354 protein-coding genes and 5 pseudogenes (1 of these 359 only partly in view) are annotated in these 423495 nt (G+C 71.3%); 177 read left to right on the top strand and 182 right to left on the bottom strand.

The features are described from left to right. Nucleotides 1–156 precede the first annotated feature (156 nt). From AC4IJH_RS02135 to AC4IJH_RS02120, 4 genes are all read left to right on the top strand, one after another. The gene (locus AC4IJH_RS02135) at nt 157–777 is read left to right on the top strand and encodes an ABC transporter ATP-binding protein (protein WP_490849715.1); all 621 of its coding nucleotides are present in this window, start codon (nt 157–159) and stop codon (nt 775–777) included. Continuing rightward, a complete protein-coding gene (locus AC4IJH_RS02130; protein ID WP_490849698.1) occupies nt 774–1592 on the top strand; it encodes a hypothetical protein in 819 nt (272 codons plus the stop codon). Before AC4IJH_RS02135 ends, AC4IJH_RS02130 begins: the two co-directional genes overlap by 4 nt. A gap of 382 nt (nt 1593–1974) precedes the next feature. Further along, the gene (locus tag AC4IJH_RS02125) at nt 1975–2910 is read left to right on the top strand and encodes an SDR family NAD(P)-dependent oxidoreductase (protein WP_490849697.1); all 936 of its coding nucleotides are present in this window, start codon (nt 1975–1977) and stop codon (nt 2908–2910) included. Continuing rightward, the gene (locus tag AC4IJH_RS02120; protein WP_490849696.1) at nt 2907–3530 is read left to right on the top strand and encodes a nitroreductase/quinone reductase family protein; all 624 of its coding nucleotides are present in this window, start codon (nt 2907–2909) and stop codon (nt 3528–3530) included. Before AC4IJH_RS02125 ends, AC4IJH_RS02120 begins: the two co-directional genes overlap by 4 nt. Before the next feature lie 189 nt (nt 3531–3719). Here the strand turns inward: AC4IJH_RS02120 and AC4IJH_RS02115 are convergent, their stop codons facing one another. The 8 genes from AC4IJH_RS02115 to AC4IJH_RS02080 all read right to left on the bottom strand — a co-directional run bounded on the left by AC4IJH_RS02115 (nt 3720) and on the right by AC4IJH_RS02080 (nt 12726). Then, nucleotides 3720–4274 carry a methylated-DNA--[protein]-cysteine S-methyltransferase gene (locus tag AC4IJH_RS02115; RefSeq protein WP_490849695.1) on the bottom strand — a complete coding sequence of 185 codons (555 nt, stop codon included), beginning with the start codon at nt 4272–4274 and terminating at the stop codon, nt 3720–3722. A 25-nt stretch (nt 4275–4299) separates the two neighbouring features. After that, nucleotides 4300–5118 carry an Ada metal-binding domain-containing protein gene (locus AC4IJH_RS02110; protein ID WP_490849694.1) on the bottom strand — a complete coding sequence of 273 codons (819 nt, stop codon included), beginning with the start codon at nt 5116–5118 and terminating at the stop codon, nt 4300–4302. Then, on the bottom strand, nt 5115–5702 hold the full coding sequence (locus tag AC4IJH_RS02105; protein WP_490849693.1) for an RNA polymerase sigma factor: 588 nt from the start codon (nt 5700–5702) through the stop codon (nt 5115–5117). The genes AC4IJH_RS02110 and AC4IJH_RS02105 overlap by 4 nt, the downstream gene beginning before the upstream one ends. Nucleotides 5703–5772: 70 nt before the next feature. After that, nucleotides 5773–6516, bottom strand: a complete 744-nt coding sequence (locus AC4IJH_RS02100) for an AfsR/SARP family transcriptional regulator (protein ID WP_490849692.1) — start codon at nt 6514–6516, stop codon at nt 5773–5775. Nucleotides 6517–6673: 157 nt separating this feature from the next. Further along, the gene (locus AC4IJH_RS02095; RefSeq protein ID WP_490849691.1) at nt 6674–7864 is read right to left on the bottom strand and encodes a lyase family protein; all 1191 of its coding nucleotides are present in this window, start codon (nt 7862–7864) and stop codon (nt 6674–6676) included. Between the two features lie 15 nt (nt 7865–7879). Beyond that, a complete protein-coding gene (locus AC4IJH_RS02090) occupies nt 7880–9877 on the bottom strand; it encodes an FAD/NAD(P)-binding protein (RefSeq protein ID WP_490849690.1) in 1998 nt (665 codons plus the stop codon). Between the two features lie 12 nt (nt 9878–9889). Further along, the gene (locus tag AC4IJH_RS02085; protein WP_490849689.1) at nt 9890–10984 is read right to left on the bottom strand and encodes a methyltransferase; all 1095 of its coding nucleotides are present in this window, start codon (nt 10982–10984) and stop codon (nt 9890–9892) included. Beyond that, a complete protein-coding gene (locus AC4IJH_RS02080; RefSeq protein WP_490849688.1) occupies nt 10981–12726 on the bottom strand; it encodes a class I adenylate-forming enzyme family protein in 1746 nt (581 codons plus the stop codon). The genes AC4IJH_RS02085 and AC4IJH_RS02080 overlap by 4 nt, the downstream gene beginning before the upstream one ends. A 307-nt stretch (nt 12727–13033) precedes the next feature. Between AC4IJH_RS02080 and AC4IJH_RS02075 the strand changes: the two genes are divergently transcribed. From AC4IJH_RS02075 to AC4IJH_RS02055, 5 genes are all read left to right on the top strand, one after another. Further along, a complete protein-coding gene (locus AC4IJH_RS02075; RefSeq protein WP_490849687.1) occupies nt 13034–14701 on the top strand; it encodes an FAD-dependent monooxygenase in 1668 nt (555 codons plus the stop codon). Nucleotides 14702–14896: 195 nt separating this feature from the next. Then, nucleotides 14897–15766, top strand: coding sequence for an AfsR/SARP family transcriptional regulator (locus AC4IJH_RS02070; RefSeq protein WP_490849686.1), 870 nt, complete (start codon nt 14897–14899; stop codon nt 15764–15766). A gap of 172 nt (nt 15767–15938) precedes the next feature. Next, on the top strand, nt 15939–16745 hold the full coding sequence (locus AC4IJH_RS02065) for an SDR family NAD(P)-dependent oxidoreductase (RefSeq protein ID WP_490849685.1): 807 nt from the start codon (nt 15939–15941) through the stop codon (nt 16743–16745). 144 nt (nt 16746–16889) lie between these two features. Beyond that, on the top strand, nt 16890–17663 hold the full coding sequence (locus AC4IJH_RS02060; protein WP_490849684.1) for an SDR family oxidoreductase: 774 nt from the start codon (nt 16890–16892) through the stop codon (nt 17661–17663). A 34-nt stretch (nt 17664–17697) separates the two neighbouring features. Next, on the top strand, nt 17698–18357 hold the full coding sequence (locus AC4IJH_RS02055) for a cupin domain-containing protein (RefSeq protein WP_490849683.1): 660 nt from the start codon (nt 17698–17700) through the stop codon (nt 18355–18357). A gap of 81 nt (nt 18358–18438) precedes the next feature. Here AC4IJH_RS02055 and AC4IJH_RS02050 read toward each other — a convergent pair whose 3' ends face one another. Further along, on the bottom strand, nt 18439–20019 hold the full coding sequence (locus AC4IJH_RS02050) for an FAD-binding oxidoreductase (RefSeq protein ID WP_490849682.1): 1581 nt from the start codon (nt 20017–20019) through the stop codon (nt 18439–18441). 36 nt (nt 20020–20055) lie between these two features. After that, entirely contained in the window at nt 20056–20718 is a 663-nt protein-coding gene (locus tag AC4IJH_RS02045; protein WP_490849681.1) for an O-methyltransferase, read from the bottom strand. 298 nt (nt 20719–21016) lie between these two features. On the opposite strand from AC4IJH_RS02045, the gene AC4IJH_RS02040 reads away from it, so the two are divergent. Both AC4IJH_RS02040 and AC4IJH_RS02035 read left to right on the top strand, forming a co-directional pair. Further along, nucleotides 21017–21553: a flavin reductase family protein gene (locus AC4IJH_RS02040; RefSeq protein WP_490849680.1), complete on the top strand. Its 537-nt coding sequence runs from the start codon at nt 21017–21019 to the stop codon at nt 21551–21553. A gap of 90 nt (nt 21554–21643) precedes the next feature. Then, complete coding sequence (locus AC4IJH_RS02035; protein ID WP_490849679.1) at nt 21644–23224, top strand: 4-hydroxyphenylacetate 3-hydroxylase family protein; 1581 nt, start codon at nt 21644–21646, stop codon at nt 23222–23224. Here the strand turns inward: AC4IJH_RS02035 and AC4IJH_RS02030 are convergent. The 4 genes from AC4IJH_RS02030 to AC4IJH_RS02015 are packed head-to-tail and all read right to left on the bottom strand — an operon-like array spanning nt 23214 to nt 27396. Beyond that, nucleotides 23214–23957, bottom strand: coding sequence for a helix-turn-helix domain-containing protein (locus AC4IJH_RS02030; RefSeq protein WP_490849678.1), 744 nt, complete (start codon nt 23955–23957; stop codon nt 23214–23216). The genes AC4IJH_RS02035 and AC4IJH_RS02030 overlap by 11 nt on opposite strands. Then, nucleotides 23957–25417 (bottom strand): class I adenylate-forming enzyme family protein, encoded by a 1461-nt coding sequence (locus AC4IJH_RS02025; protein WP_490849677.1) that lies wholly within the window; start codon nt 25415–25417, stop codon nt 23957–23959. Before AC4IJH_RS02025 ends, AC4IJH_RS02030 begins: the two co-directional genes overlap by 1 nt. A gap of 60 nt (nt 25418–25477) precedes the next feature. Further along, entirely contained in the window at nt 25478–26593 is a 1116-nt protein-coding gene (locus AC4IJH_RS02020; protein WP_490849676.1) for a 3-dehydroquinate synthase II family protein, read from the bottom strand. Beyond that, nucleotides 26590–27396 (bottom strand): 2-amino-3,7-dideoxy-D-threo-hept-6-ulosonate synthase, encoded by an 807-nt coding sequence (locus AC4IJH_RS02015; protein ID WP_490849714.1) that lies wholly within the window; start codon nt 27394–27396, stop codon nt 26590–26592. Before AC4IJH_RS02015 ends, AC4IJH_RS02020 begins: the two co-directional genes overlap by 4 nt. A gap of 304 nt (nt 27397–27700) precedes the next feature. Between AC4IJH_RS02015 and AC4IJH_RS02010 the strand changes: the two genes are divergently transcribed. The 3 genes from AC4IJH_RS02010 (at nt 27701) to AC4IJH_RS02000 (ending at nt 31270) form a co-directional block, all read left to right on the top strand. After that, nucleotides 27701–29389: an FAD-binding oxidoreductase gene (locus AC4IJH_RS02010; RefSeq protein WP_490849675.1), complete on the top strand. Its 1689-nt coding sequence runs from the start codon at nt 27701–27703 to the stop codon at nt 29387–29389. Between the two features lie 462 nt (nt 29390–29851). Further along, the gene (locus AC4IJH_RS02005) at nt 29852–30733 is read left to right on the top strand and encodes a LysR family transcriptional regulator (RefSeq protein ID WP_490849674.1); all 882 of its coding nucleotides are present in this window, start codon (nt 29852–29854) and stop codon (nt 30731–30733) included. A gap of 189 nt (nt 30734–30922) precedes the next feature. Then, nucleotides 30923–31270 carry an META domain-containing protein gene (locus tag AC4IJH_RS02000; protein WP_490849673.1) on the top strand — a complete coding sequence of 116 codons (348 nt, stop codon included), beginning with the start codon at nt 30923–30925 and terminating at the stop codon, nt 31268–31270. Nucleotides 31271–31554: 284 nt separating this feature from the next. Here AC4IJH_RS02000 and AC4IJH_RS01995 read toward each other — a convergent pair whose 3' ends face one another. Beyond that, nucleotides 31555–33804 carry a hypothetical protein gene (locus AC4IJH_RS01995; RefSeq protein WP_490849672.1) on the bottom strand — a complete coding sequence of 750 codons (2250 nt, stop codon included), beginning with the start codon at nt 33802–33804 and terminating at the stop codon, nt 31555–31557. A 76-nt stretch (nt 33805–33880) separates the two neighbouring features. Further along, complete coding sequence (locus AC4IJH_RS01990; RefSeq protein ID WP_490849671.1) at nt 33881–34720, bottom strand: DUF6801 domain-containing protein; 840 nt, start codon at nt 34718–34720, stop codon at nt 33881–33883. A gap of 344 nt (nt 34721–35064) precedes the next feature. Between AC4IJH_RS01990 and AC4IJH_RS01985 the strand changes: the two genes are divergently transcribed. Both AC4IJH_RS01985 and AC4IJH_RS01980 read left to right on the top strand, forming a co-directional pair. Next, complete coding sequence (locus AC4IJH_RS01985) at nt 35065–35499, top strand: hypothetical protein (protein WP_490849670.1); 435 nt, start codon at nt 35065–35067, stop codon at nt 35497–35499. 512 nt (nt 35500–36011) lie between these two features. Beyond that, nucleotides 36012–36695 carry a phosphatase PAP2 family protein gene (locus tag AC4IJH_RS01980; protein ID WP_490849669.1) on the top strand — a complete coding sequence of 228 codons (684 nt, stop codon included), beginning with the start codon at nt 36012–36014 and terminating at the stop codon, nt 36693–36695. Nucleotides 36696–36712: 17 nt separating this feature from the next. On the opposite strand, the gene AC4IJH_RS01975 is transcribed toward AC4IJH_RS01980, so the two are convergent. The 21 genes from AC4IJH_RS01975 to AC4IJH_RS01875 all read right to left on the bottom strand — a co-directional run bounded on the left by AC4IJH_RS01975 (nt 36713) and on the right by AC4IJH_RS01875 (nt 64345). Continuing rightward, on the bottom strand, nt 36713–38038 hold the full coding sequence (locus AC4IJH_RS01975; RefSeq protein WP_490849668.1) for a glutamate-1-semialdehyde 2,1-aminomutase: 1326 nt from the start codon (nt 38036–38038) through the stop codon (nt 36713–36715). Nucleotides 38039–38045: 7 nt separating this feature from the next. After that, a complete protein-coding gene (gene rfbC, locus AC4IJH_RS01970) occupies nt 38046–38597 on the bottom strand; it encodes a dTDP-4-dehydrorhamnose 3,5-epimerase (protein WP_490849667.1) in 552 nt (183 codons plus the stop codon). Beyond that, the gene (locus tag AC4IJH_RS01965; RefSeq protein WP_490849666.1) at nt 38594–39832 is read right to left on the bottom strand and encodes a polysaccharide pyruvyl transferase family protein; all 1239 of its coding nucleotides are present in this window, start codon (nt 39830–39832) and stop codon (nt 38594–38596) included. Before AC4IJH_RS01965 ends, rfbC begins: the two co-directional genes overlap by 4 nt. After that, the gene (locus AC4IJH_RS01960) at nt 39829–40785 is read right to left on the bottom strand and encodes a glycosyltransferase family 2 protein (protein ID WP_490849665.1); all 957 of its coding nucleotides are present in this window, start codon (nt 40783–40785) and stop codon (nt 39829–39831) included. The genes AC4IJH_RS01965 and AC4IJH_RS01960 overlap by 4 nt, the downstream gene beginning before the upstream one ends. Next, nucleotides 40782–42074 carry a hypothetical protein gene (locus tag AC4IJH_RS01955; protein WP_490849664.1) on the bottom strand — a complete coding sequence of 431 codons (1293 nt, stop codon included), beginning with the start codon at nt 42072–42074 and terminating at the stop codon, nt 40782–40784. The genes AC4IJH_RS01960 and AC4IJH_RS01955 overlap by 4 nt, the downstream gene beginning before the upstream one ends. Continuing rightward, on the bottom strand, nt 42071–43345 hold the full coding sequence (locus AC4IJH_RS01950) for a DUF4910 domain-containing protein (protein WP_490849663.1): 1275 nt from the start codon (nt 43343–43345) through the stop codon (nt 42071–42073). The genes AC4IJH_RS01955 and AC4IJH_RS01950 overlap by 4 nt, the downstream gene beginning before the upstream one ends. Continuing rightward, a complete protein-coding gene (locus AC4IJH_RS01945; protein WP_490849662.1) occupies nt 43342–44367 on the bottom strand; it encodes an NAD-dependent epimerase/dehydratase family protein in 1026 nt (341 codons plus the stop codon). The genes AC4IJH_RS01950 and AC4IJH_RS01945 overlap by 4 nt, the downstream gene beginning before the upstream one ends. A gap of 3 nt (nt 44368–44370) precedes the next feature. After that, nucleotides 44371–45033, bottom strand: a complete 663-nt coding sequence (locus tag AC4IJH_RS01940) for a PIG-L deacetylase family protein (RefSeq protein WP_490849661.1) — start codon at nt 45031–45033, stop codon at nt 44371–44373. After that, nucleotides 45030–45824 carry a glycosyltransferase family protein gene (locus tag AC4IJH_RS01935; RefSeq protein ID WP_490849660.1) on the bottom strand — a complete coding sequence of 265 codons (795 nt, stop codon included), beginning with the start codon at nt 45822–45824 and terminating at the stop codon, nt 45030–45032. The genes AC4IJH_RS01940 and AC4IJH_RS01935 overlap by 4 nt, the downstream gene beginning before the upstream one ends. 11 nt (nt 45825–45835) lie before the next feature. Beyond that, entirely contained in the window at nt 45836–47080 is a 1245-nt protein-coding gene (locus AC4IJH_RS01930; protein WP_490849659.1) for a class I SAM-dependent methyltransferase, read from the bottom strand. Further along, the gene (locus tag AC4IJH_RS01925) at nt 47077–48285 is read right to left on the bottom strand and encodes a glycosyltransferase (protein WP_490849658.1); all 1209 of its coding nucleotides are present in this window, start codon (nt 48283–48285) and stop codon (nt 47077–47079) included. Before AC4IJH_RS01925 ends, AC4IJH_RS01930 begins: the two co-directional genes overlap by 4 nt. A gap of 2 nt (nt 48286–48287) precedes the next feature. Beyond that, on the bottom strand, nt 48288–49592 hold the full coding sequence (locus AC4IJH_RS01920) for an O-antigen ligase domain-containing protein (protein WP_490849713.1): 1305 nt from the start codon (nt 49590–49592) through the stop codon (nt 48288–48290). 1 nt (nt 49593) lies between these two features. Next, a complete protein-coding gene (locus tag AC4IJH_RS01915) occupies nt 49594–51117 on the bottom strand; it encodes a right-handed parallel beta-helix repeat-containing protein (RefSeq protein WP_490849657.1) in 1524 nt (507 codons plus the stop codon). A 9-nt stretch (nt 51118–51126) separates the two neighbouring features. Next, nucleotides 51127–53124, bottom strand: a complete 1998-nt coding sequence (locus AC4IJH_RS01910; RefSeq protein WP_490849656.1) for a heparinase II/III family protein — start codon at nt 53122–53124, stop codon at nt 51127–51129. Further along, nucleotides 53121–55301, bottom strand: coding sequence for a bi-domain-containing oxidoreductase (locus tag AC4IJH_RS01905; protein WP_490849655.1), 2181 nt, complete (start codon nt 55299–55301; stop codon nt 53121–53123). The genes AC4IJH_RS01910 and AC4IJH_RS01905 overlap by 4 nt, the downstream gene beginning before the upstream one ends. Before the next feature lie 17 nt (nt 55302–55318). Further along, complete coding sequence (asnB, locus tag AC4IJH_RS01900) at nt 55319–57241, bottom strand: asparagine synthase (glutamine-hydrolyzing) (RefSeq protein WP_490849654.1); 1923 nt, start codon at nt 57239–57241, stop codon at nt 55319–55321. Nucleotides 57242–57244: 3 nt separating this feature from the next. Further along, nucleotides 57245–58804 carry a Wzz/FepE/Etk N-terminal domain-containing protein gene (locus AC4IJH_RS01895; protein ID WP_490849653.1) on the bottom strand — a complete coding sequence of 520 codons (1560 nt, stop codon included), beginning with the start codon at nt 58802–58804 and terminating at the stop codon, nt 57245–57247. A gap of 2 nt (nt 58805–58806) precedes the next feature. Next, nucleotides 58807–60198 carry a Wzz/FepE/Etk N-terminal domain-containing protein gene (locus AC4IJH_RS01890; RefSeq protein WP_490849652.1) on the bottom strand — a complete coding sequence of 464 codons (1392 nt, stop codon included), beginning with the start codon at nt 60196–60198 and terminating at the stop codon, nt 58807–58809. Next, nucleotides 60195–61475 (bottom strand): glycosyltransferase family 4 protein, encoded by a 1281-nt coding sequence (locus tag AC4IJH_RS01885; protein ID WP_490849651.1) that lies wholly within the window; start codon nt 61473–61475, stop codon nt 60195–60197. The genes AC4IJH_RS01890 and AC4IJH_RS01885 overlap by 4 nt, the downstream gene beginning before the upstream one ends. After that, entirely contained in the window at nt 61465–62793 is a 1329-nt protein-coding gene (locus AC4IJH_RS01880; protein WP_490849650.1) for a nucleotide sugar dehydrogenase, read from the bottom strand. Before AC4IJH_RS01880 ends, AC4IJH_RS01885 begins: the two co-directional genes overlap by 11 nt. Before the next feature lie 73 nt (nt 62794–62866). Further along, the gene (locus tag AC4IJH_RS01875) at nt 62867–64345 is read right to left on the bottom strand and encodes a sugar transferase (RefSeq protein ID WP_490849712.1); all 1479 of its coding nucleotides are present in this window, start codon (nt 64343–64345) and stop codon (nt 62867–62869) included. Nucleotides 64346–65286: 941 nt separating this feature from the next. On the opposite strand from AC4IJH_RS01875, the gene AC4IJH_RS01870 reads away from it, so the two are divergent. The 11 genes from AC4IJH_RS01870 to AC4IJH_RS01820 all read left to right on the top strand — a co-directional run bounded on the left by AC4IJH_RS01870 (nt 65287) and on the right by AC4IJH_RS01820 (nt 78438). Further along, nucleotides 65287–66390 (top strand): RICIN domain-containing protein, encoded by a 1104-nt coding sequence (locus AC4IJH_RS01870; protein ID WP_490849649.1) that lies wholly within the window; start codon nt 65287–65289, stop codon nt 66388–66390. 345 nt (nt 66391–66735) lie between these two features. Then, nucleotides 66736–67248, top strand: coding sequence for a YbaK/EbsC family protein (locus tag AC4IJH_RS01865; protein WP_490849648.1), 513 nt, complete (start codon nt 66736–66738; stop codon nt 67246–67248). 181 nt (nt 67249–67429) lie between these two features. Next, complete coding sequence (locus AC4IJH_RS01860) at nt 67430–68722, top strand: ATP-grasp domain-containing protein (protein ID WP_490849647.1); 1293 nt, start codon at nt 67430–67432, stop codon at nt 68720–68722. Between the two features lie 136 nt (nt 68723–68858). After that, the gene (locus AC4IJH_RS01855) at nt 68859–71834 is read left to right on the top strand and encodes a helix-turn-helix transcriptional regulator (protein WP_490849646.1); all 2976 of its coding nucleotides are present in this window, start codon (nt 68859–68861) and stop codon (nt 71832–71834) included. Between the two features lie 113 nt (nt 71835–71947). Further along, the gene (locus tag AC4IJH_RS01850) at nt 71948–72379 is read left to right on the top strand and encodes an S-adenosylmethionine decarboxylase family protein (protein WP_490849645.1); all 432 of its coding nucleotides are present in this window, start codon (nt 71948–71950) and stop codon (nt 72377–72379) included. Between the two features lie 29 nt (nt 72380–72408). Beyond that, nucleotides 72409–73506 carry a radical SAM protein gene (locus tag AC4IJH_RS01845; RefSeq protein ID WP_490849644.1) on the top strand — a complete coding sequence of 366 codons (1098 nt, stop codon included), beginning with the start codon at nt 72409–72411 and terminating at the stop codon, nt 73504–73506. Then, entirely contained in the window at nt 73442–74863 is a 1422-nt protein-coding gene (locus AC4IJH_RS01840) for a B12-binding domain-containing radical SAM protein (protein WP_490849643.1), read from the top strand. The genes AC4IJH_RS01845 and AC4IJH_RS01840 overlap by 65 nt, the downstream gene beginning before the upstream one ends. Further along, nucleotides 74860–75552: an SDR family NAD(P)-dependent oxidoreductase gene (locus tag AC4IJH_RS01835; protein ID WP_490849642.1), complete on the top strand. Its 693-nt coding sequence runs from the start codon at nt 74860–74862 to the stop codon at nt 75550–75552. The genes AC4IJH_RS01840 and AC4IJH_RS01835 overlap by 4 nt, the downstream gene beginning before the upstream one ends. Continuing rightward, entirely contained in the window at nt 75552–76391 is an 840-nt protein-coding gene (locus AC4IJH_RS01830) for an ABC transporter substrate-binding protein (RefSeq protein WP_490849641.1), read from the top strand. The genes AC4IJH_RS01835 and AC4IJH_RS01830 overlap by 1 nt, the downstream gene beginning before the upstream one ends. Continuing rightward, on the top strand, nt 76388–77215 hold the full coding sequence (locus AC4IJH_RS01825; RefSeq protein ID WP_490849640.1) for an amino acid ABC transporter permease: 828 nt from the start codon (nt 76388–76390) through the stop codon (nt 77213–77215). The genes AC4IJH_RS01830 and AC4IJH_RS01825 overlap by 4 nt, the downstream gene beginning before the upstream one ends. Further along, the gene (locus AC4IJH_RS01820; RefSeq protein WP_490849639.1) at nt 77212–78438 is read left to right on the top strand and encodes a peptidogalycan biosysnthesis protein; all 1227 of its coding nucleotides are present in this window, start codon (nt 77212–77214) and stop codon (nt 78436–78438) included. Before AC4IJH_RS01825 ends, AC4IJH_RS01820 begins: the two co-directional genes overlap by 4 nt. Before the next feature lie 1457 nt (nt 78439–79895). Here the strand turns inward: AC4IJH_RS01820 and AC4IJH_RS01815 are convergent. The 4 genes from AC4IJH_RS01815 to AC4IJH_RS01800 all read right to left on the bottom strand — a co-directional run bounded on the left by AC4IJH_RS01815 (nt 79896) and on the right by AC4IJH_RS01800 (nt 85031). Next, complete coding sequence (locus tag AC4IJH_RS01815) at nt 79896–81050, bottom strand: hypothetical protein (RefSeq protein ID WP_490849638.1); 1155 nt, start codon at nt 81048–81050, stop codon at nt 79896–79898. Between the two features lie 346 nt (nt 81051–81396). After that, entirely contained in the window at nt 81397–82743 is a 1347-nt protein-coding gene (locus tag AC4IJH_RS01810) for a sensor histidine kinase (protein ID WP_490849711.1), read from the bottom strand. After that, nucleotides 82743–83441, bottom strand: a complete 699-nt coding sequence (locus tag AC4IJH_RS01805) for a response regulator transcription factor (RefSeq protein WP_490849637.1) — start codon at nt 83439–83441, stop codon at nt 82743–82745. The genes AC4IJH_RS01810 and AC4IJH_RS01805 overlap by 1 nt, the downstream gene beginning before the upstream one ends. Nucleotides 83442–83486: 45 nt before the next feature. Beyond that, a complete protein-coding gene (locus AC4IJH_RS01800; protein ID WP_490849636.1) occupies nt 83487–85031 on the bottom strand; it encodes an alpha/beta fold hydrolase in 1545 nt (514 codons plus the stop codon). 187 nt (nt 85032–85218) lie between these two features. Between AC4IJH_RS01800 and AC4IJH_RS01795 the strand changes: the two genes are divergently transcribed. Further along, nucleotides 85219–85842, top strand: a complete 624-nt coding sequence (locus AC4IJH_RS01795; RefSeq protein WP_490849635.1) for a TetR/AcrR family transcriptional regulator — start codon at nt 85219–85221, stop codon at nt 85840–85842. A gap of 58 nt (nt 85843–85900) precedes the next feature. Here AC4IJH_RS01795 and AC4IJH_RS01790 read toward each other — a convergent pair whose 3' ends face one another. Beyond that, nucleotides 85901–89164 (bottom strand): cytochrome P450, encoded by a 3264-nt coding sequence (locus AC4IJH_RS01790; protein ID WP_490849634.1) that lies wholly within the window; start codon nt 89162–89164, stop codon nt 85901–85903. A gap of 355 nt (nt 89165–89519) precedes the next feature. Here AC4IJH_RS01790 and AC4IJH_RS01785 point away from each other — a divergent pair, with 355 nt between their 5' ends. The 4 genes from AC4IJH_RS01785 (at nt 89520) to AC4IJH_RS01770 (ending at nt 94963) form a co-directional block, all read left to right on the top strand. Next, nucleotides 89520–90860 (top strand): RICIN domain-containing protein, encoded by a 1341-nt coding sequence (locus tag AC4IJH_RS01785; RefSeq protein ID WP_490849633.1) that lies wholly within the window; start codon nt 89520–89522, stop codon nt 90858–90860. A gap of 328 nt (nt 90861–91188) precedes the next feature. Further along, nucleotides 91189–91425, top strand: coding sequence for a hypothetical protein (locus AC4IJH_RS01780; RefSeq protein WP_490849632.1), 237 nt, complete (start codon nt 91189–91191; stop codon nt 91423–91425). A gap of 41 nt (nt 91426–91466) precedes the next feature. After that, nucleotides 91467–93530: a bifunctional polysaccharide deacetylase/glycosyltransferase family 2 protein gene (locus tag AC4IJH_RS01775; RefSeq protein ID WP_490849631.1), complete on the top strand. Its 2064-nt coding sequence runs from the start codon at nt 91467–91469 to the stop codon at nt 93528–93530. After that, nucleotides 93527–94963 carry an LCP family protein gene (locus AC4IJH_RS01770; RefSeq protein WP_490849630.1) on the top strand — a complete coding sequence of 479 codons (1437 nt, stop codon included), beginning with the start codon at nt 93527–93529 and terminating at the stop codon, nt 94961–94963. The genes AC4IJH_RS01775 and AC4IJH_RS01770 overlap by 4 nt, the downstream gene beginning before the upstream one ends. A gap of 24 nt (nt 94964–94987) precedes the next feature. On the opposite strand, the gene AC4IJH_RS01765 is transcribed toward AC4IJH_RS01770, so the two are convergent. After that, a complete protein-coding gene (locus AC4IJH_RS01765; protein ID WP_490849629.1) occupies nt 94988–96520 on the bottom strand; it encodes an amino acid permease in 1533 nt (510 codons plus the stop codon). Between the two features lie 332 nt (nt 96521–96852). Here AC4IJH_RS01765 and AC4IJH_RS01760 point away from each other — a divergent pair, with 332 nt between their 5' ends. Further along, nucleotides 96853–97863 (top strand): endonuclease/exonuclease/phosphatase family protein, encoded by a 1011-nt coding sequence (locus tag AC4IJH_RS01760; protein WP_490849628.1) that lies wholly within the window; start codon nt 96853–96855, stop codon nt 97861–97863. 129 nt (nt 97864–97992) lie between these two features. Here the strand turns inward: AC4IJH_RS01760 and AC4IJH_RS01755 are convergent, their stop codons facing one another. Then, a complete protein-coding gene (locus AC4IJH_RS01755) occupies nt 97993–98961 on the bottom strand; it encodes an SMP-30/gluconolactonase/LRE family protein (RefSeq protein WP_490849627.1) in 969 nt (322 codons plus the stop codon). A 238-nt stretch (nt 98962–99199) separates the two neighbouring features. Beyond that, nucleotides 99200–100513, bottom strand: coding sequence for an MFS transporter (locus tag AC4IJH_RS01750; RefSeq protein WP_490849626.1), 1314 nt, complete (start codon nt 100511–100513; stop codon nt 99200–99202). 239 nt (nt 100514–100752) lie between these two features. Here AC4IJH_RS01750 and AC4IJH_RS01745 point away from each other — a divergent pair, with 239 nt between their 5' ends. Further along, a complete protein-coding gene (locus AC4IJH_RS01745) occupies nt 100753–101625 on the top strand; it encodes a helix-turn-helix transcriptional regulator (RefSeq protein ID WP_490849625.1) in 873 nt (290 codons plus the stop codon). Nucleotides 101626–101648: 23 nt separating this feature from the next. Here the strand turns inward: AC4IJH_RS01745 and AC4IJH_RS01740 are convergent, their stop codons facing one another. From AC4IJH_RS01740 to AC4IJH_RS01715, 6 genes are all read right to left on the bottom strand, one after another. After that, nucleotides 101649–102920: a TIGR02679 family protein gene (locus AC4IJH_RS01740; protein WP_490849624.1), complete on the bottom strand. Its 1272-nt coding sequence runs from the start codon at nt 102918–102920 to the stop codon at nt 101649–101651. Then, on the bottom strand, nt 102917–107161 hold the full coding sequence (locus AC4IJH_RS01735; protein WP_490849623.1) for a TIGR02680 family protein: 4245 nt from the start codon (nt 107159–107161) through the stop codon (nt 102917–102919). The genes AC4IJH_RS01740 and AC4IJH_RS01735 overlap by 4 nt, the downstream gene beginning before the upstream one ends. Continuing rightward, complete coding sequence (locus AC4IJH_RS01730) at nt 107158–108525, bottom strand: TIGR02678 family protein (protein WP_490849622.1); 1368 nt, start codon at nt 108523–108525, stop codon at nt 107158–107160. Before AC4IJH_RS01730 ends, AC4IJH_RS01735 begins: the two co-directional genes overlap by 4 nt. After that, on the bottom strand, nt 108522–110072 hold the full coding sequence (locus AC4IJH_RS01725) for a TIGR02677 family protein (RefSeq protein ID WP_490849621.1): 1551 nt from the start codon (nt 110070–110072) through the stop codon (nt 108522–108524). The genes AC4IJH_RS01730 and AC4IJH_RS01725 overlap by 4 nt, the downstream gene beginning before the upstream one ends. A gap of 319 nt (nt 110073–110391) precedes the next feature. After that, nucleotides 110392–110682 (bottom strand): hypothetical protein, encoded by a 291-nt coding sequence (locus AC4IJH_RS01720; RefSeq protein ID WP_490849620.1) that lies wholly within the window; start codon nt 110680–110682, stop codon nt 110392–110394. Continuing rightward, complete coding sequence (locus tag AC4IJH_RS01715; protein WP_490849710.1) at nt 110679–111383, bottom strand: HNH endonuclease family protein; 705 nt, start codon at nt 111381–111383, stop codon at nt 110679–110681. Before AC4IJH_RS01715 ends, AC4IJH_RS01720 begins: the two co-directional genes overlap by 4 nt. A gap of 247 nt (nt 111384–111630) precedes the next feature. Between AC4IJH_RS01715 and AC4IJH_RS01710 the strand changes: the two genes are divergently transcribed. After that, nucleotides 111631–111828, top strand: coding sequence for an antitoxin (locus AC4IJH_RS01710; RefSeq protein ID WP_490849709.1), 198 nt, complete (start codon nt 111631–111633; stop codon nt 111826–111828). Between the two features lie 74 nt (nt 111829–111902). Here AC4IJH_RS01710 and AC4IJH_RS01705 read toward each other — a convergent pair whose 3' ends face one another. The 3 genes from AC4IJH_RS01705 to AC4IJH_RS01695 form a co-directional block, all read right to left on the bottom strand. After that, nucleotides 111903–112451, bottom strand: a complete 549-nt coding sequence (locus AC4IJH_RS01705; RefSeq protein ID WP_490849619.1) for a nitrobindin family protein — start codon at nt 112449–112451, stop codon at nt 111903–111905. 117 nt (nt 112452–112568) lie between these two features. Beyond that, nucleotides 112569–112697 (bottom strand): hypothetical protein, encoded by a 129-nt coding sequence (locus AC4IJH_RS01700; protein ID WP_490849618.1) that lies wholly within the window; start codon nt 112695–112697, stop codon nt 112569–112571. Further along, nucleotides 112694–113041 (bottom strand): class I SAM-dependent methyltransferase, encoded by a 348-nt coding sequence (locus AC4IJH_RS01695; protein ID WP_490849617.1) that lies wholly within the window; start codon nt 113039–113041, stop codon nt 112694–112696. The genes AC4IJH_RS01700 and AC4IJH_RS01695 overlap by 4 nt, the downstream gene beginning before the upstream one ends. Nucleotides 113042–113155: 114 nt before the next feature. On the opposite strand from AC4IJH_RS01695, the gene AC4IJH_RS01690 reads away from it, so the two are divergent. Beyond that, complete coding sequence (locus AC4IJH_RS01690) at nt 113156–113617, top strand: NUDIX hydrolase (protein WP_490849616.1); 462 nt, start codon at nt 113156–113158, stop codon at nt 113615–113617. Between the two features lie 159 nt (nt 113618–113776). Then, nucleotides 113777–114373 (top strand): hypothetical protein, encoded by a 597-nt coding sequence (locus tag AC4IJH_RS01685; protein ID WP_490849615.1) that lies wholly within the window; start codon nt 113777–113779, stop codon nt 114371–114373. A 48-nt stretch (nt 114374–114421) separates the two neighbouring features. Here AC4IJH_RS01685 and AC4IJH_RS01680 read toward each other — a convergent pair whose 3' ends face one another. Next, entirely contained in the window at nt 114422–115111 is a 690-nt protein-coding gene (locus AC4IJH_RS01680; RefSeq protein ID WP_490849614.1) for a TetR/AcrR family transcriptional regulator, read from the bottom strand. Between the two features lie 190 nt (nt 115112–115301). Between AC4IJH_RS01680 and AC4IJH_RS01675 the strand changes: the two genes are divergently transcribed. The 6 genes and pseudogenes from AC4IJH_RS01675 (at nt 115302) to AC4IJH_RS01650 (ending at nt 121737) form a co-directional block, all read left to right on the top strand. Next, entirely contained in the window at nt 115302–116255 is a 954-nt protein-coding gene (locus tag AC4IJH_RS01675) for an MBL fold metallo-hydrolase (protein ID WP_490849613.1), read from the top strand. Between the two features lie 261 nt (nt 116256–116516). Then, a pseudogene (locus AC4IJH_RS01670) lies at nt 116517–117398 on the top strand (serine hydrolase domain-containing protein); the annotation flags it as partial. A gap of 209 nt (nt 117399–117607) precedes the next feature. Continuing rightward, nucleotides 117608–118564, top strand: coding sequence for a D-alanyl-D-alanine carboxypeptidase family protein (locus AC4IJH_RS01665; protein WP_490849612.1), 957 nt, complete (start codon nt 117608–117610; stop codon nt 118562–118564). 89 nt (nt 118565–118653) lie between these two features. Then, complete coding sequence (locus tag AC4IJH_RS01660) at nt 118654–119553, top strand: endonuclease/exonuclease/phosphatase family protein (protein ID WP_490849708.1); 900 nt, start codon at nt 118654–118656, stop codon at nt 119551–119553. A gap of 134 nt (nt 119554–119687) precedes the next feature. Further along, the gene (gene cseB, locus AC4IJH_RS01655; RefSeq protein ID WP_490849611.1) at nt 119688–120401 is read left to right on the top strand and encodes a two-component system response regulator CseB; all 714 of its coding nucleotides are present in this window, start codon (nt 119688–119690) and stop codon (nt 120399–120401) included. A 1-nt stretch (nt 120402) separates the two neighbouring features. Beyond that, nucleotides 120403–121737: an ATP-binding protein gene (locus tag AC4IJH_RS01650; protein ID WP_490849610.1), complete on the top strand. Its 1335-nt coding sequence runs from the start codon at nt 120403–120405 to the stop codon at nt 121735–121737. 164 nt (nt 121738–121901) lie between these two features. Here AC4IJH_RS01650 and AC4IJH_RS01645 read toward each other — a convergent pair whose 3' ends face one another. The 6 genes from AC4IJH_RS01645 to AC4IJH_RS01620 form a co-directional block, all read right to left on the bottom strand. After that, a complete protein-coding gene (locus tag AC4IJH_RS01645; RefSeq protein WP_490849609.1) occupies nt 121902–122702 on the bottom strand; it encodes a hypothetical protein in 801 nt (266 codons plus the stop codon). Between the two features lie 117 nt (nt 122703–122819). Beyond that, a complete protein-coding gene (locus AC4IJH_RS01640) occupies nt 122820–123527 on the bottom strand; it encodes a hypothetical protein (protein WP_490849608.1) in 708 nt (235 codons plus the stop codon). Between the two features lie 79 nt (nt 123528–123606). Further along, entirely contained in the window at nt 123607–124035 is a 429-nt protein-coding gene (locus AC4IJH_RS01635; RefSeq protein WP_490849607.1) for a lasso peptide biosynthesis B2 protein, read from the bottom strand. Further along, nucleotides 124032–124295, bottom strand: coding sequence for a lasso peptide biosynthesis PqqD family chaperone (locus AC4IJH_RS01630; protein ID WP_490849606.1), 264 nt, complete (start codon nt 124293–124295; stop codon nt 124032–124034). The genes AC4IJH_RS01635 and AC4IJH_RS01630 overlap by 4 nt, the downstream gene beginning before the upstream one ends. After that, nucleotides 124292–126139, bottom strand: coding sequence for an asparagine synthase-related protein (locus AC4IJH_RS01625; protein ID WP_490849605.1), 1848 nt, complete (start codon nt 126137–126139; stop codon nt 124292–124294). The genes AC4IJH_RS01630 and AC4IJH_RS01625 overlap by 4 nt, the downstream gene beginning before the upstream one ends. Nucleotides 126140–126145: 6 nt before the next feature. Beyond that, the gene (locus AC4IJH_RS01620; protein WP_490849604.1) at nt 126146–126304 is read right to left on the bottom strand and encodes a lasso RiPP family leader peptide-containing protein; all 159 of its coding nucleotides are present in this window, start codon (nt 126302–126304) and stop codon (nt 126146–126148) included. An 885-nt stretch (nt 126305–127189) separates the two neighbouring features. Between AC4IJH_RS01620 and AC4IJH_RS01615 the strand changes: the two genes are divergently transcribed. Genes AC4IJH_RS01615 through AC4IJH_RS01605 form a run of 3 tightly spaced genes read left to right on the top strand, consistent with a single transcriptional unit; the run spans nt 127190 to nt 132046 of the window. Beyond that, nucleotides 127190–127630, top strand: a complete 441-nt coding sequence (locus tag AC4IJH_RS01615; protein ID WP_490849603.1) for a pyridoxamine 5'-phosphate oxidase family protein — start codon at nt 127190–127192, stop codon at nt 127628–127630. A 35-nt stretch (nt 127631–127665) separates the two neighbouring features. After that, a complete protein-coding gene (locus AC4IJH_RS01610; RefSeq protein ID WP_490849602.1) occupies nt 127666–130833 on the top strand; it encodes an amino acid adenylation domain-containing protein in 3168 nt (1055 codons plus the stop codon). Continuing rightward, a complete protein-coding gene (locus tag AC4IJH_RS01605) occupies nt 130826–132046 on the top strand; it encodes a cytochrome P450 (RefSeq protein ID WP_490849601.1) in 1221 nt (406 codons plus the stop codon). Before AC4IJH_RS01610 ends, AC4IJH_RS01605 begins: the two co-directional genes overlap by 8 nt. A gap of 86 nt (nt 132047–132132) precedes the next feature. Here the strand turns inward: AC4IJH_RS01605 and AC4IJH_RS01600 are convergent, their stop codons facing one another. Then, nucleotides 132133–133044, bottom strand: coding sequence for a glycoside hydrolase family 19 protein (locus tag AC4IJH_RS01600; RefSeq protein ID WP_490849707.1), 912 nt, complete (start codon nt 133042–133044; stop codon nt 132133–132135). A gap of 304 nt (nt 133045–133348) precedes the next feature. On the opposite strand from AC4IJH_RS01600, the gene AC4IJH_RS01595 reads away from it, so the two are divergent. Further along, nucleotides 133349–136576: a S41 family peptidase gene (locus tag AC4IJH_RS01595; protein WP_490849600.1), complete on the top strand. Its 3228-nt coding sequence runs from the start codon at nt 133349–133351 to the stop codon at nt 136574–136576. Nucleotides 136577–136761: 185 nt separating this feature from the next. Further along, entirely contained in the window at nt 136762–136893 is a 132-nt protein-coding gene (locus AC4IJH_RS01590) for a hypothetical protein (RefSeq protein ID WP_490849599.1), read from the top strand. A 90-nt stretch (nt 136894–136983) separates the two neighbouring features. On the opposite strand, the gene AC4IJH_RS01585 is transcribed toward AC4IJH_RS01590, so the two are convergent. After that, on the bottom strand, nt 136984–137274 hold the full coding sequence (locus AC4IJH_RS01585) for a hypothetical protein (RefSeq protein WP_490849598.1): 291 nt from the start codon (nt 137272–137274) through the stop codon (nt 136984–136986). A 285-nt stretch (nt 137275–137559) separates the two neighbouring features. Between AC4IJH_RS01585 and AC4IJH_RS01580 the strand changes: the two genes are divergently transcribed. Next, entirely contained in the window at nt 137560–141930 is a 4371-nt protein-coding gene (locus AC4IJH_RS01580; protein WP_490849597.1) for a cation-translocating P-type ATPase, read from the top strand. Nucleotides 141931–141958: 28 nt separating this feature from the next. On the opposite strand, the gene AC4IJH_RS01575 is transcribed toward AC4IJH_RS01580, so the two are convergent. From AC4IJH_RS01575 to ubiG, 6 genes are all read right to left on the bottom strand, one after another. Then, nucleotides 141959–143281, bottom strand: a complete 1323-nt coding sequence (locus AC4IJH_RS01575) for a cytochrome P450 (RefSeq protein WP_490849596.1) — start codon at nt 143279–143281, stop codon at nt 141959–141961. Nucleotides 143282–143398: 117 nt separating this feature from the next. Next, a complete protein-coding gene (locus tag AC4IJH_RS01570) occupies nt 143399–144592 on the bottom strand; it encodes a 3-hydroxybenzoate 6-monooxygenase (protein ID WP_490849595.1) in 1194 nt (397 codons plus the stop codon). Nucleotides 144593–144603: 11 nt separating this feature from the next. Next, nucleotides 144604–145005 (bottom strand): DUF2834 domain-containing protein, encoded by a 402-nt coding sequence (locus AC4IJH_RS01565; protein WP_490849594.1) that lies wholly within the window; start codon nt 145003–145005, stop codon nt 144604–144606. Between the two features lie 71 nt (nt 145006–145076). Next, nucleotides 145077–146606, bottom strand: coding sequence for a flavin-containing monooxygenase (locus tag AC4IJH_RS01560; protein ID WP_490849593.1), 1530 nt, complete (start codon nt 146604–146606; stop codon nt 145077–145079). Continuing rightward, complete coding sequence (locus tag AC4IJH_RS01555; RefSeq protein WP_490849592.1) at nt 146603–147499, bottom strand: 1,4-dihydroxy-2-naphthoate polyprenyltransferase; 897 nt, start codon at nt 147497–147499, stop codon at nt 146603–146605. The genes AC4IJH_RS01560 and AC4IJH_RS01555 overlap by 4 nt, the downstream gene beginning before the upstream one ends. Then, entirely contained in the window at nt 147493–148203 is a 711-nt protein-coding gene (gene ubiG / locus AC4IJH_RS01550; RefSeq protein ID WP_490849591.1) for a bifunctional 2-polyprenyl-6-hydroxyphenol methylase/3-demethylubiquinol 3-O-methyltransferase UbiG, read from the bottom strand. The genes AC4IJH_RS01555 and ubiG overlap by 7 nt, the downstream gene beginning before the upstream one ends. Before the next feature lie 425 nt (nt 148204–148628). On the opposite strand from ubiG, the gene AC4IJH_RS01545 reads away from it, so the two are divergent. Continuing rightward, nucleotides 148629–149432 (top strand): hypothetical protein, encoded by an 804-nt coding sequence (locus tag AC4IJH_RS01545; RefSeq protein ID WP_490849590.1) that lies wholly within the window; start codon nt 148629–148631, stop codon nt 149430–149432. A gap of 303 nt (nt 149433–149735) precedes the next feature. Beyond that, complete coding sequence (locus AC4IJH_RS01540; protein WP_490849706.1) at nt 149736–152522, top strand: M4 family metallopeptidase; 2787 nt, start codon at nt 149736–149738, stop codon at nt 152520–152522. Nucleotides 152523–152751: 229 nt separating this feature from the next. Here the strand turns inward: AC4IJH_RS01540 and AC4IJH_RS01535 are convergent, their stop codons facing one another. Together AC4IJH_RS01535 and AC4IJH_RS01530 are read right to left on the bottom strand one after the other, a co-directional pair. After that, nucleotides 152752–153837 carry a cytochrome P450 gene (locus AC4IJH_RS01535; protein WP_490849589.1) on the bottom strand — a complete coding sequence of 362 codons (1086 nt, stop codon included), beginning with the start codon at nt 153835–153837 and terminating at the stop codon, nt 152752–152754. A 421-nt stretch (nt 153838–154258) separates the two neighbouring features. After that, complete coding sequence (locus AC4IJH_RS01530) at nt 154259–162367, bottom strand: SDR family NAD(P)-dependent oxidoreductase (protein ID WP_490849588.1); 8109 nt, start codon at nt 162365–162367, stop codon at nt 154259–154261. A gap of 424 nt (nt 162368–162791) precedes the next feature. Here AC4IJH_RS01530 and AC4IJH_RS01525 point away from each other — a divergent pair, with 424 nt between their 5' ends. The 3 genes from AC4IJH_RS01525 to AC4IJH_RS01515 are packed head-to-tail and all read left to right on the top strand — an operon-like array spanning nt 162792 to nt 166375. After that, on the top strand, nt 162792–163883 hold the full coding sequence (locus tag AC4IJH_RS01525; RefSeq protein ID WP_490849587.1) for a Gfo/Idh/MocA family protein: 1092 nt from the start codon (nt 162792–162794) through the stop codon (nt 163881–163883). Nucleotides 163884–163892: 9 nt separating this feature from the next. Continuing rightward, the gene (locus AC4IJH_RS01520; RefSeq protein ID WP_490849586.1) at nt 163893–165164 is read left to right on the top strand and encodes a DegT/DnrJ/EryC1/StrS family aminotransferase; all 1272 of its coding nucleotides are present in this window, start codon (nt 163893–163895) and stop codon (nt 165162–165164) included. Continuing rightward, nucleotides 165161–166375, top strand: a complete 1215-nt coding sequence (locus AC4IJH_RS01515; protein ID WP_490849585.1) for an MFS transporter — start codon at nt 165161–165163, stop codon at nt 166373–166375. The genes AC4IJH_RS01520 and AC4IJH_RS01515 overlap by 4 nt, the downstream gene beginning before the upstream one ends. On the opposite strand, the gene AC4IJH_RS01510 is transcribed toward AC4IJH_RS01515, so the two are convergent. Continuing rightward, nucleotides 166330–166746: a tautomerase family protein gene (locus AC4IJH_RS01510; protein WP_490849584.1), complete on the bottom strand. Its 417-nt coding sequence runs from the start codon at nt 166744–166746 to the stop codon at nt 166330–166332. The two genes, AC4IJH_RS01515 and AC4IJH_RS01510, sit on opposite strands and share 46 nt — an antisense overlap. Nucleotides 166747–166887: 141 nt before the next feature. On the opposite strand from AC4IJH_RS01510, the gene AC4IJH_RS01505 reads away from it, so the two are divergent. The 7 genes from AC4IJH_RS01505 to AC4IJH_RS01475 all read left to right on the top strand — a co-directional run bounded on the left by AC4IJH_RS01505 (nt 166888) and on the right by AC4IJH_RS01475 (nt 175292). Further along, nucleotides 166888–167778 (top strand): LysR family transcriptional regulator, encoded by an 891-nt coding sequence (locus AC4IJH_RS01505; protein WP_490849583.1) that lies wholly within the window; start codon nt 166888–166890, stop codon nt 167776–167778. Nucleotides 167779–167883: 105 nt separating this feature from the next. Next, nucleotides 167884–168567 carry a TetR/AcrR family transcriptional regulator gene (locus AC4IJH_RS01500; protein WP_490849582.1) on the top strand — a complete coding sequence of 228 codons (684 nt, stop codon included), beginning with the start codon at nt 167884–167886 and terminating at the stop codon, nt 168565–168567. After that, nucleotides 168560–169930, top strand: coding sequence for a phenylacetate--CoA ligase family protein (locus tag AC4IJH_RS01495; RefSeq protein WP_490849581.1), 1371 nt, complete (start codon nt 168560–168562; stop codon nt 169928–169930). The genes AC4IJH_RS01500 and AC4IJH_RS01495 overlap by 8 nt, the downstream gene beginning before the upstream one ends. A gap of 165 nt (nt 169931–170095) precedes the next feature. Beyond that, nucleotides 170096–170296: a hypothetical protein gene (locus tag AC4IJH_RS01490; RefSeq protein ID WP_490849580.1), complete on the top strand. Its 201-nt coding sequence runs from the start codon at nt 170096–170098 to the stop codon at nt 170294–170296. A gap of 162 nt (nt 170297–170458) precedes the next feature. Further along, nucleotides 170459–171511 carry an SDR family oxidoreductase gene (locus tag AC4IJH_RS01485; protein WP_490849579.1) on the top strand — a complete coding sequence of 351 codons (1053 nt, stop codon included), beginning with the start codon at nt 170459–170461 and terminating at the stop codon, nt 171509–171511. After that, nucleotides 171508–174636, top strand: a complete 3129-nt coding sequence (locus AC4IJH_RS01480; protein WP_490849578.1) for a helix-turn-helix transcriptional regulator — start codon at nt 171508–171510, stop codon at nt 174634–174636. The genes AC4IJH_RS01485 and AC4IJH_RS01480 overlap by 4 nt, the downstream gene beginning before the upstream one ends. A gap of 35 nt (nt 174637–174671) precedes the next feature. Continuing rightward, nucleotides 174672–175292, top strand: coding sequence for an L-threonylcarbamoyladenylate synthase (locus AC4IJH_RS01475; protein ID WP_490849577.1), 621 nt, complete (start codon nt 174672–174674; stop codon nt 175290–175292). A 29-nt stretch (nt 175293–175321) separates the two neighbouring features. On the opposite strand, the gene AC4IJH_RS01470 is transcribed toward AC4IJH_RS01475, so the two are convergent. Further along, entirely contained in the window at nt 175322–176275 is a 954-nt protein-coding gene (locus tag AC4IJH_RS01470; protein WP_490849576.1) for a GlxA family transcriptional regulator, read from the bottom strand. A 211-nt stretch (nt 176276–176486) separates the two neighbouring features. On the opposite strand from AC4IJH_RS01470, the gene AC4IJH_RS01465 reads away from it, so the two are divergent. From AC4IJH_RS01465 to AC4IJH_RS01455, 3 genes are read left to right on the top strand one after another with little or no spacing between them, the layout of a single operon-like run. Further along, nucleotides 176487–177128 carry a DJ-1/PfpI family protein gene (locus AC4IJH_RS01465; RefSeq protein ID WP_490849575.1) on the top strand — a complete coding sequence of 214 codons (642 nt, stop codon included), beginning with the start codon at nt 176487–176489 and terminating at the stop codon, nt 177126–177128. A 52-nt stretch (nt 177129–177180) separates the two neighbouring features. Continuing rightward, on the top strand, nt 177181–177663 hold the full coding sequence (locus AC4IJH_RS01460; protein WP_490849574.1) for a DUF2269 family protein: 483 nt from the start codon (nt 177181–177183) through the stop codon (nt 177661–177663). Between the two features lie 3 nt (nt 177664–177666). Then, complete coding sequence (locus tag AC4IJH_RS01455; protein ID WP_490849573.1) at nt 177667–177939, top strand: DUF3817 domain-containing protein; 273 nt, start codon at nt 177667–177669, stop codon at nt 177937–177939. Nucleotides 177940–177943: 4 nt separating this feature from the next. Here the strand turns inward: AC4IJH_RS01455 and AC4IJH_RS01450 are convergent, their stop codons facing one another. Beyond that, nucleotides 177944–180817 carry a helix-turn-helix transcriptional regulator gene (locus tag AC4IJH_RS01450; protein WP_490849572.1) on the bottom strand — a complete coding sequence of 958 codons (2874 nt, stop codon included), beginning with the start codon at nt 180815–180817 and terminating at the stop codon, nt 177944–177946. Nucleotides 180818–180963: 146 nt separating this feature from the next. Between AC4IJH_RS01450 and AC4IJH_RS01445 the strand changes: the two genes are divergently transcribed. Continuing rightward, nucleotides 180964–181875, top strand: a complete 912-nt coding sequence (locus AC4IJH_RS01445) for an MBL fold metallo-hydrolase (RefSeq protein WP_490849571.1) — start codon at nt 180964–180966, stop codon at nt 181873–181875. 134 nt (nt 181876–182009) lie between these two features. Further along, complete coding sequence (locus tag AC4IJH_RS01440; RefSeq protein WP_490849570.1) at nt 182010–183548, top strand: carboxylesterase/lipase family protein; 1539 nt, start codon at nt 182010–182012, stop codon at nt 183546–183548. Between the two features lie 37 nt (nt 183549–183585). Here the strand turns inward: AC4IJH_RS01440 and AC4IJH_RS01435 are convergent, their stop codons facing one another. Beyond that, entirely contained in the window at nt 183586–184143 is a 558-nt protein-coding gene (locus AC4IJH_RS01435; RefSeq protein WP_490849569.1) for a quercetin 2,3-dioxygenase, read from the bottom strand. Between the two features lie 120 nt (nt 184144–184263). Here AC4IJH_RS01435 and AC4IJH_RS01430 point away from each other — a divergent pair, with 120 nt between their 5' ends. Further along, nucleotides 184264–184719: a MarR family winged helix-turn-helix transcriptional regulator gene (locus AC4IJH_RS01430; protein WP_490849568.1), complete on the top strand. Its 456-nt coding sequence runs from the start codon at nt 184264–184266 to the stop codon at nt 184717–184719. Between the two features lie 50 nt (nt 184720–184769). Here the strand turns inward: AC4IJH_RS01430 and AC4IJH_RS01425 are convergent, their stop codons facing one another. After that, entirely contained in the window at nt 184770–185291 is a 522-nt protein-coding gene (locus tag AC4IJH_RS01425; RefSeq protein WP_490849567.1) for a SixA phosphatase family protein, read from the bottom strand. Nucleotides 185292–186022: 731 nt separating this feature from the next. Here AC4IJH_RS01425 and AC4IJH_RS01420 point away from each other — a divergent pair. The 6 genes from AC4IJH_RS01420 (at nt 186023) to AC4IJH_RS01395 (ending at nt 191189) form a co-directional block, all read left to right on the top strand. Then, nucleotides 186023–187756 (top strand): ABC transporter permease, encoded by a 1734-nt coding sequence (locus AC4IJH_RS01420; RefSeq protein WP_490849566.1) that lies wholly within the window; start codon nt 186023–186025, stop codon nt 187754–187756. 47 nt (nt 187757–187803) lie between these two features. Continuing rightward, on the top strand, nt 187804–189117 hold the full coding sequence (locus AC4IJH_RS01415) for an ABC transporter ATP-binding protein (protein ID WP_490849565.1): 1314 nt from the start codon (nt 187804–187806) through the stop codon (nt 189115–189117). Between the two features lie 39 nt (nt 189118–189156). After that, nucleotides 189157–189348, top strand: a complete 192-nt coding sequence (locus AC4IJH_RS01410; protein ID WP_490849564.1) for a hypothetical protein — start codon at nt 189157–189159, stop codon at nt 189346–189348. Then, nucleotides 189335–189613: a hypothetical protein gene (locus tag AC4IJH_RS01405; RefSeq protein ID WP_490849563.1), complete on the top strand. Its 279-nt coding sequence runs from the start codon at nt 189335–189337 to the stop codon at nt 189611–189613. The genes AC4IJH_RS01410 and AC4IJH_RS01405 overlap by 14 nt, the downstream gene beginning before the upstream one ends. A gap of 95 nt (nt 189614–189708) precedes the next feature. After that, nucleotides 189709–190599: an endonuclease/exonuclease/phosphatase family protein gene (locus AC4IJH_RS01400; protein ID WP_490849562.1), complete on the top strand. Its 891-nt coding sequence runs from the start codon at nt 189709–189711 to the stop codon at nt 190597–190599. A gap of 191 nt (nt 190600–190790) precedes the next feature. After that, nucleotides 190791–191189, top strand: a complete 399-nt coding sequence (locus AC4IJH_RS01395) for a DUF779 domain-containing protein (RefSeq protein WP_490849561.1) — start codon at nt 190791–190793, stop codon at nt 191187–191189. Nucleotides 191190–191357: 168 nt separating this feature from the next. Here the strand turns inward: AC4IJH_RS01395 and AC4IJH_RS01390 are convergent, their stop codons facing one another. From AC4IJH_RS01390 to AC4IJH_RS01375, 4 genes are all read right to left on the bottom strand, one after another. Then, nucleotides 191358–192305: a DUF1444 domain-containing protein gene (locus AC4IJH_RS01390; protein ID WP_490849560.1), complete on the bottom strand. Its 948-nt coding sequence runs from the start codon at nt 192303–192305 to the stop codon at nt 191358–191360. A 304-nt stretch (nt 192306–192609) separates the two neighbouring features. Beyond that, the gene (locus tag AC4IJH_RS01385) at nt 192610–193887 is read right to left on the bottom strand and encodes an MFS transporter (RefSeq protein ID WP_490849559.1); all 1278 of its coding nucleotides are present in this window, start codon (nt 193885–193887) and stop codon (nt 192610–192612) included. Further along, nucleotides 193884–195017, bottom strand: coding sequence for a PLP-dependent cysteine synthase family protein (locus tag AC4IJH_RS01380; RefSeq protein ID WP_490849705.1), 1134 nt, complete (start codon nt 195015–195017; stop codon nt 193884–193886). Before AC4IJH_RS01380 ends, AC4IJH_RS01385 begins: the two co-directional genes overlap by 4 nt. 105 nt (nt 195018–195122) lie before the next feature. Continuing rightward, a complete protein-coding gene (locus tag AC4IJH_RS01375; RefSeq protein ID WP_490849558.1) occupies nt 195123–195617 on the bottom strand; it encodes a hypothetical protein in 495 nt (164 codons plus the stop codon). Between the two features lie 499 nt (nt 195618–196116). Here AC4IJH_RS01375 and AC4IJH_RS01370 point away from each other — a divergent pair, with 499 nt between their 5' ends. The 4 genes from AC4IJH_RS01370 to AC4IJH_RS01355 all read left to right on the top strand — a co-directional run bounded on the left by AC4IJH_RS01370 (nt 196117) and on the right by AC4IJH_RS01355 (nt 202946). After that, on the top strand, nt 196117–196464 hold the full coding sequence (locus AC4IJH_RS01370) for a hypothetical protein (RefSeq protein WP_490849557.1): 348 nt from the start codon (nt 196117–196119) through the stop codon (nt 196462–196464). Between the two features lie 964 nt (nt 196465–197428). Then, nucleotides 197429–199543, top strand: coding sequence for a tetratricopeptide repeat protein (locus tag AC4IJH_RS01365; RefSeq protein WP_490849556.1), 2115 nt, complete (start codon nt 197429–197431; stop codon nt 199541–199543). A gap of 212 nt (nt 199544–199755) precedes the next feature. Further along, the gene (locus tag AC4IJH_RS01360) at nt 199756–200439 is read left to right on the top strand and encodes a hypothetical protein (protein WP_490849555.1); all 684 of its coding nucleotides are present in this window, start codon (nt 199756–199758) and stop codon (nt 200437–200439) included. Between the two features lie 1157 nt (nt 200440–201596). Further along, a complete protein-coding gene (locus AC4IJH_RS01355) occupies nt 201597–202946 on the top strand; it encodes a glycoside hydrolase family 16 protein (RefSeq protein ID WP_490849554.1) in 1350 nt (449 codons plus the stop codon). Between the two features lie 293 nt (nt 202947–203239). Here the strand turns inward: AC4IJH_RS01355 and AC4IJH_RS01350 are convergent, their stop codons facing one another. Beyond that, nucleotides 203240–204007, bottom strand: coding sequence for a DUF4192 domain-containing protein (locus AC4IJH_RS01350; RefSeq protein WP_490849553.1), 768 nt, complete (start codon nt 204005–204007; stop codon nt 203240–203242). 19 nt (nt 204008–204026) lie between these two features. Between AC4IJH_RS01350 and AC4IJH_RS01345 the strand changes: the two are divergent. After that, a pseudogene (locus tag AC4IJH_RS01345) lies at nt 204027–204974 on the top strand (IS481 family transposase); the annotation flags it as partial. Between the two features lies 1 nt (nt 204975). Here the strand turns inward: AC4IJH_RS01345 and AC4IJH_RS01340 are convergent. Then, nucleotides 204976–205329, bottom strand: a complete 354-nt coding sequence (locus AC4IJH_RS01340; protein ID WP_490849552.1) for an IS3 family transposase — start codon at nt 205327–205329, stop codon at nt 204976–204978. Beyond that, complete coding sequence (locus AC4IJH_RS01335) at nt 205326–205634, bottom strand: transposase (protein WP_450768030.1); 309 nt, start codon at nt 205632–205634, stop codon at nt 205326–205328. Before AC4IJH_RS01335 ends, AC4IJH_RS01340 begins: the two co-directional genes overlap by 4 nt. Before the next feature lie 845 nt (nt 205635–206479). Between AC4IJH_RS01335 and AC4IJH_RS01330 the strand changes: the two genes are divergently transcribed. Next, nucleotides 206480–207139 carry a TetR/AcrR family transcriptional regulator gene (locus tag AC4IJH_RS01330; RefSeq protein WP_490849551.1) on the top strand — a complete coding sequence of 220 codons (660 nt, stop codon included), beginning with the start codon at nt 206480–206482 and terminating at the stop codon, nt 207137–207139. Nucleotides 207140–207155: 16 nt separating this feature from the next. On the opposite strand, the gene AC4IJH_RS01325 is transcribed toward AC4IJH_RS01330, so the two are convergent. Next, nucleotides 207156–207725: a DUF6214 family protein gene (locus AC4IJH_RS01325; protein ID WP_490849550.1), complete on the bottom strand. Its 570-nt coding sequence runs from the start codon at nt 207723–207725 to the stop codon at nt 207156–207158. Between the two features lie 190 nt (nt 207726–207915). Between AC4IJH_RS01325 and AC4IJH_RS01320 the strand changes: the two genes are divergently transcribed. Further along, a complete protein-coding gene (locus AC4IJH_RS01320; protein ID WP_490849549.1) occupies nt 207916–209271 on the top strand; it encodes an FAD-dependent oxidoreductase in 1356 nt (451 codons plus the stop codon). Nucleotides 209272–209330: 59 nt separating this feature from the next. On the opposite strand, the gene AC4IJH_RS01315 is transcribed toward AC4IJH_RS01320, so the two are convergent. Further along, complete coding sequence (locus AC4IJH_RS01315; RefSeq protein ID WP_490849548.1) at nt 209331–209711, bottom strand: ArsR/SmtB family transcription factor; 381 nt, start codon at nt 209709–209711, stop codon at nt 209331–209333. Between the two features lie 176 nt (nt 209712–209887). On the opposite strand from AC4IJH_RS01315, the gene AC4IJH_RS01310 reads away from it, so the two are divergent. Continuing rightward, nucleotides 209888–210985, top strand: a complete 1098-nt coding sequence (locus AC4IJH_RS01310; protein WP_490849547.1) for an NADH:flavin oxidoreductase/NADH oxidase — start codon at nt 209888–209890, stop codon at nt 210983–210985. Nucleotides 210986–211463: 478 nt separating this feature from the next. Here AC4IJH_RS01310 and AC4IJH_RS01305 read toward each other — a convergent pair. The 5 genes and pseudogenes from AC4IJH_RS01305 to AC4IJH_RS01285 form a co-directional block, all read right to left on the bottom strand. After that, a pseudogene (locus tag AC4IJH_RS01305) lies at nt 211464–211616 on the bottom strand (acyclic terpene utilization AtuA family protein); the annotation flags it as partial. Continuing rightward, nucleotides 211613–212407, bottom strand: a complete 795-nt coding sequence (locus tag AC4IJH_RS01300; RefSeq protein ID WP_490849546.1) for a TIGR03084 family metal-binding protein — start codon at nt 212405–212407, stop codon at nt 211613–211615. The gene AC4IJH_RS01300 and the pseudogene AC4IJH_RS01305, both read right to left, overlap by 4 nt. Then, entirely contained in the window at nt 212370–212870 is a 501-nt protein-coding gene (locus AC4IJH_RS01295; protein WP_490849545.1) for a DMT family transporter, read from the bottom strand. Before AC4IJH_RS01295 ends, AC4IJH_RS01300 begins: the two co-directional genes overlap by 38 nt. Nucleotides 212871–213012: 142 nt before the next feature. Then, on the bottom strand, nt 213013–213213 hold the full coding sequence (locus tag AC4IJH_RS01290; RefSeq protein ID WP_490849544.1) for a hypothetical protein: 201 nt from the start codon (nt 213211–213213) through the stop codon (nt 213013–213015). 215 nt (nt 213214–213428) lie between these two features. After that, the gene (locus AC4IJH_RS01285) at nt 213429–214298 is read right to left on the bottom strand and encodes an SCO6745 family protein (protein ID WP_490849543.1); all 870 of its coding nucleotides are present in this window, start codon (nt 214296–214298) and stop codon (nt 213429–213431) included. Nucleotides 214299–214536: 238 nt separating this feature from the next. Here AC4IJH_RS01285 and AC4IJH_RS01280 point away from each other — a divergent pair, with 238 nt between their 5' ends. From AC4IJH_RS01280 to AC4IJH_RS01240, 9 genes are all read left to right on the top strand, one after another. Continuing rightward, entirely contained in the window at nt 214537–215136 is a 600-nt protein-coding gene (locus AC4IJH_RS01280; RefSeq protein ID WP_490849542.1) for a transposase, read from the top strand. Between the two features lie 607 nt (nt 215137–215743). Next, nucleotides 215744–216958, top strand: a complete 1215-nt coding sequence (locus AC4IJH_RS01275) for an aromatic ring-hydroxylating oxygenase subunit alpha (RefSeq protein WP_490849541.1) — start codon at nt 215744–215746, stop codon at nt 216956–216958. Between the two features lie 21 nt (nt 216959–216979). Continuing rightward, complete coding sequence (locus tag AC4IJH_RS01270; RefSeq protein WP_490849540.1) at nt 216980–217753, top strand: Phenylacetic acid catabolic protein; 774 nt, start codon at nt 216980–216982, stop codon at nt 217751–217753. After that, nucleotides 217750–218880, top strand: a complete 1131-nt coding sequence (locus tag AC4IJH_RS01265) for a radical SAM family protein (protein WP_490849539.1) — start codon at nt 217750–217752, stop codon at nt 218878–218880. The genes AC4IJH_RS01270 and AC4IJH_RS01265 overlap by 4 nt, the downstream gene beginning before the upstream one ends. Before the next feature lie 68 nt (nt 218881–218948). Then, the gene (locus tag AC4IJH_RS01260) at nt 218949–222908 is read left to right on the top strand and encodes a beta-ketoacyl synthase N-terminal-like domain-containing protein (RefSeq protein ID WP_490849538.1); all 3960 of its coding nucleotides are present in this window, start codon (nt 218949–218951) and stop codon (nt 222906–222908) included. Then, the gene (locus AC4IJH_RS01255) at nt 222905–223255 is read left to right on the top strand and encodes an acyl carrier protein (RefSeq protein ID WP_490849537.1); all 351 of its coding nucleotides are present in this window, start codon (nt 222905–222907) and stop codon (nt 223253–223255) included. Before AC4IJH_RS01260 ends, AC4IJH_RS01255 begins: the two co-directional genes overlap by 4 nt. Then, nucleotides 223252–224070, top strand: a complete 819-nt coding sequence (locus tag AC4IJH_RS01250) for a thioesterase II family protein (protein WP_490849536.1) — start codon at nt 223252–223254, stop codon at nt 224068–224070. Before AC4IJH_RS01255 ends, AC4IJH_RS01250 begins: the two co-directional genes overlap by 4 nt. Nucleotides 224071–224113: 43 nt before the next feature. Then, nucleotides 224114–225178, top strand: a complete 1065-nt coding sequence (locus tag AC4IJH_RS01245; RefSeq protein WP_490849704.1) for a ferritin-like domain-containing protein — start codon at nt 224114–224116, stop codon at nt 225176–225178. A gap of 74 nt (nt 225179–225252) precedes the next feature. Further along, entirely contained in the window at nt 225253–225714 is a 462-nt protein-coding gene (locus AC4IJH_RS01240) for an acyl-CoA thioesterase (RefSeq protein ID WP_490849535.1), read from the top strand. On the opposite strand, the gene AC4IJH_RS01235 is transcribed toward AC4IJH_RS01240, so the two are convergent. Then, nucleotides 225696–226055: a nuclear transport factor 2 family protein gene (locus tag AC4IJH_RS01235; RefSeq protein WP_490849534.1), complete on the bottom strand. Its 360-nt coding sequence runs from the start codon at nt 226053–226055 to the stop codon at nt 225696–225698. The two genes, AC4IJH_RS01240 and AC4IJH_RS01235, sit on opposite strands and share 19 nt — an antisense overlap. A gap of 90 nt (nt 226056–226145) precedes the next feature. Here AC4IJH_RS01235 and AC4IJH_RS01230 point away from each other — a divergent pair, with 90 nt between their 5' ends. After that, nucleotides 226146–227669, top strand: coding sequence for a flavin-containing monooxygenase (locus AC4IJH_RS01230; RefSeq protein ID WP_490849533.1), 1524 nt, complete (start codon nt 226146–226148; stop codon nt 227667–227669). A gap of 75 nt (nt 227670–227744) precedes the next feature. On the opposite strand, the gene AC4IJH_RS01225 is transcribed toward AC4IJH_RS01230, so the two are convergent. Next, nucleotides 227745–229016 (bottom strand): MalY/PatB family protein, encoded by a 1272-nt coding sequence (locus AC4IJH_RS01225; RefSeq protein ID WP_490849532.1) that lies wholly within the window; start codon nt 229014–229016, stop codon nt 227745–227747. A 343-nt stretch (nt 229017–229359) separates the two neighbouring features. Between AC4IJH_RS01225 and AC4IJH_RS01220 the strand changes: the two genes are divergently transcribed. The 4 genes from AC4IJH_RS01220 (at nt 229360) to AC4IJH_RS01205 (ending at nt 233219) form a co-directional block, all read left to right on the top strand. Next, nucleotides 229360–230037 (top strand): uracil-DNA glycosylase, encoded by a 678-nt coding sequence (locus AC4IJH_RS01220; protein ID WP_490849531.1) that lies wholly within the window; start codon nt 229360–229362, stop codon nt 230035–230037. 44 nt (nt 230038–230081) lie between these two features. Then, the gene (locus AC4IJH_RS01215) at nt 230082–231065 is read left to right on the top strand and encodes an LURP-one-related family protein (RefSeq protein ID WP_490849530.1); all 984 of its coding nucleotides are present in this window, start codon (nt 230082–230084) and stop codon (nt 231063–231065) included. Between the two features lie 133 nt (nt 231066–231198). Continuing rightward, on the top strand, nt 231199–232206 hold the full coding sequence (locus AC4IJH_RS01210; RefSeq protein WP_490849703.1) for an N-acetylglucosamine kinase: 1008 nt from the start codon (nt 231199–231201) through the stop codon (nt 232204–232206). 152 nt (nt 232207–232358) lie between these two features. After that, on the top strand, nt 232359–233219 hold the full coding sequence (locus AC4IJH_RS01205) for a sirohydrochlorin chelatase (RefSeq protein WP_490849529.1): 861 nt from the start codon (nt 232359–232361) through the stop codon (nt 233217–233219). A gap of 740 nt (nt 233220–233959) precedes the next feature. On the opposite strand, the gene AC4IJH_RS01200 is transcribed toward AC4IJH_RS01205, so the two are convergent. After that, nucleotides 233960–235042 carry a lactonase family protein gene (locus tag AC4IJH_RS01200; protein WP_490849528.1) on the bottom strand — a complete coding sequence of 361 codons (1083 nt, stop codon included), beginning with the start codon at nt 235040–235042 and terminating at the stop codon, nt 233960–233962. 299 nt (nt 235043–235341) lie between these two features. On the opposite strand from AC4IJH_RS01200, the gene lhpI reads away from it, so the two are divergent. After that, nucleotides 235342–236283: a bifunctional Delta(1)-pyrroline-2-carboxylate/Delta(1)-piperideine-2-carboxylate reductase gene (gene lhpI / locus AC4IJH_RS01195; RefSeq protein WP_490849527.1), complete on the top strand. Its 942-nt coding sequence runs from the start codon at nt 235342–235344 to the stop codon at nt 236281–236283. Between the two features lie 410 nt (nt 236284–236693). On the opposite strand, the gene AC4IJH_RS01190 is transcribed toward lhpI, so the two are convergent. After that, nucleotides 236694–238190 carry an FUSC family protein gene (locus tag AC4IJH_RS01190; RefSeq protein ID WP_490849526.1) on the bottom strand — a complete coding sequence of 499 codons (1497 nt, stop codon included), beginning with the start codon at nt 238188–238190 and terminating at the stop codon, nt 236694–236696. 387 nt (nt 238191–238577) lie between these two features. On the opposite strand from AC4IJH_RS01190, the gene AC4IJH_RS01185 reads away from it, so the two are divergent. Then, nucleotides 238578–238718 (top strand): hypothetical protein, encoded by a 141-nt coding sequence (locus AC4IJH_RS01185; protein WP_490849525.1) that lies wholly within the window; start codon nt 238578–238580, stop codon nt 238716–238718. On the opposite strand, the gene AC4IJH_RS01180 is transcribed toward AC4IJH_RS01185, so the two are convergent. The 4 genes from AC4IJH_RS01180 to AC4IJH_RS01165 all read right to left on the bottom strand — a co-directional run bounded on the left by AC4IJH_RS01180 (nt 238694) and on the right by AC4IJH_RS01165 (nt 243702). Next, a complete protein-coding gene (locus AC4IJH_RS01180) occupies nt 238694–239164 on the bottom strand; it encodes a MarR family winged helix-turn-helix transcriptional regulator (protein WP_490849524.1) in 471 nt (156 codons plus the stop codon). The genes AC4IJH_RS01185 and AC4IJH_RS01180 overlap by 25 nt on opposite strands. 58 nt (nt 239165–239222) lie before the next feature. After that, on the bottom strand, nt 239223–240413 hold the full coding sequence (locus tag AC4IJH_RS01175; RefSeq protein WP_490849523.1) for an FAD-dependent monooxygenase: 1191 nt from the start codon (nt 240411–240413) through the stop codon (nt 239223–239225). 81 nt (nt 240414–240494) lie between these two features. Beyond that, nucleotides 240495–241982, bottom strand: coding sequence for an MFS transporter (locus AC4IJH_RS01170; RefSeq protein WP_490849522.1), 1488 nt, complete (start codon nt 241980–241982; stop codon nt 240495–240497). 250 nt (nt 241983–242232) lie between these two features. Next, a complete protein-coding gene (locus tag AC4IJH_RS01165; protein WP_490849521.1) occupies nt 242233–243702 on the bottom strand; it encodes a serine hydrolase domain-containing protein in 1470 nt (489 codons plus the stop codon). 330 nt (nt 243703–244032) lie between these two features. On the opposite strand from AC4IJH_RS01165, the gene gap reads away from it, so the two are divergent. Genes gap through AC4IJH_RS01140 form a run of 5 tightly spaced genes read left to right on the top strand, consistent with a single transcriptional unit; the run spans nt 244033 to nt 252051 of the window. Then, nucleotides 244033–245052 carry a type I glyceraldehyde-3-phosphate dehydrogenase gene (gene gap / locus AC4IJH_RS01160; RefSeq protein WP_490849520.1) on the top strand — a complete coding sequence of 340 codons (1020 nt, stop codon included), beginning with the start codon at nt 244033–244035 and terminating at the stop codon, nt 245050–245052. A gap of 28 nt (nt 245053–245080) precedes the next feature. Then, on the top strand, nt 245081–245902 hold the full coding sequence (locus tag AC4IJH_RS01155) for an HAD family hydrolase (protein ID WP_490849519.1): 822 nt from the start codon (nt 245081–245083) through the stop codon (nt 245900–245902). 4 nt (nt 245903–245906) lie between these two features. Continuing rightward, nucleotides 245907–248375, top strand: a complete 2469-nt coding sequence (locus AC4IJH_RS01150; protein WP_490849518.1) for a glycoside hydrolase family 65 protein — start codon at nt 245907–245909, stop codon at nt 248373–248375. Between the two features lie 29 nt (nt 248376–248404). Then, on the top strand, nt 248405–251125 hold the full coding sequence (gene ppdK, locus AC4IJH_RS01145; RefSeq protein ID WP_490849517.1) for a pyruvate, phosphate dikinase: 2721 nt from the start codon (nt 248405–248407) through the stop codon (nt 251123–251125). 14 nt (nt 251126–251139) lie between these two features. Then, on the top strand, nt 251140–252051 hold the full coding sequence (locus tag AC4IJH_RS01140; RefSeq protein WP_490849516.1) for a universal stress protein: 912 nt from the start codon (nt 251140–251142) through the stop codon (nt 252049–252051). Nucleotides 252052–252097: 46 nt separating this feature from the next. Here AC4IJH_RS01140 and AC4IJH_RS01135 read toward each other — a convergent pair whose 3' ends face one another. The 8 genes from AC4IJH_RS01135 to AC4IJH_RS01100 all read right to left on the bottom strand — a co-directional run bounded on the left by AC4IJH_RS01135 (nt 252098) and on the right by AC4IJH_RS01100 (nt 261260). After that, nucleotides 252098–252604, bottom strand: a complete 507-nt coding sequence (locus AC4IJH_RS01135; RefSeq protein ID WP_490849515.1) for a flavodoxin domain-containing protein — start codon at nt 252602–252604, stop codon at nt 252098–252100. 60 nt (nt 252605–252664) lie between these two features. Further along, nucleotides 252665–253390 carry a CBS domain-containing protein gene (locus AC4IJH_RS01130; protein ID WP_490849514.1) on the bottom strand — a complete coding sequence of 242 codons (726 nt, stop codon included), beginning with the start codon at nt 253388–253390 and terminating at the stop codon, nt 252665–252667. A 45-nt stretch (nt 253391–253435) separates the two neighbouring features. Beyond that, nucleotides 253436–254353 carry a universal stress protein gene (locus tag AC4IJH_RS01125; protein ID WP_490849513.1) on the bottom strand — a complete coding sequence of 306 codons (918 nt, stop codon included), beginning with the start codon at nt 254351–254353 and terminating at the stop codon, nt 253436–253438. A 53-nt stretch (nt 254354–254406) separates the two neighbouring features. Next, a complete protein-coding gene (locus AC4IJH_RS01120; RefSeq protein WP_490849512.1) occupies nt 254407–257118 on the bottom strand; it encodes a bifunctional acetate--CoA ligase family protein/GNAT family N-acetyltransferase in 2712 nt (903 codons plus the stop codon). Between the two features lie 119 nt (nt 257119–257237). Further along, nucleotides 257238–258077: an HAD family hydrolase gene (locus AC4IJH_RS01115; protein WP_490849511.1), complete on the bottom strand. Its 840-nt coding sequence runs from the start codon at nt 258075–258077 to the stop codon at nt 257238–257240. Continuing rightward, nucleotides 258074–258358 carry a HypC/HybG/HupF family hydrogenase formation chaperone gene (locus tag AC4IJH_RS01110; protein ID WP_490849510.1) on the bottom strand — a complete coding sequence of 95 codons (285 nt, stop codon included), beginning with the start codon at nt 258356–258358 and terminating at the stop codon, nt 258074–258076. The genes AC4IJH_RS01115 and AC4IJH_RS01110 overlap by 4 nt, the downstream gene beginning before the upstream one ends. A gap of 5 nt (nt 258359–258363) precedes the next feature. After that, the gene (hypF, locus tag AC4IJH_RS01105) at nt 258364–260700 is read right to left on the bottom strand and encodes a carbamoyltransferase HypF (protein ID WP_490849509.1); all 2337 of its coding nucleotides are present in this window, start codon (nt 260698–260700) and stop codon (nt 258364–258366) included. Between the two features lie 5 nt (nt 260701–260705). Beyond that, nucleotides 260706–261260 (bottom strand): hydrogenase maturation protease, encoded by a 555-nt coding sequence (locus AC4IJH_RS01100; protein ID WP_490849508.1) that lies wholly within the window; start codon nt 261258–261260, stop codon nt 260706–260708. Nucleotides 261261–261534: 274 nt separating this feature from the next. On the opposite strand from AC4IJH_RS01100, the gene AC4IJH_RS01095 reads away from it, so the two are divergent. Beyond that, entirely contained in the window at nt 261535–263262 is a 1728-nt protein-coding gene (locus tag AC4IJH_RS01095; protein ID WP_490849507.1) for a GAF domain-containing sensor histidine kinase, read from the top strand. 190 nt (nt 263263–263452) lie between these two features. Here AC4IJH_RS01095 and AC4IJH_RS01090 read toward each other — a convergent pair whose 3' ends face one another. After that, nucleotides 263453–264211, bottom strand: coding sequence for a response regulator (locus tag AC4IJH_RS01090; protein WP_490849506.1), 759 nt, complete (start codon nt 264209–264211; stop codon nt 263453–263455). Between the two features lie 323 nt (nt 264212–264534). On the opposite strand from AC4IJH_RS01090, the pseudogene AC4IJH_RS01085 reads away from it, so the two are divergent. Beyond that, a pseudogene (locus AC4IJH_RS01085) lies at nt 264535–265137 on the top strand (DUF4389 domain-containing protein); the annotation flags it as partial. A gap of 60 nt (nt 265138–265197) precedes the next feature. Here AC4IJH_RS01085 and ppk2 read toward each other — a convergent pair. From ppk2 to AC4IJH_RS01055, 6 genes are all read right to left on the bottom strand, one after another. Further along, nucleotides 265198–266073, bottom strand: coding sequence for a polyphosphate kinase 2 (gene ppk2 / locus AC4IJH_RS01080; RefSeq protein ID WP_490849702.1), 876 nt, complete (start codon nt 266071–266073; stop codon nt 265198–265200). Between the two features lie 11 nt (nt 266074–266084). Then, complete coding sequence (hypE, locus tag AC4IJH_RS01075) at nt 266085–267116, bottom strand: hydrogenase expression/formation protein HypE (RefSeq protein ID WP_490849505.1); 1032 nt, start codon at nt 267114–267116, stop codon at nt 266085–266087. Further along, a complete protein-coding gene (gene hypD, locus AC4IJH_RS01070) occupies nt 267113–268228 on the bottom strand; it encodes a hydrogenase formation protein HypD (protein ID WP_490849504.1) in 1116 nt (371 codons plus the stop codon). Before hypD ends, hypE begins: the two co-directional genes overlap by 4 nt. Beyond that, nucleotides 268228–268932, bottom strand: coding sequence for a CBS domain-containing protein (locus tag AC4IJH_RS01065; RefSeq protein ID WP_490849503.1), 705 nt, complete (start codon nt 268930–268932; stop codon nt 268228–268230). Before AC4IJH_RS01065 ends, hypD begins: the two co-directional genes overlap by 1 nt. A 25-nt stretch (nt 268933–268957) precedes the next feature. Next, nucleotides 268958–270328, bottom strand: a complete 1371-nt coding sequence (locus tag AC4IJH_RS01060; RefSeq protein WP_490849502.1) for a Ni/Fe hydrogenase subunit alpha — start codon at nt 270326–270328, stop codon at nt 268958–268960. A gap of 124 nt (nt 270329–270452) precedes the next feature. Beyond that, the gene (locus AC4IJH_RS01055) at nt 270453–270926 is read right to left on the bottom strand and encodes a cyclic nucleotide-binding domain-containing protein (protein ID WP_490849501.1); all 474 of its coding nucleotides are present in this window, start codon (nt 270924–270926) and stop codon (nt 270453–270455) included. Between the two features lie 454 nt (nt 270927–271380). On the opposite strand from AC4IJH_RS01055, the gene AC4IJH_RS01050 reads away from it, so the two are divergent. The 5 genes from AC4IJH_RS01050 to AC4IJH_RS01030 all read left to right on the top strand — a co-directional run bounded on the left by AC4IJH_RS01050 (nt 271381) and on the right by AC4IJH_RS01030 (nt 275859). Continuing rightward, nucleotides 271381–273708, top strand: coding sequence for a heavy metal translocating P-type ATPase (locus AC4IJH_RS01050; RefSeq protein ID WP_490849500.1), 2328 nt, complete (start codon nt 271381–271383; stop codon nt 273706–273708). A 175-nt stretch (nt 273709–273883) separates the two neighbouring features. Further along, nucleotides 273884–274252 carry a dsRBD fold-containing protein gene (locus AC4IJH_RS01045; RefSeq protein WP_490849499.1) on the top strand — a complete coding sequence of 123 codons (369 nt, stop codon included), beginning with the start codon at nt 273884–273886 and terminating at the stop codon, nt 274250–274252. Between the two features lie 113 nt (nt 274253–274365). After that, nucleotides 274366–274863 (top strand): STAS domain-containing protein, encoded by a 498-nt coding sequence (locus tag AC4IJH_RS01040; RefSeq protein WP_490849498.1) that lies wholly within the window; start codon nt 274366–274368, stop codon nt 274861–274863. 159 nt (nt 274864–275022) lie between these two features. Further along, nucleotides 275023–275247, top strand: coding sequence for a DUF2180 family protein (locus AC4IJH_RS01035; protein WP_490849497.1), 225 nt, complete (start codon nt 275023–275025; stop codon nt 275245–275247). A gap of 78 nt (nt 275248–275325) precedes the next feature. Further along, nucleotides 275326–275859 (top strand): OsmC family protein, encoded by a 534-nt coding sequence (locus AC4IJH_RS01030; RefSeq protein ID WP_490849496.1) that lies wholly within the window; start codon nt 275326–275328, stop codon nt 275857–275859. A gap of 119 nt (nt 275860–275978) precedes the next feature. Here the strand turns inward: AC4IJH_RS01030 and AC4IJH_RS01025 are convergent, their stop codons facing one another. Beyond that, the gene (locus AC4IJH_RS01025; protein ID WP_490849495.1) at nt 275979–276404 is read right to left on the bottom strand and encodes an Hsp20/alpha crystallin family protein; all 426 of its coding nucleotides are present in this window, start codon (nt 276402–276404) and stop codon (nt 275979–275981) included. 95 nt (nt 276405–276499) lie between these two features. Then, a complete protein-coding gene (locus tag AC4IJH_RS01020; protein WP_490849494.1) occupies nt 276500–276745 on the bottom strand; it encodes a hypothetical protein in 246 nt (81 codons plus the stop codon). Between AC4IJH_RS01020 and AC4IJH_RS01015 the strand changes: the two genes are divergently transcribed. Continuing rightward, nucleotides 276732–277499, top strand: coding sequence for a phosphoribosyltransferase family protein (locus AC4IJH_RS01015; RefSeq protein WP_490849493.1), 768 nt, complete (start codon nt 276732–276734; stop codon nt 277497–277499). The genes AC4IJH_RS01020 and AC4IJH_RS01015 overlap by 14 nt on opposite strands. Next, on the top strand, nt 277451–277684 hold the full coding sequence (locus tag AC4IJH_RS01010; RefSeq protein ID WP_490849492.1) for a hypothetical protein: 234 nt from the start codon (nt 277451–277453) through the stop codon (nt 277682–277684). Before AC4IJH_RS01015 ends, AC4IJH_RS01010 begins: the two co-directional genes overlap by 49 nt. 7 nt (nt 277685–277691) lie before the next feature. Here the strand turns inward: AC4IJH_RS01010 and AC4IJH_RS01005 are convergent, their stop codons facing one another. Next, nucleotides 277692–278306 carry a hypothetical protein gene (locus AC4IJH_RS01005; RefSeq protein WP_490849491.1) on the bottom strand — a complete coding sequence of 205 codons (615 nt, stop codon included), beginning with the start codon at nt 278304–278306 and terminating at the stop codon, nt 277692–277694. A 261-nt stretch (nt 278307–278567) separates the two neighbouring features. Between AC4IJH_RS01005 and AC4IJH_RS01000 the strand changes: the two genes are divergently transcribed. From AC4IJH_RS01000 to AC4IJH_RS00980, 5 genes are all read left to right on the top strand, one after another. Then, a complete protein-coding gene (locus AC4IJH_RS01000; RefSeq protein ID WP_490849490.1) occupies nt 278568–278903 on the top strand; it encodes a hypothetical protein in 336 nt (111 codons plus the stop codon). Between the two features lie 68 nt (nt 278904–278971). Then, the gene (locus AC4IJH_RS00995; protein WP_490849489.1) at nt 278972–279541 is read left to right on the top strand and encodes a universal stress protein; all 570 of its coding nucleotides are present in this window, start codon (nt 278972–278974) and stop codon (nt 279539–279541) included. Next, nucleotides 279528–280103 carry an Rv1733c family protein gene (locus tag AC4IJH_RS00990; protein ID WP_490849488.1) on the top strand — a complete coding sequence of 192 codons (576 nt, stop codon included), beginning with the start codon at nt 279528–279530 and terminating at the stop codon, nt 280101–280103. The genes AC4IJH_RS00995 and AC4IJH_RS00990 overlap by 14 nt, the downstream gene beginning before the upstream one ends. A 112-nt stretch (nt 280104–280215) precedes the next feature. Beyond that, on the top strand, nt 280216–280641 hold the full coding sequence (locus AC4IJH_RS00985; protein ID WP_490849487.1) for an Hsp20/alpha crystallin family protein: 426 nt from the start codon (nt 280216–280218) through the stop codon (nt 280639–280641). Nucleotides 280642–280719: 78 nt separating this feature from the next. Beyond that, a complete protein-coding gene (locus AC4IJH_RS00980; protein WP_490849486.1) occupies nt 280720–281259 on the top strand; it encodes a flavodoxin domain-containing protein in 540 nt (179 codons plus the stop codon). 51 nt (nt 281260–281310) lie between these two features. Here AC4IJH_RS00980 and AC4IJH_RS00975 read toward each other — a convergent pair whose 3' ends face one another. The 5 genes from AC4IJH_RS00975 to AC4IJH_RS00955 form a co-directional block, all read right to left on the bottom strand. Then, nucleotides 281311–282096 carry an NADH-quinone oxidoreductase subunit B family protein gene (locus AC4IJH_RS00975; protein WP_490849485.1) on the bottom strand — a complete coding sequence of 262 codons (786 nt, stop codon included), beginning with the start codon at nt 282094–282096 and terminating at the stop codon, nt 281311–281313. A 1-nt stretch (nt 282097) separates the two neighbouring features. Then, nucleotides 282098–282916 carry an FAD/NAD(P)-binding protein gene (locus tag AC4IJH_RS00970; RefSeq protein ID WP_490849484.1) on the bottom strand — a complete coding sequence of 273 codons (819 nt, stop codon included), beginning with the start codon at nt 282914–282916 and terminating at the stop codon, nt 282098–282100. After that, nucleotides 282913–283371 (bottom strand): cyclic nucleotide-binding domain-containing protein, encoded by a 459-nt coding sequence (locus tag AC4IJH_RS00965; RefSeq protein WP_490849483.1) that lies wholly within the window; start codon nt 283369–283371, stop codon nt 282913–282915. Before AC4IJH_RS00965 ends, AC4IJH_RS00970 begins: the two co-directional genes overlap by 4 nt. Next, nucleotides 283371–284516 (bottom strand): 4Fe-4S dicluster domain-containing protein, encoded by a 1146-nt coding sequence (locus tag AC4IJH_RS00960; protein ID WP_490849482.1) that lies wholly within the window; start codon nt 284514–284516, stop codon nt 283371–283373. The genes AC4IJH_RS00965 and AC4IJH_RS00960 overlap by 1 nt, the downstream gene beginning before the upstream one ends. A gap of 191 nt (nt 284517–284707) precedes the next feature. Continuing rightward, entirely contained in the window at nt 284708–285199 is a 492-nt protein-coding gene (locus AC4IJH_RS00955; RefSeq protein ID WP_490849481.1) for a LysM peptidoglycan-binding domain-containing protein, read from the bottom strand. 310 nt (nt 285200–285509) lie between these two features. Here AC4IJH_RS00955 and acsA point away from each other — a divergent pair, with 310 nt between their 5' ends. The 5 genes from acsA to AC4IJH_RS00930 are packed head-to-tail and all read left to right on the top strand — an operon-like array spanning nt 285510 to nt 291168. Then, the gene (acsA, locus tag AC4IJH_RS00950; protein ID WP_490849480.1) at nt 285510–287312 is read left to right on the top strand and encodes an acetate--CoA ligase; all 1803 of its coding nucleotides are present in this window, start codon (nt 285510–285512) and stop codon (nt 287310–287312) included. Beyond that, nucleotides 287309–288304, top strand: coding sequence for a pyruvate dehydrogenase (acetyl-transferring) E1 component subunit alpha (gene pdhA, locus AC4IJH_RS00945; protein WP_490849479.1), 996 nt, complete (start codon nt 287309–287311; stop codon nt 288302–288304). The genes acsA and pdhA overlap by 4 nt, the downstream gene beginning before the upstream one ends. After that, the gene (locus AC4IJH_RS00940; protein WP_490849478.1) at nt 288301–289302 is read left to right on the top strand and encodes an alpha-ketoacid dehydrogenase subunit beta; all 1002 of its coding nucleotides are present in this window, start codon (nt 288301–288303) and stop codon (nt 289300–289302) included. Before pdhA ends, AC4IJH_RS00940 begins: the two co-directional genes overlap by 4 nt. Nucleotide 289303: 1 nt before the next feature. Further along, nucleotides 289304–290926 (top strand): dihydrolipoamide acetyltransferase family protein, encoded by a 1623-nt coding sequence (locus AC4IJH_RS00935; protein ID WP_490849477.1) that lies wholly within the window; start codon nt 289304–289306, stop codon nt 290924–290926. Beyond that, nucleotides 290923–291168, top strand: coding sequence for an acyl carrier protein (locus AC4IJH_RS00930; RefSeq protein ID WP_490849476.1), 246 nt, complete (start codon nt 290923–290925; stop codon nt 291166–291168). The genes AC4IJH_RS00935 and AC4IJH_RS00930 overlap by 4 nt, the downstream gene beginning before the upstream one ends. 17 nt (nt 291169–291185) lie before the next feature. Here the strand turns inward: AC4IJH_RS00930 and AC4IJH_RS00925 are convergent, their stop codons facing one another. The 8 genes from AC4IJH_RS00925 to AC4IJH_RS00890 all read right to left on the bottom strand — a co-directional run bounded on the left by AC4IJH_RS00925 (nt 291186) and on the right by AC4IJH_RS00890 (nt 299144). After that, nucleotides 291186–293609, bottom strand: a complete 2424-nt coding sequence (locus tag AC4IJH_RS00925; RefSeq protein ID WP_490849475.1) for a tetratricopeptide repeat protein — start codon at nt 293607–293609, stop codon at nt 291186–291188. Between the two features lie 15 nt (nt 293610–293624). Further along, entirely contained in the window at nt 293625–294812 is a 1188-nt protein-coding gene (locus tag AC4IJH_RS00920) for an ABC transporter permease (protein WP_490849474.1), read from the bottom strand. Continuing rightward, nucleotides 294809–295990, bottom strand: a complete 1182-nt coding sequence (locus AC4IJH_RS00915; RefSeq protein ID WP_490849473.1) for an ABC transporter permease — start codon at nt 295988–295990, stop codon at nt 294809–294811. The genes AC4IJH_RS00920 and AC4IJH_RS00915 overlap by 4 nt, the downstream gene beginning before the upstream one ends. 6 nt (nt 295991–295996) lie before the next feature. After that, nucleotides 295997–297007, bottom strand: coding sequence for an ABC transporter ATP-binding protein (locus tag AC4IJH_RS00910; RefSeq protein ID WP_490849472.1), 1011 nt, complete (start codon nt 297005–297007; stop codon nt 295997–295999). 30 nt (nt 297008–297037) lie between these two features. Next, entirely contained in the window at nt 297038–297424 is a 387-nt protein-coding gene (locus AC4IJH_RS00905; protein ID WP_490849471.1) for a hypothetical protein, read from the bottom strand. Beyond that, nucleotides 297421–298053: a DUF4389 domain-containing protein gene (locus AC4IJH_RS00900; protein ID WP_490849470.1), complete on the bottom strand. Its 633-nt coding sequence runs from the start codon at nt 298051–298053 to the stop codon at nt 297421–297423. The genes AC4IJH_RS00905 and AC4IJH_RS00900 overlap by 4 nt, the downstream gene beginning before the upstream one ends. A 78-nt stretch (nt 298054–298131) precedes the next feature. Continuing rightward, nucleotides 298132–298401: an SHOCT domain-containing protein gene (locus AC4IJH_RS00895; protein ID WP_490849469.1), complete on the bottom strand. Its 270-nt coding sequence runs from the start codon at nt 298399–298401 to the stop codon at nt 298132–298134. Nucleotides 298402–298412: 11 nt separating this feature from the next. Beyond that, nucleotides 298413–299144 (bottom strand): CBS domain-containing protein, encoded by a 732-nt coding sequence (locus AC4IJH_RS00890; protein ID WP_490849468.1) that lies wholly within the window; start codon nt 299142–299144, stop codon nt 298413–298415. Between the two features lie 224 nt (nt 299145–299368). On the opposite strand from AC4IJH_RS00890, the gene AC4IJH_RS00885 reads away from it, so the two are divergent. Beyond that, nucleotides 299369–300253 (top strand): universal stress protein, encoded by an 885-nt coding sequence (locus tag AC4IJH_RS00885; protein ID WP_490849467.1) that lies wholly within the window; start codon nt 299369–299371, stop codon nt 300251–300253. Between the two features lie 152 nt (nt 300254–300405). Next, entirely contained in the window at nt 300406–301317 is a 912-nt protein-coding gene (locus tag AC4IJH_RS00880) for a universal stress protein (protein ID WP_490849466.1), read from the top strand. A 133-nt stretch (nt 301318–301450) separates the two neighbouring features. Here the strand turns inward: AC4IJH_RS00880 and AC4IJH_RS00875 are convergent, their stop codons facing one another. Together AC4IJH_RS00875 and AC4IJH_RS00870 are read right to left on the bottom strand one after the other, a co-directional pair. Further along, entirely contained in the window at nt 301451–302437 is a 987-nt protein-coding gene (locus AC4IJH_RS00875) for an Acg family FMN-binding oxidoreductase (protein ID WP_490849465.1), read from the bottom strand. 4 nt (nt 302438–302441) lie between these two features. Next, complete coding sequence (locus tag AC4IJH_RS00870; protein ID WP_490849464.1) at nt 302442–302939, bottom strand: hypothetical protein; 498 nt, start codon at nt 302937–302939, stop codon at nt 302442–302444. Nucleotides 302940–303323: 384 nt separating this feature from the next. Here AC4IJH_RS00870 and AC4IJH_RS00865 point away from each other — a divergent pair, with 384 nt between their 5' ends. After that, nucleotides 303324–303740, top strand: a complete 417-nt coding sequence (locus AC4IJH_RS00865) for a hypothetical protein (RefSeq protein WP_490849463.1) — start codon at nt 303324–303326, stop codon at nt 303738–303740. 22 nt (nt 303741–303762) lie between these two features. Here the strand turns inward: AC4IJH_RS00865 and AC4IJH_RS00860 are convergent, their stop codons facing one another. Beyond that, nucleotides 303763–304500 carry a TetR/AcrR family transcriptional regulator gene (locus AC4IJH_RS00860; protein WP_490849462.1) on the bottom strand — a complete coding sequence of 246 codons (738 nt, stop codon included), beginning with the start codon at nt 304498–304500 and terminating at the stop codon, nt 303763–303765. A gap of 92 nt (nt 304501–304592) precedes the next feature. Here AC4IJH_RS00860 and AC4IJH_RS00855 point away from each other — a divergent pair, with 92 nt between their 5' ends. Both AC4IJH_RS00855 and AC4IJH_RS00850 read left to right on the top strand, forming a co-directional pair. After that, a complete protein-coding gene (locus AC4IJH_RS00855) occupies nt 304593–305558 on the top strand; it encodes an oxygenase MpaB family protein (protein WP_490849461.1) in 966 nt (321 codons plus the stop codon). Nucleotides 305559–305970: 412 nt separating this feature from the next. After that, nucleotides 305971–307230, top strand: coding sequence for a glycosyltransferase (locus AC4IJH_RS00850; RefSeq protein WP_490849460.1), 1260 nt, complete (start codon nt 305971–305973; stop codon nt 307228–307230). 329 nt (nt 307231–307559) lie between these two features. Here AC4IJH_RS00850 and AC4IJH_RS00845 read toward each other — a convergent pair whose 3' ends face one another. Continuing rightward, nucleotides 307560–307685, bottom strand: coding sequence for a SapB/AmfS family lanthipeptide (locus AC4IJH_RS00845; RefSeq protein ID WP_490849459.1), 126 nt, complete (start codon nt 307683–307685; stop codon nt 307560–307562). A 562-nt stretch (nt 307686–308247) separates the two neighbouring features. Between AC4IJH_RS00845 and glsA the strand changes: the two genes are divergently transcribed. Next, on the top strand, nt 308248–309819 hold the full coding sequence (gene glsA / locus AC4IJH_RS00840) for a glutaminase A (protein WP_490849458.1): 1572 nt from the start codon (nt 308248–308250) through the stop codon (nt 309817–309819). A 77-nt stretch (nt 309820–309896) separates the two neighbouring features. Here the strand turns inward: glsA and AC4IJH_RS00835 are convergent, their stop codons facing one another. From AC4IJH_RS00835 to AC4IJH_RS00825, 3 genes are all read right to left on the bottom strand, one after another. Further along, the gene (locus AC4IJH_RS00835; protein WP_490849457.1) at nt 309897–312818 is read right to left on the bottom strand and encodes an AfsR/SARP family transcriptional regulator; all 2922 of its coding nucleotides are present in this window, start codon (nt 312816–312818) and stop codon (nt 309897–309899) included. A 377-nt stretch (nt 312819–313195) separates the two neighbouring features. Then, nucleotides 313196–314104, bottom strand: a complete 909-nt coding sequence (locus AC4IJH_RS00830; RefSeq protein ID WP_490849456.1) for a PDR/VanB family oxidoreductase — start codon at nt 314102–314104, stop codon at nt 313196–313198. 31 nt (nt 314105–314135) lie between these two features. Beyond that, a complete protein-coding gene (locus tag AC4IJH_RS00825; protein WP_490849455.1) occupies nt 314136–314765 on the bottom strand; it encodes an MSMEG_1061 family FMN-dependent PPOX-type flavoprotein in 630 nt (209 codons plus the stop codon). A 134-nt stretch (nt 314766–314899) separates the two neighbouring features. On the opposite strand from AC4IJH_RS00825, the gene AC4IJH_RS00820 reads away from it, so the two are divergent. Both AC4IJH_RS00820 and AC4IJH_RS00815 read left to right on the top strand, forming a co-directional pair. Then, entirely contained in the window at nt 314900–315541 is a 642-nt protein-coding gene (locus AC4IJH_RS00820) for a TetR/AcrR family transcriptional regulator (RefSeq protein WP_490849454.1), read from the top strand. A gap of 96 nt (nt 315542–315637) precedes the next feature. Continuing rightward, nucleotides 315638–315970, top strand: a complete 333-nt coding sequence (locus tag AC4IJH_RS00815) for an SCO0607 family lipoprotein (protein ID WP_490849453.1) — start codon at nt 315638–315640, stop codon at nt 315968–315970. Nucleotides 315971–316028: 58 nt separating this feature from the next. Here AC4IJH_RS00815 and AC4IJH_RS00810 read toward each other — a convergent pair whose 3' ends face one another. The 3 genes from AC4IJH_RS00810 to AC4IJH_RS00800 all read right to left on the bottom strand — a co-directional run bounded on the left by AC4IJH_RS00810 (nt 316029) and on the right by AC4IJH_RS00800 (nt 318801). Continuing rightward, nucleotides 316029–316793 carry a GAF and ANTAR domain-containing protein gene (locus AC4IJH_RS00810; protein ID WP_490849452.1) on the bottom strand — a complete coding sequence of 255 codons (765 nt, stop codon included), beginning with the start codon at nt 316791–316793 and terminating at the stop codon, nt 316029–316031. Nucleotides 316794–317020: 227 nt separating this feature from the next. Further along, the gene (locus AC4IJH_RS00805; RefSeq protein WP_490849451.1) at nt 317021–317392 is read right to left on the bottom strand and encodes an STAS domain-containing protein; all 372 of its coding nucleotides are present in this window, start codon (nt 317390–317392) and stop codon (nt 317021–317023) included. Nucleotides 317393–317727: 335 nt separating this feature from the next. Continuing rightward, a complete protein-coding gene (locus tag AC4IJH_RS00800) occupies nt 317728–318801 on the bottom strand; it encodes an NsdA family TPR-like regulatory protein (RefSeq protein WP_490849450.1) in 1074 nt (357 codons plus the stop codon). Nucleotides 318802–319229: 428 nt separating this feature from the next. On the opposite strand from AC4IJH_RS00800, the gene AC4IJH_RS00795 reads away from it, so the two are divergent. Together AC4IJH_RS00795 and AC4IJH_RS00790 are read left to right on the top strand one after the other, a co-directional pair. Further along, nucleotides 319230–319706, top strand: coding sequence for a hypothetical protein (locus AC4IJH_RS00795; protein ID WP_490849449.1), 477 nt, complete (start codon nt 319230–319232; stop codon nt 319704–319706). A gap of 297 nt (nt 319707–320003) precedes the next feature. After that, nucleotides 320004–320471: a hypothetical protein gene (locus tag AC4IJH_RS00790; protein WP_490849448.1), complete on the top strand. Its 468-nt coding sequence runs from the start codon at nt 320004–320006 to the stop codon at nt 320469–320471. 75 nt (nt 320472–320546) lie between these two features. Here the strand turns inward: AC4IJH_RS00790 and AC4IJH_RS00785 are convergent, their stop codons facing one another. Further along, nucleotides 320547–321086: an MFS transporter gene (locus AC4IJH_RS00785; protein ID WP_490849447.1), complete on the bottom strand. Its 540-nt coding sequence runs from the start codon at nt 321084–321086 to the stop codon at nt 320547–320549. A 20-nt stretch (nt 321087–321106) separates the two neighbouring features. Here AC4IJH_RS00785 and AC4IJH_RS00780 point away from each other — a divergent pair, with 20 nt between their 5' ends. Beyond that, on the top strand, nt 321107–321457 hold the full coding sequence (locus AC4IJH_RS00780) for an MmyB family transcriptional regulator (RefSeq protein ID WP_490849446.1): 351 nt from the start codon (nt 321107–321109) through the stop codon (nt 321455–321457). On the opposite strand, the gene AC4IJH_RS00775 is transcribed toward AC4IJH_RS00780, so the two are convergent. Beyond that, the gene (locus AC4IJH_RS00775) at nt 321445–322848 is read right to left on the bottom strand and encodes a threonine/serine exporter family protein (protein ID WP_490849445.1); all 1404 of its coding nucleotides are present in this window, start codon (nt 322846–322848) and stop codon (nt 321445–321447) included. The two genes, AC4IJH_RS00780 and AC4IJH_RS00775, sit on opposite strands and share 13 nt — an antisense overlap. Nucleotides 322849–323405: 557 nt before the next feature. On the opposite strand from AC4IJH_RS00775, the gene AC4IJH_RS00770 reads away from it, so the two are divergent. Together AC4IJH_RS00770 and AC4IJH_RS00765 are read left to right on the top strand one after the other, a co-directional pair. Next, on the top strand, nt 323406–323639 hold the full coding sequence (locus AC4IJH_RS00770) for a hypothetical protein (protein WP_490849444.1): 234 nt from the start codon (nt 323406–323408) through the stop codon (nt 323637–323639). Between the two features lie 520 nt (nt 323640–324159). Continuing rightward, nucleotides 324160–324810, top strand: coding sequence for a LuxR C-terminal-related transcriptional regulator (locus AC4IJH_RS00765; protein ID WP_490849443.1), 651 nt, complete (start codon nt 324160–324162; stop codon nt 324808–324810). A 60-nt stretch (nt 324811–324870) separates the two neighbouring features. On the opposite strand, the gene AC4IJH_RS00760 is transcribed toward AC4IJH_RS00765, so the two are convergent. Further along, nucleotides 324871–326286 (bottom strand): KamA family radical SAM protein, encoded by a 1416-nt coding sequence (locus tag AC4IJH_RS00760; protein ID WP_490849442.1) that lies wholly within the window; start codon nt 326284–326286, stop codon nt 324871–324873. Nucleotides 326287–326596: 310 nt separating this feature from the next. On the opposite strand from AC4IJH_RS00760, the gene AC4IJH_RS00755 reads away from it, so the two are divergent. Further along, nucleotides 326597–332485, top strand: coding sequence for an amino acid adenylation domain-containing protein (locus AC4IJH_RS00755; RefSeq protein WP_490849441.1), 5889 nt, complete (start codon nt 326597–326599; stop codon nt 332483–332485). A gap of 60 nt (nt 332486–332545) precedes the next feature. Here the strand turns inward: AC4IJH_RS00755 and AC4IJH_RS00750 are convergent, their stop codons facing one another. Together AC4IJH_RS00750 and AC4IJH_RS00745 are read right to left on the bottom strand one after the other, a co-directional pair. Continuing rightward, nucleotides 332546–333715, bottom strand: coding sequence for an MFS transporter (locus AC4IJH_RS00750; protein ID WP_490849440.1), 1170 nt, complete (start codon nt 333713–333715; stop codon nt 332546–332548). A gap of 465 nt (nt 333716–334180) precedes the next feature. Then, nucleotides 334181–335158 (bottom strand): SGNH/GDSL hydrolase family protein, encoded by a 978-nt coding sequence (locus AC4IJH_RS00745; RefSeq protein ID WP_490849439.1) that lies wholly within the window; start codon nt 335156–335158, stop codon nt 334181–334183. A gap of 296 nt (nt 335159–335454) precedes the next feature. On the opposite strand from AC4IJH_RS00745, the gene AC4IJH_RS00740 reads away from it, so the two are divergent. After that, nucleotides 335455–335934, top strand: a complete 480-nt coding sequence (locus AC4IJH_RS00740; RefSeq protein ID WP_490849438.1) for an Lrp/AsnC family transcriptional regulator — start codon at nt 335455–335457, stop codon at nt 335932–335934. Nucleotides 335935–335958: 24 nt separating this feature from the next. Continuing rightward, nucleotides 335959–336645: an HAD family hydrolase gene (locus tag AC4IJH_RS00735; protein ID WP_490849437.1), complete on the top strand. Its 687-nt coding sequence runs from the start codon at nt 335959–335961 to the stop codon at nt 336643–336645. A gap of 191 nt (nt 336646–336836) precedes the next feature. On the opposite strand, the gene AC4IJH_RS00730 is transcribed toward AC4IJH_RS00735, so the two are convergent. The 3 genes from AC4IJH_RS00730 to AC4IJH_RS00720 all read right to left on the bottom strand — a co-directional run bounded on the left by AC4IJH_RS00730 (nt 336837) and on the right by AC4IJH_RS00720 (nt 339091). Further along, nucleotides 336837–337739 (bottom strand): Vgb family protein, encoded by a 903-nt coding sequence (locus tag AC4IJH_RS00730; protein WP_490849436.1) that lies wholly within the window; start codon nt 337737–337739, stop codon nt 336837–336839. 118 nt (nt 337740–337857) lie between these two features. Further along, the gene (locus AC4IJH_RS00725; RefSeq protein WP_490849435.1) at nt 337858–338691 is read right to left on the bottom strand and encodes an alpha/beta fold hydrolase; all 834 of its coding nucleotides are present in this window, start codon (nt 338689–338691) and stop codon (nt 337858–337860) included. 175 nt (nt 338692–338866) lie between these two features. Further along, nucleotides 338867–339091 carry an MbtH family protein gene (locus AC4IJH_RS00720; RefSeq protein ID WP_490849434.1) on the bottom strand — a complete coding sequence of 75 codons (225 nt, stop codon included), beginning with the start codon at nt 339089–339091 and terminating at the stop codon, nt 338867–338869. 542 nt (nt 339092–339633) lie between these two features. On the opposite strand from AC4IJH_RS00720, the gene AC4IJH_RS00715 reads away from it, so the two are divergent. The 3 genes from AC4IJH_RS00715 (at nt 339634) to AC4IJH_RS00705 (ending at nt 342991) form a co-directional block, all read left to right on the top strand. Continuing rightward, a complete protein-coding gene (locus tag AC4IJH_RS00715; protein WP_490849433.1) occupies nt 339634–340992 on the top strand; it encodes a hypothetical protein in 1359 nt (452 codons plus the stop codon). A 207-nt stretch (nt 340993–341199) separates the two neighbouring features. After that, the gene (locus tag AC4IJH_RS00710; RefSeq protein ID WP_490849432.1) at nt 341200–342456 is read left to right on the top strand and encodes an MFS transporter; all 1257 of its coding nucleotides are present in this window, start codon (nt 341200–341202) and stop codon (nt 342454–342456) included. Beyond that, nucleotides 342431–342991, top strand: a complete 561-nt coding sequence (locus AC4IJH_RS00705; protein WP_490849431.1) for a GNAT family N-acetyltransferase — start codon at nt 342431–342433, stop codon at nt 342989–342991. The genes AC4IJH_RS00710 and AC4IJH_RS00705 overlap by 26 nt, the downstream gene beginning before the upstream one ends. Before the next feature lie 110 nt (nt 342992–343101). Here AC4IJH_RS00705 and AC4IJH_RS00700 read toward each other — a convergent pair whose 3' ends face one another. The 3 genes from AC4IJH_RS00700 to AC4IJH_RS00690 form a co-directional block, all read right to left on the bottom strand. After that, nucleotides 343102–343545: a cation:proton antiporter gene (locus tag AC4IJH_RS00700; protein WP_490849430.1), complete on the bottom strand. Its 444-nt coding sequence runs from the start codon at nt 343543–343545 to the stop codon at nt 343102–343104. Between the two features lie 217 nt (nt 343546–343762). After that, nucleotides 343763–344344: a TetR/AcrR family transcriptional regulator gene (locus tag AC4IJH_RS00695; protein ID WP_490849429.1), complete on the bottom strand. Its 582-nt coding sequence runs from the start codon at nt 344342–344344 to the stop codon at nt 343763–343765. Between the two features lie 103 nt (nt 344345–344447). Next, complete coding sequence (locus AC4IJH_RS00690) at nt 344448–345635, bottom strand: winged helix DNA-binding domain-containing protein (protein ID WP_490849428.1); 1188 nt, start codon at nt 345633–345635, stop codon at nt 344448–344450. A gap of 245 nt (nt 345636–345880) precedes the next feature. Between AC4IJH_RS00690 and AC4IJH_RS00685 the strand changes: the two genes are divergently transcribed. Next, nucleotides 345881–346294: a VOC family protein gene (locus tag AC4IJH_RS00685; protein ID WP_490849427.1), complete on the top strand. Its 414-nt coding sequence runs from the start codon at nt 345881–345883 to the stop codon at nt 346292–346294. 20 nt (nt 346295–346314) lie between these two features. Here AC4IJH_RS00685 and AC4IJH_RS00680 read toward each other — a convergent pair whose 3' ends face one another. From AC4IJH_RS00680 to AC4IJH_RS00665, 4 genes are read right to left on the bottom strand one after another with little or no spacing between them, the layout of a single operon-like run. Continuing rightward, complete coding sequence (locus AC4IJH_RS00680; RefSeq protein WP_490849426.1) at nt 346315–347475, bottom strand: XdhC family protein; 1161 nt, start codon at nt 347473–347475, stop codon at nt 346315–346317. A gap of 13 nt (nt 347476–347488) precedes the next feature. Then, nucleotides 347489–349639: a xanthine dehydrogenase family protein molybdopterin-binding subunit gene (locus tag AC4IJH_RS00675; protein ID WP_490849425.1), complete on the bottom strand. Its 2151-nt coding sequence runs from the start codon at nt 349637–349639 to the stop codon at nt 347489–347491. Continuing rightward, nucleotides 349636–350637: an FAD binding domain-containing protein gene (locus AC4IJH_RS00670; protein WP_490849424.1), complete on the bottom strand. Its 1002-nt coding sequence runs from the start codon at nt 350635–350637 to the stop codon at nt 349636–349638. The genes AC4IJH_RS00675 and AC4IJH_RS00670 overlap by 4 nt, the downstream gene beginning before the upstream one ends. Next, complete coding sequence (locus AC4IJH_RS00665; RefSeq protein ID WP_490849423.1) at nt 350634–351188, bottom strand: (2Fe-2S)-binding protein; 555 nt, start codon at nt 351186–351188, stop codon at nt 350634–350636. The genes AC4IJH_RS00670 and AC4IJH_RS00665 overlap by 4 nt, the downstream gene beginning before the upstream one ends. Before the next feature lie 372 nt (nt 351189–351560). Between AC4IJH_RS00665 and AC4IJH_RS00660 the strand changes: the two genes are divergently transcribed. Beyond that, nucleotides 351561–352139, top strand: coding sequence for a TetR/AcrR family transcriptional regulator (locus AC4IJH_RS00660; RefSeq protein WP_490849422.1), 579 nt, complete (start codon nt 351561–351563; stop codon nt 352137–352139). 167 nt (nt 352140–352306) lie between these two features. Next, on the top strand, nt 352307–352735 hold the full coding sequence (locus AC4IJH_RS00655; RefSeq protein WP_490849421.1) for a hypothetical protein: 429 nt from the start codon (nt 352307–352309) through the stop codon (nt 352733–352735). A 218-nt stretch (nt 352736–352953) separates the two neighbouring features. Here AC4IJH_RS00655 and AC4IJH_RS00650 read toward each other — a convergent pair whose 3' ends face one another. The 4 genes from AC4IJH_RS00650 to AC4IJH_RS00635 form a co-directional block, all read right to left on the bottom strand. Continuing rightward, complete coding sequence (locus AC4IJH_RS00650) at nt 352954–354675, bottom strand: acyl-CoA dehydrogenase family protein (protein ID WP_490849420.1); 1722 nt, start codon at nt 354673–354675, stop codon at nt 352954–352956. A 70-nt stretch (nt 354676–354745) separates the two neighbouring features. After that, complete coding sequence (locus AC4IJH_RS00645; protein WP_490849419.1) at nt 354746–355303, bottom strand: PadR family transcriptional regulator; 558 nt, start codon at nt 355301–355303, stop codon at nt 354746–354748. 107 nt (nt 355304–355410) lie between these two features. Next, complete coding sequence (locus tag AC4IJH_RS00640) at nt 355411–356370, bottom strand: isopenicillin N synthase family dioxygenase (protein WP_490849418.1); 960 nt, start codon at nt 356368–356370, stop codon at nt 355411–355413. 180 nt (nt 356371–356550) lie between these two features. Then, entirely contained in the window at nt 356551–358092 is a 1542-nt protein-coding gene (locus AC4IJH_RS00635) for an MFS transporter (RefSeq protein WP_490849417.1), read from the bottom strand. 117 nt (nt 358093–358209) lie between these two features. Here AC4IJH_RS00635 and AC4IJH_RS00630 point away from each other — a divergent pair, with 117 nt between their 5' ends. Further along, nucleotides 358210–359187 carry an Lrp/AsnC family transcriptional regulator gene (locus AC4IJH_RS00630; RefSeq protein WP_490849416.1) on the top strand — a complete coding sequence of 326 codons (978 nt, stop codon included), beginning with the start codon at nt 358210–358212 and terminating at the stop codon, nt 359185–359187. A gap of 171 nt (nt 359188–359358) precedes the next feature. On the opposite strand, the gene AC4IJH_RS00625 is transcribed toward AC4IJH_RS00630, so the two are convergent. The 5 genes from AC4IJH_RS00625 to katG all read right to left on the bottom strand — a co-directional run bounded on the left by AC4IJH_RS00625 (nt 359359) and on the right by katG (nt 365893). Then, nucleotides 359359–359505 (bottom strand): hypothetical protein, encoded by a 147-nt coding sequence (locus AC4IJH_RS00625; protein WP_490849415.1) that lies wholly within the window; start codon nt 359503–359505, stop codon nt 359359–359361. Nucleotides 359506–359655: 150 nt separating this feature from the next. Further along, complete coding sequence (locus tag AC4IJH_RS00620; RefSeq protein WP_490849414.1) at nt 359656–361080, bottom strand: family 2B encapsulin nanocompartment shell protein; 1425 nt, start codon at nt 361078–361080, stop codon at nt 359656–359658. A 159-nt stretch (nt 361081–361239) separates the two neighbouring features. Then, nucleotides 361240–361986 carry a phophatidylserine decarboxylase associated domain-containing protein gene (locus AC4IJH_RS00615; RefSeq protein ID WP_490849413.1) on the bottom strand — a complete coding sequence of 249 codons (747 nt, stop codon included), beginning with the start codon at nt 361984–361986 and terminating at the stop codon, nt 361240–361242. Nucleotides 361987–362108: 122 nt separating this feature from the next. Beyond that, nucleotides 362109–363473, bottom strand: coding sequence for an FAD-dependent oxidoreductase (locus tag AC4IJH_RS00610; RefSeq protein WP_490849412.1), 1365 nt, complete (start codon nt 363471–363473; stop codon nt 362109–362111). A gap of 188 nt (nt 363474–363661) precedes the next feature. Continuing rightward, nucleotides 363662–365893: a catalase/peroxidase HPI gene (gene katG / locus AC4IJH_RS00605; protein WP_490849411.1), complete on the bottom strand. Its 2232-nt coding sequence runs from the start codon at nt 365891–365893 to the stop codon at nt 363662–363664. A 469-nt stretch (nt 365894–366362) separates the two neighbouring features. On the opposite strand from katG, the gene AC4IJH_RS00600 reads away from it, so the two are divergent. Together AC4IJH_RS00600 and AC4IJH_RS00595 are read left to right on the top strand one after the other, a co-directional pair. Continuing rightward, nucleotides 366363–366779 (top strand): Fur family transcriptional regulator, encoded by a 417-nt coding sequence (locus AC4IJH_RS00600; protein ID WP_490849410.1) that lies wholly within the window; start codon nt 366363–366365, stop codon nt 366777–366779. A gap of 43 nt (nt 366780–366822) precedes the next feature. After that, nucleotides 366823–369939: an ATP-binding protein gene (locus AC4IJH_RS00595; RefSeq protein ID WP_490849409.1), complete on the top strand. Its 3117-nt coding sequence runs from the start codon at nt 366823–366825 to the stop codon at nt 369937–369939. On the opposite strand, the gene AC4IJH_RS00590 is transcribed toward AC4IJH_RS00595, so the two are convergent. Both AC4IJH_RS00590 and AC4IJH_RS00585 read right to left on the bottom strand, forming a co-directional pair. Beyond that, complete coding sequence (locus AC4IJH_RS00590) at nt 369920–370714, bottom strand: ABC transporter permease (protein WP_490849701.1); 795 nt, start codon at nt 370712–370714, stop codon at nt 369920–369922. The genes AC4IJH_RS00595 and AC4IJH_RS00590 overlap by 20 nt on opposite strands. 11 nt (nt 370715–370725) lie before the next feature. Next, entirely contained in the window at nt 370726–371691 is a 966-nt protein-coding gene (locus AC4IJH_RS00585; protein ID WP_490849408.1) for an ATP-binding cassette domain-containing protein, read from the bottom strand. Between the two features lie 115 nt (nt 371692–371806). On the opposite strand from AC4IJH_RS00585, the gene AC4IJH_RS00580 reads away from it, so the two are divergent. From AC4IJH_RS00580 to AC4IJH_RS00565, 4 genes are all read left to right on the top strand, one after another. Continuing rightward, nucleotides 371807–372331, top strand: coding sequence for a P-loop nucleotide/nucleoside kinase family protein (locus AC4IJH_RS00580; RefSeq protein WP_490849407.1), 525 nt, complete (start codon nt 371807–371809; stop codon nt 372329–372331). A 215-nt stretch (nt 372332–372546) separates the two neighbouring features. After that, entirely contained in the window at nt 372547–372708 is a 162-nt protein-coding gene (locus tag AC4IJH_RS00575) for a hypothetical protein (protein ID WP_490849406.1), read from the top strand. A gap of 1318 nt (nt 372709–374026) precedes the next feature. Beyond that, nucleotides 374027–374932 carry a bestrophin-like domain gene (locus AC4IJH_RS00570; protein WP_490849405.1) on the top strand — a complete coding sequence of 302 codons (906 nt, stop codon included), beginning with the start codon at nt 374027–374029 and terminating at the stop codon, nt 374930–374932. A gap of 25 nt (nt 374933–374957) precedes the next feature. Then, nucleotides 374958–376313 (top strand): ABC transporter substrate-binding protein, encoded by a 1356-nt coding sequence (locus AC4IJH_RS00565; protein WP_490849404.1) that lies wholly within the window; start codon nt 374958–374960, stop codon nt 376311–376313. A 69-nt stretch (nt 376314–376382) separates the two neighbouring features. On the opposite strand, the pseudogene AC4IJH_RS00560 reads toward AC4IJH_RS00565, so the two are convergent. The 3 genes and pseudogenes from AC4IJH_RS00560 to AC4IJH_RS00550 form a co-directional block, all read right to left on the bottom strand. Then, nucleotides 376383–376551, bottom strand: a pseudogene (locus AC4IJH_RS00560) (YjbQ family protein); the annotation flags it as partial. A 266-nt stretch (nt 376552–376817) separates the two neighbouring features. Beyond that, on the bottom strand, nt 376818–377657 hold the full coding sequence (locus AC4IJH_RS00555; RefSeq protein WP_490849403.1) for a polysaccharide deacetylase family protein: 840 nt from the start codon (nt 377655–377657) through the stop codon (nt 376818–376820). A 277-nt stretch (nt 377658–377934) separates the two neighbouring features. Next, nucleotides 377935–378123, bottom strand: coding sequence for a hypothetical protein (locus AC4IJH_RS00550; RefSeq protein ID WP_490849402.1), 189 nt, complete (start codon nt 378121–378123; stop codon nt 377935–377937). 419 nt (nt 378124–378542) lie between these two features. Here AC4IJH_RS00550 and AC4IJH_RS00545 point away from each other — a divergent pair, with 419 nt between their 5' ends. Beyond that, nucleotides 378543–378920, top strand: coding sequence for a hypothetical protein (locus AC4IJH_RS00545; RefSeq protein ID WP_490849401.1), 378 nt, complete (start codon nt 378543–378545; stop codon nt 378918–378920). A gap of 230 nt (nt 378921–379150) precedes the next feature. Here the strand turns inward: AC4IJH_RS00545 and AC4IJH_RS00540 are convergent, their stop codons facing one another. The 4 genes from AC4IJH_RS00540 to AC4IJH_RS00525 all read right to left on the bottom strand — a co-directional run bounded on the left by AC4IJH_RS00540 (nt 379151) and on the right by AC4IJH_RS00525 (nt 384276). After that, entirely contained in the window at nt 379151–379834 is a 684-nt protein-coding gene (locus tag AC4IJH_RS00540; protein ID WP_490849400.1) for an SCO2322 family protein, read from the bottom strand. A 372-nt stretch (nt 379835–380206) separates the two neighbouring features. Then, nucleotides 380207–381943 (bottom strand): nitrilase-related carbon-nitrogen hydrolase, encoded by a 1737-nt coding sequence (locus AC4IJH_RS00535; RefSeq protein WP_490849399.1) that lies wholly within the window; start codon nt 381941–381943, stop codon nt 380207–380209. A 14-nt stretch (nt 381944–381957) separates the two neighbouring features. Continuing rightward, on the bottom strand, nt 381958–383388 hold the full coding sequence (locus tag AC4IJH_RS00530) for a cobyrinic acid a,c-diamide synthase CobB (RefSeq protein WP_490849398.1): 1431 nt from the start codon (nt 383386–383388) through the stop codon (nt 381958–381960). Between the two features lie 468 nt (nt 383389–383856). Next, on the bottom strand, nt 383857–384276 hold the full coding sequence (locus tag AC4IJH_RS00525; protein WP_490849397.1) for a secondary thiamine-phosphate synthase enzyme YjbQ: 420 nt from the start codon (nt 384274–384276) through the stop codon (nt 383857–383859). 124 nt (nt 384277–384400) lie between these two features. Here AC4IJH_RS00525 and AC4IJH_RS00520 point away from each other — a divergent pair, with 124 nt between their 5' ends. From AC4IJH_RS00520 to AC4IJH_RS00480, 9 genes are all read left to right on the top strand, one after another. Next, nucleotides 384401–384484 carry a putative leader peptide gene (locus tag AC4IJH_RS00520; protein WP_490849700.1) on the top strand — a complete coding sequence of 28 codons (84 nt, stop codon included), beginning with the start codon at nt 384401–384403 and terminating at the stop codon, nt 384482–384484. A 190-nt stretch (nt 384485–384674) separates the two neighbouring features. Next, nucleotides 384675–385580, top strand: a complete 906-nt coding sequence (locus AC4IJH_RS00515; protein WP_490849396.1) for an ABC transporter permease — start codon at nt 384675–384677, stop codon at nt 385578–385580. Nucleotides 385581–385589: 9 nt separating this feature from the next. Beyond that, nucleotides 385590–386351 carry an ABC transporter ATP-binding protein gene (locus AC4IJH_RS00510; protein WP_490849395.1) on the top strand — a complete coding sequence of 254 codons (762 nt, stop codon included), beginning with the start codon at nt 385590–385592 and terminating at the stop codon, nt 386349–386351. Between the two features lie 86 nt (nt 386352–386437). Continuing rightward, on the top strand, nt 386438–387640 hold the full coding sequence (locus AC4IJH_RS00505) for an ABC transporter substrate-binding protein (protein ID WP_490849394.1): 1203 nt from the start codon (nt 386438–386440) through the stop codon (nt 387638–387640). 1 nt (nt 387641) lies between these two features. After that, entirely contained in the window at nt 387642–388847 is a 1206-nt protein-coding gene (locus tag AC4IJH_RS00500; protein WP_490849393.1) for an LLM class flavin-dependent oxidoreductase, read from the top strand. Between the two features lie 102 nt (nt 388848–388949). Then, nucleotides 388950–390221: a serine hydrolase domain-containing protein gene (locus tag AC4IJH_RS00495; protein ID WP_490849392.1), complete on the top strand. Its 1272-nt coding sequence runs from the start codon at nt 388950–388952 to the stop codon at nt 390219–390221. 52 nt (nt 390222–390273) lie between these two features. Next, nucleotides 390274–391359 (top strand): NAD(P)-binding domain-containing protein, encoded by a 1086-nt coding sequence (locus AC4IJH_RS00490; RefSeq protein ID WP_490849391.1) that lies wholly within the window; start codon nt 390274–390276, stop codon nt 391357–391359. A gap of 241 nt (nt 391360–391600) precedes the next feature. After that, nucleotides 391601–392239 carry a DUF4956 domain-containing protein gene (locus AC4IJH_RS00485; RefSeq protein ID WP_490849390.1) on the top strand — a complete coding sequence of 213 codons (639 nt, stop codon included), beginning with the start codon at nt 391601–391603 and terminating at the stop codon, nt 392237–392239. Further along, the gene (locus tag AC4IJH_RS00480; protein ID WP_490849389.1) at nt 392208–392957 is read left to right on the top strand and encodes a VTC domain-containing protein; all 750 of its coding nucleotides are present in this window, start codon (nt 392208–392210) and stop codon (nt 392955–392957) included. Before AC4IJH_RS00485 ends, AC4IJH_RS00480 begins: the two co-directional genes overlap by 32 nt. Before the next feature lie 660 nt (nt 392958–393617). Here AC4IJH_RS00480 and AC4IJH_RS00475 read toward each other — a convergent pair. Further along, nucleotides 393618–394136, bottom strand: coding sequence for a hypothetical protein (locus AC4IJH_RS00475; protein ID WP_490849388.1), 519 nt, complete (start codon nt 394134–394136; stop codon nt 393618–393620). Between the two features lie 223 nt (nt 394137–394359). Here AC4IJH_RS00475 and AC4IJH_RS00470 point away from each other — a divergent pair, with 223 nt between their 5' ends. Further along, nucleotides 394360–394875 (top strand): EF-hand domain-containing protein, encoded by a 516-nt coding sequence (locus tag AC4IJH_RS00470; RefSeq protein ID WP_490849387.1) that lies wholly within the window; start codon nt 394360–394362, stop codon nt 394873–394875. A gap of 128 nt (nt 394876–395003) precedes the next feature. On the opposite strand, the gene AC4IJH_RS00465 is transcribed toward AC4IJH_RS00470, so the two are convergent. Continuing rightward, complete coding sequence (locus AC4IJH_RS00465; RefSeq protein WP_490849386.1) at nt 395004–395480, bottom strand: excalibur calcium-binding domain-containing protein; 477 nt, start codon at nt 395478–395480, stop codon at nt 395004–395006. Between the two features lie 307 nt (nt 395481–395787). After that, the gene (locus AC4IJH_RS00460) at nt 395788–397032 is read right to left on the bottom strand and encodes a glycosyltransferase (RefSeq protein WP_490849385.1); all 1245 of its coding nucleotides are present in this window, start codon (nt 397030–397032) and stop codon (nt 395788–395790) included. Between the two features lie 321 nt (nt 397033–397353). On the opposite strand from AC4IJH_RS00460, the gene AC4IJH_RS00455 reads away from it, so the two are divergent. Together AC4IJH_RS00455 and AC4IJH_RS00450 are read left to right on the top strand one after the other, a co-directional pair. Further along, nucleotides 397354–398268, top strand: coding sequence for a cation diffusion facilitator family transporter (locus AC4IJH_RS00455; RefSeq protein ID WP_490849384.1), 915 nt, complete (start codon nt 397354–397356; stop codon nt 398266–398268). 79 nt (nt 398269–398347) lie between these two features. After that, on the top strand, nt 398348–399061 hold the full coding sequence (locus AC4IJH_RS00450; RefSeq protein WP_490849383.1) for a ribonuclease H family protein: 714 nt from the start codon (nt 398348–398350) through the stop codon (nt 399059–399061). 141 nt (nt 399062–399202) lie between these two features. On the opposite strand, the gene AC4IJH_RS00445 is transcribed toward AC4IJH_RS00450, so the two are convergent. From AC4IJH_RS00445 to AC4IJH_RS00435, 3 genes are all read right to left on the bottom strand, one after another. Next, entirely contained in the window at nt 399203–399814 is a 612-nt protein-coding gene (locus AC4IJH_RS00445) for a hypothetical protein (protein ID WP_490849382.1), read from the bottom strand. A 151-nt stretch (nt 399815–399965) separates the two neighbouring features. After that, a complete protein-coding gene (locus AC4IJH_RS00440; RefSeq protein ID WP_490849381.1) occupies nt 399966–400400 on the bottom strand; it encodes a hypothetical protein in 435 nt (144 codons plus the stop codon). 83 nt (nt 400401–400483) lie between these two features. Beyond that, entirely contained in the window at nt 400484–401470 is a 987-nt protein-coding gene (locus AC4IJH_RS00435; protein ID WP_490849380.1) for a hypothetical protein, read from the bottom strand. A gap of 624 nt (nt 401471–402094) precedes the next feature. On the opposite strand from AC4IJH_RS00435, the gene AC4IJH_RS00430 reads away from it, so the two are divergent. The 4 genes from AC4IJH_RS00430 to AC4IJH_RS00415 all read left to right on the top strand — a co-directional run bounded on the left by AC4IJH_RS00430 (nt 402095) and on the right by AC4IJH_RS00415 (nt 405582). Further along, nucleotides 402095–403093, top strand: coding sequence for an ArsR/SmtB family transcription factor (locus AC4IJH_RS00430; protein WP_490849379.1), 999 nt, complete (start codon nt 402095–402097; stop codon nt 403091–403093). 92 nt (nt 403094–403185) lie between these two features. After that, a complete protein-coding gene (locus tag AC4IJH_RS00425) occupies nt 403186–403617 on the top strand; it encodes a hypothetical protein (RefSeq protein WP_490849378.1) in 432 nt (143 codons plus the stop codon). A gap of 121 nt (nt 403618–403738) precedes the next feature. After that, the gene (locus AC4IJH_RS00420; RefSeq protein ID WP_490849377.1) at nt 403739–404347 is read left to right on the top strand and encodes a hypothetical protein; all 609 of its coding nucleotides are present in this window, start codon (nt 403739–403741) and stop codon (nt 404345–404347) included. A gap of 344 nt (nt 404348–404691) precedes the next feature. Continuing rightward, a complete protein-coding gene (locus tag AC4IJH_RS00415) occupies nt 404692–405582 on the top strand; it encodes a hypothetical protein (protein WP_490849376.1) in 891 nt (296 codons plus the stop codon). Nucleotides 405583–405589: 7 nt separating this feature from the next. Here the strand turns inward: AC4IJH_RS00415 and AC4IJH_RS00410 are convergent, their stop codons facing one another. Beyond that, nucleotides 405590–406081 carry a MarR family winged helix-turn-helix transcriptional regulator gene (locus AC4IJH_RS00410; protein ID WP_490849375.1) on the bottom strand — a complete coding sequence of 164 codons (492 nt, stop codon included), beginning with the start codon at nt 406079–406081 and terminating at the stop codon, nt 405590–405592. A gap of 186 nt (nt 406082–406267) precedes the next feature. Here AC4IJH_RS00410 and AC4IJH_RS00405 point away from each other — a divergent pair, with 186 nt between their 5' ends. Then, on the top strand, nt 406268–406573 hold the full coding sequence (locus tag AC4IJH_RS00405) for a MarR family winged helix-turn-helix transcriptional regulator (RefSeq protein ID WP_490849374.1): 306 nt from the start codon (nt 406268–406270) through the stop codon (nt 406571–406573). Nucleotides 406574–407112: 539 nt separating this feature from the next. Beyond that, nucleotides 407113–408156: a methyltransferase gene (locus tag AC4IJH_RS00400; protein WP_490849373.1), complete on the top strand. Its 1044-nt coding sequence runs from the start codon at nt 407113–407115 to the stop codon at nt 408154–408156. 43 nt (nt 408157–408199) lie between these two features. Here AC4IJH_RS00400 and AC4IJH_RS00395 read toward each other — a convergent pair whose 3' ends face one another. Continuing rightward, the gene (locus AC4IJH_RS00395; RefSeq protein ID WP_490849372.1) at nt 408200–409507 is read right to left on the bottom strand and encodes an MFS transporter; all 1308 of its coding nucleotides are present in this window, start codon (nt 409505–409507) and stop codon (nt 408200–408202) included. A gap of 131 nt (nt 409508–409638) precedes the next feature. On the opposite strand from AC4IJH_RS00395, the gene AC4IJH_RS00390 reads away from it, so the two are divergent. From AC4IJH_RS00390 to AC4IJH_RS00365, 6 genes are all read left to right on the top strand, one after another. After that, the gene (locus tag AC4IJH_RS00390; protein WP_490849371.1) at nt 409639–410391 is read left to right on the top strand and encodes a (Fe-S)-binding protein; all 753 of its coding nucleotides are present in this window, start codon (nt 409639–409641) and stop codon (nt 410389–410391) included. Next, on the top strand, nt 410388–411872 hold the full coding sequence (locus tag AC4IJH_RS00385; protein WP_490849370.1) for a lactate utilization protein B: 1485 nt from the start codon (nt 410388–410390) through the stop codon (nt 411870–411872). The genes AC4IJH_RS00390 and AC4IJH_RS00385 overlap by 4 nt, the downstream gene beginning before the upstream one ends. Further along, nucleotides 411869–412507 carry a LutC/YkgG family protein gene (locus AC4IJH_RS00380; RefSeq protein WP_490849369.1) on the top strand — a complete coding sequence of 213 codons (639 nt, stop codon included), beginning with the start codon at nt 411869–411871 and terminating at the stop codon, nt 412505–412507. Before AC4IJH_RS00385 ends, AC4IJH_RS00380 begins: the two co-directional genes overlap by 4 nt. Nucleotides 412508–412624: 117 nt before the next feature. Continuing rightward, the gene (gene lacZ / locus AC4IJH_RS00375) at nt 412625–415795 is read left to right on the top strand and encodes a beta-galactosidase, LacZ type (protein ID WP_490849368.1); all 3171 of its coding nucleotides are present in this window, start codon (nt 412625–412627) and stop codon (nt 415793–415795) included. A 147-nt stretch (nt 415796–415942) separates the two neighbouring features. After that, nucleotides 415943–417109, top strand: coding sequence for an SGNH/GDSL hydrolase family protein (locus tag AC4IJH_RS00370; RefSeq protein ID WP_490849367.1), 1167 nt, complete (start codon nt 415943–415945; stop codon nt 417107–417109). 33 nt (nt 417110–417142) lie between these two features. Beyond that, nucleotides 417143–417928 (top strand): SDR family NAD(P)-dependent oxidoreductase, encoded by a 786-nt coding sequence (locus tag AC4IJH_RS00365; RefSeq protein WP_490849366.1) that lies wholly within the window; start codon nt 417143–417145, stop codon nt 417926–417928. A gap of 21 nt (nt 417929–417949) precedes the next feature. Here the strand turns inward: AC4IJH_RS00365 and AC4IJH_RS00360 are convergent, their stop codons facing one another. Both AC4IJH_RS00360 and AC4IJH_RS00355 read right to left on the bottom strand, forming a co-directional pair. Next, nucleotides 417950–418372 (bottom strand): ASCH domain-containing protein, encoded by a 423-nt coding sequence (locus AC4IJH_RS00360; protein ID WP_490849365.1) that lies wholly within the window; start codon nt 418370–418372, stop codon nt 417950–417952. 10 nt (nt 418373–418382) lie between these two features. Further along, nucleotides 418383–420197, bottom strand: coding sequence for an ABC transporter ATP-binding protein (locus AC4IJH_RS00355; protein WP_490849364.1), 1815 nt, complete (start codon nt 420195–420197; stop codon nt 418383–418385). A gap of 125 nt (nt 420198–420322) precedes the next feature. Here AC4IJH_RS00355 and AC4IJH_RS00350 point away from each other — a divergent pair, with 125 nt between their 5' ends. Together AC4IJH_RS00350 and AC4IJH_RS00345 are read left to right on the top strand one after the other, a co-directional pair. Continuing rightward, nucleotides 420323–420775, top strand: coding sequence for a MarR family winged helix-turn-helix transcriptional regulator (locus AC4IJH_RS00350; protein ID WP_490849363.1), 453 nt, complete (start codon nt 420323–420325; stop codon nt 420773–420775). Between the two features lie 37 nt (nt 420776–420812). After that, a protein-coding gene (locus AC4IJH_RS00345) for an FAD-binding and (Fe-S)-binding domain-containing protein (protein WP_490849362.1) crosses the window boundary here: on the top strand, nt 420813–423495 show its 5' portion. Its footprint extends 245 nt past the window's final position; only the first 2683 of its 2928 coding nucleotides appear in the window; its start codon is at nt 420813–420815; the stop codon falls past the right edge of the window.

Here is a 423495-nt window from a genome sequence, read left to right as displayed (position 1 = left end):
GGCCCGGGGTGCCGTGCCGCAGGGTGCACGACGGCCCGCCTACCGGACGGATCCCCCTATCCGGGCAGACGCCGATCCGGCGTGTCTGCGTGCCGCCTGCGCCCGTTGGTCCGAGCGGACGGTGATGGTGCGGTGGGTGACGAGGGGTGGAACGAGATGGCACCAAAGACGCGGCTGCGCATCAGGGCCGTGCACAAGGCGTACGGCCGGCGGACGGTGCTGCGCGGCGCCGACCTGACGGTCTCGGCCGGCATGCTCGCTGGTGTGGTGGGCGAGAACGGCTCGGGCAAGAGCACGCTGCTGCGTATCGCGGTGGGACAGCTGATGCCCGACTGCGGCTCCGTGCAGCGTTTCAGCGCGCTGGGGTACTGCCCGCAACAGGCAGTGGTCAATGACACGCTCACGGTCGCTCAGCATCTGAGGCTGTTCCAGGTCGCCTACCGGCTGCCCCGGTTGGATCATGCCTTGGAGTTGATGGAGCTGCTCGGGTTCGGCGGCGAGCGGCGCACCCGGGCGGGCGAGCTCAGTGGCGGCACCCGGCAGAAGCTCAACCTGACGTTGGCGCTCATGCACGATCCGCCGTTGCTGGTGCTCGATGAGCCGTACCAGGGCTTCGACTGGGACACGCACCAGCGATTCTGGCAGTTGGCAGGGCGGTTGCGCGGCCAAGGACGCTCGGTGGTGGTGGTTTCCCATCTGCTGCACGACCTGGAGCACTTCGACACCGTCCACCACTTGCGTGACGGTCGCCTGCACGAGGAGGGAGCGCCGCGATGAGGCATCGGTGGACGGCGTTCACGGTGGCCTTCGGTTTCACGCTGACCGGCCACCTGCGCAACCGTCTCGCAATGGCCATGATTGCCTTGTTCATCCCGACTTGGATCTACCTGGTCCGGGTCACCGCTCTCAACAAGGACATCACCTTCAACAGCAGCGCGCTCGGCATCGACGTGGTCGCGTCGATGAACCGCACCATCCAGGTCTCCAGCTCCTTGCACGCGGTCACGGTGATCGCCGGATTCATGATGTTCATGGCCACCTTCAGCGCCCGGGACATGGACCTGCGCCTGGTGCTGGCGGGCTACCCCCGGCTGCAGTTGCTGGCCGCCAAACTCGGTGCCCTCCTCGTCGTCACGGTGCTGCTCACCTGTTACACCCTCGGCCTGCTGCGGCTGTCCTGGCCGCTGGCCCAACCGGGGGCAGTGGCCGCCGCCCTGGCAGCGGCCGTCTTGGCCTACGGAGGTCTGGGCATCATGGTCGGCTACCTGCTGCGTAACGAACTGGAAGGGTTCTTCGTCGTGGTGATGGCCACGCTGATCGATGTCGGCATGCAGAGCCCGGTTTCGAACCCGGCCGGGGACCAGGCCTTTCTGAGTGCCCTGCCGCTGTACGGACCCGCGCAGACGGCCCTGGCCGCCGCCTTCACGCACACGGCCTCCTTCGCCTGCGCGGCCCTGGCTCTGTGCTGGTTCGCGGCCACCAGCCTTCTGGCCCTGCTCACCTTCTGCCTCCGCACCCGCCACTACAACCAGTTCGTCACGGCCTCGTCGTCAGCCGACCCGTGCCTGCGCGCCGACTCGAGTACAACCTGAGCAGGACACGGCCTGACAAGCGGGGTGCCTGCGCCCGCACATCGCACTGAGACCCGCGGACGGGCCGAAGAGTGGAGGTCGTCGATGCCTGTCACCGCTCGCGCCGGCAGGCATCGCTCGCCGACGGCAGGGGAAGGGCGGGGAACTGCTCTGTCGCGTCGGCGGGGCCGGCCCCGCGGCGGGACCGGGCGCCGCATCGCCGACATCAAGGGCGCCGTCAACGTCATGCGGACCGTTCCTTGCCCGGCAGACGGTCGTTGCACCAAGCGTGAGGGACGGCGGCGAGAAGCGTGTGCCTGCGGTGACGGGATACGGCGGTGCCGACCTTCCCGGGCCGTGGCGGCGCTGGCGAGCGGAACATGACGCGTGGACACCGGCAGAGGTGGCCGACCTTTCCGAGCACACAGCAGTGGTCACGGGTTCCTCCCGCGGCATCGGCGCCGCGGTGGCCGAGCAACTGGCCCGGCACGGCGCACGCGTGATCACCCTCTGTCCCTCTTCCGCGCAAGGACATGCGGCGGCTGAAGCAGTGCGCCGCCGCGTCGTGGCAGCTCGGGTGGACAGCGTCGCCTGCGACTTGGCCGAGCTAGACCAGGTCCGCGAGGCCGCCGAACAGATCTCGGACCGTACTGAAGGACGGCTGGATGTGTTGGTCAACAACGCCGGGGTGGCGGCGCTCGCGCCCACCCGCTCCTCGGCCGGCTACGAGATGCACTTCGCCGTGAACCACCTCGGTCATTTCGCTCTGACCGGCCACCTGCTGCCCGCCCTGCTGAACGCACCCCAGCCGCGGGTGGTGAACGTCTCCTCCCTCCTGCACTGGCTGGGCCGATGCCGCACCAGCCGTCCGCACCTGCCCCGGCGCCATCACCGATGGCCGGCCTACTGCGACTCCAAACTGGCGAACCTGCTGTTCACCCAGGGACTCGCAACGTGGGCGCGAACCCGCGGGCTGCCGCTGCGCGCGATTGCTGCCCATCCCGGCCTGGTCAACACCACCCTCGGCTCCAACGCGTTGCACGCCGACGGCCGGCACGTCGAGGCACGGCTGCTGGAGTGGGCGCAGGCACGATGGCACTCTCCTTCGCAGGCGGCCTGGCCACTGGTGCGAGCAGCGACAGACCCGCATGTCGCCAGCGGCGAATTCCTCGGCCCGGGCGGGCGGTGGGAATGGTCCGGTCCCCCCGTGCGCGTACGCGCTGCGCGCAGGGCGCGTGACGCCGGTGCCGTCGAGCGACTGTGGCGGCTGTCCCAACAGCTCACCGACCACGCCTTCCCCTCCTCGGGGCGGTCCACCCGATGGGACCAACGCCCGTGACACCACCGCGTCCGGCCGCGATCCGGCCCGCCAGCCGCCGGCAGCGATACCTGCGCAGGGTGGGCAACAGCTGGCTCTTGCGCCGTTGGGGGCCGCGTCTGCTGCCCCGCCTGGACCGTCAGGTCCACCGCTGGACCAACGGCAGATGGATGCCCAGCCGTCTGCTGGTCCCCGTCCTGATGCTCCACACCACCCGCAGCGACGGCACTGCCTGCCGTACTCCTCTCCTGGCCGGCCAGACTCCATCAGGCACCTTCATCGTCATGGCAACCAACTTCGGCCGGCCTCGGCACCCCGCCTGGTCCTACCACTTGCTCCGCGACCCGCACGCCTCGGTCGACTGGCACGGCACGGCCCTGCCGGTGCGGGCACACCTGCTGACCGCCCAAGAACAACAAGCGGTCCGGACCCACATCCTCACCTGGATGCCCTGCTTCGACGACTACGCCCACTACAGCCGGCGAGACATCCGAGTCTTCGCTCTCACTCCACACCCCCACACCACCGACACCGCGAACACCCCCGGCCCGGCCCATGGCGCTCACGTACAGGAGGCGATTCGGCCCGCTCGGCCGAAGGGTCCTCCCTCGACGGGTGCGCAGCAGCCGGGGCGGGCATAGCTGCTGCCCCGGCCGACAGCGGACCGGCCGGGTCAACTCCCGGGCGTCGCCCCGGCCGGTCACTCGGGTACGGCTCACGCCCGTCCGCGCCCGTCAAGGCACCGCCTCCCCGGCCTGCCGCGAAGCCCAGGGACCGGACGCCCCGCCCTGAAGCGCTGCAACTGCGCCGAGCTCCTGCACAACACCCGGTCAGCGGGCGGCCGACGCCTCCAGTTCGAGCAGGAAGTGCTTGGCGGGCAGGCCGCCCGCATAGCCTGACGGGCGGCCCGTGGAGGTGATGACGCGGTGGCAGGGTAAGACGACGCACAGCGGGTTGGTGGCCAGGGCGAGGCCCACGGCTCGGGCTGCCCGGGGGTGGGACAGAGCCTTGGCGAGTTGTCCGTAGGTCGTGGTGTGCCCGTAGGGGGCGACGCTTTCCAGGGCCAGGACGGTCTTCTTGGCGAATGGGGTCGTGAGGCACAGGTCCAGCGGGAGGGAGAAGGAGCAGCGTTCGCCCGAGAGGTAGGCGGCCAGTTGGACGCGGGTCTCGCTCAGGAGCGCGGCCTGTGCCGGCGAGGGGGTGTCGGTGCGTGCCGTGTCGAGTCCGGCGCGCAACAGGCGCGCTCGGACCGCTGCGGGTGTGTCGAATCCGCAGTGGACCAGGGCCTGTTCGGTGACGGCGAGGGTCATGGGGCCCACGGCGGTCGGCACGGCGGTCAGGGCCACGGCCTTCCCGTCGCCGGCGCTGCGGTGGGCGTCGCTCATGGTGAACTCCTGGGGGCGGTACGGGTCATGCGGTGATCGGCCGGCAGGTCTTGCAGGCCCGGTAGCCGGCGCTGCGCGCATCGTGCGCCGTACGGAAGGAGACCCGGTGGGGCGCGGTGATGCGCCGTGCGTGGGCACAGGTCGGGTGGCAGTAGATGCCGGTGGTGTCGCTGCCGAGGAACAGAGCGCCGCTGCGTGCGAACTCCTGAACCTCCTGCATGTCGATGCCTTCCGCCTTGCGCAGCGCTGCGCCCACCCCGCTCGGGTAGCCGACGTCGCACGGTGTTCCGCTGTCGTACGTCGCCCGGTGGCAGGGGATCAATACCGGCAGCGGGTTGCGGGACAGCGCCTCGACGACATCCGTGACGTCCTGGTCCGACTCCCGGGCGAGCCAGGTGACCGGGCGCAGCTGCCCGGGCGGAATCTCGCGTACCGCGTCGAGCACGGCGCGTTCCCGCTGCGACAGCATCGGCAGGGAGAGGGGCAGGTGCTTGCCGCGCCCCGTGCGCAGCGCCGTCCTCAGGCCGCGGAACGGCTTGAGGGCGGGAATCGCGGACCGGCCCGTGCGGGAGCGGTGCAGCTCCTCGAAGGCCTGAGGCCTCAGTTCCGCAACGGCGAGCGCGGCTCCGGTCACGGCCTGCGGTCCGAAGGCGACGTACAGGCCGCCCGCCGCCGATTCCATCCGTACGTACGTGTCGTAGCGCTGTGGCGGAATCCCCGTGCGCTGCAGTACCCGTAGCGCAAAACCCGCCGGCGCGTCCGTGGCGGACAGCCCCGCCAGCGCGGGCAGTTCCGCTGCGGGCCCTTCGCGCGGGAGCGGCGATTCCACATCGTCCCGGTTCATCTCGACACCTCCCTCAGCACTGCATTTTCCGGTGCCAGCAGCCGGCGCAGGTGTCCGACCCCCCGGGACACCTGCGCCTTGGCGGTGCCTACAGGACAGCCTTGCACCTCCGCGACCTCGGCATAGCTCATGCCGACCACATGCCGCAGCACGACCGCTGTCCGGTGCTTTTCCGGAAGTTCCGCCAGCGCCGCCACCAGCAGGTCGCGGTCATCGGTCATCGTGGCCCGCTCCTCAGGACCGGGTCGCGCGTCGGGCCAGCGGTCCTGCGAGTCCTCCACGCGCATGGCGGAGACCGGTCGCCGTACGCCCGTGCGCACATGATTGCGCCAGACGTTGGCGGCGATCGTCATCAGCCAGGCCCGCGGACGCAGTTCCCCGCGCCGCTGCGGGGAGTACCCCTGAAGCGCCGTATAGGCCCGCACAAAGGTGTCCTGCCCCAGGTCGTCGGCCTCGGTCGGTGAGCCCGACACTCGCAGCAGGAACGCGTGCACCGCCCCGGCGTGCACCCGGACCAGCTCGGTGAAGCCGTCGTCCAGATCCGTCGCCAGGAGACCAGTCAGTTGCTCGGCCGCGTCGTCCATCACTGAGGAAACACCGCCCCGGTGAAAAGGGTTGCCGAAAGGTGGGGTGCCGGGCCCGTGCCGGTACGGGTCACCGCACCCGCTGGGGCACGGCCGGAGGACCGGGCAGGGCGGCGCCTGTCTTGATCGCCCGGTACAGGCGCTGCATGCGGGGCGTGGGTTCAAGTCCCAGGGAGTCCCCCAGGATGTGACGCAACCTGGCGTAGACCGCGAGGGCCTTGGACCGCTCACCGCACTGGTACAGCGCGACCATGAGCTGTGCGTGGAGGTTCTCGTGGGTGGGGTTCAGGCAGGCGTGAACGGTCACTTCGTCCAGCACCTCGCGGTGCCTTCCCAGCACCAGGTCCGCCTCGATCCGCTGCTCGAGCACGGTCTTTCGGGTTTCCTCGAGGTTCAGCAGATGCGCTGCGCCGAGAGCGCCCGGGAGTACGTCCGCGAGTGCGGGTCCGCGCCATTGCGCGAGAGCTCCGCCGAACAGCTCGGAGGCCCTGAGGAAGTCCCCTACCCGGAGCGCGTGACGGCCACGTCGCGCCAGGGTCTCGAAGTGCTCCCGGTCGAAGGCGCCCGGTGTGGCGGTGAGCTGATATCCGTAGCTCCGGGTCACGAGAATGCGGCTGTGGTCCTCGCCCGGAACCCTGCGCAGCACTTGCCGAATATGCAGAACGTACGTCTGTAGCGTGGACATGGCACTTTTTGGCGGGCGGTCCCCCCACAATTCGGTGATGCACTCGCTGGAACGCACCATACGGTTGGCGTTGAGTGCGAGAAAGGCGAGGAGCTGCCGAGGCTTGGGCGCGCTCGGCACGAAGTTCATTCCCCCGTCGGACACCATTAATGAACCAAGGACTCCAATGCGCATTACTCCCCCGTACTGCCCTGGATACAGCGATCCTTCCACCTTATGCTATAACGGGGGATTTTTGCCCGTCAATTCTATTGCGATTTGCAATCACAGCGATAAGCGCGAATATTCACCGGAGCGATTTCGGCCGGGGAGGCGCAGGTCGCGGGTGCCTTTGCAGTGCACGGTCCACCAGAGCGCCCGCCGCACCGGGGTACCCGGCGGGGTCCAGCAAGGCCTCCAGTTCGCCGTCCTGGAAGTGACCCGACAGGTCCGGATGGGCGCCGAGCACGGCGGCCAGCGGGCGGCCGGTGCGGGCGGCGGTGCCGACCGCCTGCGAGAGCAGCTCTTTGGCCCGGGCCGGGCCGAAAAGCGGAGCCAACGCCGCCGCGACACGCTCCGTCACCACCTGACCGGCAGTCAGGTCCAGATTGGCGCGCATGCGCCGTGGCTCGACCCGCAGGCCCTCGGCGAGTTCGACCGCCGTGTGGGCCGCGCCGCCCACGAGCCACAGGCACTCGCGCAGCAGTTGCCACTCCGCGTGCCAGGCCCCTGCGGAGCGTTCGTCCTCGCAGACGAGCAGCTGGTTCAAGGCCGCGCAGAGAGCGGGCACTTGCGGGGCCGCGCTGCGGATCAAGGTGGCGAGGACCGGGTTGCGTTTGTGCGGCATGGCCGAGGAACTGCCGCGGCCCGCCGCCGTCGGCTCGGTCACCTCGCCGACCTCGGTGCGGGTCAGAAACTGCACATCGACGGCGATCTTGCCGAGGGCTCCGGTGGTGAAGGCGAGCGCGGAGCCGAGGTCGGCGATCGGTGTACGCAGGGCATGCCAGGGCAGCACCGGCCGGGCCAGGCCCGTCTCCTCGGCGAACGCGCCGACGAGCCGATCGGAGTAGGTCGCGGGGTCGGGCTCGGCCTCGCCGTCCCCCGCCGCGTACGCGAGATAGCCGGCCAGCGTTCCGGCCGCACCGCCGAGCGACACCGGCAGGCCTGTTGCGAGCACCCGGCCCACACGCTCGGAGGCGTCCAGGACGAGGGACCGCCACGACGCGGCCTTGAGCCCGAACGTCGTCGGTACGGCGTGCAGCGTGAGCGTCCGGCCGGCCATCGGCGTATCACGGTGCTCGGCCGCGAGACGGCCGAGGGCCCGCGCCACGCGGTCCAGATCGGCGCGGACGGCCCGCAGCGCCCGCTGTGCCACCAGCATGGCGCCGGTGTCGACGACGTCCTGGCTCGTGGAGCCGCGATGCACATACGCGGCCGCGGCCGGATCGCTCCTGGCCACCACCTCGCGCAGGGCCACGACCAGGCCCACATCGGCCACCGGGGCTCACCCTCGTCACACCCTGTGTCCGATGCTCGGCAGCGCCGCGGTGTACGCCGCCGGCGGGGCATGCCGCTCGGGCCCCGTGGGCGACAGGGTCAGCACGGCACGGGCGATCGCGTCGGCGTCGCCCAGCGTCACCGAGTTGACGCCCGGTCGGATGCCGGCCGCGGTGACCCAGTGCACGGCTTCGGTGGGCACCCCGTAGGCGAAGCGCCGGGGATGCGCGCGGCCGGTGGTGTCCACCACGTGGTAAGGGCGTTCGGTGACCGCCAGGCCGCCGGTCTCGTGGCTGGTGCCGCACATGCCGGGGATGAGGTAGGGGCGGCCCTGTCCGGTGGCCAGCAGATGGGCCAGGAGCGGATCGGCGGTACGCCGTACGTCCGGCTCGGGCAGCCGGGCCTCGATCAGCGTGGTCGCCCGCACGGGTGCGCCGCCCACGCGCTCCGAGGCCGCGACGAAGGCGGGAGGTGAACCGGGCCCCTCACCCGGATCGATCCGCACACTCATGCCCGGGCCGACCAGGTCGAGGACCCCCGCCTCGACGAGGGCGATCATCTCCTCGATACGCGACAGGGGCGGGCCGATGGAGAGGAAGGCGTTGAGCGGCGTGTACCAGTTCTGCAGGTCGTCACGGTAGGAGTCGCCCTCCAGGCCCCCGTGGTCCACCACGATCCGTATCTCGTTGCGCAGATCGCGCAGGACGTCGAGGGCGGCCTTGAGCGGGCCGTTCACATTCCCGGTCCGCGCCTGCCGTACGTCCTCGGCCAAGTACTCCAGGAGCCAGGTGCGGAACGCGTCGCGGTCGGCGAAGACCCGGCTGCCGTACGGCCAGGAGATCCGCTGCCAGCTCCAGCGCAGCTCGGGTGCGACGCCGAACGCGTCGAGCAGGTGCTGCTCTGCGTCGCCCGCCGGCGCCGCGAGATAGCGTTCGGTGAAGGCGGCGCGCTCGGGCTCCCGGCCGAGCTGGGCCAGCAGGGCGTCGTAGTAGACCGTCTCGACCTCCTTGGCGACCAACGGCCACAAGTCGGTGCCGAAGCGCAGGCGTTCGCCCTCCGCGGACCGCGCACGCAGGGCGGCGACCGCCGCGGCGGTCAGCAGCCGCGGCTGATGGCGGCCATGGGCTCCCTTCTCGTTCTCGCCGCGCGAGTGGTAGGGGATGCCGCGCCGTGAGCCCGCGTACAACAGGGGCTCGTGTCCCGACGGCCGGTAGGCGAGCCCTGCGTCGGTGTGCTCGAAGCGGCCGCCGCGACCGACGGTGAGCAGCGCCATGTGATCGAAGAAGTTCAGCCCGAGACCGCGCAGCAGGACCGCTTCGCCGGGCCGGACGGCCGACAGGTCCACATCGGCCGGGTTGGCCGGCAGGATATGCCTCAGCCCCTGTTCCCGAGCCTCCCCGTGCAGGTATTCCTCGGGTGCGGTGGCCTTGGCCGCCACATGGCCCTGGGCGAGGACCACGGCGTCGAGACCGGCCAGCCGGGTGCCGTCCGCGAGCGTCAGCACCTGCCCGCCACCGACGGGTGCGTCGTCCAGGGCGACGGCCCGTACCCGGTGCGTGTGCACCGTGACATGGTCCGGCGCCAGGGCTGTGACCCGGTCGAAGGCGTCCTCCAAGTAGCGGCCGTACAGGGCGCGGCTGGGATAGGAGTCGGGTCCCAGTCGCCGCGCTTCGGCCGCGAACCTCAGGGCGGCGCTGTCGGCCGGGTCCTGCTCTGCCGCGGCCGTGGCCTTCGCCCATTCGTACAGGCTGGGGCCCTCCTCGACCGGCCCCTTCATCTCCACACTGGCGTCCGTGTAGACGGACACCTGGCAGGCCACGGTGTTCATCAGCAGGTGCGGCGACTGGCCGGTGCGCCAGACCCGTCCGGCGCCGGGCCGGGCGGGGTCCACCACATGGACGGTGACCGCCCGGTCCGAAGCGGCGTTCCGCTCGTTGGCGCAGAGGCGTTCCAGGACCGACAGTCCCCGGGGCCCGGCCCCGACGATGCACACCACGAGATCCTCACTGCTCATCCGGTTCTCCGATTACGTCTCAAGGGGGCGCCGGCCGGCCGCTCCTGCCGGGGCGCAGATGAGCAACGTGGTCTCCAGGGCCAGTGGGTGTTCGGATTCCACCCGAAGTCCGGCGGTGGTCAGCACGTCGTGATATCCGGTGCGGGTGCGCTCGCGGCCGCCCGCGGTCATGAGCAGATGCAGGTCCCACAGCAGCGGCAGCAGGTGCTGCCCGTCCTCGGGGACGACCCGTTCGAGGATCAGCAGCCGGGAGGAAGCCGTCATCGCCTCGCGGATGTTCGACAGCAGCCGCACGCACCGGTCGTCGGCCCAGTCCTGCAGGACACGGGAGAGCAGATACACATCGGCGCCGGCCGGGACCCCTTGGAACACGTCCCCGCCGCGCACCTCGTACGTGCGCTCGTCGAGGGCGCCGCGCAGGTACTCGGTGGCGACCGGGAGCATGTGCGGCAGGTCGAACAGCACGCCCCGAAGGCCCGGGTGGGCCCGCAGAACTGTGGCGAGCAGCATGCCGCTGCCTCCCGCGACGTCGACCACGGTGCGCCGGCCGGTGAAGTCGAAGGCGTCCAGGACGTCGGGAAAGAAGACGTTGCCGACGTTCATGGCGCGCTGGAACTTGGCACCGGCCTGCGGGGTGTCGCGCAGGTAGCCGTGCAGGGTGAGGCCGAAGGTGTGCTCGAAACCGGAGGTACCGGTCCGTATCGCCTCGGGCGCCGCCCCCCAGGCGCGGTGGAACTCCTCGCCGTAGAGGCGGACCAGGTCCCGCATCGACCACTCTCCGCACAGCAGTTCGCCCACCTCGGTGGTGCGGTACCCCCGCGTGTCCGTGCGGATGAAGACCCCCATGGCGGTCAGCAGCCGCATCAGACGGACGATGCCGTCGTGATCGGCCCCGGTAGCCGCGGCAAGGGAGCCGTCCGTGTCGTGCCCGGCCGCGACATGGTCGGGCAGGCCGAGCGCGACCGCCGCGTACAGGGACTGTGCCTGCCAGGTGCCGGTGATGATGTCCACGACGCGGCGCGCGGCGCTCTGGTCGACCATGGAGGGGACCTTCCTGCGTTGGGTGGGGGCGATGCGGCGGTCTGGGGAGCGGGTGGCGGTGGTCATCCGGCCGGGCGCTCGGTGTGCTGGTAGGTACCGGCCGTGCCGGTGACGGCGACCCGGTCCGTCTGCGGCTCGCCGAGCAAGTGGCGGTGGCGCTCGCGCAGTTGGCGCTTGAGGACCTTTCCGGTCACGCCCACCGGCAGCTCCGCGCGCTCCGCGGCCACCACCAGCGCGCGCAGCCGGGGCAGCCCTGCGTGGTCCAAGGCCTGGTTGCAGGCGAAGAGCAGGCCGGCCGCCGACCGCTCGGCGCCGTCGCCGTGGAACACCACCGCGGCCGGGCACGAGGTGCCACAGGCCGCGGGGTCGTCCACGGCGATGACCGCGGCGTCCAGCGCCCCGGTGGCCAGCAGCACGACCTCTTCGAGCGGCAGGCTGTAGACCTCGCCCGTGGCGGACTTGATCACGTCCGGGGTGCGGTCCAGGTGGAACCAGTTCCCCGCGGCGTCCCTGCGGACGATGTCGCCGGTCAGGAAGTACCCGTTGACCAGGGACTCCTGGCTCAGGTCGGGGTCGTCCCAGTAGCCGGGGGTGACACTCGGCGCGCGCACCCCCAGCCGGCCGGCCCGGCCGGGCGGCAGTTCCTCGCCGGTCTCGCTCAGGACCGCGGCCCTGCGCACCACTCGCGCGGGCCGGCCGATGAGCCGCCCGTACCGTGCGGAGTCGGCGGTGTGGGACTGCTTGAACAGCACCATGCCCATTTCCGAGGAGCCCAGGCCGTCCAAGTACTGCGTGCCGGGGCCCCCTTGTTCGCGCCGGCCCCGTTCCACCAGCGGCCGGATGTGCCGCTCGTGGGAGGCGTCGCCCATGCCGTTCCAGGTGTGGAGGGACGCGGCGGCCTCGGGAAGGATCCGGGCGGGGTCCACCTCGGCGAGGGTCAGCGGGAAGCCGAGCACCATGGTGGGCCGGAAGCTGTTCACGGCCCGGGTGAGACGTTCCCCGTCGGCACCGTCCAGGATCAGCGTGGGGATGCCGAGCAGCAGGGCCATGCTCAGGTAGCTGATACCGGCGGAGTGGCTGTGCGGCAACGCGGTCAGCAGCCGGTCGAAGCGCCGTGACGGGAAGGTCCACAGCCGCTCGCGCTTGCCGACGAAGAAGGAGCGGTGCCCGAACACCGGGGCCTTGGGGCGCCCTGTGGTCCCCGACGAGTGGGAGATCATCACCAGCTCTTCGGCCGTGTGCCGGTACGGAAAGCCCGCCAGCCGCCCCGGAGGCCTGACGGCGGCCGTGTCCAGGGCATGGATGTCCTGGGTGCGGGGTGCGGTCAAGTCCGCACGCCCGCCGTCGCGTTCGGCCTGCCACGCGTTGCCGCACGCGTGCAGCAGGAAGTCGTCGCCGACCACCAGCGTGGTCCCGGTCCGCAGGAAGTACTCCGCGGCCGTCGTGGGGGCCATCCGCGGATTGCAGTGCACGGCCGCCGCGCCCAGGCTCGTGATCGCGATGTGGTGCAGCAGGCCGAACAGGCCGTGCCCGGTGTAGACGCCGACGTGCGAGGAGGAGGACACGCCCTGCTCGCGGTACCAGTGGGCGTAGCGGATCACCTTGATCCTGATGTCGTTGAGGGAAAGCCCGGTGAGTTCCTCCTCGTCCCAGGACGCGGCATTCACGTCCGGGTGGAACAGCAGCGGCCGATCACGGTCTCTCGCCACCCGCCAGGCATGCCAGAAGAAGTTCCCGGCGCCCAGTCCGCGGTCGGCCGTAAGACGCAGGCGTTGTGCGACGGAACGGTGCGTGCCGAACAGGAACATGGGAATACCTCGCACTCCGCGGTGCTGCGCCGATTGAGGGTGGGAATCTTCGATGAATTCGTGCGCCTCGAAGAGAGATCGGGCGCCGAAGAAATCGCGTCCCGGTCCGGCCTGCAGTCTGCAAGGCGCTGCTAAAAGACGTCTGGAGATGTCTCGCGAAACCCCGCGGCGCTGCCGCAGGGTCCGTCTGGACCTGTTCTTCAGCCGGTGCTGTAACGATGCCTCACGCGGGGGAGAACGCCGCGACAGCAGCCGCCGGAGTGCGAGCCGCGCTTCCGCGCACCGAGGAGAGCTGGAGGCCGCCGGCATGGAGCGCTCACCGTACGCACCGGTCGTCGTGGTCGGAGGCGGCCCGGTCGGGCTGATGCTCGCCCTCCTCCTCGACCACCACGGTGTGCGCTCGGTGGTACTCGAGACCGCGGACGCGGTGCCCGCCGAGCCTCGCGGCTCCACGCACAACGCCCGCACCATGGAGCACTACCGCCGCCTCGGCCTCGCCGAGCGGGTGCGCTCCCTGGGGCTGCCGGCCCATCATGACGCGGGGATCTCCTTCTCCGTGCGCTACGGCGGGCACGAACTCGCCGCGCTTCCCTGGCCGGGCCCCGCCGAGGTGCGCCGCCGCGTCGCGGCCGCGGAGCCGACCGATCAGGTGCCCGAGCCGATGCACCGCGCCAACCAGATGTACGTCGAGCGCCTGCTGTTCGAGCACGCCCGCACCCGGCCCCGCATCACGCTTCGCTACGGGCACCACGTCACCCGGCTCGCCGAGCACCCCGGCCATGTGGAGCTGACCTCGCTCAGCGCGCGCCGCAGCCATACCTGGCGGGCGCGGTACGCGGTGGGCTGCGACGGCGGACGCAGCTTCGTGCGCCGCTGTCTCGGTGTCACCTACAGCGGCGACGGCTCGCTGGCGCAGGACGTCCTGGGCCGCCGGGCGGGCGCGGCCCACCTGCGCGTCCCCGGCCTGCGCGGCCTCCTGGGACACCGTGCCGCCTGGAGCAACTGGGTCTTCAACAGCGAACTCGCGCTCAATCTCATCGCCCTGGACGGCGGTGACGAGTTCTTCCTGCTCTCCAGCTCCCTGAATCCGGACACCGCCACCGACGCCGACCTGGTCGGCCTGGTCCGACGGGCGGCCGGCGCGCCCCTGGACGTCGGCGTGGTCAGCCATCGCGCCTGGACGCCAGGGGCGGCCCTGGTCGCCGACCGGTTCGCCACGGCGCGCGTCTTCCTGGCCGGTGACGCGGCACACCTGTTCACCCCCAACGGAGGCTTCGGCATGAACACCGGCGTCGACGACGCCGCCAACCTCGCCTGGAAGCTCGCCGCCGCGGTCCAGGGCTGGGCCGGGCCGCGGCTGCTCGCGTCCTACGAGGCCGAGCGCCGTCCGGTGGCGGTGCGCAACACACGGGCGGCACGGGACCTCAACATCGGTCTGGGCAGCATCGACCGGCCTGCCGAACTGGAGGACGACACGTCGGCGGGCCACATCGCCCGTACCAGGACGGGCACTCGCCTTGCCGAGTACGGGCGTCTCACCCTGGACACCCTCGGGGTCCAGCTCGGTGCGCGCTACGACACCTCACCGGTCATCGCCCCGGGCCGGGACTCCCCGCCGCCCGACGCGTTCACCACCTACGCCCCCTCCGGCGTACCCGGGGGCCGGGCTCCGCACCTGTGGCTGCACGAACTCCGCGGCCCGGGCGATTCGCTCTTCGACCACCTGGGCCCAGGATTCACCCTGCTCAGACTCGGCTCCGGCGCACCCGCCGACGCGGGGGCCCTGACGGCCGCGGCGCGTGCACGAGGTGTGCCGCTCACCGAGGTCGAGGTCCCCGACCCCGCCGCGCGACAGTTGTACGGGCGGGATCTGGTCCTCGTACGGCCCGACCAGTACATAGCCTGGCGCGGGAATCGGCCCCCCGCCCAACCCTCGGCCCTGCTCGGACAGGTGACGGGGGGTCAGTTCCGGTGATGGCTTCGATCGATTCTGTGAATGCCCCATCGACGGAACCAGAAGGAGCCGAGCACTGCCTAAGGTGTGTCCGTAGCCGAGGAGTTGACCGCGGGCGTCGTACCGCATCGGCAGGGATGCCTTCACTGTGCGGCCATCCGGGACGACCTCCCGCCGCACCACCGCACCACCGCACAAGAATCAACGGGGGTTATTGTGCAATTCAGTGTGCTAGGCCCGATCTCCGTCCTCGACGGGGATACCGACCGGGCGCCGACCGCGCCGAAACAACGGCAGATGCTGGCGCTCCTCCTGCTCAACGCCAACCAGGTCGTCTCCGTGGCACAGCTCATCGAAGAGCTGTGGGAGTACAGCCCGCCGCCCCGTGCTGTCGCCGCCGTGCACACCTACGTGATGCAGCTGCGCCGCACCCTGCACGACGGGCCGGGTGGACCGCCGTCCCCCGAGCGCCTGATGACCCGTGACCAGGGTTATGTGCTCCGGGTCGACAACGGAGAGCTGGATCTCGACGTCTACGAGGAGCGGATACGCCTCGCCCGCAGCATCCCGGACGGGGACCCGGAGCTGGTGGTCCGCCGGTCCCGCGCGGCGGAGAAGATGTGGCGCGGCCAGATCCTGGTCGACGTGCCCACCGGTCCGCTGCTGCGCGCGGCGATCGAGGTCGTGGAGCGCGACCGGCTCGACGCGCTCGTCCGGCGCATCGGAGCCGACCTGCGCCTGGGCCGCCACCAGGAACTGCTCGGCGAACTCAGTGCCCTGGCCCATCTGCATCCCACCGACGAACGGCTCACCGCCCAGCTGATGCTCGCCCTGTACCGCTCGGGACGGCAGGCCGACGCACTCTCCGCTTACCACCAACTGCGACGCGTGCTGCGCGAGGAACTCGGCACCGGCCCTTCCCGGCGTCTGCAGCGGTTGCACTGCGACATTCTCTCGGGCCACCCCCGGCTCGAACCGCCACGCTCCTCCTCCGCCGACTACCTCCTCTCGCTGCATCTGCCCGATTACCTGCTGCCCCTGGCCACGGCAGCGCCGCGGGCCACGCTTCCCTCACCGCGCGGGTGACGGCTCGCCACTCGCCGCCTTGAAGGCCGCCGGAAGCCAGGCCGAGTGCCGTACGGCGCCCCGGACCCGGCCGATGCAACCCGCCGCGGACGGGTGGTGTTCCAGATAAGAGCGCAACGGACCATTGCGCCCGGATCCCCCGGGCACGAGCCCGACCACGAGAAGGACATTCATGGACCTGCAGCTTTCCGACCGTGTCGCCGTCGTCACCGGCGCATCGAAGGGCATCGGCCTGGCCGTCACCCGCTCGCTGCTCGCCGAGGGCGCCCGCGTGATCGCCGCCTCGCGCAATGTCAGCCCCGCGCTCAAGGAGCTCGCGAACCCGAACCTGCTCCATGTACCGGTCGACTTGATGGAGCCCGAGGCGCCCGCCCACATGGTGGAGCGCGCCGTCGCGGAATTCGGCCGGCTCGACATCCTGGTGAACAACGCCGGCGGGCCGCCGCCCGGTGTCACGCTGCCCCGTGCCGGCTTCTTCGACGCCGACGACGCCGAATGGCGGGCGATCTTCGAGTTCAACCTCTTCGCCGTCGTACGGGCGATCCGCGCCGCGATACCCCGGATGCTGGAGCAGGGCGGAGGGTCGATCATCAACGTCTCGACGGGCCTGGCGCGGCAGCCCGCGCCCGCCAACCCCGAGTACGGGGCGGCGAAGGCGGGCCTGACCAACCTCACCAAGGTGCTGTCCGAGGAGTTCGGTCCCCGGGGAATCCGGGTGAACACGGTCTCCCCCGGGCCGGTCCTCACGGCCTGGTGGACCGACGAGGGCGGCGCGGCCGATGTGATCGCCGGCATGGCGGGCACGGACCGCGACAACGTGATGGAGAACGTCGCGCCGGAGATGATGAACCTGGTCACCAAGCGGCTCGTCTCGCCGGAAGAGGTCGCCGACGTGATCATGCTGCTCGCTTCCCCGCGCTCGGCGAGCACGCACGGCGCGGACTTCTCCGTCGACGGCGGATTCCTCAAGGGCATGTGATCCCCGTGGTGCGGGATCAGTGACGCACAGCATGTGGTGGGCCTCGCCTGTACGGAGGCTCACCACATTGTGCTGTCCCGCGCCGGATCGGCCGTCCCGGCCCCCTGGGCCCGGGCAACTCATCGACGTGAGAGGAGACCTCGTATGGATACGCTGACGGGCCGGACCGCAGTCGTGACCGGGAGCAGCCGCAGCATCGGCCGTGGCATCGCCGAACGCCTCGCGGCCCGCGGGGCGTTGGTGGCGGTCCACTACGCGACCAATTCCGAGGCCGCGGACGACGTGGTCGAGACCATCGAGAAGGCGGGAGGCCGGGCCTTCGCGTTCGGCGCCGAGCTGGGCCAGGAGGGCGACGCCGAGCGGTTCTGGGCCGAGTTCGACGTGCGCCGGCGCGCCTTCGCCGACGACGGGGACACCGGGGTGGACATCCTGGTGAACAACGCCGCGGTGGCGCTGCGCGATCAGTTCGAGGACGCGACCGCCGCCGACTTCGACCGGATGATCGCGGTGAACGTCCGGGCGCCGTTCTTCATCGTGCAGCACGCGCTCGACCGGCTGCGGGACGGCGGCCGGGTCATCAACATCTCCTCCGCCGTCACCCGGCTCGGCCTCCCCGAGGTCATCGCCTACGGCGCGTCCAAGGGAGCACTCGACAGTTTCAGCCGCATTCTGGCCAAGGTCCTCGGCCCGCGGGGCATCACGGTCAATGTGATCGCCCCGGGATACGTGGACACGGACTCCAACGCCGACTGGTTGCGCGACGACGAGCAAGCGTGGGCGCAGACCGCGGCGAAGTCCGTCTTCGGCCGGGTCGGCGAGCCCGAGGACATCGGTGACGCCGTGGCGTACCTCGCCTCCGACGCCGGACGGTGGATCACCGGTCAGCACATCGACGTCAGCGGCGGGACCCGTATGTAGCGACCGCGTCGGCCGACTTCAGTGGAGGACAGTCATGACGGTTCGCCCGGGCGAGGCCTACTACAACCCCCTGTGCCGGGAGAAGCTGGTCATCAGAACCCCGGCTGCCCGGACGGGGGGCGAACGCGCGGTGATGGACATGTACGTCGAACCCGGAGGGTTCGCCGCCGGGTATCACACGCACCCCTTCAGCGACGAACGGTTCACTCTCGTACGGGGACAGCTGCGCGTGCACGTCGCAGGCCGGGACATCATCCTCGACACGCTCGGGCAGAGCGTTCTCGTGCCGCCCGGCACGGTGCACCGCTGGTTCGGCCACAGCGACACCGAGGAGACCTTCGTCGTGGTGGAACTGACCAACAGGGCAGATCGCTTCGAGCAGTTGATCTGCCGTCAGCTCTTCGGTCTCGCCCAGGACGGCAGGACGGACAAGGAGGGGCGGCCGGGCCTGCTGCAGAGCGCCGTCACCATGCGCGAGTTCTCCGACGTGCTGCGGTTCGCCGATCCGCCCTGGCCGCTGCAGCGGATACGCAACGCTCTCCTGGGTCCCGTCGCACGGCTGCTCGGATACCGGGGCTGCAATCCCGAATACCGTGAGCGCCGTCCCGCGCAGACGGCAGAACTGGAGGAACTGCCGCACGAGGTCGCGGCCCGTCTGCGCGGCCACGGAGACCCGGCCCTGGACCTGAACTGACGGGCCCGCCAGCGCATCTGCCGTGCCCGCGTCCGGCGGTTCCGGACGCGGGCGCGACGGTGAAGAGATGCGGCGCCTTGGCTACGGCAGCTCCACGGACTGCCGGTGCCGGAAGAAGTTCCTGGGGTCGTAGGCCTCCTTGACCCGCTGCAACCGCGGGTAGGCGTCCTTGTAGTACAGATCGTGCCAGGGCACGCCGGACTTGTTGTACCGCGAATCGCTCAGATCGGCGTCCGGGTAGTTCACGTAGCAGCCATCGGTGACGGCGTTGGGCACCGGCACACCGCCCGTTCGCGCGTACACCTCCCGGTAGCTCTCCCTGGCCCAGGCCACGTACTTGGCGTCGTCGGCCGGATCGTTCCACTGCGCCGACCAGAGCAGCTTGAACGCGGAACCCCGGTGCCGGGACGCGGTCTCGTCGTGGTCCACCGCGTGAACCCGGCCGCCGAACGGCGTGAGCTGGACGTTCACGTTCGGGCTGTCGATGTCGGGCCGGGTGAGGTGCTTGTACAGGGCGGCGAGGTGGGCCCGGGGGAACTCCGCCCGCATGTACGCCGACTTGTACTCGGCGCGCAGCGTCGGGTCGTTGAGCAGGGGGTTGGTCGTGCCCGCGAAGCGCGTGGCCTGCAGCCACGGCAGCCGGCGCGGTGCGGCGAACTGCGGCATCGGTCCGATGTCGCCCATCTGCTGCGTCAGGGCGCCCCGCTCGACGCGGATGCCCTTGTTCATGTGCGCCAGGTAGTCCTCGAGCAGCTGCTCCGCGCCGGGCGCCTCCGCATCGACCTGGGTGACCATGCCGATCTGGCCGTTGGCCCGGTGGTTGAGCAGCAGGAAGCTGGTCAGGAAGCGCTCAGGGCCTTCGGCGTCGAGGTGCGCGACATGCCAGGAGGCGTAGTTCTGGGCCAGCCGTTTGAACTCGTCCCTGCTGATCTCGCTCCAGGGCCAGGAGACCGCGCTGAAGAGGACTTCGGCCGGAGGCTTGGGCAGCAGGGTGCGCGGGTCGTCGCCTTCGGCTCCCGGCGAGCGGAAAAGGTAGCGGGTGACGACGCCGAAGTTGCCGCCGCCGCCTCCTGTGTGGGCCCACCACAGCTCCCGGTGGGGGTCGTCCTTGTCCAGGGTGGCCAGTACGGTGCTCGCCTTGCCGCGGGCGTCGACCACCACCACTTCCACCGCGTACAGATGATCGACGACCAGGCCGTTCCTGCGGACCAGCATGCCCCAGCCGCCGCCGCTGACGTGCCCGCCGACGCCGACGGAATAGCAGATACCGCCGGGGATGGTCACCCCCCAGGCCTGATACAGCGCCTCGTACACGTCGAGCAGCGTGGCGCCGGACTCCACCGCGACGGCGTTGCAGGAGGCGTCGTAGTAGACGGCCTTCATTTTCGACACGTCGAGCACGGTCTGCACGCTCGCGTTGTAGACGAAGTCCTCCAGGCAGTGCCCGCCGCCGCGTACGGTGAGCTGCTTCCCCTCGCGCACGGCCCGTTCCACGACGGCCGGTATCTGCTCGGGCGAGTCCACGAACTGCACCGCATCGGGATGTGCGACGTACCGGGCGTTCAACGCCCTGATCACGTCCGGATACTGCTGGTCGGCCGGAGTGACGGTCACCGGCCCGATCAACGGGGCCCCCGCGGCACCCGCTGCTTGCTTCGCCATGTTCACACCTTCTCGAACTCGGATGAAATCGCGCTGTCACAGCTTCAGCGCGAAAGCCAGACCGTCGGCGAACGGCACCAGGCTCAACTCCACACGCTTGTCGTCACGCAGTTTGGCGTTGAAGGCGCGCAGGGCCCGCGTCTCGGAGTCCTGCGCCGCTTCGTTGATGACATCGCCGTGCCACAGCACGTTGTCCACCACGATCAGACCGCCTGGACGCGACAGCTTCAGCGCCGCTTCGAAGTACGCCTCGTACCCCTCTTTGTCCGCGTCGATGAAGACGAAGTCGTAACTGCCGACGGCGTCTTCGTCCCGCAGCAGGGCGGCCAGCGACTCCTGGGCGTCGCCGATGCGCAGGGCGACCTTGTGGGCCACGCCCGCACGCACGCAGAACTCCCGCGCGATGTCCGCCCACTCCTGGTTGATGTCAAGGCCGGTCACCCGGCCGTCCGCCGGCAGGGCAAGGGCCGTTGCCAGCAGGCTGTAGCCGGTGAAGACACCGACCTCCAGAGCGCGCTTCGCCCCGGTCGCCCTCACGAGCAGCGCGAGGAACTGGCCCTGCTCGGGGGAGATCTGCATGAGGTGCAGGGGCAGCTCGGACGTCCTCTCCCGCAGCTCGCGCAGCACCGCGTGCTCGCGCAGCGACACATCGGCGATGTAATCCTGCAGGGCGTCGGTCACCTCTACCTGAATTCGCACTCTGGATCACCTCAAGTGAGTGGGAATTTTCCGGAATCTTCGATTGCCACCGGAATCCAATTCACGCAGTAACTGCCGTTCGCGTTACGGCAATTAGAACGACGAGGCCCACACGTGTCAAGCGCTGCACAACCCCGAAGAATGCCTTGCTCGATTCTTCAGCGGCACCTGAGAGAATGCGGGGACGGCCGCCGGCGACTATTCACAGTTCAGTCGGCCATTCACGGACGGCTGCGGCGCCGGAAATCAGGTACGTCGTCCCACGCTTTTCGCCGACCCTTTCCTGAAGGGGGATTCCGTGAGCGCTGGACTGCGGGAACTCAGGGATGCCCTGGGGCAGTTCGCCACCGGGGTCACCGTCGTGACCACGCGCTACGCCGACGCCGTGCACGGGACCACGGTCAGCTCCTTCGCCTCCGTCTCGCTCGATCCGCCGCTGGTCGTGGTCAGCCTGGGCCGGCGCAGCCGCATGTGCACGCGCCTGGCGGGTGCCCCGTTCGGCATCAACGTCCTGGGGGCGCAGCAGCGCGAACTGGCCCTCTCCTTCGCGGGCCGGGCCGGCGCCCCCGTGCCGGCCCGAGCCTGGCGGGAGCACGGCGCGGCGCCGCGCCTCGCGGGCGTGGTCGCCCACTTCGCCTGCGCTCCCTGGGCCGCGTACGACGGCGGGGACCACATCCTGTACGTCGGCGAGGTCAGCCGCTTCGACCACGTCGGCGGCGAGCCCCTGGTCTTCCACGGCGGCGCCTTCCGCGAACTGCGCTCCACCGGCGCCTCACCGGCCTGGACGGGCTCCCTGGACGCCCCCGTCGCCGAGGCCTGGGTGCCCGCCCCCTGACCGGCGCCGGTACCGGCACGGCGTGCGCCCCCGTGGCGGCACCACTCCTTCCTTCCCTCACAGGGTCATCGACCGGACAAGGAAAAGACCATGACGCACCAGCAGAGCGAGGCCGACCGCACGGCCCGACCGGCCCCGGTGACCCGCCCGTTGACCGGCGCGGCCTATCTCGAAAGCCTCCGCGACGACCGGGAGATCTACCTCTACGGCGAGCGCGTGAAGGACGTCACCGCCCACCCCGCGTTCCGCAACACCGCGCTGATGACCGCGCGCCTGTACGACTCCCTGCACGACCCGGCCCGGCGCGCGGTGCTCACGGCCGCGACCGACACCGGCAGCGACGGCTACACCCACAAGTTCTTCCGCACCCCGCGCACAGTCCAGGACCTCGTCGAGGACCGCGAGGCGATCGCCGAATGGGCCCGCCTCACGTACGGCTGGATGGGCCGCAGCCCCGACTACAAAGCCGCCTTCCTCGGCACCCTCGGCGCCAACGCCGACTACTACGCGCCCTTCCAGGACAACGCCCGGCGCTGGTACCGCGAGTCCCAGGAGAAGGTGCTCTTCTGGAACCACGCGATCATCCACCCGCCGGTCGACCGACAGCTGCCGGCCGAGCAGGTCAAGGATGTCTTCGTCCACGTCGAGAAGGAGACGGACGCGGGCGTGATCGTCTCCGGAGCGAAGGTCGTCGCCACGGGGTCCGCGATCACCCACTTCAACTTCATCTCGCACTACGGACTGCCCCTCAAGGACCGGCAGTTCGCCCTGGTGGCCACCGTCCCCATGGGCGCGCCGGGCCTGAAGCTGATCTGCCGTCCTTCCTACGCCGCCTCCGCCGCGGTCATGGGCAGCCCCTTCGACTATCCGCTGTCCAGCCGCCTGGACGAGAACGACACCGTCTTCGTGCTCGACAAGGTCCTCATCCCGTGGGAGAACGTCTTCCTCTACGGCGACGTCGACAAGGTCAACGGCTTCGCCCCGCGGTCCGGTTTCCTGCAGCGCCTCACCTTCCACGGTTCCATCCGCCTCGCCGTGAAGATCGACTTCATTGCGGGGCTGCTGCTCAAGGCCGTCGAGATGACCGGGACCAAGGACTTCCGCGGCATCCAGGCCCGCGTCGGCGAGGTACTGGCCTGGCGCAACATGTTCTGGGCGCTCTCGGACGCGGCCGCCCGCAACCCGCAGGAATGGAAGAACGGCGCGCTGCTGCCCCGGCTGGACTACGGCATGGCCTACCGCTGGTTCATGACCCTCGGCTACCCCCGCATCAAGGAAATCATCGAACAGGACGTCGCCAGCGGTCTCATCTACATCAACTCCAGCGCGGAGGATTTCAAGAATCCCGAGATCCGCCCCTATCTCGACAAGTACGTACGCGGCTCCGGCGGCCACGACTCCGTCGACAGGGTCAAGCTCATGAAGCTCCTGTGGGACGCCGTCGGCAGCGAATTCGGCGGCCGCCACGAGCTGTACGAGCGCAACTACTCGGGCAACCACGAGTCGGTGCGTACGGACATCTTCAGCGCCCAGAGCGCCAGTGGCCAGCTGGACGCCTACAAGGGCTTCGCCGAGCGCTGCCTTCAGGAGTACGACCTCGACGGGTGGACCGTGCCCGACCTGGACTCCTTCGACGGGCTCAGGCATCTGCGGCAGAACCTCAACGGCTGAGACCGCTCCTGGGTGGCGCCATGGACACCATGGCGCCACCGGCGGTCTCGGGTCCGGCCGCTGCCCACAGCTCCGGGCAGTGGCGCAGTTCGTTGCGCAGCCGCTCCCGCAGGCAGAATTCCATCACTTCGGCGGGCAGCAGCGCCTGTCCCCGGGACGGTGGCTCGGCCCGTGACAGCGCCCGGCGCACCGCGGCGGCCAACTGCCCGCATCCGTACACCCGGTGGGCGTGCGGGAAGAGTTCACCGAGCCGACGGCCCAGCTCCGCACCGGTCGGGGCCGAGAGAACCGCGCAGACCCCGTACTCCGATACCGCGACCAGCACGGCTCCGCGTCGGCAGCGGTGGGTGACCGCACGCATCGTGATGCCGCGGCCACCGGCGCGGAACGCCTGCGGCGTCATGCCCAACAGGGTCGAGGCGACCGCGTAGAAGCGGCCGTCGGAACGGAACCCGGAGCTGTAGATCGCGTCCGAGACGGTCCGGGCCCCGAGGAGCTCCTGCCGCATGCGCCAGGCCCGGACCGCGGCCCGGTAGGTGTGCGGTGTCATCCCGGTGAGCGCCTTGAACATGCGGTGGAAGTGGAAGCGGCTGTACCCGGCCGCGCGGGCCAGCTCGTCCAACTGCGGCGGGACCATCGCCTCGTCCATCAGCCGGCAGGCCCGTAACACCGCGTCCGCGTGCCGTTCGGTCAGCGTCTGCTCGTCGCCGAAGTCCGCTCCCCCGCCCGCCATCAGCTCGGCCCGTCCACGGCCGTCACCGCGTCGGCCGACGCCTGTGCCCTCGGTCCGCCGCCGTGCCGCCGGGTACGCTCCCGCAGGACCTTTCCGCTGGGTGTGCGGGGAAGTTCGGGCACCACGTCGTAGCGTTCGGGCACCGCGGCCACGCCGAGGAAACGCCGGCACCAGGCCGTCAGTTCGGCCCGCCCCAGGTCGGCCGCGGCCGCCACCCGCACCTCCAGCGGATCGGCCCCGAGCACCACCGCGTCGGTGACCCGGCGGTGTGCCCGCAACACGGTCTCGACCTCCAGCGGGTCCACGCCCGTACGTACCGCGGCTCCGGTGCGGCCGCACAGCCGGAGCACCCCGGTCGCCGGGTCACGTACCACCCGGTCCTGGGTGGACAGCCAGCCCTCCGACCACCGGGGTGCGCACCCCTCGCGGGCGGCGCGTCCGCGCTCATCGTCGGGCCCGGGCGACCGGTCGTACAGATAGGGCGACTGTTCGACCTGGATCTCCAGGACCCCGCGCACGGTGCGCGTGCGCACCCCCGGCACCGGCGTGCCGATCGAGTGCGGCCCCGAGGTTCCCAGGAGATCCGCTGCCACGATCCCGGTCTCCGTGGTTCCGTACGCCTGCCCCACCGCGATGGCGTAGCGGCGCGCGAAGGCCCCGGCCACCTCGCTCGGCAGTTCCTCGCCGCCCGAAACGGCGCGTCGCAGCGACGGCAGCCGCACCTCCACGGGGGCTTCGGCGAGCATCCCGATGTGCGCGGGTGAGCCGAGCACCACGTGGCCCGCGGCGGCCGCGGCCACCACCGCCGCGGACGAGCGCGCCGCGGGAAGCACCAGCGTGGCCCCTTCCCCCAGCGCGTGCAGCACCCCGCCGATCAGCGCGAAGGACTGCGTCACCGGTTCCAGGACCGCCACCCGCTCCCCCGCTCTGGGCATGCCGGGCAGCGTGCGCAGCCGTTCCAGTTCCGCCAGGAGGGAGGCCGGCGTACGGCCGACCGCCTTCGGGTGGCCCGTCGTACCGGACGAGAAGTGCGCCAGACAGTGCCCCGTGCGGGCCGCGCGGCCGCCTCGCCTGCGCCGGACGAGGACCTCGCACTCGTCGACGAACAGGTCCTCGCGACCGTACGTCTCGCCCAGGGTGACGACGAACTGGGGCGAGCACAGCTCCAACAGGTCCTCGCGGCCCGCGGCCGGCGTGCGCGGATCGAGCAGGGTCACCTGCGCGCCCAGGGACCACAGGGCCAGCAGCGACCACAGGTAGGTGAAGCTCGGCGTGCCGTGCACAGCGACCGTGCTGCCCGGCCGGATGCCGTAGCCGCTCAGCGCCTCGGCCTGTCGTGCGGTCTCGCGACGCATCGCGGCGAAGGTGATCTCGTTGCCCGAGCGGGCCGACCTCGCCCAGACCGCCCCCGGGCCGGCCCGCCTCAGTAACGCGGCGCCCCACCAAGGCAGTTCAGTCATCGTTCCTCCCGGATGCCGCGGCGCCGGGTCCGTGCCGGGGCGGCCGCCATGTGCGGCGTGCTACTTCTCGACGCAGAACTCGCCGACCGGCCAGCCGACATGCCGCTTGTCGGTGGCGACGTGGCCCAGGACCTGGTCGCCCTTCTTCAGCTCGGTCACGTTGAGCACACTCGCCCCCGGGCCGAGCACCCGCACATGCCAGTCGTCCTGGACGATCAGGTTGACCGCCACGCCCTCCGGCGAGGTCGCCTTGATGCTCAGCAGCGGGCGGGACTCCAGCTTGATCCGGCCCACCACGATGCGGCGGGTGCGGCCGTCGGCACCCACCGCGAGCACCGAGCTCCCGGCCTCCAGCTCACTGAGGTAGTTCGTCCGGTTGTCCCGGCCGAAGACATAGCTGTGCAGCGCGCCCGCGTTGATACGGAACGGCCGGGTCGGCATGTAGGGCAGCGGGTGCGTCTCACTCACGCACAGGATGAATCCGTGCGCGTACGAGCCGACGAGCATGCCCTCGTCCTGCTCGAAATGCGTGCAGGTGTCGATGCACACCCGATCGCCGAGACCCAGGTGCTCGGTCGAGTCGACCGTCAGCGTCTGCAGGTTCAGGTCGGGGGTCCGCTCCGCCAACATGGCGACCAGGGCGAACACGTCGTTGGCGTCGCGCGGTGCGAGCAGCACCCCCTCCGAGCCCTTCTCCAGCACATCGACGATGACCTTGGCCTCTTCGAGATCGTCGGCCCGGCAGATCAGCCGGCCGGGCGCGCGGTCGGCCGCCGCGATCACGATCTCCAGCGGGATCTTCGTCGGGTCCTTGAACTCGACCACCGTGTACGGCAGGGCCACCGCCGTCTCGCAGGCCAGGGTCAGCGTCGGGTCGTCGACTACATGCACCACTGCCGCGGTGTCCTGCTCCCCGGCGCGGTGGCGCTCGCGCGCCGCATCGAGCCCGGCGGTGTCCCGTACCTCGCGCAGCACGATCAGACCGTCGGGACCTTCCCCGTCCGACCGCCCGGGCCCAAAACCCGCGAGAACCCGCTTGACCGTGGCGGGCAGCGTCGCGAGCGCCGCCGGATCGTCGTCGACGATGGCGTCCACCCGGGCGTGAACGGCCGCGTCGATGACCGCCTCACGCTGCTCGGCACGAACGGAACGAAGGTCAATCCAGGCGAATTTCACAGCGAACCTGCCAGGTGTGTGTGCGGCACCGGCTCGGAACCGAGCTCACTGCCATGGACGATTGCGGCCAACTCACCGACCGTGTGCCGGGGAGAAGGGCTGGTGAAGACCCGCCGCCCCACGGCGAGGCCGCGGCACCCGGCGGCGAGTGCCTCGGCAGCGAACGCCGAGAGGCTCTGCCCCGATGCGCCTCCCCCGGCGACGACGACGGGCAGCGGGGAGCTGTCGACCACTTCCGCCATGCGGTCCGCGGGCGCGGCCATGACGGTCTTGACGATGTCGACGCCGAGATCGGCGGCGATATTGACGACGTGCGCGAGCAGTTCGGGCCGCGTGGGGTCGTCCATCCGGGGACCGCGCGGGTAGATCATGGCCATCAGCGGAATGCCCCACCGGTCGCACGCCGAGGCCACCGCACCGAGATCGGTCAGCTGCGCGGCCTCGGTGGCGGAGCCGATGTTGACGTGCACGCTCACCGCGTCGGCCCCCAGGCGCACCGCCTCCTCCACATCGCCGACGAGGACCTTCGCGTCGCCGTCGGGCGCGTAGGCGGTACTGGCGCTCAGATGAACCAACAGCGCCATCCGGGTCAGCAGATCCGGTGGGATGAGCCGGGCCCGGCCCTTGTGCACCACGACACCGTCGGCGCCGCCTTCGGCGATGGCATGCACCAAGGCGGTGAAGCCCGTGACGCTGGCGACCGGACCGTCGGAGACGGAATGGTCCAGCGGGACGAAGAGGAACCGGTCGTCGGTTCGCCGGGACAGCCGGGCCAGACGCAGGGCCTTTCCGCTCAGCGGCATCCTGGGCATGTCGCACCCCTTTGCTTGTGATCCATGACGTCCGACGAGAACCGGACAGGACGGGCGACGACAGCCGGACGTCGCGTGGGATCGGCTCCCGCGTCGGCCGCCGTGGGCCGGCTCCATGCCGTGGACTATGGCAGTGGCCGCTGAAGAATCGAGCCAAGGCCCACGCTCCGTACGGCCGGCCGGGCCGGACACCCCAGCACCGGACGCCCCGGGAGAAGACCGCAAGAATCGAAGTGCCCGTCGGCCGCTGCGATGCCTAGCGTCGTCCGCACTGACGTGAGAAGGGATTCGTACAGTGCACGACACAGGCGGTCTTGGACGACGCAGATTCCTCGCGGCGGGCGCCACCGTGGCAGGTGCCGCCGCCCTGACCGGAACAGGAAAGATTGCCACCGCTGCCGACGCGGGCACGGACACCGGGTCGGCGGCCCCGCCCTCCTCGGCCGTGACGGTCACCCCGGACGACGAGCGCTACCCGGACCTGGTACGCGGCTGGAACCAGCGCTGGGTCGGCAAGCCGGAGGCCGTCCATGTGGTCAAGACGGCCGAGCAGGTGGCCCATGCGGTGCAGAAGGCGGTGGACCAGGGCAAGCGGATCACGGTCCGCGGCGGAGGCCACTGCTGGGAGGACTTCGTGTTCCACCCGGATGTCAAGGTCATCGTCGACATGTCCGGGATGACGGCGGTGGACTACGACCCCGAGCGGCGCGCGTTCGTGGTCGAAGCCGGTGCGCGCCTGCTCGACGTATACGAGCGGCTCTACCTTCCCTGGGGCGTCACGGTCCCGGCCGGCACCTGCTACTCCGTCGGCGCCGGCGGATTCGTCAGCGGCGGTGGCTGGGGCATGCTGCTGCGCAAGCACGGCCTGGTCATCGACCACCTGTACGCGGTCGAGGTGGTGGTCGTCGACGCCTCGGGCAAGGTCCGCACGGTGGTGGCCACCCGCGAGAAGGACGACCCCAACCGCGACCTGTGGTGGGCCCACACCGGCGGTGGCGGGGGCAACTTCGGCATCGTCACCCGCTACTGGTTCCGCAGTCCCGGCGCGAAGGGCAAGGACCCCGCGAGCCTGCTGCCCAAGCCGCCCGCCGAGGTACTGCTCAGTGCCGTTTCCTGGCCCTGGGACAAGCTCACGGAAGCCGACTTCACCCGGTTGGTGACGAACTTCGCCGGCTGGCACGTAGCCCACAACAAGCCGGACGACCCCGGCACCGCCATCTGCAGCCTGCTGTCCCTCAACCACCGCTCCAACGGCGCCGTCAGCATCCTGACCCAGGTCGACGGGTCCGTCCCCGACGCTGAGCGGCTGCACGCGGACTTCATGGCCGCGGTGAGCGACGGCGTCAGCGCCAAGACCGGACCCGCCCTGACACAGATGGGCGAGTTCACGGCCATGCCGGAACTGGCCGAACCACGGCGCCTGCCCTGGCTGCAGGCCACCCGCTACATCGGAACAGCGAACGCGACCACCAACAACCCCACCCTCAAAGGCGACTTCAAGTCCGCGTACATGCGCGCCCAGTTCCCCAAACAGCAACTCAAGGCGCTCTACCGGCACTTGTCGCGCGACGACCTCGACAACCCCACGGCCTCGCTGATGCTCAGTTCCCACGGCGGCCGGGTCAACGCGGTCCCCGCTTCCGCCACCGCCTCCGCCCATCGCGGCTCAGCCTTCAAGATGGCCTGGATGATCTGGTGGACCGATCCCGCGGACGAGGCCGAGTGCGTGGGCTGGCTCCGGAAGTTCTACGAGGACCTGTACGCGGACACGGGAGGCGTCCCCGTCCCCAACGACGTCACCGACGGCTGCTACGTCAACTACCCGGACGTCGACCTGAGCGACCCCCGCCACAACACGTCCTCGGTTCCCTGGCACGAGCTGTACTACAAGGGCAACTACAGCCGCCTGCAGCAGGTCAAGAAGGCCTACGACCCCAGGAACGTCTTCCATCACGCCCAGTCGGTCCGGCTGCCCGGCTCCTGACCGGGTTCCGGCTGCCCGGCTCCTGACCGGGTCGGGCGGTGCAACCCCGCCGGGGGTTTCGGGGTTCCACAAGGGGCGGGAAGCAGGTCCCGCCCCTCAGCCCGAATCTGGAGCCCGTCGATGGCCAACGGTCCCCGCGCCCCGCGCCCCCGGCCGACACCGAAGCGGCTGTCACCGGGGGCGGCCCCATCGGCACGCCGCCCACCCGAGAGCCGGCGCCGCCCGGCAGCGGTTCGGCGTCTTCGCGACCACGAGCCGAACCCGCAGGCCTTGCCCGACAGCCCTGGCCTTCCGTGCCGCCGCTGTCTGCGCAGATCCACACCTCCCCCTTGAGCCGGAGACGGGCCCTGGGCGACACGACTTGGCCGATTCCGCGTTGCCCCAGCACAGCCGGGTGACGCAAGGTCGGGGAACGTGCCGTGCGGTCCACGGACCGCACGGCACGTTCTCTTGGGAGGGCGCATGCATCACGATCTGCACATCAACCGTCTGCGAACCCTGATCACAGTGGTCGAGCAAGGCGGTTTCAGGCGAGCGGCCGAGGTCCTGCGCATCACCCAACCCGCCGTCAGCCAGCAGATCCAGAAGCTGAGTTCGCTGCTGGAGGAGCCCGTCTTCACCTCCACCGGCAGCACCCTGCGCCTCAGCCCCGCAGGCGAGGAACTCCTCGGGTACGCCCACCGCCTCATCGCCCTCAACGACGAAGCCGTGTCCCGTCTGGTGCGCACCAAGGGGAACCAGCGGGTGGCCCTCGGGGTGTCCGGCCAGCTCACGGACTGCCTTCCCAGACTGTTCGAGCTGTTGGCGCAGCGCGCTCCGCACCTTCGCTTCACCGTCCACACCGAAGCGAGATGCGGCCTCCTGGGAGAACTCGACCCGGACCGACTCGACATGGCCCTGCTGCTCAACTACGACCAGCAGGGCACCGGTTACGAGTCGCACCTCCTCGGGCACATCTCCCTGTCCTGGTTCGGCCGCCCCACCTTCGACCAAGACGGCCCGCTGCCGCTGGCCATGTTCACCAAACCGTGCAGCCTGCGGAGCCACCTGCTGGGCTCCCTCACATCGTCGGGAATCCCCTGGCGGATCGGTTACGAGGGCGCCGAGTTCGTGGGATTGCGCGCCGCCGTCCAAGCCGGCCTCGGCTTCGCCTGCCTGATCAGCAACGCCGACAAACTATGGGGCCTGCCACGCAGCACCCACGCCGCGCTACCCGACCCACCACCTCCGGTCCCGGTCACCCTGGCCCTCACCCCCAGCCTGAGCTCCATCCTCCAACAGAGCACCCGGGCATCCATCAGGGACGTACTGTGCGACTACCCCCTCGTCCCGCACAGCGACTGACACTCCCGTGCCCCTTCTGGCTGATCCCCGCACAGACGAACGGCCACCGGCCGATCCTCAAGTTTTCCAGATGCGGCCGACGCTCACTGCGGCGCCGGATGCGGCCAGGTCAGCGAGCCGAGGCTCAGCGCGGGTGGCCGACCGCGGCCGGTACGGACCGGCCGGCCACCCCGCAACCAAACGGATGCCGTGACTTTGCGTCCGGGGCGTGGGTCTCGGATTCGGGAACGAGGGTGCGGCTCTACGGGCAGGTGGTCAAGGGCCATTCGAGGAAGTTCGGTAAGGGGGAACCTGGGGTGCAACGACTTTGCCGCGCGGGCCACCCTTGGTTCACAGACCGTCACCTTTTCACAGGTGAAGTCCGTTACCAAGCGCAGGTGTTCGCAGGAGGCCATGCGCACCGGGTGGGAGATGGCGGGACGTTTCGACCAGCAGGCCAGAGATGAGCTGAAGCAAAACCACCTGAGCGTATTGACCGATACACCGGCTGCGTTGACGGCCCGTGGCTTCACCGCCTCCGCGGTTCACGGGGACTGATGGGCGGCACGGGCCATGACGACGAAAGATTCCAGGGCCCGCCAGATCGGTTGGCAGACGCCGTCGAAGGCGCAGGTGGGCGGTACCGGAGTCGGCGCTCCTGTCATCGTGGAGAACGGTGCGGACGGCACGAAAGAACGAGCCGCTGGATTCCTGGAGGGCCAAAGCCTCGGCGGCCGCCCCGGGCGATTCTTCGAGTTCGCAGACACGGGTACAGCAAGAGCTTGGCGTATGGGGTGTTCACGCGGGGGTCCGACCTGCCCGGATGCGGGGGGGCTTGGAGATCATTCCGCGTCGTCCCGGTGGTCGTTCCCCGTGTTTCTGCGCGGGGAGCCGGTCCCACCGGAATTCCCCGTGGTTCGTACCGGTGCCGGGGACGGTGACCTTGGGTAGTAAGTCGCCAGGTGAGCATGGAGTCGGGCATGGCGGAACTGGTACACGGCGCCCGACCGGCGTAGTACGTCGCGTTCGCAGGCGTCCTCCAGGAACGCGACCAGTCGCCACGGAAGGCGGCCCGTCAAGGGGAGCCAAATGCGGGCCAGGGCCGCCCACTGGCCGTACGCCGTCAGACAGAGGCAGTAGCCGATCCCGCCGCTGAACGCGCCCTCGATACCGAAGACGAGCCCGAGTTGGAGGCTGCGCAGGGGGGTCTCGGTGAAGGTGGCCCCCAGGCCCGCGATGAGCCCGAGCGCGAGTGCCCAGACGAGGAGATGGGCGGTCGCGTTTTCGCGGTTCTGCCTCAGCAAGTCGACGCAGCCGACGGACTTCTTCACGTCGATGGGGGTTTCCAGCCAGGTCATGAGCGCGAGCGCGGCCCCGGCCGAGAGCCCGATGGTGAGCGGGAACTGGGCCGCTGCCACGAGTCCGCCCCCCAGCCCGTCGTCGAGTGCGAGCGGCGGCAGGAGAAGCCGGTCGGCGAGCACGATCACGAGCGCGACCCCGAATCCGATCTGGGCTGCCAGGAGGACCTTGTGGAAGAGCCCGTGGAAGAACTGTCTGTTCAGTTCCTTGCCACCGCCGGACAGGCGGACCTGTACGGGACGCGGTGTCAACAGCTCCGTGCCATTGGCGCGCCGGTAGACGTAGCCGAATGCCAGCCCGGACACGAGTCCGTGCAGCAGCCCCACGACCAGGCCGCGCAGGATCGCGAACCCGAGTCCGTGCGACGTGGCGATCAGGTCCACGGGAATGTTCCCGATCCCGGTCGCCAACGCCAGGGGCAGCCCCGCCAGGAACGAGATCACGGCGGTACGCGCACGCAGGCTCATCTCCGTGCCGAGCCGCCACCACTCCAGGTCGGGACCACCACTGTGGTTCAGGTGGTGGGCGAGGTACCCGAACCAGCGCTGGGCCCGCCGCGGGCTCCAGGACTGGGGAGGCGGGTCCAGGTCGCCGGGGCGACGGCGGTAGGCCGACGGGACGAAGCTGCTCAGGAGGTGTTCCTCGACGCTCCTCTGGGATCTGAACCGGAGCAGATCCTTGGGGCTGCGCCTCAGGACGTCGTCTCGGTTGCCCTCTCCCGTGCTTGCCCGCCCGCCGTACACGTCACGGGCGAGGGAGACCATCAGGCGCGTGGCCAGTACCTTGCGCAGGCTCTTTCCGGCTCGGGTGTCGGGACGGTCACGCAGCTCGTCGAGCACGTGCTGCCATGCGGACTTGGCGACCGGGGCGCTGCCCAGTACCAGAAAGCTCTTCGAGTCGTCCGGGGTGAGAGCGCTCAGTTCGATCGCGGCGGCGCGCTCCAGGCATCTGGTGCCGGCCGTCGCATCGGCGTACGGACCGGTACGGCTGGTGAGGACCAACGGCTTGCCGAAGGCGTTGAGTTGCTCCAGCGCGTCGGCCCGGAGTTCTTCGGCGATCTCGTCGAATCCGTCCAGGACGGGCAGAATCATCCCCTTCTCGATCAGCGCGGTGGCGACCGGCTTCCCGTCGGTGACGGCTGTGTCCAAACCGGACGTGTCACGGTTCAGCCGGCTGCTCAGCCACTCCTCCAGCGTCTCGGACCCGGGGTTCCACGACCCCAGGCTGAAGATCTCCGGAACGGGCTCACCGGGCAGCGGGCTCTCCAACAGATCCAGTACGAGTCGCAGGCCCAGGACGGTCTTCCCGGAGCCGACTCCGCCCAGCACCACCAGACGGCCGGAGGGCACCTGCCTGTAGGTCTTGGCGATATTTCCCGCGTCGTTGTCCAGGGCCAGAGGCTCGGCCCTCTCGTACGGGGCGCCGCAGATGTGTTCCCAGTGGTCCATCAGGGCTTCGCTCGCCGTTGTCCAGCGCACGGGCAGCAGGTCCCTGTCCGGATCCCCGGCCTTGTGCCGTCCGGGCTCGTTGCGCCAGCGTTCCTTGACCGATTCGGCGAATGTGCCGGCGGCCTTGGCGAGTTCGTCCTGCGGTGCCGGCTCGTTTCGCGGCGCCGACTCGCTCGCCGGCGTCTGCTCCTGCCCGGGTGCCGGGGCCGCCGAGGTGTGGATGTGCAGCTCGCGAATATCTCTGGCCAGGACCGCCGACCCGTGCATGGTGCTGCCTTCGCTCACCTTGTTCACATGAGCCCCAGCAGACTCGCCGCCCTTGTCCTCGGGCTCAAGAGACCCGCCATCAGCACGAGCCACGTCACTCATCCCGGCCCTCCGCACGACGACGGCGCCAGCCCCACCAGCCGATCCCGGCCGAGGCCGCGCTCGCCACAAGGATCGCCGCGACCGCGCGCAGCGGCGCCGGCACGTCCGTGCCGCTGGTCGCGGAGGCGTCGGGGGCAGCGGTGCCGGGGGCGCCGGAGCGCGAGGCCGAGGCCGTACCACTGGGTGAGCCTGAGGGGCCCCGGACCGTGGCTGACGCGGAAGCCGATGCCGAACCCGACGCGCCGGAATCGGCCGCTCCCGGTCCCCCCGACGTCCCGGGTGCACCGGGTGGTCCCGCTTTCCCGGGCTCGCCTGGCGGGACCGGTGCCCCCGAGGCGGTCGGACGCGGTGCGGCAGGTACGACCTCGAAGGTCGACAGAGTCCCGTTCTGTCCGTTGTTCAGCCGGCACGATGTGTCGACCTCGCCTGCCAGCGTCTGGCCGCCGTTCGCGTTTCGTGGGGTCAGGTGCAGGTCGATCGCGCCGACGACGATCTTCGCCGGGCCCGGTCGGTGGAAAACGAGCGAAGGGGTGGTCCCGCCCGCCGGGACGGCCAGCGGACCGGACTCCGGGACGGCCGTCTTGGCCACCTTGAGCGTCACGGTGAGGGGGATGTCGCCCTCCGGCGCGGCCACAACGGCGTGCACGTCCGCCGTGCCCTCGACGGTGGTCGCGCCGACGAACCGAAGCGATCTGGTGACATCGGCGCCGACCGTCGCCACGTTGTTGCTCGACACCCGTGGGGTGGCCCGGCCGACCACATGGGTGTCCGAGGCGTTCCACACCACCGACGCCCTCATCGGCTGGTCGCCGATCAACGGGAAGGGACACATGTAGTGCAGAGAACGCGGAGCCGGGTCCGCCACCGCGGACCCGGCTCCGAACACAGTGACAAGACCGACGAGGACAAGACCGACGAGCGCTGCGGTCCAGCCGCGTAACGCGGCCCTGGACAGGATCTTCATGCGACGGCTCCCGTGAAAGCGCTCGCCGGCGTGGTGCGCCGGAAGCGCCGGCGGTGTGGTGCGGTGCGGTTCTACGGAGACTGGCCGGACGTGGATCTCAAATGGTGAGGCGATCCGATCGGCGACGTCAACAATCTTCTGTGGCCGGGAAGTTGAGGTGTAGTGAGGTTGTAGTGTGTTCGCGTGTCGATGCTGCCGGGAGCGGGGAACGGGTGGACATCGTCATCCGTCACCACGGTCAATGGGAGAGTTGCGGCGCTTACGTCCGGGGGATTTCGGTGGAACCGATCGCAGTCGAACTGCTCATGGCCCTTGCGGGCGGCACAGCGAGCGCGGCCGGACAACAGGCGTGGCAGTCGCTGCGTACGCTGGTGATGCGTCGCCCCGAGGGGGAGACAGACGGCCAGCATGAGTTCACGGCACTGGCCGAGCAGCCCGGCGATGCCGAACGCGCCCGGGAGCTGGCGGCGGCGCTGGCCGCCCGGTCCGAGCAGGATCCCGGTTTCGCACAGCGCCTGGAGGCGTGGCGGCAGGAAGCCAAGACGGTACGGACCGGTGCGGGCGATGTGACCAACGAATTCTCCGGCACCGCACACGGGCCGGTCATCATGGGGCGGGACTTCAACGGACCGATCAACCTGGGCTGAGGACTCGCGGCCCCCTCACCCGAGCAGGGCCTCCCACTCCTCATCAAGGATCCGCTCCCGTGCCACGGGAAGCGATCCTCATAACCTGCGGCAGCCTGGAAGGCCGGGGCAGCCAGGTGCCGGGCGCCGTCGACGGCCTTTCTGGAACGACGAGCAAGGAGAGGAGAGGTAATCGAGTGGTACCTCACGAAGGCGAGGAGGAAGTCTCCGAATGCTGAGGGCATCATCCACAACTGACCGCCTGCGGAGCCTCTTCCGCGCCCCGCGGCCCTCGGTCGGCAGGAACCTGCCATCGGATGCACAGCTCCCCGGCAGCAGCGCCGTACCTGCACCGCGCACCTTCGGCGCAGCCTCGTGATCCCACGGGGAACAGGACGCAAAGCACTGCTGCGCATGGCAGGCGAGAGGGTTTCCGAAGGCAGGTCGGGCAGTCTTCAAGAGGAGCTGGAGCAGGGGAAACAGGAGGCCGCTGATTTATGGCTGCCCGTAGGTCGACCGGCTGCGGTGGGCGTGTGACCGGCCGGTCGGCGCCCGCGGTGGTGCTCCCGTCGCTGCGCGCGTGGCTCGGGCTGATCGCGGTCCTCGCCGCGCTGGTGGTCGTCGTGATCGGGGTCCTGTACGCAGGCCACAGCGAGCCCGGCACGGTGGACAGGTGGATCGTCGAGCCGACGGCGGACAGTGTGCGGCCGCCGTGGCGGCATGTCGCTCTGGCCGTGGACTTCTTGGGGGAGCCGGTGGGAGCTGCGGTGTTGGTCGTGGCCGCCGTGGCGGGCGGTCTGCTGCTTCGGTGTCTTCGCGCGGTGGTACTCGTCGTGGCCGGCGCCGGCTTGACCGTGGCGACGACGACGCTGCTCAAGTACCCGGTGGGGCGCACCATCCACGGCGACAACCTGTCGTATCCGAGCGGGCACACCGCCTTCGTCACCGCGCTCGCCCTCATGGTGGCGCTGCTCGCGACCGGTCGGCTCGGCCTCGGCAGGGCGGCCGGCGCGTCGTTCGTGTTCGCCTCGGCGCTGGTGGCCGGTGCCGCCATGGGCTGGGCGCAGGTCGCCCTGGGCGCGCACTACCCGACCGATGTCCTCGGCGGCTGGTGCACCGCGCTGGCGGTGGTACCGGGGACCGCGTGGCTGGTCGACCGTACGGCCGACCAGATCGCCTACCGTACGGCCGACTCCGGCCGCCGGGAGCCTCACTGACGCTATGTCATGTCATGTCACGCCAGGCGGCGGAAGACCGGCTTCACCGGGCGCCCGCCCAGCCAGGGGGTCGGGTCTCCGGCGTCCAGTGCCTTCCGGTACACCGCGCATGCCTCGGCCACCACGTCCACGGTGCGGTCGATGTCGGCGTCGTCGAGCGCGCCGCTCACCACGAACGACGGGGCCAGCACTCCGCCCGCGAGGAGCTGGCGCAGGAACAGGGTGCGGTACGGCTGCGACGGCTGCCGGTTCTCGTCGAGGGTGGCGAAGACCAGGTTGCTGGCCCGGCCCCGGACGACGACGTGGTCGCCGACGCCCATGCCGGCCGCGGCCTCGCGGACACCGGCGGCCAACCGCTCGCCGAGGGCGTGCAGTTGCGCGGTGATGCCCTCCTCGGCGTAGGTGGTCTGCACGGCCATCGCGGCTGCCAGGGAGTGCGTTTCCGCGCCGTGTGTGGTGGACAGCAGGAAGACGCGTTCGCCGGAGTGGCGAAGGCCGCCCCGTTCCATCAGCTCGCGGCGCCCGGCCAGCGCGGAGACGGCGAATCCGTTGCCCAGCGCCTTGCCGAACGTGGAGAGGTCGGGGACGACGCCGTACAGGCCCTGGGCGCCCGCCTCTGACCAGCGGAAGCCGGTGATCATCTCGTCGAAGATCAGTACACAGCCGTGCCGGTCGGCCAGTTCGCGGAGGCCTGCGAGGTAGCCGGTCGGGGGCTCGGTGTGGGTGGCGGGTTCCAGGATCAGGCAAGCGATCTCGCCCTGGTGGCGGGTCAGGATCTCCTCCGTGGCGGCCAGGTCCCCATAGGGGAAGGCCACGGTGAGCTCGTTGGTCTGTGCCGGAATGCCCGCGGACATCGGCGTCGTGCCGATGAACCAGTCGTCGACGGAGAAGAACGGATGGTCGCCGCAGAGCGCCACCCGCGGGCGCCCGGTGACCGCGCGGGCCAGGCGCACCGCGGCGGTGGTCGCGTCCGAGCCGTTCTTCGCGAACTTCACCATCTCGGCGGTCGGCACGGTGGCCAGGAAGCGCTCCGCGGCCTCGACCTCCACGACGGACGGCCGGACGAAGTTGCTGCCGCGGTCGATCTCCCGCCGCACCGCCTCGGTCACGCGCGGGTGGGCGTGGCCGAGGCTGACCGAGCGCAGTCCGGAGCCGTACTCGATGTAGCGGTTGCCGTCGATGTCCCACACGTGGGCGCCGCGGCCGTGGCTGATGACCGGGGCCAGGTTCTCGGGGTACTGGTCGTCGCCCTTGGCGTAGGTGTGCGCGCCCCCGGGGATCATGGCGTGCAGCCGCTCGTTCGCCCGCCGCGACCGGGGCAGGAGGAACTCCTCAGTGTCCACGCTGACTTCAGCTCTCTTTCTGCTTCAGGGCCTCGGCGAGGCTCGGCGCCTCCCGGTCACGCCGGGACATCAAGGTGACCGGCAGCGGCCAGAGGATGGCGAGCTCCGGGTCGTCGAAGGCGATCGTCACGTCCTCGGCCGGATCGTGCGGGCGGTCGATCCGGTACGAGGTGTCGGCGGTCTCGGTCAGCGCCTGGAAGCCGTGGGCGCACCCCGCCGGGATGTACAGGGTGGTCTGCGTCTCGCCGGACAGCTCGAAGGTGGCCACGTTGCGGTAGGTCGGCGAGTCGGGCCGCAGGTCGACGACGACGTCGAAGATCCTGCCGTACGAGCAGCGCACGAGCTTGGCCTCGCCGGCGCCGGAGCGCAGGTGCAGGCCGCGCAGCACGCCCTGGACCGAGCGGGACACGCTGTCCTGGATGAAGGCGTTCGGGTCCAGGCCCACCGAGCGGACCACGTCGGCGTCGAAGGTGCGGCAGAAGAAGCCGCGCTCGTCGGCGTACGGGGTCGGTTCGAAGAGGTACGCACCGGCGATCTCCGGGACTTCGGTCGCTTTCATGGGGTCTCCTGCCGGGCGTGGGCGTGGTTGCGGTCGGCCGCCGGGAACAGGGCCGTGGTCAAGGCGGTGAACTGGTGCTGGAGTTGCCGACTGGCTTCCTGGTTCCGCTCGGTGAGCGTCTGCCGTACCTCCGTCGACCGCTTCTCCAACACCCGGAATTGTTTGAGTAGTTGGTCGGCGTCGACCTCGCGAGCCGGGTGACTGTACGCGCCAAGGCCCATCCGATCCATGAGCGCGTCGCTCTTCGCCGCGTAGCTGAGTGCGAGCGTCGGGGTGCCGACCTTCAGTGCACAGACGAGGTTGTGGTATCGGGTCGCCACCACGGTGTCGGCGGCCGCCATCTCCTTCATGAGGTCGGCGAGCGAGGCCGTTTGGGCCGCGGTGACCAGCGGCGAGTCCACCGCGTCGAGGATCGCGGCGGCCACCGGCGCGTCGCACACGTCGCCGGTGAGCAGCCGGACCGGCCTGCCGTCCTCAACCAGCGTGCGGACGAAGCGAGTTGTCCCGTCGAGGTAGCGCCGGTGGATCTCCTCGGCCCGGGCGCGGTCGTCGTCGCCGCCGTGGAAGTCCATGACGCCGACGCAGACCGGGCCCGGCTGCTCCGAGGGCGCGCCCGCCCGCGGTGCCGGCAGGGCGAAGGCGAGGTCCGGGTAGACCTCGTCGCGCGCGGTGTTCACACCCATCGCCCGCATCGCGTCGCGGGACAGGTCGTCCCGGTACGAGCGGTAGGTGGCAAGCCGTGCCGACCAGCGCACCAGGGCCCGGGTCGCCCGGTTGCCGATCGGCGCGGCGCCCACGCCGACCAGCGCGACCCGGGTGCCGAACAGCCGGCCGCTCGCGCAGAGCAGGAACAGCGCGTACGGGAAACCCCACGGCCGCAGCGGCAGCGTGGCCTCCAGGACGCCCATGCCCGGCACCATCACCACGTCATGACGGCGCACCCAGGCGGCGGTGCGGACGGCGTCGACGACTTTGCCGAGCCCCTTGGCCGCGACCGCGCCTACACGCGAGGCGGTCCGGTACTCCCCTCGGTACCAGTGCAGCCGCGTCGCGGGGATGCCGTACCGGGCCGCGACGACCTCGGGCCCGCCGCACAGCGCGTCCACGGCCGCCTCGGGGTGCTCGGCGCGGAGGTATGCGAGCACGGCTTCCAGCGACCCGTCGTTGCCGAGGTTTCCGGAGCCGAGCAGGCCGAACACCCCCACACGCACAGGGGTGTTGTGCGTGGACCTCATGGCTGTCGCCCCTCACGTCCGGCGACGAGGTCGTCGAGGGAGACGCTGAGCAGATCCGGGTCGACCGGCGCGCGGTCCTCGACCCGCTCCCCCGCGCCCGGCCTGGCCCGGCTCGTCATCCACGTGAGCAGGTGCCGGTAGCACGCGCGCCGGTCGGCCGAGGACAGCGGCGCCCGCTGGATCGCCGAGGCAAAGCCCCAGACGTACTCGGCGAGCAGCCGCGGCGTCGGGTGCAGCGGCCCTGCCCTGCGCGGGTCCAGGTTGACGCACCGGGAGCGCTTGGAGGGGTTCGCGCGCTCGGCGCGGGTGGGGTGGTCGCGGCGGAAGTACAGCAGCTCCGGCACCTGGTGGAAGGGGCCGTGCAGGGTGATCTCGGCGACGAACGTGCGGTCCGCGTGGTGGTAGCTGTCGTGCGGCTTCACCCGGCGCAGCACGTCGGCCCGCATCACCCCGTAGAAGTCGTCGCCGCCGGGCTCGAACAGCAGGCTGCGGAAGCGCTCCGGCGCGTGCGGCGAGTGGGTGGCGAGGGTGTACGCGTACGGGACCTTCACCTTGCCGTCCTCGTCGATGACCGCCTGGTCGGAGTGCGCGAGGATCACGTCCGGGCGTTCGTCGAGCACCTCCACGCAGCGCCGCAGCAGGTCGCGGGCGTACAGGTCGTCGTGCGAGGCCCACTTGAACAACTCGCCGCGGCACTGGGTGAAGACGTAGTTGTGGTTCGGCGCGGCGCCGATGTTCCGGGGCAGCCGGAGGTAGCGGATGCGCGAGTCCTTCGCGGCGTACTGGCGGCAGATGCCCTGGGTCCCGTCGGTCGAGGCGTTGTCGGTGATGACCAGCTCGAAGTCCTCGTACGTCTGGCCGAGCAAGGCCTCGAAGGACTCGGCGAGGTACTCCTCGCCGTTGTAGACGGGCAGGCCGATGCTCAACCGGGGAATGCGCCGAAAACCGGTCATGTGGTCCTCACTTCGGAAAGGGAATTACGGTGGCGCTCGCGCAGGGCGGCCCGCAGTTGCAGCCACCACAGGGCCGAGCCGCAGGCGGTCGCGGCGGCGACACCCCAGGCCGAGCCGACGGCGCCGGCCACGGCCGCACCGCCGAGCCCGCCGCCGACGTAGCAGACGGAGGCGAACAGTTGGACGCGCAGGCTGCGCCGGGCGGCGGCGAGCGCGCGCAGCCCGGCCGCCGCGCCGCTGCCGAGCCCGGCGCCCGCGACACCGAGCGCGGCCGGCACGATGAGTTCGGAGGCGGAGCCCCAGACGTCGCCGAGCACGAGCTCGCCGAGCCGGTCGGGCACGAGCAGCAGCGCCGCACCCCAGAGCACCGCGGCGGCGGCAAGACCGGCGCCGAGCAGCAGACAGAACCTGGCGAGTCGGTCCGGGGCCTGCCGCAGCACCCGTGCCGCCTCCGGGACGGTGACCAGCGAAAGCCCCATCAGTACGGCGAGGAAGGGGCCGAGCAGGAGCTCGGCACCCCGCACCACACCCACCGCGCCGACCCCGACGATCAAGCCGAGGCCGTACGCCCGCAGTTGGGCCGCACCGCTGACACCGATGTTCTCGACCAGGTACCGGTAACCGAGGTCACGCTGCTCGCGAAGCCACGCGCGCGCTTCGGTCAGCCGGGGCCGGATGCCGGACTGGAGGCAGCCGTACCCCGCGGCCACCGCGGCGGCCGCGCCCCAGGCCAGCACGAAGGCGGCCACGCCGGCCCCGCTGCTCATGCGTGCCGCCACCACCATGGCCGGAACGAGCGCGACGGTCGCCAGAACGTCGTTGGTGAACGCCTTGCGCCCGGTGCCCGCGGCGAAGAACGAGAACCGCCAGGCGTCCTGCAGCAGCAGCCCCGGCAGCACGACACCGAGCGCGGCGAACGCGGGCCCCACCTGGCCCCCGAGAGCGAGCCCGACCACCAGGCACAGCGCACCGATGGCGCCGCCGACGCCCAGCGCGGTACCCGTCGACCGGGCCGCCGCCGCACGCCAGGACTCCGTCGGCACGCCGCTGAAGCGCACCACGAGCGGATCGGTGGCAAGGCCCCGGGAGACGTTGAGCACCACGCCGTAGGTCACCCAGGCCAGGCTGAACACGCCGAACGCGGTCAGCCCCAGCGACCGTGCCACGTAGATTCCCACCGCGAAGTTGTTCAGGCTGCAGACCGCCTGGTCGGCAAGGCCCCAGGACAGCCGGCCCGCCATGGACCGCTTGGCGGTCCGCTTCTCCCCCTCGGTGGCCATCGACGTCATGCCTTGATCAGCCCGGCGCCGTGCAGGGCGTCGGCCGCCGCGGCGACGGCCTCGAACGGCAGCCCCGAGCGCTCGGCGACGTCGAGCAGACCGTGCTCGCCGTCGGAGAGGCTGAGCACCCAGAGCATGGCCATCTGGGCCTGCTTCGCGTCGCTGCGCCCGCCGAGCGAGTCGTACAACCCGCGCCGCCCCAGCTGGGGTTCGCCGTAGGGGCTGAGGTTGACGTACCGCCGGTTGCGGTCGAGCACGGCGAACGCCTCACGGCACACGGCGAGGGTGTCCTCCATCGCCTCCGGGGAGACGAAGTCCGGGTTGTCCGCCGAGGTGTGGTACTCGGGGTAGCCGGCGTACGGGGTCCGGCTGAGCGAGCCCACTCCGAGGTCGAACCCGGGCGAGCAGTACTGCCGCTCGTCGTAGCCGTACGGAGTGAACTCGGTGATGTGGTGCGGGCGTTCGGAGGCGGCGAGCACGTGCCGCATCACCCGGTCGATCTCCGCGTCGCCGCGCCTGCTCTGTTTGTACGTCAGCTGCCCCGAGTCCCCGGCGCAGGCCAGCACGAGGCCGTGCTTGACGTGCTCGATCCGCTCCGCGTTGCGGGCCAGCCAGGTGATCGCCCCGATGGTGCCGGGCGCGTAGATGAACCGGTAGGTGTAGTACGGCGTTTCCTCTGCCAGCGCCTGGGCCAGGAACGTCGCCACCGCGATGCCGGCCAGGTTGTCGTTGGCCAGCGACGGGTGGCAGACGTGGCAGGAGACGATCACCTCGTCCGGGACCTGCCCCGGGACCACGTGCTCGGCGTAGGTGAGGTGGCCGTCCGCCAGTGTGGAGTCGATGCGCACCTCGTAGTCGCCGTCGGGCAGCGCGTCCAGGGTGTCCTGGGCCAGGCAGAACCCCCACTCCGGCTGGTAGTAACTGGTGCGGTAAGGAACCCAGTTCGGGCGGTCCGGCAGGGTGTGCAGATGCGCGCGCAGCTCGGCCAGCGGCATGGTCCGCGACACCGGCACGCTGTAGCCGAGCACGTGCAGGCTGGACGCGGCGAAGTCGACGACCCGGTTGCCCGCGGTGTCGGCGACGTACGCGTCCCGGATGTTCCACTCCTGCGGCACCGTCCAGTCGAGCACCTGCGTCCCGGTCGGCACCTCGTGCACGTGCAGCGGGACGTACTCGCCGACGATCTCCAGGGTGGCGCGCACACCGTCGCCGGTGATGCTCCGGCAGAGCGGGTACAGCCGCTCCACCAGCGCATGCATCTGTTCTCCGGGCGTGGTCATCGGCGCCGCCGCAGGGTGTCGTCGACGGTGCCCGCGTCGGACGCCGCGCGCAGCACGGCCAGGCGGGTGAAGCGCTGCTCGAAGTCCTCCCGGGTCAGCCCGAACTTCCGGTAGGCCTCGGCGAGTTCGAGCGCGCCCCGCTTCACCGTCCACTCGCAGTCGAAGCCGGGTATCGCGGCACGGAAGCGGGAGAAGTCCACCCGGTAGGACCGCGGATCGGCGCCGGTCTCCCCGGTGATCACCACCTTCGAGCCGGACACCGCCTCGGCGACCTGCTCGGCGATCTCGGCGACCGTGACATTGTTGACCTCGCTGCCGATGTTGAACGCCCGGTCGTGCACCGCTTCTTGCGGCGCGGTCAGCGCGGCGGCGAAGGCCCGTGCGATGTCGGCGGCGTGCACCAGCGGGCGCCAGGGGGTGCCGTCGGAGAGCACCAGCACCTCGCCGGACAGGAGCGCATGGCCCACCAGGTTGTTCAGCACGATGTCGGCGCGCAGCCGGGGCGAGTAGCCGAAGGCGGTGGCGTTGCGCATGTATACCGGGCTGAAGTTGCCGTCGGCGAGTGCGTGCAGGTCGTCCTCCACCCGTACCTTGGACTCCGCGTACGGCGTCACCGGGCGCAGCGGGGCGTCCTCGGTGACCAGGTCGTCACCGCCCGCGGCGCCGTAGACGGAGCAGGTCGACGCGTACAGGAAGCGCCGCACTCCGGCGTCGCGGGCCAGGCGGGCGAGGTGTACGGCGGCGTGGTGGTTGATGTCGTAGGTGAGCTCCGGCGCCAGCGAGCCCAGCGGGTCGTTGGACAGCGCGGCCAGGTGGATCACGGCGTCGGCCCCGGCCACGTGCTCGGCCGTGACGTCGCGCAGGTCCACCCGGTGCCCGGACGGGTCCGCGGGCGGCGGGCCGAGGACGCAGTCGGCGAACAGGCCGGAGTCGAGACCGACGACCTCGTGTCCGGCAGCCGTGAGGACCGGGGCCATCACGGTGCCCAGGTAGCCCTGGTGTCCGGTCAGCAGTACGCGCAAGGTTCATTCCCCCAGAGTGGAAGTGCCGAGATCGAGCGTGAGTTTGGTGGTGGCGAACGCCTCCGCGTAGCGCGCGTGGCATTCGATGCCGCGGATCCGCGCGAGGCCGAGGAAGGCCTCCCGGTCGTACCAGGGGCGGTGCCGCTGCGAGGGGTAGTGCTCCTGCAGCAGCCGCACCTTCTGTTCGGCGATCTCCGGCGACAGCGGCTGGTACGCCCCCATACGGCCGAGGTCGCCGTCCCACTTGACGATCTCGTAGCCGAGGACCAGGTGGTCGCGGAACGCGGTGGGTATCAGCTGCGCCAGGCCGCGGTGGTCCTGGTGCGCGTCATCGGTGCGCGGGGCCAGGATCAGGTCCGGGTCGGTCCGCGCGCGCAGCTCCTCGACCGCGGCCTTGGCCTCGTCCCAGTGCACCGGCATCCGGCCGTCCGGCAACTTGAGGACGGTCAGCCGCAGTTCGGCACCCGGGCAGAAGGCGGCGAGCGCGGCCTGCTCCTCCTGCTCCCGCTCGCTGCCACCGCCGGAGAGCACCAGCGCGTCGACGCGGATGCCCGGCCGCGCGCGGCACATCGTCAGGAGTGTGCCGCCGGCGCCGATGGCGATGTCGTCGCAGTGCGCGCCCACCGCGACGATCCGGTCCAGGGGTCCGGCCCCGAGCCCGATCACGCGCTCACCCCAGCGCCGTCCCGTTCCCACACGGCCCACGGGCGGTCGCCCCGGGCGTACGCGTCGTCGAGCGCGGCCCGCTCCTTCACGGTGTCGGTCGGCTTCCAGAATCCGCGGTGCTGGTGCGCCACCAGCCGTCCGCGCTTGGCCAGTTGGGCGCATCCGTCGGCGACCAGGTCCCCGTTCTCCGGGATGTGGTCGAAGACCTCCTGGCGGAGGACGAAGTAGCCGCCGTTCTCCCACAGCGGCAGTTCGCTGACCGCGGTGATGCCGCCCACCAGGCCGTCCTCGCCCAGGTCCACACAGTGGAACGAGGACTGCGGCGGCACCACCATCATCGACGCACCGGCGTCGCGCCGGGCGAAGGAGTCGATCATCTGCGGCAGCGGGGCGTCGGTGAGCACGTCGGCGTAGTTGGCGAGGAACATCTCGTCGCCGTCCAGGTGGTGCCGCACCCGGCGCAGCCGCTCCCCGATCGGCGACTCGATGCCGGTCTGCGCGAACGTGATCGTCCAGTCGGCGATATCGGTGGACAGCAGCTCGGTGCGCCCGCCGCGCAGCACGAAGTCGTTGGACGTCGTCTCCTCGTAGGTGAGGAAGAAGTTCTTGATGTGGTGCGCCCCGTACCCGAGGCACAGGATGAACTCCGTGTGCCCGTAGTACGCGTAGTAGCGCATGACGTGCCAGATCAGCGGCCGCGGGCCGACCATCGCCATCGGCTTGGGTATGTCGTCGGAGGCTCCGTTGCGCATGCGCAGTCCGTAACCGCCGCAGAACAGTACGACCTTCATGCTGTGCCCTTTCAAGACGCGGCCTCGACAATGCTCAGTTCCGGGATGGGAAAGACCAGTCGGCCGCCCCAGGCGTGCACGAAGGACAGCTGCTCGACCAGTTCGTCCCGCAGGTTCCACGGGAGGACGAGGACGTAGTCCGGTCGGTCGGTGCTGATCTGCTCGGGCGGCAGGATCGGGATGCGGGTGCCCGGGGTGAACCTGCCGTGCTTGTAGGGGTTGCGGTCGACCGTGTAGGAGAGCAGGTCGGGCCGGATGCCGCAGTGGTTGAGCAGGGTGTTGCCCTTGCCCGGAGCGCCGTAGCCGACGACTGTCTCGCCGCGCTCGGCCGCCTCGATGAGGAACTTGAGGAGGTCACGGCGCACCTTGGCCACCCGGGCGGAGAACTCGGTGTACCCGGACAGCTCCTGCAGGCCGGCGGCCTTCTCGCGGGCCAGTACGTCGGACACCCGCGCACTCGGCTCGCCCGCCACCTCGGCAGGCCGCGCCCACAGCCGGATGGAGCCGCCGTGGGTCGGCAGCAACTCGACGTCCACGAGCGCGAGTCCGCCGCTCGCGAGGGCCCGGATCGCGGAGGCGACCGTGTAGTACTGGAAGTGCTCGTGGTAGATCGTGTCGTACTGGTTCTGCTCGATCAGGGTCAGCAGGTGCTGCACCTCGATGGAGACCCAGCCGTCGTCGGCGACCAGGGCGCGCAGCCCCTGGGTGAAGCCGACCACGTCGGGGATGTGCGCGTACACGTTGTTGGCCACGACCAGGTCCGCCGGGCCGTGCTCGGCGCGGACGGCCGCGCCGGTGTCCGGGCTCAGGAACTCCGTGAGCGTGGGCACGCCCGCCTCGCGCGCCGCGGCGCCGACGTTCACCGACGGCTCGATGCCCAGGCAGCGGATCCCGCGGTCCACCACGTGCTTCAGCAAGTACCCGTCGTTGCTCGCGACTTCGACCACGAAGGCCTCGGAGCCGTCGGAGTCGAGACCCACCCGCTGTACGGCGTCGGCGACGAACGTGCGCGCGTGCTCCACCCAGGAGGTCGAGTACGAGGAGAAGTACGCGTACTCCTTGAACGTCTCCTCCGGCGTGATCAGCGGCGGGATCTGCGCGAGCCAGCAGTCGGTGCAGACCCGCAGGTGCAGCGGGTACGCGGGCTCCGGCTTGTCCAGTTGGTCCGCGGCGAGAAAGCTCTCACATGGTGGCGTCGCCCCCAGATCGACGACGCTCGCCAGCGTCGCCGAGCCGCAGAGTCGGCATCGTGTCATTTATTGCCCCCCATTAATTCCGTCCGTCCCGCGATCGCGGTGCGGTACCCCTCCACCAGGCGCTGAAGGCCGACGGCCGGGCTGAACCCCTGCTCGTATCGGCGCCGGGCCGCCCGGCCCATCTCCCGGTTGCGGGCCGTATCGGCCGCGATCCGGCGTACGCAGGACGCGAGCGAGGCTGCCTCGCCCGGCCGGTGCAGCAGCCCGGTCACCCCGTCCTCGACGAGTTCGACGAAGGCGCCGTGACCGGCGGCGACGGTCGGGACGCCGGCCGCCATCGCCTCCACGACCACCAGGCCGAACGCCTCCAGCCAGGTCGAGGGAGCCACCACGGCGACCGACCGGGCGATGGCCTTCTGGCACTCGGCCGTGTCGTACAGGCCGACGTATCGCACGTCGTCCCGGCCCGCCGCCCAGGCGGTCACCTCCGGCTCCAGCGGCCCCGCGCCGGCGATCACGAGCGGTACGCCCACACCGCCGTCGGCGGCGAGCTCCTCCCAGGCGGCCATGAGCAGCCGTACGCCCTTGGCCTCCGCGAGCCGGCCGAGATAGAGCAGATGCTCGCCGTCGCCCGATCGGCGGGCGCCCGGGTCCGGCACGAAGTTGTGCTTCACCACAAGGCGTTCGGCGGGCAGGCCGGCCCGCACCAGGACGTCGCGCTGCGCCGCGGAGATGCAGAAGAACCGCTCCACGCCGGACGACCACCGCCGCCGGTTGACCGACAGGCTGACCGCGAGCGGCACCGTCGCAAGGCGGGAGCTTCGGTAGCAGCCGTGCCGGACGGCGGGCAGTGGCGCCTTCCCGACGCATTCGGTGCACGGGCGGCCGTCCCGCTGCAGCGTGCCGGGCGGGCAGATCTGGGCGTAGTTGTGCAGCGTGGCGACGGCGGGCACACCGGCGTCGGAGCAGGCGGCGAGGACCGCGGGCGACAGGAGCGGGAAGACGTTGTGGACGTGGACCACGTCAGGGCGTGAGGTGCGCAGCCGGGCGGCGAGTTCCGCGCGGACCGCCGGGTTCCACGGCACCAGCAGCGGCACCGCGGCCTTGGCGAGGAGGGACCGGGCGGCGATGTCGTCGCTGCGCCGCTCGAACACCTCGACCCGGTGGCCGGCCGCGCGCAGCAGCTCCACCTCCTGGTCGACGACTTTGTTCTCCCCGCTCGGCTGTGCCGAGGCGTAGCGGTTGTGCACCACGAGGACGTGCATGTTCAGGTCATCTCCGATCGTCGGGCCCATCGCGGGACATGTCGTCGAGGGGCCGCGGGCATCGGGATGGGCGGGGCCGCGGCGGGTGCCGCCAGCAGTGCGGCGGCCACGGTCAGATGCAGCAGGTACGGCGAGGCGTCGCCGAGACCGGCCTCGGTGTACGACGCGATCGCGCAGTAGCTGATCAGGAAGATCGCGCAGGCCCGCTGCAGCGACGGTGGCCGCAGTAGTGCGACGCCGCCGAGCACGATGATGATCGTGGCCACGATGGCGGTGCCGGTCAGCCCCTGCTCGTGGTAGACGGCCAGCCAGCTGTTGTCGATCGGCAGCCCGCCGAACGACTTGTCGCCCAGGCCCATGCCGAACAGCTGCTCCGAGGTCGTCCGGGGGGCTGCGAGCAGGGCGTCCCAGACCGTGGCCCGACCGGTGAGGCTGGTCAAGTACTCCTGGCTCTGTCCGCGCAGGAACCACGCCTGCAGCGCGGAGCCGAAGCCCACCGCGGCCACGGCGGCGCACAGCAGCGCCCACGCGAAGAACCGGCGGGCGGCGGCGCTGGTCAGGACGAGCGAGCCGATCGCCAATGCCAGCCCGGCGAACAGGCCGAGCGTGGCCGTCCGGGTGTGGGTCAGCGCGAGCAGGACGAGGGACGGCACGATGACGACCGCCGCACTGGCCCTGTCGGTCCGGCGGCCCAGTACGAGCAGCACGGTGAGCCCGATGATCACCGCGGCGTACTGTCCGATCTGCGGCGGGGTGAGCGGCCACAGCGCGCCGACCAGGCGTCCGCCGTAGAGGTCGGGCAGGGCGGCGCCCGGTGAGAGGACCAGGCCGACGGCCACCGACCCGAGGACCGCGAAGTACATCCGGATGTGGTGCCGGACGAACGTCAGGCCGCCGTCCCACCAGCGGCTGAGCAGCCACAGCGTGCCGACGAAGAGCGCCAGCCGGGCGCAGCGGAACAGCGCGCCGAACCCGGACTCCAGCTGTGCGCTGGAGATCACGCTCGGCACCAGCAGCAGGGTGAGCAGGAGCAAGAAGGCGCTGGCCCGGATGCGCAGCCGGAGGTTGAGCGCGAGCGCCAGCGCGAACGCGGCGACCAGCGCGCCCATGGTGACCAGCTGGATGAGGGAGCGGGGCAGCGGAATGATGGTCTTCGCCCCGGCGGAGCCGAGCGTGTTGAGGATCAGCAGCGCCCAGACGATCCCGACGGTCCTCGGTGTGCCGGCCGGGCGCTGCGCGGCGCCGGGCCGCGTGGCCGCCGTGTCCGGCCCGCCCGCCAGCCCTCCGTGCCGCAGGTCCCCGCCCATCTCAAGCACCGGCCCGAGGGTCGAGGGTGCTGCCCGCGTCCTGCTGGTACGGCGCGCCCTGCCACTGCCCGAAGTCGAGCACCCGGCTCGGGTCGTGGGCCACGAACTTCCACGGTCCGCGGTAGACGTTGTCGTGCCAGCGGTTGTGCTGCTTGCGGGTGATCGCCTCGGCCACCCGCTCGCCCTGGTAGGGCGACCAGTCCGGATAGGTGCCGTAGTTGGCCAGCACCGCCATGCGGTCGCACTTGTCCGTGCACTCGACGACGGAGGGGTCCAGCACGAAGCGGTTGTCGTGGATGTCCACCCGCTGGGTCTTCCACCGGCAGTCGGCGTAGAGCGGTGGTGCGGCGATCGCCGGCCGCGCGCAGCGGTCGGTGCTTTTCACCAGCAACGTGCAGTCACCGGAGGAGGTGTTGGCGGGGCTGTTGCAGAACCGGTCGGCGTTCTCCCACAGGGTGATCCCGGACCAGTTGTTCTCCAGCACGTTCCGGTAGATCTCGATCTTGTCCGTGCGGGCTCGGATCCGTGGTTCGCCGCCGGACTCGGACAGGTAGACGGTCGCGAACGGGAAGCTGTCGCCGCGCTCGGCTGCCTTGCGGCCCTCGACCCAGTTGTTCCGCCGGATCGTGTTCTTCCGGATGACCGCGTTGTAGCTGGTCTCGTAGATCAGCGCGGCACCGTCGTTGGCCTCGATCACGTTGTTCTCGATGCGGAAGTCGTTGTTGTTGGTGTCCGCCCACAGCCCGGTTCCGCGGTTGTCGTGCACCCAGTTGCCGCGTATGTCGGCGCCGTCGACGGCCCAGAACTTGATGCCTCCGGTGCAGCCGCAGCCCTTCCGCCTCCGCTCCCAGTCGCCGGTGTTGTTGCCCACGATCTCGTTGCCCTCGACCACCAGGCCGCTGATACGGCCTTTGGCCTTGTACGCGTTCATGCCGTACTGACCGTTGGCGCGCAGGCAGTTGGCGCGGACCTGCTGGCGGACGCCGGCCATCAGCCCGGCGCCGGAGTTGTGCTGGATCGTCGCGTGCTCGATCACCCACCCGTCGGCCGAGTCATGGTTGACGACGCCCTCGTCGTGCGGCGGGACGAAACGCTGCACGGTCAGGTAGCGGATGGTGACGTCACGCGCACTGCCGCCGAACGCGTACTGGTTGGTCTTGCGGCCGTCGAGCACCGCGCCCGGCGCGCCGAGGTAGCGGTTCCCCTGCTTGGGGACGACCTGGGCGTAGCGGTCCGGGTCGAGCCGGTGCCGGCCCGGCCGAAGCCAGAACGTGGTGTTCGGGGGGCTGCTCTTGGTCTTCGCGGCCAGGTCGCCGACCACCGCGGGGTCGACCGTCACCGCGCCCGCCGGCGCCTTCGCGGGACCGGCCGCGGGCTTGGCGCACACCCGGGCCACGGACCGGGCCACGGACGTGGATGGCTGGGCGGTCGGCTCCGCCGGGGCGCCCGGCGTGCTCACACAGCCGGTCGCCAGCAGGGCCGGCGCCGCCACCGGCACCGCCCAGTTCCGCCACTTGATCCCCACGCGTCCTCCCTAGCCGCAGAACCTGAGTACGGTGGTGAACTCCCCCGACAGCGCCGTGCCGTCGGCAAAGCCGGTGCCGACCAGCGTGGTGGCGGGTTCCTTGCGCCCGAAGCCGGCGGAGTACCAGCCCAGGATGGGGTATCCCCTGCTCGCAGAGCTCGGGGAAGGGTCGCTCTCGCCGCGATGCGCCCGCCAGCGCAGCTGCGCGGGCAGGTCGAGTACGGCGGAGCGGTCCTCGCCGTCCCGGGTCCAGGTGAGCTCGGCCCGGTTGTCCACCAGGTCGGCGGTGATCGCCGGGCCGAGGTGGAACGCCAGGCGCACGGCCCGGCGCGGGCCGCGCACCTCGTCGACCACCCGCAACTCCTTCGCTGCGGCGGCCAGTTCCACCCGGCGGCGGTGCACGGTGCCCTGGTAGCCGTCGTGCTCGGCGCACCACTTGGCCACGCCCCCGCCGGATGTGTCCGCGACCAGGACGCGGCTGCGGGCATGCCGGGTCCACAGGAACGGACCGCCGGAAACGGACTGGTCGGCGCCGTCCAGTTGCAGGGTGTTGTGTCCGAGGGTCGACCGGAAGTACTGCCGCCACTCGGGCTGCCCGTGGTAGCAGTACGTCCCCGGGTCGGCGAGCACGTCGACACCGTCGTGCCGGACCTCCACGGACAGCGCGTCCGCGTGGGCGTGCGCGGCGATGGACAGGAAGCCGTGCGGACCGCCGTCGCAGCGGCACCAGATCTCCTCCGGGCCACGCAGGATCGTCAGCCCCGCGTCGGCGAAATGGCCCGGTCGGCTTGCCGGGCGGGACACGGCACCGTTCTTTGCGTACGGCCGGATGAGCGCGGCCAGCAGCGGGGTGCGCACATCGGTTCCGGTCACCGCCGGCCACCAGTCGAGCCGGCCGAACATGGCGTCCCCGGTGGCCAGGAGCGAGGCCCAGCGGTCGGTGCCCGCGCCGTCCAGGATGAGCCCGTGCCCGTCATCCGCGTCCCCCTGGCGCGGCGGCCGTAATCGGTTGTCCACGACGGCCGCGAGCGCGTCGGTCATCCGCAGCAGCACCAGGCGGATCGACGCGGGGACCGGCACGCCTGCGGCATCCGCCTCGGCCACCGCGGCCAGGCCGAGTTCCAGCACCAGTCCGTGGTACTCGGTGGCCAGCTCGCGGTTGAGGCCGGAGGGGAAGGTGTTGCCGCGCAGATGCCGCTCCAGGGACCGCAGGGCGCCGGCTCGCCAGCGCGCCGATGCGGGGAACCACCCGAACGCGCAGGCCGCGGCGAACTGCCCGGCGGCCTCGGCGATGACGTGGTTGTTCGCCGAGGACCCCCGGCTGGGGAAGGCGGCCAGCCAGCGCTGGTGGTGCCAGATCTGGTTCAGCGCCACCGGGTTGCCCTCGAAGAGACCGGCCGCGCCCGGCCAGCCGTCGAGCAGCCGGCGGATCCACACCCAGGACAGCAGCCGGATGCCCAGCTCGATGCCGCTGATCCAATGCACGCCGCGCAGCGGTGGGTTGGCCGTCCACCACGACCGCAGGTGCGCGGCCACCCGCTCGGCGTACCGCTCGTTCCCGGTGATCGCGTAGGCGGCGGCGAGCACGGTGAGGTACTGGTGCCGGGACAGTTCCCAGATCTGCTTGATGTCCCCGACCGCGTCCTCGTTCCGGTACGGCACGTCGAAGGCGTAGCCCCACGGAGCCCGGCGCCCGGTCTTGGGGTCGTACCACCAGTCCGGGTCGGCCAGGTCCTCGCGGACCACTCCGAAGTACTCGGCGTGCCCGTGCATCAGCCGGTCCGCCTCGGCGACGAGACGTTTCGCGGCGTCCGGAGGTATCGCGGCGATCGTCCCGGCGGGCAGGAGCGCGGTGAACCGGGCGCCGCTCACCCTCGGGCAGTTGGGCCGCGCCGACCGCCACCGCCGCCTGCGCACCGCGTCGCCCACCCGGCCGCCGATCTCCCGTGGTCCCATTCGGGAGAGCCGCCGCAGGTACCAGCCCGCACTCCCCGAGCTCACCGTCATCGCGCCCTCGCCAACGTCACCGGCGCGCCGCCGGCCAGGCCGGTCTGTACGGCGAGGGTGGCCGCCGTGGTGGCGACCAGCGAGTCCAGCGGCACGGGCATCGGCCCGCCGGTCCGCACGGCCTTGACGAATGCGGCCAGTTCGGCGTTCTGTCCCTTGTCCCGGGCCTTGGGCAGCCGGGAGCTGACCCACCGCTTCTGCCCGTACACCGAGGCGCGGACGAAGTCGTCGAGCCGCAGCACCTTGCCGTCCGCGACCAGGTCGAGGGTCTCCTTGGGGAAGCCGGGCGCGCCGGTGGTGACGTAGCTGATGGTGGCGGTGGACCCGTCCGGGTAGCGCAGCACTGCTTGCAGGTCCTCGTTGCCGGACGTGGCGACCGCGTACACCGAGACCGGGTCGGCTCCGAGCAGCCAGCTCGCCGTGTCGATGAAGTGTCCGCCCTCGCCGGCGAACCGCGAGCCCTCGGTGCCCTGTTGGAGGTACCAGCTGCCGTGCTGCAGCCGGCCCGCGTTGACCAGGTAGCGCAGGCTCGCCGGACCGGTCCGGGCGCCGAACCGCTGCCTGGCCTCCTGAAGGAGTGGCGCGAACCGGCGGTTGAAGCCCACCTGCAGCCGGTCGTTGCCGGACTCCTGCACCGCCGCGAGCACGTCGGCCAGTTCGTCCTCGGTGAGGGCCAGGGGCTTCTCCACGAACACCGCCTTGCCGGCCAGGAGCGCTCTTCGGGTCAGTTCGGCGTGCGAGCTGTGGCGGGTGACCACGAACACCGCGTCGACGGACTTGTCACCGAGCACGGCGTCGAGATCGGTGGTCGCCTCGGCGAAGCCGAACTTCCGCTGCGCGTTGGCCGCGGACAGCGCCGTCGTGGTGACGACGGTCGACAGCTCGACGCCGTCGCGCTGCGCCAGGTGCGGCAGCAGCATCGACGTCGCGTAGTTGCCCGCGCCGATGAACGCAAGGCGTACCGGCGTCTTGGCGGCGCGGGCCGGTCTCCGCTTCACGGACACCGCGGGCACGGCCACCATCGGGGCCGCCGTTTCCTCCGCTTTCCCCGCCTGTTCGGGGTAGCGGAACAGCACGGCCACGGCCTTCAAGTCGCCGTCCTTCAGGCTCTGGTACGTCTCGACCGCGTCGTCGAAGTCGGCGATGTGGGAGACCAACGGCTCCACGTCGATGCGGCCGCGGGCCATGAGGTCGAGGAAGCACGCCAGGTTGCGGCGCTCGGTCCAGCGGACGTAGCCGATCGGGTAGTCGCGTCCCGCCAGCTCGTACTCCGGGTCGTAGCGCCCGGGACCGTAACTGCGGGAGAACCGGACGTCGAGCTCCTTCTCGTAGTACGCGTTCCACGGCAGGTCCAGGCGGCACTTGCCGATGTCGACGACGCGGCCGCGGTCCCGGCTCAACCGGGCGGCCAGCTCGACGGGTTGGTTGCTGCCGCCGCCTGCGGCCAGGTACACCTGGTCCACTCCGTGACCGCCGGTGAGCTCGGCGACGTAAGCCTCCACGGCCGCGGAGGCGGGATCGCCGCAGGCCGCGGCGCCCAGGCGCTCGGCGAGCTCGCAGCGCACCGGGGCGGGGACGCCCCCGACGACGCGGACGCCCGAGGCGGTCAGCAGCTGCACCACCAACTGCCCGATCAGGCCGAGGCCGATGACCAGGGCCGCGTCGCCGAGTTGCGGCTCGCCGCGGCGGACGCCCTGCAACGCGATCGACCCGACGGTGCCGAAGGCCGCGTGCCGCGGCGCGAGGCCGTCCGGCACCGGGGTGTAGAGGTGCTTCGGCACCCAGTTCAGCTCGGCGTGCAGCGCGTGCTCGTTGCCGGCGCAGGCCACGAGGTCGCCGACCGCCACGTCCTCGATCCCGGCGCCGACCTGCTCGACCACCCCGCACAGCGAGTAGCCCAGCGGCGTGTAGGAGTCCAGCTTGCCCATCACCTTGCGGTAGGTGGCGGGCACCCCGTTGGTGGCCACGCTCTGCATGACCTTGGCCACCTGGTCGGGGCGGGAGCGGGCCTTGCCCAGCATCGACATGCCGGCCTCGGACACCTTCATGAGCTCGGTTCCGGTGGAGATCAGCGAGTAGGCGGTGCGGACCAGCACACCGCCCTGCTTGCACCCCGGCACCGGCACGTCGAGCACCGCCAGCTCGCCGCTCTTGTAGTTCTGCACAACCTGTTTCACCCGAACTCCTCTGATTCCTAAGCCGTTAACCGAGTGCTCTGGCCGGACCCAGAGGTCGCGTCGCGATACCAGTACTCGAGGGTCAGCACATGCCACAGATGCTTGGAGAAGTCCCGCTGCCCGGCGGCGTCCTCGGCGACCATGCGGGCCAGCGCGTCGCGGCGCAGGAGCCCGGAGTTGACGAGTACGCCGTCGTTGACCACCTCGCGCACCAGCGGTGCCAGATCCCGGCTCATCCAGGCCCGCAGCGGGGCGCTGAACAGGCCCTTGGGCCGGTAGACGATCTCCTTGGGCAGGATCGAGGTGGCCGCCTCCTTGAGGGCGGCCTTGCCCTGCCGTCCGACGATCTTGCGATCGCCCGGCACGGCGAAGGCCGCCTCGACCACCTCGACGTCCACGTACGGCACCCGTACCTCGGTCGACGCGGCCATGCTGGAGCGGTCCGTGTACGTGAGGTTCAGGCCCGGCAGGAACATCCGGGCGTCGCCCAGGCACATGCGGTTGACGAAGTCGTCGAGGTCGTTGTCCTGGTAGATGTCCGCGTGCTCGGTCAGCACGTCCTCGACCGCCGGGGCCAGGTCCGGGTCGACCAGGGCGAGCAGCTCGTCCTGGTCGTACATGGTGTAGCTGCGGCGGAACGCGGTCTCCTCCGGCAGCTCGGCGAAGGAGAGGAACCGCTTGGCGAAGCGCACCGACCGGTATCCCCGGCGGGCCGTGGCGACCGGCAGCCGGTCCACGGTCGCGTACAGGCCGCGCCGCAGGGGCCGCGGGATGCGCTGGTAGCGCAGCGCAAGGAGGTTGGCCAGGTGTTTGCGGTACCCGGCGAACAGCTCGTCGGCGCCCATCCCCGAGAGCATCACCTTGACGCCGGCCTCCCGCGCGGCCTCGCAGATCAGGAAGGTGTTGATCGCGGCGGGGTCGCCGATCGGCTCGTCCAGGTGGTACGTCATCCGCGGCAGCAGGTCGAGCACGTTCGGCGCGATCTCGATCTCGTGCAGATCGACGCCGAATCGCTCGGCCACCTGCCGGGCGTAGCGCAGGTCGTCCGGCATCGCCTCGAACTTGGCGTCCTCCGGGCGGAATCCAATCGTGTACGCGGAGATCCCCGGCTGGTGGCGGGCGGCAAGCGCGGTCAGGTAGCTGGAGTCGAGGCCGCCGGAGAGGAAGGTCGCCACGGGTACGTCGGAGAGCAGGTGCCGCCGGGTCGACTCCTCGACGACGGCGGCCAGGTCCGGCTGCCCGGCGCCCTGGGCCTCGTGGGCGACGTCCCGGAGGTTCCAGTACCGGCCGCGCTCCACCCGGCCGTCGGGCCGGCATCTGAGCCAGCTCCCCGGTGGCAGCTTCTCCGCTTCACGGAACGCGCAGCGCGAGTCCGGCACCCAGTAGTAGAGGAGCGAGGCCACCAGTGCCGCATGGTCCACCTCCAGCGGACCGCCGGTGGCGGTGGCGAGCGCCTTCAGCTCGGAGGCGAACACCAGGCCCTGGCCGCGCCGGAGCAGGAACAGCGGCTTGATGCCCAACTGGTCGCGCGCGAGCACCAGTTCACCGGTGCGCTCGTCGAAGATCCCGAACGCGAACATGCCGCGCAGCCGGGGCAGGCAGTCGGTGCCCCAGCGCCGCCAGGCCTCAAGGAGCACCTCGGTGTCGGAGGTACCGCGAAAGCGCACCCCGGCGGCCGCCAGCTCGGCACGCAGCTCGGGCGCGTTGTACAGCTCCCCGTTGTACGTGAGGGAGAGGCCGCCCGAGACCATCGGCTGGGCGCCGGTCTCGGACAGGTCGATGATGGCCAACCGGCGGTGCCCCAGGTGCACTTCACCGTCACCGGCGGGATGGCTGTACCGTCCCGCCCCGTCCGGACCGCGATGGGCGAGGGTGTCGGTGAGCCGGTCGGTCACGACCTTCCCGTCCGGCCACCGGTAGGTGCCTGCTATGCCACACACGTCTTACCGCGCCTCCTGATCGGTGTCCGGGACTCGTACGGCCCATGACGGCCGCTCCGTCCGCAGCTGGCCCTCCCCCACTGCCTCAACGGCGTGGGAGGTACCCCCGTCGTTCTGCCGGGCCAGCTGCTCGCTATGGCCCCGTAGCGCGATGTGCAGCCCGTCCCACAGCGTGCCGTCGGTCCGGTCACGCGGATCGGGGTCGATCAGCACCACACCGATCACCGCGATGCGCTGGTCCGCGAGCTGCCGCGCCACGGTGTGCAGCCATGCGGCGCTGCCGTGCCCGGCACGTACGACGAGCACCGTCCGGCCACCGAGGTACTGGAGGTCGGTCCACGCCGTGCCGGGCGCGACCGAGCCGACGCCGATCCTGCGCACCTGACGTGGCATGGCCGCGGCACGCTCGCCGCTGACCACGGCCGGGTCTCCCGGCTTCGGGCGGCCGGCTGCGAGCTGCTGTCCCGGCAGAGCGTCGACGATGACCACCTGCCGCTCCGCCGCCAGTGCCCTGGCGACGTCCAGGGCGATCACGCTCGTGCTGCGCGCACAGCCCAGTTCCAGCAGCGACACCGGTTCCGCGGAGCCGCGCACGGTGCGGGCCAGGGTCGTGGTGAGCCGTTCGTGTGCCGCCCGGGTCCGCCGGAGCTGCCACGGTCCGGCCGGCAGGCGGGGCGCGCTGCGCAGCTCCGCGATGACCGAGGCGCCCAGGTTCGCCGCGATCTCCCGGCGCAGCACGGGGCGGTCCGCCACCACCGCGCCGACCGCGGCCACCGCGAGTCCGAGGGCGAGGCCGAGGACGAGCCCGATCCCGGCGTCGGTGACAGCGGCCCTGGGAAGGGAGTGCCGCACCGCGCGCGGGGCGTCCACGATCTGTGTGCCGGCGATGAGCTTGGGCGTGCCGATGCGCGCGTCCTCGGCGCGCTGGTCGAAGTCGGCGATCCGTGAGTTGAGTTCGGCCCGGCGGGCGAAGAGCGTCTCGATGCTCGCCGACGCCTTCGGGTCGCTCTCCGGCGAGCGGTCCCCGATCGCCTTGTTGACCTCGGCGAGCTCGTTGCGCATGCGGTCACGCTGGTCGCGCAGGGCCTTGGCCTCGGCGCTCGCGGCGTCCCGCATCCGCTTCACATGGTCCGCGACGAACGCGTCGGCCAGCGCCTTGGCCCGGGCCACCGCTTGCGCCTCGCTGTCAGCTGTCACATCGATCTGCAGCACGTTGTTGGTCAAGCCGGTACCCCGGTAGTTCCGCATGAAGTCTTCCGGGTTCTCCGGGGACTTGAGGGACCGCAGGGCCTGGGCGGCGATCCGCGTGGTCCCCAGCAGCTCGACGTCGGTACGGATCAGCGTTCCGGTGTCGTTCGGCTGGTCCTCCTGATGCGCGACCAGCACCTTGGTCACCGCGGCCGGCTGCGGCGGCAGCAGGACCGCCACCGCCGCGCCGGCCAGCAGCCCCAGCAGCGCCATGGCGCACCAGAGACGGCGGCGCCTGCGCACCGCCACCACCAGCGCCTGCAGGTCCAGCAGCGGAGTGGCCGTCGACGACTCGGACGTCTTGCTCGTCGTCATCCTCAGCCTCCCCTCGCGTCGTCGGCAACCGCGATCGCCGGTGTGGCGTGACGCGGAGGTTGGTCGGCGGTCCGCGTCGGACGGTCCCGGACCGTGCCGGCGACGACGACACCGACCACCTCGTGTCTGCCGTCCGCACACGCCTCGGCGATGCCGGCGAGCTCCGCCGCGGTCCAGCTGCCCGCGCTGAGCACGACCAGGGCACCGGACTCGGTGCCGCGGTCCGGCACCAGTGGCCGGGACACCGGGACTTCCACCATCCGCAGCATGGGATATCCCCTGCTCGAAGAGCTCGGAGAAGGATCGCTCTGGGCCTCGGCGACGAGCTGCCCGGCGGCCCGGCGGGCGATCTCGTCGCCCTCCGGTACGACCACCAGCAGCCGCCGGGAGGCCGGCAGCTTCTCCCGGAGACGAGCGCACACCCTCCGGTAGCGGATTCGTGCGCCGGCCTCGTTGCCGGACACCCGCGGCGTCGGTACGTCCCACCGGGTGTCGACGCCGAGCAGCCGACGGATCCAGGCCTGCGGGCCAGGTCCTCTTGGCCGGTACGCGGACGGCTCCGCGGGCACGTCGACGGTGCCGAGGAGCGTCGAGCCCAGCGCCGCGGCGATCTCCGTTTCGGTGCGCAGTCGGCGGCTCACCCGTGCGGCGGTGAGATGGCCGATGACCGCGAAGAGGAAGAACAACAGCGCCCCGGCGACGATGAGTTGCGTCCTCGTGGGCGGTGCCTCGCCGGTCGGCCGGGCCGCAGGACCCATGACGACCATGTTGGCCTTGTTGCTCGCCGGGTCGGCCTCGTCCAGCTTCTTCATGGCCTCCTGCAGCGCGGTACGCAGCTTCTCCAACTCGGTGCGGGCCTGCACGCTCTCCACGGTCCGCCCAGGGTCGGCCGCATTGGCCAGGTCGGTGATGCGGCGGTTGGTCTGCACCACCTTCTGTCGCAGTGTCTCGGGCCCCGTCGCCTCGTCGGGGGCGGTGCTGTCGCCCGCGATCCGCGCGGCGAAGGTGACGAACTGCTGGGCCACCTGGTCGGAGAGCCGCTGCGCGCGCTCCGGGGTGCCGGCCGTACCCGAGATCTTGATGATGTTCCCTTCGGCGGCCTTGGCGCTCACTCGGTCCCGCAGCTCGCTGCCGCTGACACCGGTCCAGTCGGGTGTGGCGGCCACCCGGTCGACCACCGCCGAACTGGCCGCGATCTCCGCCTGCGTCAGCAGCTCGCGCTCCTCCCACTGCCCCGCGAGGAGTACCGATGCCGACGTCGTATAACTCGGTGGGAACAGCAGGGAGGCTCCGTAGCCGACGAGCCCGCCCACCACGGCGACGATGGCGAGCAGCCGCCAGCGCCGACGGAGGATCCGCCCGATCGTGACCAGGCGTATTGCGTCATCGCTCAACGCCGCTGCCTCCTCTGTGCCCGGAACGGGCCGCCCGCCGACACCGGAGCGTGGTCACGGCAGGCCGCGGCGTAGGCGGCGAGCAGCGACGCTTGCGAATTCCGCCAGGCGAGCTGACCGCTGATCCGCTCCTGGCCGACCTTGCCCATCCGGGCCCGCTGCTCCGGATCGTCCAGCAACTGCGCGATGAGCCCGGCGAATTCGGCCTCGTTGTTGGCCTGCGCGTAGACGGCGGCGTCACCGGCGGAGACCCGCGCCTCCCGGAGGTCGAACGAGACGATCGGCCGGCCCATCACCATGTACTCCAGGACCTTGTTCATGGTCGACACGTCGTTGAGCGGATTGCGCGGGTCGGGCGAGAGGCACACGTCCGCGGTGGACAAGTAGCGCACCAGGTCGGCGTCCGGAATGCGCCCGGTGAACTGCACCTGCTCACAGAGACCGAGCTGCCGGGACAGCTGCACCATGTCGTCGAAGGCGTCGCCCGCACCGACGAACACCGCGTGCCAGTCGGTCCGCCCGACCTCGTCGCGCAGCTTCGCCAGGGCCCGCAACGCGTAGTCGACGCCGTCCTGCGGGCCCATCACGCCCAGGTAGCACAGCAGATGGGGCTTGCCGCGCTTCAGCTCCGGCTCGGGCGGTACGGGGTGGAACCGGTCGGTGTCGGGCGCGCTGCGCACCACGAAGACGTCCTCGGGCCGCTTGCCGCCACGGCGCAGCGCGACATCCCGGTAGCTCTCGTTCGTGGCGAGCACGATGTCCGCGGCCCGGTAGGTCCGCCGTTCCAGCGCGCACACGGCGCGGTAGAGCAGGTCCTTGCCCCGGTCGAACCGGGAGAGGTACAGCTCGGGCACCAGGTCGTGCTGGTCGAAGACGAACCGCGCGCCGCGCCGCGTCAGCCACCGTGCGGGCAGGAACAGCAGGTCGGGCGGGTTGCAGGCGTGGACCACGTGGACCGGGCCGACCTTGCGGGCGAGGCGGGCCGTGTGCCACAGCGCCGATCCGTACTCCCGCAGGTATCCGGCGGGCCCTCCGGTGGCCGCGCGCAACGGGTAGCGGTGGATCCGCACCCCGTCGATCACCGCCTCCGGCTCCGTGTCCCGCTTCTCCCCCCGGGGACAGATGACGTGCACCTCCCAGCCCGCGTCGCGCAGCGTCGTGCACTCCTGCCACACCCGCCGGTCGAACGGCACCGACAGGTTCTCCACCAGGATCAGCGCGCGCCGGCCCGGCCGGTCGCCGCTGGCTGTGTCGTCGAACGATGTGTCACCAAGCAAGGCCCATGTACCCCGGTTCGGTCCGGCGCGCCTCGGCGTCGGGAAGGCGGATGAGGTCGATCAGCACCGGTCCCGCGCCATGGGGCAACGCTGAGAGGACGGCCGGATCCTTGGTCCCGACCAGGCACACCTCGGCGTGCTCGAGCACCTCGCCGACGGAGTCCGCGAGCAGCTGCCCGAGGTGCGGCAGCCGGGTCTCGATGTACTCGCGGTTCGCGCCGACCAGCCGGGACAGGCTCACATTGGCGTCGTGGATCTTCAGGTCGTAGCCCTTGCCGAAGAGCCGCTCCGCCAGCTCGACGAGCGGGCTCTCGCGGAGGTCGTCGGTGCCGGGTTTGAAGGACAGACCGAACAGGCCAACCCGGCGTTTGCCGGTGCGCTCGACCAGGTCCACCGCGCGCTGGAGATGGTCGGAGTTGGAGGGCAGTACGTGGGCGAGGATGGGCACCGAGATGTCGGCCCGCCGCGCCGCGTGGACCAGGCTGCGTAAGTCCTTGGGCAGGCAGGAGCCGCCGAAGGCGAAGCCGGGCCGCAGGTAGGCGGGGCTGATGTTCAGCTTGCGGTCGGCCAGGAACACGTCCATCACCTGGTGCGAGTCCACTCCGAGCGCCTGGCACACCGCGCCCAGCTCGTTCGCGAAGCCGATCTTGAGGCCGTGGAAGGCGTTGTCCGCGTACTTGATCGCCTCGGCCGTCGGGACCGGCACCCGGAACACCTCGCCTGGCAATCCGTCGTACAGCGCCGCCACCGCGTCGCCGCTGGCCGGGTCGAGCTCGCCGATGACGGTCTTGGGCGGGTCGAAGAAGTCCCGCACGCTGGTGCCCTCGCGCAGGAACTCCGGGTTGACCACGACCCCGAAGTCCGTCCCGGCCGTGCCGCCGACGTACTTCTCCAGGATCGGTACCAGCAGGTTCAGGCAGGTGCCCGGGAGCATGGTGCTGCGGAACACGACGGTGTGCCGCCCGCCGCCCAGCTCCTTGCGCTCGGCGAGCGCGGCGCCGATCTGCTCGGTGACCCGCTCCAAGTACGTGGTGCACAGGCTGCCGTTGGGCTCGGACGGCGTGCCCACGCAGACCAGCGACACCTCGCTGCCCATGATCGCCTCGCGGACGTCGCAGGTGGCGCGTAACGCCCCGGCCCGCACGACCTCGGCGGTGAGTTCGCCGATGCGCTCCTCGACCACCGGGGCCTTGCCGTCGTTGACCAGGTCGACCTTCGCCTGGTTCACGTCCACCCCGATGACCTCATGGCCCTGGCCGGCCAGGCACGCGGCCGACACGCAGCCCACGTAGCCGAGCCCTAAGACGCTGACTCTCATCTTCCGTTCCTCCCCCCAGGCACGCCCTTGCGGCCTGCCTTCCGTGCGCCGGTCGGACGACGCCCCCCACACATCAGTAGGCCCCCTGGCCCTGGAGCACCGCGCGCAGCGTCTTCCACAAGATCACTGCGTCGAGGGCGAGCGACCAGTCCTCCACGTACCGCAGGTCGAGCCGGACCGCTTCCTCCCACGGCAGGTCGCTGCGTCCGCTGATCTGCCACAGGCCGGTGAGCCCGGGCTTGACCAGGAGCCGCCGCCGGATGTCCGGCCCGTACACCGCGGACTCCTCCGGTAGCGGAGGCCGCGGTCCGACGAGCGACATCGATCCGGTGAGCACGTTGAACAGCTGCGGGAGCTCGTCGATGGAGTACCGGCGCAGCACCGCGCCCACCCGGGTCACCCGCGGATCCCGGCGGAGCTTGAACAGCAGGCCTGCGCCCTCGTTGCGGTGGGCCAGCTGGGCACGTGCCGCGTCGGCCCCGGCAACCATGGTGCGGAACTTGAAAATGGTGAACTCGCGGCCGTCCTTGCCGACCCTGCGCTGGCGGTAGAGCGCCCCGCCCCGGCTGTCCGCCAGCACGATCAGCCCGACGAGCACCATCAGCGGCGCGAACACCATCAACAGGGCCGCCGCGCCCAGCCGGTCGACGACCCCTTTGATCACCCGGCGGCCCCCGGTGAAGGTCGGCATGCTGACCCGCAGCAGCGGGATCCCGAGCACCGCGTCGACGTGCAGCCGCGGTCCCGCCACCTCCATCAGTACGGGGGCCACGACCATCTCGGCATCGCTGCCTTCGAGGTTCCAGGCCAGCCGCTGCAGCCGGTCCGGTGACCAGTGCGGGTCCGGTGTGACCGCGACGACACGGTAGCCGTCGCGGCGGACGTGACCCGCGACGTCAGCCAGTCGGCCGACGACCGGCACTCCGTCCAGTTGGTCACCGTCGAGCCCGAGGCCGTCCGCCGTGCACACCGCGTCCACCCGCCAGCCGAGGTGCGGGAACTTGCGGGCCCGGGTGATCAGGTCGCGCACGGTGGCCAGACTCCCGGCAGCGAGCACCGGTCTCAGGCACCGTCCTTCCTTCCGCTGTTTATGCAGCCACAGGCGCAGCAGATACCGCTCGGTCATGGTCACGAGCGCGATCGCCGGGATCGCGACGAAGATCCATAGCTTGATATTGCGCGAGGTGAGAGCAATCCCGCCGAGCGCCAATACAACGGCCGCCGTGAACAGCGAGCGTCCGAGCCTGCGGAATTCCTCGGCGCCCTGGCCGAGCACGGCCGGAGCCCACGACCGGCTCACCGCAAGCGCTCCCACCACCAGCAACTCGGTGCCGAATGCGAGAATTCCCCACTTCTCGTGCCAGTTGGCCGCGTCCCGGGCCCCGAAGAAAAGGCCGATCGCCGCCACCACGAAGGCGGTGGCCACGGTATCGCTGGTGATCACGGTACGGCGATATCGCTGTTCCCAGTCGATGGTTGAATGGCTGATTTCCCCGCTCGCCAGACGCCCGCGCGCCGACGAAAGCGGGTTGACTAATTCCCCCTGCTGCACAGACCCCCCCAGGTCACCAGTGGGTTCGACATGTTCGCCCAACACTGTCCCTCCCCCTCGGGAGGCCCCCGCCCCCCGCGCCACGCTGTTCCTCACCTCGGGAGGCCCCCGCCGCGGGCGCATGACATGCCCGGCTGATGCAGCGCTACTTGAACAACTCACCCTGGCGGCAGCGGACTCGCGTGCCCTGCCAGACTCTCGAGGTGCGCGGAAACCCGTCGAAACCCCGGGTGCTCCCCGCACCCAAGGCCCCCTCCCGGGCTCCGAGAATTGATCACTGCTCACGACTGGCGCCGGGGACGTGATTGCTGGCTGTCCGTGGCGTCAGACCTATAGATCATCATTGGTCGCCTTGCGACCGAACGGCTGAAGCACGGTCAATCTAGACCATCGAGGCCAGTATGGAGAGGGGATGTGTTCAATTTGTGCCCAAGTTTAGAAACTGGTGGTTACATCCTGAGAAGTGGTGTCCGGGTTCTACCTGATCCGATGGATTGCTCCTGGTTCTAGCGGGCGCCCACATAGATCAACAACCACCAATTGATCTTCAATACGCCGCCCCGCCTTCCTGCCCTCACCGATCTCCCGCGGCCTTCCGCCATCCCACTGGCCACTTCCGACGCATACGCCGCACCCGGGACCGTCCGGGGACGATCACTCCGAGGGCCCGCGACCCCGCCCGGCAGACGATCAGCCAGCGCGTGACCCACTACCAACCGTCACAGGCCACCCCTGCTGCCCCCACGCACAAGACCATCGGGTGCGCCGCGCAGGCGGCGTCCGCCTTCAAGGCTCGGTGCGGCGGGAGATCGTTGAGGAGTGAAGGCTCAAAGCACAGGTTTCGCGTTGATCGTTTGTTGATCGACAATTCGTACCTTCCTGGCGAACCGATCTCCGGGCGCCGCCCGGATCATCCTTTGCAGCAGGAAGTCGAACTCTTCATGTTACGCAGATTCACCCGGGCCCTGACGGTGGCCGTCACGGCCCTGGCGGCCACGGCCACCGTCGGCGTCGTCGCGCCCGCCACCGCCTCCGCGGACAGCACCGAAGGCCTGGTATGCCGTCAGTTCGTCAACGGAGTGGGCAAGCCCGTCGTCAGGACCGGGGCCATCACGCCCAGGAGCTCCGAGGGCGGGCTCAGCGCCGAAGCCGGGGCCCTCATCGGCGGGATCTTCTCCGGGGCCAACTTCGTCAAGGCCCTCATCGACGAGGCCAAGAAGAGCGCCGAGACGCGCGCCGACCAGGCGGGCTTCGTGGAGAGCCTGGAGAAGAGGCTCGCGTACCTCACCAAGGGTGAGTACAACATCAGCATTTTCCGGGCCGGCCGCGGCTTCAAGGAGGACGTCCTCCAGAAAGCCAACTGCTTCGGCACCGTCCACTACCAGGGCAAGGACGCATCCGCTTCCTACGACGTCTACGTCTTCGACTCCGACGGCAAGGTCTGGAGCGAGGAAGGCAACTACGGCTACCACAACTGGCGGCACTACGGTTCCGACCACTACACCGGAACGCCCGGCAGCCGCTCGGACCAGTACACCTACTGGTTCCCCACCAGACCGCAGAAGTCGGCGCACGAAGCGGCCGATGCCCGTAACGCGGGCGGCAGCATCAAGCCCGCCCACGGCCGCGTCACGTCCCTGATCTCGGACAACGGCTTCGCCGCCGACCTGGACAACAGCAAGACCAGCTCCGGTACCAAGATCCAGTCCTGGAGCCCCAACGGAACCCAGGCCCAGAAGTGGGCCCTGTGGGACAAGGGCAACGGCCGCTGGCTGATCGAGACGGACTTCCGCGGCGGCATGGTGATGGACGTCGTCCCCAACGGCTGGAACCTGCATCTGATCAAGGAGCACGGAGGCACCAACCAGCTCTGGCGCTTCGAGGACTACGGCAACGGCTGGTACAAGATCCGCTCCGTGTACAACATGGAGAACGGCTATCCCGACGGGGGGTGCCTGACCGCCGACGGCCAGGGCGGCGCCCTCCACGCCTGGGTGTGCGACCGCGGCTTCGGCAGCGGCCAGCTCTGGCGCCTGCCCGGCTGACAAGCGAGTTGCCACGGGTGACCGGCCAACCCGCCTGACCCCCTCGGACGCAGGTGAGGCAAGCAGGAGGCCACCTGACTTGCCTCACCTGCCGGGAGAGAACCACTCCCCTGATACGCAGTCAGCGCAGCCCCATCGGCGTGGCGGCCCGGCGCCCCCGGACACCCGTCACCCATGGCCCGAACGCAGGCCGAAGGCTGTGCCAGCGCCCGTCACCGGCCAGCGGATCTGCTGATCAACTCCTTTGGGCGGAGGGGGTTGTTGACCATCCGAGGGCTGGTGAGTGGCGAAGCGGCCGGGGTAGTCTGATCAGCTCTCAGGCCTTGCGGAAGGAATGATTCACCCATGGTGGACGGGCACACGTCAGCCGCCGAGCAGCCCACCGTCAGCGACCTCCGGCAGCGCGTCGCAAAGCTCTTCGCCCGCTCCGGAATCGACTTCACCCCCCATGAGCACGATCCGGTCCTCGACTATGAGACCGCCGCTCGGGTCCGGGAGCAGTTCGGTCTGACGGGTACCGAGACCAAGTCGCTGTTCCTGCGCTGCAAGAGCGGGCGGTACGCGATGTTCGTCTCGGTCGAGGGTGCGCGGCTCGACACCGCGCGGGCACGCGCGGCGCTGGGCGAGAAGTTCTCCATCGGCTCCGGTGACGAACTCAAGGCGGTCACCGGCTGCCTGCCCGGCTGCGCCGTTCCCTTCGGCCTCGCGCCGGAGGTGACCCTGTTGGTGGACGGTGTCCTGGAGCAGGAGCCGCGTCTGATCTTCTCCCCCGGACCGCCGACCGAGACCATCGAGGTCGGCGCGGCGGACTGGGCGACGTTGATGGCCAACACCGATAACCCCATCGTGAAGTACTGAGCCGTACTGAAGTGTTGAGGAGGTGGGCGCCCAGGTCCCCCCCGGCCCCTCCTCCGCCACCAGCACCGACCGGCAGGTGGCTGTTCGCCTGCCCCCAGGCCCTGCGGCGCCTCGCCGGGCGGCCGGGCAGCAGGTTTCCAAGGGCGCGACCGCGCACGCGACTGAGAAGGATTGATGCGTCATGCACCAGCGCGTCGGCGCTGTCGTGGACGGCTACTCCACCGGCCGGTATCTGCCCGCCGCCTTCGAGGACCTCGGTGTGGACTGCCTGCACGTGCAGAGCAGCGTCGAGATCCCCGACCACTTCACCCACGGCTTCGACTCCTCCGTCTACCGCGAGCTGTACGTCCACCAGGGCCGGCTCGAACCGACCGCCGCCTGGCTGTCCTCCCGCGGCGTCGAGTTCGTGATCGCCGGTACCGAGAGCGGCGTCGAACTCGCCGACGCGCTCAGCGAGATGCTGGGCCTGGCCACCAACGGCACCGCCCAGAGCCGTGACCGCCGCGACAAGGGCCACATGGCCCAGGCCCTGCGCCGGGCCGGGCTGCTCGCCCCCGTCGACCACCGCTGCGCCGACCCGGACGACGCCGCCGCCTGGGCCACCCGGCAAGGGCAGTGGCCGGTCGTCGTCAAGCCCGTCGACAGCGGTGGCACCGACAATGTGCACTTCTGCCACGACGCCGTGGCCGTGCGCGCCGCGGCCGAGCGGATTCTGGGCTCGGAGAACATCATCGGCGGCATCAACCAGCAGGTGCTGGTGCAGCAGTTCCTCAAGGGCAACCAGTACTACGTCAACACCGTCAGCGCCGACGGCGGGCACTACGTCGCCGAGATCTGGACCGACGAGACCAAGGAGATCGAAGGCGCCGCCGTCGTCTCCGACCGCGAGGACCTGCTGCCGCGTCAGGGCGAGCGGCAACAGGAACTCGTCACGTACGCCTGCGCGATCCTCGACGCGCTCGGCGTCGCCTGGGGGCCGGCCCACACCGAGATCATGCTCACCGACGCCGGGCCCGTGCTCATCGAGACCGCCGCACGCCCGGTCGGCAGCATCCTGCCCGAAGCGGTCACCGCCGCCACCGGGGACAACCACGCGACCCTGACCGCCGAGTGCTACGCGTCCCCCGAGACCTTCAAGCGCCGTGTCACCACCGAGTACCAACTGCACAAGCAGGCCTCGATGATCTCGCTCATCGCCGACCGCTCCGGCTATGTGCGCAGCACCGAGGGCATGGCCCTGCTGGACCAGCTGCCCTCGTACTTCGGCATCCTCAGCAAGATCAGCGAGGGCGCGGAGATCCACCGTACCGTCGACGTCGTCACCTCCCCCGGACACGTCTACCTCCTGCACGACTCCCAGGAGCAGATCATGCGCGACTACCGCCGGCTCAGGAGCTGGGAATCGAGCGGGCAGCTCTACGACATCGGCGACGCCGGCCAGAGCTCCGGCACCGTCACGGCCCCCCGTGGCTGAGGGCATACCCCACGCCGCCCAGCGGCCGCCGCCACGGCCACCCCGGGACCACCACCCCGGACCGCCCAGCAGAAGCGCCCACTCACCCCACGACCCGACCGGTCTGTGACGGAGACGCTTGTTCGGAGGCAGCCGTATGCGCAGGAAAAGCTCCGTGATGATCGGCCGGGACGGTCACCTGCAGGCCCTGGTCCGCCACCTGGACCAGGCCGAGGCGGGCCGTCCCGGCTTCCTGCTGATCCGTGGCGAGGCGGGCATCGGCAAGAGCCGATTACTGGGCGAGTTCGCCGAGATCGCCCAACGCGACGACGTCATCCTCCTCAAGGGCGACTGTCTCTCCCTGCGCCTGTTCGGCGGCCCCTTCGCCCCTCTCATCCAGGCCCTGCGCGCCCCCGTCATCCGTCTGCGCTGGGCCCCGAGGCGCGCCGAACTCGCCCACGAGCTCAAGACGCTGAGCGAGGCGCTGTCCACGCTCGGCGCCCCCGCCGCCTCCGGCGCGCCCCGGCCCGCCGCCGCCCAGATCGCCGAACAGGTCCTGAGCACCCTGGTCCGCGTCAGCCGGCACGCCACCGTGGTCCTGGCCGTCGAGGACATCCACTGGGCCGATGCCGCCACCCGCGAGCTGATCCAGTTCCTCCACCACAACCTCCAGCGCGCCCGCGTCCTGCTCCTGCTCACCGACCGCACCGACGAACCCACCCCGAACGAAGCCCACCTCTCGCTCGTCGCCGAACTCGTCCGCGCCGGAGCCGAGATCATCGAGCTGCGCTCCCTGACCGCCGACGACATCCGCCACCTGCTGGCCGCCCGCGGCGGCACCGACATCGCCGACGACATGGCCCGCGAGATCCACCGGCGCTCCGGTGGCAACCCTCTGTACTGCGAGTTCCTCCAGGACGCCTGGGGCAGCGGCGAAACGCTGCCCGACACCCTCAAGGACCTCCTCCTGGCCCGCACCACCCGCGTGTCCCACCGCACCCGCAGCCTGCTGGAGCTCCTCGCGGTCATCGGCCATCCCGCCTCCCAGGACATGCTCGCCGCCCTGTGGGACGGGCCCGGCCTGCGTGTCAGCCTGCGCGAAGCCGTCGCCGCCAAGCTCATCACCGGTCGCGACGGCCGCTACCAGTTCCGCCACTCCCTCATCGGCGAAGCCCTCCTCGGCGAGCTCCTGCCCGGCGACCTCGCCCAGCTCCACCGCCACGTCGCCGCCACCCTCACCGCCCAGTCGGCCCTGGCCGACGACACCACCCACCTCATCGCCCTGCGCATCGCCAACCACTGGCACGCCGCGGGCGAGCGGATCGCCGCCCTGACCTCCGCCGTCCACGCCGCCCTCCTCATCGACGTCTCCTCCCCCGCCGACGCCCTGCGCCTGTACGAACGCGCCCTGGAGATATCGCACCACCTCGCCCAGTGGCCGCTGCCCGAGACCTCGCGCCCCGAAGTCCTGCGCCGCGCCGCCGAAGCCGCCTTCGCCTCCGGCGACGTCACCACCGCCCGTACGCTGATCACCCAGGCCCTCGGCGAAACGCATGCCGGTCCGTGCGCCGAGCCCTCCCGGGCCCTGCTCCACGAGCACCTCGGCCGCTACCTCGAAGGCAGCAACCGACAGGACTCCGGACAGGAATGCCGCGAGTGCTACGAACGCGCCCTGGCCGAACTGGCCACCACCGACACCCCCCACACCTGGGCCCGCGTCCTGTGCTCCTGCGGCCTGTCCCGCGTCCTGACCGGGCACCTCCACGGCGGCATGACCCTGCTCACCCGCGCCCGCTCCATCGCCGAGCAGTCCCACGACCTCTACCTGCGGGCCATCGTCGACATGAACCTCGCCGAGGCCACCAGCTGCGTACGCGAACTCGACGCCTCCATCAAGCACGCCCGCGACGCCCGCGAGGCCGCCCTGCGCATCGACAGCGCCGACGTGGCGCTGCGCAGCTACTTCACCGAGTCCCGCTCCGCGTACATGATGAGCGGCCGCCTGTCCGACTCCATCCGCATCCGCCGGGAAGGGCTCCGCTTCGCCGACCGGAACGGCCACACCTACTCCGGCGGCACCATGCTCCGCCTGGCCCTCATCGAGGACCTCATCGAAGCGGGCGCCTGGGGCGAGGCCGCCGGACTCCTCCTGCACCGCCTGCCCAGCAACCCCAAATCGATCCTGGAGACCGAGGAGCACCTCGTCTCCTGCTACCTCGCCGTCCACCAGGGCCGCCCCGTCGACAGCGGCCGCATCCCCGAACTCCAGCGCCTGCTCCCGGTCGACAACCTCGTGCACGAGACGTACTTCCTGAGTCTGCTCATCCCCATCGCCTCCGCCCTGCACCACCACCAGGCCCTGGAGGAGCTCTCCGACCGCGCCCTGGTGCTGTCCACCCAGGCCCTGCCCCCGCACGGCGTCGGCCTCTTCCTCGTCCACGCGCTGGCCGCCGTCATCGAGGCCCACAGCGACCGCACCGGCACCGAGGAGCGCTGCGCACACACCGTGCCCGAGGTGCTGGACGTGGCCGAGGAGGTCTACGCGCGCTCCCGCGTTTGCGTGGCCGCCGATGTGGAACTGACCGACGGCGTCATCGAGTTGGCCCGCGCCCACGCCGAGCGCCACCTCGGCGACCACCGCACCGAGCGCTGGTCCCGCGCCGCCGCCGTCTTCCGCCGCACCGGCGCGCTGGCCCGCCTGGCCCCCGCCCTCATCCGCGAGGGCCAGGCCCTCCTGGCCAAGGAGCCGCACTCCGCCGAAGGCCGCGGCGTGCTCCGCACCGCACACGGCCTGGCCCTCCAGATGGGCGCCGAACCCCTGCACCGCCGGATCGCCGAGGCCGCCGAGCACCCCGCCACTGCCCACGGCGAGGCCCCCGCCCCACTGGCGGACCTCACCCCCCGCCAGGCCCAGGTCCTGCAACTCGTCGCCAACGGCCTGACCGACCGGGAGATCGCCGAGGAGCTCACCATCAGCACCCGCACGGCCAACACCCATGTCGCCCACATCCTGGAACGGCTCGGCGCCCGCAACCGCTCGGAGGCGGCCATGCGCTACCACCGGATGCGCCCTCCGGCCCCCGAGACGGCCGCAGTTGGGGCCGAGGTGCCGGTGAGGGACGCCTCGGCGTGAGGCTGCGGCTCGGTGGCCGCCCGGTCCCCAGGCCCCGGCCCTGCGTACCCCCGTGCCGAAGGATCGGTAATCCTACTGATGGCCCGCACACGCATCCTGAGTACGGTGCGGGTATGCCAGAAACACAGTTCGGCTCGATCTACGGGTCGCACCTGATGCTGCGCGTGCAGCATGTGACGCGGCCCGATCAGCTCGACGACCCCGAAACGGTCAGCACGTTCCTGCGCAACCTCGTCGGGCGCATTGGCATGAAAATCCTCGATGGGCCTCTCACTGCATCCGAGCCGGGGGACCAAGAGCACTACGGCTATTCGAGCGTGGTCATCCTCCAGGAGTCCCACGCGGCCATTCACACCTATCCTCTGCTGGGCCAGTTCTTTCTGGACGTCTTTTCCTGCCGCCCCTTCGACGCGGCGGTGGCGCTCAGCGTCTGCGAAGAATTCTTCGGACAGTTCGAGATCGCCGAACAAGCCATGCTCGACCGGGGCCACCACTGGCCGGCTCCCGTGACGGAGCGACTTTCCGAGTGGGCGGCCACGCGCTGACGCGCCCGGCCGCCGAGGGGATACAAGCAATGACGTCTCAGGTAGCGGACTACCGGTTCACCTCCCACGGCTGGAACGCCCAGACCCCGCAGCAGAAGAAGCGGGTCCACACCTACAAGGGCGCGTACGTGTCGATCACGTCGCTGTGCAACACCGACGTGTGCACGTACTGCTACGCACGCGACCAGAAGACCGAACAGCACACGATGCCGCTGGAGCAGTTCCGCGAGGTGCTGGACATGCTCACCGACATCTCCGACTTCCCCGAGGTCTACCTCGTGGGGGGCGAGCCCACCATCATCCCCAACCTCACCGGATACCTCGGCGAGATCGAGCGGCGCGGCTGGACCACCACCGTCTACACCAACGGCGGCTTCAACGAAAAGCGCCGTGACGTGATGCTGAACAGCCCGGCGGTCACCCGCTTGAGCTTCCACTACGACGAACTGCTCTTCGAGAAGTTCTCGTGGCTGCGCAAGCGCTGGCAGGACAACCTGACGGCAATGTCGCAGAAGTGCGACACCTCGATCATCGGCGTGATCGACGGCCCGGACTTCCCCTTCACCGAACTCGTCGACCTCGCTGCCGACCACGGCTCCTCGTTCACCTGGATCTTCTCCACGCCGACCTCCGGCGGCACCCCGTTCCTGGGCCTGCACCAGATGCGCGAACTCGGCCCGGCCGTCCAGCAAATGCTGCTGCACGCCGAGGCGCGCGGCGTGCAGACCTCGCCGGACCTGCCGGTTCCGCTGTGCATCTTCGACCGGGACTTCCTCGAGCAGTACGCCGAGAAGTTCGCGCTCGTACGCCGCTGCAAGCCCTTCGCCTACTTCCACGTGGACGGGCGGGTCAGCTACTGCACCGCGATGCCGGTCTTCACCGCGCCGCGGCCCACCTCGAGCAACGAACTGGCCGATGTCATCGAACAGCACCGGGCCAAGGACGCCGAGCTCAAGCAGCGTCCCTCCTTCCCCGAATGCGTCACCTGCGAGATGCATCTCAAGCAGAAGTGCCAGGGCGGGTGCATGACCTACAAGGTTTACCAGGAGAAGAAGGAGAGCAATGTCGTCTCGGTCGATATCCTTCGTACAGCTCCCGCTGATTACCAAGCCCGAACCCTCGGCTGAGGAAAACGAGTACTACGCCGAATACTGGCGGGTGATGGGCCGGATATTCGACCTCGACTTCCCGCAGGGCGAGGCGTACACCATTCCCGAACTCCCGCTGTGGATCACCCGCCTGTCGGCGGTGTGCAAACAGCTGGACTGGGCGCCCGAACTCCACGACTTCGCCATCCACACCGGCCCCGAGGCCAACGTCCCCGTCGACTCCCTCGCCGAGAAGGTCAGCGCCTCCAACCCGACGGTGGTGGCGCTGTCCCCGTACACCGCCAACTACCTGCTGTCGGTGAACCTCGCCCGCAAGATCAAACGGCTCTCGCCCGGCACCACGGTCGTCGTCGGCGGCCCGCACGTCAGCGAACTCCCGCACGAGGCCCTGCGCGACGGCTTCGACTACGTCACCGTCGGCCGCGGCGAGGCACCGCTGGCCCACCTGCTGACCGAACTGGCCGCGGGCCGCACGCCCGGCAACGGCTTCCCCGGCCTGCTCTCGCCCGGAAGCGGCGAGAAGAAGCCGGAACAGCGCGGACTGTTCCAGGACTACTGGACGATGGACGCCGACTACGACGTCCTGCCGCCCGGATACCCGCTGCACTACGCGCGGATCTACGCCACCCTGGGCTGCCCCTACCGGTGCTCGTTCTGCGCGGACACCCTCTGGATCGGCATGAAGCCCTACGTCCAGGACATCGACCGGCTGCGCCGGGAGCTGTACCGGATGAAGGAACGCTTCGACCCGGGCGTGCTGTTCGTCGGCGACGAGGTCTTCACCCTCAACCACGACCACTGCTCCGCCGTCATCGACCTGCTCGGCGAGGTGGGCATCCCCTGGTTCTGCCAGACCCGCGCCAACCTGCTGGTGCGCGAGCCCGACCGCAAGCTGCTGGCGAAGATGCCGGACGCGGGCTGCCGCCTGATCAACATCGGCGCGGAGAGCACCGACCCCGAGGTCATCCAGAACCTGCAAAAACGCATCACGGACGACCAGTTGAGGGCCGCGTGCGAACGGGCCAAGGAGTACGGCCTGTCGGTGCTCACGTACTGGATGGTGGGAGCGCCCGGCGAGACACGCCGTTCGGCCGACGCCACCCTGCGGGACATGATCGGCCTGCTCGACGCGGGCCTGACCGACCTGGTCGACTACTTCATCTGCACCCCCTACCCAGGCACATCCATCTACCGCGACCCGGAGAAGTACAACGTCTCCATCGAGCGCAAGCCCTGGCGGCTGTGGCGCGAGGACATCCCCTCGGTGATGAACACCGCCACCTTGACCGCCGAGGAGATCTACGACTTGTGGCTCTCCGGGCTGCGCCGGATCACCAAGGTCATGCGGGCCGAGAGCATGCCGTCGGCCCGGTGAGGCAGACCGTACTGGTCCTCGGGGGCACGGGCGTACTCGGTGCGGCCCTGTGCGCGAGGTTCGCGGCCGCCGGCCACGAAGTCCTCGCCGCCGGCCGCACCGGACCGGCACCTGCCGGTGCCACGTTCGTCACCCTGGACATCACCGACGAGGCCGGCTGGCCCGGCTTCACCCACCAGGTCCGGCCCGGCCGGCTGGCCCTCGTCGTGGACGCGATCGGCGCCTACACCGGCGCACCCCTGCACACCGAGCGGGCCGAGGCCGAGCGCGTGCTGTGGGTCAACTCCCTGGCCCGGGGACGCCTCCTGGAAGCCCTCGTACCCCAACTCCCGCCGTCCTGCGCGCTGGTACGCCTCGACAGCTCCCTGGGCGACTTCCCCTCCGCGGCCGAATCCCTCGTCTCCGCGGCGAAGGCGGCCGACCGGGTCATGACCCTCGCCCTGACCGCCACCTGCCGCCAACACCGGGTGGCGTTCGGCTCGCTGGTGCTCACCGCCGTGACCGAATCCCTGGACGAGTCCCAACGCGCCCTGTTCGCGCGCCGGTTCGGGCACGAGCCCCCCACCGCCGAGGCCGTCGCCGAAGCCGTCGAGGGCCTGGCCGCGATCGCCAGGATCACCCCGGGCAGCACCCGCCTGTGGTTCCCCTGGCACGGCATCGGCGCCGACCCGCTGGCAGAGGCCCCTTGATGCGACGGCTCCCCACCGCCCTGTACGCCTTCCTCCTGCTCGCCGCCCTCAGCAGCGGCTGCGGCATGCAGGGCCAGACCGTCTCCGGCGTCCCCCTCGTCTCCTCCGGTCACCTGACCACCTGCACCAACCTCCCGTACCCGCCCTTCGAGTACGAACAGGACCGCCGCGTCGTGGGATTCGACATCGACATGACCGCACTCGTCGCGAAGAAACTCGGCGTCACCCAGCGCGTCGTCGACTTCCCCTTCGAAGTCCTCAAGACCGGCACCGTCCTCAACGCGGGCCGCTGCGACATCATCGCCGGCGCCCTGGCCCGCACCGAGGACCGCGAACAGTACGTTGACTTCTCCGCCCCCTACTTCCGCGCGGTGCTGTGCGTGGTGGTCCGCCGCGGCACCCAGAACGTCTCCCTGGCCGACGCCCGCGCCGGGCACCTCAGCCTCGGCGTCCAGTCCGGCACCACCGGCGCCGACTACGCCCGCGGCGCGGGCATCGACCCGCACTCCTTCGCCACCGTCGACGGCCAGCTCGACGCTCTGCAGGCCGGACGCGTCCAGGCCCTTCTGCAGGACTGCCCCGCCGTCGCCACCTGGCTCAAGGACCCCGCCCACGCCGCCGCCTTCACCACCGCCCTGACCATCGACGCCAAACAGGACTACGCCTTCGCCGTCCGCAAGGACCGCAACCCCCGCCTGCTCGCCCTCATCAACGACACCCTCGCCGCCGCCCGCCGCGACGGCACCTACGACCGCCTGTACGAGAAGTGGATCGGCGTCACCCCCACGCCGCCCTTCCCCACGTCCTCCCCCACGTCCGCCCCGGAGGCCACCGGATGACCACCATCAAGGAGGTCCCCGCCTGGCTGCCGGACCGCCGTCGCCGCACCCTGCTCCTCATCGCCCAGTACGCCCTGCTCGCCCTGGGCGCCTTCGCCGTCGTCGCCACCGCCAACTGGGCCGACCTGCAACGCAACTTCGCCGAACCCCGCATCGCCGGGAAGATGTTCCCCGACCTCGTCACCGTCGCCCTGCGCAACACCGTCCTGTACACCGCGGTCGGCTACGGGTTCGGCTTCGCCCTCGGCCTCGTCGTCGCCCTCATGCGCCTGTCCTCCCTCGCCCCCTACCGCTGGATCGCCACCGTCTACGTCGAGGTCTTCCGCGGCCTGCCCGCCCTGCTCGTCTTCGCCTTCATCGGCGTCGGCCTGCCCCTGGCCTTCCCCGGCTTCACCGTGCCCGGCGGCATCATCGGCCAGGCGGGCCTCGCCCTCGGCCTGGTCTCCAGTGCCTACCTCGCCGAAACCTTCCGCGCGGGCATCGACGCCGTCCCCCGCGGCCAAGTCGAAGCCGCCTTCTCCCTGGGCATGTCGGACCGGCTGGCCATGACCTCCGTCATCCTCCCGCAGGCCCTGCGCACCATGATCCCGCCGCTGACCAACGAACTGGTCGCCGCCTTCAAGGACTCCTCCCTCGTCCTCTTCCTCGGCGTCAGCCTCAACCAGCGCGAACTGTCCAAGTTCGGCCAGGACGTCGCCGGAACCCACAGCAACAGCACCCCCATCATCGCCGCGGGCTGCTGCTACCTGTTCGTCACCGTCCCCCTCGCCGTCCTCGTCCGGCGCCTGGAAGCCCGGCGGCGCAAGAACGGGGGCCACGGATGACCCACCAGACCGGCCGCGCCGTCCCCCTCGACCCCACCCCCCACCTCGCCTCCACCATCGACGCCTTCCACCCCGCCGACTGGAGCCGCATCGCCCGCGGCCGCAGCCTCTACACCAGCCACCCCTACCTCACCTACTCCGAGCGCTACCACCCCGACCAGGCCTGGTACCTCACCTGCACCCGCGCCGGGCGCCTCGCCGCCGCCCTGCCCGCCTACGAGATCACCCGGCCCGACGACGGCCTGGACGCCTACGACTACCGCGACCAGTTCGCCCGCCTCCCCGGCCTCACCCGGGCCAACCACTGCCCCTGGTACCCCGGCCTCCTCGCCGGCACCCGCAGCGGCTACGTCACCGACCTCCTCACCGACCCCGCCCTCACCCCCGCCCAGCGCTGCCAGGCCGTCCGGCAACTCCTGGCAGGTCTCCACGACCTCGCCGAAAAGCGCGGCGCCCACAGCACGGCCCTGCTCTACCTCACCTCCGACGCCGCCACCCTCCTCACCGACTCCCTCACCGGCGTCCCGGACGGCGACCGCCCCTGCCCGCTGCTGCTCTCCCCCTTCGGCGTCGACTCCTGGCTGCCCCTGCCCTACGCCGGCTTCGAGGAGTACGTCCAGCACCTCTCCGCCAAACGCCGCCACGCCGTACGCCGCGAGATCACCCGCTTCCGCGCCCACGGCCTGCGCGTCGAGGTCGTCCGCCTCGGCGAGCACCACGAACAGCTCGGCCCGCTCCTGGCCAACGTCCAGCGCAAATACGGCCACCGCAGCACCGACGCCCAGATGACGCGCCTCCTGGGCCATTACGCCCACGCCCTGGACGCCCACAGCCGCGTCTTCCTCGGCCGCGGCCCCACCGGCGACCTCCTCGGCTACGCCCTCTTCTTCACCTGGGACAACGTCCTGTACGCCCGCAACGTCGGCTTCGCCTACGACAAGCTCCCCGCCGACATCAGCACCTACGCCAACCTCCTCTTCTACGCACCCATCTCCTACGCCATCGAACACCGCTGCACCGCCGTCCACTTCGGCATGGGCTCCCCCGCCAAGGCCGCCCGCGGCGCCCGCATCAGCCCCCTGTGGTCACTCCTGCTCCCCCCGTCCGAGGCCCGCTCCCCCGCCCCCGAACAGGTCGCCGAGTGGAACGACCGCTGCCGAAGACGCTGGTTCGCCGAGTACAGCCGCTTCAGCGCGCAACTGCGGCCGCAGGAATGGACGTAGGACACCCGGGCGCGAAGCCTCGACGGCATGGCAATCGAACTCGCGAGATGGTTCGGTTGACCAACGGGGCGATGTGGTCGGCCACTTGGGCATGGCCGGCCGTGCCCGGGGCAGAGCAGACAAGGGCCACCAACACCCATGTCCAGGGCGGCGGAGGCGTCAAGAGGTCGGGGCGGGGCGGGACGAAGGGTGGACATCGCGTGGCACGGGCAGCGACGGACGACGGCAGGGGCCGGGCGGCGCCCCTGACCGCACGCGCTCCGCGGCGGAAGCCGCCCCCGTCCGGGATCCGGTGGCCCGTTCATGGCGGCGGCCGCCGACAGGCGGCGGCCGCGTGCCCTGAGCGACATGAACTTCCCGCGCCGTCTTCACCGAGCACTCCCTGCACGCAGAACCCGGTGGCGTGAAGGCCCGGGCCTCGAATCTGCTTGAGGGACGCACCGGGCCTGTTGGCCTCGGCGGGAGTCAAGGCGGGCCCGGCGCTCACCATGCTCCGCAGGCTCGCTCTGCTGCGGGAACCGGCCTCAATCACCACGCCTAACTGGCACGGGGAGACCTCCCCTCGACCATAGCCCCGCACCACCACGACCGCCCCTCACGATCTGACACTGTTACAAAGCCCGTCCCGGCAAACTGCGCCGCTGACCGACACTGTGGTTCGGGGGATGGTGCGCTGTTGCGCAAGCGCTGCTCGCCAAGGGCGCGCTCGTCGGCTGCACGTTGACTGTCGAAGACTGCCACGCGTCGACGGGCGAAATCCCCGGCCGACAGCACCGGGCGGGCGCCTGCATCTCACCTCACCGGCAGCCGGATGGGTCGGCTGCCGGTTCGCGAGAAACAGGTGATGCGCGGGTCCTTGAGTTTCAGTAGCGGTTCAGAGCGGCTCAGAGAGAGATGCCGCCGGCGAGGTCGATGCCGATCGCGGCGGCTTGGGCCGCGGCGGCGCCGACAAGGGCTACGGCGGAGAACAGGACGGTGGCGATCCGACGGCGCATGGAAGGACTCCTTGCTCTTGATGATGTCCGGAGTTGGCCCGGCCTCGGGCGGATGTCGCACTGAGTGCTACGCCGCGTTAGCTGCCCAGGCCATCTCGCCGGGATGCGGGCCGATGCGGTTAATCCCTCGTATGGACGGAAACGACGGGAAAGGCTGGACAACGGGGGCTAGTTGGAGTGTTCCGTCGTTTCAGGTCAGGCCGTCCCGTCGGCCGACTTGGCGGCCGGGATCGCGGGGCAGCCCGTCGCCGGCCGCTTCGTCGATGAGGTACGTGAGGAGCTGAGGCACGGGCGTATGGGCGTACGGACGTGAGCGGCGAGGAAGACGTGAGAGCGGTGGCCGAGTGGCCGGCGTCCAGGGCCACCAACCATGCCCGATTACCGGCGCCCACCCGCCCAAATCCGGAACAGGGGCGAGCCGAGACCCCGACTCACCCCGTAGGCGCCGCGCCCCGGCGCCCCCTACTTCTTCGAGACCCGGAAGCGGCCGAATGCCTTTGTGAGGGCGTTCAGCGGCGAGTCGTCCGTCTTGGCCTGGCCCGGTACGGGCGGGCGGGGAACGCCGTCGCCGCCGGTCACCTCGGCCAGGGCCGCGTGCGCGGCCTCGGCCGCCTCCTGGTAGAGGTCGCGGGACTTCGTCATGGCCTCGAGTGCTTCGGCGTACTTGGTGACCATGCTCTGGGCGTGGGCCAGCTCTTCGTCCGGGGTGAGCAGGTGCCAGCCGTGGCGCAGCTGGGTCAGGGCCCGCTCGGCCTCGGCGGGCATCGGCTGCGGCAGCGCGGCGAACTCCTTGATTTTGTCGAGGAGTTCGGTTGGTTCCGAGCCGTCCAGGAAGACGTTGCGGACGGTGAAGTGCTCCGCGTCGTAGTCGGGGCCCTGCGGCCAGGCGGGCAGGACGACGGCGCCGCCGCGCGGCATCCGCACGCTCAGTTCCCGCTTCAGCGCGAAGTCGGCGATCTGCGCCTGCTCCGGTGTGCCGCGGTGCTCGACCACCCGGTGGCGCAGGCTCGGCGGCAGGAATGCCGAGATCGGCTGCTGCCCCTTCACGTCCGGCGTCATCGCTTCGTGCACCACGACGTGGATGCACCAGCTCTGCCGGGTGCAGTCCCGCAGCCGGTGGCGCAGTTCGTCGTCGTCCTTCGGCAGGTGGTTCGTCGTCCGCAGGCGCAGGTCCGGCACCGTGTCGTGGTCCCAGGCGACCCGGTCGCTGTCGGGCCAGAACATGAGGGCGGGTGAGGGCCAGTGCTCGTCCCACGCCTGCTCCGCCTCGGCGGCGAGGACCCAGGTGACCCCCTCGCCCTGCTTGCGGCGGGCTTCGGAGTCGTACGTGGTCAGCTGTGCGCGTACCGTGACGTCGTCGGCCACCCGCCAGCGGGCCTCGAAGAGGCGGCGGGCCGACGGGCCCGGGTCGGCGGACTCGTCCCGGGGGTGCAGGACGGTGGAACGGGCCGCCTCGACCGGGTCGAGGTCCAGGAAGTCGTCGAGCACCCCAGCCGCCTTGAGGGCGATCAGGTTGCGCCGGAGGTCCTGCTCGGGCTCGGGCCCGAGATGGCGCCCGCGCCCCAGCCACGCGGTGTCAGGGACGGTGGTCGCGGAGGTGCTGTTCTTCTTGGCCATGGACTCGTTCTGTGGGGGGATCAGGGCCCGACCAGTATGGTCCTTGGGTCTGTCAAAGGAAGCGGTACCCCGTCCGCGGCTTCGACACGCTCGACGGGCGGTACGTCGCGGCCGCGGCAGTACGCCGCGGCCGAAGAGGACGCCGTGCTCCTGCCCGAGGCCGACACCGTGGCTGTGCGGTCCCCCGCGCCCCGGGAGCGGCGAGCGAAATGGCAGCTCCGTTTCCGCCTCGTTGGGGTAGTTCCCTGCCGCCCCGACGCCGGGGCGGCCACACCGGCGCCTGGACCCGGCGCCCCCTTCACAGAGCGGTTTCCAGGTGCCGGGCCCCGGAAGCACGGCTTCCCCCTCAGCGTGCGGAGCGGTTCCGCCGCTGGGCCGTCGGGCCGTCCCGGGTATCGGAGGGGAGAGTGAAGCCGACCTCCGCGCCGCCGTCGGTGGCGTTGCTGGCGAATACGGTGCCGTTGTCGGCCGTGATGATGTCGTGAACGATGGCGAGGCCGAGGCCGGAGCCCGGGGTGGCCTGGGTGCGCGAGCCCCGGTAGAAGCGGTCGAAGACGGCCTCGCGCTCGCCCGGTTCGATGCCGGGGCCCCGGTCGCGTACGGAGAGTCGGGGGCCGGCGATGTGCAGGGTGATCGGCGTACCGTCGGGGCTGAACTTGACCGCGTTGTTCAGAAGGTTGTCGACGCAGCGCTGCACCGCGCGGGGCCGCCCCCGTACGGGAATCGGCTGCTCCGCGGTGACGGAGATCGTGCGCCCGGTCCGGGTGCGGTGGCGGTGCGCGGTGTCCTCGGCGAGCGTCACGAGGTCGACGCGGTCCTGCTCCTCGTCGGTGTAGCGGTCGGTGGCCAGGTCGACGAGTTCGCGTACGAGATCGTCGAGGGCCGCCGTCTCGGTGACCAGGGTGGTGAGGATCTGCTCCTCGTCCTTGGGGTCGAGCCTGCCACGGGCCCGTTGCAGGAGTTCGGCGCTGCCCCGCACCGAGGTCAGCGGGGTGCGCAGCTCGTGGCTCGCGTCCTGGACGAGTTGCTGCTGCTGTGCGCGCGAGCGGCGCAGCGCGGTGAGCATCGCCTCGAAGCTGCGCGTCAGTTGGCCGATCTCGTCGGATCCGGCGGGCGGCAGCGCGGTGGACAGGTCCCGGGTGGTGGTGATGCGTCCGGTGGTGCGGACCAGCTGGCGGACGGGCCGCAGGATCCGTCCGAGGACGAACCAGCTCAGCAGGGCGGACAGGCCGACGGCGGCCGCGGTGGTCCAGGAGATGCGCCACATGAACGCGTCGTCGACGTGCGCCGCGCGCTCGTAGCTCTGGCCGACCATGACCGCTCCGCCACCGGGCAGCGGCCGGGTCAGGGTGCCGTACTCGGTTCCGGAGACGACGATGTCCGCGCGGCTCTCCCCCTTTCCTGTCCGTGCCACCCGCAGGGCCGCCGCCGAGACCGGCAGCTCGCGGCCGCCCGGTGTCAGCCGGCGCACGGCTCCGTGCTCGGACACGACCTGTTCGGTCATGTCCTTGCGGGGCGGCGGGGTCAGGTCGGCGGCGAGCAGGGTGATGACCGTGTCCGTACGGTCGTCGAGCCCGCGCTCCAGTTCGTCGCCGACCAGGGCGCCGACACCGCGGTAGGACATGACGGCCGCCAGGGCCATGGCGAGCGCGGCGGCCGCGACGACGACGGCCGTGATCTTGGTACGGAGCATCACGCGGCCCGGACGGTGTAGCCGACGCTGCGCACGGTGTGGATGAGGCGACTCTCGCCGCCCTGTTCGGTCTTCTGGCGGAGATAGCCGATGTAGACGTCCAGGGAGCGGGAGGTGGTGTCGAAGTCGAAGCCCCAGATGCGCTCGTACATCTGGGACCGGGTCAGGACTGTGCCCGGGTGGCACAGGAGTAGTTCCAGGACGTCGAACTCGGTCTTGGTCAGGTCCAGTTCACGCGCGCCGCGGAACGCCTGCCGCGACCCGGGGTCCAGGGTGAGGTCCGCGACGGCCAGGACGGCGCTGTCCTCGGCCGGTTCGGTGCGCCGCAGCAGCGCGCGTATGCGGGCGAAGAGCTCCTCGGTGGCGAACGGCTTGGCCAGGTAGTCGTCGGCGCCCGCGTCCAGGCCCGCGACCCGGTCGCCGACCTCGTGGCGGGCCGTCAGGACCAGGATGGGCATCCGGTCGCCGCGCCTGCGCAGCATCCGGCACAGGCCCAGGCCGTCGAGGCCCGGCATGACCACGTCCACCACCGCCAGGTCGGGCCGCTCCTGCTCCAGGAGGCCGAGGGCCTCCAGGCCGTCGGCGGCCGTGAGCACCCGATATCCCTCGAAGCGCAGCAACTGGTCCAGGGTGCTGCGCACGCCCGGATCGTCCTCGACGACCAGCACCGTCCTGCGGTGTCCCGTTTCCTCTGTCATGTGATCATCTTCGTCGGTGGTGGACGCGGTCAGGGCACCGGCCTGTCAGTTGTGTACGGGGGCGTGCACGGGGGCCACGGTGATCGGCGGGAGGGTGCGCAGGCAGGACGTGTCGCCCGGGTTGCCGGTGCGGATGAAGTGCGAGGAGACCCCGGTGACGCAGCGGCTCAGCTCCAGCTCGGGCACGTGACCCATGTTGCGCACCGAGATGAACCGGCTGTCGCGGAACTGGCGGGCCGCCTTCTTCCCGCTCGCGTCGGGCGTGTTGGAGTCGAGGTCGCCGGAGAGGACGAGGACCGGAACGTGGGGCAGCCTGAGCTTGGTGGGCTGCGGGCCGGGGGTGTTCTCGCGCGGCCAGCCGATGCACACGTCGCCCGCGTCCGTGGTCCCCTCGGTGAAGCCCTTGGCGCTGAACGCTCCGTGCTCTCCGGGTCGTACGGCCGCGAGCGCGGCGTTGTGCTGGCGCCAGCGCACGGACAGCGGCGCGTTCTTCGACCAGGACTTGCGGTAGTCGTTGCAGACGACCGCGATGTACGGCGCCTGGTCCAGCGTGCTGCCCGACGCTCCCTCCTGCTGGACCAGCTTGCGCAGCGGCGCGTCGTCGCCCGCGACGAACCGGTTCAGGGCGTGGGGCAGTTGGCCGAGCAGCGAGGGCTCGGTGGGCGCCAGCCCGACCTCGCTGCTGGCCGCTTCGAAGAGCAGGTTGGCGAGCTTGTCCTCGCTGAACCGCTTCCGGTGGACGCCGTGGTCGGTGGTGATCGGCACGGTGAGGGGCTTGGCCCGCAGGCGGGCGGCCGTGGTGGCCAGGTCCTTCACGGCCTGCTCACCGTCGCACGCGGCCCGTGCGCTGCGTTCGCACACGCGGCGCAGGGTCAGCGAGACCGCCTGGGCGCTGGGCCGGGCCATCGGGTCGAGTGCGAGGGGGAAGGCCCCGGACAGGACGATGTTGCGTACGCGCTGGGGGTGGCGGGAGGCGTAGACCGGCATCAGGTACGTGCCGTAGGACAGTCCGTACAGGCTCAGCTGGTCCACCTTGAGGCGGGCGCGGACGGCATCGATGTCGTCGGCGGTGGCCGCCGAGGTGAAGCCCGCGGCCTTGGGGCCGAGGTTCTTGCCGCATTTCTCGACCGCGGCCCGCTGTTGGGCGCGGGTGCCGAACCGGTACTCGGCGTCGGTGACGCCGCATGGGACGCGCTCGGACTTTCCGGTGCCGCGCGGGTCGACGAGCAGCACGTCGTGGTCCTTCAGCAGCCCCTCAACGGCCCAGGCGACCGCCTCGGTCTTGTCGATCAGGGTTTCGCCCGGGCCGCCCGGGTTGAGGGCGACGGTTCCCTTGGCGGGGCCGGGCGCGCGGTGCCGTACGACCGCGTAACTCACCTTGATCTTGCCGAGCTCCGGCTTTCCCGCGACCAGCGGGCGGTCGATCGAGCCGCAGTCGATCCGGTGCCCTGCCACCGGCCCGGGGCACCACGGAGGGGCCGCCGGGCCGCCGGTGGGCGCGGCCGCCGCCACCGTCGGCATCGCGGTCGCCAGCAAGGCCATCGCGCTCACGGCCAGCCCTGCGCGCCGTGCCGTGGTCCTGTACGTCATGCCCACTCCTTCGTCGTCTCTGCGGTGCGGGTACGACATTGCCGGGCAGGTTTCACAGCCTCGGCAGAGCAACGGCAAAGGCAGGTAAGAATCGCCATGCGCGCGATCGCGCGCCGAGGGGCACCATGGTCGGCCGCACTGCCGGTCACTCGACTTGCTCAGGTGACTAAGTCGGTATCATGCACCCATGGCTCATGTGACCGCGGCGGAGCGCCGCCCCCAGCTGATCAAAGCGGCCATCGCCCTCATGACCAGGGAGGGCGTCGCCGCCGGAAGCACCCGTGCCATCGCCGCGGAGCTCGGCGTCGCCCAGGCGACGGTGCACTACACCTTCGGTACGAAGGAGGATCTGTACCGGGCCGTCATGGAACAGCTCACCGACGACCTGGTCACGCACGTCAAGGAATCGGCGCCCGCGGACGCCGGTTTCGAGGAGACCCTCGCCGCGATGACCGCCGCCCTGTGGCGTACGGTGCGCGAGCAGCCGGCCACCCACCAGCTGCTGACCGAGCTGAACCTGCTCGCGCTGCGGACGCCGAAGCTGCGCGAGGTCCTGGACAGCCATTACCGCGAGGTGGTGGATGTGACGACGCGGCTGGTGAGCGAGGCCGCCGAGCGGGCCGGATACCAGCTCGCCGTACCCGCCCCGGCCGTCGCACGGTTCTTCCTCGCCGGGTTCGACGGGCTCTCCCTCCAGCATCTGACGCTGCCCGACGAGGAGACCGAACTGCAGGGCCTGCAGGCCCTGGTGTCCAGCGTCGCGGCCCTGGCGGGCGGCACGCTGACGCCCGTACCGCTGCCGGCGATCTGACGTCGCGGCATGCGCAGGCCCCCGCACCTGGTGCCAGGTGCGGGGGCCTGCGCACGGCTCAGCCCGCCCAGACGTCCTCGACGTAGGTGCCGGACTCGACGAGGGCGGCCAGCCAGGCGGCGGCTTCCTCGTCACTCGCGCCGGTGTGCTCGCGGTAGACGGCCATGAAGGCCTCCCGTACCGCCGGGGCCATGCGCCGTCCGTCGCCGCAGACGCGGACCCGGCCACCGGACTCCAGTACGTCCCAGATCTCCTCGCTCTCCCGGGCGATGCGGTCCTGGACGTACCGTGCGCCGCCCTCGGGGGCCCGGGCGAAGGTGGGGCGCATGCTGACGGCGCCGGCCTCCTCGGCCCTCTCGAACTCCTCGCGGTGCAGATAGTCGACGTCCGGGTGGTCGCAGCCGAAGTAGCACAGCAGCGTGCTCGTGGACCCGGTGTGCAAGCGGTCCAGGACGGTCCCGCGGAAGGGTGCCAGTCCGGTTCCCGCGCTGACCAGGACGGCCGGGGTCGCGTCGTCCTCGGGCAGGCGGAAGGACTCGCCGCACGGGAGGACCCTGGCCTGGACGCTGTCTCCGGCCCGGAGGGTCTGGACGTAGTGCGAGGCGATGCCGTGGAAGGTGCCCTCTCCGGTGCGGTGGGGCGCGGCGAGCAGTGACACCATCAGCTCCACCTCGTCGGGGGCCGCCTGCGCGGAGGACGAGATGGAGTAGTGGCGCGGGCGCAGGACCGGCAGCATCTCCAGGAAGCGCTCGAACGGCAGCTCGCAGGCGCGGTAGCGCTCCAGCAGGTCCAGGACGCTCAGCCCGGCGGCGGTGACCTGCTCGCGGAAGGTCTCGGGGTCCGCGGCGGCGAGTGCGGTCAGGGGCTTCTTCTCGGGCGGGCAGGCGGTGTGTTCGGCGAGGAGGGCCACGTTCTCCGGGGTCGCCGGGTGCTGGAGCTCCACGAAGTCGGTGAGCAGGCGGCGCAGGGTCAGCGGCCGGTCGACGGGGAGGGCGCCGCGGCTGCGGCGGCGGGCGCGCAGGCGGACGGTGCGGTCCAGGTCCAGGCCGAACCGGTCGGCGGCCCGCCGGACGAGGGCTTCGGGGTTGCGCGGCAGGACGGCCAGGTGGTCGCCGGTGCGGTAGGTGACGCCGTCGGGCAGCCGCAGCTTGAGGTAGCGCTTGGAGCGGCCCAACGGATGCTCCGTGTCGACGAGTTCGTACGCGTCGATGACCTCCATGGGCTGGACGCCGTGCCGGGCGGCGAGTTCGCCGGTGACGGAGTCGGTGGCGTCGGCGAGTTCGTACAGGCCCTGACCCTCCTGCGGCTCGGGATGGGCGGCGGTCTCGGCCGCGCCGGCCGCGTCGCCGTACCGGTCCAGCAGGGCCGTCCACAGCTCGGCGCTCCAGCGGTCGACGGTCCCGGCGAAGTCCCCGGAGGCGTCCGCGGCCCCGCGATCGAGGAGCGGGGTGGCACCGGCCGCGCGCAGCCGTTCGTCGATGAGGGTCGGTACGTGCTGGTAGGTGGCGGCCCAGTTGCGGTCGCCGACACCGAGGACGGCGTACGGGAGTCCGTCGAGCGAGCCGGGCTGAAGGCCTTCCAGCCAGGTGACGAAGCGGGCGGCGTCGTCGGTGGGGCGGCCGTTGTAGGAGGCGGCCACGATCACCACGGGGCCGTCCGCGTCGCCGAGCGCACCGGCTCGTTCGTCGAGGGAGGCGACCTGGGCGGTGAAGCCGTGCGTGGCGCCGTCGTCCGCCAGGTCCTGGGCGATGCCCGCGCAGGTGCCCAGGTTGGAGCCGTGCAGCACGGTCAGTGCGGTCGCGGCGGCGCGGCGGGCGGCGGGCGTCTCCCGGCCGACGGGCGCGGGGGCGCTGCTCGCGGCGGCGGGCAGGCGGCGTTCGCCGGAGGTGCGCCGGGCGAGCTTCAGGGTGAGCCCGTCGGGCTTGATGGTGAGCGACTGCTGGATCTTCAGCTGGTAGTCGGCGTGGTCGATCAGCCGGTAGCGGTGGACCAGCAGGCCGAGGAGCAAGGTGGCCTCGTGCAGGGCGAACTGCCGCCCTATGCAGGCGCGTTCACCGCTGCCGAAGGGCTTGAAGAGGTGGGCGGGGCGGGCCGCCTCCCGCTCGGGCGTGAACCGGTCGGGGTCGAACAGCTCGACGTTCTCACCCCAGGCGGGGTCGCGGTGCAGGGCCGGGGTGAGCACCATCAGCGTCTCGCCCCGGCGCACCGGATAGGTGCCGCCGATGACGGTGTCCTCGATCGGCTCCACGGCGAAGGCGGGCGCGGTCGGCCACAGCCGCAGGCTCTCGTTGAGCACCTGACGGATGTAGGCGAGCTTGCCGATGTCCCCGTACTCGGGCGCGGGTGCGTCCGTGTCGCCCCACAGCGCGTCGACCTCGGCCTGGGCGCGGGCCAGCACTTCGGGGTGCTTGGTCAGGTAGTACAGGGCGAACGAGAGGGCGCCGCTGGTGGTCTCGTGCCCGGCGATGAGGAACGTGATCACCTGGTTGCGGATGTTCACGTCGTCCAGCGGCTCGCCCGTCGCGGCGGTGGGGGTCCCCCCGCTCGAACGAAGTTGAGAGTGGGGGCGGGTGTGCAGCATCCGGCCCAGCAGGTCGTCGGTTCTGGTGTCCCCGGACGCTCTGCGCTGCCTGATCACCTCGTCGACCAGGTCCGTCATGAGCTTGCCGTCCGTACGGAACTGTTCGGCCTGCTTCCACTTGAACAGTTCCGTGCCCGGGATCGACTCGCCCTTGGCCTGGGTGAAGGCCAGCGCCCGGCCCATCGCTGCGACGAAGGGGTGCGGCTCCTCGCGCCGGAACGACGCGAAGTCGTAGCCGAACCCGCACAGCCCGATCGTGTCGAAGGTCAGCCGGGTCATGTCCTCGGGTACGTCCACCGGGCTGCCGTCGGCGGCCCGGTCCCACTTGGCGATCAGCGACCGGGCGATCGTGAGCATGGTGTCGTGGTAGCCGCGCATGGCGCCCAGCGAGAACGCCGGCATCAGGATGTCGTGCGCCTTGCGCCAGTTGGCCTCGTGGTGGAAGGCGGTGAAGAGGCCGTCCCCGGCGATCTGCCGGATCTCGACCAGATCCGGGTGCACGTTCTTGCGGAACCGGGCCTCATCAGCCAGCTCCGCCACCAGGTCCAGACCACCCACGACCACGGACTCGGTGCCGAAGACGCGGACCCGGAACACCGGGCCCAGCTCCTTGACCTCCTTCATCAGGTGGACGAGCCCGTCGGCGCCCTTCGGGATGTCCAGCGCGTGACCGATCAAGGGGAGCGCCGGACGCTCGGGGATCGCCGTGAGCGTGGTCGTGGTCGTGGACGCGTGAGTCATGAGCCCGCCTTTCGTGCCGCACCAGCAGTCGCTTGGCCTCCACGTTAGCGCCCGACATTGTCGAGTGACAATGTCGGGCGATTGTGTCGAGCGACACGGGAGCCCGGGGCAACCAGAGGGGCACAGGGCTCGTCAGGCCCACCGTCGTCCACCGCTGACCGCCACAAGGCGTCGGCACCCCCTCGGCATCGCCCCTGAGGCGGGTGTTCGCCGCTGAGCACACCGTGGCTGGATCGGCACTCTCGAAGCGCCGGCCCTCCAGGGACCACGCCGGCTTCTGTCAACGAGCAGTGCGACAGCGGCACTTCATCCGGGAGGAAACATGAGTGGGTTACCTGAAGGCACGTATCGGCTCATGAGCGACTACGGCGCTTTCTATGTGGCCGTACGCGGGCACGGCACGCAAGCCGGCGCCCGGATCGAGCTGCAGAGGAGGGAGCCGCCGCAGCTGCGGCAGAGCCAGATGTGGGTCGTCGACCGGTGCTCCGCCGACGAGACGCTCAAGTCGCTGCCCGACGCCAAGGACTCGTACGTGCTGCGCAACGAGCGCAGCGGGCTCTGTCTGCACGCCGCGGACCACAGTAAGGACGCGGCCCACCCCGTGGACCAGTGGGATCCAAAGAACGACTCCGAAGAGGACAAGCCGAGTTCGGCCTGGCGGATCGAGAAGATCCCCGACACCGAGTCGACCTACGCCGTCATCAACGCCAGGAGCGGGCACCGGCTCACCGTCGAGGCGTTCAGCGGCAAGGTGGGCGCCGCACTCCAGCAGCTGGAAAAGCGCGACGACCGCGGAAACTCCTTCCAGAAGTGGGAGTTCGACGCCGCGTCCCTCAAGAACCCGCCTCGCTGCGGCGGCACCGGCGCGTCGTACCGCGGCACCTACGAGGGGACGCTCTCGCGCAAGTTGCAGGGCGGGCTCACCGGTATCGAGGCAGCGGACCGCATCCTGACCGTGTCGTACCACCTCAAGGTGCGCTTCTACGACGACGATTACGGGCGCCACAAGGTCCACGTCACCTTCACCCGCCCGCAGGGCACACATGTGGTGATCCACCCCAGGACGGGGCCCGTCCAGCCCGAATCGGCCACCGACGAGAGCGAGTACGTCCTGGACCTCACGCGTGATCCGGCGGCGGTGCAGTTCAACGCGCGGGCCGGGCAGTCGGCCACCATCGGACAGTGGTACATGAACCCGGCCGACCTCGACGTCACCTCCAACGCGTCCGTCAGGAAATGGAAAGAGTCCCTGCTCAGCGGGTTCACCATCAGCAACCTGTTCGGTTTCCGCCTGGAGGCGGTGGAGCCCGTGGAACTCGGCAGCACCGTGCCGAAGCGGCTGTACGAGTCCAAGGAGGAGAAGGTCACCGGGGCGGGGACGGTGCAGCAGACCACCGACCTCACGCGGCTCCCCGACTGGACGGCGCCCTCGGCCACTGCGGTCAGGGGGAGACTGCCGGCGCAGCCGGCCGGGCTCCCGGCGCAATTCCTTGCCTGGCCATTCAGGCCCTACCCGGGCGCGTGGAATTCGCAGAGCTTCCCATGTTTCTCGAATGTTTCACGCAAGGGGCCGTCTGATATACGCAGAGAAATGCCCCGGCCGTCAATGCGGGCCGGGGCATTTCTCTGTTCACCGACGCCCGGCGGGTTCCCGTATCGAGTTCGTACGGGCACCGGGCCTGGCACCCGTACATAACGTGTACGCCAGGATTTTTCCGGACAGCCCGGCCACCGGTGGTCGCCCTCGCGTCCGTCTCGGCGCAACACCCCGTCCGCCGACTGGACCACTCGCCGTCACGAGGGGGCTGAGCTGGACATACGGGGCCATCGAGCCCGTACCGGGTGCTGCGTCGTGTGACCCATACCTCGAACGAAAAGGAGCGGTTCACACGCGTAGACGAGGCTGGTTAAACTCCCCCTTCATGCGAACTACCCCCCACAGTAGTAAGGCGCATGTGCAGCACAATCGTCCAATATTCATGGAGAGTTCGGGTCGGCGCAGGAAGCTGTTGCGCTTTGTCGCAATGGCTCTGGCATGCGCGTGCATCGGTTATCTGGTGCTCGTCGCCGTACTCGTGGACGGACTGCGACAGCCCACCGAAATGCAGCCGCCGAGTACGAACGGACCGCTGCCCACCAGCCCCGCCCGCTATGCGTCCCAGGACCCCGCGGGAACCGCCCCCCACCACCGCGCCACCCTGCACCACCGGCCCCCGCCGTCCGCCCCTGCCCAGGCCCCGTCCGAACGCGATGGCAGGTGAGCCCCCGGCACGCGCTGCGCCGGCCTCCCCGTGGACACTGGATGCTCCTGTTGCTCATCCTTCCCGCGATCACCGCCGCGCTGCTCTTCGAGGGCTGGACCACCCACGAGGTCGACGCGGCACGGACCAAGCGCGCCTGCACCAAGCCCATCCCCAAGGCCGCGGACACCGGCGCCCCGGTGCTGCGCCTGGCCTCCGGCACGATCGAGACGGCGGCCATGCCGGCCCGTACCGCGGCGCTCACCTTCGACGGGGGCCCCGATCCCGTATGGACACCGCGCCTGCTCGATCTGCTGCGCCGGCGCCACGCCCACGCCACCTTCTTCGTCTACGGCTCCCAGGCCGCACGGCACCCCTCGCTGATGCGGCGGATCCGCGCCGAGGGCCATGAGATCGGCTCGTACACCTACACCGGTGGCGACCTGGGCACGGCGTCCCCCATCCGCTCGCGGATGGAACTCTCGCTCACGCAGACGGCGTTGGCGGGCACCGCGGGCGTCAACACCAGGCTGCTGCGGCTGCCGCACACCACCGCCGCCGACACGCTCTGCGGCCCCGACTGGAGCGCGGCGCAGAACGCGGCCGCCCAGGGCTATCTCATCGTCGCGGCCGACCACAAGAGCCGCAGGGCCGCACAAGGCGTGGTGCGCCAGTACAGCCACACCGACCTCGGGTACCGCGAGGCGCGGGCGCTGCTCGACGACCGGAGCGTGCACAGGTTCACCACCGTCACGGCCGGTCTCGGGCGCCCCTCCCTGACCACCCAGGTCCCCCTGTTCCAGCGGCTTCAGGGCCAGGGGCTGATCTGGGCCCAGGCCCTCGGCCACGCCTTCACCCGCATGATGGCCTGGGCGCTGGGCATCGCGGGCGGGCTGGGCGTGCTGCGGCTGGTGCTGCTCGCCGTCTTCGCCCGCACCCACGCGCGGCGGATGCACACCCTCAGACCCGGCGCGCCCCGGCTGCGGGAGGTGACCGAGCCGGTGACGGTGCTGGTGCCCGCGTACAACGAGGAGGCGGGCATCGCCTCCACCGTGCGCTCGCTGCTGGCCTCCACGCATCCGTACCTCCAGATCGTGGTCATCGACGACGGGTCGACGGACGGCACGGCGGACATCGCGGAGGCCATCACCGACCCGCGTGTGACGGTGGTGCGCCAGCCCAACGGCGGCAAGCCCAGCGCCCTCAACACCGGCCTGGCGTACGCCCATTACGACATCGTGGTCATGGTCGACGCGGACACCGTCTTCGAGCCGGACGCCCTGTACCGGCTCATCCAGCCGCTCGCCCACCCGGCGGTCGGTGCCGTCAGCGGCAACACCAAGGTCGGCAACCGGCGCAGCCTGCTGGGCAGATGGCAGCACCTGGAGTACGTCCTCGGCTTCAACCTGGACCGGCGGATGTTCGAGGTCCTGGAGTGCATGCCGACGGTCCCCGGCGCCATCGGCGCGTTCCGCCGGGACGCGCTCATGGGGATCGGCGGCGTCAGCGACGAGACCCTGGCCGAGGACACCGACCTGACGATGTCCCTGTGGCGTGCGGGCTGGCGGGTGGTCTACGAGGAGTCGGCGATCGCCTGGACCGAAGTGCCCAGCTCGCTGGGCCAGTTGTGGCGGCAGCGCTACCGCTGGTGCTACGGCACGCTGCAGTCGATGTGGAAGCACCGGCGCGCCGTGCTGGAACTGGGTCCGGCCGGGCGGTTCGGCCGCCGCGGGCTGGCCTATCTCGCCCTGTTCCAGGTCGCCCTGCCGCTGTTCGCGCCGGTGGTCGATGTCTTCGCCCTCTACGGGGTGTGCTTTCGCCAGCCCACGGAGGCGATCGTGGTCTGGCTCGGCTTCCTCGCCGTCCAGCTGATCACCGCGGGGTACGCGCTGCGGCTGGACAACGAACGGCTGGGCCCGCTGTGGACCTTGCCGCTCCAGCTCTTCGTCTACCGGCAGCTGCTGTACCTGGTGGTCATCCAGTCCGTGACCACCGCGCTGCTCGGCACCCGCCTGAAGTGGCATCGCATGGACCGCTACGGAACGGCCGACGCGCACCAGTTGGAGGAGCCGTCCCCGTCGTACCGCAATCTGTCGTCGAAGCAACCGAGGGGAGTCGGCTCATGAGGGAACCGCTGGACGGCTGGGGCGAGGCCGACGCACGCCATGCCGGTGCGTATGACGCCTCCTCGTACGACGCCGCTGCATGCGGCACCGGCTCGTACGGCACCGCTCCGTACGACGCTTTCGTGGTGGGCCAGCCAGGCTCGCCGGAGCACGTCCGGGAGTACGTGCCGGGGCACACGGGGCAGCACGTACCGCAGTACGTCCCCGGGCGCATCCCGGAGCCGGTCGCGGAGCCCGCTGCGGAACACACCGCAGAACACCTTCCGCAGCACGCCCCGCAGCACGTCACAGGCCCGCTGTGGCCCCAGAACACCCGCCGGCCCCCCGAACCGGCTCCCTGGGAGACGGAATCCTGGGAAGCAGGTCCTTGGGAAACGGCTCCCGCCCCGGCACCGCCCGGGGCGGCGGGCCCGCCCCGCTCCCCCAGGCGGGGCCACGCCCGCCGCCCCAAACGGCGCCGGCGTCTGCGGCGGACGGCGATCGCCGTGGTCCTCGTGGCGCTGGGCGGCTCGGCGGGCACGTACGCCTGGGCCGACACCAAGCTCGACCGCCAGGTCGACCTGGACGCGTTCGGGAGCCGGCACCCGGAGGGCGAAGGCACCAACTACCTCATCGTCGGCTCCGACAGCCGCGACGGCCTCTCCGATCAGGACCGGAAGAATCTGCACGCCGGCGGGGGCGGCGGCCGCCGCACCGACTCAATGATCCTGCTGCACACCGGGGCCAACGGCACCACGATGGTCAGCCTGCCGCGCGACTCGTGGCTGACGCTCCCCGCCATCACCCGTCCCTCGACCGGCAAGCGCTCGGCCGCGGAGAAGAACAAGCTCAACGCGGCCTTCGCGCTGGGCGGTCCTCAACTGCTCACCCGCACCATCGAGCACAACACCGGCCTGAAGATCGACCACTACGCGGAGATCGGCTTTGCGGGCTTCGTGAATATCGTCAACGCCGTCGGCGGCGTGCGCATGTGCCTCGAGAAGGACATCAAGGACGAGAAGTCGGGCACCGACCTGAAGAAGGGCTGCCAGACTCTCGACGGCGCCGCGTCACTCGCGTTCGTCCGCCAGCGCCACCAGGAGGCCCAGGGCGACCTGGGCCGTACCCGCAATCAGCAGAAATTCCTCTCCTCGCTCGCCCACCGGGCCGCGGCACCGGACACCGCCCTCAACCCGTTCAAGCTCTACCCGGCCCTCGACGCCGGGCTGGACACCCTCATCGTCGACCGGGACATGAGCCTGCAGGACCTCGTATCCATGTTCCGGGCGGTGCAGAGCGTAACGGGCGGCCGCGGAAACCAGATCAATGTCCCCGTGGCCGATCTTGGCTATTCCACCCCGAAAGGCAGTGCCGTCCTCTGGGACGAGCCCCAGGCCCGAAAGCTCTTCACCGCCCTCAATCACGACCGCCCGGTCGATGCCCCGGGGAAGTGACCTGTCGAAGGCGAGCGGCGGCCGTCAGACGGTCTCCTGCTCGCAGCGGTCCCTGTCGGGGGCGCTGCTGCGGGTGGGCGTGGCGTAGGAACGGCGGCCGGCCGCTCGCCACCACAGGGTGGCCAGTCCGAGCACGAACAGCAGGGCCATCGGGGCGTAGTTGAAGGTCTGGAGGGAGATCGGGTGGCGCTGGGGCAGGCAGAACAAGATCGTGACGAAGGCGACCCACACCACCGCGACCCAGCCGACCGGTACGCCCCACCGGCCCAGGTTCCATGGGCCGGGCCGGAAGGTACGGCGGTTGCGCAGCCGCAGATAGACGGGGATCGCGTAGGCGGGGGTGATGCCGATGACGTTGATCGAGGTCACCGCGGCGTACGCGGCCGATGAGTACAGGGAGGGCAGGGCCAGCACGCAGGCGACGGCGACCGAGAGCCAGACCGCGCGGCTGGGCGTACGGGTCCGTGCCGACACCTGCCGCCACCACGCCGAGCCCGGCAGCGCGCCGTCCCGCGAGAAGGCGAACACCATCCGGCTGCACGCGGCCACCTCGGCGTTCCCGCAGAACAGCTGCGCCCCGATGACCACCAGGAGCAGGGCCTTGGCACCGGCCAGGCCGAGCGCGTCGAGGAAGATCTGGGCCGGTGGCGCGCCCAGCGCGCTGTTCTGGGCGGCGGCGTAGTCCTGAATGGCGAAGGTCAGCCCCACCAGCAGCGCGAATCCGGCCACCCAGGACCAGCCGATCGCCCGGACGATCCCCCGGGAGGCGTTCATCTGAGCGCCGGTGGTCTCCTCCGACAGGTGGGCCGAGGCGTCGTAGCCGGAGAAGGTGTACTGGGCCAGCAGCAGGCCGATCAGCACGACGTAGACCGAGCTGCTCCAGCCGGTGCCGTTGACGAACTCGCCGAAGACGAAGGACGGCGACTGGTGATGCGACGGCACGATCCACAGCACGCCGACGATCAGGGCCACGCCCGCGAGGTGCCACCAGACGCTGACGGAGTTGAGGATGCTCACCAGGCGGACGCCGAGCAGGTTCAGCCCCGCGTGCAGGGCGAGAATGCACAGGTAGATCAGCAGGGTCGAGCCCGGAGTGGGCTCGAAGCCCCACTGGAGCTTGGCGAACGCGCCGACGAACAGGGCGCACCCGTAGTCGATGCTGGCGATCGCCCCGAGCAGGCCCAGCAGGTTCAGCCAGCCGGTGTACCAGCCCCATTTCCTTCCGCCGAGTTTGTCGGCCATGTAGTACAGCGCACCGGAGGTCGGGTAGGCGCTGGTGACCTCGGCCAGCCCGGCGCCGACGAACATCACCATGGCGCCGACCGCGACCCAGCCCCACAGCATCACGGCCGGGCCGCCGGTGGTCAGCCCGAAGCCGTACAGCGTCATGCACCCGGAGAGCACGCTGATCACGCTGAAGCTGATGGCGAAGTTGCCGAACGGGCCCATCCGCCGGGTCAGCACCGGCTCGTAGCCGAGTTCGCGAAGAAACTCCTGGTCCGATGTGAGGCTGCGGGGCGGCCTGGCGGCCGGGTCGGGCCGTTGTGCACGGGACACGAAGGAGCCTCCGAAGATCGGCACGTCGGTGTAGGGGTGAAACCGGAGGAGCAGTGGTCCGGTACATGACATCGCAGGAAGTCCGTTTCCCGCCAGGCCGGTTGAAGTATTCGCGTCACCACCTGGGGGCATCGGGCCGGGAATGGCCACCTTCCGTTCACCGAGCACCGGGCAGTGCCTGCTTTGCTGCTCCCATGCGACCCCGCCCCCGCCGATCCATCCGGTCCGTCCGCTCCCTCCCACCCCTCCGCTCCCTCCTGTCGCGGAAGTCCGGCACACGTGGCGCTACGCCCCGTACCGCGCTGGGCCCTTGGTCTGCTCCCCTCGCCCTGGTGGTCACCACCGCGCTGCTCGGCCCGGCGGCCCCCGGGCACGCGAGCCCGTCCACCGCTCCCAATCCTTCGAAAGCGCAGGTGCGGGTCCTGGCCTGGAACATCTTTCACGGCGGGAAGGACGCGGGCCTGGGCGGTGAGGCCAACTTGCGGCGGGTGCTGGACCAGGTGGTCGCCACCGCACCGGATGTCTTCTTCGCGGTGGAGACGTACGGATCGGCCGACGCGATCCGCACGGCGCTCACCGACCGGGCGGGCAAGGGTGCGTACAGCGCGACACAAGTCACCTCGGGCAGCAGCGACAACCTGTGGATCTTCACCCGCTACCCGGTGACCAAGGTGTACCCGAAGCCGAAGGGCAGCACCGTCACCGACTTCAACCTCGGCGGGATCCGCGCCGCGCTGCCCAACGGCCGGGAGGTGAACTTCTTCGACACATGGCTGAGTTACACCGATCCGTGGATCGGCGACATGATCGACGCCAACGCGGCCGCCGTGGCAGCGGGCAGAACACCGCCCTACAGCGCCGCATCCGTACGGGACGCCGAGGGCGGAGCCCAGGTCCCGCAAATCCAGAACATCATCAAGCAGCAGCTGCCGTACATGCTGGCCGGAAACTCCGACCCCGTGGTCATCGGCGGCGACTTCAACACCGTGCCGGCCGGAGACTGGGCCACCAACTGGTCCGGCTGCACACACCACTTCGGCCTGTCCTACGACCTCCGGGCAACCGAAGTGGTCACCGATGCCGGCTTCACGGACACCTTCCGCGCCGCACATCCCGACGTGTGCACCGCCCCCGGCCGCACATGGAGCCCGCTACCCGAGTACGGAAACATGCTGACCAAGGACCGGATCGACTTCATCTTCGCCAAGGGCGCAGGAGTATCCGTACGCGACTCCCACACCCTCGACCAACGCTTGCCCCACCACGGCCCCGGCCCCTTCTACTCCGATCACGCCGCGGTGGTCACGGACCTGGAGTTCGGGGCCGGCGGCAGCGCCGGGTAGCGCTGCCCCGGTCCTGCCCCATCCCCGACCCCAGGGGCCGGCCCCTGGGCCCACTGGGGACGTGCCGCACACCGTTGGCGCGCGCCTGAACGCCGACGAGGGGCGTGTGCCGGGATCGGTGCCCTGGGGTCAACCGGCCGACGGGTCGGCGCCGGCCGGGACTTCGTAGATTCGGCCGTCGACGCCTGCCCGGTAGAGCTTGCCTGCCGAGAATCCGCGGGCGCCGTGGCCGTAAGTGAGCTGGGTGGACAGGTGCATTCCTGAGGCGATGGTGCACAGGCGTGCGTTCTCGGCGCGCCAGATCTGGCCCGATGCGTGGGTGGCGATCAGGGGGCGTCCCTGGCTGTCGAGGGTGAGGCCGTCGGGGAGGGCGAGGGTGTCGGAGGGGTCGGTGGAGATCCAGCGCTGCGGGTGTGCCGGGTTGTCGGCCGGGATGCGGTAGAGCCCGGGGGCGATGGTGGTCTGGATGACGTAGATGTGCTGTCCGTCCGGGGAGACGGCGATCCCGTTGGGCTGTGGCACCCGGGCCCAGGAGGGGTTGACCCGGCCGTCCGGTGTGACGCGGCCTATGCTGCGCCCGCCCAGGGTGGTGGTGTACACGGTGCCGTCGGGCGCCAGGGCGACGCCGTCGATGCCGCCGAGCCCGGAGGCGTACGTGGTGACCCTGCCGGATTCCGGGTCCACCAGCAGGAGCTTGGAGGCCGGAAAGGCATCGCCGGTCAGTGAGTGCAGGAGGTCGTTGCCGGTGCCGACGAGGAGGCGGCCGTCGTCGCGTACGACGATGCCGCCGTTGGCGCCTATGTTCCCGGTGAGCGGCACTGGGGCGCGGCCCGGCCCGTCGATGCGGTAGACGCGGCCGGTGAAGTACGCCGTGGCGAACATCCGGCCCTGCTTGTCGACGACGATCGACTCGACCCAGTCGGGGATGCGCGCCACTTGGACCGGCGGTGCGGATCGGGTGGCCTCGCAGGCCGGTGCCGCATACGCGGGAGCGGGCGCCAGCGCACCCGCGGCCGCGGCCAGTACGGCCACCGGCACGATGCCACGGCGCGGCCCGCGTAAGGCGGCGCGGAGCATCCGGCGCAGCTTCAGCTTCATCGGTTCCCCTTTGTAGTCGGGTCCATGGTCCGTCTGCCCGCCGAAGTATCGGCTGCGGGATCTCCCTGCGCCACCCCCTCCCCCGCCGTCACACGGGTCTCGGCACTTCAGCGGGGCGCGGGGAGTGCGAGGACGGGCGAAAGGGCCCGTCGTTGCCTTGAGTTCAGCCGCTCCGCCGAAGTGGAGGGTGGCCTGCCGGTGTGACGGCGGCTGGCGGGGCGGCCACCGCCGCTGTGTGTCACCGCCGCGGCAGCAGCACCCCCGCGCCCAGCGCCGTGGCCGCCAGCAGGCCTGCGGCGAGCAGCAGGCTCTCGCGCATGCCCGGTGCGAAGTCGCCTGCCAGGAGTGCGCCGAAGACGGCGATGCTGAGCGCTCCGCCGGTCTGGCGGCTGGTGTTGAGCAGTGCGGCGGCCGTGCCGGCCCGCTCGGCGGGGACGCTGTCGAGCATCAGGGAGGTGAGTGGCGGCATGGCCAGGGAGCCGCCGACGCCCAGGGGGATCATCAGCAGGGTGGTCGCCCACGCGGGCGTGCCGGTGTCGGCGGCGAGGAGCCCGGCGCAGCCCAGCGCGCAGGTCAGCAGGCCCGCGACGACCACCGTACGCCGCCCGAAGCGGGAAACCGCCTGCGGGGAGCGGTAGTTGACGAGGGCGGTGACGGCCGCCATCGGGACGAACATCAGCCCGGCCGAGAGCGCCGACTGGCCCCGCTGTTCCTGGAAGAAGAGGCTCAGGACGAACACCCCGCCGTAGAAGGCGGCGTTGAGGGCGAAGCCTGCGACGACCGGTACGGTGACGCCGCGTTGCCGGAACAGTTCCAGCGGCAGCATCGGTGTGCGCCGCCGTGCCTCGACGGCCACGAAACCCGCCCCGCACAGCAGCGCGACCACCGCGGCGGCCAGCACGGTGCCGGTGAGCCCGTCGTGCCCGCCCTCGATCACGGCGAAGGTCAGTGCGGCCAGCGCCAGGACCGCCGTCAGCTGTCCCGGCAGGTCGAAGGAAGCAGGGTGGCGCGGGGAGCGCGCCGCCCGGGCCAGGAACAGGAAACCGGCGAGCCCGGCGGGCGCGTTGAGGCAGAACACGGCGCGCCAGCTCCACTGTGTGGTGAGCCATCCGCCCAGGACGGGCCCGGCGGCGATGGCCACCGCGCCGCCGACCGTCCACAGCGCGATGCCGCGCGCCCGCGCGGCCGGATCGGGGAAGGCCTGCCGGATCAGCGCCAGCGACGCGGGCACCATCACCGCCGCCGCGCTCCCCTGCACCACGCGCGCCGCCGTCAGCGCCCCGAGCGTCGGCGCCGCCCCGCAGGCCAGCGAGGCGAGAGTGAAGACGCCGAGCCCCCAGCCGTACGCACGCCGCGCGCCGACCGCGTCCGAGAGCGCACCGGCGGAGAGCATCAGCGCCGCGAACATCAGCGTATAGCTGTCAACGACCCACTGAAGTCCGGCCATTGAGCCGCCGAGCTCTCCTCGCACGGCGGGCAGCGCGACGTTGACGCCGGAGACATCGACCGTGATCACGAAGAAGCCGAGAACGGCAGCGGCCAGTGCTGCCACGGCAGAGCCCGGCCGCCCCGGCTCACCCCGGACACCCGCCCTCGCCTCATCTTCCACGCCAGCCCCATACTGCGCCGTGCTCATCGTGCGCCACTCCTCACTGCGCTGTCCCCGCCGGATACGGAAGACAGCGTGATCGGCGCCCGCGGCTCCCGGCAGGCCGAGCCGTACGGGGGAGCGCGGTGCCTGGCCCTGATACGGCCCCCCTGCGCGCGTAGCCTCTTTGCGACAATGACCGGATGAGCGAAGGTACGGAACTGGGCCGCTTCCTCCGCGCCCGCCGCGGGCAGATCCGCCCGCAGGACGTGGGCCTGCCCGCCGGTACGGGTATCCGCCGCACTCCGGGGCTGCGCCGCGAGGAGCTGGCGACGCTGGCCGGGGTCAGCGTCGACTACTACACGCGGCTGGAACGCGGCCGCGAGACCCGGCCCTCACCCGCCGTCGTCGCCGCGCTCGGCACGGTGCTCCGGCTCTCCGATGACGCGCTGCACCGGCTGCACGAGCTGGCGGCACTCGCCGCGGGCCAGACACCGGCGCCTTCCCCGGACCCGGCGCGTACGGTACGGGAGTCGGTGCGCACCCTGCTGGAAACGCTGCGCCCCTCACCGGCCTACGTCGTCAGCCGCACCAACGACCTGCTGGCCGCGAACCGGCCCGGCCTGCGCCTCTTCCCCGGCATCACGGACTGGCCGCGGGAACGCCGCAACATCACCCGCTATATGTTCCTGCACCCCATGGGCCGCCGGCTGTACCGCGACTGGGAGAAGATGGCCGCCCACAGCGCGGCCCACCTGCGGGCCATGGCAGGCGCCGACCCGGACATGCCCGACCTGGCCCAGCTCGTCGGCGAACTCGTGGTCAAGAGCCCGGAGTTCGCCCGCCTCTGGGAGCGCTACGACGTACGAGCACGCGGCGGCGGCCAGAAACACTTCCACCACCCAAAGGTCGGCTCGATGTGCCTCACCTTCGAGGTCATGTCCATCTTCCGCACCGACGGCCAACGCCTCGTCACCTACCAGGCCCCACCCGGCACCCCCGACCACGACGCCATGCTCCTCCTGGACATGGCCAGCCCCGAGACGGCGCCCCTGCCGGAGGAGGCCGAGCGGTAGCCGGGCGGGCACGCACAGGCCGGTCAACTGCCGCTCGCGCCACCCCGTGCGGCGATGACGGCAAGGTCTTCCAGCAGTCCGTCCACGACGAGTTCCTCGACCACCGCGATGGTGTGGTCCGCCATCGCCGGTGCCAGTTCCGGGTCCCAGGGGGCCTCGGTCAGCCGTCCCGGCGCGGGTCCCGTCGGCTGGTGGGCAGCGGCGGCGCGGTAGTCCGCCGCTGTCATGCGCCAGGGCCGGGCGGGCGTCTTGTCCAGGACGTACGCGGCGATGCGGATGCCCTCGCCGTCGAAATCGCCGTGGTAGCGAAGGTCGGCACCGTGGTCCGCGAGCAGGCGCAGGAGGCGGATCGCCGCGCTGTTGGGCCAGCCGGACGTACAGACCATCGGCGGGCAGTCCGGGCCGAAGCGCCGCAGGGCGAGGGCCAGGATGCTGGGATTCTCCGTGATGTGGACGGCGGGCGCGGGCGTTGCCGGAAGGCTGAACTGTCCAGGGGCGCGCAGCTGGGCGAGGGTGAGGCTGGCCGGTTGTCCGGCTTCGGCGCACACGCGCGCCACTCGGGCGAGCGGCCCGTCTCCGGTGGGGCGCAGGCCGGCGCAGAGAACGGTGGTGGACAGCTCGTCGTCGGCGATGCCCGCACGGGCCCACAGGGCGCGCCGGTCCTGTGCGGTCTGTGGCGAGTCGGCGCCGTAGACGGCTGCCAGTGCCCGCAGCACCAGGGAGGAAAGGCGCGTGCCGTCGTCGAGGGCGTGGGAGTCGCCGTGCAGAAATCGCGCGGCGAAGGCGGGCAGCGGCTCGCCTTGGGCGGGAAGCGCCGCCAGCACGACGAGCGCGGCGGTGAGCAGCTCGCGGGTGCGCGCCGGCGAGCCGCCCACGAGGCCGGCGGTACGGCAGGCAGCGGCCCATTCGGCGAGGGCAGGCTGGGCCCGTACCGTGTCGTGGTCTGCCAGCCATGCCCACAGCTGGGCCCGTTCGTCCTGCTGGCGGCGGCGCTCGGCAGCGCGGTTGTGCACGGGGCCGACCAGATCCGTGACGACGTCGCGCACCGTACGGCCGCAGAGATCGTCCACCGCCTGTTCGAGGCGGTCCAGCGGTACGCAAGGGCGCGCATCCGGCAGCCGGTCGAGGCCGAGAAGGTCGGCGAGGGCCGCGCGCTCGGTGTCGTCGAGCGGCCCGACGCGTACCCGCGTCACGGGTCGCCCGGAGGAGAGGCGCTCATGGACGGCCCGCCACAACGGCCTCAGCTCGGGGCGGCGCAGGGCGCGTTCGCCGGGATGCGTCCCCGTGTACGTCATGCCGGCGATGCTCCTGTCGCGTCCGCGGACGTGCCCGGCCCGGTCGCGGCAGCCTCCGCGAACAGGGTGCCCTCCTGCGGCTCCGGTCCGTCCTGGTCCGCCGCCAGGTCGGTGCCGTTCCACACGAACCGGGCGCTGGTGACCGCGTCGTCGCCGTCCGCGCCGGTGAGCAATTGGTGGACGGCGATGCCGGGCAGCTCCCCGTACGTGCACCACTCGTGGTCGGAGGTGACCATCAGGTCCAGGTCGAGCGCGGCCAGCAGGGCGAAGATCTGGCCGCGGTTGACGGTGTCGACCCCGACGAAGACCTCGTCCAGCAGGATCATGCGGGGCGCTTCGGGCACGGCTTCGTAGTGGGCGGAGACAGCGGCGAAGAGCGGCAGGTGCAGGGCGACGGCCTTCTCGCCTCCGGAGAGCGCGCCGTGCAGCTTCTTGGTCAGTGGCTGCCATCCTGCCCCGTTCGCGCGGTCGAGCCGGACGGTGAAGTGGTGCCAGGCCGTGTAGTCGAGCACCTCGCCGAGCTGCTCCTCCCAGCTGGCCGCCGTATCACTGTCCTTGGCGTGGTCGATGCGCGAGCGGAAGAAGCCGTGCAGCGCCTCCCGGTCGGCCTCGGTGATCCGGCCCGGGTCCTTGAGCAGCAGCTCACGGGCGGTGCGGGTGCCGTCCGGCAGGTCCGGGCGGACCTGCCAGACCAGCTGGACGGCGATGTTGGAGGCGGTGCGGACGCGCTCCAGGTGGCCGTTCATGCGGTCGACGAGTTCGTGGGCCTGGCGGATGCGGGCCGCGAGGTGGCGGCGGATGTCACCGGTGAGGATCTGGTCGAACAGGCGCCGCTCCGCGCCGTTGATGTCGTCCCGGCTGCGGTCCCGCTCCTGCGTCAGTGTCGTCAGCAGCCCCGTCGCCCCGACGCGTACGCCGTCCAGAGTGGCGGTGAAGAGCTGGACGTCGTCGTCGGACTCCACGTCCAGGTCGGCGCGGGCGCCGAGGTGCTGGCGGGCCAGGTGGACCGCTTCGGACAGCCGGTTGGCAGCATCGCCCAGGTTGCGTGGCGCGTACGGGGTGTCCGGCCACGTGGCCGCGGTCGCGCGGGCGGCCTCCAGGGTCGCTTTCGTACCGTCCTCACCGGCGAGCTCCAGCGTGATGCCGGCGTCCTCGGCCAGGCCGAGCAGGCACAGATGACGGAACCGGCGGGCCGCGCCGTCCCGGGCGGTGACGGCCTGCTCCTTCCGCTCGGAGTCCTGTTCGCTGGTGGCCCGCAGTTCTCCGATGCGCCCCTCCAGGCGGAGCAGGTCGTCACCGGCCTTCCTGGCTTCCTCGCGGCAGCGGGCCAGTTCGGTCCGCGTCTCGGCGACCCGCGCCACGACCTGCCGGTAGTCCTCGCCGACGGTGGACTCCACCGCCTCCAGTCGCGCCCGCAGCCCCTCCGCCTCGGCTTGTGCGGCGGTCGCTTCGTCGCTCTGCTCCCGGGCGGCCTGGAGCGAGCGGTCCGCCTGGGCGGCCAGCTGCGCGGCGCTCTCGGCGGCGGCCGCCGCGCCGAGGAAGGCGTCCACCCAGGTGTCGGCGGTCTCCCGGAACGCCTCGACCGCGGTGGACAGTTCCCCCAACAGGGCGCGGTCGGCGGGCAGCCCGTGCTCCGCCGACCGGTGGCTCAGCGCGCGCAGCGCGGCCGCCGTCGCCTCCTCGCACTGCTCCAGGCGCGCCGCCGCGTCACGTACGGCGTCGTCCCGTGCGGCCACCCGCTCTTCGGCCCGGTCCCCCTCGCGACGCCGGGCATCCAGCTCCCGGTGATCCGGACGGGCCGCCAGGTCCACGTCGAGGCGGGAGCGGCGGGCAGCCAGCGCGCGCAGTGCGTCGTCGAGCGCGGCCAGTGAGGCGTTCACCTCGCTGATCCGGTCGGCGAGTTCGGCGATACGGCGCTGCCGGGCCCGCTGCCGGGCGAGGGTACCGATGTGGGCGGGCTCCGGCTTGCTCCAGCTGCCCTCGGCGGGGGCGAGGCGCCAGGCTCCGTCGGCGCCGACGGCCGCCGGGTGCAAGTCGGGCAGGTGCGTGCCGTACGCGATGCCGGCGAGAAGGCGGGTGACGGTCTCGGCCGGGACCGGGATGCCCTCTTCGGGGCGCAGCACCTCCAGAAGGTTCGGGCCCGGGGCAGGCGCGGCCAGGGCGGCCTCGGCGCGGGTGTCGTGGCCGGGCAGCGCGACGCCCTCGTGGGGGCTGACCCAGGCGTCCAGCAGCCCTGACGCCTGCAGTGCGGCTTCCACGCCCGCCTGTACGGCGGCGGGGACGTTCTCGCGGAAGGCGACCAGACGCCACAGCGGCGCGCCCGCCAGGGCCGTACGGTCCGTGGTGCGGGTGGGCGGGGGTGCAGGAGGAAGGTCGGTCTCCTGGCGCAGCCGTTCCACCTCCCCCAGCAGTGCGTCCCGTTCGTCCAGCAGCCCTTGGCGCGCGGCCCGGGCGGCGGCCTCGCCTTCGGCGATCTCCCGCTCCACCTTGCGCAGGGCGGCATCCACCAGGCCGGTCACCTCGGCCTCCGAGGACGCGCGGCCCGCGAGTTCCCCGGGGTCGGCGATCGGCAGTTCCGTGCAGGCCTCGGCCCAGGCGCGCAGCCGTTCCGCTTGTCCGGCGAGGGCGTCTTCCCAGGCGCGGACCGCCTCGTCCCGCAGCGTGACCGCCTCCGCGAGCCGGGTCCGGGTCCGCTCCAACGTGTCCTCGGCCGCGCCGCGGTCACCTACCGCGCGTTCGTGTGCGTCCATCGCCTCGGCGACGCGCACGATCTGCTGCCGTCGGGCGGTGACCGCGCCCCGCTGCAGTTGCCGGGCGCGCCGGGACCGGTCCTCGCCCGACGCGCCACCGGCCGGTGCGTCCTCGCCGGTCCGGCCGGCTGCCCTCGGCAGCGTGACGTCGACGGAGGTCCCGTCCAGGAGCGCCTTCGCCTCGTGGTGGACGGACTCCAGGCCTGCCGCCCGGGCGGACCGGCGGGCGTCCTCGGCGGCTTCGTCGGCGTGGTCGTTGCGTGTACGGGCGCGGCGCGCGGCCTGCTCGGCCTGCGCCTGGTCCTGCTCCGCCCGGCTCTGCCGGCTCTCCGCGGCAGAGCGCAGCCGCCCGGCGGCGGCCCGGGCCTCGTCCGTACTGCGGCGGAGCCGGTCGAGTTCGGTGCCCCGCTTGTAGGCGTCGCTCTCCCGCAGCCCCTCGATGGTCTCCTCCAGCGCGTGCCCGCGCCGCTCGTGCTCCTCCCGTCGCACCTGGGCCGACTCCCGTTTCTCCAGCGCCTGTTCGTGCTCCTGGGCGCTCTCCCGGGCGACGCGGGTGAGGTTGTCCATCTCGGTGGTCGCGGAGATCACCGCGGCGGCGCCGGCGCGCAGGACACGCCGCGCGTAGGACCGCTGCCGGGAGGCGACGGTCTCCGCCGCGGCTACCTCCTCGTCGAGTCGTTTCAGATGCTCGCGCTGGCGGTCCAACCGCTCGAATCCCTCGGCGAGTTCGGCGATTTGGCCCTCGCCCAGTGGCGGCAGGGCGCGCGAGAGCAGGGTGGACAGCAGGGACGGGTCGAGGCGCTCGGACAGCTTGGGCTGGCGCAGCTGGAGCAGAGCCGTCAGGAGCGATTCGTAGCGCTGCTCCCCCATGCCGGGGAAGAGCACGCGCCGTACCGCGGCGCGGTAGTCGGTGGCCGAGGAGTGCAGCTCGCCGCGGCCGCGCAGGGCCTCGGCGAGAGCGGCCCGGGCCAGTGGCTGCGTCGACTCGTTGACGAGGGACAGGCCGCCGGGGTGGCCGATGCGGCTGGTGGTGGTGAAGTAGTCGGTGTGGACCCCGCTGGTGTGCACGCTCGCCTGAAGCCTGGCCCCGCAGGTGAACCACCGCTGCGTACCGTCCTCGCCGATGCGGCGGAACTCCGTCCACACGTACCCGACACGTGTCTTGCCGGAAGCCCCTTCGCCCATCAGGTTCCAGTGCATGGTGCGCTCCGAACCTCCGAAGGTGGACAGGCGGTTGGGGCGCAGGTTGGCGTCGAAGAGGAACGGCAGCAGCAGCTCCAGGGCCTTGGACTTGCCCGAGCCGTTCTGTCCCCGCAGCAGCAGGCGTCCCTGGTGGAAGGCGAAGGTCTCGTCGTAGTAGCGCCAGACGTTGAGGATGCCCGCGCGGTGCGGCTGCCAGCGGCTGAGGGGTGCGCCCTCCGCTGCCCCGGACGGCGCGGCCTCTGCGGAGGGCTTCTCCGATCGCCGCACCGCGAGTTCGGTCACACTCACCACAGGCCCCCATCGTCCAGGCCGCCGTCCGCGGCGGCCGCATTCCGCGTCTCGGGCACGTCCGTGCTCTTGCCGACCGTGCTCTTACCGCCCAGGGGCGGCCCGTCCGGCTCCGTGCTCTTCGCCTCCGCGACCCGGTAGCGGTACGCGGCCGGGCGGGCCACCGTGCGTCCCCCGGCCCGGCGGACCAGTCCGACGTCGCACAGCACCCGCACGGCGTCCTCGGCCAGCCGCGCTGCCCCGTCCTCGGACCGGTACGCCTTCGCCCATCCGGGAAAGCGGCGCAGCAGCTCGCCGCCGGTCTCGGTGAGCTGCTCGGGAAGCATCCCGCCCGGCGCGGCGGTGACGCGCTCCAGCAAGAGCAGCGCGGCGACGCGGGCGGTGGAGGTGTCGTCGGGGAAGCGGAGGTCGGTGGCCAGTGCGTCCGGGTCGACGAGCAGGAATCCCTCGGCCCGCTCCTCCAGGACGAACCCGGCCTGTTCGACGGCGCGGCGCAGGATCTGACGTCCCGTCAGGGACGTGGCGTACGCCAGCTCGTCCTCGGTGAGGTCCTCGCGGTAGAGCACGGGGTCGTCGAAGAGGCGGCGCAGCACCGAGTGGCGCAGCCACAGGTTGCGCTGCGCATCGGAGACCACCGCGGGTTCGCCCTCGGCCTGCCCCTCGTCCGCCAGGGGGATGTTGGCGCCGTAGCGCTGTTCCCGCACCAGCCCGGCGAGCAGTTCCTCGAACCGCAGCGGCACTTCGTCCGGCGGTACGGCCTGCCGGGAGGCGCCGACGGGCGCCGCGGGAAGCCGCATCAGCAACGTGGTGTCCACGCGGTAGAGCACCTTGGCCTCCGCCGACTCCACGTACGCCTCCGTGGCTCCGTCCACGGCCCGCAGCACTCCGTAGGACTCCAGCAGCTTCAGGACGTCGACGAACGCCGACCGCTCCGGCCGGCGGACCGGTTCGAAGGCGGGCAGCACGTCGTCGGCTGCGGTGGCCTGCACCACACGGTCGGCGAGCAGGCCGATGGTGGTCATCGGCATCGACAGCAGCTCGGCGGCGGCCACGCAGAGCAGCACATAGCGCCGGCGGTCGAACGGCGCCCGGCCGGAGCGCGTCCTGCGGGCCGGGCGGGAGGCGTCGGTGGTGAGGGGGCGGACCTTGGCCAGGCGTGCGTACCCGCGCCGGGCCTCGACCACCAGGCTCCAGCCGCAGGTGTAGTCGAACCACTTGGTCAGTGGCTCGCGGCGGCGCCGGACCAGGTCGAAGCCGACCGGGTCGGCGCCCTCGGTGAGCAGGGGCTGCGCCAGAAGCAGGCGGACGCCCCGGGCGACCTCTTCCCGCTCGGCGGTCGCCAGTTGGTTGGCGAGCGTACTCATCCCGCCGACTCCTCTCGCCGCTCCGGGGCCGTGACGGCGCCCGCCCCGCCCGCCGTGCTGATGTGTACGGCGTAGTCCGGCCCGGCCATGGCGCCCTGGGCCGTGCGCAGCACCGCGGTGCGGCTGTCGGGCGGCGGGGCCAGCGCGATCTCCACCCGTCCGTCACCGGTGCTGGCACGCCGCAGCCCGGCGGCGTCCGGGCGGGCGGACAGAGCGCGGCCCAGCAGATCCAGCAGCCGCTCGAAGGTCGCGGGGTCGAGTGCGCCGAAGGAGGAGAGCCGCACCTGTCCTTCCGTGGCCAGCTCCTGCCATGCGCGGGCGAGTTCGGCTCGTTCACGGCGGGCCCGCTCGGCGCGCTCCGCTTTGACCGCCGCGACATCGCGCACCTTGGCCGTACGGGTGAAGCGCTCGGTGCGGCCGCTGGTACGCAGCAGCGCCGACACCTCCACCGGCGGGGCCTCGGCCCACGGCAGCGAGGGCGGGATCAACTCGGGGTCGGCATGGGCGAGATGGGCGTGGCGCGCCGAGCCCAGTCCGAAGGCCGCCGACCACAGCCGGTGCAGGTCCTCCTCGCCCGGGGCGGCGGCGAACCAGCGCGCCAGCTCCCGGAAGTCCTGGACGGCGCTGGAGGAGCGGCGCCGCGACTCGTTGATCCGCTCGAGGACCTGGAGCAGGGAGATGATGGCCCGCCGGGCGATGTCATGCAGCTGGTCGATTCTCGGCCGCTCCCCGCCGTCCGTCAGGAACCATGCCCGCAGGCCTGCCCAGCGCGCTCGCCGGCTCTCCAGCCAGGCGGGCGCGGGGTCCTCGCCTGCGACCGGCGGCAGGTCGGCCCCGCGCAGCGCGCGCTCGCGCAGCACCGCTATGCCCTGGTCCTCCACCCGGGTCACTGCGGCGGCCACGGCCTGCCCACGCCGGTCCAGATTGACCAGGAACTCCTGCAAGTACGCGACGGTGGCGGCCTTCACCTCACGAAAGACGTCCAGGTCCGCGCCCTCGGCGCGCAACAGGCGCTGCAACTCGCCGTTGAAGGCCTTGGTGTTCTCCACCAGAGCCTCAAGGTGGGCCTCCAGCTCCCGCAGCGTGCTGAAGATCCGGCGGTCGACGGCGGCGGGCTCACCGGCCAGGAGACACAGCTCGTCGAGCCGGTCGGCGATCGCCTCCAGGACGGCGCTCTGCAGCGCCCCCGTCTCGGCGAGGACGTCCAGCGCGTGCCGCACCCCGGCGAGCGCCGCCTCGCCGCGCCGGGTCAGCGAGTACTGCAGATTGCGCCGCTCGTATTCCTCGGCCGTGCGGTAGTTCTCGGCGTGGTTGTGCACCACGTCCAGCAGCCCCCAGCGCACCAGCTGCTTCAGCGCGTCGTACAGCTCCTCGTCCTCGATCGCCGCCAGCCAGCCCACCCCGCGCAGCCGCTGGCGTACCCCGTCCAGCCCCAGCGCCGTCTCCAGATGCTCTCCTGCCACACCGAAGGCGTCGAGCACCGCCGTGTACAGATCGGCGCGCTCGCCCGTGGTGAACCGGAACATCTCCGTGGGAACCCTGCGCACGACCCGTCTACCCCCTCCGCCTCAGCCGCCCCCGACTTCTACCGTATAGGCAGGCACTGACACCCCGGCTGGGAGCTCAGCATGGCAGTCGGGCAACCCCACCGACCGCTGTACGGCCAATGAACCGAGAACCTGCCACTCTCCCTGCTCCCGAATCCGCCTCCCGAATCCGCTCGGCTTCTGCGCAGGGCATGGGAAAGGCGCCTGAACCGGGCCGATGCCGGTCAGGCGCCTTTCTCACGAGCAGACTGGACACCCGCTCGTCGGTCACCGCTGTGGGGCGCCCCCACAGCGATCACAACCTCCGCCGCAGCCGCCCTCAGCGCGGAGCCGTCGCGCCGCCGCCCTGCTCGATGCGGTGCAGTACCTCGGTGTGCAGCGCTTTGAGGCCGCCGTCCGGCAGGGGTACGGGGCTGCCGGTGAGCGTGTACCACTCGTCGGCTTCCGTGTACTGCACGCAGATGTGCGCCTGTCCGTCGGAGCGCCGGCTGGTGGCGACGGTGAGCTCTCCGGTGATGACGCCGACCTCGTCGGTCATCGCGCCGCCGGGGCCCGCCTCGATCTCGTCCACGAGCGCGTCGCTGGGGGGTGTGCTGTTGGTGTCAGTCATCGTGTGCAGGTATCCAGCATCTTCGTCAGCATGCTCTTCTCCTCTGTGGTCACCGTGAGCTTGTAGGTGGATTTCACGGAGGTCCACGCACGACCATACGTGCACCAGGCGCCGCGCGAGGGCGGCTGCCACGCCTCGGGACCCTGGTCACCCTTGGAGCGGTTGGAGGCGGCCGAGACCGACAGCAGCTGCGGGTGCGTCAGATCGTTGGCGAATGCCTTGCGCTTTTCCTGGTCCCAGGCGTTGGCGCCGGAGCGCCAGGCGTTGGCCAGCGGCACCATGTGGTCGATATCGGCCTGGGAGGCGGCGGTGAGCTTCTTGCCGTCGTACATGCTCACCCAGCTGCCGGACACCGCGCGGCACTGGGCGTCGCGCTTCACGCCCTTGCCGTCCCGCTGAAGAATCACCTCGCGCGTGTCGCAGCTCTCCCCGTGCCCGGCCCAGTGGGGGAACTTCGCCCGGCTGTAGCCGCGCATCGAGCCCTGCGGTGCCACCTTCAGCCCGGCCAACTGGGTCCGGGCCTGCTGCGCGGTCGGTATACCCGGCAGCTTTCCGTCGGTACTGGACTTGCCGTCGCCGCCCGGCGCCGATGCGCTGCTCGTCGGCCGGTCGTCCTTGTTCTCGGACGACCCCTTGCCGCTCGACGAGCACCCTGCCGCCGCGAGCACCGCAAGCACTGCGACACCCTGCTTCCACCACATCTGCTGACGTCGCACTCTCTGACGCCCTTTCATGTCCACTGCCGACAATCCGGTCATACAGCGCGCAGCTTATCGCCGGGCGGCCCCTGTACGGACCGGCGCGAAGGGGCGCAGCAACACTCGACCGGAGTGCGCCGTTCCATCATGCGATCATGACTGGTGCTCAGATCGCGGGGCCCACCGTCGTCCCCGTTCGTCTGCGCGCCCCAGTACCACAGCGGGACAGCCCCGAGGAGAGATGACCGAGATGTTCGAAGCGCTGAAGAGCTTCAAGGAGAAGGCCGAAGAGATCGCCGGGAGCCACGGCGACAAGATCTCCGGGGGTCTGGAGAAGGTCGGCGACTTCATCGACGACCGGACCGACGGCAAGTACAGCGAGAAGATCGACACCGGAGTCGACAAGGCCCAGGGCCTCATAGAGCAGCTGGGCAACAAGCGCGACTGACGCCCGCCCCGGCGGCCGGGGCCGCCGTCGAGCGGCCCCGGCAATCGCCCTCCCCCAGCGCCGCCCGGGCCCCGCTAGCTGCCGCCCGCGCGCCGCAGCCGGGCCGACAGGTGGTGCTGCAGCGGCTGGCCGACCGCCTCCAGGTCGTGGACGAAGGCGAGGGTGTTCTCGTCGGTCAGCGTGTAGCGGCGGCGGGTGGCGTTGACCTCCTTGGCGGTGGGGGTGAGCGCCACCTGATGGGTGGTGAGGTCGATCCTGCCGTCGCCCGCGCGTCCGACCAGGATCTCCGCGATGCCGGTGGGCTGAGTGATCAGCGCCTCCACCCGCCCCTCGGGCTGCAGCCGCCACCAGCCGCTCTCCCGCGCCGCGGGCCGCAGCGGGGCACCGTCCGCACCGAGCAGCCAGGCACGCGCCTCGTAGCGGAGAAACGGGCGCCCGTCATGGCTGAAGGTCACCTCCTGCCCGTACGCGAACTCCTCGTCGAGCGTCGGGTACTCACCCCTCCCCCGGCCCGCCCAGGTCCCCACGAGCCCGGCCACCGGCGCGAGGAGAGCATGCAGCTCAGGCGCTTCATCCGGCCGAAAGGCATCGGGATACGGCTGGTTCTGGACGGGGTTGACCATGATGTGCGCTCCTGGGTCGGGGCCGGTGCCGGGAGGAAGCCTAGAGCGTGCGTCCCCTGGCGACGGGACCTGCCGGTCAGGGGACGCCGTTCCGCTCGGCAGGGCCCGATTCCGCCGCTACGGGAAAGAGCCGGTCATGGGGATGATCTCGTCGAAGATCCGCGTCCACGCACGCACACCCCCGTCCCCCAGCGCCCGGCCCACGCTGAGCCTGAGGGTCGTGCGCAGCGGTTCGGGCGATCTCATGATCGCCGCATTGCGCAGTGCCAGGAGGAGCCGCAGCTTCTCGCCGGGTGGCACGTTGGTCTTCTCGGCGTTGCAGCGCCGGTGGGCGGGGGCGAGGCGGGCTCCACGGCGGTCACGTCGTACCCGAGCCGGGCCAAGGCGGCGGCGTCCCGCCCGGTCCCGGCCCCGATGTCCGCAGCCCTGGCGGGCGCCGGAGGCAAGAACGGCAGGATCTCGCGGTGCACCGCATCGAAGGTCAGCGCCTCATACCGCTCGGCCAGCGCAGCCGCATGCCGGGCGTAGTACGGCTGGGCCCCGGGCGGCAGTTGGGCGGCCGTCCCCTTCTCGTCCGGCGTGGTGTTCATTCCAAGAACACTACGAGGCACCACTGACAACAGGGGCGCTCCGGTCCGTCCACGTCGGTGTCGTTGATGATGGGGCGTCCCATTCCAGCGTCATCCGGCTGTAGAGGCTGTGTGTTGTACACCGTCAACGTCTGCGTCGCGCTGCGGCGTGGGGATCGATGGCTGCTGATCGTCCGCCACCCGGAGCTGGGCCATGCCGGGGGAACGCTGGCGGTGGTCGGCGGGAAGGTGGATGCCGAGGAGGCGGGTGATGAGGTGCTGGAGGCGACCGCGCGGCGGGAGGCGGCCGAGGAAGCCGGCATCGATCTGGCGGGCGTGGCCCTGCATTACGCGGAGAGCACCTTCTTCGTCTCCGACGTCGGCAGCCGCGTGGTGAATGTCGTGTTCGCCGCTGACGTCCCCGAGGGGGCCGAGCCGTATCCGGCGGCGCCGGACGAGGTGTCCGCGATCGTGTGGCGCACGCTGAACGAGCTTGCGGCGGCGGTGGACTGTCCTCCGTGGACGGTACAGAACGTTCGCCGGGCCGCTGCGGTGCTGGCGAGGGTTGAGGGCGGCGGGTACGCGGGGCAGGGGTGAGCCTGAGGGGGGCGGCTGGGGGCCCTGAGGCGTAGTGCCGCTTCGGCCGTGCGGGGGAGGTGGGTTCGGCCCGCGGGGCGATGACCTGTAAGGCGGTGGCTGCGATCTTCGATTTCGGGTGGGCCGGGCGTCGCGGCCCTGCGGGAGTGAGGATCGCAGATGCGGCCGTTGGCGGGCGTCGGGGAGGCCGGCGCGGTGCGGGCCGGGCGGATGCGTGGGGTGTGGCGGGCGCTGCACGAGCCCGCCGAGGGGGTGTCGCGGCGGGTGCAACTGCTCGCCTACGCCGTGCCGTTCACGGTTCTGCCGTCGAGTATCTGGCGGCTGCCGGCCGCGTTCGACGGCGGGATCGGGATCGGTGAGCGGGCGTACGTCGTCTTTCTGTCGGTGGTGTCGGAAGCCGTTGCGTTCACCGCGATCGGGCTGGTCGCGCGATGGGGTGAGGTGTTTCCGCGCTGGGTGCCGTTTCTGCGGGGGCGCAGGGTCGCGACGAGTGCGGCGGTGATTCCGGCGGCGATCGGGGCCACGGCGCTCACGCTGCTGTGGACCGTGCTCACGCCGGTCACCGAGGTCATGGGCACGACGATCCGCGGTGACGAGCTTCCTGCCACCTTCCCCGGTCGGGCCGGGGGCTGGCAGAGCGCCTGGTACTACCTCTGTTATGCGCCGCTGGTCCTGTGGGGGCCGCTGCTGGCCGTGCTGACCGTCGGGTACGCGAGGCGCCGAAGCGTGGGGCACGACGGCGGGATCACGCAGTAGGACCGTCGGCCGCCCGGCAGTGCTCGAAGGCGTGCACGCGGCCTCGCCTCACGCCTTCGGTGAAGGCGTCGACGGCCGCAGTGCGCGGGCGAGGTGGTCGATGGTGCCGCCGTCCACGGAGGCCGTCTGCGTGAGGGTGCCGACCAGCGCCTGGGCCAGGACGGTCGCGGTGCCGATCCGGGTGTCCTCCCGCTCGTCGCCGGTGACCTTGCCGATCACGGCGTCCCGTACCGACTGGGAGATGTCCAGGCCGCCGAACAGCTCGGGGAAGGACAGCGCCATCAGGCACACGCCGACGTTGGCGGAGAGGATGGACTGGCCGGCCAGCTCAGGTGTCGTCCGCAGGCGCCCGGCGTCGCGGCAGCGCTCCACTGCCGACAGGAGCAGGGCCTGTGCCTCCTTGATCGCCTGCGGCTTGGTGTCCCCTGTGGGCGTGAACATCAGCCGGTAGAGGTGGGGGTTGCGCAGCGCGAACGCGACGTGGCTGTCCCAGGCCGTACGCAGGTCCGCCACCGGGTCGTCGGTGAGCGGGCTGCGCCTTTTGTTGGCGAGGAAGCGCTCGAACCCCATGTCGGCGACCGCGGTCAGCAGCCCCTGCTTGTCGCCGAACTGGCGGTAGATCTCGGGCATGCCGACCTTGGCCCGGTCACAGATGGCCCGGGTCGAGATCGCCAGCGCGTCCTTGGTGGCGAGCAGTTCCGCCGTGGCTTCCAGGATGCGCTCTCGTGCCGTCGACATGCCTCCCACGATAACAGTCGGCGATAGCAGCGCTAACAGGTCTCACCTGGGCGCATCCGGGCCCGGGGCAGGGGGCGACGGACTTTCGTTAGCGTTGATTACGTCTTGTGTTAGCGTTGCCAACGCCTGGGGGGTGGGCCCGCCGCCGAGGCGCCCATCCGTTCGTAGCGAGAGAGCCGGGGTTTCCCTCATGCACCGTTCGACGTTCCTGCGCACCGCGTCAGCCACCGTCGCCGTCACCGCGAGCCTGGCGCTCCTCGGCGCCTGTGGCGGCAAGGGAGACAACGACGGCGACGCCGAGGCCAAGCCGGCCGCCCAGGGCGCGAAGGCCTCGCCGAGCGCCGGCTCCACGCCCGCGGGCAAGGACGCGTTCACCGCCACGCACATCGGCGGGCCGACCACGATCCTGGAGGTCGCGGGCGCGCGCATCCTGCTCGACCCGACGTTCGACGAGCCGAAGAAGTACAAGAGCGGCCTGGAGAAGATCCAGGCCCCCGCGTTCGGCATCGACAGGCTCGGCAGGATCGACGCCGTACTCCTCTCCCACGACCAGCACGACGACAACCTCGACGACAAGGGCCGCGCGCTGCTCAAGGACATACCCGCCGTGTTCTCCACGCCCGGCGCGCGCAAGCGCCTCGGTGACCACGTCACGGGCATGAAGAGCTGGGACGTCCAGGAGCTGAAGGCCGCGGGCGGCACCGTCAAGGTCACCGCGGTGCCCGCCCTGCACGGCCCCGACGGTGTGGACCGCGGCGCGGACGGCGAGGTCACCGGCTTCGTGCTCAGCGGCGAGGGTGTGCCCACGACGTACATCTCCGGCGACAACGCCTCGGTGAAGGTCGCCAAGGAGGTCGGCGACCGCATCGAGAAGGAGATCGGCCCCATCGACACGGCCGTCCTCTTCGCCGGTGCCGCCCGCACCCCCGCGATCCTCAAGAACGCCCCACTGACCCTCACCTCACAGAACGCCGCCCTGGTGGCGAAGGCCCTCGACCCCCGCAAGGTGGTCCCGGTGCACACCGACAGCTGGAACATCTACTCCGAGGACCTGAACTCCCTCACGAAGGCATTCCAGGACCAGGGCATCGCCGACAAGCTCGTCGACCTGGCGCCGGACGGCAGCAGGAAGCCCCTGCGGTAAGGGCGGAGCGCCCCCGTACCCGCCCCTTGCGGGCGCCCTTGGTGTCCGGCGAGCGGCCGGGGGCCAAGGGCACGTGCCGGCCCGTACGAGGAACAGCTGCACCGCAGGAGGAACAGCCGCGCGACCGGCCGAAGTTTCGTCGATGTCCGTGCCGGTGGCGCCAGTGAGGAGTGAGGGACGTATGGGTATAGGAAGCGGCGTGCAGGGGGTTGTGGCCGGTGGCTTCGAGGGGGTTCGGGAGGAGTTCGCCGCGTTCGTGACTGGCCGGAGTTCGCGGCGGCGGGCAAGCAGGACATCACGCTGCGGGAGCTGCTGGCGCACCGGGCCGGTGTGGTGGGCGCGGACACCGGGCTGGCACCCCAGGAGATGGCCGACGACCGGGCCATAGCGGCGCGGCTGGCCGCGCAGCGGCCGTACTGGCGGCCGGGGAGCGCGTTCGGCTATCACGCGCTGGTCATCGGGGCGCTGGTGGGCGAAGTGGTGTGGCGCGCCACCGGGCGGACACTGCAGGAGGTGTACGAGGAGCGGGTCCGCGCGCCGTACGGTCTCGACTTCTTCCTGGGGCTGCCCGAAGAGCACGAGGGGCGGGTGCGGGACATCCAGCCGATGCTGCCGACGCCGGAGCAGCAGGCCCAGCTGGACGCGGCCGCGACCGGCCCGGACAGCCTGAGCGGGATCGCGTTCAACCGTCACCACACGCAGCCGACCGACCTGGAGTCGCTGCCCAACACACGGGCGGTACGGGCCGGCGGTCAGGCCTCGGCGGGCGGGGTGGCCTCCGCGCGCGGGCTGGCGAAGCTGTACGCGGCCGCGGTGTACGGCGTCGACGGCAGGGGGCCGCTGCTCAAGCGGGAGGTGCTGGCGGAGTTCGCACAGGCGCACTCGGTGGGCCAGGACCTGGTGGCGCGCCAGTACAAGGCGTTCGGGATCGGCTTCTCGGTGGCCGGCGAGGTGTACCCGGTGCTCGGCCAGGGTGCCTTCGGGCACAGCGGCGCGGGCGGGTCCCAGGCGCTCGCCGATCCGCGCAGCGGTATCGCGTACGGCTACGCACGCCGCCGCTTCGCCTTCCCCGGCGGCGCGGCCCCGGAGAACGAGCGGCTGGTCGCCGCGGTACACCGTGCTGCCACGGGCAGGACGGCCTGAGGGCGCCGACCTGGGGCTTAGCCAGGTCGTCGGCTGATACCTGGATGACACAAATCCGTGCGCCGGTGGATGCACGGCGCTGATCAGGTGGATGCGGTCCTCTCCAAGGCTTGGGGGTGTGCGCGGGGGTCTCCCGCGTACGCCGGGCTGTGGAGAGGTGGATTCCGGTGCGAGTGCGTTGGCCGTGGGGCGGTCGGGTCCCGGGCACAGTGGTGTGCGCTTCGGCCGCGATGGTGGTCGTGGTGGGGGCCGGTGGATGGCTGGGGCTGTCCGGGGGCGGCGACGGCGGCGGGGACGGCCGTGACGGTCCCGTGGCGGCGGCCGGGCGGGCCGCCGTCGCGGACCGGATACAGCTGCCGTGGCCGGGGGAAGGCCAGGCGGGCATCGAGGTCGAGGGGCTGGGGAGTCTGGGCAGTCGCGGTGGGCGGGAGGCGGTGCCGATCGCGAGCCTGGCCAAGGTGATGACCGCGTACGTGGTGCTCAAGGAGCACCCGCTCAAGGAGGGGGAGAAGGGGCCGCGGATCACGGTGGATGCGACGGCCGAGCAGGAGTCGCACTCGCTCAGCGAGTCCACCGCTCCCCTTCGCGAGGGGCAGCGCCTGTCCCAGAGCGAGCTGCTGGAACTGCTGCTGCTCCCCTCCGGCAACAACGTCGCCCGGCTGCTGGCCCGTTGGGACTCGGGCAGCCAGGAGGCGTTCGTCCAGAAGATGAACCGTGCCGCCGCGGAGCTCGGGATGAGCCGTACGACGTACACCGGGGCGAGCGGCATCGAAACCAGCACCAAGAGCACCGCCGAGGACCAGCTCAAGCTCGCCCGGCAGGCCATGAAGGAGCCGGTGCTGCGCGCGGTGGTCGGCCTGCGCAGCACGACGGTCCCCGGTGTGCCCGGCCCGGTCACCAACACCAACCGGCTGCTGGACAAGCCCGGGGTGCTCGGGCTCAAGACCGGGTCGAGCACGCCCGCCGGCGGCAACCTCATGTGGGCCGCCGAGGCGAAGGCCGGGGCGCAGCGGCACCTGGTGCTCGGCGTCGTCCTGGGGCAGCGGGCCAACACCACGCCCGCGGAAGGGCTGTCGGCGGCCCTGGAGAAGAGCGGCGAGCTGATCGACGCCGTACAGGAGCGGCTGCCTGCCGCTCTCGGCGCCAAGGCGGAGGTACGGGCGTGACCTCGCTGCTGGACCGTACGGACGGCGTCGCCGGGGCCGAACGCGGAGCTGCCGGGCGGGCGGGCCGGGGCCCCTGGCGGCTTGGGTGGCTGATCGCCGCGGCCGCCGTGCTGGCCGCGCTGGCCATGCTCGGGCACTCCTGGGTGCCCAACGGCGTGGGAAACCTGGGCAGCCTGCTGGAGACCTTTCTGCCCTGGCTCGGGGTGAGCGTGCCCGTACTGCTGGTGCTGGCCGTGGCGCGGCGGTCCGCGACCGCCGGTGTCGCCGTGCTGCTGCCCGCCGTCGTGTGGTGCTCGCTGTTCGGCGGCACGATCGTGCAGAAGCGGTCCGGCGGTGCCGGGGATGTGACCGTGATCAGCCACAACGTCAACGACGAGAACCCCGAGCCGGAGCGGACCGCCCGTGATCTCGCCGCCACGGGGGCCGGACTGATCGCGCTGGAGGAGCTGACCTCGCGTACGGCGCCGGTGTACGAGCGCGCGCTGGCCGGCAGCTACCCGTACCACGCGGTGCGGGAATCGGTCGGGCTGTGGAGCAAGTACCCGCTGCGCGATGTGAAGCCGCTGGAGATCATGCCGTGGACCCGCGCCCTGCGGGCCACCGCCGACACCCCCAAGGGCCCGCTCGCCGTGTACGCCGCCCACCTCGCGTCCGTACGGGTGCTGCCCAGCGCGGGCTTCGCCACGGCCCGGCGGAACGAGGCGGCCGGCAAGCTCGCCGACGCCGTACGCGCCGAGCCGCTGGCCCGCGTCGTGGTGGTGGGCGACTTCAACGGCACCACCGACGACACGGCGCTGCGCCCGCTGACCGGTCAGCTGGTCTCGGCCCAGGAGAGGGCGGGTGACGGCTTCGGGTTCAGCTGGCCCGCCGCGTTCCCGGTGGCCCGGATCGACCAGATCCTCGTGAAGGGCATCACGCCGGTCTCGGCGTGGACCCTGCCGCGCACCGGGAGTGATCACCTGCCCGTCGCGGCCGCCCTGCGCCTGTGAGGGCCGGGTCGGCGGATACCGTCATGATCAGCGGGACAGCCGCGCGGCCGGGCGAGAGTGCGGCGGCGCGCTGCCCTGGGGCAGTGCGGCCCCGTACGAACCCGGTACGTACGAACCAACCTTCAGGTGACGTGATGCGAGACAACAGTGGCAGTGCCGACCCCGTGCACATCCTGCTGGTCGAGGACGACGAGGCGATCCGCAGATCCGTCGGTATGGCCCTGGAGCGCTACGGCTACCAGGTGTCGGCGGCGCCCGACGGGCTGACGGGTCTGGAGATGTTCCGGGAGGGGCAGCACGACCTGCTGCTGCTCGACGTCATGCTGCCGCACCTCGACGGCATCGGGCTGTGCTACCGGGTCCGCGAGACGAGCCAGGCCCCCATCCTGATGATGTCCGCGCGCGGCGACGCGCTGGATGTGGTGGCCGGTCTGGAGGCGGGCGCCGACGACTATGTCGTCAAACCCGTCGACACCACCGTCCTGGTGGCGCGCATCCGTACCCTGCTGCGCCGGGCCACCTTCGCCGCGTCCGAGACGGCGGACGACCCGCCCGCCGACGACGGCCTGCTCACCTTCCGGGATCTGCGGGTGGACACCCGCGGCCTGGAAGTACGGGCGGGCGGACAGCTTCTCGCGCTCACCCCCACGGAACTGCGCCTGCTCCTGGAGTTCGTGGCCGCGCCCGGCATCGCCCTGGAGCGGCGCACGCTGCTGCGCAACGTGTGGGACTACGGCTGGGAGGGCGACAGCCGGGTCGTGGACCTGGCGGTGCAGCGGCTGCGCAAGAAGATCGGCGCCGATCACATCGAGACCGTGCGCGGTTTCGGCTACCGGTTCCGGCGCTGAGATGCGGCGTACGACGCACGACTCCACTGCCGGTACCGGCACCAGCGGCGGCACGGGCCGCTCCCTGTGGCGCCTGGCCGACCCCAGATCCCTGCGCTGGAAGATCGCCGCCGGGGTCGCCGCCGCGGCCTGCGCGATGGCGCTGGGCATCGGAATCCTGGTGCACCGCACCACCGAGAACCGCGACCTGAGCATCGGCCGCGCCAGTGCCGTACGCGAACTGGAGGAGGCCGAGGCGGAGTTCAGCGGCGGGCGGTCCACCCGCCGGGACCCGTCGGTGCCGCCGGGCTACAAGGTCGGCGACGCGGTTCCCGACGAGCTGCTGGCCCGGCTCGGCTCCGATCCCGGCCCTGTGACCTGGTACGACACCCGAAAGCCGCTCCAGGGACCCACCATGTGGGCGGCGAAGTACGTCGAGGGAACGGTGGTGGCCGTCGGCCGGAACATGGGCAGCGAGCGGCGCAGCCTGCAGGCGCTGGACCGGCACATGAGGTACGCGGCCATCGCCACGCTCGCCGTCGTCCTCCCCCTCACCCTCCTCGCCGCCGAACTGGTGCTGCGCCGACTGCGCCGTGTCGCGGGCACCGCCCGCCGGATCCGCAACGGCGACCTCGACGCACGCTCCGAAGGCCGCGGCCACGACGAGATCAGCGAGATCTCCTCGGCCGTCGACCACATGGCCGACGCCCTCCAGGAGCGGCTGCGCGGCGAGCAGCGCTTCACCGCCGATGTCGCCCACGAACTGCGCACCCCGCTCGCCGGACTCGTCACCTCCGCCTCCCTCCTCCCGGAGAGCGAGGCCACCGACCTGGTACGCGACCGCGTCCAGGTGCTGCGCGCCCTGGTGGACGACCTGCTGGAAATCTCCCGCCTCGACGCAGGCGCCGAACAGTGCGACACCCAGGCCGTCCCCCTCGGCGAGCTGGTCACCGAGTCCGTACGGCGCACTGGACTGGACACCCGCATCACCGTCACCGGCCACCCGGTCGCCGAGACCGACCCCCGCCGCCTCGACCGCATCATCACCAACCTGGTCCTCAACGCCCACCGCCACGGCGGCCCCCCGGTGGAGGTCGCCATCGACGGCACCACCGTCGTCGTCCGCGACCACGGTCCCGGCTTCCCGCCCGACCTCCTCGCCCACGGCCCCCAGCGCTTCCGCACCGGCGCCGCAGAACGCGGCCACGGGCACGGCCTGGGTCTGACCATCGCCTTCGGCCAGGCCCAGGTCATCGGCGCCCGCCTCACCCTGGCCGACACCACTCCGCACGGAGCCGTCGCCACCCTCGAACTGCCCTCGACGGCATCGGCTTTGGGCAACTGCACCGAAGAGTGAGGATGTCCTCGGCGACGCCCCCGTACGAAGTGATCGTCACCGCCCTGCAGTGTCCCCCTAGGGCACGAGATTCGGCACGTGATTCCGCCGGGTTTCGCAGGTGGCGGCTGTCTGCTCGTGTGGCAGCTGGTGCTGGGAGTCCGTCGCCGCACCGGCGGTCCCGGTCAGCGCGTTGCGCGGGCTCGCGTGACGGTGAGGAGCAGTGGCGAGCGGACGGCGAGCCGGGCCGCGGCGTCGGCGACGACCTCGGCCAGCCAGCCGACCGCGTCACACGACCATTCGACGAGCTCTCCGCGCAGCACCACGCCGTGCAGGGGCGGGCCGTTCCAGAAACTGTCGTCGAACGGTGGAGGGAGGGCGTCGTTCCGGCCTGCGACGTCGTGGCTTGCGTAGGCGAACGCGCTCTGGTCCAGGTGGGCGAGGTGGTCCGTGAGCCGCTGCGCGGCAGCGGGGATCGATGGGTCCCGGCCGCTGTCGATCCTGACGTCCACCGGTGTCCTCGCTCGCGGGTCGCGCTCGGCGAACCAGTGGACCGTTCGCATCGACGGCACGAGCGCGTACGGCGGGCGCGACGCGGCGTCGAGGCCCTGGACCGGCATGAGGACTTGTACCGCGGAGAGGTGCGGTGTGCCGGCCCGCGCAGTCGTGTCCTCGGCGCACCGCAGGAACGGCTGCACCGGGAGCGGCCGGTCGCCTGCTACCGCGCTGGCCTCGACTTGGAACCAGGAGATCAATTCCGCTCCGGGAGCGGCGAGGGGGTGGTTCCACCCGGCGTCGTTCATGGCCCACAGCCCGGGTGCGCGAAGCGTGTGGTCCTCCGCACCGCCCCCTCCCGCCCCGGCCGCCCTGTCGTCGAGCCAGCCCATGGCGAGCGACCGCTGGTAAAACAGCTGGTAGGCGTCATGCTCCGACTCGGGATCGCGCCAGGTGTGCGGGACCAGCTCGCCGTACAGGGCAGCGAACATGGTGCCCGCTGTCCCACGGGCCGCCGGCACCATGCCTGGCTGTGCTGTGACGTCGCGCTCCGGCACGCCGGGTCCTCCCTGATCGCCTCGCAGCTGCGCTGTTCCCTCCCCTAGTGACTAATACACCCGGCAGTCGACGTCGGACTGGTTCATCGGCTTCTCGGCGGTGTCGATCTCGCCGATCACGTCGACGTCCACATGGTTGCGCCACGACGTCCGGAGGGTGTCGTTGCAGTCGTGGCGTGCCACCGTGCGGTTACTGCTGCCTCCGCCGGGCTTGAGTTCCTTTTTCGGTGAACACGCTTTCTGGCGCCAGCTGTTGTCCGTGTACCACTCGTAGAGGCAGTTGTACACGTTGGCGCGGTTGTTGTCGCAGTTTCCCTTGTCCCACCATCCGTGACCGGACACCGCCACTCCGGTGCCGGAGCGGTGTGGATTGTCCCTCCCGCTGACCGGCGTGCAGCCGATCAGCGGCGTTTGCGAGGCCGCGCTCGGGTGCTTGGCCGTGGAAATTACCCGGCCTGCGCCGTCCAGGTAGACCGCCGTCTTGCCGGCACCCGGTGGCGCGATTCCCGGCACGGCGTCCGCGGCCGCGACCTGCGGTTCTGAACGTTTCGGCGCGTTCTCATCCGGTACGGACGCGGCCGTAACCGGGGCCGAAATACCCCCGATTACCAAGGTGGCGGACGCGACAACGACAGCGCGTCGATAGGTTTTGCGCAGCAAAACAGCCCCCTTGCACGCAAGACGAATCGGATTGAGTTGTACGGTCACTGCACCCCAGAGCAGGCTCAAGCCGATGGCCCGACGGTAGAGCAGAAGCACCGAACCTCTTTCCGCCCTCAGTCCGAACTGGCCAGATGCAGAGTGAGGATGGCTTGGATGAGGTCGGCGAACCGGGGGTTCAGCGGGGGCGGCGGGGTATGGCCCGTACGGTCATCAGGGGGCGGTAGTAGCCGGGTGGGAAGGGCTCGCCGACCGGGTGGCCCTCGGCTTCCACCCAGGCGTGGGCGCGGAACGGGGCGGTGCGCACGCCGGTATGCCAGTCCGGCCAGGTGCCGCGCAGCCGGCACAGCAGCGCGGTCGCCACGGACCGCTGCAGACAGCCCTCCCCGGCGCAGCGTGCGCTGAGCGCGACGACGGCGCCGCGTGCTGCCAGGGCCTGCTCGGCGGAGGCGGGGGCGGCGCCCCGGCGTACCAGGGACAGTGCCTGCCGGATGCGGCGGGGCGGCAGCAGGACCAGCAGCCGGGCGACGGCGATGGCCAGGAGCACCGCGGGACGCTGGGCCGGGGAGAGCGACGCCCGGGCGCGGGGCGGTCGGGGCCGTCTCATGGCCGGGCCACCAGGCGGGCCCGGGTCAGCGCGGCGACCAGGGCGGCCACGTCGTGGGCCGCCCGGTCGGCGGCGAGGGTGGGAAAGCGCTCGCGGAGCCGGTCGGCGGCGCGCTGCTCGCCGGCGCCGTCGAGCAGCGCGCCCAGGATCAGCGCTGCCGTGGCGTTGAGCTGCCAGTACCGGCCGGTGGTCTCGTCGAGCAGTACGGCGCCGTCGTCCGCGGTGGTCGCGGACACATGGGGGCGCAGGGCGAAGGTCATGGTCGTCCTCCGGCGGTCGGTCCCGAGCGCAGCCACATCTCGCAGGCCAGGGTGGTGTCCAGCGCCCGCATGACCTCCGACGGCAGACCGGGTCTGCGCAGGTTGGCGCGCAGGCAGCCCTCGTCCACGAGCCCGGCCTCGGCGAGCCGGGAGCCGTCGAACAGGTCGAGGAGCGCTGCTTTGTTGTGGCGCAGGGCGTGGTGGAAGTCGGCGGTGTACTCGCCTTTGGTGGACCGGGCCAGCAGCGCGTCGGGCACCAGGCCGCGCATCGCCGTGGTGAGGACCGGCTTGTAGCGGTCGGGGGCGCCGCGCTCGGTGGTCCGTACGGACAGGGCGGCCTCGATGACACCGTCGTCGAGGTAGGGCGCGGCGAGCGGCAGGCCCAGGCCGTCGGCCACCTGGTCCGTCTGCCGGAAGGCGCGGCCGCAGCTCTGCACGCTGGAGAGCGCGGCGTGCTGGCCGCGCTGGGCGGCGAGCGGCTCGGGGGCCGCGGCGGCGGCCGCGTGCAGCAGATCGCGGGCCTGCTCCACCGCCCCGGAGGTGGCCCAGACCGGCATCCGCAGCTCCGTTCCCCACGCCGTGCCGGGCGCTCGGTCGACGGCGGCGAGGGAGGCGGTGAGCCCGTCGGCCCAGGAGGCGAGCCACTGGCGGAAGGTGCTGCGGTCGGCCAGCCCGCGCAGCATGGGCCACAACGGCCGTCGCTGCATGACCCGTTGGCGGTTGGCGTGGCGCAGGCCGGACACCGGGTGGCTGCGGACGGCGTCGTACAGGTACGGGGGCAGGGCGCCGAAGAGTTCGTCCCCGCCGCCGCCCGTGAGGTGGAGCCGTGAGCCGCGAGCGGTCATCAGCCGGGCGAGGGTGCCCAGGCGGGCGCTGTCGCGGGCCCAGGTTCCGGGTTCGTCGGTCGTAGCCCGCGCCTCGGTCAGGCCGCTGAACCACAGTGCCGCGTCGGTGGGTTCGGGCAGTACGTGCTCGGCGCCGGGCAGTGCGGCGGCCGCTCGCCGGGCCCAGGCCGCGTCGTCGTTGCCGGGGTCCACGCTCTCCCAGCGGAAGGTGACCAGGTGAGCGGGGGCGGGGGCGGCGAGGAAGCACAGGGTGGTGGAGTCCAGTCCGCCGGAGAGGTCCGCGCTGACCACCTGGCGGGCGCCCTCGCGGTGGCCGTCGGGGCGTGTGGCCGTACAGGAGTCCACCGCGGCGACGAGCCCCTGGCGGACCGCGATCGCGCCTTGTTCGCAGGGCAGGTGCGGCTCGGGAGGGTTCCACCACCGCTGCGCCCTGCCCCGGCCGTCCGGCTCCAGGAGCAGGCAGTGTCCGGCGCGTACGGAGCGCACTCCGCGCCACAGGGTGCGGCCCTCGCCCAGGGGGTACGGCAGCGGCGAGGACAGCAGGTGCAGCACCAACTGCCCCTCGTCCACCTCGGCGTTGGCGGCCTGCGCCAGTACGTCGGCGCGGCTCGCCGCTACCGTGACTCCGCCCAGCTCGGTGTGGAAGACGCGCCGTACCGCGGAGGCGGTGCCGCGCACGCGGACCCGGCCGCCGAGGGATGCCACCGCGTAAAAGCTTCCCGCCAGGCCGACCAGGGCCTGGTCCATGCCGGTGACGTCCCGCATGGCGCGCAGCCGTCCCGCGAGCGCGTCGGCGGTGACCGGACAGCGTCCGATCACCGCCAGCCGCGCGTCTCCTGCCTCGGCGAGGTGCATCCGGTCCGTCGGCCAACTGCCCAGCAGCCATGGGCGGCCGGAGTGGTGAGGGGTCACCTCGGCCGCCCGTGGCGTCAGCGCCCGTGCCGCGGCGGCTCCCGCCTCGGCATCGGGGACGACCGCGAACCACGCCGCGCCGGACACGGCAGGTCAGCCTACGGGCGGGACGTGCCAGTACCAGGGGGCGTAACCGCCCTCGAAGAAGGTGCCGATCTGCCCGCCACGGGTCAGTTCGGCGAAGGCGCCGACCTCCTCCACGACGGGCGGCTCATAGATGTCCGGCGGCTCCGTCTGCTCCAGCTGCTCCACGGGTCCTCCCCTTTCCGAGTGTCCTGCCTCTCGGGCGCCTGGCCCCTCGGCCTCGGCCGCGCGGCCCGGTGCCCGCGCAACAGCGGAATTTCCCCCGTATCGCCGCCGGTACGCCCGGCAGCGACGGCGTCCACTCGAAGGTACGAAGCTCGTCCGGCGCGGCAACCGGCCGGTACGCAGGGCCGATCGGGCCGCTCCGCACGCGGGCCGTGCCGCCGTTGCCGTCCCACAAGGCGTGCTGCGGCCTGAGCAGCACAACCCCGCCCCCCATCCGGTGCCGGGCCGGATCAGGTACCGAGGTGAGCAGGTCAACACGAGGGTGTATTCCGCCGTCGGCGGCGGTGCACGGCACACTTTCGGCCATGCCCGGTGGCGGTCGTGGGCCGAAACCGGCGCGGGTGGTGAACATCACGCCGGTGTCGGCCGGGGGCCTTGGGAAGGGAAGGGAATCGGCCCATCCCGGCTGCCGTCGTCCGCGCCGCGCGGTCGTGCTGGCTCAAAATGGCGGCCGTCTTCCCGCTTCCCTTCGGGGATATGGCCGGGCGTGGCCGAGAAGTTTCCCTCCGCCCGGTAGTGGAGTTTCGGACAGTCGCCCGGGGAATGGTTTCCCGGGCGCTTTTCCGTGGGTGGGCTTCTGGCTTATGCATTGAGCTGCCGGGTGTTGAGAGTTGAACAGAAATTGCCCAACGGCGGTCCCCGGTTGTGTCGTTGACATAGGGGCGTGGCGATTCCTACTGTCTGCCTGGCTCGATGAGCGGTAACTCGACCCGGCGTTCCGTCTATTTGCTTGAAGGGGCGCCGTTCGCCTGCGCTCGGCAGCGCGAGGCTTTGACGAAATCTTGATTAAGTCTTTCTGAAGTGGAGTGTTTGGCAGTGGAACTGGCCATGTCTGTAACGGCGCGCGAGGCGTTTCTTGCGGCTCTGCATGTGGGAGTCCTGGGCGTGCACGACCCGCGTGGCGAGAGCGCGCCGCTGCTCATCCCCGTCTGGTACGGCTACGAGCCCGGCGGAGAGGTGATCGTGCAGACCGCGCGGGAATCGGTGAAGTTCCGACTGCTGCGTGACGCCGGCCGGTTCAGCCTGTGCGTGCAGAGCGAAACGGCTCCCTACCAGTACGTCAGCGTGGAAGGCCCGGTGGTGTCCGTGACCGACCCGGTGCCCGCGCCGGAGCGTGCGGCGCTCGCCGAGCGGTACCTGGGGCCGGACACGGCCGCCGACTATCTCGCCGCCAATGCGCACCAGTTGGCCGATGACGTCCTGGTGCGCATGCGGCCGCAGCGCTGGCGTACGGCCGACTTCGCCGCCTTCGCCGCAGAGTTCAGCTGAGGCGTTCGACGATGGCGACGACGGGAAATACTTCGATGACGCTCGACATGACGGCGGCCGAACCCTGGACGGCTCCGGATACCAATGGCACGCCATACGCCACGTATCTCAGGGACCAGACACTCCATCAGCTCTTCGATGTCCAAGCGGTGTTACGCCCGCGCGCGCATGCCGCATTGCACCACGGCCGTACCCTGAGTTACGGCGAGCTCAAGGAGCGTTCCGACGCATTGGCGGCCCGGCTGCGCGACTCCGGGGTGCGCCACGGTGATTTCGTCGGAGTGTGCGGAAGCCGTTCTCTGGACGCGCTGGTTGCCTTCCTGGGAATTCTCAAGGCAGGCGCGGCGTATGTGCCGCTCGACGACACCTATCCGCCGCAGCGGATTCAGGCGATGGCCGACGAGGCGGGTGTGCAGGCCGTCGTGATCCTGCCCGGCAGCGTCTGCCGGGTACGGCGGGTGCGTACCCGTATCGACCTGGCCGGAACTGCGGTGCCCGCCGGGCCCGTTGAGGTACCCGGGCATGAGGCCGCCGCGACGGACTGCGCGTACGTCATGTTCACCTCGGGGACGACCGGCCGCCCCAAGGCGGTGGCCATACCGCACCGCGGCGTGGTCCGGCTGGCAGTATCGGACCTCGTCACGCAGCGGCCGCGGCCCGGCGAGCGGGTGCTGCACGCCTACGCGCTGTCCTCGGACAGCTCCACGATCGAGATCTGGGCCACGCTGCTGAGCGGCGCCTGCCTGGTGCTGGTGGACCGCGAGGAGCTGCTGTCCCCCGCGGCGCTGGAGGAGCGGCTGCTCGCCGAGCGCGTCACCATCGCCTATCTGACCACCGGGGTGTTCCACTACGTGGCCCGCACCCGCCCGCAGGTGCTGCGGACGCTGCGGTTCGCCTCCGCGGGCGGCGAGGCGCTGGATCCGGGGCTGACCCGCGCCGTGCAGGCGGCCTGCCCGGACACCACCGTGGTCAACTTCTACGGCCCGACCGAGAACAGCGTGGTGACCACCGCGCACCTGGTGCGCGATCTGCCGCCCGGCCAGACGGCCGTGCCCATCGGCCGCCCGCTGGAGAACTCCGCCTGCTTCGTCGTCCGCGAGGACGGCACGCTCGCCGAGGTGGGCGAGGAGGGCGAGCTGTGGGTCGGCGGGGACGGCCTGGCCCTGGGCTATCTCGGCGACCCCGGCCTGACGGCCGCCCGCTTCGTCGACGCCCCCTTCGAGCCCGGCACGCGCCTGTACCGCACCGGTGACCGTGCCGTGTGGCGCGAGAACGGCGAGCTGGAGTACCGGGCCCGCACGGACCGCCAGATCAAGCTGCGCGGGTACCGCATCGAGCTGGACGAGATCGAGGCGCGGCTGCGCGCGGACGACACGATCGGCGAGGCCGTCGTGGAACTGGACGCCGACGCGGACGGCGAGGCCCTGATCGGGTACGTGAGCCCGGCCCGGCCCGGTACGCCGGTGCCGCTCGCCCAGGTCCGCAAGGACCTCGCGGCCTGGCTGCCGGCCGCTGCCGTGCCCGCGCGCCTGCTGGAGGTCGCCGAGTTCCCGGTGACCGCGGCGGGCAAGGTCGACCGGCGCAAGCTGCGCGAACTCGCCGGAAGAAGCGGTCAGCCGACGAGCGGGGACGGTGCCCGGTCGACGACGGACGAGGCGGCGGGCAAGAAGGCAGCCGTGGCGCGGGAGGGCTCCGGCCTGGAGGTGGCGCTGGCCGACGTCTGGGAGGTGGTGCTGCGCGTACGCCCGGCCGCCGACGACAGCTTCTTCGACATCGGCGGCGACTCGCTGCTGGCGGCCGAGGCCGTCAACCGCACCGTCGCCGCACTCGGCATCGACCCCCGCCACGGCAGCACCCTGGTCCACAGCCTGCTCAAGGAACCCACCCTGGGCGGCTTCACCGCCGCGGTCGCCGCCGTACAGGACAACCGCACCTCCCCCGCCGCCCCCGCGCCCGCGGTGGACTTCCGCGCCGAAGCGCGCCTGGGCTTCCCGCTGCCCAGCCCCCGGGAGCCCGCGCCCAACTGGCGCCGGCCCAAGGAGGTGCTGCTGACGGGCGCCTCCGGCTTCGTCGGCGCCTTCCTCCTGGACAGCCTCCTGCGCTCCACCGACGCCCGGATCCACTGCCCGGTACGCGGCCGCGACAGTGCGCACGCCCAGCAGCGGGTGCTGGCGAACCTGGCGCGCTACGGCCTCTGCCACCCCGACGCCGCCCGGCGCATCGTGTGCTTCCCCGCCGACCTCGCCGAACCGCACCTGGGCCTGGACGCCGACCACGCCGGGCAGCTCGCCGACTGCCTCGACCTCGTGCTCCACTCGGCGGCGCAGGTCAATTTCCTCTACCCCTACGACGCGCTGCGCCGGGCCAATGTCGAGGGCACCAGGGAACTCATACGCCTGGCGGCGGTGCGCGGGGTGCCCGTGCACTTCCTGTCCACCGTCGCGGTGCTGGCCGGATTCGGTACGGCGGGCGTGCGGCACGTCGCGGAGGACCTGCCCCTGGACCACGCCGACGGGCTCACCATGGGCTACGCCGAGAGCAAGTGGGTGGCCGAGGAGGTCCTGCAGGACGCCGCGCGCCAGGGCGTCCCGGTGGCGGTCTACCGGCCGTACGAGATCACCGGCGACCGGCGCACCGGGGCCTGCAACACCGAGACGGCGATCTGCTCGCTGTTCAAGACCATCGCCGAGACCGGTCTCGCGCCGGACATCCCGCTGCCGATGGACTTCGTACCGGTGGACTACCTGGCCGACGCGATCGTGCACATCGCCACCGGGCACCGCACGACCGACCGGACGTACCACCTGACCAACCCCCGCCCCGCCACCTTCCAGGACGTGCTCGACCGGATGCGCGGCGCGGGGCACGAGATCCGTCAGCTCCCCTACGACCAGTGGGTCGAGGAGCTGGTCCGGCACGTCGCGCAGAACCCCACCAGCGCCACCGCGCCCTTTGTGTCGCTGTGTGTCGACCGCAGCAACAAGGCGGACATGTCCGTCAAGGAGATGTTCTTCGAGGGCACCTTCCCGACCCTGGGCCGCGCCAATGTCGAGCGCGACCTCGCCACCAGCGGCCTGGACTGCCCGCCCGTCGACGCGGCCCTGCTCGACAGCTATCTCGAGTACTTCTACGCGACCGGCTACATCGAGCGCCCGCGGGACGGTGCCGCCGGACTCCCCCGGGAGGAGCGAGCGCATGCCTGAGCCCCCTGCGCCATCGGATCTGCCCACCGCGGCGCAGCTCATGGACATGCCCGTGCCGCCGCCCGGCACGATGGGCCCGCCGGTGGAGTACGAGCAGCTGCGCCGGCAGTGCCCGGTGGCGAAGGTCCGGCTGCCGATGGACGCGACCGCCTGGTACGTGACCCGGTACGCCGATGTCAGGGAGCTGATCGCGGACGACCGGCTGCGCAGGCCGAGCATCAACGACTGGCCGGTCCACCCCGGCCACAGCCCCGACGACGAGCCGGGCCTGATCACCATGATGGAGCTGGACGGCCCCCGGCACCTGGCCCTGCGCAAGGCCTTGGCCGAGCCGTTCAGCGTCCGCTCCGTGCGCCGCTACCTGCCGGGCATCCGGCGCTCGGCGGACCGGCTCCTGGACGACTTCGCGGCCGGGGGCAGCCCGGGCGATCTGGTGTCCGGCTACCTGGAGCCGTTCCCGCTCCTGGTGATGTGCGACCTGGTCGGCATCCCGTACGAGGACCGCGAGTCCTTCCTGCCCAAGGCCGACGCCGCGCTCGCCGCGATGCTCACGCTGGAGGAGGGGCGCAGGGTCACCCGCGAACTGCGGGAGTACATCACCGCGTTGATCGCACGGAAGCGGCGGGAGCCCGGTGACGACATGATCACCGAGCTGGTCCGCCGGTGCGACCGCGGGGAGCTGCCCGAAGAGAGCGTGGTGAACTTCGGTCTCTCGATGCTGGTGGCCGGATACCGTACGAGCACGATGTTCCTGGCCGATGCCGTGGTGGCGCTGCTGACCGAGCCCGGCCAGTACGCCCGGCTGCGGGACGACCGCGACCTCATGCCCAAGGCGGTGGAGGAACTCCTGCGCTACGTACCGGTGATGAACGGCGTGGTGGTCCTGCAGGCCGTGGAGGATCTCGAACTGCACGGGCAGAGCATCCGCGCGGGCGACGCCGTACTGCCCGTACTGGCCGCCGCCAGCCGCGACGAGGCGGTGTTCACCGACGGCGACCGCCTCGATCTGTCCCGGGCGGACAACCCGCACCTCATGTTCGGCCGCGGGGCGCACAACTGCATCGGCTCCCACCTGGCGCGGGCCCAGATGACCGTGGGTCTGGAGGCACTGCTGGACCGCTTCCCCGGCCTGCGCCTGGCCGCGGGGCAGGAGCCGGTGTGGAACGACACGTCACCGAGCAAATCGCCGCTGAAGCTTCCGGTGAGCTGGTGACGGGCGGCTCGGTGGACAACCGACAGCCCTGAAGCAACCGTTGGGCCCCACCATGATGCGGTGGGGCCCAGCGGTGCCGCCCGGGGTCAGCAGCTCAGGTTGTCGCCCGGTGTGGTGCCCAGGATCTGCACGAACTGCTGGTAGCGGTTGATCCGGCTCTGCACCTGTGCCGGGTTGCCGCCGTCGCACTCCAGGGTGCCGTTGATGGAGCGGATCGACTCGCCGAAGCCGTGGCCGTCGACGATGGCCTGGTGACCGGTGTAACTACCCGGTCCCTTCTGGGTGTTCCAGTACCACAGGCCGGTCTGCCAGGCGACGGCCGGGTCCCGTTCCACCAGCCACGGGTTGTTCAGCAGGTCGATCTTGAGTGCCTCGCCCGCGGCCTTGTAGTTGAAGTTCCAGCTCAGCTGGATCGGGCCGCGTCCGTAGTAGGCGGCGGTGCCGGCCGGGCAGCCGTAGGGCTGGGTCTTGTCGCAGTAGTGCGGGTAGTTGGCCTGATTCTGCTCCACGACGTGGACCAGGCCGCCGGTCTCGTGGCTGACGTTGGCCAGGAAGGCGGCGGCTTCCCGCTTGCGTACGGTCTCGCTGCCGGTGTTGGTGAAGTCCGGGTACGCGCGCAGCGCGTCGACCAGGCCCTGGTAGGTGTAGAAGGCGTTCCGGTTCGGGAACATCTGGTTGAACTGCGCTTCGCTCACCAGGAAGCCCGAGGGGTCGGGGTCGGTGCCTCCGGTGCCGCACTCCCCCTTGTCCGCCCACACGCCCCACTGTCCGGTGGTGCCGGGCGTCTCACCGCGGGTCCACCACTTCGCCTGCCAGTTGTGGTTCCCGTGCGAGACGGTGGCGCCGTTGGTGTAGACGGCGCCGGAGTCCCACGCGGTGGAGCAGGCGGGTGCGGCGGAGCGGGCCGTGGGGGCCGCGCCGGCGGGGGCGGCCGGTATCAGCACTGCCAGCAGCGCCGCGGCCCCGGAGAGCGCGGAGAGGGCGAGTGACGGTCTCAGCTTCCGGGGGCGGGTGAGGCGGTCTGGGGAGTTCGTCTGACGGGCGTACGTGCGCGCGTTCACTCTCTACACTCCTCGTCGCGGCGGCGAGCTGCGGGTCGGCGAGATGGACTGGGCGCAGTCAACCCCTCTTGGTCTATACCAGTCAAGGGTGTGGATCAGTTTGCCGCCACCTTGCCCCGCGGCGTCCCGCGCGGCGAGAATTCCCAAGTCGCCCATCAGGCAGACGGGTTTGTCTCCGTAGACGGACCGCTTCGGGAGACGACCGGTCAGCGATGGAGCAGAACCAACACGGGGGTGTGCTGTGACGGGACTCGCCTACCTGCGGTACCCACATCTCAGGGGTGAGCTGGTCACGTTCACCGCCGAGGACGACATCTGGCTCGCGCCGCTCGACGGCGGCCGCGCCTGGCGGATCAGCGCCGACAACCGGCCGGTCTCCCATCCCCGCATCTCCGCGGACGGCACCCGCGTCGCCTGGGCCTCGACGCGGGACGGCGCCCCCGAGGTGCACGTCGCGCCGGTGGACGGCGGACCGTCCAAACGGCTGACCTACTGGGGCAGTTGGGGCACTTCGGTGCGCGGCTGGACGCCGGAGGGCGACGTCCTGGCCATCACCTCGCACGGGCAGGCCTCCTGGTGCCGCAAGTGGGCCCATGCCGTGCCGCTGGACGCAGGCCCGGGCCGCCGCCTGCCCTACGGCCCGGTCGGCGACGTGGCCCACGGCCCCGACGGCCAAGTCCTGCTGCAGTCGGCCAGGCTGGGCCGGGACGCCTCGGCCTGGAAGCGCTACCGGGGCGGCACGGCGGGCAAGCTGTGGATCGACCGCGCGGGCGACGGCGCGTTCGTACGCCTTCACGAAGACCTCGACGGGAACATCGAATGCCCGCTCTGGGCCGGGGCCGAAGCGGGGGACCGGGTCGCCTTCCTCTGCGACCACGAAGGCACCGGCGCGCTCTACTCCTCCTGCCCCGACGCCACGGACCTGCGCCGGCACACCCCGCTCGACGGGTTCTACGCCCGCCAGGCCACGGCCGACGGCACCCGCGTCATCTACATGTCCGGCGGTGAACTCTGGCTCCTGGACGGCCTCGACGGGGCCGAGCCCCGCCGGCTCGACATCCGGCTCGGCGGCCAGCGCACCGACCTCACCCCCCGCCCCGTCAACGCCGACCGCTACCTCACCGCGATCTCCGCCGACCGCACCGGGCGCGGCAGCGCCGTCACCGTGCGCGGCTCGGTCCACTGGATCACCCACCGCGAGGGCCCGGCCCGCGCGCTCGCCGCGCAGCCCGGTGTCCGGGCCCGGCTCTCGCGCACCTTCCACCTCGACGGGGAGGAGCACGTGGTGTGGGTGACGGACGCCGAGGGCGACGATGCCCTGGAGTTCGCGCCCGCCACCGGAACGGCACCGGGCGCGGCGCCGCGCCGCCTGGGCGCCGGCTCGCTGGGCCGGGTGCTGGACCTGGCCATGGCCCCCGACGGCAGCCGCAGCGCGGTCGCCACCCACGACGGGCGGGTGCTGCTCCTGGAGCGGGAGTCCGGCGAGGTACGGGAGATCGACCGCAGCGAGCACGGCCACATCACCGGGCTGGTCTTCGCGCCCGACTCCGCCTGGCTCGCCTGGTCCCACCCCGGTCCCTCGCCCCTGCGCCATCTCAAGCTCGCCAACGTGACCGATCTGACGGTCTGTGAGGCGACGCCGCTGCGCTTCCGGGACTTCTCCCCCGCCTTCACCCTCGACGGCAAGCACCTGGTCTTCCTCTCCGAGCGCTCCTTCGACCCCGTCTACGACGCGCACGTCTTCGACCTCGCCTTCGTCGGCGCCTGCCGCCCGCATCTGATCACCCTCGCCGCGACCACGCCCTCCCCCTTCGGCCCGCAGCGCCACGGCCGCGCCGTCGAGGCGGAGAAGCCCGAGGCGAAGTCCGAGACGGAGGAGAACGACAGCGCGCCCGTCACCCGCATCGACCTGGAGGGGCTCGGCGACCGGATCGTCCCCTTCCCCGTCGAGGCCGCCTGCTACTCCTCGCTGACCGCCGCCAAGGACAGCCTGCTCTGGCTGCGCCACCCGGTACGCGGCGTGCTCGGCGCGACCCGCGCCACCCCGGACGCCGCCGACCCCAAGACCACCTTGGAGCGCTACGACCTCACCAAGCAAAAGTGCGACGAACTCAGCCCCGACGTCGACTACTTCGCGGTCACCGGCGACGGAAAGCGGCTGCTGGTGCACGCGGACGGCAAGCTCCGCCTGGTGCCCTCCGACCGCCGCGCCGCCAAGGACGAGGACGGTGACACCCATATCGCCGTCGATCTGACCCGGATCCGGCAGAGCGTCGACCCGGCCGCCGAATGGCGCCAGATGTACGACGAGGCGGGCCGGATCATGCGCGACAACTTCTGGCGCGCCGACCTCGGCGGCATCGACTGGAACGCGGTCCTGGACCGCTACCGCCCGCTGCTGGACCGCCTGGCCACCCACGACGACCTCGTCGATCTGCTCTGGGAGGTCCAGGGCGAACTCGGCACCTCGCACGCCTATGTGACCCCGCCCGGCAACTACAGCAGCAAGGCGACCCGGCAGGGTCTGCTGGGCGCGGATCTCTCGCGCCATGAGGACGGAAGCTGGCGCATCGACCGCGTCCTGCCCTCGGAGACCTCCGACCCCAACGCGCGCTCCCCGCTCGCCGCACCCGGGGTCGCCGTGCGCGCGGGCGACGCGATCGCCGCCGTCGACGGCCGGGCCGTCGACCCCGTCACCGGTCCCGGCCCGCTCCTGGTCGGCGCGGCCGGCCAGCCCGTCGAACTGACCATCTCCCCGGCGGGCGGCGGGGACCCGCGCCACGCCGTCGTCGTGCCCATCGCCGACGAGCAGCCGCTGCGCTACCACGCCTGGGTCGCCGACCGGCGCGCCCATGTCCACGAGGCCTCCGGCGGCCGGCTCGGCTATCTGCACGTCCCCGACATGGTCGGCTCCGGCTGGGCACAGCTGCACCGCGACCTGCGCGTGGAGGTCGCCCGCGAGGGCCTGGTCCTGGACGTACGGGAGAACAGCGGCGGGCATACGTCACAGCTGGTCATCGAGAAGCTCGCCCGGCGCGTCATCGGCTGGACCCTGCCGCGCGACGGCAAGCCGTACAGCTATCCGGGCGACGCCCCGCGCGGCCCGATCGTCGCCGTGGCGAACGAGTTCTCCGGCTCGGACGGCGACATCGTCAACGCCGTCATCAAGGCGCTCGGCATCGGCCCGGTCGTCGGCACCCGCACCTGGGGCGGCGTCATCGGCATCGACAACCGCTACCGCCTGGTCGACGGCACGCGCATCACCCAGCCCAAGTACGCCTCCTGGTTCGAGGGGCACGAGTGGGGCGTGGAGAACCACGGCGTCGACCCCGACGTGGAAGTCCTCCAGACCCCGCAGGATCACGCCGCCGCGCGCGACCCTCAGCTCACCGAGGCCATCCGTATCGCCCTGGCCGCGCTTGAGGAACACCCGCCCAAGTCCCCGCCCTCGCTTCCCGCACTCCCTTAGCGGCTGCTGCGCGAGCAGGGGTTCGCGCCATGACGTCTCCACGGTTTGGTGGCCATAACTTCACCTGGGCGCAAGACAGTTGAGCGCCGGAGGACTTCTGGGCGGCCGAGAAACGAAGGGAGGTCCGCAGCGGGCGGCCGTCGGCAGCCGGACGCCCACCGGAGGGAAGGAAGGGGGCCATACCCATGGCGGAGTTTGCGGTGGCGGTGCTCGCGAAGGTGGGCTTGGCGCTCGCCGAGGCGGTTGTCGCCCGACTCATCTGGCAGGTGTGGACGGCGTACGTACGGGCCTACCGCGCGGAAGCGGCCGCCGCGTAGCCTCGCGCACCGTCCACGGGCCGTGCCCGGCAGCGCATTTCTTGTACGCGTGCGGGCGCAGGGTGTCCACCGTGCGCCCGCCGCTCGCCCTCAGCCCTTCTGCTTGGTGGCCCTGCCCGATTCCCGGCTCTGCTGTGCCTCCCGGCTTTCCTTCGGCACCTCCCGCTGCCGGCCGCGCACCACCATGGCGGCTCCGCCGATGGCGAGAGCGACCGGCCATTCCAGGGCGCCTGCCACCGCGAGCGCGCCCAGGCCGCCGTAGAAGACGACTTCCCTGGCCGGGGGCGGCGACGGCAGCCAGGAGGCCACCGTGCGGGTGTTGGCCCTCAAGTCCCCGGGGGTGAAGTAGGGCACGGGCAGCCGCGCATGGACGGTGTGCATGCTGAGCCCCTGGTCACCTCCCTGTTCCCGACGCTCCGGGGACCGGCCCGGACCTGTCTCGTGCACCGCAGCGGTCTTCCGACCGGATTCCGCTGTACTGGGCATCCCAACTCCTCGTCTCGCCCGAGTACGGTGTGCTGTGCGTACCCCCATCCTGGCGTGTGCACCACGAAAGCGACACAGCCCGACGCAGTGATGGGGAACGCTGTCCGGTACCGGCTGTCACAGGCAGGGAAGGGCGGGTGGCGCGCAGTGCCTCCGTTGGTGAGCGGCATCTTGCGCACGATGACCCATTCCGTGCTCGGTGGGACCGACGGTGCCGACGGGGCGCGGGTGTGCGTACGCGGCGAGCTGGCGTACCTCGCGGTACGCGGTCTGCGCGAGGGCGACGGCACCGAAGTGGCCGCAGCCGCCAGGGAAGTCGAGCGGAGGCTGGCGGACCTGCCGCAGGTGCGGTGGGCCGCGGTGAACTCCTTCCTGGGCCAGGCCGTGATCGCCGCGGGGGGCGACCCGGCCGATGAGGCAACCGTGCGCGCCGCGGCGGAGGTTGTGGAGCGGGCCGAGCAAGAGCTGGGCCTTAAGGGACCGTTGCCGGAGCATCCGCTGGCCACGGGCGCGGTACGGCGGGCCGGCTGGTCCCTGGCCCTGCAGCTGGCGGCCGTCCCCGTGGCCACCGCGGCCCGTATCTCCCGCCTCACTCCGGTCCCCGCGCCCGTCGCCTCGCTCATCGGGCTCGTCGACACCCAACTCCCCCTGCGCCGCCAGATGGAGCGTGTGGTGGGGACGCGCAACACCGGCGTCGTCCTGGCCGGGCTGAGCGCCGCGGCCCAGGCCGGCGCGGGCGGGCTCCTCGGGCTGGGCGTGGATGCCGTACGGCATGCCCTGCGCATCGCCGAGCTGGATGCCCAGCGCGCGGCCTGGACGGCCGAGGAGTCCCGTCTGACGGGTACGGCGGAACGCGCCAGGGCCGTCGGTGAGAGCACGGGGGCGCGCGAAGTGCCGCTGCGGGACGGGCCCATCGAGCGGTATGCGCGCAGGGCGGGCTGGGTGGCAGGGGCGGCCTTCGCCGGGACGCTCGCCGTCACCCGCCGCCCCCGCCGGGCCGCCGGCGCGATCCTGGCGGCGGTCCCCAAGGCGCCCTGGCTGGCCCGCGAGGCGTTCGCCGCCACACTGTCCCGGGGACTGGCCCGGCACGGCATCGTCGTGGCCGATGGCGGCATGCTGCGGCGGCTGGACCGTATCGGCACCGCGGTCCTGGACACCGAAGCCCTCACCACCGGGGCCTACGTACTCTCCGATCTGATCGCCCTCGACCGGGACACGGCGACCGGCGACCTGGCCGCCGTCGCTCATCGGCTGTTCGACGTAGCAGAGCCCAACAGGACGCGTACGGACGGGAACTGGACGCTAGGACCTGCCGGTGAACTCGCCCCGGACCCTGACGACGGCCTCGCTCGCGCGGGCGGCCGGTTGAGAGCCGCGGGGGCGCGGCAGGTCCTCCTGCTGACGCGGGCGGACCGGCCTGCCGCCGCCATCGGCGTGGCGCCCGAGGTCCACGAGGCCGCGGGCGGCCTCGTCACGGCCGCCCACCGGGCCGGACTGACCGTACTGGCGACCGGCCCGCACACCGACCACGCCGCGTTCGGCGAGACCGACCCCTTGCCCAGCGGCCCGCCGGGCCCCCAACTGACCGATTTCGTCAGGACACTTCAGCGGGACGGAACCGGAGTGCTGCTGCTGTCCCGGGACCGCGGCGCGCTCGCCGCCGCCGACGCCGGGGTGGGCCTCACGGGAGGGGACGGGGCGCCGCCCTGGGGTGCGCAGGTGTACGTCGGCACGGACCCGGCGCGGGCGGTGCTGCTCATCGAGGCGTGCGGGGCCGCGCGGTCGGCGGCACAGCGCGGGGTCCGGCTGGCACAGGTCTCGGCGGGGCTCGGTTCGGCGGTGGCGCTGGCCGGCCGGGCACAGCGGCCGGCCGGGCGCAGCCTGCTGGCCGTCAACGCGACCGCCGCGCTCGCCATGGCCCTGGCCATCTGGTCGGCGGAACAGGTACTGCGGCGGCCCGCGCCGCCGTCCTCGGCCGTACGGCACCCCTGGCACGCGATGACTCCCGAGACCGTGCTCGCCAAGACCGGCAGCACACCCCAGGGCCTGACGGCCAAACAGGTCCGCGGGCGCTCGCAAGCCTGGGACGACGGTCCGCAACATCCCTCCCTGGGGCGGGCGTTCATCCAGGAGATGACCAACCCCCTCACCCCGGTACTCGGCGGCGGGGCGGCCCTGTCGGCGTCGGTGGGGGCCGTCCTGGACGCCGGGATCATCGTCGCGGTGGCCGCGCTGTCCGGGCTGATCGGAGGAACCCAGCGCTACGTCGCCGACCGGGCGATCGCCCGGATGCACCAGGGCACCGCGCTGCCCGCCAAGGCCGTGCGCGACGGGGCGGAGGCCGAGATCGCGGCCCGGGAACTGGTGGTGGGGGACGTGATCTCCCTGGGCACGGGCGATGTCGTGCCCGCCGACTGCCGCCTGCTGGAAGCGCCGGGCCTGGAGACGGACGAGTCCGCGCTCACCGGTGAGTCGCTGCCGGTGGCCAAGAGTGTCGCCCCGGTCCTCTCCCCCGACCTGGTCGGCCGCACATCGATGGTCTACGAGGGCACCACGGTGTCCGCGGGGCACGCCCGCGCCGTGGTCGTGGCGACCGGGACGGCCACCGAGGCGGGCCGTGGCGCCCTGGCCGGGCGGGGTGCCGCTCCGCCGGTCGGGGTGGAGCGCCGCCTGGCGCAGCTCACCGGGAGCGCGCTGCCGGTCGCGCTGGGGTCGGCGGCGGCGCTGATGGCGGCGGGCCTGCTGCGTGGCCGCCCCGCCCGCGAGACGGTCGGCGCGGGGGTGGGGCTGGCGGTGGCCAGCGTGCCGGAGGGCCTGCCGTTCCTGGTCTCGGCCGCCCAACTGGCCGCAGCCCGGCGGCTTTCGGCGCAGGGAGTACTGGTACGCGATCCCCGTACGATCGAGGCGGCCGGGCGCGCCGATGTGCTCTGCTTCGACAAGACCGGCACCCTCACCCACGGCAAGCTGTCCCTGACCGCTGTCTCGGCGGGCGGCACGACGCGGGCGACGGACCGGCTCAAGTCGGCACAGCGGGCCGTACTGGCCGCCGGGCTGCGGGCCACTCCCCGGCCGCGCGGCAGCTTCGGTCTCGCCCATGTCACCGACAGTGCCGTCGTCGACGGGGCGCGGGAGGCGGGCGTGGGCCGTACGGTGTCCGCTCCCCGCTGGCGGCGCACCGCCAGTCTGCCCTTCGAGCCCTCGCGCAGCTTCCATGCGACCCGGGGCCGCTGCGGCGAGGAGCTGATGCTGTCGGTCAAGGGGGCGCCGGAGGAGATCGTGGAGCGGTGCGCCACCCGCGAGGGCCGCCCTCTGGACCGGGCGGCGCGGGAGGAGATCCTCTCCGAGGGCGAGAAGCTGGCCGCCGAGGGGCACCGGGTGCTGGCCGTCGCCGAGCTGCGCGGCGCGGCCGGCGGGAAGCTGACCGACGAGGCCGTGGCCGGGCTGGACTTCCTGGGGTTCCTGGCGCTCGCGGACCAGGTGCGGGGCAGCGTCGCGGAGCCGATCCGCAGGCTGGGCGACGCCGGCGTACAGATCCTGATGATCACCGGTGACCACCCGCAGACCGCCGAGGCCATCGCCCGTGAACTGGGCGTCGTCAACGGCCACAAGGTGGTCACGGGCGGCGACATCGACTCCCTGGACGACACCGCGCTGGACGCCCTGCTGCCCGGCGTCGGCGTCGTGGCCCGCGGGACCCCGGCCCACAAGGTCCGGGTGGTGCAGGCGTTCCAGCGCCTGGGCCGTACGGTCGCCATGACCGGCGACGGGGCCAATGACGCGCCCGCCATCCGCATGGCCGACGTCGGTATCGCGCTCGGCGGGCACGGCACCCCGGCCGCCCGCGCCGCCGCCGACCTCATCGTGACCGACGACCGGCTGGAGACGATCCTGGCCGTCCTGGTGGAGGGGCGGGCCATGTGGGCCTCGGTGCGCCAGGCCCTGGCCATCCTGGTCGGCGGCAACTACGGCGAGATCGCCTTCACCGTGCTCGGCGCCGCCCTCACCGGCATCTCACCCCTGACGCCCCGTCAACTCCTGCTGGTCAACCTCTTCACCGACCTCGCCCCGGCGATCACCATCGCCGTGCGCCGCCCCCGCGCCAAGGCCGCCGCGAGCCTGCTGCGCGAGGGCCCGGAGGCGTCCCTGGGCTCCGCCCTGACCGACGAGACCACCGTGCGCGCCCTCGCCACGGCCCTCGGCGCGATGGCCGGGTGGCTCGCCGCGCGCGGCACCGGCCGCCGCGCCCGTGCCCGTACCGTCGCCCTCGCCGCGCTGGTCGCCTCCCAGCTCGGCCAGACCCTCCTCGTCGGCGGCCGCGACCGCGCGGTACTGGCCGCCTCCCTCGGCTCCATGGCCGCGCTGGCCGCCGTGATCCAGACCCCCGGCCTCAGCCACTTCTTCGGCTGCACACCGCTGGGCCCCGTCGCGTGGGCCCTCGCCCTGACCGCCGCGGCGCTGGCCACCGCGGCGTCCCCCGTCCTTTCTCCCCTCGCCGTGCGGCTGCGGAACTGGCAGCCGCGGTCGTCGTCCGCTGCGGCCACTCGGGCCTGAGGGCGTCGAGCGGGCTGCCGGGCGGGGGCTACGCCGGTGTCCGCGGGCTCACGGTCATGCGGATGTCGTCGGCCGCCCACAGTACGAACCGTTCGACGGGCGTCACCCGGTGTCCCGGTACGGGGCGGAACCGGAAGCGCTTGAGCAGGACGGCCAGCACCAGCTCGGCCTCGACCATGGCCAGCGCGGCGCCCTCGCAGCTGCGCGGCCCGATCCCGAACGGGATGTAGGCCAGCCTCGGCCGCTTGGCCACCTTTTCCGGGGTGAACCGCTCGGGGTCGAACTTCGCGGGCTCGGGCCAGTAGTCGGGGTTGAGGTGGACGGCCCAGAACGGGTAGAAGACCGTCGCCCCGGCCGGGATCTCGTAGTCGCCCAGGGCGATGGCCTCGGTCGTCTCGCGCGCGCCGTACGGGCCGGGCGGGTACAGCCGCATCGCCTCCTTGAGGACCATCTCCAGGTACGCCAGCCGTCGCAGCTCGCTGTAGTCGGGTGTGGCACGGTCGCCGAGGACGCGGTCCAGCTCGTCGGCGACGCGTTCGGCGACCTCGGGGTGCTGTCCCAGCAGATGCAGGGTCCAGGAGACGGCCACTCCGGTGGTGTGGTGGGCGGCCAGCAGCGTCACCATGACGGTGTCGCGGATGCGCGCGGGCCGCTCACCGGCCTCGACGAGGGCGCCGATCAGATCGCTGCGGTCCGTGCGGCCGGTGGCGCGATGGGCCTCGACCACGCGGTCGACCGTCCGGCGCAGGTAGTCCAGGGCCCGCTCCGCCCGCTCGGCACGCTCCTCCTGTGTGCCCGGGAGGGCCACTTGGTAGAGCCGTCCCAGGTATTCGGTGAGCACCTCCTCGAAGGCCTCGACGACGCGGTCAGGGTCCGTGGCCTGCCCGCCCAGCGCGTACTCGCAGATCATTCGCAGCGTCAGCGCGGTGAGGTCCTTCTGCAGGGCCACGGGCCCGTCCTCGGCCTGCTTGGCCCAGCGGTCCGCGAGGGCGGTCGCCAGCGTGGTGAACCGCGCGAAGTGCCGCTCGTGGGAGGGGCGTCCGGCCAGCACCGACAGCAGCAGGCGCCGCCACGGGCCGTGCTCGTCGGCCGCCATCACCTGCAGATTGCCCGCCTCGCACAGCGGTGCCAGGAACTCGAAGAGCCGCTTTGGCCGCTGGTCGATGTGCGCGGTGGCCTCCAGCAGCACGGGGTCGGCGACCGAGACGGCCGTCTGTGCGCCCGGTAACTGGAACCGTACGACGGGCCCGTACTCGGCGTGCAGCTGCAACTGGTAGGTGTGCAGCCCGCCCGCCGCCGCGACGGCTCCCACGCCACCGTCCGTACGGGGTTCGGGTCCGGGGATGCGCATGGTCACTCCTCCTCGCTCACGATCCGATGCGCGAGGGCCACTGCGGCGGGTGGTGACCACCCGGGCAGGTGACCTCTGTCCGAAGGTACCCAAGGGGGTGGGGTCGATGGGGCGGGCTCAGACGCTGATGGCCCGGGTGAAGTCGCGGGCGCCGTGCAGCCAGGCGACCTTCCGGTAGAGGTCGTCCTCGGTCAGGGAGCGCAGCATCGCGTTGCGCCGCGCCGCCCGCTCACCGGAAGGGTGGTAGAGCAGCGTGCCCATCTGCCGGGCCAGCAGCTGGGTGCGGGAAGTCCGCCCGCGGCGCCGGGCGTTGTACGTCCGCAGGCGCCGCGGCACCTCGTCGGTGGCGGCGTGCGCGAGGACGTCGCCGAGCACCACGGCGTCCTCCAGGGCCTGGCAGGCGCCCTGGGCGGCGTACTGGAGCATGGGGTGGGCGGCGTCGCCCATCAGCGCCACTCGGCCGTCCGTCCACACATCGACCGGGTCGCGGTCGCACAGCACCCACTCCCGCCAGCCCTCGCCCAGCTCCAGCAGCCGCCGGGCGGTGGAGCCCAGCGCGGGGAAGCGGGCCAGTACGGCGCCGCGCTGTGCCGGACGCCCCGCCACGGGCTCGCGGGCGCCGTCGTCCAGGGTCGCGGCGAGGTTGAGAAACTCGCCGGCGCCGATGATGTAGTGGACGAAGTGCCATTTGGGGCCCGCCCACAGGGTCACCGCGTTCCACCGCAGGTCCTTCGGCACCCGCTCGATGGGGATCACCGAGCGGTAGATGGTGTGGCCGGAGACGCGCGGAGCGCCGTCGCCCACCAGTTGGGCGCGCACGGTCGAGCGGATGCCGTCGGCTCCCACCAGCAGATCGCCGGTGAAGGTACGGCCGTCCTCGGTGGTGACGGTGACGCCCGCGCCGTGCTGGGCGTACCGCCGCACGACGGCGCCCTCGACGAGCTCGATGCCCTCTCGCGCCCGGCATGCCGCGAGCAGCGGGTGGTAGAGGTCGCCGCGCTGCACGACCGCGTACGGGTTGCCGAACCGCCTGCGGTAGCGCTCGGTGAGCCGCATGGCGACGATCTTCTCGCTCGTCGTGCCGTCCATGAAACGGAATTCGTCGATGAACACCGCCCGGTCGCGCACGCCCTGTCCCACGCCCAGAAGGTCCAGGGCGTGGAAGGCGTTCGGCCCGAGCTGGATGCCCGCGCCGATCTCGGCGAAGGCCTCCCTGCGCTCCAGGACGGTGACGCGGTGTCCCCAGCGTGCGAGGGAGAGAGCAGTGGCGAGGCCACCGATGCCGCCACCGGCGATGAGCGCATGAGCCATGGCGTTTATCGCTATGCCTTTCTCGCCATTTCCCGGGGCGGTGTTTCACGGGGCGGTGCGGCGGCCGGCGGTGACGGCGTGTTCGCCTCGGCGGCGATCTTCAGCTGGCGTACGTACATGAACAGGGCGAAGGCCGCGCACAGGGCCAGGGCCGGGGCGCCGACGATGTACGCCCACACGTGCCGGATTCCGTACCGCCGCGCCTCGACGATCATGAAGACGCCCAGCCCCGCCCAGATCAGCACCAGATCCGCGTAGATGAACTGGGACGCCAGATTCGTCGAGGCATCGCGCAGGAAGTTCCACACGACACCGAGGGGGCCCGCCTGCGCGTTCTGCACCACGAACAGGACGGCCAGCGTGCCCATGATGAGGGTGCCGCAGACGGCGAACAGCAAGTAGAAGATGCACATCGCACGGTCTCTTCCGTGCACGTCACCCAGTCGCATCACATCGGTCTCCAGGGCCGTCGTTCACCGGCCGGTCAGCTGACGCTGTCGGGCCGGGTGCGGTCATAGCGGTAGTCGTCGAGGTCGAAGTGCCGGGCCCGCCAGGCGGCTTCGTACGTCGAGGCGGGGCGGACGGCCGGGGCGTCCCCGCGCTCGTCGAAGTAGTAACTGTTCGCGCCCCGGCAGCTCTCGTGCAGGAATACGGTGTTGCGCTGGCGTCGCAGCGTCCTGCGGAACGAGGCGTCGTGTTTCTCCGGACGGATCGCCGCCTGGGTGGCACGCCGTCGCCGGGCCTCCTGGATCACCCGCAGCGCATGGGTGACCTGGTAGTCGATCATGCCGAACCAGGAGCCGCCGGTGAAGGAGTACGGACCGACGATGAACCAGAGGTTCGGGTATCCCTTGACCGAACTGCCCTCGTAGGACTGGTAGCGCTCGGACGTCCAGAATTCCTTGAGCTCACGGGCCGCCATTCCGTGCACGGGGAAGGGCGGCAGGTTCTCCAGGACGTGGAATCCGGTGGCCAGCACGAGGACGTCGAGCTTGTGTTCCTCGCCGTCCGCGGTGCGGATGCCGGTCCGGGTGATCCGCTCGATGCCTTCGGTGACGAGTTGCACGTTGTCGCGGGTGAAGGTGCGCCAATAGCCCTTGCCGAGGGAGGGCCGCTTGCAGCCCAGCCGGTACGCGGGAGTGAGCTTGCGCATCAGCTCGCGGTCGCCCCTGACCTGGCTGCGCAGATAGAGCCGGGAGGCCGCTTCCCCGGCCTTGACCACGAAGGGGAAGCGACGGTGATGGATCATGGCGATCACGAAGCTGAGTTCCATCGCGGTGTCCGTGACCAGCCGGACCGTGCGCTGCGTCCACGGAGCCGCCCGGAAGATATCGCGGACCGCTTTGGGGAGGGGGAAGTCCGGTTTCGGCAGCAGCCAGATGGGGGTGCGCTGGTAGACGTGGAGCCGTTCCGCCCGCGGGGCGATCTCCGGTACCACCTGGACCGCCGAGGCCCCGGTGCCGATCACTCCCACCCGCCTGCCGTTCACGTCCAGTGCCGGGTCCCATTGCGCCGTGTGCACGAGCTCGCCCTCGAACTCCTCCAGCCCTTTGATGTCGGGCGACTTCGGCTTGGTGAGCCAGCCGGTGGCACAGATGACGAACCGTGCCGTCATCGAGGCGCCGTCCGACAGGGAAATCCGCCACAGGTGTGCCGGCTCGTCGTAAACGGCCCGCACCACCCGTGCGTTGAAGCGCAGATGGGGCCGCAGCCCGTACTTCCGGACGCAGTGGTCCGCGTACGCCTTCAGTTCCGAGCCGGGGGGAAAGGCCCGGGACCACGAGGGATAGGGCTCGAAGCCGAAGGAGTAGGAGAAGGCGGAGATGTCCACGGCGATGCCGGGATATCGGTTGGCGTGCCAGCTGCCGCCGACGTCGTCCTGCTCGTCCAGGACCACGAAGTCCTCGATACCGGCCCGGCGCAGGCCGATCGCCGTGCCGATCCCGGAGAATCCGGCGCCGATCACCAGCACTTCGTGATCAGGTGTCGTGGCGGCGCGCGCTGTGCCGGTCACAGCGCCAGGCCGATCGCCAGCAGCGGCCCGAAGGCGAGCAGCATCAGGCAGGTGCGCTCCAGCACCGGTACCAGGTCACGGCCGCGTGCCCCGCCGAGCACCCGGCGTACCGGGAAGACGGCGAACGGGAGTGCGCCCAGGACGAGCAGGGCCCAGGGCCGGGAGGCGGACAGCGCCAGCGCACTCGCGAAGGCGGCGCTGACGTAGAGCAGATAGCAGTAGCGGGTCCGCTGGTCGCCCAGCCGTACCGCGAGCGTGATCTTTCCAGCGGCGGCATCGGTGGGAATGTCGCGGAGGTTGTTCGTGGTGATCAGCGCGCAGGCCAGCAGGCCGACGGGGATCGCCGCGCCGAGGGAGAGCAGGGGGACATAGCCGAGCTGGACGAAGGCCGTGGCGCACACGAAGACGATGCCGTGGTACAGGAAAATGCTGGCCTCGCCGAGCCCGCGGTAGCCATAGGGCCGGGGGCCGCCGGTGTAGAACCAGCCGCCGAGCGCGCAGAAGACCGTCAGCGCCAGCATCCACCACGAAACGGTCACGGCCAGGGCGATTCCGGCGAGGGCGGCGATGATGTACTGCACCAGTCCGGCGCGGAAGACCTGTTGTGAGGTGGCCTGTCCGGAACCGACGAGCCGCGTGGGCCCGACCCGGGCGTCGTCGGTGCCCCGCACCCCGTCGCTGTAATCGTTGAAGAAATTCGTCCCCAGGACGAAACCGAGCACGAACAGCACCGTCAGGACCATGCGCCACCAGCTGATCTGACCGAGCGAGTGGGCGATCGCCGCTCCCACCGCGAGCGGCGCGATCGTCACGGGCAGGGTCTTCAACCGGGCGCCGATCAGCCAGTTCCGTACGGCATTTCCGCGGGCCGGCCGCTGATCGATGGTCACCATTTCGTCCCCACGCCCATAAAGAGAACGGAGGTGGATTTGGTGCGTTTCACTCGGACCTCCTCGCGTCGTCCGGCCACGTAGAGGGCCATGTCACGCATTCCCGGTCGCAGGCCCAGCAGTTCGAGCTCCACGCCGTGCGACCGTGCGACCTTCGTCAGCCGCTCCCGATTGACGAACAGCCGGTGGTCGTGGGTGCCGCGGGGCGGCCTTCCCGGAACGGGAACGTTTTCGGCGAGCGTGATGGAGACGAACCTCGCCAGCCGGGTGTCGGCGATGGTGTCGACGATCAAGGTGCCTCCCGGGCGCAGCACCCGGCACGACTCCGCCACCACCGCGTAGGGGTCCGGTACGTGCTCCAGGCACTGCCCCGCCGTCACCACGTCGAAGGACGCATCGGCGAAGGGGAGTTGGGTGATATCGGCCCGGGCGACCTCGTCGAAGCCGTGCTTGAGCGCCTCCTGCAGCGACTTCGCCGACAGGTCCACACCGAGTACGCGGTATCCCTTGCCGGCCAGATGCGGGCCGAACAGACCGCCCCCGCAGGCGACATCCAGCAGCCGGGCATTCTCCCTTTCCGGAGCGGGAATGAATTCGGCGCGGGCCCGCGCGATCCAGCCCAGCGGCGCCAGCGCGCCCCGAGGATCCCACCATTGATCGGCGAGCGGGTCGTAATCGGTGATGAAGTTGCTTCGGACCCCTGACATGACCACCATCCGGGATGGGCCCAAGCCGAACCGAACCGCTTGAGCCTTGCCATTAACTGCAGCCACCTACAGCACGAACAGTTCAAGCGAGCCGCATGATGCCCTGGCGGAATATCGGTTTCCCGACCGATCCCCCTTCCCCCGTGGGCGCCGAGGGCCTTTCAACAGGCTAGGGAAATCGATAAGTTCAGACCAGAGCGCGCAACTGTCAATGTCAAGTCGCACGACCACCGGTCACCCAAGAAACAGAAGAAAGGATTCCGAAAAACGTATCTCCCGGAGCATCGAGTCGTCACGGAGCGGATTCCTCCCCGGCGGCCCGCCGACCGGCAAGATCCCGTCAACCTTGTGGAACCGCTCCGTTCCGGGCCGCAAACTGGTACATCCAAGAGGTCACCGCGCCGACGCCTGCGAGAGAGCGATCCATGCACACCCATGATTCCGGCGACAGCCGCCCGACCCTGCAGCACGAGCAAACGCCCCGGCCGCCGGAACCGGCTCCTGAGGTGGGCGAGGTGCTGCGCGCCGTCGGTCTGCCGCTGCGCGAGCTGGAGATGCGGATGTTCGCCCCGGTCAACGTGGTCATGAGCATCGCGTTCGACGAGAAGCTGGGCGGGCGCCCCCTGTCCGAGGGCTACCGGTGGCTCGCCGAGCACTTCACCAGCGTCTGCGGGGAGACCGTCAATCTCCTGCGCGACATCACCGCGCCGCCCGACGCGCCCACCCGGCGGTCCCGGACCCTGCGGGAGGCCGTCGAGGAGATCCGGCGCCCCGAGGACGCCACCTTGCGTATCCGCTGCGACGGCCATGCCTTCTTCGTGGAGAAGCGCCGCGGCCACTGCCGGATTCTGCAGAGCTACATCGGCCGGTACGCCCTGGCGGACTCCCTGGAGGGGGCCCCGGTGGCGGGCGTGACGAGCATCCTGGCCGTCGATCTCGGCGCGTCGCTGCGGGAGATCGGCGCCCACCATCTGGACAACCTCCGTGCGTCGCGGGCCTTTCGTACGCACCCGGAGGAGAACCGGCTCTTCGGCGGAGCGCTGTTCTCCAAGAACGACATCCACGAACCGGACCTCAACCTCCACTGCGAGTCCACCACGGCGGTCAATTCGGCCCGAGAGCAGCGCCGGATCGTCGATACGCAGCTGAGCAGGTTCGCCACCGCCTGGGACGGGATCAGCTCCTTCGGCGGGACGCCGGCCGACTGGCTGGAGGCCAACCCCAGCTGACCCGCCTCGGCATACCGTCCGGGCGGCCAGGGCCCCTGGGGCGAGCGATCTCCCCGAGGCCGGAACTCGCCCGTGGAATATCCCACCCCATTGATGGCGGACCGCATCGTCGCTATCCATAGCCCTCTCCGGTGGTGTTCCGCCACCGGCACGGCTTACAAGGGGGGATGGAGACACGTGCGTCATCCACGAGCGCGCTCGGCAAGATCGAGGTCGTCCAGAGCGGGGGCATCCGCAACGGGGGGATCCCGAGCAGGGGCATCCAGAGCTCCGAGAAGTGGCATATCCGGTGCGGCGGCGCTGATCAGCGCCGCCGCACTTGTCGTTTCGGCGGCCGCCGCCAGTACGGCGACGGCGGCCCCCACTCCCCCGCCGAGCCCCGGGGAGGTGATCCCCGGGCAGAACACGGCGACGCCCGCGCTGGTGGACGGCATCCGGGAACAGGCCCCGGACGCCACGAGCGCGGCGGGCGCGGCCCGCGCGTATCTCGCCGGGAAGCGGGACCGCTACCGGATCACGGCCCCCGACCGCGACCTGACGCCGCTGCGGACCACCACGGCAGCGGGCGGCCAGGAGACCGTACGGCTTCAGCAAAAGCACCGGGGCGTACCGGTCCTGGGCGGCCAGTACGTCGTACGGATGGAGAAGAAGGACGGCGAACGGGTCGTCACGGGCACCTCGGGCAAGTACTTCACCGGGCTGCGCACGGCCACGACGGCCGAGGTCGACGATGCGCCGGCCGTCGAGCGGGCGGTGGACGCCGTGCTCACGGAGCTGGATACGAAGGCGTTCTCCGAGGCCGGCAAGGCCAAGGGCAAGGGCGGTACGGGCGAGGAGGACGAGCCGCAGCTGTCGGGCACCTCCCGCGGGCTGGTCGTCCTGCCTCTGGGAACCGGGGTGCTCACCCGGCACATCACCGTACGGGGCAAGGACCCGGCGCGCGGCGAGCCGGTGCTGCGCGAGGTCTACATCGACGCGCGGGCCGGGTACCCGGTCCTCCAGTACAGCGGTATCAAGACGTTCGGCGCGGCCGGGGTGTCCGCCGGCTCCGCGAAGGGCTCCGTGGCGCGCCGCGCCGCGCAACCGGGTCCGGGAACGGTGGGCTCGGGCGTGAAGCTCGACGGGAAGACCGTCGAGCTGCAGGTGGCCCGCGAGGAGGGGCGCGACGCCTATGTGCTGCGCGACCACTCCCGGATACAGATCGACGGCAATGTGCTGTCCACCTGGGACACGCGCGGCAAGTGGGCCACCGATGTGGCGGGCCAATGGCCGCCGGACATCAAGGAGTTCGCCTCGCCGACGGCGGCCTTCGGCACCGAGGCGACCGAGTCCGGCGCGGTGGACGCGCACTGGGCCGCCGGCCAGGTCTACGACTACTACAAGAACAAGCACGGCCGGGACAGCCTCGACGGCCGCGGGATGTCCATCGACTCCTTCGTGGGCGTGACCGATTACGGGCAGCCGTATGTCAACGCCTTCTGGGACGGCCAGAAGATGGTGTACGGCACCGGGGACGCCGAGTACCAGCCGCTCTCCGCGGGCCTGGACGTCGTCGGCCACGAGATGACCCACGGCGTCATCGAGCACACCGCGGGCCTGGTCTACGCGGGCCAGTCCGGCGCCCTGAACGAGGCGATCGCGGACTACTTCGGCAACGCCATCGAGAACGACACGTACTCCGTCCCGACGGACCACCCGGACTCGGGGCTGCTGGGCGAGCGGCTCTGCCGGACGAAGACGCCGCGCGCGTGCGCGTTCCGCGACCTCAACGACGGGCGCAATACGGCCACCTCGTTCCTGGGGGTCGGCTTCGGCACCGACAACGGCGGCGTGCACCTCAACTCCACCATCTTCGGCGGTGCGCTGTGGGATGCCCGGGAGGATCTGGGCGCCGCGCTCACCGACAAGATCGTGTACAGGGCGCTGACCGACTACCTCACCCCGATCGACGGCTTCACCGAGGCCCGGGCCGCCGTCCTCGCCTCCGCCAAGGCCCTCAAGGTCACGGCGGACCAGCTCAAGGCCCTGCAGCGGGCCTTCAACGCCCATGGCATCGTGCCGGGTTGGGAACTGGCCATCGGCGTGGACTCCGATGTCCTGCTCGACCGGGCCAACACCAAGAACTCGCGGCTCGGCTCCGGCGGCGGCTGGTTCGTGGCCGCCAAGTCCAACGAGGAGGGCTCCGAGGCGTACTCGGTGTGGGCCGGACGCGCGGACGGCAAGGGCCAGTTGAAGCTGATGAGCCCCAACGACGGCCGCTATCACGTCAATCCGGCCACCGACGGCAAGACCGTGGTGTGGCAGGCGTACGGGTCCACCGGGGTGGATGTCCTCGCGCGGCCGCTGGCGGGCGGACCGGTGAAGAAGCTGTGGCACAACAGCCGCAGCCCGGGCTACTCGGTGGACATCGACGGTGACGTCGTGACCTTCGACTACTACAACCACGGCGGCAGGCGGGGCATCGCCTACCTGAGCCTGAAGGACCCGTCGAAGATCGAAACGGTCGGCGGCGGCACCTACCACCGGGCGTACTTCCCGTCGGTGAGCAACGGCAAGGTCGCCTACCAGGAGATGCGCCGCGCCCGCCCCACGTACAAATACAGCACCCGGGTCGTGGACGTGGCCACCGGCGAGGACAAGGTGATCCAAGAGGTGCCGTCCGGCACGAGCCTGGGTCCGACGGCCATCAACGGCAAGCATGTCTTCTGGCTGCTCGACGACGTCCAGGGCAACGAGACCACCGCCCTGCGCCGCGCCAATCCGGACGGCACCGGCATCGTGGACCTGAGTCCGGACTCCGGCCCGGGCGCGCTCAATGCCGCCGAGGTGACGGCCTCGGAGAGCGCGGTGACGGTCGTCGCCCGCACCCCCTCCGCCGAGTTGACCAACGCGTCGCTGGCCAAGCTCTGGCAGTTCTCCTCCGACGGCACACCGCAGGGCGAGCACGCGCGCAAGAGCCGGGTCTCCTGCAACCGAGGCGAACAGCTCTCGGCCGCCGCGGCGACCGGGAACCAGGTGGTGTGGCTCGACGCGACCACCGGCATCGGCAACGTCGTGACCCGCACCCGGCCGGCCGGCACCTGCGGCTGACCGGGCACTGATCCCTCATCCCCGGGCGGCCTGCCGCAGACAGCTTCGGCAGGCCGCCTCGCCGTACCTCGGCGCAGCCGCACGGGCAGGCCGGGCAGCCCGCGGTGTCGCGGATCGGCCTGCCGACGCCCGTCGCGCCCCTCGTGCCCCTCGTGCCCCTCGTGCCCCTCGTGCGTCCCGTGCAGCCGCAGTCCGGGGAAGCGTCGAGGACACGGGCACCGCATTCCCCTCAGCCGCGGCGCACCTTGCTCCGGTGGCCGACGTGGACGGTCTTCACGCCCAGCAGGCCGACGAGCGGCACCTCGGCGGTCCGCTGTCCCGGCGCGACGACCAGGCCCGTACGGCGGATGTGGCCGAGGAGGAGTTCGGCGAGCGGCATGACCATGTGCCGCCCCCAGCAGCGCTCCGAGGCGTGGCCGAAGGGCATATAGCCGGGGGTGTCGTCCGGGTCGAGGGTGTCCCAGCGCTCGGGGCGGAAGGCGTTCGGGTCCTCCCACAGAGCGGGGTCCCGGTGGGTGAGCAGCGGGAGCATCAGCAGATCGTCGCCGGGGCCTATCCGGGGGTCGACGGCCGGGTACTCGGGGCTGCGGTTGCGCAGCAGGTTCCACGAGGGGGGCAGCAGCCGCATCGCTTCGTACAGGATGTGCGCGTCCGGGACGCCCTCGTCGAAGGGGGAGCCGAGCCAGAGGGCGTTGGCGACGAGGGTGGAGACGGTGAAGCAGACGGGGGCGGCGGCGCGCCGGTAGATGCCCATGGCGTAGCGGCGATCGTGGTAGCCGCGGGCCTCGGCGAAGAGTTGGGCCACGTGCGTCAGGTGCGGCCCCGGCTCGGGCCGGCGCGGCAGTGCGGCACCGGCGACGATGGTGGACCAGGTGAACTTCGGGGTGATCTCCAGCTTCCGGGACATCAGGATGCGCAGCCGGTAGGGGTCGTCCCGCAGGATCAGGTCGCGCAGGAACAGGTGCCCGGTGATGGGCCACGGCCCGGACAGATCCGCGTCCTGGGGGAACGGCCGCTCCAGTGCCGCGCGCACATCGCGGCCGATGGTGCGCATCACCGAGGACGCCTCGCGCGGGGAGATGGAGCGGCCGTGCAGCGGCTTGAACGTGGGCCGCTCGGTCTCCGTGGCCCGGCGCGCGGCGAGAATCCTGTCGGAGAGCTCGGCGCCGGGAATGCCGATGGTGTCGGGTTCGAGGCGGACGAGGTCCGTGCCCAGGTGCTCGTCGAGCAGAGCCCGCAGGCGCGGGGCGAATACGGTCGTACGCCGGGCGGCGGGATGCTGGGCGCTCGTCGTACCGGCAGTGGCAAGCGGCATAAGAACTCCGGGAATTGCGAAGGGCCCGCACTCGGCCGGGCCGGAGGACCGACAGCCGAGATACGGGCCCAAGGCGCTCAATCCGCTGTCTGTGACGGGTGATGGCGCCGGTGATGAGCGGCACTGTCCAACGGATTTCTAGTACCAGAAGTACCAGGCGCTCTGCTTCAGGCTCGGCTCGCGCTTCTTGAGGCTGACCTCGATCCTGCTGATGGGAGCCTTGTTGCGCAGCGCGGCAAGGATATTCGCCATACGTTTTCCCTCCTCCCGACATGGTGGACGTCAACTGGCGGACCGGGCCGGTAATTTCACACCCCATCGAGGTATGTAGCTTGCCGTGCCCTGCCGTTGCGATCAGTGAAGCCCTGAGTGACAGATGTTGTCAATGATTTCTCCTTGTCATGTTTGTAGGTGCCATTCATCAATGGGCGCATAGCCAGCGCTGAATTGCCTCGGCCGTAGTGCGCGCATGCTCCTCGCACATGCTCCAGTGGCTGCCCGGGACTTCGACGGTGTCGTACGGCGGCAGCCAGAAAGTGCGCCCGCCGCCCGCCTGCGCCTCGCGGCCTGTGTGGGTACGCAGGTGCGGCAGCGGTTCCGTGGCGCGGACCAGGAGCGTGCGAAGGTCCGTAGGTTCCGGGTGCCAGCCGCGGGCCAGGCGGGTGTACGCCCCGAGCGCGGCCATGGACATGTCCTCGACCGCCGCGTCGAAACGCTCCCCCATCTCCAGCGGGAGGCGGGCGGGCAGGGCGAGCAGCCAGGGCTCGTCCTCGCGGTCCGGGGTGACGTGGTAGGTGTCGACGATGACGAGCCCGGCCGGTGGAGTGCCGGTGGCCGCCAGCCGGGCGGCCACCGAGTGGGCGGGACAGCCGCCCATCGAGTAGCCGAGGACGGCGTACGGGCGCTCGCCGAAGTGCTCGCGCACGGTGGCGGCGTACAGGTCGACGAGGGTCTCCCAGTCGCGCGGGACGGCCTCACCGTGGTCGACGCCGGGGTGCTGGACTTCGAGAATGTCCCGGTCAGCGCCGAGGAACGGGGCCATCGCGGCGTACCAGGGCCTGCCGAGGTTGGGGGTGAAGCCGGGGAAACACACCAGCGCGGGGGCGGCGGCCTCGGCACGGCCCGTTGCCAGGCGGATCGGCGCGAGGGCGTGCCGTGCGCTGTCGGAGCGGGAGAACGAGGGCAGGGCGAGCGAGGCGTGGACGAGCAGGTGCATCGCCGAGACGACCTCGCCGGTCTCGCAGACGCGACGGTAGAGGGAGGCCAGGCTCTGCCGGGGGCGGGTCGCCCGCGAGGAGCGCGACGGTTGCGGGTCGGCGGCCGCCGCGCCGGGGAGTGCGCCGGCCAGCTCTCCGTAGAGGTGATCGGCCAGTTCCTGCGCGCTGGGCCGCTCGAACACGACGGTCGCGGGCAGGGGTGCGCCACTGAGCAGGCTCAGACGGTTGCGCAGCAGCACGGCCGTCAGGGAGTCGAAGCCCAGCTCGGTGAGGTGGCGGGCGGGGGGTACGGCGGACGCGTCGGGGTGGCCCAGCACCGCTGCGATCTCCGCGCGGATCAACTCCCCTAGCACGGGCGCCTGTTCGGGTACGGGCAGCGCCGCCAGACGCCGCCTCCAGGAACCCGCCTCCTCCCCGGCGCCGTCGCCCGTACCCTCCGGCGTACCGGTGGGCGATGTCGTGCGGGCCGGTGGCAGCAGGCCGCGCAGTGGCGGTGGGACCGGTCCGGCGGCGGTACCGGAGCGGTCCAGCGGCAGCGGGGCGAGGACCGGTTCGGGGCCGGCGAGGGCGGAGTCGAGCAGTGCCAGGCCCTGTTCCGGGGAGACGGCCCGTACGACGCCGCTCTGGGCCTGGCCGGTGCGCGCGGCCATCCCGTCGCCGTCCGCCCACGGCCCCCAGGCCAGCGAGAGCGCGGGCAGGCCGAGGGCGGCGCGGTGGTAAGCGAGCGCGTCCAGGAAGGAGTTGGCGGCGGCGTACGTGGTCTGTCCCGGGTTGCCGAGCAGGCCGGCCGCCGAGGAGAACAGCACGAAGTGCGCCAGCGGCAGCCGCTTCGTCAGGTCGTGCAGGTGCCAGGCCGCGTCCACCTTGGGCCGCAGCACCGCCGACAGCCGCTCGGGGGTCTGCGCCTCCAGGATGCCGTCGTCCAGGACTCCGGCAACATGCACGACGGCGGTCAGCCCGGGGGCGTACCGCTCGATGACGGGGGCCAGTTGGGCGCGATCGGCGGTGTCGCAGGCGATGACGTCGACGCGCGCCCCCAACGCCTCTATCTCTTTGGACAGTTGCTGCGCACCAGGCGCCTGCGGGCCGCGGCGGCCGACGAGGACGAGGTGCCGTGCGCCGTGCCGGGCGACCAGGTGGCGGGCCAGCAGTGCGCCGAGCGCTCCGGTGCCGCCGGTGATCAGTACCGCGCCTGCCGCCCAGCCGTCCCCGCCCGCAGAGGGGAGGCCGGTGTGCGCCAGCCGCGGAACCCGCACCACGCCCTCGTACAGCGCGAGTTGCGGTTCGCCGGTGGCGAGTGCGGCGGGCAGCAGTCGCAGTGACTCCGTCCGCCCGTCGGTGTCGACGGCGGTCAGGCGGCCGGGGTACTCCGACTGTGCGCTGCGCAGCAGGCCCCACGCGGCAGCGGCGGCGAGGTCCGGTTCGCGGGCGGTCGCGCCCCGGGTCGTCACGACCAGGCGCGGCCCGGTGACGGCAGGGCCGGTCAGGTGCTCCCGCAGGAGGTGCAGGGTGCGCGCCGTCAGGGTGTGGGTGGCCGCGACCGGGTCGGCGTCCGAGGGAGAGGGGGCCAGGGAGACCACGAGCGCCTCGGGCGCGGTCCGCGTGCCGGGGAGTGCCGCACCGAGGTCCAGGTCGTCGGGCGCCACGACCTCAAGGGCCGGCCCGTCACCCGCCGCGGAGACGGCGGTCCACCGCGGATGGTAGACGCCCACCGGCACGCCAGGGCCGTCGACCGCATGCGGTGCCGGCCGGGTCGCCATCGACTCCACCCTGGCGACCAACTCGCCTGTGAGATCCGTGATTTCGAGGGTGATGGCGCCTTCCCCCGCCGGGCCGATGCGTACGCGCAGGGCCGTGGCCCCGGCGGCGTGAAGGGTGACGTTGCGCCAGGCGAAGGGCAGCCGGGCGGGGCCGGCATCCGGTGCGGCGAGCAGCGGGGCGTGCAGAGCGGCGTCCAGCAGCGCGGGGTGGATGCCGTACCGTCGCGCGTCGGCTTGTGCCGCTCCCGCCGAGCGGACCTCGGCGAAGAGTTCCTCGCCCCGCCGCCACGCGGCCGTCACGCCCTGGAAGGCGGGCCCGTATGCGTGACCGGCCTCGGCCAGCCGCGCGTAGGCACCGGCAAGGTCGACGGGTACGGAGCCCGGCGGCGGCCAACCACCGGCATCCGCGACTCGTTCCAACCCTGCGACGGTGAGGGCGAGTTGACCTGTCGCATGATGAGTCCACGCACCCAGCGCATCGGCCTCACCAGGGCGGGAGTGGATGTCCACGCTGCGCCGCCCTGCGTCGTCCGGCTCGCCGAGGGCGATGTGCAGGTGTACGCGGCCGGCGGCGTCGGGCAGGACCAGCGGGGCCAGCAGGGCAAAGTCCGCGAGGGTGCCGAACCCGCAGGCGCCGCCCGCGTGGATCGCCATTTCGGCGAGCGCGGCGCCGGGTACCAGCGGAAGGCCGCCGATGACGTGGTCGTACAGCCAGGGCTGGTCGCGGGCGCAGAGGGAGCCGGTGCACAGGACGCGGCCGGTTCCGGGTACCGAGGTCGGCGGCGTCAGCAGCGGGTGGCCGTCCCCGCCCCGGTCCGTCGCGGGGGCGGCAGGCACCCCGTCCAGCCAGTACCGCTGCCGCTGGAAGGGGTAGGTCGGCAGGTCCACGCGCCGGGCGTCGGTGTCCGCGTACACCCGGCGCCAGTCGACCGGCAGCCCGTGCACCTGCAGCCGGGCCAGCGCGCTCAGAGCCGTCCCCGCCTCGTCGGCACCGGCCCGCGCGGCGGCGGCGACCACCACGCCTTCCCCCTCCCCCGCCAGCGCTGCCGCGGCCAGCGCGGCGAGGTGGGCCTCGGGTCCGACCTCGACAAGAGCCGTCATCCGCTCCCCGCGCACCAGCCGGTGGACGACGTCCCCGAAGCGGACGGCTTCGCGTGCGTGCCGTACCCAGTACACGGCCGAGCGCAGCTCCTCGCCTTCGGCCGGAGAACCGGTCAGCGCCGACAGCACCGGGACGTCCGGCGCCCGGTACGTCAACTGCTCGGCCACGCGGCCGAATTCGGCCAGCATCGACTCCATCAGCGGGGAGTGGAAGGCGTGGCTGACCCGCAGTCGTGTGGTGCGGCGGCCGCGCGCGGCGAAGCGGGCCGCGACGGCGAGGACGGCGTCCTCCACCCCGGAGATCACCACCGAGCGCGGCCCGTTCACCGCCGCGATCGCGACCCGGCCCGCCTGATCCGCGAGCGCTTCGGCGGCCTCCTCCTCGGAGGCGTCGAGCGCCAACATGGCGCCGTTCGGAGGTAGTTGGCTCATCAGCCGTCCTCGGGCGGCGACCAGCTCCACCGCGTCCCGCTCCGTGAGGATGCCCGCGGCGTGGGCGGCCGCCAGCTCTCCGATGGAGTGTCCGGCGACCGCCTCGGGGCGTACGCCCCATGACTCCAGCAGCCGCAGCAGTGCCACCTCGAAGGCGAACAGACCGGCCTGGGCGAAGTCCGTCCGGTTCAGCAGCGCGGCGTCCGGGCTCCCCTCGTCGGCCCACAGCACGCTACGCAGCGGCCGTTCCCAGCCGTGCGCGTCGAACCGTTCGCACAGCGCGTCGAAGGCGGTCGCGAAAACGGGGAAGGCGGCGTGCAGTTGGCGTCCCATGCCCGGCCGCTGTGCGCCCTGCCCGGTGAACAGGACGGCCGCTCGTGCCGTCTTCTTCCTCGCCTCGGCGGTGCCGCTGATCTCGGCGGCTCCGGTCGCCGCGAGGGCGTCGAGTGCGCGCAGCAGCGCCTCCCGGTCACCGGCGGGCAAGGCGGCCCGATGCGCGTGCATGGTGCGGGTGGTGGCCAGGGAGAACGCGACGTCCAGCGGGGCGAGCCGGGGCCGCGCACGCAGCAGTGCCGCGATGGTGCGGCTCTGCGCGCGCAGCGCCTGCGGGGACGCGCCGGACAGCAGCAGCGGTGGCACGGCCGTCGGGCGTACGCGGCCACCGGAAGCCGGGGCCGGGACGGCGCCCGGACCGTGGGCCCGGACATCGCCCTGCCCAGCGCCCTGCCCGTCATCCCGGCCCTCGGCCTGCCCCAAGGCCTGCCCAAGGGCCTGCTCATCGCCCTGCTCGACGATGACATGCGCATTGGTCCCGCCGATCCCGAACGCGGAGACCCCGGCCCGCCGCGGGCGCCCCGGCACCGGCCGCCACTCCCGCTCCCGTGTCAGCGGCCGTACCGTACCCGTCGTCCAGTCCACGCGCGGTGAGACCTCCGCGCAGTGCAGGATGCGCGGCAGCCGTCCGTGGCGCATGGCCATGACGGTCTTGATGACGCCGCCGACGCCGGCCGCCGCCTGGGTGTGCCCGATGTTGGACTTCAGCGCGCCCAGCCACAGCGGGCGGTCGGCGGGCCGGCCGCGCCCGTACGTGGCCAGCAGCGCCTGCGCTTCGATGGGGTCGCCCAGGGCCGTACCGGTGCCGTGCGCCTCGACCGTGTCGATGTCGGCGGCCGCCAGTCCGGCGTCGGCCAGGGCCTGCTCGATCACCTGCTGCTGGGCGGGGCCGTGGGGCGCGGTGAGCCCGTTGGAGGCGCCGTCGGAGTTGACGGCCGAGCCCCGCAGCAGCGCCAGTACCGGGTGTCCGTTGCGCCGGGCGTCGGACAGCCTCTCCAGCAGGATCACTCCGGCGCCCTCGGCCCAGGCGGTGCCGTCCGCCGCGGCGGAGAAGGGTTTGCACCGGCCGTCCGGTGCCAGCGCGCGCAGCCTGCTGAACGCGGTGAACGGCACCGGCGATGCCATCACGGTCGCTCCCCCGGCCACGGCCAGCGCACACCTGCCGGACCGCAGCGCGCGTACCGCGGCGTCGACGGCCACCAGCGACGAGGAGCACGCGGTGTCCACCGTCACGGCGGGCCCGCGCAGGCCCAGGGTGTAGGCGATACGGCCGGAGGCCACGCTGCCCGCCGAGCCCAGTGCGAGGTGGGCCTCCAGTTCCTGCGGGCCGTGGTGGAGCAGGCGGCCCGCGTAGTCGCTGTGCATCAGGCCGACGAAGACGCCGGTGTCGCTGCCCCGCAGGGTGGCGGGGTCGATGCCTGCGCGTTCCCACAGCTCCCAGGTGGTCTCCAGGAGCAGCCGCTGCTGCGGGTCGGTGGCCAGCGCCTCCCTGGGTGACATGCCGAAGAAGGCCGCGTCGAAGTCGGCCGCCCCGCGCAGGAATCCGCCCCGGTGGGTGACGGAGGCGCCGGTCCGGTCCGGGTCGGGGTCGACGACGAGCCCGGTCCGCTCCCAGCCGCGATCGGCCGGGAAGTGCGAGGTCGCGTCCGTGCCGTCGGCCACCAGGCGCCACAGGTCCTCGGGCGAGGCGACATCGTGCGGCCGTCCCGGGTACCGGCAGGCCATCGCCACGATGGCCACCGGGTCGCCTTCGGCAACCGGCGGGCCGGTCCGCGCCCCGGCTCCCGTCGCCCCGGCCTCCGGGGCAGGCCCCGGGTCCAGCGCCGCGATCACCAGCTCCGTCACCGCCGCCGGAGTCGGGTGGTCGAACACCAGCGTCGCGGGCAGTTCCACGCCGGTGGCAGCGCCGATCCGGTCGCGCAGCAGTACGCCGCCCAGGGAGGTCAACCCCCAGTCGGTGAAGGGGCGGCCCGCTTCCCCTTCGGCCACGGGCGCCTCGCACGTACGCGCGGTCTGCTCCCGTACGAGCGCCAGGACCGCGTCGTACCGCCGGGTCGGGGACAGCCTCGACAGCCGCCCGCGGAGCGCCGACGCGGCGCTCTCCCGCTCCTCCGCCAGCCGCCTGCCCAGCTCCCTGACCAGTTCCGCCCGGTCCGTCTTGCCGGAGGCGGTACGGGGCACGGCATCGGTCGCGTACACCTCGTCCGGCACCTTGAATCCGGACAGCTGCTCCCGGCAGACGGCGCGCACCCGTTCGGTGTCCAGGCCGTGCGGGCCGGGGACCACGAAGGCGACGGGCACCTCTCCCAGTACGTCGTGCGGCCGGGGTACGACGGCGGCGTCCGCGACGCCGTCACAGGCGAGCAGGACGTGCTCGACCTCGGCCGGGTTGATGTTCTGGCCGCCCCGGATGATGAGTTCCTTGACGCGTCCGGTGACCCGCAGATGGCCGTGGCGGACCCGGCGGCCGAGGTCTCCCGTGCGGTACCAGCCGTCGTGGAACACCTCGGCGTCGGCGTCCGGCCGGTTGTGGTAGCCGAGCATCAGGCTCGGGCCGCTGACCCAGATCTCCCCCTCGTCCCCGTCGGCGACCTCCCCGCCACGGACGGGATCGACCAGCCGCACCCGGACTCCCGGCACCAGCGGGCCGCTCGACTCCTGCTCGCGCGGGCCGTCCAGCCGGTGGACCGCGACCTTCCCGCAGGTCTCGGTGGAGCCGTAGCCGTCCAGCAGCGGGGCGCCCAGCAGTTCCTCGACCCGCTGCCGCAGCGCCGCGGAGCACGGGGCGCCCGCGCTGACGCACAGGCGCAGCCCCGGCCGCGGGACCTGGCGGCTCTCGCCCGCCGCTCCGCCGCCGGAACTCTCGGCCACCTCGGCCACCAGCAGCCGGTAGCTCGCGGGCACCCCGGCCAGGACGCTGAACGGCTGCTCGGCCAGCGTGCGCGCGGCGCTCTCGCCCCGGCCGAGGAGGTACGCGCTCGCCCCCACGGAAACAACGCCCAGCAGGCACAGCGAATGCGCGTAGGCGTGGAACATCGGCAGCGGCCACAGAAGCCGGTCCTGCGGCCCGAGCCCGAACACGGGGACGTAGGCCGCCGCCACCGACCACAGTGCGGAACGCTGGCTGGAGACCACGCCCTTGCTCTGCCCGGTGGTGCCCGAGGTGTAGTGGATCCAAGCCGGGTCGTCCAGGCCGAGGCCGTCCCGAGGCCCCCGGCCGGGGTCCCTCCCGGCCAGCTCCTCCAGCAGCACCGTCCCCGCGGGCGCTCCCTCCGGCACGCTCCGCGCACCCGCCACCACGACCCGCACCGCCATCTGGCGTACGGGCACGGGCAGTTGTGTCTCCTCGGTGACCAGCGCCACGGCGCCGCTGTCGTCCAGGAAGTACGCCAACTCGGCGTCCGTGGCCCGTGGGTCGAGGAACACTCCCACCGCCCGGGCCCGCAGCACCGCCAGCCAACTCTCCGCCAGCTCCACCCGGTTGCTCAGATGCAGCGCCACCCGGTCCCCCGGCCGCACGCCCAGACCCGCCAGGTGTCCCGCCAACCGGCCCGTCCGTTCCTCCAGTTGCCGGTAGGTGACCGACCTCCGGGCATCCGAGAAGGCCTCCTTCTCCCCTCTCCGCGCCGCGTGCTCCCGCAGCACCTCCGGTACCGCGCGCACCAATTCGCCCCGGACCTGCTCCACTCCCACCCCTTCCTCCGCCGCCTCTCCCGTGTGCAGGCGCTCTCCCGCACACCACCGCGCATTTCGGGAGCGTCCGCGCACCCTCCTCCTCAGGGAGGATCGGACAGCCCCACCTCAGTAGGATCCGCGGCCGCGCCGGTTCCGCGTAATCTCGGACCCGCATGTTTCGCAGGGGGATCATCACCGGGGGAAATCCACCTTCAGAGCGATTCTGCTCAACGACCACATCCGAAGTGTCCTCGCCGTTCCGGCACCGTGCCGGAAACTCACACCCGGCCGCGGACACTCGTTTCACTGTGGCCTCATCGAGCGCGAAGAGCTGCCGGTGCGCTGGCCCGTACGCGGCCGACATCCGTCAACTTCCTTGTTCATCAGCGGCTTTGTGTCCAGAACACGCCGCTTTCGCTCGCTGAAAGAGAAACACGTGACCCTGAACACCGCCATCATCGGGTGCGGGAGCATCGCCCTGTCCGCTCACGCTCCCGCCTACACCCGCAATGCCGACTCCCGCCTGGTCGCGGTCGTGGACCCCGACCTCGACCGGGCGAGCGCGCTGGCCCACCGCTTCGACGTACCGCACGTCTTCACCTCCCTCCAGGACCTGTTCGCCACCGTGGACGTGGACGCCGTCAGCATCTGCACACCGCCGCATCTGCACGCCCGGCAGACGGTGACGGCGCTGGAAGCCGGCTGCCACGTCCTGTGCGAGAAACCGGCCGCGCTCAACGCCGGTGAGGTATCGCTCATGGCGGCCCGCGCCGCCGCCCACGACCGGGTGCTCACCTTCGGCTTCCACTACCGCCACCTCGCCGAGGCACGGATCGCCGCCGAGCTGGCCGGGCGCGGCGATCTCGGGGAGATCTACGCCGTGGAGGCAACGGCCATGCGGCGCTGCGGCATTCCGCACTGGGGCGTCCATCTGGACCGTACGAAGGCGGGCGGTGGGCCGCTGATCGACATCGGGGTGCACGTCCTGGACCTCGCCCTGTGGCTGACCGGCTTCCCGGAGGTGGACAAGGTGCTGGGAGTGACGCACGACCAGCTGCTGCGCGGCAGAGGCCGAGCCACGGACTCCGTCGAGGAGCCGCCCTCCGTGGAGGACATGGCCACCGGGCTGATCCGCTGCGCCAACGGCATGTCGCTGCAGATCCGCACCTCCTTCGCCGCCCATATGGCCCAAGCCGAGAGCACCCAGGTGCGTATGCTGGGGTCGGCCGCCGGGCTGGAGGCCTTTCCCCTGCGGCTGTACGGGCGGGAGGGCTCACTGCCGGTACGCACGGCCTCGGCGCCGCCGCACCGCCCGTGGGACCACCAGGCCGCCTATCAGCAGCAGGCCGACTCCTTCGTCGACGCCTGTCTGGGCCGCGGGCCGCTGGCCGTGACTCCCGAGCAGGCCGTGCACGTCCAGGATGTCGTCGACCGGCTCTACCGCTCGGCCTTCGAGAACAGCGCCCAGAGCACCCTCGCGGCCCAGGCGCGCCGGCACGACCCCGACCGATCCCTAGTGGCTCAGTGAAGGTCTGTGATGTACCTCAACGATGAACTCGCCCTGCTGGGCGGCGAATCCGTCGTCGCCCAGCCGTCGACCTGGCCCGAGCGCGGGACCGAGGAGGCTCGGCTGCTGCAGGAAGTCCTCGCGGACGGGCAGTGGTCCGCGCACGGCGGCACCCGCATCGCCCGGTGCGAGGAGCGCTTCGCCCGCCTCCAGGGCCTGACCCACGTCCGCTGCGTCACCAACGGCACGATCGCTCTGCAACTCGCCTGTGAGGCACTGGATCTGGCGCCCGGTGACGAGGTGATCGTGCCGGGTCTGACCTGGCAGGCGACGGCCGGTGCCGTACTGGACGCCAACGCCGTGCCGGTGCTCGCCGACGTCGATCCGCGCACCTGGTGCCTGGATCCGGCCGCGGTGGCCGCCGCGATCACCCCGCGCACCCGCGCCGTGATCGCGGTCCATCTGTACGGCATGATGGCCGACCTGACGGCACTGTCCGACCTGACGGACCGCCACCGCCTGACCCTGATCGAGGACTGCGCGCATGCGCACGGCGCCCGCTGGGAGGAGCGCGGCGCGGGCGCCATCGGCGCGCTGTCCTGCTTCAGCTTCCAGAAGAGCAAGACGCTGACCGCCGGTGAGGGCGGATGTGTGGCCACCGCCGACCCGGCGCTCGCCGACCGGCTGGCCACGCTGCGGGACTGCGGGCGGCCGCCGTGCGATCCGCCGCCGCCCGGGTGGCGGCCCGTCCAGGGCGGCAATCACCGGATGACCGAGTGGCAGGCCGCGGTGCTGCTCGGCCAGTGCGACCGGTTCCCCGGCCAGCGCGCTCGCCGCGAGAAGGTGACCGAACTGTGGCGCGGCGCCGCCGAGGACAGCGGCTTGGTGCGCCCCGGCGCCCTGCTGCCGTCGGTACGCCGCCCTCCGGGGTACGGGTTCGCGCTGGCCTATGACCCGACGGCGCTGGAGGGCGTACCGGTGGAGGTCTTCCGGCAGGCGCTCTCCGCGGAGCTGGCCGTGCCCGTCGAGGGCACCTACCGGCCGCTGGACGACTCGCCGCTCTACACCCCGCTCAGCAAGCGCCGGTACCACCTGTCCGAGGAGTACCGGCGGGCCATCGACCCCGGTCGCAGCGCTCTGCCCAACTGCCATGCGGTGTATGGCACGTCCGTGGTCGTGCCGCATCCGGCGATGCTCCGGGCGGGTGCGGCGGAGCATCTGCCGCGCGCGCTGGACAAGATCCGCCGCCACGCCGGGCGGCTGCGCTCCGCCGCGCGTGACACGGAGGGCAGCCGGTCATGAAGGGTCGTACGCACCGGCGGGCGCTGGGTGGGTATTTCGCCCTCAACGGCCTGGGGCTGGCCTGCTGGGTTCCCCGCATCCCGCAGATCCGTACCGAACTGGGTCTCAATGAGGCGGAGTTGGGTGCGATCCTGCTGTGCGTGGCCGTCGGTGCGCTGATCGCCATGCCGACCGCCGGGGTGCTCGTGGACCGGTGGGGTGCGCGGGTGCTCACCCCGGCGGCGGCCGCCGGGTACGTCGCGGCGATCGGGTGCATCGCTCTGGCCGGTTCCGGGCCCGCCCTGGCGGTGGTGCTCTTCTTCACCGGGCTGTGCAACGGGGCGCTGGATGTCGCCATGAACACCCTCGCGGAGGCGGAGGAGCGCAGCTGCGGGCGGCCCGTACTGGCCACGTTCCACGGGCTGTTCAGCCTGGGCACGCTGGCCGGTGCCGCCGTGGGGACGCTGGCCGCCGCGGCCGGTGTCAGCCCCGGCCGGCAGCTGCTCGCGGTCGGCGCCTGCTGTCTGCCGGCCGTGGCCGCCCTCGCCCCGCTCACCCCGCACCACCGCGCCGCGGCCACCGGCGGTCCACGGCCGGACGCTACGCCTTCCGGCCGCCCGCACCTGCTGTGGCGACTGCTGCCCTTCGGTGTCATGGCGTTCTGCGTGCTGCTCGCCGAAGGGGCGGTGGCCGACTGGACGGCGGTGCTGCTGACCGACACCCGCAGCGCCTCTCCGGGTGCCGCGGCCGGCGGCTATCTGGCCTTCACCGCCACCATGGCCGCCGGGCGTCTGGCCGGTGACCGGGTGGTGGCGCGGCTGGGAGCGGCTGCCGCCCTGCGCGGCGGCGCGGTGGCCACCGCCGCGGGTCTGATGCTGCTGCTCCTCACCCCCGGCCTGTTCGGCGCGATTGCCGGCTGTGTGCTGCTGGGGGCCGGAATCTCCTGCCAGTTCCCGCTGCTCATCCGCCACGCCGCCCTGGCGGGCCGGCGCGCTCCCGGCCGTTCGGTGGCCGCCGTCTCCACCGTGGGCTACCTCGGTTTCCTGGCCGGCCCGCCCCTGATCGGGTTCCTGGCCGAGGCCACGGCCCTGCGCACGGCTCTCGTCGCGCTGGCCCTGGCCCCCGTCGCCGTACTGCTGCTGGCCCAGCACACCCGCGGCGCGACCACGGCCAGGTACGGCGCGGCTCAGCGGGCAGAGGCGCCGGCGGAGGTGTCCACGGGGCGGCGGTAGAAGTCGAACTGGGTCACTCCGTTGTAGCCGTAGCTCTCGGGGTGGAGTTCGTGGAGGGCTGTGCCGCAGCGGGGAAGGGGGCCGAGGACGTCCGTCAGGAGTTCTCCGGCCTTGGCGATGAAGGCGGACTTCTCGGCGGCGCTGTTCGTGCCCAGGGTGATGCTCGCCTCGATGTGCGCGTCGCGGCCGCCGGCCAGGGGGCGGCCGTCGATGTAGTAGCTGCCGGGCTCGACCAGGTTGATCTGGACGATGGTCCGGGCGCTGGACTTGTTCAGCTCCGAGACCGCCAGCCGGGTCAGCCCCTCGGCGAGGGCGCGCTGAAGGTCGGCGGGGAGGTGGGGGTCGGTGACGGTGACGCGGAGGTAGGGCATGGCTCCTCTTCCTGTGGGCCGGCTGCGCAGGCTCGTACGCCGGGCGTTCGCGGCCGCCGGGGTCGACGGCACGGAGCAACCCTCACCGAGCTGGCACGATAGATCCAACGCATAGTCGTCATGGATGTATGAGGCCGCCGCATGACCGTGAATCTTCCCCAGCTGAGGGCCTTCCTCGCCGTCGTCGACGCGGGCGGTTTCAGTGCGGCCGCCGCCGAGCTGGGCATGAGCCAGTCCGCGGTGTCGCACGCCGTCGCCTCCCTGGAACGCGAGCTGGCCGGCCCGCTGTTGGTCCGTGCCAGCCCGGCGCGGACCACGGCGCTCGGGGAGCGGGTGCTGCCGCACGCCCGGCTCGCGGTGTCGGCGGCCCGGTCCGTGGAGCAGATCGCGGCCGATGCCGCCGAGTCGATGACCGGCACCGTACGGCTGGCCGCCACTCCGACGGTCTGCCAGGGGCTGGTACCCGGTCTGCTCCGGCACTGGAGCGAGGATCAACCGCGCGTCACGGTGCGGGTGTTCGAGGGCGACAGCGCGGAGGTCGCGACCTGGCTGGAGGACGGTACGGCGGATGCCGCGATCCTCATCGACCCGCCGCCCGGCCCCGGCGTCCAGCTAGCCCTGGACGGCTACCGGGCCCTGCTGCCCCGGGACCACCCCCTGGCCAACGAGCCCGTCGTCGACATCCGCGACCTGGAGGACGACCAGTTCCTGATCTCGCCCAACGGCTGCGAGGCCCGCATCCGTAAGATCCACAGCCTTGCCGGGCTGCGCTTCTCCCCCACCCATCGGGTACGGGACCTGGCGACCCTGATCAGCATGGTGCAGGCGGGTATCGGCGTGACGGTCCTCTCCGAGGTGTCCCGCTCGCTGCTCCCCGCCGACATGGTCCTGCTGCCGCTGGAGCCGCGGACCTCGCGCCGCCTCGTACTGACCGGACCGAGCGCCCTCCCCTGGCACCCGGCGGTCCGCACCCTGGCGGAGTCGGCCGCCGCCCATCTGGCACGGACGGCATCAAATCCGGTACGCGGCTGAGCTGTTGGGTACGGCCCGAGCCCGCCCCCAGCCCCGGACCGGCGCGAGTGATCCGCACCACAAACCCTAGTTTCAATACAGAGCTGCACCGTATTTTATTCATCCATGAAGCCTGGTAACGACGGCGGCGAACACACCGTCAGCACTGCTCCCCCACCGGCACGTCAGCCGGGCCGGCCGCGCAGCCGGGAGGCGGACGAGGCGATCCTCGCGGCGGCGCTCGACCTGCTGATCGAGCGCGGCATCGGCTCGGCGAGCATCGAGCAGATCGCGCGCCGAGCCGGGGTCACCCGCGCCACCGTGTACCGGCGGTTCCCGACCCTGACCGACTTGCTGGTGCGGGCGATCGAATGGGAGTACCGCGATGTGTCCCCCGGCCCGCAGAACCAGCAGGGCGGGCCGGACGCCACCGGCTGGCCCGACATGGAGGCCATGGTCAAGGACTGGGCCGGGCATCTGAGCCAGCCCCGCGCCCGCCGGCTGATCCGCCGCCTCTACGGCTCGGTGGACGACCTTCCCGAACTGCTGCAGGCCTACGACAGCGCCTATGGCCACCACCGCGGCCGGGCCGTACGCGCCACCCTCGAACGGGCCCGCGCGGCAGGCCGACTCCCGCCGGACAGCGACCTGGAGATCCTGCAGCTGCTGCTCAGCGGCGCGGCACTGCAGCACCTCGCCGCCCCCGACACCACCTCGCAGGACGACGTCGAGGCCTACTTCCTCGCCGTCCTGCGGCAGGCGGGCTACCGGCGGCCCCCCTCACACGAAGGAGCGCAGCACGATGAGTGAGAACGAGATCTCGCTGGGGCGGGACATACGCAGCGCCCGCAGGCAGGGCCTGGCCGCGATCGAGCGGCGGCAGCGCGCCCGGCTGGCCGCGAGCGTCGCCCACGCCCGCGCGACATCGCCGTATTACCACGAGCTCTACCGCGGTCTGCCCGCGCGGGTGGAGGACCCGACACTGCTGCCGGTCACCGACAAGAAGCAGCTGATGGACCGCTTCGACGACTGGGTGACCGACCTCGACATCAGCCTGGAGAAGGTACGCGCCTTCGTCGACGACCCGGACCGGATCGGACAGCGGTTCCTGGGGAAATACCTGGTCGCCACCACCTCGGGCACCAGCGGCAGGCGCGGACTGTTCATCCTGGACGACCGGTACATGGCCGTGGGCTCCGCGCTGACCTCGCGCGCGCTGACTTCCTGGCTGGGCCCCTCCGGCACCCTGAAGGCCACCGCCCGCGGCGGGCGCTTCGCCCAACTGGTCGCGGCCGACGGGCACTACGCCAGCTTCGCCGGGTACTCCCGGCTGATGCGCGAGGGCGGCTGGCGCAGCAAGCTGCTGCGCGCGTTCTCGGTGCACACCCCGATGCCGCAGCTGGTCGCCCAGCTCAACGCCTACCGCCCCGCCATCATCATCGGCTACGCCAGCACGGTCATGCTGCTCACCGCCGAGCGGGAGGCCGGGCGCCTGCGCATCGACCCGCTGCTGATCCAGCCCGCCGGGGAGACGATGACCACGGGCGATACGGACCGCATCGCGCGCGCCTTCCGCTCCACGGTCCGCACGATCTACGGCGCGACCGAGTGCACCTACCTCAGCCACAGCTGCGCCGAGGGCTGGTACCACGTCAACAGCGACTGGGCCGTGCTGGAGCCGGTCGACGCCGACTACCGGCCCACCCCGCCGGGCGAGTTCTCGCACACCGTCCTGATCAGCAACCTCGCCAACCGCGTACAGCCGTTCCTGCGCTACGACTTGGGCGACAGCGTCATGCTCCGGCCCGACCCCTGCCCGTGCGGCAGCCCGCTGCCCGCGATCCGTGTGCAGGGCAGGGCCGGGGACATCCTCACCTTCCCCACCGAACACGGCGACCGGGTCAGCCTCTCCCCGCTGGCCTTCGGCACCCTCTTCGACCGCACTCCCGGCATCGAGCTGTTCCAGATCGAGCAGACCACGCCGTCCACCCTGCGGGTACGGATGCTCCCGGCCGGCGACGCCGACCCCGACCGCGTGTGGCAGGCCGCCCACCGGGAGCTGACCGGGCTGCTCACGGGCAACGGGCTCGGTCACGTCGGCATCGAGCGGGCCGAGGAGCCACCGCAGCAGACGGCCGGCGGCAAGTACCGGACGGTGATCCCACTCGCCTGACTTCCGCACAGGTGTCGGCACCGAACTGTCGATCTGCGCACCCCGCCGGACATCCGCACAGGCAAGATCGATCCGGCCTCCCCTTACGGGTGACGCGCCACATACCGGCACGCGCCATGGGCAGCCTCGGTGCGGATCAACTTCCCTTACCTGGAAAGGCTGTTCATGCGTCGTATCGCCGCCGTGGCCGTCGGAGCTCTCGCGTTCCTCGGATTCCTCGCCTCACCGGCCAGTGCCGTACCGGACCCCGTCGCGGCCGTCACCTGTCTCACCCAGTCCGTCGGTGACGTGACCACTCTTGTCGACCCCAGCGCCCCCGGAGTGCCCTCCGAGGTCCCGGGCGTGAGCTGCCTCTCGGCGCCCTGACCCTGGCCTGACCGGGGCAAGATCGGTGGGAGTGGCGGACCAGGTCCGCCGCTCCCCCGCGCGCTGCCCCGCGAGAAGCCGGCCGGTGTCCCCGTACCTCAAGTGGCACATCCCAGGGTTTCCCCCGTAGTGCCCGGCCCAGGGGGACGGCATGCTCCTGGCATGCGATCAGTACGCGGGACAGCCAGCGGAAAGCCGACGGTGCTGGTCACCGGCGCATCCGGCGTCATCGGCAGCGCTCTGCTGCCGAAGCTCGCCGGCCACCGGGTCATCTGCCTGTCCCACACCGCGGCGGTGCACGGCCCCGGTGTACGCACCCTGCGCGGCGACATCCGCGCGCCGCGGCTCGGGCTCTCCCGGGCCGCGTACCGGGACCTGGCGGCGGCCGTGGAGGTCGTCGTCCACGCCGCGGCCGCCACCGGGTACGGCACCATGACACAGCTCAGGGACACCAACATCGTGGGCACGGGCCGCATCCTGGACCTCGTCGCCGAGGCCGACGCCCGGCTGATCCACGTCAGCACCGCGTTCGTCGCGACCGGGGACTCCGGTTCCCCGGCCCTGGCCCACGCGCGGTCCAAGGCGGAGGCCGAGGACCTGGTGCGCACCGGCGGTCTGCCGGCGACGATCGTGCGCCCCTCGACCGTCGTCGGAGACTCGCGCACCGGACGCATCGCCCGGCACCAGGCCTTTCACGAGGCCCTGGGCGCCGTCATGCGTGGGCTGTTCCCCCTGGCGCCACTCGCCCCGGCACGGCTGCTCGACTTCGTGCCGCAGGACGTAGTGGCCGACGCCCTGGCCGGTCTGCTCTACGGGGGAGAGCAGACCGGCCAGGTGCGACCATGCCGGGAGCTGTGGCTGACCGCGGGCCCCCAAGCCCTCACGCTGGGCGAGGTGGTAAGCGAAGTGGTCGCGCTGAGCCGGGAGTTGGGGCATTCGGTCCCACCGGTCCGGTTCGTCGCCCCCGAGCAGTACGAGCGGCTCGCCCTGTCGGTGGCCCTCGGCTCCCTGCCCGCCCCGGCCCGGCTGACGCTGGTCGGCCTGGTCGAGCGGCTCTCCGCGCACATGGCGGTCCGCCACCCGTTCCCGAGCGACCTCACCGGCCCCGGAGGGCTCCCGGCGCTGCCCGACCAGCGACTGACCCTGCGCCGCTCGATGCGCAACTGGGCCGCCTCAACGGGCTTCGCACGGCAGCCCGTTGGAGTACGGGCATGACGGAACCGGGCCGAGGGGCCACGGGCCGTTCGGCGGCACCCGGCCGACGCGACCGGCCGCGCCCGCTCCCCGTTCGCACCACCGCTCAGCAAGCGGGCGCCGTCCTCGCCCGGACTGCTGCGGGAGCGGGCGCCGGCCTCGCGCACGCCCCACTCCGGCACCGTCATCCACCTCACTCCACCGGCGCCCCTCACTCCCGACGCGTCCGACCGGCCACTGGACACTGTGCGACAGACAGCGTCGAACATTACCTGACTCAACGTCATATCCCTTATCTACAGGGCCCGTTCGGTACATCGCGTGCCACCGCGCAGGCGAGTGCGCCCCCAGACGTGCACGGCACCTTGTACAGCTCCCCTCCCCCGGCGGATAAACTCGGCCGGGTGTTGCTGGGGCGAGCAGCGGAATCACGTCGGTTGCTGGAGCTGCTGGGCGGGGCCCGGCGGGGGTGCAGCGGGGTCCTGGTCCTGTCGGGGGAGCCGGGGGTGGGCAAGACCGCGCTGGTGGAGTTCGCCGTCGCCCATGCGAGCGGGATGCAGATCTGTCAGGTCAGGGCGGCCGAGACCGAGCGCGAACTGCCCTTCGCCGGGCTGTCGTCGGTCCTGCGCCCGTGGGAGGCGGACATCGACGGACTGCCGCCGGTGCAGGCGGCCGCGCTCAAGGGCGCGCTCGCGCTGGGGCCGCCGGTGGGCGGTGACCGGTTCGCCGTCGCCGCGGCGACCCTGGGCCTGCTGACGGCGGGCGCCGAGCGGCGGCCGATCCTGCTCGCGCTCGACGACTTCCACTGGATGGACGAGGCGTCCAAGGAAGCCGTCCTGTTCGCCGCGCGCCGGATGGGCTGCGAGGGCATCGCCGTCGTCATCGGCACCCGGGACCCGCCCGAGGACCGCGACAGCGGGGACTGGACGACGCTGCCGCTGCCCGGTCTGGCGGTCGACGCCGCAAGGGCGCTGGTGACCGGGCTGCGCGGGGAGCCGGTCGCCGCAGCGGTGATCGAGCAGCTGGTCCGCGACACCGGCGGCAACCCCCTCGCCCTGATCGAGCTCGCGCGCCTGCTGGACACCGAGGAACTCTGCGGCCGGGCCGCGCTGCCGGTGCCGCTGCGGGTCGGGCGCGCGACGACCGCACTGTTCGCCCCCCGGCTCTCGGCGGGCGGCCCCCAGGAACGCACCGCGCTGCTGCTGGCGGCCCTGACCGACACCGACGTGGAGGTGGTGGTCAGGGCGGCCGACCGGCTGGGGCTGCCCGCCGAGGCGATGACGGCCCTGGAGTCCGAGGGGCTGGTCACGGTGGAGAAGGGGCGGCTGGTGTTCGCCCACCCGCTGGTGCGCTCGGCCATCGTCGAGGCCGCCACCGCGCCCCAGCGGCGGGCCGCCCACGCCGCGCTGGCCGGCGCGCTGACCGGCCCCGCGCACGCCGACCACCGGGCCTGGCACCTGGCCAAGTCCGTCGTCGGCCATGACGAGGAGGTCGCAGCGGAGCTGGAGCTGATGGCCGACCGGATGCGCGACAAGCGTGCCTACCAGGCCGCTTCGCTCGGCTACGAGCGGGCCGCCGAGCTGACCACCGACCCGGTGCGCAGCGCCCGCTGCCGGTTCCAGGCCGCCGCGGCCGCCTGGTTCGCCGGGCGGTTCGCGCAGGCGCGCGATCTGATCGCCGGGGTGACGGTGGATGAGCTGGAGAGCGTCTGGAAGGCCGAGGCGCAGTACGTGCTCGGCAGTATCGAGCTGTTCAACGGGCGCCCGGCGCGGGCCCGGCGGCTGCTGTCCGCCTCCGCCGAGCGCTACCGCGCCACCGCCGTCGAGGTCGCGGTGCAGCGCCAGCTCGACGCCGTCCTGGCCGCGTACGTCGACAACGACTTCCCCTCGGCGGCCGACCTGGCGCTGCGGGCCGTCGGCTGGGGCGGCGCCAGCCGGGCGCTGACGGGGCTGGCCCGGCTGCTGGCGGGGGTCAGCGTCATGGCGCAGGGCGATCCGCGCCAGGGCGCGGAGCTGATCGTCGATGCCGTCAACACCCCGGAGCTGGTCCGCGGCCAGGGGCTGCACGACCAGCACACCCTGCACGCCGCGCACGAACTCGTACGGGTCGGGCTGCCGTTGGTGGCCAAGCGGATCCTCGACCCGCTGGTGGAACGGCTGCGGGCCAACGCCGAGCTGGGCCTGCTGCCGTACGCGCTGCACGTCAGCGCCGTGGCCGAGGTGCGCTGCGGCCAGCTCAACACCGCCTACGCGGCCGCCGCCGAGTCGGCCAGGCTGGGCCGCGAGACGGGCAACCCGCTGTGGCACTACCGCGGCACCGCGGTGCTCTCCTACGTCCAGGCGACCCGCGGCGAGGTGGCCGAGTGCCGGCGCAGTGCCGCCGAGGCGCGCAGCCTGGGCGAGCGGATGGGCACCACCTCCGCCCGCTACATCGACGAGGCGCTGGCGGCCCTGGAGTTCGCGCTGGGCAACACCGGCACGGCACTTGAGCACGTCGCCCGGGTAGGCTATTTCCGCCGCTGCACCTCGGCGGTGCTGCTGACCTGGCCGGGGGCGATGGACCCGGCCGAGGTGCACGTCCGGGGCACCAAGCGGCTCCCGCACGCCCTCGCCGACGCCCTGGAGAGGACCCTCGCCAAGGACATCGCGGCCGCCCTGCCCGGGCAGGCCGCGGGCCTGGCCCGGCTGCGCGCCGTCGCCGGCCCCGACCCCGAGGAGGCCGAGGGCCTGTTCGCCCGCTCCCTGGCCGGCTATCTGGCCGCGCATCTCCATCTGGACGCCGCCCGCACCCAGCTCGCCTGGGGCGAACGCCTGCGCCGGCACGGCAAACTCACCGCGGCCCGCACCCACTTGCGCGCCGCGCACACCAGCCTGGAGGCCATGGGCGCGCGGCTGTGGGCCGGGCGGGCGCTGGCCGAACTCCGCGCGACGGGAGTGAAGGATCTCCCCCGCCCCCACCAGCCCGCCCAGCCGCTGACCCCTCAGGAAATGCAGGTCGCCCTGGCGGTGGTGAACGGCGCCACCAACCGCGAGGTCGCCGACTCCCTCTTCCTGAGCACCAAGACCGTCGAGATGCACCTCACCCACGTCTACCGCAAACTCGGCATCCGCTCCCGCACGGAATTGGTCCGCCGCCTGGAGGTTTAGTACGGGGGCGGGCATTCCGTGTCTAGACTCGGCGAATGGCGAAGTACTTCGACGTGCACCCCGACAATCCGCAGCGGCGCACCATCAGCGGTGTGGCCGACAGCATCCGCTCCGGCGCGCTCATCGCGTACCCGACGGACTCCTGCTACGCGCTGGGGTGCCAGCTGGGCAATCGCGACGGCATCGACCGGATCCGTACGATCCGCAACCTCGACGACCGTCACCACTTCACTCTTGTGTGTGAGAACTTCTCGCAGCTGGGGCAGTTCGTGCACATCGACAACGATGTGTTCCGCGCCATCAAAGCGGCGACACCCGGCAGTTACACCTTCATTCTCCCCGCGACCAAAGAAGTGCCGCGTCAGTTGCTGCACCCGAAGAAGAAGACCGTCGGCGTGCGGATTCCCGATCACGCCATCGCCCAGGCGCTGCTCGCCGAGCTCGGTGAGCCGCTGCTGTCCAGCACGCTGCTGCTGCCCGACGAGGACGAGCCGATGACACAGGGCTGGGAGATCAAGGAGCGGCTCGACCATGTGCTGGACGCCGTGATCGACTCGGGTGACTGCGGTACGGAACCGACCACGGTGATCGACTTCTCCGGCGGCGACGTCGAGATCGTACGGCGAGGGGCGGGCGACACCGCGCAGTTCGAGTAGCCGCGGGCGCCGGGCGCCGCACCCGCGCCTCAGCCCGTGGTGCGGCGGAAGGCGGCGCGGTAGGCCTGCGGAGTGGTGCCCACGACGCGGCGGAAGCGGTCGCGGAAGGCCGTGGGTGAGCCGAAACCGACGTGTGTGGCGATGCGTTCCACGGGCTGGGTGGTGGTCTCCAGCAGGTGCTGGGCGCGGCGGATGCGGGCGCGGTGGAGCCATCGCAGCGGTGTGGTGCCGGTCTGTTCGCGAAAGCGGCGGTTGAGGGTGCGGGTGCTGGTCGCGGCCTGCGCGGCGATGGCGTCGAGGGTGAGTTCGCGGTGGGAGTTGTCCTCCAGCCAGCGCAGCAGGGGTTCCATGGTGGCTCCGGCGGGCGCCGGGGGCTGGTGGTGGACGATGAACTGGGCCTGCCCGCCTTCGCGTTCCAGGGGCATGACGGACAGCCGGGCGGCGTCGGCGGCGACGGCGGAGCCGTGGTCCTTGCGGATCATGTGCAGACAGAGGTCGAAGGCCGCGGCGGCGCCCGCGGAGGTGAGGATCTGCCCGTTGTCGATGTAGAGCACGTCGGGATCGACGGTGATCTGCGGGTACAGCGCCGCCAGCGCCGGTGCGCCGATCCAGTGCGTGGTGGCGCGCAGCCCGTCGAGCAGGCCCGTGGCGGCGAGGACGAACGCACCGGCGCACACCGAGGCGATGCGGGTGCCGTTCGCGGCGGCGGCGCGCAGGGCGTCCAGGACCGCCTCGGGCACGGCGGCGGTGGCGTCGCAGTCGACGCCGGGGACGATGACGGTGTCGGCCTCGGCGAGGTCGTCGAGGCCGTAGGGGGCGCGGAGGGTGAACGGGCCCGCGTCGACTTCTTCGGCGGCGGCGCAGATCCGTACCCGGTACGCGGCGCGGCCGTCGGGCAGCCGCGTCCGCGCGAAGACCTCGATCGGGGCGGCCAGGTCGAAGGGAATGACATGGTCGAACGCGAGTACCGCCACCGTGTGCATGGCCACAGGCTAGGCGTTCCCCGGATTGCGGCCAAGGCCCGTGCGACCTCCTGACCAGTGACTTCGGCGCTGTCGGTAGGGCATTGCCGCAGGTGGCGAGAATCCGTTGAGGTATGGCAACAGTGCCACTTCTTCGCGCCGTACGGGCCTCCTACCGTCGGTCTCGGCTCTCCGCACCGGGGGAGCCGAAGACCCTGTGGAGGCCGTGGGGATGCGTGCTCAGTTCGTGCTGTTCGACGGGTTCGACCCGCTCGATGTCATCGCGCCGTTCGAGGCGATGGGCGCGGGTGGGATCGAGGGGGAGCTGGTGTCGGCGCAGGGGCCGCGCGAGGTGCCCAGCGGCATCGGGTCGCTGTCGCTGCGGGCCACGGCGCGGCTGGACCCGGAGCGGGCCGACCTCGTCGTCGTACCGGGAGCGGCGGGACGCATCCCGGTGGACGCGGACGACGACGGTACGGACACGATCCCGGCCATCCTCGGCCGCAGCCTGCGAACGGAGCTGCCCGCGCTGCTCAAGGCGGCGCTGGAGCGGCCGGGAGTGACCCTGGCCACGGTGTGCGGCGGGTCCCTCCTCCTCGCCATGGCGGGCCTGATCGCCGGACGGCCCGCCACCACGCACCACGCGGGGCTGGACGCGCTGGCCGCCGCGGGCGCCGTGGTGGTGGACGCCCGGGTCGTCGACGACGGGAACCTGGTGACCGGCGCGGGCGTCACCTCCGGGCTCGACCTCGCACTGCACCTGCTGGAGCGCGAGGTCGGCCCGCGAGTCGCCCACGCGGTGGAGCAGTTGCTCGCCCATGAGCGGCGCGGGGTCGTCTGGCGGGCGGCGGGTCCGGCGCCGGTGGCCGCGTGAGCCGCGCCCTGCCTCCAGCCCCCTCCGCACACACGAAAGAACACGCCTGCCCGTGACGAAACTTCTGCTCACCCTCCATGTCCTGGCCGCGATCGTGGCCATCGGCCCGGTCACCGTGGCCGCCAGCATGTTCCCGCCCGGCGCCAGACGCGCGATGGCGCACCCCGGCGATCCCCAGGCTCAGGCCTCGGTGCGGCTGCTGCACCGGATCTGCCGGGTGTACGCGGGCGTCGGCATCGTGGTGCCCGTCTTCGGCTTCGCCACCGCCAGCAGCATGGGGGTGCTGGGGGACGCCTGGCTCATCGTGTCGATCGTCCTGACCGCGCTCGCCGCCCTCGTACTGATCGCACTCGTACTGCCGCGTCAGGACGCGCTGCTGGCGGGCATCGACGCACCGTCGGAGAGCGCGGCGGACGCCGCCCCACAGGTCCGGGCGACGGCCCAACTGGCCATGTACACCGGCGTGTTCAACCTGTTGTGGGCCGTCGTCACCGTCCTGATGATCGTCCGCCCCGGCTCCACGACGGGAGCGTGACCCGTGCCCTCGCCCCGCCGCGCCCTGAGAACCGCCGCCGCCGTAGAGCTCGTCTCGATTCTCGTCCTCCTGACCAATCTCCTCACCGTGCACTGGCCGCCACTCTCCTCCCTGATGGGCCCCACGCACGGCTGCGCCTACCTGTTCGTCGTCATCGCCACCGCGCGCGAGGCCGCGGCTGCGCCCCGGACCAAGGCTCTGGCCGTGATCCCCGGCATCGGCGGCCTGCTGGCCCTGCGCCAACTGGACACCGCCGCCGAGCCGGTAGACCGCTGAGGCCTCAGGCCGACGCCGCCACCACGTCGCGCAGCTGGGACCGCGCCGTGATGCCCAGCTTCGGGAACGACCGGTACAGGTGCGAGCCGACGGTGCGCGGCGAGAGGAACAGCTTCTCGCCGATCTCACGGTTCGTCAGTCCCCGCGCGGCGAGCCGGACGATCTGCTGCTGTTGCGGGGTGAGCCGGGTGAGCGCGTCGGGGGCCGCCTCGGTGGTCTCCGCGCCGGCGGCCCGCAGTTCGGCGCGCGCCCGCTCCGTCCAGGGCCGCGCGCCGAGCCGCTGGAAGACCTCCAGCGCCTCGCTCAGCAGCGGCCGCGCCTGTGCGATGTGCCGCTGCCGCCGCAGCCACTCGGCGTGGGACAGCAGGAACCGCGCCCGCTCGAAGGGGCGTTGGCCGTCCGTGATCCCCGCTCGTACGGCATCGCGGAAGAACGGCTCCGCGGCGTCCGGCGCCGCCAGCAGCGCCCGGCTGAACTGAACGAGCGCGCCCAGCCGCGGCGATCCGCACGCGGCCGCGGGCAGCGCTGCCATCCGCTCCACCACCGCGCTCGCCTCGGCCTGCCGGCCACTGCGGGCGGCGGCCTCGGCCAGCTCCGGGAGCGCGGCCCAGGACGCGTGGTAGTGCACCGGATCGCCCTCGGGGCCGAAGGCCGCCCGCAGTTGCGTGCAGGCCCGCTCGTAGTCGCCCTCGGCGGCGGCCGCACCGCCCAGCGCTCTTCGCGCGTATACGGCGATCGAGCGGCTCTCGGCCGGGTCGATCAGCGACAGCGAGCGGTCCACCAGCGCCCTGGCCGACTCAAGATTCCCGCGGTGCGCCGCGATCATGCCCTCGACAGCGGGCGCACAGGCCGAGGCGTGGTCGAGGCCGGCCGCCTGCGCCACGGCCGCGACCTCCCCGCACTCCAACTGGGCCCGGTCCCACCGCCCGTAGTCGAAGTACGCCAGCGCCGTGACGCCGCCCAGCCCGTCGGGCACCGGCCCACGGGCCCGCCACCGCTCGGCCGCCTCGTCGAAGGTGCGCACCGCCAGCGCGGTCTCGTCCAGCAGCCAGGCACCGATGGCCAGCGCGGCAAGCCGCTCCGGCTGCCGTACCCCGGGGCCGGACCCGGTCAGGGGCCGAGACTGCGCCCCGGTGTCCGGCCGGTCCTGCGGCTCGGTCCCCGGCTGCGGCCGCGGCCCGCCCCGCGGCCGGGCGATCAGGGTGCGGACCTCCCGCAGCAGCTCCGCCCGCTCCGTGTGCGGGTCGGCGATCACTCGTAGCCAGATGCGCGCCGTCTCGGCCTCGGGTGTCGTCGGCAGGCCGGGGAGGATGCGGTGGATCTCGTGGCGGTGGTGGTCCTCGCCGGAGTAGAAGCGGACCACGGCCGCGTAGGCGAGGGCTTCCGTGGCGAGGGCCGGGGCGCTGGCGGCGGCGGATTCCGCGGTGGTGGTCAGGGAGGTGAAGGCGGCGGTGTGCGAGCTGGTCAGTGCCGTCAACCGGCCTGCCTGGAAGGCTGCTTGGGCCCGTACCGTGCGGTCCTCGGTGAGGGTCGAGGCGCGGTCGGCGAGGTCCCGGACGCGGGCGAGGCGCCCGGTGCCGGTGGCCATGCCCGCGGCGCGCACCAGCAGTCGCGCGGCGCGCTCGCGCTCCGGGCTCAGTTCGGCGGCGCGTTCCAGCGCGCGGGAGGCCGCGTCGTAGCCGCCTCGGCGCCCCGCCCGGTCGGCCGTCACTTCCAGCGCGGCCGACACCTGCGCGTCGGGGCCCGGCGTGGCCGCCGCGCGGTGCCAGGCGGACCGGTCGGGCTCGCCGCGCAGCGCCTCCGCCAGCGCGAGGTGCGCCGTACGCCGCGCCTCGAAGGGCGCCGCTTGGTAGACGGCGGAACGCACCAGGGGATGACTGAAGGCGACCCCCGCGCCGGACCCGCGGATCAGCCCCGCGCGCTCGGCCTGTTCCCACAGGGGATCGCCGTGCGCGGGCAGCAGGGCCGGTACCGCGGCCCGGGGGTCGTCGGTATCGGCGGCGGCCAGGAGTGTGAGCGCCTGTTGGGCCCGTACGGGCAGCGCCTTGAGCCGGTGCGCGAAGAGGTGCTCCAGCCGTTCGGTGACCGGCAGCGGGCCGGGCGCGGTCGCCGGAATGTCCGTATCGGCTGCCGCTCGGGCCAGTTCGACCAGCGCGAGAGGGTTGCCCTCGGCCTGGTCGAGGATGCGCTCGCGCAGCCGGCCCGGAATCCGGTGGGCGCAGGCGTCCAGGAGCCGGGCGGACGCGGCGCGGTCCAGGGGGCCCAGGGGCAGCACGGGCCAGTGCGGGTCGAGGCCGGGCAGCGGGTGTTCCCCGCGTACGGCGAGCAGGACGGTGACCGGTTCGTTCTGCAGCCGCCGCGCGGCGAAGAAGAGCGCGTTGCGGGAGGCGGCGTCGATCCACTGCGCGTCGTCCACCACGAGCAGCAGCCGCCCGCGGCCCGCCTCGCCCAGGTCGGAGAGCAGCGTCAGCAGCGCCACGCCGAGGAGGAGGGGGGCGGGCGCGTCGTGCGCGGTGTCGGCGCCGAGCGCCGTCCGCAGGGCGCCGCGCTGACCGGCGGGCAGGGCGTCGATGAAGTCGGCGACGGGGTAAAGGAGTTGGTGGAGCCCGGCGTGCGCGAGGCCGGACTCGGTCTCGGTGCCGCGCGCCGTGAGCACCGTCCCGCGGCCGGCGGCACGGTCGACGGCGGCGTCCAGCAGCGTGCTCTTGCCCGTACCCGCCGCCCCGGTGAGGATCAGGACGCGGCTGGTACGGGCCGTCGGATCGGCCGCTTCGAGCAGCCGGCGGGTCTCGGCCTCGCGGCCCAGGACAAGGCCCCCGGGGTCCTGCGCGGCGCCGGCGGTGGCATCCGCGACGGGAACGCCGGGCGGTACGGGCACATCCACAGTCTCTCCAGCTCTCCAACTCACAACTGACCGGTCGGTGCGGGGTGCGGTCACCGAAGTGCAGTCACGTGACGGATACCCCCGGCCCTGGGGTGCGGCGCAGGATTTCTTCATCGGCACCAGCGATCGACGAGGAATCCATGGACACCATCACTTTGGGCGATGTCAGCGTGACACGGGTGCGGGAGTATTACGGACCGGTGGACATGACGCCGGACCAGTTCTTCCCGGGCAGCCCGCCCGAGGCGTGGGAATTGCACACCCCGTGGCTTTCGCCACATTTCCTCAACACCGATACGGGCATCGTCAATTCCGCGATCCAGACCTGGGTGCTGCGCAGCGAGGGCCGCACGATCCTCATCGACACCGGCGTCGGCAACCACAAGGAGCGGCCGAACGCCCCGCGCTGGGACCACCTGGACACCGGCTTCCTGTCCGACCTGGCCCGGGCCGGGGTCCGCCCCGAGGACGTGGACATCGTGGTCAACACCCACCTCCACGTCGACCACGTCGGCTGGAACACCCGCCTGGAGAACGGCGCATGGGTGCCCACGTTCCCCAATGCGACCTATCTCATGGCCAAGGACGAGTTCGCCTTCTGGGATCCGGAGGGCGGGCACGCGCCCCAGCACGGGCGCGGCAATCAGAATGTTTTCGAGGACAGCGTCGCGCCCGTGCATCGATCGGGCCAGACTCTGCTGTGGGACGAAAGCCACCGCATCGACCGCAATCTGCGGCTCGATCTCGCCCCCGGGCACACTCCGGGCTCCTGCGTGCTCACCCTCGAATCCGGCAGTGACCACGCGGTATTCGTCGGTGATCTGCTGCACACCCCGCTCCAGTTCGTCGAGCCGGACCACAACAGCTGCTTCTGCGAGGACCCGGCGGGCGCCCGGGCCACCCGGCGCACCGTCCTCGGCCGGGCCGCCGACCACAACGCGCTGGTCTTCCCTGCCCACCTCGGCGGCCACGGCGCCGCGGAAGTACGGCGCGAGGGCAGCACCTTCGCCATCGAGGCCTGGGCGCCCTTCACCCCGTACGCCCAGCCCTGACCCCCTTTGCCCGAGCTTGATCGCCGTACACCCAGAGCTGTTCGCCCGCGCCCCCAGAGCTGATCGCGCGTCCCCCGACAGCTGCCCCCCCCCGCACACCCAGAGCTGACTCCCCCGCTCCCCGAGGAACCCGCATGCCCTGCCTTATCGCCCCCGCCTCCCCCGCGTCTCCCGCCCCTCTCTCCCCCATCGTGCGCACCGCCCAGGGCGCCGTGCGCGGAGCGGCCTGCGGCGAGCCCGGCGTCTCGGTCTTCCTCGGCATCCCGTACGCGGCTCCCCCGTCGGGCGCCGACCGGTTCGCCGCACCGCGCCCGCACGCCCCCTGGGAGGGCGTCCGGGAGGCGACCGCCGCGGGCCCCAACTCCCCCCAGGTATCGCGTTCTCTGGGCACCTTGGACATGAGCGCCTACTTCGGCGAGGGCTGGGTCCGCGGCGAGGACTACCTCACCGCCAACGTCTGGACCCCGGCCGCCGCTCCCGCCGCACCCGAGCGGCTGCCGGTCATGGTGTTCGTCCACGGCGGCGGATTCGTCTCGGGCTCCACCGGCTCCGCGCTCTACGACGGCGCCCGCTTCGCCAGGGACGGCGTCGTCCTGGTGACGGTGAACTACCGCCTGGGCATCCACGGCTTCCTCGACCTGCCCGGAGCGCCCCGCAACCGAGGGCTGCTCGATGTCATCGCGGCGCTGCGCTGGGTGCGCGAGAACATCGGCGCCTTCGGCGGCGATCCGTCCAACGTCACCCTCTTCGGCCAGTCGGCCGGGGCGACCGTCGTCGGCGGCGTACTGGCGCACCCCGCGTCCGAGGGCCTGCTGCGGCGGGCGATCGTCCAGAGCGGCAGCGGGCGGGGGGCCTTCACCGGGGAGCAGGCGGCGCGGGTCACCCGGGCCACGGCCGGTCTCCTGGGCATCGAGCCGCACGCCGACGCGTTCACCGGCATCTCCGACGAACGCCTGGTGGAGATCATGCCGCGGCTGTGGGGCATCGATCTGCGCACGGCCACCCACACCGATCCGCTCCTCGGGCTCAGCCCCTTCAGCCTGGTCCTGGACCGGCAGCCCACCGACACCGTCGCGGCCGGCCGGAGCGCGGAGGTGGATCTGCTCATCGGCGCCAACTCCGAGGAGGGCAACCTCTATCTGGCGCCGTTCGGCCGACTGGCCACCTCGACGGCCGCCGACGTGGACGCCCTCGCCGCGCGTGCCCACCCCCGCCCCCGCGGACTCCTCGCCCTCTACCGCAGGACCCGCCCGCAGGCCTCCCCCGGTCAGCTGCGCTCCGCGATCCTGGGCGAGGCGCTCTTCGGCGCGGGCAACCGCAGCCTGGCCGACGCCCATGCGACACTGCCCGGCTCACGCACCTACCGGTACGAATTCGCCTGGCGCTCCGACGCCCTGGACGGCGAACTCGGCGCCGCGCACGGCGTGGAACTCCCCTTCGTCTTCGACACGGCCGGCCTCCCCGCACTGCACGGCCCCCACCGCGTCCTCGGCACCCGCACCCCGCCCCCGGACCTGGCCGCCCGCACCCACGCCGCCTGGATCACCTTCGCCACCACCGGCGACCCCGGCTGGGCCCCGTACGACCTCCAGCGACGCGCCACGCTGCGCATCGACAGCCGGTGGACACTGCTCGACGACCCACGGGGCGAGGAGCGCCGCGCCTGGCGCTGACGGGGCGGCGGGTCCGCTCACCTGCTCCCGGCCGCCGTCACCGGGTCCGCCACTGGTGGTCGGGCAGGAAACGGACGTCGTACCGCTCGGGGACGTCGGCGAACTTCTGCGGCTCCGGGACGACGGGCCGGTGCGGCAGGCCGAACTCCTCGGTGGGCACACCGAGGTTCTCGAAGAACCGCTCGAAGGTGCCGCCGGGCCCGGCGGGGACGCCGACGACCTGGCTGTGGTGGCGCTCCATGCGGTAGGCGTGCGGGCAGTTCTTGGGTACGAAGCCGAAGTCACCGGGGGTCAGCAGCTTCTCCTGCTGGTCGCCCCGGGTGTCCTCGACGAACAGCCGGACCGCGCCCTGGGTGACGTAGAAGACCTCGTGGGTGTCGGGGTGCAGATGCGCCGGAATGAGGTCCCCTTTGGGGCCTTCGACGGTGAAGAAGTTGAAGGTGTTCTCGGTCTGTTCGCCGCCCGCGTAGACGGTGATCAGATCGCCGAACAGGTGGGCGCGGTCTCCCTCGCCCTTCTCGATGAAGTAGGGCCGGCCCGGTTCCGCGGGTATGCGTGAGCGGCGCCGGTAGCGGGTGGCGTACTCGATGGTCATGCGGTCTCCTCGGATTGACCTCCGACACGAATGTCAGGCAGCCTGACATGACAGAGTGTCGGTGAGCAAACCGCGGCGGTGAGCCCGGTACCCGCCCGCCCACACCGTCGCGAGGAACAGATGCAGTCCACCCGCCGCAACCTCCCCCAACTGCTCGGTGACGCCCGGCGCTGGTTCGAAGAAGGGCTGCTGGCGGCCCTGGAGGCAGCCGGTGCCACGCCGGTGTCCCCGACCCAGGCCCAGCTCTTCGCCGTCCTGGACGATCAGGGCACGACCGTCTCGGAGCTGGCCCGGCGCATGGGCGTCACCCGGCAGACCGCGCACCAGGCCGTGCACGGCCTGGTCGCCGCCGGACTGCTCGAACAGGCCCCCGACCCCGCCTCCGCCCGTCGGCGGCTGATCCGCCGCACCCCGGAAGGCGAACGCGCCCACCTCCGGGCCACCGCCATCCTCGAACGCCTGGAAGAACAACTCGCCGCACGCATCGGCCAGGACAGCCTCCACGCCCTGCGCACAGCCCTGGAGGCCCAGTGGGGCGATCCGCCGTCCACCGACACCTCACCGACGACCCCTTGACCTGCCCCGCGAGGCGTTCGAGGTGGGGCACGGTGCGCCGTGGCCCCCGCTCAGGGCCGGGGCGCGCGCGGTACCGCCAGGTCGGTGAGCAGGGCGGTTCCCGGGGTCAGGGACTGCCAGGTGCCGTGCCAGGTCAGTACGGCGATGGCCGCGGTGGGGAACTTGGCGTGCGCGCGGGTGACGAGGTCGCCGAAGCCGTCGCCGGCGAGGTGCTGGATCAGCTCCTGGAGGCTGGGGTTGTGGCCGATCAGGACCACGGTGTGGGTGTGGCGGGGGACCGCGCGCACGGCCGCGAGGAGGTCTTGGGGCGGCGGGTGGTAGAGGCGCGGTTCATGGCGTACGGGAGGCGGGGTGCCCAGTACCGCGGAGGCCAGGTCCCAGGTCTCGCGGGCGCGGCGGGCCGTGGAGCACAGGGCGAGGTCGGGCAGCCAGTCCGCCTCGCTCAGCCACTGGCCCACCGCGCGCGCATCGCGCCGGCCGCGCGGGGAGAGCGGGCGGTCGTGGTCGCCAACGCCCGCCGGGCGGGCCGACTTGGCATGCCGCAGGACCATCAGGCGCCGCAAGGGGGGCATGCCCACGCTCCATGGACGTAGGGACGGCTGACGGTGCCGCCGGGCGGTCGCCGGTGTGCGGCACAGCGCGGACACTATGCGAACGCGCCTGCCAGGACACGCGGCTGGTGTCCGTTTCGGACAGACCGCCCGGTCGGGCGGTTGCCCTGCAGGACGCCGGTGCGTAACGCGAACGCCCGCGCAAGTACGTCCGCCCTGCCGCGCAGCCGTGTGGCCCGGGGAACGCCGGCCCCGGCAGCACGGGACTCCCCCGGGCCCTTCCTGAAGGAAAACTGAAGGTCCTGAATTCCTTTTCAGAAATCGCGGCAGAACGGCCCGCAGCACCGCTCCTGAAAGAATGCTGAAAGGAAAACGGGGTTCTCCACGGTGTGGTTTGACCGGGGAAGCCGGGCGTGCCATGGTCATTTTGTTGCCGGACCGGCCGTATCGCATCACGCGGGCCGAAGTCCGCGCCTATTGCGGTGGAGTGCCGTAGAGCTTCTTCAGCTCGCGGACCGAGGAGATGAGGAGGTGGTCGTTGTGATGTACGGCGAGCCTCCCAGTTCTGCCTCTCGCCGCTCCCGTTAGGGCCGGCCAGCGCAGCCCCGGCTGCCCGCTGCCCGATGTGTGCCGCTCGGCGGCCCGTCGCGCTGCGCTTTCACGTTCTTGAAACGACTTCCCGTCCCGGGCCGTGCGTCCGGCGGCGCTCTGCCGCCCTGCCGCAGCGCCCGCAATACCTCTCGGGTATCCCCATGCCGAAACTCCGTCAGTTTCCCTCCCGTGGCGCCGTACGCGCCACCCGCCTGCGCCCCGTCGACGTACTCGTCCTGCTCGGCGTCGTCGCGGTCTTCTACCTCGTGGCCCGCATCGGCGCCACGGCCGACCAGCCGCTGCACGCCGACCAGCCGCCCGCCGTCTGCACCGACCCGGGCGAACTGCCCTACTACGCGGCGCGCTCCCTGCTGCGGATGTTCGCCGGGCTGGTGCCCGCGGTGCTCTTCACCTTCGTCTTCGGCACCTGGGCGGCCCGCTCGCGGCGCGCGGCCAAGGTGATCGTGCCGGTCATCGACATTCTCCAGTCCGTGCCGGTACTGACATTCCTCAGCATCACCGTCACCGGCTTCATCGCGATGTTCCCGCACTCCACTCTCGGACTTGAATTCGCCTCGATTTTCGCCGTGTTCACCGCCCTGGTCTGGAACATGGCGATGGCCTTCTACCAGTCGCTGCTCACCCAGTCCAAGGAGCTGGACGAGGCGGCCCGGCTGATGCGCCTCACCCGCTGGCAGCGGTTCTGGAAGCTGGACGTACCCAGCGGAATGATCGCCCAGGTCTGGAACGGAATGATCAGCTTCGGCGCGGCGTGGTTCGCGCTGTCCGCCTCCGAGACCATCAGCGTCAACGGCAACGACAACGCCCTTCCCGGCGTGGGCTCGTACGTCGCGCAGGCACTGGACAACGGGGAGGGCCGACGGGTGGCCCTGGCCATCGCCGTCATGATCGCGATGGTCGTGTCCGTCAACTTCTTCTTCTGGCGCCCCGTCACGGCCTGGGCCGAGCGGTTCCGCACCGAGGACTGCGAGATCGCCGAGCAGCCCCGCAGCTGGTTCCTCCAACTGCTGCGCCGCTGCACCCTGCCCGCCCTGCTGGGCCGCGCCCTGCGCCCGGCGGGCGAGCGCCTGGACCGCGCGATGCGCGTGCTGGGCACCAGCCCGGGGCGGCTGCACCACGACCCGGCCCGCCGCAGGCGCGGTGACATCGCCTTCTACGTGCTCTACACGGCCGCCGTGGTGGCGATCGCGTGGAAGGCCTGCGCGTACGTCCTGGACAACGTGCCCGTCGGCGAAGTCGGGCACGCGGCCTGGCTCGCGCTGATCACCTACGGGCGGGTCATGGTCCTGGTGGTCCTCTCCACCCTGCTGTGGGTGCCCATCGGCGCCTGGATCGGGATGAACCCCAAGGTCAACCGGATCGCGCAGCCGATCGTGCAGGTGCTGGCCAGCTTCCCCTCCAACTTCCTCTTCCCGCTGGCCGTCATCGTGCTGGGCGCCTCCGGCATCTCCCTGAACTGGGGCTCCATCGCCCTGATGGCGCTGGGCGCGCAGTGGTACGTGCTGTTCAACGTCATCGCCGGCGCCAGCGCCATCCCCGGTGACCTGCGCGAGGCCGCCGACAACCTCCAACTGCGCGGCTGGCTGCGCTGGAAGAAGCTGATCCTGCCGGCCGTCTTCCCCTCCTACACCACCGGTGCGCTCACCGCCTCCGGCGGCGCCTGGAACGCCTCCATCCCCGGCGAGCTGGTCACCTACGGCACCACCACGCTCACCGCGGTGGGCATCGGCGCGTACATCACCCAGGCCACCGACGCCAATGACTTCGCCCGCAACTTCCTGGGCGCGGTCCTCATGAGCGTCTACGTCGTGATCATCAACCGGCTGCTCTGGCGCCGCCTGTACCGCTTCGCCCAGAAGCGCTGCGCGCTGTGACCCGCCCCCTGCACCCCCGTCCGACCGCATCCCCCAGGAGCACTCCCATGAACACCCCCGTCATCACCGTCAGCAACCTCCACAAGGACTTCACCGGCCCCGGCGGCGGCGTGCTGACCGTCCTGAAGGACATCGACTTCACCCTGTACGAGGGCCAGGTCGTCGCCCTCCTGGGCCGGTCGGGCTCGGGCAAGTCCACGCTGCTGCGCCATGTCGCGGGGCTGCTGGCGCCCACCGGCGGCACCGTCCACTACCGCGGGCGGCCCGTGACCGGGCCCAACCCGGGCACCGCCATGCTCTTCCAGTCCTTCGCCCTGATGCCCTGGCTGACCGTCCAGCAGAACGTCGAACTCGGCCTGCAGGCCAGGGGAGTTCACGCCGCCGAGCGCCGCGGCCGCGCCCTGCGGGCCATCGGCATGGTCGGTCTGGACGGCTTCGAGAACGCCTACCCCAAGGAGCTGTCCGGCGGGATGCGCCAGCGGGTCGGCTTCGCCCGCGCCCTGGTCGTGGAGCCGGACGTGCTGCTGATGGACGAGCCGTTCTCCGCGCTGGACGTGCTGACCGCACAGACCCTGCGCAACGAACTCCTCGAACTGCTCGCCCACCCCGACACCCCCACCCGCACCGTCCTGCTGGTCACCCACTCCATCGAGGAGGCCGTCCAGCTCGCCGACCGCATCCTGGTCCTGGACTCCGCGCCCGGCACCCTCAGGACCGAGCTGACCGTGGACCTGCCGCGCCCGCGCGACCGCCGCTCCCCCGGCTTCGCCGCCCTGGTCGAGGACGCCTACGAGGCACTGACCGGCGAGCGCGAGCAGGCCCCGGCCCCGGCCTCCCTCGCCGAGCACGCCACGCTGCGCACCTCCCTGCCGCTGCCGCGCGCCAACGTCGAGTCCCTCACGGGCCTGCTGGAGATGCTGGACACCCGCGGCGGCGCCGTGGACCTGGCGGCGCTCGCCGACGCGCTGTCCTACGAGATCGACGACCTGATGCCGCTGGTCGAGGCGGCCACCGTGCTGCGCTACGCCAGGGTCGTCTCCGGCAGGCTGCACCTCTCCCCCGCGGGCCGCGGCTTCGCGCGCGCCGACATCCTGCTGCGCAAGCGCCTCTTCGCCGCCGCGGCACTGGCCAACATCCCCCTCATCGCCACGGTCCGCACGCTCCTGATGGCCTCCGACAGCGGCCGGCTGCGCGCGCCCTATCTGATCGAGCGGCTGTGCGGGAACGCCTCGGAGCGGGCCGCGCACCAGCAGCTGGACACCGCGATCACCTGGGGCCGGTACGCCGAGCTCTTCGAGTACGACGCGGACGACCGCGTCCTGCTGCTGCCCGCCGAGCACCGCCCCGCGAGCGCCGCGTGACCGGCGCCGGACCCCACCTCACCGCGAAGGGCGCATCCCATGAACACCCAGCACATCCCCCGCCCGCACGCCGCTGCGGACCGCCTCCCGGCGCGGTCCGTGATGCGCATCGCCGGCGCCGCCTTCCTGCGCCGCCTGGCCGACTCCTCTCCCGTGGCCTGCCGCATGTCCTCCGCCCCCGAGCCGCCCTGCCACCGCCCCCGTCAGGAGAACCCCGATGACCCCGCGTGAGAACGTCCACGCCATCGTCGTACTGACCGGACTCCCGGCCGTCCTGCCGGCGGCCGTCGCCCTCGCCCCGCCGCACGCGGCCCCCTTCCTGTGCGCCGCCCTTATGGGGGCCTCGGTGACGGCGGTCGCCTTCGCCCTGACCGGCTGGAACCTCCTCCCCCGGCGTACGGACGGCAGGGACCGCACGGGCGGCACGGACCGTACGGACCGCAGGCGCACGGACGCGGACGACAACGACGGCGGCGGTGTGCTGTGCGCCAACTGACCCCTACGGCAAGGGAATCGGCGGCGTCCGGGAGCACCCGTGCGGGGCGCCCGGCAGGCGGCCCCCGGTACGGCCTGCGTATCGCCGCCGTCTCCGTGCCCCTCACCGCGCTGCTGGCCTTCCCCGGCCTGGTGCCCGACGCCCCCGGCCACCTCGGGAGCCTGGTGGAGACCGCGCTGCCGTGGTGCGGCGTGCTCGTTCCCCTCCTTGTCGCGTGGGCGGCGCTGCGCCACTCGCGCGCGGGCACGGCCGCCGCCCTGCTGCCGGCGGTGGTCTGGTGCTGCCTCTTCCTGCCCCCCTTCACCCCGGGCGACAGCGGCGGCCGGGCCGACTTCCACGCCCTGACCCTCAACGTCGGCGGCGATCGCACCACTCCGGAGGAGGTGGCCCGCAAGGTGATCGCCACCGGGGCCGACGTGGTGGCCCTGGAGAAGGTGCCCCGGTCCGCCCTGCCCGCGTACGAAAAGGCCCTGGGCGACACCTACACCCACCACATCGCCCGCAACACCCTTGGCCTGTGGTCCCGTTACCCGCTGCGCGAGACCGAGGTACTGGATCTGGACGGCGCCTGGCCGCACGCGATACGGGCGGTCGTGAGCACCCCCGGCGGCGACACGGCGTTCTACGCGGTGCGGCTGCCCTCCGTCCGCGTACGCCCCGACCAGGGCTTCACCGTCGGCGCCCGCAACGCCAGCGCGGCCGCGCTGGCAGAACGGATCGGCCGGGACCGGGCCGCCCGCGTGGTCCTGCTCGGCGATCTCAACGGCAGCCTGCGCGACCGGAATCTCGCCCCGCTGGCCCGGCAGCTGACCTCCGCCCAGGACACGGCGGGCCACGGCCTCGGCTTCACCTGGCCCGCCGCCTTCCCGCTGGTCCGCATCGACCACGTCCTGCTGCGCGGCCTGACCCCGACCTCGACCACCGTGCTCGCCGACCTCGGCAGCGACCACCGCCCGGTCCTGACCGGCCTGAAAGGACAGCCTTGAGAGACCCAACACCCCAGCGCGCCACGGGAAATGGCACGCTGGAGGACGTCCGGCGGTACGGGCACCGCGCCGCGCCGCCGTGACCGCCGTATCCGCTGTATCCGATCTTTCCGGTCGACGAAGGGGTGGCCCATGTGCCGAGTCCAGTCCGCGAGCCCGCCGGTGAGCCGTCCGGTGCGAGGGGGCGAGCAGTGGTGAGGGACGTGCGCGGCGCCGGGGCGGCGCGGATCGCGCTGACGCCGGCCGCCGCGGAGCTGATCCGCAAGCTGCACGGCGATCATGGGCCGTTGATGTTCCACCAGTCCGGCGGGTGCTGCGACGGCAGTGCGCCGATGTGCTACCCGGCGGGCGAGTTCCGTACGGGCGCATCCGATGTGCTGCTGGGGCGGCTGGAGGTCGAGCAGGTCCCGGAAGCGGTGGACTTCTGGATGTCGGCGGACCAGTTCGAGCGGTGGCGGCACACCCATCTGACGGTGGACGTGGTGCCGGGGCGGGGCGGCGGCTTCTCGCTGGAGGCTCCCGAAGGGGTGCGCTTCCTGATCCGCTCGCGGCTGTTCACCGAGGAGGAACGGGCGCTGCTGGGGCAGTGACCCGGCGCCCCGGGGCCGCTCGATGCCTGGTCCGGGCATTGGTGAGGCCCCGCGCACGGGGGATGACGCGGGGCCTCACCGTGATAGACGAGCGAATTGGGGAGGGAGTTCCCCCGTGGTGAAGATTTTTTCAAGATTCTGCGGGGAACCTTCCCGCGGGCCCCGCGATCAGGCCTCGTCCTGTACAAGCCGCTCCAGCATGTCCTGGAATTCGCTGTCCACCACGACCCGCAGCCCGTCGCCGTCCGGCTCGCTCAGCCGCGTCATCGCGCCGCGCCGCCACCAGTACACATGGGGGCTGATCGCGCCCGCCGCGTCCTCGTACCCGGCGGCGGCGAACTGCGCCATGGCCTGGAGCGCCGGGATCACCTGCGCGTCGTGGATGGCGTGGAAGGCCAGCTGGTGGCGGAAGGGCAGCGCCACCAGGGCGCCGTCGGCGGTCAGCGCGGTCCCCATCAGGCGCCGCACCAGCTCCTCCAGGACCAGCACCCGGCTGGCGGTGAAGAACGAGTCGCCCAGCACCACCTCGAAGGTGCTGCCGTCGCCGCGCCGGACCGTCTCGTGGCCCTCCACCGGCAGGGCCCGCAGGTTGTTCAGGGCCCTGATGCGCAGTTCGGCGAGGTCGCCGAGGTCGGTCAGCGAGTCCTCGCCGAGCATCTGTACGGCGTCGGGCAGGTCGAGTGCGAGCACCTCGCGCAGGCCGGGCCCGGGGGTGTGCCCGTAGCGGAAGGAGTCCGAGGCCGGCAGCGCGTCCTCGGCGACCAGCCGCGGGTACAGCCGGGCCCTGATCTCGTCCTCGGTCAGGGTCTCCAGCGGCTGCGGCCCGTCCATCGTGCGCAGCACCTTGCCGACGTGGTCGCGGATCAGCGCGGGCCACACCCGCTCGCCCCGGCGGTCGCGGTGGCAGACGGCGGCGAGGTTTCCCAGGCCGAACTGCCGTCCTCCGGAGTCGGTGACCACGCCCGCGTAGACGGTGACCTCCAGGCCCTGTTCGGCGAAGGCCTGCCGTACCTGCGACCTGAAGACGCGCCCCTCCCGCTCGGAGAGGAAGGAGAACTCCCCGTCGCGCGGGGCTTCGCGCGGATCCCGCTTAGGTCCACGACGGAACAGACCCATCTCTTCCTCCCGGCGACGGCCACGAATGCGCCGATCGTAACGGGTACGTCACGCTCGCTCGACCGGGTCCCGGCCAGTACAGGAGGGGTACGCGTGCGTGCCCCCATCATCCGCAAGGTCACCGGGAGTTACCGATTGCGGCGATCCCGGAGATCACCACCCACCTGCGACGGATCCCCTCGGACCGGGGCAATCACCTACGGTCGCCCCGGGTCCCCGCGCCCCGCAAGGGGCGCGGGGCCCCCCGCCGGTATGCGGCTCCGCCGCGTGGACGCGACCGGCCCGCGCTTCCCAGCGGGGGCGCCTAGACCGCCACCGGCCGCGGCTTTGGCACGGCGGCCAGCCGCCCCGTACGGTGCAGTGCCAGCAGCGCCACCGCGCACGCCAGCCCGAGCCCGAGCAGCGCGATCCACGGCAGCGCCGCCAGCCCCGCCGCGCGGGCGGCGTCCAGTGCCACCCCGGTCAGCAGATTTCCCAGCGTGATGCCGATACCGCAGATCGTGTTGTACAGGCCGTAATGGGTGGCCACGAGGCGGTCGCCCGACAGCCGCACGATGGTGTCCATCTCGAAGGGGTAGGCGATCATCGTGCCCAGGGCGAGCAGCAGCGCACACACCGCGGGCGGGACGGCTGCCACCAGCCACGCCGCCGCTCCCCCGCCGCCCACGGGAGGTACGGCGGTCGCGGCCAGCGGCGGCAGGAACGCGACTCCCATCACCAACAGCCCCAGCGCCAGGGCCTGTCCGCCCTCCAGGCGCCGTCTGCACCACGCGGTGATCCTGGACTGGAACAGGATCGTGCTCAGCCCGGACACGGCGAACAGCAGCGCCACGGCCAGGGTCCCGCCGCTCCCGTCACCGGCCAGCCGCCGCACTTCCAGCGGCAGCGCCAGATAGACCTGGAAGGACAGCACATACGAGCCGATCATGGCGGCGGAGAACAGCAGGAACGGCCGGTTGGCCAGCACCCCGCGCCACTGCCTCAGCACGCCTTCCCGCTTGTCCGCCGCCCTGCGGTCCGGCAGGGCCCGGATCTGCACCACGCTCAGCAGCGCGAAGACCGCGGCCGCCACCAGGCAGGTGAGGCGGAAGTCCACGCCGGTCAGCACCATGCCCACCAGCGGACCGAGCAGGATGCCCGCCTGGTAGAAGACGTTGAACAGCGCGAAGGCCTCCACGCGGCGGTCGCCCGCGTCGGCGGCCAGGTAGGCGCGTACCGCCGGGTTGAACAGCGCGCCGGCCAGCCCGGTCGCCGCGGAGGCCGCGATCAGCGCGGGCAGCGAGTCGACCAGGCCGAGGGTGGCGAAGCCCGCGGTGCGCAGCACACATCCGGCCACGATCAGCGGCTTGTAGCCGAAGCGGTCGGCGAGCGTGCCGCCGACCAGGAACATGCCCTGCTGGCTGAAGTTGCGCATGCCCAGCACCAGTCCGACCACCCAGCCGGCCAGGCCGAGCGTCCCGGACAGATGCGCCGCCAGGTAGGGCATCAGCATGTAGAAGCCGAGGTTGATGGTGAACTGGTTGACCAGCAGCAGCTGGACGCTGCGCTCGTAGGTGCGGATACGGGCCGGCGGTGAGGTCACCGGTCCCCCTTTGCACCGGCCGGGACGCTCACCCGTGCGCAGCGCGTCCAGCGGGTGACCTCCCGTTCGTCGGGCCGGGCCACCGCGTCCGGCGCGTCGGCGGGCGGCCTGCCCAACAGGCCGTGCGCGGCGCAGTATTCGTCGTCGAAGACCGTCTCCAGGTAGCGCTGCGGCCCGTCGGGGAAGACCGCGGCGATACGGGCGGCCTTGGGGAGGGTACGGGCCAGCCAGCCGGCGACCAGGGCGACCGCGCCCACGCTCCAGCCGCCGGTGGCGTGGTGCGAGGTGGCCAGGGTGCGGCAGGTCCACACGGCTTCGGCGGGGGCCACCCAGTGCACTTCGTCGAAGCGGTCGTAGGCGACGTTGCGCGGGTAGATGCTGGATCCCAGGCCGCGCATCAGGCGGGGGCGGGCGGGCTGGCCGAAGATGGTGGAGCCGATGGTGTCGACGCCGACCAGGCGCAGACGGGGGTAGAGGGTGCGCAGCACCCGTGAGACGCCGTTGGAGTGGCCGCCGGTGCCGACGCTGCACACCAGGACGTCGATGTGGCCGAGCTGGGAGGCGAGTTCGAGGGCGAGGGGGGCGTAGGCGGCGACGTTGTCGGGGTTGGTGTACTGGTCCGGGCACCAGGAGCCGGGGTGTTCGCGCAGCAGGTGGGCGACGCGGTCGCGGCGGGACTGCTGCCAGCCGCCGGTGGGGTGCGGGCTCTGCACGGTGTCCACCCGCGATCCGTACGCCGCCAGCAGGCGCTTCATGGAGGGTTCCAGGCCGGGGTCGGTGACGAGCGTGACGGGGTACCCGTAGACCGTTCCGGCCAGGGAGAGGCCGAGGCCGAGGGTGCCGCTGGTGGACTCGATGATCATGTTGCCGGGGCGCAGATCGCCGCGGGCGCGGGCCCGTTCGACCATGTAGAGGCCGGGCCGGTCCTTGATGCCGCCGGGGTTGCTGCCCTCCAGCTTCGCCCAGAATCCGCGCCCCGCGGGGGCCAGGGGGCGGGAGATGCGCAGGACGGGGGTGTTGCCCACGAGGCCGGGGAGGGTGGCGGGGGCGAGGGGGCCGGGGGCGACGAGGTCCTCGGGAGTGGGCGGTGTGGCATCGGTGAGCGCGCTGGGCTCGGTGAATTCAGGGATCGCTGACACGCCGGAAGGGTTCATGGTCCGCTCTCGTTAAGGGAGTTGATACGTACGACAGGCGCGAGGGGCCGGTCCGCCCAAGGGCGGCGCACCCGGGGCGGCCTAAATCAGCAGCACGGCCGGTCGTACGGAACGAGGCGGTGAACAGGGGGCCTGGTGGTCCTCGGACACACCGGGGCAGCGCTCGCCGCACGCCAGGAGCGGTGCGGCGTGGCACAGCGGGACGCAGGGCGGCGCGGGCAGCGGGTCGCCGTGCTCGGGCTGGAGGGAGAGACAGTTGTCCGACGGGTGCCGGCACTCGCCGGTGCCGTGCGGATCGGCACTGCCCTCGCCCAGCGCGCCGCGCACGCCGGACGCTCCGCTTTCGCCGTGGTCGTGTCCGGGCCCTGCGGCATATCCGCAATGGGGGGCGGTCTGGGCCCGTTCGGCGCTCAGGACGACGCCCTGGCCCCCGCCGAGGTGGTCGATGGTGCTCTCGGCGCTCACCGCGTGGGTGTAGAGCAGGCCCAACAGCAGCGTGGTGAGCCACAGCAGCCGCAGCGGGCCCGCGCCTGGGCGGGTCCGAGGGATGCGGGAGCGCAACCAGGCCGTGACCATGGCGTGATCGTAGCGGCTGCCGGGCCCCCTCGCGCCGGTGCGCCCGCCAGGTGGCCGGACTTCGCCGTTCCGGCTTCCGCTTTGCCCCCGTACGGGCGAGCTGCGGCCAACCTCTTGGCGCGGAAAGGAAGTTGGCCGGGACCTTTCGCCCCGGAGCCGCCCGCCCGCCACCCCCCGGGGCCCGCTCCTCCCCCGCACCGCGACGGAGGAGGATCCTCCACCTGCCGGACCAAGGCAGTACCGGAGGCGGACGGGGCACGAACACGACGGACACCCGCGCGCCGTACACCACAACGCGCGGGACAGGAGTGACAAACAAGCCCGACACTCCAGGCGCAAATAGCGCAACAAAAACGCCTAATCCGGGCGATCCGCATCTACCGGCACAATGGAGTTTCCGCAGGTCAGGGGGGTTCAAGTATCTGGCTGGTCAGCAAAACGCCGGCATGAGCCCCGAGAGAGTCCCTTGGCCAGCGACAGCACCACCCTCGTCAGAGGCATGGGCAGCTTCTTCAAGAGCTGCGACTGCGCCCGTCCCACGCGGTGCCCGCACGACTACACGATCCGCTACCGGGATGCCGCCGGCAAGCAGCGCGAAGAGAGCGGCTACGCGAACCAGGACAAGGCCAAGGCCCGCCTGATCGCCCTGTACGACGAGAAGCGTGGCTATAGCGCCGCCGTTCCACTGGTCGCGGGTGAGGTACTTCTTGTCCTCGCCGCCAATGGTGCAGGCCACCTTGCTGCCGTCGACGCCGTTCCTTGGGCGTTCCCAGTGGGGGGCAACCATCTCCACTGGGCGGGCTGGAGTCCCGGTACATTACGGCCAGAGTGCACAGCGAGGAGATGAGCGTCCAGACACTACGGCGGAAGTACTGGAAGCCTAGGCATGCACAGGCTCGGTCGAGGCGTTGGCACGCTTCTTCGTGAGACTTCCCATTACCGCGTTCCAAGGGGCCGGGGAAGAGAGCCACCAGTCCCGCTCCGCCGGACAGGTTCTGCAAGAGGCGTCCGGCGAAGTGGATTCCCAGCCCGTGGCCGCGCAGGCCATGTAGCCAATTCGATCAGGCTCGCCCAAGTGAGGACAACCATGCGTCATCGCTGCGGCCCTGCCGAGGAATCGTTGCTTTCTATGCCCCCCCCCCCCCGCTGATTTCGGAGTTCGGAGAGCTGCGGGACCAAGAGGTCAGTGGTTTCAGCGGCTTCGGCCAGGACTTGCGCGAGGGCTGCGAGCGCCTTACGCGTTCGGTGAAGCTCCTCACGGAGCTCCTCCTCGTGTGCCCATGTCCGCTCGTGTTGCCCAGCCGCCACTCCGGCTGGCCGGGCGGCCTCGTGCTCCGCGAGAGCCGGGTGCCATCGGGTGAGCATGGGGCGCACCACCGCGTTGAGGGTAGTGACCGCCAGGGAGCCGAAGGTGATCTGGTCCGGGTCTCGGCGTGGTGCGGCCTCCGGGCCGTGGTGTCGCAGGATGTCGCGTGTCGTACCGAAGAGGGTGTAGTAAGAGGTCAGGGCCTCACGCAGCACGCCTAGGTGCGGATCGAGGCCGATCGCGCTCACGCGGGTGCTCAGCTCGACGTGCAGTTCCCATGCGGCTCTGCGCTCCGTAGCATTCGGGCGCCATAGGCCGCTGATCTCGTCGCCGGACGGCACCGGGAGGCAAATCGCCACCTCGGTGGCCGGCTCCTGCCGTTTCTTCCTGGGCACACCAGCCCCCACGTCGTATCAGCCGTGTAGCGCAGCCACGATACTGGACGAGATCAGCGTTCGGGCAGACTGAATCCGGGCGCGCACGCAGTGAAAGAGGAAGGATCGGAATGGATCGGCACCAGAGCGAGGAGGACTGGGATGTCTTCATCAGCTACAGCCGGTCCGACGCCAGCCAGCTGAAACTGTTGGTGCCCCCCCTACAGCGTCGCGGGCTGCGCGTGTTCGTGGACGACACCGCAGTGGAGGACTTCGGTGCCATCACCGCGACCATCGCCCACGCGCTGGCCCGATCGAAGGCGCTGCTGGCCCTGTACTCGCACGACTATCCGCGGCGCCGCGCCTGCCAGTGGGAACTGACATACGCCTTCTTGGCCGGGCAGCGGGAGGGAGACCCGCGCCGCCGCATTCTGATTGTCAATCCCGAGCTGTCGGCGCATCATGTCCAGCCGCTCGAACTGCGCGACACCCGCCACTGGCCCGGCATCTCCACCCCAGGCCCGGCCGAGCACCTGGCCGATCGGGTGGCGGCTTACGTCAAAGACCTGGATGGCCCGCTGGGGCGCGCCTCAGGAGTCACCGACCTGCGGTGGCTGCCAGCGCCGATGCCCTCCGGATCGCGCCGGTTCACCGGGCGACTGGCGGAGCAGTGGCAGATCCACACCGCGCTGCACCAGCACCGCGCTCCCCTGGTGTCCCAGACCGGCCGGGGACGCACCGCCGTGGTGCGCGGAATGCCGGGCATCGGCAAATCGCTGCTGGCCCAGGAGTACGCTCTGCAGTTCGCCCCGGCCTTCCCCGGCGGGGTCTTCTGGTTCGATCTCCATGCGTGCGATTCGGCCTCGCCCGACGACGCCCAGGACACCTACCTCACTCAAGTCCGCACCGTGGCCTCCGCCCTCGGCATCGAACACCGCGGCCTGGCCCTGCCCGAACTGCTCAGCCATCTCGCAGTGGCCCTGGGGGAACGCAATCACCCATGTCTGTGGGTCGTGGACGGTGTCCCTGACGGGCTCTCCCAGGAGCACTTTTCGCTACTGCACGGCCCGCACTTGCTGGCGGCGACCCTGCTTACCACCCGATCCCGCCGATACGGCTCCGCATACGAGCCCTTCGACCTGGGCCCTCTCCCCGACGACGACGCGTACAGCCTCCTGACCTCTCGGCGCAGCCCGGCGAGCCCGGAGGAACGTTTGACCGCCCGGGAAGTCCTACGCGACCTCGGCGGACATCCCCTGGCGCTGGAATTGGTCGCCGAACGCATGGCACACGAGGACCTGCAGCGCCTGCGCCGCCGGCTGCACAGCACCACAACCGATGCGCTGCTGCGCTGGGAACGGGCCAGCACACCGGATCGATCCACACCGCACTCACCGCTTCCCTCAGCGCTTCTGCCACGCCGTCTGAAGAACGCTGATCCGGCGAACGATGTGCTGCGGATGCTGGCCATCATGCACCCGGCCCCTTTGAGCGAGAGTCACATGGAGCATGCCCTGACGCTGGTCGACAGGCTCCGGCCGGCTGATGCTGCACACCGGGTGACCGACGGCACCGACGCCCTCATCGGGGATGGGACCGCCCATCCTTCCTCCCCCGGCGCTCGCTCATGGAGCGTCCATCCGCTGGTCGCGCGGGCAGTACGGCGACATGACGAGGATTTCGCCCGGCAAGAGGACCTGCGGCAGACACTGCTCCAGACGCTGATGGACGCACGGCCAGCCCCTGTACCGGAAAGCCGCAACACTCCCCTTCCTTCGTCGGCGCCTCTCGGGCACCCCGCGCCGCCCGTCCCCAGCGAAGTGGAACGGGCCGTCGCCTTCGATCTCCAGGTGGAGCTCTCACTCCGCGTCGGTGTCCAGCCCCTCGTCGAAGGACAGGGATCACTTCGCGAAGCGCTCACTTCGCTCCACTCGCTCTTCACTACGGCCCGCAACGGGCTCCGTCGTCTGGGGCCACAGGCCCCCGCCTCCACGCTGCCCGCTGTGGTGGCAAGGCTGATCAATACACAACTGCGCCCGTTCCTCAGCACCTGGCACCCGGCACTGGAGATCCACGAAGCCCGACGAAGAGAAGGCGCCAGCCGAGTCGAGCATGAGCAGACGTGGGAACGCGCTGCCGAAATGCGGGCCGCCCTGGCCGAGTTGAGAGCACCACTGACCGCCACCGCCCACGCACTGGGCGCAGTGTCAGGAGCGGACCTGCTGACAGCCGCGGCCACAGGGTAGATCTGGGGAAACGTATCAGCCGTTTCACCCGACCCAGCACACTCGTGCCGCCCCAACTCCCTCACTGTGCAAAAGAGTCGGGGTGAGGCAACCTACAGCCACATCCGGCCATCCCCTGACGGGTATCAGCAGTCGCTTCAGTTGCAGACCACTAGAGTTCGGCCACATACGGACGCTGAAGTTGCACTGGTAGACACGACATGAGGACTGACTTGCTTCGCAGGATCGGGAAACTGGCCGTTGTGGTCATAGCCGCCCTCGCAGTGGGCGCCACCATCGGCCTCGCCGCGTACAGCATCAGCGAGGCCGGCGGACGCGCACAGTATGCCGCCACCGGCGCCGCAGGGGCAGCGGTGGCCACCCTGGCCATACTGCTCTTCCGTCGTTCCCTGACCCTCACCTCACTCACCCTCGCCCTCCCCAGCGTCACTGAACTGACCTTCACAGTGAACCCGGACTCCCGGCGCCTGGCCTGGCGGCTCTTTCACCATGCTGCCCGCCGGTCCATCGTGCAGCCGCTGGACGATGGCGCTGGCTATCTGCGCGAAGTGCTGTCGTCCATCTACGCCTGGACACAGTTCATGGGCGACGTGCTGGACCAGGCCGGCCCCTCCAATTCCGCCAAACCGGGCGCCCGCTCAGTGGAACACCTCGCCTACATGATCCTCAACGAAGTGCTACGCCCCTTCCTGAGCAAGTGGCACACCGAACTGGGCAACTTCGAGAAGAATAATCCGGACTCCCTGGAATCCGACTGGCCGCTCCAGGAAGAGTTCCGCCACGAACTGCGCGAACTCCAACGCACCGCCCACCCGTACCTGGTGGGCTTGGCCGAACTCGCCGGGATCACCGAACCCGAGCGCTTCATCGGAGACGTACCCGAAGTAGTGCCCTAAAGGGCATGTTCGTAATTCACGCTTCCTCGCCCAAATTTTGATGACCTGCGTTCAACTGCCGTGGGCGGGGGCTGTCCGAGGAATTCAGCAAACTTCGAGGCTATCTCCACGACTGCAGGGAGCAGGGCCTACCTACAGACCTCGAAGTTCACTGAAGTTGTTGGGGTTCTACCTCCGACCCGGATTGGACATGGCCAGACTCTTAGGTGTGCAGAGGAGCGAGCCTCGCAGGCCGGTCGGACCCAATGCATGGAAAGTCTGCCGGGAGGCGGTCTCCAAGTGAAGCATGTTCGTATTCCTGACCGAGCACCCGGAAGCTCCATTTCCGGCGCGAATGTTTGCGGACATGCCCCCTTGACTAACGGTAGCCAAGCGATCCGCTGCCGAAGCTGGCCACCGTGGCCGTGTTCCAGATGCTGCACGTCCTGCCTGATGCACCACACACTTCGCAAAAGCCAGAGCCTCACGCCATGCAGATTTGAACTACAGTTTCAAAAGCCTCGCATCCTCTGAATGCCCCGTGGGCCCGATTGCAGCACAATTCGCCGCACCCCCAGCCACAGCACCACAACAGGTCACAGCCTCAAAGGCCACTCCCGTCCCACTCATCTACCGAAGTAACGCCGAACGGAGTCAATCCGTTCGTTCAAAGTCCCGAATCCAGGGTCCTGGAAGTGCGTTTGCGAAGGCCAGAGGGGGTTTCTGACCTGCGTGCTGTGGGGCAAGGAGACCCGAACCCACGGCCGACGGATTATGAGTCCTTTGAGGATCTTCCTCGGTTCTCTCGATCCTGCCGCGCCATTCCTGTTTTCGCAGGTCAGGGCGCCCTTCTTGGACCAGATAGGTCCCGGCCTGTCCCGGTCTTTCCTGGCCCTTCCGGCCCCTTGCGGGCCCCTAGGCCCCGGGCGGGCCCCTGGACGGCCCCTCGCATGGGGCCATCGGGGCACAGCAAGAGTGAGTAAATCGAGTCCGAACTCAACGGCACAGGTCACCGCGATGAGCCGAAGGACTTCCGGACTGGAGCGCAGCGGAGTGCCATACCGGCGAGTGGGCTCCCACGGCCTTGCCGCCGAATGGACCAGCTGGGTGGTGGCGATGCGACGTTCTGTCCACCGTGGAGAGGCACACAGTCGTCCTCTGACAGGCGGTGAATCCCTGTGTCCGTCCCCAGTCGTTCGGCCACGCTCTCTGCGGTCCTCTTCCTGGCGCTGGTCACAGCGGCCGCAGCACCGGCCAGCGCCGGGGCGGCGGACTGCGCTCTGGTCCAGGACAGCCTCACACCCGGCGGCACGGTCGCCGCCAAGACTGATGTCCGGGCGACGCTCAGCGTGCACCTCCCCAAGAAAGCGAATGGGAAAGACCACTGCATCAAAGTGCAGGAGCTGGGGGTGGCGGTGCGCGACGCTGACGGCAAGGCGTTCGACTACCCCGGCGCGCTCATCGGCACCCCGGACTTCAAGATCTGCTCCAACTCCTACACGGTCTTCACCACCGAACCCCGTACGTTCGACAAGGGAAGATACGTGCAGTACGGCTACTACAAGGATGACACCGGGGCGTACCACGACCTGCCAGAGGCCACCTTGCATGTGTCCCCCGTGGGCGGGCATGCAGACACCGACCCGAGTCCGAGGGATTCCCGCAGGCTCGAATCGGGATGGCAGGAGGATTTCGCACGCCCGATCGCCGCGACGAATTGGCGCAACGATGAGAGCGGCTCCTACGACTACGCCACAGATCTTCCGCCGCGGGACCGCGGCACCACCAATCTGAAGGACAACAAGCTGGACCGGATCACTGCCGGTCAGGTGAGCGTGAAGGGCGGGTGGGCGACGTTCAGCGCCGACCGGGACAACGCGCCCCTGAAGGTGACCAAGAGAACCCTGGACGAGTTCAAGCGCAACGGATGCGAGTGGCAGAAGAAGGATGGTGAATTTCTGCAGGCGGGAGACAATGTCTCGGCCTGGAAGACTGGGCTGCTGACGACGCAGCATCTCGCGAACGGCAAGGGTTTCAAGGTCAAGACCGGCGACTACGTGGAGACCCGCGTCAGACTGCCCGCCAAGACAGGTGCCTGGCCAGCTCTGTGGACATGGGGTGCTCGCGGGCAGCAGGGTGAGAGCACGCTGTGGGAAGGCCCCTATGGTGAGGTCGATTCCTTCGAGTACCACCCGAGCCCGGTCCCAGGCCCGGGCAACCCGCACCTGCTGGAGCTCACCAATCGCACCAAGAGTCCCATCATGCCGGCGCACTACATCAACAAGCGGGACATCGCCCCGGACAAGGACCCGAACAAGCCGGTGAAAATCGGCACGGTCTATGGCAGGGATTCGGTCGACTGGTACGTCAACGACACGAAGGTCTTCTCCGACCGTAAAGGCGTGCCGCACGGTTGGGAGGCGTACCTGATCCTGAACCTGTCCGTGAGCGGTAACTGCTACGGCCGGCAGCCCACCGGACCTGGCCCGATTACCTTCGACGCCGACTACGTGCACGTCTACCGCTGAGTTTTAGCCAGCGTCACAAGGGTCCGGCCCTGGTGTGTGTGCCATCAGGCATTGGGCCCGCGTGGTAGGCCCGCAGGATGGGGCCGGTGCCGTCGAGGATGTGGCAGAGGCTATCGCTTTCCATCCCGCGGTGCGCCGGGTGGGCCTGCCGACCTGAGTGTTGCGGGAGTCGTGTGTCTTTGTCCCAGAGCTTCGGGAGGTAGGCGGTGTGCCGGGTGATGGCACCGCGGGGTTCATCAGGCGAGGTAGTCATGCGGCGGCCCCGGCGAAGCTGCCGGAGCCGCTGCAGGGGATCAGAGGTTGTCGAGGTCGGCCCGGCTGGCAGCGAACCGCTGTGCTGCCGCGCGAAGGGTCACCAGAAGCGGGGTCAGGTCGTATTCGGTGCGGACGCCGTCGAGCAGCGACTCGGCGAGCCTGTAGCCGGGGTCGATGTCGAGCGCGTCCTCGAGGGCGTGGCTGGCGGTGACGGTGTCGCCTTGTCGCCAGGCAACCCAGCCGAGGAGCGTGAGGAGCGGCGGGGCCTTGTCGGTGTGTGGCGGCACGCAGCGCCGGGCGAGGTAGCCCCACAGTCGCCGCTCGACGGGGAGATCGCTCTCGTCGCCGGAGGACAGGGCGGCGTCTCGGGTCTCGCGGTCCTGGAGGCCGAGGATGATGCGGGCGGCGGTCTCATCGATGAGCTGAGGTGGCCCGTTGCGGAAGTCGGCCAGGGCTGCGCCGACGATGTCGATCGTTGCGTAGCGGACGCGGAGCCGTCCGTTGTCGGTGCTGGCCTGGGTGGTGTGGTCGGCGGTGGCCGCGTCGAGGGCTTCGCGGTAGCGATCCGCTGTGCTGTCGGTGACGGGACGGTACTCGCTGGCGATCTGGACGGCGTGCTGGACGTGCGCCATCTTGCACTCCGCCGTGCTCCCCGCCGACGCCGGGGTGGTTCGAACACGGTGAGCGCCATCGCGGAGCGGGTCTAGGTGTTCTGTCCATGGAGGTTGGTGACGGATTCCACGGTTGGTGGATCTTGAACGAGTGAGGGCCTTCCGGGTTCGGTGTGGATTGCGACGTCTACACACGAACGATCAGAAGGCCCTCATGCCCCACCGTAATGCACCGTTGACCGAGACCGGCCGCCTGCGCCTGGCCCGCTGCGTCGTCGAGGACGGCTGGCCGCTGCGGCGGGCGGCCGAACGCTTCCAGGTCTCCCCGATGACCGCGAAGCGGTGGGCGGACCGCTATCGCCAGTGCGGCGAGGCGGGGATGTGCGACCGCTCCTCGCGTCCGCATCACAGTCCGCGTCGGACCCCCACCCGCACCGAGCGGCGGATCATCAAGGTCCGCCTACTGCGCCGCTGGGGACCAGCCCGCATCGCCTACCTGCTGCGGCTGAACCCCGCGACCGTGCACCGCGTCCTCACCCGTTTCCAGCTCGCCCGCCTGGCCCACCTGGACCGCACCACCGGCCGCGTGATCCGCCGCCACGAACACGCCGACCCCGGCGACCTGGTCCACGTCGACATCAAGAAACTCGGGAACATTCCCGACGGTGGCGGCCACAAGGTCCTCGGCCGGGCCGCCGGCCGCAAGAACCGTGCCAAGGCCGGTGTGAGCTTCTTGCACAACGCCGTCGACGACCACTCCCGCCTCGCCTACAGCGAGATCCTCGCCGACGAGAAGAAGGAAACCGCCGTCGGATTCTGGCAGCGGGCCCACGCCTACTTCACCACCGCCGGAATCACCGTCCGGCGGGTCCTGACCGACAACGGCGCCTGCTACAAGTCGCACCTCTGGCGCAACTCCCTTACAGAACAAGGCATTTCACACAAGCACACCCGGCCCTACCGGCCCCAGACCAACGGGAAGGCGGAGCGGTTCAACCGCACCCTGCTCGACGAACGGGCCTACGCAAAGCCCTACGCCAGCGAGCAGGAACGACGCGACGCCTACCCCGCCTGGCTTCATACCTACAATCACCACCGCGGACACACCGCACTCAAGGGCCAACCACCCGCCAGCCGCGTCCCCAACCTCACAGGGCAATACATCAGTCGGGCCGGGACGCGGCCCGCGCGTCGGGAAACGTCGTCAGCCGCCGCCGTCTGCGGTGCCGGCCCCGCAGCCCGGCGCCTCGCATCAGCCGGGCGATCCGGCGCCGTCCGCGCTTCTCGCCCTGTCGTTGCAGGACGGCGTGGATGCGCGGGGCTCCGTAAGTCCCGCGGGAGTGCTCGTGCACCTCGGCGATCTTCTCGGTCAGCTCGGCATCACGGACCGCCCGCGGGCCGGGCCTGCCACTGCGGCGGGCGTAGCAGGCGGCTCGGGAGACCTGTAGCAGTTCACACGCACGCTTGACGTTGTGACCGTCTCGCTTCTCCGCCTCGATGAACGGGTGCACCGTCACCGGGTCTCCTTCGCGAAGAAAGCCGTGGCCCGCTTGAGGACCTCCACATCCTCCCGCAGCCGGCGGTTCTCCCGCCGCAGCGCGGCCAGCTCCTCCCGTTCGCTACTGGTCAGGCCGTCCCTCTCGCCCGCATCGGTCTCGGCCTGGCTGACCCACAGCCGCACCGCGGTCTCGGTCAGGTCGAAGTCCTTGGCGACCTGGCCCACCGAGCGGTCACCGCGACGGCACAGCTCGACGATCTCGGCCTTGAACTCCGGCGTGAACGAACGACGAGGCCGAGGCTTCTTCTTCCCCATGCTCTCCATGATGGACATCCTCCCGGGGCAGAACCCCTGATCTCGGATGTCCGCCAAAGCGGATCAAGCCCAGCCACCTCCGGCGATAGCGCAGATTATCGCGAGACGAGCAGAGATTTAGCAGCAGCCAACCCGTCGCCGGCCGGACCAAGAGGCGACGCCAGAGTGCTGCTCGCCCAGCAAGCCTGACACCATCACTGGCGCTCCAGCCTCCACGCTGCCAGCCATCCAACCCCCTGGAGACCGGCACATCCGACACCCCTCAGATCTGACGCAGCGCCAGCAGTGCCAGCGCGAGTCCTGTCGGAGCTGGCCACAGTCAACGAAACCCGCGAAGCGCCGAACACCCGCAATCCGGGACCTGATCCGGGAAAAAGTACGCCACGTGGCTGCCTGCGAAGCGCGCTCCCTTGGCGGAGCGAAGAACCATCATCTTGGGATGAGCTGGGCTCGTTGGCGTTCGGCCACGGGTGCCAACGGTGTCGCAGAGATCGCTGGCTACACACTCCGGCGTAGGAGAACCCATCGGTCTGACCTAACCAACCGCCCACGGACCGCGAGGCGCCAGTTACTGATGATCCGTCAGTGAAGTCAGCAAAGGGTCAGCGTGAGTCCTGCCAGAGGTCCCCGAACGCTGCCACACGTGGTTATAGTTGAATAATGCACACACCCCCTCTGACCAGCAAATATGCCGGTTAGAGGGGGTGTCCCCCGCTGCGGCCGCGCCTAATCCGGACGATCCCCCGCGTCGCCCGGATTAGGCAGCTTGACCGGATCCCTTGTCCTTACGACACGGACATCCGGAGACAGGCTGAGTATATTGGCTCCCAGCCAGTCAACGCAGGAGTTACAGCATGTCCCCCCGGAGCGCATCGGTCAATGAAGAGTTGCGGCGGCGTTCTCGCGAGCGGCTGTTGCAGGCGACCGTCGAGCTCGTGGACGAGCGCGGATACGAAGCGACCACGCTCGGGGACATCGCCTGCCGCGCCGGGTCCGCCCGCGGCCTGGTCTCGTACTACTTCCCCGGCAAGCGCCAGCTGCTGCAGTCCGCGGTGCACCGGCTGATGCATCTGACCCTCCAGGAAGCCCTGGAGCGCGAGCCCGTCCCGTCCGGGCCGGGCTCGGGCCGGGAGCTGCTGGCCAGAGCCATCGACGCGATCCTGGGCCTGGCACGGGACCGCCCGCTGCTGATGCGCACGCACATGGCGGGCATCCTCACGGCGGAAGGTTTCATCCAGTGCCCCGAGCAGCAGCGGCTGGCCCAGCTGCTGCGCGAGACGGTCGAGCACTACGGCTCCCAGGAATCCGAGACGGACTACCGGCTACTGCGCGCGCTGCTGATGGGCGCGGTGGTCGCCGTCCTTCTTCCAGGAGCGCCGATGCCCATGCCGCGGCTGCGGGCCGAACTCTTCCAGCGCTACGGCCTGGACTGGGAGTCCGGACACCCGCCACGGGAGGACGCATCGGCGCCAGGAGCGCCCGAAGCGGCGGCCGGGGGCCAGGGGGCCCCATAGACCCCCTGGCGCGCCGTCAGCGGCGGTTGTGGCGGGGCGGGAGGTAGCCCTCGTCGCGGGCGCCGGCGATGAGCCTGAGCGACTTCCTGCGGCTGCGCCCGGTGGCTCCCATGACGGCGAGAACGGGGTCCAGACCGTCGCGCTGCGCCTGCCGGTACACCTCCGCCGCCGCCCTGCGCCCGGCGCTCCCACGCGCCGGAACGGGGCGGCGGCCGCGGACCTCCGGCCGCTGGGCGCAGCACGTACAGCCGTGTGCGGACGATGGCCCCGCAGGCTCTTCCCCACCGTCCCAACCGTCATCGTCCCCGGCCGCGCAGCGCTCCTCCGCGCCCCTGGCGAACCAGTCGGCGAGCGTGGCCAGGCCGCCCGCCGGCAGGCCCGGATCGGCCGGTACGCCCTCGATGCGGATGTGGTCCTCGGCGATCTCGGCCAGCAGGTCGATACGGACCCCGTCGGCGAGGGTCAGCCGCACATCGATCCGGGACGGCAGCGCGCCGCCCGGCGCTCCCGGTCCGCCGTGGCCATGGGTTTCCCAGGCCCCGGGGGTGTGCTCCTGCTGGTCCGGGAGGGGGCGCAGCGGGGCCACGTCACGTAGTTCATATGGGTCGTTAACTGCAAAAAAGGTACTTTCCGACACGGCCGCAACGTAACTGCCGGACCGCCCCGCCCGCAGGCGCGGCACGCTCTTCGCACCGCCACGCAACCCCGATAGCGCACCCTCCCGCCCGTCGCGCACCGGTGCGATCCTGGAAGCCTCCCTCCGGAAGGGGCCCGCCGTGCTTCGCGTCGCAGTGATCGGTTCGGGACCGAGCGGCGTCTACACCGCTCAGGCGCTCGTGCAGCAGCAGACCGTGCCGGACATCGAGGTGTACGTCCTGGACCGGCTGCCGTGTCCGTACGGGCTGGTGCGCTACGGCGTGGCACCGGACCACGAGAAGATCAAGTCGCTGCAGAACAACCTGCGCGCCGTACTGGAGCACCCCCGGGTGCACTTCCTGGGCAATGCCCACGTGGGAGGGGCGGGGCTCGGCCCGCAGGAGCTGCGGCGGATCTTCCACGCGGTCGTCTACTGCGTCGGGGCCGCCACCGACCGCCACCTCGGCATCCCCGGGGAGAACCTGCCGGGCAGCCGCTCGGCCACCGAGTTCGTGTCCTGGTACAGCGCGCACCCGGACGCCCCCGTCGACGCCTTCACCCTCAGCGCGCGCTCCGCAGTGGTCATCGGGGTGGGCAACGTGGCCGTGGACGTAGCCCGCATCCTGGCCCGCGGGGCGCAGGAGCTGGCCCCCACCGATGTCCCCCAGGCCGCGCTCGGCGCGCTCGCCGACAGCCGGGTGACGGACGTGTGGATGGTCGGGCGCCGCGGCCCCTCACAGGCGAAGTTCACCACCAAGGAACTGCGTGAGCTGGGGGCGCTGCCGGGCGCCGAGATCCTCGTACGGAAACAGGAGCTGGCACTGGACCCGGCCTTCGGCGACCCGTCCGGGCTGCCCGCCGTGGCCAGACGCAACGTCGAGGTGCTGCGCGGATGGGCCGAGCAGGCCCCGGGAAGCGGCACGCGCCGCCCGCGCCGGGTCCATCTGCGCTTCTTCCTGCGGCCTGCCGAGCTGATCGGCGACGCGCGGGGGGTGCGCGGGGTGCGGTTCGAGCGGACGGCGCCGGACGGGCGGGGCGGCGTGCGGGGAACGGGCCGGTACGAGGACATCGAGGCGCAGTTGGTGCTGCGCTCGGTGGGCTACCGGGGTCTGCCGCAGACGGGGCTGCCGTTCGACGCGGCGAGCGGGACGGTGCCGCACGAGGAGGGGCGGGTGCTGCGCGCGGGCGTGGTCAGCCCGGGAGAGTACGTCGCGGGGTGGATCAAGCGCGGCCCCACGGGCGTCATCGGCACCAACCGGCCCTGCGCCAAGCAGACCGCGACCTGCGTACTGGCCGACGCCGACGCACTGGCGCAGCGAGAGCTGCCCGCCGACCCGGTGGCCGCGCTGCGCGAGGCGGGCCTGCGGCCGGTCCTGTGGCCGGGCTGGCTGGGCATCGAGGCCGCGGAGGCTGCGCTGGGGCGGGAGTTGGGGCGCATGGTCGTCAAGATCCCTGACTGGGAGGGGCTGTTGGCGGCCGCCCGCGCGGAGGGCTGAGGCAGAAAATTCCCGAAGGGGACGACTTTCGGCCGAAGTAGGCGACCCGCACTCCGCCGTCAGCCGGCCGCCGGGGCCTCGGCGCCGAGGCGCTCGGACTGGCGGTCGGCGGCTTCCAGTACGCGGTCGAGCAGTCCGGGGAAGAGGGCTTCGAGGTCGTCCCCGCGCAGCGCGTTCATCTTGGCGGTGCCCCGGTAGATCTGGTTGATGACGCCGTTCTCGCGCAGCACCCGGAAGTGGTGCGTACAGGTCGACTTGGTCACCGGCAGCTCGAAGTACGAACAGGACAGCTCCGCTTCGGCCGCCGCCAGCGCGCGCACCACCCGCAGGCGCATGGGGTCGGCCAGCGCGTGCAGCACGCCCTCCAGGCGGATCTCGCCCCGGGCGGGGTGCTCCAGGGCGCGGGCGGCGGTGCGTGCGCGCGGTGTCGACGTAGGCATGGCTGCTCCTGGCTCGGGGTCCCGGTGCGCGGCGCCCGGCCGTCGTCTCGGTGACCGGCGGCCGGGCTGCCGCTGGACTCCCATTGTACGAGGGCCTTCGTAGTTTGACACTCACCGTAGTACGAGGTCTATCGTACGAGTGTCATCAGCCGAGTTCCTCGACGCGGGAGTCCTCCGTGAGCGCACTTTTCGAGCCCATCACCCTCCGGCAGCTGACCATTGCGCACCGCGTGTGGATGGCGCCGATGGACCAGTACTCCGCCGAACCCTCCGGCCCCGACGCGGGAGTTGCGGGCGACTGGCACTTCGCCCACTACGCCGCACGGGCCGCCGGCGGCACGGCACTGATCCTCACCGAGGCCACCGCCGTCAGCCCCGAAGGCCGCATCAGCCTCTACGACCTGGGCATCTGGAACGACCGGCAGGTCACGGCGCTGCGCCGGATCACCGACTTCCTCAAGAGCCAGGGCACGGTACCCGGCATCCAGATCGGCCACTCCGGCCGCAAGGGATCCACCGACGCGACCTGGCGCGGCGGCGGCCCGGTCGCCCCCGCGGACGGCGGCTGGCAGACGGTGGCGCCCAGCCCGCTCCCGTACGACGAGGGCTTCCCGGCGCCCCGGGAGCTGACGACCGAGGAGATACGGGAGATCGTCGGCCAGTTCGCGGACGCCGCCCGGCGCGCGCTGGACGCGGGCTTCCAGGTCCTCGAACTCCACGGCGCGCACGGCTACTTGATCGGCCAGTTCCTCTCGCCGCACAGCAACCGCCGCACCGACGAGTACGGCGGCTCGTACGAGAACCGCACCCGCTTCGCGCTGGAGGTGGTCGACGCGGTCCGCGCGGTGTGGCCCGAGGAACTCCCCGTCCTCTTTCGCATCTCGGCGACCGACTGGCTGACCGAGAACCCCGAGGACGAGCGCGAGGGCTGGACGGCGGACGACACGGTGCGCTTCGCCCGCGACCTGCTGGCCCACGGGGTGGACCTGCTGGACACCTCCACCGGAGGCAACGCACCGCGGGCCCGCATCGTCAGCGAGCCCGGCTACCAGGTGCCCTTCGCGGAGCGCGTGAAGCAGGAGACGGAGCTCGCCGTCGGCGCGGTCGGTCTGATCACGGAGGCCCGCCAGGCCGAGAAGATCGTCTCCGACGGCCAGGCCGACGTCGTACTGATCGGCCGCGAACTCCTGCGCAACCCCTCCTTCGCCCGCCACGCCGCCCACGAGCTCGGCGCCTCGGTACACGTACCCCAGCCCTACCACCGATCCGTCTGACCTCCACGAACACCCCGAAGGCCCTGCCCGGAGCACCCCTCCGACCAGGGCCTTCGCCATGGGCACACCACAGCCCACCGGCTATCACCACGGCGATCCCAACCGGGCCCCCGCACGGGGACAGCAACGGCACACGGCGCTTCGGAGTGCCCGCTTGGGCGATGTCCCTGATCGTCCGTGGTGCCACCGTGGTGGCGATGCTGGCGTACACGTTTGCATTGCGCTGACGCCCCGTCACAGTGTGGCTGTGTACCGAGCGGCGGGACACTCGTAGCGGGTGGGCCGCCACCCGGTTAGGCGTCACCACACAATCGCCACTCGGACAGGGGACCGGCCGCGTTCATGTGCACATCGACAGGGGGGATCTTCTCCGCCTCGGTGAACGCGTACAACTCGTTCACCGATCGCTCTCCCTCGCGAAGAAGACCGCGGCTTTTCGCAGCACCTAGATTGTCTTCTCCTGTTCGGCGTTCTGCCGGTCCTTGAGCCGGTCGCGGCCCGGGATGAGCATGGTCAGCTCGGCGAGGTAGTCGCCGGTGAGAACCCCAGTTCGCCACCGGTGGGCAACTCGCGCCTCGGGGCGGAGCGGTCACGTGCAAGCGCGGGCGTTGCCGATCTGGAGGGGGGTCAATCGGTCGCTTCCCTGGGCGGACGACCGCTGCCGGGCGGGCCCGCGAAGGCCTGAGCGATGTCGAGCCAGCGGTCGGCGTCGCTGCCCTCGGCGCGTACGGCGAGGTCAGCGCGGTGGGCTCGCTGGGTGACGAGGAGACAGAAGTCGAGGGCGGGGCCGGTGACGCGCTGCGGGGCATCTTCGGGACCGTAGGTCCACAACTCGCCGGCCGGGCTGGTGACTTCCACCCGGAACACCTCGGTGGGCGCGGCGAGCCCATGCACCATGAAGGCGAGGTCCCTTGCGCGCACACCGAGTCCGACCACATGTTTGAGGCGGTCCGTAGGGGTGCGGACCACACCCAGGGCATCGGCGACGTCCTGGCCGTGGGCCCAGGTCTCCATCAGCCGGCCGGTGGCCATGTAGCCGGCGGACAGATGCAGCCCGAACCAGAGAAAGCGGCTGCCGGGCGCCGCGTCCCGAAGCGCCCGATCGAGCGCGGACCGCCCCTCGCGCCACCTGGACAGCAGCTCACCGGGCGGGAGTTGAGCGCCCTCTTCGGCTCCTTCGTCGGCAAAGGAGCCGGGAGCCGCAAGCACCTTCTCGCTCAGCGCGTGGGCACCGTCCTTGTCCGTGACGGCGATCAGCGCCGCATGGTCGGTCCAGTGCAGATGGGCGATCTGATGGGCGATCGTCCAGCGGGGCGCGGGGGTGGCGAGGGCCCATTGTTCGGCCCCCAACTCGGCTACCAGCCGGTCGAGTTCCTCGCCCTCGTCACGAAGGTCGTCGATGACGGGCGTCGGATCGAACATGGGGAGGAGTATGGCAGCGGCCCCAGAAAGCATCAAGCACGCCTACGCGCTTTCCTGGCAGGGCCCAGCGGAGCCCGTCAGGCCTCCGGAACCGCCGCCCTCCCCCGTCCCACCCGTGTCCGCACAGCCCCGTGCTCACCGCGATGACCTGGGCGATGGCCATGAACTCGATGGCGGACAGGGCCTGGTTCAGGACGAGGAAACCGGGGGTCGCGGCGATGGCCGGTTCCAGGCTGATCGTGATCGTGGAGGCGGGCCGGCGGCGCAAGGCGACGGGCGGGGAGAGGACCGCCAGGGCCGAGCCCAGCACGAGTGCCGTCGGGCCGAAGAGCCTGGCGCCCGACTCGGCGATCCCGAGCGGCAGGAACAGCCGCGCCACGACCGCCGCGGGGAGGGCGAGCCAGTCGGTCTGCGAGAAGCGGTGCCCGGTGCGGGAACCGAAGACGATGTGCGCCGCCCGCATGGCATCACCACCCAAGGCTCAGACGACACCGACGAGTTGAGACAGCCGAAGCCCCCGCCACCGAAGGAGAGGACGCCCACGAGTGCCGGCCGCCCGGCCCAGACGGGCTTGACCGCCCGTCGGGAGGCGAGGGCCGAGAGTGTTAGGGGCCCAGGACTTCGAGGACGACTGCCGGGCCCAGCGGGATTCGGGCGATGGACTGGCAGAAGAGCCCGTTCACCCCGGCCATCATGAGGCCGAGGACGACGACGGTGCCCCACTCCGCACGCGAGTACCCACGTATCCGCGGCCTGCGGACGACCGGCAGGACAACCGCGGCCGACACCAGCCGCAGGGTCGCCACGCCGAGCACCCCGGCCTCACGCCGTCGGGCCCGCGGCGAGGGCCCCGTCAAACTGCACCGCGAGCCCGCGCCCAGCACTGGACGCATGAGCCCGAGGGAAACCCGGCTGTGCGGGGCGCCTGCCGGGGTCCGGGAAACGGGGCTGTCCTGGACGACTCGTATGGCCTCGGATCACCCGCAGTGCAAACCCCAGAAGTACGGCCGGACGGTCGTCGTCAGTCGGCGGCCGAGTTGTATTGACCGGTCGGTCCCGGCCCCCGGCCCGTCTCGTCCGGCAGGCCGAGGGGGTTCGGGAAAGGGAGCAGGTTCGCCCGCAGCACGTGCCAGGCCGGTTCCTTCAGGGCCGCGAGCAGGGCGTCCGCCCGAGAGGTGGCGAGTGGGCGCAGCAGCCGGGCGGCCAGGCGGTCGGTGGCGTGCTCGATCCGGTCACGGTCCGCGCGGCCCCGGTCGGTGGCGTTCCCCTCGGCGTCCAACAGTCCGCGGGAGCGCAGCCGGTCCACGGCCCCTGCCCATTCGGCCTCGCTCCAGCCCCGGTCCGCCCGCATGCTCTCGCGGGTCACCCTTCCCGTACCGGCGGTCAGGGCGAGCGCCTCCGGCGCGTCCAGGTCATGGTCGGCAAGGACTGCGGCGTGGGCGTCGCCACGGAACTCGCGCAAGGCCGTGGTGAGTTGCCACAGCCGCTCCACCGGGTCGGCCCGGTCGCACAGCGGACGGTTGGCCGCGAACAACGGCCGGGCAAGGACGGGGGCGTCTTCCACCATGGCCGTCAGCGGGTCAGCGAGGGAGGCCGCGTGCTCCTCGATGCCAGGGGCGACCCTGCGCAGAACCCGGGCGGCGGCGCGGGCGCGGGCTTCCACGGCCTGTTCAGGGGTGACGGTCCGCCACGCCGAAGGCAGGGCGCGGCCGACCATGCCCGGGGCGAACACGGCAAGGGCGGCGGTGGCCGCGCCCTGCCCGACCGCCCCCATGGGAGCGGTACGGATCGCGAAGTAGCCCATCCAGAAGCCTTTGAGCCCCAGCGACCTGCCCAGCGCGCGACACTGCTCGTCGAAGTAGATGACGGCGTGGAGAGGTTCGGTGCGCAACCAGAGAGTGCGAGATCTCGGCTCCATGGGACCGCAAGTTACCAGCCGGGCGCGCCGGCACCGCGGCCGTCGACTGTGTTGTGTGGCCCTCGGCAGTGGGACGTGGTGGGTCACGGCCAACGTCAGTCGCCGTCGGCGCAGGAGGCCCTGCGGTCGCGGGCGGTGGCCGTGTTGGCGGCGGGGCGGGACCGTGAGAACGTGGCGGCAGTGTTCGGGGGGCACTGACGGCGGTTGACAGGTGCTCAAGGAGACGGAGCAAGCCGCGGTGCGTCATGCGGTGCTCGGTCACCGGCCCTGTGATGTGGGGCCGTACGGGCCGTTGCGGACGCGGTGGCTGGTGGGTGAGCTGATCGCGAAGCTGTACCGGGTGCGGCTGACCGGACCGGGGGCGGGCACGTATCTGAAGGCGGTGGGGGCTGTTTTTTCAGAGCCCGGACAAGGGGGCCGTCGAGCAGGACCCACAGGCCGTGGCGCGCCGGCAGCAGGAGATCTGGCCGAAGGTCCGCGCGAAGGCGAGGACGGACGGCGGCGAGATCCTCTTCGCCGGCCAGGGCGGCATCCGCTTCGACCAGGTCGCCGGCCGTACCTGGGGCGAGAAGGGCAGGCCCCCGTGGTGCGGCGGAGCGGGAACCGGTTCTCGGCGAACGCGATGTCGACGATCAGCACCAAGGGCGGGATGCCCTTCATGCTGTTCATCGAGAGCTTCACCACCGAGGCGATGCGCCGCTTCCTGGGCCGGCTCACCGGCCACTTCGACCGCAAGGTGCATCTCGTGGTCGACGGGCGCTGCGCCCACCGGTCCCGGAAGGTCCGCGACTGGCTCGCTGCCCGATCTTGACGATGTCGAGCTGCGCTTTCCTGCCACCGTACTCCCCCCGGTACTCACCCGAGTTGAACCCCGACGAGTTGGTCAACGCCGACCTCAAGCACAGCCTGCCCCCAACAGCACCGAGCCCGCGAACCAGGCCGAACTCTCCATGTGTCCCTGATCAGCGATCAGGCCATTTCAAGACATTTTAAAGTGGTCTCGAAAGGTAATTCTCAATATTCTTGGTTCGGCAGGGCAGAGCTGCGGATTGGGGCCAAAGGGGCGAGAAGTGCGGCCGTCCGGCACCCTCGCCTGTCCGGGCGCCCGACACGGTCCGGAGTCGTCTGTCCCTTGTGAGAGGCGTTCGATCAGCCGCAATCCGAGATCGCTTTCACTCCAGGCGTACGGCCGGAACGCGCCGATTACTTGCCGCTCGCAACTTGACGCTCGAGTAACCGTTTCAGCACAATTACGAGGATCAGTTCGGCCCGCGCTCTCCGAGTTCCCGCCAGACCCACGAATCTCACAAGCAGTCCGGCGGATACACGAGAATCGACCGGCGCTGCCACTCGCTCGCTCATCACTCTTTCTCACCCTTCCTCCTCGGTACCGCACTGTCGTCGCGAGAGGGGCACTGATGGATCACAGCACCCAGGTCGGGATCATCCAGAAGCTGTTGGAATTCAACGAGCAGCGCACCACGGACATGGCGGGCCAGGAGAGCGAGTACTTCAATCCCGTCACCGTGTACACCGATCCCGAGCGCTTGTCCGCAGAGCTGAAGCAGATCTGGTACCGCAGGCCCCTGTCCGTCGGGCACGTCGCCGAATTCCCGAAGGCCGGAGATTTCAAGACCGTCCGGGTCGGCGAGGTACCCATCCTCGTCGTCCGCGGCAAGGACGACCGGATCCGCGCGTTCGTGAATGTCTGCCGGCACCGCGGCACGGTGCTCGAGGAGCGGGAAGCCGGGCACGCCAATGCGTTCGCCTGCCCCTACCACGCGTGGACCTACGGAGCGGACGGGGCGCTGCGCCATGTCCCGGACGACTTCGGCTTCCCCGAGGTGGCGTCCGACAAGGGGCGGTTCGGCCTTCGGGAACTCTGGTGCCAGGTGCACGCGGGGTTCGTCTATGTGCAGGCCGACGGCAACGCCCCCGAACGGGAGCTGGTGGACTGGCTCGCCGAGGTCGGTGAGGACCTCCAGGACCTGGGACTCGCGGAGTACGTGGCCCTCGAACCGTCGACGGTTCGTCATCCGGTGAACTGGAAGCTGCCGTTCGACATCTTCCTGGAGAACTACCACACCAAGTTCACCCACCGCACCACGATCTATCCGGTGTTCCTTTCGAACGTCGGAAAGTTCGACTCATTCGGCTCGCACATCCGCTGTGTGCTGCCCCGTCGTGAGATCACCGAACTGCGGCACATCGACGAAGCCAAATGGGATCTGGTGGAGCAGTCCACGCTGCTGTACGTCGTCTGGCCGAACACGATGATCGCCGTACTCCCCGAGCATGCGGCCGTGTGGCACGTATACCCCGACGACGTGGACCACTCGACGATGAACTTCTACGCGCTCCTCGCCCGCCGACTCTATGAGTCCGAGGCGGAGGAGGAGAAATGGCAAAAGAGCCTCAAGGTCATCCAGAAGGTCAAGCGGGAGGATGCCGCGCGGTTCCTCTCCATCCAGCAAGGCATGAAATCGGGCGGCAATTCCGCGCTCACCTTCGGCCGTTACGAGAAGGCCATCGCCTGGTTCCACCAGAGCATCGAGGAGGCGCTCGCCGATTCCGAAGGCGATACCCCGCAGGAAGTTCCGGCCGACGACCGGACGGGCACCGCTGCCCGCTGAGCGCCAAGGAGAGGACCGAACATGCCGCACGAGACGGCCGGACCCGTGCCGGTGGTGGAGACCCCCGAGGACTTCCGCCGGATGCCCGAGGAATACCAGGAGTTGGCCACCCACCAGATGATGGTCCACACCGAGGGCGAACTCTCTGGCGCGGACGACTACCTTCAGGTCTTCTTCCCGATCGCGCCCAACGCCTACGAACGCAAGGTGTGCTGCGAGCGGGCCGCGGAGGAGATCGACCACTACATGATCGGGGCGGAGGTGCTCGAGGGTCTTGGCATCGACACCTCGTACATGCTGCACCAGAAACTCCTGGAGCGCGGACTCTATGCCTCGCCCGCCATCCACAACATCAAGACCTGGCCCCAGCGCGCCCTGTTCTCGTACATCGGGGAAAACGCGGTCCTTGACCACATCGAGGAGATGGCCCACTCCAGTTACCGGCCCTGGGCGAACTCCTTCGGGAAGGTCATCAGGGACGAGCACGTCCACGTCGGACACGGCCGCCGGATCGTCCGCGAGCTGATCAAGGACGAGGCCGGGCGGGAGGAGGTACAACAGACGCTGACGCGCATGTGGCCCTTCGTGCTCAGCCTGTTCGGCAGCGAGAACTCCACGCGCACCCAGCAGTACCTGCGCTGGGGGTTGCGGCAGCGCACCAACGCCGAGGCCCGCGATGCGTTCGTGGCCCGGATCCGGCCCGAACTCGCGAAGATGGGGCTGACCATTCCCGACACCCCCGCCGCATCGGCGCCACCCGAGAACGCGGCGCCGGAAGACCCCGTGCAGTCGTGAAGCAGGACGTGACGATCGCCCTGCCCTCGGCGCGCAGGAACGCTGCCCCCGGACTGACCGGTTGGGGGCAGCGCCTGCGGGAGTCGCTCGCCGGGGATCCCGAACTGGAGGCCCGCTTCAACGCCGTACGCCGGTTCTCGGCCGGCATCCGCTCCTCCGAGTACCACCTGACGAACGCGTGCAACCTCCGCTGCAAGGGCTGCTGGTTCTTCACCTACGAGTTCGAGAAGTCCACGAAGGAGAACACCAGCCTCCACGACCTCAGGGCGTTCGTGAGAGCCGAGGTCGGCCGCGGGGTCAACACGGCGCTGCTCATCGGCGGCGAACCGACTCTCGTCATGGACCGGATCGCCGTCTACCGCGACGCCATGGACTACGTGACGATCTCCACCAACGGCCTCAAACCCCTGCCGCTGGAGGGGTTCGAGAACCTGACCGTGGCCATCTCGCTCTTCGGCGGCGGGCCCCTCGACGACGAACTGCGCGCCATCCGCCCGGGCGGCAGGCGTTTCACCGACCTGTTCGAGACCGCGCTGGAGAACTACCGCGACGACCCGCGGGCCGGTTACATCTACGCCCTCACCGAGAAGGGCATCGACTACATCGAGGACACCGTCCGCCGCATCCGCGCCCATGGCAACCGGGTCCATTTCAACTTCTACAGCAGCTACGACACCGACGATCCGCTCTACGCCGAACGCACCCGGGAACTGCTCATCGAGGCGCTGCGGGTGCAGGCCGCCTATCCGGAAACGGTGATCAGTCACCCGTACTCCATCGAGGTCATGATCACCGGCCGGAGCCACTGGGGGGAGTTCGGCTACGACGTCTGCCCCAGCATCAGTTCCGGCCTGCCGGCCCACCATGACCGCACGCGCAACGGAAACCCGGTGCTGCCGAAGTTCAACACCTGGGCGGCGGACCTGGAGACCGTCCAGTTCTGCTGTACCAGCGGACACTGCGACTCCTGCCGGGACAGCCAGGCGGTGTTCAGCTGGCTGATGGTCAGCCCGCACCGCTTCGCCGACTCCCCCGAACTCCTGTGGACGTGGGTGAAGATCGCCGAGAGCTACTGGAGCCAGTTCTACTGGTCCCCCTTCCACCCGGCCCGTGCGGGGCACCGGTGACACGGGCGGGCTGGAGCATCCCGGACCGCCCGGCTGACGGGCGTATCCCGGTGAACAGCCTGGTGGACATGGTGGGCGCACGTGCCCGCTCGGCTCCCACCGCCGTCGGCTTCCAGCTGCACCTGCCCGGGGCCGACGGCGGCGAGTCGATGCAGCAACTGACGTACGGCCGGCTCGATGCGCGGGCCCGCTGCGTGGCGGCGGCCCTGATCAGCGACAGCGGCCGCCCGCCGGGCAAGGACCGTGGGCACCGGGCCGCGGTCCTGCTGTATCCACCGCCGTCCGCCGAGTACATCGCCGCCTTCATCGGCTGTCTGTACGCCGGTGTACTGCCCGTACCGGCCTATCCCCCGCTCAGCGCCGACCAGTGGACCGGGCTGAGCGCCATCGCCCGCGACTGCCGCACGGAACTGGTCTGCACCACACGGGACTTGGCCCACGGCGTCGCGGAAGGGCTGGCGGCAGCGGGCGCCGGCCATCTGCGTGTGGTCGCCACCGACGTGTACACCGAGCCGGTGGCGCCGGAGGATGTCGCCCGGCCGGACGCCGGGGATCCGGCCTTCCTCCAGTACACCTCGGGCAGCACGGGACACCCCAAGGGGGTGATCGTCCGGCACGAGAACCTGCTGGCCAACCTGGAGGTGATCGAGTCGGCCTTCGGCCACACCGGCGACTCCACCGGCGTCATCTGGCTGCCGCCGTACCACGACATGGGGCTGATCGGCGGCATTCTGACCCCGCTGCACCAGGGGTTCCCGGTCCATCTCAGCTCACCGCTGGCCTTCCTGCAGAACCCGATGTCCTGGCTGCGGCTGGTCACCGCCGTGGGCGCCACCACCAGCGGCGGCCCCGACTTCGCCTACGCCCTGTGCGCGCGCAGGGCCCGGCCCGAAGACGTCGCGGAGCTGGACCTGAGCCGCTGGAACGTCGCGTTCAACGGCGCCGAGACGCTCCGCCCTCAGACCCTGGACGCGTTCACGGACACCTTCGCCCCGGCCGGTTTCCGCCGCAGCGCCTTCCTCGCCTGCTACGGAATGGCGGAATGCACCCTGATGGCCGCCGGAACGGCACTGCGCCGCGAGCCCCTGATCGTCACCGAGCGAAAGGCGGTGGCCAGCGGGGAGCCTCGCGGTCTGGAGCTGCGGATCGTCTCCCCCGGAGACCGGACGGTAGTGCCCGACGGCGAGGAGGGTGAGATCTGGCTCCGCGGACCGAGCGTGGCCACCGGCTACTGGGGACGGCCGCAGGAGAGCGAGGCCACCTTCGGTGCCCGGCTCGCGAACGGCGACGGTCCGTACCTGCGCACCGGCGACCTGGGCTGTCTGCGGGACGGGCAGGTAGTGGTGATCGGCCGGATCAAGGACCTGATCATCGTGCGCGGGCGCAATGTCGCGCCCGCCCAGATGGAGGAGGCAGCCTGGCACGCCGTTCCCGAACTCCGCCCCGGCTGCGCGGCGGCCTTCGCCCTCGACGGCGTGCACGGCGAGGAGGCGGCGCTGGTCGCGGAGGTCCGCGACCGGGAACTGCCTGCCGAACACCTCGCCTCGGTCGGCCGCCGGACACGGGCCGCGGTCACCGCGGCCTGCGGGGTGAGCCTGCGTCTCACCATCCTCGTGCCCGCGGGCACAGTGCCGAAGACCAGCAGCGGCAAGGTGCGCCGCTCGCTGTGCCGCGATCTGCTGCACCGCGCCGCGCTGGACGAACTGCACCGCACGGACGTCGCACCCGGACTCGCTGAGAACGGCCTCCGGGCCGAGGGCCGCGCGGCACCCGGCACCCTGGCAGGGACGATCCCGGCAGCCGCTGCCGTGGCGGCGGACGGCGCGGCAGCGGACGCGGCCTCGGCCGCTGTCATCGCCGAGACCGTGGCCGCGGTACTCGCCGTACCCGTGGACGAGGTGGACCGCCGGCGCGCCTGGTCCGAACTCGGTCTGGATTCGCTGGGTCTGGCGGAGGTCGCCGCGGCCCTCCACAGGCGGACCGGCCGGACCATCCCGATCGGAGTGTTCTTCGACCGTACGACGGTCGACGACCTCGCGAACGCCCTGCGGCACGACACGTCGGCCGCGCAGGTGGCCGCACCGGAGGACAAGGCCGCGGCCGAAGCCGTCGCCGTCGTGGGCATCTCCTGCCGTATGCCGGGCGGAGCCGACGACAGCGACGCCTTCTGGAACCTGGTACGGCGCGGCGACGACCTCACCGGCGCCCTGCCCGCCGAACGCCGCCGTCTGCTGGGACTTCCGTGCGACGACCATGCCTTCGGCCGCCTCGGCGTACTCGGTGGGATCGAGTACTTCGACGCGCCGTTGCTGGGCGTCAGCGCCCCGGACGCGAACGCCATGGATCCCCAGCACCGGCTGCTCCTGGAGACCACGTGGGCGGCGCTGGAGGAATCCGGGGTGGACCCGCGCTCGCTGCGTGACTCCCGTACCGGCGTCTTCGTGGGGATCTCCTCGGCGGACTACGCGCGCGTTTCCGAGGGCGGCAGGCTCTCCCGCTTCACTGGAGTCGGCGTCAGTCCCGCGTCCGCGGCCGGCCGTATCTCCTACCACCTGGGCCTGCGCGGCCCCAGTCTCTCCGTTGACACGGCGTGCTCGTCCTCGCTGACCGCGGTTCATCTCGCGGTTCAGGCGCTGCGCCACGGCGAGTGCGAACTGGCCGTGGCCGCAGGGGTGAACCTGGTCCTGGCGACCGAGCCCACCGAGGCACTGACCCGGCTCGGGGTGCTCTCCCCGAGCGGCCGCTGCCGCCCCTTCGACGAGAGCGCCGACGGCTATGTACGCGGTGAGGGGTGCGGGGTCGCGGTGCTCATGCCCCTGTCCACGGCCCGGCGCCGGGGCATGCCGGTCCGCGCGTTGATCCGGGGCAGTGCGATCAACCACAACGGGGCCGGCAACGGCATCACGGCACCCTTCGGATCCGCGCAGCGAGCGGTGATGGCCGAGGCGCTGCGCGATGCCGGACTGATGCCTCGTCAGATCGATTACGTGGAAGCACACGGCTCCGCCACACCGGTCGGCGACGCCATCGAACTCGACTCCATCGGCGCGGTCTACGGCCTCGACCGGTCCGCCGCAGAGGCGGAAGGCGAGCCGGTGCGGATCGGCTCGGTGAAGGCGTCCGTCGGGCACCTGGAAGCGGCGGCCGGTATCGCCGGACTGATCAGGACCGTGCTGGCGCTCGAACACGCCGAGTTCCCCGCCCTCCCGCTCAGGCACGGCCCCAACCGGAAGGCCGACTGGGCCAGCACCCGCCTGTCCACGGCCGCGGAGCCTGTGCCCTGGCCGGCTGCGGCCCGGCCCCGGAGGGCGGCCGTGAGTTCCTTCGGCTTCAGCGGTACGAACGTGCACGTCGTCCTGGAGGAGGCCGAGCGCCCCGCGCCGACGGCACCGTCGGGGCGCCGGGTGATCGTCCCGGTGTCCGCCAGGACCGAGTCCGCGTTGCGCGAGTCCGTCGCCAGGCTGGCTGCGGCCCTGACCGGCACCGAACCGGACCTGTGCGCTGTCGCGGCGACCCTCGGCGGGCATCGCACGCGCTTCCCCCGTCGCGCGGCCTTCCACAGTGCCACCCTGCCAGAACTGCTGGAAAAGCTCGGCAAGTGGCTCACCGCGCCGAGTTCGGCCGCCGCCCTGGTCCCGCCACCGCCCATGCGGCTCACCGCCTGCCCGGCTCCGGACGGCAAGCAGACGCTCGGCTTCCACACCGCCGCCTCGGCCCTGCGTTCCTGGGGTGTCCCCGTCCTGGAGGACCTGGAGGACCTGGAGGAGTTGGCGAAGGCAGCCGGCGGCCCCCCGGCCACGGCCGCCCGGGCCCACTTCCTCGCCGCCCGGGACGGCGAACGCCCGGTGCCGGTGGACCTGGTGGACCTCGAAGCGCTGTTCACCGCCGCGTGCACGCACTACGCACTCGGCGGCGACCTCGACCTCGCCGCGGTCAACGGCCCCGCGACCCGACGGGTCCGACTGCCCGCCTACCCCTTCGAGAAGCGCCGTTACTGGATCGACGGAGGACGACGGAGGACGCCATGACCGCCCCCAGGACACCGGACACCGCCCTGCAGGAACTCCTGGCCCAGTCCCGTACGCCGCAGAGCGGACCGGACAACGGGCCTGCCTCGCGTGCCGCTCTCGGCTATCTCGTCGCACTGATCCGCGAAGGCTTGGACCTCGACGAGCAGGAAAGCGTGCCGGACGACCTGCCCATCGGTGACCTCGGAGTGGACTCCCTGCTCGCCCTGGAGATCGGCGACCGCGTCCAGCAGGACACCGGGGTCGTCCTCACCGCTGAGACCCTCGCGGACCGGCCGACCCTCGTCCAGCTCGCCGAGCACATCGCCGCCGAACTTCCCTGCGCGCTTCCCGCGGAACGGGTATGACCACGGACGTCATCACCACGCTCTACTGCGTGCCCTACGCGGGCGGGACGGGCCAGGCCTACGCCCGCCTCAACCACCACGCCAAGGGCACACTGCGCCTGGCCGGACTCGACCTGCCGGGCCGGGGCACGCGGCGCGGCGTGCCGCCCGCCCACACGTCGGCCGAGGCAGTGGCCGCACTGGCCGGGCAGGTGCGGGCAGAGCTGAGGACGAATCCGCCCGCGTCGCGCTACGGCCTGTTCGGGCACAGCTTCGGGGCTCTTCTCGCGCACCTCCTCGCGGCCGAGCTGAGTGCGGGCCACGATGTTCCCCCGGCCGTACTGGTGGTCTCCAACTGCCCGCCTCCGCATCTGACCGGGCACCTGGACGGCAGTGCGGACGAACTGCTGGAGATGGCCGCCCGCGCCCTGCGGGACACGGTCCGCCCGGGTGCCGGACCCGGACCAGGGCGAATACGTGATGCCGGTGTCGAGTTCGGCCGAAGGGACTTGGCGCTGCTGCGGCACGGCCCGAAGCGGGAACCGCCCCTGCTCGACATCCCGGTCGCCGGCCTGTGCGGAACCGACGACCCTCTCCAGCCCGGCCGGACCATGGCGGCCTGGGCGCGCTGGACCCGCTCCCGCTTCGTCCTGCGAGCGGTACCGGGCGGCCACTTCTGCTTCCGCGACCACCCGGGCCCGTACCTCGACACCCTGCGCAGCCAGCTGATGACAACCACCGGAGCGAAGGCTGACGATGCACACGACGACCGACGCGAGCCCGCCCGACGCGGCGGACACGGCCCCTGCCCTGCAACTCGTGGACACCGGCACTGACCTGGGTCCCGACTTCCACGTACCGGCATCCGGCGATGCCCGGATGACCTGGGAGTACGACCTGAGTGACCAACGGCTGATGACGCTCTACCAGCGAGGCAAGGACCGGCAGTGGGACGCGGCCACCCGCATTCCCTGGGAACTCGAGGTCGACCGCGACAACCCCCTGGGCCAGCCCGAGGAACTGATCCCGATCCATGGCTCGCGGACCTGGGAGCGCTTCGGCCATGACCGGCGGTTCGTCGCCCAGCTCTTCCTGCACACCACCGCCTGGCAGTTCAGCCAGTTTCTGCACGGTGAGCAGGGTGCCCTGGTGTGCGCCGCGCGGATCGTGGAGACCGTCCCGGACCTGGAGTCGAAGTTCTACGCCAGCACCCAGGTCATCGACGAGGCCCGGCACCTGGAGGCATACGGCCGATTCGTCCGCGAGAAGCTGGGGCTCCTGTACCCGGTCAACGACGCCCTGCGCACCCTCCTGGAGCAGATCCTGGCGGACTCCCGGTGGGACCTGCCCTATCTCGGCATGCAGGTACTGATCGAAGGCCTGGGACTGGCGTCCTTCGGCCTCCTCCGCGACACCACCGCCAACGGCGTCGCGCCGCTGCCGCACGCCCTCCTGGCCTACGTCATGCAGGACGAGGCACGGCATGTCGCCTTCGGCCGACTGGCCCTGCGGCAGCTCTACTCGGAACTGTCCGACACGGAACGAAGGGACCGTCAGGAATTCATCATCGAGGGCTCCAGGCTGCTGTTCCGCAGGTTCCGTGGCGACGAGATGTGGCAGGCGCTGGGGCTCGACCATGCCGACTGCGTCGAGACCGTCGAGAAATCGCCGTCGATGAAGGCGTTCCGCAGCCTGCTGTTCACCCGTGTGGTGCCCACCTTGCGGGACATCGGGCTGTGGGACGAACGGGTGGCATCGGCCTACGAGAAGCTGGGTGTCATGCGGTACGCGAAACACAACCTGGACACGCTCATGGCCCGCGACGAGGATGTGGCACTCGCCGCCGACCGAGAACAACGCGAACTCGCCCTGCGCAGGGCCCAGGTGCACGAAACCATGGTCGCGGGGGCCGCCCCGCCCGCGGAGGACACGGCCTCCGCCTGACCCATCCCGCCCCACGACGGAGGACGGCCTTGGCGCCAGACCCGAACAGCCCCGACCACTCACGCTTCCGCTGCGTGCAGCGCTTCGAAGTGCCCTTCCACGACGTGGACATGCTGGGTCACGTCAACAGTGTTGCCTATCTGCGCTGGGCGGAGAGCGCCCGTGCGGTCTATCAGGCAGATGTGCTCAAGGAGGACGTGGACGGCCCACGCGGATTCGTGGTGGGCCGGATCTCCTTTTCCTACGCGCAGCCACTGCATTTCCGCGATCCTGTCTGCGTGGGCGTCAGGATCTCCCGGATCGGGGGTAAGTCGTTCACCTTCGAGTACGCCATGTGGCATGAAGGAAGCGGAATTCCGGCCGCCGAGGGCGAGTCGTCCATGATCGCTTACAACGTCACCGAAGCGCACTCCATCGCCGTGCCCCAATCGTGGCGGACCGCGGTGGGAACCTACGAACCAGAACCGCCCGAAGGCCTCCGGCCGGAATTCCATCCACCCACCTCGGACCGCACCTCTCATACCTCGGCCCCATAGGCACCAAGCCCCCGGCAGATCAGGCCCTCCCGGAAGCTCAGCACCTCCGAGACCGCCTGGCCCCGCTCGTTACGGTAGTTGATGACCACCGTACCGACGGAGATCCGGACGTCCTCGACGGTGAAACGAAGCCCGGGCAGACAATTCAACGCGGCGGCCCAGTACGCGCGCAGGGCGTCCTTTCCGTGTACTTCTCCCGACGGATCGCCAAGCAATCGGACAATGCCGGGCGAGACGAAGACGACGTCATCGGTGTAGTGAGCCAGGATGCGCTCCAGATCATGGGAGTTCCACGCCTCGGCCCATTCCCTGGCGAACCGCTCAACGACGACAAGGTCCATGTCCAACGACGCTAGCACGCACACCAAATGATCGGTTCGTGGATTGACTTCACGTAATTCCAACCCACTTGGCGCCCCCGGGAGAGAAACATGGACGACAACGCGCCCAAGGCAGCGGGTACGGTGCACACGGTCGAGGTCGCCGTCGTGGGAGCGGGGTTCTCCGGCCTGGGCATGGGAATACGGCTCAAGCAAGCGGGAATCGACGACTTCGTGCTCCTGGAGCGGGCCACGGATGTCGGCGGGACCTGGCGGGACAACAGCTACCCCGGCGCCACGTGCGACATCCCCTCGCTCCTGTACTCCTTCTCGTTCTTCCCCAATCCCCGATGGAGCCGTTCCTTCTCCACCCAGCCGGAGATCCACGACTACCTGCGGCGCAGCGTCGACGTCTTCGGGCTCGGTCCGCATCTTAGGCTGCGTCACAAGGTGCGCGAAGCCGCCTGGGACGAGTCGGCGGCCCGCTGGAGGATACGGCTCACCTCGCCCCTCGGCGACACGTTCTACCGGGCGCGCTTCCTCGTCTCCGCCACCGGGCCGCTCAGCTTCCCGGCCGTGCCGGACCTCCCCGGCCTCGCCGAGTTCCGGGGACCGGTCTTCCACTCCTCGCGGTGGAACCACGAGTTCGACCTCGCGGGCCGGAGAGTCGCCGTGGTCGGCACCGGTGCCTCCGCGATCCAGGTCGTGCCCGCGATCCAGTCGCGGGTGGCCCGGCTCGACCTCTACCAGCGCACCCCGGCCTGGGTGATTCCGCGGCACGACCGTACGCTCACCCGGATCGAGCACGAGCTCTACTCCCGGCTTCCGGCACTCCAACAGCTGGTCCGGCAGGTCCTGTTCTGGAGCCGGGAGAGCTATGTCCTCGGCTTCGTCGGGGGGCATGCCCGCATCCGGAAGGCGCTTCAGGCGCTGGCCCTGCGGCATCTGAGCCGCAGCGTGGCCGATCCGCAGCTGCGCGAGCGACTCACTCCCGACTTCGCCTTCGGCTGCAAGCGGGTCCTGCTCTCCAACGACTACTACCCGGCGGTCGCCGCCGCCAATGTCAGCCTGATCACCGACGGCATCGCCGAGATCGGGCCGGACACCGTGGTCTGCCGGGACGGCACGGAACGCCGTACCGACGCCATCGTGCTGTGCACCGGTTTCCGCACCACCGACCTGCCCATGGCGCACGGCATCAGCGGGCGCGGCGGGCAGCGGCTCTCCGAGGCATGGGCCAAGGGCATGCGGGCCCACCAGGGGGTGATGGTCTCCGGCTTTCCCAACCTGTTCTTCACCATCGGCCCGAACAGCGGTCTGCCGCACTCCTCGATGACCCTCATCCTCGAGGCACAGATCCGCTATGCCGTCGACTGCATCGCCCAGATGCGTCACCACTCGATCGCCGACATCGAGGTACTGCCGCAGACCGAGGCGGCGTACAACGCGCGCCTGCAGCGGCGGATGTCCGACTCCGTGTGGACTACCGGCGGCTGCAGCAGCTGGTATCTGGACCCGCGCACCAACACCAACACCACCCTGTGGCCGGACTACACCTGGCGCTTCCAACGAATGAACCGCGCCTTCAGCCCTGCCGGACACCGCGCCCGCCCCCTCGGCCAGCTCCGGGTGTGATGCGGGGCTCTGCTGGCCGACGAGCGTAAGAGCATCCCCTGCCCTCACCCCCGGAGGACTTCCGGGAGCGGCCTCTCAGGTCTGGCCGGGCGGATCAGTCCGCTTGGTGGCGCGTCCCATCCTGGCGAGTGCCCGGCGCAGGATGGCGGGTGTGGTGGCGAAGTTGAGGCGTACGCAGCCGGCGCCGCCGGTGCCGAAGACGTGGCCTGAGCTGACGGCGACGCGGGCTTCGTCGAAGAACATCTTGGCCGGCCCCGCCAGGTCGCTGACGATGCCGGGGCCGCTGGAGGGGTTGTCGTCGTGCAGTCCGAGGCGGGTGCAGTCCAGCCAGGCGAGATAGGTTCCCTGGGGCGGGATGTACCGCACGTCCGGGAGGTGCTCCTCGATCAGTTTGCCCAGCAGGGCGCGATTGGCGTCGAGTCCGACGAGGAGTTCGTCGAGCCAGTCGGTGGCGTCACGGAACGCCACGGTGTGGGCGAGGACCCCCAGGTGGCTGGGGCCGTGGCTGACCTCTTCGGGCATACGCCGAAGATCCTCCGCGGCGTCGGTTCCGGCGATGGCCACGGCGGCCTTGAGACCGGCCAGGTTCCACGCCTTGGACGCGGAGGTGACGGTGAAGCCGTTCTCTGAGCCGGGAACGCTGAGGAATGGGGTGAAGTGGGCTCCATCCAGGGCCAGCGGGGCATGGATTTCGTCGGACACCACCCGGACGCCGTGGCTCAGAGCGAGCGCGGCGACCGCTTCGAGTTCGGTGCGCGTGTGGACGACGCCGGTCGGGTTGTGCGGGTTGCTCATCAGGAAGGCGGCGCGGCGGCCGTGGCGCCGGGCGCGTACGAAGGCGTCTTCGAGTGCACCGAGGTCGATTCGAAGGTCGGAGCCGAGGCCGGCCTCGATGATGTGCCGGCCGTCGTGGGAGACGAACGCGTAGAACGGGGGGTATACGGGGGAGCAGACGACGACCGCGTCGCCGGGGCTGGTGACGAGGCGGAGGATTTCGACGATGCCCATCATGACGTCGGGGACGATCGCGGTGTTCTCCACCCGCAGACCGTCCCACTGCCATCGCTCGGCGGCGAAGGAGGCAAGGGATTCGGCATAGGCGGTGCCGTAGGGGTATCCGGTGTCTCCGAGCGTGACGGCCCGCTGCAGGGTGTCGGCGATGGCGGGCGCGAGGGGGACGTCCATCTCCGCCACCCAGAGGGGGAGGACGTCTGCGGGGTGCGCCCGCCACTTCATGCTGGTGCGCTGGCGCAGCTGCGACAGGGACAGCTGGACGAGAGGATCGGTCCGGCCGCCGTCGGCGGGCTCAGCAGGCTCGGAGGGCGCCGGGTGTTCGGCTTCGCTCACGTGTGCTCCCTTTGCCTGGAAGTCCAGGGCCGTGTGGTGGTCGGTCCTGCTCAACGGCGCGCTGCGGGGGACGTGCACGCTGAGATTGTGAGCGAGGTGCACGGCACCGGCAACGCTGTCGAGCGGGTGAACAACCAACGACCCTCGACCGGATGGGTGGCGGTTGCCACCACACCGGACACCAAGACCACGTACTGGCGGCTCTGGGCTCACCTCGCACAGAGGACTCCGGCCGGGGCGTGACCGAGAGACGGAGCGGAGAGCGGGGTGAGCGGGGAGGTCGGTGGCGTCGATCCGGGGATCGGGTCAAAGGGAGCACGGCTGGGCCAGTAGGGTGACACCCGTGGCTGCACGACCTCTGCATGAAATCGTCGAACCGGGCTGGGCCAAGGCACTTGAGCCCGTCGCGGACCGTATCGCCGCGATGGGCGACTTCCTTCGGGCCGAGATCGCCGCGGGGCGTACTTACCTCCCGGCTGGCAGCAATGTGCTGCGCGCCTTCCAACAGCCCTTCGATGAGGTACGCGTCCTCATCGTCGGCCAGGACCCGTATCCGACACCGGGGCATGCGGTGGGGCTGAGCTTCTCGGTCGCGCCGGAGGTACGCCCGCTGCCGGGCAGCCTGGAGAACATCTACCGCGAGATGAACTCCGACCTCGGGCTGCCCCGGCCCTCCAACGGCGATCTGACGCCGTGGACCCGGCAGGGAGTGCTGCTGCTGAACAGGGCGCTGACCACCGCGCCCCGCAAGCCCGCGGCACACCGCGGCAAGGGCTGGGAAGAGGTCACCGAGCAGGCCATCCGCGCGCTGGTGGCGCGGGGCACCCCGCTGGTGTCGATCCTGTGGGGGCGCGACGCCCGCAATCTGCGGCCGCTGCTGGGCGACCTGCCGGCCGTGGAGTCCTCGCACCCCTCCCCCATGTCGGCCGACCGCGGCTTCTTCGGTTCGCGCCCCTTCAGCCGTACCAACGACCTCCTCGTACGCCAGGGGGCCCAGCCGGTGGACTGGCAGCTGCCGTAAGCCGGCCGCCGGGCGGTCGCGACCGCGGACGGTAGTGTTCCCGCATGACGAATGCGAACATCCCTGCGGGTTGGTACGCCGACCCTCAGGGCACGCCCGACCAGCTGCGCTGGTGGGACGGCTCCCGATGGACCGAGCACACGCACCCGGGCCGACAGCCCCAGCAGGCTGCGATGCCGGCACAGACTCCCCAGCAGCAGGCCCCCCAGCAGGCGTCCCCGCCGCAGATGGCCCCGCCGGGCGGACAGCCGTACGGGCAGCAGGGTCACCCGCAGCAGCAGATGCAGCTGCAGCAGGCCCCCGGCCAGCAGATGCAGCAGCAGTACGCGCCCCAGCCGGGCATGCCGGGCCGGCAGGCCGCCGATCCCGGGCGGGTGCAGCGCCAGGTGCAGCAGCAGGCCGGGGTCGGGCCGACCGGGCCGGGCGGCGGCACCCTGTTCACCGAGCCGATCCTGGTGGTGAACCAGAAGGCGAAGCTGATCGAGGTCACCAACGAGTACGGCGTCTTCGACCAGAACGGCAACACCCTCGGCACGGTGGTGCAGGTCGGCCAGAGCACGGCCAAGAAGGTGCTGCGGGTCGTCTCCAGCCTGGATCAGTACATGACCCACAAGCTGGAGATCCGGGACGCCTACGGGCAGCCGCAGATGGTGCTGACGCGGCCGGCGAAGTTCATCAAGTCCAAGGTGATCGTGCAGCGGCCCGACGGGCAGCCCGTCGGTGAGATCGTCCAGCAGAACGCCATCGGCAAGATCAACTTCGCGATGATGGCGAACGGCCAGCAGATCGGCGCCATCAAGGCCGAGAACTGGCGGGCCTGGAACTTCGCGATCGTCGACCACGCCGAGACCGAGGTCGCCCGGATCACCAAGACCTGGGAGGGCCTGGCCAAGACCATGTTCACCACCGCGGACAACTACGTCCTGCAGATTCACCACCAGCTCCCCGACCCGCTGCTGAGCCTGGTCGTGGCCACCGCGCTGACCGTCGACACGGCGCTGAAGCAGGACGCCCGCGGCTTTGGCTGAGCCCCCGGGCACGACGCACAGCACACCGCCGGGCACCACGCGGCGCACACCGCCGGGCACCACGCGGCGCACACCGCCGGGCGGGACGCCCTCGCGCGCCCCGGGCCCGGCGGCAAGCCGGGATGCCGGGTTCGTGCTCGGCGTGGACTCCGGCGGCTCCGGGCTGCGCATCGCCGTCGCCCACGCCAACGGCGAGGACGGCGACGCCCCCGGACCGCTCGCCTCACACGCCTGGTCGGAGCCGGTGCGTACGGGCCGGCGCGGCATCGACGCCGGACACCTGCTCGACCAACTCCTGCCGATGGCAAGCGAGTTGCTCGCCAAGGTCGGCGGCGAACGGTTCACGGCGGTGTGCGTGGGCGCGGCCGGCATGGCATCCCTCGGCGCCGACCTGCGCGCCCGGCTGCCCGCGGCGCTGGGCAGCTCCCTGGGCGTACGCCAACTCGCCCTGGCCGCCGACGCGGTGACCGCCTACGCCGGTGCGCTCGGCCAGCGCCCCGGGGTCGTGGTCGCCGCGGGCACCGGCCTGATCGCCACCGGTACGGACCTGACGGCAGCGGGCGGCTGGCGGCGGGCCGACGGCTGGGGCCACCTGCTGGGCGACTGCGGCAGCGGCGCGTGGATCGGCCGCGCCGGGCTGGAGGCCGCGCTGCGCGCGCACGACGGCAGGCCGGGCGGCTCGGCGGCGCTGCTGGCCCGTACCGAAGCCGTCTTCGGCGCCGTGGCCGAGCTGCCCGGCACCCTGTACCCGCGGGCCGACCGGCCCGCCGTACTGGCCTCCTTCGCCCCCGAGGTGGCCCGCTGCGCGGACCGGGACCCGGTGGCGGCCGGCATCCTGCGCGAGGCCGCCGGGCACATCGCCGACGCGGCCGCCGCCGTCTGCCCGCCCGGAGAGGACAGCGAAGTGGCGCTGACCGGAGGCCTTTTCCGCATGGGCGAGCCCCTGCTGGCACCGCTGCGCCGCGCCCTGGCCGCGCGGCTGCCCCGAGCACGTCCCGTCGAGCCCGCCGGAGACCCCCTGGACGGGGCCCTGCGCATCGCCGCCGCGCTCGCCACCGACCGGCTCCTGCTGCCTGCCGACCCCGCGTTGTTGCAGATCACCTCACCTGCCGCGCCTTACACGCCGTCAGCTCCGGTGTGACGTTTTCCCCACTTCCGACACACTGACGCGCGGGATAAATCGGGACGGATACCTCCCGACTCAACCCTCCCTCCGCGCAGGGGTGCACCGAGGCGTTAGCATGCGGCGCCATGAGTTCCCCCACTGGGCCCGCACCCGGCCTGCCTGTACGAATGCCGCGTCCCCGCCAGTCCGGACGCCACCGCCGCCCGGAGCCCGCCTCCGCGCCCGAGGGCGCACCCGCTCTGGTTCTGGCCGTTCCCGGCACCCCCACCGCCGTCTCCCGGAGCCTGGCGGATGAGGTCTCCTTCATCGCCCGCTCCGAGCTGCCCGGCCTCAACGCCCGGATCGGTTACGTCGACGGCGGCGACCCGGAGTTCCCCTCGCTCGAGGCCGTGCTTGCACAGACCGCCGCCGAGCACAAGGCCCGCGTCGGCGAGGGCGCCGCGGAGGGCCCCGCCGCGGTGGTCGTGCCGCTGCTGGCAGGCCCCGACAGCGCCCTGCTGCGCCGTATACGCCAGGCCATCATGAACAGCGGGTCCGGCGCCGAGCTGACCGACGTCCTGGGCCCGCACCCGCTGCTCGCCGAGGCCCTGCACGTACGGCTCTCCGAGGCGGGCCTGGCGCGCGCAGACCGGGCCCGGCTGTTCACGGTCGCGACGGCCGCGGACGGCATCGTGCTGGCCACCGTCGGCGGCGAGGAGGCCATCCAGGCCGCCGGGATCACCGGCATGCTGCTGGCCGCGCGCCTGGCCGTGCCGGTCCTGGCCGCCGCGCTGGACGAGGAGGGCGCCATCTCCCGTACGGCGGACCAGCTGCGCTCCTCCGGCTCCCAGCAGCTGGCCCTGGCCCCGTACCTGATCGGCCCGGAGATCGCCGACGGCGTGCTCACCGCGGCCGCCGCCGAGGCCGGCTGCGCCTCGGCCGAGCCGCTCGGCGCCTACACCGCCGTCGGCCGCCTGGTCCTCTCCAACTACGCGACCGCCCTGGGCATCGCCCTCCAGCCCGTCCCCCAGGCGGCGCCGGTCCGCTAGCCGCCCCGACGCCACGCTCTCGCCGGGCCGCTCGTGCGCACTGCGCGCGGGCGGCCCGGCGGGCTTTGCGGGCGCGTACGGCGCAGACGGGGTGGGACGGACGCGCGTACGGGGACGTGCGCGCCCGCGAGGGCCATCAGGCGCCCGGAGCCCGGAAGCGGCGCAGCGCGTACGCAGAGGCCGGCCCGCGAGGCTGCGTGGGGCCGCCGAGATCGGTCGACGAGCGCTGGCTTCCTCGGGCGGGATCGAGGCGGCTCGCCGCGTGTCCGCCGACGGCGACGGCGCGTGGGAGCCTCTTGACGTCACCGTGTGCGGCGGCTCGCCGGATGTCACGGGCACACCGGGCTCGGGGCGAAGGCCGTCAAAGTGGGCGGCGCGCCGGTGTCTTCGAAGGCTACGGCGGCGTTGTCGGCCCCATCCCGGGTCGGCTTGCCGTGGCTCCACTCGGAGGCTCAAGGGCGGCTTGCGCTGGCCCCACTGGAAGGCATCTCGACTAATGGGCGCCGGGGCCGCTCGAAGTCGCCACGGAGCATGTCCGTTTGGGGTAAGGCCGCCGCGAGTCGCCTCAAGGTGGGGCCAGCGGCACCGCCGTAGCCACTCTTCGAAGTCGGCGCCACGCGCGATTCGGCCGGTGCGGACGTGCGCCGACGCCGGACGGAAGGCCAGCGGCACCCCGGCCGATGAGCCGGGGCGCCCCGCCGCGACTCACCGACCGGATGCTTGTGGCGAGCCGAGGCGCCTCAGACGAAGACGACGCAGGAGGCGGCCGGGGCCTCGATGGAGCCGCCGGGTGCCGGGATGCCGGTACGGGGGTCAATGGTGAACCAAGTGACGTCGCCGGAGCGCTCGTTGGCGGCGTAGAGGTGTCGTCCGTCGGGGTGCAGTGCCAGGTCTCGGGGCCAGTGGCCGCCGCAGGGGACGGTGGTGACCAGGGTCAGCCGTTCGCCGGTCTCGTCGAGGGCGAGTACGGCGATGCTGTCGTGGCCGCGGTTGGCGGCCCAGGCGAACCGGCCGTCGGGCGAAATCACCAGCTCGGAGGGGTAGTTGGAGGTGGCGTCGGCGTCCTCCGGGAGGATGTCGGTCTCGGCGAGCGGGGTGAGGGCGCCCTCGGAGGCGTCCCAACGGCAGGCCGTGACCGTCGATTCGAGTTCGTTGATGATGTACGCGTGGTCGCCGCTCGGGTGGAAGGCCAGGTGGCGGGGGCCGCTGCCCGGGCGCAGCGGGATCTCCCTGTGCAGGCTCAACACGCCGTCAGTGGCGTCGAGTTGGCAGATCCGCACAGAGTCGGTACCCAGGTCGATGCTCAGCACCCAGCGGCCGGTGGGGTCCGCCTGTACGGCGTGCGCGTGCGGACCGCGCTGGCGGTCGGGGTGCGGGCCCTTGCCCTCGTGCCGCAGCACGGTGGCGGAACCGGCGAGCGCGCCGTCCGGGCGTACCGGGAGCGCGGTGACGCTGCCGGAGGAGTAGTTGGCGGTCAGCAGATGGCCCGCGCCCAGGGCGAGGTGGGTGGGGTCGGCGCCCTGGACCGAGGTGGGCGGGGCGAGGAGGCGGAGGCCATGGCCCTCGTCCGTACCCGTATCCGTCAGGGCGAAGGCGGCTGCCGCGCCGTCACCGGTCTCGCTGACCGCGTACAGGTGCCGCCCGTCGGGGGCCGGGACGAGGTAGGAGGGGTTGGCCACCTCGGCCGTGGAGTGCAGCGGAGTGAGCGCGCCGGTGTCGGGGTCGACAGCCGCGGTGGTGATGCCGGCGCCCCCCGCCGTCGTGAACGATCCGATGTACGCGCGCCGTCCGCTGTTCGTCGTGACCACGTGCCTGCCCCTCATCCGCTATTGGTATGTACCAGCCGTACGCGCCGACGCTAACAGTCCGTCCGCACCGGCCGTACACCGCGTGGCAGGGGCCGATGCCGCGCCTTGGAGAGTAGTGGCGAGCGGGCCGGTGGGTAGCGGGTGTGCGGGGAGGTGTGGTGACGGGCGGCCCGCGTGGTGGACAGCCCGCGTGGCGGTCGTTGCCAGGCCCCGGCCGGTGACGTCAGGTGACTGATGGCACCACACGTACCCGTACGCACCCCTATGCACCTGTACGCACCGGCAGCCGTACCGCCGTGGACCAGAGGAGAGCCGTGCTCGACATCACCGCCGAACAGACCGCCCGGTACCTGGAGTTCGACACCCTCGTCCCGGCCCTGGGCGACGCCTTCGCGCGCGGTGCGCACTCCCCCGACCGTCACCACCACACCATCGGCGGCGACCCGGGCGGCACCCTGCTGCTGATGCCGTCCTGGACGGAGGGCGGGTTCCTGGGTGTGAAGCTGGTCAACGTCTTTCCCGGCAACGCGGCAGCGGGCCGTCCCGCGCTGTCCTCGGCGTACATCCTGGCCGACGCGGAGACCGGCCGGCATCTGGCCGTCATCGACGGGGACGAGCTGACCCGGCGCCGTACGGTCGCCACCTCGGCGCTGGCCGCCGCCCACCTCGCGCGCCCGGACAGCGCCGTCCACCTGATCGTGGGGACCGGGCACATCGGCAGCCTGGCCGCGGCGGCCCACCGCAGCGTGCTCAAGACCCGGACGGTGCTGGTGCACGGGAGGTCCGCCGAGCGCGTGGCGCGGCTCGTACAGGACCTGCGGGCCGACGGCATGGACGCGCACCCCGTCGACGACCTCGCCGAAGCGGCCTCCCGGGCCGACCTGATCACCTGCGCCACCTTGGCCACCGAACCGGTCGTACGCGGCGAGTGGCTCCAACCCGGCACCCACCTCGATCTCATCGGCAGCTTCCGCCCCGACATGCGGGAGGCCGACGACGCCTGCCTGCGCCGGGGCACGGTCTTCATCGACACACCCGTCGCCGTACGCGAGTCCGGAGACCTCACCCAGCCCATCGCCGCCGGGGTGCTGGCCGAGTCCGACATCGCGGGCACGCTCGCCGAGCTGTGCCGGGGCACAGTCCCCGGCCGCAGCGACGCCGAACAGATCACCGTCTTCAAGTCCGTCGGCAGCGGCCTGGCCGACCTCGCGGCGGCGACGCTCGTGTACCGGGAGGCGACGCGGGTCGGGCGGTGACGGACTCGGGCCCCGGGTTCGACGCGGGAAGGGAACGCGCTAGCGCGAAAGCCTGTGCCCCCCGCCCAGGGCAGCGCGCGTCGTCCGACGCGTGCGAACACAAGGCACCGGGTTGCGCTGCCAGTTCCGCCACGAGGCAGTAACGCGGCGAGCATGCAGGGCAGGCAGCGGGCGCCCCGCTGGGGTCCACGCACAAGCTGAGGGCCCGCGTCTCGGCCAGGCCGCCTCCACCGTGCGTCCATCTCCGAGTCGTACGAGCACAAGACGGCCGAAGGCCCTCGTAGCTGTACTACGAGGGCCTTCCAGCAACGCGGGGCCGCGGCACCTTCAGCCGTGCCGGAGTCCGTCCCGTGCGACTCCATACGACGGACGCCCGGCCGAGGTCGCAACACCGGCCTCGAAGGACCGGATCAGGCTCCGACCAGGGGCGAGCGCCGAGTGCTGTGCAGCGGCGCGGCCAGCTCGGCCAAGGCACTCTCCAGACCGTGGAGGTGGACGAGCGCGGGCTCGGCGACGGGCGGCTGGGCCATCGCGGCAGTGGTGGCCGTCGCGTCCCGCGTCCGGCGCGGGGCGGTGAGGGCCTCGACGGCGGCCTCCACACGCTGGCAGGCCGCGGTCAGACGGGCGTCGTGCGAGGCCTCGGGGTCGGCGGCGATGGATGCCAGCCCCCGCACCTCACGGGCGCAGGTGTCGAGCAGCGCGAGCACCTGCCGCGCCCGGCCCTTGCGGGCCCGCATCGGATTCAGCGGATGCACCAGCGGCGCCAGCGAGAGCCGCACCTTGCCCAGCAGCATCTCCAGCTCAGCGACGCGCGGGGCGGGGTCAGCGGTCTCGGAGCCCGCGATACGGGCGGCGGCCACAGCGGTGCACTCATGCACACAGCTCAGGGCACGCCGGATCCAGGTGTCGTTCGTGACATGGGTCGTGACGGGCAGCACGAAGAGCACACTCAGCGCGGCACCCAGCGCCCCCACGCAGGTCTCCGCCAGGCGCAGCCCGAGCAGGCCGGTGTCCAGCACCCCCAGCAGGCCGTAGAGCAGTCCGGCCAGCAACGTCACTGCGCCCATCATCCAGCTGTACGAGGGGGCCGCGGTGTAGAAGATCCCGAAGACGCACACCGCCAGGAGCGCGGCCGTGGGAATCACCGCGCCGTGCAGCGGGACCGCGATCAGCAGTCCCGCCGCGATGCCGACGACGGTGCCCAGCACACGGCGGAAGCCTCGGACCAGGGTCTCGCCGCGCGAGGCGGTGTTGACGAAGATCCACCAGGCGGCGCCGACCGCCCAGTACCAGCGTTCGCCGGAGACGATCTGCCCGATGGCGAGCGCGAAACCGCAGGCGACGGTGGCCTGGACGGCCTGCCGGGTAGTGGGCCGGGCCAACCCGCGTACCTCGGGGAGCGCCGGCGCTGCGGGCGGCGGATTACGACGCTCGATGCACCACAGCCCGAAGCGGACCGTCGAGGTGGCCGCGAGCGCCAGCGCCACTGCGGCATAGAGCTGCGGGAGCCCGTCAACGCCGGCATGCAGGAACTGCGTGGCGAAGAACATCATGAAGCCGAAGATCCCCAGGGCGTGGCCGCGCGGCCCCCAGCGCCGGGCGTAGACCCCGCACAGCACCACCGCGAGGAAGGCGGCATCGCGTGCGAGGGGGATGTCATGGAGCACCGCCGCGAGGGCCAGCACGGGGAAGCCGACGGCGGGCAGCAGGGCGGTGGTCACCGCCTGGTCACGTACGGTCGAATCCTGGACGGTGAAGAGCGCCAGCAGAGCCGCGAGCCCACCGAGGATGGAAGCGGACAGCGGGAATCCGGCCAGTTCGGCGACGGCGACCGCCAAAGAACAGCCGATCACGGCACGCAACGACGTACGAAGGCGCAGCAGCCCTGGATCCGGTGCGACGAACATCCTCTTCACGTGCGGAAACCGCCCCCTTCTTACTCAACGTCCTCGATGCGTCTGCCGCCCGCCCCCAGCGGGCACGGCAAAGGCGCTGCGGTGGACCTAGCGGCTTCATTGCCGTCCGGCGCGGCCCAGCGCAACGCCATGGTTATTGCAGAGATCAACAAGCTAACCATCGTTCACACCACTGGCTCAACACCAACCCGAATCAATGGGCCAATGGCACAGCGCATTCCCTATTTCAGCGGCCAAGACCGGGCCGTTGGCTCACGGCGCTGCCGACGACCTCCAGCACCACCCACGCCGAGCCCGGACCTGGGGTCCGCTGCCGTGCGTTCCGGTCCTCTGGAGTGCACCGCCACCGGTACGTGCCGCCGTTTCGACGCACATGCCGTGCGTATGGCCAGGCGGGCGGTGCTCGCGCCGGTCCTTCCGGCCCTGTTCGGCGGCAGCATGGGTATCGAGAGGGTGGCGTGGAAGCTGATCAGCATCGTGGCCCGGCAGGCCGCCTATGCCTTCGTCGCCCGGTCGTAGGCGGCCACCGCCCGATCGAGGAACGCGGCCACCGTGGCCTGCTCCTGCTGTGTCATGGACCCGGTGATCTCGGCAATGCCGTCGACGAGGGGCTCGATGTGCTCAAAGGCGGCCGCCTCCCAGTGCTCCGCAGGCTTGACGATCACCTTGCGCCGGTCGGTGGGGTGCCGCTCCCTGCTGACGTGCCCGCCGTCCGCGAGGCGGTCGATCACCAGCGTCATCGCGGCAGTCGAGGTGGACAGTTCGCGGGCCAGTTCGCTCGGCGTCGCCGGTCCCACGTTGACCAGGTGGTCCATCACCGCGAGACCGGCGGGATCGACCTGCAGCTGCCTGCCCAGGAACCGCTCGAACCGCTGCTGTCGACGCGTCAGATGACGCAGTTGGTCGCGGATGGTGCCCTGCGCGGAAGCATCGGGCTGAGGCTCGGGGGACCGGTTGGCCGTCATGAGGATGAAGCTGCTTTCACTGTCACTGAAGGTATCGGTGTCCCATGATGCGTGAGAACTAGAAACTGTAGGAAGGCAGAGCGACGGTGTCGGCGGGCGGAACGAAGAAGCGGTTCAGCGCACCGGCGACGCTGGGCCGGGCGGCGGCCTTGAGGACGGTGTGCAGGGTGCGGATTCCGGCCCGGGTCAGGGGTGTGGCGGCGCGGGGTACGCCGGGCGGCAGATCCTGGGCCCGTTCGACGTAGGGCCGCAGTACCGCTTCGTAGCGGTTGAAGGCGTGCGTGTGATGAGCGTGGTGGGCGAGTTCGCCGGCCAGGACGTAGGCGCCGGTGAAGGCGAGACTGGTGCCCATCCCGCTCAGCGGGGACGCGCAGTACCCGGCGTCGCCGAGGACGGCGACCCGCCCCCGGGACCAGCGGGGCATACGGACCTGGGTGACACAGTCGAAGAAGAAGTCCGGCGCGGTGTCCATGGCGGCCAGGACACGGGGCGCTTCCCAGCCGGCGTCGTTGAACTTGCAATGCAGGAGCTGCTTCTGCGCGTCCGGGGCCAGCCGCTCGTGTCCGCGAGGTGGGGACAGGAAGGACAGCGAAGCGCGGGTGGTGCCCCGGTTGTCGGGGCGCAGGGTCACCGTGCGCCCTCCGGTGGCGTTGTACCAGCGTGCCCAGCGGCCGTCGGAAGGATGGCCGGGGATGGTGAAGTACGCGGTGGTCAGGCCCACGGGCCTGGTGTCCGTCGTGTCGCCGAAGACGAGGTCGCGGGTGCGTGAGCGGGCGCCGTCGGCGGCGACGACGAGGTCGAAGGCCCGGTCGTGGCCGCTGCGGAACGTCACGTGCACGTTCTCGTCGCGCTGCGACAGCTGCGTGATCTCGTCGGCGAACAGGTACTCGGTGTAGGGCCGCGTCTCCTCGTACAGGAGGCGGGAGAGGTCGGCGCGCAGGATTTCCAGCTCGGCGACGGGGCCCTGTCCGCCGAAGGCTCCGGTGGGCAGGGCGGCCTTGACCCGGCCTGCCTCGTCGACGAACCGGATGCCCTCCTCATGGGTGGAATGGGAGCGCAGGACGCGCTCCAGTCCCATCCTGCGGGCAACGTCCCGCCCGGCGCCCCGCAGGTCCACGGTCTGCCCGCCCTCCCGGACAGCGGGGGCGCGCTCGACGACGGTGGCCGCGATGCCGTGCCGGTGGAGCCAGTAGGCCAGGGCCGGGCCGGCGATGCCCGCCCCCGCGATCAGTACGTTCCGATGGGTCATGACGCTCCCCTTGTCCTCTTCTCACGTTCGCTGCGGATACGCCGGCCCGGGGCCGTCCCGCGAGCGGCCCCGGGCCGGGGATCACACGGTGATGTCCTGCTTCGCCCCGGAGCCGGGAGCACAGGCATCGGGGGTGATGCCGTGCTGCTCGTCCTCGGGACGGGCCTTCTTCGGCAGCAGGAAGGTGACGGCGAGGAACGCCGCCAGCAGACACGCCTGGACGATCAGCGCGTGGTGGAAGCCGGCGGTGAAGTCGCCGGTCTTGGCCTGTGCGAAGAACACCGAGCCGAAGACCGCCACCCCGATGGAGCCGCCGATGGACTGCACCGCGGTCAGCACCCCGGAGGCGGAGCCGATCTCGCTGTCGTCGACGGCCGCGAGGATGAAGCTGAACAGGGCGGCGATCACGATGCCCGCCCCGACACCCGCCACCGCCACGCCCGGGGCGATGTCCCAGATCGAGAACGAGGCCGCGTCGAGGCCGTCGAGCTCGAACCAGAGCAGAGCCGCACCGGCCAGCTGGACCAGCGGCCCGATCTGAAGGACCTTGCGGCCGATCCTGTCGGCGAGGACGGCGCCGCTGACCGCGCCGCCGATCGCCGTACCCACCGCGAGCGGGAGGTTGCCCAGGCCCGCGTCCCCGGCGGTGAAGTGCCGGCCGATCTGCAGGTACAGGGTCAGTACGAGCTGCGTACCGATCAGCCCGCCGAAGAACAGGGCGATGCCGCCGAGCCCGACGGTGAAGGCGGGCTTGCGCAGCAGGCCGGGGGTCACCAGCGGCTCACGGCCTGCCGCGGCCGTACGGCGCTGCTGCAGCGCGAACAGGGCGAAACCGATGGCCGAGGCGGCCATGCACAGCCACGTCCACAGCGGCCAGCCGTCCTCCTGCCCCTGGTTCAGCGGCAGCACCAGCAGCGCACAGGACACCGCGACCAGCGCCGCGCCGACCATGTCGACGCTCACCGTACGGTCGCCCGCCTTCTTCGGTACGAACTTCGCGGCGATGACCAGGGCCGCGATACCGATGGGCAGATTGACCAGGAACACCGAGCGCCAGCCCAGCCCGAAGAAGTCCCCCTCGATGAGGCCGCCGCCCAGTACCGGGCCGATGATGCCGCCCAGGCCGAGAGCGGGACCGAAGACCGCGAACACCTTGGTGAGTTCGGGCCCGGAGAAGTTCTCCCGCAGCAGGCCCAGTCCCTGCGGGAGGAGCATCGCCCCGGCGGTGCCCTGCATCAGCCGGAAGGCGATCAGCAACTCGATGTCCGGCGCCAGAGCGCACAGCAGCGAGCTCGCGGTGAACGCCGTCAGACCGATCAGGAACATACGGCGCCGCCCGTAGCGGTCGCCGAGCCTGCCGCCCAGCACCAGCCCGGCCCCCAGCGTGAGGGCATAACCGCCGATCACCCACTGCAGTCCGACGGAACTGGCGCCCAGGGACTCCTCCAGCGCCGGCCCGGCGACGTTGACGATCGACGCGTCCAGGAGATCCATGACCTCAGCGACGATCATCACCACCAGGATCAGCCATCGCCACCGGTACGGCTCGGTGGTCTCGTCGGCACCCATTCTACCTCAGTTCATTGATTACCAATATTCTTAGCAATATTGAGAGTAACTTGAACCCCAGCGATGTCAACCGCGGCAACGAGCCGCCCGGCAGAGGCGGCGCGCGGCGAGCGCCCCGGAGCAGACGCGGCGAAGAGCGTGCCGGTGAGCGGTCACCTGCCGATACGGGGTGGACGGCTGCCGACGGCGACCTGCCGCATCATGGTCATCACCACGTCGGGCGAAGGTCCCGCGCACGCTGTCGCAGGTATCAGCGGAGCACGTAGTTCCCGTCCCAGCGGCGACGTGCGCCCTCCCGTGCACGCAGCGTGAGCGGGATCGGGACGAAGTGGAGAGAGGTGGCCGCCGCGTCGTCCCCGGGGCTGCCGAAGACGACCCGGGGAACGCCGATTCCGAACGCCGAGAGGTCGATCCGGAACACGGAAGGGTCGTTCGCGTCGTCGGGGTGGAGCTCAAGCCCGCGGAGCAGGGCGGGCACCGGGGTCAGGATCCGCAGGGTGAGCCGACCTCGGCGGACGAGGACTTCGGCGGCGGTGCCGGCCATGGCCCTGGCGCGGACATCCGTGAGCCGACCGGGCAGGAGGTACCGGCCGCACAACTTGCCCCACGTATCAGGGCGGTGCGGGTTATCGGTGCGCAGCGCTTCCTGCGGGAGGCCGAGCAAGTGGCGGACGAGAGCGGCGGACTCGGCGGGCAGCCACAGCAGGGCGCGGTGCGCCGCGTTGGTGAAGGCCAGCACGCCGATGCCGTCATCCGGGGCCAGGAACATCTGCGAGGTGAAGCCGGGCAGGATGCCTTGGTGCTCGATGAGACGGTGGCCGCCCGCCTCGCCGCGGAAGAAACCCAGGCCCATGCCCGGCACTCTGGGGTCGGGCTGGTAGTGGGGCCGGAACATGGCGGCGAGCGTGGCGGATTCGAGAATGGATCCGTGCTCGTTGGCTCCGCCGTTGAGCAGGGCCGCAACGTAACGGGCCATGTCCCGCATCGTGGAGTAGACGGCGGACGCGCCGGGTGTCGCCCGCTCCCGGTCGGTGACCTTTGCCATTCCCCGCCTGGACAGCCGGTATCCCGTCGCGAGACGCCGGCGGATCCGCTCGGAGCGGACCAGGGAGGTGTCGGTCATGCCGAGGGGCGTGAAGACGTGATGATGCAGGTAGCGGTCGAAGGGCACCCCGCTGACGTCCTCGACGATCTGGCCGAGCGCGGCGAATCCGTGGTTGGCGTACGTCCATCGCGTCCCCGGTTCGGCGTCGATGCGCAGCCCGCGGCGGTAGTACCCGGCGAGCGGCGGCAGCGGACGGTCCGTGCGCATTCCTTCCCCGGCATTCGGCCTGAACAGGTCGGCAGGACCGCGCAGTTCGCCGATGCCCCCGGTGTGGGTCAGCAGGTGCCGCAAAGTCACCGGCCGGAAGGATGCGTCGGCCGGGACCAGCCGGAAGGCGTGCAGGTAGGTGTCGGCCGGCGCGTCCAGGTCCACCCGGCCCTGCTCCCACAGCTGCAGCACCGCGATCGCGGTGAAGGTCTTGCTGATCGAGGCCACACGGAAGACCGTGTCCTCGGTGATCGGAGTACGGGATGCCAGGTCTGCGAGGCCGTGCCCGCGGAAGTACTCCAGCGAGCCGTTACGGACCACGCCCAGCGCCAAGCCCCCCACGGGGCGGCGGTTGAGCAGCTCGGTGACCCAGGTTTCCGTCCCCGTTACCGTGTCGCGAAGCACCATGCCCCCTCCCCGCCGGCCGCGGGACGCTACGCCGCCGGCCCGGTACGGCCACTGTTGGAATCGAGACTGCTCCATGGGCCGTGCGGAGACGAGTTCCGAACGGGCCACGGTCGGGGCCTGACCTCCCGGGGCCGGTGCGAGGTTGTGATCAGCCGGGTTCCTCGGAGCCTTGTGCGCGCTCCGCCTCATGGCTTCGCGGGCAGTGCGGGGCCCTCCGTACGCCACGGGGGCCGTTCGGCCCCCTGTCCGCGGCGCCCGCGCAGGAGAGAGTGGCGCATACCGCCGTCGGTGCGGCACGGATGGCGGACGCCGTGAGGGAGGCAGGCCGGAATGACCGTACGTGTGGGCATCAATGGGTTCGGGCGGATCGGGCGCAACTATCTGCGCGCGGTCCTGGACCGGGCGGACAGGGCGGCGGGTACCCGGATCGATGTGGTGGCGGTCAACGACGTTGCGCCGACCGGGGTGTTGGCGCACCTGCTGGAGTACGACTCGACGTATGGCAGGCTCGGACACCACGTCGCGTACGACGAGGGCGCGATCAGCGTCGCCGGGCGCCGTATCGCCGTCTCCGCCCGGCCCGATCCCGCCGCGCTGGCCTGGGGTGAGCTCGGTGTGGACGTCGTGATCGAGTCCACCGGGCGGTTCCGGGCGCGGGAGGGGGCCGCGCTGCACCTGAAGGCGGGGGCGGCGAAGGTGCTCGTCTCCGCGCCGGGCAAGGACGCCGATGTCACCGTGGTCATGGGGGTCAACGAGGGCGCCTACGACCCGGCCCGTCACCATGTGGTCTCCTGCGCCTCGTGCACCACCAACTGCGTGGTGCCGATGGTCAAGGTCCTGCACGACGCCTTCGGGGTGCGCGAGGGGCTGATGACGACCGTCCACGGCTACACCAACGACCAGGCGCTGCTGGACGGCCCGCACAAGGACCTGCGGCGGGCCCGGTCCGCCGCGCTCAGCATCATCCCGACGAGCACCGGGGCAGCGCGTGCGGTCGGGCTCGTACTCCCGGACCTGGACGGCGCGTTGGACGGACTGGCAGTGCGGGTGCCGGTGGAGGACGGATCGCTCACCGATCTGAGCGTCGTGCTCGACCGCGAGGCCGGTGCACAGGAGATCAACGCGGCGTTCGAGCAGGCGGCCAAGGGACCGCTGCGGGACGTGCTGCGGGTCAGTCGTGCGCCGATCGTTTCACGCGATGTGATCGGCGATCCGGCGTCGTGCGTACTGGATGCGGGGCTGACGCTGGCGCACGGCGATCTGGTGAAGGTCTTCGGCTGGTACGACAACGAGTGGGGCTACAGCAACCGGCTGCTCGATCTGACCGAGTACGTCACCGAGCGGCGATGAGCCTTTCTGGCGCGAGGGAGGAACAGGAATGGACGGCTCATCGGTGAACGAGCAGGGCAGCGGGGTGCACGAAGCACTCGCGCCATGTCTGCGGGACGTAGGGGCCGTGGTGTTCGACACCGACGGAGTGATCGTCGACTCGGCCCGGGTGCACGCGGCCGCGTGGAAGGAGGCCTTCGACGCGTGTCTGCGCGAGCACCCGCCGCCCGATCCGGACCGGCGCCGGCCGTTCGACGAGCGGGAGGACTACCGGCGCTATGTGGACGGGAAGTCGCGGCTGGACGGTGCCGCGGCGTTTCTCGCCTCCCGTGAGCTGCGGCTGCCCGTGGGTGCGGCCGGCGATCCGCCGGGAACCGGGTCCGTCCGGGCGGTGGCCGCGGACAAGGAACAGCGGTTCGTGGCGCGGCTGCGGGAGGCGGGCATCGACGCCTGGCCGGGGACGGTCCGGCTGTTGCGCGCGCTGCGCGGGGCGAAGGTCCCCTGCGCCGCGGTCTCCGCGTCCCGGCACGCCTGCGAACTGCTGGCCGGGGCAGGGGTGTTGGAGATGTTCCGGCTGGTCGTGGACGGGCGGGAGGCGGCCAGGTCCGGGCTGCCGGGCAAGCCCGATCCGGCGCTGTTCCTGGAGGCCGCCCGGCGCCTGGGCGCCGCGGTGCGCACCACCGCGGTGGTTGAGGACGCGCTGGCGGGTGTCGAGGCGGGGCGGCGCGGCGGCTTCGCTCTGGTGGTGGGGGTCGACCGGACCGGCACCGCGCGCAGTGCGGCGGATCTGCGCGAGCACGGCGCCGATGTGGTCGTGGGCGACCTCGCCGAGCTGGTGAGCGGGTCCGGTCCCGGCGGCCGGGAGGGCTGAGCGCATGCCCGGCTGGACATGGGAGTACGAAGGGTACGACCCGCGCCAGGAGCGGCTGCGGGAGGCGCTGTGCACCCTGGGGAACGGCTACTTCGCCACTCGGGGCGCGGCCCCCGAGGCCACCGCGGGACCGGTGCACTACCCGGGCACCTATGCCGCGGGCTGCTACAACCGGCTGCTGTCGGACGTGGCCGGGCGCCAGGTGGAGAACGAGGACCTGGTCAACCTGCCGAACTGGCTGCCGCTGCGCTTCCGTCCCGGCACGGAGCACGGCAGGGTGCGCAGCGGCCCTCCCGCCCCGTGGTTCACCCCCGACGACGACTCCCTCACAAAGTACCGCCAGGTGCTGGACGTGCGCGGGGGCACGTTCGTGCGGAGCCTGTGCTTCCGCATGACTGGGGGCGGCACGCTGCGGGTGGAGCAGCGCCGCTTGGTGCACATGGGCGATCCCCATCTGGCCGCGCTGCAGACCGAGTTCACGGCGCAGGGCTGGTCCGGCCCACTGGAGATCGACTCCGCCCTGGACGCCGCGGTCTCCAACACCGGAGTGGCCCGCTACCGCGACCTGGCCCACCATCATCTGACCAGGATGCACTCGGGAACCCTCGACCCCGGCACGCTCTGGCTGCGCTGCCGCACCTCCGTCTCCGACCTGCGCATCGCGCTCGCGGCCCGTACGCACATCACCGCGGGCGGCCCCGTGGACCGACGCACCGTGCTGCGGCCCGACCGTGCGGCGCACCGGCTGACGGTCCCGGTCGTGGACGGCGTGCCCGTCGTGGTGGAGAAGACGGTGGCGCTGCACACCTCCCGCGACCCGGCGATCAGCGACCCTTTGCTGGCGGCCATCGACCGGGTGACGCGGGCTCCGGCGTACGAGGAGCTGCTCGCCACCCATCGCGCCGCCTGGAAACGACTGTGGAAGCGGGCCGAGTTGGACGTGCCGGGCGAGGCCGGGCGAATTCTGCGGCTGCACACCTTCCATCTGCTGCAGACGCTCTCCCCGCACACCGCCGGACTGGACGTGGGAGTTCCTGCCCGAGGGCTGCACGGCGAGGCGTACCGCGGCCACATCTTCTGGGACGAACTGTTCGTTCTGCCCTACCTCAACCTCCACTTCCCTGAAGTGTCCCGCGCCCTGCTGGACTACCGCCACCGGCGGCTGCCGCAGGCCTGCCGTAACGCCCAGGACGCCGGCCGGGCGGGTGCGATGTACCCCTGGCAGAGCGGGAGCGACGGCAGGGAGGAGACCCAGACGCTGCACCTGAACCCGCGCTCGGGGCGCTGGCTGCCCGATCACTCCCGGCTCCAGTACCACGTGGGGTCGGCCGTGGCCTACAACGTGTGGCGGTACTGTGAGGCGAGCGGCGACACGGAGTATCTGCACACCAAGGGCGCGGAGATGCTGCTCCAGATCGCCCGCTTCTGGGCCGACGCCGCCGTACACGACCCCGCCACCGGCCGCTTCCGCATCCGGGGAGTGGTGGGACCGGACGAGTACCACGACGCGTATCCGGACGCGGACCGGCCGGGCCTGGACGACAACGCGTACACGAACGTCACCGCGGCCTGGGTACTGAGCCGTGCCCTCGATCTCGCCCGCGGCCTGCCCGTTCCCCGCCGGGAGGACCTCTTCGAACAGATCGGGCTGGGGGACGACGAGCTCGGACTCTGGGAGGAGGTCTCCCATCGGCTCCGGGTGCCCTTCCACAGCGGCGTGGTCAGCCAGTTCGAGGGGTACGAGCAGTTGGCGGAGCTGGACTGGGCGGGCTATCGCGCACGCTACGGCGACATCCGGCGCCTCGACCGCATCCTGGAGGGCGAGGGCGACACACCCAACCGCTACCAGGTCTCCAAGCAGGCCGACGCCCTGATGCTCGGATACCTGTTCTCACCCGCCGAACTTACTGAGATATTCCGGCAGTTGGGCTATGCGATGGATGACGAGCTGTGGCGCAGGACCGTCGATTACTACCTGCGGCGCACCAGCCACGGCTCGACCCTCAGCGGCCTGGTGCACGGCTGGGTACTGGCCCGCGCCCGGCGCGGCGGCGCCTGGAAGTACTGCCTGGAGGCGCTCACCGGCGATGTCGCCGACCTCCAGGGCGGCACCACGGCCGAGGGCATCCACCTCGGCGCCATGGCGGGGACCCTGGATCTCGTACAGCGCGGCCTGACGGGCCTGGAGACCCGCAAGGACGCGCTGCGGTTCGCCCCCGCTCCGCTGCCGGAGCTCTCCGAGTTCGGCTACCAGCTGCGCTACCGCGGCCACTGGGACGTGGGCGTGCGCATCGACGCCGGGCGGCTTCGGATCTCCGTACCCGCGTCCGAGCAGCGCCCGATCCGGGCAGCGTTCGGACGGCGCACCGTGGAGATCCCGCCCGGCGAGGCGCGCGCGTTCGATCTGACAGCCACGGCCCCGGACGCACAGGCACCCGAAGGGACCGGAACGCCTGGACCCCACCGTCACTGACATCGCCCGATGGAGAGAAGGCCGGAGTGATGACCAGGTACGTGTACGACTTCACCGAGGGCTCCCGCGAGATGGCCGGCCTGCTCGGCGGCAAGGGTGCGGGCCTGGCCGAGATGACCCGGCTGGGGCTGCCCGTACCGCCCGGCTTCACCCTCACCACCGAAGCCTGCCGGGACTTCCTGCGCGAGGGTGAACTGCCCGAGGCGGCAGGCCGCCAAGTGGTGCTGCACCTGGCACGGCTGGAGCGGGCGGCCGGCCGCCGGCTGGGGCAGGCGGACGACCCGCTGCTGCTGTCGGTGCGCTCCGGGGCCCGGTTCTCGATGCCGGGGATGATGGACACCATTTTGGACATCGGCCTCAACGACCAGACCGTGCGCGGGCTTTCGAAGCACTCCGGCCGGGAGCGGTTCGCCTGGGACTCCTACCGCCGGCTGATCCAGATGTACGGCAGCACGGTACTGGGCGTGGACGCCGCACGGTTCGAGGGAGCGCTGTCCCGCCTCAAGCGCGAGCGCGGTGCGACGGACGACCTCGCCCTTGAGGCCCGCGACCTCGTCCACCTCGTCGCGGCCTTCAAGGAGATCGTCCGCGCGGCGACGGGGACGGAATTCCCGCAGGATCCCTACGAGCAGTTGGAGCGCGCGGTCCTGGCCGTCTTCCGTTCGTGGAACGGCGAGCGGGCCCGTGTCTTCCGACGGCGCGAGCACATCCCGGACGACCTGGGCACCGCCGTGAACATCCAGACCATGGTCTACGGAAACCTCGGGCCCGACTCCGGCACCGGCGTCGCCTTCACCCGCGACCCGGCGACCGGCCGCGCGGGCGTCTACGGCGACTACCTCTCCGATGCGCAGGGCGAGGACATCGTCGCGGGCATCCGCAATGCGGTTTCCCTCCAGGAACTGGAGCACCTGGACTCCGCCTCGTACCGGCAGCTCATGGAACACCTGGGGCAGTTGGAGCGGCACTACCGGGATCTGTGCGATGTGGAGTTCACCATCGAGCGCGGCCGACTGTGGATCCTGCAGACGCGGGTGGGCAAGCGGACACCCCAGGCGGCGTTCCGGATCGCCACGCAGCTGGTGGACGAGGGGCTGATCGGCTGGGACGAGGCGCTGGCGCGGGCCGGAGGCGAAGCGCTGGCCGGACTGATGTTCCCCCGCTTCGACGACTGCGGCCCCGCCCGGCCGCTGGCCCACGGCATCCCCGCCTCACCGGGAGCGGCCGTCGGCGCCGTGGTCTTCGACAGCGCCGAAGCGGTCCGCCGCGCCGAGGCCGGGGCGAAGGTCGTCCTGGTGCGGCAGGAGACCACCCCTGAGGACCTGCCGGGGATGATCGCTGCGGAGGCGGTGCTGACCAGCCGCGGCGGCAAGACCAGCCATGCCGCCGTGGTCGCCCGTGGGATGGGAAAGGTGTGCGTGTGCGGCACCGAGGGGCTCGACATCGATCCCGTGCGGCGCCGGTTCACCACCCAGGACGGGCAGGAGGTCGGCGAAGGAGCGGTGGTGTCCGTCGACGGCTCGGTCGGCACCGTGCATCTGGGGGCGCTGCCGCTGGTCGCCTCACCGGTGATGCGCTACTTCGAGACCGGGGAGCGGGAGGGTGTGCTGGTCGACGCGGTGGCCCGCTTCCTGCGACAGGCGGATGCGGTAAGGACATTGGAGGTACGGGCCAACGCGGACACCCCCGAGGACGCCGTACGCGCACGCAGCCTCGGAGCCCAGGGCATCGGCCTGTGCCGTACCGAGCACATGTTCCTCGGAACCCGGCGGCACCTCGTGGAGGAGATGATTCTCGCCCGCACGGACAGCGCACGGCAGCAGGCCCTGGACGCGCTTCTGCCACTCCAGCGCCAGGACTTCACCGAGATCCTGGCCGCGATGGACGGCCTGCCCGTCACCATCCGGCTCCTCGACCCGCCGCTGCACGAATTCCTGCCGGACCGCACGGACCTGGCCGTCGAGGTCGCCACCGCGCGGACCGCAGGACGGACGCCGAAGGCCCACGACGTGGAACTCCTGGCGGCGGTGGAGCGGGTGCGGGAGGAGAATCCGATGCTCGGGCTGCGCGGGGTGCGTCTGGGACTGGTGGTGCCCGGACTCGTAGCGATGCAGGTACGCGCCATCGCCGAGGCGGTGGTGGCTCGCCTGCAAGCGGGAGGGGATCCGCGCGCCGAAATCATGGTCCCCCTGGTCTCCACGTACCAGGAGCTGGGAGTCATCCGCGACCAAGTGGAAGAAGTCCTCTCCAAGATCTTCGAAACCTCCGGCGTGATGGCCAGTTGCCCGGTCGGCACCATGATCGAGCTGCCCCGGGCGGCACTGACCGCCGGGGACATCGCCCGCAGCGCCGACTTCTTCTCCTTCGGGACCAACGATCTGACCCAGACCACCTGGGGCTTCTCCCGGGACGACGCCGAGGCGTCCTTCTTCCCCGCCTACCTGGACCAGGGCATCCTCACGCAGTCCCCCTTCGAGACCCTCGACCAAGAAGGCGTCGGGCGGCTGATCCGTATCGCCGTCGAAGAAGGCCGGGCTACCAGGCCCGACCTGAAAGTGGGCATCTGCGGCGAACACGGGGGCGACCCGGACTCCATCCACTTCTTCCACACAGCCGGCCTCGACTACGTCTCCTGCTCGCCGTTCCGGGTCCCCGGCGCCCGCCTGGAGGCGGCGCGGGCAGCGCTCGCGTCCGATCCTGGCCGCGCGGTTCCCCGGTCCGGCCGTACTTCGCGCCGCATCCGAGACTGACGGAGGTGTTCACCGTGCCCGGACCGATCGCCGTCGGACTGGACGGATCGCCCGAGAGCCTGGCGGCCGCGTCGTGGGCGGCCCGGGAGGCGCTGCGCCGGGGTGTGGCACTGCGGCTGGTGCACGCCGGGGAGGGGCTGGCGGCCACGGACGGGGAATCGGACCTGCCCGAACTCGCCGTCCCGCGACGCTGGGCACTGCGCACGCTGCGCGAAGCAGAGGAGCAACTCACCCTCCGCTACCCGGCGTTGCGCATCGCCTCGGAGCAGATACCGGCCGCCCCGGTCACCGCGCTGCCGGCCGCCGCCGAGGAAGCCGGACTGCTGGTGCTGGGCTCGCGCGGGCTCGGCGCGGTCGCCGGGTTCCTGGTCGGTTCGGTGGCGCTGGCGACCATCGCGCACGCGCGGCGGCCGGTGGTGCTCGTACGGTCCGGTCAGCGGGCCGAGGACGAGCACCTGCCGGATGCCGGCGGAAATCCGTCCACGGACACCGCGTACCGCGAGGTGGTGGTGGGCCTGGACCCGAGCTCCTCGTGCGAGGCCCTCATCGATTTCGCCTTCGACGCCGCTGCCCGGCGCGGGGCGCCGCTGCGGTGCGTCCACGCATGGAGTCCGCCCGCTTCGTACGAAGACTTCCCGGCGGCTGGTTACGAACAGGGCATCGACGCCGCGCACGAGGCGAAGGCGCGGCGGGCGGTCACGGCGGTGCTGGCGTCCTGGCGGGAGAAGTTCCCCGAGCAGGAGGTGAGCGAGCAGGTGGTCACCGGACGGGCCGCCCACCAACTGGTGGCGTCCGCGTCCCGTGCGGGGCTGATGGTCATCGGCCGCCGCAACCGCCGCTCGGCCCTCGGCACGCACATCGGCCCGGTCGCCCACGCGGTCATCCACCACGCCCTGTGCCCGGTCGCGGTCGTTCCGCACGACTGAGGGCCCAACGGCCCACGCTCTTCGGGGGCGCGTAGTGCCCCTGTGGTCAGGGCCGGTCTTCGTGCAGGTCCGTGGCGATGCCGTGGGCCCAGCCGCGGATCTGCTCGAAGTCCCGCCAGTCGCCGGCCGCTCCGCGCTTGACCATCGACCGGGCGAGCCAGCCTTTCGCTTCCGCAGTGAGGCGGCCGCCGAAGGTGATGTGGCCGCGCGCACCCACGCGCGACATGGCGCGCCGTACGCCGCCGACGGGCGGGATCTGCTTCTCGGCGGCCTTCGCGTCGAGTGGGCCGCTGCTGAAGAACCACACCTGGCGGTCGCACAGTTCACCGGACAGCCTGCGGACGAAGCGGCGGGCGTCGCGGTGCCAGCGGCCGGCGTACAGGGCGCCCCCCAGGATCACCGCGTCGTACGCGGCCAGGTCTTTCACGTCCGCGGCGGACCGGGACGTGGCGTCGTGGCCCTCCTTGCAGAGGGTCGTCGCGATCTCGTCGGCGATTCCTGCCGTCGACTGGTTCCGGGACCCGTAGGCGACCAGAATGCACGCTGTCTTCATGAGAATTCACCTCACCGTGTCGATGTGAAACCAGCGCTGTGCCGGTGCTCCGGCCAGTGGTCAGAGCTTGCGCAGCCACTCCTCCGTAACACCGTGCAGGGCCTGCTCGGTGGGCCGCAGATGGGAGTCGTCCTCCTGGTAGCCCAGGTGGTCCAACACGCTCACGACACCGTCGATACGGCCCGCGAGCCGGACCGCTATACCCGTCTCACTGCGTCGCTGGAGGGTGCCGCTGAGAGTGACGACCCCGTCGCGGACCTCGACGTCGATGGTGTTGGGGGCCAGCCACAGCGTTTGGACGAGCACCGCGTCGATGATCTCGTCGCGTATGTGCTCGTCGGAGCGGCGGAAGACGGAGAGGAGGTCGCTGCGGGTGACGATGCCCATCAGACGGCCCTCTTCGTCGACGACGGGCAGTCGTTCGACATGGTGGTCGGCCATGGTCCGGGCCGCTTCGACGACGCTCTGGCGCGGGCCGACGGTCACGGCGGGCGCGGACATCAAAGCCCGCGCAGTCCGGCCGTGTTCCTTGGCCTGTGCGGTGCGCCCGTGCCTGGTGAGCGGTATCCGGGCGTACCAGGGGCGCGGCCGGTCGGACTGGGCGGCCTGATGGAACATCAGGTCCGTCTCGGAGAGCACCCCCAGCACCTTGTCGTCCTCGTCCACCACGGGCACACCGCTGATGGCGTGCCGTCCCAGGAGCCGGGCGACCTCCTTGTAGGAGGCGTCAGGGCCGGTCCTGATCACCTCACGGTTCATGACCTGGCCGATCAGCCGGTGCTTCATCTCGTTTCCCTCTCTTTCCGGTTCCGGTCTTTCCAGTGGGGTGGGTCAGTCGACGGGGACCAGGACCACAGGACAGTGCGCGTGGTGGAGCACCGCGTGGGTGACCGGGCCCACCTGGAGGCCGAAGCGGCGCGGCCGGCGGTGTACGGCCAGGATGATCACGTCGGCGTGTTCGCTCGCCTCGACCAGCGCGTGCCCGCTGTTCTGCCAGACGGCCTCGGCCTGGACGTCGACCTGGGGGAACTCCTGACCGAGCGCCCCGACCGCGAACCGCGGGATGGTCTCGGCCGACTTACGCAGCACCTCCACCTCGTCCCAGGACAGCCGGGAGGGCCGGGGTTGTTCACCGTGCGGTGCCAGCGGTGCTGCGGGGTACTGCCAGGCGTGCAGCACCCGTAACCCGGCGCCGCGGCGTGCCGCCTCCTCGTACCCGAAGCGCACGGCCGCCGTATCCCTGTCCGTCTTGACACCGAGAAGGACGGTACCCCGGCTCTCTTCAGGCGTGGATCCGCCTCGGACCACCATGAGCGGGGTGGTGCAGTGCGCCGCCATCCGCAGGCTGACCGAGCCCAGGAGCAGTCCGGCGAAGCCGCCGTGGCCACGGGTGCCGACGACGGTGAGCGAGGCGGTACGGCCGCAGCGCAGCAGGGCGTGGGCGGCGGACTCTGTGGTCAGGGAGGGGATGACGGTCAGGTCCGGGACACGGGCGCGGGCCCGTTCGGCGGCGGCGTCCACCAGGCGGCGGGCGCTGGCGTACAGGAGCTTTCCGTCCTTGTCCGGCACGCCGAAGTCGGGAAGCGGGTGCTTGCCCCAGGGCCAGCCGCACAGGATCTCCAGCGCGGTGTTGCGGCTGCGGGCCTCGTCGGCGGCGCGGTCCAGGGCCCGTACGGCGGGGTCCGAACCGTCGAAGCCGACGAGCACCCGGCCGTGGGGTGGCGAGCCGGTGTGCTGTGCGGGTGCCATCGTGGGCTCCTTCCTCCGTGTCCGGGAGGGGCGGCGGTGTCACCGTCGGCTGGTCAGCGTGCGCGCAGCCGCCGCAGGTAGGGGTCGCGGGCGGTGCGGGGCAGCAGCCGGATGCGTACGTCCAGCGGGGAGATGCCGTCCGGGCGGGCCAGGACGGGGTTGAGGTCGGCCTCGGCGAGCTGGGGCAGGTCGCAGGCCATCTTCGACAGCCGCAGCAACAGCTGCTCCAGCCCTTCCAGGTCGACCGCGCCGCCTCCTCGGTAGCCGAACAGCAGCGGCGCGCAACGGGGCGCGGTGATCAGGGCGTGCACGTCGTGATCGGTGAGCGGGGCCAGGCGGGCGGCGTGGTCGGCGAGGACTTCGGTGGCCGTACCGCCGAGCCCGAAGAGGACCAGCGGTCCGAAGACCTGGTCCTGGACGACGCCTGCGACCAGTTCGACACCGCGGCCCGCCATGGGCTGCAGGACGGCGCCCGTCATCACCTCGCCGAAGGCGCCGAGGAGTTCGCGGTAGGCCGCGCGGATCTGCTCACAGCCCTGGAGGTCCAGGCGGAGTGCGCCCACGTCGCTCTTGTGCAGCAGGCCCGGCCAGTATGCCTTCAGGGCCGTGTGGCCGCCGCCGAGGCGCTCGGCCGCGGCCACCGCCTGGTCCTCGCTGGTGACCCACGCCCAGGGCTGCTGGCGGATGCCGTAGGCGTCCAGCAGCGCACCGCACAGCCGCGGGTCGGCCCAGCCGCCGGCGGGGTGGGCGCGCAGGTAGTCCTCGACGAGCGCGGTGGCCGCGGCGCTGTCCACGCGGTCCAACTCGGGTACCGATCCCCGGGGTTGGTCGCGCCAGTGGGCGTAGGAGACGGCGTGGGCCAGTGCCCGTGCGGCGGTCGACGGCTCGGCGTACGACGGGACGGCCGCCGTTCCGCCTTGGGCGCCGTCGTGCCCGTGAAGCAGCCGCACGGGCACGTCCTGGTCGAGCAGGGCCGCGACGACCGGGCGGAGCCTGGGCCCGGCCGGGGGGACGAGGGAACGGGCCGGTTCGTCCCCGGTCGCCGCGGCGAGGGCGGTGGGCACCAGCACCACCAGTACGGCGTCCACGGCGCCGTGCCCGGTCAACGCGTCCAGACAGGCGTCCAGTTGGGCTTCGGTCACGGCGGCGGTGGTGTCCACGGGATTGACGGCGCACGCCCCCGGGGGCAGCGCCGCGAGCAGCTGATCGATGAGCGGTACCGGCAGTTCGGGCACGCTCAGCCCGGCCTCCGCGCAGGCGTCGGCGGCGAGGACGGCGGCGCCGCCCGCGTTGCTGACCACGGCGATACGCGGGCCCGCGGGCAGCGGCTGGGAGTGCAGGAGGGCCGCGGTGGCGACCAGGTCGCCGATGCTGTCGGTGGCGATGACGCCGGCCTGGGTGAACAGGGCGCGGCGGGTCATGGTGGGGGTGGCGATGGCCGCGGTGTGCGAGGCCGCCGCGCGCCGTCCTGCCTCCGAGCGGCCCGCGTCCACGGTCAGTACGGGCATGGTGCGGGCCACCCGGCGGGCCGTACGGGAGAAGGCGCGCGGGTTGCCGAAGGACTCCAGGTGCAGCAGCGCCAGATCGGTGCGCCGGTCGCACTCCCACCACTGGAGCAGGTCGTTGCCGCTGACGTCGTACTTGTCGCCGAGCGAGACGAAGCTGGAGACGCCGATGCCCAGCCGGTCCAGCGCGCCCAGCAGCGCGATGCCCACTCCCCCGGACTGCACGGCCACCCCTGCGGTCCCCGGCCGGGGCGCGGCGGCGGCGAAGGTGGCATTCAGCCGCACGCCGTCTTCGGTGGTGGCCAGGCCCAGGCAGTTGGGGCCCACCAGCCGCATGCCGTGGCGGCGGCAGGCCGCCAGCAGCCCGGCGGCCCCGTCCTCGTCGAGCCCGGAGGTGAGGGTGAGCAGTGCCCGTACGCCGTGCTTGCCGCAGCTCTCGGCAGTCTCCGGTACCGCGTGGGCGGGGACGGCGAGCACGGCCAGGTCCGGGACGAGCGGCAGGTCCTCGACGGACGGGCGGCAGGGGATGCCCGCGATGGTGTCGGCGTGCGGGTTCACCGCGAACAGCGGGCCGGTGAAGCCGTGTTCGCAGATGTTGCGCAGTACGGCGCGGCCGACCGATCCGGGCGACCGCCCCGCACCGATCACCGCGACCGACTGCGGCCGCAGCAGCGGGACCAGGCTGGCGACGTCGGCGGTACGGCCCCGGGCGTCGACGGCGCTCAAGTAGAGCTCGTCCGCGTCGAGTTCGATGGTGCAGTGCGCCTCGGAGCCCTCGAAGCGGCGGCTGGTGCGCAGCCCGAGGTCGGCAATCACCCTGAGCATCAGGTGGTTCTCGGAGAGGGCGTCGGCGGTCAAGGAGCGGATGCCGACGGACCGGGCGGCGTGGGCCAGGTGTTCCAGGAGCAGGGTGCCGATGCCGTGGTGGTGCCAGGCGTCGGCGACCGCCAGTCCGATGTCCGCCGTGGTGGGCTCGGCGGGCGAGCGCTGGAACTCCGCCGTCCCGACCACCTCGTCACCCACCAGCGCCAGCAGCGCCCGCGCGTCCGGGCCGGCGGCGGCGCACATCCGCGCCGCGGCCTGTTCGGCGGAGCGCGACCCCACCGTGAAGAACCGCAGCCGCAGGTTCTCCGGCGACATGTCGGTGAACAGCCGCAGTATCCGCTCCCGGTCGCCGGGCCGGGCGGACCGGATGCGGACCGTGGTGCCGTCGGACAGCAGGGCGTGTATGTCGTCTCCTGGCCGCTTGCCGGTCGTCATCTCAGCTCCTTCTGCTGACGCTGCTGTTGCCAGCCTCCGCCTCGCGGACCGGGCGTCCCATGTGCCGTACGGGCCGTTCCGTGGGCCACTCGGCCCGGGTACCGGCACGGGAGGTGCCCTCACGGCGGGGGCAGCAGTTCCGTGAGCCCGCGCACCACATGCGCCGCGCCGCGCTCGTACAACTCGACCGCGTGCTCGGCGCGGCCCTGGCGGTCCAGGCCGATCGCCGGCCCGAAGCCGCCGCGGCGCGCCGCCGTCATCCACGCGGGTGCCGCCACCACGACCGCGGTGCGCGCGGGCCGGGCCCGAAGCAGCCGCGCGGCCATCAGCAGCAGGGCCGGATCCGGGCTCCCCACGACCCCCGTGCGTACGCATTCGCGGCCGTCCACGACGGCGTCGAAGCGGTGCGTCACACCGGCGGCGTCCAGCAGATCGCGGGCCCGGTGGGAGGCGGAGACCGCGGCGACCGGCACGGCGTGCCGGCGCAGTGCCCCCACCAGCCGCAGGCTGTCGGGCCATACGGCCGCTCCCTGGCGCTCGACGTACGCGGCGAAGAGCCGGTCCTCGTGGGCGGCCAGCGCCCGGACCGGGTCGTCGCCCCGCTCGCCGGTGACATCGGGTACGGGGATGCCGCGGGAGGCGAGGAAGGCGCGGACGCCGTCCTGGCGCGTGCGGCCCTGGAAGCAACGGCGGAAGTCGGCGTCGGGGTCGAACGGCCGCACGGCCTGCCGCGGCAGGTACTCGGTGTGCCGCAGGAATGCGTCGACGGCGCGCTGCCAGGCGAGGGCATGCAGCCGTGCGGTGTCGGTCACCACGCCCTCCACGCCGATGAGCAGAGCCTGGCACTGCAGCAACCCCAGCGGCCGGAAGACGTCGGCGCCAACCGGCGCGGGGACGTACGGGTACGTGCGCGGGAACGGCCGTGTGCGGCGCTCCCGCTGGTGGGTGGTCGTGGTCATCCTTCCTCCTCGGCCGGGGGCGCGGCGGGCAGCGGCTCGCCCAGCTCACCTGCCACGGCGTCCGCCATGGCCCGCAGTACGTCGAGCGTGCGGGCGGCCTCGGCCTCGTCGACGGTGGTGATGGCAAAGCCGACGTGCACCACGACGTAGTCGCCGGTGCCGGCCTGCGGCGTATAGGCCAGGCAGGCCTCGCGGCGCACCCCGCCGAAGTCGACGGTGGCCATCGGCAGTCCGGCGCTGTCGTAGATCTGCAGTACCCGGCCGGGTATTCCCAGGCACATCGCGCTCAGCCTCTCTTCAGGCGGGCGGCGGCGACGGCCGCCTGCCCGTAACTGATGCCGCCGTCGCCGACCGGCACCGCGCTGCCCACCAGTACGCGCAGCCCCTGGGCGCGCAGCAGCCGTTGGACGTCGGTGAGCAGGCGGCGGTTGGCGAAACAGCCGCCGCCCAGGCACACGGTGCGCGGTGCGCCGTCGGCGATGGCCCGCTCGACCAGGGCGGCCGTGACCTCGGCGACCGTGGTGTGGAAGGCGGCTGCCAGGTGCGGCACCGGGGTGCGGTGTCCGAGGCCTTCCAGGAGCGCGGTGAGGGTGGGGGCCGGGTCGTACACCCACAGGCCCTCGCTGCGCACCAGCCGCCAGGGCAGGGCCCGTTGGCGCGCGTGCCCCGCGGCGCTCTCCAGCGCGATGGCGGCCTGGCCTTCGTAGGAGATCTCGCCGGCCAGGCCCAGCAGCGCGGCGACGGCGTCGAAGAGGCGCCCGGCGCTGGAGGCACGTGGGCAGTTGAGCCGGCGGCGGATCATGGCCCGTACGACCGCGACGTCCCGTGCCGGCAGACGGTCGGTGAGCTGCCGGGCCAGTTCGGGTGGCGGGGGCGGCACTCCGAGGATTTCCAGGCCGTGCAGGTATCCGAGGGCCATGCGCTCGGGCCGGCGGACCGCGGCCTCGCCGCCGGGCAGCGGGGCTGTGGCGAAGCGACCGACCCTACGGTAGCCGGTGTAGTCGGCGACCAGGATCTCGCCGCCCCACAGCGTGCCGTCGTCGCCCATGCCCAGTCCGTCGTAGGCGACGCCCAGGAAGGGGCCGCGCAGGCCGTGTTCGGCGGCGCAGGCGGCGATGTGCGCGTGGTGGTGCTGGACGGGGATGCGCTGTTCGGCCGGGAAGCCGGCTGCCCATTGGGTGGAGAGATAGCCGGGGTGCAGATCGTGTGCGACGGCCTGCGGTGCGATGCCGGTGAGCCGGACCAGGTCGGCGTAGGCGCGCTCGAAGGCCTCCAGGGTGCGGGCGTCGGCGAGGTCGCCGGTATGCGCGCCGAGCACCGCGAAGCGGCCCGTTGCCAGGGTGAGCGTGTGCTTGGACTGCGCGCCGGCGGCGACCAGGGGGACGGGCGTACGCATGGGCAGGGGCAGCGGCGCGGGGGCGTAGCCGCGGGCCCTGCGCACGGTGAGCACCCGGCCGCGTACGGCCTGCACGACGGAGTCGTCGTAACGGGAGTGGATCTCCCGGTCGTGGGACAGGAAGCCGTCGGCCACCTCGGCCAGCCGCTCCCGCGCGTCGAAGTCGTCGATGGCGATGGGCTCTTCGGAGCGGTTGCCGCTGGTGACCACCAGGGGGCGGTCCAGATCGCGCAGCAGGAGGTGGTGAAGGCCGGTGGTGGGCAGGAAGAGACCGATGCGCGCGGTGCCGGGATGGACGTCCGAGGCGCATACGCGGCTGTCAGGGCGTGCGGCGAGCAGCACGACGGGGCGGGCCGGGGACGTGAGGAGACGGGACTCGGTGCGGCTCGGGACGGCCAGGCGACGGGCCTCGTCGAGGCCGGTCACCATCACGGCGAGCGGCTTGTGCGGTCGGTGCTTGCGCTGCCGCAGGGCGAGTACGGCAGCCGACTGCCGCGCATCGCACAGGAGTTGGTAGCCACCGAGGCCCTTGAGAGCAAGAATTCCGCCACCTGCAATCAGGTCCTCGGCTGCCCGGAGTGCGGCAGGGCCGGATACGGCGGCGCCGTTCGCGGCCCGGCCTGCGATCTGCGGGTACCAGGACAGCCTGGGCCCGCACCGGGGGCAGGCCAGCGGCTCGGCGTGGAAGCGCCGGTCGCGGGGATCGCGGTACTCGGCGGCGCACGCCCGGCACAGCGGGAAGTGGCGCATCGTGGTCCGCGACCGGTCGTACGGCAGGTCCTCGATCACCGTGGCGCGTGGTCCACAGTCCGTGCAGGTGATGAACGGGTAGCGGAAGCGCCGGGCCCGCGGGTCGAACAGCTCGGCCAGGCACGCATCACAGATCGCGGTGTCCGGGGGAATCTCCCGTGGCGTGTCGTGCCGGTGCGCCGCCAGACTGCGGCGGACGTGGAAACCGCTACCCGGCGGCGGGACTTCAGCCCCTGTCTCGGCGACCTGGACGCGGCGCACGGAGGCCATAGGCGGTGCTTGGTCGTGCAGTCGGACAGCGAAGTGGGTCAGAGCGTCCGCATCACCTGCGGCGTCGACCACGACATGGCCGTCGACGTTGCGTACCCAGCCGTCCAGGCCCAAGTCCTGCGCGAGCCGGTGCACGAAGGGGCGGAAGCCCACCCCCTGTACGGTGCCGTACACCTCGATACGGTGCGCCTGCCGCCGCGCGGGCACGGCCGTCACCCGCCTGGACGGCGGGCGGGGCCACTGGAGCCGCACTGGTCGTGCGAGGCGCCCGTCCCGCGCGCGGCGGCGTGACGATGGCGGACGATCTCGGCCTCCACCGCCTCCACCAGGGGCGCCACCGCTTGGGCCACGGCCGGTGACAGTCCGGTGCCGAGTGAGCTGTCCGCTCCCTCGACGGCCAGGACGAGCAACCGGCCGGGCAACCGGCCCAGCGCGTCGCCGAGTTCGATGGCTTCACCGAGCCCGAGGCCGTGCGAACTGGCCGCGGACGGCTGTGCGTACGAGCCACAGTGGTCGAGTCGGTGGATACGGCCGGGGTGGCCTGGGTGGGCGTGCGCCGCGTCGACCACCACGGCCAGCTCGGCCCCCTCCCACAGGGAGATGAGCCGTCCCGGGTCCCCGTCACAGTCCGCGAGCCGGACCGACGGAGGCAGCGGCCGCAGCAGCGCCCGCTCGCGCAGCCGCTCGACCACGGCCGGCCCGATGCCGTCGTCCCGGCGGAAGGCGTTGCCCACACCGATCACAGCGATCCGGGGTGGCTCGGACATCGATGCCTCCCACCACGCGTCACCGCCCCGGCCCTTCGCCGAGGTCTGGTTCCAGCGTGCGGTGGCCGGGCCGCGGCGGCGTGGGGCCGAATGGCCCTCAACGGGTGCCGAACCGCCTCTCTCCTGCCGCCCAGGGCCGCTGCGGAGAGCGCGGTGAAAGACCCACCCGGAGGGCACGTACCTAAACCGGCCACAAGCGCACGACGGCGTCCGTTCCCCACCGCACCCGACTAGTCTGCTGCGCAAGACTGTTCGGATGTGGGGGGTGCGCACCATGTCGGACGCAGCCGGCGACGACCGGCCGAAACGCCCCTCGGCCCTGCCTCAACTCCGCCTGGACGAGCTCCTGGCCGAGCTCCAGACCCGGCTTGACGCCGCCCGGGCCACTCAAAGCCGGATGCACAACCTGCTGGAGGCCGTACTGAGCGTCGGCCGGGAACTGGACCTCTCGCACGTGCTGCGGGACATCGTCCAGGCCGCAGTGGTCCTGACCGATGCCGAGTACGGAGCGCTCGGTGTCGTCGGTGAAGGGCAGTACCTGACGGACTTCCTCCCGATCGGCCTCACGGACGAACTCATCGCACAGATCGGCCCGTTGCCGTCCGGGCACGGCATCCTCGGTGAGCTGATCCGCCACCCCGAGCCGCTGCGGCTCCCCGACCTCACCCAGCACCCCAACAGCTACGGCTTTCCCGAGCACCACCCGCCGATGCGCACCTTCCTCGGCGTCCCCATCCGGGTACGCGAGGAAGTCTTCGGCAACCTCTACCTCACAGAGAAGCGCGGCGGCGCGCCGTTCGACGCTGACGACGAAGCGGTGCTGACCACCCTCGCGGTCGCGGCCGGGGTCGCCATCGACAACGCCCGCCTCTACCACGAGAGCCTGCGTCGCGAGCAGCGCTTGGAAGCGCTCGGTGAGATCACCCGCAGTCTGCTCACCGGTACGAGCGTGGCCGAGGCGCTGAGCCTGATCGCCCGGCGTGCCCTGGAGGTGGCCCACGCGGACTCGGCGGCAGTGCTGCTGCCCGTACACAGCACCGATGAGCTCGCCGTGAAGGTTGCCCACGGCCAGGACGCCGAGCAGCTGAGAGGCCGGGCCATCCCCGCCCAGGGCTCCCTGGCCGGGCTGGCGGCCCGCACCGGCGAGGCGGTCGTCACGGCGGACATCCGCAGCGATCCCCGTGCTCACGCGCTGCCCCATTTCAGCTCCGGGCACGGCCCGGCAGTCGCCGTCCCCCTGCTGGTCGGGGAGGACGCCTCGGGTGCACTGCGGCTGAGCCGCCTGGCCGGCCGGCCGCCGTTCGACGACAGCGAGGTGGAACTGCTTGCCGGGTTCGCCGCCCAGGCCGCCCTCGCCCTCGAACTCGGCCGTCATCGTCAGGAGGCCGAGCAGATCGCCCTGCTCCAGGACCGCGACCGCATCGCCCGCGATCTGCACGACCTGGCCATCCAGCGGCTCTTCGCCACCGGCATGACCCTGCAGAGCACGGGCCGCTTGATCGACCGTCCCGAAGCCGCCGACCGCGTCGGGCGGGCAGTGGACGACCTCGACGAAACCATCAAGATCATCCGCTCCACGATCTTCGCCCTGCGCACCGACGGCTCTCCGCGCGCGGCGTCCGGTCTGCGCCGCCGCATCGTCGACACCGTCACGGCAGCCACCGAACCGCTGGGCTTCGCACCCTCTCTGCGGATGGACGGTCCCGTCGACACCGATATCCCCCAGGAGACCGCCAACCACCTCCTGGCCGTGCTCGCCGAAGCCCTCAGCAACACCGCCCGGCACGCGCACGCCCGGCACGCAGGCGTCTCCCTGACGGTCGCCGACGAGATCGTCCTCACCGTCACCGACGACGGCGTCGGCATGGGCGGCAGCGCCCGCGACGGCGGCATCGCCAACATGCGAACACGCGCCGAACTCCTGGGTGGAGAGCTCAAATTGACTTGTCCTGATGGTGCCGGGACGCGGCTCGTGTGGCGGGTACCGCTGCCGCGGGACTGACCCGCGGGCAGCACGCTCGCACTCCGCCCAGGAGCGGGGAGGGCCAGTGGCCCCCACGAGGCCGTGCTGCTCTCCCCGCTCGGCACGCCCCAGTGGAACGCTGCGTACGTCCCAGGCGGTGTCGCCCGGCCTGGAGCCGGACCCGGCCTGAACCCGGACGATCCAGGTGCAACGCGACTGAGAGCGCTCGTCACCCTTTCCCGGTGCCGCTCCCGCGCTCACGGTCGGCGGCACCGGAAACACTCTGGCCGCCGCCCCGCCCCTCCTCGCGTTCACGAATCCGCTCCGCCAGCACCGCGGCCTGGATACGCCGCCCGACACCGAGCTTGGACAGGATCGCCGAGATGCGGTTCTTGACGGTCTTCTCCGCCAGATAGAGCCGCTCGGCGATCTGCCGGTTGGTCAGTCCCTCCCCGATCAGCTCCAGGATCTCCCGCTCGCGCGGGGACAACCGCTCCAACTCCGGCGGCCCGGCCTCCTCTTGGCCCCGCACCCGGGCCATCACCCGGGTGGTCGCCCCGGGGTCCAGCATCGACTTCCCTGCGGCTACGGTCCGTACCGCCGAGATGAGATCGGATCCCTTGATCTGTTTGAGGACATAGCCCGCCGCCCCCGCCATGATGGCGTCGAAGAGCGCCTCGTCGTCATCGAACGAGGTCAGCATCAAGCACGCCAACCCCGGCAACTGCGCCTTCAGATCCCTGCACACCTGGATGCCCTCGTGATCGCCGCCCTCGGTCTCCGAACCGAGCCGGACGTCGAGCACGGCCACCTGGGGGCGGACGGCCGGCGCGCGGGCCATCGCGCTCCTGCTGTCCGCCGCCTCGCCGACCACCTCGATGTCGGGCTCTGCGTCGAGCAGATCGCGCAGCCCCCTGCGCACCACCTCGTGGTCGTCCAGGAGAAAGACCCGGATCGGGGCCCCGGTCTTCGGTGTTGGTGCAGTCATCGCGCGATGCTCCGTCCCGTTCCCGCTGTGAATCCGGCACGCTGCCGTGCGCCGTGCGTGTCTTCACCCTTCCCCTGTTCCCGGCATCGGGAAAGGGCCGAGTGGCCCCTCACCCTTGCGGCGGATCCCCACCCCGTACAGGTGCCGTGCGGGCCTGTCGAGGGGGCCATCGGCCCCAAGACGAGCCGCTGCGAGCAGAGTTCGCTACCCCCACATCCGACGCCGGCGCACCGGCCGACGAGGCGCTCGTTGAGGGGAGAACCCATGTGCACGAGAAGGGGAACACCTCGGGCCGCAGCAGTGCGGCCGCTGTTCCTGTCCGTGTGGAAGCGACCCTCGATACACGCCTGTCCCGCTGGCTGTGGCTGGTGAAGTGGCTGCTGACCATCCCGCACTGGATCGCGCTGGCCTTCTTGTGGATCGCCTTCATCACCGTGAGCGTGGTGGCGTTCTTCGCGGTCCTGATCACCGCCCGCTATCCGCGAGCGCTGTTCGACTTCAATGTGGGGGTGCTGCGCTGGACATGGCGCGCGTCGTACTACTCCTACAACGCGCTCGGCACCGACCGCTACCCGCCGTTCACCCTGGCCGACATACCGGACTACCCGGCGCACTTCGACGTCCGATACCCCCAACAGCATGCGCGTGGGCTGGTGTTGGTGAAGTGGTGGCTGCTGGCGCTGCCGCACTATGCCGTCGTCGGGACCTTCACATCCGGGCTGTGGCACTGGGGCGGGCTGATCGGTCTCCTGGTGCTGTTCGCCGCCGCGCTGCTGCTCACCGGCCGATACTCCAAGGGCCTGTTCGACCTCTTCGTCGGCCTCAACCGCTGGGCCCTGCGGGTAGCCGCGTACGTGGCCCTGCTGACCGACTCCTACCCGCCCTTCCGGCTGGACCAGGGCGGCCCGGAAGCAGCCCAGCGACCATGGACGCGGAGTGCCGGCAGCGGAGCCCAGGGGGCGAACGGCAGGACCTGGAAAGGGATTTCACCGAGGGCTCCGGCTCAGCGAAGCACTGTGGTCGGGGACGTAGGTCTGCAGATCCCGTGGCGGCCGTTCGTAGCCCTGGGACGGCGGGCGCGGCGGCAGGTGCAGCGTGGCAGGGCGTACATCGTGGTACGGCACCGTGGACAGGAGATGGGCGATCATGTTGAGGCGGGCCCGTCGCTTGTCGTCACTGTCGACGACGAACCAGGGCGCCTCGTGGATATCGGTGTGTACGAACATCTCGTCCTTGGCACGGGAGTACGCCTCCCAGCGGGTGATGGACGCCAGGTCCATCGAAGAGAGCTTCCACCGGCGCATCGGGTCATGGAGTCTGCTGCGGAAGCGGCGCTCCTGTTCCGCGTCGCTGACCGAGAACCAGTATTTGCGCAACAGAATACCGTCCTCCACCAGCATCCGCTCGAAAATGGGGCACTGGTGCAGGAAGCGCGTGTACTCGCCCTTGGTGCAGTACCCCATGACGTGCTCGACACCGGCGCGGTTGTACCAGCTCCGGTCGAAGAGCACGATCTCACCGGCAGCCGGAAGCTGCTCGACATACCGCTGGAAATACCACTGGGTGCGCTGGCGCTCGGTAGGAGCGGGCAGCGCCGCGATCCGGGCGATGCGCGGGCTGAGGTATTCCGTGACCCGCTTGATGACACCTCCCTTTCCGGCGGCATCGCGGCCCTCGAAAACAACCACGAGCCTGGCGCCGTCGAGTCGCACCCACTCCTGAAGCTTCACCAATTCGCCCTGCAGAGAAAGCAGTTCGCGCTCGTAAAGATCGCGCGGCAGACGCGCGGGGCGCTTGGCTGTTCCCCGTCCCGTCTGTATGCCGTTCTCCGTGGCGCCTTTCGACCGCCGCCTCTTGCCCATTCCCGCGCCTCTCAGCAGATGCGCGGAAGTTGCTCGCCGATCGGCATGTCGATCACTCGCTGAGAGCCGACGAGGGTACGCAGTGTCACCCGTCCGGGGTGGCCCGACACCGCCTCCCCGATGCGGACGGCCGCCGCTCCCTCGGGCACGGCACGCATCGCGGCGAGCACCGCATCGGCACGCTCCTGGGGCACGTACGCCACCAGGCAGCCCTCGTTGGCGACGTGCAGGGGGTCCAGGCCGAGCAGGTCGCAGGCGGCCGAGACCGCAGCGGGGACGGGGAGGGCCGCCTCGGCGATCTCGCTGCCGAGGGCGGATGCCTCGGCGATCTCGTTGAGGGTCGCGGCCAGACCGCCACGGGTGGGGTCGCGCAGGGTGTGGATGTCCGGGCCGAAGGGGGCCAGGGCCCGTACGAGCCGGTGCAGGGGCCGGGAGTCGGAGGCGATGTCGGCCTCGAAGCCCAGGCCTTCGCGCGTACTGAGCACGGCGGTGCCGTGCAGGCCGATGGGACCGGAGAGCAGGATCGCGTCGCGGGGACGGGCCAGCGCCGCGGACGGGCACAGGCCCTCGATGCGGCGGCCGACGCCGGTCGTGGTGAGGAACAGGCGGTCGGCGGCGCCGCGCCCGACGACCTTGGTGTCCCCCGTGACGACCGGGACACCCACGTCGGCTGCCGCCTTGCCCAACGAGTCCATGACGGAGCGGAGTTCGGCCATCGCCAGGCCCTCCTCGGCGATGAGGGACACGGCCAGGGCAAGGGGTTCGGCGCCCCGCATGGCCAGGTCGTTGACGGTGCCGTGGACGGCGAGGGAGCCGATGTCGCCGCCGGGGAAGAACAGCGGGCTGACGACGAAGCCGTCGGTGCTCAGCGCCAGGTGGTCGGCGCCCGGCAGTACGGCGGCGTCCTCCAGCGGGCCGGGCGGCCCGCCGAGGCAGGGCAGGACGAGGCGGGAGAGCAGCTCGCCGGTGAGCCGGCCGCCCGCACCGTGGCCGAGCAGGACGCGTTCGTCCTCGTGGTGCGGGACGGGGCAGTCAAGGGTCATGGCGCGCTCCGGACGCTGGGGGTGGATGCCGTACGGCCTGCGGCGTGGAAGGCGGCACAGGTGCCCTCGGCGGAGACCATGGGGGCGCCGAGCGGGGTACGGGGCGTGCAGCGGGTGCCGTAGGCGGGGCAGTCGGTGGGCAGCCGGGCGCCGGTGAGGATCGCGCCCGCGATGCACTCGGGGTGCTCGGCCGAGCGGACATCGGCCACGTCGAAGCGCCTGGCGGCGTCGAATCCGGTGAATTCCTCGGCGAGTTCGAGACCGCTCGCGGGCAGTGGGCCGATGCCCCGCCAGGCCCGGTCGGTGACCCGGAAGACCCGCGCGACGACGTCCTGTGCAGTGCCGTTGCCGCCGCGGCGCACAGCCCGCACATACTGATTCTCCACCCGCGCCTCCCCGGATTCGAGCTGCGCGGTAGCCATCAGGATGCCTTCGAGCAGATCCAGCGGCTCGAATCCGGTGACCACGATCGGGACGCAGTAGCCGGCGGCGATCGGCTCGTACTGCCGCCATCCCATGACCGCGCACACGTGCCCGGCCGCGAGGAACGCCTGCACCTCGCAGTCCGGGTCCTCCAGGAGGGCGGTCATCGCGGGCGGTACGAGGACATGGCTGACCAGCATCGAGAAGTTGGCCAGGCCCAGGCGGGCGGCGTGCAGGACCGCCATGGCGTTGGCGGGCGCCGTGGTCTCGAACCCGACGGCCAGGAAGACGACCTGGCGGTCGGGGGCGGTCTCGGCGATGCGTACGGCCTCCATCGGCGAGTAGACGACCCGTACGTCCGCGCCCCGGGCCCGCTCGGACAGCAGGTCCGTGTGCGAACCGGGGACGCGCAGCATGTCCCCGAAGCTGGTGAAGGTGACGCCCGGCCGGGCGGCGATGGCCATGGCCCGGTCCAGGGTCTCCAGCGGGGTCACGCACACCGGGCAGCCGGGGCCGTGGATCATCCGGATTCCGGCCGGCAGCAGCTCGTCGATCCCCTGGCGGACCAGCGTATGGGTCTGGCCGCCGCAGACCTCCATGATCCGCCATGGGCGGGTGGCGGTCCGGCCCAGCTCCGCCACGAGGCTGCGGGCCAGGGCCGGATCGCGGTACTCGTCGAGATAGCGCATCACGCCTCCGCGGCCGACGCAGGCGGTACATGCGGCCCCGGGTCGCGCCGGGCGAGCTCGTAGCGGATGTCCACGACGCCTTCGACGGCGCGGGTGAGCCGGGCGGCGACCGGAATGAGCGAGGTGTCACGGATGGGGCCGCCAAGGGTGACCACGCCTTCGTCGACGGTGACGGTCACCTCCTGCGCGTGTGCGGGCAACAGCCGCGCCACGACCTCCTGCCGGACCTCCGCGGCGATGTCCTCGTCCGGCCGCAGGAAGACCTTCAGCAGGTCGCTGCGGCTGACCACGCCCTGCAGCAGGTCGTGCGCGTCGACGACCGGCAGCCGCTTGACCTTCCGTACCGCCATGATCCGGGCGGCCTGCGCAAGCGTGGACTCGGGGTGCACGCAGACCGCGGGGCTGCTCATCAGCTCCCCGGCCGTCAGCGCACCGGCCTTGGCCAGATCCGCCAGCCGGCCGCGCTGCTCGAAGCGGGACGGGTCGCTGTCGCGGAACTCCTCCTTGGGCAGCAGATCGGCCTCGGACACGACACCGACCACCCGCCCCTCGCCCTCCAGCACGGGCAGCGCGCTGACCTTCCACTGCTCCAGGGTCTGGACGATCTCCTTGAACGGCGCGTCCCGGCCGACGGCCACCACGGTGTGGGTCATCACGTCGCTGACGGTGTGCGGGCCGGTCCTGGCGGGCTGAGGGTTGTTCATGGCGGACTCCTTGGCTGCGGCCGGCTCAGTGCCGGGCGACGGTGAGGTCGAGGAAGTGCGCGGAGCAGGAGATGCACGGGTCGTGGTTGCGGATGCCGCGCTCGCACAGCGCGGTCAGCTCCGCGTCGGTGTCCGCACCGCCCGCATCCAGGCGGTCCTGGACCAGATGCCGCAGGTCCTCCTCGATCGCGCCCTGGTTCTGCGAGGTCGGCGGGACGAGCAGCGCATCGGTGACCTTTCCGTCGGCGTCCAACGCGTAGCGGTGATAGAGCAGTCCGCGGGGCGCCTCGGTGGCGCCATGTCCGGTGGCAGCGCGCGGGGGTACGTCGATGTACGGGTAAGGCGGCGGCTCGTAGGCGTCGATGATCCGCAGCGCCTCCTCGACGGCGTACAGCGCCTCCACCGCCCGCACCACGATGCTGCGGAAGGGGTTGCGGCACACCGCACCCGTCAGAGGATCACCGAGCCCGGCCGCACACGCGGCCTGCCGGGCGAGCGGGGACAGCCAGCGGCCACTGATGGCATAGCGGGCGAGCGAACCGGTCAGGAAGCGTTCGCCGTTCAGGGTCGCCTGCAGCGCGGTGGAGTGCCGTACCTGGTGCTCGACGACCTCGTGAGTGAAGTCGTGGACCGGGAACTGCCGCAGGGGCAGCGGGTCTTCACAGTCCACCGGCAGTTCGTACGCGCGCGGGGCGCGCATGACGGTGGGCGTGCCGGAATCGATGGCGTAGCGGCCCGGCTCGGCCAGCGCCAGCAGCGCGTGGTCCAGTCCCGCATCGGGGAAGTCGAAACCGGCCACCCAGCGCACGGTCTCCCATGCGTCATCCCGCGCCCGCCTCAACTGCTCGGCCAGCGGCACCAGTTCGCCCAGTGCCGGTACGCGGTGGAAACCGCCCAGCCTTACGTTGACCGGATGGATCGCCCGCCCCCCGAGCAGCTCGAGGATCGCGTTGCCCGCCTGCTTGATCCGCAGGCCGCGCTCGACGTGTGCCCGCTGGGTACGGGCCAGCTCGATGGCGCTCGCGCAGCCCAGGAAGTCGGGTGCGTGCAGCAGATGGATGTGCAGAATCTGGCTCTCGATCCACTCCCCGCAGTACAACAGGCGGCGCAGCGCGGCCAGTTGACCCTCCACGCGCACCCCGCAGGCGTCCTCGAGTGCCCGGCAGGCACTCATCTGGTACGCGACCGGGCAGATCCCGCACACCCGGGCCGTGATGTCCGGCGGCTCGGTGTACGCCCGGCCGCGCAGGAACGCCTCGAAGAACCGCGGGGGTTCATAGATCCGCAGCTCGGCCCGCTCCACCGAGCCTCCATGGATATCCAGGTGGAGTGCCCCTTCCCCCTCGACGCGGGAGAGCGCGCCGACATGCAGCACGCGCGAACCTCGGTGCGTCACGACGGCCCTCCCTCTGCCTCACCCTCCAACTCGACGAGTGGAGGAGTGTGGTACGTCCGCAGGGCACGGCCGGCGGTGTCCTCGGCCACGGACACCGGGAAGACGGTCCCCGCCGGGGCGTTCGTCACAGCTGCCCGCTTCCGTACGGTCCGTAGAGGTCGAGGAGCCGGGTGCGGGCGCGCTCCAGCCGGTGCCCGATCACCTCGGCCACCGCGAGCGTGAACGCGTACCCGAAACCGGTGTCCTCGCGGCACAGTCGCCGTACGGCCTCGGCATCGAACTCCCAGGCTCGTAGAGGACTTTGCGCCTCGGCTCCCATGTGCCAGCTGCGCGGCGGGAACATCCAGGACCAGCCGAGCAGATCACCGGCTCCCAGGGTCTCGATCACCGCGGCCCGGCGGCCGGGCACATGCAGGTCCAGCCCCACGCTACCGGTCCGGATGATCCAGAATCGGTCCGCCGTCCTCTGCTCCTCGAAAATCCGGGTGCCCGCCGGGTACGACACCTCGCGCGCGAGTGCCATCAACCGGTCGCGCTGGTCGTCGTCGAGTGCGCCAAGGCGCCCCGTCATGGTCCGCAGCTGCGCCTTGTTCCTCATGAGTCGCCTCCTGGTCCTGTGCGGATTCCGCCTGCGGCTTGGCCTGCAGCGCGGCAGCCACTTCCGGGTCACCGGGCCCTGATGCCCTCAGCATCCACCCGCCGGACCGATGCCGGGATGGGCCGACCAGCCCTTGCCGCGGCCAGTGGGCCCAGGCTCCCGGCGATCGAAGTGCGGACGGCGGTAATGAACTTCCTCAAACAGATCGTCGGCGCCTGCGACCGGGCAACGAAGCAGCGCCCCCGGGCCACCGGCGGCCCGGGATGTCAGTCCCTGCAGCGGCCCCGGCACCGATCTACGTCACACCGCCGACCGGCGACTCTGCGATGGTCTGTTCGGCTCTGGCATCCAGCCCGATGTGCGCGGTGCGATGAGGAGGGGAGAAGAGTGGCCGCCGCACGGAGCCTGCCACGACGCCCGCGCCGGGGCAGTTCGGAAGTATGCAGGGGGTGCCATGAACGGTCAGGAGCCCACGCAGCAGCCTTACCGGAAGTTCGCGCAGGCCACTGGTCGCCGGCTGGACCGGGCCCTGCTCGGTGTCACTGCCGCGGCGCTCGTCACGGGTGGCATCGCCTGGCTGGTCCAGGCGCGTACGGTGGCGGACCTGTGCTGGGCGGCGGGCACCGCGGCGGCCGTGGCGCCTGCGGTTGCATGGGTGTTGAGCGCGCTGCGGCACGGCCGGGCCGGTGTCGACCTGATCGCGGTGCTGGCCCTCGGCGGCACCCTGGCGGTGCGCGAGTACCTGGCCGGCGCGCTGATCGCGCTGATGCTCGCCACGGGCCGGTGGCTGGAGGCTGCCGCGGGACGACGCGCCTCGCACGATCTGCGCGCACTGCTGGAGCATGCTCCGCGCACGGCCCGCCGCCGGGTGGGCAGGGAGGTGAGCGTGGTGCCGCTGGCCGAAGTGGCGGTGGGTGACCTGCTGGTGGTCGGTCCGGGCGAGGGGGTTCCGGTGGACGGCCTGGTGGAGAGTGCCAGGGCCGTCCTGGACGAGTCGGTGCTCACCGGTGAGTCGCTGCATGTCGAACGCGGCCGGGGGCAGCGGGTGCGCAGTGGCGTGGTCAATGCGGGCACCGCTTTCGAGTTGCGGGCGAGGGCCACCGAGCAGAACAGCGCGTACGCGGAGATCGTTCGCTTGGCCCGCCAGGCCCGTGCGGAGTCCGCCCCGGTAGTGCGGCTCGCCGACCGGTACGCGGTCTGGTTCCTGCCGCTGAGTGCCGCCGCTGCGGGACTGACCTGGCTGATCAGCGGATCCGCGGTACAGGCGGTGGCGGTCCTGGTGGTCGCCACGCCGTGCCCGCTGCTGTTGGCCGCGCCCGTCGCCGTCGTCTCCGGGCTCTCCCGCGCAGCCCGGCAGGGAGTGGTGATCCGGGGCGGAGGTGCCCTGGAGAGCCTGGGCCGGGCCCGCACGCTGCTGCTGGACAAGACCGGCACGCTCACCACCGGCCGTCCCCATGTCATCGAGGTCGTGGCCGCGCCGGGCCGAACGCCCGCCGAAGTGCTGCGACTGGCCGCCTCGGTGGACCGATTCTCCCCGCACGTACTGGCCCAGGCCGTGGTGAACGAGGCGCAGAGCCGCGGACTTGAGCTGTCCACGCCCGAGCACGCGAACGAGGAGCCGGGCCACGGAGCCACCGCTACGGTCGACGGCCACCGGCTCGGTGCGGGCCGCTACGACGGGCCGGTCCGGCCCGTCTGGGCGCGCGCCGCCCGGAACCGGGCCGCGCTGGACAACGCGGCCGTCATCTGGCTGACCGTCGACGGCGTGCTCACCGGCGCCGTACTCCTGCGGGATCCGCTGCGCCACGATGCGCCCAGGACCGTGCGGCGGCTGCGCTCGGCCGGCTTCGACCGGCTGCTGATGCTCACCGGCGACCGGGCCGAACCCGCCCGGGAGATCGCCGCGATCCTGGGCGTGGACGAGGTACGTACCGAACAGACCCCCACGGACAAGGCGACCGTGGTGCACGCCGAGCGCGGCCGGGCGGTCACGGTGATGGTCGGCGACGGTGTCAACGACGCGCCCGCGCTCGCGGCGGCCGACGTCGGCGTGGCCATGGGGGCTCGCGGCTCCAGCGCCTCCTCGGAGGCAGCCGATGTCGTGCTGACCACGGACCGGGTGGACCGCCTCGCCGACGCGGCGGAGATCGCCGTACGGACCCGGCGCATCGCCGTGCAGAGCGCACTGAGCGGCATGGCGCTGTCCCTGGCGGCCATGGCGGCGGCAGCCTTCGGTCTGCTCCCGCCGGCCGCCGGAGCACTGCTCCAGGAGGGCATCGACGTCGCGGTCATCCTCAACGCCCTGCGCGCACTGCGCCCTGGGCACACAGCACGACCGGCGGTCGGCCCCGGAACCGGAGCTCTCATCCACCGCTTCGCCGCAGAGCACGCCGCTCTGCAGGACACCCTGGAAGCCGTACGCAACGCCGCCGACCAGCTGTCCGACGAGCCGGGGCCCAAGGCGCTGGCCACCGTCCGCGAGGTGGAACGGCTACTCACCGAGCGGCTGCTTCCGCACGAGTACGCGGAAGAACACCAGCTCTACCCGGCACTCGCCGTCACACTCGGCGGTCCGGAAGCCACCGCCACCATGAGCCGCGCCCACGCCGAGATCGAACGCCTCTCCCGGCGAATCGCCACCCATCTCGCCTTGGCCGAACCGGACGGGACTCCGGGGCCGGAGCAACTCGACGACCTGCGAGCCTGCCTGTACGGCCTCTACACCGTGCTGCGCCTGCACTTCCTCCAGGAGGAGGAGAACTACTTCACCCTCGCTCCTTGAGCGGCCCGTGCGAAAGGCCATGGGTACGTCCTTGCCCACAGCGCTGGGCACATTCCCTGGCGCAGAGGGCCGGTTGGCCCCTGTGCGGCACGTCCACCGGCGCGACAGTAGTGGCGAAGAAGCGGCCCGAGGGCTCTCTGCCCCCGGCACGGCCGGCTGAAGGAAGGACGCCACCATGTCTCGCACCGCTGATGCCGAAAATCTCTCCGCCAAGGAGTGGAGGCTGCACATCCATCTCTTCGAAAAGGGCCCGGCGACCACAGCCCGGGTCGTTTTGGACACCGGGGACAACGTTCTCGAAACCCGTGGCGAGGCGCACCGCAACCCTCATGACGTCTCCGTGCCCGAGATCGGTGATGAGCTCGCCGCAGGGCGGGCGCTGGTGTCCATGGGGCAGCATCTGCTCCAAGCGGCAGCTGTGGACGTCGAGGGAGTGGAAGCAGGACTGCTGCCTTCCCCTGGCGCGAAATTGTCCGGTAATCGCTGTGTGGGTGCACGTGACAGCGGCAATAGTGAGGACGCTGACAGCTGCCTCGGTCACTGAGGGCAGCTGTTCCCCCGAACGCCGACGCAGTGCGCCGACAGTTCCTTTCGTCGCCGCGTGCCCATGCATCCCACGTCTTTCCGAGAACTCAGCGACAGCAACGAGGCAACGTCATGTCTCAGCGGCAACCTGCCTCCCGTTTCAGGGAGCTGCACGAGGAAACGGCCACCGTTGTCGAACTGCACGGAGACATCGATGTCGTTATGGCTGCCTCTCTGTGGGCTCGCCTACAAGCGCTGATCGACGGCCCCGACCGCGAATTGATCGTGGATCTCCGGCCAGTAACCTTCATCGACTGCAGCGGTCTGGGTGTCTTGTGCGGTGCGAACAACCGTCTGCTGACGCTTGGGCGTCGCCTCCGACTCGTGGTCACCCGCCCCCTCGTCGTGCAGTTGCTGAGGCTGTTCGGACTCGATCGCACCTTTGTCGTCAGTGAGACACTGGCTGATGCGTATGCCTGCTTCGCCGGGACGGCCGTACAAGCTCCGGCGGTTACCTCGCCGATCGCCGATGCGGCGGTCACCTTGCCTCAACTCCGTCAGGCAGGACGGAAGGGTGAGATCAACTCGGGTGTGCAGTCGACCGGTTCCCACAGGTCGGTGAACTGCTGAGTTGCCGGCAAGGACAGGTCGTCGCGCCCTTGGGCACAGTGCCGGGCAAGGGCCGGATGCCCCGGGCAGGGGCCGTACGGCCCACTGTGCAGCGGCAGGCCGCGCGGCACACTGGCCGTAGGAAGAGATAAAAGATATCTGCACGAGGGGGCTCGTGCCATGAACTGCTACGACTGTGCAAAGAACGGGAAAGCCGCGTCGGCCGTCGCGATATGCCGGCACTGCGGCACGGCACTGTGTGCCGATCACGTCCGTATCGCCAGTGATGAGGTCCGGCACAGTGCCGGCGTGGGGCTGGTCTGGGGAAACCGGACCGCCCGTCGCGCAACCTGCCGTATCTGCGGTGACGCCGAACACGAGGTGCCCGGACAACGGGTCAGCTGAATTCGTTCAAGCCCCTTGGATTCGGCGACGGTCGGCGCGGGAGACCCCGACCTGAGCCGTGGGGTCCGCTGGAGCGCCGTGATCATCGTCGTGCTGCCGGCGGATGAGCCGGCGACGGAATCGCCCGGCGCAGCAGGAGAAGACGTGGTGATCAAGGACTCGGATACGGCCCGCGTGCTGCCGTTGGTGAAGTGGGACGACAAGGCCCTCAGAGAGCCGGAACGCATCGCGGTGACGTACGCCTCAGGGGAGTCGTACACCGTCACGGTGCGCGGCCACGAGAGCGTCGTCGACCAGCCGGGCAACGCCGATGGGCATGACCTCGGCCCCACACCGGTGGAGTTGTTCGTCGCGTCCCTTGCCGCATGCGTCGCCTACTCTGCCGGCCGCTTCCTCCAGCGCCACCATCTGCGGCACGAAGGCCTGCGCGTGGAGGCGGAGTTCGACATGGCCGAGGACCGTCCCGCGCGGGTCGCGGCCGTACGGATTCGGGTCGTCACACCTGTGGAGATCAGCATCGCCCGACGCGAGGCGCTCCGTGCGGTGGTGAGCCGCTGCACGGCGCACAACTCGCTGCGCAGGCCACCCGACGTCGGTGTCCGCATCAAGTGACACGCGCGCAGCCGGTGGCCGGGATCGGGCCGGTGGGCTGCCGCCGGACACCGTATGGCTGTTCCTGCTCGGGCGGTGCGCGGACGCGGGGCGGCGCACGTCCGCGCACCGGGGCCCGGTCAGGCCGTCCCGCGCCGCACCGGAATGGTCCTGACCGCGGCCTTCTCCGGCTTGGCGACCGGGATCTGCACGGTGAGGATGCCGTCCTTGTACTCGGCGGTGGCCTCGTCCCAGCGGGCATTCGCGGGCAGGCGGACGGAACGGGACAGTGATCCGTAGCGGAACTCCGAGTGGTGCTTGTGCTCGGTCTCCTCGCCGCGTTCGGCGCGGAGGGTGAGCACGTCGCCGGTGACGCTGATGTCCATGTTCTTCTCGGGGTCGAGTCCCGGCAGTTCCGCGCGGACGCGGTAGGCATCGTCGGTGAGCTGCTCCTCGATCCGGATGCCGTGGATGCCAGGGGACCCCAGTCGGCCTGCGAGGCCCGACTCGAACCAGTCGAACAGGTCCGGCAGCAGTGGTGGCCGCCATTCCAGCGTGCTGTTCATGTGATCCTCCGTGATCGTGTTCCGCAGTGCGATGGCGTTCACGCGCCGACGGCGATTGCTCCTGGCTCGCCCTGAGGACGGCCTGACCGTACGGTTCACAGCCCCTGGGAGAGCAGGAGTTCGTGGGCCAAGCGGGCTCCGCGTTCCGCCTTGTCGTTCTCCGCGGCCTGGGCCGGGGCGCGTTCGAGACCGTCGACCAGCGCGCGGACTGCCTGGATCAAGGTGTCCACCTGCACTTCGAGGTGAGCTACCCGTTCTTCCACGCTCTGCGGGCCGTCAAGTACGTCGGCGGCGCCTCCAGAGCGCTCCTCGTTCGGGCCGAAGACAATGTCTCTCGTCATCACGAGCCCCCTTGTCCCGTCCCCCTCAGCCTTTCACCGACGGTCGCCACGGGTGATGGGCCGGACGGCCTCCCGTGCGGGTCCTTCATCCCTGTGTCCTCGCGCTGCCGCATGGCGGTTGCCGGTGGCGTTCCAGGTGGCTCAGGAGCTCGGCGCGCCCTTGGACGTTGTCGTCGTGCGCGAGCTCGGGCTGCCCGGCCGGCCGGAGCTGGGATTCGGTGCCATCGGTGAGGATCGGGTCCGCGTCGTGAATGCCGCCACAACACGAGTCATGGGCCTCGGCGAGGAGGAGTGCGCGGCCGTGGAGACCGCCGAACGGGCGGAGTTGGAACGGCGGGTGCGTCGTCACCGCGGCAATCGCCTGCGCGTACCCCTTGTCGGCCGGACGGCCGTTGTGGTGGACGACGGCATCGCCACAGGCTCCACGGCACTGGCCGCCTGCCGGTTCGTACGAGCCCTGGGCGCCGCCCGAGTGGATCTGGCCGCTTCGGTGTGCCCCTTGGCCAAGGTCTCCGAACTGCGCCGCGATGTCGATGAGTTCGATTTCGCAGGTGCAGAGCCGCTGAGCGGCGCGCGTGCCGATGACCGGCCCTGCCCGGTGGACCGTGCGGCCCTGTCCGGGGTGGTCGCGGTGGTTCACGCTGGTGGCAGCAGGGACAGCGGGCACACCGCGCACCGGTCCCTGTCGAAGGGAAGGAGGACGTCATGTGGATCGCCGGATTGGGGATCGCGGCCATTGCCTGGGGCTCGCTGATCATCATCGGTGGTGCTGACAGCCCCATCTTTCCCTGGCTGATCATTGTGCTGGGCATCGTGGCCCTGCTCAGCCAGGACCGTTGGAACGGCCCTCGACGCCGCCCCGGCGAGAGCGGGTCGGTCATGGAGGAGCGGCACTACTTCGGGGACCGGCGGCCTCACGACAGGGACAGCCACCGCTGATCGAGGCTCACGCTTCGGCGCCGACGCGGGTGCGCAGATTGCGGAACTGGCGGGCCTGCATGACGAGGTGGACCGGTTCCCACAGCAGCAGGTCCAGCGGCCGCGTGAGCAGCAGCGGGTGGCCCCGGCCGCGCGTACGGACCACAAGGCGCGTCCTGTCGCCGGGAACCTGCCGGAGGTGGAAGCCCCAGACGCCGTCGAAGTACGCTCCGGAGAGCGGCCCGTACCGTATGTCGAAGGGGTGGCCGGACGGCAGTTCCACGTCCATGCGCAGCACCAGCGTCCGGTCCGGTACGAGGGCGGCGACGGTGAACCAGAAGTCGCCGCTGGGCACCGCGAGGACGCGGGATCCCTCCTTGAGGTCCTGCCACTCGGCGGCGATGCGGTCCGCGCTCGGCCGCCCGCCGTTGTCCAGCCGGTCCCAGCTGTACCAGCCCGCGCGGCCGCAGCCCATCTGCACCAGCCAGGGCCAGACCTTCTCAGGCGGCGCCGGAAGGGTCGTGGCCATAGTGGACGGCCCGGGGGCGTCGGGGACCAGATCGTCGCCGGGGTAGGTGAGGGCGGCCTCCTCCCGAGTTGCTCCCCAGGTCAGCAGCTTTGGCCGAATGGTCAGGCCGTACAAGGCTGTTGCAACGGCAGCTGTGCCCAGTGCGCGATGTCGGGTCATGGAGCAGCCTCCCTACATGCCGTCAGCCTCCTCCCACCGCGCCACTGCCGCCAGAGGCCGATCGCCGTAGTTGCGGTCCTGACGGCCCCTGCTCCGGGGCCACGCGGCCCCTGGCAGAGGCAGGGCGGGAGCGGACACGGTGATGAAAGGAAACCAGGACAGCGGCGACCGCCGCGTCGGCTCAGGAAGGTCAGCTCAGGAAGGACGGAAGGTCTCATGTACGCGTTCGGGTTGTTGGTGCTCCTCGGACTGGCCGTGCTGGTGGTGGCGCAGTTTTCCCACCGCTTCCTTGCGGCGGCCCAGGAGTTCTGGGCGTTCGCCCTCGTGGCGCTCGGCATGGGTGCCGCTTGGCTGGCGGACTTCGACCTCTTCGGAGCCTGGGGGCTCACGGTTCGCAATGACACGATCGGCATCACGCTGACGGGCTTCCTCATCGCGGGTGCCAGCTACTTCTGGCGCGAGGTGCTGCGCTTCTTCGCCGGGCTCACGCGCAAACTGACCGACGAGGCAGCCTCCTTGGAGAAGTCGCAACAGCTCCGCCGTGTCGCCTGACATGTCTGATCGGGCTGTCCGAGGGGACGGGAGAACGGTTCCCGCCCCCCTTGCGACCTCGCCCGGTCATGGAGGACCCGGAGGCAACAGTGACGCAATCGGCGTACGGAACCCTGGTCGTGGGGGTGGACGGCTCGGCCGGTTCGCTCGCCGCGCTGCGCTGGTCGGCTGCTCGGGCCCGGCTGCTGCGAGCGGAAGTGGTGGCAGTGCATGCCTGGTCGCCCACTGCTCCTTTGAGAGCACCGTACGCGTCGGTGGCCGGTTCGCCCACGGCGGTGCAGGACCGCCGCCGGGCGGCCCGGATCCTGGACGAGTCGGTGGCCCGTCTGCGCGAAGCGGTTCCCGGGGCGCAGATCCGCGAAGTTCTCGCCGAAGGCCCTCCGGCCTCTGTGCTGTTGCGGCACGCGCGCGGCGCGATGCTGCTGGCTCTGGGCCGCAGGGAGCACGGCGACGCCGGACAGCCCGTACTGGGGCCGGTTGCCCGTGAGTGCCTGCGCCACGCGCACTGTCCTGTGGTCACCGTCCCCCTCAGCATGGTCCTTCTTCCACGCCACGCTCCGAGGGCGGCGCGCATAACGAGTTGCACAGGGCAGGCCCGCCCAGTGAACGGAGGGAGGCTGATCCATGCGGGCGAATAAGCGGTTGTGGCGATGGCGGCGCAACCCGCTCAAGCGCCGCTGCGATGTCGTGGAGGCGTGGATCGTGCTGGTGACGGCACTGCTGATGCTGGTCGGCGGACCGACCGTCGCGGTCATGGCGGGCCAGGCGGTCCATGATGCCTTCCAGGAGCAGCGTCAGGACCGGCGGCGTGCTTCTGCTGTGCTGGCCGAGGATGCTCCCGACCGCGCACCGGTGGCCTCGGACAGGGGCGTTGACGATCGGGGGAGCGTCACGGTGCGGTGGACGGACCGCAGCGGGTCGGTCCATACGGGGCAGGCACGGGTGGAGCCGGGGCGTGCGGCAGGAACGCGGATCACCGTCTGGACCGACGGGCACGGCCGGCTGGTTCCGCCACCTCCCGGCCCGTCCGAGAGCGTGTTCCAGGCAGCCATGGTCGGCGTCGTCGTGGCAGGCGGTTTCTGCTCGCTGGTTCTGCTCGGCCGTCGTGCCCTGTGCGTGCCGCTGGACCGTCACCGCGCGAAGCAGTGGGGCCGTGAATGGAGCAAGGTCGGCCCGCGCTGGCGGCACCGGCGCACCTGACCCGGGCCGTACGGCCGTTCCCGGGAGCCGGTAGGCCCCTGGCCTGGGGGCGTTCGGCGAGAGAAGGCTGAAGGCGGGCGGGAAGCGCCCCCGGGGACTACGGGAGGACGCGATGAGCCGGATCACCGAACGGTGGCTGAGGTGGCCGCCATCCCTGCTCCATCTGGTGGAGTGGAGCAGGCCCGGCCTTCCCCGGTGGCGCAGCGCACCCGGACTGCACGACATCCGCATCGAGGAGCACACCGCCGATGGCGCATACGTGCTGCGAGCCGAACTGCCGGGTGTCGACCCGGACAAGGACCTGGAGGTCAGCGTCATGGACGGCACGCTCACGCTGTGTGCTGACCGTCGTTCCGGCCGCGCTGAGCAGGCACCAGAACATTCGCACTCGGAGTTCCGCTACGGGGCCTTCGCCCGCGCCGTCCGCCTGCCTGCCGGCGCACGCGCCGAAGGCGCGAGCGCGGAGTACGGGCGCGGTGTGCTGACGGTCACGGTTCCCCTGCCGCGAACGGGAACGATCACAGCGAGCCGCGGATAACGCAGAGGGCGCGCGGGCCTGCCCACGCTCCCCGACCGCCCCAGGTTCGGGCAGTGCGGCCAGTGAGGAGATGACGACATGGTGGTTCTGGTGGGATATGCGAGCGAGCACGGCTCCACCCATGGCATAGCGGAGCACATCGCGGCCGTCCTTCGGGAACGCGGACACGAGGTCGTTCTGGGGCAGCTGGACGGGAACCTGCATGCGGACGGCTATGACGCCTACGTGCTGGGCAGCGCCGTCCACGGCGGCGCGTGGCTTGAGGGGGCGATCGAATTCGCCGACACCCATCGCGGCACGCTGGCCGGCCGACCGGTGTGGATCTTCAGCGTGGGCCTGGCGCGTGTGGTGGGCGGGTGGTTCGAACGGCACGCACCGGAGGCGAAGGGACTGGTGGCCGTCCAGGAGATGGTCCGCCCCCGGGACCACTTCCTGTTCGCCGGCGCCCTGGAGCGGGATCATCTGCCGCCGCTCGGACGCCTCATCTACCGAGCCATGGGCGGTCGCTACGGTGACTTCCGCAACTGGGAAGAGATCGAGACCCGTGCACGGAGCATCGCCCGGCAGCTGACCGAGAGGGATAGGCGGCGCGGCGGTGCAGCAGACGCGCCGTGGTGACCTGGCCCTCGGCATCGCCGTACACCCGGTATCGAGTTCCGCCTCGATGCGTCACGGACCTTCCACGGCAGTCTTCGCGAAGGCCGCGACATTGAAAGTCCCCAGGAGGCGTTCGACGTCGCCGTCGTCCATGCCGTCACGGCGCAGGAGAGGGATCAGTGCGGGCAGGTTCGCGGAGCCGGACGGGCCGAAGCAGCCGTAGCAGCCGCGGCCGTATGCCGGGCAGATCGCGCCGCAGCCGGCATGGGTGACCGGGCCCAGGCACGGTGTGCCGTGCGCGACGGTGACGCACACGGTGCCGCGCCGTTTGCAGGCGAAGCAGACGCTGTGATTCGGGATGTCCGGCTTGCGCCCGGAGAGGTAGGCGGTGATGACCTCCATGAGCTGGCGGCGGTCGATGGGGCAGCCGCGCAGCTCGAAGTCGACCGGCACATGGGCGGAGATCGGCGTGGAGGTGGCGAGGGTGTCGATGTAGTCGGGGCGGGCGTACACGGTGGCCCGGAACTCTTCGACGTCGGCGAAGTTGCGCAGTGCCTGGATGCCGCCCGCGGTGGCACAGGCGCCGATGGTGACCAGATGGCGGGACTCGGCGCGGATGCGGCGGATGCGTTCGGCGTCGTCGGCCGTGGTGATGGAGCCTTCGACGAGCGAGAGGTCGTACGGGCCGGGCCGCACCGCGCTGGACGCCTCCAGGAAGTGCGCGATCTCCACCTGGTCGGCGAGGGCGAGGAGTTCGTCCTCGCAGTCCAGCAGGGTGAGCTGGCAGCCGTCGCAGGAGGCGAATTTGAACACGGCCAGCGAGGGAAGAGCCTTCCGGCTGTTGTGGTCCTCGGTCATGTCACAACTCCCTTACGCCGAGAAGGGGTTCGGCACGGCCCCATTCGATGACCGGCCCGTCGCGGCACAGCAGTACCGGGCCGAGCTGGCAGTGGCCGCAATGGCCGGTCGCGCAGCGCATATTGCGTTCGAGGGAGACCCTGATGCGGTGCGCGGGCAGGCCGAGGTGCAGCAGCTCACGGGCGATGGCCCGAATCATCACCTCGGGACCGCAGATGAAGGCGGTGGTGTCCGGCGGGTGGAACCGGGCACGGCCGAGGAGCGTGGTGACGACACCGACGTGCCCGCACCAGTGAGCGTCGGGCCGGTCGACCGTGACCGCCGTATGTGCTCGCTCCGTATACGCTTCCGCCCAGCGCCGCAGCTGTGCGCGGTAGAGGATGTCGCCGGGGGTACGGGCACCCACGAGCACGTTCAGGTGCCCGAAGGCAGGCGGTTCGGCGAGCGCGGCGAGGACCAGTGGCCGCAGGGGCGCCAAACCGATGCCCCCGGCGATGACCAGCAGATCGCGTCCCGCCGACTCCGGCAGCTCCCAGCCCGTACCGAACGGTCCGCGCAGCCCGGCCTGCGCTCCGGGCCGCAGTCGGCACAGTGCACCGGACACCGCGCCGACATCGCGCACCGTGTGGGTCAGGCGGTGTCCGGAAATCTCCGAGACCGACACCGGGATCTCCCCGGCACCGAAGGCGTAGACCATCGCGAACTGGCCGGGGGCGAAGGGCGGCAGAGTCCGGTCGACCGGCTCCAGCTCGATCGTGACCGTATCGACGGTCTCCTTCTGGCGGCGCACCACGCGGTACGGAACCGGGGCGCCGCTCATCGCTCGGACTCGCTGCCGTAGGGCCCGTACAGGTCCAGCAGCCGGGTCCTGGCGGCCTTCAGCCGGTGCGCGATGACGCCCGCGACGAAGACGGCCAGTGTCCGGCCGAGCACCGGGTCCTCCTCGCACAGCGCGCGGACCGCCGTGGCGTCGAACTCCCAGGCCCGTACGGCGCTCGTGGCCTGGGCGCCCAGGTGCCACCGGTACGGCGGGAACAGCCAGGACCAGCCGAGCAGTTCACCGCTTCCCAGCGTCTCCACGGTGGGCGCGTGGCGGCCCGGGACATGCAGGTCCAGGGCGATTCCTCCGGTACGGATGACCCAGAAGTGGTCGGCCCGGCCGCCCTCCTCGAAGATCCGGGAACCTGCCGGGAAGGTCACCTCGTGCGCGAAGCGGAGGAGTTGGCCGCGGTGGTAGGCCGACATCGTGGCGAACATGCCGTCCTTGGTGATCATTACTGAGCTCCGCTCTTTCCCGTGGCCTCGGCGTGCAGCGCGGCGGCCTCCTCGGTGATGTCGATGCCGACCGGGCACCAGGCGATGCAGCGCCCGCAGCCGACACAGCCCGACGAGCCGAACTGGTCGTGCCAGGTGCCGAGTTTGTGGGTGAGCCACTGCCGGTAGCGGCTGCGCGACGAAGCCCGTACGGGCCCACCGTGCAGATAGCTGAAGTCCAGGTCGAAGCAGGAGTCCCAGCGCTGCCACCGCTCGGCGTGGTCACCGGTGAGGTCGGTGACGTCCTCGGTGGTGGTGCAGAAGCACGTGGGGCACACCATGGTGCAGTTGCCGCAGGTCAGGCAACGGGCGGCGACATCGTCCCAGCGCGACGCGTCCAACGAAGCGCCCATCAGGGCCTGCAGGCTCACCGGCGGCATGGACCGGCCCATCCGGTCGGCCGCGGCCGTCACGCTCTCCCGGGCGGTGGTCGTGACGGTGGCGTCCGCGGGCCGGTGCGGCACCCGGACGAGCAGCTCCGCACCGTGCGCACTGCCCGCGCGGGTCAGGAACCGGTGCCCGGCCTTGTCCACGACCTCGGTCAGCGCCAGGTCGTATCCGGCGTCCACGGCCGGGCCGGTACCCATGGAGACACAGAAACAGGTGGCCCCTGGCTCGGTGCACTCCGCGGCTATCAGGAACGCCCCCCTCCGGCGTTCCCGATAGCCGTTGTCCTCGAACCGGCCGCCGGTCAGCACCCGGTCCTGGATCGCGATGGCCCGCAGATCGCACGGCCGCACCCCGAGGAAGGCGTACGCGGGCTGCCGTGTCCCCTCCTCGCGTACGGTCAACTCGCCGTCCGGGCCCCGGTCCGCGCTCCACTGCTTCTCCCGTTCGGGATGCAGATACGTCTTCCAGGACTGCGGTCCCGCACTGTGCGCGAAGGCCGCCCCGTCCTCGCGGTGCCGCAGCCGGTACCGGCCGGCCTCCAGCTCCACGCCCCACCCGTACGGCAGCTGGTGCGCGGAGTCGAGTTCGGCGAGCACGATGGCCCCGTCACGGGCCGTGGGGCCGATCACGGTACGGCCACACGCCCTCAGCTCCCGGACCAGCGCATCGAGCCCGTCCCTGTCGAGCACGACCGGGGTGTCGTCGTAGTCCGCCATTGCTCCTCCTGGGACGCCTCCCGGGCTGTCTCGCCATCGTCCGTACATGCCTGCGGCCGGGGACAGGGGCCGAGCGGCCCCTGTCCCCGGCCGTCCTGCACGGTCGCGGGCCCCGCGCGTCCGCCGATTCACCGCCGCCGCACAGAGCCGTCACGGCACTGGTCCAGCGTCCGTTCAAGAACGGCCGACGGTCAGGAACCAATGGGGACGCGCAGGATCTGACCGGGGACGATCTTGTCCGGGTCGGTGATCTGGTCCGGATTGGCCCGTACGATCCGCTGGTACAGCGAGGCGTCCCCATAGTGGGACTTGGCGATGGAGGACAGGGTGTCGCCCTTCACCACCTTGTGCTCGCGGTAGCCGTAGTAGTTGGGAACGATGCGCGGACCGTAGATGACCGGAATGGTCACGATGTTGATCTCGCTGCCGTCCTTGGGGCTCTTCTCGAAGACCTGGACGAGCAGCCGGTCGAGTTTGAAAGCCGCGCGTCCGACATCGGCCTTGAGCTGGAACTGTCCGTGCTCGCCGGCCCCGCCCCCAACGGTGAAGTGACCGCTGACTTCGTCGTGACCGTCACCGATGCGGTACTGCAGCGTGGCCTCGTGGCCGGTGCCGATACCGCCCACCAGGACCGGGTTGCCGACCAGGTCGAGTGTGCGCGGCTGGTCGATGCGGTTGGTCATAAAACCTCCTGAGCCAGAAGGGATGTGACGTTCCCCCTCACTCAACACCGACCGCGCCAACGGTCAACCGCGACTGTCGGCCACGACGGACGGGGCACAGCCGGGCACGGTCCACGGCAGCCGGGCGGGACCACTCCACCGTTCCGGCACGAATCGGAGCCGTTCCGAGCAGGGGCCGTCCGGTCTCCGCAAAGGGGCACTCGGCCCCTGCCCGCCCCCTGCGGTCGGCGCGATGCTCGACTCGTACACGACGTGCGCCGTACATGCCGTACGCGCGGCTTCCGCACCGCCCGCGAGGGGGAGAGCCGAGATGCCGACAGAGCTCATCCGCAAGACGGGGCGGCCGCGGGTTGTCCCCAACGTGGTCGACTACGAGCAGACCTGCGCGGACTTCGCGTGGTGGAAGGCACGGACCCGGCTCGCGGAGCTGCCCGGCGGCAAAGGGCTCAACATCGCATACGAGGCGGTGGACCGCCACGTCGCCGAGGGGCACGGGGACCGGGTCGCACTGCGCTGCATTGGCCGGGACGACGCGGTCAGGACCGTGACCTACAGGGAACTGGCCGCCCACAGCAATCGGTTCGCGGGCGCGCTGCGGCACCTGGGCATCGGTGCGGGCGAGCGGGTCTTCACGCTCCTCGGCCGCTGTCCGGAGCTGTACGTCACCGTGCTGGGCACCTTGAAGAACACCAGCGTGCTGTGTCCGCTGTTCTCCGCCTTCGGCCCGGACCCGGTGCGCCAGCGGCTGCGGCTGGGCGACGCCCGGGTGCTGGTGACGACCGAGGCGCTGTACGTACGCAAGGTCGCCGACCGTCGCGACGAGCTGCCGGAGCTGAAGCATGTGGTGATCGTCGGGCCCCGCGGCCGTGAACTGCCCGGCACCCTCGGGTTCGAGGAGCTGGTGGGCGCACAGGGCGAGGAATTCGAGATCCCGCCCACGGGGGCGGAGACCATGGCGCTGCTGCACTTCACCAGCGGCACCACGTCCACGCCCAAGGGGGCGGTGCACGTGCACGGGGCCGTGGCCGCCCACCGTGTCACCGCCCAATACGCCCTGGACCTGCACCCGGACGATGTCTACTGGTGCACGGCCGACCCCGGCTGGGTCACCGGCATGTCGTACGGGATCATCGCGCCGCTCACCCTGGGCGCGACGGTGGTGGTGGACGAGGGCGAGTACGACGCGCGGCGCTGGTACCGCATCCTGGCCGAGCAGCGCGTCGGCGTCTGGTACACCGCGCCCACCGCGATCCGGATGTTGATGCGGGCCACGCCCCGTGGCGGCCCGTACGACCTGCCGCGCTCCTACGACCTGTCGGCGCTGCGGTTCATCGCCTCGGTCGGTGAGCCGCTGAACCCGGAGGCGGTGCGGTGGGGGCAGGAGGTGCTGGGGCTGCCGGTCCACGACAACTGGTGGCAGACGGAGACCGGTTGCATCGTCATCGCCAACCTCGCCGCCTGCGACATCCGGCCCGGCTCGATGGGGCGGGTGCTGCCGGGTATGGAGGCCGCGGTCCTGGCGCGGGGCGAGGACGGACGGGCCGAGGTGTCCGACGGCACGGTGACCGTACTCGAATCGCCCGGCAGTGAGGGTGAGTTGGCGCTGCGTCCGGGCTGGCCTTCGATGTTCCGCGGCTATCTGCACGACGAGAAGCGCTACAGCGCCGCCTTCGCCGACGGCTGGTATCTGACCGGGGACGTGGTGCGCCGGGACGCGGACGGCTACTTCTGGTTCGTGGGGCGCGCGGACGACGTCATCAAGTGCGCTGGGCACCTCATCGGACCGTTCGAGGTGGAGAGCGCCCTGATGGAACACCCCGCCGTCGCCGAGGCGGGAGTCATCGGAAGGCCGGACGAGGTCGCCGGGAACATCATCAAGGCGTTCGTGTCCCTCAAGCCGGGGTTCGAGGCCGGCCCGGCACTGGAGCGCGACCTCCTGGCCTTCTCCCGGCGCCGCTTGGGCCCGGCCGTCGCCCCGCGCGAGATCGCCTTCGACCAGCAGTTGCCCAAGACCCGCAGCGGAAAGGTGATGCGGCGGCTGCTCCGGGCCCGCGAACTCGGCCTGCCGCAGGGAGACACCTCGACACTGGAGAGGCTGGAGGGACCGGCATGAGCACCGCACACGCCCTCACCCCCGAGGGCAAGCACCGTCTGGAGCTGCTGCACCAGATGCTGCGCATCCGCCGCTTCGAGGAGCGCTGCGTCCAGCTCTACAGCGCCTCGCGCATCCGCGGCTTCGTGCACCTGTACATCGGTGAGGAAGCGGTGGCCGTCGGCGTTGCCCAGGCTCTGGTGGAGGACGACGCCGTGGTGTCGACCTATCGCGAGCACGGGCACGCGCTGGCCCGGGGCGTGCCCGCCGATGCCGTGATGGCGGAGATGTTCGGCAGGGTCACCGGGTGCAGCCGGGGGCGCGGCGGCTCCATGCACATGTTCGACGCCAAGCGGCGCTTCTACGGCGGCAACGCCATCGTCGGCGGCGGGCTGCCGCTGGCCGCCGGGCTCGCGCTGGCCGACCGTATGCGCGGGCAGCCACGGGTGACGTGCTGCTTCTTCGGCGACGGCGCGATGGCCGAGGGGGAATTCCACGAGACCGCCAACCTCGCCGCCCTGTGGGGGCTGCCGCTCTTGCTCGTCTGCGAGAACAACCAGTACGCGATGGGCACGTCGCTGGCGAAGGAGCACGCGAGCACGGATCTCGCACTACGCGCCGCCTCGTACGGCATGGTCGCCTGGGCGGTGGACGGCATGGACGTGCTCGCCGTCGAACGCGCCGCGCGCCGGGCGGTGGAAGGCATCCGCGCGGGCAGCGGCCCGCACTTCCTGGAACTGCGCACCTACCGCTTCCGTGCCCACTCCATGTACGACCCGGACCGCTACCGCGACAAGAGTGAGATCAAGCACTGGCAGCAGCGCGATCCCGTCGAGGCACTCGCCGCACGGCTGCGGGCGGACGGCGCACTGGAGGAGAAGACGTCGGCCGAGATGGACCGCCGGGCCGTGGCGGAGGTGGACGCGGCCGTGGCTGCGGCGGAGAACGCCCCGGTGGAGCCCGTCGAAGACCTGCTGTGCTTCGTCACCAGCCAACCCGGGGAGGGGACATGACCGCCATGCCCGTCGGACACGCCACGGCGACGACGACGTACCGGGAGGCGCTGCGCGAGGCGATGCGCGAGGCGATGCGGACCGACGAGCGGGTCTTCCTGATGGGCGAGGACGTGGGCTCCTACGGCGGCGCCTTCGGCGTCAGCCTCGGCCTGCTGGAGGAGTTCGGGCCCGAGCGGATCCGCGACACCCCGCTGTCCGAGTCGGCCTTCGTCGGCGCCGGGATCGGTGCCGCACTGGCCGGGCTGCGGCCCATTGTCGAGATCATGACGGTCAACTTCAGCCTGCTTGCCCTCGACCAGATCCTCAACAACGCGGCCACCCTGCTGCACATGTCGGGCGGTCAGTTCGCGGTACCGCTGGTGATCCGTATGACCACCGGAGCGGGGCGCCAGCTCGCCGCCCAGCACTCGCACAGCCTGGAGGGCTGGTACGCGCACATCCCCGGCCTGCGGGTGCTCGCGCCCGCGACCGTCGAGGACGCCCGGCACATGCTCGCCCCCGCGCTCGCCGACCCCGATCCGGTCCTGATCTTCGAGCACGGCTCCCTCTACAACGCCCAGGGCCAACTCCCTTCCCCTGACGGGCCGGTGAGCCTGGACCGGGCCGCCCTGCGGCGCGAAGGCGCGGACGTCTCGCTGATCACGTACGGCGGCTCACTGCCCAAGGCACTGGAAGCCGCCGAACAGCTGGCATCCGACGGGATCGGCGCACAGGTGCTCGACCTGCGCACCCTGCGGCCCCTGGACGATGAAGCCATCGCGCGGGCCGTGGCCGCCACACACCGCGTTGTGGTCATCGACGAGGCATGGCGCACCGGCAGCCTGGCCGCCGAGGTGTCCGCCCGTATCACCGAGCGCTCCTTCTACGAGCTGGACGCACCGGTCGAGCGGGTGTGCAGCGCCGAGGTCCCCATTCCGTACGCACGACAGCTGGAGCAGGCGGCGCTGCCGCAGGTCGCGGACATCGTCGCCGCGGCACGCAGGGCGGTGGGCTGAGATGGGCGAGTTCACGATGCCCTCACTCGGCGCCGACATGGACGCGGGTGTGCTCCAGGAGTGGCTGGTGGGGCCGGGGGACGCGGTGCGCAAGGGCGATCCGGTGGCCGTTGTCGAGACGGCGAAGTCGACGATCGAGGTGGAGTGCTTCGAGACCGGCACGGTCGAGCGGCTGATCGTGGAGCCCGGGACGACCGTGCCCGTCGGGACACCGCTCGCCGTGATCGCGGGCGAACCTGCGATGACGGCCGAACCGGTCGTCACCACTGGGCCGGCGGAGTCCGTACCACCCGCGGCGGGCCGGCCCGCTGCGCCGGCACCCAGCGGCGCGCCTGCTGCGGACGCCACTCTCGCGCCGGTCGCGCGGGACGTGCGGGACGTGCGGTCACCTTTGGTGCGCCGCCTGGCGAAGGCCGGCGGCGTGGATCTCACGACGCTGCACGGCTCCGGCCGCGGCGGCGTGATCACTCGCGCCGATGTGGAGCGGGCGGCCGGTGCCGCCGCACCGACGGCGACCCCGGCGGCCCGGCGACTGGCCGCCGAACTGGGCGTGGACCTGTCCCGGGTCACGGGCCGGGGCAGCCGGGGCACCATCCGGGTGGCGGAGGTCCGCAAGGCGGCGGCAGCGCTCGCCGCCGTGGTGCCCGGCGGACGGACGGAGCCGCCGGCCGCCGGGCCGGCCAGGCCACCGGCCGCTGCCCCGCCCCGGCCGCACGTTCGGCCCGGCGCCGCACGCATCCGCGCGACCCCGTTGGCCCGGCGCGTCGCCGCCGAGCTGGGCGTCGACCTGTCCACCGTGCCCGGTACGGGCGAGTGCGCAGCGGTGCGCGTCGCCGACGTACGGCTGGCCGCGGCGACGCCGCGCGGCACCGGGCTCGGCCCGAGCGCGCCACGGACACCCTCCGCGGCCGACAGCGCGGCAGGCCCCACGACCGTGCAACTGCCGGGAGCCGACGACCGGTCCACCGCCATGCGGCGGGCGATCGCCGACCTGATGAGCCGCTCCAAGCGGGAGATCCCGCACTACTACCTCTCCACCACCGTCGATCTGCACGCGGCCCTCACCTGGATGCGGGAGCACAACCGGCGCAGCCCGCTGCCCGAGCGGCTCATCCCGGGCGCGCTCCTGCTCAAGGCCGCGGCGGTGGCCGCCCGCCAGGTGCCGGAGCTGAACGGGTTCTGGACCGACGGCCGCTTCGTCCCCGGCTCCGGCGTCCACCTCGGCGTGGCCGTCGCGCTGCGCGGCGGCGGCCTGATCGCCCCCGCGCTGCACGACGCGGATACCCTCAAGCTGCCCGAACTCATGGCAGCGCTCAAGGACTTGGTGGCACGGACGCGCAAGGGACGGCTGCGCGGATCGGAGACGGCCGACCCCACCATCACCGTCACCAGCCTCGGCGACCAGGGCGTCGAAGCCGTCTTCGGCGTCATCTACCCACCGCAGGTCGCCCTGGTCGGCTTCGGCCGGGTGGTCGAGCGGCCGTGTGCGGTGGGCGGGCTGCTGGGCGTACGCCCTGTCGTCACCGCCACCCTGTCCGCCGACCACCGGGCCACCGACGGCGCCGTCGGCGCCCGCTACCTGGCGGCGGTGGACCACCTGCTGCAACGACCGGAGGAGCTATGAACCGCGCACAGGCCATGACCGTCGTCAAGGAGTCCCTCGCACAGGCCGTACCCGGCGCCGACATCGAAACCCTGGCGCCGGACGAGAAGTTCCGTGACGCGCTGGAGCTCGACTCCCTCGATTTCCTCAGCTTCGTGGAAGTGCTCGCCGAGCGCACCGGCTGCCGCATCGACGAGGACGACTACGCCGACCTGACGACCCTCGCCGACGGCGCGGAGCTGATCGCCGGACGGGTGCCGTAGCGGGTCGGCGAGCAGGATCAGGGCTGCTGTCCGTCGCCGCCCGCGGGATCGCACCGCAAACGGTCGCGTTCTTCTGCTACCTGATCGATGCGGGTTCGTCCGGTAGCCGGTGCGCGCTTGAGGTCCGCGAGCAGGTCGTCGTACTGCTGGGCGGCCTGCGCCACGGGACCGGTCTTCGCGGTGAGCGCCGCCAGCTTGTGGCGGCACTCGAAGACCAAGGAGTGGTCCGGGCCGAGCACGCGCGTGACGTCGGCGGCCAGTGCACGCAGCCGTGCGGCGGCCTCGGCCGTATGCCCGGCTTCGGCTGTCCACCGTGCCGCATCGAGGCGGGCGTCGAAGGTACGGGAGTTGTCGCGCCCGAGTACCCGTTCTGAGGAAGCTTCCACGGCTTGGGCCCTGCGCATCGCTTCGTCGGGCCGGCCTGATGCGCCGGTCAGGTCGACCAGGAAGTAGTGGGCCCGGATCGTCTTGGGGTGGTCTGCTCCGTAGAGTCGCTCGCAGTAGGCGACTCTGCTCGCCACGAGCGCGAGTCCGGCCGTCGGCTCCCCCGACTTCCCCAGCCAGTGGGCGAGGTTGAGCCGGGTGTCCACAGTGATCTTCGCGTGTTCTCCGAACAGCCGGGTGCAGTCCCGTTCCAGAACGCGCAGCAATCTGACGGCCGCTGCCGGATCCCCGCACTCGCCGGTCCACAGAGCGACTTCGAACCGGCTCGACAGCGACATCCCGTGCTCCTTGCCGAGGACCCGCTCGTGGGACTCCGCCGCCGAGCGGGCCAGCTGAAGCGCTTGTTGCGGGTCGCCGTTCTCACCGGTATGCCTGGCCCGCAGCACACGACTGGTCAGGCTCATGGGGTGATCCGGGCCGAGTATGCGCTCGGCGTCCTGTTCCACGGACCTGATGATGCGCAGCGCCTCGGCTTCGTCGCCTGCCATTCCCGTCACCCAGGCGAGTTCGGCCTTCATCTGCAGCAGTACGGCCGGATCCTGGTCCGAGCCGTCTGCCTGGACCACTCGGAGAGCCCGCCGCAGCACGCGCATGGCTTCCTGGTACCGGCACTCGATCGCGAAGGACTCGGCCAGGCCGACGGCAGCTGCGCGGACCCCGCCGTCGTAGGCCTTCTGGAAGGACGCGCGCGCATGAGGGGAATCGCCGCGTACCATCGCCGCCCAGCCGATGCCGTCGGCTTCCGGCGGGGTGGCCCGGCCGAGCAGCGCCTGCCAGAGAGGGTCCGGCACCGGTTCGGCTTCGGGGTCGCCGTCCACCGCATCCAGCAGGTAGTCGAACGCGAGGTAGCCGCCGGTCTCGTCGGGGATCAGCAGACTGGTGGTGGCGTGCAGGGGGCTGCTCGCCCACGCCAGGGCCTGGTCCCACGGCTCGGGGCGCAGCAGCTCGCCACCGGCCCGCCGCAGGTAAACGCCGTGCAGAGGCCGCAGGAGATCAACGGTGACCGGCTGTTGCCAGCCGGCGCGTCGGGCGTCCACCGCGACGGCGACCAGAGCTGCGCCGCGCGGGTGGCAGGCGGGCGCCCAGCCGTCACGCCACTCGGCGAGCAGCTGCGGTCCTGCCGCGAGGTACTCGGCGACACCGAACCGGTCGGCGTGCCGCAGGGCATCGGCCATCCGGTGATCGTCGGTGTACGGCCGGGCGCGTTCCAGTTCGCGCGGTGACCATCTGCGGTCCAGGTGAATCTCCGTGGCAAGGCCGAATACCGCCAGCGCCTCGCGGGCATCGTCTGCGGCCAGGCCCTCGCCCCGTACGGAACGCGCGCGCCAGCGGGCTCGTTCCTGGGACCGCATCGTGGCCAGGATGACCACATGGCCGCGTGCCGCAGCGGAGATCTTCGCCACCAGATGCGTCGTCAGCCCGCCCGGCCCCAAGTACCGTTCCAGATCGTCGAGCCACACCACACAGTCCCGGCAGCCTCTGGCCCCGCGTACGGCTGTCGGGACGTGCTGCAGGGACTCTCGGCTGACGGGCCGTAGCAGGGCATGGCGGGGAAGACACGAACGTGCCGCCTCGAACACCGCCCGGGTCTTTCCGGCGGTGGACTCCCCTGTCACCAGGACCAGGCCGCTACCGCGTACCGCCCGCTCCAGTTCCTCACTGCGGTCCCGCCGGACGAACAGCGGCAGGCCTGCGACCGGCCCCGTGGCGGCCGCGGGGTGCACTCCGACGACCAGGCCGTTGACGTCCCGTACCCGCTGCGGACGGCGGCCGCCGCCGGTGAACAGATCCGCGGCCGGCCGGTCCGACCGCGCCTCGTCCTTCTCCAGAGCCCGTGTCCCCCACGCCGTCACCACCGCGGTGAGCGCGCCCAGAACGGCCACCAGCGCGGTCGCGATCACAGCGGGCAGCGCCCCGGACAGGGCCGGGGCCACCGCCGCGAGCGCGGCCGCCGCCGCGACCAGCCACCACCCGCGCGCTCCTCGCCACCACCCCATACCGGCATGACACCCCTAGCGCGTGATCCCGCGATGCAGGAGCAGCACGGCGAGTGCGAGGAGCACTGCCGCGAAGCCGCCGAGCACCGCCAAATTCCCTGCGATGTCGGCTAGTTTGCCATCGTGGGACAGCAGCACGGTCCAGCTGTCGACGGCCCAGGCGTGCGGTATCGCGTGCCCGGCCGCGCGCAGCCAGGAGGGGACGACGGCCAGGGGCCACATGCAGCCGCCCAGCATGCCGAGGCCGATGCCGACGGCGGAACCGATGGCGCCTGCCTGCTCAGGTGTACGGAACAGCGAGCCGGAGAGCATGCCCGCACCCGTACCCACCAGCGCCCACACGGTCACCAGTGCCGCAGCCGCGGGCGGGTTGCCCCAGGAAACGCCGAAGAACAGGGCCCCGATGCCGACGATCAGCAGCGACTGGACCAGCGCCACGGCGGTATAGGCGAGGGTCTCGCCGAGGATCAGTGTGCCCGCACCGGCAGGCGAGGCCAGTGCGCGGGTGTAGACGCCCAGACGGCGCGTCTGAACGATCGCCGCGCCGAAGGCCAGGGAGTTGATGAAGACGAACAGGACCAGCATGGTCGGGGTGCTGTAGCTGTAGCCCAGCGGCAGGAACTGACTGCGCTCGCCCTCCGTGCCGGCCACGACGGCGACGGGCGCGGTGCGCTGCTCCACCGTACGGGCCACGGCGAGCCGTTCGTCGAAGTCACCGCCCGCCTGGACCGCCGCGAAGCGGGCCGCCTGGAGGGGGCCCGCGTGGCGGGAGACGACCGCCGAGACGGAGGAGACCGCCGCGTAGCCGCTGCCGCCCCGCGGTTCGACGAGTACGGGCACGGCGACTGGGCGGCCTCCGCGTACGGCTTGATCAAGACCTGCGGGGATCAGCACCACCGCGTCCAGCTCGGCCCGGCGCAGCGCGGTGCGCGCCGCCTGTTCGCTGTCGTAGCGATGGCTCTTCAGCGCGGGGTCGCCCTCGATCATCGAGGCCAACTCGGTTGTCACGGTGCCGGATCGGGGCGGTACGACGCCGATCCGGAAGCGGTCGAAGTCCGTCACGGTCGCGCCGATGACGATGATGACCGCGATCGGCAGGAGCAGGACGAAGAACAGCGCGGTGCGGTCGCGCAGCATCCGCGTCAGGCTGGCGCGAGCCACCGTGAAGGCAGGGGTGGAGGACGCGGGCGTCAGGGCTTTCATGCCGGCCTCCTCAGCCGCAGCAGCAGTACGGTCAGCGCGGCAGCGGCCAGTGAGAAGACGCCGATGCCCAGCAGCGGCGCGGCCACGGCCGGCCAGCCGCCCACGCCGGTGGCCAGATCCGTGAAGCCGCGCAGCGCCCACCCGTTGGGGGTGAACAGCGCCAGGCGGCGCAGCAGCGGCGGCCCGGCGGGACCGTAGACGAAGTTCCCGCCCGCCAACGCCAGTACGAAGACGACGACATAGGCGATGCCGTCGGCCTGGCGCTCGGTGCGGGCGAGCACGGTGACCAGGGCGGTCAGACAGACCACCGCCACTGCCATGGCGACGCCGAGCACCCCGACGGCGAGCGGGTCGGCCCATCGAGCGCCGAACGCCAGCCAGGAAACGACGGTGATCGTGATCAGGCAGGCCAGGCTGTAGACGAAGGTGGACAGGGACTTCCCGACGAGAATCGCCCCGCGGCCCACCGGAGCAGCCGCGATCCGGTCCAACGTGCCTTGCTGCTGTTCGGTGAAGTAGCCGCGGGCGCCGAAGCCCACCATGAACAGGACGAAGAAGATGCCCATGCCGGGGGCGAAGTAGCTGATGGCCTTGAGCGGGTCATCGGACAGGCCTTGGGCCCGCACCTGTTCCGGCAGGCGTAACTGTGCTGCCCGGGCGGCGAGTTCGGGGGTCCGGTCGGGCGGCACGCCTGCCGCCAGGGCCGTGTGGACCGACAGCCGGTCGGCGTTGACCTGGGCGACGTAGCCCTCGGAGACGGACCGGGTGATCAGGGCGGCGAGCGGCTGGTCGACGTGGTCCAGCACCGTCACCGGTGGCGGGCTGTCCTGAGTGCGAAGGGCGGCCGTGAAGCCGGACGGGACGATCACCGCCGCGTCCACCGCCCCGTCCTCCACCGCCGCCCCGGCCGACTGCCGGCTCGGATAGGTGCGCACGTCCACGGTGCCCGCCAGCTCGGGGCTCTTGAACGTCCGTACCAGGCCGGTGGCGGCCGGTCCGCGGTCCAGGTCGACGATCCCCACATCGGCGTGCAGGGACGTCCGGGTGAAAGCCATCGCCATCAGCCCGGAGACCAGCAGCGGGGCGAGCAGACACAGGACCAGCGCGGAGCGGTCGCGCAGCCGCTGCCGCAGGTCCTTGCGGGCGATCGCGAGCGGCGCCCCAAAGGGGATGGACACGGCGGTTCACTCCCTCAACGCGGTACCCGTCAGATGGAGGAAGACCGCTTCCAGGTCCGGTTCGACGATCTCCACACCGCGGATGTGGACAGAGTCGCGGCGGGCCAGGTCCAGCAGATCCGGCAGCAGGCTGCGGGCGTCCCGGACGACGGCCTGCACGGTGTCATGGTGCTCACCGGTCACGTCCGCCCCGTCCACCCGCGGCAGTTCGCGGCAGCGGGTGGCATAGCCGGTCAGCGCCGCCAGGTCGGCGGAGGCCGTCAGCAGGACGCGGTCGCGCCCGGCGACCCGTGCCACCAGTTCGCGTGCGGTGCCCTCGGCGATCAGGCGTCCGTGATCGATGATCCCTATCCGGTCGCAGAGCCGCTCGGCCTCCTCCATGTAGTGGGTGGTGTAGAGGACAGCCATGCCCTCGCGGCCGAAGCGGTGCACGCTCGACATGATCGCGTGGCGGCTCTGCGGGTCGACGCCGACCGTTGGTTCGTCCAGAATCAGCAGGGACGGTGAATGCACCAGTGCCGCGCCGATGTTGAGCCTGCGCCGCATGCCTCCCGACAGTGACTCCACGCGGTCGTCGGCGCGCGGGGCCAGGTCGATCAGGTCGAGAACCTCCGCGACCCGCCGCCGCAGCTCCCTCTTGGAGGGCCGGTACAGGCGGCCGAAGAACCGCAAGTTCTCACCGACCGTCAGATCGGGATAGAGCGCCACGTCCTGCGGCACGTATCCGAGCAGCCGCTTGGCGGACCCCGCCGCCGTACGGACATGGCGCCCGTCGACGTGGACGCTGCCGGCGTCGGGGCGCAGCAGCCCGCAGACCATCTTGATGAGGGTGGTCTTGCCGGCGCCGTTCGGGCCCAGCAGGCCGTACGTCTCTCCGGGGCCGATGGCCAGACTCACATCGTCGACGGCCATCCGCTCCCCGAAGCGCCGTACGAGATGGGCGCAGCGCAGCAAGGGACCACTATTCGGGGCCGCCCCCGGCTTGGGCGGCTGTGTCGGCTGTCTGTCGGTTACCATCCCTGCCCCTCCTCCGTGCCTCGGCATCGGTCAGTACAAAGACGCGGGCCACTGCAGGAGTACGGCCGCCACCACGGCTGCGTCCAGCAGCACGCCCAGGGACAGCCAGGGGTTGAACCAGCCGGCCTTGAGGACCAGGCCGCACAGCGCGGCGGTGAGGGCGGCCGTCTCCCACCAGGCGCTGCCGGCTGCCACCGCGGCGCCCGCGATGATGAACAGCAGGCCCGTGGCCACGGCCAGGAGTACGGACAGGGTCCGCATCGTCGCGCGGGGCACATAGGACGCCGAGAGCAGCCAGGAGTGAGCGGGGTCGAAAGGGCCGGGTTCATCGGGCTTTTGAGGTGTTGCCCAGACGGGCAGATGCACGAACCCGTGGACGACGAGGAACGCGACGGCCAGGACGGTGACCATGGTCATGCCTCCGGCTCGGTGCCGCCCTGGTCAAGGCGGAACGGCGGATAGACGTCCGTCAGCAGGCCCGCGTACGCGGTCACCCGCATCACCCAGCGGTCGAGACCGAGGGTGAGGGCGAACAGGCCTTTGGGGTAGCGGCCGGTGAACAGCAGCGCGACGGCGGCGAACAGCACCAGCACGCCGATCAGCCCGCCCCAGCGCCCGTCCCCGGAGGTGAAGAGCGCCACCAGGGCGTAGTGCGGCAGCGCCAGCAGCCACCACTTGACCAGCACCAGCCCGCGCGACAGATGTTCGGGGTACGCCACGTCGAAGTGCGCCGGATAGCGCGGCACATCGGCCAGGGTGAACGGCGGATAGCGGTCGGTGCCGAGCGCGCCGTAGGAGTAGTACACGACCCGCCAGGTCCAGCGCAGCACCCCGACGCTGAAGTCGAACAGCCCGCGCGGATAGCGGGTGGTGAACAGGATCGCGAAGAACGCCACCACACTGACCGCGAGGAAGGCCACCCACAGGAAGACCAGCACGATCCAGTGCGGGACGACCAGCAGCCACTTCACCAGCCACAGCCAGTGCGACAGCCGCGCGTCGGGCGTTGCTTCCAGGCGGACGGGGCTCAGCTTGCCACTGTTCATCTGCGGTGCCTCCTCTTGGAGAGGTGACCGGGAGGCCCCTGGGCCGGGGTGGCGGGCGGGCCCGCCCCCGTGCGCGGATCATCCGGCCTTCGGGCGGGGCGGGGGCCGGTCCCGCAGGACGGCCAGCCGCCTGCGGTACTCGTCCTCGTCGATCTCGCCATGGGCGAAGCGTTCGGCGAGCACCCGCTCCGCGTCCGGTGTCCGACGGTGCTCGCCGTCGGTGGGGCGCCGGGAGAGGGCGCGAAACAGCGCGATGGCGGCAAGGATCACCAGCGCCCAGATGGTCAGCGATACGGCGGCGGTGAAGAAGTACCCCCAGCCGCCCATGCCGTGGTCGTACCAGTACATGGCAGTGCTCCTCACCGCTTGCGGAGCCAGTTGTCGGCGACACCGTGCAACGCCTGCTCGTCCGGCCGGAGGTGAGAGTCGTCGATGCGGTAGGTGAGTTCGTCGACCACCGCCACCACGCCGTCCGCCTGTCCTGCCAGCCGCACGGCGACGGGGATCTCGGAGCGCCGTTCCAGCCGCCCCTTCAGCGTGACGACACCCTCGTTCACGGTCACCTCGATCGTGGTCGGTGTGAGCCACAGCGCGCGCACCAGCACCTCGTCGATCACCTCGCGGCGGATGTCGCGGTCCGTCCTCAGGAAGACCCCCACAAGATCGTGCGGAGTGACGATCCCGCACAGATGTCCTTGGTCATCGACCACCGGCAGCCGCTCGATGCGATGCCGGGCCATGATGCGTGCCGCTTCGGCCACCGTGGCCCGCCGGTGGACGGTCACCGCGGGCGCCGACATGACGTGCCCGGCCGTACGCGCTCGGGCCGTTCCGTCCGGGCGGCGGGCGCGCCGGGGCCGGCGCCCGGCCCACCGGCGCACACCGGGCCCCGGCTCCTCCGCCGGTGCGGCCTGCCGTGTCATCAGGTCGGTCTCGGCGATGACGCCGAGAACCTCGGACTGTGCGTTCACCACCGGCAGCCCGCTGATCCGGTGCTCTGCGAGGAGCCGGGCGACCTGCTTGAAGGACGCCTCGGGGCCGACGGACACCACATCGGACGTCATCACCTTCTCGACCTTGCGGTGCTTCATCGCTGCTCCCTCCCCGGACGAGCACCGCGAGCGGCGGGGCTCCTGCCAGTCACTTCCCCCGGCTGTCATGGCCGTCACTCTCAGCCTCCGTCCGCCCGCTCGCCGGTCCCAGAGGCCGACTGGGGCCGTCAACAGGGCCGAACCGCCCCTCCACGGGCTCCGCGAACGGTGTGACGGTGGTGTCGAACGCCCATAGGGCCGTCCTGTGAAAGGCGGTGGGAGCCGTGCAGCTTCCCCTGGTCGTCGGAGTCGACGGATCGGAATCCAGCCTCCAAGCCGTGGACTGGGCCGTGGACGAGGCCGCTCGCCACCAAGTCCCACTGCGCCTGGTCTACGCCTCCGTGCGCTCACGCCACGAACTGCCCGTGCCGGTCATGGGCACCCAGCGCCCCTCGGAGCAGGTATTGCGCGACCACATCGTGGGCTCGGCAACGGAGCGCGCCAACCGACGCAACCCCGCCGTGAAACTGTCCAGCGAGATCCTGCCCGAAAGTGCCACGGCGGCACTGCTGGACGAGGGCCGCAACGCCCTCGCCCTCGTCACCGGCTCGCGCGGCCGCGGCGGATTCACCTCACTGCTGCTGGGATCCGTGAGCCTGTCGGTCGCGGCCCGCGCCGACTGCCCGGTGATCGTGGTGCGTGGCCCGGAGGACAACCGCGCCGGCCACTTCCACCAGGTCACGCTCGGAGTCGGCGACACGCCCCGGGGCCCGGAGGATTCGGCCGCCGTACGGTTCGCCTTCCATGAGGCCCAGGCACGCGACTGCGTACTTCATGCCGTACGGACCTGGCGCTGCCCGGCCCACGAGTCCGTGGACCACCCGCTGATGACGCAGTACGTCGTCGGCACCCACGAGGAACAGGCAGCGGCCGCCCTGGAGAACGCGCTCCGCGCCCAGTCCCAGCTGCACGCCGGGGTTGTCGTGCGCCGCGAGACGGCCGAGGGGGCGGCACGCAAAGTACTGCTGGAGAAAGCTCCCGCCTCCGACCTGCTGATCGTCGGCGCCCATCGCCGCAAGGGCCACCTCGGCCTGCAACTCGGCCCGGTCAGCCACGCTTTGCTGCACCACGCCGACTGCCCGGTCGCCATCGTGCCGGAGCACATCTGAACCACCCGACCACGGCACCCAGGTGAGCGGTGACTGTCGACACCCGGCCAGGACCTGCGCCGTGCGGGACCATTCGGCCCGGGTACGGTCCCGTGCAGCCCCTGCTCCCGAGCGCGCTCCACCGGCAGGCTTCGGTCCAGGAGGTACTCGCCATGCTGGAACACACCGAACACGTCGTTGCCGGGGTGGACGGATCCCCGGAGAGCTTCGCCGCCGCGGACTGGGCGGCCCGGGAAGCCCTGCGCCGCGGTCGGCGGCTGTGGCTGCTGCACGCGTTGGAGGGACTGCCGACCGGCATGACGGACCTGCCGGAGCTGACGGCACCGCGCTCATGGTCCGAACAGATCCTTCGCGATGCCGGGAACCGGCTGTCCAAGGACTACCCGGAGCTGGCGATCAGGACGGAACAGGTGGCGTACGTCCCTGTCCAGGCCCTGCAGGCCGCGTCGGAACAGGCTGCGGTGCTGGTCCTCGGCTCACGCGGGCTGAGCGGCTTCACCGGGTTCCTGGTCGGCTCCGTGGCGCTCGCGGCCGTCGCGCGCGCCCAGTGCCCCGTGGTCCTCGTACGAGCCGGTGAGAGCGCCGAGGACGAACACTTGAGGGACGCCGAGGGCCGTCCCTCGACCCGTACCCCGCACAGCGAGGTGGTGCTCGGACTCGATGTGCGCCACCAGTGCGACGAGTTGCTCGAGTTCGCCTTCGACGCCGCGGCCCGGCGCGCCGCACCGCTGCACGTCGTGTGCGCCCACAGTGGTCCCCCGCCCGCGGAGTACGGCCCGAGCCCGTCGGCCCAGCCGACCGCCGAAGACCTGGAGCGGCCGACCCGGCAGACGGTCGAAGCCGCACTGCACCCCTGGCAGGAAAAGTTCCCAAGTGTCGTGACGGTGACCGCCGTTGAGGAAGGACGGGCGGCACATCACCTGCTGCGCGCCGCGCACAAGGCCGGTCTGCTGGTCATCGGGCGCCGAGCCCGTCAGACGCCGGTCGGCCCCCGCATCGGATCGGTCGCACACGCGGTGATACACCACGCCCAGTGCCCGGTCGCCGTGGTCCCCCACCAGTGAGCCGCCTCGCAGCCGCGGCATACCGTGGGCTGCGGGCCGACCACCGCCGCGCCCGGCTCGGCGCACCACGGGGCGAAGCGCACCCGGAAAGCCGCCGCTTCGCCTGACATTCCCGGCCCCGGCACCACGCTGCTCATGTAAGGACGTCTGCGACCGGCCGCCGGGGACTGGGCCGAGTCCGGCGGCCGGCGTATCCCAGGCGCAGGATCATCTGCGGGTACGCGTCGGCCGTGACCGTGCGGCGGATGCGCCTGCGCAGGTCGGGAAGTTCCAACGGCTGGGTGTGGAAGGCCGCCCGGACCTCATGAGCGGCCGCGCACAGCAGTACCCGCTGCAAGGCCTGCCCCGCCCGCAGCCAGTCCCGCCTGCCGTCGTGCCGGGTGGTCAGCAGCGCGACCAGTCCCAGCGGCCAGGGCGTGCGAAGAGCGAAACCCGTCTGGTGGCCCTGGCGGGCCCAGCCGGCGAAATCCCGTCCCGCGAACACCGTGGCATCCGGATAGTACGGACAGGCACCGGCGGGAACGCCGTCGAGCCGGCCACCTCCCCGCACAGGCGACCACCGGGACAGTTCCGCCACGAAGCCGGGGTCGGTCCGCTGGACGGCCTCGGCGGTCCGTATCGCCTGGGCCAGACGCCGCCGTGGCTCCGTTCCGCACGCCATGTGCAGTACGGCTCCCTCCGCCCGAGCCTGCCCGATCAGCTCCTCGATCAGAGAGGCCGGCAGCGGGTCGGACAGGAAGGGGCCGCGGTGCGTGTGGCGAAGAGGCATGGCACGGTGCATCTCCACTTCCTCCGGCGACGGCCGTACGTACGACCCCCAGCGGACCTCGGCGAGCAGCGCGGGCCGCTCAGGGGCGGGAAAGGTCCGTACGTCGGGCAGGAAGCCCAGGTACCTCATGGCCAGTCGCAGATTGAACAGCGCCGCACCGCAGCTGAGCACCATCTCGCGCCCGTACGGGTCGGCGACGGCCGCCCGGCGCCCGGCATCCGCGTACAGCTCGATTCCGCCGTCCCGGCTGACGAACCGCCAGGGCTGGGAATTGTGCAGCGACGGCGCAGTGACCGCCGCGCGAACCAAGTAGGTGGCCGCATGGCCGGACCGCGACCGCGCCGCCGTCATCGCACTACCCCTCTGCCCTGATGTCGGAGATCAGCCGGGTGGCCAGCTCCGACTGCACACTCAGATACGTGGAGAAGCGGTGCTGCGGTGTACCCCAGGAAAGCCGGACTCGTGTCCAGCAGTGCCCCATCCCACTGTCCTCGTACGTCACTTGCCACGCGGAGGGAGCGCCCTTGCCCCGCAGGACCCCGTCCAGGTGGTGCGTCTTCTCCCAGTCCGCAAGGTGCGTTCGCGCCTGGTGGGTGAGGTAGTGACGCCGCAGGCCGTTCGTCAGCGAACCGGGCCCCGAGTCGTGGATGACGTCGATGTACGTGCCGTAGAAGTCCGCAACCCGGTCGACCACCGACTCCGGGCTTCCGCTGCGCGCGGGTGCAGCGGAAGCCTCCGGGGCGCGGGACTGTGGCTGCGTCGGTGCGGTGCTCGCGGTGGCGGGCAGTGCCAGCGCCAGCACGAGCACCGAAGCGGGCACAACGATACGGCGGGCGGTACGGGTCGCGCTCATGGCGCTCCCTCCCCTTCGGCGAGGGTTGTCTGTGCTCCTCCGCATCCAGTACACAGCCGTCCACCCGGCAGCGAGCAGAGGCCAAGTGGGCCATCCGGCAAGGCTGTTCGGCCTGCACACACGACGATGCGCCGCGCCCAACAGCTCCGCACCAGAAGGCGCGGCCGGCCGAGCAGGCCGCGACCGAGCGCGACGCCGCCCGCGCCGAAGCAAGAGGCCGAGCGCGGCGCCCGGTCGCCCGTCCTCCCGCGTCCGCACACCATTAACGCGAATGTCCGCTGCGAAGGCTGGTGAGACGGCATGGGAACGCTACTCAAAGGGCTGCAACAGGTCCGATGGCAAGACCTGGGCGCTGCCCGAGGAACAGCTCGTGACCTCCCTGCCTTGCTGTCCAAGGCAGCATGGGCGGATGGGGAAACGGCACGTCTGGCCATCGACGAAATCGGCGACCTCATCTGCGAGTTCGGCAGTGTCGTGCACGAGGCGACCGCACCGGCTATTCCCTTCCTCATCGAACTTGCGGCCGCCCCTCGGGTGACCTGTAAGGCGGAAGCGCTCGATCTCCTTCTGGACATCTTCAACGGCCGCCAGTGGAGCGTCGCGGCTGCCGGTGCCCCTGCGAAGTACAGCAGGAATTACGTGGAACAAGTCGGGTGGGAAGATGACGCGCAGCAGGCGGTACGGTCCGGACGGCCCGTGTTCGAGGAGCTGGCCAGGTCGGTGGACCCCGGCGTGGCCCAGGCCGCCACCACGCTGCTGCACGCCATCGCATCAGAGGCAGAACGGCGAGACCCCCGATGAGGAGCAGGGCCCCGGGGACAGGTCATGGGCGAGGGTGGGCGTGGTCGCCGAGGCGTGCGGGTGTTTCGTCGGGTATGCAGGCCGGGGTGGGGGCCGGCTGTCCGGGGGGTGCGGTGGCTGTGGTTGCTGCGTGGGCGGTGAGGACGAGGTGTACGCAGGCGTCGGTGAGGTGGTTGCGGGGGACGGTGAGGGTGCCGCGCAGATGGGCGGCGAAGAGGTTGGCGAGGGCGCCGACCAGGGCGAGGGAGGCCATGGTGCGGGCCGGTTCGTCGGTGGCGGGCGGGAGTTGGCTGCTGATGAGGTCGGTGAAGTGGGACATGCGGGTGTGGCCGTGGGCGCCGAGGGCGGGGTCGGCGAAGGGTTCCAGGAGCAGGATGCGGCCCTTGCGTGGGTCGTCGAGGATGAGGGCGACGAAGCTCTCCACGGCGGCCCGTGCGCGGGCCGCCGGGTCGGGCCCGGCGCCGGCCACCGCATCCGCGAGCGCCGCGCGCGCCTGGTCGGCCACCTGGTCGTAGACGGCGGTCAGCAGCTCGTCGCGGGTGGCGAAGCTCTCGTAGAAGTAGCGGTCGGTCAGGCGGGTACGGCGGCAGACGGCCCGTACGGTCACGGCCGCGCTGCCCTGCTCCCCGGCCATCTCCAGCGCGGTTGCGAGCAGTTGAGCGCGACGGGCGGTGCGCCGGGCGTCGAGCGTGCTGCCGCCCCAGGTCCGCCCGGACGCACTGCGGGCGGGTACGGCGGACGTGCGCGGCGCTTCGGCCATGTCGGTCAACTCCCTTTCGCTCGGGCCGTGTTGACGACACCTGTCCTCAGATTCTACGTTGAGGACACCTGTCCTCAGTTGCGGGAGGTCCCATGGGAGAGCGACGGACGGAGCGCGGGGCCGGACCAAATCCACGGCAGGCACCGCAGCAGCCCCCGCAGCCCCTGGGGCCCGATTCCCTGACCTGGCAATACTTCGGAGACTGGCGGGCGCTGCTGCTGGCCCCCTGGGCCGGGTCGATGCAGAACATGCACCCCGGGCTGGGCACCGCGGTCGCCGAACACTCGCAGTTCTTCCGAGAGCGGTGGCAGCGGCTGTTCCGCTCGCTGTATCCCATCGGCGGGGTGGTCTACGACGGGCCGCGCGCGGCCGACACCGCCCGCACGGTACGCGGCTACCACACCACGATCACGGGAGTGGACCGCCACGGGCACCCGTACCACGCGCTCGAACCGGGCACGTTCTACTGGGCGCACGCCACCTTCTTCGTCCTGACCCTGCACGTCGCGGACTGCTTCGGCGGCGGCCTGAGCGAGGACCAGCGCCGTCGGCTGTTCGCCGAGCACGTGCAGTGGTACCGGCTGTACGGGGTGAGCATGAAGCCGGTCCCCGCCACCTGGGAGGACTTCCAGGCGTACTGGCACCACATGTGCACCGACGTCCTGGAGGACAACCAGCCCGCCCGCGACGTCCTCGACCTGCGGCGCATCTCCCGGCCGCCGGGGCTGTGGTGGCTGCCCGGACCGCTGTGGCGACTGCTGCGCATCCCGTTCGCCCGGGCGAACGTGTGGATCACGGTCGGCCTGTACCCCCAGGCGGTACGGGACCGCCTCGGCTACCACTGGACCGCCCGGGACGAGCGCCGCCTGCGAGCCTTCGGCCAACTGGTGCACCGAATCTGGCAGTTCGTGCCGCGCGAGCGCCGCTTCCATCCGCGGGCCCGCGCGGGGTGGGCCCGCGCGGCCGGGCGCCCCTCCCCCTGCATCGAGACACCGGCCCGCAACCTCCCGCCCGCCGACCGCCGCGACCTGCCGCAGCACTACGCCCCACCTGTGTGAGCGGCGCCAGCGCACGGGAGAACATCGCGGAAAGCCCCACCGGCTCGCGGGGACACGGCACCGGCCTCGGCTTGACGTCACACGCCGACGCCAAGGCGTTGAGCACCGGCATTTCGGAACGGCCCGGCCGACGACCGCCCGAGCGAGCCGTGTACGTCGACGACCGCCAGCACCCTCTGGACCAGTCGCACGACCGTCAGCCGGAGGGCCCGCGGAGCACGCGCGCAGAACGTCCCGGATCTTCGCGAGAAAGCCGTCCATCCACAGTGGGCGATCAAAAGGAAAGGGCAAGGAGATTTCCTCTCCTTACCCTTTTCAACATATAGCGCACCAGGGGGCTTGCGGCAAGACCCGGGTGGTGCCGCAGAATCGGCGGCCGAAAGCCAGAATCTGCGGAAATGGGAGTCGCGAAATGCGCGTGCTGTTGACTACGTGGGGATCGCGCGGAGACGTCGAACCCCTGGCGGGGCTGGCGGTGGAGTTGCGGGAACTCGGCGCGCAGGTGCGGGTGTGCGCGCCGCCGGACGAGGAGTTCGCGGCGCTGCTGGCGCGTGTCGGCGTACCGCTGGTGCCGCTCGGCCCGGCGGTGCGCTCGGTGGTCGCCGGAACGAAGCCACCGACGGCCAAAGACGCGTTCCGGCTCGCCCCTGAGCTGGTCGCCGCGCGGTTCGGCACGCTCACCGCGGCAGCCGAGGGATGTGACGCGCTGCTGGCGACCGGCCTGATGCCGGCCGGTGCACGGGACGTGGCCGAGAAACTGGGCATCCACTACGTGCTCGCGTGCTTCCACACCCTCGGACTGCCGTCGCGGCGCTTCCCTCCGGGGAGGCGGCCGGGCACGCCGTCCCCGGAGGGCGAGACCGACAACCGGGTGCTGTGGGAGCAGGACGCCCAGCGGGTGAACGCGTTGTACGGCGAGGCGCTCAACAGCCATCGGGCGGCGATCGGTCTGCCGCCGGTGGACAGCGTCCGCGACCACGTCCTCACCGACCGGCCATGGCTGGCGGCGGACCCGACGCTGTGGCCCTCGAAGGGCAGGACGGACCTCGACCTCGTGCAGACCGGGGCGTGGATCCTGCCCGACGAGCGGCCGCTCCCGGACGAGCTGGAGGCGTTTTTGGACGCCGGCGCACCGCCGGTGTACGTGGGCTTCGGCAGCATGGCCGCGCACGCGCCGAAGGGCATCGCCCGGGTGGCCACTGAAGCGATCCGCGCGCAGGGCCGTCGCGTACTCCTCGCCCGCGGCTGGGCCGGCCTGGCCCCGATCGACGACGTCGACGACTGCTTCGTCGTCGGCGAGGTCAACCAGCAGGCGCTGTTCCGCCGAGTGGCCGCCGTGGTGCACCACGGCGGCGCGGGCACCACGACGACGGCCGCCCGGGCCGGTGCGCCGCAGGTGGTGGTCCCCCAGATCGCGGACCAGCCGTACTGGGCCACCCGGGTGGCCGAGCTGGGCATCGGCTCGGCCCACGACGGCCCGACGCCGACCTCCGACTCCCTGTCCGCCGCGCTCGCCACGGCCCTGACGCCCGAGACCCGCCAACGAGCGAGGGCCGTGGCCGGCACCGTCCGCAGCGACGGGGCGAGGGTGGCCGCGAAACTGCTGCTCGACATGGTCAGCCAGGAAAGGCCGGGCCCGGTCGCGACGGAGAGTGGCCCGGAGGGGCGGTAGGCGAGAGCTCCGGGCCGGTGGGGCATGGGAAGTCAGCAGGGAACCGCTAACAGATCAAATGCGACCAGTACGGAATGGGGTGCAGCTGACGCAGACCGCATGGGAATTCCCCGGTCCCGGACCTCTCGGAGTGCGGGGCCCGGCAAAAGCGACAACCGTCCGGACCCGGCAGGCGGAGCCGCGCAACCGGGAAGCGCAAGACGCGGCTCGGACCGCGCGCGGGGCAGAATCCGGCTTCAGCCGCCCAAGGCATCGAGCCACCGGGTCCAGAGTTCAGGCATAGGCAGGCGTGGCAGCGCTCGGGCAGCCCCCGCACCGCGTATTGCCAGTTACCAGCAGTGCACCACGCTCATGACGCTGGGGCACAGCACCACGGTCATGGCGCTTTCGGCCGGAGTGTCCGAGCCGTAACCGGGGCGTCGTATCGGCAGTTCCTGGAGATCGAGGAGCGCCATGACGGCCTCTTTCGTGTGCGATGGGCACGATAAGCGATGCGGTACGGAGACCGCCGGGCCGCGAAGAGGGCCACTGGTGCTGACGTCGGACAGTGTAGGAACCCGCCAACGCCGAGGGGTACTCGCATCCTGGCCATCTCCTGGCCGGCCGGTGCAGTGGCCGCGGGAAGTCCTACCGCGGCCGGCTGGCGACAGAGACGGCAGGTGGCCGCGCCGGGCTGTTCGGGGAGGCGCCCCACCCGTTCGGCCCTGCTCACCCTGCGGAACGACAGGGCACGGCATCCACTGAGGTGATGGACCACAACCCGCCCTCGCCCCGCGCTGGACGCCCGGAGGCGGGCGCGGCACGGAGCAGGGCGGGGGCACGGAAGTGGCCTTCCAGCGGTACGTGCGGGATGCGGCCGGGAGCTCGGACGGCGGCGTGCGCCACCGCGGCGACCTCGGTCCGCAGGAGTTCGGCCGGGCCAGGGCGAAGTTCCTGATCCGGCACCCGGCCATCCGAGCGCCGCGACGATGCCGCGTCACTCGCTCGCTCCTGTCACCTGGAAAGTGAGGCACCGCCATGGTCGTTCCGGACACGGGTAAGGCCCCGGGCGAGGGCAGGGACCTGGCGAGCAGCGAGTACCGCATGCTCTTCGATGCCCTTGACGACGACCGGAGCGGGACGCTGTCCCGGCGCAAGCTGCTGCGGCATCTGGGTGCGGCGGGCATTCTGGAGGACGACCCGCGCATCCAGGGCCTCCTCATCGCGACCGGGGGTGCCGAGGAGGAGAAGGAGCTGGGCTTCGAGGAGTTCGTCTCCCTGGTCCGCCACCACGGAAGCGTGATCCGCCGGGTCATGCAGCAGGGCCCGGCGGTACCGGACTTCGCCGGGTTCACCGCCGATATCGACCGCATCTACCGGCAGTTGCTGACGGTCCAAGGCGGCGCGGTCGCCGACTACATCCCGCAGCTGGCCCGGGTGAATCCGGATCAGCTGGCGATCTCCGTGTGCACCGTCGACGGTCAGCGCCACACCGTGGGCGACGCCGATGTCCCCTTCTGCATCCAGTCGGTGTCCAAGACCATCTCGTACTGCCTGGCCCTGGAAGAACAGGGCGTGGACGTCACGCACCAGCACGTCGGGCGGGAACCGAGCGGACAGAGCTTCAACGAACTCACCCTCAACCGGCACGGGCTCCCCCACAACCCGATGATCAACGCGGGTGCCATCATGACCTGCTCGATGATCCGCCCCCATCTGCCGGCCGCCGACCGCTTCGAATACGTACAGCAGACCTGGCAGCGCCTGGCCGGGGGACGCCGCCCCGGCTTCAACAACGCCGTCTACCTCTCCGAGCGGCAGACGGCGGACCGCAACTTCGCCCTCGCCTACTCCATGCGCGAGCACCGGGCCTTCCCCGACGGCACCGACCTGCAGGACACCCTGGAGTTCTACTTCCAGTGCTGCGCCATCGAAGTGGACGCCTCGATGCTCGCCATCGCCGCCTCCTGCCTGGCGGGCGGCGGGGTGTGCCCGCTGACCGGGGACCGCATCTTCGCCGAGGAAACCGTCCAGCACTGCCTGTCGCTGATGACCTCGTGCGGCATGTACGACTTCTCCGGCGAATTCGCCTTCACCATCGGCCTGCCCGCCAAGAGCGGCGTCTCCGGCGCCCTCATGATCGTCGTGCCCCGGCTGATGGGCATCAGCGTCTGGTCGCCCCGCCTGGACGAGCTCGGCAACTCGGTACGCGGCCTTGAGTTCTGCCGCCAGCTGGTCGAGGCGTACCGCGTTCACCCGCATGCGGCGAACAGCGGCCGGACGACCAGAAAGAACCCGAGAAGGCGCCGCAACCAGACGGCCGTCGAAAGCACGGCGGCGCTGTGCTGGGCCGCGGGCCAAGGAGATCTCGAAGAGATCCGCATGTTCGCCGCCCTCGGCGCCGACCTCGACGCAGCCGACTACGACGGCCGCACCCCGCTGCACCTCGCGGCCTGCGAAGGACAGCTGGAGGTCGTCCGGTACCTCCTCGCCCACGGCGCCCGCCCCGGCCCGACCGACCGCTGGGGCCGCACTCCCCTCGCCGACGCCCAGCGCGCGGGCCACACCGCAGTCGCCGAAACACTGGGGGCGGCCCTGCCCGCGGAATGAGACTCTTCCGCCGCGCGAGGCGCCCGCACCGTCACCGCCGCCACCGCCGTGTACGCCGACGGCCCGCCAGGTCGCTGTTACGGTCCGACGGGGCTGAGCCGTTCGGACATGGCCTGTGCTTCGGCCAGGCGTGCCTGGCCGGGGTCGTGTTGTCCGAGGTCGAGCAGGGCGTGGCCGAGGACGGTCAATGCCTTGGCGCGGCGGCGTTCCAGGCCGATCTTCTCTGCGATGTCCAGCGCCTGTTCGGCTGCCTCCACCGCCTGGTCGGGGCGTCCGGTGGCGCGGCAGGACTCGGCCAGGCTCACCAGCGCGTCCGGCATCCGGTCCCAGGCCTCCAGCGCCTGCAGGATGGCCAGGGATTCGCGGTAGCCGTCGCATGCCTGGTCGAACATGCCCAGTCCGTGCAGCGACGTCGCCCTGACGTAGGTCATGTGGACCTGGCCGACGAAGTCCCCCAGTTCCTGGAATGCCGCCAGGCTCCGTTCGGCCCTGGACCGCGCCGACTCCAGTCGGCCGATGGAGACATCGGCCAGTGCCGCCATGCCTTCGACGAACGCGTGCGAGGACGGGTTGTCGAGTTCGGCGGCCCGCGCGACGGCCTCGTCGCACCAGGCCACGACCTCCGCGTCGCTGTGGTGACGGATGCTGGACAGGGCGAGCGCGGTGAGCGCGGGGGCCAGCAGGGTCGTCTGCCCGGTCTGCCGGCACAGCTCGATCACCCGGTCGGCCGCCGCCCGGGCCTGCTCGGGGCGCGGCATCTCGCGCAGCGCCCACAGCAGCGTGTAGCGGGCGTGTGCCTCGCTGTGCGGCAGGCCCGCCGCGCGTGCGGCCTCGGCGACGCGTTCGGCCAGTTCGCACAGCTCCGGCACCGCCATGCCCAGGTCGAGCAGTTGGATCAGCACCAGTGTCAGGTCCGCGACGACGACTATCGGGCCGTCGGGGTCCTGGGATGCCTGCCCGGCCACCGCCAGTACGGCGGTGATCTCCTGCCTGACCCAGCGCAGGCCCTCGGCCGGGCCGTCGAACCCCGGCTCGGCAACCCCTGGCGCCACCAGGTCGGGGAAGGGGTAGCCGGGCCTGATGACCCGGTACAGGCTGGCCGTTGTGGCCAGGTAATGCCGCAGCAGCCGCTCCAGGGCGGCTTGTTCGGCGGCCAGGCCGTCCTCCTCCCGGGCCAGTTGACGCGCGAAGATCCGCAGCAGGTCGTGGTAGTGGTAGCGACCGGGGTGTGAGCAGGTCAGCAGGCCCAGGGTGGTCAGCGACTCGGCCAGCCGTTCGGCCTCCCGTTCCGGGAGCTCCAGCAGCGCGGCGGCGGCCTCCGTCGAGACGCCTGGGCCATCGGGCAGGGCCAGCAGCCGGAACGCGCGTGCGGCCTCGGGGTCGAGTTGGTCGTAGCTGAGCCGGAACGACGCGGCGACGGCCAGGTCGCCGGTCACCAGCTCGGCCAGGCGGCGGCGTTCGGAGGCCAGTCGGGCGACCATGTGCGACAGCCGCCAGGCCGGGCGGACGGCCAGCCGGGAGGCCGCGGTCCGTACGGCCAGCGGCAGGAACCCGCAGGCCGCCGCCATCTGGCGGGCCGCGTCGGGTTCGGCGGCCACGCGCTCCTGCCCGGCGATCGCGGCGACCAGTTCCACCGTCTCCTCGCACGCCAGCGGCTCCAGGTCCACCGCCCTGGACATCGGCATTCCCGTCAGGCCCGCCCGGCTGGTCACCAGTACAGCGCACGACGCGCTGCCGGGCAGCAGCGGCCCGACCTGGGCGGCGTCGCGGGCGTCGTCCAGCAGCACCAGCACCCGCAGGCCCGCCAGCCGCGACCGGAACAGGGCCGCCCGCTCCGTGGCCTCCCGGGGAATCGCGGCGTCGGCCACGCCCAGTGCGCTGAGGAAGGCGGCCAGGACCGCGGCGGGATCGGCGGGCACGCCGCTGGCCCCGGCCAGGTTGACGTACAGCTGTCCGTCGGGAAACCGGTCGCGCACCGCGTGGGCGGCGTGCACGGCGAGCGCGGACTTGCCCACGCCGCCCATGCCCGAGACCCCCACCACCGGCATCGCCGGGCCGTCGGAGGTCAGATCGGCGCGCAGCTCCCGTACCAGCGTCTCCCGGCCGGTGAAGTCGGCGATGTCGGCGGGCAGTTGTGCCGGAGGGACGGAGGCGAAGCCGGAGCGCGCTCCTGGCGGGGCCGGCGCCGCCGTCGGCGCCAGCCCCGGGTCGCCCCGCAGCACTCCCTGATGGAGCTCGCACAGGCGCGGCCCCGGGCCGATCCCCAGTTCCTCGTCGAGAGCGCGGCGGGCGTCGGCGAATACCTCCAGGGCATCGGCCTGCCGTCCGCTGCGGTAGAGCGCCAGCATCAGCATTTCCCGCAACGGCTCCTGCAGCGGATACCGGTTGACCCACAGGGTCAGTTCACTGATGACACCGGCGTAGCGCCCCGCCTCCAACTCCGTCTCGAGCCACGCCTGTACGGCGGTCAGCCGCCGTTCGCCGAGCCGGGCCCGCTGCGCCTGTGCGTGCGGGCCCGGAAGCCCGGCCAGCGCGTCTGCCTTCCACAGCGCGCAGGCCTCCCGCAGCAGCCCGGCCGCACCGGCCGTGTCGCCCTCGGTACGGGCCCGGCCCGCCGCCGCGACCCGTTCCTCGAACTCCTCGACGTCCAGGCATCCCGCGGGCAGCCGCAGTGCGTAGCCGTTGCCCGCCGACACCAGCACCGCCGGGTGCGCCCGGTCGGCTTCCAGTACGCGCCGCAGCCGCGAGGCGTAGGTGCGCAGCATCGGTACGGCACGGGCCGGAGGGTTTTCCCACAGGGCGTCGACGAGTTCGTCGACCGAGACGGACCGGCCCGCGCGCAGCGCCAACACCGCGAGCATCGCCCGCTGTTGGGGAGCGCCGAGGTCCAGCTCGCTCTCCCCGCGCCAGGCGCGCAGGGGCCCGAGAACACGGATACGCAGCCGCCCCGCGCTGCCCGGGACGGACACGTCAAAGGACTCGCTGATGTTGATCACCATTGCGTGAGAGTGCGGTCGGGCCGGCTTCAGCAGCCGGCCGCCGGTTCGGGTCGTACAACGGCACGGCCGTCACGGCCGTAAGCCGCCTGCCAACGTATCACCGAGTCCGAACAGACAGACGAAGGCCGTTGTCGTTACGGGTGTCAAGGGAACGTCGTGGCGCGGATCCGCCTCGGGATCGGACGAAGGCCGCCCTGCTATGCGGCAGTTGTCCCCATGTGTACTCAAGCGTGTGCTTGAGTTCGGCGCGCCATGCGACCGGTAAGGGCAAAAGCCGCATTCAGCATCTGTGGCGGACCACCGGACATCGGGCCGCGCGGGTCGCCGGGTTGTCACCGGGTTGTCGCCACATCGCAGCAGGCTGTTCGCGGTGCCCTTCAGAGGTCGAGGACGAGCCGCGGGGACAGGGCCCGGGACACGCAGGCGTACATCCGGCCCTCGGGGGCGCCGATGTCGTCCCGGTGCTCGGGTGTGCCGTCCAGGACGGCGACTTCACAGCTGCCGCAGACACCTTCGCGGCACCCGGAGGGGAGGGGGTGCCCGGCGTGGGCGAGGGCGTCCAGCAGCGACTCGTCGGCCGGCACGGCGACGGTGTCCCCGGACCGGGCGCAGACCGCCTCGAACGCCGTGTCGGGGCCGAAGGTACGGGCCACCGGCTGGAACCGCTCGGCGTGCAGCCGCTCGGCGGGGAACGCCGCGTCGGCCGCCGCCAGCATGGCCGCGGGACCGCAGCAGTAGACCAGGGTGCCGGGCTCCAGTGCGGCCGCGAGGGCGTCGAGGTCCGGTCTGCCCTGCCCTTTGGTCTCCACGATCCGCACCCGGTCCCCGTAGGAGCGGCGCAGTTCGCCGGCGAAGGGCATGCTGTCCGCCGACGGCCCCACGTACAGCAGGGTCGCGGGAATTCCGGCGGCCACCGCCGCGCGCAGCATCGGCAGCAGGGGTGTGATCCCGATCCCGCCGGCGAGGAACAGGTACCGCGGTGCGGGGACGAGCGGGAAGTGGTTGCGGGGCAGGGAGACGTCAAGAGTGCGGCCCGGGCGCAGGAAGCGGTGGACGTACTCCGAGCCGCCCCGGCTGAGCGGGTCGTACCGAACGGCGACCTGGTAGGCGTCCCGGTCGGCGGGGTCCCCGCACAACGAGTACTGCCGGGTCAGCCAGTTGGGCAGGGAGAGGTCGATGTGGGCACCGGGGTCCCAGGGTGCCAGCTCCCCGGCGGTGGCGCGCAGGGTGAGGGCGGCGACGCCCTCGGCGATCCGGTCGATGTGCTCAACTACGGTCTGTTGCATCGGTTTTCCTCCTTCGGCCGGTGCGGCCTGGTCAGTAGAGCTTGCGGTAGGCGTCCTCCAGGGTCTGTTCGAACAGCCCCATGTCGACGTCGGCACCGAACTGCGCGGCCGCGATCTCACCGATCGGCGGCATCTCCTCGGCGAGTGCCTGGCTGGCGGGGTCCCACAGCCGGGAGCGGATCAGCGCCCGTCCGCAGTGGAAGTACGCCTCGGCCACCTCGACGACGATCGCCAGCTCCGGCTGCTTGGCCTCGGTGCGCATCCGGACCAGCACATCGGGTTCGTCGGTGACATAGCCGCTGCCGTTGACGCGCAGGACCTCCCGCATGCCGGGGATCAGGAAGCACAGCCCGACGCCGTCGTTCTCGGCGAGGTTGCGGAAGGAGTCGGCGATCTTGTTGCCGGGGCGGTCGGGGAGGGCGAGGGTGTGCTCGTCGAGGACCTTCACGAAGCCCGGGTAGTCGCCGCGGGGCGAGCAGTCGGCGCGTCCGGCGGCGTCCGCCGTGGCCATCGTCAGGAACGGTGAGTGGGCGATGAAGCGGCGGACGTGGGCGTCGATCCGGTCCTTCACCTTCGCGCTGATGTCGTGCTCGGGCTGCCCGAGCCGTGCCAGTACCTCCTCCGGGGAGACCCGTCGAGGGCGCGTAGGGGCATGCGTCATGGCACCTTCCTCACATGGGCGACGGCACACGGCTGCGGGCACTCGGCTCCACATCGCCGCAGTTCATGGCACTATTGTGAGCAATTACTCAGTTCGTGCGCTACTCGCTTTCCCGGCCCCCAGCAGGAGGTGTCATGGCGTCCGACCGCCGCGGACTTCAGCCACGTAAACAGCCCCGTCAGGTCCGGGCCGAGCTGACCCGGCAGCGCATCCTCGACGCCGCTGCTCGCGTTTTCGCCGAGTACGGGTATGCGGCGGGGACCACCAACCGGATCGCGGAGCGGGCCCGGGTATCGATCGGGTCGCTGTACCAGTACTACCCGAACAAGGACGCGATCCTGGTCGAGCTGCTGACCCGGCATCTCGACGCCGGGATGGCCGCCGCCTCACTGGACCAGGAAGAAGGATTGCCGCAGTCCATCGAGGGCGTCATGCGCCTCTATGTGCACAGGGCGGTCGAGAACCATCGCGAGGACCCGCAGCTGCTCCGGGTGATGATCGAACAGGGGCCCCGCACCCCGGAGTTGCTGGAGCGGGTCGCCCAGAGCGAACTGAGGCGGATCGCCCACACCCGCAAGCTGCTCCGCAGCCATCCGGAGGTACGGGTCGCGGACGTCGACGTCGCCGCCCGGCTCGTCGTCTCCACGGTGGAAATGGTGGTGCACAAGGTGCTGGCGGGGCCCGGCCAGGTCGACATCGCGCGGTTCGAGGACGAACTCGTCACCCTGCTCACCCGCTATCTGACGGGCAACCCGGCCGCGGCACCCGGGGACTGACGCCCAGTCCGCCCGCACGAGAGCGCCGCTGCCCGGCACTGCTGCTCGCCGCGTTGTTGTATGGGGAGCAGACCGCACCACCGAGAGGAGACCCACGTGACCCTCGACGTCAGCCGCCTCCGTCCCGCTTCCCTGCGCCGGGCCCGCTCCGCCGTGGCCGCCGCCCTCACGGGAGCGGTCGCGCTCATCACCCTCACCGGCTGTTCCGGTGTCTCCCTCCGGGACAACATCTGCAGCGACGGCGAGTACCCCGTCATGACCATCGGGGCCACCGGCCGAGCGTGCGTGAAGGACGGCGCGAAGATGCCGGAAGGCTATACGCGCTTCCCCGAGGGCAAGGTGCCGCAGAAGGTCGACGACAAGTGGGATGTGTACTGGCGCACGCACACCCTCGACAAGCAGGGCACCATCGTCGACGCGCCGGAGTGATCTGCCGCCCCGCTCCGGCGCGTACCCGCCCTCCTGTTCCGCCGCTCACTCGGCGCCTTCAGGGGTCGGGCGGGCGGCATTCCCGGTGGTCGTCGGGGCGGGGGAAGGGGCCGGTCTCGGCGGGCTCGTAGATGATCTGGAGGGCCAGATCGGCCAGTCGCCGGCGGTGCGCACGGGCATGCCGCCGCATCCGGTCGAAGGCGTCCTCCGGGGCGAGGTTCAGACGTTCGGTGAGGACGCCCTTGGCCTGCTCGATGACGACCCGGTTGCCCAGCGTTCCTTCCAGCCGGGAGATGTACTCGCGCAGGCCGCGCAGGGTCTGCTGGTGGGCCAGTCCGAGGGCGGCGGCGTCCGCCAGGGCCTGGCAGGCCCGGATGCCGGCCGGGCCGACGCTGCGGTGCTGGTGGAAGAGATTGAGGGCACCGAAGGTCCGGTCGCGGTAGCGGAGGGGCAGAGCGGTGATCGCGGTGAAGCCCTCGGCCAGCGCGCAGGGGGTGAAGTGCGGCCAGCGGGCACGGCAGTGCGGATGCGGCAGGGGAAGGTCGGCGAGGAGTCTGCCGCTGCGCCAGGCATCGCGGCACGGGCCTTCCCCGTACTCGACCTGGAGGTGTTCGAGCCGGTCGGCGACTTCGTCGGAGGCGATCACCTCCTGGCCCTGCTCGCTGACGTCCAGGAGAACACCGACGGCCTCGATGCCGGGCAGCCGCAGGCTGTGGTCGGTCAGCTGGCGCAGGAGACCGACGGTGTCGCCGTCGTGGGCTTCGATGTCGGCGAGGCCGAGCAGCGCCGGGATCAGCAAGGAAGGGGATAAGGGGTCGGGCATACGAACTCGCCTCTTCGGCACGGCCGTTCGGCGGCCGTCGCGGTCTTCCTGACACCCTCCGGCTGCCCCGGATGCGGCCGCCCAAGACCGTGGCTTGGTGCGAAGACTCCGGTTGGCGCCCCCGGCGCGCCTCCCCGCACCGTCGTACGGGAGCGCCTGTCCGTACCCGTAAGGCGGCCTTGGTCTCCCTCCCGGTGTGCCGACAACACCGCCCGGCAGCCGGTCTGTCACAACGGCGGGAGGTGGCCCGTCCCTGGGGCGGAGGGCAGGCGCCCCCGCAATCCCGTACGGTCCAGGGCGCTGCGGACCGGCGGGCTTTCGGCGGCGAGCGTCAGCCCGCCGCCGGCGGACCGAAGAGCGCTGTGGACGCCGAGCAGGGCGTAGAGGACGGCCGTATCGCACCGGGTGACCGAGGACAGGTCCAGGGCCAGGTGGCACCTGCTGCCGGCCATGACTTCGACGACGGCGTCACGCAACGTGGGGGCGGTCCCCGGGTCCAGTTCTCCGCGCAGGCGCAGCACCGCATGGCGCTCGTCCGCAGTGGGCACCGCCTCGATCGCCAGGCGGGACTGCGTCTCGTCGGTACCGTCCCCACACATGGGTCAAGTTGTCGCGCAACACCTGAGGTGACGTCAAGCGAACGGCCTCGCGCAGCACCGTTCGGCTGTCGCGGCTCGGCGCCGCGGTGGCGGGTCAGCGCTGCGGGCGTCGTGATGGCGCCGCGCCAGAGGAGTTGACCGCTCGCGCACTGCGCGTCGGCGATCTGCGCCGCCAGATGAGGGTGGGGCATGGCGTCCCCCAGGGTCTCCTCCGCCGATGTGGACCAAGCGCGCCTCGGCAGCCCCGGACCCACCGTGCACGGCCGGCCGGTCAGCACGACTGTGCCCGCCCTCAAGTGGGCGAGCACATACAGGAGTTAACCGTCCAGGCGATTTCAGGCGCGTCGGTATGCGTCGCGTCCCGCGGCCTGGGACGCCGAGGAACCGGCGCACCGGACACGTTCCAGAACGGATGCGGCAGCTGCCTGCTTGCGGTGCGTGCCGAGCAGGCGAACGAGCCCGCGCAGGGACGAACGTGCCCTGCCGGACCCCAGCACCGGATAGTGGTCGAGGAACTTATGCCAGTGGCCGCACGCCTCCTCCAGGCGCCCGGACTCCAGCAGGACCTCGGCGAGCCGGGCCTGGGTGAGAGCGTAGGGGCACCGCTGCGCCGGGGCCCGGTGGCCCGCGGCCTCCTTCAGTGCCGCGATCGTCATCCTCCGGCACCCCAGCGCGTGCAGGGTCTCCGCGCGCTGGTAAGCCATCCCTGCCCGGGGGTAGGCCGTGAACGGGCCGAGCGGTCCCGTCTCCTTGCGGTGCTCCTCTTCCGCCGCGTCGAGGTCGGCGAAGGCGCCCCGTACGTTTCCGCCGCTGGCATAGGAACGGGCACGTTGCACCAGCACGAAGGCCCGTGTGGACGGAGCGCTGGCCGTCCCCGCGGCAGTGACGGCCGCTTCGGCCAGCTCCGTGGCGTAGCGCGGCTGCCCGGACTGGAGGGCCTGGGCGCTCATGGCGCGCAGGGTGATCGCGTACTGGCTCCGGCTGCGCCCTTCGCGCGCCAGGGCCAGGGCTACGTCGTAGTAGTGCTGGGCCTGCCGCTCCCGTCCCGCGTCCGCGGTCATGGTGGCGAGAACGTGCACCAGCTGCGCGCAGGCGAGGAGAATCGGGGGGCGTGACGCGACGCTGGTCTCGTTCAGCAGCCGGTGCGCGTCGTTGGCGACATAGTGCACCAGGCCCCGGTAGGCCTGTTCGCCGCCGTATGTCTGGTGGATTCCGTGATAGACGCTGGCCGTCTCGGTAAGCGCCCTGGGGTCGGCGGCGGGCGCGCCCGTACGCGCTGCCGAATGCCCCGAAGGGATGCCGAACAGCCCCAGGGGAAGCGGCGCTATACCCAGATACGCCAGTTGCCTCAGGAATTTCCTTCGGGCCGGGTCGATGTCGGCGTGCCACAGCATGCTCCGACAGCGCATGGAATCCCCTCCTCGATGCCGAGCCGAGATGCACACGGAGCGCCGGGGCGAGAAGAGCGCCGCGCCCCGGCAGTGATGATGTGAGAACTGCAGTGGCAAAACCAAGGGCGACGCAACGGCGCACAGCGGTGGCAAGTGCCAACTGGGCTTGGTGGATGGGTTGTTCACGTCAGCTTAGCCCCGGGCCCAGGGGCTCGCACAGTCCCCCATGGTGTTCAACGCGTGCACGCATTACCCCGCCGATACGGGTACCGCCGGGCCGTGGTTCGCGGCTTCCTGGAAGTACCGCCCAGCCCGTCCGCCGACGCGGCGCGGGCGCCTCCAGCAAGCCCCCGACCAAGCCCCCCACCAAGCCGGCACACCAAGAGAGCACGGCCGCAGGCCGCGTGAGCCGCACCCGCTCCGCACAGCACGAAGGGATCCCGGTCATGCCACGCCCCCCAGTCCACTCGCTCGCGGCACGCCCGCCCGATATCCCCCTGGCGGACGGCGAGCTCCTGGTCGCCACGGAAATCCGCCGCTCCGGCCTCCCCGACTCCCGTTGCTCAGCAGCCCCGTTGCTCGCGGCTTCCCTTGAACGGGCGGACCTGACGGTGCGCCGGGCACCCGTCACGGTGCTGCCTCGGCGCGCGGAAGGGACACTGCCGCTCGCCGCCGCCTGGCGCGAGGACAGCGAAGCGCGCCGCTTCGCCCAGCGCGGGGACACCGTCGTGCTCATCGGCCACGCCGGGCACGAGGAGATCGAGGGGACGCTCGGCGAAGCCCCCGGCTCCATGATCCTGGTGGCGAACGCCGACGAGGCGGCCACCGTGGACGTACCGGATACGGCCCGGCTCTCCCGCCTCACCCAGACCACCCTCTCCTCGCCGGCTTCGGACTCGACGAGCAGCCACACAAGCCGCTGATCAAGCAGGCGCGAAACCACGGCACTACGGCACCTCGGCACTACGCCACCAGCAGCGGCATCAGATGACACGAACTCGTCGACCGGCACCGCGGGCTCAGACCGCACCGTCCACCGACCCCAACTCATCAGGCACGCCGACCTGTGCCCCACACAGGCCCGGTGCCCCACAGCACCGGACCGCCGCACCGCCTCGCGGCCCGACCCCGTACGGAGCAGCCGTATGTCCCTTCGCCTCGCCCGGTCCCGACCGCCGCGGTCTTCGCACGCAGCGGCTTCACCCGCCTTCTCGTGCCGCGTGCTGGAGGCCTGCGCACAGCTCGACGGCATACACCATGTGGACCTCCAGCGCCTGGCCTACCGCCTGTACGTACAGATCAGCGACGCCGCCGACGTACTGCGACTGCGCGCGGTCGGCCATGCGCTGATCGACCTGCGCCGCAGCGGGGAAACGCACTATGACGCGTACGCCCATGCCCAACGCACCGCGGCCGAGGCGTACTTCGCCGACCTCCCCGCCGCCACACGTGTCGCCCGGGCGAGCCTGGCGGTGGGCGAGCACATTCTGGTCACCGGAGAGCCACAGTGCGGACTCGTCCTGCAGCGCATCGTCATCCCGGATCCGTACGAAGGCTTCCCGGCCCCATGGTTCCTCGTCGCAGCGGACACCTTGCGCCGCTGCCGGGCCCACGGCGCCGACGAACTCGAACCGACGCCCGCCGCACCGTGCCGTCACCACGCTCCCGCCGGAAGGGATCTCGCATGACGGGGCGAGCCGGTCACCGGGGAAACAACTTCCTCGCCGAGTTTCTCCTCAAGCCGGTGGTGCGCGCCGTAGCCGCTACCTCGCTTGTCGGCGGGGGAGCGTGACGCACATCAGTGCGCCTGCGAGGTAGGCCCCGGCGACGACGAGGAGCGCGTGGCGCAAGTCGGTGGTGCCGGGCGTGGTGCCGAGGACGGTGCCCAGAACGGCGGCGCCCAGTGCGCCTCCGAACTGGCGGCTGGCGTTGAGCAGTGCGGAGGCCAGGCCCCGTTGGCCGGTTGGTGCGTTGCCGAGGACGGCTGTGGTCAGTGGGGCGGTGAAGAGCCCGCCGCCGGCGCCGATGACGATTCCGGGCAGCACGATCCAGGCGAGGCCGGGGTGGCTGGGGTAGACCATCATGCCGAGCGTGCCGAGGCCGGCGCAGGTCATGCCGGTGGTGGTGCACAGGCGCGCGCCGAACCGGCGCTGAATCGCCCCGTTGTACAGCGAGACCGCCATGCCCGCCGCGGCGAGGAGCAGGAGAGACAGCCCGATCGCGATCGGGTCGATCCGCTCGATGTCCTGAAGGTACAGCGAGAGGACGAAGATCAGGCCGTAGAGGCCGAAGTTGTACGCCATCCCGGCCAGGCTGCCAAAGCGTGGACCGTGAGGGCTATGCACGGGAGATCGTCAGAACCTTCCGCGGCCGCTCCCGCGAGCACTTCGAGGACCCCGCCACGGTGGAGATGTGCGCTGAACTCTCGCGCACCAGCGCCCTGTTCGCCCGGCTCTGGTCCGAACGCACCGTCCAGCACACCTGCCAGGACACCGTGCGCGTCGCCCACCCCGAGGCAGGCACGCTCACATTCGTACCCGTAGTTCTCCACGACGGCGTCCTCCCCGGGATCCGCACCAACGCCTTCTTGCCCTCGGACGAGGCGACGGAGCCGCCTTGGAGGGGCTGGGCCCAGCGGTGGAGATTGCCTCCTCGCAGGGCTCAGTCGGGTTGAGGGGTCGGTCGCAGGCGTCTGATGGTGCGCAGGAGTGCGTTGCCCACCAGGCTGCCGGCGACCGCGCCGACTCCGATGGCGGCGGTGGACAGCAGGCCGAGGAGCGCGGACTGGCCTGCGCCGTCGCGGCCCACGGAGAGCTGGGTGAGGCTTTCGTAGACCTGGAGGCTCGGGAGCAGGGCGCCCGCGGCGCCTGGTACGACGAGTACGGCCGGCGGTACGCGCAGGAGGGGGCTGCAGAGTGCGGCGCTGGTGCCCAGGGCGGCTGCCGCGCACAGGACTCCCACGGCCGGCGCGTCCGGGACGGCGTGCGACACGGCGGTGCTGACGGTCGCGGCGAGCAGTCCTGCGGCCAGCGCGATGGGCAGTTGGCGGCGGGTGCCGCCCATCGCGAAGCAGTTGCCCAGCGAGCCGACGGCCGCCATCACCAGGAAGCCCCACACGGGCAGCGCGGCGTGGTCGATATGCGGTGCGTACACGTCTGCCGTCGCCTCGTCGGCCAGTACGGCGACCAGGACGACTCCGGTGGCCATGCCCGCCAGTGCCAGCGCAACGTTCACGGCGCGTGTCGCGGCCATGAGGGAGAAGCCGGTGATGCCGTCCTGCGGCAGCGCGATCAGCGGGCCCAGGGGCAGCAGCACGACCAGGTTGGCCGCCATGACGGCCGTGCTGTACGAACCGATCAGATCGGAGCTCTGCAGGGCGATGCCCAGAGCGACGGTCAGGGCGGCCTGAGCGGCGAGGACGAAGAAGAACGGCATCGCGCCGCGCTGCAGCAGCCAGCCCGCGCGGTCGCAGATCATCAGGACGCCCACCGCCGTGGCGGCGGCCCCTGCCGAACCGCCCACCTGCACCGTCAGCGCGGCCGCGAGGATCCCGCCGCCGGCTGTGCGGACCCACCAGGGCCACGGCGGCGGCGTCGACTGGATGCGGCGCAGCGCCTCCGCGGCCTGCCGTACGTCGAGACGGCCCTCGACCACAGTTCCCACCAGGCGGTGCAGCGCTGCCATGCGGCGCAGGTCCCGGGGGTCCTCCACCGTGCGGGTGACCCGCATCATCGACGTCGGCTCGGTATGCGGGGGCGCGTACTGGAGGTGGATGGTCCGTGCGGTGATGTCGATGTCCAGGTGGTTCAGGCCCAGCGCGGTGGAGACCGCGATCACGGAGGATTCGATGTCCTGGGTGTCGAACCCGGACAGGAACAGTTCCTGCCCCAGCCTCAGCGCGAAGGCCATCACCCGGCAGGCGTCACGCTCGGACAGCGAGTCGGAGCTGGCCTCCACAGCACCGTCGTAGGCCGTGTGCTTGAGCCTGTCCAGGACCTCCGTGCCCTCCTCTTCGCCGTCCTTGCCCCGCCCTCGGCGTCGTTTGCGCCTGCCTCCCTCGGCCATGCCCTCTCCTCACCGTGCTCTTCGGGCCCGCACGAGCCCCGCACCAGCGTTGACCACACCACTGGCCAGGGAAGGCAGGAGGTGGTGCGTCGCGGGAAAACCACTGCTCTGGAGCACAGCTGGAGGTTCCGCCCCGCCACTGCTCTGGAGCACAGCTGAAGGTTTCCGCCCCGCCGATGGCCGCACGTCTCGGTGAGCCGCCGTGGTCCCCGCGCGATCGATGGCCGCCGGGAACCCGCCCTGCAACGGTCCGGCCCGCTGTTCCCGCCTCTGGCTGTGCTGCGCCGGAGTGGTTGTGCTGCGCCGCAGCGGGCCCGCCGGTACGCGGCCAGGCTCTCGCTGCGTACGACGGCTCGGCCTGGCGTGCCGGCGCGGTGTGCCATGGCCCGTCGTCGGGCTCGCGGTGGCCTGGCCTGCCGTCCACTGCCGGAAGGGGGTGAATGCGCCAACTTTTTTGGGTTGTCCGCATGTTCGTGGTGTCGCGTGCCAACGTGGGCGGGGAGTACGCAACGTTCGTCACGTCAGGAAACCGGGACCCCAGGAGACCGTCCGCTCGCTTGCGCATACCGGCTGATGGCACCCGGGACCCGCCGCCGCCCCCTGGCCCCAAGAACACCCGCACCTTTCAGAGCACCGCGACGCAGGCGTGCATCGACGACAGTTCGCTCGGTCTGCGTGGCGTCCCGTGCAACGGCACCGAGTACCAGAAGTGGAAGGCCGACGACACCAAGAGCGGCCCCCAGCGCCTGCGGAACGTGGCGACGCAGAGGTGCCTCTACGACGACGGCTAGGTACTGGACACCAGGAACTGCACCGCCTCACCGCAGCAACTGTGGATCATCCACCAGCACGGAGAGGGCGTGGTCTCCTTCGAGAGTCAGGCCACGAAGAAGTGCCTGGACGACGGCGAGTTCGGGCTGCGCACCATCCGCTGCGCCACCGCGACCAGCAACCAGCGCTGGCGCTGACGCGGCCCCGCGCGAGCAACGCCCCCTCCGGCCTCGTCGCTGTCCGTACCGCCTTCGCCATGACTCCGCCCGCGCCGTAAGCGGATAGTCGGCTTTTCGCGTCCGCACGGCTCTCGCGCCCCGGCCGTGAGCGCCGGAGCCCAACGGCGCTCCCCCGCATGGGCGCGCTCCATCAGCGGCGCCCACTTCGTCACGTACGTACCTGCCTGCGAGGCATGTACGCGAGGATGGGCGCAGGTGGACCGGCTTGCCTACTTGGCATTCGACGGAGGCGGCTAATGTGCTCGGTGCCAGGGCTCCATACGGCTTCGATCCTCCGCCGAGCATTCGCACCGTCCTTCTGATGGACGACGATCTCGCCCGGGAGGGCGTGCGCACGCTGCTCGCCAAGGAGCCCGGTGTCCGCCTCGTCGGTGAGGCGACCAGCGGCCCGGCCGCCGCCGCGGTCGTTCGCACTGCGCGGCCCGATGTGCTCGTGCTGGATCTGCGGATCGGACGCGGTCAAGGGGTCGATGTATTAAGGGAGTTGGTGCGGGCTCTGCCGCGGTCGGGGCTGCCGAGGGTCGTCGCCACCGAGGTGGGGGACGACCGGCAGCTCGCCGAGGTGATTCGCCTCGGTGCGTACGGATGTCTGCACAGTGGGTGCGCGGCCGCCGACCTGGTCCGTGCCGTGCGTACGGCGGCGGCGGGCCGCGCGTTTCTCACCCCCGATCTCACCACCTGTCTCTTCCGCCGGTTCTTTCTGCTGCCGAGGGCCACCGAGGACGATCCGCCGCAGGAGCTGCGCGCCCTGAGCGGCCGGGAGGTGGAGGTGCTGCGGCTGCTGGGCATCGGCTGCTCGAACCAGCAGATCGCCACCCGGCTGCAGGTGCGGGAGACGACGGTGAAGACCCATGTCTCCCGGCTGCTGGCCAAGCTCGGGCTGTCGGCGCGGCTGCAGGCGGCGCGGCTGGCCTGGCGGACCGGGCTGGTGCCGCCCGACGCGGACGTCTGAGGAGGAGCTGGTGAGTGCCGGAAGACGTCCGCGTCGCTCGGAAGCGGTGGTGGTCGTGTCTCAGGAGGTGGGGAGGGGGGCGTGTTCGGCCCACCAGGCGCGGCCCTCTTCCGGCAGCGTGTGCAGGGGGTCGTAGTAGGTGAAGGCGCTCCCCGCGCCGTCGCCCTCCTCCCCCGCGCCGCCCTCCGGGGCTCCGCGCCAGCCGCTGTTCCAGTACGAGATGCCGCGCACGCGGTCGTACTCGGCGACCTGGTGCACCCAGCGCTTGCCCGCGTACGGCACGTCGCAGACGATGCGCGGGGTGGCGAACCCCGGCAGGTAGCCGAGGATTCCCTCCTGGAGCAGCTGTGCGCCGGCCACCGAGGTGCGCCAGTGCTCGCTGAACGGGATCATGTCGCAGAGGTAGAAGTAGTACGGCATGATGTGCGCGCTGTCGAGCATGACGAAGCTCAGGTCCAGCAGTTGGTTCACCGAGTCGTTGACCCCGCGCATCAGCACGCCCTGGTTGCGGACGTCGCGCAGGCCGGCCTCCAGCAGCCGGCGGGAGGCCCTGGCCACGGCCGGGGTGATCTGCTGGGCCGCGTTGGCGTGGGTGTGCAGGGCCAGTTGGACGCCGTGCGCCCTGGCCTGCCGGGCCAGCCGCTCCACCCCCGCCACGACCGGCGCACAGGCCCAGTACTGCGGCAGCCCGACCAGTGCCTTGGAGGCCAGCCGGATGTCCTGGACCGAGGGGATGGCGATGAGGGCGGCGACGAATGCCTCCAGCCTGGGCCAGGGCAGGTTGGCCACGTCGCCGCCGGAGACCACCACGTCCCGTACCTCGGGGTGCCGGCGCAGATAGTCGAGCATGGCCAGGAGGCGGTCGGAGGGCGGGAGTTGGAAGGTCGCCTTGCGCACCTGCGAGGTGGAGGTGCCGACCAGGTCCATGCGGGTGCAGTGGCCGCAGTACTGGGGGCAGGTCGGTACCACTTCCGCCAGCACCTTGGTCGGATAGCGGTGGACCAGGCCCTCGACGGTGGACATCTCCCGTTCGTGCAGCGAGTCGCGGGCTGCGTACGGGTGGGAGGGCCAGTCAGCGCACCGGTCGGAGAAGACCGGGAGCATATAGCGGCGTACCGGGTCGGCGCGGAATGCGGCGGTGAGCGCCGCGCGGCCGGTGCGTTCGTGGTGCGGTGCGATGGTGTTGAGCATCTGAGGGGTGATCAGCATCGCCATGGTGGCGCGTTCCCGCTGATCGCGTGCGAGGTCCTCGAAGAATGTCTCGTCGAGCAGATCCCCGGTCACATCGCGCAGTTGGCGGATGGATTTCACGCAGTGGGCGCGCTGCCACTGCGGGGAATTCCACTGTGTCTCGGTCACCTCGCGCCAGCCGGGCAGGCGACGCCAGTCCGGCTCGGTGGGATCGACGTGGCGATAGGCATAGGGCTTGACGGGTCGTTGCCGCTGAACGCGGCAAGGGTGAAGTGTTGCTTCCATCCGTGTGCTCTCCCCCGTGAATACACCGGACGCGCCCTGCGGCGCGCTTCGGTGCGTGAGTGCCCCCACGCGTGCGGGGCAGCCTCGCCAGGCTAGGGAGGGTTTGTCGAAAAAGCGTCGCCGGAACGGACCATCCACGCTCGTCCCTTGGGAGGGTGCCGCCTCCTCCCGAGTGACGAACGCGCGTCGGGCGCGCGGCCGATGATGCCCGCGTTGTGCGGCGCCTAGGGTCTGTGGCCCGTACGCCCGAGAACGCCGGACGACGCCGCACGCGGACGCCGGGCGCCGAGTCGACGAGGAATCCCACGAGATGGCCCACCAGGCAATGACGGTTCTCGCCGCCCTGCGCGAGACGGCCCAGCGCACCCCCGACGCCCCGGCGATCGACGACCCGGAAGGAACCCTGCGATACGGCGAACTGTGGCGCACGGTCGAGCAGTTGGCGGGACGGCTGCGGGAGAGCGGCATCGAGGCAGGCGACCGGGTCGGGGTGGCGGTGGACCGTTCCCGGCACACGGTGCTGTGTCTGCTCGCGCTGGCCAGGGCGGGGGCGGCCTATGTCCCGCTGGACGGGGCGCAGCCCGCCCAGCGGCTCGCCCGTATGCTCGCGGGCTGCTCGGTACGTACGGTGATCGGGCGGGGCGAGATGATCACCGCGTTTCCGGCGGGGCTGCCGGTGCGGTGCCTGCGGGTGGAGGCGGGGGCGGAGATTCGGGTGGAGGAGGACGCGGAGGGCCGGGTGGAGGCGGATGAGGGGGCCTTGGCGCCTGGCGGCCGGGCCGGGCCGGTGCCCCCGCAGATGCCCGAGCCGCCGCCCGAGGACCTCGTCTATGTGCTGCACACTTCCGGGTCCAGCGCGGACCCCAAGGGCGTCATGGTCCCGCACCGCGCGCTGTACGCCTCGGCGCGCTCGCTGATCGGGCTGTGCGGCATCGGTCCGGGCGACCGGGTGCTCAGCTTCGCGTCCCTGGTGTGGGACACCAGCGGCGAGGAGATCTACTCCGCGCTGCTGTCCGGGGCGACGCTGGTGATCGATCCCGCGGCCACCAGCGGTTCGGTGCCGCAACTGCTCGACGTGGTGCGGCGGCGCGGTGTGACGGTCGTGGACCTGCCGACGTCGTACTGGAATGAAGTGGTGGCGTATCTGGGGCTGCTCGACGAGGACGAGGGCGGTCCGCCGGATGGGGGCGGGCCGCTCGGCGAGGACGCCGGGGGGCCCGCTGTCGAGGAGCTGCTGCCGCCGTCCCTGCGGCTGGTGATCATCGGGGGCGAGGAGGTGCGGCCCGCTCCGGTACGGGCCTGGGCGGCGGCCGTGCCCGACCGGGTGCGGCTGCTCAACACCTACGGCCAGACGGAGACGGTGCTCGTCTCGCACGCCGCCGACCTGGGCGGTGCGGTGGGCCGGGGGCTCGCAGCGGGCGACCGGGTGCCGATCGGCGGCCCCCTGCCGCATGTGCGCCAGCTGCTCGTACCGCCGGCGAACGGCGCCGCGGAGGGCGGACGTTCGGCGAGCGACGCTCCGCGGCGGTACGAGCTGCTGGTCGGCGGGGCGTCCTTGGCGCTCGGGTACGCGGCGGCGCCGGAGGCCACGGCCGAGCGGTTCACCAGCGAGGCGGACGGCGCGGAGCGCTACTACCGCACCGGTGATGTGGTGGAGCAGGATGCGCAGGGCCGGCTGGCGTTCATCGGCCGGGTGGATCGCCAGGTGAAGGTGCGCGGGCATCGGGTGGAGCCGGAGGAGGTCGAGCGGACGCTGCTGGGGCACCCCGGGCTACGGGCCGCTTCGGTAGCGCCCGTCCAATCGGCCAGTGGTGACCTGGAGTTGGTGGCGTCGGTGGTTCCGGTCGCGGCGGAGCGTACCGGCGGGCTCACGGGCGAGGCGGTACGGGGCTGGCTGGCCGACCGGCTGCCCGCCTACCTGCTGCCCGCCCGCGTCGCCGTCCTCGCGGAGCTGCCGCTGCTGTCCAGCGGGAAGGTGGACCATCGGGCCACCATCGCCGCCCATCAGCCGCGGCCCGCCCCTCCCGCCTCTCCCCCGGGTACGGATGTCGCCGACGAGCTGGCCGAGCTGTGTTCCGCGGTCCTGGGCGCTCCGTGCGCCGCGGATGCGGACTTCTTCGCGGCGGGCGGCAACTCGCTGCTCGCGACCCGGCTGATCTCACGGGTGCACCGCAGGTACGGCGTGGGGCTCGGCTACGCCGATGTCTTCGAGCGCCGCACTCCGGCTGCCCTGGCGGCGGCGGTGCGCGACCGGCTGCCCGAGCAACCACCAGCGGCAGAAGCGGTGTTGGGCCGAACGGAGCCGGCGGGCGAGGTGCCGCTGTCGTACGCCCAGCAGCGCCTGTGGTTCCTGAACCGGCTGGGGCACGGTACGGCGGCCGCGTACCACATCCCCTGGGCCGTACGGCTGTCCGGAGCCCTGGACGTGGCAGCGCTGCAGGCCGCGCTGCGCGATGTGGTGGAGCGGCACACCAGTCTGCGTACGGTCTTCACCGAGCACGACGGCGTCCCCTACCAGGCGGTGGTGGACACGGCCGAGGCCTGCCCCGGCCTGACGGCCGAGTCCGTGCCGGAAGGTGATGTGGAGGAGCGGCTGGCCGAGTTGGCGGTGCAGCCCTTCGATCTGCGGGCCGATCTGCCGTGGCGGGCCAGGCTCTTCGCGGTGGGGGACGGCGAGTGGGTGCTGTTTGTGCTGTTCCATCACATCGCCATGGACGACTGGTCGATGCGGCCGCTGTTCCAGGACCTGTCGCGGGCCTATGGCGCCCGGTGCGCGGGACGGCCGCCGGGCTGGTCGCCGCTGCCCCAGCAGTACGCCGACTACGCGCTGCGCCAGCGGCGGGACCTGGGCGAGCAGGGCGACCCCGGCAGCGTGGTAGCCCGCCAACTGGACTACTGGCGCCGCCAACTCTCCGATCTGCCCGACCAGTTGAGTCTGCCTGCCGACCGTCCACGCCCGGCCGCGATGAGCTACCGGGGCGGCTCGGTCGCCTTCGAGGTGGACGCCCGGACGCATCGCGGTCTGCTGGAGCTGTCCCGGGAGAGCCGGTGCAGTCTGTTCATGGTCTTGCATGCCGCGCTCGCGGCGCTGCTGGCGCGGTGCGGCGCCGGTACGGACATCCCCGTCGGGGCACCGGCGGCGGGCCGCGCCGACGAGGCGTGGGACGACCTGGTCGGCTTCTTCGTCAACACCCTCGTGCTGCGCACCGATGTGTCGGGCGAGCCGTCCTTCCGGGAGCTGCTGGAGCGGGTGCGCGAGACGGACTTCGCCGCGTACGCCCATCAGGACGTGCCGTTCGAGCGGCTGGTCGAGCTGCTGAACCCGGACCGGACGCTGTCCCGCAATCCGCTGTTCCAAGTGATGCTGGTGATGGAGAACGCCCCGCAGGCGGTGGTGGAGATGCCGGGCCTCACCGCGTCCCTCGACCCGGTGCCCACGGGGGCCGCACTCTTCGATCTCGTCGTCACCGTCGCGGAGCAGCCGTCCGCCGACGGGGCCACCGGAACCCTCGACTTCAGCACGGACCTCTTCGACCGTCAGACGGCCGTGCGGCTGGTGGACGGGCTGCTGCGCGTCCTGGCCGCGGCCGCCACCGACCCGGACCTGCCCCTCGCGCAGATCGACCTGCTCGGCGACGCGGAACGGCGGCGTCTTCTCGTCGACTTCAACGACACCCACGCCGAGGTGCCGCAGGACGGCCCGTACCGGCTGTTCGAGGCGCAGGCCGCGCGCACCCCGCACGCCACGGCGGTGGTCACGGCGCAGGGCGAGCTGACCTACGGCGAACTCGACGCCGCCGCCTGCGAGTTGGCGCGAGAGCTGGCCGGGCTCGGCGCCGGTCCGGAGCGCTGTGTGGCGCTGGCGCTGCCCCGGGGAGCCGGTGCGGTCACGGCCGTGCTGGCGGTCCTGAAGACCGGTGCGGCCTATCTGCCCCTGGACCCCGAGCACCCTGCCCAGCGCAACGCCTTCATCCTCGACGACGCGGCCCCCGTCGCTGTGCTGACGACCCGTGGGACGGCGGAGCAGCTGCCGGACCGGCCCCCGGTGCCCCGGCTGCTGCTCGACGGCCCCAGGACGCCGGACCGGGCGGCGCTCCCGGCCCCGGACCACGACCCGGGCCGCCCGGCGTACGTGATCTACACCTCCGGCACCACGGGGCGGCCCAAGGGCGTGGTGATGACCACCGGCGCGCTCAGCAATCTCCTCGCCTGGCAGGCCGGCCAGCTCCCCGGCGGCCCCGGCACCCGTGTCGCGCAGTTCACCGCGCTGACCTTCGACGTGGCCACGCAGGAGATCCTGTCCGCGCTGACCGCGGGAAAGACCCTGGTGATCCCGTCCGACGACGTCCGGCGCGACCCGCAGGCGCTGGCGCGCTGGCTCCAGGAGCAGGGGGTGCACGAGCTGTACGCGCCGAACCTCGTCATCGACGCGCTCTGCCGGGCCGCGCACGAGCAGCGGCTCGGCCTCCCGGACCTGCGGGATGTCGTCCAGGCCGGGGAGGCGCTGGCGCTGGGCGAGCGGGCGCGGGCGTTCTTCGGGCACCCGGGGCGGCGGCTGCACAACCACTACGGTCCGTCCGAGACGCATGTCGTGGCCGGGCAGGTGGTGTCCCCCGAGGAGCTGGCCGGTCCCGCCCCGGCCCCCATCGGGCGGCCCGTCGACAACGTACGGCTGTACGTCCTGGACTCACGGATGCAGCCGGTGCCCCAAGGGGTGCCGGGCGAACTGTTCGTGGCCGGGGCGGCGCTGGCGCGCGGCTATCTGGCGCGGCCCGGGCTGACCGCGCGGCGGTTCGTGCCCGATCCCTTCGGGGCGCCGGGAGCGCGGCTGTACCGCACCGGGGACCTCGTACGGATGCGTACGGACGGCGCGCTGGAGTTCCTGGGCCGTGCCGATGGGCAGGTCAAGATCCGGGGGCTGAGGGTGGAGCCGGCCGAGATCGAGGCGGTGCTGGCCCAGCATCCCGGGGTGGGGCGGGCGGCCGTGGTCGTACGGGAGGACCGGCCCGGCGAGCAGCGGCTGGTGGCCTATGTCGTGGCCGTCGAGGGCGCTGCCGCGCCCGATGCGCGGGAGCTGCGCGAGCACGTCGCGGCCGCCGTCCCGCGCGCGATGGTGCCGGCCGCGTTCGTCGCGCTGGAGCGGCTGCCGCTGACCGCGCACAACAAGCTGGACCGCCGGGCGCTGCCGCCTCCGGACGCCGCGCAGGAGCACCGGGGGCGGGCGCCGGCGCCGGGCCGGGAGAGCGAGCTGAGCGAACTGTTCGCCGAGGTGCTGGGTGTGGCGCGGGTGGGCGCCGAGGACAGCTTCTTCGAGCTGGGCGGCCATTCGATGCTGGCCGCGCAGCTGGCCGGGCGGGCCCGGGCCAAGCTCGGTGCGGCGCTGGAGCTGCGGGATGTGTATGCGGCGCCGACGGTCGCGGGGCTGGCCGCGCGCATGGAGCCGGGATCCGGGGGCGGCGAGGAGGGTTTCGGCGCGCTGCTGGCGCTGCGCTCGCAGGGTGCGCTGCCGCCCGTGTTCTGTGTCCATCCGGCGACGGGGCTCGGCTGGTCGTACGCCGCGCTGCTGCGCTGGATGCCGCGGGAGCGGCCGGTGTACGCCCTGCAGTCGCCGGGGCTGGCCGGAGCGGGGCCGCTGCCGGGCAGCGTCGCGGCGCTGGCCGACGCGTATGCGGCCCGCGTACGGGAGGCCCAGCCCGAGGGGCCGTACCATCTGGTCGGCTACTCCTTCGGGGGTCCGCTGGCCCATGCGATGGCCTGTGCGCTGCAGCGCGACGGGCAGGAGGTGGCGCTGCTGGCGGTGATCGACGGCTCCCCGATGGGGCCGCCCGGCCAAGAGGCGGGGGACGACGCGGAGTTCGCGTCCGAGGTCGCCGAGCTGATGAGTCAACTGCGCGGCGATACGCAGCACTTCGCGGCGATCGACGCGGACCACCGCGGGCGTATGCGGGAGTTGACCGAGCATCACGCTCGGCTGCTGCGGGCCCATGCTCCGGCCGCGTATCGAGGGGACCTGTTGCTGTTGCGGGCGCGGCCCGGCGAGCAGGAGCCGGGGTGGGGTGCGCAGGCCTGGCGGCGGCATGTGTCGGGGGCGATCGGCGTCCATGACGTGCAGGGGCCCACGCACTGGCAGATGCTGGAGGACCCCTTTGTGGAGCAGGTCGCCCGGCTGATCGCGGACCGGCTCGGCGTCCGGGGCTGAAGCCCGCTGGCCGACGGGCGGCGTGTGGTCCGCGGGCGCGTCGTGGCCGGTCGCGCGGTGTCAGGTCTTCGATGCCTCCGCGGTGGCTTCGGCCGGGTGGGCGGCGCGGGGGTCCGGGCCGCTGCGGACGGGCGGGCGCGGTGCGGCGTGGCGGCGGTCGCCCAGGGCGCCGATGGCGGTCAGGACGAGGGTGAGGGCAACGCCCGTGTACAGGGCAGTTGAAGGCGAGGCGACCTTCTGCACCAGGCCGGCCAGTACCGTGGCGACGCCGTCGCCGACGCCGATGGCCGCGTACATCATCGAGAAACCGGCCGCGACGGCGTGCGGCGGCAGCACCTCGCGCAGGGAGAGGCTGCGGGCGACCTGGACTCCCGACTGGAGCACTCCGGCGCCGAGCAGGGCCAGTGCGATCCAGAGCAGTGCCGAAAAGGTCGCGGCCAGCGCCACGCAGGCCGAGGAGGCGAGCAGCAGCACCAGGCTCTGCGCCCGCAGCCCTCCGGGCCACTTGCGCAGCCCGTAGAAGAAGGCGCCGACGGCCGTGGCGACGGCGTATCCGGCCATCAGCCAGCCGGTCCACTGCAGGGCGATGCCGCGCTGCTCCAGCAAGGCGGGCAGGACCAGTTCGGCCACCGCGAACAGGGACAGCGCCGCGGCGGCGGTGGTGTAGACGGGCCAGGCCATGGCCAGGGTCCGCAGCATCGAGACGCCGTCGGGGCGATGGCTGTCCGCCGCCGTCCGGCCCTGCGGCAGTGCCAGCAGGCCCAGGGCCGCGAGGGCGGCGAGGGCGGCGGCCACCAGCAGCGGGACCAGGGGGTTCACGCTCAGGGCCAGGGCTGTGGCCACGACGGGCGCGACGGCCCAGATTCCGTAGGTGAGGATCGTCTCGGCGCTGAGCGCCTGGGGCACCGCGCGCTCGGGCACCAGTGTGGTGAGCATCGCGCGCAGTCCGCCGGGCGCCGCGGCGGGCGCGCCGCCCGCGACGAAAGCGCACCCCGCCACGACGGCGAGGTGCGCACCGGTGCCGTGCGCGAGGGCCAGGCCGGCGAACGCCGCGGCCCCCACGGCCAGTCCGTACACGATGGCCCGCCGGGCCTGTTGAGGGCTCAGCCGCGCCCCGAGCACCGCGGCGCCGACCACCTCGCCCAGGACGTAGGCCGCGGCGAGCATGGCTCCGACGGAGTATCCGCCGGGCCGTTCCCGTACCAGAAAGACGAGCGCGAGCGGTGTCATCGCGACAGGAGCGCGCGCAGCGATAGTGATGAACATCCAACCGAGCACGCGACGCGTGGCCAGTTCCCCGTATGGCATAGCCGGACACTAATGCCCCACGCACGGGCATGCCTCACCATTAGTTAATCCAGCGCCAGTTGGTTACTTCCGGGACATACGAGGTGCATCGGGTGTCCGTTTTCGGCCAGAGGGCGGGGCGCCGCGGCCGGCACAGCGGGTCGGCCACTCCGTCACTCCCCCGTTCGACAGCCTTCAGCAGGGCAAGCTCAAGGGCAAGGACCGTATCGCCCTGGTCACCGCGGCGCTGGATACGGCCGCCCGGCACAAGGTGCACCTACCGCCTTGGGCGGGTTCACGGCGGGAAGGGGCAGGCCGAGCTCGGCGAGGCGGCCGCGGGCGTCGGGCATCGTCGCACCCCCATGATCTGGGCCATGGCGCGATTCTTCCACCCGCCCCTTGCGGGCGCTACGCCCTCGGTTTCTTCGCCGCCTTGAGCACCATCGCGGTCTGATGGTCGGCGCCCAGCTCGTTGGGGTGGAGCGGGGCGGCCAGGCCCGGCGGGTTGGCGGTCAGCGGGAGAAAGCCCTCGACCCACTTGGTGCCGGGGAGTTGGCAGACGTCGTGGCCGATGCTGCCGGAGTAGGTGTCCACGAGCCGTACGTCCAGGCCCTTGGCGTCCTTGCGGGCGCGGTCGACGGCCCTGCCCAGGACGGTGTTCAGCTCCTTGAGCTTCTCGCCGAGCCACATCAGGTCGCCGTCGTTGGCCTGCACATGCGGGAAGCAGCCGCGGTCCAGGGGTACGCCCGCGAGGTAGTCCACGACCAACACCGTGGCCTTGGGCGAGAGTTGGTGGGTGCGCCGCACGGCCCGGTAGACCTTGTCCTCGACGGCCGCGATCCGCCGGGACATCTCGTCCACGCCGCCCTTGACCCAGCCCTTCTTGCACTGGCCGCCGAGCGGCGCGGGCAGGCTCAGGCCCGGCAGCAGTTCCAGTGAGGGCAGCAGGTTGAAGCACCCGGCGGCCGCGCCCGCGAGCCCGGCGTCGTTGCCGCCGATGCCCATGGTGACCAGGTCGGTGGTGCGGGTGAGCCGGTCGAACTGCGGTGGATTGACGCCCTTGATCACGCCCAGGTAGTTCATCTCCTGGGCGGCCGCGAAGTCGTCGGTGGTCGCGGCTCCGCACGTGGCATCCCGGAAGCGGGGGACGCCCAGCGACTTGGCGACCTTCTTCGGGTAGTTCCAGGTGGACTGGAAGCAGGCGTACGGGACGTGTTCGGTGGACACGTTGGTCAGCAGGGCGACATCCGCGGACCAGGAGTCGCCCAGCGCCACGTACTCCTTGTACTGCGGGGCGGGCGCCGCGTGGGCGGGCAGCGCTGCGGCGAGCAGCGCGCCCGCCACCGCGGCGGCGCGGGCCGCGAGGGACCGGCGGCGAAATCTCAACGGGACTCCCGAAGGGGTGAGGGACAGGACGTGCTGCGCCCATCCAGCACGGTCGGCCGGGGCTCGGCCGAGCACGCTCACCGCTGGTTCACCCGTACGCGTACAGCCCGTGGTCCACCGGTGCGACCTCCTCGTTCGGCCCAGCCCGTTCCGGCTATGCGGCGGGGCACGGGCCACCGGCGGACCGGGCCGATGGACCGATAGGTCGTGGCGGGAGTGAGCCATTGGTACAGTCGCGAACGATCGCTGTCGCTCGTGACGCACATCGTTCTCGCTCGTGAGGAGGCCTGCGGACCATGGCCGTGGATGCGCTGGACGCGAAGATCCTCGAACTGCTGCTGGAGCAGCCGCGTACGAGCGTGCGGGAGTACGCGCGGATTCTGGGGGTCGCCCGCGGGACCGTACAGGCGCGGCTGGACCGGCTGGAGCGGGACGGAGTGATCACGGGGTACGGCCCGCGGCTCTCCCCCGCGGCGCTCGGCCACCCCGTACTCGCCTTCGTGCACATCGAGGTCACCCAGGGGCATCTCAAGGAGGTCGCGGACGCGCTGGCCGAGGTGCCGCAGATCGTCGAGGCGTTCTCCACGACCGGCGGCGGGGACCTGCTGACGCGGGTGGTGGCGCGGGACGCGGCGCATCTGGAGGACGTCATCCAGCGGCTGATCCAGCTGCCGGGTGTGGTGCGGACGCGGACGGAGGTGGCGCTGCGCGAGCGGGTGCCGCACCGCATGCTGCCGCTGGTCGAGGCCGTGGGCGGGGCCGCGGGGCCGCGCTGATCGCGCCCTTGGCATGCTGGAGGTATGAGCATCTCCCCCACCACCCCGGTGATCTTCGACCTCGACGGCACGCTGGTGGACAGCGAGCCCAACTACTACGAAGCCGGGCGCAGGCTGCTGTCCCAGTACGGCGTGCGGGACTTCACCTGGGAGCGCCACACCGACTTCATCGGGATCGGCACCCTGGAGACCCTCCAGACGCTGCGGGAGGAGTTCGGCATCCAGGCTCCCTTGGAGGAGCTGCTGGCCGGGAAGAACCGGCTGTATCTGGAGCTGGCGCGGCAGCGCACCGAGGTCTTCCCCGAGATGCGCAAGTTCGTGGAGCTGCTGCATGGGGCCGGGCATCCGATGGCGGTGGCGTCCGGCTCCTCGCGGGCCGCGATCGAGGCAGTGCTCGGCGGTACGGGGCTGGACGCGCTGCTGACCACGGTGGTGTCGGCCGAGGAGGTGCGGCGCGGCAAGCCGGAGCCGGATGTGTTCGTGGAGGCGGCGCGGCGGCTGGGCGTGGAGCCGGGCGGCTGTGTGGTGCTGGAGGACGCGCCGCCCGGCGCCGAGGCCGCCCGGCGCGCCGGGATGCGGTGTGTGGCGATCCCGTATGTGCCCGCCACGGTGCAGGACCCGGCGTTCGCGAGCGCGGGGCTCCTCTTCGCGGGCGGGCAGCGGGAGTTCAGCGCGCAGGCGGCGTACGACTGGATCGTGGCCGGGGCGTGAGCGCTCCGCTGGGAGTACGGTGACGAACCCGCGGGCCGGTGGGGGCCGGTCGCGCAGTTCCCCGCGCCCCGTACCGGGCCCGCAAGCGCACCGGACGTCGACCCGCCCGCCGGGCAGGGCCGGAACGGGCGGAAGCACGGCGGGCCGGGGCGGTCGGTCGCGGCGAGGCCCTGTCCCACGGCGGGACCCCGCTACGGCCGTACGGCAAGCCGGGCCAGTGCCCCGGTCTCCAGCGCCGCCCACACCGCGCCGTCGGGACCGGTCGTGATGCCGTGCGGCTCGCTGCCCGGGGTCGGCAGGTCGTAGGTGGCGATCCGGCCCTCGGGGGTGATGCGGCCGATGCGGTTGGCGCCCCACTCGGTGAACCACAGGGCGCCGTCCGGGCCCGTGGTGATCGCGTGCGGCTTCGATTCGCGGTCCGGCAGCGGGAATTCGCGTACGGTGCCGTCGACCGCGATCCGGCCGACCTGCCCGGCGAACAGCTCCACGAACCACAGGGCGCCGTCGGGGCCTGCGGTGAGGCCGACGGGGGCGGCCTGCGGGGTGGGGAGTTCGTGGAGGGTGACCTGGCCGTCGGGGGTGATCCGGCCGATGGCGTTGGCCTGGTTGGCGGTGAACCACAGGGCGCCGTCGGGGCCCGCGGCGATGACCGAGGGGAAGCCGCCGCGCGTGGGCAGTGCGTACTCGGTGACCCGGCCGTCGAGCGTGATCCGGCCGATCCGGTCGACGGCGGACTCGGTGAACCACAGGGCGCCGTCCGGGCCCGCCGTGATACCGAGCGGGCCGGCGCCGGGGGTCGGCAGCGCGTAGGAGGTGGTCTCGCCGTCGGTGGTGATCCGGCCGAGGCGGTGTTCCTTGAACTCGGTGAACCACAGGGCCGCGTCGGGGCCTGTGGTGATCATGGTCGGTCCGCCGGTGGCGGTGGGCAGCGCGTAGGTGGTGGCCTTCCCGTCGGTGGTGATCCGCGCGATGCGGCCCTGGTGGACCAGCGTGCACCACAGCGCTCCGTCGGAGCCGGCGGCGAGGGCGTACGGGCCCGCGTCGGGGCCGGTGACGGTGAACTCCTGGACGGTGGCGCCGGGTCGGCTCGGCATGGGCGGTTCCTTTCCGCGGAGGGGCACGACGGTGCAGGGTACGGCCTGCCGGGCGCGGAGGTGATCTTGGGTCGGCACCTCCGCGCACCGGCGTGCCCGCGTCACGGGCCCGGTTCGGTCACCCGTGCTGTGCGGGCGCCGCGCCAGTGAGGAAGTCGGTGAGCAGCCGGTTGACCACCGCGGGCCGCTCCAGGTAGCCGAAGTGGCCCGTGTCGGCCACCACCTCGAAGCGGGCGCCCGGGATGGCCTGGGCGACCTCCTCGCCGAGGGCGGGCGGCGAGAGGCGGTCGTCGGCGAAGGAGACGACCAGGGTCGGTGCCGAGATCGCGGCGAACTCGGTGACGCTCCTGGGGAAGTCCGTCAGTGCCGCGGCGAACTGCTCCCGTACGCCCGCGGTCGGCCGTGCCGGTGCCATCTCCAGCATGGAGAACCAGTCCTCGGCGCCGATCTCGTCGCGCAGGCTGGCGGGCGAGAGGTTGGCCAGCGCGCCGAGCGCCACCCGTACTTCGGCGGGGAGGGTGACGCCGCTGTCGTATATCGCTATCTGGGCGCGGGAGAAGGCGGTCAGGGCGGCGTCGTTGCGCCCGCGGGCGGCCAGCAGCGCGAGCTTGTCCACCAACTGCGGGTGCCTGAGGGCCAGTTGCTGGGCCACGCGTGCGCCGAGCGAGGTTCCCACGACATGGGCGGGGCCCTGTACGACCTTTTCGATGAGGGCGGCGAGGTCGGCCGTCAGGTCGCCGACGGTGAAGCCCTCGGGGCACTCGGAGCTGCCGCCGACCCCGCGGCTGTCGATCGTGATCACCCGGAATCCCGCGTCGACCAGGGCGGGCACCTGGTAGGGACGCCAGACGCGGCCGGGCGAGCCCGCTCCCATGACCATCACGACCGGGTCTCCGGTCCCGGTCTCGTCGTACGCGAGGGTCACGCCATTGACATCGATCGTCTCGGTCACACCACTGTCCTTACTGTTCTGTGCCTGCTCGATCCCGTGGGCCGGGCCACGGGAGGTCACGGTGCGGCCGCTGCGGTGGGTGCGTCCGGCGCACGCACCCACCGCTCGGCCAGGTCATGGATGTCGCGCTGCGCGGTTTCTACGGATGGGCTCCGAGCCGATCCGGGCAGGGGGGTCAGCCGGCGGCGTCGGCCGCCGTCGCCTCGCGAAGGCTCCGCGGGCGCATATCGGTCCAGGTGCGCTCGATGAATTCCAGCACTTCCTGGCGGGAGGCCTCGCCGAATTCGATGCGCCAGCCGGCCGGCAGGTCCCGGAACGTCGGCCAGAGCGCGTACTGGTCCTCGTCGTTGGCCACGGCGTAAAAGCGGCCGTTCTCGTCGTCGAAGGGGTTGTTCGACATGGTGTCTCTCCATTTCGTGCGTCACTGCGAAGGGCCGAGTCGGCCTCCTGCCGGAGTGGAACAAACCTACGGCAGGTGCCGTCGCGTTCCGCCAGCCGGCCGTGCGTACCGGATTCGATCACCTCTCCACCGCCGAACACCAGGGTCCGTTTCGCGCTCGGCACGGTCTACAGGCAGGGGGCCACGACGGTGACGGCGCGCTCCTTCGCGCCATGGGGGACAGTGCGGTCTCCATGAAGGTCGCGCCCGCCGAACTGGGCCGTATCCACTCCGGACGGCGGGCGAGCACGCCACTGCCCCGGGGACCTCAATTCCCTTTCCCCGTAACTATTCTTGAGATCACTTCAATTGAAGCAGAGATCAGAAATAGGGAGTTGAAATCCCGATACCCAAAAGGAAGGATCTCCGATCGAGGAAAAGCCCGGCCGCATCCGGCCGGGCTGTCACGCATGAAGGAGCACGAAATGCCCCAGCCGTCTCCCCGCTTCTCCCGACCGCCGCCGGCCGGCCCGGGGACCTCGCCGAGGGGCCGCCGCCGGCGCGTGGCGCGCACAACGGCCCTGGTCTGCGCGGCCCTTGCGGGCGCAGTGGCGCTGGGCGGCCGCGGCACGGGCGCGAGGGGCGGCGCGGACTCCGAGGGCGACGGCGCCGCCGGAGCCCCCGAGGCGAAGGTGCTCGGCCAGGTGGCCATGCCCGAGGTCGGCGAACTGACCGGCGCCATGGGCATGTGGACCACCGAGCGGAACTTCGTCAAGGCCGAGCTCAAGAAGATCGTCGGATATCCGCTGGGCGGCGGCTCGCCGCAGTGGCGGATACCCCTTTCCGGCGAGGTCTGCTGGTCCTCACCGCAGCCCACCGAAGAGGGCCTGATCGCCGTCCTGTTCAAGAACGACAAGGACAGCCCCGCGGTCTGCACCGAAATCGGCCTGGTCGACCTCAAGAAGGGCAGGCTCCGCTGGCAGAAACAGGCTCGGGACTCCTACGGCTCCCGCCAGACCTTCGACGAGGTGACCATCGGCAACGGCACCGTCGCCGCCGCGGGCACCAGCGCCGCGGCGGCCTGGACCGTCGGCGGCGCACCGCTGTGGAAGCCCGCCTCCTCCCTCGCCGAATGCTCGGACGAGGGCTACGCGGGCAGCGACGGCAAGCTGATCGCGGTACGCGACTGCGGCGACACCGACCACCCCCGCCTGGAGGTCCAGACGGTCAACCCCCGTACGCGGGCGGTCACCTCGCGGTACGCCTTCGCTCCCGGCACCGAGCACGTCCACGTGGTGTCCACCGACCCGCTGGTCGTCGCCGCCGACAACGGCAAGGCCCAAGGGGACTCCGGCGTCGCGGAGTTCCTCTCCATCGACGACAGCGCGGCCCGCGGCAAGCTCCTCGCCAGGATCAGCGCGCTGGGCGGCGCCCATGGAAAGTACGAGGCGGACTGCCCCGCCACCGAGGTCACCGGCTGCACCCAGCTCGCGGTGAGCAAGCGGGCCGGCGCCCTCTACCTCGCCACCACCGAGCCCAAGAGCGCGGGTTCCGGCGCGAAGAACGACATCGTCGCCTTCGACCTGAGGACCGGCAAGGAGACCGGCAGGACCGCAGGGGCTGACGCGGGCCGTCTGGTCCCGATCGGGCTCGACGAGCGCGGCCAGGTGATCGCGTACCAGGAGAGCAACATCATGCGGGAGGAGGGCGGCGCGGTCTGGCGGATCGACCCCGCCACGTACAAGAAGACCAAGCTGCTCCAGAACCCCTCCGCCACCTACGAGATGGAGTCGCGGTTCGAGTCCGACCGCCGCGCCCTGTACGCCGCACAGCGCCTGTACCTGGGCGCGGACCACGTCTTCGAACCCTCCTCGGTCTACAAGAAGAAGCAGCCGCTCGCCGTCGTCCTCGGCACGAAGTAGCCGGCTCCTCTTCTCCCCCTGACAGGGCCGTGCCCCCGCTTCCCCGGGGCACGGCCCTCGCCGCTCCCGCCGCGTGAACCGCACGGTCTTGGGGAGGAGTGGAGGAGTTGACGCTTCTCTCCCCTGATCTCCCCGGATCTCTGCGGATCTCCGCGGATCTCCGCAGATCTCCTCGGGTTCCCCCTGATCTCCTCGGACGGTGGACGCATGGTGACGGACAGACCGGCGACCTGGCGCGGCGTGGCCGTCGTCGCGGCGCTCATGCTGGGCGCGTTCGCCTTCAACACCACCGAGAACCTGCCGATCGGCCTGCTGGAGCTGATCTCCGGCGACCTGGACCGCTCGCTCGCCTCCGTCGGCCTCCTGGTCAGCGGCTACGGCCTGACCGTCGCCGTCGTCTCCGTACCGATCGCCCTGGCGACCCGCCGCCTGCCCCGTCGGCCGGTGCTCTGCATCCTGCTGGCCGCGCTCTGCCTGGCGAGCACCGTGGCGGCGCTGGTCTCCTCCTACTGGGTGCTGATGGCCTGCCGCCTGGTCACCGCGGTGGCCCAGGCCCTGTTCTGGGCGGTGATGGGGCCGGTCGCCGTCGGCCTGTTCCCTCCGCACGTCCGCGGGCGCGTCATCGGCGCGCTGTCGGTCGGGGGGTCGCTGGCCCTGGTCCTCGGCGTGCCCGGCGGCACCTGGCTGGGCCAGCACAGCAGCTGGCAGGTGCCCTTCCTGGTGGTCGGCGCGCTCGCCCTCGCCCCGCTGATCGTGATCGCCACCGTTCTGCCGACCTCCCGCCCCGAGGAGAGCCACGCGGTGCGCGGCACCGCCCCCGACGCCCGCCGGTTCGCGCTCGTCCTGGCCGTCACGGCGCTCTCCGTCACCGGCGCCTTCGCCGGCTACACCTACATCTCCACCTTCCTCGTCGAGGTGAGCGGCTTCGCCCGGGCCTCGGTCGGCCCGCTGCTCCTCGTGCTGGGCGTGACCGGCATCCTCGGCGTCGCGGCGTACGGCCGGCTCCTGGACCGCTTCCCGCGCGCGACGCTCGCGCTGCCTGTGGCCACCCAGGCAGCGGCGCTGCTGGGCCTGTACGCGGCGGGCGCCGCGCGGCCGGTGGCCGTGGCCATGCTGGTGCTGCTGGGCGCCTCGCTGGGCCCGGTCTTCATGGCCACCCAGAACCGGGTGATGCACCACGCGCCCGCCCGCACCGAGACCGCCCTCGCGGCGAACGGCGCGGCCTACAACTCCGGAGTCGCCGCCGGCGCCCTCCTCGGCGGCCTCCTCCTGCCCGTCATCGGCCTGCCCGGCACCTTCCTCGTCGGCGGCCTGCTCACCGCCGCGGCCCTCGCCCTCCTCCTGTGCGAGCACCTCCTGGCCACCGGCGCCCGCGACGGCGCCCGTGAGAAGATCCTTTCGCAGTGCGCACCTGCTGTCCGGACCGTGGAAGGTGACGATGTACGCGATATCCCTGGGCGATGACGGCGCCGAGCTGCGCCCGCTGGAACCGTGGCGGGCCGAGGAGTTCCTGGCCCACATCGACCGCGGGCGGGAGTTCATCGGGCAGTACAACGGCCTGCCCGACGTCGTCACGGACCTGGCGTCCAGCCGGGACTTCCTCCAGCAGTACGCGGAGAAGGCCGCGGCCGACGCCGGTCACCTCTGCGGCATCTGGTCCGGCGGCCAGTTGGTCGGCGCGGTCTTCTTCCGGACGATGGACCCCGACCAGGGCGTCGCCGAGGCCGGCTGCTGGCTGGAGCCGTCGGCGGCGGGCAAGGGCCTGGTGACCCGCGGCGCACGCGTCCTCATCGACTGGGGAATCCAGGAACGCGGCATCCACCGCGTCGAGTGGTGGGTCGCCTCGGCCAACGAGCCCAGCATCGCCGTGGCCCGCCGCCTGAACATGACCAAGGAAGGCGTCCTGCGGGACAACTACCTCTACCGCGGCAAGCGCCACGACATGGAGATCTGGTCCGTGCTGGCCCCGGAGTGGCGGGCGAGCCGGCAGGCGCCGTAGGCCAACGCCCCATAAGGGGCGCGGGACCGCGCCGATGTGCGGCTCCGCCGCGTGGACGCGACCGGCCCCCACCCGCCTGCGCTGTCATGACCGCGCCTCCGGCGACATGCTCAGGGCCCGGCGGCGGACGGCTCGGCCGGAGCCGCCTGGCCACCCCCGTACTTGCGTTCGCGGGCCCGCTCCTCCTCCGTGTGCTCGACGTGCGCCATCGTCATACGGAGCAGGGGCGGGGCCATCAGCGAGGTGACGATGGCCACCAGGACGACGATGGTGTACATCTCCATGCCGAGCACCCCCAGCCGCAGGCCGACCATGGCGACGATGACCTCGATGACGACCCGGGCGTTCATGCCGGCGCCGAGCGCGAGCGACTCCCAGTGGCCCAGGCGGCTGAGCCGGGCGCCCAGATAGGCGCCCGCGAACTTCCCCGCGATGGCCACGGTCAGGACCACCAGGCCGGTCAGGGCGACCGTGCCGTTCGCCAGCAGGGTGAGGTCCATCCGCAGGCCCGCCATCGCGAAGAACAGCGGAGCGAGTACCCCGCGCGTGTCCAAAGGAGAGAGCCAGAGGAAGGAAGGGAGCCGGGCCGGGCCGTCGACAGCGCTGTGCCGGGCGCTCGGCTCCGCCGATCCGGGAATGCTAGCGGCGCTATTCGGTCACGCGTAAGGGCATGCGGACAAGAGGGGAAAAGGCTTCCGTAAGTCAGTCATGTCAGGACGTAAACCCCGTGAAGCAGCGTCCCTGACGCGGCCGTACGGCTCGGGAGGGCGGCTAGGACAGCGCGGGGTTCGGGGTGAGGATGCGGCGGAGGATCTCCTCGACCTCGGCGCGGGCGGGTGGCCGGGAGCTGGCCATGCCGCGCAGGGTGAGGCCGTTCATCGCGGCGGTGGCGGCCCGGGCCGTGGACGCGTCGACGTAGGGCAGCAGGGCGTTGGTGGTGGCCTCGGTGTACCGGTCGGCGAGGGGGCGCAGGGCCGGGCGGCGCAGCGCGGCGAGGTAGAGCTCCAGCTCGACGACCTCGTAGTCGCGGTTGGGTCCGAAGCAGCCCATCAGGGCGTCGGTCAGCAGCACGACGAGGTGGTTGGTGGTGAGTTCGGGCCGCTGGGCGACCCACTCCTGGAGCATCGCGGCATAGCGCTCGTAGGCCTGCCGCAGGGCGGCCTGGATCAGGTCGTCCTTGGTCGCGAAGTGGTACGTGGTCGCGCCCAGCGGCACGCCCGCCTCCTCGGCGACCGCCCGGTGGGTCAGCCCCTCGATGCCGCGGGCGGCGATGACGCGCTCCGTGGCGGCGACGATCTCCGCGATACGGCGCTCGGGGTCGCGGCGGCGTCGGCTGGTCGGCTCGGTGGGCATACGGGCGGGCTCCGGGCGGTAGGCGGATCATTACGGTACGTACGTACTGTACCGGGGTGTGCGGGTGGCGGGCCGACGGGGCGCCCGGGTGCCCCGCGCCCCGTCAGGAGGCGAGCTGCCGTTCCAGGGGTGTGCGGTACTGGGGCGTGACGCGCGTGGTGCCGAGGAAGGCGGCCAGGCGGGCGGTCTCGGCCTCGATGGCGGCGCGGGCCCGGCGGCCGGGGTCGGTCAGCAGGTGGTGGTTGATGCTGCCGTCGCGGCGCTGCGCCCAGGCGCCGACGATGGCGCCGTTCCACCAGAGGGTGGGCCCGATGTTGCCGTTGCGGTCGAAGAGAGCCGCCTTGTGGCCGGGGTCGAGGTAGAAGTCGCGGTGCCGCCAGCCCATGGAGGTGGGGTCGAGCCCGGGCAGCAGGGCGGCCCAGGGCTCGCCGTCGGGGGCCGCGTCCATCTCCTCGGCATCCTCGGGCAGCAGATAGCCGGTGCCCTCGTCCAGATCGACGGCTTCGGCCCCGGCGGCGGCCAGGGCCTGGCGGGTGTCGGTGAGGGTCCAGCCGGTCCACCACTTCAGGTCCTCGGCGGTGACCGGACCGAAGGAGGCCAGGTAGCGGCGCGCCAGCTCGGTCTTGGCGCGGGCGGCGGGGACCGGGCGCAGCGGCTCGGCCGGGGCCCAGCGGTACTGGCCCGAGGTCCACGAGCCCAGCGGCCGGGCCCGGCGGATGCGCCCTTCGGCGGCCAGTACGCCCAGGATCTGGGCCGAGACGCGCTGCCGGGACTCGTACGGCTTGCCCGGCGAGGTGACGATCTGCTCGCGCAGGTCCGCGACATCGGCGGCGAGTTCGGCGGCCGCCGCTTCGCCGCGCGCGGCGAGCGCCGCGAGGGTGGCGCGCTCGACGGCGGCGTAGCGGCGAGCGTCCCAGCCGCACGCCTCCTGGAGGTGGCGCATGGCGTGCGCACGGTTCTTCTCGGCGGCCCCCTTCGTCGTGGCGGAGTGCGCGATGCCCGCGAGCTCAGCGGGCAGCACGAACATCGTGCGGCGCATGCACCGGATGCGCGCCAGCTCCAGGTCCTCGTACAACGCCCGCTCCACCGCGGCGACTTCGGGCACCGCCATCCGGGCCGCCGCGGACAGGAACACGGTCGCCGGGTCGGTGGAGTGCAGCCCGACGAGCGCGTCGGCCACCTCCCGAGGCGTCTTGACCCGCGCCGGGCCGGCCAGCAGATGCGCCCGCCCGAGGCGGGCCCGGCGCTGGGCGGGGGTGATGCGGCGGCGGGCGGGGGTGTCGGGGGCCATGGTGACCGCCTCCTGATCGTGCACTGCGGGGAGCGAGGGCAAAACGTGTACATACGTACCGTAACCCGGCTCCGCGCGGCCGCACCCCGGACAGGGCCGCCCGAGCCGCCACATCCAAGCAGTGCGGCGCTTGGGCGCGCGCCAATTATGTCCCGATTGAACACCTCGCCGGACTGGCGTACGGTACGTATGTACAACTCCGGGGTGCAGTACAGCCCCCTCCCCTCGATCCCGGAGTGTTCCCCATGACCGGCTCTTCCCCGCACCCCGCCGTGACCGGCCGGGTGACCTCGTACGCCTTCTGGGGCCGCGACGCAAAGGCGCTCGCCGAGTTCTACGCCGCCGCCCTGGGCTGGAGGGTCGCCCGGGAATATCCCGACGAGAACGGCACCATCGCCGCCTACCTCGTCACCGACGGCAGCACGAGCTACGTCTTCTACACCGCCCGCGACTTCAAGGCTCCCAACTGGCCTGCGGAGGAGCTGCCGTTCCACCTCGACATCGCCTTCGACGACGTCGCGGCCGCCGAGAAGCGGCTGTTGGAGCTCGGCGCCACCAAGCCCGAGCACCAGCCCGGCGGCACGCACTGGACGGTCCTGCTGGACCCCTCAGGCCAGCCCTTCCGCATCAACGACGGCGCCTACGCCCCCAACGCGTAGCGGGCGGGCGGCACGCCCGGTCATGCGGCCGCGTGCGTGCCGCCTGCACCGGTGTCCCGCTCGCGCGCGTCGTGATGGATCGGTGTCCGCGCGCCGGTCAGCGGCACCCCGCTCCCGCCCCGCCGCACCGCGACGATCTCGGCCGCGATGGACAGCGCGGTCTCCTCGGGCGTACGGGCGCCCAGGTCGAGCCCGATCGGCGACCGCAACCGGGCCAACTCGCGCTCGCCGAGCCCGACTTCACGCAGTCGGCGGTGGCGGTCCTCGTGGGTGCGGCGCGAGCCCATCGCGCCGACGAACGCGACCGGCAGCCGCAGGGCCCTCTCCAGCAGGGGGACGTCGAACTTGGCGTCGTGGGTGAGCACGCACAAGACCGTACGCGGGTCGGTCCCGGTGCGCCGCAGATAGCGGTGCGGCCAGTCGACCACGACCTCGTCGGCCTCGGGAAAGCGGGCCCGCGTGGCGAAGACGGGGCGGGCGTCGCACACCGTCACGTGGTAGCCGAGGAACTTCCCCGTACGCACCAGGGCCGCGGCGAAGTCGACGGCACCGAAGACGATCATGCGGGGCGGGGGCAGCCGCGTCTCGACGAACAGGGTCAGGTCGGTGGCCGCGCAGCGCGATCCGCTCGCCGCGAGGCCGAGCGTGCCGGTGCGGCCCGCGTCCAGCAGGGCGCGGGCCTCGCCCGCCGCGGCGCGGTCCAGGTCCGGCGTTCCACCGAGGCCGCCCCGGTACGCGCCGTCCGGCCGTACGAGCAGCGCCCCGCCGAGGAGTTCGGCCGGGCCCCTGGCCACGCGTACGAGCGCCGCGGCCTCTCCTTGCGCCGCGGCCGAGAGGGCCGCGGCCACCACCGGCCTGGCCGGGGCGTCCGCCCCCACCGGGGTGACCAGGACCTCGAGCACCCCGCCGCAGGTCAGCCCGGCCGCGAAGGCGTCCTCGTCGCTGTAGCCGAACCATTCGAGCACCGCCTCGCCGTCGCGGAGCGCCTGTGCGCACAGCTCGTAGACCGCTCCTTCCACGCAGCCGCCGGAGACCGAACCGATCGCCTCGCCCGCGCTGTCGACGGCGAGGGCGGCGCCGGGGCCGCGCGGCGCGCTGCCGGAGACGGTCACGACGGTCGCGACGGCGAACTCCCGCCCCTCCTCGATCCACCGCTCCAACTCGGCGGCTGTATCAAGCACTTCGCTCCCCTCCTCATCCGCCACCTCCACGGGCTCCCGCCGGCGCGGTCCCCGCCATCAGTACGCGGTCGGGCCGGATGGGCAGGTCCCGGTGGCGCACTCCCGTCGCATGCCACACCGCGTTGGCGATCGCCGCCGCCGCTCCCACGATGCCGATCTCGCCGATGCCCTTGATCCCGACCGGGTCCTGCGGGTCCGGGTCGTCCACCCAGTCCGCCTCGATGGCCGGTACGTCGGCGTTGGCGGCGAAGTGGTAGCCCGCGAGGTCGGCGCCGACATGGCCGCCGGTGGCCCGGTCCCGGACCGCTTCCTCGTGCAGGGCCATCGACAGGCCCCAGGTCATGCCGCCGATGAACTGGCTGCGCGCGGTCAGCGGGTTGACGATGCGGCCCGCGGCGAAGATGCCGAGCATCCGGCGTACGCGCACCTCACCGCTGGTGATGTCCACGGCGACCTCGGCGAACTGCGCCCCGAAGGAGTGCCGTTCCTTCTGCGCGAGGGCGCCGACGGCCGCCGAGGTGTCCGAGCGGACCGTGATCCCCTGGGCCGGAATGTCGCCGCCCAGGGCGAGTTGCTGGCGCAGTTCGCCCGCCGCTTCCGTGATCGCCCAGGCCCAGGAGCGGGTGCCCATCGAGCCTCCGGCGACCATCGCGAAGCCGAAGTCGCTGTCGGCGATGCGCACCTGGACGCGGCTCGGTGCCACGTCGAGGGCGTCCGCGGCGATCAGGGTGAGCGCGGTCCGCGCCCCGGTGCCGACGTCCGCCGCGGTGATCCGTACGGTGAAGGTGCCGTCCGCCTCCGCGGTCACGGCCGCCGTGGACGGGGCGACGCCGGAGGGGAAGGTGGCCGCCGCCGTACCGGTCCCCAGCAGCCAGCGCCCTTCGCGGCGCGTGCCCGGGCGGGGATCGCGGCCCGCCCAGCCGAACCTGCGGGCCCCCTCCTCGAAGCAGGCGAGCAGATTGCGGCTGCTGAAGGGCAGCCCGGAGGCGGGCCCGACGTCCGGCTCGTTGCGCGCCCGCAGCGCGATCGGGTCCAGGCCGCACTTCTCGGCGAGTTCGTCCATCGCGGACTCCAGGGCGAAGGAGCCCGGCGCCTCGCCCGGCGCGCGCATGAAGGTCGGGGTCGGTACGTCGAGCGCCACGACCCGGTTGCCGGTGTGGTGCGCGGCGGCGTCGTACATCACTGCGGCCACGCCCGCGCTCGGCTCGACGAACTCGCGCACGGTCGAGGTGAGGCAGTGCGCCTGGTGCTGCAGCGCGCGCAGCCGCCCGTCGGCGTCGGCGCCGAGCCGGACCCGCTGCGCCGTGGGGCTGCGGTAGCCGACGAGCGAGAACAGCTGACGGCGGGTCAACACGATCCGGACCGGGCGGTTCAGGACGGTCGCCGCCATCACGGCGAGCACCTGGTGCGGGCGGATCGTCTTGGCCCCGAACGCGCCACCGACGTGCTCGGACCGCACCCGTACCGCGCCCGGGTCGAGGCAGAAGAGCCTGGCCAGTTCATCGGCCACGAACCGGCTGCCCTGGTTGGAGTCGACGACTTCGAGGCGGCCGCCGTCCCAGCGCGCCATCGCGGCGTGCGGCTCCAGCGCGCTGTGGTGCTCCTCGGGGGTGGTGTAGCGCTCGTCCACCACCACGGCGGAGGCGGCGAGTTCGGCCTCCAGGTCGCCCTTGTCCGTCCCCGCCATCCGGCCCGCGCCTTCGGGCGTGTACGTGCCGGGGTGCTCGGCCGAGAACGCGACGTCGTGCGGCTCCTGCTCGTACCGTACGACAAGCGCCTCGGCGGCCTCCCGTGCCTGCTCGGAGGTCTCGGCGACGACCAGCGCCACCGGCCAGCCGGCGTGCGGCACCCGGTCGTGCTGGAAGACCTGGACGATCGGGTCGGGCGGCCCGAAGGGGCCCACGTAGTCCGCGTCGACGCGCGGGGCGTTCTTGTGGTGCAGGACGGTCAGGACGCCGGGCATCGCCAGGACGGCAGCGGTGTCCACCGAGGCGATACGTCCGCGGGCGATGGTGGACAACACCAGCCAGCCGTGGGCGAGTTCGGCGTAGGGGATCTCTCCGGCGTAGCGGGCCGCTCCGGTGACCTTGTCCCGGCCCTCCACGCGGCTGTGTGCGGCGCCGACGGCGCGTGCGGCCGCGGTGGTGCCCGTCGTCGTGGTCATCGGGCGGCTCCCCTTGTCTGCTCGGTCAGCTCGGTCAGCACGGCCACGACGAGATTGCGCATCAACGTCACCTTGTATCCGTTGTGGGGCAGCGCCCGGGCGGCCGCCAGTTCGGCGTCCGCCGCGGCGGCACAGGTTTCGGCGCTCGCCGCTCCCCCGGTCAGCAGCCGCTCGGCCGCCCTGGCCCGCCAGGGCCTGGAGGCGACCGCCCCGAAAGCCAGGCGCGCCTCGTGTACGACGCCGTCCCGCACGTCCAGGGCGGCGGCGATCGAGCCGAGCGCGAAGGCGTAGGAGGCGCGCTCGCGCACCTTGCGGTAGCGGGAGGCGGCGGCGACCGGGGCCGGCGGCAGGGTGACGCCGGTGATCAGCGCGCCCGGCGGCAGCGCGGTCTCGCGGTGCGGGCTGTCGCCGACGGGCAGATAGAACTCCTCCAGCGGCACCTCGCCCGGCCCCTCCGCCGTCTCGTACGTGACCACGGCGTCGAAGGCCACGAGCGCGACCGCCATGTCCGAGGCGTGGACGGCGACACAGTGCTCGGACGCGCCGAGGATGGCGTGGTTGTGGTGCTCACCCTCGATGGCGGGGCAACCGCTGCCGGGGACGCGCTTGTTGCAGGGCCTGGACAGGTCGGTGAAGTAGCCGCAGCGGGTGCGCTGGAGCAGATTCCCGCCGACCGTGGCCATGTTGCGCAGCTGCCCCGAGGCGCCGGCCAGGACGGCCTGCGCCAGCGCCGGGTAGCGGCGCCGCACTTCGGGGTGGGTGGCGAGGTCGCTGTTGGTGACGGTCGCGCCGATGTGCAGCGCACCGTCCGCGGTCACCTCGATGCGGTCCAGCGGGAGTTCCCGTACGTCGATGAGCAGACCGGGCCGCTCCACCCCGCTCTTCATCAGATCGACGAGGTTGGTGCCGCCGCCGAGGTAGCGCGCGTCCGGATCGGCGCCGAGCAGGGCGAGGGCGCCGGGGACGTCGGGTGCGCGCCGGTAGCCGAACTCCCTCACGCCGCGGCCTCCTTGGTCTGCTGTCCGGCTCCGGCCGCCCGCGCGACCGCCTGGACGATGGACACATAGGCGCCGCAGCGGCACAGATTGCCGCTCATCCGCTCCCGGATCTCCTCGGCGCTCAGCGGCGGCACGCCCGCCTCGGGCCGTACGTCGTCGGTCGCCGCGCTGGGCCAGCCCGCCGCGTGCTCCTCGATCACGGCGACGGCCGAGCAGATCTGCCCCGGGGTGCAGTAGCCGCACTGGTAGCCGTCCAGGTCCAGGAACGCCTGCTGGACGGGGTGCAGCCGCTCGCCGTCGGCCATGCCCTCGATGGTGGTGATCTCACGCCCCTCGGAGGCGACGGCGAACTGCAGGCAGGAGACGGCGCGGCGCCCGTCGACGAGCACCGTGCAGGCGCCGCACTGGCCTTGGTCGCAGCCCTTCTTGGTGCCGGTCAGGTCCAGGTGCTCGCGCAGCGCGTCGAGCAGGGTGGTGCGGTGGTCGACGGGCAGGGTGTACTTCTCACCGTTGACCTTCAAGGTGATGGCGCTGGTCGTCGGTGGGGCCATGATCAGCCTTCTTTCGCGTGTGTGGTGCGCGGCGGGCTTCGGGGCGTGATCCTGTTCTCGGCACGATCAAGGAGGGTTCCGGCAGCTCCTGTTGCCCGCCACCGAGCTCGATTCAGGCGTCTTCCAGGGGCGGTTCGAAGGTCGTGCGGCTCGGTGCGCAGTGGCGTGGGCTCAAGAACCGCGGCGTACAGGGCAGGTGGGAAGCGCATCGCGATCGCCACGGGCCGTCCGTACCGACCGCACCTGCCGCTATGGTGGATCTAAGCGGACAGCTGTCCGCTAGCTTGGAACCTACCGGACAGTTGTCCGCTTAACAAGTGCCGGTCGGCTCAACACGCCCTGACCGCACCGCGATTGCCGTGAGGAGGCCGAGTGCCCGAGCGCAAAGAGACGCCGCTGCGCTCGGACGCGCTGCGCAATCGCGAGCGCATCCTGGAAGTGGCACTGGCGGAGCTGACGCGCTCGGCGGACACCCCGCTCAGCGCGATCGCCCGGAAGGCGGGCGTCGGCCAGGGGACGTTCTACCGCAACTTCCCCAACCGCGAGGCGCTCGTCCTGGAGGTCTACCGCTACGAGGTGCAGCAGGTCGCCGACGCCGCCGCCCAGTTGCTGCGGACCCGCCCGCCGGACCGGGCGCTGCGCGAGTGGATGGACCGCCTCGCCCAGTACGCCATGGCCAAAGCGGGCCTGGCCGATGCGATGCGCAAGGCCACCAGTGCGCACGGCGCCCTGGCCAAGGTGGGGCGCGGCCCGGTGACCTCGGCCGTCACCCTCCTGCTGACGGCGAACGAGGAGGCCGGCACCATCCGCCCCGGCGTCACCCCCGACGACTTCCTGCTCGCCATCGCCGGACTCTGGCAGCTCGATCCGCACGCCGACTGGCACCCCCGCGCCGGCCGCCTCCTGGACCTCGTCATGGACGGCCTGCGCACCGGCGCCCCGAGCCGCTGAACGACACACCGGGCCCCCGACCGTCCCCCTGGCCCACCGAGCGGCGCCCCGCTCCCCCTCCGGATCGCGCCGCCAAAGAAGCCCCGTCCAGCTATAGAAAACGCGTTCCCGTCCCGGTACTGTCACCGACGTCGATCTTGGCTGAAAACCACCTGGGGGGAACCCACATGAACCGTCGCATTACCCTGTCCTTCGCCGCGTGTCTCGCCGCCGGTGCGTCACTTCTCGCCACTCCCGCCCAGGCGGCCGAGGCCGAGACCGGCGCCTCGGCGCAGGCGTCGCAGACCGTCGCGATGGCGGGCGGCAGCACCCGCGTCAAGTGCACCAGCATGAGCAACGGGCAGCTGTGCATCTCCCTGAACACCAGTCCCTCGCGCATCCAGGTCTTCTACACCAAGAAGGCCGGCTCGCAGATCAAGGCCCGCCTGGGCTTCCGCTCCAGCAGCACCGACTGGGCCTCCTGGCGCAAGATCAACGACGGTGACCGCGCCACCGAGACCTGGAACATGAGCTACCCCTGCAGCCGCAAGTACGTCGGCCTGATCCAGGTCGAGGGCCAGCAGACCTTCGAGACGCCGCCGGCCACCTGCAGCTGAGCGCTCCGCCGGGGGCGTGGTGTGTCCTCCGCGGGCCCGTTGTAGCCGGTCGCGCCCACGCGGCCGAGCCGCATACCGGGACGGCCCCACGCCCCTTTGGGGCACGACCCCGGCACACCGGACTCCGGCAGGGCCACTGAGGTGGCAACGACCTCAAAGGGCGCGTGCGGCAGCCTCGACCAGCTGCCGCACGCGCCCTTCGTCTCGCCGTCCCTAGATCACGGCGCCATCTCGTACGTCCCCGACAGCGCCTCGACGCGCTCCCACACCCGCGCCGAGCGGGCGTCGTCGACCACCGGACGCCGGACCGCGCCCAGCGCCCAGCTCTGCTGCGCCTCGGTGGCGGAGTCCTTGCCGTGCAGCTCGACGGCGTGCGCGGAGAAGTCCCGTACGAGGACGGCGAAGAGCTCGTCCAGCACGTCCTGGTCCAGGCCGGTCAGGCGCGCCTGCTCCAGGATCAGCTGGCCGTGCACGACCAGCGCGAACAGCTGGCCGACGGCGAGCAGCAGATCGAGGTCGCGGCTCTGCGCCTCGTCGGGGGCAGCCGTGGTGACGAACTCGCAGAGGGCGTCGGCCTGTTCGCGCAAGCGGGCGACGTTGGGCACCTCGGCGTAGGCGTCGTAGGCGGTGCGCCAGTCGTGGAAGCGGATGGCGCCCAGGCCCCGGGCCGGTCCCTGCCGGAAGAGGAAGTCGTCGTCGGCCGCGTCCAGGCGGGTCGGCACCGGCGCGTACTCCGCCGGGTTCAGCAGGTGGTTGCCCATGAACTTCAGGATCAGGGCGAGGTTGACGTGGACCGTGCCCTCCAGCTTGGGCAGTCCGCGGATCTCGGAGGCGGCCTGGGCGAAGTAGGTGTCCTTCTCGAAGCCCTTGGCCGCGATGACGTCCCACATCAGGTCGATGACCTTCTCGCCCTCCGTGGTCACCTTCATCTTCGTCATGGGGTTGAAGAGGAGGTAACGGCGGTCCTCGGGACCGGCCGAGCGGAAGTAGTCCACCGCGCGGTCGCTGAACAGCTTCATGCCGACGAGGCGGACGTACGCGTCGGTCAACTCCCGGCGCACGTGCGGGAATGCGGTGACCGGACGGCCGTACAGGATGCGGTTCTGCGCGTGGGTGACGGCCTCGTACATCGCGTGCTCGCAGATGCCGATCGAGGCGGTGCACAGGTTGAACTTGCCGACGTTGACGGTGTTGAGCGCGGCGTCGAAGGCGGCGCGGCCGGTGTGCAGCACGTCCTCGGGGCCGACCGGGTAGTTCTCCAGCCGGAACTCACTCACGTACTTCGAGGAGTCGACGACGTTCTTGACCAGGTGGTACGCCGGGTGGCGGCTGTCGGCGGCGAAGAAGACGTAGCCGTCGGGGCCCTCGACGTCGGTGCGACGGCCGAAGACGGAGACGAGCCCGGCGGCGTTGCCGTTGCCGATGTAGTACTTGGAGCCGCTGGCCCGGAACCCGCCCTCCCCGTCGGGCTCCAGCAGCATGTCGGTGGAGTAGATGTCCGCGCCGTGGGACTTCTCCGACAGACCGAAGGCGAACACCTCGCCCTGGGAGAGGAGTTCGGCCGCGCGGGTACGGGCAGCGGCGTTGTCGCTCTGCCAGACCGGGCCGAGACCCAGGATGGTGACCTGCCACGCGTACCAGTAGTCGAGCCCGTAGAAGCCGAAGATCTCATTGAGCGCGGCGATACGGGCGGTGTCCCAGCGCTTGTCCTGCTGGCCCTCGGCGGCGGAGGCCGGGGTCAGGAAGGTCGCGAACAGCCCCTCCTTCGCGGAGAACGCGAGAAAGTCCTCCAGCCAGGCTCGGGAGCGGTAGTCCTCGATCAGCTTGCGCTTGCCGCGGGCCTCGAACCAGTCGACGGTGGCGCGCAGCAGCCTGCGGGTCTCGGGGTCGAAGTGCGCCGGGTCGTAGGTACGCGGGTTGAACAGCAGCGGGTCGGCCATCGGTGTTCGCCTTTCCGGCTCTAGGGACGGGAGTTGAAGGGTGGGACGTCAGGGGTGGCGCGCTGGGTGCTCAGCTTTCGGGAGCGAGCCGGCGGAGGGTGGCGAGCACATCGTCGAGCCAGTCGAGCGTCATGCGTTCGTAGGCGATCCCGCCGCGCAGCACGACGTGCTGGAGCTGTTCACCGGCGTCGAGCACAGCGGGGGCCTCGGGCCCGGTGAAGTCGCGCCGCTCCCCCGCGAGGTAGTGCGCGAGCCGGTCGGTGTGCGCCTGGTGGTGCCGCTCGACCTCGCGGATCAGCGCCGCCGGGTCGTCGAAGGCCGCGCCACGGATCTTCACGGCGAGCTCGTGCCGTACGCTCTCGGGCTCGATCGGCTCGTGCAGCCACTGCGAGAGAGCCACCCGGCCGGGAGCGGCCACGGAGTACTCCCTCTTGTCCGGCCTCGCCTGCTGCGCCACCTCACGGGCATCGACCCAGCCGTCGCCCTCCATGCGCTTGAGAACGCGATAGATCTGCTGGTGCGTCGCCGCCCAGAAGTACCCGATGGACCGGTCGAACCGCCGGGCCAGCTCATACCCGGACCCCGGCTTCTCCAGCAGAGAGACAAGAATCGCGTGCTCAAGCGCCATGCCAGGATCCTGCTATGCAACCCGTTGCATAAACAAGAACCCCCACCCAGGTGAGACACGGCTCACCCGGCACCGCCCCGGCCCGTCGTTCGCCCGGGCCGCGTGGTTCACCCGGTGGCGTAGATGGCCTGCATCTTGCTGTGGAGGTAGTCGCCCGCGCGTACGGGGGCGTGGGGCTCGCGGCCGATGGGAGCCGGCAGTGAGGCGATGGTGGTGTCGGGGGCGCAGGAGTGGAAGTAGACGAGCGAGGTGAGCTCTTCCTCTGGGGCGTCGGGGGGCGGGGGCAGGACGCGGTGACGCCCTGAGCGCCAGCGGTTTCCGCTCCAACGGGACATCAGATCACCGATGTTGAGGGTGATGGCGCCGGGCTCGTGGGGCGCGTCCTGCCAGCCGTCCTCGTCGTCGTGGACCTGAAGACCGCCCTTGCCCCGCTGGCGGTCCAGGAGGGTGATGAGGCCGAAGTCGGTGTGCGGTCCGATACGGAACTGGCCGGGGGCCGCGGGGCCCGTCTCGTGGGCCGCCGGGTACCAGTTGACGGTGAAGTCCCAGTGGGGGCGTGTGGTGTGGCGGGTGAAGAAGTCGGCTTGCTGGCCCAAGGCCCTCGCCATGACTTCGAGGACGGTGTCGGCCAGGGCGCGCATCCGCCCGGTGTACTCGGTGACCAGTGGGCGCAGGGACGGGACTTCGTCGGGCCAGCGGCGGGGCAGGTGCTGCGGGTGGCCGGGGGGTGCGGAGGAGTCGGCGGCGCAGGACCAGACCTCCAGCAGGTCCGGCGGGGTACGGGTGCCCTCGGAGTGGGCGACGGCCACCCGCTCCCGCCCCGTCCAGCCGCGCCGGCCCGCGTTCTGGGCGTAGCGCGCCTTGACGGCCGGGGGCAGATGGAAGAAGTCGTGTGCCGCGGCGCGCACGCGGCCGGGCAGATCCGGTGCGATGCCGTGCCCGGTCACCAGGAGGAATCCGGTGGATTGGAGCGCGCGGTCCACGCGGTCCGTGAGGTGTCTGCGGGCTGCGCTGTCGTCCGGCGACCAGTGGCTGAGGTCGATGACGGGGATACGGGCGGAGGCCATACGGCGACTCCCTTCGATGCGGTGACGGTGGTGTGTGGTGTGTGGTGTCGGTGGCCGTTTGGTGTCGGTGGCCGTTTGGTGACGGTGGTGGTGTGGTGACAGTGGTCGTGCGGTGACGGTGGTGGTGTGGTGATGGTGCTGAGTGGGGCCGGGGCACCGGCGGGTGTGCGGCGGCCGTCGTCAGCCGACGGCGTCGCGCTCGCTCGGCTGCCGGTGCCGGGTGCCGGGTCCCGGTGAGTGGCGCGGTGGGCGGGCGGTGCGGGTCAGCCACAGCACGAGGGCGGCGCAGGCCAGGGTGGCGGCGCAGGCAGTGAGGGCAAGGGTGTTGTGGCCGGTGGCGAAGGCCGCGTGCAGTGTGTGGTCGAGGGCGGGGCGGTGACTGCCGGGAGCGGAGGCGAGGAGGGCGTCGGCGCCGCCACCGGACAGGGTCTGCGCGGTGCCGGCGGGGTCGGCGACCTCGCCCCGCAGGCCGTTGGTCATGGCGGAGACGGCCAGCGTGCCGAAGACCGCGACGCCGAACGCGTAACCGAGCTGCTCGAAGGTGCTGTACGCGCCACTGGCCATGCCCGCGCGCTCGCCGGGGACCGAACCGAGCGCGAGGGAGGCGGCGACCTGGAAGATCAGCCCCATGCCGACCCCGCTGAGCGCCAGGCCGCCCACCAGCGCGGGCCAGCCGGAGTCCGGTCCGAGGAACCCTTCGGCGCCCAGGCCGAGCCCGGCGAGGACGAGGCCGAGACAGGCCCCCAGGCGCGGTGAGGGCTTGGGCATCAGCCGCCCGCTGATCACCGCTACCGCGGCGGCGGCCGCGGCATGCGGCAGGACGACGAGTCCGGCGCCGATCGGGGAGAGGTGCTGAACGGACTGCAGCCACAGCGAGGTGTAGGGCAGGATTCCGTACACCGCGCCCTCGCCGACCGCGATCGTGAGCATCGCGGCCGTGAACGCCCGGCTGCGGAACAGGGACAGGTCGAGCAGCGGGTGAACGCTGCGCCGCTGGACCCGTACGAACATCACAAGCGCGGCCGCCGCGATGCCCAGCGGCGCCAGGGTGCGCGGGGACGTCCAGCCCTGGGCGTGCGCCTCGGTCAGCGCGTAGACGAAACCGCCCGCGCCGAGGGCGAACAGCAGCAGACCGGGCACGTCCAGGCACCGTGCGGCGTCCCTCGCCGGCGTGGAACGCGGGATGTAGCGAAAGGTCATGGCCAGGGCGAGCGCGGTGACGGGGACGTTGACGTAGAAGATCCAGCGCCAGTCCAGGGTCTGGGTGAGCAGACCGCCCAGGATCGGCCCCAGTGCGGAGGCGCTCGAAGCGACCGCGGCCCAGGCCCCGAAGGCCAGTGCCAGCCGGCGCCCGGAGTACAGGGTGCTGATCAGGGACAGGGTGGTGGTGAACATCGCCGCGGCGCCCAGGCCTTGGACGATACGGGCGGCGATCAGTACGCCCATGGTCGGCGACAGCGCGCAGGCGATGGACGCCAGCGCGAACACGACCAGGCCGCCCGCGTACATACGGCGCCTGCCGTGCAGGTCGGCGAGCATCCCGGCGCCCAGCAGCGCGGCGGCCACCGCGAGCGCGTAGCCGTCGGCGACCCATTGGAGCTGCGACAGTGACGAGCCCAGGGAGTCGGACACGGCCGGCAGCGCGACCAGCACGATGGTGACGTCGGTGAGCAGGATGAAGGTGCCCAGACAGATGGCGGCCAGCGGCCCCCAGATACGCATGAGAACGGCTTTCGTAGGGGATCGGAACGGACCGCATCACCATCCGGACCTGGCCGCCCCCGCCCCAAGCCGTACCCTCGGATACGGAAGGATCAGGCGACCAAGGGAGATCTGGCGGTGGATTCCAGCGTCCTGGACGAACTCGACCAGGGCCTGCTCCGGGCCCTCCAGCTCGACGGCCGGGCCCACTTCAGCCGCATCGCGCGCGACCTGGACGTCTCCGAACGCACCGTCGCCCGCCGCTACCAGCGGCTGCGCACCCTGGGCCTGCGCATCGTCGGCCAGCCCGTGGCCTCCCGGCTGGGCCTGACCCGCTGGCTGCTGCGGCTGCACTGCACGCCGGACGCCGCGGGAACCATCGCCGAGGCGCTCGCCCGCCGCCCCGACACCTACTGGGTCACGCTCGCCTCCGGCGGCACCGAGCTGTACTGCGCGCTCAATGTCCGCACCGCCGACCAGCGCGACTCCCTGCTGCTGCAGAAGCTCCCGCGCACCCCGCAGGTGCTCTCCGTGAGCGCCCACTGCATGCTGCGCATCTTCGTGGGAGCCACCAGCACCTGGCACGCCACCCGCTTCCGGCCCGAGGACGCCGCCCCCGCGGTGGATTCCGGCACCTCCGCGGTGGATTCCGGCGCATCGGCCGCTCCGCTGGTCTTGGACGCCACCGACCGCACCCTGTTCACCGAACTGGCCCGCGACGGCCGCGCGACCCTGCCCGAACTCGCCACGGCCGCCGACCGCTCCCCCTCAAGCGTCCAGCGGCACCTGGACCGCCTCCGCGGCGAAGGGGCCCTGAGCTTCGCCGTCGACTTCGACCCCCAGTTGCTCGGCTACCACCTGACCACCCGGCTCTGGCTGAACGTCGCCCCCGCCCACCTGCGCACGGTCGGAGAGGCGCTGGCCACCCACCCGCAGATCGCCTTCGCCGCCGCCGTCACCGGCGACTCCAACCTCGTCGCCAGCGGCATCTTCCGCGACCCGGCCGATCTGTACGACTACATCGACCGGCGCATCGGCCGCCTCCCCGGCATCCAGAGCATCCAGACCGCCCCCACCCTCCGCGAGATCAAACGCGTCGCCCCCACCGTGCCGTGAGCAGCCGCCCCGGCGTGCACCGCTCGCGCACCAGGCCGCCACACGTCCGGCGCCCAGCGCTCCGCTGGATACGCGGTGTGTCGTCTGCGGGCGCGTCGTGGCTGGTCGCGCGGTTCCCCGCGCCCCTTTGGGACTCGGCCGAACCGCATCGGCGGACGGTGGCAAGGCGGCTCAGTCGACCGCGGAGTCCAGGCGCATCCGGGCGTCCGCCTCCGCGAAGAGCGGGAAGAAGGTACGCGAGGTCAGGCGGCCCAGGCTGGTGGTGCTCTCGCCGCTCACCCCGCCCTGGGAGACCGCGGTGACGGGGCGTCTTCGCACACACCAGCCGCCGCTCGCCGTCGGGCGGCGAGTGGCGGCTGGTGTGTGAACGTCGCGGTCAGAGGCCGTCGGCGGCGGTGAGGTCGACGGTGGTGAGGGAGACGAGGCCGTCGGCGGCCATGGCGCGGAAGCAGGCGCTGCGCGGTGGCGTCAGGGGGTGCGGTTGACCTCGACGTTCTCCAGGACGCCGAGTGCGTCGGGGACGAGTACGGCGGCCGAGTGGTAGGCGCTGACCAGGTAGGAGATGACGGCCTGGTCGTTGATGCCCATGAACCGTACGTTCAGGCCGGGCTCGTACTCGTCGGGGATGCCGGTCTGGCGCAGGCCCACCACGCCCTCGGCCTCCTCGCCGGTGCGCATCGCGATGATCGAGGAGGTGCCCTCGGGCGAGACCTCGATCTTGCCGCACGGGAAGATCGGTACGCCGCGCCAGGCCGGGATGCGGTGGCCGTTGACGTCGGTGTCGCCGAAGTAGAGCCCCCGCTTGGTGCACTCGCGGCCGAAGGCGGCGATGGTCCGCGGGTGGGCGAAGAAGAACTTCGTCTGGCGGCGCATGCTCAGCAGTTCGTCCATGTCGTCCGGGGTCGGCGGGCCGGAGTGGGTGGAGATGCGCTGGCTGTAGTCGGCGTTGTGCAGCAGCCCGAACTCGCGGTTGTTGACCATCTCGTACTCCTGGCGCTCGCGCAGCGCCTCGATGGTCAGCCGTAGCTGCTGCTCGATCTGGTTCATCGGGTCGTTGTAGAGGTCGGCGACCCGGCTGTGCACCTTGAGCACCGTCTGGGCGACGCTCAACTCGTATTCGCGGGGCTCCAGTTCGTAGTCCACGAAGGTGCCCGGCAGTACGGGCTCGCCGGCGTGACCGGCGGAGAGCGCGATGTCGGCCTCGCCGCGCTTGTTGCGCGGCCGCTCCCCCTCGGCCTGGCGCCGCTCGACGTGGCTGCGCAGCCGCTCGCTCTGCCCGGCCACCTCCTCGTACGCCTGGCGGGGCAGGGCCAGCACGGTCACCGCGGTCACCGCGCGCGCCGTGAAGTCCCAGGTGCCGGGCTCGGCCGCGACGGTCTGGCCGCCGAAGAAGCCGCCGTCGGCGAGGAGGCCGCGCTTGGTCTCCTCGCCGTACTTGCCGGTCCCGATCTGCTCCACCTTGCCGTGGGCGATGAGGTAAATGTGGTCGACGGGCCGGCCCGCCTCGGCTATGACCTGGCCCGGCGCGTACTCCTGCTGCTGGAAGCGGTCGGCCAGCGCCCGCAGCGCGTCGGCCTCGTCGAAGCCGCGCAGCAGGGACAGTTCCCCCAGCTCCGCGGGGACGACCCGGACCTCGGCGCCTTCCTGGATGAAGCTGACCCGTCCGTCGCCGACGGCGTACACCAGGCGCCGGTTGACCCGGTACGTGCCGCCGCGCACCTCCACCCACGGCAGCAGCCGCAGCAGCCAGCGCGAGCTGATGCCCTGCATCTGCGGGACCGTCTTGGTGGTGGTCGCCAGGTTCCGGGCGGCGGCGATCCCGAGGCTCAACTGCGCCCGCGCCCCGTTCTGTCCGGGCTGTTCGGGCTGCTCGGGAGGCACTGCGGTCGTCATCCAGGGGGTCCTTTCCCACGGAGTTGGTACGCATGGCAGAACAAAGAACTCCTGTGGCGACCCGGGCCGGCACAGGAGTTTGGCGGAGCCAGTGAATCAGCGCACAACGATGTTGGTCGAGAGTTGCCATGGGCACCCAGCGCATTCGCGCCACCACTCTCACTCCAGCTTCGCCTGCCTCTCGCGCCACGGCGCGCAGGCCGCCCGTACCGGCCGTCCGCCCTCCGCACCGGGGGCCCGTACGGTCTCCGCCGACCGCCGGTGACGCATCGGGAGGCCGTGGGCGACGTGCACCTGCGCCTTCCGCGCCGCGCGTCGCCTCACCCGAGGACGGCGGGAATCCTTCGATCGTCCCGCCGCGGGCTTGACGGCACGCCGCCGCGCCATCGACGCCGCGCCGGTACGGCCGTGCGCGCCGGGCACGTTCGAGCCAATGACGAGATCGGGTGCTCTATCCCGTATGCGGTCTCCCGGGCCGGTCCGCCGTTCCAGTACTACGCCTTCGGTACCCGCCACCGGTGCCGCCGGCGACAGCCAGCCGTTCGCGTCCTGCGTCAGCACGGACGCACTGGCGGCGGAGTCGAGATACCCGCACCACTCCTGAAGGGTTCCCCGCAGCGCAACGTTCAACTTCTCGTTGCGGAAGGCCGATTCACCTGCCGGCGTCATCATCATCAGCCAGAACAGCGCCGGCATCGGGAAGAAGACCCGCTTGGTCTTGTCCGCGTCGTACTGCGGCGCGGTCTTCGCGATGGTGTTGAGACACAGCAGCAGATCGTCGATGGTGCGGATCAGATGGCGCGGCCACGCACAGGAGCGCTTGGCCTGCTCGATCATTCCGGCCACGTACATCCGGACGATGCCGTCCCGCTCCAGCAGCCCCTTCAGCTCGCCATACGCCTGCATCCTGGAGAGCCGGGCCGGAACGGCACCAGGGCCCGGCCGCGAGAGTTCCCCTCTCGCGGCCGGGCCCGTCACCGGCGCTCCGACATCCGCTCCGCCCTTATGCCCGGGAGGAGCCGGCAGACCTACGCGCCGCTCGCCGCGAGCATGTCCGCACGCTCGACGATCTTCACGCGTTCGCGGCCCTGCGGTTCGCCCAGCGCCTTTTCCGCGGCGTCCAGGCGGTGCCAGCCTTCCCAGGTGGTGAAGCGGACGTTCCGCTCGGCGAGGAAGGCGTCCACGGCCTCCGGGGCGGGGGACGTGGGGGTGTGCAGGCGCCCGTTGGCGTGGTCGTCCAGCAGGCTGGCGACCGTTTCGTTGGCGTCGCCCTTGGTGTGGCCGATCAGGCCCACCGGGCCGCGCCGGATCCAGCCGGTGACGTACGTGGACTGCAGGTGCTCGCCGTTCTCCTCGATCACCCGGCCGGCCTGGTCGGGAACCGTGCCCGACTCGACGTCCCAGGGCAGCTTGGGCAGTTCGTCGGAGAGGTAGCCCACGGCGCGGTACACGGCGCCGAGGTCCCAGTCCTTGAACTCGCCGGTGCCCTTGACGTTGCCGGTGCCGTCCAGGGCGGTGCGCTCGGTGCGCAGGCCGACGACCTTGCCGTCCTCGCCGAGGATCTCGGCCGGCGACTCGAAGAAGTGCAGGAACAGCTTGTGCGGGCGGTCGCCGACGTCGCGGATGGCCCAGTTCTCCAGGGTCTTGGCGACCATGTCGGCCTGCTTGTTGCCGCGCCGGGTCGCGATCGAGCCGTCGTCGTACTCGATGTCCTCGGGATTGACGATGACCTCGATGTTCGGGGAGTGGTCCAGCTCCCGCAGCTCCATCGGGCTGAACTTCGCCTGCGCCGGGCCGCGGCGGCCGAAGACGTGGACCTCCAGGGCCTTGTTGGCCTTGAGGCCGTCGTGGACGTTCGGCGGGATCTCGGTCGGCAGCAGCTCTTCCGCGGTCTTGGCCAGGATGCGCGCCACGTCGAGGGCGACGTTGCCGACGCCGAGGACGGCGACCTTCTCCGCCTCCAGCGGCCAGGTCCGCGGCACGTCCGGGTGCCCGTCGTACCAGGAGACGAAGTCCGCGGCGCCGTACGAACCGTCCAGGTCGATGCCCGGTATGTCCAGGGCCCGGTCGGCTGTGGCTCCCGTGGAGAAGATCACCGCGTCGTAGAAGGAGCGCAGGTCGTCCAGGCTGATGTCGCGCGGGTAGTCGACGTTGCCGAAGAGGCGGATCTGGGGCTTGTCGAGCACCTGGTGCAGGGCCGTGACGATGCCCTTGATCCGCGGGTGGTCGGGGGCGACGCCGTAGCGGATCAGGCCGAACGGCGCCGGCATCCGCTCGAAGAGATCGATGGAGACGCCGGGCGCGACGGCTGCCTCGGACTTCAGCAGCGCGTCGGCGGCGTAGATCCCGGCGGGGCCGGCTCCGACTATGGCTACCCGCACAGGGCGAAGCATGATCAGGTTCCCTTCGAGCGGTGGGTAGGAGTACTCACCGGGAACCTTAAACTAAGGCAAGCCTAACTTAGCAGCCGGGGTGGATCTACCTCCGCGGGCCGGGGCCTCGGCCGGGCGGGGAGGCCGTCTCCCGGGCCCGGACCGAGAACGTCCGGGCCGGCCCGCGCAGGCCGACCCGGACGTCATGGTCAGACGAGGTCGAACCGGTCCAGGTTCATGACCTTGGTCCACGCCGCGACGAAGTCGTGCACGAACTTCTCCTTCGCGTCATCGCTCGCGTAGACCTCCGCGAGCGCCCGCAGCTCGGAATTCGAGCCGAAGACGAGGTCGGCACGGCTGCCGGTCCACTTCACCTCACCCGTGGCGGCGTCCCGGCCCTCGAAGGTGTCCTGGGCCTCGGACGTCGACTTCCACTGCGTGCCCAGGTCGAGCAGGTTGACGAAGAAGTCGTTGGTCAGCTGCCCAGGGGTCGTGGTGAAGACGCCGAGCTTGGACTGCTGGTGGTTCGCGCCCAGCACGCGCAGGCCGCCGACGAGGACCGTCAGCTCGGGGGCGCTCAGGGTCAGCAGGTTCGCCTTGTCGAGCAGCAGGTACTCGGCCGGAAGGCGGTTGCCCTTGCCGAGGTAGTTGCGGAATCCGTCGGCACTCGGCTCCAGCGCGGCGAAGGACTCCACGTCGGTCTGCTCCTGCGAGGCGTCCACGCGGCCCGGCGTGAAGGGGACCTCGACGTCGAATCCGGCGTCCTTGGCCGCCTGCTCGACGGCCGCACCGCCGGCGAGCACGATCAGGTCGGCGAGGGAGACCTTCTTGCCGCCGCCCTGGGCGGAGTTGAACGACTCCTGGATGCCTTCCAGCGTGCGCAGGACCGCCGCCAGCTCGTCGGGGCTGTTGACCTCCCAGCCGCGCTGCGGCTCCAGGCGGATGCGCGCGCCGTTGGCGCCGCCGCGCTTGTCGCTGCCGCGGAAGGACGAGGCCGACGCCCACGCGGTGGACACCAGCTGGGACACCGACAGGCCCGAGGCGAGGACCTGCGCCTTGAGGGTGGCGACGTCCCCGGCGTCGATGCTCTCGTACGTCACCTCGGGCAGCGGGTCCTGCCACAGCAGCGTCTCGCTCGGGACCTCCGGGCCGAGGTAGCGCACGACCGGGCCCATGTCGCGGTGCGTCAGCTTGAACCAGGCCCGCGCGAAGGCGTCCGCGAACGCGTCGGGGTTGTCCTTGAAGCGGCGCGAGATCGGCTCGTAGACCGGGTCGAAGCGCAGCGAGAGGTCGGTGGTCAGCATCGTCGGGGCGTGGCGCTTGGAGGCGTCGAAGGCGTCGGGGACTGTGCCTTCCCCGGCGCCGTTCTTCGGCCGCCACTGGTGCGCGCCCGCGGGGCTCTTGAACAGCTCCCACTCGTAGCCGAAGAGGATCTCGAAGAAGCTGTTGTCCCACGTCGTGGGGGTGTCGGTCCAGATGCCCTCGAGCCCGCTGGTGATCGCGTCGGCGCCCACGCCGGTGCCGTGCGTGCTCTTCCAGCCCAGGCCCTGCTGCTCCATGGGCGCGGCCTCGGGGTCGTCGCCGACGGCGTCGGCCGGGCCCGCGCCGTGGGTCTTGCCGAAGGTGTGGCCGCCGGCGATCAGGGCGACGGTCTCCTCGTCGTTCATCGCCATGCGGCGGAACGTCTCACGGATGTCGCGGGCCGCGGCGATCGGGTCCGGGTTGCCGTTCGGGCCTTCGGGGTTGACGTAGATCAGGCCCATCTGGACGGCGCCGAGGGGGTTCTCCAGCTCGCGGTCGCCGGTGTAGCGCTCGTCGCCGAGCCAGGTGGTCTCGGGGCCCCAGTAGACGTCCTCGTCGGGCTCCCACACGTCGGCGCGGCCGCCGCCGAAGCCGAAGGTCTCAAAGCCCATCGACTCCAGGGCGACGTTGCCGGTGAGGATCAGCAGGTCGGCCCACGACAGGCTCTTGCCGTACTTCTTCTTGACCGGCCACAGCAGGCGGCGGGCCTTGTCGAGGCTGGCGTTGTCCGGCCAGCTGTTGAGCGGGGCGAAGCGCTGCTGCCCGGCGCCCGCGCCGCCGCGGCCGTCGCTGATCCGGTACGTGCCCGCGCTGTGCCAGGCCATCCGGATCATGAACGGGCCGTAGTGGCCGAAGTCGGCGGGCCACCAGTCCTGCGAGGTCGTCAGCACCTCGGCGATGTCCCGCTTCACGGCCGGGAGGTCGAGGGTCTTGAAGGCCTCGGCGTAGTCGAAGTCCTCGCCGAGGGGGTTGGCCACGGCGGGGTTCTTGGCGAGGATCTTCAGGTTGAGCCGCTCGGGCCACCACTGGCGGTTTCCGCCGCCCTGCGTCGGGTGCGGCGCGCGTCCGTGCGCGACCGGGCAGCCGCCGGTCTCCTCCGGCTTCGGGTCGGTGACGATCGCGTCATGGTTCTCAGTCATGGGAATCCTTCCGGACGGGGCGGATCTCGATGCTCAGGAACTGCGGGCGGTGGAACTGCGGTGGAACAGTGGGGGCACAGGCCCCTTGGACGGCCCGGCCCCGTCGGCCGGGAAGCCGCGGCCGTCGGACGCGATCAGGCAGGGGAACGGCCGACAGCGCGGTCCACGTCGGTGACGGCGCCGCACGGCCGCGATACCGGACGCCGGCGGTCCGCTACGCGGCCCGCCAACTGGTCGGTTCCTCGGGGCAGTTGGACGCGACGTATGCGCCCCGCCGCGGTGGGCGTGCGGCACCGGATGCCGGGGCGAACGGGCCCACGCCCTGAAGTCACGTACATTTTCCTGCTGTTGTCCTGTTCCCTTGGCGGTCGGCCGGATCTGATCCTACGATGGACCAAATCCAAGTCAATACAACGCACAGGCCGGTACGAATTCATTCGCCAGACGATGCGCAGTAAGGCTGGTGGGCATGAGTGACCTGCTGGAACGGCTTCGTGGGCGCGGCTGGCGGATGACCGCTCAGCGCCGGGTGGTCGCCGAAGTACTCGACGGCGAACACGTCCACCTCACCGCGGACGAGGTGCTCGCGCGCGCCACCGCCAGACTGCCGGAGATCTCGCGCGCCACCGTCTACAACACCCTCGGCGAACTCGTCACGCTCGGCGAGGTGATCGAGGTGGCCACCGACGGCCGCGCCAAGCGCTACGACCCCAACGCCCACCACCCCCACCAGCACCTGATCTGCTCGGGCTGCGGCGCCATCCGGGACGTACACCCCGGCGGCGACCCGCTGGCCGACCTGCCGGCCTCCGAGCGGTTCGGCTTCACCGTCTCCGAGGTCGAGGTGACCTACCGGGGCCTGTGCCCCGACTGCTCCCGCGCCTGACCTGCTCCCTAGGGCCTGTCGGCAGCCTGGCTAATGTGCACGCATGACCACCGAGCTGACCCTGCTGCCGCGTGTCGCCCATCGCGGACACGAGGTCACCGCGCCCCGGCTCCGCAGCCTCCTCGCGCTGCTCGCCGGTGACCTGCGCACGGGCTGCAGCACCGAGCGGCTGGTGGCAGGGCTGTGGCCGTACGCATTGCCGGAGCACCCGGCAAAGGCGGTGCAGATCCTCGTGTCCAGGGCACGGGCACAGCTGGGCGCCGACCTCATCGCCGGCACCCCGACCGGATACCGGCTCACCCTCGCCGACGATCAGGTCGACAGCTCCGCCCTGCTGCTGCACGCGGCCGCCAGCGCGGACCGGGCCAGGGCCGGCGACCACGCGGGATCGCTGGCCGCGGCCGAGGCCGGACTCGCGCTGTGGGAGGGCACCCCCGACGGACACGGCGACACCGACGACCCCGTAGCCGCGCTCCGCACCGAGCGCGCTCCCGTCCGCGGCACGCTCGTACGCGCCCAGGCACTCGCGCTCGCCCGCCTCGGACGGCACGCGGAGGCGGCCGGCCCGCTGGCCGTGGCCGCATCGGAGCACCCGCGCGACGAGGAGGTGCTCGCCGAACTGCTGCGCGGCCAGGCGGCGACGGCGGGCCCGGCCGCCGCGCTGATGCGGTACGAGGCCTACCGCCGCGAGCTGCGCCAGACGCTCGGCACGGACCCGGGCGCCGGGCTCAGGGCCGTACAACAGGAGCTGCTGCGCGGCGAGCCGCCGGTGGTCCGGCACGGCGTACCGCACGAACCGAACCCGCTGCTGGGACGGGACGAGAACATCGCGGCGGTCGAGCGGCTGCTGCGTACCTCCCGCGCCGTCACCGTCGTCGGCCCCGGCGGCCTCGGCAAGACCCGGCTCGCACACACCGTCAGCCGCCGGACCGAGCAGCGCGTGGTGTATTTCGTGCCGCTCGCCGGCATCACCGCGGACCAGGACGTGGCCCCGGAGGTGGCCTCCGCGCTCGGCGCGGGTGAGGGGCGCCACGGCGCCCTGAGCGGCCACGCCCCCACCGACCCGGTCTCCGGCATCCTCGATGTGCTCGCCTCCGGGCCCGCGCTGCTGGCACTGGACAACTGCGAACACGTCATCCGGGGCGCCGCCGACCTCGTACGGGCCCTGGTCTCCGCCTCGAAGGACCTGCGGGTGCTCGCCACCAGCCGCGCCCCGCTGGGCCTCACATCGGAGGCGGTGTACGCGCTGCCGGAGCTCGGCCTCGACACCTGCGCCGAGCTGTTCGCCCAGCGGGCCCGCGCCGCCCGGCCCGGCGTGGCACTGCCGCCGGGCGCGGTCGCCGAGCTGTGCCGCCATCTCGACGGGCTGCCACTGGCCGTGGAGCTGGCCGCGGCGCGGGTACGGGTCCTGTCGGTGCCTCAGATCGCCTGCCGCCTCGGCGACCGCTTCGCCCTGCTGCGCGGCGGGGCACGGGATGCGCCGGAGCGCCATCGCACGCTGCACGCGGTCGTGGAGTGGAGCTGGAACCTGCTCACGCAGGACGCCCGAGCGGCACTGCGCACCCTGTCCGTCTTCCCCGGCGGCTTCTGCGGCGAAGCGGCGGACCAAGTCCTGGGCGAGGACGCGCTGTTCGTCCTGGAGCAGCTGGCCGGTCAGTCGCTGCTCACCGTCGCCGACACCCCGGACGGCGTACGGTTCCGCATGCTGGAGACCGTACGGGAGTTCAGCGCGGCCCGCCGCACGGAGGCGGGCGAGGACGAGGTGACCAACGGCCGCTTCCTCACCTGGGCGCGCGACTTCGGCGTCGCGTACCACGATGTGCTCCTCGGCTCACAGCCCCTGGCCGCCCGGGAACGCATCAAGGCCGAGCAGGACAATCTCGTGGCGGCTCTGCGGCACGCCCTGGCCCGTACCGACGGCCCCACCACCGCCGCCGTCACCGCCGTTCTCGCCGCCCTGTGGTCGGCCGACTCCCACTTCCCCCGCCTCGCCGCCCTCGCCGCCGAGACGGGCCCGCCGCTGTCGCACTACTACCCCGAGCCCGGCTACGTCGAAGTCGCCCGCACCGCCGCGGTGTTGTGCTCGGCAAGCCTCTTCATGGACCACGGCCCGCGCGCCGTCCGCCAGCTCGTCACCCTGCGCCGACTGCCCCCGGCACCGCCGGACACCCTGCTGCGCGCCACCGCCGTGGTGCTCAGCGCGGTCCCCGACATGCTGCCTCCCCGCTACGAAGCGCTGCACGAGCTCTGCGCCGGCGAGCAACCCCTGGTCGCAGCCGTCGCCGAGTGCGTCGCCACCTACGTCTGGGAGCACGAGCACGACATCGGCCGCACGCTCGCCTCCGCCCGCCGGATGATCGCCGTACTGGAGCCGGTCGACAACCCGCCCCTGCAGGTCATGGCGTACTCCCGGCTGAGCGACCTGTGCCTGAAGACAGGGGACGGCGACGCCGCGTACGGGTACCTCACGGCCGCGCACGAGGCACTGCCACGGCGCGGCGACGAGCACGACCACATCGGCATCCGCTCCGGCCTGGCCCTCGCCTGCATGCAGCGCGGCGACCCCGACGAGGCCGAGCACTGGCTGCGGCAAGCGGAGGGCCGGGGCACCACGCAGCAGGACACCTTCTACAGCCCCGACCTCGGCGTACGCGCCGAGATCGCGCTCGCCCGCGGACTGACGGAGGCCGGGCTCGAACTGTGGCGCCGCGCCGTGGCACGGCTGCCCGCGGCCGGGGCGCGGCACAGCGGCGACCCCTGGCTCGACCCGTGGGCGCTGGAGATCCAGGCGGCGGCGGTGACGGCCCACGCGTACACCGGCCGCCTCGACCTCGTCCGCGACACCGTCGACCGACTCGCGGCGCTGCTCGCCGACCCCCTCCGCACACACCTCGAACTGCCCGTCATCGGGACGGTGCTGCACGCACTCGGCGCGGCCGGGCTCGCGGTCGGCGACCCCGCCGCCGTACGGATGATCGCGCTGGCCGAACGGCTGTGGGTGCTGCGCGAGTTCCAGCCGACGATGTCGGCCGCCCGCGCCCGGCAGGCGGTCGAGAACGCCGACAGGACGGCATACGCCGACGCCGTGTCGGAGTACGCCGCCCTGAAGCGGGACGAACTGCGGGAGGCAGCCCGCGCGCTTACTTCGGGTCGCGTTTGAACCGCGACTTCGACCAGACATAGCCAAGCCCAGCCAGCCCCAGGCACCAGGCAACGGCGAGCCATCCGTTGCTCCCGATCTCGCTGCCGAGCAACAGACCGCGCAGGGTCTCGATGGCCGGCGTGAACGGCTGGTACTCGGCGATCGGCCGGAACCAGCCCGGCATCGCGTCGACCGGGACGAAGGCGCTCGAAATGAACGGCAGGATGATCAGCGGCAGCGCGTTGTTGCTGGCCGCCTCGGCGTTCGGACTGGCCAAGCCCATCCCGACGGCGATCCAGGTGAGCGCCGTGGCGACCAGCGCGAGCAGCCCGAACGCCGCCAGCCACTCCAGAGCCGTGGCGCCGGTGGACCGGAAGCCGATGGCCACAGCGACGGCGCCGACCACCACCACACTGACGAGCGCCTGCAGCACACTCCCGACCACGTGCCCGATGAGCACCGAGCCGCGGTGGATCGCCATCGTACGGAAGCGGGCCATGATGCCCTCGGTCATGTCCGTACAGACCGAGATCGCAGCCCCCGCCGGGGTGGCGCCGATCGTCATCAGCAGAATGCCCGGCACGAGATAGGCGATGTACGCGGAGCGACCACCACCGCCGCCACCACCGATGCCCGCGCTCATCACATCACCGAAGACGTAGACGAAAAGCAGCAACAGGACGACCGGCATCAGCAGAATATTCAGGGTCAGCGACGGATAGCGCCGCGCGTGCAGGAGGTTACGGCGCAGCATGGTGGCCGAGTCGCGCAGGGCGAGGGAGCGGGAACTCATCGAACGGCCACTCATCGCACGGCCTCCTCGGCCTTGCCGATGCCGCCGGTCAGAGCGAAGAACACGTCGTCGAGATCGGGAGTGTGCACGGTCAGCTCGTCCGCCTCGATCCCGGCCGAGTCCAGCCGATCGAGGAGGGAACGCAGCTCGCGCTGGCTGCCGTCACTGGGAATCCGCAGCGACAGCGCCTCGTCGTCCGCACTGACCTCGCGCAGAGCGACAGCGGCGGCCCGGTACGCGACGGGGTCGGCGAACCGCAGCCGCACATGCCCGCCCGGTACGAGCCGCTTCAACTCCTCGGCGCTCCCCTCGGCGGCAATCCCGCCGTCGCTCAGCACCGCGATACGGTCGGCGAGCTGATCGGCCTCCTCCAGATACTGAGTGGTCAGAAAGACGGTGACACCACCGGAGACCAACTCGCGGATGATCCCCCACATGGTGTGGCGGCTGCGCGGATCGAGACCGGTGGTCGGCTCGTCGAGAAAGATGATCCGCGGATTGCCCACCAGCGTCATGGCGATATCGAGGCGACGCTTCATCCCCCCGGAGTAGGTAACCGCCGGCTTTCTCGCGGCCTCTGCCAGACCGAACCGCTCCAGCAACTCCCTTGCGACCCGGCGGCCTTCACGCCGGGAGAGGTGCTGCAGATCCGCCATGAGCATCATGTTCTCCTCACCGGTGATCAGCCCGTCGACGGCGGAGAACTGCCCGGTGACGCCGATTGCGGCCCGCACGGCCTGCGGCTCGACGGCCAAGTCATAGCCGCCTACGCGCAAGTCGCCGGCATCGGCGCTGATCAGAGTAGAGAGAATCTTTACGGCGGTGGTCTTCCCGGCACCGTTCGGACCGAGCAGAGAAAAGATGCTCCCGGTCGGCACCACCAAATCAATCCCGCCCAGAACCGTCTTGTCCCCATAAGCCTTGCGCAGCCCCTTCGCCGCAATGGCAAGTGAGCACGATGTCGTCGTTGTCGTCATGCCCCACAAGGTGCGGCGACCCGCACTCAACTCGGTTTCAGGATGGTTTCACCATCAGACCCAGTTGACTTCCACCCCAGTTGTCCTCCATCCGGCTTCCTTGAAGGATCTCCCTGTGACCACCCTGTTTCTGACAGTCGGCCTACCAGGGGCCGGAAAGACCACGAGGGCTCGACAACTGGCCAAGGAGCACAGCGCACTGCGGCTGACACCGGACGACTGGATGATCCCACTGTTCGGCAAGCCTGAGGCGGACGGAAAGCGCGATGTCCTGGAAGGCCGCCTGCTCTGGCTCGCCCTGGAGGCACTGAGGCTCGGAACCCACGTAGTCCTGGACTTCGGCTGCTGGTCCCGCAACGAAAGATCCGCGATCCACTGGCTGGCAGAGTCTGCGGGCGCTTCCTGCCACCTCGTGTACATGCCGGTGGACCACGAAACCCAACTCACTCGCATCACCCATCGCCAGTCGACCGCCCCGGACCAGACCTTCCCGATGACCGAGGCGGACCTCTTGCACTGGAGAACGCTCTTCGAGGAACCCGATGCCCACGAGCTCAATGGGCACGAGATCGGGGACCCTCCTCCTGGGTGGGCGGGTTGGCTGGAGTGGGCCACCGATCGGTGGCCGTCGCTCGCTTGACGGTCCGACCCAACCCTGGGTCCGACCCAGCTCCGGGCGCGGGAGCGTGGGGCAAATCGTGGGCACACACGGGTTTTTCGAGCGTGATCGTCGGTGGCACCCCGTTCGCTGCCGTAAGCGCCTCGGCTCCATGACCATGGTCCGCGGACGCGTCGGCTCCACCAAAGCGGGCGCCACCATCCCCAACGCCCAGACCATCGCCACCCTGCCCGCCGGTGGCCGCGAATTCGCCTGAACCGCACCCCGCGACCAGACCAAACCTGGACCCCTCCGTCGCCCGCACCGAGAACAGCGCCGGCGGCGTGCTGGGCCCGTACGAGTCCATCGGCCAACCCATCTGGATCTGCCTCGACGGCATCACCTACTGCACCGACTGACTGCCGCATGGCAGGTCACCGCTGCACCGGGGGCCGATCGAGCAAGCCCAAAGCCGAGAGGATGGACACGCAGAGCGTCATCCACACCACGAAGGCACCGCCCCCGTACAAGACAGCTGCGGGTGTATTGCTGCCGGAGGCAGCGGAAAGGACTCCCGCCACGACTGCTACAAGCACCGCCGATAGAAAGGCAACGGCAAGCAGCAGAGCGCGGACAGAGATTTCGGGCTTCACCGGTCGATTTCCTTCCCTCTGAGGGGAGTCGACCGACGCAGCTAGCCTCAGCCTGACCCCCGTGTCAGCTGAGGCTCTGCGTACAGAGCCCTGCTCCGATCCTCTAGGTGGACGAACTCGGCCAGGAAGGGAATCCCGGCCCACCTAGAGACCAGTTGAATCGTAGAGGGGGCGAGCCCTTGATCGCCATTGGGACGTGCGATGCCTACCCCTGCCGACTGGGTACTGCTGTGCGACCTACGCACCGACCAACTGCTCGACGTACTACCCGTACTCGGCATCGGGTACGACGCCCGCCCCGCGCTTGAGTCACTCCCTGTCGTAGCGCTGTTAAAGCCTGATTTAGCGGGAGATTAAGTTGTTGCCCAGCAGCACCCCACGCCGTCGTCATGGGCCGCTACTTGAGTCCCGATGGTCGGCCTTGTCCGGAACCGCGACTTTCCGAGCCCCAGCGCAACTCACCTTCCCCGCCGCTGATGTGATCCTCGGCAGCCCGGCCGTTGCCCAGTTGGAACGCATCCGCAACCGGCTCAACTACCGGGGCGGACTGCCCCTCTGCTGAACCAACACAACCCCAGCCGGTGTACAACCTTGTGCCGGCCTCGACTTGATCGCTCCGCGCATCTCCGTCACTGCCAGACATGGCTCAGGCCCGCCGGCTCTACCTCTCCCGCTACCCCCAGGGCTGTCAGGCGCGTCACTGACGGCTGGGATCGTGACAGCCTGAGCGCGCGCCCGCTGTGTGCTGCGGAAGCCCCCGAACGCGCTGTGCTGCCGGAGAAGCGTGGCGGTGATCCTGGGTCTGCACGTGGGGGCGGGGTGCGGTGGCCGAACACCTCGCCCGTGTCCGGGGCTTCCGTCGGCATGTGGTGGCTGCTCGAAGGATGTCGGTTCCCAGGGAGCCCAGTGGGGGTGTTGTTGTGGGACGGGCGTATCCCAGGGAGGTACCGAGTCCCGGCCGTACAGAAGCCCTGATGAACCCACGGCAGTGCCGCGAGCGGCCTCTCGCGCAACACTTCGCGGCAGGACCACCGTGGGCCCTTGCCCGCTCCGCCGACAGCGCCGCCCCGGAGGGAACTCGCCCATGACGGCCTGGGTCCAGACCGTGGCCTTGTCCGGGGGTCTCCTCGCGTTCGGCTTGGGCGGCCTGTGCCTGCGCTCCAGGGTCCGCCGGCGATTCGGCAGCGACCCCGAGCACAACGAGCGCGTCACCTTTCTGATCGAGGTCGTGGGGCTCTTCTACGCCTTGCTGGTCGGGCTGGTCGCCGTCGGCGCGTACGACCACTACGTGGAGGTCAAGAAGCTGGTCAATCAGGAGGCCTCACAGCTCACCACGGTCTACCGCGCCAGTCAGGCGTTCCCGAACAGCCGGCGATGCCGGATCCAGTCGCAGGTACGCAACTACGCCGGGAACGTCATCGGCGAGGTCTGGCCAAAGCAGCGGCGGGGTGAGATCGAGGAGGACCGGGGGCGGCTGGATGCCGTGTTCGAGTCGCTCATGTTCTACGAACCGCGCAACACCCAGGAGTCGAATGCCCAGTCCGTCACTCTCGAGGCCTTCAACGACTACAACAACCTCCGACGCGAGCGGCAGGGAGAGGTGGAGATCGGGCTGCTGCCCGCGCTCTACGTCGTCCTCTTCCTCGGCGCCGTCATGACCATCGCGGCGACTTGGGTACTCGCCGACGTCAAGCTGATCGACCACCTGGCGCTGACCGGCCTCCTGTCGATATTCATCGGCCTGTTCCTCTCCCTGATCGTCGCACTGGATCATCCGCTCCAGGACAGCAACGCCATCGAACCAGGGCCCTGGAAAGTCGCACTCACACAAGGAATGGGCGTTCCGCCCACGGGCGAGAAGCAGGTGAGCACGTACTTCGGAACATCGACCGCACAACGGGTCCCGGGCTGCCTGTTGGACGTATCCGACTACGTTTCATTCGCGAGCTCCGACCAACTGCCGGAACAAACAGGGGCAGCTCCACGGTGACCCAACTCCTCACCGGGAGGCAGTGATGCCGGTCAAGTGCCGTGGGCCGCTGACACGTATCGCGCTGTCGGGAGTCATGCTGGCCGCGCTCGGGCTCGGCGCATCAGCCTGTGCAGGCGGCGAGGACCGCACCTCGATCACGGTGGCAGCCGTCGATTTCATGCGGGACATGGAAAAGCTGATCGACGACTTCGAGCAGGACCACCCGCACACGCACGTGAACCTCGTCTTTCTCCCCGAGAACGAGTTGCGGCGGCGGACGCCAAAGGACATCGCCACCGAGGCCCGCCGTTACGACGTCATCGCCATCGGCCCTTACGAGGCACCGATCTGGGCCTCCAGGGGGTGGCTGACCCCGCTCGATACCCCCGCGCGGCAGAGCGACGAGGACATGCGGGACTTCGTCCCCATGGTGCGCTCGGCGCTGTCCTACAAAGGCCACCTGTTCGCGGTGCCGTACTACGGCGAATCGTCCTTCCTGATGTACCGCAAGGACCTGCTCGCCAAGGCCGGGCTGACCATGCCTCAGCACCCCACCTGGCAGCAGGTCGCTCAGCTGGCGGCGAAGCTCCACGACCCCGAGAACGGCATTGCCGGGATCTGCCTGCGCGGTGGCCCCGGCTGGAAGAACCTTCTCCCTTTGAACACGGTCATCGCGGCCTTCGGCGGCCGCTGGTACGACGAGCACTGGAACCCCCAGCTCACCTCCCCCGCGACGAAGCGGGCCGTGGAGTTCTACGTCAACCTGGTCCGCCGCTACGGCGAGCCGCACGCCGCCGAATCCGGCCCCGCCGAGTGCCTGGCGGTGATGCGGGAGGGCAGGGCCGCGCTGTGGTACGACGCGACGTCCCATGCCGGCCGCCTCGAGGACCCGGCCAGCAGCAACGTCGCCGGCAAAATCGGCTACGCCCCCGCGCCGGTGGTGCGCACGAAGAGCTCGGGGTGGCTGTGGACCTGGGCACTGGCGATCCCGGTCACCGCGAAGAACCCGCGGGCCGCCTGGGAGTTCGCTTCCTGGGCAACATCCAAGCAGTACCCCGAACTCTACGGTGAGCGACTCGGATGGGTCCGGCTGCCACCCGGCGCCCGACTGTCCACCTACAGACTCCCGCAGTACCAGAAAGCCGCCAGAACATTCATCAAGCCGACGCTCGACGCATTCAAGGCCGTGAACCTCACGCACCCGGAGGTACTCAAGCAGCCCTGGTCCGGGGTGTCATACATCGTCATCCCTGAATTCGCGGGCCTCGGCGACCGGGTGTCCGAGGAAATCTCCGCAGCGATCGCCGACCGGCAGCCACTGGACGCGGCACTGGCGAACGCACAGCTCTTCGCAGAAGACGTGGTGGAAGGCGGCGGCTACAGAAGCCCCTCCCCCTGAACTGGCCGGGCGGCAGCACAGCCAGCCTTCAACTCGCCCCGCACTTACGTCCCATGCCCACCGCGCTGATCCCAGAAGGCTCAACCGGACCTGGCGGTGGGGAATTGTCGACGTTCGCATCGACCAGGCGTACCGACGGCCAGGCGCCGAGAGCCATCGTGCCGTCGAGAACCGGGAGGGTGGCGTTGGACGGTACGAGGACGGGGAGGACGTGGTCGCGGCCGTGGCCGTGGGTACCTGTGGCGGGGGCGCCTTTGCCGTTGTCGGGCACCTCGGAGGGTTTACCGCACGAGGGCACCTGGTGGGCTACCGGTACGGGACACTCGCCCCCTCCCCTCCGTCATCCGCCCCTTGCCCGCAGGGGGAATTCTGACACGGGCGGATGCGGTGGCGTAATCGCTCACGGGCCCGGCGTCCGCGCCGACCGCGCCTCTGTTCGGTGGTGTCGAGCTTCACCGACCACGGAATATGACGCAGCCTCTGACAAGCGCCGGGCGCATGCGCTCAGTCGCTCCAGCGGTCGTGGATCTCGCTCAGCGTCGCGAACCACACATCGTCGTGCTGCCGCACGTGGCGGATGAATCGCTCCAGCATCATGATCGCGTGTGCCCGCCCGCTCACGATGCCGTGCACGGTGAGGGTCACGACGCCGCCGGGCTCGTTCTCGTAGGCGTAGTCGAAGGTGTCCCGCCACCGCGCGAAGACCCCCTCGGTCGACATGAGCCCGGCGAGCACCCCGGGGACATGGTCGAGTGCAGGGACGTCGTCCATGTACCAGGACACGGGCAGTTCGAGCACCGGGCTGGGCGGGCCGAACTCGTTCGGTTCCTCGCGGTGGACCACGACGGGACGTGGCCGGTAGGGGATGAAGTCGCGGCCCATCAACGAGCTGTCCCAGTCGAAGCCGAACTCCTCGAGGATGCCGAGTGTGGCGTCGGAGAAGTCCCAGGCCGGTGAACGGTACCCGCGGGGGCGTCGGCCGACGACCTTCTCGTGCTGGCTGAGCTGCAACTCCATCAGCCGCCGTTCCTCCTGCTCTGTGAGCGAGGGCACCGACTCGTGGTACGCGCCGTGCGCGGCAATCTCGTGCCCGTGGTCGAGCACCGACCGGATGCTGTCCGGGAATGTGATCAGCGTGTGCCCGGGTGTGCACCAGGTCGTTGGGATCTCATACTTCTCGAACAGCGCGAGTAGGCGCGGAGTGCCCACCTCGACGTCGAAATCTCCGCGCGACAGAAACGCGGGGCTGAGCTTGGACGCGTCTCCGTTGGGCGCGCACTGCGCGTCGAAGTCGACGCCGATATTGACGGCGAGACGCTTACCTTCGGGCAGGTTGAGCGGCATAGAGGCTCTTTCGTCGAGTGCCGGGGGGGCTTGGTCGTCGTGTTCCCACCAACACTGCCCTCGAGCGCGCGCATTCCCCTCGAAGCGACGTCGCAACGAGGTCAGCAACCCACGTACACGGCCACATGTTGCCCACACGCCACCACCACTGGCGGTTACGAGCTACTCAACCAACACGCCATGCGACGAACAGGATCAAGGTCCAGCGGTCCGCCACCTCGGCCCCGCCGCCCGGAACATCCGAATCAGACGGCGGGGGCGCAGAGTTGGTGGCGGATCAGCGCCTGCGCCAAGCCAGCCAGACAGCAGCGCCGACTGCGGCCTGCACCGCTGCGTTCGTGGTGGTGCAGGCCCCGAAGGCCGCGCTGTAGCCGGCCACGTAGCCAGTAGCCAGCGCAGCGGCGATCAGCTTGGGGCCGCGGGGTGGGCGTTCGTCTGCCGAAGCGGCCGGTTGCATACTGGTCATGCGTACCTCCCGGTGAGAGCCGGATGAGGGCGACCCGCCGCTTCTGCGATTGCTTCCTACGGCGAGCAGAGGCGGCGGACCTGTGTGAACTACCGTTCCAGCATGCCCTGTTGCTTTGGTGGCGAGTGCACTCGGGGTCATCCGTGGGCCCCGTCGGCGGCACTGAGTGCCGCCGCACAGATCGGCATGCCCCCTATGTCTGGCTCTGAGAAGCAGGGTGTGACGCTTGCCGCCTGCTTGCTCGATCAAATGGTCGGCAGTATCGGCGACTTGAGGGTCGAAGTTCTTGTAGATGCGGTGCCCGATGCGATTCAGCTCTCCCCCATCTCGTCCTCGGCGAACGTACTTCTTGTAGATCCCTGCGGCGAAGGGGGCGGTTCCGTATAGCCGCACAGCTGTCGGATGCGGTGCAGAACGCCATGGCGAATGCCGCTGTATATCTTCTCGACAGCGGTGGCGGCAGCGGCAGGATCAAGATCTTTTCCGGTATGCGGCCCGCCCATGCCAGCAACTCCATCACGAGCGTGCTGCTCGCGACCTTCACCCTGGATCTTCCTGCCTGCAGTTTCGCCACGGCGGGGGGCGCGACGCTCAGTTCCGTGCTGGCGTCCACGACCACTTTCGGCGGGCGTCTCATTGAAGGTCACGGCGGGCATATTCACGCAGCCGACCGCATAGGTGTCGTTATGTCCCTACATTTGACGAACGAGCAGAGCTGGTCGTGCCCGAACTGCATGACGACAGACTTCACCCGCGGCTACGCACCGAGCCGCTTTCGCAACTGCCCCACGGGGTGACGGCCCCCTCGTGCTGGACGGCAGGTGATGCAAGGTCGAGGCAGCCGAGCGCGAGGGCTGCATCGGCGCTGAGGACGCCTGCTTTGATGGTGAGGGATGCCTGGTGATGTCGGTGGTGACGACCCGTGATGACGGGCAAGGTTGCGTCGCCTGTGCAGCGAATCGTCGCCCCGAGCGTAGACGTGCGGTTCCTGGGCGAATGAACGCCCTGTCTGGACAGCGAGTCGAGCTCACGAAGCGTTGCGTCGGCGCCGGGCCTGCCACACGGCTGCGCCGCCCAGGGCAGCGACGATGGCGCCTCCGACCAGCAGTCCTGCGGACGGACCGTCGTCTGAACTGTCGCTGGTGTGACCGCTGTTGCTGTTGCTGTCACTCTCGGCTTTGGGACTGTCGGCTACCGCTTCTCCGCATCCGCGCTGCGGATAGCCCGCGATGGCGCACAGCAACCCTGACGTTGCGTAGCGCAGTGGCGGTGCGGCCTTGGCCAGGGCCTCCGCGGTGGTGGCCTGTGGCGGCAACTGCACGCAGTGCGAGCGTAGGGCCGGGGGCTTCTCGCCGGACGGGGCGTCCTTTGCTGTGCCGAAGTCCAGGACCAAGGCGACCCGCTTGGTGCCTGCCTTCGCCGGAGTGGAGGCGCAGATCGCCTTGAAGTCGGGGGCAGCACGGGGGACGACGGAATCCTTTGTGTCTGCCTGGAAGACGGCGAAACGCAGCCCTTCTACTGAGCCGTCGGCCGGGCGGTAGGTGCCCGGGCCTTCGGCTGTGGTGCGCCAGGTGCCGTTGTCCCCGTGCCGCAGCGACCAGTAGCGGAAGTCACCGGCCTGTGCAGGCGCCGCGGAGGCCAGGGCGAGGGTCCCCGCTGTGGCCACCGTGGCCAGGCTGTAGCTGATGGACCTGATGCTGCTGCGCTTCACTGTGTGTCTTTCGTTTGCTTGGTACGGCCCGCTGCGGTCTGCAAGAGCGTCCGGGAATCTCCGGGTGCATGCCGAAACGGAGGTGAATATAGCTGGCTGCCACATTGTTGACCAGGCATCCCGAACGCCGGCTCTCGCCGGTGCTCGTGGCCGCCTCGTACAGATTCGGTTGCGTTCCGGCGGCGGTGATACGGGATGGGTGGAACTTCTCACCGCGGGCGCGCTGCCTTCTTGCCGAGCGGGGCGGCGTCACAGTGCGCAGCTTCTTGGCCAGCGGGCTGGAAGCGGCCGGGCCGGCCCTTGTTGGGCCGGCCCGGACATCTGAGGGTTATGCGAGGTGGTGAGGGTCCCGGTTTATCGCTTTGTCCGGGGCTAGCAGGTGCGTGCTTCTTCCTGGCAGGGCTTGAGGATGGTGGTGGGGTCGAAGAAGCGGGCCGAGGGCTTGGTGCGGACGTCACCGGTGGTGATGTCGCGGATCACGATGCCTTCGTTCTCGGTGAAGCTGGGGTCCGCCTTGTAGCCGCCGAGATAGATCCCCTCGGGGCCGGACTTGTTGGCGGTGACAATGTGCAGGTAGTCGCCGGTGCGGCTTTTCCAGAGGGCGCTGCGGACCGGATCGCTCCAGTCGGTGTTCATCGCGACGACATCGACTCCCATACGGGCGAGAACATGGGCGGTCTCGGGCGGCATCATGTCGACGTCCTGCATGAGGGCGAGCCGGGCGTAGTCGCGGTCGATGACCAGGTAGTCATTCGACAGCCGGTCCTTGGGGAGCGTTTCGCCGCGCTTGTGGTGGGTGCGCTTGTAGTCGTAGGTCTGCCCGGTCGAGGTGATCAGGGTGCTCTTGGGCACCTCGGTCTTGGTGGCCGGGTAGTGGACGAGCAGGTCGGTCCGATTGCTCGTGGCGAACGACTTCAGCTTCTCCAGGCCCGCGGTGTCAGCGCCGGGGAAGTAGTTGGCCGGGAAGACGATCAGGCGCAGTTTCTTGCCGGAGGACTCGGCCTGGGTCCTGGCCTTGGCCGCGGCGTCGAGGGCGGCCTGCCAGGGGGTTGTGCTGGGACCGGGGTCAACGGCGGCGGCGGTGAAGGTGGTCGCCTCGGGCTGGTGGAACTGCTTCTGCGTGTACGTCTCCAGGGTGTCCTGGCTCATCAGGGAATACATCGCGGGCTTGCGCTCGACCGGGAAGGTGCGCGACTTGCGCACGGGGATCTCGCCATAGCCGATTTGATCGGACTGGCCGCTCACGTCCGCGAGGGCCTTGCCGTCATTGGTCATGATGATGCTGCGCGACCCGAAGTTGAAATCGTAGGGGAACGGCGACGGCACGGTGAAGGTGTTCTGGGTGAACACATCGGGCTTGGTTCCCTTTTCGCCCTTGCCCCAGCGGTTCGCGACAATCATCGAGAAGTCGTTCTCGAAGGTCCGGACGCGGACGAAGTCGGTGTCGATCCCGACGTTGGCGGGCGCAATCAGGATGTCCGCTCCCTGCACCGCCGCTGCCCGGGGGAATTGGGAGTTGAACATGTCCGAGCAGATGACCAGCGCCATCCGACCGTATTCGGTGTCGAAGGTCGGGATCGGGTCGAAACTCGACGCGTTGTACGAGGATTCGATCAGGTGGTTGCGCTTGTGATAGATGCCACGGGTCTTGCCGTCCGGGCCGATGAGCACGGCCGAGTTGTAGTACTGGTTCGTGTCCGGCTCGTAGACGGGCATGCCGAACGCGATGTAGGCGCGGTGCTGTTTGGCGACAGCGCCGAGTGCGTCGGTGGACTTTCCGGGGACCTGTTCCGCGGCCTTGGACATCTCCGCGCGGCTGAAGAAGGAGTAGCCGCTGGTGGCCATCTCCGGCAGCACGATGAGCTTGGCGCCCTTGTCGGCTGCCTGGTTGGCGAGCTCGACCATCTTGGCGCGGTTGTTGTCTACCTTTCCTTCCTCCGGGGCGAAGTGAATCGTCGCGGTCTTGAGGGACTTGGGTGCTGGTGATGCGTTCGATGCGGCGGCGCTCTGGGGCTCGTGGCCCGGCAGCAGGGGAATCAGCCCTGCCAGGAGGGCCGCCACCATGACCGACCGGAGCCGGTGGCGACGGAACAGCGTGGTCCGTTTCAAGGAATTTTCCGATCTCATATGGCGGATGCCTTCTTCGAGTTACTCAGAGCAGCACTCAGGAGACTCTGCGGGATTTCCGGATGCATGCCGAAATGGAGATGAATGTAGCTGGCCGCCACGTTGTGGAGCAGGAATCCCGCACTGCGGCGTTCCCCTCTGCTCGTTGTCACCTCGTACAGATTCGGCTCGATCTCGGCAGTGGTGATACGGGACTGGTGAAATTCCTGACCGCGGGCCCGCTGGCCCGCTTCACCGTGCGGGGACGGCGCCTGCGTGCGTACGTCAACGTAATCGATGGAGAGATAATGACGATCCATCACCACATCGATCGGGAGGATACCGGTCATAGCCGCTTCCTTTCCGTCGAAGTCGGTCAGTGACCGGGCGAGGTACATCATCCCGCCGCACTCGGCGTAGATCGGCAATCCGTGCTCTGCGCGATCCCTCAGCTCCTGCATCAGCGAATGGTTGGCAGCCAGTTCGGCGGTGAAACTCTCGGGGTAGCCGCCGCCGAGGTAGACCGCGTCGATGTCATCCGGCAGTCGGAAATCGACGGTGGGACGGAAGGGCACCAACGTGAACCCGGCATCCTCCAGCGCGTGCAGGTTCTCCTCGTAGTAGAAAGAGAACGCGGCGTCGCGTGCCACTGCCAGTCGTGCGCGGGGCGCATCGGGGCCGGTTCCGCGCGGCGGATGAGGTGTGGGTGTTACGGCAGGGTGGGGCAGCGCGGTGCGCGTGGCTGCCAGCAGCCGGTCCATATCCACCGTGTTGCCGGAGGCGATCTGTGCGCGGGCGCGTTCCGCGGCGCCGGTCGGGTTCTCCTCGACCGTGGTCAGCCCGAGGTGTCGCTCGTCGACACGCAGGTGCTCGCTGCGCTCGACCCAGCCGGCCACGAGCTCTCGCAGGTGGTCCGGCAGCGCGGTGAGGACCATCTCGGCGTGGGTGCGGCTGCCGACCCGGTTCAGGACACATGCGGCGATGCGGACCTCGGGGTCGAAGGCCATCAGGCCGCCGAGGACGGCTCCGGAGGTGCGCGTCATTCCCCACACGTCCATGACGACCACGACGGGAAGGCCGAGGAGCTTGGCGATGTGCGCCGCGCTTCCCTTCTCCGTGCCGTTCTCCCCGTCGTACAGCCCGCCCATGGCCTCGATGACGCACACGTCCGCCTCCGCGGACCAGCGGTCGAAGGCGCGGCGCACTCCCTCGGCCCCCATCATCCACAGGTCGAGATTGATCGACGGGCGTCCGGTGATCTCCCGGTGATATCCGGGGTCGATAAAATCAGGGCCGATCTTGAAGGCTTGTACCTTCAGCCCGCGCTCACGCAAGAGGCGCAGCAGAATGGCCGTAACAGTCGTCTTCCCCGCGCTGCTGTGCGTCGCAGCGACAACGAATGCGGGCCGCAACCGCGCTGCGGGGTCGGCATCGGCCGTGTTATTCACTCCTGCTCCTCCAGAACGAGTCGGTCTTCAGTGCAGTGACGCAGAGTACCGCCAGATTCCGGGCAGGAACGGTCGGAAGCAATCCACTGGAAGCCATCTGTACGGGGAGCGGTTCGTCTGAAGTGAACCTCGTGATCAGGCGATGAGGCCGTAATCGCGCCGGCTGGACACGAGGGAATGACGCTGGTGCTCGCGACGTGCGTGGTGGTTCAGCATCAGCAGGCGTCGAGGTCACCGTTGTCGATCAATGCGGGGACTTCGCGGACGGCCTCGGTGCAGGTAGGTCTCCAGCGGGCGGCATCCCGCTGGATCAGGTCGAGTTGGTGGACACCATCGACCAGGACAGCAGCGAGGGAGACGGTGCACCACTTGCGTGCCGTGGCCGGGCCCGCTGCCGCACTTTCTCAGCCGTCGGGCCGTTCGGTGCGGCCGGGCCACGACCCTGCGGTCCAGCTCACGACGGCTGCATCAGCCCAGGAAGCTCAGCCGGACCTGGCGGTTGGGGTTGTCGACGTTGGTGTCGACCAGGCAGACCGACTGCCAGGTGCCGAGGGCCATGGTGCCGTCGAGGACCGGGATGGTGGCGTGGGGTGGGACGAGGGCGGGGAGGACGTGGTCGCGGCCGTGGCCGGGGGTGCCGTGGCGGTGGCGCCAGCGGTTGTCGGCGGGGAGGAGGTCGTGGAGGGCGGCGAGGAGGTCGTCGTCGCTGCCGGCGCCGGTTTCGAGGACGGCGATGCCGGCCGTTGCGTGCGGGACGAAGATGTTGAGGAGGCCGTCGGCTGCGGATACGTCGCGCAGGAAGGCGGCGCAGTCGGCGGTGAGGTCCATGACGGTCTCGGTGGAGCCGGTGGTGACGTCGAGGGTGCGCGAGGTGAATGCGGAAGTCATGGGTCCATCTTCGTACGGGCGGGGCTGAATGCGGGTAGGTGTGGGTGCAATGTCGCTGCAACAAAGGTCCAGCAGGCGAGACGATAATTGACCGGGGTTGACGCACGACGCTACGTTCGGCGGCATGTCTACGTCACCCTTGCTCACTTCGCGCGGTCACATCGACCTGCTGCGGGTGGCCTCCGCCGCGTGTCGCCGCGGCTGTTGACGTTGCTTTCTTGGTGACTTGGGTGCGCGGTTGCCGTTGATGGGGTTTTGATCGCCGCCTGCGCCGTTCCTCTTCTGTTGTCAGTGCTGCCGCGCTTTTCGCGTTCTTTTCCTGAATTCGTCTGAACTCCGCGCGTTGTCGGGGGCCGCCATGCCCTGATGCGCGGCCTTCACCTGCCCGTGGAGCCCCTATGTCTCTCGATCAGGCCGAGTTGGGCCATTCCCCGCCGGCGCCGCAAGCGCCTGGACTCTCCGCTTCGGCGCAAGCGAAGGAGGCTGTGGACGGGCGGGCTCCGGAATTGCGGGCCGTTGTTCCCGTGTCCGCTCGGCGGCGGTTCGTTCCGCGGTGGCTGCGACGGACCGTGGGGCCCGTATTCCTGTTGGTGCTGTGGCAGGTGCTGAGTTCGACCGGGGTGCTCCAGGGGGACATTCTCGCCTCGCCTGGCACCATCGCCCGTACGGGTTCGGGGCTGGTCTCGGACGGGACGCTGCCGTCGGCGATGCTGGTGTCGCTGCAACGGGTCGCGGTCGGGCTGCTGTTGGGCGGGGTGGTGGGCATTGCGCTCGCGCTGGTGTCCGGGCTGTCGCGGCTCGGGGAGGATCTGGTCGATGCGACCGTGCAGATGCTGCGATCCATCCCGTGGGTGGGTGTGATCCCGCTCTTCATCATCTGGCTGGGGATCGGCGAGGCGCCGAAGGTCGCGCTGATCGGGCTGGGCGTCGCCTTTCATCTGTATCTGAATGTGTACGCCGGGATTCGCGGCGTGGACGCGCAACTGGTGGAAGCCGGAACGTCGTTGGGCCTGGGGCGGTGGGGACTGATCCGGCATGTCGTCCTGCCCGGTGCGCTCCCCCATGCCATGACCGGGTTGCGCTATTCGCTGGCCACGGCATGGCTCGCGCTGGTCTTCGGTGAGCAGATCAATGCCGATGACGGTATCGGCTTTCTGATGAATCAGGCGCGGGAGTTCTTCCGTACCGATGTGATCGTGGTCTGCCTGGTGGTGTACGCGGCGCTCGGGCTGCTCGCCGATTTTCTCGTGCGGATGCTGGAGCGGCTGTTGCTGCAATGGCGGCCGACGTTCACCGGAAAGTGAGGGAGAGGGGTGAGTGATGTGGTGGATGCGTCGACGATTTCTGGCGTGGCGGTGCGGGTGCAGGGACTGACCCGGTCCTTTGGCGGGCGGAATGTCATCGATCAGCTGCAACTGGACGTACGGCCCGGGGAATTCGTTGCGCTGCTGGGGCGCAGCGGGTGCGGGAAGTCGACGCTGCTGCGGGTGCTGGCCGGGCTCGACCGGGAGATCGGGGGCGAGGTGCTGGCGCCCCGGCGCAAGGCCGTCGCGTTCCAGGCGCCGCGGCTGATGCCGTGGAAGAGGGTGTGGCGCAACGTTCTACTCGGGTTGCCCGGGAGTCCTGAACGGGCCGATGCTGTAAGGGCGTTGGAGGAAGTGGGGCTCGGGCATCGCGCCGATGCCTGGCCCAAGACGCTGTCCGGGGGCGAGGCCCAGCGCGCCTCGCTCGCCCGTGCGCTGGTACGCGAGCCGGATCTGCTGTTGCTGGACGAGCCGTTCGGCGCGCTGGACGCGCTGACGAGGATCAAGGCGCAGCGGCTGGTGTCCGAGCTGTGGCAGGAGCGCGGGTGCGCGGTGCTGCTGGTCACGCATGACGTCGAGGAGGCGCTGTTGCTGGCCGATCGGGCGCTGGTGATGGACGGGGGCGTGATCGCGTACGAGACGGAGGTGGATCTGCCGCGGCCGCGGGACATCTCCGACCCTCGCTTTGCCGCGCTGCGCGGGCGGCTGCTGGACCGGCTGGGGGTCGAGGGGGCCTCCGTACCGGCGTCAGCGCCGGGCGCGGCTGCTTGAACCGGTCGGTTACGGGCGGGATGCCTCTCGATGCGCGCCTCCCGTACGCACCCTCGATACGTACGAAACCCACGAACGGAACGTTGATGAGATCACCTGGCACCGCCGCACCGCCGACACGGCCGGCCCCGCGGCCGACCTCCCCGCGGCCGGCCTCCACCCGAACACGCCGCCTCGCCCTGCCCGGCCTGCTGCTGCCGCTCGCCCTGTTGCTGGCCGCGTGCGGAGGCTCGTCCAAGGCGGCCGGGTCCGCCGGCGGGGCGGGCAGCGGTACGGACGGCAAGGGCTCGGTGACCTTGAATGTCGGCGACCAGAAGGGCGGCGCGGAGGCCGTGCTGCGCGCCGCCGGAGAGCTGGACGACCTGATGTACCGGATCAAGTGGTCCACCTTCACCTCCGGTCCCCCGCTGCTGGAGGCGGTCAACGCGGGGGCCGTGGATGTGGGAGCGGTCGGCAATACGCCGCCGGTCTTCGCGGCCGCCGCGAAGTCGAAGATCAAGGTGGTGGCGGCCTCGCACGGGTCCTCTGCCGGGGAGGCGGTGCTGGTCAAGCGCGACTCGCCGCTGAAGGAGCCCGCCGATCTGAAGGGGAAGGCGATCGCGGTCGCGCAGGGCAGTTCCGCGCACTTCCAACTGGTGGCGTCGCTGAAGAAGGCGGGGCTCACGCCGAAGGACGTCAGGCTCAACTACCTTCAGCCCGCCGACGCCCTGGCCGCCTTCACCCGCGGCAAGGTCGACGCCTGGGCGGTGTGGGACCCCTACACCTCGCAGGCGCTGGACCAGTCGGACGCCCGGGTGCTGACCACCGGCGACGGCGTGGTCAACGGGCTGTCCTTCCAGGTCGCGGCGCCCGCCGCGCTGGCGGGCAAGGAGAAGTCCGCGGCGATCGAGGACTATGTCGAGCGGCTGCGGCGCGCCCAGGACTGGGTGTACGCGCACCCGGACGCCTGGGCCGCGGTGTGGGCCAAGGAGACCGGGCTGCCCAAGAAGGTGGCGCTGGACGCGGTCAAGCGGTCCAAGGGCACGGCGGTCGCGGTGGCCCTGGACAAGGCCGCCGTCGCCTCCGAGCAGGACATCGTCAACTCCTTCGCCGAACTCGGGCTCATTCCACGGCGGTTCGACTTCGCCGAATTCGTCGATCCCCGCTTCAACGGTGACCTGCCGCCGTCGAGCACGGCGCCGCGTACGTACGGAAAATCCGGGGCTCCCCAGGCATCGGGAAAGGCATCCGGGGCAACCGGCACGCCCGATACCTCCGGGATCTCCACTTCTTCGGGAAAGGCCGCTTGATATGTCCGTGCATCTGCATTGGTTCCTGCCCACCGGCGGTGACGGGCGGACGCTCGTCGACCGTCACGCCTATACGGACGGTGGTATCCGGCGGGACCGCATCACTCCGGTGAGCGGGGTGCGTGCGCCCGACATCGAGTATCTGACGCAAGTAGCCAAGGCGGCAGAGCAGTTGGGGTTCGAGGCGGTGCTGACCCCGACGGGTACGTGGTGCGAGGACGCGTGGCTGACGACGGCCGCTTTGACGCAGGCCACCGAACGTCTGAAGTTTCTGGTCGCCTTCCGGCCCGGGGTGATCTCGCCCGTGCTGGCCGCGCAAATGGCGGCGACGTACCAGCGGATCTCGCGGGGGCGGCTGCTGCTGAATGTGGTGACCGGGGGTGACTCCACCGAGCAGCGGCGGTTCGGCGACCATCTGGGACACGACCAGCGGTACGCACGGACCGATGAATTCCTGCAGGTCGTACGGGGCGTGTGGGGCGGGAAGCCGTTCGACTTCCACGGGGAGCACTATCAGGTGGAGGGCGGGCTGACCGCGCTGCCGCCGGACCCGCTGCCGGAGATCTTCTTCGGCGGTTCCTCGGCGGCGGCCGGCCCGGTGGCGGCGCGGAATGTCGACGTCTATCTGACGTGGGGCGAGCCGCCCGAGCAGGTCAAGCAGAAAATCGACTGGATTCGAGGGCTGGCGGAGCAGGAAGGCCGCCAGGTCCGCTTCGGCATCCGGCTGCACACCATTTCGCGGGATTCCTCGAAGGAGGCCTGGGCCACCGCTCATCGATTGCTGGACGATCTGGATCCGGAGACGGTGGCCGCCGCGCAACAGGCGCTCGGAAAGAGCGAGTCGGTGGGGCAGCAGCGCATGCTGGCACTGCACGGCGGTTCGCGGGACAAGCTGGAGATCGCGCCGAATCTGTGGGCGGGAGTGGGGCTGGTACGCGGCGGAGCCGGTACGGCGCTGGTCGGCAGCCACGGCGAAGTCGCCGACCGTATCGAGGAGTATCACGCCCTGGGCGTCGAGCACTTCGTCCTCTCCGGATATCCGCATCTGGAAGAGGCGTACTGGTTCGGTGAAGGGGTGCGGCCCGAATTGGCGGCGCGGGGGCTGCTGGAGGCGGTGGCCTCACCGTTGAGCGGAGTGCCGGCGGCCAATGGCCGTCCCGCTTCGGCACCCGGCGGGGCGCCGCTGCTGTTTTCCGGGGGCCGATGATACGGATCGGCCGCGTTGGACTCTCAACCCTGGTGAGGGCGTTCGGCGTCATGGAGTGCGCAGAGGGCACTGTGGCCCCAATTGACGCCGGAGGCACCACTGATGACGCAGCGCGCAACTCGCACTGCCCGTACGGCTCGAACTGCCCATACGGCTCGCACTGCTCGTACGTCTCGCACTGCCCGTACGGCTCGTACCGCTCTGATTGCCGCGACATTGAGCGCCGCAATCGGAGCGACCGTACTCGCTTCGCCCGCGTACGCGACGGATTCGGCCCCCGCCAGTGGGCATGAGGCGACTCGGAACGCGATGCGGCAATTGGTGGAGGCGGGCGGGCTGCCCGGTGTCATCGCCAAGGTGCGGGACGGCAAGGGGACATGGTCCGCAGCGGTGGGTTTCGCGGATACCGATACCCAGCGGAAACGGTCGGCCGATGAGCATTTCCGGGCGGGCAGCAACTCCAAGATGTTCATCGCGACCGTCATGCTCCAGCTGGAGGCGGAGGGGAAGCTGGACCTGGACGACACCGTGGATTCCTGGCTGCCCGGCCTGGTACGGGGCCATGGCCACGACGGCACCCGGATCACCCTGCGCCAACTGCTGAACCACTCCAGCGGCATCTTCAACATGACAGACGACGAGGAGTTCGGGCGAAACACCTCCGGCCTCGACTTCCCGGCGCACCGCTATGACACGTACCGGCCCGCGGAATTGGTCGCGATCGCCATGAAGCACCGGCCGGCCTTCGAACCGGGCCAGGGCTGGTCCTACTCCAACACCAACTACGTCGTCGCCGGAATGGTCATCGAAAAGGCCACCGGCCGCTCGTACGCCGAGGAGGCCACCCGGCGCATTCTGCGGCCGCTGAAGCTGCGGCACACCTCCTTCCCCGGCACCAGGGCGCAGCTGCCGAAGCCGCACCCCGTGGCGTACACCCGGCTCCACGAGAAAGCGCCCGATGCCACGATCCATGACGCCACCGAGCAGAACATGACCTGGCTGGGCGCCGCCGGCGATCTGATCTCCACCGCGGACGACCTCAACCGCTTCGCGCGTGCGCTGCTGCGCGGAAAGCTGCTGCCGCCAGCGCAGATGAAGGCGATGTTCGACGGGCTGCAGGTCGACCCGAAGGACAAGAGCACCACGTACGGCCTCGGAATCCAGTCCTCCAAGCTGTCGTGCGGTGTGACCGTGCACGGCCACACCGGCCGCGTCAACGGCTCGCTCTCCGGAACGGCGAGCACGACGGACGGTGAGCACCAGCTGACTTTCAGCATCAATGGCGACTGGATACCGAATCCTGCGCTCTACTACAACATGTTCGAGGCCGAATTCTGCGGACAGGGCACATCAGGCGGCAGGGCGGCCTCCTAGCCACGGCGGGAAGAGCGGGAAGATTTCCGCACCCCGGCCAGTTGGTAGAAACATGAACCAAACCGGGGTGCGTGAGGTCGAGGTCGTGGTGATCGGCGCGGGGCAGGCAGGGCTGGCCGCCGCCTTCCACCTGCGGCGGGTGGGGTACGAGCCGGAGCGGGACTTCGTCGTCCTGGACCGCCCTCCGCAGCCGGGCGGCGCCTGGCAGTTCCGCTGGCCGACGCTGACCTACGGCAAGGTCCACGGCATGCACGCGCTGCCGGGCATGGAACTGTCCGGCGCCGACCCCGACGCCCCGTCCTCAGCGGTGATCGGCACGTACTTCGACTCCTACGAGCGCACCTTCGGCCTGCGGGTACACCGCCCCGTACACGTACAGGAGGTGCGCGAGGGGCACGACGGACGGCTGAGAGTGGAGACATCCGAGGGTGCCTACGAGACCCGTGCGCTGATCAACGCGACAGGCACCTGGGACCGGCCGTTCTGGCCGCGCTTCCCGGGGCAGGAGCGCTTTCGCGGGCGGCAGGTGCACACCGCCGGCTACCGCGGGCCGGACGACTTCACCGGGGAGCGCGTGATCGTCATCGGCGGCGGCACCTCGGCCGTACAGCACCTGCTGGAGATCGCGGAGGTCGCCGCGGACACGACCTGGGTCACCCGCCGGCCGCCCCTCTTCCGCGAGGGGCCCTTCGGCCAGGAGGAGGGGCGCGCCGCGGTCGCTCTGGTCGAGGAGCGGGTACGCCGGGGCCTGCCGCCGCGCAGCGTGGTGTCGGTGACCGGGCTGCCGATGACCGAGGCGATGCAGCGGGCCCGCGAGCGCGGCGTACTGGAGCGGCTGCCGCTGTTCGAGCGGATCACCGAGACCGGGGCGCGGTGGGCGGACGGGCGGGCCGTGGAGGCCGACGCGATCCTGTACGCGACCGGCTTCCGCGCCGCCATCGACCACCTCGCCCCGCTGCGGCTGCGCGAGCCAGGGGGCGGCATCCGCATGGAGGGCACGCGCGTGCTTCGCGACCCGCGGATTCACCTGGTCGGATACGGCCCGTCGGCGAGCACCATCGGGGCCAACCGGGCGGGGCGGGCTGCCGTACGCGACCTGCGCCACCTGCTGGAAACCCCCGAGGCCGTCGCGGCCTGAAGCCTTCAGGATCTCGCGATCCGACCAACGGTCAGGCACCAACGTAAGCCCCCGGCAGGTGAGTTGGAGCCCGCCACCACCACGGCAAGAGCGCCTATTGCGACACCCGGAGTCCTATACCAGACACTTCTTTCTCAGGTCCATCAAGAATTCACCTCGTTCACCTGGAAGTTGGGGAACGTTCACCTCCCGCTCTCATAAGGTCTGGGTCTCTTCCGACCTACCCAAAGAGAGCGAAGCCATGGACTCCCTACGCCACCTCGCCGCGCACCTGGGGCTCGACCTCGCGGCCATCTGCGTGCTGACGTTTGCGATCTACTACCCCAGGCACCGGCGGCGCGACCTCGTCCCGGCGTATCTGGCCCTGAACGTCGCCCTGTTCACCGTGGTCGCGGCCCTCGCCGAAGTGGGCGGCAACGGCGGTACGGCACTGGGATTCGGGCTCTTCGGCGTACTGTCGATCATCCGGCTGCGCTCCGACGCCGTCCAGCACGAGGAGGTCGCCTACTACTTCACCACCCTCGTACTCGGCCTCATCTGCGGCCTGCCGCACCTCGCGTTCGGCATGGCGGCCGCGCTCAGCGCCGTACTCCTGCTGGTCGTCTACACGGCCGACCACCCACGCCTGCTCGCCCGCGCCCGACGCACCGTCGTCACCCTCGACACCGTGCACGGCGACCCCGCGGCGCTCCGCGAGGACCTCGCACGGCGGCTGGGCGAACCGCTGCACTGGACGGTCATGGAGGTCGACTACGTACGCGACCTGATGGTCGTCGACGTCCGCTACCGCGAGCCCGAGCCGGGAAGAGCGCTGCCGCGCCCCGCGCGTACGGACGCCGAGCCGGCGCGTGCCGCCGAGCCCGTACTGGACGCGGTATGACCACCGCGGCGGCGATACCCGCCGCACGCGCCGTAGCCGAAGCGGCCGACGACACCGCCCCGTCACCCTCGCCGAACTCAACGAACGCTCCGCGCTCCTGGCACGCTTCGACCGCAGCTATCTCGTACCCGCAGATACGTTCCTGGACGTGCTGGCCCGCCTCACCCGGCCACGGCACCACGGCACGCCCTCCCGCGCCCTGACCATCAACGGCCGACGCGCCTTCCGCTACCACTCCCTCTACTACGACACCCCCGGCCTCCGCTCCTTCCACGACCACCGCCAAAGCAGGCGCCTCCGCCTCAAGATCCGCGAGCGGGTCTACGAGGACTCCGGCGAGCGGCAGTTCGAGATCAAACTCAAGGGCGGCCGTGGCGACACCGTCAAACACCGCATGCCGCTGGCCGCACCGGACTCCCCGCCCGACGCCGCCCACCAGGCCTTCCTCGCCGCCAACCACTGGCGCCGCGCGGCCCGCCACGCCTTCGGCTCCCAGCAGCCCCCACCCACCACGCACTCCGCGCCACGCCCGGGACCAGCCACTGGAACGGCTGCTCGACGCCAGGCGACTGACCGGGACGCGCCGCTGCCTCACCAAGCCATGGGAAGCCTTCGCGAACCGGTCTTTACCGCCCAGCCGGCGCACCAGCCTGGTTCGGTCCGCGCCATCGCCATCGCCTGCCGCTGGGCGGAACGGGGCGCACGACCACGACCGTGAAGGACGTGAAGCAAAGGGCGGCCACCTGTTGAGTCAAGCTGACCCTGCGGAACCGGCTGACCCGAGGGCTTCCCTCAACCGGTCACAGACCCCCTCCACCTCCGCCGCCCCGGGGAAGCGCCCCGCCTCGGCCATAGCCATCTGCAGCGCGGGGCCGAAAGCATCAAACCGCACCATGTCCTGCTTCCCAACGGGCTGCACTACGAAGTGGACATGGCCGGGAACCCCGTCGGCATGCGACCACAGACACACATACACCTGCTCCGGGCGCATCACTTCAGTAACAGCAGCACTCACTCTCCGCAACAGGGGCCCCAACTCGCTGCTCTCCTGCGCCGTCAACTCGGCAACATGCACCACATGCCGAGTCGGCTTCACCACGACGGTCCCCAGCCCCAGCGGCCCAACGCAGTGCTCAACAACCCAGAACTCAGTCCGCAACACGCTCCCACCCGGCAGCACAGCCCTGCCCACCGTGAGGTCACACGCCAGACACCCTCCCCTCACACCGGCATCCTCAGCCACCAGCGCACCCCCAATCCCAGACAGCCCCTTCTCCCCCACTCAACATCGAACACAGCAGCCTGTCCGGTCGAGTCCGGGAATTCAGTACCCGGGCCGGGCCTGCCTCTCCGAGGTGCATCCAGTCGCACCCCGCCGCTACGGCAGGATCTCCAGCTGCACCGCGCTCCGGGTGCTATGAAGGCCGGAGGTGAGGCAGTCCGTGGGCAGTTGCTGGGGTAGCGAGGTCACGGTCCGGCGTACGAGGTGGCCCTCGCCGCGCCCCTCTGTGACCCGGCCCGACTGCAGGACGACCAGGACGCCCGCGACGCGGGCGGTGGTGGCGCCGTCGATCACGATCACCGACCGGGTGCCATCGGCGTAGCGGACCGTTTCGGTGCCGCTGGCGCCGGACAGCGACAGGCAGGACGCCGCCGGCGCGACGGCGTCGAAGGAACCGGTGGCCGGGGCGGTGCGGCCGGGGGCGGTGGTGCAGGTGTAGCGCACGTCCGCGTGGTTGCGAGTCTCCCGGGGCAGGAGGGTGAGCGCCGGTTCGTACCGGCCGTGGGCGTTGCCTGCGCACATTGCGGCCTCGTACCCGCCCGTCCCGGCCTGCCCGGCCGGCGCCCACACCAACGACGAGACCACCAGCGCCAAAGACCCCAGCATCACCGTCATACCGCGCCCTCGCACCATACGCCCCTCCAGCAAGTCGTCTGCATATACGAGCGCTTGACTACCCAGGGGCCCATCGCCTGACCCGGCACTTCGAAGTGCACCAGCGGCGCATACCTGCTCGGCACGCCGTTGCGCACCCCCGTCCTCCCAAGGGCAGCTTGGCAGCCGGAACGTCCCGGGTAGACAGCGCTGGTCGAGCCCCCGTCAAACAGGAGGAGAGCGAGTGAGCCGTACGACCGACACAGCCGCCACCGCCGCCAGGGTGCGCGTGTTCGCCATGATGGACGCCGACGGGGACCAGGTCATCACGCGGCACGACTACCTCTCCCGCATCGACCGGACCGTCCTGGCCACAGGACGCACCGAGGACGACCCCCTCGTCGTCACCGCCCGCACGCACGGCATCAAAGCCTGGGGCGCAATGGACGCGAACAACGACGGGAAACTCACCTTCGACGAGTACAACGCGTGGGTGGGCGCCGACAAGTTCGACAACATCTGCCGCTTCGCCCTCGGCGCGCTCTTCGACCTCGCCGACGCGGACGGGGACGGCGCCCTCGACAAAACCGAATTCACAACACTGCGCACCGCACTGAACAACCCTCCCGGAAACGCCGCCGCCGCATTCGACGCGCTGGATGCCGACGGCAACGGCCTGGTCGGCCGCGACGCGTACCTGGCGTCGATCCGCGCCTATATCGTCGGCGACAACTCCCCTATGGGCGAGGCCCTGTATTAGGCAGTTCGCGCTGAGTCGAGGGAATGAGGGGAGGCGGCTGACGGACGACGCGGGGACGGTCGTGGAGCCGTTTCTGCCGGTAAGCGACAACCAGTGTGACCGATGGCGGGACTGTCGGTTGGCCGCAGCTAACGATCACAGGCCACGCCGTCGTCATCACGATCGAGCGCGTCCCGATACCCCGGATCACCGCGGACCAGTGGGGCATCACCAGCCGCCCGAGCCGCGTCGCAGTTCTCATAGAAGACGAACCCTGACGACTCGGCCGAGGGTTCCGGAGCAGGCGGCGCCTCAGGAACCGCCGGGGCCGGCGACGCAGGGGGTGGTGACGACGGGGGTGCTGACGAGGGAGGTGGCGGGCTGGCGGTCACTGTGACCGTGGCGGTGACGGTCACGGTCGGTGCCGGCTTCGGCTGCTGCGGCTCATCAGGCTGCAGCTGCAGGAGTATCCCCACTACGAGCCCGACAATGCCCCCGCCCGCCCCTATCAGCCAGGGACGTCCCGGCGGCCGTGCTCTAGGACGGTGTGGGCGTGCGGGACGGCTCCGGCGCTGGCGGGCCCATGCCGCCGGGTCGGGCCCTTGAGGTCTGGGAGGTCTGGTCATGCTGGCCGCCTGGGGTGGCGGGGATGGTGCTCTTCCAGTTCAGCACAGAGCCGCTCATCCTGCCCCTTCGATCACGCGGTCCTCGATGGCACCGGCATGGTTCGGGATCTGGCCGAGGGGCGCAGATCAGTGGTGTGACGAGTGCGTCTCCGGAATTGGGGGCCTGAGGGCCGGAGCTCGGAAGCACCGGCCACGGCAGTCACCACCTCATGGGTCATGCATGGGTCATGCATGCGCCCGCGGGAAACGCTGGCGCGTCGATGGCAGGCGTGGTCTTCGACGCGGGCATGGGCGGGCTTTGTGTGGTTCACGCGGGCGTGGGCGGGGTTTCTTGGCCGGCTGCCGTGTCGAGGAGGAGTTGTGCGGCCACCGTTGCGCCGTCGGTGCGGACCGTGGCGGCCACGGCGGCCGCTTGGGTGCGGGTTTCGGGGGCGAGGGCTGTTGTGAGCGCGGCTGTCAGGGAGTCGAAGGTCGGGGTGGGGCCGGTGTGGGCCGTGCCGATGGCCAGGTCGGCGACGCGGCTCGCCCAGTACGGCTGGTCCGTTGCCTGGGGTACTACGACCTGGGGCGCGCCGGCCCGGGTGGCGGTGGTCGTGGTGCCCGCGCCGCCGTGGTGGACGACGGCGGCCACTCGGGGGAACAGGGCCTGGTGGTTGACCTCGCCGACGGCGAAGCAGTCGTCCTGGTCGTCGATCAGGGCCAGGTCGGCCCAGCCGCGCCGGAGGAGTACGCGGTGGCCCTGTGCCCGAATCGCCTCGATGGCCACCTGGGCGACGTCCGTCGACGCGTGCATGGGCATGCTGCCGAAGCCCACGTACACCGGGGGTGTGCCTGCGTCCAGGAACGCTTCCAGGCCGGCCGGGAGCGGGCGTTCGTCGGGAATGATCCACGCGCCGGTCTGTACGACGTCGAAGTCCGGCGTCGGGTGCCACGGGTCCAGGACCGGGTCCGTCGCCAGCCACGGCCGGTCGCCGATGACGTAGTCGCGGACGTTGCCCACCGGGGGCAGGCCGATCGACGCCCGGTTGGTGTTGAGCGCCTCGCCGAACAGCGCGTTGATGCTCTGGGCGTCCAGGTCCCACAGCACCCGGTTGTCGGTCACCTCCGGCGGGAACGGGCGGCCCGGATACGCCAGCGGCGCGTGGCGCGGCGAGGGCAGGGTGAGCTGCTGGAAGGTCACGGACACGGAGGGGATGCCCAGCTTCTCGGCCACCGACAGCGCGCCGGCCGCGGCCGGGATCATGCCGGTCGCCATCAGTACGTCACACCCCTCGGCCGCCGCGGTGATCACATCGAACTGGCTCGCAATCAACTCGGCCGCGCGCCGGGGCAGGTTCGACGCCGACGGCGGCGGCGCCGCAGTGGTCAGCGCCCGCGCCGACTGGCCGACCGGCACCATCGGTACGCCGACACCGGCCAGCCGCTGCGCGAACTCCTCGTCCGGCGGCGCGCACACCCGTACCTCCGCGCCGAGTTCCCGCAACCGCTCCGCGAGTCCCACCAGCGGTTCGACGTCCCCGCGCGACCCATACGTCGACAAGACAACACGCACTTCGCGACTCCGTTTTCCTCAAATTCCGGCTTCGGCCGATGATTCTGGGGTACGGCCCGGGTCTTGCCGCAAGCCCCCCTGTGCGCTATAAGTTGAAAATGGAAAGGAGCGGCGAGCCTCCTTTCCATTTCTCTTTGTCGTCCGCTGTGGACGGACGACCTCCTCGCGAAGCGGCAGCGTGCCATGTACGGCGCCGGGCTCGGGGGTCTCCGTGGATGTCTGTATAGGTATAGGCATCCGCATCGGCATCGGCATCGGCATCGGTGTACGCCTGCGGCGTCAATGGCGATATACCGGTGGGACCGCGGCTAGGTTCGGCTCATGGGACACGACCACATTCCGGGTCCGGACGAGACAACCGCAGGTGCCCGCCACCGCAAGCCCCTGATCATCGCCTTCACGATCACCGGGCTCTATATGGTCGCCGAGATCGTCGGCGGTATCGCCTTCAATTCGCTGGCGCTGCTTTCGGACGCCGCGCACATGGGCACGGACGTCCTGGGCCTGGGAATGGCGCTGGCGGCCATCACGCTGGCCGCCCGTAAGGGACCGCGGCACCGTACGTACGGTACGTACCGCCTGGAGGTGCTGGCCGCCCTCGCCAATGGCGTGCTGCTGTTCGCGGTCGCGATCTATGTCCTGTACGAGGCCGTACAGCGGTGGGGCTCCCCGCCCGAGGTGCCGGGGCTTCCGCTGCTGTTGGTGGCGGTGGGCGGCCTGATCGTCAATGTCATCAGTTTCACGCTGCTGTACGCGGGCTCGAAGGAGAGCATCAACCTCAAGGGCGCCTATCTGGAGGTCCTCGGCGATCTGCTGGGGTCGATCGGGGTGATCGTCGGCGCGGTGATCATCATGGTCACCGGGTGGCGCTATGTGGATCCGGTGCTGGGCGTCGCGATCGGGCTGTTCATCCTGCCGCGGGCGGCGCGGCTGATGGCCCAGGCACTGCGCATCCTGCTGGAGGCGGCGCCACAGGGCCTGGACATCACCGCCGTCGAGGCCGAACTCGCGGCGCTGCCCGGCATCGCCGAGGTCCACGACCTGCACATCTGGACCATCACCTCGGGCATGGACTCCGCCAGCGGACATGTCATCGCCGAGGACGGCGCGGACCACACGGAGGTCCTGGACCGGGTACTGGCCCTGCTCGATGAGACGTACGGCATCACCCACGCCACCATTCAGGTCGAGCGGCCAAGGCAACGCCGTGACCGTCCCGGGCACCCGGCGCACTGACGCGACGGCGCATCCCCGGTCCGAGGGGCATCTCTCCTGCTGTGGCGGACCGTGGCTCGCGAGGTGGCATGATCGAGGGATGTCTGATCGCATCATCGCTGCTTGTGACGGGGCCTGTAAGGGCAACCCGGGCCCGGCCGCCTGGGCCTGGGTCGTCGCTGATTCCGAGGGGAACCCGACACGTTGGGAGGCGGGCCCGCTGGGCACCGCCACCAACAACGTCGGTGAATTGACCGCGCTGGCCGAACTGCTGGAGGCCACCGACCCGGCGGTGCCGCTGGAGGTCCGGATGGACTCCCAGTACGCGATGAACGCGGTGACCAAGTGGATCGCGGGCTGGAAGCGCAACGGCTGGATGACGGCGTCCAAGAAGCCCGTCGCCAACCGGGAGCTGGTGATGCGCATCGACGCCCTGCTGGAGGGGCGCGAGGTGGAGTTCCGCTACGTACCGGCGCACCGCGTGGACGGCGATCCGCTGAACGCCATCGCCGACCAGGCGGCCAGCGACGCGGCCGTATCGCAGACGCCCGCCGGGACCTCGCACGGCGCGCAGACGATCCCGGTGCCGCGGGTGGAGTCCGGGTCGGGGGCGGCCTCCGGTGGTTCCGGTGCCTCGGGTGCCTCCGGTGCCGGGAAGCGGAAGTCGGCCGCGTCGTCCCGACGGCCGCGGACGGGCACCATCACGGCCAAGTTCGCCGGACGGTGCGGTGCCTGCGGCCAGTCGTACGAGGCGGGCGTGAAGGTGGCCAAGGGCGCGCGGGGCTGGGGCCATCCGGAGTGCCGGGAGGAGTGACGGACCGGGATGTGCCGGAGCGCTTCTCAGCGGCCTTGCCGAAGTCCGGTGCGGTTCGGCCGTGCCCCATAGGGGCGCGGGGAACTGCGCGGCCAGCCACGACGCACCCGCGGATGACGCACCGCACAACCAGCGGAGCGCTCAGGCGCACGTGATCTCGTGCAAGGCGGGCCAGACCGGGTCGGTGGCGGTGCCGTCGACGGTCAGAGTGCCTCCGCCGGTGCCCCATCGCAGCGCGTACGTCCCCGCGACGATGGGACGGTAGCCGTCGTCGGCCGTCCAGGAGCTCGCCCGCCAGCCGATGCCGCCGCTCCCCACGGAGTAGACCTTGCCACTGCCTGTGACCAGGAACGATGTCTCCCGGACGACGGCCCGGCAGCCGCCCGGGCCTGGTGGGTCCAGGATGCGGTAGTCGGCCCCCAGGTCGCCCGCCGCGCCGAAGAGCGTGCCCAGCGCGGCCACGGCACCGGGCGTGGCGAGAACCCAGCGGTGCGGGGCGCGGGGCCACTCCGGCCTGTTGGCCCCGTCGGGCGGCGGGCGGCGCGCTATGGCGCGTACGACCAGGAGCACCAGCGCCACGCACAGCAGCGCCGCGCCGATCAGCCAGCCGGGGATCGTGTGCCCTGCGACGATCAGTATCAGGCCGCTCCAGCTCGCGATACCGGCCAGCAGCGAGCAGCCCGCGGCCGCGATGGCGTAGTGCCGAGTCGGTCTGTCGACGCGGCGGCGCTCGCTTTCCCGCTGTCTTTCCATCGATGCAACTTATGTCCTGGGAAGTCTCTGCCGGTGCGACACCCCCTCCGCGAGAGATCGGGGAGGGCACGGCGAGGCCGCGCCGGCGCGCTCGCAGGCGCGTCGACGCGGCGTTCGCGGTGGTGCGACGGTCAGAGGCCCGTCCAAACGGTCAGAGGTTCGTCCAGCGGTGGGAGGAGACGTTGTCGTTGAGCAGCTGGCCCGAGCCCGATCCGGTGCCCGCGTCGAAGGTGACGGTCCTCAGGTCGGCGATGTAGACGCCGTTGTGGACGCCGCGCCGGGCTCCCGTCGCGTCGGTGTGCCAGTACACCCAGACGTCGTCGAGGTTCCCGGGATAGCCGTTGTTCCACAGGGACGATGCCTGGTTGCGGCACTGACCCCAGTGGTTGGAGTTACCCACCCAACCGCACCAGAAGCCGGTGTAGTTGTACCCCTCGTAGGCGTACAGGTTGCCGTCGGCGGCCTGGCCGCGGGGGCCGGCAGGCGCTGGTGCGGGTGCCGTGGAGTCGGCGAGGGCGACGGGGGCGGTCGCCCCCACCACAGCGGCGACCGCTGCTCCGGTCAGGATCGTGCGTAACTTTCGCATGCTGCGGGTCCTTTCTCCGTGTGATGTGCGTGATGTATGTGATGTGTGTGACGTCCGGCTGTTCAGGGGCAGGCCGCCTCGGCCTACTCCACGAGGGAGCGGGCCCGGGGCAGCGCGGCGAGCTGAAGGCGCAGTCCGGTGTTGACGTCGGACCGGTATCGCCGCCGCAGTTCGGTGTCGTACGTCCGGTCGAGGCGCTTGGCTGTGGCGGCCAGCCCGGAGGTACGCGCGCAAGTAGCCTCGGTCATGGCCAGCGCGATCTCCTGGCCGCGGGGAAGAGAGGGCCGTGCGGTGGCCACGGCCTGGCGTACGGCGCCAGGGGTTGCGTAGTCGTGGCCGGCGGCCCGCATGCAACGTGCCCAGGGTCGGGCCGCCTTGGCGTACGCGGCGTCCGCGAGCACCCGTTCGGCGCGCATCTCGCGCAGCGCTTCGAGAGTGGACCGGGCCTGGAACCACGCGCCCAGATCTCCGTACAGGCCCCGCTCGGCCTGCGCCCGGCACCCCTCGGCACTCCGGGTGAGGGTCATGCCGTCCGGTGTCCTGGCGGTCAGACCGCTCGGGCTGATGCCATTGACCGCGGCGAGAGCCGCCGCCCTCCGCTCCGTCGGCAGACTCCTGAAGTAGCGCTGGTTGGGGTCGTCGCGCCGTACCCGCTCGGCCTGGCGTTGCAGATCGCTGCCGTAGCCGTGCCGACGGGCCCATGCGGTGTCGTCCAGTACGTAGGGGAAGTCGCGTGCCTCGGGCACCGGCCTGCGGGAGACGACCTGGTACGCGAACCCGCGCCCACGGATGCAGTCCCGCAGCAGCCGTTGCTCGGCGGCATGGAGGGTGTCCTTCTCCGCCTCGGTAGGCTCCCGCAGCGTCCCGGTGTACGCAGGGGACGTATCAGCCATCCGCCCGAGGCCCTCCTTGTCCGCGGAGTCTCCGGGATCGATGAGTGCGTACGCGCCGACGGACGCCGCGATGAGGGTGCCGAGTGCGGTGAGAGCGAGGGCGGCTCGGCGGCGGCCGCGCCGGTCGTGCTGCGTGTCGCCGACACGACGAGGTCGGCCGTCTGCGGGCTCGGACAAGCTCTGCTCCTCATCCAGTAACTGAGCGAGGACGGGCGGCGTGGTGCGGGGCGGGACGGTGCGCGAGGCCCGCAGGAAGCGGCGCGAGGGGGCAGCCGTCTTCTGAGGGCTGGCTCCCGGCGCCGCGTGACGATGACGCCTGGCTTGCGCAACCAATTCGGCCCTATTGGCACGGGCGGCGGCAATCGATTCGAGAGCGCTCAAATCCTCGCCGTGTCCCTGGACCTGCCTAGGACGGGCCGAGGTCGGGGAGCGGGGGTGCGGGTGCGCGCGGGGAGGAAGTCCGGAAGGTAGTCACACGGAGGTAGCGCGACGCCTGCGCGCTGCTGGTGCAGGAGAGGCGAGTTCGGGTCGTGCGTCGCCAAGTGCCGAACACCGGTGATCCGTCGCGGCATTGCAGTGGCTGCACGTATGGGTGAGTTCTCAGATAACGCCGGGGTCGATGCCGCGGTGCGGTGCGCTACGCGTCAGATTTTCGGTCGCGAAAAGGGGCTGTGGCATGGCACTCTCGTGGCTGATTGCCAACAGCGCCCGTTGCCCTTTTGCCCCAATGCGCCATAGCGTTTCAGCGCATGGCGGACGATTCGAATGTTTTCAAAATATCGTCGAGCCAAGGGGCAGGGAATGCTGCGCATCGAGATGTCGACCGAACAGCTCGCGGGTGCACGGTTCGCTATGTCACCGGTGGTCGAAGCGACATCGGCCGTGCTGGCGGGAGCGCTGCCGCCGGGGAGCGGTCGCCTCAGCGGCGAGGCGAGACGGGTGCTGGCGGAACGGCGTCTGGAGTGCCTGACCGCCCTGTGCATGGGGTATTCCGCGTATCTCCCTGAATTCCTCACGCCACATCCGGCCCGCTACTCCCCCGACTTACAGGAGCAGCTGCATCGGATCGCCACGACTCCGACGGAGCAGGTGCAGCGGGAGATGACCGCGTTCTTCTCCGGCGGCCGGTGGCGGCAGCACCATTGCCCCTGGCTGCCTGACGCCGAGTTGGAGCAGGTCAGCGACGCGGTACGGGCGCGGCTGGAGCGGCAGGAGCGGGATCTCACGGAGCGGCTCGCGGGTGAACTCGAACAATTCTGGAAGCACTTCATAGCGGGGCAGTGGTCGTCCGTTCAGCACCGATTGGAGGCGGACGTCGCTCGTCAGGCCAGAGTCATCACCCGCCACGGCATGAGCGCGGTGTTCGCCAGCCTGCACCCCTCGCTGAGCTGGGAGAACGGAGCTGTGCAGCTGGACACCCGGTACGAGGGCGAGGTGGCGTCGGCCTCGTCGCTCGTACTGGTTCCGTCGGTCTTCACCGGGAGGCTCGCGCTCTGTGCCCCGCTGCAGAAAGGCGGCACCCTGCTGATCTATCCGGTGCACGCGTCCATCGGCCGCCCCACGCACGAGCAGTCCCTGGCCGAAGTAATAGGCCACACCCGCCTCGCACTTCTCAACAGCCTGAGCAAGGCCCACACCACCACAGAGCTGGCCAGGCTCCACTATCTGACGCCCGGCTCCACCTCGTACCACCTCACCCGCCTGCACGCCGCAGAACTGGTGGAACGCCAGCGCCGCGGACGCGCCGTATATTACTGGCGCTCATCCCGCGGCAATGCTCTCCTCAACACCTCTGGCTAGGACGGCCATTCGCGTCGGTACGGGAATGTGGTCGGTGGGCGAAGCCCATAGTCCGCACGCCTACATGTCGATCTTGCGCATAAGGTGTGGGCATGTCGCTGAGCCGTGTAGTCCGCTCCTCCGGTCGGTCGATCGAGCTCTCTGAGCTACGCCTGTCCTCAACCTATGGCGGAATGCTGGAGGGCTATCCGTGCAAGCCTGTCAACGACATGACGGTCAACGGTCTCCTGCGGACCGCCGAACGCGCCTTTCCCGCCGCGCCGGTTCATCTCGTCCCGCCCTCCCCCGCGTATCCGGAACAGACCGCCGGGGCATTCGGTCCCGTCGAGGTGCTGCCCTCCGTGGCCTGCATCGGCGCGTTCCGCTCAACAGCGGTCGACCCCGACAACGACCCCGTGCTGCACCGCTCCGTGCTCACCGTCGTCTGGTTCCAGTCCACCCCAAACGTCCCGTCAGACGACGGTGCTGATCCTGCGCTCCGTGCGATCCCGTGGGAGGAACTGGCCCGGGACGACGAGCTGTAGGGGCACGTGCGACCCGGCGGATTCGCCTTCCGGTCGGCAGGGCGTGCCCTTACGCTGGCCTCGCGCTTGCCCTTCGAGGCAGGCGACTTCCGCTCCAGCCGGGGGTGTTGTGGGTCCGGGAATGCTGCTCCTGCTCGGTGCTGCCGGTGGCACCTTGCGCGGGTTGATCGATGCGTACAACTGCTTGCTCACGTGGCAGGCCGCACGTCGGCTCCACCGTCAGGATCCGGATGCCCAGGAGCGTGAAGTCCCTCGGTTCGCCGACTACTTCGACCCGCTCGCCGACCCCATAGCGCTGGTCTTTCATGCGGGTCTGGGCGGCGCGGCGGCGATGCTCTTCGGTCTCACCGGGCAGATCAGCGGTGTGTACGCGACGGTCGCGGTCGGGGCCTCGGCACCAGTGATCCTCACGCAGATCGCGCGCCTGCAATTCGTCAGCCAGGCGGTCGAGGGGGCTCCGCAGCCGAGTGGCGGCGGAGGGCAGGCAGGTGATCAGCCAACGGCAGAAGCGGCCGCGCCAGCGCCTCCGCCTGCGGCCGCGCCGCCTGCCGCGCCGCCTGCCGCTCCGCTGCCCGCCGCACGGCCTCCCGTACAGGCGGTGGAATCGCACGTCGAGGAGCAAGCCCCCCTCGGCGCGGAACGGATGGCGCGCCGCTCCACCTCTCCCGCGGCCCGCTCACGCGCCGTCCCGCGCGATACGGCAGGCGACCGAGAGGAGCCGCTGCGATGACCCGTACCGTCGGACGCCGTGTCGCCGCTGCCGTCCTCGGAGCCGGGCGGGATGGTGCGGCGCCCGCTCCGCGCCGGGTACGCAGGCGTGACGTGCCGCTCCCGCGGCGGGTGGCGGCAGCGATCCTGGGCGTCCGGCTCAAAGAAGCGGCCCCCAAGGCCCTTTCCCTGCAGTCGTCTTCCCCGCAGTCGTCGCCCCAGGCGGACTCGACCGAGCCAGTTGCCGAGGCTTCAGCCGTACCGCTTCAAGGAAGCCGCGCAGTGCCGGACGGGGTGACTCGGTCCGTCAGCGCATCGCGCCCACGAACGCAACCACGTCACGATCGTCCGGCCGATAGCGCCGCCGTGCGTACTGAGCCCCGTTCAGCCCGCACGCCGCACCTGCTGGATGAGGACCGCGCCGACTTCGAGCGGACGCTCGACGAGGCGCTGCGCACCGAGGAATACCGCCCCGATCCCGCCGACACCGGGGCGCGCCTCGACACCGAGCAGTTGCGCACCATGGCACTCAGCGCCACATCCGCGATCGCCGCATGCGCGACGATCGAATACGAGCGTTACGTACGGCTCCGCGCGACGCTGCGCACCCCGACCGGCCCGTCCTCCACCACACCCGGACAGCAGGACCCCGGAACGAACGACGAGGAACGGCGCCGCACCTCGGCGGCGGCAGCGGGACGCGCGAAGAGGTCCGTCGTCGTCAGGAGCCACCAGAGGAGTTCGACGGGCATAGGTCTGACCGGCGTGCTGGCCACCCTCGCCCCCGTCCTCTTCGGCGTCGCCGCGGTGGTCTTCCTGCTGACCGGCTACATCCTGCGGGGGCTGGAGCCCGGCCAGGCCGTGGCCAAGCCAATGATCAGCGTGGGCTGGGTCTTCGCCGGACTCACCGGCGCCGCGTTCCTCGTCGCAGTGGGGGGCCTGGTCAGCACGGCCCTGCGCAACACCCCCGAGGCCCAACGCGCCGCAGAGGAATACGAGTTGACGCAAGAAGTCGACCGTGCCCGTGAGGCGTGGCGGCGTGCGCTGCGTGAGCACGGGGTGGTCCCTTTTCTGCGGGAGGCGCTGAGGGACCCCGCTGCCGATACGGTCCGCGAGTCCCGCTCCCCGACGCTGGGCTACTCCCGGGCCGACTTCACCGGCCCCGAGGAGGCTCCTCCGCCCTCCCCCCACCCGCATTTCGTCAGCCCCGACTTCACCAGCCCCGATTACGGAGGATCGGACAGCCGCCCGGATTAGGCGGCGTTCAGCCTCGCGCGTCGTGCTCGCCCAGTTCGGTGACGCCCTCGACGAAGTGGGTGAACAGGCGGGCGAAGGCGGCTCGTTCGTCGGTCGGCCAGTCTCGTGTCACCCGTTCCACCACCGAGCGGCGGAAGGTGTGGACCTGTTCCAGGAGGGCGCGGCCGGTGGGGGTGATGGCCAGTGGGGTGCGTCTGCCGTCCTTCTGGTCGGCTTCGCGGCGGATGTAGCCGGCTGATACCGCGGCGGCCACCAGGCGGCTGGCCCGGGGCTGGTCGACGCTCAGGGACTCGGCGACGTTGCCTACGCCGACGGGCTCGCCGGACTCCTCCGCTGCCTCGACGACGTCGAGGACGTCGAAGACGGCGCGGGGTACGGCGGGGCGCTCGGCCTCCTGGTCGGCGAGCCGGGCCAGGGTGCGGCGGGTCGCACTGCGGCGCATCGCGACCAGGGCGCGCTCGATCGCGGCGATCTCCGCCGCCTCGTCCGGCTTGCTCATGGCGCACCCCTCATTCATGCTGATCAACAATTAGTTGTCATTTTACATGTATCTGAGTGCAGGGGGATCGATGAGCGGGCACTGAAACCGATCGGCTTTTATCTGAAGCGGCTGGACGGGCTGATCAATGAGCAGTTCGAGGAGGCGCTGGCGGGGCGGGGGCTGACACGCCGGCATTGGCAGACGATGAACAGCGTCGCCGGGGGCCCGCTCGGCGCCGCGGAGCTGGCGGAGCGGATGCGGCCGTTCCGGGGGCCGGGGGCCATCACGCTGGAGGAGGCCCTTGAGGACCTGGTCACGCGGGGCTGGTTCGCCGGCGGGGTCGAGTCGTACGCGCTCACGCCCGAGGGTGAGCGGGCGCATGCGGACCTCAGGACGGTGGTGCAGGCCACGCATGCGCGCATGCTGGGGGATGTGACGGCCGGGGAGTACGAGGAGACGGTGGCGGCCCTGGACCGGTTGTGCCGGAATCTCGCACAGGGTGCCGCATAGGGCAACAGAGGAAGACGGAGGAAGACGGAGGCGAACAGAGGGGAACAGGGAGGGGCAGGAACGCGCGAACTGGGGAGCGGATGTTCCCTGGAACGTGTGGTGCGGTGCGGGAGGGGTATCGCGGGCCCGGCGCGGCGGGTGATGCTTACGGTGCGCGAGCGACGGGCTGCAGACCGTGAACGCGCCCCCGGCCGAAGTCCCTTTCCGGTGCGGGGTGTTGGTCCCATGTACAGCATGAATCGCACAAGGAGAACGTCCCGATGAACTTCCTCACCAACCTGCTGGCCGGCTTCGTCCACTTCGTGGGTTGGCTCGTCTGACGGATCCGCCGATCCGGCGAGTCCGACGGATCATGCACCTCGGCGCCGCCCCTCCCCGTCCCAGGGAGGGGCGGCGCCTCGCGTGGGGGTCCCGGAAATGTGGCGTATTGGTGACGCTTGTGCGTGCACCGCGTGTGTGGCGGCCCGTCACACGTGGTAGTTGATCACGGTCGCGTGCGTACGAACGTACGCCCGCCCGATCGACCACCGGAGGAATGTGTGACGACCCCCCACCACGCCGCGCCCGACGTCTCGCCGCTGCCGCTGATGGAACTGGCCAGCGGTTTCTGGGCCTTCAAGACACTGGCCGCGGCCGACGAACTGGGCCTGTTCGGCCTGCTGGACCGCCTCGGCGGCGCCACCTCCGAGGAGTGCGCCCAGGAGCTGGGCGTACAGCAGCGGCCCGCGGGCATGCTGCTGACCGGCTGTGCCTCGCTCGGCCTGCTCCAGCTCGACGACCAGGGGCGGTTCGTCAACTCCCCGCTCGCCGACGCCTACTTGGTGCCGGGCCGCCCATACCACTTCGGGGGCTGGGTGCGGATGCTGGACCGGCGCCTGTACGACGGGTGGGGGCAGCTCTCCGAAGCGGTACGCAGCAACCGCCCCACCACCTGGGACCCGGACAGCCAGCCCCATCTGTTCGACACCGAGGACCCGCAGCTGCTGTCCGTCTTCTGGGAGGCGATGCACGGGCTGTCGTCGTGGACCGCGCAGCGGCTCGGCGGCGCGGTGGACCTCTCCTCGGCGTCCCGGCTGCTGGACGTGGGCGGCGGCTCGGGCGCGTACGCCATCGAGCTGTGCCGCCGCTATCCGGGGCTGAAGGCGACCGTCTTCGACCTGCCGAAGGTGTGCCCGGTGGCCGAGCGCAAGGCCGAGGAGGCCGGGATGGCCGACCGTATCGGCACCCACCCCGGCGACTTCCTGGCCGACCGCGAACTCCCGGGCGGGCACGATGTGATCGTGCTGTCGATGATCCTGCACGACTGGGACGAGACCACCGACCGTCAGCTGCTCGCCAAGTGCTATGCGGCGCTGGAGCCGGGCGGCCGGGTGGTGATCAGTGAGCTGATGGTCGACGACGACCAGACCGGGCCCGCTCCGGCCGCCCTGATGAGCCTGAACATGCTCATCGAGACCGAGGGCGGCCGGAACTACTCGGCGCGGGAGTACGCGGCGTGGCTGGCCGCCGCCGGGTTCGAGCGGATCGAGAAGGTGCCGTTCGAGGCGCCGGGCGCCAACGCGGCGCTGGTGGCGTACAAGTAGCGCCTTCCCGCACCGGGCCTCTCACGCCTTCCCGCGCAGGGCCTCAGGTCTCCAGCTTCTGGCGGGAGGTCTCCGGCAGGGTCAGATAGACGACGAAGGACACCAGGCACAGCGCGGCCACGTACCAGGGGAAGAAGTCGGGGTGGCCCGCGTCTTTCAGCCAGGTGCCGACGTAGGGGGCGGTGCCGCCGAAGAGGGCGACGGTGAGCGAGTACGGGAAGCCGATCCCCGCGGCCCGTACCCGCGCCGGGAAGACCTCGGCGTTCACGGCGGCCGCCACCGAGGTGTAGCCGGTCAGCAGGACCATGCCCGCGCACTGGACCAGCAGCAGCGAGATGAAGGCGTCGGTCACCAGGTGCAGCAGCGGTACGGCCAGGACGGCGAAGCCCAGGGCGAAGCCGAGCAGCAGCGGCTTTCGGCCGATCCGGTCCGAGAGCATGCCGCCCAGCGGCTGGAGCAGCGCGAAGAAGGCGAGCGAGATGGTGCCGACGGTGAGCGCGTCGCCCTTGTCGAAACCGGCGTTGACCTGCGCGTAGGTGGGCAGGTAGGTGGTCCAGGTGTAGTAGGCCAGGGTGCCGCCCGCGGTGATGCCGCAGATCAGCAGGGACTGGCGGGGGTGGCGGCGCAGCGCCTCGAAGAGGCCGGGGCGCGCGGCGGCCTGCTGTTCGGCGCTGCGGGTCTCGTGCGCGCCCTGGCGGATCCACAGTCCCAGCAGGCTCAGTACGGCGCCGACCGCGAAGGCCACCCGCCAGCCCCACTGCCCCATCTGCCCCTCGCTGAGCAGGGCGGCGAGCAGGGCCGCGGTGCCGGAGGCGAGCAGCTGGCCGATGGTGGTGGAGACGTACTGGAAGCTGGAGAACAGGCCGCGCCTGCCGGGTCCGGCCGATTCGACCAGGAAGGTGGTGGAGGCGGCGAACTCACCGCCCACCGACAGGCCTTGGACCAGGCGGGCCAGGACCAGGACGACGGGTGCCAGCACGCCGGCACTGGCGTAGGTGGGGGTGATGGCGACGAGCAGGCTGCCGCCGCCCATCAGCAGGATGGTGACGGTCAGGGCGGAGCGCCTGCCGTGCCGGTCGGCGACCGCGCCCATCAGCAGCCCGCCGATGGGGCGCATGAAGAAGCCGACGGCGAAGACCGCGAAGGTGGACAGCAGCGGTACCAGGGAGTTGCCGGTGTCCTGGGGGAAGACCTGCTCGGCGAAGTACACCGCCAAGAAGGAGTAGGCGTACCAGTCGTACCACTCCACGGCGTTGCCGACCGAGGCGGCGGCCAGCTGGCGCAGTTGGGACGGGGGCCGCGCGCCGCCGGGCGCGGGGTCGCTGTGGGCTATGTGTTGCGCGCTCGTCATGGTGCGTGGGTCCTTAGCTCCCGGGTCCTTCTCCTTCGCCTGCCGCTGGGGCAGGATGAGCCAAATGGTGATCATGCACCCGGCGGGCGGCTTCCCGCCAGGGCCGACGGCCGGTGAAAGGAGATGACGACGTGCGGGCAGCGCTGTTCGTCACCTGCGTCAACGACACGCTCTACCCCGGCACCGGGCGGGCGGTGATCACGCTCCTCGAACGCCTCGGGGTCGAGGTGGCATTCCCCATGGAGCAGACCTGTTGCGGGCAGCCGCAGTTCAACACCGGCTACCGGCACGCCACCGAGCCCCTTGTCCGCCGCTTTGCCCGGGCCTTCGAGGGTTTCGACTACATCGTCACGCCTTCGGGGTCGTGTGCCGCGATGGTGCGCGACAACTATCCGCGGATCGGCGCCAAGGCGGCCGCCGAGGGCCGCGGCCAGGAGCTGGCGCGGGCCGCGGCACAGGTGGTGCCCAGGACGTACGAGCTGACCGAGTTCCTGGTCGATGTGCTCAAAGTGCGTGATGTCGGCGCGTACTACCCGCACTCGGTCACCTATCACCCGACCTGTCACGGACTGCGGATGCTGGGGCTCGGGGACCGGCCGCGCACGCTGCTCTCGCACGTCAAGGGCCTGGAGCTGCGGGAGTTGCCGGGGGCGGAGGAGTGCTGCGGATTCGGCGGCACCTTCGCGGTGAAGAACGCCGCGGTCTCGGCCGCGATGGGCGCCGACAAGGTGCGCCAGGTGTGCGTCACCGGCGCCGAGGCGGTGTGCACGGTCGACAACTCCTGTCTGATGCACATCGGCGGCACCCTGGCCCGGCAGGGGGCGGCGGTCCGGCCGGTGCATATCGCGGAGATTCTGGCGAGTACGGAAGGGGATGTGCGGTGAGCGGTACGTATCTGGGCATGCCTGTGTTTCCAGAAGCAGCGGCGATCGCCACGGAAAACCGCCAGTTGCGCGCCAATCTGCGGCACGCCACGCACACCATCCGCGACAAGCGCGCCAGGGCCGTCGCCGAACTGGAGGACTGGGCGCGTCTGCGGGCGGCAGGAGCCGCCGTCAAGGACCGCACCCTGCGCCATCTCGACCACTATCTGGGGCAGTTGGAGGAGGCGGTGACGGCCGCGGGCGGGCAGGTGCACTGGGCGGTGGACGCCGCCGAGGCCAACCGCATCGTCACCCGCCTGGTCCTGGCCACCGGCGAGCGCGAGGTGGTCAAGGTCAAGTCGATGGCGACGCAGGAGATCGGCCTCAACGAGGCGCTGGAGCAGGCGGGCATCAGCGCGTACGAGACCGATCTGGCCGAGCTGATCGTGCAGCTCGGGCACGATCTGCCCTCGCACATCCTGGTCCCGGCCATCCACCGCAACCGCTCCGAGATCCGCGACATCTTCGCCCAGGAGATGGGGAATTGGGGGCGGGCCGCGCCGCAGGGGCTCGGCGACTCCCCCGCCGAGCTGGCGGAGGCGGCGCGGCTGCATCTGCGGGAGAAGTTCCTGCGCGCGAAGGTGGGGATCTCGGGTGCCAACTTCATGGTGGCCGACAGCGGCACGCTGGTCGTGGTGGAGTCCGAGGGCAACGGCAGGATGTGTCTGACGCTGCCCGAGACGCTGATCTCGGTCGTCGGCATCGAGAAGGTCGTGCCGACCTGGCAGGATCTGGAGATCTTCCTCCAGCTGCTGCCGCGTTCCTCGACGGCCGAGCGGATGAACCCGTACACCTCGATGTGGACGGGCACCACGGACGCCGACGGCCCGCGCGCCTTCCATCTGGTGCTGCTGGACAACGGGCGCACCGACACCCTCGCCGACACGGTGGGCCGCCAGGCGCTGCGCTGCATCCGCTGCTCGGCCTGCCTGAACGTGTGCCCGGTGTACGAGCGGGCCGGCGGGCACGCGTACGGCTCGCCCTACCCGGGGCCGATCGGCGCCATCCTCACTCCCCAACTGAGGGGAACCAAGGGTGCGTTGGAGGCTTCGCTGCCGTACGCCTCCTCGCTGTGCGGGGCCTGTTACGAGGTCTGCCCAGTCGCCATCGACATTCCCGAGGTGCTGGTGCATCTGCGCGAGCGGGTGGTGGAGGGCGGCACGGTCACCCGGCGCGGGGTGCGCACCGTACTCAAACCGGCCAGGGGGCATGCGGCGGAGCGGGCCGCGCTGCGGGCGGCGGGCTGGGCCTTCGGGCACCCGGGGGTGCTGCGCGCGGGCCAGCGGCTGGCGGCGCGCACCCGCGGGCTGCATCCGCGCCGGCTTCCCGGGCCCGGGCGCGCCTGGTCCGCGACACGGGAGCTGCCCGCCGTGCCGCCGGAGTCCTTCCGCGACTGGTGGCAGCGCAATCGAGCCGAAGAAGGAGAGGGAGGCGCCAAGTGAGCGGCAGGGACGTGGTGTTGGCGCGCATCAGGCGGGCGCTGGCGGATGTGCCGCGCGGCGAGGGGCCCCAGGATCCGCCCGTGGCGCGGGACTATCTCCAGGTGCACGGCAGGCGTACGGAGGCGGAGCGGGTCGATCTGCTGGCGGAGAACCTCGCGGACTACCGGGCGGTGGTGCACCGCACCGACGCACAGGGGCTGGCGCCGCTGCTCGCCGCATTGCTGTCGGGGGCGGGCAGTGTGCTCGTACCGCCGCGGCTGCCGCCGTGGTGGCTGCCCGCCGACGGCCCCGCTCGCGTCCCCGACCGGGCGGCGAGCACCGCCGGTGAGCTGGACGCCGTGGACAGCGTGGTCACCGGGTGTGCGCTGGCCGTCGCCGAGACCGGCACGATCGTGCTGGACGGGGGCCCCGACCAGGGGCGCCGCCGCATCACCCTGGTCCCCGACCATCACATCTGTGTCGTGCGGGTCCCCGACCAGGTGGTGGACTCGGTGCCGCAGGCCCTGCAACGGCTGACGCCCGCCCGCCCGTTGACCTGGATCTCGGGCCCGTCGGCGACCAGCGACATCGAGCTGGACCGGGTCGAGGGCGTGCACGGGCCGCGCAGGCTGGAAGTGGTGCTGCTGTCCGGCTGAACGTGTGGGGCACCAGCGGCACGTCGTGCGCGAGGTCTTGTCCTGGACCCGTCATCCGTTCGATCCTGCTGATTCCTGTTGCCTTGCGTTCGGAGCTGTCGCATGAACGTACGCCGCATGAACCGACGGTCGTTCCTCGCCACCAGCACCGCCCTCGTAGGCTGGGCCGCCTTCAGCGCCCAGAAGCAAGCCTTCGCCGCAGCCGCCGGCACCACCGCCGCCCCCGGCACGGAGTGGAACGCCGACCCGCGCGTCTTCCAGGTCAACCGGGAGGCCGCCCGCGCCCGGCTGATCCCCTACGCCTCGACCGGTGCCGCGCTGGCGGGCGAGGAGACCAGATCGCCCTACTACCGCTCCCTGAACGGCAGTTGGCGCTTCCACTGGTCCAAGAACCCCGAACAGCGCCCGCTCGACTTCCACTTCCCCGACTTCGACGACAGCGGCTGGGACCGCATCACCGTCCCCTCCAACTGGGAGATCGAGGGCTACCCCGAGCCGATCTTCCTCAACATCCCCTATCCGTGGACCGGTTACGAGAAGCCCAAGCCGCCCAACGTCCCGCTGTCCTTCAACCCGGTCGGCTCCTACCGCCGCACCTTCACCCTCCCGCGCGCCTGGTCCGGGCGGCGCACCCTGCTCTCCTTCCAGGGCGTGAAGTCCGCGTTCTTCGTCTGGGTCAACGGCGAGCAGGTCGGCTACAGCGAGGACAGCTACACCCCGGCCGAGTTCGACATCACCGACCGGCTGCACGCCGGCGAGAACTCCCTGGCCGTCGAGGTCTACCGGTGGTCCGACGGCAGCTGGCTGGAGGACCAGGACATGATCGACCTGTCCGGGATCTTCCGCGATGTGTATCTGTACTCGATCCCGCAGGTCCACCTCCAGGACCTGCACGTACGGACCGATCTGGACGGCGCGTCGCGGGACGCCGAGCTGACCGTCACCGCCACCGTGCGCGACCGCGGGAGCACCGCGCCCGGCGAGCACCGGCTGACCGCCCAGCTGTACGACGACCGAGGCAGACCCGTCCTGCCCAGACCGCCGGCCTCGGACATCCGCTTCGGCCAGGACAAGGACGTCACGGTCCAGCAGCGCACCACCGTCAAGGCCCCCGCCCAGTGGTCCGCCGAGGACCCCAACCTCTACACCCTCGTGGTCACCCTCACCGGCCCCTCCGGCAAGCGCGTGGACGTCCAGCGCACCCGCGTGGGCTTCCGCACCGTGGCGTACGGGCCGGGCAAGTTCACCGTCAACGGCAAGCCGATCGTCTTCCGCGGCGTCAACCGGCACGAGACCGACCCGGACCACGGCCAGGCCGTCCCCTACGAGCGGATGGTGCAGGACATCCGCATCATGAAGCAGCACAACATCAACGCCGTACGCACCTCGCACTACCCCAACCACCCGCGCTGGCTGGAGCTGTGCGACGAGTACGGCCTGTACGTCATCGACGAGGCCAACCTGGAGACGCACGGGGTGCGCAACCAGGTCCCGGCGAGCCTGCCGGAGTGGACCGAGGCCTGTGTGGACCGGATGCGCTCCATGGTCGAGCGCGACAAGAACCACCCGAGCGTGATCATGTGGTCGCTGGGCAACGAGGCGGGCAAGGGCACCACCTTCCGGGCCATGACGGACTGGACGCACCGCAGGGACCCGTCCCGGCCCGTGCACTACGAGGGCATGAACGCCGTCACCGACATCGAGAGCTACATGTACGCCGACCCCTGGGAGGTGGAGGCGTACGGGAAGTCCGGCAACCCCAAGCCGTACGTGCTGTGCGAGTACGCGCACTCCATGGGCAACAGCACCGGCAACCTCAAGGAGTACTGGGACATCCTGGAGCGCTACCCCAATCTGCACGGCGGCTTCATCTGGGACTTCGTGGACCAGTCGATCCGGCTGCCGGTGCCCGGCGACCCGCGGCGCAGCTACTTCTCCTACGGCGGCGACTGGAAGCCCGGCTATCCCAACGACGCCAACAACTGCTGCGACGGTCTCCTCGCCCCGGACCGCACGGTCCAGCCGGAGCTGTTGGAGGTCAAGAAGGTCTACCAGACCGTACGGGTGAGCGCGGCCGATCTGGCGGCGGGCACGGTGAAGGTGGCCAACCGCAACCTCTTCACCGGGCTCGAGGACTACGAGCTGCGCTGGGAGGTGACCCGCGACGGCCACCGCGTCCAGCACGGCAGACAGCCGGCGCCGGAGGTGGAGCCGGGTGCCGAGGTGACGGTGCGCCTCCCGCTGCGGCGGCCCGCGCGGCCCGCGCCCGGCGCCGAGTACTGGCTCAACCTCTCCTTCGTGCTGCGCGAGGACACCGACTGGGCGAAGGCGGGCCACAGCGTGGCGGCCGAGCAGCTCGCGCTGCCCTGGAACGCCCCGGCCCCCGCGGACCCCGGTCCGGCCGGCCTGCCGCCGCTGACGCTCACCGAGACGGCGCGCGAGATCACCGTCGGCGGGCGCGACCTGGAAGTCGTACTGGACAAGGCCGCCGGGACGCTGTCCGCCTTCCGCCACCGCGGCCAGGCGCTGCTGCTGGACGGCCCGGTCCCCAACTTCTGGCGCGGGCCCACCGACAACGACATCGGGCGGAGCGCCCACACCAAGCTGCGGACCTGGCGGGACGCCGGGAAGAACCGCACCGTCACCTCGGTCAAGGCCGCCCAGCCCGCCCCCGGCGAGGTCACCATCGAGGTCACGGCCACCCTGCCGACCTCCCCCGCCACCTCCCACTGGGACACCGTCTTCACCGTGCGCGGCGACGGCGAGGTACGGGTCCGGCACACCCTGCGGCCCGGAGCGGGGCTGCCGGACCTGCCGCTGGTCGGCGCCCTGCTGACCCTGCCGCCCGGCCTGGAGACCTTCCAGTGGTACGGGCGCGGGCCCCAGGAGAACTACTGGGACCGGCACACCGGCGCCTTCGTGGGCCGCTACCGCAGCACGGTGGACGACCAGTTCACCGCGTACATCCGGCCGCAGCAGACCGGCAATGTCACCGACGTACGCTCCGCCTCCCTCACCGCCAAGAACGGCACCGGACTGCGCATCGCGGCCGAAACCGGCCAGGACCAGGCGCCGTTGGAGCTGAGCGCGCTGCACTACACCCCCTTCGACCTGGAGGGCGTGCGCCACCCGCACGAGCTCAAGCGGCGCCCCGAGACGGTCCTGGGGGTCAACCACCGCCAGACGGGCGTGGGCGGCAACGACTCCTGGGGCGCGCCCCCTCTGGAGGAGTATCTGCTGCACGCCAACCGGCCCTACAGCTACGGCTACCGGCTGCGGCCCGTCTAGCACGACCCCGCGGCGCGAGGGTGACCCTGGCATGGGTAGGCACGGGATGCCTACCAATCCCAGAGGTCTGGGTGACCCTCGCGCCGCACAGCAGACTCTGTGTCATCGCCACCGGCCACGGCGGCGAGACCACAGAGAGGCAGTGTCATGCATGACTCCCCCGTCTGGAACGCCGGCTGGTCCGCCTCGGTGCAGCGCCCCAGCGCCGGGTTCCACAAGAACTGGGCCGAGGAGGGCTTCACGGACCAGACCGTGCGCCAGGTCGTCCGGGTCACCGGGGCGGGCACCTCGGCCCGTATCAAGCTCTCCAACCGGTACGGGACCGCTCCGCTGCGGGTGGCGGGCGCCACCCTGGCCCGTACCGGACAGGGCGCGTCCGTCGAGGAGGGGACGGAGCGCACGCTCACCTTCGGGGGCGAGGAGTCGGTACGGATACCGGCGGGCGGCGAGGTCTACAGCGACGCGGCCGAGGTGAGCGCGGCCTCGTTCGACTCGCTGAGCGTGACGCTGCACTTCGACGCGCCGAGTGGGCCCGCGACCTTCCACGCCCAGGGGTATGCCACCACCTACCGCGCCGAGGGCGACCAGTTGCACGCCCCGGACCCGGCCGTCTTCAGCGAGACGAGCGTCTCGTGGTACTTCCTGTCCGACGTGGAGCTGGCGGGCGGGCCCGAACGGCGGGAGGCGGTCGTGGTGTTCGGCGACTCGATCACCGACGGCTTCGGTTCGACGATCGACGCCGACGCCCGCTACTCCGACGCGCTGGCCCGGCGGCTGGCCGAGGCGGGCCTGCCGTACGCCGTACTGAACTCCGGGATCGGCGGGAACCTGCTGCTGAGCGACTCCGCGTGGTTCGGCGAGCGGGCCGGCGAGCGCTTCCAGCGGGACGTCCTGGACAAGCCCGGCGTGCGCTCGGTGGTGGTCCTGGTCGGCCTCAACGACATCGGCTTCAGCGAGATCGACCTGCCGACGTACAAGCCCAACCCGGACCACGAGTCTGCGCAACTGATCGCGGGTTACCGTGACTTGATCGAGCGGGCGCACGCGGCCGGGGTGCGGGTGATCGGCGGGACGATCCTGCCGTTCAAGAACGCGGAGTACCACACGCCGCGCTCCGAGACGAAGCGGCGGGAGGTCAACGAGTGGATCCGCACCTCGGGCGCCTTCGACGCGGTGGCCGACTTCGCGGTGGCGCTCGCGGACCCCGATGACACCGACGCACTGGCGCCCGCCTACAACAGCGGCGACGACAAGCACCCCGGCGACACCGGCTACCGCGCGATGGCCGAGGCCATCGACCTCACCACCCTCTGAACAGCCCTCTTCCCCTGGATAGGACACATCGCCATGGATCTCCAGCTCACCGACAAGGTCTTCATCGTCACCGGCGCCTCCGCGGGCATCGGCGAGGCGATCGCCCGGCTGCTCGCCGAGGAAGGGGCGAACGTGCTCGGGGTGGCCCGCAAGCCGGACTCCTTGCGGGAGTTGGGACCGCGGGTGACGCCGTTCGCGGCCGATGTGACCGAGCCGGGCGCCGAGGACCGTACCGTGGCCGCCGCCCTGGAGCGGTACGGCAGGCTGGACGGCCTGGTGAACAACGTCGGCGCGCTCACCTCCCGGACAGGCTTCCTGGAGGTGACCGACGAGCAGTGGAAGGCCACCTTCGACCTCAACTTCCACTCCCTGATACGGATGACGCGGGCCGCGCTGCCCACGCTGCTGGAGCGCGGGGCGGGCAGCGTGGTGCACATCGCCAGCGAGGCCGCGCGCTTCCCGGACGTACCGCTGGTGGACTACGCCGCGACCAAGACGGCGCTGCTGTCGGTGAACAAGACCCTGGCCGCGGAGTTCGGGCCGCGCGGGGTGCGCTCCAACGTGGTCTCGCCGGGCCCGACCCGGACCGCCCTGTGGGACGCGCCCGGCGGCTTCGCCGACCAACTGGCCCAGCAGTACGGGGTGCCGGTGGAGGAGGCGGTCGAGCGCTTCGTCAACGAGGAGCGCCGGCTGCCCAGCGGCCGGATCGGCGCACCCGAGGACGTCGCCCGGATCGTCGCCTATCTGCTCTCACCGCTGGCCGGGCAGGTCACCGGCGCGGAGTGGGCGGTGGACGGCGGCGCGCTGCGCCAGATCTGAGCGGGCGTCCCTCGCAGGCCCTCACAGGCGCTCGACGACCCGGAAGCGCTCGGTGATGACCAGCGTGTCGTCATCGACCGTGAACTCCGGATCGCCGAGCGCCTCCCGCATCTCCTCCCCGTGCCAGAACCCCTCGTGCGTGCTGCGCCACTGCGCGACGCTCTCGTACCCCTCCCCCTCGTCCCGCGCATGGGCGAGATCGACGTCCGCCAGCCGCACCACCCGCACCTCGGTCACCTCGACGACGGCCACCCGCCGCCCGGCCGAGTCGACCATCGCGGACCGCTGCCCGACCACGGGCAGCGGGTCCCCCGCCTGCTCGTAGTCGGCCACCAGCCCGGTCGTGGAGGTCTTCTCCCCACGGAGCACCGCGGCGACGAGCTGGTCGCGCAGCGGCCCGGGGAAGGCGAGTTCGAAGAGCGGCAGAGCGTCGTACGCGGTCATGGGGCGGACTCTACGGCACGGGCGCTTCGGCCAGTTGGCCGTCGCGGCGCACCAGATCCGCGTACCGGCCGTCGGTGGACAGGAGTTGGTCGTGGGTGCCGCGTTCGGTGATGCGGCCGTGGTCGAGGACGACGATCTGGTCGGCGTCGCGGACGGTGGAGAGGCGGTGGGCGATGGTGATGGTGGTGCGGCCCTTGGAGAGGGCGTCGATGGCTTGCTGGACGGCGTGTTCGGTGCGGGTGTCCAGGGCGCTGGTGGCCTCGTCCAGGACGAGTACGGGCGGGTCGCGCAGGATGGTGCGGGCGAGGGCCAGGCGCTGTTTCTCGCCGCCGGAGAAGCGGTAGCCGCGCTCGCCGACCAGGGTGTCGTAGCCGTCGGGGAGGGACACGATGTGATCGTGGATCTGGGCGGCGCGGGCGGCGCGCTCGATCTCCTCGTCGTCGGCGTCGGGCTTGGCGAAGCGGAGGTTGTCGGCGACCGAGGCGTGGAAGAGGTAGGTCTCCTGCGAGACGACGCCGACGCTGCGGGCGAGGGTGTCGAAGTCCAGGTCACGTACGTCGGTGCCGTCCAGGGTGACCCGGCCGCCGGTGACGTCGTAGAGGCGGGGCACCAGATAGCTCAGGGTGCTCTTGCCGCTGCCGGTCGCGCCGACGACCGCCAGGCTGGTGCCGGCCGGGACGGTGAGGTCGATGCCGCTGAGGGTGGGCGGTATGCCGGCCGCGTCCGGCTCGTAGGAGAAGTCGACCTTCTCGAAGCGGATCTCGCCGCGCGGTGCCGCAAGGCGTACGGGGCGGTCGGGTTCGGTGATGGCCACCGGCAGGTCGAGGTATTCGAAGATGCGCTGGAACAGGGCCAGCGAGGTCTGCATCTGCACGCCGGTGGACAGCAGGGAGACGGTGGGCCGCAGCAGGCCCTGCTGGAGGGTGACGAAGGCGACCAGGGTGCCCAGGGAGAAGGCGGGGCCGCCGAACTGGAGGACCATTCCGGCCGACCAGTAGATCAGGGCGGGCATGGCGGCCATGACGATGCCGATGGTGGCCATCCGCCAGCGGCCCGCCATGCTGGCGCGGACCTCCAGGCCGACCAGGCGCTCGGACTCGGTGGCGAAGTTCTTGGTGAGGGAGTCGGCGCGGCCCATGGTGCGGCCGAGCAGGATGCCGGAGACGGACAGGGATTCGGTGACCATCGCGGACATCGCGGCCATCTGCTTCTGCCGCTGCGTGGTGATCCTCTTGCGCTCGTTGCCGACCCGGCGGCTGATCCACACGAACAGCGGCAGCAGCAGGAGCGAGACCAGGGTCAGGCGCCAGTCCAGGGCCAGCATGGCGACGACGGTGGCGACGACGGAGGTGAGGTTGGAGACCAGGGAGGTGGCCGTGGAGGTGACGGTGGCCTGCATGCCGCCGATGTCGTTGGCGATGCGGGACTGCACCTCGCCGGTGCGGGTGCGGGTGAAGAAGGCCAGCGGCATGCGCTGGAGCTTGGCGTAGACGGCGGTGCGCAGATCGTGCATGACGCGCTGGCCGACGGTGGTGGAGATCAGCGTCTGCAGGACGCCGAAGACGCTGCTCATCACCGCGGTGGCGATCATGCCGACGGCGAGCAGGGTCAGCAGGCCGGTGCGCCGGTCGGGGATGGCGACATCGAGGATCTCGCGCAGGAGGAAGGGCGAGGCGACCCCCACCAGCGAGGAGGCGGCCACGAGCAGGCCGACCAGGGCCAGCCGGGCGCGGTAGGGGCGGAAGAGGGTGAGGATGCGCCGCACCTGGGCCGGCTCTCGCTGGTCCTTGGGCGGTGGGGTCCACTGCGGTTCGTCGCGGTGCATGGGCTCCTTCGGGAGTGGGAGGGCGGTGGCGGCTCGGAGACTTCCAGTACGGCGAGCGAGACTCGCAGAGCATAGCTCATTGTTACCTATGCTCACAATGAATCTGGTCCTGATACCCTCCGGACATGCCCTCCCCCGATCCGACCGGTACGGACACCAACCTCGCCGAGCAGCTGGTACGGCTGACCCGGCGCATGCACCGCGCTCAGAAACACCATCTGGAGCCGCTCGCCATCACCCCCGCCCAGTCCCGCCTGCTGCGCGTGGTGGCCCACTACGACGCCGCCCCGCCGCGGATGGCCGACCTCGCCGAGCGCCTCGAAGTCGTCCCCAGGGCCGTGACGACGCTGGTCGACGGGCTGGAGGCGCACGGCGCGGTACGCCGCGTACCGGATCCCGCCAACCGCCGGGTGGTCCGGATCGAACTCACCGAAACCGGCCGCTCGACACTCCGCAAGCTGCGCAGCGCGCGCCGGGCGGCGGCGGAGGACATCCTGGCTCCATTGACCGCCGAGCAGCGCGAGGTGCTCGGCGGGCTGCTGGCCACCCTGGTCGACGGGCCGGGGCCGCGCTGCTGAGCAGACCCGAGGAATCCTTTCCTTAAGGAGAGCCGCCATGCCCCTGCTGGAGCCCAAGCCGTCCGCACTGCGGCCCGCCAGGACCGAGGGGCCCGCGCCCGACCGGGTGCGCGACCGGCAGGCGAGCGGCACCCCCGAGCCGCTGCGCGGCGACCTGGTGGCGCTGCTGGGCCCGAAGAAGGTGCTGCACAAGATCTCGGACCTGGTGCGCTACGCCTCCGACGCCAGCCCGTACCGCTTCGTACCCCAGGTCGTGGTCCTCGCCGAGGACGTCGACGACATCTCCGCGGTCTTCTCCTACGCGCACGGCAAGGGCCGCGAGGTCGTCCTGCGCGCGGCGGGCACCTCCCTCAACGGCCAGGCCCAGGGCGAGGACATCCTGGTCGATGTGCGCCGCCACTGGGCGGGCGTCGAGGTGCTGGACGAGGGAGCACGGGCCCGCATCGGGCCGGGGACGACGGTGCTGCGGGCCAATGCCGCCCTCGCCCGGCACGGGCGGGTGCTGGGCCCCGACCCGGCCAGCGCCATCGCCTGCACCCTGGGCGGGGTGGTCGCCAACAACGCCTCGGGCATGACAGCGGGCACCACCCGCAACTCGTATCGCACCCTGTCCTCACTGACCTTCGTCCTGCCGTCCGGCACGCTGGTCGACACCGCAGACCCTGCCGCCGACCTGGAGCTCGAACACGCCGAACCCGCGCTGTGCCACGGCCTGCTGGCGATCAAGGCGGAGATCGAGTCGGAGCCGGAGCTGGTGGCCAGGATCCGCACCAAGTACGAGATCAAGAACACCAACGGCTACCGCCTGGACGCCTTCCTGGACAGCTCGACGCCCGTGGAGATCCTGCGCGGGCTGATGGTCGGCTCCGAGGGCACCCTCGGCTTCATCGCCGAGACCGTCTTCGACACCCTGCCGCTGGACCGCCGCACCTCCACCGCGCTGCTGTTCTTCCCCTCGCTGCGGGCCGCGGCCGCCGCCGTCCCCGCGTTCAACGACGCGGGCGCACTGGCGGTGGAGCTGATGGACGGCAACACGCTGCGGGCCTCGGTGCGCGTGAGCGGGGTGCCCGCCGACTGGGCCCGGCTGCCCAAGGAGACCACCGCGCTGCTGGTGGAGTTCCGCGCGCCCGACGAGGCACGGCAGGCGGCGTACGAAGAGGCCGCGGCGCGGGTGCTGGAAGGGCTGGACCTGGTGGCGCCGGTCGCCTCCGTCACCAACGCCTTCACCCGGGACGCGGCCGCCATCGCCGGGTACTGGAAGGCCCGTAAGGCCTTCGTGACGGCCGTCGGCGGGTCCCGGCCCTCCGGCACCACGCTGATCACCGAGGACTTCGCCGTGCCGCCGTCCCGGCTGGCGGATGCCTGCGCCGCGCTGCTGGAGCTCCAGAGCCGGCACGGCTTCGACGCGGCGGTGGCCGGCCACGCCGCCCACGGCAACCTCCACTTCCTGCTGGCCTTCAACGCCGCCGAACCGGCGGACGTGGCCCGCTACGCCGCCTTCATGGAGGAGTTCTGCACCCTCACCGTCGAGCGCTTCGACGGATCGCTCAAGGCCGAGCACGCCACGGGCCGCAATATCGCCCCGTTCCTGGAGCGCGAATGGGGGCCGCGGGCAACGGAGTTGATGTGGCGGATCAAGGAGGTCATCGACCCGCACGGCATCCTCGCCCCGCGCATCGTGCTGGACCGCGACCCCGAGGCCCATCTGCGCGGCCTGAAGACCATCCCCGAGGTGGAGGCGGTCGCCGACCCCTGCATCGAGTGCGGCTTCTGCGAACCGACCTGCCCCAGCCAGGACGTGACGACCACGCCGCGCCAACGCATCGTGCTGCGCCGCGAGATGATGCGCCAGGCCCCCTCCTCGCCGGTCACCGACGAGCTGCTGGACTCCTACGGCTACGACGCGATCGACACCTGCGCGGGCGACGCGACCTGCAAGCTGGCCTGCCCGGTGGGCATCGACACCGGCGCGCTGATGAAGGACTTCCGGCACCGCCGGCACTCCGCCCGCGAGGAGCGGGCGGCCGCGCTGACCGCCCGGCACTTCAAGGCGGTGGAGGCCGCGGCCCGCCTGGCGGTGGCCGCCGCCGACCGGATCGGGGACCGGCTGCTGCAGTCGGTCACGGGCGCCGCCCGCAAGGCCGTACGCCCCGACCTCGTACCCGAGTGGCTGCCGCAGATCCCCGGCGCCGCGGCCCGCACCCTGCCCGCCACCGACAAGACCCGCGCCGTCGCCGTCTACTACCCCGCCTGCGTCAACCGCATCTTCGGCGGTCCCGACGGGTACGAGGGGCCCTCGCTGCCCGAGGCGGTCGTCGCACTCGGCGCACGCGCCGGAAAGCCGGTGTGGATCCCCGGCGACGTGGCGGGCACCTGCTGCGCCACGATCTGGCACTCCAAGGGGTACGAGGCGGGCAACGCCGTGATGGCCAACCGCATCGTCGAGGCGGCCTGGGGCTGGACGGCGGGCGGGCGGCTGCCGCTGGTGGTGGACGCCTCCTCGTGCACCCTGGGCATCGCGCACGAGGTCGTACCGTATCTGACCGAGGACAACCGCGCCCTGCACGCCGAACTGACCGTCGTGGACTCCGTCGTCTGGGCGGCCGAGGAACTGCTCCCGCACCTGACCGTCCACCACAGGATCGGCTCCGCCGTCCTCCACCCCACCTGCTCCATGCGGCACTTGGGCGACGAGGCGCAGCTGCGCACCGTGGCCGAGG

The sequence above is a fragment of the Streptomyces sp. UF-297 genome (assembly GCF_058245575.1).
This window is presented reverse-complemented; position numbering and strand designations above follow the sequence as displayed.

What these genes read in the sequence shown, in the direction of transcription:
- AC4IJH_RS02135 (WP_490849715.1), top strand. Translation starts at nt 157, where the DNA reads ATGGCACCAAAGACGCGGCTGCGCATCAGGGCCGTGCACAAGGCGTAC.
- AC4IJH_RS02130 (WP_490849698.1), top strand. Translation starts at nt 774, where the DNA reads ATGAGGCATCGGTGGACGGCGTTCACGGTGGCCTTCGGTTTCACGCTG.
- AC4IJH_RS02115 (WP_490849695.1), bottom strand. Translation starts at nt 4,274, where the DNA reads ATGAGCGACGCCCACCGCAGCGCCGGCGACGGGAAGGCCGTGGCCCTG.
- AC4IJH_RS02110 (WP_490849694.1), bottom strand. Translation starts at nt 5,118, where the DNA reads ATGAACCGGGACGATGTGGAATCGCCGCTCCCGCGCGAAGGGCCCGCA.
- AC4IJH_RS02105 (WP_490849693.1), bottom strand. Translation starts at nt 5,702, where the DNA reads ATGGACGACGCGGCCGAGCAACTGACTGGTCTCCTGGCGACGGATCTG.
- AC4IJH_RS02100 (WP_490849692.1), bottom strand. Translation starts at nt 6,516, where the DNA reads ATGAACTTCGTGCCGAGCGCGCCCAAGCCTCGGCAGCTCCTCGCCTTT.
- AC4IJH_RS02090 (WP_490849690.1), bottom strand. Translation starts at nt 9,877, where the DNA reads ATGAGCAGTGAGGATCTCGTGGTGTGCATCGTCGGGGCCGGGCCCCGG.
- AC4IJH_RS02085 (WP_490849689.1), bottom strand. Translation starts at nt 10,984, where the DNA reads ATGACCACCGCCACCCGCTCCCCAGACCGCCGCATCGCCCCCACCCAA.
- AC4IJH_RS02080 (WP_490849688.1), bottom strand. Translation starts at nt 12,726, where the DNA reads ATGTTCCTGTTCGGCACGCACCGTTCCGTCGCACAACGCCTGCGTCTT.
- AC4IJH_RS02075 (WP_490849687.1), top strand. Translation starts at nt 13,034, where the DNA reads ATGGAGCGCTCACCGTACGCACCGGTCGTCGTGGTCGGAGGCGGCCCG.
- AC4IJH_RS02065 (WP_490849685.1), top strand. Translation starts at nt 15,939, where the DNA reads ATGGACCTGCAGCTTTCCGACCGTGTCGCCGTCGTCACCGGCGCATCG.
- AC4IJH_RS02060 (WP_490849684.1), top strand. Translation starts at nt 16,890, where the DNA reads ATGGATACGCTGACGGGCCGGACCGCAGTCGTGACCGGGAGCAGCCGC.
- AC4IJH_RS02055 (WP_490849683.1), top strand. Translation starts at nt 17,698, where the DNA reads ATGACGGTTCGCCCGGGCGAGGCCTACTACAACCCCCTGTGCCGGGAG.
- AC4IJH_RS02050 (WP_490849682.1), bottom strand. Translation starts at nt 20,019, where the DNA reads ATGGCGAAGCAAGCAGCGGGTGCCGCGGGGGCCCCGTTGATCGGGCCG.
- AC4IJH_RS02035 (WP_490849679.1), top strand. Translation starts at nt 21,644, where the DNA reads ATGACGCACCAGCAGAGCGAGGCCGACCGCACGGCCCGACCGGCCCCG.
- AC4IJH_RS02030 (WP_490849678.1), bottom strand. Translation starts at nt 23,957, where the DNA reads ATGGCGGGCGGGGGAGCGGACTTCGGCGACGAGCAGACGCTGACCGAA.
- AC4IJH_RS02025 (WP_490849677.1), bottom strand. Translation starts at nt 25,417, where the DNA reads ATGACTGAACTGCCTTGGTGGGGCGCCGCGTTACTGAGGCGGGCCGGC.
- AC4IJH_RS02015 (WP_490849714.1), bottom strand. Translation starts at nt 27,396, where the DNA reads ATGCCGCTGAGCGGAAAGGCCCTGCGTCTGGCCCGGCTGTCCCGGCGA.
- AC4IJH_RS02005 (WP_490849674.1), top strand. Translation starts at nt 29,852, where the DNA reads ATGCATCACGATCTGCACATCAACCGTCTGCGAACCCTGATCACAGTG.
- AC4IJH_RS01990 (WP_490849671.1), bottom strand. Translation starts at nt 34,720, where the DNA reads ATGTGTCCCTTCCCGTTGATCGGCGACCAGCCGATGAGGGCGTCGGTG.
- rfbC (WP_490849667.1), bottom strand. Translation starts at nt 38,597, where the DNA reads ATGAAAGCGACCGAAGTCCCGGAGATCGCCGGTGCGTACCTCTTCGAA.
- AC4IJH_RS01965 (WP_490849666.1), bottom strand. Translation starts at nt 39,832, where the DNA reads ATGAGGTCCACGCACAACACCCCTGTGCGTGTGGGGGTGTTCGGCCTG.
- AC4IJH_RS01960 (WP_490849665.1), bottom strand. Translation starts at nt 40,785, where the DNA reads ATGACCGGTTTTCGGCGCATTCCCCGGTTGAGCATCGGCCTGCCCGTC.
- AC4IJH_RS01955 (WP_490849664.1), bottom strand. Translation starts at nt 42,074, where the DNA reads ATGACGTCGATGGCCACCGAGGGGGAGAAGCGGACCGCCAAGCGGTCC.
- AC4IJH_RS01950 (WP_490849663.1), bottom strand. Translation starts at nt 43,345, where the DNA reads ATGACCACGCCCGGAGAACAGATGCATGCGCTGGTGGAGCGGCTGTAC.
- AC4IJH_RS01935 (WP_490849660.1), bottom strand. Translation starts at nt 45,824, where the DNA reads ATGAAGGTCGTACTGTTCTGCGGCGGTTACGGACTGCGCATGCGCAAC.
- AC4IJH_RS01930 (WP_490849659.1), bottom strand. Translation starts at nt 47,080, where the DNA reads ATGACACGATGCCGACTCTGCGGCTCGGCGACGCTGGCGAGCGTCGTC.
- AC4IJH_RS01925 (WP_490849658.1), bottom strand. Translation starts at nt 48,285, where the DNA reads ATGCACGTCCTCGTGGTGCACAACCGCTACGCCTCGGCACAGCCGAGC.
- AC4IJH_RS01920 (WP_490849713.1), bottom strand. Translation starts at nt 49,592, where the DNA reads ATGGGCGGGGACCTGCGGCACGGAGGGCTGGCGGGCGGGCCGGACACG.
- AC4IJH_RS01910 (WP_490849656.1), bottom strand. Translation starts at nt 53,124, where the DNA reads ATGACGGTGAGCTCGGGGAGTGCGGGCTGGTACCTGCGGCGGCTCTCC.
- AC4IJH_RS01895 (WP_490849653.1), bottom strand. Translation starts at nt 58,804, where the DNA reads ATGACGACGAGCAAGACGTCCGAGTCGTCGACGGCCACTCCGCTGCTG.
- AC4IJH_RS01880 (WP_490849650.1), bottom strand. Translation starts at nt 62,793, where the DNA reads ATGAGAGTCAGCGTCTTAGGGCTCGGCTACGTGGGCTGCGTGTCGGCC.
- AC4IJH_RS01870 (WP_490849649.1), top strand. Translation starts at nt 65,287, where the DNA reads ATGTTACGCAGATTCACCCGGGCCCTGACGGTGGCCGTCACGGCCCTG.
- AC4IJH_RS01865 (WP_490849648.1), top strand. Translation starts at nt 66,736, where the DNA reads ATGGTGGACGGGCACACGTCAGCCGCCGAGCAGCCCACCGTCAGCGAC.
- AC4IJH_RS01860 (WP_490849647.1), top strand. Translation starts at nt 67,430, where the DNA reads ATGCACCAGCGCGTCGGCGCTGTCGTGGACGGCTACTCCACCGGCCGG.
- AC4IJH_RS01855 (WP_490849646.1), top strand. Translation starts at nt 68,859, where the DNA reads ATGCGCAGGAAAAGCTCCGTGATGATCGGCCGGGACGGTCACCTGCAG.
- AC4IJH_RS01850 (WP_490849645.1), top strand. Translation starts at nt 71,948, where the DNA reads ATGCCAGAAACACAGTTCGGCTCGATCTACGGGTCGCACCTGATGCTG.
- AC4IJH_RS01845 (WP_490849644.1), top strand. Translation starts at nt 72,409, where the DNA reads ATGACGTCTCAGGTAGCGGACTACCGGTTCACCTCCCACGGCTGGAAC.
- AC4IJH_RS01840 (WP_490849643.1), top strand. Translation starts at nt 73,442, where the DNA reads ATGTCGTCTCGGTCGATATCCTTCGTACAGCTCCCGCTGATTACCAAG.
- AC4IJH_RS01830 (WP_490849641.1), top strand. Translation starts at nt 75,552, where the DNA reads ATGCGACGGCTCCCCACCGCCCTGTACGCCTTCCTCCTGCTCGCCGCC.
- AC4IJH_RS01825 (WP_490849640.1), top strand. Translation starts at nt 76,388, where the DNA reads ATGACCACCATCAAGGAGGTCCCCGCCTGGCTGCCGGACCGCCGTCGC.
- AC4IJH_RS01820 (WP_490849639.1), top strand. Translation starts at nt 77,212, where the DNA reads ATGACCCACCAGACCGGCCGCGCCGTCCCCCTCGACCCCACCCCCCAC.
- AC4IJH_RS01815 (WP_490849638.1), bottom strand. Translation starts at nt 81,050, where the DNA reads ATGGCCAAGAAGAACAGCACCTCCGCGACCACCGTCCCTGACACCGCG.
- AC4IJH_RS01810 (WP_490849711.1), bottom strand. Translation starts at nt 82,743, where the DNA reads ATGCTCCGTACCAAGATCACGGCCGTCGTCGTCGCGGCCGCCGCGCTC.
- AC4IJH_RS01805 (WP_490849637.1), bottom strand. Translation starts at nt 83,441, where the DNA reads ATGACAGAGGAAACGGGACACCGCAGGACGGTGCTGGTCGTCGAGGAC.
- AC4IJH_RS01800 (WP_490849636.1), bottom strand. Translation starts at nt 85,031, where the DNA reads ATGACGTACAGGACCACGGCACGGCGCGCAGGGCTGGCCGTGAGCGCG.
- AC4IJH_RS01795 (WP_490849635.1), top strand. Translation starts at nt 85,219, where the DNA reads ATGGCTCATGTGACCGCGGCGGAGCGCCGCCCCCAGCTGATCAAAGCG.
- AC4IJH_RS01790 (WP_490849634.1), bottom strand. Translation starts at nt 89,164, where the DNA reads ATGACTCACGCGTCCACGACCACGACCACGCTCACGGCGATCCCCGAG.
- AC4IJH_RS01785 (WP_490849633.1), top strand. Translation starts at nt 89,520, where the DNA reads ATGAGCGACTACGGCGCTTTCTATGTGGCCGTACGCGGGCACGGCACG.
- AC4IJH_RS01780 (WP_490849632.1), top strand. Translation starts at nt 91,189, where the DNA reads ATGGCTCTGGCATGCGCGTGCATCGGTTATCTGGTGCTCGTCGCCGTA.
- AC4IJH_RS01775 (WP_490849631.1), top strand. Translation starts at nt 91,467, where the DNA reads ATGCTCCTGTTGCTCATCCTTCCCGCGATCACCGCCGCGCTGCTCTTC.
- AC4IJH_RS01770 (WP_490849630.1), top strand. Translation starts at nt 93,527, where the DNA reads ATGAGGGAACCGCTGGACGGCTGGGGCGAGGCCGACGCACGCCATGCC.
- AC4IJH_RS01755 (WP_490849627.1), bottom strand. Translation starts at nt 98,961, where the DNA reads ATGAAGCTGAAGCTGCGCCGGATGCTCCGCGCCGCCTTACGCGGGCCG.
- AC4IJH_RS01745 (WP_490849625.1), top strand. Translation starts at nt 100,753, where the DNA reads ATGAGCGAAGGTACGGAACTGGGCCGCTTCCTCCGCGCCCGCCGCGGG.
- AC4IJH_RS01740 (WP_490849624.1), bottom strand. Translation starts at nt 102,920, where the DNA reads ATGACGTACACGGGGACGCATCCCGGCGAACGCGCCCTGCGCCGCCCC.
- AC4IJH_RS01730 (WP_490849622.1), bottom strand. Translation starts at nt 108,525, where the DNA reads ATGAGTACGCTCGCCAACCAACTGGCGACCGCCGAGCGGGAAGAGGTC.
- AC4IJH_RS01720 (WP_490849620.1), bottom strand. Translation starts at nt 110,682, where the DNA reads ATGACTGACACCAACAGCACACCCCCCAGCGACGCGCTCGTGGACGAG.
- AC4IJH_RS01715 (WP_490849710.1), bottom strand. Translation starts at nt 111,383, where the DNA reads ATGTGGTGGAAGCAGGGTGTCGCAGTGCTTGCGGTGCTCGCGGCGGCA.
- AC4IJH_RS01710 (WP_490849709.1), top strand. Translation starts at nt 111,631, where the DNA reads ATGTTCGAAGCGCTGAAGAGCTTCAAGGAGAAGGCCGAAGAGATCGCC.
- AC4IJH_RS01705 (WP_490849619.1), bottom strand. Translation starts at nt 112,451, where the DNA reads ATGGTCAACCCCGTCCAGAACCAGCCGTATCCCGATGCCTTTCGGCCG.
- AC4IJH_RS01700 (WP_490849618.1), bottom strand. Translation starts at nt 112,697, where the DNA reads ATGAGATCGCCCGAACCGCTGCGCACGACCCTCAGGCTCAGCGTGGGC.
- AC4IJH_RS01695 (WP_490849617.1), bottom strand. Translation starts at nt 113,041, where the DNA reads ATGAACACCACGCCGGACGAGAAGGGGACGGCCGCCCAACTGCCGCCC.
- AC4IJH_RS01685 (WP_490849615.1), top strand. Translation starts at nt 113,777, where the DNA reads ATGCGGCCGTTGGCGGGCGTCGGGGAGGCCGGCGCGGTGCGGGCCGGG.
- AC4IJH_RS01680 (WP_490849614.1), bottom strand. Translation starts at nt 115,111, where the DNA reads ATGTCGACGGCACGAGAGCGCATCCTGGAAGCCACGGCGGAACTGCTC.
- AC4IJH_RS01675 (WP_490849613.1), top strand. Translation starts at nt 115,302, where the DNA reads ATGCACCGTTCGACGTTCCTGCGCACCGCGTCAGCCACCGTCGCCGTC.
- cseB (WP_490849611.1), top strand. Translation starts at nt 119,688, where the DNA reads ATGCGAGACAACAGTGGCAGTGCCGACCCCGTGCACATCCTGCTGGTC.
- AC4IJH_RS01650 (WP_490849610.1), top strand. Translation starts at nt 120,403, where the DNA reads ATGCGGCGTACGACGCACGACTCCACTGCCGGTACCGGCACCAGCGGC.
- AC4IJH_RS01645 (WP_490849609.1), bottom strand. Translation starts at nt 122,702, where the DNA reads ATGTTCGCTGCCCTGTACGGCGAGCTGGTCCCGCACACCTGGCGCGAT.
- AC4IJH_RS01635 (WP_490849607.1), bottom strand. Translation starts at nt 124,035, where the DNA reads ATGAGACGGCCCCGACCGCCCCGCGCCCGGGCGTCGCTCTCCCCGGCC.
- AC4IJH_RS01630 (WP_490849606.1), bottom strand. Translation starts at nt 124,295, where the DNA reads ATGACCTTCGCCCTGCGCCCCCATGTGTCCGCGACCACCGCGGACGAC.
- AC4IJH_RS01615 (WP_490849603.1), top strand. Translation starts at nt 127,190, where the DNA reads ATGTCTGTAACGGCGCGCGAGGCGTTTCTTGCGGCTCTGCATGTGGGA.
- AC4IJH_RS01610 (WP_490849602.1), top strand. Translation starts at nt 127,666, where the DNA reads ATGACGCTCGACATGACGGCGGCCGAACCCTGGACGGCTCCGGATACC.
- AC4IJH_RS01605 (WP_490849601.1), top strand. Translation starts at nt 130,826, where the DNA reads ATGCCTGAGCCCCCTGCGCCATCGGATCTGCCCACCGCGGCGCAGCTC.
- AC4IJH_RS01590 (WP_490849599.1), top strand. Translation starts at nt 136,762, where the DNA reads ATGGCGGAGTTTGCGGTGGCGGTGCTCGCGAAGGTGGGCTTGGCGCTC.
- AC4IJH_RS01585 (WP_490849598.1), bottom strand. Translation starts at nt 137,274, where the DNA reads ATGCACACCGTCCATGCGCGGCTGCCCGTGCCCTACTTCACCCCCGGG.
- AC4IJH_RS01580 (WP_490849597.1), top strand. Translation starts at nt 137,560, where the DNA reads ATGACCCATTCCGTGCTCGGTGGGACCGACGGTGCCGACGGGGCGCGG.
- AC4IJH_RS01575 (WP_490849596.1), bottom strand. Translation starts at nt 143,281, where the DNA reads ATGCGCATCCCCGGACCCGAACCCCGTACGGACGGTGGCGTGGGAGCC.
- AC4IJH_RS01570 (WP_490849595.1), bottom strand. Translation starts at nt 144,592, where the DNA reads ATGGCTCATGCGCTCATCGCCGGTGGCGGCATCGGTGGCCTCGCCACT.
- AC4IJH_RS01565 (WP_490849594.1), bottom strand. Translation starts at nt 145,005, where the DNA reads ATGTGCATCTTCTACTTGCTGTTCGCCGTCTGCGGCACCCTCATCATG.
- AC4IJH_RS01555 (WP_490849592.1), bottom strand. Translation starts at nt 147,499, where the DNA reads ATGGTGACCATCGATCAGCGGCCGGCCCGCGGAAATGCCGTACGGAAC.
- ubiG (WP_490849591.1), bottom strand. Translation starts at nt 148,203, where the DNA reads ATGTCAGGGGTCCGAAGCAACTTCATCACCGATTACGACCCGCTCGCC.
- AC4IJH_RS01545 (WP_490849590.1), top strand. Translation starts at nt 148,629, where the DNA reads ATGCACACCCATGATTCCGGCGACAGCCGCCCGACCCTGCAGCACGAG.
- AC4IJH_RS01535 (WP_490849589.1), bottom strand. Translation starts at nt 153,837, where the DNA reads ATGCCGCTTGCCACTGCCGGTACGACGAGCGCCCAGCATCCCGCCGCC.
- AC4IJH_RS01520 (WP_490849586.1), top strand. Translation starts at nt 163,893, where the DNA reads ATGTACCTCAACGATGAACTCGCCCTGCTGGGCGGCGAATCCGTCGTC.
- AC4IJH_RS01515 (WP_490849585.1), top strand. Translation starts at nt 165,161, where the DNA reads ATGAAGGGTCGTACGCACCGGCGGGCGCTGGGTGGGTATTTCGCCCTC.
- AC4IJH_RS01510 (WP_490849584.1), bottom strand. Translation starts at nt 166,746, where the DNA reads ATGCCCTACCTCCGCGTCACCGTCACCGACCCCCACCTCCCCGCCGAC.
- AC4IJH_RS01505 (WP_490849583.1), top strand. Translation starts at nt 166,888, where the DNA reads ATGACCGTGAATCTTCCCCAGCTGAGGGCCTTCCTCGCCGTCGTCGAC.
- AC4IJH_RS01500 (WP_490849582.1), top strand. Translation starts at nt 167,884, where the DNA reads ATGAAGCCTGGTAACGACGGCGGCGAACACACCGTCAGCACTGCTCCC.
- AC4IJH_RS01495 (WP_490849581.1), top strand. Translation starts at nt 168,560, where the DNA reads ATGAGTGAGAACGAGATCTCGCTGGGGCGGGACATACGCAGCGCCCGC.
- AC4IJH_RS01490 (WP_490849580.1), top strand. Translation starts at nt 170,096, where the DNA reads ATGCGTCGTATCGCCGCCGTGGCCGTCGGAGCTCTCGCGTTCCTCGGA.
- AC4IJH_RS01485 (WP_490849579.1), top strand. Translation starts at nt 170,459, where the DNA reads ATGCGATCAGTACGCGGGACAGCCAGCGGAAAGCCGACGGTGCTGGTC.
- AC4IJH_RS01480 (WP_490849578.1), top strand. Translation starts at nt 171,508, where the DNA reads ATGACGGAACCGGGCCGAGGGGCCACGGGCCGTTCGGCGGCACCCGGC.
- AC4IJH_RS01475 (WP_490849577.1), top strand. Translation starts at nt 174,672, where the DNA reads ATGGCGAAGTACTTCGACGTGCACCCCGACAATCCGCAGCGGCGCACC.
- AC4IJH_RS01470 (WP_490849576.1), bottom strand. Translation starts at nt 176,275, where the DNA reads ATGCACACGGTGGCGGTACTCGCGTTCGACCATGTCATTCCCTTCGAC.
- AC4IJH_RS01465 (WP_490849575.1), top strand. Translation starts at nt 176,487, where the DNA reads ATGCGTGCTCAGTTCGTGCTGTTCGACGGGTTCGACCCGCTCGATGTC.
- AC4IJH_RS01445 (WP_490849571.1), top strand. Translation starts at nt 180,964, where the DNA reads ATGGACACCATCACTTTGGGCGATGTCAGCGTGACACGGGTGCGGGAG.
- AC4IJH_RS01440 (WP_490849570.1), top strand. Translation starts at nt 182,010, where the DNA reads ATGCCCTGCCTTATCGCCCCCGCCTCCCCCGCGTCTCCCGCCCCTCTC.
- AC4IJH_RS01435 (WP_490849569.1), bottom strand. Translation starts at nt 184,143, where the DNA reads ATGACCATCGAGTACGCCACCCGCTACCGGCGCCGCTCACGCATACCC.
- AC4IJH_RS01430 (WP_490849568.1), top strand. Translation starts at nt 184,264, where the DNA reads ATGCAGTCCACCCGCCGCAACCTCCCCCAACTGCTCGGTGACGCCCGG.
- AC4IJH_RS01425 (WP_490849567.1), bottom strand. Translation starts at nt 185,291, where the DNA reads ATGCCCCCCTTGCGGCGCCTGATGGTCCTGCGGCATGCCAAGTCGGCC.
- AC4IJH_RS01420 (WP_490849566.1), top strand. Translation starts at nt 186,023, where the DNA reads ATGCCGAAACTCCGTCAGTTTCCCTCCCGTGGCGCCGTACGCGCCACC.
- AC4IJH_RS01415 (WP_490849565.1), top strand. Translation starts at nt 187,804, where the DNA reads ATGAACACCCCCGTCATCACCGTCAGCAACCTCCACAAGGACTTCACC.
- AC4IJH_RS01410 (WP_490849564.1), top strand. Translation starts at nt 189,157, where the DNA reads ATGAACACCCAGCACATCCCCCGCCCGCACGCCGCTGCGGACCGCCTC.
- AC4IJH_RS01405 (WP_490849563.1), top strand. Translation starts at nt 189,335, where the DNA reads ATGACCCCGCGTGAGAACGTCCACGCCATCGTCGTACTGACCGGACTC.
- AC4IJH_RS01390 (WP_490849560.1), bottom strand. Translation starts at nt 192,305, where the DNA reads ATGGGTCTGTTCCGTCGTGGACCTAAGCGGGATCCGCGCGAAGCCCCG.
- AC4IJH_RS01375 (WP_490849558.1), bottom strand. Translation starts at nt 195,617, where the DNA reads ATGGTCACGGCCTGGTTGCGCTCCCGCATCCCTCGGACCCGCCCAGGC.
- AC4IJH_RS01370 (WP_490849557.1), top strand. Translation starts at nt 196,117, where the DNA reads ATGGGCAGCTTCTTCAAGAGCTGCGACTGCGCCCGTCCCACGCGGTGC.
- AC4IJH_RS01365 (WP_490849556.1), top strand. Translation starts at nt 197,429, where the DNA reads ATGGATCGGCACCAGAGCGAGGAGGACTGGGATGTCTTCATCAGCTAC.
- AC4IJH_RS01335 (WP_450768030.1), bottom strand. Translation starts at nt 205,634, where the DNA reads ATGGAGAGCATGGGGAAGAAGAAGCCTCGGCCTCGTCGTTCGTTCACG.
- AC4IJH_RS01330 (WP_490849551.1), top strand. Translation starts at nt 206,480, where the DNA reads ATGTCCCCCCGGAGCGCATCGGTCAATGAAGAGTTGCGGCGGCGTTCT.
- AC4IJH_RS01315 (WP_490849548.1), bottom strand. Translation starts at nt 209,711, where the DNA reads ATGCCTACGTCGACACCGCGCGCACGCACCGCCGCCCGCGCCCTGGAG.
- AC4IJH_RS01300 (WP_490849546.1), bottom strand. Translation starts at nt 212,407, where the DNA reads ATGTTCGATCCGACGCCCGTCATCGACGACCTTCGTGACGAGGGCGAG.
- AC4IJH_RS01295 (WP_490849545.1), bottom strand. Translation starts at nt 212,870, where the DNA reads ATGCGGGCGGCGCACATCGTCTTCGGTTCCCGCACCGGGCACCGCTTC.
- AC4IJH_RS01275 (WP_490849541.1), top strand. Translation starts at nt 215,744, where the DNA reads ATGGATCACAGCACCCAGGTCGGGATCATCCAGAAGCTGTTGGAATTC.
- AC4IJH_RS01270 (WP_490849540.1), top strand. Translation starts at nt 216,980, where the DNA reads ATGCCGCACGAGACGGCCGGACCCGTGCCGGTGGTGGAGACCCCCGAG.
- AC4IJH_RS01260 (WP_490849538.1), top strand. Translation starts at nt 218,949, where the DNA reads ATGGTGGGCGCACGTGCCCGCTCGGCTCCCACCGCCGTCGGCTTCCAG.
- AC4IJH_RS01255 (WP_490849537.1), top strand. Translation starts at nt 222,905, where the DNA reads ATGACCGCCCCCAGGACACCGGACACCGCCCTGCAGGAACTCCTGGCC.
- AC4IJH_RS01250 (WP_490849536.1), top strand. Translation starts at nt 223,252, where the DNA reads ATGACCACGGACGTCATCACCACGCTCTACTGCGTGCCCTACGCGGGC.
- AC4IJH_RS01245 (WP_490849704.1), top strand. Translation starts at nt 224,114, where the DNA reads ATGACCTGGGAGTACGACCTGAGTGACCAACGGCTGATGACGCTCTAC.
- AC4IJH_RS01235 (WP_490849534.1), bottom strand. Translation starts at nt 226,055, where the DNA reads ATGGACCTTGTCGTCGTTGAGCGGTTCGCCAGGGAATGGGCCGAGGCG.
- AC4IJH_RS01230 (WP_490849533.1), top strand. Translation starts at nt 226,146, where the DNA reads ATGGACGACAACGCGCCCAAGGCAGCGGGTACGGTGCACACGGTCGAG.
- AC4IJH_RS01215 (WP_490849530.1), top strand. Translation starts at nt 230,082, where the DNA reads ATGACGAATGCGAACATCCCTGCGGGTTGGTACGCCGACCCTCAGGGC.
- AC4IJH_RS01205 (WP_490849529.1), top strand. Translation starts at nt 232,359, where the DNA reads ATGCCGCGTCCCCGCCAGTCCGGACGCCACCGCCGCCCGGAGCCCGCC.
- AC4IJH_RS01200 (WP_490849528.1), bottom strand. Translation starts at nt 235,042, where the DNA reads ATGAGGGGCAGGCACGTGGTCACGACGAACAGCGGACGGCGCGCGTAC.
- AC4IJH_RS01190 (WP_490849526.1), bottom strand. Translation starts at nt 238,190, where the DNA reads ATGTTCGTCGCACCGGATCCAGGGCTGCTGCGCCTTCGTACGTCGTTG.
- AC4IJH_RS01180 (WP_490849524.1), bottom strand. Translation starts at nt 239,164, where the DNA reads ATGACGGCCAACCGGTCCCCCGAGCCTCAGCCCGATGCTTCCGCGCAG.
- AC4IJH_RS01175 (WP_490849523.1), bottom strand. Translation starts at nt 240,413, where the DNA reads ATGACCCATCGGAACGTACTGATCGCGGGGGCGGGCATCGCCGGCCCG.
- AC4IJH_RS01170 (WP_490849522.1), bottom strand. Translation starts at nt 241,982, where the DNA reads ATGGGTGCCGACGAGACCACCGAGCCGTACCGGTGGCGATGGCTGATC.
- AC4IJH_RS01165 (WP_490849521.1), bottom strand. Translation starts at nt 243,702, where the DNA reads ATGGTGCTTCGCGACACGGTAACGGGGACGGAAACCTGGGTCACCGAG.
- gap (WP_490849520.1), top strand. Translation starts at nt 244,033, where the DNA reads ATGACCGTACGTGTGGGCATCAATGGGTTCGGGCGGATCGGGCGCAAC.
- AC4IJH_RS01155 (WP_490849519.1), top strand. Translation starts at nt 245,081, where the DNA reads ATGGACGGCTCATCGGTGAACGAGCAGGGCAGCGGGGTGCACGAAGCA.
- AC4IJH_RS01150 (WP_490849518.1), top strand. Translation starts at nt 245,907, where the DNA reads ATGCCCGGCTGGACATGGGAGTACGAAGGGTACGACCCGCGCCAGGAG.
- ppdK (WP_490849517.1), top strand. Translation starts at nt 248,405, where the DNA reads ATGACCAGGTACGTGTACGACTTCACCGAGGGCTCCCGCGAGATGGCC.
- AC4IJH_RS01135 (WP_490849515.1), bottom strand. Translation starts at nt 252,604, where the DNA reads ATGAAGACAGCGTGCATTCTGGTCGCCTACGGGTCCCGGAACCAGTCG.
- AC4IJH_RS01130 (WP_490849514.1), bottom strand. Translation starts at nt 253,390, where the DNA reads ATGAAGCACCGGCTGATCGGCCAGGTCATGAACCGTGAGGTGATCAGG.
- AC4IJH_RS01125 (WP_490849513.1), bottom strand. Translation starts at nt 254,353, where the DNA reads ATGGCACCCGCACAGCACACCGGCTCGCCACCCCACGGCCGGGTGCTC.
- AC4IJH_RS01120 (WP_490849512.1), bottom strand. Translation starts at nt 257,118, where the DNA reads ATGACGACCGGCAAGCGGCCAGGAGACGACATACACGCCCTGCTGTCC.
- AC4IJH_RS01115 (WP_490849511.1), bottom strand. Translation starts at nt 258,077, where the DNA reads ATGACCACGACCACCCACCAGCGGGAGCGCCGCACACGGCCGTTCCCG.
- AC4IJH_RS01110 (WP_490849510.1), bottom strand. Translation starts at nt 258,358, where the DNA reads ATGTGCCTGGGAATACCCGGCCGGGTACTGCAGATCTACGACAGCGCC.
- AC4IJH_RS01100 (WP_490849508.1), bottom strand. Translation starts at nt 261,260, where the DNA reads ATGTCCGAGCCACCCCGGATCGCTGTGATCGGTGTGGGCAACGCCTTC.
- AC4IJH_RS01095 (WP_490849507.1), top strand. Translation starts at nt 261,535, where the DNA reads ATGTCGGACGCAGCCGGCGACGACCGGCCGAAACGCCCCTCGGCCCTG.
- AC4IJH_RS01090 (WP_490849506.1), bottom strand. Translation starts at nt 264,211, where the DNA reads ATGACTGCACCAACACCGAAGACCGGGGCCCCGATCCGGGTCTTTCTC.
- ppk2 (WP_490849702.1), bottom strand. Translation starts at nt 266,073, where the DNA reads ATGGGCAAGAGGCGGCGGTCGAAAGGCGCCACGGAGAACGGCATACAG.
- hypE (WP_490849505.1), bottom strand. Translation starts at nt 267,116, where the DNA reads ATGACCCTTGACTGCCCCGTCCCGCACCACGAGGACGAACGCGTCCTG.
- hypD (WP_490849504.1), bottom strand. Translation starts at nt 268,228, where the DNA reads ATGCGCTATCTCGACGAGTACCGCGATCCGGCCCTGGCCCGCAGCCTC.
- AC4IJH_RS01065 (WP_490849503.1), bottom strand. Translation starts at nt 268,932, where the DNA reads ATGAACAACCCTCAGCCCGCCAGGACCGGCCCGCACACCGTCAGCGAC.
- AC4IJH_RS01055 (WP_490849501.1), bottom strand. Translation starts at nt 270,926, where the DNA reads ATGAGGAACAAGGCGCAGCTGCGGACCATGACGGGGCGCCTTGGCGCA.
- AC4IJH_RS01050 (WP_490849500.1), top strand. Translation starts at nt 271,381, where the DNA reads ATGAACGGTCAGGAGCCCACGCAGCAGCCTTACCGGAAGTTCGCGCAG.
- AC4IJH_RS01045 (WP_490849499.1), top strand. Translation starts at nt 273,884, where the DNA reads ATGTCTCGCACCGCTGATGCCGAAAATCTCTCCGCCAAGGAGTGGAGG.
- AC4IJH_RS01040 (WP_490849498.1), top strand. Translation starts at nt 274,366, where the DNA reads ATGTCTCAGCGGCAACCTGCCTCCCGTTTCAGGGAGCTGCACGAGGAA.
- AC4IJH_RS01035 (WP_490849497.1), top strand. Translation starts at nt 275,023, where the DNA reads ATGAACTGCTACGACTGTGCAAAGAACGGGAAAGCCGCGTCGGCCGTC.
- AC4IJH_RS01025 (WP_490849495.1), bottom strand. Translation starts at nt 276,404, where the DNA reads ATGAACAGCACGCTGGAATGGCGGCCACCACTGCTGCCGGACCTGTTC.
- AC4IJH_RS01015 (WP_490849493.1), top strand. Translation starts at nt 276,732, where the DNA reads ATGTCTCTCGTCATCACGAGCCCCCTTGTCCCGTCCCCCTCAGCCTTT.
- AC4IJH_RS01020 (WP_490849494.1), bottom strand. Translation starts at nt 276,745, where the DNA reads ATGACGAGAGACATTGTCTTCGGCCCGAACGAGGAGCGCTCTGGAGGC.
- AC4IJH_RS01010 (WP_490849492.1), top strand. Translation starts at nt 277,451, where the DNA reads ATGTGGATCGCCGGATTGGGGATCGCGGCCATTGCCTGGGGCTCGCTG.
- AC4IJH_RS01000 (WP_490849490.1), top strand. Translation starts at nt 278,568, where the DNA reads ATGTACGCGTTCGGGTTGTTGGTGCTCCTCGGACTGGCCGTGCTGGTG.
- AC4IJH_RS00995 (WP_490849489.1), top strand. Translation starts at nt 278,972, where the DNA reads ATGGAGGACCCGGAGGCAACAGTGACGCAATCGGCGTACGGAACCCTG.
- AC4IJH_RS00990 (WP_490849488.1), top strand. Translation starts at nt 279,528, where the DNA reads ATGCGGGCGAATAAGCGGTTGTGGCGATGGCGGCGCAACCCGCTCAAG.
- AC4IJH_RS00985 (WP_490849487.1), top strand. Translation starts at nt 280,216, where the DNA reads ATGAGCCGGATCACCGAACGGTGGCTGAGGTGGCCGCCATCCCTGCTC.
- AC4IJH_RS00980 (WP_490849486.1), top strand. Translation starts at nt 280,720, where the DNA reads ATGGTGGTTCTGGTGGGATATGCGAGCGAGCACGGCTCCACCCATGGC.
- AC4IJH_RS00975 (WP_490849485.1), bottom strand. Translation starts at nt 282,096, where the DNA reads ATGACCGAGGACCACAACAGCCGGAAGGCTCTTCCCTCGCTGGCCGTG.
- AC4IJH_RS00970 (WP_490849484.1), bottom strand. Translation starts at nt 282,916, where the DNA reads ATGAGCGGCGCCCCGGTTCCGTACCGCGTGGTGCGCCGCCAGAAGGAG.
- AC4IJH_RS00965 (WP_490849483.1), bottom strand. Translation starts at nt 283,371, where the DNA reads ATGATCACCAAGGACGGCATGTTCGCCACGATGTCGGCCTACCACCGC.
- AC4IJH_RS00960 (WP_490849482.1), bottom strand. Translation starts at nt 284,516, where the DNA reads ATGGCGGACTACGACGACACCCCGGTCGTGCTCGACAGGGACGGGCTC.
- AC4IJH_RS00955 (WP_490849481.1), bottom strand. Translation starts at nt 285,199, where the DNA reads ATGACCAACCGCATCGACCAGCCGCGCACACTCGACCTGGTCGGCAAC.
- acsA (WP_490849480.1), top strand. Translation starts at nt 285,510, where the DNA reads ATGCCGACAGAGCTCATCCGCAAGACGGGGCGGCCGCGGGTTGTCCCC.
- pdhA (WP_490849479.1), top strand. Translation starts at nt 287,309, where the DNA reads ATGAGCACCGCACACGCCCTCACCCCCGAGGGCAAGCACCGTCTGGAG.
- AC4IJH_RS00940 (WP_490849478.1), top strand. Translation starts at nt 288,301, where the DNA reads ATGACCGCCATGCCCGTCGGACACGCCACGGCGACGACGACGTACCGG.
- AC4IJH_RS00935 (WP_490849477.1), top strand. Translation starts at nt 289,304, where the DNA reads ATGGGCGAGTTCACGATGCCCTCACTCGGCGCCGACATGGACGCGGGT.
- AC4IJH_RS00930 (WP_490849476.1), top strand. Translation starts at nt 290,923, where the DNA reads ATGAACCGCGCACAGGCCATGACCGTCGTCAAGGAGTCCCTCGCACAG.
- AC4IJH_RS00925 (WP_490849475.1), bottom strand. Translation starts at nt 293,609, where the DNA reads ATGGGGTGGTGGCGAGGAGCGCGCGGGTGGTGGCTGGTCGCGGCGGCG.
- AC4IJH_RS00920 (WP_490849474.1), bottom strand. Translation starts at nt 294,812, where the DNA reads ATGAAAGCCCTGACGCCCGCGTCCTCCACCCCTGCCTTCACGGTGGCT.
- AC4IJH_RS00910 (WP_490849472.1), bottom strand. Translation starts at nt 297,007, where the DNA reads ATGGTAACCGACAGACAGCCGACACAGCCGCCCAAGCCGGGGGCGGCC.
- AC4IJH_RS00905 (WP_490849471.1), bottom strand. Translation starts at nt 297,424, where the DNA reads ATGACCATGGTCACCGTCCTGGCCGTCGCGTTCCTCGTCGTCCACGGG.
- AC4IJH_RS00900 (WP_490849470.1), bottom strand. Translation starts at nt 298,053, where the DNA reads ATGAACAGTGGCAAGCTGAGCCCCGTCCGCCTGGAAGCAACGCCCGAC.
- AC4IJH_RS00895 (WP_490849469.1), bottom strand. Translation starts at nt 298,401, where the DNA reads ATGTACTGGTACGACCACGGCATGGGCGGCTGGGGGTACTTCTTCACC.
- AC4IJH_RS00890 (WP_490849468.1), bottom strand. Translation starts at nt 299,144, where the DNA reads ATGAAGCACCGCAAGGTCGAGAAGGTGATGACGTCCGATGTGGTGTCC.
- AC4IJH_RS00880 (WP_490849466.1), top strand. Translation starts at nt 300,406, where the DNA reads ATGCTGGAACACACCGAACACGTCGTTGCCGGGGTGGACGGATCCCCG.
- AC4IJH_RS00875 (WP_490849465.1), bottom strand. Translation starts at nt 302,437, where the DNA reads ATGACGGCGGCGCGGTCGCGGTCCGGCCATGCGGCCACCTACTTGGTT.
- AC4IJH_RS00870 (WP_490849464.1), bottom strand. Translation starts at nt 302,939, where the DNA reads ATGAGCGCGACCCGTACCGCCCGCCGTATCGTTGTGCCCGCTTCGGTG.
- AC4IJH_RS00860 (WP_490849462.1), bottom strand. Translation starts at nt 304,500, where the DNA reads ATGGCCGAAGCGCCGCGCACGTCCGCCGTACCCGCCCGCAGTGCGTCC.
- AC4IJH_RS00855 (WP_490849461.1), top strand. Translation starts at nt 304,593, where the DNA reads ATGGGAGAGCGACGGACGGAGCGCGGGGCCGGACCAAATCCACGGCAG.
- AC4IJH_RS00850 (WP_490849460.1), top strand. Translation starts at nt 305,971, where the DNA reads ATGCGCGTGCTGTTGACTACGTGGGGATCGCGCGGAGACGTCGAACCC.
- AC4IJH_RS00845 (WP_490849459.1), bottom strand. Translation starts at nt 307,685, where the DNA reads ATGGCGCTCCTCGATCTCCAGGAACTGCCGATACGACGCCCCGGTTAC.
- glsA (WP_490849458.1), top strand. Translation starts at nt 308,248, where the DNA reads ATGGTCGTTCCGGACACGGGTAAGGCCCCGGGCGAGGGCAGGGACCTG.
- AC4IJH_RS00835 (WP_490849457.1), bottom strand. Translation starts at nt 312,818, where the DNA reads ATGGTGATCAACATCAGCGAGTCCTTTGACGTGTCCGTCCCGGGCAGC.
- AC4IJH_RS00830 (WP_490849456.1), bottom strand. Translation starts at nt 314,104, where the DNA reads ATGCAACAGACCGTAGTTGAGCACATCGACCGGATCGCCGAGGGCGTC.
- AC4IJH_RS00825 (WP_490849455.1), bottom strand. Translation starts at nt 314,765, where the DNA reads ATGACGCATGCCCCTACGCGCCCTCGACGGGTCTCCCCGGAGGAGGTA.
- AC4IJH_RS00820 (WP_490849454.1), top strand. Translation starts at nt 314,900, where the DNA reads ATGGCGTCCGACCGCCGCGGACTTCAGCCACGTAAACAGCCCCGTCAG.
- AC4IJH_RS00810 (WP_490849452.1), bottom strand. Translation starts at nt 316,793, where the DNA reads ATGCCCGACCCCTTATCCCCTTCCTTGCTGATCCCGGCGCTGCTCGGC.
- AC4IJH_RS00805 (WP_490849451.1), bottom strand. Translation starts at nt 317,392, where the DNA reads ATGTGTGGGGACGGTACCGACGAGACGCAGTCCCGCCTGGCGATCGAG.
- AC4IJH_RS00800 (WP_490849450.1), bottom strand. Translation starts at nt 318,801, where the DNA reads ATGCGCTGTCGGAGCATGCTGTGGCACGCCGACATCGACCCGGCCCGA.
- AC4IJH_RS00795 (WP_490849449.1), top strand. Translation starts at nt 319,230, where the DNA reads ATGCCACGCCCCCCAGTCCACTCGCTCGCGGCACGCCCGCCCGATATC.
- AC4IJH_RS00785 (WP_490849447.1), bottom strand. Translation starts at nt 321,086, where the DNA reads ATGGCGTACAACTTCGGCCTCTACGGCCTGATCTTCGTCCTCTCGCTG.
- AC4IJH_RS00775 (WP_490849445.1), bottom strand. Translation starts at nt 322,848, where the DNA reads ATGGCCGAGGGAGGCAGGCGCAAACGACGCCGAGGGCGGGGCAAGGAC.
- AC4IJH_RS00765 (WP_490849443.1), top strand. Translation starts at nt 324,160, where the DNA reads ATGGACGACGATCTCGCCCGGGAGGGCGTGCGCACGCTGCTCGCCAAG.
- AC4IJH_RS00760 (WP_490849442.1), bottom strand. Translation starts at nt 326,286, where the DNA reads ATGGAAGCAACACTTCACCCTTGCCGCGTTCAGCGGCAACGACCCGTC.
- AC4IJH_RS00755 (WP_490849441.1), top strand. Translation starts at nt 326,597, where the DNA reads ATGGCCCACCAGGCAATGACGGTTCTCGCCGCCCTGCGCGAGACGGCC.
- AC4IJH_RS00750 (WP_490849440.1), bottom strand. Translation starts at nt 333,715, where the DNA reads ATGACACCGCTCGCGCTCGTCTTTCTGGTACGGGAACGGCCCGGCGGA.
- AC4IJH_RS00740 (WP_490849438.1), top strand. Translation starts at nt 335,455, where the DNA reads ATGGCCGTGGATGCGCTGGACGCGAAGATCCTCGAACTGCTGCTGGAG.
- AC4IJH_RS00735 (WP_490849437.1), top strand. Translation starts at nt 335,959, where the DNA reads ATGAGCATCTCCCCCACCACCCCGGTGATCTTCGACCTCGACGGCACG.
- AC4IJH_RS00730 (WP_490849436.1), bottom strand. Translation starts at nt 337,739, where the DNA reads ATGCCGAGCCGACCCGGCGCCACCGTCCAGGAGTTCACCGTCACCGGC.
- AC4IJH_RS00720 (WP_490849434.1), bottom strand. Translation starts at nt 339,091, where the DNA reads ATGTCGAACAACCCCTTCGACGACGAGAACGGCCGCTTTTACGCCGTG.
- AC4IJH_RS00710 (WP_490849432.1), top strand. Translation starts at nt 341,200, where the DNA reads ATGGTGACGGACAGACCGGCGACCTGGCGCGGCGTGGCCGTCGTCGCG.
- AC4IJH_RS00705 (WP_490849431.1), top strand. Translation starts at nt 342,431, where the DNA reads ATGTACGCGATATCCCTGGGCGATGACGGCGCCGAGCTGCGCCCGCTG.
- AC4IJH_RS00695 (WP_490849429.1), bottom strand. Translation starts at nt 344,344, where the DNA reads ATGCCCACCGAGCCGACCAGCCGACGCCGCCGCGACCCCGAGCGCCGT.
- AC4IJH_RS00690 (WP_490849428.1), bottom strand. Translation starts at nt 345,635, where the DNA reads ATGGCCCCCGACACCCCCGCCCGCCGCCGCATCACCCCCGCCCAGCGC.
- AC4IJH_RS00685 (WP_490849427.1), top strand. Translation starts at nt 345,881, where the DNA reads ATGACCGGCTCTTCCCCGCACCCCGCCGTGACCGGCCGGGTGACCTCG.
- AC4IJH_RS00675 (WP_490849425.1), bottom strand. Translation starts at nt 349,639, where the DNA reads ATGACCACGACGACGGGCACCACCGCGGCCGCACGCGCCGTCGGCGCC.
- AC4IJH_RS00665 (WP_490849423.1), bottom strand. Translation starts at nt 351,188, where the DNA reads ATGGCCCCACCGACGACCAGCGCCATCACCTTGAAGGTCAACGGTGAG.
- AC4IJH_RS00655 (WP_490849421.1), top strand. Translation starts at nt 352,307, where the DNA reads ATGAACCGTCGCATTACCCTGTCCTTCGCCGCGTGTCTCGCCGCCGGT.
- AC4IJH_RS00650 (WP_490849420.1), bottom strand. Translation starts at nt 354,675, where the DNA reads ATGGCCGACCCGCTGCTGTTCAACCCGCGTACCTACGACCCGGCGCAC.
- AC4IJH_RS00645 (WP_490849419.1), bottom strand. Translation starts at nt 355,303, where the DNA reads ATGGCGCTTGAGCACGCGATTCTTGTCTCTCTGCTGGAGAAGCCGGGG.
- AC4IJH_RS00640 (WP_490849418.1), bottom strand. Translation starts at nt 356,370, where the DNA reads ATGGCCTCCGCCCGTATCCCCGTCATCGACCTCAGCCACTGGTCGCCG.
- AC4IJH_RS00635 (WP_490849417.1), bottom strand. Translation starts at nt 358,092, where the DNA reads ATGCGTATCTGGGGGCCGCTGGCCGCCATCTGTCTGGGCACCTTCATC.
- AC4IJH_RS00620 (WP_490849414.1), bottom strand. Translation starts at nt 361,080, where the DNA reads ATGACGACCGCAGTGCCTCCCGAGCAGCCCGAACAGCCCGGACAGAAC.
- AC4IJH_RS00615 (WP_490849413.1), bottom strand. Translation starts at nt 361,986, where the DNA reads ATGCAGGCGTATGGCGAGCTGAAGGGGCTGCTGGAGCGGGACGGCATC.
- AC4IJH_RS00610 (WP_490849412.1), bottom strand. Translation starts at nt 363,473, where the DNA reads ATGCTTCGCCCTGTGCGGGTAGCCATAGTCGGAGCCGGCCCCGCCGGG.
- katG (WP_490849411.1), bottom strand. Translation starts at nt 365,893, where the DNA reads ATGACTGAGAACCATGACGCGATCGTCACCGACCCGAAGCCGGAGGAG.
- AC4IJH_RS00600 (WP_490849410.1), top strand. Translation starts at nt 366,363, where the DNA reads ATGAGTGACCTGCTGGAACGGCTTCGTGGGCGCGGCTGGCGGATGACC.
- AC4IJH_RS00595 (WP_490849409.1), top strand. Translation starts at nt 366,823, where the DNA reads ATGACCACCGAGCTGACCCTGCTGCCGCGTGTCGCCCATCGCGGACAC.
- AC4IJH_RS00590 (WP_490849701.1), bottom strand. Translation starts at nt 370,714, where the DNA reads ATGAGTTCCCGCTCCCTCGCCCTGCGCGACTCGGCCACCATGCTGCGC.
- AC4IJH_RS00585 (WP_490849408.1), bottom strand. Translation starts at nt 371,691, where the DNA reads ATGACGACAACGACGACATCGTGCTCACTTGCCATTGCGGCGAAGGGG.
- AC4IJH_RS00570 (WP_490849405.1), top strand. Translation starts at nt 374,027, where the DNA reads ATGACGGCCTGGGTCCAGACCGTGGCCTTGTCCGGGGGTCTCCTCGCG.
- AC4IJH_RS00565 (WP_490849404.1), top strand. Translation starts at nt 374,958, where the DNA reads ATGCCGGTCAAGTGCCGTGGGCCGCTGACACGTATCGCGCTGTCGGGA.
- AC4IJH_RS00555 (WP_490849403.1), bottom strand. Translation starts at nt 377,657, where the DNA reads ATGCCGCTCAACCTGCCCGAAGGTAAGCGTCTCGCCGTCAATATCGGC.
- AC4IJH_RS00550 (WP_490849402.1), bottom strand. Translation starts at nt 378,123, where the DNA reads ATGACCAGTATGCAACCGGCCGCTTCGGCAGACGAACGCCCACCCCGC.
- AC4IJH_RS00545 (WP_490849401.1), top strand. Translation starts at nt 378,543, where the DNA reads ATGGCGAATGCCGCTGTATATCTTCTCGACAGCGGTGGCGGCAGCGGC.
- AC4IJH_RS00525 (WP_490849397.1), bottom strand. Translation starts at nt 384,276, where the DNA reads ATGACTTCCGCATTCACCTCGCGCACCCTCGACGTCACCACCGGCTCC.
- AC4IJH_RS00520 (WP_490849700.1), top strand. Translation starts at nt 384,401, where the DNA reads ATGTCTACGTCACCCTTGCTCACTTCGCGCGGTCACATCGACCTGCTG.
- AC4IJH_RS00515 (WP_490849396.1), top strand. Translation starts at nt 384,675, where the DNA reads ATGTCTCTCGATCAGGCCGAGTTGGGCCATTCCCCGCCGGCGCCGCAA.
- AC4IJH_RS00505 (WP_490849394.1), top strand. Translation starts at nt 386,438, where the DNA reads ATGAGATCACCTGGCACCGCCGCACCGCCGACACGGCCGGCCCCGCGG.
- AC4IJH_RS00500 (WP_490849393.1), top strand. Translation starts at nt 387,642, where the DNA reads ATGTCCGTGCATCTGCATTGGTTCCTGCCCACCGGCGGTGACGGGCGG.
- AC4IJH_RS00495 (WP_490849392.1), top strand. Translation starts at nt 388,950, where the DNA reads ATGACGCAGCGCGCAACTCGCACTGCCCGTACGGCTCGAACTGCCCAT.
- AC4IJH_RS00490 (WP_490849391.1), top strand. Translation starts at nt 390,274, where the DNA reads ATGAACCAAACCGGGGTGCGTGAGGTCGAGGTCGTGGTGATCGGCGCG.
- AC4IJH_RS00485 (WP_490849390.1), top strand. Translation starts at nt 391,601, where the DNA reads ATGGACTCCCTACGCCACCTCGCCGCGCACCTGGGGCTCGACCTCGCG.
- AC4IJH_RS00475 (WP_490849388.1), bottom strand. Translation starts at nt 394,136, where the DNA reads ATGACGGTGATGCTGGGGTCTTTGGCGCTGGTGGTCTCGTCGTTGGTG.
- AC4IJH_RS00465 (WP_490849386.1), bottom strand. Translation starts at nt 395,480, where the DNA reads ATGACCAGACCTCCCAGACCTCAAGGGCCCGACCCGGCGGCATGGGCC.
- AC4IJH_RS00455 (WP_490849384.1), top strand. Translation starts at nt 397,354, where the DNA reads ATGGGACACGACCACATTCCGGGTCCGGACGAGACAACCGCAGGTGCC.
- AC4IJH_RS00450 (WP_490849383.1), top strand. Translation starts at nt 398,348, where the DNA reads ATGTCTGATCGCATCATCGCTGCTTGTGACGGGGCCTGTAAGGGCAAC.
- AC4IJH_RS00445 (WP_490849382.1), bottom strand. Translation starts at nt 399,814, where the DNA reads ATGGAAAGACAGCGGGAAAGCGAGCGCCGCCGCGTCGACAGACCGACT.
- AC4IJH_RS00440 (WP_490849381.1), bottom strand. Translation starts at nt 400,400, where the DNA reads ATGCGAAAGTTACGCACGATCCTGACCGGAGCAGCGGTCGCCGCTGTG.
- AC4IJH_RS00430 (WP_490849379.1), top strand. Translation starts at nt 402,095, where the DNA reads ATGCTGCGCATCGAGATGTCGACCGAACAGCTCGCGGGTGCACGGTTC.
- AC4IJH_RS00425 (WP_490849378.1), top strand. Translation starts at nt 403,186, where the DNA reads ATGTCGCTGAGCCGTGTAGTCCGCTCCTCCGGTCGGTCGATCGAGCTC.
- AC4IJH_RS00420 (WP_490849377.1), top strand. Translation starts at nt 403,739, where the DNA reads ATGCTGCTCCTGCTCGGTGCTGCCGGTGGCACCTTGCGCGGGTTGATC.
- AC4IJH_RS00410 (WP_490849375.1), bottom strand. Translation starts at nt 406,081, where the DNA reads ATGAGCAAGCCGGACGAGGCGGCGGAGATCGCCGCGATCGAGCGCGCC.
- AC4IJH_RS00405 (WP_490849374.1), top strand. Translation starts at nt 406,268, where the DNA reads ATGAACAGCGTCGCCGGGGGCCCGCTCGGCGCCGCGGAGCTGGCGGAG.
- AC4IJH_RS00395 (WP_490849372.1), bottom strand. Translation starts at nt 409,507, where the DNA reads ATGACGAGCGCGCAACACATAGCCCACAGCGACCCCGCGCCCGGCGGC.
- lacZ (WP_490849368.1), top strand. Translation starts at nt 412,625, where the DNA reads ATGAACCGACGGTCGTTCCTCGCCACCAGCACCGCCCTCGTAGGCTGG.
- AC4IJH_RS00370 (WP_490849367.1), top strand. Translation starts at nt 415,943, where the DNA reads ATGCATGACTCCCCCGTCTGGAACGCCGGCTGGTCCGCCTCGGTGCAG.
- AC4IJH_RS00365 (WP_490849366.1), top strand. Translation starts at nt 417,143, where the DNA reads ATGGATCTCCAGCTCACCGACAAGGTCTTCATCGTCACCGGCGCCTCC.
- AC4IJH_RS00360 (WP_490849365.1), bottom strand. Translation starts at nt 418,372, where the DNA reads ATGACCGCGTACGACGCTCTGCCGCTCTTCGAACTCGCCTTCCCCGGG.
- AC4IJH_RS00355 (WP_490849364.1), bottom strand. Translation starts at nt 420,197, where the DNA reads ATGCACCGCGACGAACCGCAGTGGACCCCACCGCCCAAGGACCAGCGA.
- AC4IJH_RS00350 (WP_490849363.1), top strand. Translation starts at nt 420,323, where the DNA reads ATGCCCTCCCCCGATCCGACCGGTACGGACACCAACCTCGCCGAGCAG.